This window comes from Aequorivita sp. IT1282, assembly GCF_058068205.1.
This window is the reverse complement of sequence record NZ_JBYRHR010000001.1, coordinates 403700-844330: the sequence shown is the minus strand read 5'-3', so window position 1 is coordinate 844330 and position 440631 is coordinate 403700. Positions and strand designations below refer to the sequence as shown.

Annotated in this window: 386 protein-coding genes, 3 tRNA genes, 2 other RNA genes and 1 riboswitch (1 of these 392 running past the window's edge); of the genes, 207 read left to right on the top strand and 184 right to left on the bottom strand. The window is 35.9% G+C overall.

Annotated elements, in window-relative coordinates; genetic code table 11:
- Positions 1 to 416: 416 nt before the first annotated feature.
- Positions 417 to 2876: a helix-turn-helix domain-containing protein gene (locus AC3RVG_RS03865; protein ID WP_489690118.1), complete on the top strand. Its 2460-nt coding sequence runs from the start codon at positions 417 to 419 to the stop codon at positions 2874 to 2876.
- On the opposite strand, the gene AC3RVG_RS03860 is transcribed toward AC3RVG_RS03865, so the two are convergent.
- Positions 2873 to 3541, bottom strand: coding sequence for a ZIP family metal transporter (locus tag AC3RVG_RS03860; protein WP_489690117.1), 669 nt, complete (start codon positions 3539 to 3541; stop codon positions 2873 to 2875). The two genes, AC3RVG_RS03865 and AC3RVG_RS03860, sit on opposite strands and share 4 nt — an antisense overlap.
- Positions 3541 to 4272, bottom strand: a complete 732-nt coding sequence (locus AC3RVG_RS03855; RefSeq protein ID WP_489690116.1) for a class I SAM-dependent methyltransferase — start codon at positions 4270 to 4272, stop codon at positions 3541 to 3543. The genes AC3RVG_RS03860 and AC3RVG_RS03855 overlap by 1 nt, the downstream gene beginning before the upstream one ends.
- Before the next feature lie 119 nt (positions 4273 to 4391).
- Between AC3RVG_RS03855 and AC3RVG_RS03850 the strand changes: the two genes are divergently transcribed.
- Positions 4392 to 5549 carry a THUMP domain-containing class I SAM-dependent RNA methyltransferase gene (locus tag AC3RVG_RS03850; protein WP_489690115.1) on the top strand — a complete coding sequence of 386 codons (1158 nt, stop codon included), beginning with the start codon at positions 4392 to 4394 and terminating at the stop codon, positions 5547 to 5549.
- A 46-nt stretch (positions 5550 to 5595) separates the two neighbouring features.
- Here the strand turns inward: AC3RVG_RS03850 and AC3RVG_RS03845 are convergent, their stop codons facing one another.
- From AC3RVG_RS03845 to AC3RVG_RS03825, 5 genes are all read right to left on the bottom strand, one after another.
- Complete coding sequence (locus AC3RVG_RS03845) at positions 5596 to 6336, bottom strand: DUF6048 family protein (protein ID WP_489690114.1); 741 nt, start codon at positions 6334 to 6336, stop codon at positions 5596 to 5598.
- On the bottom strand, positions 6299 to 6796 hold the full coding sequence (locus AC3RVG_RS03840; protein ID WP_489690113.1) for a DUF6452 family protein: 498 nt from the start codon (positions 6794 to 6796) through the stop codon (positions 6299 to 6301). The genes AC3RVG_RS03845 and AC3RVG_RS03840 overlap by 38 nt, the downstream gene beginning before the upstream one ends.
- Positions 6797 to 6930: 134 nt before the next feature.
- Positions 6931 to 8340 (bottom strand): 23S rRNA (uracil(1939)-C(5))-methyltransferase RlmD, encoded by a 1410-nt coding sequence (gene rlmD, locus AC3RVG_RS03835; RefSeq protein ID WP_489690112.1) that lies wholly within the window; start codon positions 8338 to 8340, stop codon positions 6931 to 6933.
- A gap of 61 nt (positions 8341 to 8401) precedes the next feature.
- Positions 8402 to 8794: a response regulator gene (locus tag AC3RVG_RS03830; protein WP_489690111.1), complete on the bottom strand. Its 393-nt coding sequence runs from the start codon at positions 8792 to 8794 to the stop codon at positions 8402 to 8404.
- 11 nt (positions 8795 to 8805) lie between these two features.
- Positions 8806 to 10662: a PAS domain-containing sensor histidine kinase gene (locus tag AC3RVG_RS03825; RefSeq protein WP_489690110.1), complete on the bottom strand. Its 1857-nt coding sequence runs from the start codon at positions 10660 to 10662 to the stop codon at positions 8806 to 8808.
- A 230-nt stretch (positions 10663 to 10892) separates the two neighbouring features.
- Between AC3RVG_RS03825 and rocD the strand changes: the two genes are divergently transcribed.
- Entirely contained in the window at positions 10893 to 12137 is a 1245-nt protein-coding gene (rocD, locus tag AC3RVG_RS03820) for an ornithine--oxo-acid transaminase (RefSeq protein ID WP_489690109.1), read from the top strand.
- Between the two features lie 141 nt (positions 12138 to 12278).
- Here the strand turns inward: rocD and AC3RVG_RS03815 are convergent, their stop codons facing one another.
- Entirely contained in the window at positions 12279 to 14249 is a 1971-nt protein-coding gene (locus tag AC3RVG_RS03815) for a DUF8693 domain-containing protein (RefSeq protein ID WP_489690108.1), read from the bottom strand.
- A 178-nt stretch (positions 14250 to 14427) separates the two neighbouring features.
- On the opposite strand from AC3RVG_RS03815, the gene AC3RVG_RS03810 reads away from it, so the two are divergent.
- Positions 14428 to 14979 (top strand): DUF8465 domain-containing protein, encoded by a 552-nt coding sequence (locus AC3RVG_RS03810; protein ID WP_489690107.1) that lies wholly within the window; start codon positions 14428 to 14430, stop codon positions 14977 to 14979.
- Between the two features lie 57 nt (positions 14980 to 15036).
- On the opposite strand, the gene AC3RVG_RS03805 is transcribed toward AC3RVG_RS03810, so the two are convergent.
- Positions 15037 to 15924, bottom strand: a complete 888-nt coding sequence (locus AC3RVG_RS03805) for a hypothetical protein (RefSeq protein ID WP_489690106.1) — start codon at positions 15922 to 15924, stop codon at positions 15037 to 15039.
- Positions 15925 to 16134: 210 nt separating this feature from the next.
- On the opposite strand from AC3RVG_RS03805, the gene AC3RVG_RS03800 reads away from it, so the two are divergent.
- Complete coding sequence (locus AC3RVG_RS03800; protein WP_489690105.1) at positions 16135 to 17292, top strand: cysteine desulfurase family protein; 1158 nt, start codon at positions 16135 to 16137, stop codon at positions 17290 to 17292.
- Positions 17293 to 17424: 132 nt separating this feature from the next.
- On the opposite strand, the gene AC3RVG_RS03795 is transcribed toward AC3RVG_RS03800, so the two are convergent.
- Positions 17425 to 19884, bottom strand: coding sequence for a TonB-dependent receptor (locus tag AC3RVG_RS03795; RefSeq protein WP_489690104.1), 2460 nt, complete (start codon positions 19882 to 19884; stop codon positions 17425 to 17427).
- 9 nt (positions 19885 to 19893) lie between these two features.
- Positions 19894 to 21585, bottom strand: a complete 1692-nt coding sequence (locus AC3RVG_RS03790) for a M23 family metallopeptidase (RefSeq protein WP_489690103.1) — start codon at positions 21583 to 21585, stop codon at positions 19894 to 19896.
- A 150-nt stretch (positions 21586 to 21735) separates the two neighbouring features.
- On the opposite strand from AC3RVG_RS03790, the gene AC3RVG_RS03785 reads away from it, so the two are divergent.
- The 4 genes from AC3RVG_RS03785 to rny all read left to right on the top strand — a co-directional run bounded on the left by AC3RVG_RS03785 (position 21736) and on the right by rny (position 24107).
- Positions 21736 to 22026, top strand: coding sequence for a hypothetical protein (locus AC3RVG_RS03785; RefSeq protein WP_489690102.1), 291 nt, complete (start codon positions 21736 to 21738; stop codon positions 22024 to 22026).
- A 10-nt stretch (positions 22027 to 22036) separates the two neighbouring features.
- Positions 22037 to 22327, top strand: coding sequence for a cell division protein ZapA (locus tag AC3RVG_RS03780; protein WP_489690101.1), 291 nt, complete (start codon positions 22037 to 22039; stop codon positions 22325 to 22327).
- Between the two features lie 53 nt (positions 22328 to 22380).
- A non-coding RNA gene (gene ssrS, locus AC3RVG_RS03775) (6S RNA) lies at positions 22381 to 22489 on the top strand.
- Between the two features lie 55 nt (positions 22490 to 22544).
- The gene (gene rny, locus AC3RVG_RS03770) at positions 22545 to 24107 is read left to right on the top strand and encodes a ribonuclease Y (RefSeq protein ID WP_489690100.1); all 1563 of its coding nucleotides are present in this window, start codon (positions 22545 to 22547) and stop codon (positions 24105 to 24107) included.
- 112 nt (positions 24108 to 24219) lie between these two features.
- On the opposite strand, the gene xerD is transcribed toward rny, so the two are convergent.
- Positions 24220 to 25125, bottom strand: coding sequence for a site-specific tyrosine recombinase XerD (gene xerD / locus AC3RVG_RS03765; RefSeq protein ID WP_489690099.1), 906 nt, complete (start codon positions 25123 to 25125; stop codon positions 24220 to 24222).
- Between the two features lie 112 nt (positions 25126 to 25237).
- Between xerD and AC3RVG_RS03760 the strand changes: the two genes are divergently transcribed.
- The 3 genes from AC3RVG_RS03760 (at position 25238) to aroQ (ending at position 27062) form a co-directional block, all read left to right on the top strand.
- A complete protein-coding gene (locus tag AC3RVG_RS03760) occupies positions 25238 to 25780 on the top strand; it encodes a porin family protein (RefSeq protein WP_489690098.1) in 543 nt (180 codons plus the stop codon).
- Positions 25781 to 26008: 228 nt separating this feature from the next.
- On the top strand, positions 26009 to 26578 hold the full coding sequence (locus AC3RVG_RS03755) for a porin family protein (RefSeq protein WP_489690097.1): 570 nt from the start codon (positions 26009 to 26011) through the stop codon (positions 26576 to 26578).
- A 67-nt stretch (positions 26579 to 26645) separates the two neighbouring features.
- Positions 26646 to 27062, top strand: coding sequence for a type II 3-dehydroquinate dehydratase (aroQ, locus tag AC3RVG_RS03750; protein ID WP_489690096.1), 417 nt, complete (start codon positions 26646 to 26648; stop codon positions 27060 to 27062).
- A 145-nt stretch (positions 27063 to 27207) separates the two neighbouring features.
- Here the strand turns inward: aroQ and lpdA are convergent, their stop codons facing one another.
- The 4 genes from lpdA to AC3RVG_RS03730 all read right to left on the bottom strand — a co-directional run bounded on the left by lpdA (position 27208) and on the right by AC3RVG_RS03730 (position 30151).
- Entirely contained in the window at positions 27208 to 28584 is a 1377-nt protein-coding gene (gene lpdA, locus AC3RVG_RS03745) for a dihydrolipoyl dehydrogenase (protein WP_489690095.1), read from the bottom strand.
- A 170-nt stretch (positions 28585 to 28754) separates the two neighbouring features.
- On the bottom strand, positions 28755 to 29156 hold the full coding sequence (gene msrB / locus AC3RVG_RS03740) for a peptide-methionine (R)-S-oxide reductase MsrB (protein ID WP_489690094.1): 402 nt from the start codon (positions 29154 to 29156) through the stop codon (positions 28755 to 28757).
- Entirely contained in the window at positions 29140 to 29637 is a 498-nt protein-coding gene (msrB, locus tag AC3RVG_RS03735) for a peptide-methionine (R)-S-oxide reductase MsrB (protein WP_489690093.1), read from the bottom strand. Before msrB (AC3RVG_RS03735) ends, msrB (AC3RVG_RS03740) begins: the two co-directional genes overlap by 17 nt.
- Before the next feature lies 1 nt (position 29638).
- A complete protein-coding gene (locus AC3RVG_RS03730; protein ID WP_489690092.1) occupies positions 29639 to 30151 on the bottom strand; it encodes a hypothetical protein in 513 nt (170 codons plus the stop codon).
- A gap of 218 nt (positions 30152 to 30369) precedes the next feature.
- Between AC3RVG_RS03730 and AC3RVG_RS03725 the strand changes: the two genes are divergently transcribed.
- The 8 genes from AC3RVG_RS03725 to AC3RVG_RS03690 all read left to right on the top strand — a co-directional run bounded on the left by AC3RVG_RS03725 (position 30370) and on the right by AC3RVG_RS03690 (position 41377).
- On the top strand, positions 30370 to 31188 hold the full coding sequence (locus AC3RVG_RS03725; RefSeq protein ID WP_489690091.1) for a M48 family metallopeptidase: 819 nt from the start codon (positions 30370 to 30372) through the stop codon (positions 31186 to 31188).
- Positions 31189 to 31279: 91 nt separating this feature from the next.
- The gene (locus AC3RVG_RS03720) at positions 31280 to 32599 is read left to right on the top strand and encodes an MFS transporter (protein WP_489690090.1); all 1320 of its coding nucleotides are present in this window, start codon (positions 31280 to 31282) and stop codon (positions 32597 to 32599) included.
- A gap of 48 nt (positions 32600 to 32647) precedes the next feature.
- Complete coding sequence (locus tag AC3RVG_RS03715; RefSeq protein WP_489690089.1) at positions 32648 to 34057, top strand: DUF6252 domain-containing protein; 1410 nt, start codon at positions 32648 to 32650, stop codon at positions 34055 to 34057.
- A 302-nt stretch (positions 34058 to 34359) separates the two neighbouring features.
- Positions 34360 to 36810, top strand: coding sequence for an endopeptidase La (gene lon / locus AC3RVG_RS03710; RefSeq protein ID WP_489690088.1), 2451 nt, complete (start codon positions 34360 to 34362; stop codon positions 36808 to 36810).
- Between the two features lie 215 nt (positions 36811 to 37025).
- Entirely contained in the window at positions 37026 to 38045 is a 1020-nt protein-coding gene (gene porQ, locus AC3RVG_RS03705; protein ID WP_489690087.1) for a type IX secretion system protein PorQ, read from the top strand.
- Entirely contained in the window at positions 38045 to 38740 is a 696-nt protein-coding gene (gene cmk, locus AC3RVG_RS03700; protein WP_489690086.1) for a (d)CMP kinase, read from the top strand. The genes porQ and cmk overlap by 1 nt, the downstream gene beginning before the upstream one ends.
- 80 nt (positions 38741 to 38820) lie before the next feature.
- The gene (gene mscL, locus AC3RVG_RS03695; RefSeq protein WP_489690085.1) at positions 38821 to 39261 is read left to right on the top strand and encodes a large-conductance mechanosensitive channel protein MscL; all 441 of its coding nucleotides are present in this window, start codon (positions 38821 to 38823) and stop codon (positions 39259 to 39261) included.
- Positions 39262 to 39307: 46 nt separating this feature from the next.
- Positions 39308 to 41377 (top strand): response regulator, encoded by a 2070-nt coding sequence (locus AC3RVG_RS03690; RefSeq protein ID WP_489690084.1) that lies wholly within the window; start codon positions 39308 to 39310, stop codon positions 41375 to 41377.
- 112 nt (positions 41378 to 41489) lie between these two features.
- Here AC3RVG_RS03690 and AC3RVG_RS03685 read toward each other — a convergent pair whose 3' ends face one another.
- The gene (locus AC3RVG_RS03685; RefSeq protein WP_489690083.1) at positions 41490 to 41861 is read right to left on the bottom strand and encodes a DNA topoisomerase IV; all 372 of its coding nucleotides are present in this window, start codon (positions 41859 to 41861) and stop codon (positions 41490 to 41492) included.
- A 43-nt stretch (positions 41862 to 41904) separates the two neighbouring features.
- A complete protein-coding gene (locus AC3RVG_RS03680) occupies positions 41905 to 42321 on the bottom strand; it encodes a helix-turn-helix transcriptional regulator (protein ID WP_489690082.1) in 417 nt (138 codons plus the stop codon).
- A 292-nt stretch (positions 42322 to 42613) separates the two neighbouring features.
- Here AC3RVG_RS03680 and AC3RVG_RS03675 point away from each other — a divergent pair, with 292 nt between their 5' ends.
- The 5 genes from AC3RVG_RS03675 (at position 42614) to AC3RVG_RS03655 (ending at position 46510) form a co-directional block, all read left to right on the top strand.
- On the top strand, positions 42614 to 43780 hold the full coding sequence (locus AC3RVG_RS03675; RefSeq protein ID WP_489690081.1) for a M14 family zinc carboxypeptidase: 1167 nt from the start codon (positions 42614 to 42616) through the stop codon (positions 43778 to 43780).
- Between the two features lie 33 nt (positions 43781 to 43813).
- Positions 43814 to 44293 (top strand): Lrp/AsnC family transcriptional regulator, encoded by a 480-nt coding sequence (locus tag AC3RVG_RS03670; protein WP_489690080.1) that lies wholly within the window; start codon positions 43814 to 43816, stop codon positions 44291 to 44293.
- A 70-nt stretch (positions 44294 to 44363) separates the two neighbouring features.
- Complete coding sequence (locus AC3RVG_RS03665; protein WP_489690079.1) at positions 44364 to 44879, top strand: DinB family protein; 516 nt, start codon at positions 44364 to 44366, stop codon at positions 44877 to 44879.
- Positions 44879 to 45838, top strand: a complete 960-nt coding sequence (locus AC3RVG_RS03660) for a YihY/virulence factor BrkB family protein (RefSeq protein ID WP_489690078.1) — start codon at positions 44879 to 44881, stop codon at positions 45836 to 45838. The genes AC3RVG_RS03665 and AC3RVG_RS03660 overlap by 1 nt, the downstream gene beginning before the upstream one ends.
- Positions 45839 to 45961: 123 nt before the next feature.
- Entirely contained in the window at positions 45962 to 46510 is a 549-nt protein-coding gene (locus tag AC3RVG_RS03655) for a type 1 glutamine amidotransferase domain-containing protein (RefSeq protein WP_489690077.1), read from the top strand.
- A 69-nt stretch (positions 46511 to 46579) separates the two neighbouring features.
- On the opposite strand, the gene AC3RVG_RS03650 is transcribed toward AC3RVG_RS03655, so the two are convergent.
- Together AC3RVG_RS03650 and aroB are read right to left on the bottom strand one after the other, a co-directional pair.
- Entirely contained in the window at positions 46580 to 46873 is a 294-nt protein-coding gene (locus tag AC3RVG_RS03650; RefSeq protein WP_489690076.1) for a hypothetical protein, read from the bottom strand.
- 77 nt (positions 46874 to 46950) lie between these two features.
- Positions 46951 to 48021, bottom strand: a complete 1071-nt coding sequence (gene aroB / locus AC3RVG_RS03645) for a 3-dehydroquinate synthase (RefSeq protein WP_489690075.1) — start codon at positions 48019 to 48021, stop codon at positions 46951 to 46953.
- A 70-nt stretch (positions 48022 to 48091) separates the two neighbouring features.
- Between aroB and AC3RVG_RS03640 the strand changes: the two genes are divergently transcribed.
- Positions 48092 to 49264 (top strand): proline dehydrogenase family protein, encoded by a 1173-nt coding sequence (locus AC3RVG_RS03640; RefSeq protein WP_489690074.1) that lies wholly within the window; start codon positions 48092 to 48094, stop codon positions 49262 to 49264.
- Between the two features lie 12 nt (positions 49265 to 49276).
- Here the strand turns inward: AC3RVG_RS03640 and AC3RVG_RS03635 are convergent, their stop codons facing one another.
- From AC3RVG_RS03635 to porX, 7 genes are all read right to left on the bottom strand, one after another.
- A complete protein-coding gene (locus tag AC3RVG_RS03635) occupies positions 49277 to 49654 on the bottom strand; it encodes a hypothetical protein (RefSeq protein ID WP_489690073.1) in 378 nt (125 codons plus the stop codon).
- Positions 49655 to 49751: 97 nt separating this feature from the next.
- Positions 49752 to 50951: an alanine dehydrogenase gene (locus tag AC3RVG_RS03630; RefSeq protein ID WP_489690072.1), complete on the bottom strand. Its 1200-nt coding sequence runs from the start codon at positions 50949 to 50951 to the stop codon at positions 49752 to 49754.
- 56 nt (positions 50952 to 51007) lie between these two features.
- A complete protein-coding gene (locus tag AC3RVG_RS03625) occupies positions 51008 to 51451 on the bottom strand; it encodes a hypothetical protein (RefSeq protein WP_489690071.1) in 444 nt (147 codons plus the stop codon).
- 37 nt (positions 51452 to 51488) lie between these two features.
- Entirely contained in the window at positions 51489 to 51629 is a 141-nt protein-coding gene (locus AC3RVG_RS03620; protein ID WP_489690070.1) for a hypothetical protein, read from the bottom strand.
- 395 nt (positions 51630 to 52024) lie between these two features.
- A complete protein-coding gene (locus AC3RVG_RS03615; RefSeq protein ID WP_489690069.1) occupies positions 52025 to 52537 on the bottom strand; it encodes a hypothetical protein in 513 nt (170 codons plus the stop codon).
- A 263-nt stretch (positions 52538 to 52800) separates the two neighbouring features.
- Complete coding sequence (gene tsaE, locus AC3RVG_RS03610; RefSeq protein ID WP_489690068.1) at positions 52801 to 53250, bottom strand: tRNA (adenosine(37)-N6)-threonylcarbamoyltransferase complex ATPase subunit type 1 TsaE; 450 nt, start codon at positions 53248 to 53250, stop codon at positions 52801 to 52803.
- Positions 53251 to 53307: 57 nt separating this feature from the next.
- Positions 53308 to 54858, bottom strand: a complete 1551-nt coding sequence (gene porX / locus AC3RVG_RS03605; protein ID WP_489690067.1) for a T9SS response regulator signal transducer PorX — start codon at positions 54856 to 54858, stop codon at positions 53308 to 53310.
- Positions 54859 to 55014: 156 nt separating this feature from the next.
- Between porX and AC3RVG_RS03600 the strand changes: the two genes are divergently transcribed.
- The 14 genes from AC3RVG_RS03600 to AC3RVG_RS03535 all read left to right on the top strand — a co-directional run bounded on the left by AC3RVG_RS03600 (position 55015) and on the right by AC3RVG_RS03535 (position 69924).
- On the top strand, positions 55015 to 56259 hold the full coding sequence (locus AC3RVG_RS03600) for an HD domain-containing protein (RefSeq protein WP_489690066.1): 1245 nt from the start codon (positions 55015 to 55017) through the stop codon (positions 56257 to 56259).
- Between the two features lie 120 nt (positions 56260 to 56379).
- Positions 56380 to 57405 (top strand): UDP-3-O-(3-hydroxymyristoyl)glucosamine N-acyltransferase, encoded by a 1026-nt coding sequence (gene lpxD, locus AC3RVG_RS03595; protein WP_489690065.1) that lies wholly within the window; start codon positions 56380 to 56382, stop codon positions 57403 to 57405.
- Complete coding sequence (locus AC3RVG_RS03590; protein ID WP_489690064.1) at positions 57398 to 58804, top strand: bifunctional UDP-3-O-[3-hydroxymyristoyl] N-acetylglucosamine deacetylase/3-hydroxyacyl-ACP dehydratase; 1407 nt, start codon at positions 57398 to 57400, stop codon at positions 58802 to 58804. The genes lpxD (AC3RVG_RS03595) and AC3RVG_RS03590 overlap by 8 nt, the downstream gene beginning before the upstream one ends.
- An 87-nt stretch (positions 58805 to 58891) precedes the next feature.
- Positions 58892 to 59677: an acyl-ACP--UDP-N-acetylglucosamine O-acyltransferase gene (gene lpxA, locus AC3RVG_RS03585; protein WP_489690063.1), complete on the top strand. Its 786-nt coding sequence runs from the start codon at positions 58892 to 58894 to the stop codon at positions 59675 to 59677.
- A 75-nt stretch (positions 59678 to 59752) separates the two neighbouring features.
- Complete coding sequence (efp, locus tag AC3RVG_RS03580; protein WP_489690062.1) at positions 59753 to 60319, top strand: elongation factor P; 567 nt, start codon at positions 59753 to 59755, stop codon at positions 60317 to 60319.
- Positions 60320 to 60391: 72 nt separating this feature from the next.
- Complete coding sequence (locus AC3RVG_RS03575) at positions 60392 to 61330, top strand: UDP-3-O-(3-hydroxymyristoyl)glucosamine N-acyltransferase (protein ID WP_489690061.1); 939 nt, start codon at positions 60392 to 60394, stop codon at positions 61328 to 61330.
- A complete protein-coding gene (locus AC3RVG_RS03570; protein WP_489690060.1) occupies positions 61327 to 61740 on the top strand; it encodes a nuclear transport factor 2 family protein in 414 nt (137 codons plus the stop codon). The genes AC3RVG_RS03575 and AC3RVG_RS03570 overlap by 4 nt, the downstream gene beginning before the upstream one ends.
- Before the next feature lie 111 nt (positions 61741 to 61851).
- Positions 61852 to 62724 (top strand): succinate--CoA ligase subunit alpha, encoded by an 873-nt coding sequence (sucD, locus tag AC3RVG_RS03565; protein ID WP_489690059.1) that lies wholly within the window; start codon positions 61852 to 61854, stop codon positions 62722 to 62724.
- A 184-nt stretch (positions 62725 to 62908) separates the two neighbouring features.
- A complete protein-coding gene (gene fabG, locus AC3RVG_RS03560; protein WP_489690058.1) occupies positions 62909 to 63655 on the top strand; it encodes a 3-oxoacyl-[acyl-carrier-protein] reductase in 747 nt (248 codons plus the stop codon).
- Between the two features lie 101 nt (positions 63656 to 63756).
- Positions 63757 to 65790, top strand: coding sequence for a vWA domain-containing protein (locus tag AC3RVG_RS03555; protein ID WP_489690057.1), 2034 nt, complete (start codon positions 63757 to 63759; stop codon positions 65788 to 65790).
- A 26-nt stretch (positions 65791 to 65816) separates the two neighbouring features.
- Complete coding sequence (locus tag AC3RVG_RS03550) at positions 65817 to 66632, top strand: prohibitin family protein (protein ID WP_489690056.1); 816 nt, start codon at positions 65817 to 65819, stop codon at positions 66630 to 66632.
- A 239-nt stretch (positions 66633 to 66871) separates the two neighbouring features.
- Positions 66872 to 68260: a hypothetical protein gene (locus AC3RVG_RS03545; RefSeq protein WP_489690055.1), complete on the top strand. Its 1389-nt coding sequence runs from the start codon at positions 66872 to 66874 to the stop codon at positions 68258 to 68260.
- A 171-nt stretch (positions 68261 to 68431) separates the two neighbouring features.
- The gene (locus AC3RVG_RS03540) at positions 68432 to 69175 is read left to right on the top strand and encodes a hypothetical protein (protein WP_489690054.1); all 744 of its coding nucleotides are present in this window, start codon (positions 68432 to 68434) and stop codon (positions 69173 to 69175) included.
- A 152-nt stretch (positions 69176 to 69327) separates the two neighbouring features.
- Complete coding sequence (locus AC3RVG_RS03535) at positions 69328 to 69924, top strand: hypothetical protein (RefSeq protein ID WP_489690053.1); 597 nt, start codon at positions 69328 to 69330, stop codon at positions 69922 to 69924.
- Between the two features lie 50 nt (positions 69925 to 69974).
- On the opposite strand, the gene AC3RVG_RS03530 is transcribed toward AC3RVG_RS03535, so the two are convergent.
- Positions 69975 to 71705, bottom strand: coding sequence for a sodium:solute symporter family protein (locus tag AC3RVG_RS03530; RefSeq protein ID WP_489690052.1), 1731 nt, complete (start codon positions 71703 to 71705; stop codon positions 69975 to 69977).
- A 290-nt stretch (positions 71706 to 71995) separates the two neighbouring features.
- Between AC3RVG_RS03530 and hisG the strand changes: the two genes are divergently transcribed.
- From hisG to corA, 9 genes are all read left to right on the top strand, one after another.
- Positions 71996 to 72853 carry an ATP phosphoribosyltransferase gene (gene hisG / locus AC3RVG_RS03525; protein WP_489690051.1) on the top strand — a complete coding sequence of 286 codons (858 nt, stop codon included), beginning with the start codon at positions 71996 to 71998 and terminating at the stop codon, positions 72851 to 72853.
- Positions 72854 to 72890: 37 nt separating this feature from the next.
- Positions 72891 to 74174, top strand: a complete 1284-nt coding sequence (gene hisD, locus AC3RVG_RS03520; protein WP_489690050.1) for a histidinol dehydrogenase — start codon at positions 72891 to 72893, stop codon at positions 74172 to 74174.
- Between the two features lie 66 nt (positions 74175 to 74240).
- A complete protein-coding gene (gene hisC, locus AC3RVG_RS03515) occupies positions 74241 to 75290 on the top strand; it encodes a histidinol-phosphate transaminase (RefSeq protein ID WP_489690049.1) in 1050 nt (349 codons plus the stop codon).
- Positions 75290 to 76426 (top strand): bifunctional histidinol-phosphatase/imidazoleglycerol-phosphate dehydratase HisB, encoded by a 1137-nt coding sequence (gene hisB / locus AC3RVG_RS03510; RefSeq protein WP_489690128.1) that lies wholly within the window; start codon positions 75290 to 75292, stop codon positions 76424 to 76426. The genes hisC and hisB overlap by 1 nt, the downstream gene beginning before the upstream one ends.
- Positions 76427 to 77020 (top strand): imidazole glycerol phosphate synthase subunit HisH, encoded by a 594-nt coding sequence (gene hisH / locus AC3RVG_RS03505; RefSeq protein ID WP_489690048.1) that lies wholly within the window; start codon positions 76427 to 76429, stop codon positions 77018 to 77020. It abuts the gene before it with no gap.
- A gap of 16 nt (positions 77021 to 77036) precedes the next feature.
- On the top strand, positions 77037 to 77795 hold the full coding sequence (gene hisA / locus AC3RVG_RS03500; RefSeq protein WP_489690047.1) for a 1-(5-phosphoribosyl)-5-[(5-phosphoribosylamino)methylideneamino]imidazole-4-carboxamide isomerase: 759 nt from the start codon (positions 77037 to 77039) through the stop codon (positions 77793 to 77795).
- The gene (gene hisF / locus AC3RVG_RS03495) at positions 77785 to 78540 is read left to right on the top strand and encodes an imidazole glycerol phosphate synthase subunit HisF (RefSeq protein ID WP_489690046.1); all 756 of its coding nucleotides are present in this window, start codon (positions 77785 to 77787) and stop codon (positions 78538 to 78540) included. The genes hisA and hisF overlap by 11 nt, the downstream gene beginning before the upstream one ends.
- A 5-nt stretch (positions 78541 to 78545) precedes the next feature.
- Complete coding sequence (gene hisIE, locus AC3RVG_RS03490; protein ID WP_489690045.1) at positions 78546 to 79151, top strand: bifunctional phosphoribosyl-AMP cyclohydrolase/phosphoribosyl-ATP diphosphatase HisIE; 606 nt, start codon at positions 78546 to 78548, stop codon at positions 79149 to 79151.
- A 46-nt stretch (positions 79152 to 79197) separates the two neighbouring features.
- The gene (corA, locus tag AC3RVG_RS03485) at positions 79198 to 80283 is read left to right on the top strand and encodes a magnesium/cobalt transporter CorA (protein WP_489690044.1); all 1086 of its coding nucleotides are present in this window, start codon (positions 79198 to 79200) and stop codon (positions 80281 to 80283) included.
- Between the two features lie 87 nt (positions 80284 to 80370).
- Here the strand turns inward: corA and AC3RVG_RS03480 are convergent, their stop codons facing one another.
- On the bottom strand, positions 80371 to 81945 hold the full coding sequence (locus AC3RVG_RS03480; protein WP_489690043.1) for a T9SS type A sorting domain-containing protein: 1575 nt from the start codon (positions 81943 to 81945) through the stop codon (positions 80371 to 80373).
- 738 nt (positions 81946 to 82683) lie between these two features.
- Between AC3RVG_RS03480 and AC3RVG_RS03475 the strand changes: the two genes are divergently transcribed.
- The 10 genes from AC3RVG_RS03475 (at position 82684) to AC3RVG_RS03430 (ending at position 88983) form a co-directional block, all read left to right on the top strand.
- A complete protein-coding gene (locus tag AC3RVG_RS03475) occupies positions 82684 to 83247 on the top strand; it encodes a TetR/AcrR family transcriptional regulator (protein ID WP_489690042.1) in 564 nt (187 codons plus the stop codon).
- A gap of 94 nt (positions 83248 to 83341) precedes the next feature.
- Positions 83342 to 83743 carry a hypothetical protein gene (locus tag AC3RVG_RS03470; RefSeq protein ID WP_489690041.1) on the top strand — a complete coding sequence of 134 codons (402 nt, stop codon included), beginning with the start codon at positions 83342 to 83344 and terminating at the stop codon, positions 83741 to 83743.
- A gap of 84 nt (positions 83744 to 83827) precedes the next feature.
- The gene (locus AC3RVG_RS03465; protein WP_489690040.1) at positions 83828 to 84391 is read left to right on the top strand and encodes a carboxymuconolactone decarboxylase family protein; all 564 of its coding nucleotides are present in this window, start codon (positions 83828 to 83830) and stop codon (positions 84389 to 84391) included.
- A 99-nt stretch (positions 84392 to 84490) separates the two neighbouring features.
- Positions 84491 to 84805: an EthD family reductase gene (locus AC3RVG_RS03460; protein ID WP_489690039.1), complete on the top strand. Its 315-nt coding sequence runs from the start codon at positions 84491 to 84493 to the stop codon at positions 84803 to 84805.
- Positions 84806 to 84836: 31 nt separating this feature from the next.
- Positions 84837 to 85637, top strand: coding sequence for a haloacid dehalogenase type II (locus AC3RVG_RS03455; protein ID WP_489690038.1), 801 nt, complete (start codon positions 84837 to 84839; stop codon positions 85635 to 85637).
- A 30-nt stretch (positions 85638 to 85667) separates the two neighbouring features.
- Positions 85668 to 86483, top strand: a complete 816-nt coding sequence (locus tag AC3RVG_RS03450; protein ID WP_489690037.1) for a hypothetical protein — start codon at positions 85668 to 85670, stop codon at positions 86481 to 86483.
- 10 nt (positions 86484 to 86493) lie between these two features.
- On the top strand, positions 86494 to 87168 hold the full coding sequence (locus tag AC3RVG_RS03445) for a hypothetical protein (RefSeq protein WP_489690036.1): 675 nt from the start codon (positions 86494 to 86496) through the stop codon (positions 87166 to 87168).
- A gap of 78 nt (positions 87169 to 87246) precedes the next feature.
- On the top strand, positions 87247 to 87903 hold the full coding sequence (locus AC3RVG_RS03440) for a DsbA family oxidoreductase (RefSeq protein WP_489690035.1): 657 nt from the start codon (positions 87247 to 87249) through the stop codon (positions 87901 to 87903).
- A gap of 52 nt (positions 87904 to 87955) precedes the next feature.
- The gene (locus AC3RVG_RS03435) at positions 87956 to 88612 is read left to right on the top strand and encodes a peroxiredoxin-like family protein (RefSeq protein WP_489690034.1); all 657 of its coding nucleotides are present in this window, start codon (positions 87956 to 87958) and stop codon (positions 88610 to 88612) included.
- Entirely contained in the window at positions 88609 to 88983 is a 375-nt protein-coding gene (locus tag AC3RVG_RS03430; RefSeq protein ID WP_489690033.1) for a DoxX family protein, read from the top strand. The genes AC3RVG_RS03435 and AC3RVG_RS03430 overlap by 4 nt, the downstream gene beginning before the upstream one ends.
- A gap of 152 nt (positions 88984 to 89135) precedes the next feature.
- Here AC3RVG_RS03430 and AC3RVG_RS03425 read toward each other — a convergent pair whose 3' ends face one another.
- From AC3RVG_RS03425 to AC3RVG_RS03385, 9 genes are all read right to left on the bottom strand, one after another.
- Positions 89136 to 89360 carry a hypothetical protein gene (locus tag AC3RVG_RS03425; RefSeq protein WP_489690032.1) on the bottom strand — a complete coding sequence of 75 codons (225 nt, stop codon included), beginning with the start codon at positions 89358 to 89360 and terminating at the stop codon, positions 89136 to 89138.
- Between the two features lie 171 nt (positions 89361 to 89531).
- Positions 89532 to 90173, bottom strand: a complete 642-nt coding sequence (locus AC3RVG_RS03420; protein WP_489690031.1) for a thiamine phosphate synthase — start codon at positions 90171 to 90173, stop codon at positions 89532 to 89534.
- 105 nt (positions 90174 to 90278) lie between these two features.
- Positions 90279 to 91937, bottom strand: coding sequence for a hypothetical protein (locus AC3RVG_RS03415; protein ID WP_489690030.1), 1659 nt, complete (start codon positions 91935 to 91937; stop codon positions 90279 to 90281).
- Between the two features lie 98 nt (positions 91938 to 92035).
- Entirely contained in the window at positions 92036 to 92560 is a 525-nt protein-coding gene (locus AC3RVG_RS03410) for a hypothetical protein (protein WP_489690029.1), read from the bottom strand.
- A complete protein-coding gene (locus tag AC3RVG_RS03405) occupies positions 92557 to 93807 on the bottom strand; it encodes a DUF6638 family protein (RefSeq protein ID WP_489690028.1) in 1251 nt (416 codons plus the stop codon). Before AC3RVG_RS03405 ends, AC3RVG_RS03410 begins: the two co-directional genes overlap by 4 nt.
- Positions 93808 to 93939: 132 nt before the next feature.
- On the bottom strand, positions 93940 to 95892 hold the full coding sequence (locus AC3RVG_RS03400) for an AAA family ATPase (protein WP_489690027.1): 1953 nt from the start codon (positions 95890 to 95892) through the stop codon (positions 93940 to 93942).
- A complete protein-coding gene (locus tag AC3RVG_RS03395; protein WP_489690026.1) occupies positions 95892 to 96947 on the bottom strand; it encodes a hypothetical protein in 1056 nt (351 codons plus the stop codon). Before AC3RVG_RS03395 ends, AC3RVG_RS03400 begins: the two co-directional genes overlap by 1 nt.
- A 257-nt stretch (positions 96948 to 97204) precedes the next feature.
- Positions 97205 to 98548 carry a microtubule-binding protein gene (locus tag AC3RVG_RS03390; RefSeq protein WP_489690025.1) on the bottom strand — a complete coding sequence of 448 codons (1344 nt, stop codon included), beginning with the start codon at positions 98546 to 98548 and terminating at the stop codon, positions 97205 to 97207.
- A 282-nt stretch (positions 98549 to 98830) separates the two neighbouring features.
- Positions 98831 to 99448, bottom strand: coding sequence for a DEAD/DEAH box helicase (locus tag AC3RVG_RS03385; RefSeq protein ID WP_489690024.1), 618 nt, complete (start codon positions 99446 to 99448; stop codon positions 98831 to 98833).
- A gap of 267 nt (positions 99449 to 99715) precedes the next feature.
- On the opposite strand from AC3RVG_RS03385, the gene AC3RVG_RS03380 reads away from it, so the two are divergent.
- On the top strand, positions 99716 to 100663 hold the full coding sequence (locus AC3RVG_RS03380; protein WP_489690023.1) for a tRNA dihydrouridine synthase: 948 nt from the start codon (positions 99716 to 99718) through the stop codon (positions 100661 to 100663).
- 226 nt (positions 100664 to 100889) lie between these two features.
- Here AC3RVG_RS03380 and AC3RVG_RS03375 read toward each other — a convergent pair whose 3' ends face one another.
- Positions 100890 to 101273, bottom strand: coding sequence for an acyl-CoA thioesterase (locus AC3RVG_RS03375; RefSeq protein ID WP_489690022.1), 384 nt, complete (start codon positions 101271 to 101273; stop codon positions 100890 to 100892).
- A complete protein-coding gene (locus AC3RVG_RS03370; protein ID WP_489690021.1) occupies positions 101270 to 101836 on the bottom strand; it encodes a PAS domain-containing protein in 567 nt (188 codons plus the stop codon). The genes AC3RVG_RS03375 and AC3RVG_RS03370 overlap by 4 nt, the downstream gene beginning before the upstream one ends.
- A gap of 132 nt (positions 101837 to 101968) precedes the next feature.
- Positions 101969 to 102234, bottom strand: a riboswitch (cobalamin riboswitch).
- 738 nt (positions 102235 to 102972) lie between these two features.
- Between AC3RVG_RS03370 and AC3RVG_RS03365 the strand changes: the two genes are divergently transcribed.
- The 6 genes from AC3RVG_RS03365 (at position 102973) to AC3RVG_RS03340 (ending at position 112314) form a co-directional block, all read left to right on the top strand.
- Complete coding sequence (locus tag AC3RVG_RS03365; RefSeq protein ID WP_489690020.1) at positions 102973 to 103554, top strand: hypothetical protein; 582 nt, start codon at positions 102973 to 102975, stop codon at positions 103552 to 103554.
- A 1306-nt stretch (positions 103555 to 104860) separates the two neighbouring features.
- Positions 104861 to 105169 carry a hypothetical protein gene (locus tag AC3RVG_RS03360; protein ID WP_489690019.1) on the top strand — a complete coding sequence of 103 codons (309 nt, stop codon included), beginning with the start codon at positions 104861 to 104863 and terminating at the stop codon, positions 105167 to 105169.
- 286 nt (positions 105170 to 105455) lie between these two features.
- A complete protein-coding gene (locus tag AC3RVG_RS03355) occupies positions 105456 to 107069 on the top strand; it encodes a T9SS type A sorting domain-containing protein (RefSeq protein WP_489690018.1) in 1614 nt (537 codons plus the stop codon).
- Positions 107070 to 107510: 441 nt separating this feature from the next.
- Positions 107511 to 110135, top strand: coding sequence for an AAA family ATPase (locus AC3RVG_RS03350; RefSeq protein WP_489690017.1), 2625 nt, complete (start codon positions 107511 to 107513; stop codon positions 110133 to 110135).
- Positions 110136 to 110460: 325 nt separating this feature from the next.
- On the top strand, positions 110461 to 111255 hold the full coding sequence (locus AC3RVG_RS03345; RefSeq protein ID WP_489690016.1) for a hypothetical protein: 795 nt from the start codon (positions 110461 to 110463) through the stop codon (positions 111253 to 111255).
- Positions 111256 to 111516: 261 nt separating this feature from the next.
- Positions 111517 to 112314 (top strand): hypothetical protein, encoded by a 798-nt coding sequence (locus tag AC3RVG_RS03340; protein ID WP_489690015.1) that lies wholly within the window; start codon positions 111517 to 111519, stop codon positions 112312 to 112314.
- A 393-nt stretch (positions 112315 to 112707) separates the two neighbouring features.
- Here the strand turns inward: AC3RVG_RS03340 and AC3RVG_RS03335 are convergent, their stop codons facing one another.
- The gene (locus AC3RVG_RS03335) at positions 112708 to 113553 is read right to left on the bottom strand and encodes an AraC family transcriptional regulator (RefSeq protein ID WP_489690014.1); all 846 of its coding nucleotides are present in this window, start codon (positions 113551 to 113553) and stop codon (positions 112708 to 112710) included.
- A 170-nt stretch (positions 113554 to 113723) separates the two neighbouring features.
- Here AC3RVG_RS03335 and AC3RVG_RS03330 point away from each other — a divergent pair, with 170 nt between their 5' ends.
- The 4 genes from AC3RVG_RS03330 to AC3RVG_RS03315 all read left to right on the top strand — a co-directional run bounded on the left by AC3RVG_RS03330 (position 113724) and on the right by AC3RVG_RS03315 (position 118731).
- The gene (locus AC3RVG_RS03330) at positions 113724 to 114641 is read left to right on the top strand and encodes a dihydrodipicolinate synthase family protein (protein ID WP_489690013.1); all 918 of its coding nucleotides are present in this window, start codon (positions 113724 to 113726) and stop codon (positions 114639 to 114641) included.
- 176 nt (positions 114642 to 114817) lie between these two features.
- The gene (locus AC3RVG_RS03325; protein WP_489690012.1) at positions 114818 to 116404 is read left to right on the top strand and encodes an aldehyde dehydrogenase family protein; all 1587 of its coding nucleotides are present in this window, start codon (positions 114818 to 114820) and stop codon (positions 116402 to 116404) included.
- Complete coding sequence (locus AC3RVG_RS03320; RefSeq protein ID WP_489690011.1) at positions 116397 to 117407, top strand: 4-hydroxyproline epimerase; 1011 nt, start codon at positions 116397 to 116399, stop codon at positions 117405 to 117407. Before AC3RVG_RS03325 ends, AC3RVG_RS03320 begins: the two co-directional genes overlap by 8 nt.
- 76 nt (positions 117408 to 117483) lie before the next feature.
- Positions 117484 to 118731 (top strand): NAD(P)/FAD-dependent oxidoreductase, encoded by a 1248-nt coding sequence (locus AC3RVG_RS03315; RefSeq protein WP_489690010.1) that lies wholly within the window; start codon positions 117484 to 117486, stop codon positions 118729 to 118731.
- A gap of 322 nt (positions 118732 to 119053) precedes the next feature.
- Here AC3RVG_RS03315 and AC3RVG_RS03310 read toward each other — a convergent pair whose 3' ends face one another.
- From AC3RVG_RS03310 to AC3RVG_RS03285, 6 genes are all read right to left on the bottom strand, one after another.
- Complete coding sequence (locus AC3RVG_RS03310; RefSeq protein WP_489690009.1) at positions 119054 to 119620, bottom strand: toll/interleukin-1 receptor domain-containing protein; 567 nt, start codon at positions 119618 to 119620, stop codon at positions 119054 to 119056.
- 196 nt (positions 119621 to 119816) lie between these two features.
- On the bottom strand, positions 119817 to 120839 hold the full coding sequence (locus AC3RVG_RS03305; RefSeq protein ID WP_489690008.1) for a toll/interleukin-1 receptor domain-containing protein: 1023 nt from the start codon (positions 120837 to 120839) through the stop codon (positions 119817 to 119819).
- A gap of 60 nt (positions 120840 to 120899) precedes the next feature.
- A complete protein-coding gene (locus tag AC3RVG_RS03300) occupies positions 120900 to 121127 on the bottom strand; it encodes a PGDYG domain-containing protein (RefSeq protein WP_489690007.1) in 228 nt (75 codons plus the stop codon).
- 19 nt (positions 121128 to 121146) lie between these two features.
- Positions 121147 to 123384, bottom strand: a complete 2238-nt coding sequence (locus tag AC3RVG_RS03295; RefSeq protein ID WP_489690006.1) for a caspase family protein — start codon at positions 123382 to 123384, stop codon at positions 121147 to 121149.
- A gap of 34 nt (positions 123385 to 123418) precedes the next feature.
- On the bottom strand, positions 123419 to 125383 hold the full coding sequence (locus AC3RVG_RS03290) for a tetratricopeptide repeat protein (RefSeq protein WP_489690005.1): 1965 nt from the start codon (positions 125381 to 125383) through the stop codon (positions 123419 to 123421).
- A gap of 356 nt (positions 125384 to 125739) precedes the next feature.
- Entirely contained in the window at positions 125740 to 126600 is an 861-nt protein-coding gene (locus AC3RVG_RS03285; RefSeq protein ID WP_489690004.1) for a formate/nitrite transporter family protein, read from the bottom strand.
- Between the two features lie 238 nt (positions 126601 to 126838).
- Between AC3RVG_RS03285 and AC3RVG_RS03280 the strand changes: the two genes are divergently transcribed.
- The 3 genes from AC3RVG_RS03280 (at position 126839) to AC3RVG_RS03270 (ending at position 128657) form a co-directional block, all read left to right on the top strand.
- Positions 126839 to 127798 (top strand): TerC family protein, encoded by a 960-nt coding sequence (locus tag AC3RVG_RS03280; RefSeq protein WP_489690003.1) that lies wholly within the window; start codon positions 126839 to 126841, stop codon positions 127796 to 127798.
- 78 nt (positions 127799 to 127876) lie between these two features.
- On the top strand, positions 127877 to 128179 hold the full coding sequence (gene hpf, locus AC3RVG_RS03275; RefSeq protein WP_489690002.1) for a ribosome hibernation-promoting factor, HPF/YfiA family: 303 nt from the start codon (positions 127877 to 127879) through the stop codon (positions 128177 to 128179).
- Between the two features lie 13 nt (positions 128180 to 128192).
- Positions 128193 to 128657: an arsenate reductase family protein gene (locus tag AC3RVG_RS03270; protein ID WP_489690001.1), complete on the top strand. Its 465-nt coding sequence runs from the start codon at positions 128193 to 128195 to the stop codon at positions 128655 to 128657.
- Positions 128658 to 128816: 159 nt separating this feature from the next.
- Here AC3RVG_RS03270 and AC3RVG_RS03265 read toward each other — a convergent pair whose 3' ends face one another.
- From AC3RVG_RS03265 to AC3RVG_RS03215, 11 genes are all read right to left on the bottom strand, one after another.
- Entirely contained in the window at positions 128817 to 129068 is a 252-nt protein-coding gene (locus AC3RVG_RS03265; RefSeq protein ID WP_489690000.1) for an acyl carrier protein, read from the bottom strand.
- Positions 129069 to 129071: 3 nt separating this feature from the next.
- Positions 129072 to 130343: a beta-ketoacyl-[acyl-carrier-protein] synthase family protein gene (locus AC3RVG_RS03260; RefSeq protein ID WP_489689999.1), complete on the bottom strand. Its 1272-nt coding sequence runs from the start codon at positions 130341 to 130343 to the stop codon at positions 129072 to 129074.
- Positions 130340 to 130789: a 3-hydroxyacyl-ACP dehydratase FabZ family protein gene (locus AC3RVG_RS03255; protein ID WP_489689998.1), complete on the bottom strand. Its 450-nt coding sequence runs from the start codon at positions 130787 to 130789 to the stop codon at positions 130340 to 130342. Before AC3RVG_RS03255 ends, AC3RVG_RS03260 begins: the two co-directional genes overlap by 4 nt.
- Before the next feature lie 25 nt (positions 130790 to 130814).
- Entirely contained in the window at positions 130815 to 131588 is a 774-nt protein-coding gene (locus tag AC3RVG_RS03250) for an SDR family NAD(P)-dependent oxidoreductase (protein ID WP_489689997.1), read from the bottom strand.
- Between the two features lie 2 nt (positions 131589 to 131590).
- The gene (locus AC3RVG_RS03245) at positions 131591 to 132643 is read right to left on the bottom strand and encodes a type III polyketide synthase (RefSeq protein WP_489689996.1); all 1053 of its coding nucleotides are present in this window, start codon (positions 132641 to 132643) and stop codon (positions 131591 to 131593) included.
- Positions 132640 to 133359, bottom strand: a complete 720-nt coding sequence (locus AC3RVG_RS03240; protein WP_489689995.1) for a methyltransferase domain-containing protein — start codon at positions 133357 to 133359, stop codon at positions 132640 to 132642. The genes AC3RVG_RS03245 and AC3RVG_RS03240 overlap by 4 nt, the downstream gene beginning before the upstream one ends.
- A complete protein-coding gene (locus AC3RVG_RS03235) occupies positions 133356 to 134483 on the bottom strand; it encodes an NAD(P)/FAD-dependent oxidoreductase (protein WP_489689994.1) in 1128 nt (375 codons plus the stop codon). Before AC3RVG_RS03235 ends, AC3RVG_RS03240 begins: the two co-directional genes overlap by 4 nt.
- 71 nt (positions 134484 to 134554) lie before the next feature.
- A complete protein-coding gene (locus tag AC3RVG_RS03230; RefSeq protein WP_489689993.1) occupies positions 134555 to 135259 on the bottom strand; it encodes a YiaD family glycine zipper/OmpA-like lipoprotein in 705 nt (234 codons plus the stop codon).
- A gap of 2 nt (positions 135260 to 135261) precedes the next feature.
- Positions 135262 to 135741, bottom strand: coding sequence for a lipocalin family protein (locus AC3RVG_RS03225; RefSeq protein ID WP_489689992.1), 480 nt, complete (start codon positions 135739 to 135741; stop codon positions 135262 to 135264).
- 32 nt (positions 135742 to 135773) lie between these two features.
- The gene (locus AC3RVG_RS03220; protein WP_489689991.1) at positions 135774 to 135935 is read right to left on the bottom strand and encodes a DUF1328 domain-containing protein; all 162 of its coding nucleotides are present in this window, start codon (positions 135933 to 135935) and stop codon (positions 135774 to 135776) included.
- Positions 135936 to 136031: 96 nt separating this feature from the next.
- Positions 136032 to 138041, bottom strand: a complete 2010-nt coding sequence (locus tag AC3RVG_RS03215; RefSeq protein WP_489689990.1) for an alpha-ketoacid dehydrogenase subunit alpha/beta — start codon at positions 138039 to 138041, stop codon at positions 136032 to 136034.
- A 120-nt stretch (positions 138042 to 138161) separates the two neighbouring features.
- Here AC3RVG_RS03215 and AC3RVG_RS03210 point away from each other — a divergent pair, with 120 nt between their 5' ends.
- The 5 genes from AC3RVG_RS03210 (at position 138162) to AC3RVG_RS03190 (ending at position 141569) form a co-directional block, all read left to right on the top strand.
- On the top strand, positions 138162 to 139112 hold the full coding sequence (locus AC3RVG_RS03210) for an isopenicillin N synthase family dioxygenase (RefSeq protein ID WP_489689989.1): 951 nt from the start codon (positions 138162 to 138164) through the stop codon (positions 139110 to 139112).
- 72 nt (positions 139113 to 139184) lie between these two features.
- A complete protein-coding gene (locus AC3RVG_RS03205; protein WP_489689988.1) occupies positions 139185 to 139514 on the top strand; it encodes a translation initiation factor in 330 nt (109 codons plus the stop codon).
- A gap of 126 nt (positions 139515 to 139640) precedes the next feature.
- Positions 139641 to 140543: a nucleoside phosphorylase gene (locus AC3RVG_RS03200; protein ID WP_489689987.1), complete on the top strand. Its 903-nt coding sequence runs from the start codon at positions 139641 to 139643 to the stop codon at positions 140541 to 140543.
- Positions 140540 to 141394 (top strand): substrate-binding domain-containing protein, encoded by an 855-nt coding sequence (locus AC3RVG_RS03195; protein ID WP_489689986.1) that lies wholly within the window; start codon positions 140540 to 140542, stop codon positions 141392 to 141394. Before AC3RVG_RS03200 ends, AC3RVG_RS03195 begins: the two co-directional genes overlap by 4 nt.
- A gap of 34 nt (positions 141395 to 141428) precedes the next feature.
- Positions 141429 to 141569, top strand: coding sequence for a hypothetical protein (locus AC3RVG_RS03190; RefSeq protein WP_489689985.1), 141 nt, complete (start codon positions 141429 to 141431; stop codon positions 141567 to 141569).
- A 41-nt stretch (positions 141570 to 141610) separates the two neighbouring features.
- Here the strand turns inward: AC3RVG_RS03190 and ung are convergent, their stop codons facing one another.
- Positions 141611 to 142276, bottom strand: a complete 666-nt coding sequence (ung, locus tag AC3RVG_RS03185; protein ID WP_489689984.1) for a uracil-DNA glycosylase — start codon at positions 142274 to 142276, stop codon at positions 141611 to 141613.
- Between the two features lie 39 nt (positions 142277 to 142315).
- Between ung and AC3RVG_RS03180 the strand changes: the two genes are divergently transcribed.
- Both AC3RVG_RS03180 and AC3RVG_RS03175 read left to right on the top strand, forming a co-directional pair.
- Positions 142316 to 144490, top strand: coding sequence for an endonuclease MutS2 (locus tag AC3RVG_RS03180; protein ID WP_489689983.1), 2175 nt, complete (start codon positions 142316 to 142318; stop codon positions 144488 to 144490).
- A 58-nt stretch (positions 144491 to 144548) separates the two neighbouring features.
- The gene (locus tag AC3RVG_RS03175) at positions 144549 to 144956 is read left to right on the top strand and encodes a thiol-disulfide oxidoreductase DCC family protein (protein WP_489689982.1); all 408 of its coding nucleotides are present in this window, start codon (positions 144549 to 144551) and stop codon (positions 144954 to 144956) included.
- Here the strand turns inward: AC3RVG_RS03175 and AC3RVG_RS03170 are convergent, their stop codons facing one another.
- The 4 genes from AC3RVG_RS03170 to AC3RVG_RS03155 form a co-directional block, all read right to left on the bottom strand.
- Entirely contained in the window at positions 144957 to 145745 is a 789-nt protein-coding gene (locus AC3RVG_RS03170; RefSeq protein WP_489689981.1) for a hypothetical protein, read from the bottom strand.
- 177 nt (positions 145746 to 145922) lie between these two features.
- Positions 145923 to 147368: a dicarboxylate/amino acid:cation symporter gene (locus AC3RVG_RS03165; protein WP_489689980.1), complete on the bottom strand. Its 1446-nt coding sequence runs from the start codon at positions 147366 to 147368 to the stop codon at positions 145923 to 145925.
- A 63-nt stretch (positions 147369 to 147431) separates the two neighbouring features.
- A complete protein-coding gene (gene aroC, locus AC3RVG_RS03160) occupies positions 147432 to 148502 on the bottom strand; it encodes a chorismate synthase (protein WP_489689979.1) in 1071 nt (356 codons plus the stop codon).
- Between the two features lie 164 nt (positions 148503 to 148666).
- Positions 148667 to 151603: an FAD-binding and (Fe-S)-binding domain-containing protein gene (locus AC3RVG_RS03155; protein WP_489689978.1), complete on the bottom strand. Its 2937-nt coding sequence runs from the start codon at positions 151601 to 151603 to the stop codon at positions 148667 to 148669.
- 133 nt (positions 151604 to 151736) lie between these two features.
- On the opposite strand from AC3RVG_RS03155, the gene AC3RVG_RS03150 reads away from it, so the two are divergent.
- Both AC3RVG_RS03150 and AC3RVG_RS03145 read left to right on the top strand, forming a co-directional pair.
- A complete protein-coding gene (locus AC3RVG_RS03150; protein WP_489689977.1) occupies positions 151737 to 152237 on the top strand; it encodes a hypothetical protein in 501 nt (166 codons plus the stop codon).
- Between the two features lie 132 nt (positions 152238 to 152369).
- Positions 152370 to 153824, top strand: coding sequence for a membrane dipeptidase (locus AC3RVG_RS03145; protein WP_489689976.1), 1455 nt, complete (start codon positions 152370 to 152372; stop codon positions 153822 to 153824).
- Here the strand turns inward: AC3RVG_RS03145 and bshA are convergent.
- From bshA to AC3RVG_RS03105, 8 genes are all read right to left on the bottom strand, one after another.
- A complete protein-coding gene (bshA, locus tag AC3RVG_RS03140; RefSeq protein ID WP_489689975.1) occupies positions 153821 to 154963 on the bottom strand; it encodes an N-acetyl-alpha-D-glucosaminyl L-malate synthase BshA in 1143 nt (380 codons plus the stop codon). The two genes, AC3RVG_RS03145 and bshA, sit on opposite strands and share 4 nt — an antisense overlap.
- Before the next feature lie 137 nt (positions 154964 to 155100).
- Positions 155101 to 158019 (bottom strand): serine hydrolase domain-containing protein, encoded by a 2919-nt coding sequence (locus AC3RVG_RS03135; protein ID WP_489689974.1) that lies wholly within the window; start codon positions 158017 to 158019, stop codon positions 155101 to 155103.
- 14 nt (positions 158020 to 158033) lie between these two features.
- Complete coding sequence (locus AC3RVG_RS03130) at positions 158034 to 158519, bottom strand: ABC transporter ATPase (protein WP_489689973.1); 486 nt, start codon at positions 158517 to 158519, stop codon at positions 158034 to 158036.
- 3 nt (positions 158520 to 158522) lie between these two features.
- On the bottom strand, positions 158523 to 159314 hold the full coding sequence (locus tag AC3RVG_RS03125; RefSeq protein ID WP_489689972.1) for a (Fe-S)-binding protein: 792 nt from the start codon (positions 159312 to 159314) through the stop codon (positions 158523 to 158525).
- 80 nt (positions 159315 to 159394) lie between these two features.
- Positions 159395 to 159829 (bottom strand): LNS2 domain-containing protein, encoded by a 435-nt coding sequence (locus tag AC3RVG_RS03120; protein ID WP_489689971.1) that lies wholly within the window; start codon positions 159827 to 159829, stop codon positions 159395 to 159397.
- A 55-nt stretch (positions 159830 to 159884) separates the two neighbouring features.
- Positions 159885 to 161189, bottom strand: a complete 1305-nt coding sequence (locus AC3RVG_RS03115; protein ID WP_489689970.1) for a 4Fe-4S dicluster domain-containing protein — start codon at positions 161187 to 161189, stop codon at positions 159885 to 159887.
- Positions 161190 to 161195: 6 nt separating this feature from the next.
- Positions 161196 to 162143 carry an MlaD family protein gene (locus AC3RVG_RS03110; protein ID WP_489689969.1) on the bottom strand — a complete coding sequence of 316 codons (948 nt, stop codon included), beginning with the start codon at positions 162141 to 162143 and terminating at the stop codon, positions 161196 to 161198.
- A 54-nt stretch (positions 162144 to 162197) separates the two neighbouring features.
- Positions 162198 to 163319, bottom strand: coding sequence for an N-acetylmuramoyl-L-alanine amidase family protein (locus tag AC3RVG_RS03105; RefSeq protein WP_489689968.1), 1122 nt, complete (start codon positions 163317 to 163319; stop codon positions 162198 to 162200).
- A gap of 289 nt (positions 163320 to 163608) precedes the next feature.
- On the opposite strand from AC3RVG_RS03105, the gene AC3RVG_RS03100 reads away from it, so the two are divergent.
- From AC3RVG_RS03100 to AC3RVG_RS03085, 4 genes are all read left to right on the top strand, one after another.
- Positions 163609 to 166374: a putative LPS assembly protein LptD gene (locus AC3RVG_RS03100; RefSeq protein ID WP_489689967.1), complete on the top strand. Its 2766-nt coding sequence runs from the start codon at positions 163609 to 163611 to the stop codon at positions 166372 to 166374.
- Positions 166375 to 166400: 26 nt separating this feature from the next.
- Positions 166401 to 166781, top strand: a complete 381-nt coding sequence (locus AC3RVG_RS03095; RefSeq protein ID WP_489689966.1) for a Rid family detoxifying hydrolase — start codon at positions 166401 to 166403, stop codon at positions 166779 to 166781.
- A 405-nt stretch (positions 166782 to 167186) separates the two neighbouring features.
- Complete coding sequence (locus AC3RVG_RS03090) at positions 167187 to 169655, top strand: phospholipase D-like domain-containing protein (RefSeq protein ID WP_489689965.1); 2469 nt, start codon at positions 167187 to 167189, stop codon at positions 169653 to 169655.
- A gap of 9 nt (positions 169656 to 169664) precedes the next feature.
- The gene (locus tag AC3RVG_RS03085; RefSeq protein WP_489689964.1) at positions 169665 to 170549 is read left to right on the top strand and encodes an endonuclease I family protein; all 885 of its coding nucleotides are present in this window, start codon (positions 169665 to 169667) and stop codon (positions 170547 to 170549) included.
- A gap of 87 nt (positions 170550 to 170636) precedes the next feature.
- Here the strand turns inward: AC3RVG_RS03085 and AC3RVG_RS03080 are convergent, their stop codons facing one another.
- Complete coding sequence (locus tag AC3RVG_RS03080; RefSeq protein WP_489689963.1) at positions 170637 to 175019, bottom strand: translocation/assembly module TamB domain-containing protein; 4383 nt, start codon at positions 175017 to 175019, stop codon at positions 170637 to 170639.
- Between the two features lie 101 nt (positions 175020 to 175120).
- On the opposite strand from AC3RVG_RS03080, the gene tsaD reads away from it, so the two are divergent.
- The 9 genes from tsaD to AC3RVG_RS03035 all read left to right on the top strand — a co-directional run bounded on the left by tsaD (position 175121) and on the right by AC3RVG_RS03035 (position 181147).
- Positions 175121 to 176143: a tRNA (adenosine(37)-N6)-threonylcarbamoyltransferase complex transferase subunit TsaD gene (tsaD, locus tag AC3RVG_RS03075; RefSeq protein WP_489689962.1), complete on the top strand. Its 1023-nt coding sequence runs from the start codon at positions 175121 to 175123 to the stop codon at positions 176141 to 176143.
- Between the two features lie 44 nt (positions 176144 to 176187).
- Positions 176188 to 176568, top strand: coding sequence for a TfoX/Sxy family protein (locus tag AC3RVG_RS03070; protein WP_489689961.1), 381 nt, complete (start codon positions 176188 to 176190; stop codon positions 176566 to 176568).
- Positions 176569 to 177282 (top strand): 16S rRNA (uracil(1498)-N(3))-methyltransferase, encoded by a 714-nt coding sequence (locus AC3RVG_RS03065; protein WP_489689960.1) that lies wholly within the window; start codon positions 176569 to 176571, stop codon positions 177280 to 177282.
- 62 nt (positions 177283 to 177344) lie between these two features.
- Positions 177345 to 178001, top strand: coding sequence for a DUF4159 domain-containing protein (locus AC3RVG_RS03060; RefSeq protein ID WP_489689959.1), 657 nt, complete (start codon positions 177345 to 177347; stop codon positions 177999 to 178001).
- 405 nt (positions 178002 to 178406) lie between these two features.
- Positions 178407 to 179498 carry an AI-2E family transporter gene (locus AC3RVG_RS03055; protein WP_489689958.1) on the top strand — a complete coding sequence of 364 codons (1092 nt, stop codon included), beginning with the start codon at positions 178407 to 178409 and terminating at the stop codon, positions 179496 to 179498.
- Between the two features lie 2 nt (positions 179499 to 179500).
- Positions 179501 to 180670: a THUMP-like domain-containing protein gene (locus tag AC3RVG_RS03050; protein ID WP_489689957.1), complete on the top strand. Its 1170-nt coding sequence runs from the start codon at positions 179501 to 179503 to the stop codon at positions 180668 to 180670.
- Between the two features lie 147 nt (positions 180671 to 180817).
- A tRNA-Ser gene (locus AC3RVG_RS03045) sits at positions 180818 to 180901 on the top strand.
- A 56-nt stretch (positions 180902 to 180957) separates the two neighbouring features.
- Positions 180958 to 181032: transfer RNA gene (locus AC3RVG_RS03040), tRNA-Pro, on the top strand.
- Between the two features lie 41 nt (positions 181033 to 181073).
- A tRNA-Arg gene (locus AC3RVG_RS03035) sits at positions 181074 to 181147 on the top strand.
- A gap of 42 nt (positions 181148 to 181189) precedes the next feature.
- Here AC3RVG_RS03035 and AC3RVG_RS03030 read toward each other — a convergent pair.
- Positions 181190 to 183235, bottom strand: coding sequence for an HD family phosphohydrolase (locus tag AC3RVG_RS03030; RefSeq protein ID WP_489689956.1), 2046 nt, complete (start codon positions 183233 to 183235; stop codon positions 181190 to 181192).
- A 129-nt stretch (positions 183236 to 183364) separates the two neighbouring features.
- Between AC3RVG_RS03030 and AC3RVG_RS03025 the strand changes: the two genes are divergently transcribed.
- Complete coding sequence (locus AC3RVG_RS03025; RefSeq protein WP_489689955.1) at positions 183365 to 184543, top strand: acetyl-CoA C-acyltransferase; 1179 nt, start codon at positions 183365 to 183367, stop codon at positions 184541 to 184543.
- Between the two features lie 32 nt (positions 184544 to 184575).
- A complete protein-coding gene (locus AC3RVG_RS03020; protein ID WP_489689954.1) occupies positions 184576 to 185325 on the top strand; it encodes a C40 family peptidase in 750 nt (249 codons plus the stop codon).
- Positions 185326 to 185380: 55 nt separating this feature from the next.
- On the opposite strand, the gene AC3RVG_RS03015 is transcribed toward AC3RVG_RS03020, so the two are convergent.
- Together AC3RVG_RS03015 and gyrA are read right to left on the bottom strand one after the other, a co-directional pair.
- On the bottom strand, positions 185381 to 186646 hold the full coding sequence (locus AC3RVG_RS03015; RefSeq protein WP_489689953.1) for a tetratricopeptide repeat protein: 1266 nt from the start codon (positions 186644 to 186646) through the stop codon (positions 185381 to 185383).
- 10 nt (positions 186647 to 186656) lie between these two features.
- Positions 186657 to 189194 carry a DNA gyrase subunit A gene (gene gyrA / locus AC3RVG_RS03010; protein WP_489689952.1) on the bottom strand — a complete coding sequence of 846 codons (2538 nt, stop codon included), beginning with the start codon at positions 189192 to 189194 and terminating at the stop codon, positions 186657 to 186659.
- A gap of 255 nt (positions 189195 to 189449) precedes the next feature.
- Here gyrA and AC3RVG_RS03005 point away from each other — a divergent pair, with 255 nt between their 5' ends.
- Both AC3RVG_RS03005 and AC3RVG_RS03000 read left to right on the top strand, forming a co-directional pair.
- Positions 189450 to 192002, top strand: a complete 2553-nt coding sequence (locus AC3RVG_RS03005) for an ATP-dependent Clp protease ATP-binding subunit (RefSeq protein ID WP_489689951.1) — start codon at positions 189450 to 189452, stop codon at positions 192000 to 192002.
- A 107-nt stretch (positions 192003 to 192109) separates the two neighbouring features.
- Positions 192110 to 192487: a hypothetical protein gene (locus tag AC3RVG_RS03000; protein WP_489689950.1), complete on the top strand. Its 378-nt coding sequence runs from the start codon at positions 192110 to 192112 to the stop codon at positions 192485 to 192487.
- 9 nt (positions 192488 to 192496) lie between these two features.
- Here the strand turns inward: AC3RVG_RS03000 and AC3RVG_RS02995 are convergent, their stop codons facing one another.
- Together AC3RVG_RS02995 and hutH are read right to left on the bottom strand one after the other, a co-directional pair.
- Complete coding sequence (locus AC3RVG_RS02995) at positions 192497 to 193384, bottom strand: T9SS type A sorting domain-containing protein (RefSeq protein ID WP_489689949.1); 888 nt, start codon at positions 193382 to 193384, stop codon at positions 192497 to 192499.
- Positions 193385 to 193424: 40 nt separating this feature from the next.
- Positions 193425 to 194933 carry a histidine ammonia-lyase gene (gene hutH, locus AC3RVG_RS02990; RefSeq protein ID WP_489689948.1) on the bottom strand — a complete coding sequence of 503 codons (1509 nt, stop codon included), beginning with the start codon at positions 194931 to 194933 and terminating at the stop codon, positions 193425 to 193427.
- 180 nt (positions 194934 to 195113) lie between these two features.
- Here hutH and AC3RVG_RS02985 point away from each other — a divergent pair, with 180 nt between their 5' ends.
- Positions 195114 to 196478 (top strand): TlpA family protein disulfide reductase, encoded by a 1365-nt coding sequence (locus AC3RVG_RS02985; RefSeq protein ID WP_489689947.1) that lies wholly within the window; start codon positions 195114 to 195116, stop codon positions 196476 to 196478.
- Between the two features lie 67 nt (positions 196479 to 196545).
- Here AC3RVG_RS02985 and AC3RVG_RS02980 read toward each other — a convergent pair whose 3' ends face one another.
- Positions 196546 to 198084, bottom strand: coding sequence for an NAD(P)H-hydrate dehydratase (locus AC3RVG_RS02980; RefSeq protein WP_489689946.1), 1539 nt, complete (start codon positions 198082 to 198084; stop codon positions 196546 to 196548).
- 165 nt (positions 198085 to 198249) lie between these two features.
- On the opposite strand from AC3RVG_RS02980, the gene AC3RVG_RS02975 reads away from it, so the two are divergent.
- Together AC3RVG_RS02975 and AC3RVG_RS02970 are read left to right on the top strand one after the other, a co-directional pair.
- The gene (locus tag AC3RVG_RS02975; RefSeq protein WP_489689945.1) at positions 198250 to 198666 is read left to right on the top strand and encodes a glyoxalase; all 417 of its coding nucleotides are present in this window, start codon (positions 198250 to 198252) and stop codon (positions 198664 to 198666) included.
- 116 nt (positions 198667 to 198782) lie between these two features.
- Entirely contained in the window at positions 198783 to 200039 is a 1257-nt protein-coding gene (locus AC3RVG_RS02970) for an OmpA family protein (protein ID WP_489689944.1), read from the top strand.
- A gap of 74 nt (positions 200040 to 200113) precedes the next feature.
- Here the strand turns inward: AC3RVG_RS02970 and AC3RVG_RS02965 are convergent, their stop codons facing one another.
- Positions 200114 to 200794 (bottom strand): DUF2461 domain-containing protein, encoded by a 681-nt coding sequence (locus AC3RVG_RS02965; RefSeq protein WP_489689943.1) that lies wholly within the window; start codon positions 200792 to 200794, stop codon positions 200114 to 200116.
- 129 nt (positions 200795 to 200923) lie between these two features.
- Between AC3RVG_RS02965 and AC3RVG_RS02960 the strand changes: the two genes are divergently transcribed.
- Positions 200924 to 201358, top strand: coding sequence for a hypothetical protein (locus AC3RVG_RS02960; RefSeq protein ID WP_489689942.1), 435 nt, complete (start codon positions 200924 to 200926; stop codon positions 201356 to 201358).
- A 69-nt stretch (positions 201359 to 201427) separates the two neighbouring features.
- Here the strand turns inward: AC3RVG_RS02960 and AC3RVG_RS02955 are convergent, their stop codons facing one another.
- The 25 genes from AC3RVG_RS02955 to AC3RVG_RS02835 form a co-directional block, all read right to left on the bottom strand.
- Positions 201428 to 202285 carry a YitT family protein gene (locus AC3RVG_RS02955; protein ID WP_489689941.1) on the bottom strand — a complete coding sequence of 286 codons (858 nt, stop codon included), beginning with the start codon at positions 202283 to 202285 and terminating at the stop codon, positions 201428 to 201430.
- A 391-nt stretch (positions 202286 to 202676) separates the two neighbouring features.
- A complete protein-coding gene (locus tag AC3RVG_RS02950; protein ID WP_489689940.1) occupies positions 202677 to 203129 on the bottom strand; it encodes a KTSC domain-containing protein in 453 nt (150 codons plus the stop codon).
- Positions 203130 to 203356: 227 nt separating this feature from the next.
- Entirely contained in the window at positions 203357 to 203548 is a 192-nt protein-coding gene (locus tag AC3RVG_RS02945; protein ID WP_489689939.1) for a cold-shock protein, read from the bottom strand.
- Positions 203549 to 204061: 513 nt separating this feature from the next.
- Positions 204062 to 205375, bottom strand: coding sequence for a DEAD/DEAH box helicase (locus tag AC3RVG_RS02940; protein WP_489689938.1), 1314 nt, complete (start codon positions 205373 to 205375; stop codon positions 204062 to 204064).
- Entirely contained in the window at positions 205375 to 206721 is a 1347-nt protein-coding gene (locus tag AC3RVG_RS02935) for a DEAD/DEAH box helicase (RefSeq protein ID WP_489689937.1), read from the bottom strand. The genes AC3RVG_RS02940 and AC3RVG_RS02935 overlap by 1 nt, the downstream gene beginning before the upstream one ends.
- 370 nt (positions 206722 to 207091) lie before the next feature.
- Positions 207092 to 208594 carry an aldehyde dehydrogenase family protein gene (locus tag AC3RVG_RS02930; protein ID WP_489689936.1) on the bottom strand — a complete coding sequence of 501 codons (1503 nt, stop codon included), beginning with the start codon at positions 208592 to 208594 and terminating at the stop codon, positions 207092 to 207094.
- 210 nt (positions 208595 to 208804) lie between these two features.
- Positions 208805 to 209644, bottom strand: a complete 840-nt coding sequence (locus AC3RVG_RS02925) for a helix-turn-helix domain-containing protein (protein ID WP_489689935.1) — start codon at positions 209642 to 209644, stop codon at positions 208805 to 208807.
- Between the two features lie 663 nt (positions 209645 to 210307).
- Positions 210308 to 212449: a catalase gene (locus AC3RVG_RS02920; RefSeq protein ID WP_489689934.1), complete on the bottom strand. Its 2142-nt coding sequence runs from the start codon at positions 212447 to 212449 to the stop codon at positions 210308 to 210310.
- Between the two features lie 288 nt (positions 212450 to 212737).
- Positions 212738 to 213952, bottom strand: a complete 1215-nt coding sequence (locus AC3RVG_RS02915; RefSeq protein WP_489689933.1) for an RNA methylase — start codon at positions 213950 to 213952, stop codon at positions 212738 to 212740.
- A 124-nt stretch (positions 213953 to 214076) separates the two neighbouring features.
- Entirely contained in the window at positions 214077 to 214367 is a 291-nt protein-coding gene (locus tag AC3RVG_RS02910; RefSeq protein ID WP_489689932.1) for a hypothetical protein, read from the bottom strand.
- Positions 214368 to 214542: 175 nt separating this feature from the next.
- The gene (gene arsB / locus AC3RVG_RS02905; RefSeq protein WP_489689931.1) at positions 214543 to 215589 is read right to left on the bottom strand and encodes an ACR3 family arsenite efflux transporter; all 1047 of its coding nucleotides are present in this window, start codon (positions 215587 to 215589) and stop codon (positions 214543 to 214545) included.
- A gap of 139 nt (positions 215590 to 215728) precedes the next feature.
- Positions 215729 to 216493 (bottom strand): SOS response-associated peptidase, encoded by a 765-nt coding sequence (locus tag AC3RVG_RS02900; protein ID WP_489689930.1) that lies wholly within the window; start codon positions 216491 to 216493, stop codon positions 215729 to 215731.
- A 46-nt stretch (positions 216494 to 216539) separates the two neighbouring features.
- Positions 216540 to 217148 carry a hypothetical protein gene (locus tag AC3RVG_RS02895; RefSeq protein ID WP_489689929.1) on the bottom strand — a complete coding sequence of 203 codons (609 nt, stop codon included), beginning with the start codon at positions 217146 to 217148 and terminating at the stop codon, positions 216540 to 216542.
- A gap of 289 nt (positions 217149 to 217437) precedes the next feature.
- Positions 217438 to 217872, bottom strand: a complete 435-nt coding sequence (locus tag AC3RVG_RS02890) for a GNAT family N-acetyltransferase (protein WP_489689928.1) — start codon at positions 217870 to 217872, stop codon at positions 217438 to 217440.
- A 14-nt stretch (positions 217873 to 217886) separates the two neighbouring features.
- The gene (locus AC3RVG_RS02885) at positions 217887 to 218258 is read right to left on the bottom strand and encodes a putative quinol monooxygenase (protein ID WP_489689927.1); all 372 of its coding nucleotides are present in this window, start codon (positions 218256 to 218258) and stop codon (positions 217887 to 217889) included.
- Positions 218259 to 218481: 223 nt separating this feature from the next.
- Positions 218482 to 219477: a UDP-3-O-(3-hydroxymyristoyl)glucosamine N-acyltransferase gene (gene lpxD, locus AC3RVG_RS02880; RefSeq protein ID WP_489689926.1), complete on the bottom strand. Its 996-nt coding sequence runs from the start codon at positions 219475 to 219477 to the stop codon at positions 218482 to 218484.
- Positions 219478 to 219653: 176 nt separating this feature from the next.
- Positions 219654 to 220301, bottom strand: coding sequence for a hypothetical protein (locus AC3RVG_RS02875; RefSeq protein ID WP_489689925.1), 648 nt, complete (start codon positions 220299 to 220301; stop codon positions 219654 to 219656).
- Positions 220302 to 220925, bottom strand: coding sequence for a hypothetical protein (locus AC3RVG_RS02870; RefSeq protein ID WP_489689924.1), 624 nt, complete (start codon positions 220923 to 220925; stop codon positions 220302 to 220304).
- Between the two features lie 51 nt (positions 220926 to 220976).
- The gene (locus AC3RVG_RS02865) at positions 220977 to 222092 is read right to left on the bottom strand and encodes a hypothetical protein (RefSeq protein WP_489689923.1); all 1116 of its coding nucleotides are present in this window, start codon (positions 222090 to 222092) and stop codon (positions 220977 to 220979) included.
- 131 nt (positions 222093 to 222223) lie between these two features.
- Complete coding sequence (locus AC3RVG_RS02860; RefSeq protein ID WP_489689922.1) at positions 222224 to 222658, bottom strand: toxin-antitoxin system YwqK family antitoxin; 435 nt, start codon at positions 222656 to 222658, stop codon at positions 222224 to 222226.
- 61 nt (positions 222659 to 222719) lie between these two features.
- Positions 222720 to 223223 carry a hypothetical protein gene (locus tag AC3RVG_RS02855; protein ID WP_489689921.1) on the bottom strand — a complete coding sequence of 168 codons (504 nt, stop codon included), beginning with the start codon at positions 223221 to 223223 and terminating at the stop codon, positions 222720 to 222722.
- 232 nt (positions 223224 to 223455) lie between these two features.
- Positions 223456 to 224079: a DUF4291 domain-containing protein gene (locus AC3RVG_RS02850; protein ID WP_489689920.1), complete on the bottom strand. Its 624-nt coding sequence runs from the start codon at positions 224077 to 224079 to the stop codon at positions 223456 to 223458.
- Positions 224080 to 224162: 83 nt separating this feature from the next.
- Positions 224163 to 227198 (bottom strand): AAA family ATPase, encoded by a 3036-nt coding sequence (locus tag AC3RVG_RS02845; protein ID WP_489689919.1) that lies wholly within the window; start codon positions 227196 to 227198, stop codon positions 224163 to 224165.
- Positions 227199 to 227201: 3 nt separating this feature from the next.
- Entirely contained in the window at positions 227202 to 228404 is a 1203-nt protein-coding gene (locus tag AC3RVG_RS02840; protein WP_489689918.1) for an exonuclease SbcCD subunit D, read from the bottom strand.
- A 73-nt stretch (positions 228405 to 228477) separates the two neighbouring features.
- Positions 228478 to 229068, bottom strand: coding sequence for an aspartyl/asparaginyl beta-hydroxylase domain-containing protein (locus AC3RVG_RS02835; RefSeq protein ID WP_489689917.1), 591 nt, complete (start codon positions 229066 to 229068; stop codon positions 228478 to 228480).
- 408 nt (positions 229069 to 229476) lie between these two features.
- Here AC3RVG_RS02835 and AC3RVG_RS02830 point away from each other — a divergent pair, with 408 nt between their 5' ends.
- The 3 genes from AC3RVG_RS02830 to AC3RVG_RS02820 all read left to right on the top strand — a co-directional run bounded on the left by AC3RVG_RS02830 (position 229477) and on the right by AC3RVG_RS02820 (position 230681).
- A complete protein-coding gene (locus AC3RVG_RS02830) occupies positions 229477 to 229638 on the top strand; it encodes a DUF1328 family protein (RefSeq protein WP_489689916.1) in 162 nt (53 codons plus the stop codon).
- A gap of 56 nt (positions 229639 to 229694) precedes the next feature.
- Positions 229695 to 230096: a VOC family protein gene (locus AC3RVG_RS02825; protein WP_489689915.1), complete on the top strand. Its 402-nt coding sequence runs from the start codon at positions 229695 to 229697 to the stop codon at positions 230094 to 230096.
- 123 nt (positions 230097 to 230219) lie between these two features.
- Entirely contained in the window at positions 230220 to 230681 is a 462-nt protein-coding gene (locus tag AC3RVG_RS02820) for a DUF305 domain-containing protein (protein WP_489689914.1), read from the top strand.
- A gap of 52 nt (positions 230682 to 230733) precedes the next feature.
- Here AC3RVG_RS02820 and AC3RVG_RS02815 read toward each other — a convergent pair whose 3' ends face one another.
- The 3 genes from AC3RVG_RS02815 to AC3RVG_RS02805 form a co-directional block, all read right to left on the bottom strand.
- Positions 230734 to 231273: a hypothetical protein gene (locus AC3RVG_RS02815; RefSeq protein WP_489689913.1), complete on the bottom strand. Its 540-nt coding sequence runs from the start codon at positions 231271 to 231273 to the stop codon at positions 230734 to 230736.
- A gap of 68 nt (positions 231274 to 231341) precedes the next feature.
- On the bottom strand, positions 231342 to 231749 hold the full coding sequence (locus AC3RVG_RS02810; RefSeq protein WP_489689912.1) for a response regulator: 408 nt from the start codon (positions 231747 to 231749) through the stop codon (positions 231342 to 231344).
- Between the two features lie 5 nt (positions 231750 to 231754).
- On the bottom strand, positions 231755 to 233197 hold the full coding sequence (locus AC3RVG_RS02805) for a sensor histidine kinase (RefSeq protein ID WP_489689911.1): 1443 nt from the start codon (positions 233195 to 233197) through the stop codon (positions 231755 to 231757).
- 180 nt (positions 233198 to 233377) lie between these two features.
- Between AC3RVG_RS02805 and AC3RVG_RS02800 the strand changes: the two genes are divergently transcribed.
- The 4 genes from AC3RVG_RS02800 (at position 233378) to AC3RVG_RS02785 (ending at position 248120) form a co-directional block, all read left to right on the top strand.
- A complete protein-coding gene (locus AC3RVG_RS02800) occupies positions 233378 to 233935 on the top strand; it encodes a response regulator (RefSeq protein ID WP_489689910.1) in 558 nt (185 codons plus the stop codon).
- 493 nt (positions 233936 to 234428) lie between these two features.
- Positions 234429 to 241823, top strand: a complete 7395-nt coding sequence (locus tag AC3RVG_RS02795) for a hypothetical protein (RefSeq protein WP_489689909.1) — start codon at positions 234429 to 234431, stop codon at positions 241821 to 241823.
- Positions 241824 to 242017: 194 nt separating this feature from the next.
- Entirely contained in the window at positions 242018 to 243253 is a 1236-nt protein-coding gene (locus AC3RVG_RS02790; RefSeq protein WP_489689908.1) for a T9SS type B sorting domain-containing protein, read from the top strand.
- 103 nt (positions 243254 to 243356) lie between these two features.
- Complete coding sequence (locus tag AC3RVG_RS02785) at positions 243357 to 248120, top strand: Ig-like domain-containing protein (protein ID WP_489689907.1); 4764 nt, start codon at positions 243357 to 243359, stop codon at positions 248118 to 248120.
- Between the two features lie 184 nt (positions 248121 to 248304).
- Here AC3RVG_RS02785 and AC3RVG_RS02780 read toward each other — a convergent pair whose 3' ends face one another.
- The 3 genes from AC3RVG_RS02780 to AC3RVG_RS02770 all read right to left on the bottom strand — a co-directional run bounded on the left by AC3RVG_RS02780 (position 248305) and on the right by AC3RVG_RS02770 (position 252618).
- A complete protein-coding gene (locus AC3RVG_RS02780; protein WP_489689906.1) occupies positions 248305 to 248961 on the bottom strand; it encodes a response regulator in 657 nt (218 codons plus the stop codon).
- A gap of 39 nt (positions 248962 to 249000) precedes the next feature.
- The gene (locus AC3RVG_RS02775) at positions 249001 to 251265 is read right to left on the bottom strand and encodes a tetratricopeptide repeat-containing sensor histidine kinase (protein ID WP_489689905.1); all 2265 of its coding nucleotides are present in this window, start codon (positions 251263 to 251265) and stop codon (positions 249001 to 249003) included.
- A 297-nt stretch (positions 251266 to 251562) separates the two neighbouring features.
- Positions 251563 to 252618 carry an NAD(P)-dependent alcohol dehydrogenase gene (locus AC3RVG_RS02770; RefSeq protein WP_489689904.1) on the bottom strand — a complete coding sequence of 352 codons (1056 nt, stop codon included), beginning with the start codon at positions 252616 to 252618 and terminating at the stop codon, positions 251563 to 251565.
- Between the two features lie 285 nt (positions 252619 to 252903).
- On the opposite strand from AC3RVG_RS02770, the gene AC3RVG_RS02765 reads away from it, so the two are divergent.
- A complete protein-coding gene (locus AC3RVG_RS02765) occupies positions 252904 to 253059 on the top strand; it encodes a lmo0937 family membrane protein (RefSeq protein ID WP_489689903.1) in 156 nt (51 codons plus the stop codon).
- A 103-nt stretch (positions 253060 to 253162) separates the two neighbouring features.
- Here AC3RVG_RS02765 and AC3RVG_RS02760 read toward each other — a convergent pair whose 3' ends face one another.
- Positions 253163 to 254101: an EamA family transporter gene (locus AC3RVG_RS02760; RefSeq protein WP_489689902.1), complete on the bottom strand. Its 939-nt coding sequence runs from the start codon at positions 254099 to 254101 to the stop codon at positions 253163 to 253165.
- 263 nt (positions 254102 to 254364) lie between these two features.
- Between AC3RVG_RS02760 and AC3RVG_RS02755 the strand changes: the two genes are divergently transcribed.
- On the top strand, positions 254365 to 255882 hold the full coding sequence (locus AC3RVG_RS02755) for a toll/interleukin-1 receptor domain-containing protein (RefSeq protein ID WP_489689901.1): 1518 nt from the start codon (positions 254365 to 254367) through the stop codon (positions 255880 to 255882).
- Entirely contained in the window at positions 255879 to 258110 is a 2232-nt protein-coding gene (locus tag AC3RVG_RS02750) for an nSTAND1 domain-containing NTPase (protein ID WP_489689900.1), read from the top strand. Before AC3RVG_RS02755 ends, AC3RVG_RS02750 begins: the two co-directional genes overlap by 4 nt.
- 5 nt (positions 258111 to 258115) lie before the next feature.
- On the opposite strand, the gene AC3RVG_RS02745 is transcribed toward AC3RVG_RS02750, so the two are convergent.
- From AC3RVG_RS02745 to AC3RVG_RS02725, 5 genes are all read right to left on the bottom strand, one after another.
- The gene (locus tag AC3RVG_RS02745; protein WP_489689899.1) at positions 258116 to 259462 is read right to left on the bottom strand and encodes a DEAD/DEAH box helicase; all 1347 of its coding nucleotides are present in this window, start codon (positions 259460 to 259462) and stop codon (positions 258116 to 258118) included.
- Positions 259463 to 259672: 210 nt separating this feature from the next.
- Positions 259673 to 260914, bottom strand: coding sequence for a peptidoglycan-binding domain-containing protein (locus AC3RVG_RS02740; protein ID WP_489689898.1), 1242 nt, complete (start codon positions 260912 to 260914; stop codon positions 259673 to 259675).
- 276 nt (positions 260915 to 261190) lie between these two features.
- Positions 261191 to 262744, bottom strand: coding sequence for a DEAD/DEAH box helicase (locus AC3RVG_RS02735; RefSeq protein WP_489689897.1), 1554 nt, complete (start codon positions 262742 to 262744; stop codon positions 261191 to 261193).
- Positions 262745 to 262831: 87 nt separating this feature from the next.
- Positions 262832 to 263059, bottom strand: a complete 228-nt coding sequence (locus tag AC3RVG_RS02730; RefSeq protein ID WP_489689896.1) for a VF530 family protein — start codon at positions 263057 to 263059, stop codon at positions 262832 to 262834.
- Positions 263060 to 263120: 61 nt separating this feature from the next.
- Entirely contained in the window at positions 263121 to 264692 is a 1572-nt protein-coding gene (locus AC3RVG_RS02725; protein ID WP_489690127.1) for an SDR family NAD(P)-dependent oxidoreductase, read from the bottom strand.
- A gap of 166 nt (positions 264693 to 264858) precedes the next feature.
- Here AC3RVG_RS02725 and AC3RVG_RS02720 point away from each other — a divergent pair, with 166 nt between their 5' ends.
- Positions 264859 to 266268: a T9SS type A sorting domain-containing protein gene (locus AC3RVG_RS02720; protein ID WP_489689895.1), complete on the top strand. Its 1410-nt coding sequence runs from the start codon at positions 264859 to 264861 to the stop codon at positions 266266 to 266268.
- Between the two features lie 35 nt (positions 266269 to 266303).
- Here AC3RVG_RS02720 and AC3RVG_RS02715 read toward each other — a convergent pair whose 3' ends face one another.
- Positions 266304 to 267974 carry a sialidase family protein gene (locus tag AC3RVG_RS02715; protein WP_489689894.1) on the bottom strand — a complete coding sequence of 557 codons (1671 nt, stop codon included), beginning with the start codon at positions 267972 to 267974 and terminating at the stop codon, positions 266304 to 266306.
- Positions 267975 to 268228: 254 nt separating this feature from the next.
- Here AC3RVG_RS02715 and AC3RVG_RS02710 point away from each other — a divergent pair, with 254 nt between their 5' ends.
- Positions 268229 to 268462 carry a YtxH domain-containing protein gene (locus AC3RVG_RS02710; protein ID WP_489689893.1) on the top strand — a complete coding sequence of 78 codons (234 nt, stop codon included), beginning with the start codon at positions 268229 to 268231 and terminating at the stop codon, positions 268460 to 268462.
- Between the two features lie 92 nt (positions 268463 to 268554).
- Here AC3RVG_RS02710 and AC3RVG_RS02705 read toward each other — a convergent pair whose 3' ends face one another.
- The 3 genes from AC3RVG_RS02705 to msrA all read right to left on the bottom strand — a co-directional run bounded on the left by AC3RVG_RS02705 (position 268555) and on the right by msrA (position 270378).
- Positions 268555 to 269001 (bottom strand): cold-shock protein, encoded by a 447-nt coding sequence (locus AC3RVG_RS02705; protein ID WP_489689892.1) that lies wholly within the window; start codon positions 268999 to 269001, stop codon positions 268555 to 268557.
- A 211-nt stretch (positions 269002 to 269212) separates the two neighbouring features.
- Positions 269213 to 269746: a peptide-methionine (R)-S-oxide reductase MsrB gene (gene msrB / locus AC3RVG_RS02700; protein ID WP_489689891.1), complete on the bottom strand. Its 534-nt coding sequence runs from the start codon at positions 269744 to 269746 to the stop codon at positions 269213 to 269215.
- 92 nt (positions 269747 to 269838) lie between these two features.
- Entirely contained in the window at positions 269839 to 270378 is a 540-nt protein-coding gene (gene msrA, locus AC3RVG_RS02695) for a peptide-methionine (S)-S-oxide reductase MsrA (RefSeq protein ID WP_489689890.1), read from the bottom strand.
- A 137-nt stretch (positions 270379 to 270515) separates the two neighbouring features.
- Between msrA and AC3RVG_RS02690 the strand changes: the two genes are divergently transcribed.
- Positions 270516 to 271127: a hypothetical protein gene (locus AC3RVG_RS02690; RefSeq protein WP_489689889.1), complete on the top strand. Its 612-nt coding sequence runs from the start codon at positions 270516 to 270518 to the stop codon at positions 271125 to 271127.
- A gap of 7 nt (positions 271128 to 271134) precedes the next feature.
- Here the strand turns inward: AC3RVG_RS02690 and tamL are convergent, their stop codons facing one another.
- Both tamL and AC3RVG_RS02680 read right to left on the bottom strand, forming a co-directional pair.
- A complete protein-coding gene (gene tamL / locus AC3RVG_RS02685; protein WP_489689888.1) occupies positions 271135 to 273405 on the bottom strand; it encodes a translocation and assembly module lipoprotein TamL in 2271 nt (756 codons plus the stop codon).
- A 20-nt stretch (positions 273406 to 273425) separates the two neighbouring features.
- A complete protein-coding gene (locus tag AC3RVG_RS02680; protein WP_489689887.1) occupies positions 273426 to 278546 on the bottom strand; it encodes a translocation/assembly module TamB domain-containing protein in 5121 nt (1706 codons plus the stop codon).
- 245 nt (positions 278547 to 278791) lie between these two features.
- On the opposite strand from AC3RVG_RS02680, the gene AC3RVG_RS02675 reads away from it, so the two are divergent.
- Complete coding sequence (locus tag AC3RVG_RS02675; protein WP_489689886.1) at positions 278792 to 279316, top strand: YceI family protein; 525 nt, start codon at positions 278792 to 278794, stop codon at positions 279314 to 279316.
- Between the two features lie 144 nt (positions 279317 to 279460).
- Positions 279461 to 280336: a pirin family protein gene (locus tag AC3RVG_RS02670; RefSeq protein ID WP_489689885.1), complete on the top strand. Its 876-nt coding sequence runs from the start codon at positions 279461 to 279463 to the stop codon at positions 280334 to 280336.
- A gap of 92 nt (positions 280337 to 280428) precedes the next feature.
- Here the strand turns inward: AC3RVG_RS02670 and AC3RVG_RS02665 are convergent, their stop codons facing one another.
- Positions 280429 to 281043 (bottom strand): Crp/Fnr family transcriptional regulator, encoded by a 615-nt coding sequence (locus AC3RVG_RS02665; RefSeq protein ID WP_489689884.1) that lies wholly within the window; start codon positions 281041 to 281043, stop codon positions 280429 to 280431.
- Positions 281044 to 281167: 124 nt separating this feature from the next.
- Here AC3RVG_RS02665 and AC3RVG_RS02660 point away from each other — a divergent pair, with 124 nt between their 5' ends.
- Both AC3RVG_RS02660 and AC3RVG_RS02655 read left to right on the top strand, forming a co-directional pair.
- A complete protein-coding gene (locus AC3RVG_RS02660) occupies positions 281168 to 281719 on the top strand; it encodes an ExbD/TolR family protein (RefSeq protein ID WP_489689883.1) in 552 nt (183 codons plus the stop codon).
- A gap of 74 nt (positions 281720 to 281793) precedes the next feature.
- On the top strand, positions 281794 to 281970 hold the full coding sequence (locus AC3RVG_RS02655; RefSeq protein ID WP_489689882.1) for a hypothetical protein: 177 nt from the start codon (positions 281794 to 281796) through the stop codon (positions 281968 to 281970).
- Positions 281971 to 282051: 81 nt separating this feature from the next.
- Here the strand turns inward: AC3RVG_RS02655 and AC3RVG_RS02650 are convergent, their stop codons facing one another.
- Positions 282052 to 283113 carry a toll/interleukin-1 receptor domain-containing protein gene (locus AC3RVG_RS02650; RefSeq protein WP_489689881.1) on the bottom strand — a complete coding sequence of 354 codons (1062 nt, stop codon included), beginning with the start codon at positions 283111 to 283113 and terminating at the stop codon, positions 282052 to 282054.
- 250 nt (positions 283114 to 283363) lie between these two features.
- Here AC3RVG_RS02650 and AC3RVG_RS02645 point away from each other — a divergent pair, with 250 nt between their 5' ends.
- Both AC3RVG_RS02645 and AC3RVG_RS02640 read left to right on the top strand, forming a co-directional pair.
- Entirely contained in the window at positions 283364 to 284116 is a 753-nt protein-coding gene (locus tag AC3RVG_RS02645) for a YoaK family protein (protein ID WP_489689880.1), read from the top strand.
- Positions 284117 to 284126: 10 nt separating this feature from the next.
- Complete coding sequence (locus AC3RVG_RS02640) at positions 284127 to 284696, top strand: DUF4256 domain-containing protein (RefSeq protein WP_489689879.1); 570 nt, start codon at positions 284127 to 284129, stop codon at positions 284694 to 284696.
- A 32-nt stretch (positions 284697 to 284728) separates the two neighbouring features.
- On the opposite strand, the gene AC3RVG_RS02635 is transcribed toward AC3RVG_RS02640, so the two are convergent.
- The 3 genes from AC3RVG_RS02635 to AC3RVG_RS02625 all read right to left on the bottom strand — a co-directional run bounded on the left by AC3RVG_RS02635 (position 284729) and on the right by AC3RVG_RS02625 (position 287680).
- Positions 284729 to 285994 (bottom strand): MFS transporter, encoded by a 1266-nt coding sequence (locus AC3RVG_RS02635; protein WP_489689878.1) that lies wholly within the window; start codon positions 285992 to 285994, stop codon positions 284729 to 284731.
- Positions 285995 to 286068: 74 nt separating this feature from the next.
- Positions 286069 to 286683: a YqaA family protein gene (locus tag AC3RVG_RS02630; RefSeq protein ID WP_489689877.1), complete on the bottom strand. Its 615-nt coding sequence runs from the start codon at positions 286681 to 286683 to the stop codon at positions 286069 to 286071.
- 691 nt (positions 286684 to 287374) lie between these two features.
- Positions 287375 to 287680 (bottom strand): DUF1456 family protein, encoded by a 306-nt coding sequence (locus AC3RVG_RS02625; protein WP_489689876.1) that lies wholly within the window; start codon positions 287678 to 287680, stop codon positions 287375 to 287377.
- Positions 287681 to 287914: 234 nt separating this feature from the next.
- On the opposite strand from AC3RVG_RS02625, the gene AC3RVG_RS02620 reads away from it, so the two are divergent.
- The gene (locus tag AC3RVG_RS02620) at positions 287915 to 288220 is read left to right on the top strand and encodes a hypothetical protein (RefSeq protein WP_489689875.1); all 306 of its coding nucleotides are present in this window, start codon (positions 287915 to 287917) and stop codon (positions 288218 to 288220) included.
- A 20-nt stretch (positions 288221 to 288240) separates the two neighbouring features.
- On the opposite strand, the gene AC3RVG_RS02615 is transcribed toward AC3RVG_RS02620, so the two are convergent.
- From AC3RVG_RS02615 to AC3RVG_RS02590, 6 genes are all read right to left on the bottom strand, one after another.
- Positions 288241 to 288696, bottom strand: coding sequence for a universal stress protein (locus AC3RVG_RS02615; RefSeq protein WP_489689874.1), 456 nt, complete (start codon positions 288694 to 288696; stop codon positions 288241 to 288243).
- A 22-nt stretch (positions 288697 to 288718) separates the two neighbouring features.
- Positions 288719 to 289024: a hypothetical protein gene (locus tag AC3RVG_RS02610; protein ID WP_489689873.1), complete on the bottom strand. Its 306-nt coding sequence runs from the start codon at positions 289022 to 289024 to the stop codon at positions 288719 to 288721.
- Between the two features lie 16 nt (positions 289025 to 289040).
- Positions 289041 to 290780, bottom strand: coding sequence for a thiamine pyrophosphate-dependent enzyme (locus tag AC3RVG_RS02605; protein ID WP_489689872.1), 1740 nt, complete (start codon positions 290778 to 290780; stop codon positions 289041 to 289043).
- Between the two features lie 137 nt (positions 290781 to 290917).
- On the bottom strand, positions 290918 to 291118 hold the full coding sequence (locus tag AC3RVG_RS02600) for a helix-turn-helix transcriptional regulator (RefSeq protein WP_489689871.1): 201 nt from the start codon (positions 291116 to 291118) through the stop codon (positions 290918 to 290920).
- Positions 291115 to 291564, bottom strand: coding sequence for a hypothetical protein (locus AC3RVG_RS02595; protein WP_489689870.1), 450 nt, complete (start codon positions 291562 to 291564; stop codon positions 291115 to 291117). The genes AC3RVG_RS02600 and AC3RVG_RS02595 overlap by 4 nt, the downstream gene beginning before the upstream one ends.
- Before the next feature lie 161 nt (positions 291565 to 291725).
- Positions 291726 to 292376, bottom strand: coding sequence for a hypothetical protein (locus AC3RVG_RS02590; protein WP_489689869.1), 651 nt, complete (start codon positions 292374 to 292376; stop codon positions 291726 to 291728).
- 420 nt (positions 292377 to 292796) lie between these two features.
- On the opposite strand from AC3RVG_RS02590, the gene AC3RVG_RS02585 reads away from it, so the two are divergent.
- The 4 genes from AC3RVG_RS02585 to AC3RVG_RS02570 all read left to right on the top strand — a co-directional run bounded on the left by AC3RVG_RS02585 (position 292797) and on the right by AC3RVG_RS02570 (position 297628).
- Positions 292797 to 293663 (top strand): sigma-70 family RNA polymerase sigma factor, encoded by an 867-nt coding sequence (locus AC3RVG_RS02585; RefSeq protein WP_489689868.1) that lies wholly within the window; start codon positions 292797 to 292799, stop codon positions 293661 to 293663.
- Between the two features lie 96 nt (positions 293664 to 293759).
- A complete protein-coding gene (locus AC3RVG_RS02580) occupies positions 293760 to 295580 on the top strand; it encodes a sodium:proton antiporter (protein ID WP_489689867.1) in 1821 nt (606 codons plus the stop codon).
- Between the two features lie 9 nt (positions 295581 to 295589).
- Entirely contained in the window at positions 295590 to 296516 is a 927-nt protein-coding gene (locus AC3RVG_RS02575; protein WP_489689866.1) for a mechanosensitive ion channel family protein, read from the top strand.
- A gap of 269 nt (positions 296517 to 296785) precedes the next feature.
- On the top strand, positions 296786 to 297628 hold the full coding sequence (locus AC3RVG_RS02570) for an OmpA/MotB family protein (protein WP_489689865.1): 843 nt from the start codon (positions 296786 to 296788) through the stop codon (positions 297626 to 297628).
- A gap of 71 nt (positions 297629 to 297699) precedes the next feature.
- Here the strand turns inward: AC3RVG_RS02570 and AC3RVG_RS02565 are convergent, their stop codons facing one another.
- Positions 297700 to 298419 (bottom strand): SDR family oxidoreductase, encoded by a 720-nt coding sequence (locus AC3RVG_RS02565; RefSeq protein WP_489689864.1) that lies wholly within the window; start codon positions 298417 to 298419, stop codon positions 297700 to 297702.
- 70 nt (positions 298420 to 298489) lie between these two features.
- Here AC3RVG_RS02565 and AC3RVG_RS02560 point away from each other — a divergent pair, with 70 nt between their 5' ends.
- The gene (locus AC3RVG_RS02560; protein WP_489689863.1) at positions 298490 to 299104 is read left to right on the top strand and encodes a M15 family metallopeptidase; all 615 of its coding nucleotides are present in this window, start codon (positions 298490 to 298492) and stop codon (positions 299102 to 299104) included.
- 12 nt (positions 299105 to 299116) lie between these two features.
- Here AC3RVG_RS02560 and AC3RVG_RS02555 read toward each other — a convergent pair whose 3' ends face one another.
- Positions 299117 to 300043, bottom strand: coding sequence for a mechanosensitive ion channel family protein (locus tag AC3RVG_RS02555; protein ID WP_489689862.1), 927 nt, complete (start codon positions 300041 to 300043; stop codon positions 299117 to 299119).
- Between the two features lie 85 nt (positions 300044 to 300128).
- Between AC3RVG_RS02555 and AC3RVG_RS02550 the strand changes: the two genes are divergently transcribed.
- Genes AC3RVG_RS02550 through AC3RVG_RS02540 form a run of 3 tightly spaced genes read left to right on the top strand, consistent with a single transcriptional unit; the run spans position 300129 to position 302812 of the window.
- On the top strand, positions 300129 to 300434 hold the full coding sequence (locus AC3RVG_RS02550) for a DUF3817 domain-containing protein (RefSeq protein WP_489689861.1): 306 nt from the start codon (positions 300129 to 300131) through the stop codon (positions 300432 to 300434).
- Entirely contained in the window at positions 300434 to 301702 is a 1269-nt protein-coding gene (locus tag AC3RVG_RS02545; protein ID WP_489689860.1) for a mechanosensitive ion channel family protein, read from the top strand. The genes AC3RVG_RS02550 and AC3RVG_RS02545 overlap by 1 nt, the downstream gene beginning before the upstream one ends.
- A 48-nt stretch (positions 301703 to 301750) precedes the next feature.
- Entirely contained in the window at positions 301751 to 302812 is a 1062-nt protein-coding gene (locus AC3RVG_RS02540) for an endonuclease/exonuclease/phosphatase family protein (RefSeq protein ID WP_489689859.1), read from the top strand.
- Between the two features lie 56 nt (positions 302813 to 302868).
- Here the strand turns inward: AC3RVG_RS02540 and AC3RVG_RS02535 are convergent, their stop codons facing one another.
- Entirely contained in the window at positions 302869 to 303258 is a 390-nt protein-coding gene (locus tag AC3RVG_RS02535; protein WP_489689858.1) for an acyl-CoA thioesterase, read from the bottom strand.
- 188 nt (positions 303259 to 303446) lie between these two features.
- On the opposite strand from AC3RVG_RS02535, the gene AC3RVG_RS02530 reads away from it, so the two are divergent.
- Both AC3RVG_RS02530 and AC3RVG_RS02525 read left to right on the top strand, forming a co-directional pair.
- Positions 303447 to 304205 carry an outer membrane lipoprotein-sorting protein gene (locus AC3RVG_RS02530; RefSeq protein ID WP_489689857.1) on the top strand — a complete coding sequence of 253 codons (759 nt, stop codon included), beginning with the start codon at positions 303447 to 303449 and terminating at the stop codon, positions 304203 to 304205.
- Positions 304206 to 304298: 93 nt separating this feature from the next.
- Positions 304299 to 307391, top strand: coding sequence for a WD40/YVTN/BNR-like repeat-containing protein (locus AC3RVG_RS02525; RefSeq protein WP_489689856.1), 3093 nt, complete (start codon positions 304299 to 304301; stop codon positions 307389 to 307391).
- 45 nt (positions 307392 to 307436) lie between these two features.
- On the opposite strand, the gene AC3RVG_RS02520 is transcribed toward AC3RVG_RS02525, so the two are convergent.
- Entirely contained in the window at positions 307437 to 308792 is a 1356-nt protein-coding gene (locus AC3RVG_RS02520) for an NAD-dependent succinate-semialdehyde dehydrogenase (protein ID WP_489689855.1), read from the bottom strand.
- A gap of 226 nt (positions 308793 to 309018) precedes the next feature.
- Here AC3RVG_RS02520 and gcvT point away from each other — a divergent pair, with 226 nt between their 5' ends.
- The 5 genes from gcvT (at position 309019) to AC3RVG_RS02495 (ending at position 313062) form a co-directional block, all read left to right on the top strand.
- Positions 309019 to 310101: a glycine cleavage system aminomethyltransferase GcvT gene (gene gcvT / locus AC3RVG_RS02515; protein WP_489689854.1), complete on the top strand. Its 1083-nt coding sequence runs from the start codon at positions 309019 to 309021 to the stop codon at positions 310099 to 310101.
- A complete protein-coding gene (locus tag AC3RVG_RS02510; protein ID WP_489689853.1) occupies positions 310101 to 311015 on the top strand; it encodes a glutaminase in 915 nt (304 codons plus the stop codon). Before gcvT ends, AC3RVG_RS02510 begins: the two co-directional genes overlap by 1 nt.
- A gap of 21 nt (positions 311016 to 311036) precedes the next feature.
- Positions 311037 to 311894 (top strand): sugar nucleotide-binding protein, encoded by an 858-nt coding sequence (locus AC3RVG_RS02505; RefSeq protein ID WP_489689852.1) that lies wholly within the window; start codon positions 311037 to 311039, stop codon positions 311892 to 311894.
- A gap of 29 nt (positions 311895 to 311923) precedes the next feature.
- Positions 311924 to 312205, top strand: a complete 282-nt coding sequence (locus AC3RVG_RS02500; RefSeq protein WP_489689851.1) for a 4a-hydroxytetrahydrobiopterin dehydratase — start codon at positions 311924 to 311926, stop codon at positions 312203 to 312205.
- A 131-nt stretch (positions 312206 to 312336) separates the two neighbouring features.
- The gene (locus AC3RVG_RS02495) at positions 312337 to 313062 is read left to right on the top strand and encodes a YebC/PmpR family DNA-binding transcriptional regulator (RefSeq protein WP_489689850.1); all 726 of its coding nucleotides are present in this window, start codon (positions 312337 to 312339) and stop codon (positions 313060 to 313062) included.
- A 66-nt stretch (positions 313063 to 313128) separates the two neighbouring features.
- Here AC3RVG_RS02495 and AC3RVG_RS02490 read toward each other — a convergent pair whose 3' ends face one another.
- From AC3RVG_RS02490 to AC3RVG_RS02470, 5 genes are all read right to left on the bottom strand, one after another.
- The gene (locus AC3RVG_RS02490; protein ID WP_489689849.1) at positions 313129 to 314157 is read right to left on the bottom strand and encodes a hypothetical protein; all 1029 of its coding nucleotides are present in this window, start codon (positions 314155 to 314157) and stop codon (positions 313129 to 313131) included.
- A gap of 146 nt (positions 314158 to 314303) precedes the next feature.
- Positions 314304 to 314840 carry a 1-acyl-sn-glycerol-3-phosphate acyltransferase gene (locus AC3RVG_RS02485; RefSeq protein WP_489689848.1) on the bottom strand — a complete coding sequence of 179 codons (537 nt, stop codon included), beginning with the start codon at positions 314838 to 314840 and terminating at the stop codon, positions 314304 to 314306.
- 16 nt (positions 314841 to 314856) lie between these two features.
- Complete coding sequence (gene kdsB / locus AC3RVG_RS02480) at positions 314857 to 316671, bottom strand: 3-deoxy-manno-octulosonate cytidylyltransferase (protein WP_489690126.1); 1815 nt, start codon at positions 316669 to 316671, stop codon at positions 314857 to 314859.
- 51 nt (positions 316672 to 316722) lie between these two features.
- Positions 316723 to 317301: a DUF4126 domain-containing protein gene (locus tag AC3RVG_RS02475; RefSeq protein WP_489689847.1), complete on the bottom strand. Its 579-nt coding sequence runs from the start codon at positions 317299 to 317301 to the stop codon at positions 316723 to 316725.
- A gap of 26 nt (positions 317302 to 317327) precedes the next feature.
- Positions 317328 to 318749: an ATP-dependent DNA helicase gene (locus AC3RVG_RS02470; RefSeq protein ID WP_489690125.1), complete on the bottom strand. Its 1422-nt coding sequence runs from the start codon at positions 318747 to 318749 to the stop codon at positions 317328 to 317330.
- A gap of 128 nt (positions 318750 to 318877) precedes the next feature.
- On the opposite strand from AC3RVG_RS02470, the gene AC3RVG_RS02465 reads away from it, so the two are divergent.
- Genes AC3RVG_RS02465 through AC3RVG_RS02450 form a run of 4 tightly spaced genes read left to right on the top strand, consistent with a single transcriptional unit; the run spans position 318878 to position 321268 of the window.
- The gene (locus tag AC3RVG_RS02465; RefSeq protein WP_489689846.1) at positions 318878 to 319540 is read left to right on the top strand and encodes a hypothetical protein; all 663 of its coding nucleotides are present in this window, start codon (positions 318878 to 318880) and stop codon (positions 319538 to 319540) included.
- The gene (locus AC3RVG_RS02460) at positions 319521 to 320339 is read left to right on the top strand and encodes a DUF3822 family protein (RefSeq protein WP_489689845.1); all 819 of its coding nucleotides are present in this window, start codon (positions 319521 to 319523) and stop codon (positions 320337 to 320339) included. The genes AC3RVG_RS02465 and AC3RVG_RS02460 overlap by 20 nt, the downstream gene beginning before the upstream one ends.
- Positions 320339 to 320881, top strand: coding sequence for an RsmD family RNA methyltransferase (locus tag AC3RVG_RS02455; RefSeq protein ID WP_489689844.1), 543 nt, complete (start codon positions 320339 to 320341; stop codon positions 320879 to 320881). The genes AC3RVG_RS02460 and AC3RVG_RS02455 overlap by 1 nt, the downstream gene beginning before the upstream one ends.
- A 3-nt stretch (positions 320882 to 320884) precedes the next feature.
- Positions 320885 to 321268, top strand: a complete 384-nt coding sequence (locus AC3RVG_RS02450; protein ID WP_489689843.1) for a hypothetical protein — start codon at positions 320885 to 320887, stop codon at positions 321266 to 321268.
- An 11-nt stretch (positions 321269 to 321279) separates the two neighbouring features.
- Here AC3RVG_RS02450 and rnpB read toward each other — a convergent pair.
- Positions 321280 to 321624: RNase P RNA component class A (gene rnpB / locus AC3RVG_RS02445), an RNA gene on the bottom strand.
- Positions 321625 to 321771: 147 nt separating this feature from the next.
- On the opposite strand from rnpB, the gene AC3RVG_RS02440 reads away from it, so the two are divergent.
- The 15 genes from AC3RVG_RS02440 to AC3RVG_RS02370 all read left to right on the top strand — a co-directional run bounded on the left by AC3RVG_RS02440 (position 321772) and on the right by AC3RVG_RS02370 (position 337132).
- Complete coding sequence (locus AC3RVG_RS02440; protein ID WP_489689842.1) at positions 321772 to 323613, top strand: DNA polymerase III subunit gamma/tau; 1842 nt, start codon at positions 321772 to 321774, stop codon at positions 323611 to 323613.
- 97 nt (positions 323614 to 323710) lie between these two features.
- Positions 323711 to 324292, top strand: a complete 582-nt coding sequence (locus AC3RVG_RS02435; protein ID WP_489689841.1) for a MiaE family protein — start codon at positions 323711 to 323713, stop codon at positions 324290 to 324292.
- An 81-nt stretch (positions 324293 to 324373) separates the two neighbouring features.
- Positions 324374 to 326131 (top strand): SLC13 family permease, encoded by a 1758-nt coding sequence (locus AC3RVG_RS02430; protein WP_489689840.1) that lies wholly within the window; start codon positions 324374 to 324376, stop codon positions 326129 to 326131.
- Between the two features lie 84 nt (positions 326132 to 326215).
- Positions 326216 to 327493, top strand: coding sequence for a chloride channel protein (locus tag AC3RVG_RS02425; RefSeq protein WP_489689839.1), 1278 nt, complete (start codon positions 326216 to 326218; stop codon positions 327491 to 327493).
- Between the two features lie 62 nt (positions 327494 to 327555).
- The gene (locus AC3RVG_RS02420; RefSeq protein ID WP_489689838.1) at positions 327556 to 328167 is read left to right on the top strand and encodes a class I SAM-dependent methyltransferase; all 612 of its coding nucleotides are present in this window, start codon (positions 327556 to 327558) and stop codon (positions 328165 to 328167) included.
- A gap of 279 nt (positions 328168 to 328446) precedes the next feature.
- Positions 328447 to 329325, top strand: a complete 879-nt coding sequence (locus AC3RVG_RS02415) for a hypothetical protein (protein ID WP_489689837.1) — start codon at positions 328447 to 328449, stop codon at positions 329323 to 329325.
- A gap of 228 nt (positions 329326 to 329553) precedes the next feature.
- Positions 329554 to 329853: a type II toxin-antitoxin system RelE/ParE family toxin gene (locus AC3RVG_RS02410; RefSeq protein WP_489689836.1), complete on the top strand. Its 300-nt coding sequence runs from the start codon at positions 329554 to 329556 to the stop codon at positions 329851 to 329853.
- A 3-nt stretch (positions 329854 to 329856) separates the two neighbouring features.
- The gene (locus AC3RVG_RS02405) at positions 329857 to 330141 is read left to right on the top strand and encodes an addiction module antidote protein (RefSeq protein ID WP_489689835.1); all 285 of its coding nucleotides are present in this window, start codon (positions 329857 to 329859) and stop codon (positions 330139 to 330141) included.
- A gap of 229 nt (positions 330142 to 330370) precedes the next feature.
- Positions 330371 to 330817: a cytochrome c oxidase assembly factor Coa1 family protein gene (locus tag AC3RVG_RS02400; RefSeq protein WP_489689834.1), complete on the top strand. Its 447-nt coding sequence runs from the start codon at positions 330371 to 330373 to the stop codon at positions 330815 to 330817.
- Positions 330818 to 330883: 66 nt separating this feature from the next.
- On the top strand, positions 330884 to 331885 hold the full coding sequence (locus AC3RVG_RS02395; RefSeq protein WP_489689833.1) for an alpha/beta fold hydrolase: 1002 nt from the start codon (positions 330884 to 330886) through the stop codon (positions 331883 to 331885).
- 46 nt (positions 331886 to 331931) lie between these two features.
- Positions 331932 to 332579: a DNA alkylation repair protein gene (locus AC3RVG_RS02390; RefSeq protein ID WP_489689832.1), complete on the top strand. Its 648-nt coding sequence runs from the start codon at positions 331932 to 331934 to the stop codon at positions 332577 to 332579.
- A gap of 64 nt (positions 332580 to 332643) precedes the next feature.
- Positions 332644 to 333111 carry a tRNA (cytidine(34)-2'-O)-methyltransferase gene (locus AC3RVG_RS02385; protein ID WP_489689831.1) on the top strand — a complete coding sequence of 156 codons (468 nt, stop codon included), beginning with the start codon at positions 332644 to 332646 and terminating at the stop codon, positions 333109 to 333111.
- 82 nt (positions 333112 to 333193) lie between these two features.
- Positions 333194 to 336022 (top strand): RNA polymerase-associated protein RapA, encoded by a 2829-nt coding sequence (rapA, locus tag AC3RVG_RS02380; RefSeq protein WP_489689830.1) that lies wholly within the window; start codon positions 333194 to 333196, stop codon positions 336020 to 336022.
- A 129-nt stretch (positions 336023 to 336151) separates the two neighbouring features.
- The gene (locus AC3RVG_RS02375) at positions 336152 to 336526 is read left to right on the top strand and encodes a nuclear transport factor 2 family protein (RefSeq protein WP_489689829.1); all 375 of its coding nucleotides are present in this window, start codon (positions 336152 to 336154) and stop codon (positions 336524 to 336526) included.
- Between the two features lie 180 nt (positions 336527 to 336706).
- Positions 336707 to 337132 carry a YybH family protein gene (locus tag AC3RVG_RS02370; RefSeq protein WP_489689828.1) on the top strand — a complete coding sequence of 142 codons (426 nt, stop codon included), beginning with the start codon at positions 336707 to 336709 and terminating at the stop codon, positions 337130 to 337132.
- A gap of 21 nt (positions 337133 to 337153) precedes the next feature.
- Here the strand turns inward: AC3RVG_RS02370 and AC3RVG_RS02365 are convergent, their stop codons facing one another.
- From AC3RVG_RS02365 to AC3RVG_RS02305, 13 genes are all read right to left on the bottom strand, one after another.
- Positions 337154 to 338068 carry a Ppx/GppA phosphatase family protein gene (locus AC3RVG_RS02365; RefSeq protein ID WP_489690124.1) on the bottom strand — a complete coding sequence of 305 codons (915 nt, stop codon included), beginning with the start codon at positions 338066 to 338068 and terminating at the stop codon, positions 337154 to 337156.
- Between the two features lies 1 nt (position 338069).
- Positions 338070 to 340166: a polyphosphate kinase 1 gene (gene ppk1, locus AC3RVG_RS02360; protein ID WP_489689827.1), complete on the bottom strand. Its 2097-nt coding sequence runs from the start codon at positions 340164 to 340166 to the stop codon at positions 338070 to 338072.
- Positions 340166 to 340651: a SixA phosphatase family protein gene (locus AC3RVG_RS02355; RefSeq protein ID WP_489689826.1), complete on the bottom strand. Its 486-nt coding sequence runs from the start codon at positions 340649 to 340651 to the stop codon at positions 340166 to 340168. Before AC3RVG_RS02355 ends, ppk1 begins: the two co-directional genes overlap by 1 nt.
- Before the next feature lie 51 nt (positions 340652 to 340702).
- The gene (pdxH, locus tag AC3RVG_RS02350; RefSeq protein ID WP_489689825.1) at positions 340703 to 341347 is read right to left on the bottom strand and encodes a pyridoxamine 5'-phosphate oxidase; all 645 of its coding nucleotides are present in this window, start codon (positions 341345 to 341347) and stop codon (positions 340703 to 340705) included.
- 152 nt (positions 341348 to 341499) lie between these two features.
- On the bottom strand, positions 341500 to 342627 hold the full coding sequence (locus tag AC3RVG_RS02345; RefSeq protein WP_489689824.1) for a T9SS type A sorting domain-containing protein: 1128 nt from the start codon (positions 342625 to 342627) through the stop codon (positions 341500 to 341502).
- Positions 342628 to 342678: 51 nt separating this feature from the next.
- Positions 342679 to 343584 carry a ribonuclease Z gene (locus tag AC3RVG_RS02340; RefSeq protein WP_489689823.1) on the bottom strand — a complete coding sequence of 302 codons (906 nt, stop codon included), beginning with the start codon at positions 343582 to 343584 and terminating at the stop codon, positions 342679 to 342681.
- Positions 343585 to 343677: 93 nt separating this feature from the next.
- Positions 343678 to 344013 (bottom strand): ribonuclease Z, encoded by a 336-nt coding sequence (locus tag AC3RVG_RS02335; protein ID WP_489689822.1) that lies wholly within the window; start codon positions 344011 to 344013, stop codon positions 343678 to 343680.
- 62 nt (positions 344014 to 344075) lie between these two features.
- Entirely contained in the window at positions 344076 to 345005 is a 930-nt protein-coding gene (locus AC3RVG_RS02330; RefSeq protein ID WP_489689821.1) for an aspartate carbamoyltransferase catalytic subunit, read from the bottom strand.
- Between the two features lie 78 nt (positions 345006 to 345083).
- Positions 345084 to 345623, bottom strand: coding sequence for a bifunctional pyr operon transcriptional regulator/uracil phosphoribosyltransferase PyrR (gene pyrR, locus AC3RVG_RS02325; RefSeq protein WP_489689820.1), 540 nt, complete (start codon positions 345621 to 345623; stop codon positions 345084 to 345086).
- Between the two features lie 196 nt (positions 345624 to 345819).
- Positions 345820 to 348279 carry a zinc-dependent metalloprotease gene (locus AC3RVG_RS02320; protein WP_489689819.1) on the bottom strand — a complete coding sequence of 820 codons (2460 nt, stop codon included), beginning with the start codon at positions 348277 to 348279 and terminating at the stop codon, positions 345820 to 345822.
- Positions 348280 to 348479: 200 nt separating this feature from the next.
- Positions 348480 to 350330, bottom strand: a complete 1851-nt coding sequence (gene rpsA / locus AC3RVG_RS02315; protein ID WP_489689818.1) for a 30S ribosomal protein S1 — start codon at positions 350328 to 350330, stop codon at positions 348480 to 348482.
- 243 nt (positions 350331 to 350573) lie between these two features.
- A complete protein-coding gene (locus AC3RVG_RS02310; RefSeq protein ID WP_489689817.1) occupies positions 350574 to 353255 on the bottom strand; it encodes a DNA gyrase/topoisomerase IV subunit A in 2682 nt (893 codons plus the stop codon).
- 188 nt (positions 353256 to 353443) lie between these two features.
- Complete coding sequence (locus AC3RVG_RS02305) at positions 353444 to 355294, bottom strand: DNA topoisomerase IV subunit B (RefSeq protein ID WP_489689816.1); 1851 nt, start codon at positions 355292 to 355294, stop codon at positions 353444 to 353446.
- A 281-nt stretch (positions 355295 to 355575) separates the two neighbouring features.
- Here AC3RVG_RS02305 and AC3RVG_RS02300 point away from each other — a divergent pair, with 281 nt between their 5' ends.
- The 3 genes from AC3RVG_RS02300 (at position 355576) to AC3RVG_RS02290 (ending at position 357872) form a co-directional block, all read left to right on the top strand.
- Complete coding sequence (locus AC3RVG_RS02300; protein WP_489689815.1) at positions 355576 to 356487, top strand: DnaJ C-terminal domain-containing protein; 912 nt, start codon at positions 355576 to 355578, stop codon at positions 356485 to 356487.
- Positions 356487 to 356777 (top strand): chaperone modulator CbpM, encoded by a 291-nt coding sequence (locus AC3RVG_RS02295; RefSeq protein ID WP_489689814.1) that lies wholly within the window; start codon positions 356487 to 356489, stop codon positions 356775 to 356777. The genes AC3RVG_RS02300 and AC3RVG_RS02295 overlap by 1 nt, the downstream gene beginning before the upstream one ends.
- A gap of 87 nt (positions 356778 to 356864) precedes the next feature.
- Positions 356865 to 357872, top strand: coding sequence for a phosphatase PAP2 family protein (locus AC3RVG_RS02290; protein WP_489689813.1), 1008 nt, complete (start codon positions 356865 to 356867; stop codon positions 357870 to 357872).
- 83 nt (positions 357873 to 357955) lie between these two features.
- Here the strand turns inward: AC3RVG_RS02290 and ychF are convergent, their stop codons facing one another.
- Entirely contained in the window at positions 357956 to 359050 is a 1095-nt protein-coding gene (gene ychF, locus AC3RVG_RS02285) for a redox-regulated ATPase YchF (RefSeq protein WP_489689812.1), read from the bottom strand.
- A 202-nt stretch (positions 359051 to 359252) separates the two neighbouring features.
- Here ychF and AC3RVG_RS02280 point away from each other — a divergent pair, with 202 nt between their 5' ends.
- On the top strand, positions 359253 to 359726 hold the full coding sequence (locus tag AC3RVG_RS02280) for a hypothetical protein (protein ID WP_489689811.1): 474 nt from the start codon (positions 359253 to 359255) through the stop codon (positions 359724 to 359726).
- A gap of 239 nt (positions 359727 to 359965) precedes the next feature.
- The gene (locus tag AC3RVG_RS02275; protein ID WP_489689810.1) at positions 359966 to 362686 is read left to right on the top strand and encodes a TonB-dependent receptor; all 2721 of its coding nucleotides are present in this window, start codon (positions 359966 to 359968) and stop codon (positions 362684 to 362686) included.
- A gap of 92 nt (positions 362687 to 362778) precedes the next feature.
- On the opposite strand, the gene AC3RVG_RS02270 is transcribed toward AC3RVG_RS02275, so the two are convergent.
- Positions 362779 to 363129: a 4Fe-4S binding protein gene (locus AC3RVG_RS02270; protein WP_489689809.1), complete on the bottom strand. Its 351-nt coding sequence runs from the start codon at positions 363127 to 363129 to the stop codon at positions 362779 to 362781.
- Between the two features lie 63 nt (positions 363130 to 363192).
- Here AC3RVG_RS02270 and AC3RVG_RS02265 point away from each other — a divergent pair, with 63 nt between their 5' ends.
- The 8 genes from AC3RVG_RS02265 to AC3RVG_RS02230 all read left to right on the top strand — a co-directional run bounded on the left by AC3RVG_RS02265 (position 363193) and on the right by AC3RVG_RS02230 (position 370737).
- Positions 363193 to 364263 (top strand): acyl-CoA reductase, encoded by a 1071-nt coding sequence (locus AC3RVG_RS02265; protein WP_489689808.1) that lies wholly within the window; start codon positions 363193 to 363195, stop codon positions 364261 to 364263.
- A 232-nt stretch (positions 364264 to 364495) separates the two neighbouring features.
- Entirely contained in the window at positions 364496 to 365563 is a 1068-nt protein-coding gene (gene serC, locus AC3RVG_RS02260; RefSeq protein ID WP_489689807.1) for a 3-phosphoserine/phosphohydroxythreonine transaminase, read from the top strand.
- Positions 365564 to 365618: 55 nt separating this feature from the next.
- Positions 365619 to 366575 (top strand): D-2-hydroxyacid dehydrogenase, encoded by a 957-nt coding sequence (locus tag AC3RVG_RS02255; protein WP_489689806.1) that lies wholly within the window; start codon positions 365619 to 365621, stop codon positions 366573 to 366575.
- Between the two features lie 44 nt (positions 366576 to 366619).
- Complete coding sequence (locus tag AC3RVG_RS02250) at positions 366620 to 367255, top strand: DUF937 domain-containing protein (RefSeq protein WP_489689805.1); 636 nt, start codon at positions 366620 to 366622, stop codon at positions 367253 to 367255.
- Between the two features lie 172 nt (positions 367256 to 367427).
- Entirely contained in the window at positions 367428 to 367850 is a 423-nt protein-coding gene (locus AC3RVG_RS02245) for a DUF6146 family protein (protein WP_489689804.1), read from the top strand.
- Positions 367847 to 368149 carry a DUF6787 family protein gene (locus tag AC3RVG_RS02240; protein WP_489689803.1) on the top strand — a complete coding sequence of 101 codons (303 nt, stop codon included), beginning with the start codon at positions 367847 to 367849 and terminating at the stop codon, positions 368147 to 368149. Before AC3RVG_RS02245 ends, AC3RVG_RS02240 begins: the two co-directional genes overlap by 4 nt.
- Positions 368146 to 368475: a hypothetical protein gene (locus AC3RVG_RS02235; protein WP_489689802.1), complete on the top strand. Its 330-nt coding sequence runs from the start codon at positions 368146 to 368148 to the stop codon at positions 368473 to 368475. The genes AC3RVG_RS02240 and AC3RVG_RS02235 overlap by 4 nt, the downstream gene beginning before the upstream one ends.
- Positions 368476 to 368523: 48 nt before the next feature.
- The gene (locus AC3RVG_RS02230) at positions 368524 to 370737 is read left to right on the top strand and encodes a TonB-dependent receptor (protein WP_489689801.1); all 2214 of its coding nucleotides are present in this window, start codon (positions 368524 to 368526) and stop codon (positions 370735 to 370737) included.
- A 25-nt stretch (positions 370738 to 370762) separates the two neighbouring features.
- Here the strand turns inward: AC3RVG_RS02230 and AC3RVG_RS02225 are convergent, their stop codons facing one another.
- Complete coding sequence (locus AC3RVG_RS02225) at positions 370763 to 371065, bottom strand: hypothetical protein (RefSeq protein ID WP_489689800.1); 303 nt, start codon at positions 371063 to 371065, stop codon at positions 370763 to 370765.
- Between the two features lie 50 nt (positions 371066 to 371115).
- Positions 371116 to 371715 carry a GTP cyclohydrolase I FolE gene (gene folE, locus AC3RVG_RS02220; RefSeq protein WP_489689799.1) on the bottom strand — a complete coding sequence of 200 codons (600 nt, stop codon included), beginning with the start codon at positions 371713 to 371715 and terminating at the stop codon, positions 371116 to 371118.
- A 122-nt stretch (positions 371716 to 371837) separates the two neighbouring features.
- Between folE and AC3RVG_RS02215 the strand changes: the two genes are divergently transcribed.
- The 9 genes from AC3RVG_RS02215 to AC3RVG_RS02175 all read left to right on the top strand — a co-directional run bounded on the left by AC3RVG_RS02215 (position 371838) and on the right by AC3RVG_RS02175 (position 380597).
- Positions 371838 to 372500, top strand: a complete 663-nt coding sequence (locus AC3RVG_RS02215) for an ABC transporter ATP-binding protein (RefSeq protein WP_489689798.1) — start codon at positions 371838 to 371840, stop codon at positions 372498 to 372500.
- 40 nt (positions 372501 to 372540) lie between these two features.
- Positions 372541 to 373305: a TIGR02757 family protein gene (locus tag AC3RVG_RS02210; protein ID WP_489689797.1), complete on the top strand. Its 765-nt coding sequence runs from the start codon at positions 372541 to 372543 to the stop codon at positions 373303 to 373305.
- 134 nt (positions 373306 to 373439) lie between these two features.
- Positions 373440 to 374645: a sensor histidine kinase gene (locus AC3RVG_RS02205; RefSeq protein WP_489689796.1), complete on the top strand. Its 1206-nt coding sequence runs from the start codon at positions 373440 to 373442 to the stop codon at positions 374643 to 374645.
- 93 nt (positions 374646 to 374738) lie between these two features.
- Positions 374739 to 375935, top strand: coding sequence for a sensor histidine kinase (locus tag AC3RVG_RS02200; RefSeq protein WP_489689795.1), 1197 nt, complete (start codon positions 374739 to 374741; stop codon positions 375933 to 375935).
- 45 nt (positions 375936 to 375980) lie between these two features.
- Entirely contained in the window at positions 375981 to 377918 is a 1938-nt protein-coding gene (locus tag AC3RVG_RS02195) for a BatA domain-containing protein (protein ID WP_489689794.1), read from the top strand.
- Positions 377915 to 379171: a dihydroorotase gene (locus tag AC3RVG_RS02190; protein ID WP_489689793.1), complete on the top strand. Its 1257-nt coding sequence runs from the start codon at positions 377915 to 377917 to the stop codon at positions 379169 to 379171. The genes AC3RVG_RS02195 and AC3RVG_RS02190 overlap by 4 nt, the downstream gene beginning before the upstream one ends.
- Positions 379171 to 379491: a hypothetical protein gene (locus AC3RVG_RS02185; protein WP_489689792.1), complete on the top strand. Its 321-nt coding sequence runs from the start codon at positions 379171 to 379173 to the stop codon at positions 379489 to 379491. Before AC3RVG_RS02190 ends, AC3RVG_RS02185 begins: the two co-directional genes overlap by 1 nt.
- A gap of 49 nt (positions 379492 to 379540) precedes the next feature.
- Entirely contained in the window at positions 379541 to 379864 is a 324-nt protein-coding gene (locus tag AC3RVG_RS02180) for a DUF4870 domain-containing protein (RefSeq protein ID WP_489689791.1), read from the top strand.
- Positions 379865 to 379940: 76 nt separating this feature from the next.
- The gene (locus AC3RVG_RS02175; protein ID WP_489689790.1) at positions 379941 to 380597 is read left to right on the top strand and encodes an alpha/beta hydrolase; all 657 of its coding nucleotides are present in this window, start codon (positions 379941 to 379943) and stop codon (positions 380595 to 380597) included.
- A 15-nt stretch (positions 380598 to 380612) separates the two neighbouring features.
- On the opposite strand, the gene AC3RVG_RS02170 is transcribed toward AC3RVG_RS02175, so the two are convergent.
- Both AC3RVG_RS02170 and AC3RVG_RS02165 read right to left on the bottom strand, forming a co-directional pair.
- Positions 380613 to 381107: a hypothetical protein gene (locus tag AC3RVG_RS02170; RefSeq protein WP_489689789.1), complete on the bottom strand. Its 495-nt coding sequence runs from the start codon at positions 381105 to 381107 to the stop codon at positions 380613 to 380615.
- 2 nt (positions 381108 to 381109) lie between these two features.
- The gene (locus AC3RVG_RS02165) at positions 381110 to 381886 is read right to left on the bottom strand and encodes an MBL fold metallo-hydrolase (RefSeq protein ID WP_489689788.1); all 777 of its coding nucleotides are present in this window, start codon (positions 381884 to 381886) and stop codon (positions 381110 to 381112) included.
- Positions 381887 to 382054: 168 nt separating this feature from the next.
- Here AC3RVG_RS02165 and AC3RVG_RS02160 point away from each other — a divergent pair, with 168 nt between their 5' ends.
- A complete protein-coding gene (locus tag AC3RVG_RS02160) occupies positions 382055 to 383509 on the top strand; it encodes a nucleotidyl transferase family protein (protein ID WP_489689787.1) in 1455 nt (484 codons plus the stop codon).
- Here AC3RVG_RS02160 and bcp read toward each other — a convergent pair.
- Entirely contained in the window at positions 383506 to 383958 is a 453-nt protein-coding gene (bcp, locus tag AC3RVG_RS02155; protein ID WP_489689786.1) for a thioredoxin-dependent thiol peroxidase, read from the bottom strand. The genes AC3RVG_RS02160 and bcp overlap by 4 nt on opposite strands.
- A gap of 30 nt (positions 383959 to 383988) precedes the next feature.
- Here bcp and AC3RVG_RS02150 point away from each other — a divergent pair, with 30 nt between their 5' ends.
- Entirely contained in the window at positions 383989 to 384645 is a 657-nt protein-coding gene (locus AC3RVG_RS02150) for an endonuclease III domain-containing protein (protein WP_489689785.1), read from the top strand.
- Between the two features lie 99 nt (positions 384646 to 384744).
- Here AC3RVG_RS02150 and AC3RVG_RS02145 read toward each other — a convergent pair whose 3' ends face one another.
- Together AC3RVG_RS02145 and AC3RVG_RS02140 are read right to left on the bottom strand one after the other, a co-directional pair.
- On the bottom strand, positions 384745 to 384897 hold the full coding sequence (locus AC3RVG_RS02145) for a hypothetical protein (protein WP_181566797.1): 153 nt from the start codon (positions 384895 to 384897) through the stop codon (positions 384745 to 384747).
- A gap of 57 nt (positions 384898 to 384954) precedes the next feature.
- Complete coding sequence (locus AC3RVG_RS02140) at positions 384955 to 385539, bottom strand: RNA polymerase sigma factor (protein WP_489689784.1); 585 nt, start codon at positions 385537 to 385539, stop codon at positions 384955 to 384957.
- A gap of 257 nt (positions 385540 to 385796) precedes the next feature.
- On the opposite strand from AC3RVG_RS02140, the gene uvrA reads away from it, so the two are divergent.
- Both uvrA and AC3RVG_RS02130 read left to right on the top strand, forming a co-directional pair.
- Positions 385797 to 388574 carry an excinuclease ABC subunit UvrA gene (uvrA, locus tag AC3RVG_RS02135; protein WP_489689783.1) on the top strand — a complete coding sequence of 926 codons (2778 nt, stop codon included), beginning with the start codon at positions 385797 to 385799 and terminating at the stop codon, positions 388572 to 388574.
- Positions 388575 to 388853: 279 nt separating this feature from the next.
- Positions 388854 to 390137, top strand: coding sequence for a hypothetical protein (locus AC3RVG_RS02130; protein WP_489689782.1), 1284 nt, complete (start codon positions 388854 to 388856; stop codon positions 390135 to 390137).
- 74 nt (positions 390138 to 390211) lie between these two features.
- Here the strand turns inward: AC3RVG_RS02130 and AC3RVG_RS02125 are convergent, their stop codons facing one another.
- The 3 genes from AC3RVG_RS02125 to AC3RVG_RS02115 all read right to left on the bottom strand — a co-directional run bounded on the left by AC3RVG_RS02125 (position 390212) and on the right by AC3RVG_RS02115 (position 394479).
- Complete coding sequence (locus tag AC3RVG_RS02125; protein ID WP_489689781.1) at positions 390212 to 391492, bottom strand: glycosyltransferase family 4 protein; 1281 nt, start codon at positions 391490 to 391492, stop codon at positions 390212 to 390214.
- 128 nt (positions 391493 to 391620) lie between these two features.
- Positions 391621 to 394062: a YfhO family protein gene (locus AC3RVG_RS02120; protein ID WP_489689780.1), complete on the bottom strand. Its 2442-nt coding sequence runs from the start codon at positions 394060 to 394062 to the stop codon at positions 391621 to 391623.
- A gap of 153 nt (positions 394063 to 394215) precedes the next feature.
- The gene (locus tag AC3RVG_RS02115; protein ID WP_489689779.1) at positions 394216 to 394479 is read right to left on the bottom strand and encodes a DUF4834 family protein; all 264 of its coding nucleotides are present in this window, start codon (positions 394477 to 394479) and stop codon (positions 394216 to 394218) included.
- Between the two features lie 107 nt (positions 394480 to 394586).
- Here AC3RVG_RS02115 and AC3RVG_RS02110 point away from each other — a divergent pair, with 107 nt between their 5' ends.
- Both AC3RVG_RS02110 and AC3RVG_RS02105 read left to right on the top strand, forming a co-directional pair.
- Entirely contained in the window at positions 394587 to 395567 is a 981-nt protein-coding gene (locus AC3RVG_RS02110; RefSeq protein WP_489689778.1) for a transporter, read from the top strand.
- 8 nt (positions 395568 to 395575) lie between these two features.
- On the top strand, positions 395576 to 396694 hold the full coding sequence (locus AC3RVG_RS02105) for a GTP cyclohydrolase (RefSeq protein ID WP_489689777.1): 1119 nt from the start codon (positions 395576 to 395578) through the stop codon (positions 396692 to 396694).
- A gap of 66 nt (positions 396695 to 396760) precedes the next feature.
- Here the strand turns inward: AC3RVG_RS02105 and capB are convergent, their stop codons facing one another.
- The 3 genes from capB to AC3RVG_RS02090 form a co-directional block, all read right to left on the bottom strand.
- Complete coding sequence (gene capB / locus AC3RVG_RS02100) at positions 396761 to 398020, bottom strand: cysteate-C-fatty acyltransferase (RefSeq protein WP_489689776.1); 1260 nt, start codon at positions 398018 to 398020, stop codon at positions 396761 to 396763.
- Between the two features lie 155 nt (positions 398021 to 398175).
- Positions 398176 to 399213, bottom strand: a complete 1038-nt coding sequence (capA, locus tag AC3RVG_RS02095) for a cysteate synthase (RefSeq protein WP_489689775.1) — start codon at positions 399211 to 399213, stop codon at positions 398176 to 398178.
- 78 nt (positions 399214 to 399291) lie between these two features.
- Entirely contained in the window at positions 399292 to 401427 is a 2136-nt protein-coding gene (locus AC3RVG_RS02090) for a S9 family peptidase (protein WP_489689774.1), read from the bottom strand.
- 149 nt (positions 401428 to 401576) lie between these two features.
- Between AC3RVG_RS02090 and AC3RVG_RS02085 the strand changes: the two genes are divergently transcribed.
- Positions 401577 to 401900 carry a YbaB/EbfC family nucleoid-associated protein gene (locus AC3RVG_RS02085; protein WP_489689773.1) on the top strand — a complete coding sequence of 108 codons (324 nt, stop codon included), beginning with the start codon at positions 401577 to 401579 and terminating at the stop codon, positions 401898 to 401900.
- 100 nt (positions 401901 to 402000) lie between these two features.
- The gene (locus AC3RVG_RS02080) at positions 402001 to 402318 is read left to right on the top strand and encodes a YegP family protein (RefSeq protein ID WP_489689772.1); all 318 of its coding nucleotides are present in this window, start codon (positions 402001 to 402003) and stop codon (positions 402316 to 402318) included.
- A gap of 129 nt (positions 402319 to 402447) precedes the next feature.
- Here the strand turns inward: AC3RVG_RS02080 and pncA are convergent, their stop codons facing one another.
- From pncA to AC3RVG_RS02060, 4 genes are read right to left on the bottom strand one after another with little or no spacing between them, the layout of a single operon-like run.
- Complete coding sequence (pncA, locus tag AC3RVG_RS02075) at positions 402448 to 403038, bottom strand: bifunctional nicotinamidase/pyrazinamidase (protein WP_489689771.1); 591 nt, start codon at positions 403036 to 403038, stop codon at positions 402448 to 402450.
- Positions 403039 to 403041: 3 nt separating this feature from the next.
- Positions 403042 to 404442 (bottom strand): nicotinate phosphoribosyltransferase, encoded by a 1401-nt coding sequence (locus AC3RVG_RS02070; RefSeq protein ID WP_489689770.1) that lies wholly within the window; start codon positions 404440 to 404442, stop codon positions 403042 to 403044.
- Positions 404443 to 404452: 10 nt separating this feature from the next.
- Entirely contained in the window at positions 404453 to 405478 is a 1026-nt protein-coding gene (locus AC3RVG_RS02065) for a threonine aldolase family protein (protein WP_489689769.1), read from the bottom strand.
- A gap of 4 nt (positions 405479 to 405482) precedes the next feature.
- Positions 405483 to 406112 carry a hypothetical protein gene (locus AC3RVG_RS02060; RefSeq protein ID WP_489689768.1) on the bottom strand — a complete coding sequence of 210 codons (630 nt, stop codon included), beginning with the start codon at positions 406110 to 406112 and terminating at the stop codon, positions 405483 to 405485.
- A 190-nt stretch (positions 406113 to 406302) separates the two neighbouring features.
- On the opposite strand from AC3RVG_RS02060, the gene prfB reads away from it, so the two are divergent.
- Together prfB and AC3RVG_RS02050 are read left to right on the top strand one after the other, a co-directional pair.
- A protein-coding gene (gene prfB, locus AC3RVG_RS02055; RefSeq protein WP_489689767.1) for a peptide chain release factor 2 occupies positions 406303 to 407410 on the top strand; the annotation gives its coding sequence in 2 pieces (ribosomal slippage) (positions 406303 to 406365 and positions 406367 to 407410; 1107 coding nt in all).
- 78 nt (positions 407411 to 407488) lie between these two features.
- Positions 407489 to 408685 carry a fibronectin type III domain-containing protein gene (locus AC3RVG_RS02050; protein ID WP_489689766.1) on the top strand — a complete coding sequence of 399 codons (1197 nt, stop codon included), beginning with the start codon at positions 407489 to 407491 and terminating at the stop codon, positions 408683 to 408685.
- Between the two features lie 167 nt (positions 408686 to 408852).
- Here AC3RVG_RS02050 and AC3RVG_RS02045 read toward each other — a convergent pair whose 3' ends face one another.
- The 5 genes from AC3RVG_RS02045 to AC3RVG_RS02025 all read right to left on the bottom strand — a co-directional run bounded on the left by AC3RVG_RS02045 (position 408853) and on the right by AC3RVG_RS02025 (position 415617).
- On the bottom strand, positions 408853 to 409050 hold the full coding sequence (locus AC3RVG_RS02045) for a DUF1328 domain-containing protein (protein ID WP_489689765.1): 198 nt from the start codon (positions 409048 to 409050) through the stop codon (positions 408853 to 408855).
- Between the two features lie 100 nt (positions 409051 to 409150).
- The gene (locus AC3RVG_RS02040; protein WP_489689764.1) at positions 409151 to 410884 is read right to left on the bottom strand and encodes a hypothetical protein; all 1734 of its coding nucleotides are present in this window, start codon (positions 410882 to 410884) and stop codon (positions 409151 to 409153) included.
- Positions 410885 to 410886: 2 nt separating this feature from the next.
- Positions 410887 to 412095: a DUF4249 domain-containing protein gene (locus tag AC3RVG_RS02035; RefSeq protein ID WP_489689763.1), complete on the bottom strand. Its 1209-nt coding sequence runs from the start codon at positions 412093 to 412095 to the stop codon at positions 410887 to 410889.
- A 5-nt stretch (positions 412096 to 412100) separates the two neighbouring features.
- Entirely contained in the window at positions 412101 to 414863 is a 2763-nt protein-coding gene (locus AC3RVG_RS02030) for a TonB-dependent receptor (RefSeq protein ID WP_489689762.1), read from the bottom strand.
- Between the two features lie 19 nt (positions 414864 to 414882).
- Positions 414883 to 415617 carry a hypothetical protein gene (locus tag AC3RVG_RS02025; RefSeq protein WP_489689761.1) on the bottom strand — a complete coding sequence of 245 codons (735 nt, stop codon included), beginning with the start codon at positions 415615 to 415617 and terminating at the stop codon, positions 414883 to 414885.
- 149 nt (positions 415618 to 415766) lie between these two features.
- Between AC3RVG_RS02025 and AC3RVG_RS02020 the strand changes: the two genes are divergently transcribed.
- The 3 genes from AC3RVG_RS02020 to AC3RVG_RS02010 all read left to right on the top strand — a co-directional run bounded on the left by AC3RVG_RS02020 (position 415767) and on the right by AC3RVG_RS02010 (position 419225).
- On the top strand, positions 415767 to 416246 hold the full coding sequence (locus AC3RVG_RS02020) for a hypothetical protein (RefSeq protein WP_489689760.1): 480 nt from the start codon (positions 415767 to 415769) through the stop codon (positions 416244 to 416246).
- A gap of 60 nt (positions 416247 to 416306) precedes the next feature.
- Entirely contained in the window at positions 416307 to 416648 is a 342-nt protein-coding gene (gene arsC, locus AC3RVG_RS02015; RefSeq protein WP_489689759.1) for an arsenate reductase (glutaredoxin), read from the top strand.
- Between the two features lie 84 nt (positions 416649 to 416732).
- Positions 416733 to 419225, top strand: a complete 2493-nt coding sequence (locus AC3RVG_RS02010; protein ID WP_489689758.1) for a TonB-dependent receptor — start codon at positions 416733 to 416735, stop codon at positions 419223 to 419225.
- Positions 419226 to 419296: 71 nt separating this feature from the next.
- Here AC3RVG_RS02010 and AC3RVG_RS02005 read toward each other — a convergent pair whose 3' ends face one another.
- The gene (locus AC3RVG_RS02005) at positions 419297 to 419467 is read right to left on the bottom strand and encodes a hypothetical protein (protein ID WP_489689757.1); all 171 of its coding nucleotides are present in this window, start codon (positions 419465 to 419467) and stop codon (positions 419297 to 419299) included.
- Positions 419468 to 419694: 227 nt separating this feature from the next.
- On the opposite strand from AC3RVG_RS02005, the gene fumC reads away from it, so the two are divergent.
- Positions 419695 to 421080, top strand: coding sequence for a class II fumarate hydratase (fumC, locus tag AC3RVG_RS02000; protein ID WP_489689756.1), 1386 nt, complete (start codon positions 419695 to 419697; stop codon positions 421078 to 421080).
- Positions 421081 to 421170: 90 nt separating this feature from the next.
- Here fumC and AC3RVG_RS01995 read toward each other — a convergent pair whose 3' ends face one another.
- The 3 genes from AC3RVG_RS01995 to AC3RVG_RS01985 form a co-directional block, all read right to left on the bottom strand.
- Complete coding sequence (locus AC3RVG_RS01995; protein WP_489689755.1) at positions 421171 to 424353, bottom strand: cytochrome c biogenesis protein; 3183 nt, start codon at positions 424351 to 424353, stop codon at positions 421171 to 421173.
- 74 nt (positions 424354 to 424427) lie between these two features.
- Positions 424428 to 424823, bottom strand: coding sequence for a group III truncated hemoglobin (locus AC3RVG_RS01990; RefSeq protein ID WP_489689754.1), 396 nt, complete (start codon positions 424821 to 424823; stop codon positions 424428 to 424430).
- Positions 424824 to 424825: 2 nt separating this feature from the next.
- Positions 424826 to 425113, bottom strand: coding sequence for a hypothetical protein (locus AC3RVG_RS01985; protein ID WP_489689753.1), 288 nt, complete (start codon positions 425111 to 425113; stop codon positions 424826 to 424828).
- A gap of 82 nt (positions 425114 to 425195) precedes the next feature.
- Between AC3RVG_RS01985 and AC3RVG_RS01980 the strand changes: the two genes are divergently transcribed.
- The 14 genes from AC3RVG_RS01980 to AC3RVG_RS01915 form a co-directional block, all read left to right on the top strand.
- Complete coding sequence (locus tag AC3RVG_RS01980; RefSeq protein ID WP_489689752.1) at positions 425196 to 425783, top strand: Crp/Fnr family transcriptional regulator; 588 nt, start codon at positions 425196 to 425198, stop codon at positions 425781 to 425783.
- 119 nt (positions 425784 to 425902) lie between these two features.
- Positions 425903 to 426652, top strand: a complete 750-nt coding sequence (locus AC3RVG_RS01975) for a Rossmann-like and DUF2520 domain-containing protein (RefSeq protein WP_489689751.1) — start codon at positions 425903 to 425905, stop codon at positions 426650 to 426652.
- Between the two features lie 10 nt (positions 426653 to 426662).
- On the top strand, positions 426663 to 427190 hold the full coding sequence (locus AC3RVG_RS01970; RefSeq protein ID WP_489689750.1) for a KdsC family phosphatase: 528 nt from the start codon (positions 426663 to 426665) through the stop codon (positions 427188 to 427190).
- Positions 427191 to 427256: 66 nt separating this feature from the next.
- Positions 427257 to 428171, top strand: a complete 915-nt coding sequence (locus AC3RVG_RS01965) for a geranylgeranylglycerol-phosphate geranylgeranyltransferase (protein ID WP_489689749.1) — start codon at positions 427257 to 427259, stop codon at positions 428169 to 428171.
- A gap of 122 nt (positions 428172 to 428293) precedes the next feature.
- Positions 428294 to 428881 (top strand): Maf-like protein, encoded by a 588-nt coding sequence (locus AC3RVG_RS01960; RefSeq protein WP_489689748.1) that lies wholly within the window; start codon positions 428294 to 428296, stop codon positions 428879 to 428881.
- 32 nt (positions 428882 to 428913) lie between these two features.
- A complete protein-coding gene (locus AC3RVG_RS01955) occupies positions 428914 to 429849 on the top strand; it encodes a septum formation inhibitor Maf (RefSeq protein ID WP_489689747.1) in 936 nt (311 codons plus the stop codon).
- A gap of 2 nt (positions 429850 to 429851) precedes the next feature.
- Positions 429852 to 430418, top strand: coding sequence for a mechanosensitive ion channel domain-containing protein (locus AC3RVG_RS01950; protein ID WP_489689746.1), 567 nt, complete (start codon positions 429852 to 429854; stop codon positions 430416 to 430418).
- Positions 430419 to 430472: 54 nt separating this feature from the next.
- Positions 430473 to 432965 carry a PIG-L family deacetylase gene (locus AC3RVG_RS01945; RefSeq protein ID WP_489689745.1) on the top strand — a complete coding sequence of 831 codons (2493 nt, stop codon included), beginning with the start codon at positions 430473 to 430475 and terminating at the stop codon, positions 432963 to 432965.
- A gap of 122 nt (positions 432966 to 433087) precedes the next feature.
- A complete protein-coding gene (locus AC3RVG_RS01940) occupies positions 433088 to 434794 on the top strand; it encodes a sodium:solute symporter family protein (RefSeq protein ID WP_489689744.1) in 1707 nt (568 codons plus the stop codon).
- A 261-nt stretch (positions 434795 to 435055) separates the two neighbouring features.
- Positions 435056 to 436567 (top strand): sodium/pantothenate symporter, encoded by a 1512-nt coding sequence (locus AC3RVG_RS01935; RefSeq protein ID WP_489689743.1) that lies wholly within the window; start codon positions 435056 to 435058, stop codon positions 436565 to 436567.
- Positions 436542 to 438044, top strand: coding sequence for a class I adenylate-forming enzyme family protein (locus tag AC3RVG_RS01930; protein ID WP_489689742.1), 1503 nt, complete (start codon positions 436542 to 436544; stop codon positions 438042 to 438044). Before AC3RVG_RS01935 ends, AC3RVG_RS01930 begins: the two co-directional genes overlap by 26 nt.
- Positions 438044 to 438988 (top strand): alpha/beta fold hydrolase, encoded by a 945-nt coding sequence (locus AC3RVG_RS01925; RefSeq protein WP_489689741.1) that lies wholly within the window; start codon positions 438044 to 438046, stop codon positions 438986 to 438988. The genes AC3RVG_RS01930 and AC3RVG_RS01925 overlap by 1 nt, the downstream gene beginning before the upstream one ends.
- A gap of 44 nt (positions 438989 to 439032) precedes the next feature.
- Positions 439033 to 440448 (top strand): hypothetical protein, encoded by a 1416-nt coding sequence (locus AC3RVG_RS01920; RefSeq protein WP_489689740.1) that lies wholly within the window; start codon positions 439033 to 439035, stop codon positions 440446 to 440448.
- A gap of 159 nt (positions 440449 to 440607) precedes the next feature.
- Positions 440608 to 440631, top strand: the 5' portion of a protein-coding gene (locus tag AC3RVG_RS01915; protein ID WP_489689739.1) for a TonB-dependent receptor. It continues 2466 nt past the right edge of the window; the window shows 24 of its 2490 coding nt (coding positions 1–24); it begins with the start codon at positions 440608 to 440610; the stop codon falls past the right edge of the window.

Here is a 440631-nt window from a genome sequence, read left to right as displayed (position 1 = left end):
GAGTAGGTCGCCGCCTTCCTTTAAAGACCCAATCATTTATTTGATTGGGTCTTTTTTTTTTGGAATAAACTGAAAAACAAACCTACTCTCCCACATCGTGGTGGTAGGGGCGGCAAGACGGAGCTCTAATTTTTTATAACTATTAAGATTATTAGCCCCTGCCGTTATCATTATCATAAACGCCTTCCTTTAAAACCTTCTACTAAATATCGATTTAAGCATTTCGAAGCAATCTAAGTACTAATTTTACTATCACTGAATAATTCATAAATTGAATGTATTTCAGTGTAAAGCTGCTGTATATTGAATACAATATAACCTAACCTCTCAATTTTAAAATTTCTGATTTTATTTCCACGCTATATTTATTATATTTATTCTCCGAAATACATTAACCTCCCCCACAATTTTTAATAATGATTGAAAATCCTGAAATCGATCTGGCTTGGAACTTCGTCAATTATACCGATAGGAATATTTTCCTGACCGGAAAAGCGGGGACAGGAAAAACTACGTTTCTACATAAATTAAAAAAGGATTCCTTAAAAAGAATGGCAGTTGTGGCACCCACCGGTGTTGCGGCTATTAACGCGGGAGGGGTGACCATCCATTCCTTTTTTCAGTTGCCCTTTGGTCCAATCTTACCCGAAACTGCAAATACGCAAGGCAATTCATTTTCTAAAAAATTCAGTAAAAAGAAAATCAATATTATTAAATCTTTAGATTTGTTGGTTATCGATGAAGTAAGTATGGTGCGTTCTGATTTGCTCGATGGTATAGATCAGGTTTTGCGTAGGTTTAGAGATAGAAGTAAACCCTTTGGAGGCGCTCAATTATTGATGATTGGCGATTTACAACAGCTTTCGCCAGTAATTAAGAACGATGAATGGCAACTTTTAAAAAAACACTACAAGACCGGGTTTTTCTTTGGAAGCAACGTTTTTCAAAATTCGAATGCCATAACCATTGAATTGAAACACATTTACAGACAGGAAAGTGAGGATTTTATAAAAATATTAAACGAAATTAGAAATGATTCTTTGACACACGAATCCTCTGAAACCCTTAATAAACGGTATATTCCTAACTTTTCAGCAAATGACGGTGCTGGGTTTATTACTTTGACCACGCATAACAATAGAGCGGATAGAATAAATTCTGTTGAACTGAAAAAGCTAAAAAAGAAAAGTTTTTTTTACGAAGCAGAAGTAGCAGGTAAGTTTCCAGAATATACATATCCCACACATTTAGAGTTGGAACTTAAGATAGGAGCGCAAGTAATGTTTGTTAAAAATGACAGCTCTGCTGAAAAACGCTATTTCAATGGAAAGATTGGAACAATCATAGATTTAGATGAAGATGAAGTCCTCGTGCGTTGTCCCGGCGATAATTCAGATATCGTTACTAGTCCAGAAATATGGAAGAATATTCAATACTCCATCCATCCGGATACTAAGGAAATAATGGAAGATGAAATTGGTTCATTTACCCAGATGCCATTGCGTTTGGCTTGGGCTATAACTATCCATAAAAGTCAGGGGCTCACATTTGAAAAAGTAATTATCGACGCCCAAGAAGCCTTCGCTCACGGACAAACCTATGTAGCTTTAAGTCGCTGCAAAACTTTGGAAGGTATTGTTTTAACAGGGCCGCTCACTCAAAAAAGCATAATCAACAATCTGGAAGTTGCTTCCTTTAGTAAAAATGCCGAAGAGAACCAGCCAGATACTTCCATTTTGAAAACTTCGCAAATAGCATATCAACTTAATTTGATCCATGACATTTTTAATTTATATCCTTTCTTATATCCGGTAAGTCGAATTATAGATGTCTATTTTAAAAATAATGGCAATATCAATGGAAATTTACTCGATCAATTAACCATTTTAAAGGAAAAAGGAGTGACTGAACTTTTAAAAGTCAATACGAACTTCCAATTTCAATTAAAAAAATTAAGCGAACACGATGCTCCAGAAAATAATGTTATGTTACAGGAGCGCTTTAAAAAGGCCGTTTTTTATTTTGAAAAGCATTTAGAAGATTTTATTAAAAAACCTTTAGACGATCTTAATTTTTCCACAGATAATAAAGCAATTAAAGAAGATATTACAAATCAGCTTAATAATTTGGAAGAATTGATAGTTGCAAAACAGTTTTGTTTTAATGGTTTAAAAGATGGTTTCAAAACTTCAAAATACCTCGATTTACGAGCTAAGGCCGCACTGCAGGAAGTAGACAAGCCAAAACGCGCCAAAGCTGATTTAGCAATTTCAACTGAAAATAAAGAATTATTTGAACTGCTGAGAGAACTTCGGAAAGTACTTTCAGATGAAGAAGCGGTCGCGGCCTATCAAGTTTTTACCCAAAAAGCACTTTTTGAAATGTGCCAAGTCTTACCCATAAATGTTAAACAACTCCGAGGAATTACTGACATTGGAAAAGTAAGACTTGAAAAATACGGCGCTGCAATTCTCGAAGTCATAAGGAATTACTGCCAAGAAAATGAAATAGAGCCGAAAAATGAAACTAAATCTGTGCCTAAAAAAAGTGAGACGCAACAAATCTCCTTCAAATTATTCAAATCTGGATTGAGCATAACAGAAATAGCGAAGGAACGTGATTACACTGTTGGCACTATTGAAAGGCATCTCGGTATTTTTTTATCTACGGGAGAGCTTAAAATCACCGAAATAATGCCAGAAGAAAAATATCTCGAACTCAAGAAAATTATGCAAACCGAAGTATACGAAGGTTTTAACGACTTAAAAAGTAGAATTGACAAGAAATTCACCTATGGCGATTTACGAATGGTAGCCAACGTACTTGAATACGAGAAAAGAGTGAAACTCCACACTAATACTTCGGAAGCAAATTAAATAAAATACGCAATCACCACTGCTAAAATTACCGCGGTCATTTTTGAAAGGTTGAACTTGTGGTTCTTCGAACTTTCAAAGAGAATAGTGGTTGAAACGTGTAAAAATATTCCAATAACTATAGCTGTAATTGGTGTTTCATATTGATGAAAAAGGTTGTAATGTGTTGATATAAAACTACCCAAAGGCGTCATTATTGCGAAAAAGAATAGAAAAAATAAGGTAGTGGATCTTTTATATCCTGCGGTAATGAAAAAGAAAGATAGTATTATAGCCACCGGAATTTTATGAACAATAATAGCAATCAGCAAATTATTATTTTCGGAAATAGGGAATCCTTCCATAAACGCATGAATGCTTAAACTAATGAACAAAATCCAAGGAAAATGTTTTGCTTCAGAATGTAAATGGACATGGCCGTGTTCGGCGCCTTTTGAAAAAAACTCTAAAAATATTTGCAGTAATATTCCGAGCATTATGTAAACACCTATGCTTTTTGAAGGGTTTTCAAATACGTGAGGTATAAGTTCAAAAACGGTAATCGACAATAAAAATCCGCCACTAAAGGCCAGAAAAATCTCCATATTTCGCAATTCCTTTTTCTTTAGGAAAAGCGCAATAAAATAACCTACAGCCACGGCCAAAAAAAGCAATAAATAATTCATCAGTTGAAAATTAGGATTAGTCTTTCAGAAGATTCTTTATTAAAATCCTCAAGTTTATAATTGCCATAAACGTTCTTAAGCGTAATGCCGGCTTCCTTAAAGTATGATTCAAAATCCTGCAAAGTCAAGGCCCTTACACGTTCGGTATATAAAAAATCTTCTCCTTGATCCGTAAATCGAATGTTTTTAACAATATAACCCTCTTCAACATATTTTTCAATATGAAAAACAATGTCGCCTACCTTCTTTTTTTCTAAGGGAACGAGATTAGCTATGGCTAATTCAACATTTAAAAAATCAATAACAGCGTAGCTCGATGGCTTTAATTCAGCTTTAATGGCTTTTATTGTTCTCAAGTTATCTATTTCGTTCTCAAAATATCCGAAACTCGTAAAGAGATTAAAAACTGCATCAAATTGCTTCGGATAGGGCAAACACATATCGTGCACCTCAAAATGAAGTCGCGCGTTTTCGTATTGTTTTGCGTATTCAATACTCTCTTCAGAAAGATCTACTGCAGTAACATCAAATCCTTGACGGTATAAATATTTTGCATGCCTTCCTCGTCCGCACGCAAGATCGAGAATAGAATCGTTTTTTTTAAGATTTAAATAACTGGTAAGAGAATTCATAAATATTGCCGCCTCCCTATGATTTCTGTCTTTGTACAACAGATGATAGTATGGAGTATTAAACCAGGATGTATACCAATTCTCTTTTTCTTTTTGCATAGTTATCGTTTCGCACTGCAAAAATACTGTATTTTTGTTCCTTTGTTAAATGGAAGATTTTTAATTTCGTATAAATTGAAAATTAATTAAAAAGTTCCCTGTTTAGACTGGGATGATCTATGGTAAAGAATTTTAAAATGGTGGCCAAAACCCTTTTTGGGATGGAAGAGCTGCTTGCTCAGGAATTACGTCAATTGGGTGCTTCGGCTGTTGAAATTGGGGTGCGTAACGTTTCATTTGAAGGCGACACGGGCTTTATGTACAAAGCGAATCTATGCTGCCGTACGGCCATTAAAATTTTGAAACCAATCTCAGCTTTTAATATTTTTACTGAAGAAGATCTTTATAAGAAGATTTACGAAATGCCTTGGGAAAAACACATGGATGTAAAGGGCTCATTAGCCGTGAATGCCACTGTTTTTTCAGATGTTTTTACGCATTCGCAATATATTTCTCTAAAAACGAAAGATGCCATTGTTGATAGATTTCGCGATAAGGAAGGAGTTCGACCAGATGTAGATCTGGATCATCCTACGCTACGTATTAATGTGCATATTGACAGAAATATTTGTACCGTCTCCTTAGATAGTTCTGGTGAATCGCTTCACAAACGTGGTTATAAAGTAGAAAGTACCCTTGCGCCAATAAACGAAGTACTTGCGGCAGGAATTTTAATGCTTTCCGGCTGGCAAGGGCAATGTAATTTTCTCGACCCAATGTGTGGTGGTGGAACTATGCTTACCGAAGCAGCTATGATTGCCTGCAATATTCCTCCTAACTTGAATCGTCAAGAATTCGGTTTTGAAACTTGGCCTGATTTTGATGTAGATTTATATGAAAAAATAGAAGAAGCTGCGCTCGCAAAAGTTCGTGATTTCCCACATAAAATTTATGGATTTGATATTGATCCAGTAGCAATTCAAAAGTCTAAAGAGAATATAAAAAGTGCAAACCTTCAAGAATTTATTGAATTAAAGCAACAAGATTTTTTCCAAAGTGAAAAAGAAGGTGATAAATCTTTGTATATGGTTTTCAATCCGCCCTATGACGAACGGATTTCTGTAAACGATGTTGAAGAATTTTACAGTTCTATTGGTAATACACTGAAACGCAATTATCCAGGCACACAAGCTTGGATGATTACTTCAAACATGGAAGCGTTGAAATTTGTAGGACTTCGTCCTTCAAGAAAGATAAAACTCTTCAACGGAAAGCTTGAAGCTAAACTTGTACGTTATGAAATGTATGAGGGAAGTAGGAAAACTAGTAAGCAGTAGTTTAGTATTCAGTGATCAGTGATTAGTATTCAGTCAAAGCGTAGAATTACTTCCCCTTCGGGGCTTGTTGGGACACTTCTGTTTTCTTGAAAATAGGTATTAAGTAAGAAAGAGAATACCCGTACCCAACGCCAAATTCGCTATAATCATATGTTCTATTGAATCCTGGGATGTATAAGTTTGCAAAATTTTCTGGTTCCGTTTCTGAAATTTTTCTCTTCAATTGAACATTTAAGGAAAGATAGAGATTGTTGAGTATTTCAGTTTTAATGCTCAAAATAAATTCGGCCCAATGTGCGGTTAAACCACTGAATTCTTGTGGATCATAAATGGTTTCAGTGGGAAATGCAGTATTGTCTGTATATATTCGGTAGCTGAGCAATTCTTGCTTAAAAGTAGAAATTCCGTACCGCATACCTAGTGTAATGGCGTTTTCCATTCCCAACCAATTTTCATAAGCGTTGTAATCAAAACCTATTTTTGCATAACTTCCACTCGTAGTGGCAGAAATGTAGGGCTCGTTCCAGTCTTTCGTTTCGTTTCCAAGTTCTACTGCGGCATAAAACTTTTTGGTTACCCTAAAGTCACCCATAACTTCAAAACCAGAATAGCCATCTTCAACTAAAGATCGCAAAGGTTTTGCCAAATCTACACCCACACGAATTCCATACTTTTCAATTTTTGAAATAGTGTCTGTGGTAGTTTCACTCTTTTGTTGCGCCACCATTAAATGTGTGCCGCAAAAAAGACTAATGCAGCATAGTAATATGGGCGCTATTTTCGTCATTAACTGTATCTCGTTTTACTATTATTTCTTGAATCCAATTTTCGTTTCCTTCTAGCTCTAATTCTGCCTCCAGATTAAAATATTCAGTGTTAAAACCGCAAGCGCGATTAACGTAATTATTTTTTCGCTGGTACACAAACATTACTCTATCTGTATTAACTAGCGTATCGCTGGTTCCATAGGTTGTCCTTATAAACTTATATTTTGTGGTATCTGAAGTAGTGCTAAGCGGTATCACTATTTCATTAGTATCATCCAAAGATATTACTTCAACACTATCATCGTAATCCGTTTTAACGCTTAAAACTGTTACGTTTTTCGAATTACTGGGATTTGAAATATCGTTAAAGGTAATAACCAGGTTTGCCGTAATTGCCGTTCCTTCTGGGCAAATATCGTCTTTGGTACAACTTTTAAAGGCGAAGATTATAAGTATGAAAAGAATAATTTTTTTCAACATAATTTTTTTTAAATAGACCTAAGACTTTTTGACATAGGACGTAAGACTAATACAGCATCAAAATATTAATAAAAATCAAAACCCTTCTGCTTTTTTTAGTCCTACGTCTTACCGTCTTACGTCCTTTTGACGAATCAGCGTTTCTCCAAAAGTACAACATTTTCTACGTGATGCGTCTGCGGAAACATATCTACTGGCTGTACTTTAATAACTTTATATTTTGAATCTAACAAAGCTAAATCGCGTGCTTGCGTTGCACTATTACAACTTACATATACAATTTTAGCGGCACCAATATTTAGAAGCTGTGCAACAACGTCTGCGTGCATTCCGTCGCGTGGCGGATCTGTAATAACTACATCTGGCTTTCCGTGTTTGCTTATAAATGTGTCGTTGAACACTTTTTTCATATCACCCACGTAGAACTCAACGTTATCAATATTGTTTAGTAGCGCGTTGGCTTTGGCAGCTTCAATAGCATCCGGAACGGACTCAACGCCAATTACTTTTTTTGCGTTTTTAGCAACGAATTGCGCTATTGTTCCTGTACCAGTATATAAATCGTAAACTAGCTCATTTCCGCTTAAACCTGCAAAATCACGGGTTATTTTATAAAGTTCGTACGCTTGTTCGCTATTAGTTTGGTAGAAAGATTTTGCATTTATTTTAAATTTTAAACCTTCCATTTCTTCAAAAATATGATCCCTTCCGTGGAAAAGTTCAATGTCTTGATCGTAAAGTGTATCGTTTCCTTTGGAATTGATTACATATAAAAGTGAAGTAATCTGTGGAAATTCTTCAGCAATTGCACTTAAAAGTAGTTTTCGGTTTGCTTCATCTTCGTGAAAAAATTGCAGCAGAACCATTATTTCACCGGTTGAAGAAGTGCGAAGCATAAGCGTTCTTAAAAATCCTTCTTGATTTCTGGTGTTGAAAAATGTTAAATTTAATTCCTCAGATTTCGCCTTCACAAAATCGCGAATAGCATTACTGGGGTCCGCTTGCAGGTAACATATATTAAGATCTAAAATCTTGTCCCACATTCCAGGAATGTGAAAACCAAGGGCGTTTCGGTCTTCTATTGTTTCATCGCTTTTAATTTGTTCCAGTGTTAGCCATTTGCTGTCACTAAAAGAAAACTCCATTTTGTTGCGATAAAAATATTGTTTTTCGGAACCTAAAATAGGTTGAAATTCGGGCAGTTCAATTTTCCCGATGCGTTGCAGATTTTGGGCAACTTCTTTTTGTTTGTAAAAAAGTTGGTGTTCATAACCCATATTCTGCCATTTGCAGCCACCACAAGTTCCGAAGTGTGGACAAACCGGTTCAGCTCTTTTTTCAGAATATTTTGAAACTGAAATAGCAGAACCTTCATAATACGCTTTACGTTTTTTATGTGTCTGCACATCTACCACATCACCAGGTACGGCGTTGTTTATAAAAACTACTCTTCCGTCTGCTGCTTTGGCTACTGCTTTGCCTTTAGCGCCCGCATCTATTACTTCAAGGTTTTCTAAAACTACTTTCTTATTTTTTACTGCCATAGGCGCAAAAATAGAACGTTTTTGGCATTTAAACGAAACTTTGAGATTTAAAATTGACCGATTAAAGTTCTGAAGCAATTTCTGCTATCTTATCGTATGCAATGGGCTTAATGATGTAATTATTCACACTCTTCAAGTTGTTAGCCCGCTTAATGTCTTCTGGATCTAAAGAGGAGCTAACTATATATATGTTAATTGTAGTGGGTGTAGGTATAGCTGTAAAAGCTTCTAAAAATTCCCAACCATCCATAATTGGCATATTTAAATCTAGCAGTATAATCTCTGGCAATTTTTCACCGCCTTTAATTATCGCTTTCAGACTATTTAAAGCTTCTTCACCATTGTGAAAAACCATGAAACTTTGACAAAAGTCTGCCAGTTTCATAATTTTTTTGGTGCCGAAAACGAATATAGGATCATCGTCTATTATGCAGGCTAGGTTTATTTTTTTCATACTTATATGCGTTATTTTAAAGGGGTTAACTTGTTATTTTTCATCTTCGCTTTATTGAAGTAGATGCTAAATTCGGTGCCTATGCCAACTTCACTTTTCACCTTAATTTTACCTCCCAAAGCTTCAACTTGATTCTTGGTAATAAACAAGCCAATACCACGAGAATCTTCGTTATTATGGAAAGTTTTGTACATTCCAAATAGCTTTTTACCAACTCGCTTTAAATCAATCCCCATTCCGTTGTCTTTTATTTTCAGAATAATATGGCTGTTTTTGCTTTCAGCAGAAATTTCAATATATGGGTTACGGCCTGGCGAGCGATATTTTATAGCATTTGTTAGGAAATTTAGCACAATACTTTCCAAGTAGGCTGGAATTCCGGCAACAAATAAATCTTCGCTAGTTTGATTAATTATTACACTATTAGTGACTGTTGCCAGCCCTCGAATATTCACCAATGCACTATTTATATATTGATGAAGATTTAATGGCACCAGATTATCATAAATCTTTGTGTTTATTACAACCACTTCATTAAGATGTTCCACTGTATCGTTTAGATTATTGGAAGCAGATTGAAGGTGAACCATGAATTCATTATCAACTAATTCTAAATTTTCTGAAGCCATTAGTTCCAAAATCATAGCAATATTTCCGGCATGCGATCTTAAATTATGAGACACGATATAGGCAAAATTTATAAGTCTTTTGTTTTGGTCTTTCATAGTCTCGACCAAATTTTTATTTTCATTAATATCCTGTATCTGAGATACAAAATGCAACGGGCTGCCCTCATTATTACGCACTAATGACACTGATAAATACGCCCAGACAATATCTCCATTTTTACAGATATAACGCTTTTCCATTTGATAGTTTTTACGTTTATCTGCCACCAATTCATTCAGCAAAGTTATATCCTTATTAAGATCTTCGGGATGGGTAATGTCTGCAAAAGTTAAATTATAGAATTCTTTTTTCGAGTATCTTAAAAGAGAGCATATGCTTTCATTAACCTTAAGCCAAGTGCCATCAAGTCCAACCAAGGCCATACCAATGGTAGCATGCTCAAATGTTTGTCTAAACTGCTCTTCTTGTATGGCTGTTTTAATTCGAATCCTTTTTAAGTCATCAATATCTTGTACAATTCCATAAAGGCGTATACACTTCGATTTTTTGAAATCGGCGATGCCAATTATTCTAACCCATTTTAAGGATTTGTCTTTCGAATTAACTTGTACTTCAAGGTCAAAATTTTGTTTGTTTAAAACCGCATTTTTTATTGCGAGTTTCATTGTATCTCTATGTTCGCCTTCAGCAAAATAACTTAATACATCTTCTTCCTTAGGTGAAAAATCTGGTGCTTGCCCGTATATTTTATTTATCATTGGGCTCCAAAAGAAGTTTTTGGTTATATAATCGATTTCCCAATATCCAGTTTGAGCAATATTACTTGCAATTTCTGTAATGTCTTTAAACCTTCTAAGTTTTAATTGGTTTCTTTTCTCGTCGGTAATATCTTGATTTGTCCCAACAACTAAAACAGGACTGCCGTTCTCATCTCTCGATACTATTTTCCCTTGTGCAAGTACCCAAATAGAGTGACCATTTTTATGTTTTAATCTAATCTCGCATTTAAACTCCTTGGTTTTTCCTTCCAAATACATTTTAAATAAATTGTCAGAATTGCCCAAATATTTAGGATGAAACATTTTATTCCAAGTTTCGAAAGTAATTGGTTCGAGCTCTGCGATTGTGTAACCTATTATTGAAGCCCAATTTTCATTACAAATAATGTTTCTGGTCTGAACATTATATTCCCAGATTCCAATGCCTAAGTCTTCTATTAAATGGGGATAGTGTTTCATAATATGAAATAATATTAAATTCTATACTTTAAATAGGAAGGGTTGTATTTAAAGCATATTGCTAAAATATTTATTATTTAGCGAATAATACAATCTTTCTTATTTCAAATTCGGTAAAAAAGGCGCTATTACCTACTTATATAGATAATAATTGCTAATTTTGCAATTTCAGGATGATTTCTCTCCACAAAGCAGGAATCACTATTAAATTACATCAAAATTTTACATTTATGTCAGTCTTAGAGCAAACAGCTTCAGCTAAAGCTATTGAATTGGAAAACAAATACGGAGCCCATAATTATCATCCACTTCCAGTGGTTTTAAATAGGGGAGAAGGCGTATATGTTTGGGATGTGGAAGGAAAGAAATATTACGATTTTCTTTCGGCCTATTCCGCAGTAAACCAAGGTCACTGCCACCCAACAATTGTTAATGCCATGAACGAGCAGGCACAAACACTCACACTAACTTCACGCGCATTTCATAATGATATGCTTGGGAAATATGAAAAATTTGTCTGTGATTTTTTCAAATTTGATAAAGTACTACCAATGAATACGGGTGCCGAAGCTGTGGAAACGGCTTTAAAAATCTGTAGAAAGTGGGCGTATGAAAAGAAAGGAATCGCAGAAAATGAAGCCGACATTATTGTTTGCGAAAACAATTTTCACGGAAGAACTACTACAATTATTTCGTTCAGTAACGATCCCGTGGCGCGCGATAATTTTGGCCCGTACACAAAAGGATTTATAAAAATAGAGTACAATAATCTTGAGCAACTTGAGCAGCATTTAGAAAGCAATAAAAATATTGCTGGATTCTTGGTGGAGCCTATTCAAGGCGAAGCCGGAGTTTTTGTGCCGTCAGAAGGTTATTTGAGCAAAGCAAGAGCTTTATGCGAAAAGCACAACGTTCTTTTTATTGCAGATGAAGTACAAACGGGTATTGCCCGAACAGGAAGACTTCTTGCGGTTGATCACGAAAATGTGAAGCCTGATCTTCTAATCCTCGGAAAAGCATTGAGCGGTGGCGCTTATCCAGTTTCGGCTGTATTGGCAGATGATGCGATTATGAATGTTATTCAACCAGGGAATCACGGTTCTACTTTTGGTGGTAATCCAGTTGCTGCTGCGGTAGCAATGGCTGCATTAGGTGTAGTTCGCGACGAAAATCTTGCTGAAAATGCAGAAAAACTTGGACAACTTTTTAGAAGTGAACTTAATAAATTCATTGAAACGAGCAGCATAGCAAAACTTGTTCGCGGAAAAGGATTGTTGAATGCAGTTGTTATTAACGATTCTGAAGACAGCGATACCGCTTGGAACATCTGTCTAAAACTTCGCGATAATGGTTTATTAGCAAAACCTACTCACGGAAACATCATTCGCTTTGCACCTCCTTTAGTGATGAATGAAGAACAATTGAGAGATTGCGTTTCAATAATTATTAAGACGTTAAAAGAGTTTGAGAAATAGTTCAAAACGAAACTTCAAAGTACGTTAAAACCTTTAAAGGTTTTTAGAAGAATACCAAATGAAAACGGCCTCGATTATTTCGAGGCCGTTTTTTATTATAATTTACATTCGCAATATCTGGTATTGCGAAGCATTAGGTTATTAATTGTGTACTACTGCTTTATAATCTATAGCAATATCGTTGTCCGTCATTAGCTTCACTAAATAAACACCACTGCTTAAATTACCTGTGTAAAAGCTGTATTTTGAATCGCTACCAAGATTTTTCTCTGCTATTACTAATTTACCATTCATATCGTAAACAGAAGCGGTTTTAATAACATAGCCTTCCGGATTGCTTACTTCTAATTGATGACTTCTATTGTTTTGGAAGAACTTTACATTTTCCGTAACCAAGCTAATAGCATTCCATTCTTCGTCAGGAATTTCATATCTTAGATTTGGGTTTACAAACACTACAAAAAACCTATTGTCATAAGTTCCGGCAGGAAGATTGAACGTAGCACTTTGACCACGGGTAATTTGCGAATAGGTATTTTCCACAGCGTCAAAAATGTAAGCATTTATGTATGGTTTTTTAATTTCCTGAACCACTTTTACATCAAATTTTGTTTGATATTGTAATTTAAAAGCGATTGGCACTTGCTTATCAATATTATACTTAACACCGTTAATAACATAAGGTAGGCGGTAAGTGTCATTGCCAATAGGGAAGTAGGCGTCTGTTCTTAAATCTTGGGCACTTAAGCCGTCCAAGCCGCGGTCGTAGCCGTCAGTAGCTTCGTCATAAAAAGCGAGTACCATATCTCTGGTTACTCCCTCATTAAAGATTGTATAAATGCGCATACTTGGAGGACGCGTGTCTATTCTTGCCGTTTCTGCTATGGTAGAAAAGTAAATGTTATCAGGTTCATCACTCTCCTCATTTTCATTAGCGAATTCTGGTCTTTGGAAAGCAGAGCCAGCTGCTCCTTCTTTTACAAAAATTCTATGTGAATTTTTAATATTTATAATTTTGTCTACACCGGCGCCCATGCTGCTTTTTCCAACCACCATAAATCCCTGCCCAATTGGAGCGTATCGTTTGTTTTGATTAGCATCGCCATTAGTATTTGTACCAGTACCTCCGCCGTTGGCAGAATAAATTTGGAAAGGTGCGTGAACATATGTACCAGAAGGACTGTTATCCTTATTATTGAGGTCTAAATCTTTACCACCTGGCACCCAAACTCCGTATCCAAAAGGTTTTTGGGAATAATAATGTGAAAGGACTTTTCGGTCTTCATCATAATACCAAATAGCATCTAATTCTTCATTATCGCTATCATAAAAAAGTGCGTTTAGGTCTATTGATGAAGGATAAGGATTTCCTGTAAAAGTCATAAGCGCCTCTCCATTATTGGGCTCGTTAATAGGAATTGAAAATGTTCCATTATTTGGTCTTCCACGGAACTCATAATTTTGATTGTGCCCAAATGCAGGACCTGTTGGATTGGCTGCTCCACTAGCACCTAAATTGACTCCTTTCATTGTAAAACCATATCCTGGAGGAGCGTTATTTCCACTGCCCATAGCTTGATAACTTCCTTCTCTTTCTTTGCCGGGGTATCGAAACGTATAAAGCCAACGTGTAGAAACCGTTAGTTTTGGATTAGTAAATCCATTAAGTACATTTGTTTTACCTACTTGTTGTGCTGCTGTATTACTAATACTCGATAATGGCTCATATAAATGGTTCGCTCCAAAATATTTATTTCCAGCATCATTGAGTGGGGTATCTCCAATAGGTGAGCACCAATAATAATAGGCATAAGCATTTGTAACAGGGGAGTTTTGTTGTGCAGAAAGCTGTCCATCGCCAGTATTGTTAACAACATTACCTTGAATCATTTGCCCATTATCACGTAAGTAAATGCTAGCTTCTTTACTGTCGGTTGAACCGTTTGCAACACTTGTATTTCTAGTTAGGTTAACTTCATTCGTAACGTAAAGCACTTGATTCTTTACGTAAACAAAAGAATCAGTTCCACCGGAAGTAGGCTTAACTGTTAATTGCGCAAAAAGACCAGTAGTTGTTAGCAGTAATGTTGAAAAGAATAGTAGGTTTTTCATATTTTTACAGTTTTAAAAAACTTTGATGTGGGGCAACAAAGCCGTTTCGATGGGTTAAATTTAAAAATAATAAACCACATATAGTGTAAAACACTGCAAAATACGTAATATTTTCGTTAAGAGGTACTTATGAAGGTTGGAATCTGTTGTGTGGAAGTAAAAAAATATTAAAAATTATATGAAAATAGGCGATAAAGTTTCAGTGTTAGACGATGCCATATCGGGTGTGGTTACTGCTGTAAAGGGAAATGAGGTAACCTTAATGACTTCTGATGGCTTCGAAATAGATTTTTTGAAGAATGAACTTATCGTAATAGATGGTTCGCTTTCCAAAAGAGAACTGTCGCAAATGGATGTTTCTTCAATTATTTCAGAAAAAGAACAAAAAAAGCCTGGGAAAACTAAACGCGTAAAACCAAAAGAGCGCAGCCTGCCGCCTTTGGAGGTAGATTTGCACATTAATCAATTGCTGCCAAAAACACGCGGACTAGATAATTATGAAATGCTAACTATCCAATTAGATACAGCAAAAAGGCAGTTAGATTTCGCTATTTCAAAACGTATTCCGAAAGTAGTTTTTATTCATGGTGTCGGCGAAGGGGTGTTACGCACAGAATTAGAATATCTTTTTAACCGCTATGAAAATGTGAAGTTTTACGATGCCGATTTCCAGAAATATGGGCGCGGAGCAACTGAGGTTTATATTTTTCAGAACACAATTAATAAGTAGTATTTTTCAATCGCAGTAGACTGCTATTGCTATAATTTATAATTCCCGAATCCCGAATTAAAACGCTGGTTTTTTTGTTTTGTCAATCGTTTCAATGTTTTCAAGCGTTCCCATATTTAGCGTTTCTATGGTTATTTCTTCTTCCCCGCTAATTAACACTAGGTTTTTCAATACTACTTTTGCACTTTTTGTAATTGTGTATTCATGCTCGTAATATTCGTTTATCTCATAGTTATTTGCAACTGCCGGGTTTAGATAATCTGCACCAACGTTCGGATCTGTTACATCGTTTCTTGGGTTTAAATCCCCATTCATGTCTTCATTTCTAGTAAGTACACCATCGCCATCATCGTCATCGTCTAAGTAATCTGGAATGCCGTCGCCGTCTGTATCTAGTGGGTTAGTTAATGGATTGTTGTCTCCATCTTCATTCTGAATATCTAATTCTAAAGCAGTGGGTACATTATCGCCGTCGTCATCTTCGTCATAAACATCTGGGATGCCATCACCATCGGTATCGCCTTCTTCGTTGGCAGCTGGAACGCCGTCATTATCATCGAATTCAAAAATAGTTGTGATTTCGACAGTACCAGAAACTGCAAGATAATCTACAGTAACGATTGGCGTAGTGGGTGGAATGCTGCTGCAGAAATAATTAGATTCTAAAGCACCGTCATAATTTCGATAGTTTACGAAATTACTAGTCCCGTTCAAAATGTATGTTTTAGGGCCTTCAAGTCTATAAAGGCTATCTGTTACGCCTAATTTTAACGAAAGGCTTTCTAGCGCTTCATCGTTCACTTTGTAAAAAACATGATTGCCAGATGTGCCGCAAGTCTTTAGTTCAGCATCATCAAAATTGAAGGTGGTTATGATTATTTCACCATCGTCGCAGCTTTGAAGCAGGATTGATGTTAACATTAGAAGACCAAGAAATCGATTCATATTATTATAATTTTCGTAGGGTATTTCGCAAAAATTTGGTTTTATGCCACATTTTCTCTTCCACAAAGAAACGCATTTCTTTTTAACTGAATAGATGGCAAAACTCTTTTAATATGTATTTTTGCCAACCAAAACAAGTAAGCAACATGTAGCGTAAAACAGAATAGTATTGCAGGTTACATACTTCACATTAGGAAAAAAATTTATTAAATGAAAAAAGTATATTTTGATAGTGCTGCAACAACTGAATTGCGCGACGACGTAATAAGCTGCATTACGGAAGTTTTAAAAACTGAATACGGAAACCCTTCATCAACACACTCTTACGGACGTTCTTCTAAATCATTACTTGAGAATGCCCGAAAGGAAATAGCAAAGCTTTTTAACGTTTCTGCAAGTGAAATTATTTTCACTTCTGGCGGTACAGAGGCAGATAATTTAATTCTGAATAGTGCCGTTCGCGACCTTGGTGTAAAGCGAATAATTTCTAGCCGTATTGAACATCACGCTGTTTTGCACACCTTGGAATGGCTTCAAAAAGAATATAATGTTCAAATTGATTTTGTTAAATTGGATGAATGTGGCCAAGTAGATCACGAACATCTTAAAAATCTTTTGACAGATACATCTCAAAAAACTTTGGTGAGTTTGATGCACGTTAATAATGAAGTAGGAAATGTGCTAGATTTAAAAGAAGTGGCATTACTTTGTAAAGAATACAACGCCCTATTTCATAGTGATACAGTGCAGTCTGTTGGGCATTTCGAACTTGATTTTAAAGAAATTCCAATCGATTTTGCCGCTGCTGCTGCGCATAAATTTCACGGACCCAAAGGAGCGGGTTTTGCTTTTGTTAGAAAAAATTCAGGATTGCGAGCGCTAATACACGGTGGCGAGCAGGAACGCGGACTAAGAGCTGGTACCGAAGCTGTTTACGCAATTGCTGGTATGGCGGAAGCGTTGAAGCTATCGTATCACAAACTTGAAAAGGAGCGCAAATATATTACCGAGCTGAAGGATTATTTTAAAGATGAACTAATAGCCGCTTTTCCGGGGGTAAAATTTAATGGTAGCTGTGACGATAATGTGCGCAGTACTTATACTTTATTGAACGTTTGCCTGCCTATTTCCGCAGAAAAAGCGATGCTGCTTCTGTTTCAATTAGATTTAAAAGGAATAGCCTGTAGCAAAGGAAGCGCCTGCCAGAGTGGGAGTGAAGGTGGATCGCATGTTTTGAACGAAATACTTTCCGATGAAGATTTAAGCAAACCTTCTATCCGTTTTTCTTTTTCCAGCTTCAATAAGAAAGATGAAGTTGATTATGTGGTGGATGTATTGAAAGAGTTTATTGATAACGGGATTGGGTAATAAGGCTACACTCCGTGTGAATAATGAATAAAATTATTCCTTCGGTTTTAATTTCATCTAAATCATTACTAAAATCTAAAATTCAAGATTCAAATAATTTTGAATCTTGAATTTTAAATTTTAAATCACTCTTTAAAATTTCGCAGTAGCTCTCACGTTGAAAACGCGTGGAGTTAAATAGTTTGGAATAGCGTACTGAACTTTAGTGTAAACATCTCTTACAAAAGTGTTAGTGATAGAGTTTTGCACATCGAATATGTTGAATATTTCTGCACCAATAGTAAGCTCTTCAAAAGGCGCTAACCAGCCACTTTCCTTTAGTTTAGTTTTATCTATAATTACATAGCTCATTCCAACATCGGCACGCTTATAATCGGGTAGCCTTACTTGGTATTTATAAGGATCTGCATAACTTGGCGAACCTCCGGGAAGGCCTGTGTTATATGTTAAATTAAGGTACATTTTAAGTGAAGGGATCACTTTTACATAATCTTGGAACAGTACTCCAAACTTCAAACGTTGATCTGTAGGGCGGAAAATGAAACCGCGATCCTCAATATTTTCTTCCGTTTTTAAGTAACCAAAACTCAACCAGCTTTCGGTACCGGGAACAAATTCTCCCGCCAAACGCAAATCAAGTCCGTAAGCATAAGCAACGGCATTGTTTGTAGCACGGTAACGAATGCGAACATTTTCTAATGTATAAGGATTTACGTCTGTCAAGTGTTTGTAGTATATTTCGGAATTCAATCTAAAAGCACGATCCCACATTTTAAAACTATAATCGTTTCCAAACACAACATGAATGGATTTTTGCGCTTTTACGCCAGGTCTAACCGTACCTGAAGAATCACGTAATTCTCTATAAAAAGGAGGTTGATGATAAACCCCACCAGAAAGACGGAACAGCATATCCATATCCCAAGCTGGTTTTAACGAAACCTGTGCTCTTGGGCTAAAAACGGTTTGCGTAGTGCTCGTAATGTCTTTCCCGCTAACGGTCCAGTTATGTGCGCGTACGCCAGCATTCATCCAAAGATCGCTATTACCCAGGCTCGTTTTTTTGCTCCATTGTGCATAACCCGAAATACGATCTATTTGTGTGTCGTTCATTGCACGCACGTCTGTATACGGTTCAATTGGTGAAGTGTATGGTTCGTACGGTTGGTTGTTTGGTGGAAATATTGGTGGACGGATAGAAAACCCAGCCGAGTCAATAATTTCGTATTCCTGAACGCGATCGCGAATATCTTCGCGGGTGTATTTAATGCCGTATTCTATATTATTATCTTCAATTGCAAGGTTCCCTTTGTGCTCAAGGTTAACAATCAATGCATCTAGATCATTTCGGGCGTGGGTAAGCTGACCGCCAATTCCGCGGGTAAAAGTTACTTCACCTAAATTTTCGCCTCCAATTTCAGTATTTACTTCACCTAAGCGATATTCTGCAAGTATGTCGAAATATTCCTGCTCGGTGGTTTGATAAATGGAACCAATAAATTTCGCGGTGTAATTATCTGAAACAACCCAAGTAGATTTTAAAGCACCGAAGTACGTATTGTAACGATCTTCTTCGCGACCTTCATAAAACACTAGCAGTGCAATTGGGTCGGTGATTGTTCCGAAGTTTGTTTGTCTTGTTAAAGGTCTGTAGTTGTATTCGTTGATGGAAATATTTCCCAAAAAGCTCAATTCAAATTTATTATTGAATTTGTACGTAAGATACGTCTGTGCATCTGCAAATTTTGGTCGGTAATTAGTTTCAGTCTGTTTTGCATCTACCAAAAGACTGTTATCGCGATAGCGAACTCCTAAAATTGCTGATAAACGGCCATTTTTTGAAATACCTTCCACAGAACCACTTGCGCCCAAAAGGCTCACATCTACCGAAGCGCCAAACTCTACAGGGCGACGATACGTAATATCTAAAACCGAAGAAAGCTTGTCGCCGTATTTAGCTTGAAATCCTCCTGCTGAAAAATCAACATTGCTCGTTAACTCACTGTTTACAAAGCTTAAGCCCTCTTGTTGCCCACTTCTTATAAGGAATGGACGGTAAACTTCAATTTCGTTTACGTAAACAAGGTTTTCATCGTAATTTCCTCCGCGCACTGCGTATTGCGTGCTTAGTTCGTCATTTCCGTTAACACCAGGAAGAGATTTTAAGAGCGTTTCAACACCCGCATTTGCACCAACCATTTTACGGATAATCTCAGGTTCTATATTTACAAGACCTTCAATACGTCTGTTTTCACGCCCAGAAATAACCACTTCGGCAATTTGCTCAACATCAATTTTTAAAACGGGGTTTAATTCGTAATCCTCATTCGGACTTAAGTTAAAACGCAACCTGGCATTTTTATGGCCAACGTGCGAATATATTACGACAACTTCTTGATTCGAAGGAATTTCCAACAAATAATAACCATTCAGATCTGATATGGTTCCGTTGTTTTCATAAGTTACATTTACCCCAGAAAGAGGTATGTTCATTTCGTCTAAAATGACTCCACGGATGGTTGCCTTTTGGGCAAATGCAAACGTTGTGATAAAAATGAAAAGGAGTGTGAGCGGTAGTTTAATTGTTTTCAAAAGCAAGGGTTAGGGTTGTTTTCTGAAAAATTGTGCTTCAAATGTAGCACTATTTCCAACATTATCTATAACAATAACTTTCAAATTATTTTCTGTTTCCAGATTTACATTATCATTGAAATTATAAGTTATAACGTCTTTTTTGTATTCATATTCCATCAAAATGAATTTTCCGTTGATTGTTGCTCGGTATGAGCTAATTCCACTTAAATCATCGGTGATTTTCAATTTTAAGAAGTTTTGATCGCTAATCCATTTTCCTTCAGAAAAATTAATAGCTTTTATTGATGGTGGTGTCGTATCTGAAGCAACAGTATAACTTCCAAAGGTTCTTGTCTTTGCGGTAAGTTTGTCTCCACTTCGCGTTGTTGTAGTGTAGTAGGGTTGGCCTCTATAATTTAATCTCCCAATGTATAATTTGTCTTTATCGGCTTCATTATACGAAGAAATATCTGTTGTGATAGAAATATTATTGTGTATTGGAATATGGTCTTCGTGAAATATTAAAACGTCGCCTTCGTCTTTAATGTTTAAGTAAGTGTCTTCGTATAAACTATTCGCGGGAATGTATATGCTAAACTTGCCTTTCGTTATTGATGTGGCGTGATCTGCATAAATATAGTCTTCTGTTTTTTCGATGTTTTTTGGCTCCAAAACATCAAGTTTTGCACCATCAATAGGAACGGAGATAAACATTCTGTTGCCTTTAAAATCGTTCACTTCAATAGTATAAATTGATTGAAGACTGTCTTTTACGGTAATGAATCCATTTTCATCTTCCTTGGTAATTATGCTCAACGGATTGTTAGTTTCGCGGAAGAGCTTTTGAACCATACTCTTGTTGGTTTCGTAATAATTATAGTCGGTATAACGATTTAGGTAGCGCGTTTCAGAGAATGAGAATTTATTGAAAAGCACTTCAAATTTTTCCGAACCATTAAAGCGCGATTCAATTCTGTAGGCTCCGTTTTTATTCGATGCGCCATCTTGCTGATCGTAGGTAGTAATTCCGAAGCCTAATTTACCAAAAGCTTTCACGTTTTCAGCTTTATAGTTGCCGTCTTTTTGTTTTATCAAACGTAATTTTATTCGGTTTTGGCTTTGGTTAATGTGTGCATCTTCGCCGATTGGATACGCAAATACAGCACTAACAATTGGTTCTTTGGAATCTGGTATTTCTATTCCAAAAAGCAACGGGTTCATTGGGCGTTGCGCAGAATCGCGAATTTCAAAATGTAAATGCGGGCCGCCACTTCCACCAGTATTCCCAGAATAAGCAATTAAATCTCCTTTTTTAACGGGTAAAAGTGTGCTGTCTGGAAAAAGCTCAATTTCAAAAGTTTCTTTGGTGTATTGGGTGTCTTTCACATATTTTTCGATGTCGCCAGCAAAGCTTTTTAAATGTCCATAAACAGTTGTGTAGCCATTTGGGTGAAGAATATACAATGCCTTGCCATAACCGTAATGCTGCACGTTAATGCGGCTTACATAACCATCAGCGGGAGCGTAAACAGGAAGACCTTCGCGTTGTTCGGTTTTTATGTCTAAACCACTGTGAAAATGGTTGGCTCGCATTTCGCCAAAATTTCCTGAAAGCACCAGCTTTATATCTAGTGGATTAGCAAAATAATCTGTGGGAATGTCGTTCTGTCCGTACGCTAACCCACCTAAAAGTAGGAGGATTGATAAATATTTCTTCATAGTGCAAAAATAGGAATCCGTGGTGATTTAAGAGGTGGCGAGATGGATAAATGTAACTATTCTTCAATATTACAAAAAATAATGGAAAACTGTTTGTGTATTTGGTATGGTATGCTAACTTTGTGATAGAAGTATTGAAGACAGATTTTAATGAGCAATCTTTTTGAAATAGTTGATTCTCTTGAAAATAGAATTGGCGAGCTGCTACAAAGGCATGAGAAAGTAAGTAAGGCTAACGTAGCATTAGAAGAAGAACTCAATAATTTACGATCGAAACAGCAACAATTTGAAAATGAAATTGAAGTTTGGACCGAAAAATGTAACTCATTAAAACTGGCAAATTCAATGCTTGGCAGCGACCAACATAAACGAGAAACTAAACTCAAGATAAACGCTCTAATTCGGGAAATTGATCATTGTATAAGTCAGCTTTCAGAATAATAATATAACAATGGCCGAACCATTAAAAATAAAACTATCAATTGCGGACCGGGTTTACCCACTAACCATTAACCCTTCACAGGAAGAGGGATTGCGGTTGGCTTCAAAAAAGATAGAAAAAATGATTAAACAGTTCGAGCAAAGTTACGCCGTACGCGACAAGCAGGATGTATTAGCCATGTGCGCCCTCCAGTTTGCCGCCCAAGTGGAGCAAAAAAATATTGATAAATCTAGCGATACGCATGAAACGGAGGAAAAGCTTAAGGCTTTAGACCGCTTGCTGCAGGAGCACTTATCATAACGTTCTTTAAATTAAATAAGGTTACTGCCTACATTAATACAAATTTTTGGTAAACTCAACAGGAATTCTTTAAAAAGGGTGAGTTGAAGTTGTAAAAGCGTGCCGTCTTTGAGCGGATACTTGATCAGCTTGTTAGCCCTAAACATTCATTTTAAGGAGTTTATTCAAAATAAATATATTGATGTAGGCTTTTTTTATATATATAAATCAACTAAAAATGGAAGTAATAATACCTGTAATAGGCGTAATCGTAGGTGTTGCGATTGGTTTTTTTATTGCAAAAATACTGGAGAAAAATAATGCATCCCAGCTTATACTAAGAGCAAAAAAAAGCGCTGCATCAATATTGAAAGAGGCAAAATCTGAAGCCGAGACCACAAAAAAAGATAAAATTCTACAAGCCAAAGAGAAATTTTTGGAGCTTAAATCTGAGCACGAAAAAGTTATATTAAATCGCGATAAAAAGATTTCAGAAGCGGAAAAAAGAACCCGTGATAAAGAGTCGATAGTTTCTAGCGAACTTGCAAAATCAAAGAAATTAAATACAGAACTTGAAGAAAAGAAGACTGATTACATCGAAAGAATTACTATTCTAGAAAAAAAGCAAGTTGAAGTAGATAAAGCACATCGTAGCCAAATAGAGCAACTTGAAGTTATTAGTAGTCTTTCTGCTGAAGATGCGAAGTCACAGTTAATGGAGAGCCTAAAAGACGAAGCTAAATCGCAAGCAATGGCTTATGTTCAAACTTCTATGGAAGAGGCGAAAATGACTGCGCAGCAAGAAGCTAAGAAAATAATCATTAATACCATTCAACGTATAGGAACCGAAGAAGCAGTTGAAAATTGCGTTTCGGTTTTCAATCTTGAAAGTGATGACGTTAAAGGTAGAATTATTGGTCGTGAGGGTCGAAATATTCGCGCGATAGAAGCCGCTACTGGCGTAGAAATTATTGTTGACGATACGCCGGAAGCAATTATCCTTTCGTGTTTTGATTCTGTAAGAAGAGAAATTGCTCGTCTGTCGCTACATAAACTTGTAACTGATGGCCGTATTCACCCTGCTCGTATTGAAGAAGTGGTTCAAAAAACTACAAAACAAATAGAAGAAGAAATTATTGAAGTTGGAAAACGAACCGTTATCGATTTAGGAATTCACGGTTTGCATCCAGAGCTTATAAAAGCGGTGGGACGTATGAAATACCGTTCGTCTTACGGTCAAAACCTTTTACATCACTCGCGCGAGGTTGCAAGACTTTGCGGCGTAATGGCAGCGGAACTTGGCTTAAACGCAAAACTCGCTAAGCGTGCAGGATTACTTCACGATATTGGGAAAGTTCCAGAAATGGAAACTGAAATGCCACACGCACTTTTAGGAATGCAGTGGGCTGAAAAATACGGTGAAAAACCTGAAGTTTGTAATGCTATCGGTGCTCACCACGACGAAATTGAAATGACCGGATTGCTATCTCCAATTGTTCAGGTTTGTGATGCCATAAGTGGCGCAAGACCTGGAGCAAGACGTCAAGTGTTGGATTCTTACATCCAGCGTTTGAAGGACTTAGAAGATATTGCTTTTGGTTTTGGCGGCGTTAATAAAGCGTATGCAATTCAAGCCGGACGTGAACTTCGTGTTATGGTTGAAAGTGATAAAGTGAGTGATGAAAAAGCAGCGCAGCTTTCTTTTGAAATCTCGCAAAAAATTCAAACAGATATGACTTATCCTGGGCAAGTGAAAGTAACCGTTATACGTGAAACGCGTGCGGTTAACATAGCGAAGTAAAAGGCCCCTAAGCCCGCCACGGCGTGGGAACTTTTACTCAAACTCAATAAAAAAAGCTCCATTTGGAGCTTTTTTTATTTCATAATATTTCGATTCCCCCGCCGCGGCGGGGCTAGGGGGCCTCCTTTCTCGGGTGATACCGATTAATTACTTCGGTAAGATGCTTTCTATCAATATGAGTGTAAATCTCGGTAGTTGTTATACTCTCGTGACCTAACATCTGTTGAATAGCGCGAAGATCGGCGCCGTTTTCTAAAAGATGGGTAGCAAAAGAATGACGAAAAGTATGCGGACTTATGGTTTTGCGAATACCTGCTTTTTCCGCTAATCTTTTTACAATTGTGAAAATCATAGCTCGTGTTAATTGACGGCCGTGCTGGTTTAGGAATAGGGTGTCTTTCGCTGCGGCATCAATTTCTTTGTGTACACGTATTTCCTTCCTATAAATAGTAATGTATTTTTCTGTGGTCGGACCAATGGGTACAAGTCTTTGTTTATCGCCTTTACCGGTAACTTTAATAAAACCTTCATCAAAATATAAATCTGAAATTTTTAGGTTTGTGAGTTCTGAAACTCGCAAACCACAGCCGTAAAGTGTTTCAATAATTGCACGATTGCGCTCGCCTTGTTTGTTACTTAAATCTATGGCATTTATTAAAGCATCAATTTCTTCAATGGCGAGTGTATCGGGGAGTTTTCTGCCTAATCTAGGCGCCTCAATAAGTTCTAAAGGATTGGTTTTTCGGTAATCTTCAAAAATTAAATAATTGAAAAAACCTTTAAGCCCAGAAATCAAGCGACTTTGGGTGCGAGGATTCACTTTTTTTGCAATTTCATAAATGAATTGTTGCAGCGTTTCTTCAGAAATAGAAATAGGGGAGGCTTCTATATTATTGGTTTCCAGCCATCGCATCAATTTTTTCACATCTAATGAATAATTAATGATAGAATTCTGGGAAAGCCCGCGCTCTAAACGCAGAAAATTTTGATAATCCTTTAAACCTTGATGCCACTTCATACTGCTATATTACCACTAAAAACAATAGTTAACAAAAAACTAAATATATTTTAAGGTATAAGATTAGCGGTATCTTTACGTTTAATATAAAACTCAAAAAAACCCAATAATTATGAAAAAATTAATTGTAGCAGTAATCACGTTATTTATCGGTACGACGGCATTTTCTCAAGAAATTGATCTTGGTATAAAAGCGGGTGCTAACTTTGCAAATATCTCTGATGTTGATGATCTTTCTAGTAAAACTGGTTTCCAAGCTGGTATTTTTGCGGGAATAAAATTCACCGATAAAGTAGGGGTGCAAGCAGATTTACTATATTCTCAGCAAGGCGCAAAATTTGATGCTGGTGAGTTTGATTTAACCTATGTAAATGTACCAGTTGTTTTGAAATATTATTTAGTGCAAGGCTTGAATATACAAGCAGGGCCGCAATTCGGATTTATTGTAGATGATAAAATAGCGGATGTTCTAGGAAATATTTATGAAGCAGAAAAATCTGATGTTTCCGGAATAGTAGGTGCTGGTTATGATTTTCCATTTGGAGTTAGAGTAGACGCTCGTTATAATTTTGGACTTTCAGATGTTTCAAAAGATGTTGATGGCAAAAACAAGAATAATGTATTTTCAGTTGCACTTGGATACTCGTTTTTATAAAAAGTGATAAAAATTCAATTTAAAAAAGGCTATTCTTAATTGAATAGCTTTTTTTTTGTAAATATTTTTGATTTTTTTCCTTTAAAAGAAGTCAGTTTTCATAGTGTTTACAGTGCTTTTAAGTTGCTTAAAAACAAAGTTTTAATCCGGTTTTTCGAATGGATGAAAAATTTGCGCTTATTAAAAATTTTGCCTATTTTTAATTAACTAATCTTTAAACTTTTAATTATGAAAAAATTATTACTTTTTAGTGCGTTAATGGCTTTGTTTGTTACAACTGCGCAGGCTCAGAATTTTAGATTTGGAGCAAAAGCTGGGGCTAATTTCGCATCTATTAATGGCAGTGATGTTGACGATGTAGATTTAGTAACCAGCTTCCATATAGGTGCAGTGGCTAAAATTGGTATCACTGAGCTATTTTCTGTACAACCTGAACTTGTTTATTCCTCTCAGGGCTATGGTTTAGGTAGGGATATAACCGTGAATCTTAATTATCTAAATCTACCAATTATGGCTGACTTTACTATAGCTGAAGGATTAAGTTTACAAGGCGGCCCACAAATTGGGTTTAATGTTAGTAGTAAAGTTGATTTTGATGGCAATAATAGCGATGCCGATGGTATTAAAACTCTTGATCTTGGCGTTGGTATTGGAGCTCAGTATGTTTTACCTATGAACTTGTTTTTCCAAGCTAGGTATGTAACTGGCTTTACAAGTATTTTTGAAGATTTTGAAGGAGAGAGTACAGATGGTAAAAATTCTGTAATAAGTTTTTCAGTAGGATATTTTTTCTTGTAACTATTAAAAATATTTATTAAAAGACGGAGGAGAAATCTTCCGTTTTTTTATTTTATATATTTACTGAATGAAAATAATAATCATCAACGGCCCCAATCTAAATCTTCTCGGAAAGCGTGAAAACGATATTTACGGAGATGAAACCTTCAACGATTTTTTCGAAAAACTGCAGCAGAAATATCCAAATGTAGAACTGTCTCAATTTCAATCGAATATTGAAGGGGAACTAATTGATAAAATTCAGGAAACTGGCTATAGTTTTGATGGTATTATTCTGAATGCCGCCGCATACACCCACACTTCCGTGGGAATAGGAGATGCGGTAAGAGCAGTTAAAACTCCGGTTGTAGAAGTTCATATTTCTAATACCTTTTCAAGGGAAGATTTTAGACATAAAAGTTACATTTCACCCAATGCGAAAGGAGTAATCGTTGGTTTTGGATTGCAAAGTTATGAGTTGGCTTTGCAGAGTTTTCTAAAATAGTCGGTAGTCTTTAGTTGGTAGTCGGTAGTATATTATAAATACAAAAAAAACCGCAACATATGCTGCGGTTTTTTAATTTCGTCTAACGTCTAACGTCTAACGTCTAACGTCTAACGTCTAACGTCTAACGTCTAACGTCTAACGTCTATAAGTGTATCACTTCCCCATAAGCATCTGCAACGGCTTCCATTACGGCTTCGCTCATTGTAGGGTGCGGGTGGATTGTTTTTAGTACTTCGTGACCAGTAGTTTCAAGTTTTCTTCCTAAAACAGCTTCGGCAATCATATCTGTAACGCCTGCGCCAATCATATGGCAGCCTAACCATTCGCCGTATTTAGCGTCGAAAATTACTTTTACGAAACCATCTTTTTCACCAGATGCGCTAGCTTTTCCGCTAGCAGAGAAAGGGAACTTTCCAACTTTCAGTTCGTATCCAGCTTCTTTAGCCTGCTTTTCAGTCATACCAACACTTGCAATTTCTGGCGAAGCATACGTACATCCCGGAATATTTCCGTAGTCAATAGGTTCAACGTGAAGACCTGCAATTTTTTCAACACAAGTTATTCCTTCTGCGGAAGCAACGTGGGCTAGGGCAGGACCAGGAACAACATCGCCAATGGCGTAGTAACCAGGCATGTTAGTTTGGTACCAATCGTTCACCATAATTTTTCCTTTGTCGGTAACAATACCAACATCTTCAAGGCCAATACCTTCAAGGTTTGAAGCAATTCCAACTGCAGAAAGTACAATTTCAGCCTCGATTGTTTCTTCACCTTTAGCAGTTTTTACGGTAGCTTTTACAAGTTTTCCTGAAGTATCTAATTTTTCTACAGAAGAATTAGTCATTACTTTAATTCCAGCTTTTTTGAAAGAACGTTCAAATTGTTTTGAAACATCTTCGTCTTCTAAAGGAACAAGATTTGGTAAAAATTCTACTATAGTAACTTCAGTACCCATAGAATTGTAAAAATGTGCGAACTCAACGCCAATAGCGCCACTACCCACAACAATCATACTTTTTGGTTGCTTTTTAAGCGTCATTGCTTCGCGATAACCAATCACTTTTTTGCCGTCCTGTTTTAGGTTTGGCAATTCGCGGGTACGTGCGCCGGTTGCAATAATTATATGGTCTGCGGAATATTCCTTTCCGTCAACGTCTATTTTCTTTCCAGTTTTTAGCTTTCCGAAACCGTTTATAACATCAATTTTGTTTTTCTTCATCAAAAATTGAACGCCTTTGCTCATGCCTTCTGCAACGCCACGGCTACGATCAACAACTTTTCCGAAATCTTTGTCAAATTCTTTAACGGTAAGGCCGTAACTGTCTGCGTGTTTTAGATAATCAAAAACCTGTGCGCTCTTTAAAAGTGCTTTTGTGGGTATACATCCCCAGTTTAAACAAACGCCACCAAGGCTTTCTTTTTCAATAATCGCGGTTTTTAATCCTAATTGTGAGGCTCTTATGGCAGCAACATATCCACCGGGACCACTTCCTAAAACTATTACGTCGTATTTGCTCATTATATATATTTAAGTCTAAATTTTTGGAGGTACGAAATTACGAAATTCAAAAGGAAAATAATTCAAATTTCAAAAAACAAATAAATTTCAAAAAGGAAAATAAAAAAACCAAACTTTAAAGCTGATCTTTAAAATTTGGTTTTGGAATTTGGTGCCCAAAAAATTGGGGTTTATTTTTTAAAATGAAGTGAAAGTGAATTCACACAATAACGTTGCCCAGTTTCAGTAGGTCCGTCATCAAAGATGTGACCTAAATGACTACCGCAGTTTGAGCAAAGTATTTCTGTGCGCATCATACCGAGTGTATTATCTTTTATATATTCTACCGCGCCTTCAATAGAATCGTCGAACGAAGGCCAACCACAACTACTTTCAAACTTGTTATTACTTTCAAAAAGGGGGGTGTTGCAAGCGCCACAAACGTAAGTTCCTTTATCGAAAGTTAAATTGTATTCGCCAGTACGGGGAAATTCGGTGCCTTTTTCACGCAGAATATGGTAGCGTTTTTCGCCCAGCTCTTCGCGCCATTCGGCTTCCGTTTTTGCGATGGGATATTTATTCGGCTTTTCCATTATCGGGAATAAATTTTAATGCAACTCCATTTATACAATGTCTTTTTCCGGTGGTATTTTTTGGGCCGTCGTCAAAAACGTGACCTAAATGTCCACCACATTTGGCGCAATGCTCTTCCATACGAGTGTAACCAAGCTTGTTATCGGTAGAAAAACGTACGTTACCGTCTATTACGCGATCAAAACTAGGCCAACCTGTGCCGCTATCAAATTTGTGTTTACTCTCAAAAACAGGTGTTCCGCAACCAGCGCAAACGTAAGTTCCTGCTTTATGATTGTCGTTTAATGGACTAGAGAAAGCGCGTTCTGTTCCCTCGTGTCGCAAAACTTGGTATGCTTCGGGCGAAAGCTCAGCTTTCCATTCGGCATCGGTTTTAAGAACGGGAAACTGTTGTTGTACACTTGTAATACCCTTCTGTGCAGGTGAATTACAGCTGACAAGAAAAGCACTCATTATTAATAGTGCGCCTAAAGTTTTCATATTAAAGTTCTATTTTTTCGATTTGTGAATCATTCGTTTGCATCACTTCCAAAATGTCTTTCATTGAAGGATTTGTTCGCGCAAATTCCGCAGGAACTACGGCAATACGGAAGGTTTGATTGTTTGTGAAATCCGTTCCTAAAGTATTCAAATCGAAATTACCATCTAAAAATACTTTTACATCCAAAAATGTATGGTCAAAACTGTATAATAATGTGCCTTGACTTAGAAAGTAAGTTTGTGGCAATTGTTCCCAAACATCTATAGGACCATCACTACCAGAAACTACATCAACTAATCGATAAACTAGAATAGCATCACTTTCATATACTACAACATTTGAAGGGTAAACGATTAAGTTTTCAAAATTATTGCCGTTACTGAAATTTACAGTTGCTTCAAACACTTGCGCGTAAACCAATCCACCATCTTGTCCCGGAGGTCCTGGTTCGCCTTCACAAGAAGTGAATAAAATGGTTGAAGAAAGGGCTAAAAAGAGAAGTATGTTTTTCATAATAGGTATTTTTAAGATTACTGCTTGGGTTATTCAAAAGTCGTTCCAACTTTTAAAAGTTGATAAATTTAAAGGCTTCAATATCATTTCGGTATTAAAGAAACATTAAAGTTTTTAGTTTGTGGAACAATTATTGAAAAATGAATTTTAGAATAATTTTGTGAGAATATAATTTATATAGTTTTAATTTTAACATTCAAACGAAACCATCATTCATTATGAAACTTAAGAAATCAATTTCAATACTATTATTAGGAATACTCGTGGTTGCTTGTAGCACCAATCCATTTACGGGAAAACAGACTTTGGCATTAGTTCCAAACTCTCAAATCCTTCCAATGGCTTTTCAACAATACAATGAATTTTTAACTGAGAACAAGGTTGTAGATAATACAGCTGATGCTAGAATGGTTAAAAATGTGGGACAAAAAATAGCAGCTGCCGCAGAAAGGTATTTAAACGCAAATGGATATGCAGGATATCTTACTGATTATCGTTGGGAATACAACCTAATATCCAGTCCCGATGTAAATGCTTGGTGTATGCCTGGCGGAAAAATAGTAGTTTATACTGGTATTTTACCCATCACTAAAAACGAAGCAGGACTAGCAGCCGTAATGGGTCACGAAGTTGCCCACGCGCTTGCAAACCACGGTCAGCAACGTATGAGCGCCGCCCAGTTACAACAGGTGGGTGCTGTGGCAGGTAATATAGCTTTGGCCGGCGATGCAGAAAATCAGCAGATTTTTAATACAGCTTATGGCTTGGGCTCAAATCTTGGGGTTATGCTGCCTTTTAGCAGATCTCACGAAACCGAAGCAGACCACATAGGTCTTGTTCTAATGGCTATCGCAGGATACGAACCAGCAGTAGCCGCAGAATTGTGGCAACGTATGCAGGCACAAGAACAAGGAGCACCACCGGAATTTTTAAGCACACACCCTTCGAGCGCAACTAGAATTCAAAATATTAATGCTTGGGTTTTAGAAGCTAAGGCAGAAGCTGGAAAATTTGGGGTTACAACCTTTAAGAGATAAATACAATTTTATTTTTAATTGAATATTTTTAAAATCCTGCTTTAAGCAGGATTTTTTATTAGTTTAGTATCCGAAAAATACTGAACGTACTATGCACAATCTTGCCAAAGGAAGTAAAAAACTGCTAAATGCCTGGGCTTTTTATGATTGGGCAAATTCAGTTTATAGTCTAGTAATTGCATCGGCAATATTTCCAATATTTTATCAGGCACTTTTTAAATCTGCGGGTATAACTTCTGTTTCCATTTTTGGTGGAACTATTAGGAGCACACCTTTAATTAGTTATACTACAGCAGCGGCGTTTTTGCTAGTAGCTATTATTTCTCCGTTACTTTCTGGTATTGCCGATTATGTGGGTAATAAGAAGAATTTTATGAAATTCTTCTGTTATTTGGGTTCGCTATCTTGTATGGGCCTTTATTTTTTCAGCATTGAAAATATACATATTAGTCTCCTCTTTTATTTTAGTGGGTTAGTAGGATTTTGGGGAAGTCTTGTTTTTTATAATTCGTATTTGCCAGATGTTGCTTTTCCCGAACAACAAGATAGAGTGAGTGCGAAGGGTTATTCCTTAGGATATATTGGGAGCGTAGTGTTATTACTTTTTAACTTAGGAATGGTAATGTTTCCTGATATTTTCGGTTTTGGCGAAGGGGGAGAAGCGAGTGTAAAAGCGATGCGATGGTCTTTCGTAACAGTTGGAATTTGGTGGATTCTGTTTAGTCAGTATTCTTTTTATTTTCTTCCGAAGGGAAACAAAAGCGGTAAAAAAGTAAATACAAAAATACTCTTCAACGGTTTTAGAGAGTTAAAAGGTGTTTACAATTCGCTTTCAGAAAACATACAACTTAAAAGATATTTAGCGGCATTTTTTGTTTACAGTATGGCGGTACAAACTGTGATGCTTGTAGCTACCTATTTTGGAGAACAGGAAATTGCTTGGGGTGATGATAAGGCGAAAACTATGGGGCTAATTGTGAGTATTCTCATTATTCAACTTGTTGCCGTTGGTGGCGCTATAATAACCTCTCGTGCTTCAGAAAAATTTGGTAACATAGCCGTCCTTATAGTTATTAATATTATTTGGGTAGGAATATGTATCGTAGCCTTTTTTATTGTGGCGCCAATTCAATTTTATATTACGGCTGGGGTAGTAGGCTTGGTGATGGGCGGAATACAGTCTCTTTCCAGATCTACCTATTCAAAATTTTTACCCGAAACTAAAGACACGACTTCCTATTTCAGTTTTTATGATGTTGCCGAAAAAATTGGAATAGTAATAGGAATGCTTATTTATGGATTTATTGATCAAATAACGGGTAGTATGCGCAATTCTATATTGTTTCTTGTAATATTTTTTATAACAGGTGTTTTTTTGTTATTAAGAGTACCTAGAAATAAAAAGCATTAAACAATTTTTGTTTAAGTTTGCGTTTATTACCTACCAAACTACTTATTTATGAAAAAAATGTATTTTTTGAAGGGAGTGCTTTTAGCCTTCATAGCCTTTCAATTTTTTTCCTGTGAAAACGAGCCCCTCACAGGTGAATTTGTTCAAGAAGAACAGAACAACGCCGAAGAAGGACAATTTAAAGCCCAAATTGAAGGCCAAGAGTATATTGCAACTTCAGTTTCTGCAGTGCTTAACACAGATAATGAATTAGTTATTACAGGTGCCAAAGCAGGTGGCGAAAATATTACGCTAGCTATTGTAAATGCAGCCGTAGGTTCGTTTAATTTATCGCTAGGTGGAGCCGTTCAAAACGCAGGAACATATTTCGACACTTCTAACAATCCACTTCCATATATTTCGGCAGAAGCATTGGGAGGATACGGAATTATGAATGTAACCGGAATGGATGTCACAGCACAAACAGTTACTGGAACTTTTAGTTTTGTAGGAGCACGTATAAAAATTGATAGCGACGGCAATCCAGTTCTTGATGGAAATGGCGATCCGGTTTTAGAACAGATAGACATATCTAGTGGCGCATTTAACGCAATACCTTACATACTTGACGACACTGGCGGTGGCGGCGGTGGTGGCGGCGGCGGCGGTGGCAACACCAACAATGAGTTTTTCGCCAAAGTAGATGCTGTTGATTTTATGGCCGAAAGTATAAATGTTACAGAGCCAATGGTTGGCGATGTACATATGATTAAAATTGAAGCAAAGACTACAGCGGGCGAACTGTTGCGTTTAGATATTCCGCGTTCTTTAGGAGTTGGTACCTTTAATATGGTTAGAATTTCTGACGGTACAAAATTAATAGGACTTTACAATGCTGGTGCTGGTGGCGAAAACTTGACTGCTAATCCAGGAACAATTACAATTACAGATTTTGATCTAGAATTAGGAATTCTAAAAGCAACTTTTGCTTTTACTGGTACAGATCCGCTAAATCAAGTTCCAGACGTCGTTGAAGTTACCGAAGGTAGTTTCACCGTATATTTTGAAGGAGTGCCTGGTGCCAATAATATGTTTAGAGCAAATGTAGACGGCGTGGCTTATACTCCCGATGTACTTACTATAACGACTGAAGTTTTTAATCAATACCCAACAATAACCATTACAACTACTTTGGGCGATCAAAGAATGGTACTTACATTTCCTGCTACTATTACTGAAGGTAGTTTTGACATGAGTACTCAAGTAGTTGAAGGCGATGAAATAGTAGGGCGTTACACTCCTATAATAGGGTCTTCAATTACCTATGTTTCGAACCCCGGAACATTTATAATTACCAATTATGATATTGATAATGGTATTATTGAAGGAATTTTTAATTTTAGCGCTGTAGATGCAACTGGGCAAGACCCAACTGTTTATCAAATAACTGGCGGTGAGTTTTTGGCCGTTCTTCCGTAAATACAATTAATAAATTATAAAAGGTCGTTTTTAGTTCTTCTAAAAGCGACCTTTTATTTTACCGTCAATTGGTTATTTTATTAGTTCTATTTCGACCAACAATACTATTTTCAAAATAGAAATTTTCACTATAAAATTGGTTCGCCGTTATTAGAAGTATAACTGGCATAACTCTTGAAATATAATAGAAAAGGCACTGTAAACCAGTTGAAAGTCAGTGAACTTTTTATAATGAAAACATAAAATTTTAAAACTAGCGCATTGTGAAGCTACATTTGTGACACAATGTCTTAAACATATATATGGGTAATTCAAAATTTACATCGATAGACAAGTTGTCATTTCAGGATTTAAAGGAAGATGCAGAATTTATACCGCTAATGTCTGCCGAAGATGAAGATGCTATGAGCAAAGAAGATCTTCCGGATATACTTCCAATTTTACCACTTCGAAACACGGTATTGTTTCCCGGAGTTGTAATTCCTATCACTGCTGGACGCGACAAATCAATTAAACTTATTAATGAAACTAACAAGGGTAATAAGGTTATAGGTGTTGTTTCACAAATAGACGAAAACGAGGAAGAACCGGGTATTTCCGACATAAATACTATTGGAACCGTAGCTCAAATTCTGCGTGTTCTCAAAATGCCTGATGGTAACACCACTGTAATTATTCAAGGTAAAAAACGCTTTGAGGTTGCTGAGGTTATTACCACAGAACCTTATATGACGGCGACAATTAGAGAAGTGGCTGAAGCACGTCCAGAAAAGGAAAGCGAAGAATTTAGGGCGATCATAGATTCTATTAAAGAAATGGCGCTTAAAATAATTAAGGAAAGTCCGAATATCCCTTCGGAAGCAGCCTTCGCTATTAAAAACATCGAAAGTTCTAGTTTCCTTATAAACTTTGTTTCTTCTAATTTGAACATTGAAGTTGAACAAAAGCAGGCACTTTTAGAGATAAATAATCTGAAAGATCGTGCGCTGGAAACGCTTCGTTATATGAATATGGAAATTCAGAAGTTATCGCTTCGAAATGATATTCAGTCCAAAGTTCAGAGCGATATAAATCAACAACAACGCGAGTATTTTCTTCAACAGCAAATGAAAACTATTCAGCAGGAGTTGGGTGGTTCTTCTATGGAAGAAGAAATAGACGAGATGCGTGAGCGTGCAAAAGCAAAAAAGTGGAGCAAAGACGTTGAAAAGCATTTTCAGAAAGAACTGGCAAAAATGCAACGTATGAATCCTCAAGTTGCTGAATTCAGTATTCAGCGGAACTATTTGGACCTGCTTTTGGATCTTCCGTGGAATAAATATAGCAAAGATAAATTCGATTTAAAACGCGCCCGAAAAATTCTGGATCGCGATCATTATGGGCTTGACGATGTTAAGCAGCGAATTATAGAATACTTGGCTGTTTTAAAACTTCGGAACGATATGAAATCGCCAATACTCTGTCTTTACGGACCTCCGGGAGTAGGTAAAACTTCTTTGGGTAAATCTGTAGCAGAAGCATTAGGTAGAAAATATGTACGTATGAGTTTGGGTGGTCTTCGTGACGAAGCAGAAATACGCGGACACAGAAAAACATACATTGGCGCAATGCCTGGGCGTATAATACAAAGTATTAAAAAGGCAGAAACTAGTAATCCAGTTTTTGTTTTGGACGAGATTGATAAAATTTCGGCGAGTAATCAAGGAGATCCATCATCGGCGATGCTTGAAGTTCTTGACCCGGAGCAGAACAATTCTTTTTACGACAACTTTTTGGAACTTGGTTACGACCTTTCAAAAGTTATGTTTATTGCCACTTCAAACAGTCTAAGTACTATTCAGCCTGCATTGCGCGACAGAATGGAAATAATAGATGTAACGGGTTACACAATTGAAGAAAAGGTAGAAATTGCAAAACGCCATTTACTTCCGAAACAAATAAAAGAACACGGAATGAATAGCGATGCTATTAAAATAGCAAAACCGCAACTAGAAAAAATTGTAGAAGGTTATACACGCGAAAGCGGTGTTCGTGGTTTAGAAAAGCAAATCGCTAAAATGGTTCGTTATGCCGCAATGAAAATTGCAATGGATGAAGAATACGAAGTAAAAATTACCAACGAGGTAGTTGTGGAAGTTTTGGGTGCTCCAAGAATGGAACGCGATAAATATGAAAACAACGATGTTGCAGGTGTAGTTACAGGTTTGGCTTGGACCCGAGTAGGAGGAGACATTCTTTTTATTGAATCTACACTTTCCAAAGGAAAAGGTACTTTGAATATGACCGGAAACCTTGGAAAAGTAATGAAGGAATCTGCCACAATTGCAATGGAATACATAAAATCTAACGCTGAAAAACTTGGGTTAGACTCAGATATTTTTGACAATTACAATGTACACATTCACGTGCCAGAAGGAGCAACTCCTAAAGACGGACCAAGTGCTGGTATAACAATGCTTACTTCTTTGGTATCGCTTTTCACACAACGAAAAGTGAAAAAATCTATGGCGATGACGGGAGAAATTACCCTTCGTGGTAAAGTATTGCCAGTAGGTGGAATTAAAGAAAAAATACTTGCGGCAAAACGCGCGCGTATTAAGGAAATTCTACTTTGTGAAGACAATAGAAGAGACATTGCGGAAATTAAACCAGAATATTTAAAAGGGCTAACTTTCCATTATGTAAAAGATATGAGCGATGTTTTGGAGTTGGCACTCACCAAAGAAAAGGTGAAAAACGCAAAAAAACTCTAAACAGCTTTCAATTTGAGGATTAAAGTGTAATTGTTTTGCTTTTATACTTTAATCCTTAATTATTTCAACAGAAAAAAATATTCATTCTTTTTTTACAAGCAGAACATCTAGCGATATCTAAATGATTTTAAATATTAATCTTGGATGTTTCTTTGCTTTGCGAAAATAAATTATACTTGCATTCGTTTAGTTTTTAGTTACGGTAACTCGCGTCTATGACCCAAAAGGTTTTTTTAGTTTTAACTCTGTTTGTATCTCAGCTATTGGCGGCACAGATAGGAGGTAAGGCTACGTATCAATTTCTAAATTTGGTTACCAATCCGCGTATGGCTGCTTTGGGTGGAAAAGTAATTACAAACTACGATTACGACCCAACCCAACCTCTTTATAATCCAGCTAGTATAAACTGGGCGATGGACAATCAACTTTCGCTTAATTACACCAACTATATAGGCGATGTAAATTACGGAACAGCAGCATATGCCTATTTATGGGATAGGCGAACACAAGTTTTGCACGCTGGTGTTACTTACGTTAATTACGGGCAATTTGATGGTTACGACGAAGCAGGAAATCCAACTAATAGTTTCAGCGGAAGTGAAGTCGCAATTTCAATGGGACACGCAAGAAACATTGCTTTTACCAATTTTCACGTGGGCTTGAATGTGAAACTTATTTCATCAACTCTTGAAAATTATGGATCCATAGGAGGTGCAGTCGATATTGCATTGATGTACGTTTATGAAGACTGGGATTTACACATTGCTGGGGTTGCCAGAAACTTGGGAACACAGTTTACACCTTATCACGAACAATACGAACCACTACCATTCGAACTTATATTCGGAATTTCACAAACCTTGCAAAATGTGCCAATTCGTTGGCATTTCACTTTAGAAAATATGCAGCAATGGAATGTGGCATTTTCAAATCCTTCGAGAGAAGAAACTGATTTGGAAGGAAATGTAAAAGAAGAAAACATTAATTTTATAGATAACACTTTTAGACACGCCATTGTGGGAATAGAACTCTTTCCCGAAAGCGGTTTTAATATTCGGTTGGGTTATAATTTTAGACGAGGCGAAGAACTTCGCATTGTAGATAAACGGGCCTTCGCTGGGCTTAGTGCCGGTTTCGGAATTAAATTAAACAATCTCAGATTAAGTTATTCGTATTCAAAATACAGCTCTGCGGCTACTGCTAGCTTTTTTGGGCTAAATATAGATCTTCAGTAATGAAAACAATTACCATTGCAATAGACGGATATTCGTCTACAGGAAAAAGTACTGTAGCTAAACAACTAGCCGATTATTTGGGCTATGTTTATGTAGATAGTGGCGCAATGTATCGTGCTGTGGCACTTTATGCTATGGAAAACGGTATTATTTCTAACGACCATTTTGATGTAGAAAAGTTGAAACAATCACTTGCTTCAATCGATTTGAAATTCCATAAAGAAGTGGCTGGGAAGAAAGCACATATTTTTCTGAACGGAAAAGATGTAGAAACGCAAATAAGAAAAATGGAAGTTTCAGAATTTGTGAGTCCTGTTGCAACTATTCACGAAGTTCGGGTAAAGTTAGTTGCACAACAGCAAAAACTGGGGCTAGAAAAAGGTGTTGTGATGGATGGAAGAGATATTGGCACTGTAGTTTTCCCAAATGCTGAGCTTAAAATATTTATGAATGCATCTGCCCAAGAGCGTGCGCAACGAAGGTATAAAGAACTTTCAGAGCGCGGGGACAAAGTTAAGTTTGAGGATGTTTTAAAAAATATTCAAGAGCGCGACCATATAGATACTACCCGCGAAGATTCACCATTGCGCAAGGCCTCAGACGCTATTGAAATTGATAATTCTGATATGAATTTGGAAGATCAATTTCACACAGTGCTGCAATTAGCGCAAGATCGTATTGCTGGCCGCATCTAGTGTTCGCCAATTATATTTCACTTTCTTATTATCAAAATCTTTACTAATTTTACATCTTCTATAAATCGTGTAAAATAGTAATGGGTTCATTTTTTCAAGAGTTTAAAAATTTCGCTATAAAAGGCAACATGATTGATATGGCTATAGGTATCGTGATTGGTATGGCCTTCAATAATGTAGTTAGTACAATTGTGAAAAAAGTGGTAATGCCTCCGTTGTCTATGCTTACGGACGGCGTTAAGCTTTCAGACAAAAAATATATTCTTCGCAATGCTTCAGAAACTGCAGAAGAAGTTGCAATTAGTTACGGCGATCTTTTAGAGGCTTTAATAGACTTTTTTATCATTGCATTTACTATTTTTGTAATTATAAAATTCATAAATCGATTTAAGAAAAAGGCGGAAGATCCACACGATCAAACTGTTGAAACTCCTAAAAACATTCAACTTTTATCTAATATCGAAAAATTGATGGAAGAGCAGAATGCTCTTCTGAAATATAAGAACACTGCTTCAAAATAGGATTCAGAAAGTTATTATAAAAAAGAATCTTTTAGTAACTTTAGAAATGCATCCAAATAGAATCAAAGAATCTTATCGAAGATATAAATTTGGCTTACTTTCCCTCGTTTTATTCTTGTGCCTCTCTACCCTTTGTGTTTTAAGTTATTACAAAACTGTTAATGATCAAAAATTAGCTAAACTGCAACAATTAGAAATTGCGGGCAACTTAACTTATCAAGATTTTAGGAAAATAATACGCCACAATATTATTTCATTAGAAGGTTTGCGCGATCGAATTGTGGAGAGCAATGGAGGCTTCAAAACTTATTTGCCATCAGATTCAGAAAGAATTATAAAACAAAACCAATCAATTCAATTTGTTGAATTTATTAATTGTGACGGGATTATTGACTTTATAATTCCGCTAGAACCAAATATAAAAGCGCTTCACTTAGATCTTAGATCTACAGGATATCGTTACGATAGTTGGCTTGCTAATGCAATGGATACAATAACTAATATAACTTCCTGGGTTGATCTTACGCAATCTGGAAAAGCTTTTTTAGTAGATGTTCCCGTTTATTACGACGATACTTTTCAAGGAACAATTTCTGCTGGGATGGATTTTAAAGCCCAGTTTAACGCTATTAGTTCCAAACAAAATCTTTACAGCGTCCAAATTAAAGACGATGTGGGAAACATTTTTTACAGCTACAATAACCCAAAACTTGATACTTTTAAGCAAAATCAAGTTTATTCAAAAAACATAAAACCTAGTTCTGCAAGATCCACGGGGCCTTGGAAGTTTGAATTCATGTTAAATTCACAAAAAGAATTTAATGCCACAAATCTGCAAAGGTTCATCTTGTTTTTAGGTATTTTCTTATCATTTCTTATTGGGTTGTTGGCTTATTTTTTCATGTTGGCAAAAATGCAATCGCGCAATTATAAGTCTATAAACCTAAAACTTAATGAGCTTAATGAAGACCTCGATAAAGAGAGGGTAAGAGCAGAAGACGCGTCCTTAGCAAAGACACAATTTCTTTCTCATATGAGCCATGAAATACGAACGCCACTGAGTGCTATTCTTAGTATTTCTGAAATATTAGAAGACAAACAACTTTCCACGAGCGACAAAGAATTTCTAAAACTAATGCAGAATTCATCTAGAATCTTGATGAACTTGGTCAATAATATTCTGCACATGGATAAAATTGAAGCCGGGAAAATAGAGTTTTTAAATGAAGCTTTTTGTCCTTTTGTTACGATACAAAGAATTGTCGAAATATACGCGCCAGCAGCAAAAGAAAAAGGAATCGAGGTAATTACAAATTTTGAGGAGATCCAAAATCCAAATTATGTAATGGGCGATATTTCACGCACTGAGCAGGTTATAACTAACATAATTGGCAACGCTACCAAATTTACCGAAGTAGGTAATATAACGGTTCTCTATAACGAACATGTGGAGGATGGAAAGCTAAAAATAAATTTGAAAGTAGCCGATACGGGAATGGGCATTGACTCGTCTAAAATTGACGTTATTTTTGAAAGATTTAAACAGCTTGATTTTGGAATTACTAAAAAACATCAGGGAAGTGGCTTAGGGTTAGCCATTACAAAAGCCATCGTGGAGATGATGAACGGTAAAATTCAGGTGGAAAGTGAAGCTGGTAAAGGGTCTACTTTTACTATTTCATTGGAATACCCGATAATTGCTCACAAAAACAAAAATAAAAAAGCCCGGAAATTTCGAGATTTAAGTCATTTAAGTGTTTTGGTGGTAGACGACAATCTTTTGAATCGTAAAATTTTAGAAAAAATTCTTTCTAAGAAAAATATAAAACCAGATATGGCAAATGATGGTGGAGACGCCATCCTTAAATGCGCTTCTCGACACTACGATCTTATATTTATGGACGTACACATGCCTGGAAAAGATGGCTTTGAAATTGTTCAATACTTAAGGAAAATGGACAATACCGCTATTATTCTAGGACTTTCGGCGGATGTTACTAAAGAAGCCATTGAACGCGGTATTAAGTCTGGAATGAACGATTACCTTACTAAACCTATTGAACAAGAAACCTTATTTGCTATTTTGGGCAAATACTTTTTTAAAACAACTACTTGAGATTATAGTTTAAATAATTCTTGTATAAAGAAGGACAGTACGCTTAATTCTCAATGCCTACAGTGATTGATGCTAATTCAGAAATAATGCGTATCAAGGCCTAAAAAGGCTATTACTTCACTTTTTTAGCCGTTGCTTTACTCTTTTTGGTTTTACCAACTTCACTGAATTCAAATGTGTACTTATCTTTATCAGTAGTTAAAATTTTGATGAGAATGGCTTTCTTTTCAGCCCGGTTCTTTGGGTTAATTTTTTTAAGTACGTATTCGCAGTTATTTATCCATCTAATAGAAGAGGAATCGCTCTTTCCTTGAAAATAATCAACTTCTATAGAGTCGTTACGAACAATGGTTGTTTTAAACACTTCTGTGCCTGAAAGAGCTTCAAATTCAAAGGTTCCTGTTCTAAAGTTGGAGCAATCGCGTTGTACTTCGTAACAACTACTAAGGAGAAAAAAGCTAAATACTACTAAAACAAAACGCATAATCAATTTTTATGCGAATTTCCGAAAAATTACTGTAAACCCCTCAGTTTTGGTAAGCATTAAAACTTCCGTCTTTATAAAAAATAACAATCTTATCAATTTGTTTTTGATTTCCAACAGATCTGTCCATCGTAGATTTCTCCGTGCCAACTTCTTCTGTAAAAAGATCGATTGTCTTTTTTTCTGTTGCGTTAGCTTTCGATTTTAATATTTCCTTGCTTTCATTTTGAGAGTTAGAGGGGAAGCTGCCTTTTCCAAAAAGCAACCAATCCATATCAACGTCAGGAAATTTCTGGTAGAGTTTCATTACAAATTCCAGACTTGGCTTATTTCTGCCAGATAATAAATGTGAAATAGTGGAGCGGTTAAAATCAATTTCTTCTGCAAATGCAGCGGCAGTTAGACTGTAATATTCCAGTATTTTTTCAAGTCTTTTAGTAAAATCAGAGCTGTTTACCATTGTAACATTATTTTTAATTTTCTAATGGTTACAAATGTAAAATATTTTTAATTAAGTACGCAAACAATTCATTATTAATAGAATAATAGTTATATATTAACTTTAATTAAATCTATGTAATTTATTGAAATTAAGATTATTAATACTTGATTTATATAATTTTGGCTTTTAACTGTTTACCGAGAGACTGAAGGCACGAGGAATGTTTACCGTTGTAGGCGAATAGTTTTAAATCGCACGGTTACAATTGTAAACAAGGCATTGTTTAACTTTGTAAACTATAAAATTTGATATGAAAATAGAGAGCTGGTACAAGAATCATTTTGAGACTCAATTGAAAGGTAGATACATCAACTTGGAAAGCATTAATCCGATATTAGATAGCTACAAATTAACCTACGAAATTTCGGTGCCTGGACTTTCAGAAATGGGTCAGGATATTCCATTAATCAAAATTGGGGATGGTAATAAAGTTGTTTTGGCATGGTCGCAAATGCACGGCAATGAATCTACAACCACAAAAGCAATTTTCGATTTTTTACGTTTTGTAAATCAGAAGCAATATTTTCAGTCAGAAATTGAGCAATTTTTAAGTACATACACATTATATGTTTTACCCATTCTTAATCCAGATGGTGCGCGCTTGTATACACGAGAGAATGCTAATGGTGTAGATTTAAATCGCGATGCAGAAGCGTTGTCGCAAAAAGAGAGTAGATGTCTTCGCGATGTTTTTGAAGAGCTTAAACCTTCGCTATGCTTAAATTTACACGATCAGCGTTCTATTTATGGATTTGAAGACGGTAAACCAGCAACAGTTTCTTTTTTATCGCCTGCCGCTGACAAAAATCGAACACTTACAGAATCCAGAATAGTTGCAATGAAACATATTGTAAATATGAATAAAACGCTTCAAAACTATATTCCAGGGCAGGTGGGGAGGTATGATGACACTTTTAACGGGGCTTGCGTGGGTGATACTTTTCAAAAAGAAGGGGTGCCAACCATTTTATTTGAAGCCGGCCATACAGAACAAGATTACCAAAGAGAAAAAACTAGAGAATATATTTTCTATTCGCTATTAACGGTTTTTGGTATTAATGGCGAAAATACTGAGTCCGGAGACTATAAAGATTATTTTGAAATTCCAGAAAACTCAAAAAATTATAAAGACTTCATTTTAAGAAATGTAAAGCTGGAGGAGCATTCCAAAAATGTTTCAATTGCAATTCAATATCGCGAAGTACTAAAGAATAAAACTATCGTATTTGAGCCTTATATAGATGAAATTGGATCTTTGAAAAATTATTACGGTTATATTGATAAAAATGCGAAAGGCGCAAAAATTTTAACAAAAACACAGAAAAATTTAACAGTTGGGGCAAATATTTCAGAAATTATTGATAAATCGTATGATTCGATGACATATTTTAATGAAATAAAATCTATTTTAACCTAAAACTTTATAGTTTTGCAAAAAAAAATAGAAAATATGCCAAAGTTTAAATTAGACGAAACAGATCACAAAATCCTTGACCTATTAATTGACAACACAAGAATACCCTTTACTGATATCGCTAAGAAATTAGAAATATCTGCCGGAACAATTCACGTGAGAGTGAAAAAGATGGAAGAAGCAAGAATTATTACTGGCTCATCATTACAAGTAGATTATAAAAAACTAGGATATGCCTTTATTGCTTATGTAGGTGTATTTATTTTTAAAACGTCGCAAACGCAATTTGTGTTAGAGCGCATTAGTGAAATTCCTTTTGTAACCGTAGCTCACGTAACTACTGGAAAATTTAATATATTCTGTAAAATTAGGGCTCGCGATACAGCACACGCTAAAGATATTATCTACCTAATTGACGATATTGAAGGTGTTAGTCGTACCGAAACAATGATTTCTATGGAAGAGAGCATTAACGATAAAAAGAGATTACTTCATTCTATATTTAAAGAAATTTAATTTCCCCACTTGTTAATTTAAAAACCTTTGTTCATCGACAAAGGTTTTTTTTTATCTTTATTAGAAAACTATGAAGCGTACTGAAATTGATCCTTCGGAATATAATTCCTATTACAAAACATACATAGATTTGGTTAATGATGTGCCTTTAACGCAAGCGTTAGAAACAGGCTTACAGCAAACCGAATCATATTTTAAAAATTTACCAACTTCAAAATGGAACTTTCGTTACGCAGAAAAAAAGTGGACTCCTAAAGACATCTTACTGCATATTATTGATACAGAAAGAGTTTTTGCATACAGAGCTTTATATTTTGCAAGAGCCGATAATGCTAATTTAAATGGTTTTGATGAAAACCTTTTTGCAGAGAATGCATTAGCAAATAACAAGACTCCAGAATCACTTTTACAGGAATACGTTACAGTTCGCAATGCAAGTATTAGTCTCTTTAAAAGTTTTGACGACGTTCAATTAAAAAAGAAGGGGATGGCCAATGGCAATATTATGTCTGTGATTGCAGCTGGGTTTATAATCTGCGGTCATGAAATTCATCACTGTAACATTATTAACGAACGTTATCTTTAATGAAGTTTTTAAAACTTTTAAGGGACACTTATATAAGCTGGGATAAAAACGATCCTTGGGCTAAAAGTGCTGTAATTGCCTACTATGCCTTGTTTTCATTGCCATCATTATTAATTATAACCGTCCATTTTGCGGGTGTATTTTTTGGTAGAGAAGCAGTTGAAGGCAGAATAACGGGTGAAATTAGTGGGTTGATAGGGCAGGGTAGCGCAGAGCTAGTTCAGGCGATGATTATAAATTCTGCACTGTCGGAAAACTCAGTGTTCTTCATTATTTTTGGAATAGGAGTTCTAATCTTTGGTGCTACGGGTGTATTTTTTCAACTTCAAAAAGCGTTGAATGATATTTGGAGTGTACGGGCAAAGAACAATACCTTTTTAGACACCTTAAAGCGAAGAGCAATTTCTTTTGGAATGGTGCTGGCAATAGGTTTGTTACTGCTAATATCCCTAGTTGTAACTAGTGCCATAAATGCTTTAAGCGATTTAATAGGAAATTATTATACAGACCTTTCTTCGGCAGTAATAGAAGTGCTGAATTTTATTTTTTCACAAATAATAATTACCGCTTTATTTGCCACAATTTTCACTTTGCTGCCAGATGTTAAGATAAAATGGAAAACCAGTCTTATTGGTGCATTTATGACTGCGCTTCTTTTTCTGGCAGGTAAATATTTAATTGGTTTCTACTTTTCGGCTTCGGATCCTGCTTCAGTTTACGGTGCTGCAGGAAGCTTAGTACTTATACTTTTATGGGTTTATTACACGTGCCTTATTTTGTTTTTAGGGGCAGAATTCACAGTTAATTGGGCTCTATTCCGCAAATTAAAAATAGAGCCTACTAGCAATGCAACACTCTCGTACGAGTTAGAAATGAAAGAACTTCGAGCATATAAACGAAAAGTGGAGGAGGATAAGAAAAAAAGTGAAACTTTAGAAAATAACATTGAAGAACAATAATAAAACACCCGCATTAGTACTTCTTAACAAAGATTAATAAAAGATTAATATCCATAAATTGATAAAAAGTCTTCTTCGTAATATATTGGTATAAAATTAATTGTTTAACCAAAAGAAAAAGATATGAATAAGAGAATTGCAATTTTAGCGACAAATGGATTTGAAGAATCTGAATTAAAATCACCAAAAGAGGCGATGGAAAAAGAAGGTTTTACCGTTGAAATTATTAGTGAAGAAAGCGGCAAAATAAAAGGATGGGCAGATGGAAACTGGAGCAATGAATACGATGTTGACAAAACCCTTGATAACGTATCTGCATCAGATTATAACGCACTGGTTCTTCCAGGAGGAGTAATAAATCCTGATAAATTAAGACGAAATGAAAAGGCATTGAAATTTGTGCAAGATTTCTTTGAGCAGAAAAAACCCGTAGCCGCAATATGCCACGCTCCGCAATTATTGATTTCTGCACAAGTAGTTAAAGGAAGAAAAATGACTTCATTTAATTCTATAAAAGATGATTTAATTAACGCGGGCGCCAATTGGGTAGATGGAGAGGTTGTAGTAGATGAAGGTTTTGTAACAAGTAGAAATCCTGATGACTTATCGGCCTTCAATTCAAAATTGATTGAGGAAATTAAAGAAGGTAAGCACGAACATCAACACTCCTAAAATCTAGGTTTGAAATATTAAAACAAAAAAAGAGGCTCGAAAGCCTCTTTTTTTATGATAATGGTTTTTTTATTCCTCTTCGTCTGTTTTTTTCGTTTCTGGCATTTCACTAATTGGCTCATTGAAGTCAGCTTCTTCATAGTCATCTTCATCAAAATTTGCCATTGATGTTTCTAAACGAGAGCTTACTTTAACGAGATAAATAGTATCATCCGTTCGTACTTCAACAGCTTCAACTGTCTCATTTTTAGCATTTTTAAAAGTTACAACGTGGTCGTCATCATATCCGTCGGGATACTTTTCTACCAGTAAAGAAAGTATTTCTGGGGTTAACTTTCGATAATCTACAATTATGCGCTTCATTGGGTATTCAATCTTTTAATTTGTGGTTATAAAACTATTCAAAAATAGAAGAGATAAAAATATTTACAAGATTTTTTTTAGAAATTTTTATAATACGTAAAAGCGCTATAAATCAACTCGTTATCTACCTTGCAATTGGTTTTATGTTGCCCAATATCGTTCAATAGTACAAAGAGCACCTCTCCGTTACTGTTTTTCTTATCAAAAATCAGCAACTTTATAATTTCAGCAATGTCGTGCTGGGTAAATGTTTCCTTCGGAAAATACTTTAATATAGTCTCGGTTATTTCTTTCAGTCTTTCTTTTGGAAAGCCTATATTTTCTGCCGAAATATATGTGGCCAGAATTAAACCTACCGCTACGGCTTCTCCGTGAAGCAGTGCTTGTTTGTCGTGGTTTTCCAGAAAATAAGATTCTATTGCGTGACCTAGGGTATGGCCGTAATTTAATGTTTTCCTAATGTTTTTTTCAAATGGATCTTTGGTAACTATTTCCTTTTTTATTTCTACGGAATCCCAAATCAATTTTTCGAATTCAGTTTTGTTTTCAAAATCTACTTCTTTTATACGGTTCCAATATTCTTCACTATAAATTAGTCCGTGTTTTAACATTTCTGCAAGTCCAGAAATTTGCTCCTCGTATGGTAAAGTAATCAAGAATGTAGTGTCCAAAATAACCATTTCTGGTGGGTTTATAACACCTATTTGGTTTTTAAGGTGACCAAGGTCAACGCCGTTTTTGCCGCCCACAGAAGCATCCACCATCGCTAGTAGGGAAGTGGGAATATTTATAAAACGGAGTCCGCGTTTAAATGTTGATGCTACAAAACCGCCAAGATCGGTAACTACGCCACCGCCAAGGTTTATAATTATGCTATTACGGTCTGCACCTTTTTCAGAAAGCGTGTTCCAAACGTTTAAACATGTAGCAATATTTTTGTGCGCTTCGCCAATAGGAATCGTTATAATTTCAATGGGATTTTTAGCTGTATAATTTTTCAAAAAATGAGGCAAACATAGCTTCTCGGTATTCTGATCGACAATTAGGAAAACTTTAGCGTTTTCCTGTTCTTCAATATATGTTGTGAAAGCTTTCCAAGCTAGATTGTTGTAGTAAACTTGTCCTTTTTCCTTTAATTTAATTTCCATTAATTATTGATTTTTGTCGCATATTCAGAAGTCAAATCTAACTATATTTGTGCACTTTATAATAAATTTTATGATCTCAAATTCCCTATTCGATAATACTGAAACTGCTTTTCGTCTTAAGAGCGATTCTGAACTTGAAAGAGCCTATTTTCTATTTAAAATGATTTCCAAAGAACCTTTGGTGAAAATAGGAACAGCAGTTACAAAATTTGCACTAAACTTGAACCTTCCGGTGGAAGGACTTATCCGTGCAACGGTGTTCGACCATTTTTGCGGCGGCATAAGCGAAACTGATTGCATGTCTACAGTAGATAAGCTTTCTGATGTTGGTGTTAGTTCGGTTTTAGATTATTCGGTTGAAGGGAAGGAAGAAGATGCGCAATTTGATGCTACCGCCAGTAAAGTTATTGAGTTAACTAATTTTGCTGAAAATAAGAAGGCAATGCCTTTTTCGGTTTTTAAACCAACCGGTTTTGGCCGCTTTAAAATTTTACAAAAGGTAACAGAAAATGAACCATTAACAGCTGAAGAAAAGCTGCTGTGGGAAAAGCTGGAAGCACGTTACGACCGGGTGTCAAAAACAGCGCATGATTCTGGAATAAGTATTTTGATTGACGCAGAAGAGTCTTGGATGCAAGATGCCGCCGATGAGCTTTGCGAGCAAATGATGGAGAAATACAACAAAGAACGCGCTATTGTTTACAACACCTTGCAGTGCTATAGATGGGACCGTTTAGATTACCTTAAAAAGTTACATCAAAATGCAAAATTAAAAGGGTATAAGCTTGGTTTTAAAATTGTTCGTGGCGCTTATATGGAGAAGGAAAACGAGCGCGCTGCCGAAAATGGCTATAAAACTCCAATTTGTGAGAGCAAAAAAGCCACGGATGACAATTTCAATGAAGTTATGACGTATATAATGGACAACTTAGATGATATTGAGTTGTTTATCGGTACCCATAATGAGTTGAGCAATTACAAGGCAATGGAAATGATGGAAGAAAAAGGTATTTCAAAAAGCGATGAACGCATTTGGTTCGGACAACTTTTTGGAATGAGCGATCATATTACCTTTAATCTTGGCGAAGAAGGTTATAATGTGGCTAAATACATTCCCTTCGGACCTGTAAAAGATGTGATGCCTTATTTAATTCGCCGCGCTGAGGAAAATACTTCGGTAGCTGGGCAAACAAGTAGAGAACTTACACTTTTGAAAAAAGAACGAAAGCGAAGAAAATTATAGATTGCTAAAAAACTATTGCTTGCTAACTTTTGCGTTAAGCACAGTTGCAAGTTCTTCACAGTTCTCGATAGTTATCTTTAGGTTTTTTTCTGAAATTTCACCTTCAATTACATATTGCTTGCAAGAGTCTAGTTTTGTATTGCTTTCAGAAAAAAGCACATCGCCATCTCTTAAAAGTATTGAAACCGCCGAAGTATCCATCTGATTGTCTCTAAGTGTAAGCAGTGTTTTTTCGGAAAAAGCACGTTCTTTTAGGCGTATGTTTTTGAGCGTTCTAGATTCGGGACCGTATGCACAAGACGTTTTTTTTCCGCTAAGAATAAAAAATAAAAGTGCTATTCCTATACCAAAGCCACCAGAAAAATAAACTAATCTATAAGCTAATTTCATTTTTAAGAATTAGGGGATTTTTGTGAATTTGCAAAAATACAACATTCACCAACTTTTTGGATTGAAGTTGAAGTCTTTTATTCAATTCAAAATAGTTTTAAAAAATTATCAAGTTGATGTCGCTATATGGCATATCAAACCAATCTGCAACGGCCTTACTTGTTAAAATTCCGCGGTAAAAATACAAACCATTTTTTAAACCATTGTCAAAGCGGATGGCGTTTTCGAGTCCGCCGCCCTCTGCAATTTCTAAAATGTAGGGGGTGAATATGTTACTAATTGAAATAGACGCAGTTTTAGGATATCGAGCTGGTATATTTGGTACTCCGTAGTGAATTACGTCGTGTTTTATGCAAGTGGGATGATCGTGGCTAGTCATTTCGGTGGTTTCAAAACAACCGCCCATATCTACACAAACGTCAATAATTACAGCGCCTTTTTTCATGTTGCGCACCATTTCTTCAGTTACAATAATGGGGGCACGGTTATGTCCGCGTACTGCGCCAATTGCAACATCGCAACGGCGTAGTGCTTTCATCAGATTTTTGGGTTGCACTGTAGATGTGTATAAAATCCTTCCCACATTAGTTTGAATCGTTCTGAGCTTGGTAATGGAGCTGTCAAAAACTTTTACATTGGCGCCTAATCCTAAGGCCGATCTAACCGCAAATTCACCAACAGTGCCGGCACCAATTACAACAACTTCAATAGGAGGTACGCCACTTATATTTCCAAAAAGCAAACCGTTTCCTTTTTCTGCATTTACCATTAATTCTGCAGCAATTAGCACGGCTGCGGTACCTGCAAGTTCACTTAAGGCTTTAACGGCGGGGTAGCTATTATCTTCATCTTTTATGAATTCAAAAGCTAAGGCTGTTATTTTCTTTTTGGCGAGCGCTTCAAAATATGATTTCTGTCTCGTTTTTAATTGTAACGCTGAAATTAGTACAGTTTTTGGATTAATTAATTCCAATTCTTCCAGGGTGGGTGGTTCAACCTTTAAAACCATTGGGCATCCAAAAACCTTTTTTGTATCTGTGGTCATTTCGGCACCCGCTTCAGAATAATCATTGTCTGAAAATCCAGCTTCTATACCGGCACCATTTTCTATAAGTACTCTGTGACCGTTATTTATTATTGCATTTACGGCATCTGGAGTTAAGCAAATTCGTTTTTCCTGAAAATAAGCTTCTTTAGGAATACCAATAAAGAGTTCTCCTTTTTCTCGGGAGATTTCAAGTGTTTCCTCCTGCGGAAGTAATTGTGCTCTTGTGAATGGTGATTTTGGTTTTGACATATTAATAACTTGGTGGTCTCAATTTACGGAATTATTATCAAAAATTTTAGAGCTGCTTAGCGGAAGAGATCTCTTATCTGTTGCCAAAAAGATTGTTTTTCCAAAAGGTCCTCCTCAAAGGTTTTTAAGTCGTTATGCCGCATCTGACTAAATAGCTTTGCTCTAATTAAATATACAAAGGGAATTACCACCATCATTATAGGGATGAGATAGTAAATCTCTACCTCATCAACATCCTCACTTTGTATTACAATATTAAATAATTGAAACACATACATTGCTAAAGGCACTAAAATAATCCAATGCCACCAATGCTTACATGTAAAAAACCAAAGTAATAATAATATTATAGGAATTAATTTACCAGTAATAAACCACGCATATTGATAAAATGAAGAGTATGGATATTGCGTAGATAATGAGAATAAAGGAGTTTCCCAAACTAGAGAATCTAGAGGGAAACTTTCATAGGCATAATAAATAAAAGGAGTACAGGCCATTATTAAAACAATGGCCCCTCCTTGTATAAGACTTTTTTTATCCGGCTGGTGGAACTTTAACTGTCGACGGGTCGATTTGTTGGGGGGTTTGTTCATCCTGAATTCCTTCTGGGGTGCAAGAAGCAAATAATCCTGTCGCAAATATTGCAGCTACAATAATAATCTTTAAGTTTTTCATAATAGTATGTTTTTGTGAGGTTAATAAGGGTCAAACTTACACTCAAAATATTTAAACTTACTAATTATGTTAATTGTATATTTACAGGTTATAATGCGTTGAACTCCTATAAAATACGATTAAAAGCAATATTTATTATTGATAATGTAACAATAGTTAATGTTGAAATCAATATTGTTTATCTGCAATTTTCTTAGACTTTTACTTTGCTAGGTTTTTTTAGGTTAATAAATAGGTTTTATATTATAGCTGTTTGTTCCGCTTTGTACGGAGCAAGTAGCTACATTTTGTATGCCTTCCTTGCAAGCTATTCAGTAAAGAATAAAAAATAAGGGAGCACCAAGGTACATATAAAAAAATTGAAAATTAACAAATGCCTGCCAGAGGACTGCAGTTTAGAAAAGATCTTTGAGCTGACCCCAAAAAGACTTTTTCTGGCCCAGTTCTTCCTCGAAGCTTTTCAAGTCCTTACCCATTAAATTGTTGGATAGCTGAGCTTTTATAAGATAAACTAAAGGAACTATTATAAGCATGATAGGGAAGAGCCACCATATTTCCACTTCATCGGTAATACGCACATCATCGTTGATGACACTGAATAATTGAAAAGCAAACATACCAATGGGAATTAGTATTACGTGGTACCACCAATGCTTACAAGTTATAAACCAAATAATTAAAAGTAGGAGCGGAACAAATTTACCCATCATAGTCCATACCGAAACATAAACTTCTTGGTACCAATTAGCTTCGTATGTAAACAAAAAAGTTTCCCACGATTTTGTTTGTGGGAAACTTTCATATGAATAAAAAATATAAGGTGATGCTGCTATTATAAGCGCAATAATACTACCCGTTACTAGGTACGATGATTTTGCTTTTTTCGATTTGTTGGGGGGTTTGTTCATCTTGGATGCTTTCTGGGGTACAAGAAGCAAATGTTCCTAATGAAAAAATTGTTGCGATTAATAAATACTTTAGAGTTTTCATAATATATAGTTTTTGTGAGGTTAATAACACTTCAAACCTACTATGAAAAAAAGAAATATTATTAATTATTTTTAATATATATTTATAAATTTTTTAAAATAGAAATCCTGCTTAAAAATTATTGCGATTTGGGGCAAGCAATTAAAAAGTAATTTATAGTTTTATATTTTTCGCTTCAATTTTATTTCACTGGCTTAATTTTTAAGGTTCTACTTCCGTTAGTGTTTATTTTAATATACAAGTTAGTGGCATCTTCAGGCAAAAGGGATTCAATTTTTTCTGGCCATTCAATCAAAACATAATTTCCACTGTATAAGTAATCTTCTAGACCGATGTCGTAGGCTTCGGTTATATTATTTATTCTATAGAAATCAAAGTGATATACTGGGCCTTCTTTGCCATCGTATTCATTTACAATCGAAAATGAAGGACTACTTGATGGCTGTAAAACTCCAAGTTGCTTAACTATTTCTTTTATCAACGTTGTTTTTCCAACTCCCATTTCACCATAAAATAAAAATATTTTGGAGGCTGAATGTTCTAAAAGGCTGGTTACAACGCCATTAATTTCGTCTTCGGTATAAGTTAATTCCATAATAATAGGAATGCGAAGATAGATAATTATCAACAATTACTGAAATTATCTAATAAATCCACAAAATGAACACTATAAGTCTTTTAAAAATAATTACTTAGGTATAAAAACGGAAAACGGAATTACCATTTCTTCTAAGGATACCCCACCGTGTTGATAAGTATTGCGGTAATAACTTACGTAATGGTTGTAATTATTAGGGTACGCGAAAAAGTAATCGCTTTTCGCAAAAATAAATGAACTGCTCATGTTAATTGTTGGTAACTGGATAGACTTTGGATCCTTTGCCGCCAAAACTTCTTTGTCCTCATAGGTTAAACTCTTACCTGTTTTATAACGAAGGTTAAGACTTGTATTCTTATCACCAATAACCTTTGACGGGTTTTTTACATTGATGGTTCCGTGATCTGTAGTTATTATTAATTTGAAGCCCAAACGTGCAGCTTGCTGAATAATTTCTAGCAGTGGCGAATTTTTAAACCAACTTTGAGTAAGAGATCGGTATGATTTATCGTTGGATGCTAATTCTTTAATAACCTCCATTTCAGTTTTGGAGTGAGAAAGCATATCTACAAAGTTGTAAACCACAACGGTTAAATCTTCATCTTTATGGCTTTTGAAATTTTCCACAAGTTTTTTACCCTGCTTTAAACTAGATATTTTGTGATAACTCCAGTTAAGCTTCATTCCAAGTCGCTTTAATTGTGCTTCAAAAAATTCTTGCTCTTTCATGTTTTTTCCGCCATCCTCGGTGTCATTCAACCAAAGATCCGGATGCAATTTTTCCATATCGCTCGGCATTAGACCAGAGAAAATTGCGTTTCGAGCATATTGTGTTGCTGTAGGCAGAATACTACAGAAAAGTTCTTCTTGAGTTTTTTTATAAATATTTGCAACCGTAGGTTCAAAAGCCTTCCATTGATCAAATCTTAAGTTGTCTACCACAACCAGTAGGGTTGGGGTGCCTTGTTTTAACTGTGGCTGAATCTTTTCTTTAAAGAGCGTGTGCGACATTATAGGCGCCTCGCTTGGATCTTCAAACCAACTTGGATAATTCTTATCAATAAACTTGCAAAACTGACTGTTAGCCTCTGTTTTTTGGGATTCCAGAATTTCGAACATTCCAGAATCTTCAATATCTTCCAGCTCTAATTCCCAATAAACCAATTTTGTGTAAAGGTCTTTCCATTCCTCAAAACTGTTTACCATGGAAAGATCCATCGCTATTTTTCTAAATTCTTGTTGATAATTGGAAGTTGTTTTCTCTGAAATCAATCTGCTGTGGTCCAAATTCTTTTTTAAACTCAACAGTATTTGATGCGGGTTTACAGGCTTTATTAGGTAATCTGCTATTTTTGAACCAATAGCTTCTTCCATTATATATTCCTCTTCACTTTTGGTAATCATAACCACTGGAATAGATGCTTGTAGCTCCTTTATTTCAGCAAGTGTCTCCAATCCGGTTAGTCCGGGCATATTTTCATCTAAAAAAACAATATCGAAATTCTCCTTCTTTATTTCTTCCAAAGCTTCCGAACCACTCTGTGCTGTAGTTACTTTATAATTTCTACTTTCAAGAAAAAGAATGTGTGGTTTAAGCAAATCAATTTCATCATCTACCCATAGTACTTTTATGTCGCTCATATATGTATATTTGTTGCTATACTCCGAAACTTTAGTGTTGGAGTATCGTTAATTTTTATTTTATAAATAATTCTGCAATGTTGCGAGGAATTCTCTTCAAAATTAAACCTGAATTATTCGAAACAATTTTTGAAGCTACTAATTTAAAGTTAAAGTTTGAAAACCCTTCCTAAGCACAAGATTATAAACGATCCTATCTATGGTTTTATTACCATACCCAGCAAACTGGTTTTTGATTTGATGGAGCATAAATACTTCCAAAGGCTGCGTCGTATTTCGCAAATGGGCTTTTCGTACATCGTTTATCCGGGCGCACATCACACTCGTTTTCATCATGCATTGGGCGCAATGTTCTTAATGCAAAAGGCTGTGCAGGTGCTTCAATATAAAGGTGTTGAGATTTCTAATGAAGAAGAAGAAGCGCTTTATGTTGCTATATTATTGCACGATATTGGCCACGGTCCGTTTTCGCATGCTATGGAAAATAGCATCGTAGAAAATATAAGTCACGAGCAAATTTCACTGCTTTTTATGGAGGCTTTAAACCAGAAGTTTAACAAGCAATTAACGCTTGCAATAAAACTATTTAAGGACGAACTGCCACGTAAATTTCTACATCAGTTAGTTTCAGGACAGTTGGATATGGACCGATTAGATTACCTAAAACGCGACAGTTTTTACACTGGCGTGCCAGAAGGCACCGTTAACGCGCAGCGTCTAATTGCAATGCTGAATGTAAAAAATGATAAACTTGTAGTAGAGGAGAAAGGCATTTATTCCGTTGAAAATTTTCTAGTTGCCCGCCGATTAATGTATTGGCAAGTGTATCTTCACAAAACAGGTATTGTTGCAGAGCAACTTTTGGTTCGTGTTTTAAAACGCGCAAAGCAACTTTCTGCGCAGGGAGTGGATCTGCCTGCAAGTAATGCGTTAAAGTTTTTTCTGAATAATACTATTAGTTTAAATGATTTTAGTGAAGAAGTACTCGATACCTTTTCAAAATTAGACGATTACGATATAATTTCAGCAATGAAAATATGGGTTGGCAGCGATGATTTTGTTTTAAAAAATCTTTCAAAAATGCTTCTCAACAGAGATTTGTTGAAGGTAAAAGTAAAATCGCAACCTTTTCCAATTCAGAAAGTAAACGAAAAACGCAAGCAGGTAATGGAGACTTTTAATATTTCAGAAGAAGAGGCATCTTTCTTCGTATTTACTGGAAAGCTTGAAAACCAGGCTTACAGTATGGAAAAAGACACTATAAATTTATTAAAGAAAAACGGTAAAATTATAGAGGTTGCAAGAGCGAGCGATCAGCTTAATTTGGAGGCACTTTCCAAATCTGTAGTTAAATACTATATGTGCTATCCAAAAAACAATATAGATAGCTATCGAGGCTAAATCCTTTTTTTCTATTTTTGCAGGAATGAAAATTAACGACCCAAAATTAATTCATTTTAAAAACACTATTTTGCGGTCGCAATTAATATGTCCATCAGTTATTATAAACCAAACCGCTCAATGATATTTACAGCAGCCCAAATAGCAGGAATCCTGAATGGCACCGTAGATGGCGATGAAGGCGCAGAGGTTTCACAACTTGCAAAAATAGAAGAGGGCAGTAAAGGGACACTAACATTTTTGTCCAACCCTAAATATACCCCATACATATATTCCACTCAGGCTTCAATTACCATTGTTAATAAGGATTTTGTCGCAGAGCACGATTTTGAAACTACTTTAATACGAGTAGATAATGCGTATAACGCGTTTTCACAACTCTTGGAATATTACAATCAAGTAAAAATGAATAAAACTGGAATTGAACAACCGGTTTTTGTTTCTGAAAGTGCCAAGTACGGTGAAAATATGTATTTAGGCGCTTTTTCATATATAGGCGAAAATGTAATAATTGGCGATAATGTGAAGATTTATCCAAGCGTTTATATAGGCGATAATGTTACTATTGGCGACGATACCATTCTTTTTACTGGAGCCAAAATATATTCCGAAACAATAATTGGAAAATCTTGTGTTATAAACAGCGGTGTTGTAATTGGCGCCGATGGTTTTGGTTTTACGCCTAATGAAAGAGGTGAGTATAATAAAGTACCGCAAATTGGTAATGTAATTATTGAAGATAATGTAGATGTAGGTCCAGGCACTACTATAGATCGTGCTACTTTGGGCTCAACTGTAATAAAAAGAGGTGTGAAATTGGATAATCAAATTCAGATTGCCCATAATGTTATAATTGGTGAAAACACAGTTATTGCTGCGCAAACAGGAGTTGCTGGTTCAACTAAAATTGGAAAAAACTGTATGATTGGCGGACAAGTAGGGATTGCTGGTCATATTGTAATTGGCGATAATGTAAAAATACAAGCACAAAGTGGAATAGGAAGAAGCGTGAAAGACAATGAAACACTTCAAGGTTCCCCCGCTTTAAGTTATAGTGATTTTAATAAAAGTTATGTATATTTTAAAAACCTGCCCAAAATAATGGAAAGGTTCAATGTAGTTGAAAAAAAGCTAGATAATGAATGAATGTTTGGTAAAACAGCGCACCATTGGTAAGGAAATTTCCCTTACAGGAGTAGGCTTGCATACGGGCAAAGAGGTTACAATAACCTTCAAGCCAGCCCCAGAAAATCACGGATATAAATTTGTGAGAATCGATTTAGAAGGAAGCCCAGTAATTGAGGCAGACGCCAACTATGTGGTAAATACCCAACGCGGTACAAACCTAGAAAAACAAGGAGTTAAAATACAAACTTCTGAACACGTGCTCGCAGCATTAGTAGGTCTCGAAGTAGATAATTGTATAATGGAGCTCAATGCTTCCGAACCACCAATAATGGATGGCTCTTCAAAGTTTTTTGTTGAAGCCATAGAAACTGCTGGTCTAGTTACGCAAAATGCAGATAGAGTAGAATATGTTGTAAAAGAAGTTATTTCGTATTTAGACGAAGAAACTGGAAGTGAAATAATAGTAATGCCTTCAGATGAATACCAAGTTACTACTATGGTCGACTTCGGCACCAAGGTTTTAGGCACTCAGAATGCTTCGCTAAAACATATTTCAGATTTTAAAGATGAAATTGCAAACGCGAGAACCTTTAGCTTTCTTCATGAAATTGAAATGTTATTGGAGCATGGCCTAATAAAAGGCGGTGATTTAAATAACGCTATAGTTTACGTAGATAAAGAACTTTCCCAAAGCACAATGGAAAAGCTTAGCACAGCTTTCGGAAAAGATTCTATTTCAGTTAAACCAAATGGAATTTTAGATAATTTAACGCTTCATTATCCAAACGAAGCCGCAAGGCATAAGCTTTTGGACGTAATTGGCGATTTGGCTTTGGTGGGAACACGCATTCGCGGAAAAGTAATTGCGAACAAACCAGGACATTTCGTAAATACCCAGTTTGCTAAAAAACTGTCGAAGATTATTAAAATGGAAGCGCGGAATAACATTCCCACTTTCGATATTAATAAACCGCCAGTTAAAGATGTAAATCAGATAATGGCAATGCTTCCGCATAGGCCTCCGTTTTTGTTGGTAGACAAGATTATGGAAATGACTGAAAATAGTGTCGTAGGACTTAAAAACGTTACGATGAACGAACCGTTTTTCGTTGGTCATTTTCCTGGAGCACCAGTAATGCCCGGCGTTTTAATAGTTGAAGCAATGGCGCAAACAGGTGGTATTCTTGCATTGAGTACCGTTCCCGATCCTGAAAATTACTTGACGTACTTTATGAAAATAAACAACGTTAAGTTCAAGCAACAAGTAAATCCAGGGGATACCCTTATTTTTAAACTGGAATTAATGTCACCCATCCGTCGCGGAATCGTTCATATGAGCGGTAATGCATATGCAAACGGTAAACTGGTAACAGAAGCCGAATTGATGGCCCAGATGGTAAAAACAAAAAACTTATAATTCAATAGCTTGCGTGTTAAGATCAGTATAAAAATATAAGCTGATTACGCAAAATCATTTACCTATTAGAAACAATAAACAAGAGAAATGAACCAACCACTTGCATACGTCCATCCGGGCGCTAAAATAGCTAAAAATGTTGTGATTGAGCCTTTTACAACCATTCACAACAATGTTGTTATTGGAGAAGGAACTTGGATAGGCAGCAATGTAACCATCATGGAAGGTGCTCGCATCGGTAAAAATTGTAATATTTTTCCGGGAGCCGTGATTTCTGCAATTCCGCAGGATCTGAAATTTAAAGATGAAGACACCACAGCCGAAATTGGCGACGGAACAACCATTCGAGAATATGTAACTATAAATCGAGGAACCGTTGACCGTGGAAAAACCGTTATTGGAAAAAATTGTTGGATTATGGCTTATTGCCATATTGCCCACGATTGTATAGTTGGCGATAATTGCATCTTTAGCAATAACAGTACGCTGGCTGGACACGTAACCGTTGGTGACTACGTAATTTTGGCAGGGATGACCGCTGTACACCAATTTTGTATGATTGGAAATCACGCGTTCGTTACTGGAGGTTCCTTGGTAAGAAAAGACGTTCCTCCATTTGTAAAGGCCGCTCGCGAGCCGCTTAGCTATGTTGGAATTAACTCTATTGGCCTAAGAAGAAGAGGTTTTACTTCACTTAAAATTAGCGAGGTACAGAATATTTACAGATTACTGTATCAAAAAAATTACAATACCACACAAGCAACGGAAATCATTGAGGCTGAAATGGAAGCTACTCCGGAACGCGATGAAATCCTTCAGTTTATCAAAAATTCCAAAAGAGGAATTATGAAAGGCTATTTCAATTCAAATTAAGTTTAAATTTTTAATGGTTGATTGAAAAACAATTAACAGATAACTTTTAACATATACCCGCCTGCGGGCAATACTATGGCAACATCATCAGATATTAGAAAAGGACTTTGTATCCGCTATAACAACGACATTTATAAAATTACTGAATTCCTTCACGTAAAACCTGGGAAGGGACCTGCATTTGTACGTACCAAAATGAAAAGCGTAACCACGGGTAAAACTCTGGACAATACTTTTTCAGCGGGGCATAAAATTGACGATGTCCGTGTAGAAACTCACAAATTTCAATATTTATACAATGAAGGCGAAATGTATCATTTTATGAATACTGAGGATTATGCTCAAATTCAGCTAATGAAGGATATTCTTGACACTCCTGAATTGATGAAAGAAGGTGAAGTAGTAACCGTACTTATCAATACTGAAGACAATGCGCCACTTTCTGTTGAAATGCCGGCTCACGTTGTTTTGGAAGTTACTTCAACTGAACCAGGCGTAAAAGGAAACACAGCTACAAACGCTACAAAGCCCGCAATTGTTGAAACTGGAGCAGAGATTAATGTTCCTCTTTTCATCAATGAAGGGGATAAAATTAGAATTGACACCGAAAAAGGTCAGTATCAGGAACGTATGAAAGAATAGTAATTGCTTAGCCGTTTTCGGTAAGTTACTATTTTAAATTATTCAGTATTCAATAAACATTAAACATTCATTTTGAAATTCTCAACTCCCCAGACTCTTGAAAATATAGCTGTCATAATCGGATCCGATTACGTTGGGGAGCCTAGTTTCCCTATTTTCGGGATGAACGAAATACACGTTGTTCAGCCGGGAGATATTGTGTTTGTTGACCATCCTAAATATTACGATAAAGCGCTAGAGTCGCAAGCAACCGTAATACTTATCAATAAAAAAGTTGATTGCCCCGTGGGGAAAGCATTATTGATTTCTGAAGATCCCTTTCGCGATTTCAATAAACTAATACAGTACTTTAAACCTTTTCAAAGTGCTAATAGCTCAATTTCTGAGTCTGCAGAAATAGGCGAAGGCACCATTATTCAGCCCAATGTTTTTGTGGGTAATAATGTGAAAATTGGCAGGAATTGTTTAATCTATTCAAACGTTTGCATTTACGATAATACGGTAATCGGCAATAACGTAACTATTCACGCTGGTACCGTTTTGGGTGGCGACGCTTTTTACTATAAAAATCGCCCTGAAAAATTTGATAAACTTTTAAGTGGTGGCAATGTTGTTATAGAAGACAATGTTGATCTTGGAGCGCTATGCACTATAGATAAAGGCGTAACAGCTTCAACTACTATTAAAGAAGGTTCAAAGTTAGATAATCAAGTTCAAGTTGGGCACGATACCGTAATCGGCAAAAGATGCTTAATTGCTTCACAAGTAGGTATTGCAGGCTGCGTAATTATTGAAGATTTTGTAACTATTTGGGGACAAGTGGGAATAACCAGCGGTATCACCATCGGTGAAAAAGCTGTTATTTCGGCACAAAGCGGGGTGAGCAAATCACTTCTTGGGCATAAGTCTTATTTCGGATCGCCCGCAGATGAATTTAGAAAAAAATACAAGGAAATAGCTTCAATCAAGCTTATTCCAGAAATTATAGAAAAATTGGATAAATTATCATGAGTAGAACAGCAAAAGAAGTAGTTAGAGACTTTTACAGGTCTGATATTTTAAGAGACGAAACAGTATTGGAGCGTTTTTTCCATCCTGAATTGGTTCTTATCTGGAATAGTGCTAATGGTCTTAACATTATGTATTATGATGATATTGTAAAATTCTTTGATGAAGTGCGTCGCAACTACAATGATTTAAGAGTTGAGATAAGCCATATCCTTGAAGATGATAACAATGTTACTGTTCGGTATAAATACTATATCCGCACAATGGAAAATGAAGATGAAGAATTGGGTATAGCCCATTTTATTGCAATCTGGGAAGTTAAAGACGATAAAATCTACAGAGGTTATCAAGTTAGCCAGCCGGTTACTGATAATGACGATACAAACGAAAGCTATCACAGAGTTAAAGTGTAATATCTTTTAAAACCCTTGTCAAAAGCTGTATCTTTGCGGCAATTCTAAAGAAAAAATAATTGCATTCCTTTTGAATAATAAATATAAATAATCAATAGAAAATACTTAAAAATGAGCGTTTTAGTAAATAAAAATTCAAAAATAATTGTTCAAGGCTTCACAGGAAGTGAAGGTACTTTTCACGCCGAACAAATGATTGAGTACGGAACTAATGTAGTAGGAGGGGTTACTCCCGGAAAAGGTGGACAAAAACATCTTGACAGACCCGTTTTCAACACGGTTTCTGAAGCAGTGAAAGAAACAGGCGCAGATACCAGTATTATTTTTGTGCCACCAGCATTTGCTGCAGACGCAATCATGGAAGCTGCAGACGCAGGTATAAAAGTAATTATCACAATTACCGAAGGTATTCCAGTAAAGGATATGATTATCGCTTCGGATTATATAAAAGACAGAGATTGCCGTCTTATTGGCCCTAACTGTCCAGGAGTTATTACTCCGGGTGAAGCTAAGGTTGGTATTATGCCAGGTTTCGTTTTCAAAAAAGGAACTGTAGGGATTGTTTCAAAATCTGGAACACTTACTTATGAAGCAGCAGATCAAGTTGTAAAACAAGGTCTTGGTATTACTACTGCAATTGGTATTGGTGGAGATCCAATTATTGGAACTTCAACAAAAGAAGCATTAGAAATGTTGATTATGGATCCAGAAAGTGAAGCTGTAGTTATGATTGGCGAAATTGGTGGTCAATTAGAAATTGATGCTGCTAACTGGTACAAAAATAGCGGTATCAAAAAACCAGTAATTGGTTTTATCGCTGGTGAAACTGCACCTGCAGGCCGTACAATGGGTCACGCTGGCGCAATTGTTGGCGGAAGCGAAGACACAGCACAAGCAAAGAAAAAAGTAATGCGCGAGTGCGGTATTCACGTTGTTGAATCTCCAGCTGAAATTGGAAAGAAAGTAAAAGAAATATTGGGATAAGCCTTAACTAATATACAAAAAAAGCTCTGTGAAATTCACAGGGCTTTTTTTATGGAGAACCCGCAACCTTTTGTTATATTTGAATCGCCGCCTTTTTTGCGGTTTTCCTGCAAGGTGTCCCCCGCTTTTTTGCGGGGTACCTTGTAGGTATTTAAATTTGACCAATTAAAAAATTGACTTTAATATGAAATTATTAGAAGGAAAAACAGCAATCATCACCGGCGGAAGCCGCGGAATAGGAAAAGGAATTGTTGAAATATTTGCACAACACGGCGCTAATGTAGCTTTTACATATAGCTCTTCGGCGGAAGCTGCAAACGCTTTGGCGGACGAAGTTTCAAAAACAGGCGTAAAAGCAAAAGCATATAAAAGTGACGCAGCTTCTTTTGACGAATCACAAAAATTAGCGGAGGAAGTTATGAAAGACTTCGGAAGTATTGATATTCTCGTAAACAACGCCGGAATAACTAAAGACAATCTGTTGATGCGTATTTCCGAAGACGATTTCGACAAAGTAATAGAGGTAAACCTCAAGTCGGTTTTCAATATGACCAAGGCAGTGCAGCGTACCATGCTTAAGCAACGCAAAGGCTCAATAATTAATATGAGTTCTATTGTGGGCGTAACAGGCAACGCAGGACAAACCAATTATGCAGCTTCAAAGGCTGGTATTATTGGTTTTTCAAAATCGGTGGCTTTAGAATTAGGCTCACGAAACATTCGTTGCAACGTAATTGCACCCGGATTTATCGAAACTGAAATGACAGGTAAACTAGACCAAGATACTGTACAAAGCTGGCGTGACGGTATTCCGTTAAAACGCGGCGGAACTCCCGAAGATATTGCAAACGCTTGTGTTTTCCTTGCTAGCGATTTATCTGCTTATGTTACAGGGCAAGTGTTGCACGTTGATGGAGGAATGCATACTTAAAAAGTGTTCAGTGATCAGTGTTCAGTAACAGTATGCAGTAATGTGAAATTGTACTGAATTAAACCTGCAACCTAAACCAACCACAAATCATAACCTTATAATTGACTACAGAAACCATTCTTTATGTAATTCTCGCCGGAGTACTATCAGCTGCTCTGGCGGTTTTTATGTATGGCTATAGGTCTAAACAAAAAGGCTCTCTACAATGGATTTTGGGTGGATTGCGATTTGTAACGATATTTTCTATTCTGCTTTTACTTATCAATCCAAAATTTAAAAGCGAAACTTATACCATTGAAAAGCCGAAACTGCCTGTTTTAATTGACAATTCAGCCTCAATAGGGGAGTTGAACGAAACAGAAAATGTTTCCCAATTACTTCAAAAACTAAAAGCGAATAGTGAGCTAAACGATAAATTTGATGTTTCATATTATTCCTTCGGAAGTGATTTCCGCGAAAGCGATTCCCTTCCTTTTAATGAAAAGAACACCAATATTTCCAAAGCGCTTTCTTCCGTAAACGAACTTTTCAAAAGTCAAACTGCGCCAACAATTTTAATTACCGATGGTAACCAAACCCTTGGCTCAGATTACGAATTTTCTTCAGCAAATTTCAAAAATGAAATCTACCCAGTAATTCTGGGGGATTCAATAAAATACACCGACCTAAAAATTGAGCAGTTAAACACCAATAGGTACGCTTTTCTAAAAAACCAATTTCCTGTTGAAGTTATTTTAAATTATAGCGGCACAAACCCCGTAAACTCTGAATTTGTCGTTACTCAAGGTGCAGCAACTGTTTACCGAACAAATGTTTCATTTTCTGAAAATGAATCTTCAAAAACTTTAAATTTTACGCTTTCGGCAAATTCCGTCGGACTTCAAAAGTATACCGCGCAAATACTTCCGCTCGCGGATGAAAAAAACAAAACAAACAATAGTAAGCAGTTCGCCGTTGAAGTAATAGATCAGGCAACAAATGTGTTGGTAGTTAGCAAAATTAGCCACCCAGATTTGGGCGCCCTTAAAAAAGCGATAATCACAAACGAACGACGCACCATTACTTTTAAAAGTCCTGCGGAAGCTGCCAGCCTTTTAAACGATTTTCAACTTGTAATTCTGTATCAGCCCGACAGAAGTTTTGCTTCGGTTTTTGCAGAAATCGAAAAGGCCAATAAAAACACTTGGATAATTTCAGGATTGCATACAGATTGGTATTTTGTGAACGGGGCACAAGATAATTTCAACAAAGAAGCTTCCAATCAAAGCGACGATATTCAAGCTGAATTGAATAGTAATTACGGCACTTTTGCGGTAGAAGATATTGGTTTTAATAATTTCCCGCCACTGCATACGGAATTTGGCGCCTTGACTATTACTGTTCCCAACGAAATTATGCTGGAACAGACCGTAAGTGGCATTGCGAATGGCAATCCGCTGCTTGCTACCATGGAAATAAACGGCAAACGAGACGCAATCTGGGATGGTGAAGGCTTTTGGCGATGGCGAGCCCGTAGTTTTCTGGAAACAGAAAGCTTCCAAAGTTTCGACGATTTTATAGGAAATCTTGTTCAGTATTTAGCTTCAAATAAACGCCGAAGTAGGCTGGAGGTTTCTTCGGAAACATTCTATTACAATAACAATCCAATAAAAATTTCCGCCCAGTATTTCGACAAAAATTATGTTTTCGACAATCGCGCTTCGCTAAACATTACAGTAAAAAATACGGAAACCGATAAGCAAACAGTTTTTCCTATGCTTTTGCGAAACAATTATTACGAAGTAGACTTAAACAATCTTCCGGCAGGGGAATATAATTACACGGTTTCAGTTTTAAATGAAGCTGTTTCAAGCAGTGGTAATTTCACTATTTTGGAATTTAATGTGGAACAACAATTCCTTAACGCCGATGTATCGAAGCTTCGCAGACTTGCAAAAAATACAGACGGAATAGCTTATTTTTCAACACAAAGCGATTCATTAATTAATGCATTAGTTACAAATACTAACTACCAAAACGTTGAAAGAAGCGAACAAAAAGTAGTACCTTTGCTGGATTGGAAATATCTCCTCTTGCTTATCGTTCTTGCCCTCGCTGCAGAATGGTTTATCAGAAAATATAACGGACTCATCTAATAATTAATTAATAGAAAAAGTATACAATGGAAAAATTACCCAAACTCACAATACCCGTAATCGTAGGAGTTATTTTGCTGATTATTTTAGTAGCAAAATCTTCTGTAACTATTAGCTCTGGACACGCCGGAGTGCTTTATGAAACTTTTGGCAACGGTGTGGTAACTGACGAACCACCACTAGGCGAAGGTTTTCATATTATCGCTCCTTGGAACAGAGTTACAGTTTACGAAGTACGTCAACAGGAACTAAGCGAGAAGATGCAAGTGCTATCTTCTAACGGACTTGAAATAAAGCTTGATGCCTCTGCTTGGTATCAGCCAATTGCGACTGATGTTGCAAAACTTCACCAAGAGAAAGGTGAAAACTATTTACAGCGTGTTATTCAACCCGCAATACGTAGTGCCGCAAGAAGCGTTGTTGGGCGTTATACGCCAGAACAACTTTATTCTACTAAGCGTGATGCTATACAAACAGAGATTTTTGAGGAAACGAAAAAAATCTTGGACAAACAATATATTCAGTTGAATGAAATATTGGTTCGCGATGTAACATTGCCGGCAGCCATTAAGGACGCTATCGAACGCAAACTCCGCCAAGAGCAGGAATCATTGGAATATGAATTCCGATTGGAAAAAGCTACTAAAGAAGCGCAGAAAGTGCGAATTGAAGCCCAAGGTAAAGCAGATGCGAATGCTATTTTGAGCGCGTCTCTTACAGATAAAGTGCTACAGGATAAAGGTATTGATGCAACGTTAGAGCTATCAAAATCACCCAATTCTAAAGTAATCGTAATTGGTTCAGGCGACAGCGGAATGCCCCTAATTTTAGGGAATAACTAACCCCACTGTCTGGTCGAGCGCAGGCGAGACCCACTATATATAATTTTAAAACCCTCCTTGATGGAGGGTTTTTTTATGGGAAATATTTTGTTGGGTTTAAAATGGTTTTTATACGTCGCCGCTTTAAACCTTCCTATTATTTGATTATTGTTTTCTTTTTCTATATTTGAGATTAATTGATGTGGAAAAGCGCGGAGTGAATTGGCGTATATATACATGTTGGCAACCATTTGAGAAAAATGAAACAGACATTAATAATTTTAACTTTTGTAATAGTATTAGTTTCTTGCAATCAAGAAAAAAAAATGAATTCAGAGTTCGGACTATTTCCGACTGAATTTATAGATTCCTTGAAAACCATTTCAATTCCAATGGAACGTTTTGAATTGAATACGACAGAGAACAATACAATTCTAGCCAAAAATGGAACTATATTAATCATTTCACCAAATTCTTTTGTTGACAATAACGGCAACATTATTTCAAATGTAACTATCGAAATAAAAGAGAATTTTGAAATGTCCGATTTCATTCTTTCAAATCTTCAAACCATTCACAATGATGAAATTTTGGAATCTACAGGAATGATTTATTTATCTGCGACTGACAAAAATGGAAATGAACTCTCATTATCTGAAAATAAGAAAATCAGAATCCAAATTCCCCAGAATCATCTCGACAAAAACTCAAAAATATTTATAGGAAAAAGAGAAGAAGATGGAACAATTAATTGGGCAAATATTGAGGAACCAAGCAAATCTCTTATCCCATATCCAATATCATTTTTAGGTAAAATTGCACCTTGGAGATGTATTGAGTCTAATATTGTTAACGTCTACGAAGAAAAATTTAAAAACAATTTAGAATTTGAAAATACATTAGTAGCAACAAAGGAATTTACAGAAAGGGTTGCTTGTGATGATGAAATATTAGAAATCTACCTAAATAATCTCGACAAAAACCTTTATGAAATTGACGAAATGGTTGTACAACATTTGGTAAAAGATTCAACCGATTATCTCAACTCTTGGATTTTAAAAGAAGTTCCAAATCCAAATGGTGGGCCAAGGACAAAAGCTCAAAAAGATGCTCACAAATGGCTTGTAAATAATGCAAATGAAAGCTTTCATAATAGTATTAATATGTTCAAGGAATTTGCAAAACAAAAATTAACCAAAGTTGATACAACAAAAATTATTGATACGACTAAAATCAAAGACATCAACCAAGCATTTGTTTCCTACGATACTTCAAGTTTAGGCTGGTTTAATGTAGATGTATTTTTTAATGACCCCAAATCTGAACCAATAGAATTGATTGCCAAAACAAATCAAGAAGTTCAAATCATTAACCTTATTTTAAAAGGTAGAAATGTGATTTTAAATGGATATGAAAATGGAGAGAACCAATATAATTTTACCAAAGACGAAGAAGGATATAACCTATTGCCCAAAGGAGAAAAAGCTTTGATAACTGCAATCGGATATGACAACGGAAATCTAACTTTTGGAAAAAAAGAAATTATTTTAGGGAAAAATAAATTAGAAGCAATTGATATGCAAAAAGTATCTGCTTCTGAACTAAAAGAAGAAATAAAAAAAACGGTTGCCAACAATGGCTATAAGTAATTGCTGGTTCTCGCCTGCTTTGGAAATTCCTGCGGAATTTCCAACTTGGTGTATACTTGTAAAGTTCCGTGCTAACCCACGCAACTACTCATAGCCGAGACCGTTGCCCACAATTTGAAAAAACTACTAACCATAACATTTTTAACCCTGATTTTATCTTCTTGCGGGAATTTGGAAGTAGATAAACTGATTGCAGAATTTGAGGCAAAAGAAAATTATCGGATTTGGACAACGGAAAAATCCTTGACAAAAAAAGATTCTGTTTATCGTGAGCGAAAATCATTTAAAAGTTACGATTCGAAAAACCGATTAATTAATTATAATAACATTCAGTTTTACATCTACTACTATAACGAAAATCGGATTGAAAAAACCGAATCAATCGATAAAAGTAGAAATGGAACAGCCAAACTCAACACACAAAATTATATATACGATAGAAATGGCTTATTAAAATACATCATTGAGAAACGTGAAAAAATAGACACACTTCAATCATATAAATATAATTCGGAAAAAAATCTAATTGAAACTAAAACTAACTTTAGAACTATCACACAAGAATTTGAAAACGGAATCATTAAAAAGAGAATGGTTGCGGAACGAAATACGGAACCTAAAATCTCTGAATTTCAATACGATTCTATAAATCGACCAATAATTGAAAATTGGGTTTTTAGTGGAAATCATAGAATGAAAACAAAGTTTGAGTATAACGACAAAGGCAAACTCTATATAAAAATAGACAGTTCTTTAAACCAAGGAACAAACCCAAACGAATTTGTTGAGTTTATGAACGAATATAAATATGATAAAAATGATTCGATTGTTGAGATAATAGAACTAGGAAGAATATTGAGCGAATCTGATTTTAAAGTGCGTGGAAAGATAATTTTTGAAAGAGAGAGCGAATAAAAACTGTGGCAACATGGTGTATAAGCTATGGCTTGGTCGATCTTTACATGGAAAATCCTTCGGATTTTCCAAAGCCAGTTCTTATTTGTAGAGGTTCTTGCCGAGAAACCTTACAGCGCATATACATCTAAATTAGGAAATAACAAGAAAAATTGAGATTAGAACAAGATCATAGAGGAGAGAAAAGAATATTTCTCATTCAAGAAAATGGATTAAAGATTTCTGAGCATAGTTCATTTGGAAATAGCAATCGAATTATTCCATTTGAAAATATAACGAATGAGTTCGTTGCATTAAAGTTTAATCCCATTCATTATTTATTAATTATTGTTCTTTTTGTTTTAATAATATTTTCTTTTTTAGTTCTAAAAATATACGACATAGAAAGCTTGGAAAAAATATACGGAGCAATACTAATATTTCTTTTTGGTGGAGCTTTTGGAGTTTTTAATTTCAAAATGGCATCTACCGTTCTAAGGTGTACCGACTATGAAGGAATTGAATTTTATAAAAATGATCCTTCAAAAAAAGAAATGGATTCATTTATTCAAGAATTATTCAAACGAAGGAATAAATACTTAGCAAAAAGATTTGAAAAAGTGAATCCGAATTTGAATTATGAATTTCAGTATGCAATGTTTTATCACTTACACTCATTGGAAATAATTAACGTTGACAAATTTGATAAGCTGATTTCTGAGCTTGACAGAGTATTTGTTGAGCATAGCATACCATTTAGTGAAAATTAATCCTGCGTATTAAGTAGAACTGATATAAAACAATTTAAAGCCTTTTGACCTTACAACTGCGTCTTCTGAAACGATTTTATAATCACTAATCCGCAAATAACAGCTACAGCCGTTAATATAGACGCCAAAATATTGTTGCTGTAAATAAAATTTCCGATGGCAAACAAAGAGCAATAAACACCAACTACACCAGCAAAGAACCCGAGAATCTTCATTCCAAAACCTTTAAACTTAGATTCATTTCCAAAGATCAGGCTATTAAAACTGTTCAGCGTTTCTGCTTTTGACGGTTTAGTCATTAATGTTACAAGTACCCACCCAATTGTAGTTACCACAACTCCCACAACCAATTGCCAGTGACCAGCCATTTCTACCATTGGTGTATCCATTTTTCCATTTATAAAGAAGAAGGCAGCAATTACAAAAGAAATTAACATCGCAGCAATTTCACTGTATGGGTTTATTCTGCTCCAAAACCAGCGTAGAATAAAGAGTAAGCCGGTACCGGCTCCAATAGAAAGTAGCAGATTAAAACCATCGCGTGCTTCTTCTAAAACCAGGGCCAGCAAAGCCGCAAAAATCATCATTACAACGGTCGAAATTCTTCCAACTGTTACTTGTTCTTTATCTGTGGCACCTTTCCGAAGAAACCGAACATAAAAGTCATTCACTACATAGGAGCTTCCCCAGTTTAAATGCGTTGAAATTGTACTCATAAACGCAGCTATTAGGGATGTAATTACAATTCCCAGCAATCCAGCTGGTAAAAATGTTAGCATTGCAGGATACGATAAATCGTTTTTCACAAAAGCAGGATTCAAATTAGGAAAAGCTGCTTGTAAACTTTCAAGATTTGGAAATATAATAATAGATGCCAATCCAATTATTATCCAAGGCCACGGTCTAAGTGCATAATGTGCAAAATTGAAAAATAGTGTTGCATAGGTAGCGTGTTTTTCATCTTTTGCGGCTAACATTCTTTGCGCAATATAACCTCCACCACCGGGTTCTGCGCCGGGATACCAAACGCTCCACCATTGCACCGCAAGTGGAACAATGAGCAACGGAATTAATAATTCAGGTTTTGAAAAGTCGGGAAGCATTGCTGTTTTTGCAGCAACAGCAGGGGTGGAGAGGAGTTTTTCAATTCCTCCAATTTCAGGCATGTTTACAATATAAATAGTTGCCCAAATACTTCCCACCATCGCAATAATGAATTGTACAAAGTCTGTTAATAATACCCCTTTTAAACCACCAAAAGCTGAGTAAATAACTACTACGGGCGAAGCAATTAACAATACTTGATAAGATGATAGTCCAAACATTACGTGACCAATTTTAATTGCGGCCAAGCAAACATTTGCCATAATTATTATATTGAAAAATACGCCCAGATAAATAGCGCGAAAGCCTCTTAAAAATGCAGCACTTTTACCGCTATAGCGTAATTCATAAAACTCTAAATCTGTTGTTATACCACTTTTTCGCCATAATTTGGCATAGAAAAATACGGTCAACATACCCGTTAATAGAAAACTCCACCAAATCCAGTTTCCAAAAACGCCATCTTCTCTAATAACGCCAGCAACAAAGTTAGGCGTATCGGCCGCAAATGTTGTAGCTACCATACTTACCCCCAGCAACCACCAAGGCATATTTCTACCAGAGAGAAAAAAGGATTTTGAGTCTTTCCCAGATTGTTTTGCTACAATCAAACCAATTGCAATAAAAATTATAAAAAATGAAATAATAATTATCCAGTCGAGGGTGGCTAAATGCATAAGATGTATTGATTTTTCAGCAGTTCACAATTGCTTGGGTGAAAGTAAAGAATTTGCATCAAAAATTAATAAAGCGTTAAATTTTTATATTCACAGTTTGTTAAACAGAATTTTTGTTTAGTTTTGTCCTCACAATTATGAACAAAACAGTATTACATCATCATCATATTCTTTTCCACGCTCCTGCGAGGTGATATGACTGTTGTATAACTTAACAATATTCAAAACCCGTTTGAGCAATCAAACGGGTTTTTTTGTGCCCAAAACTCAACTAAATAACATTTCAAAAAATGAAAAAATTAAAAATAGCAGTACAAAAATCAGGGCGTCTTCACGACGAATCGCTTGCCTTGCTAAAGGATTGTGGGATTTATATAGACAATGGTCGCGAACAGTTAAAAGCTTCGGCATCCAATTTTCCGTTAGAAATCTATTATTTACGCAATGGCGATATTCCGCAATATTTAAAAGATGGCGTGGTGGATTGTGCCATTATTGGTGAAAATCTTTTAGTTGAAAAAGGCAATGAAATTTCAATTGTGGGTCGTTTGGGCTTTTCAAAATGTAAAGTTTCACTAGCCGTCCCAAAAAATGTCAAATACAATTCTATTGAAGATTTCAACGGAAAAAGAATTGCTACAAGCTACCCAGAAACCACTCGAAATTATCTAAAAGAAAAAGGAGTTGAGGCAGAGCTTCACATAATTAATGGAAGTGTAGAAATAGCGCCCAATATTGGGCTGGCAGATGCTATTTGCGATATAGTGAGCAGCGGCAGCACTCTTTTTAAAAACAATTTAAAAGAGGTGGAAGTTATCTTAAAAAGTGAAGCCGTTTTGGCTGTTTCCCCAACTATTACAGACGACAGCAGTAAAATCCTGAATAAACTTTACTTCAGAATCCAATCGGTTTTGCAAGGTCGCGATTCGCGTTATGTGCTTCTAAATGCTCCAAACGATAAGATTGAAGAGATTATTAAAATTCTTCCGGGCGTTAAAAGTCCAACGTTGCTACCATTGGCCGAGGAGGGCTGGAGCAGTATTCATTCGGTTGTAAATAGAGATACTTTTTGGGAAGTAATTGAAGAGCTTAAAGCAGCTGGAGCCGAAGGAATTCTAGTTTGCCCAATTGAAAAAATGATATTTTGAGCGACGAAATACGAACGACGAATTTGAATTAATTAAGATGAATAAAATATATAACCCGAAACCTGAAACTTGGAGTGCTCTTCTAAAAAGACCCACCCAAACCATAGCCGATATTGAAGCCACGGTAAACGAAATATTTTCAGAAGTAAAAACAAAAGGTGATGCGGCTGTAAAGAAATACACCCAGCTTTTTGATGGTATTTCTATTGAAAATCTATTAGTTTCAAATGAAGAAATTGCTGCTGCTGAAAAAGAGGTTTCAAATGAATTGAAAGGCGCAATTAATCTGGCAAAAGCAAACATCGAAAAATTTCACAGTTCTCAAAAAACCGAGAGAATTACTGTAGAAACTACCGAAGGTGTGGTTTGTTGGCAAGAAAAACGGCCTATTCAAAAGGTGGGATTGTATATTCCTGGGGGATCTGCGCCTTTGTTTTCAACGGTTTTAATGTTGGCTATTCCCGCAAACATTGCGGGATGCAAGGAAATTGTTCTCTGTACACCACCCGATAAACTTGGCAATATCAACCCCGCAATTTTATATACCGCCAAGTTGTGTGGCGTTACCAAAATTTTTAAAATCGGAGGAATTCAAGCCATCGCGGCTATGACTTTTGGCACTGAAACGGTTCCTTCGGTGTATAAAATATTCGGACCGGGAAATCAGTTTGTAACTGTTGCAAAACAGATTGCAACCAAATACGGCGTAGCAATAGACATGCCTGCAGGTCCTTCGGAATTGTTGGTCTTTGCTGACGAAACAGGCAATGCTTCCTTTGTTGCTTCAGACCTTTTATCACAAGCGGAACACGGCGCAGACAGCCAGGTAATTCTGGTTACAACTTCGGAAAAACTTATGATTTCAGTAGAAAAAGAGATTGAAAAACAACTTCAGGTTTTACCGCGTAACGCAACTGCGGCGAAAGCTATTGAAAATTCAAAACTGATATTGGTTGAGTACAATACACAAGCAATCAATCTTATTAATGAATACGCTCCGGAACACTTTATTGTAATTTCAAAGGAAGAAGATTTTTTTACAGAAAACATTCAAAATGCAGGTTCTGTATTTATTGGAAATTACACGCCTGAAAGCGCTGGTGACTATGCTTCGGGCACCAATCACACTTTACCAACCAATGGTTATGCAAAGCAATATAGTGGTGTAAATCTAGACAGTTTTTTGAAAAACATGACCTTTCAAAAAATTTCTAAAAAAGGAATCCAAAACATAGGCAAGGCTATAGAAACAATGGCAGAAGCCGAAGGTTTACAGGCTCATAAAAACGCTGTGACCTTAAGATCGAATAGTTTAAAATAATTACCTGGTTTAATACGCTGTCACCCTGAGCGCAGGCGAAGGGTCGTGATTTTAAAATATAAGAATATGACAAACAAATTTGACATACAATCCCTCATCCGTCCAAATGTGGCCAAAATGAAGCCATACAGCTCGGCGCGTGATGAATTTAAAGATTTTGACCGCGAAATGATATTTCTCGATGCGAATGAAAATCCTTTTGAAACTGACGTAAATCGTTATCCCGATCCGCAGCAGCGACAATTGAAAAACATTCTTTCAAAGCAAAAGAACATTCCGGTGGATCAAATGCTATTGGGTAATGGTAGCGATGAAGTACTCGATTTAATCTTCCGAGCGTTTTGCGAACCAGCCAGAGACAACGTAATTACGCTGCCGCCAACCTACGGTATGTATCGCGTTTTGGCTAATTTGAACGATATTGAAAATAGGGAAGTGTTGCTAGATTCAGATTTTCAGCCAGATTTGGACGAAATTTCAAGAACTGCAGATACGCGCACCAAGCTATTATTCATTTGTTCTCCCAACAACCCAACGGGTAATTTAATTTCTACCAAAAGGATAATGAGCTTGCTCAACAATTTTAAGGGATTAGTGATAATTGATGAAGCATATATCGATTTTGCAAATGCGGAAAGTTGGATTTCAAAACTAAGCGAATTCCCCAATTTAATTGTTACCCAAACTTTGTCTAAAGCATACGGTTTGGCGGGAATTCGACTAGGAATTTGTTATGCTTCCGCAGAAATAATTGCGGTTTTAAACAAAATAAAACCTCCCTATAATATCAATAAACTTACTCAGATAACTGCAATTGAGCAACTGCAGAACAATACTAAAGTTAAAACCGATGTTAAATCATTAATAGAGGCAAAGGGGCAATTATTTAAAGCTTTAGTAAAAGTAGATTTTATTGAGAAAATATATCCAACAGATGCGAATTTCATCCTCATAAAAGTAGATGATGCAGATAAACGCTACTCACAATTGTTGGAAAATGGCATTGTGGTACGAAACAGAAGTTCGCAGCCGCTTTGTGAGAATACACTACGAATAACCATTGGCACAACTTCAGAAAATGAAAAACTAATCGCCACACTAAAAACATTGAAATGATGACGAAACGTGTACTTTTTATAGATCGCGACGGCACAATTATAAAAGAAACCGTCGACGAACAAATTGATGCTTTTGATAAAATGATTTTTTACCCGAAAGTGTTCACCTATCTCGGAAAAATCGCCAAGGAGCTAAATTTTGAATTGGTTATGATCACCAACCAAGACGGCTTGGGAACAGATTCTTTTCCCGAAGAGACCTTTTGGCCAGTGCATAATTTTATAATGAAATCATTTGAAAATGAAGGAGTGCGTTTCAGTGAGGTCTTAATCGACCGTACGTTTCTGCATGAAAAAGCCGCTACGAGAAAACCCGAAACCGGTTTGTTGAAAAAATACTTTTCAGAGGAATACGACCTTGAAAATTCCTTTGTAATTGGCGATAGGTTAACAGACATAGAACTCGCTAAAAACCTTGGTGCCAAAGGAATTTTCATTAATGATAATACAAATTTGGGAACTTCGGAAATATCAATAAAGGCTGAAGAACTTCAGCAATACATTGCTTTAGAGACCAACGATTGGCAACAGATTTATGAGTTTTTAAAACTGAAGCAGAGGGTTTCAGAAATTTACAGAAAAACCAATGAAACCGATATTTCAATAAAATTGAATTTAGATGGAACTGGCAAAAGCGCTATAAACACCGGTATTGCATTTTTTGACCACATGCTAGACCAATTGGCACGACATGGGCAAATGGACCTAGAAATCACCGTAAAAGGCGATTTGGAAGTGGATGAACACCACACCATCGAAGACACGGCAATTGCCTTAGGTGAAGTTTTCAATAATGCATTGGGCGATAAATTGGGAATGGAGCGCTACGGTTTTTGTTTGCCGATGGATGACTGCTTAGCACAAGTTGCAATTGACTTCGGCGGACGAAATTGGCTGGTTTGGGATGCAGATTTTAAGCGCGAAATGATTGGCAATATGCCAACAGAAATGTTTTACCATTTCTTCAAAAGCTTTACCGATGGTGCAAAGGCAAACCTAAACATTAAAGCAGAAGGAACCAATGAACACCACAAGATTGAAGCAATCTTCAAAACCTTTGCAAAAGCAATCAAAATGGCAGTAAAACGTGATGCTGAAAAAATGATTCTGCCGTCAACCAAAGGAATGTTATAAATGAAAATAGTTATTATTAATTACGGAGCGGGGAATATTCAAAGTATAAAGTTTGCCTTGAAACGTTTAGGTGTGGAAGCTATTTTAACTGACAACGAAGATGAAATTAGAAATGCAGAAAAAGTGATTTTCCCCGGTGTAGGCGAGGCAAGTAGCGCGATGCAAAAGTTGAAAGCTTCGGGTTTGGATAAAGTAATTCCCACTTTAAAACAACCCGTTTTAGGAATCTGTTTAGGGATGCAATTGCTCTGTAATGCTTCCGAAGAAGGAAATACGAAAGGTTTGGGTGTTTTTAATGTGGATGTAGTTCGATTTTCAAACACCGTAAAAGTGCCGCAAATAGGGTGGAACCAAATCCAAAATCTGAAATCAGAGCTGTTTCAAAATGTTGCAGAAAACGAATTTATGTACTTGGTGCATAGTTATTACGCACCGCTATGTAAAGAAGCCATTGCAACTTCAGAATATGACATTCAATACACAACGGCTTTACAAAAGGACAATTTTTACGGCGTGCAATTTCACCCCGAAAAAAGCAGCACTGCCGGCGAGCAAATTCTGAAGAATTTTTTAAATCTAAAATCTAACGTCTAAAATCCAATATCTAAAAATGAGAATAATACCAGCAATAGACATTATAGACGGTAAGTGCGTTCGACTTTCAAAGGGCGATTACAGCACAAAAAAAATCTATAACGAAAACCCTTTGGAGGTTGCCAAACAGTTTGAAGCACACGGAATTCAATATTTGCATTTGGTAGATTTGGATGGCGCAAAAAGCAAGCACATAGTAAACCATAAAATTTTGGAAGAAATAGCCTCCAATACCAAACTAAAAATTGATTTTGGAGGTGGTTTAAAAACAGATGAAGATTTGCGAATTGCCTTTGAATGTGGCGCCAACCAAATCACTGGCGGCAGTATTGCTGTGAAAGACCCAAAAACTTTTAAAAGTTGGTTGCAAAAATTCGGAAGTGAAAAAATTATTTTGGGCGCGGATGCCAAGGACGAAAAAGTAGCAATCAGTGGTTGGATGGAAAATTCAGATGAAGACTTAATTCCTTTTATTCAGAAATACATTGAAGAAGGTGTAAGCTATGTAATATGCACAGACATTAGTAAAGATGGAATGTTACAAGGCCCATCCTTTGATTTATATAAAAAAATAATTAACCAATGTCAGTCTGAGCGCAGTCGAAGACCTAATAGCAGCGGAATCAAACTAATTGCCTCCGGCGGAATTTCAACCTTCGATGAACTTCCCAAACTTGCAGAAATAGGATGTGAAGGTGTGATAATTGGAAAAGCTATTTATGAAAACAGAATAAGTTTAAAACAACTCCAAAATTATATTTTAAATGCTTTGTAAACGAATAATACCGTGCCTAGATATTAAAAACGGAAGAACCGTAAAAGGAATCAATTTCCTCGATTTGCGGGATGCTGGTGATCCTGTAGAACTTGCAAAATTTTATTCCGAAAATGGCGCGGACGAATTGGTATTTCTAGACATTTCAGCAACCGAAGAACGCAGAAAAACATTGGCTGATTTAGTTTTGAAAGTGGCAGAAACCATAAATATTCCTTTTACAGTGGGCGGCGGTATTTCATCGATGGAAGATGTGGAAATACTCCTCAACAACGGAGCTGACAAAGTATCGATAAATTCCTCGGCAGTAAAAAATCCGCAGCTGATAAACGAACTGGCTTCAAAGTTTGGATCGCAGTGCATTGTGGTTGCCATTGACGCAAAACAGATTGACGGCAAATGGATTGTGCATTTGGTAGGAGGGAAGATACCTACCGAATTAGATTTGTTTGATTGGGCTAAAGAAGTTGAACAGCGAGGCGCGGGAGAAATTCTTTTCACCTCTATGGACAACGATGGTACTAAAAATGGTTTTGCGAATGAAGCTTTGGCGAAACTTTCAACAGAATTAAATATTCCCATAATCGCCTCTGGAGGTGCGGGAAGCGTCCAACATTTTACCGATACTTTTGTTGAAGGAAAGGCAGATGCCGCTTTGGCTGCCAGCGTTTTTCACTTTAAAGAAATTACGATTTCAGAATTAAAAAAAGAATTAAAATCACAGGGTATTCCTGTTAGAATATAACTACTATGAAAATAGATTTTAAAAAATACAGCGATGGGCTTGTTCCCGCAATAATTCAGGATAATTTAACAAATAAAGTGTTGATGCTTGGTTATATGAATGAAGAAGCATTTTTGAAAACCAATCAGTCAAAAAAGATTACTTTTTTCAGCAGAAGTAAGCAAAGACTTTGGACAAAAGGAGAGGAAAGTGGTAACTTTTTAAATCTTGTTTCTATTGCGGTTGACTGCGATAATGATGCGCTTTTAATAAAGGTGAATCCCACGGGGCCCGTTTGCCACAAAGGAACCGATACTTGCTGGCAGGAAAATAATGTTTCAGATTTTGGCTTTATTTCGGAGTTGGAAAGCATTATACAAAATAGAAAAGGAAATGCTGAAAATGAAGATAGTTACGTTGCTTCTCTTTTCAGAAAAGGCATCAATAAAATAGCGCAGAAAGTAGGCGAGGAGGCAGTAGAAGTGGTGATTGAAGCAAAAGACGATAATGATGATCTTTTTCTAAATGAAAGTGCAGATTTGCTTTTTCATTACCTGATCTTGCTTCAGGCAAAAGGTTTTACGTTAAACGATATAGAAAAAATTCTTCAGCAGCGCCATAAAGCAGAATAAACCTTCTACTTTTTTCCTACCTTTAAAAAATATAATTCACTTTTTTATGGCTGCAAAAAGAAGAAAAAAGACTCAAACTACTAAAATAGAACCCAAAAGAGCCAAAAACCTTTCCCCTGGAACCGTGAGTTATACGGGGAAAAAAACGACTACGGTTACAGAGCTCGATATAATAGATTATTCCAAAGAACACTATCATCGTTTTGAAACAAACAACATAGAAGAGGCCTTTAATTACGAGGATTCTACTAATATTACGTGGATAAATGTAAACGGTTTAAGCAACACAGATGATATTATTACCCTCGGAAATCATTTTGAGCTACACCCGCTTATTCAGGAAGATATTGTAAGTACCTATCAGCGGCCCAAGATTGATGAGTATGAAGATTACCTGTTTATCGTTTTTAAAATGTTGCATTATGATAATGAACAACTTACAAACGAGCATATAAGTCTCGTAATGGGCAAAGATTATGTTTTAATATTTCAGGAAGCGGAAGGCGATGTGTTCGGCGATCTGCGGGAGCGTTTGGAACACGGAAAAGGCCGCATTCGCGGATTGGGTTCAGACTATTTAATGTTTGCCATTCTTGATGCCGTAGTAGATAATTATTTCACTGTGGTTGAATTTTTAAGCAATAAAGTAGAATTGCTGGAAGATAAACTTTTCGACAATAAAGAAGATCCTAACATTACGGAGGAAATTCAAGAACTGAAAAAGGAGATCCTGAAAATTAGAAAAGCGGTAGTTCCCTTGCGCGAGGTGGTTAACCGATTGGAAAAAATAGAATCACCGCTTATTGAAGAACGCACAAATAAATACATTCGAGATTTATACGATCATATTATTCAAGTAAACGAAAGCGTAGAAATATATCGTGAAATGATTTGGGGACTAATGGATATGTATATGACCACCATTAGCAACAAAATGAACGAAGTAATGAAGGTGCTTACCATTATGGCCTCCATATTTATACCGCTAACCTTTATGGCAGGAATTTACGGGATGAACTTTGACCATATTCCCGAACTCCACTTCAGATACGGTTACTATTACCTCTGGGGTGCAATGATTTTAGTGTTTTTTGGAATGATTTGGTATTTTAAAAGGAAGAAGTGGTTGTAAATTAGTTTACAGTTTTATTCTAGCTAAAACAAAAAGACCGATACACAAGTGTAACGGTCTTTCTTACTTAACAAATGAACAAATAAATTATTGTATAATCACTTTTTTCACGATACTCTTATCGTTTCCAGTAAATTGTAAAATATAAGTACCGGGATTATGTATTGTATTGATTGTTGTTGGTCCAGATATCTCTTGCGTTGCAATAGTTCTGCCCAATAAATCGAATATGGTTAATGTGTAGCTATCTTGAGTTTGAATATTAAATCCACCTCTTGATGGATTAGGGAAGATTGACAATGATGAATTATCATAAGAATTTACACTAAGAACTGTATTACCTCCCATTTCATAAAAAACTTCTCTTTCGTCAAAATCTACTCCATCATCAAAACGTTTATCGTTCCAAACTACATGTAAATTTCCGTCACCATCAAATTCGCAAGAAGGACCTATCAATGAAGGGTCTTCATTGTTAATTTGGAAAGGAACGCTAAATCCGTCTGCGTCGTTGTAGGACATAAACATATTTTCGTCTGCATAAAGGTCTGTGTAAACAATTCCACAGTTACCATCTGCATCACAATCTAAATCTATTCTTTTAATATTTCCATTAGGTGCATCAATCTCAAATGGGTCAGAAGTAACTTCAAATAAATCTGCAGTACTATCATACTTATAGATTGTGAAAGAAGCTCGTATTGGAGCTAATTCAGAATGTAATGTAAGTACTGTTACGTCATCATTACCAGAAGATGCTATACTATAATTTAAGCCTGTAGCATTGGTTATTGGTAAAGTTTTGAAGCTGGTTAAATCGTGAGTGGTTTCATCATAAATTTTATAACCTAGCTCTTTCCCGCCACTTATGTCTTGTGTATAAAGAATCATTGTTTTTCCACCTCCTAAGTTTTCTACGTAGGGAGCACCTGCATTAAAGCCATCATTAAGATCAGATACAGCTATGTCTGCAGACCAGGTTGTACCGTCAAAATATGATAAGTAAATTTCTTCTTCAGTTCCATTTTCGCGATTGTCCCAACCCCAAACTACTACCGGTAGATTGTCGCTAGTTGTAAAAATTTCATGTCTGCCGCTATTATGGTTTACGGTACCACCAAGATCTGAAACCTTAACACCATCATTCCATGTATCCGTAGCTGCATTATAGTAAGAATAACCAATATAATTACGTACATTTTCAAAAGCCCAAACATTATACGTAGCATGAACATCGCCATTTTCGGTAGCAAGAACAGTTGGAAAGTGGTTATTTCTATCACCAATTTCTCCGCCTTTATCTACAAATATTGGTGTTGACCAGGTACCGCTTGGATCTTTCATTCTATACATAATTTTTTGCAAGCCGTTTGCGTGATTGTCGTTATAAACAATATGCGCAGTCCCATCGTTGGTAACACTCATTCTCGGATTCCAAGAATCTACAGTCGGGTTTTCAGATACATTATGATCTGTATTGCTCCAGTCTAAATCAATGGTATTTATTCTCTGTTCTTCATTTTCGAGAATACTTCTAGACTGAGGGAGTGTTTTAAAATAGACTTTGCCGTTCGCATCTGTAGTTTGTTGTGGAAGATCTTGTGAATAACCACTAAATGTAAACAAGCCTATTGCACAAAATGATAGTAAAAAATGTTTCATAAATATAATTGTGTTTAGTTAATGTTTTAACCAAATATATTTAAATTTTGATGATAAAAAAACAATAAAAACTTGATTTAAGTGTGTTTTATTGAAGTATTCGCAATATTTACATAAACATAATTATGTGTAGTTTAAGAATATAATTGCAGAATATTGCCGATAATTGTTAAAAATCTATATTTCGTTTTGAAATTTTATTTGAAAGTTAAATTTACTTTTTCAAAGTATATTTTAAAATCCATTTGTAATAGGCTGTTTTTTATGAAATTTTTAACACAATCAACTTTTTAGATTACTGACAGACTTTTTTAAAAATGACTTTCCTTAGAGATAATCAAGAGCGGGCAAAACTTTTTCTATTGATTTAATATATTCTGGCAAAAAGTCAATATTTTAATTAAGATTCATTGGAAATAACCGACTATATATTTATTACATTAAAATAAAAGTAGGTATAACTATTATAGACGTTTTTTTAATTAACCAAAAAACAAATATGTCGGGTGGTGGAAGCCTAAGACTATTGTCTCAAAATAGAAGGTGTATCGCTAATCTAAATGAAATTTTCAACTTGACTTGGGGTTTAGGATTAACTAATTATTGTTAGCATCTATAATTCTTCACATAACCATGAAACACAAAAGAAAGTTAAAATCTTTTTTATAACTAACCAATTGTTTAGTTTTGTCTTGTATTAAAATAGACATCGCTTTCACGAAAGGAAAATAGTTAAAAATGGCACGTAAAAAAGAATATATAGAATCTGAAGTTATTGACAAGGCAATGCATTTGTTTTGGCGTAATGGTTATGAAAACACTTCCATGCAGTCGTTAGAGAAGGAGATGGGCATCAACAAGTTTTCAATATATTCAAGTTTTGGCAGCAAACAAGGCGTCTTTTTGGAAAGCTTAAAATGTTATAAGGAAAAAATAATGGTCGTTTTTGAAAAATTTCAAAAGGCCTCAAAAGGAGTTGAAGACATTAAACAATTTTTTTATGACTCGGTAAATATTAGCCATCAAGTAGGAAATCAGAAAGGTTGCTTGGTAACGAATACATACAATGAATTTTCACAAAGTGAAGATCTAATTATTAGAGAGCAGATGAATGAGTTTATGGAAAACCTTAAAATAATATTCGTCGAAAAACTAAAAATGGATTCAACTAAAGATGCAGCTACAATATTAAAACAAGCTAATTATTTATTATTAGCGAAACACGGTTTAGCTGCCGCCACAAGAGTTAACAGTCAGCAAGAAATTGAAGACTATATTGAAATGACATTTCACAATATTTAAAGATTTTTTTTACCCTAAAACTAAACGTTTGGTTAGGAATTTATAAACATTAAATAATTACACTATGAAAACTTTAATCTTAACAGTATCCTTGATGATATCTTCGGTATCCATATTTGCTCAAAATACTACCACGATATCTAATAACGACCTTAATAAAGAGCAAGTTGTTTTGCAAAAAGATGCACTTTCAAGTTTCACAATGGATGTGGCTTCACAAGACAATTTTAAATATCGTGATTTTCTGAAAGTAGCAGCAAACTCTGAAGAAACCTATCAAATAGGTCAACACATATTCACAAAAAAAGAGTTCACTAAACTAATCCGTAGAGGTTCAAAAAATTCTAAGAATCTAAATGAATTTGAAGAATATCTAGATGCTAAAAACCCACAAATTACAAGTCATTTATCGAATACCGATATGATTCTCTTGTATCAAACATTTAGAGAAGGAACGTTTCAAAAATATGTAGATGACCTAGTCTCAAATTTTTAGAATAATACTCGAAACACCAAGAATATTTAACCCAATACCGAACATTAGTTTGGTTTATTAATAATAATTATAAAAATAAAAAATATGACAACTTTAAAAGTTCACAACATGGAAACTGCACCAGAAGGCAGTAAAAAATTATTAGAAAATTCACAAAAAGCTTACGGTATGATTCCAGGCTTACACGGTGTATTGGCTGGCGCGCCCGGAATTTTAGAAGCTTACCAAACACTACACGAATTATTTGTAAACTCATCATTTAATGAAGAAGAGTTAACCGTTGTATGGCAATCTATAAACGTAGAGCACTCTTGTCATTATTGTGTTCCAGCACATACTGGAATTGCAAAAATGATGAAAGTAGATGATACTATAACAGAAGCATTACGTAACGAAACGCCTCTTGAAAACCCTAAATTGGAAGCATTGCGCACCATGACTTTATCTATGGTTCGCAATCGTGGAAACGTTTCTGAAGAAGAATTAAATACATTTTATGCTGCTGGTTATGGCGAAAGACAAGTTTTAGAAATCATTTTAGGATTGTCTCAAAAAACCATTAGTAATTATACAAACCATATTGCAAAAACACCTGTAGATGAGGGTTTTAAAAAGTTTGCTTGGTCTAAAGAAAATGTGGTTTCTTAATCCCCAAAACCACAGTTTGTTGGTTGCGATAAACCTTCCGTTTATTCGGAAGGTTTATTAATTATATTAAAATCAAATTCTATTTAAAAACATACAATTATGATAAAAGTATCTGTAATGTATCCAAACAGCAAAGATGTAAAGTTTGATGCAGAATATTATAAAAACAGTCATTTGCCAATGCTTATTAAAGCACTTGGCGATTCGTTAAAAGGATTAGAATTAGACTTAGGTTTGGCAGGTAAAACTCCTGGTGAATTAGCGCCGTATGTTGCAATTGCGCACTTAAAGTTTGATGATGTTGCAACTTTCCAAGCTTCATTTGGCCCACACGCAGAGGTCTTTTCGGCCGACGTAAAAAACTACAGCAATGTAGACGGCGAACTTCAAATAAGTGAACTTGTAACATTTTAAAAAAGATAAATAACAATCTTGGTTTAATAGAATGACAAACAACAGAAGAAACTTTATAAAAAATATAGGACTTATGGGAGCATCAGGAATTATTATGCCTAGTATGGCTTTAGGAAATGTGCAAGCAAAAGAACAAAGTAATTTAGATACTAAGGTTCGACCTAAAGTATTGTTTTTTGATGTAAACGAAACTCTTTTAGATCTTACCAGCATGAAAAAACAGGTTGGGGAAGCTTTAAATGGCAGGGAAGATCTACTGTCACTTTGGTTTACAACGATGTTACAATATTCTTTGGTGACTACTGCGAGTGGGCAGTATGAGCGCTTTGGAAATATTGGAGCCGCCGCATTACAAATGGTTGCGGCAAATAATGATATTTCAATATCGGAAACAGAAGCACGAAACACAGTACTAAATTCATTACGTGGCCTTCCAGCCCATCCTGAAGTTAAAGCCGCACTAGCTCAATTAAAGGAAGATGGATACAAATTAGTATCGTTTACCAATTCATCAAATGAAGGGGTTAAAAAACAATTTGAAAGCGCTGGTTTAACTGAATATTTTGATGAAAGGCTAAGTGTTGAAGATGTTGGAAAATTCAAACCCTTTGCAGACACTTACTCTTGGGCTGCACGTAAAATGGGTATAAAACCCGAAGAATGCATGCTTATTGCAGCACACGGATGGGATGTTGCCGGTGCTATGTGGGCAGGTTGGCGCGCCGCGTTTATTGGTAGACCGGGACAACAATTATTTCCACTTGCTCCAAAAACAGAAATTGATCAACCAGATTTAAAAGCAGTAGCAGATATTCTGGTAACTTACAAATAAATTAATAAACCAATCTTTAAATCAAAAGCGATGAAATTATTTTTTACTGGTATTCTAAGTTTATTGTTATTGTCTTGTGGCAACAACACTGATAAAAACAAAGCAGATTCACAAAAAGAAACTGTTCCAAACTTTCAAAATAAAGGTCACGAATTAGTATATAATATGGCTCAGAAAGTAGGTAACTACGATAAACTTCTTGAAAAAAAGGATGTTGTTTATACCTACACCTATCAAACGCCAGATGGCAAAAAAGATGTCGCAACCGAGAAATATATATTTAAAGGAGAATTGTCTTATGGTGCTTATAACCAACACGAAAGAACATTACCACAGCTTGAAGGATTAATGGAGCAAGGTTATAACGGCAGTGAATTCTGGTTAAAACACAACGGCGAAAGCTTAACAGAGGAGGACTTTATGAAAAGGGTTCGTTTTAATAGACCCACTAATTTTTACTGGTTTACCATGATGCAGAAATTATTAGATGATGGTATAAAATACGAGTACTTAGGCGAAAAAGCAATAGATGGCAACGAATACGATATCGTAAAAGTAACCTTCAATACAAATGATAAAAAGCCCACAGATACGTATCAACTTTATATAAATCGAGAGACAGCGCTGGTTGATCAATTCCTGTTTACCGTTGCAGATTTTGGCATGATGGATCCTAATTTGATGAAGCTTGAATATGAAAATATAGACGGATTTTTAATTCCAACAAAGCGTATTTATAAAAAATCTACTTGGGAAGCCGATGTAACTGATGCCCCGTGGATAAAGGTAAATTGGATAGATATTAAGTTCAATAATAACCTAACGGAAGAAGATTTTAAAAAATAACAATACCCAAATGAGTGTGGAAATAGCGGAGATAAACATACAAAATATCGCAAAACATTGTATCGAAAATGTATTTCGGACAAATGTTGATACTGCGGGATTTATTCATTTAGACTTCGGAAAAGATCTAAACTCCATTCAACTTAGATCTATTATGGTTGAATTAAAGAAAGAACTTTCTAAATTCACATTAAAACAATTCAACAAAGAACTAACCTATCATTGGCTTGTTCGCTTTGACCAACAAGTCAACACGCCTTTTCATTTAGATAATGCAGAAGAACAATCATTTTTAATGTTAGGCTACGAGCCAAGTGAAATAGAAAGTGAATTATACCTAGCAGATTATTATAAATATGCTAATTATAGCGGGATGGCTCCAGAAGGGTATCTTAAAAACTTTTCACCAGTTTTTAAAGAAGATGAATCTTTACTTTCGCCATATATCACCAAGGTTAAACCATTTAAAAACGATAGGTATAAAATTGTTTTAATCAACAACAGCAACCCAAACTCAGATCGAGAAACCTTAGGTGTGTTCCATAAAGCAGTCATTGTGAATCCCGACTTAAACAAAAGCAGAATAGTAAACTCCATGCTTATAAATATGTCGTCCAAATTAAATAGCAGCAAAAATGAAAACAAGGAATTGGAGTTTATTAATACGAACGTAATAAGCAAATAGCAGAACATACTTTTAAATTGTATTATAAACGCAACAAACAAAATAAGGTTCGTTAACTAACATCAATAAATAGAAATTATGACAAATAAATTAAAAATAGATATCGTTTCAGATGTAGTATGTCCTTGGTGTACCATTGGTTACAAACGTTTAGAAAAGGCAATTTCAGAACTTGGTATTCAAGATCAGATAGAAATAGAATGGCAACCTTTTGAGCTAAACCCAAATATGCCTGTTGAAGGTCAGAATGTAACTGAACATATTTCAGAAAAATATGGCTCTACTATAGAGCAGCAAAAAGAATCGCAGCAAAATATGACAGATATAGGGAATGAACTTGGTTTTACTTTCGATTATTTTGATGAGATGCGAATGGTAAACACTTTTGATGCGCACATTATATTAGAATATGCCAAAGAATTCGGGAAACAAACCGAATTGCAAATGAATTTAACGAAAGCATTTTTTAGTGATCGCAAAGATGTTTCTAAAAGAGACATTTTAAAACAAGCGTTGCTAGAAGTTGGATTAAATGCGGAAGAAGCATTAGCTAAATTAGACAGTGAAGAAGCGCAAAAAGAAGTGCGAAGCAAACAATCCTATTGGAAAGATTTAGGCGTTAATTCTGTACCAACCATTGTATTCAACAGAGAAAGTGCAGTAACAGGCGCACAACCTGTGGATGTTTTTAAACAAGTGCTGTCTGAATTAATTGAAAAACAGAAAACAGTTTAATATCACAGCTTTTTTCAGTTGAAATAAAATATCGTGTAAAAACATGGAAACAATGAAAAATAAAGGTGATTTAGACGCCTTGTTAGACGTAAAACGTAAAGAAGGTGCAGGTAAATTCACCGAAGAAAAAAGTAGAATTTATGCTGAAGGAATAAAAACCGTAGCAGATTCTGGAATTCTGGATAAGGCATTGAATGTTGGAGATACAGTGCCAAATTTCACACTTAAAAACGCGTTAAACAAGTCTGTTTCTTTATACAACGAATTAGAAAACGGACCTGTAATCTTAACTTGGTATAGAGGTGGGTGGTGCCCTTATTGTAATATAACATTACACTATTTACAGGAAAAACTACCCGAATTCCAAAAAGCAGGGGCAAAGCTTATAGCATTAACTCCCGAGTTGCCGGATAATTCTTTAAGCACTTCAGAAAAAAACAATTTAAAATTCACAGTTTTAAGCGATGTTGGTAATTCAATCGGAAAAGAATATGGTGTTGTATTTCAACTAACAAACGAAGTTGCTTCCATTTATGAAGCGGGATTTGGTCTGAGTGAAAAGAATGGTGATGATAGCAACCAATTACCTCTGGCTGCAACCTATGTAATTGATAAAAGAGGAATAATTCAATACGCCTTTTTAGATGCTGACTATAGAAATAGAGCTGAACCTGAAGATATATTAAATGCTTTAAGAAAATTAAAATGAAAAAAATCTTAAATCAAATTATCAATTTTGCAATAGTTGGGGTAATGACCTTTTTTGCAATCCCTAAATTATTAGGAAAACCGCAGAGTATTGCAGGTTTTAAGCAATTTGAGAATGCTATTGAAATAGATGCGGACTTTTTCCGAATATTTACCGGTATTTCAGAATTAGGCCTGGCAGTTATGTTTCTACTATTTGCAATCAATAAGAGCGAAACCCTTGGAAAAATAGCCTTCTTATTTTTATTAATTACGATGTTATCAGCATTAGGACTGGAGTTTTTCGCAAGACCAGAACCTAAAGTAGTTTTAGTAATAATAGCCGTAATGCTTGCATTATTAGCGAGTTATAGGTTAAAAGAAATTAAATAAACCTTCGGTTGCTTGCACTTTCAACTCTATAGTATTGTGTAGTTTTTTAGGAGAACATACGCCTTTAAAAAACGTAGCCATTCGAAGCCAAATAAGATAAGGTGCTATTAATAACGTTTTAAATTCTCAATTGTTTAAAAAGTAAAACTTCGTCATTCAATAATTTCGTAGTCAATAGCTAGTTTTCGTAAAGCTCTTAAAGCAGAACCACTGTCTTTATCTTCAACCTCAATGTCTACAGCATCTCCTTCTAAGAGTATATCTGTAAGTTCATGGGCTAAGGAATCATTCATATTCAATGAAATCGTAACCATACAGTTAGCTATCGCTCTTTTATCTGGCCGCTGAGCATCACAAGACAATAAGTTTAATTTCATAATACAGATTTATTCATGCAAGATACTAAACACAAAAAGAACTAATAGCGCAATTATAGGCGAAGCTATATTTTCATAACTCATAATTCATCGTTTATTCGTCGCTCGTCGCTCGCAACTCGTCGTTCATTTGTCGCTCATCGCTCGTAACTCGTAACTCGTAACTCCAGATCATTCAAACGTATATTTTTGCTCAGCAGTAGAAGACGCATTAAGCAATTCATTAAATGTTTTTATTGAATTAAAATCGCGAGTAATTGCTTCGGAAACGGCAACTCCAGAAATTCCTGTTTCGAGAATGGCTGTTACATCGGCTGTGGTAATACCGCCAACAGCGAGAATGGGGGTGCCGGTTTTCAAAATATCGAGAATAGCAGCATAGCCTGTTAAACCTAAAGCTGGCGGTAAATTTTCTTTAGTTGCCGTTTCTCTAAACGGACCTAAACTAATATAATTTACTTGTTTGTCAAGAAGTGTATCACAGTCTTGCATGGTATTTGCGGTGCCGCCAATAATTTGCCAAGAGTATAGATGTTTTCTAGCAACAGTAGGGCAGGAGTCAGTTTTTCCTAAATGCACGCCGTCTGCTTTTACTTCTCTGGCAATTTTATAAAAATCGTTAATAATCAATCTAGTTTGAAAATGCGAAGTAATTTCTCTAGCCTCTGCCGCGAATTTTAAAAGTTTCTTTTCCGGAACATTTTTTAAACGCAATTGCACCAATTCTGCCCCAGAACTGCAAGCCTTTTGGATGTTTTCCAAATGCGCAGCCGGAGATTCTCCCTGAGATATGTAATGTAGTTTAGGTATCAAATCTATGTACTATATTTAAAAATCATTAATAATTTAACCAAAGTCGGTACAGCGAAGCTGTCATAAATCCTATAGCGAAGCGGTCCTAAGTCTTTCCCTTCAACACTACAGACCACTCTCCTCAACCAATTTCCGTCCAGCCCCCCCTTCAATTAAAACCGAATCCTTTTCAACCAGGGGCCGAACATCAATTTCAATTTTCTCGGGATATAAATCTTTATCGGTAAGGCCTTCTGAAGCTTTCCAAGTTTCGCCCAATTGTTTTAGTATTTTTTCGTTCCATTCGCTTGGGTGTTTTGCATCTACCCAAATTACGTCGCGATATTCAACATCTATCAATGCCAAATCTGGGGTGGCGGCACCGTCAAATTTTTTGCTGTCGTCGCGTTTTGAAGTCACTGTTGAAAGTACAAACAATCGTTTTCTTCCAGCAATCTCCTTTATAAAAGGTCGGAATTCTACCGGCTTATTCACTGACCAATCGTATTCTTTTCTCGATTCAATTACTTTTAAAGGCATTGCACTTACTCCGGCCAATCCTTCTTTTTTTGCTGCGTGATTGTAATAGTACAACTTATCTGTTCCATCTGCAGGCACAAGTACGCTAAATGATAAACTTGTGCGTTCTTCGCCAATTGGTTCTAAGCCAAACCAATGATATAGGCCGTTGTATGCATCAATATCCATTCCGCTAAAATCAAAATCTGTTACAAAAGGTTGCTGATTTTGATCGTCTTCCAAATCTGGAATTTTTACTGCCGTTTCCATATTCCAAGGCAGCGGATCTGTAAATCCTGCCAAAAATTGCAAGGATTGCGCTTCGAGTCTCGAAACTCTTTCCGACAATGTATTTTGACGCGTTAAATACGGATGATTTTGTATTTCGTTGGGAGGAATATACGTGCCTTTCCCAATTGTAATTCGTTCTAGATAATCTGTGAAATTGTGTTCGCCAGCGTCAATGACCATCACGCCTCCGTAAGCAGGGTAGGGAAAGAAGAAACCTTTCCAACGAATTAAGCTCACCACTTGAACCCATTTACCGCTATCGTCTTTCATATAAAAAACTTCAGTGGGTTCTAAATTAAAAAGTTGAAAAATATTAAAACGCTGCACAACCGCATTGTAGGTGTTTCGGCTAAAAGCAAGCGATTCGCCAATTGAAAATGTTACTGGAATTCTATTTTTATCTGAAAACCTTGGAAAAGGCGAGGTGCTTTCAACAGAAAAAAGTTCTTCAGTATTATCATTTATGCGCTGCCAAGTATATTCCGCTGCTGGTTGTACAGCCATTGTCCATTGGTTAGTACTATCAACCCGCACTAGTTGTGGTGGCGATACTTCCTGTGTTTCACCAATACTTTCGTACGCCATGGTAACAATATTGTTATACGGTTGTATACGTTCATTTTGGGTTAAGGGAAGCTCATTTAATTCAGTTAAATTCAGATTGTTAAATACGTTATAGCTCTGCATAAATTTATACAGTCCAATTTGCCACCCAAAAAGCCAGCTACTTGCAAAAAACGCCACAATTCCCAACAAAATAAGAATACGTCGCCCTCCATTGGCTGCACTCCTAAATTTTGAAAGTGTGAACCATAAAAATAGAGCACTAATTATAATAAGAAAAATAAACCTCCGCAGAAATAGTAAAACCGGTTGATAATCATCCCGTAAAAAAAACAGCAATAGCAGCAATACAAAACCGCTAATTATAAGTATCCTTTTTTGTTTCGGCCCTTTTAGCCAATATTTTTTCATACCGATCAATTCAAAATTAAATGTGTTTCAAACGCTAATAATTTATTTTCTCAAGTCTCAAGTCTCAAGTCTCAAGTCTCAAGTCTAATGTCTCACCTCTATTTAATCATCCCCTTATTCTTCAACCTTTCCCTAGCACTTAACTTCGGCTCTTCGGTTTCTGTACTTGGTTTTGGCTCGGGTTCAATATCCTCTTCCGGTTCAAAATTATCGCGGATGTCTTGTGTAAATTCGCCGATGGTTTCTTTGCCTTTATTGTATGCTTTTTCAAGATTTTCTTTCTTGGTTTTATCTCTGGCAAAAAGAAACAATGAGGCTATATATGTTCCGAGAATTGTCGCCACGATTGCCGAAATAAAATACTGAATGTAATTAACCACAAACGGTAATACTACTGCAATTACTGCGGCTGCAATTAGATACAACAACGTAATCCAAACCAACCGCATGAGAAAATCCTGGTGATGTACAAATCCTTTTCGGCTTTCAGGTTTCATCTGTAACTCTTTGCTATGCGTGAGTTTGTTGAAAAATCGGTAAATTCGATTGCTCTTAGATTCTGTCCAATACAGGATAATTCCGAATAGAACTGCGGCGATAAAAACTATGATTTCAAAAGTCATTGTATTTCGTTTTTAAGTTCTTCTAAGATACAATCTATTGCCCAATCTTTATAACTATCGCCCCACAATGCAAATTGCTTGTAGAATTTTTCTTTGTCGTACCAATATAAATGTACGGGGTCGGCAGGTAAAACTTTAGTTAACAGTTGCCAAATTATTTCCTGATCTTCTGGTTGAAGCGAAGAATGTGGTTCCTGTAAAGCCTTTAAATAAAATAGCTCTATCATATTTTCAGGCACTAAATTGCTTTCAACGGCTTTTTTCTGATTGTATATTTCAACGCACATAATTTGCTTTTGTGCTGCAACAGGTAATTCGTTTAAATATTTTTTAAACAATAATCTACTGTTTAAAATATCGCAAATTGGGTGATCTGTTTTACTTAAATAGGTTGAAAAAAGATGTTTTTTTATACGTTCGTACCGTTCTGATTTTGCTGCTTTCGAATAATTAATCTCAGTGATTATATCGCGTTTAAGCGTGGTTAGTAATTCTTCGTGTTCAATATGAAATAGCAAAACATCATAGGTAGTATTTTTAATTGCTTGATTGAAGGTTTCTTTCGATTCAAAAACGAGGATTGGTTTTATAAAATCCTGCAACACAAATACGCCTCCAAAAGCTTTTGTGTAAAATGATGTAATATCTAAACTCAAATCGGTCAGTTTAAGTTTTCGATTGCGTAAATCGCCATTCTTTTTGGAAGAATCGAGTAACTTTTGATGAATTTCTCGATTGATAAAATTATTGCCTTTTTCGTATAGTTTTATAAGGTCATTCTGTTCCTTTTGTTTTGCTTGCAGGTCGCCCAGCACCTGAAAACTTATTGCTATTTTTTTGTAATTCAATAAATCAAAGGCTTCGTAATAGGCGTCTATGTTTTGATCTAACTGCACCACGAGGGCAGAATCTTTGGTTATATCTTTAATTTGATTGCGATACGCAGCAAAAACAGCATCCATTAAATTACGGTCAAAACTGTGGTAGGGCATAAAAACTGGTTTGCCTTCCTGTTGCGGCGAAATAATTATAGCATTGGCATTTGCCTCTCCAATATTTAGATAAAAGTTGTTGTTTTTTTCTTCCGCAATTTCTGGGCTCCATCCGTTTGCATCTATTGAAAACGTTGCCAATTTACTTGCCGAAACCCCAAGCAAAGCCAAACATTCGTTGTAGCGTTTAACTAAACTGCCGTTCACGTTTACGAGGCCATCGCCAAATAATCCAGCTTGTATTAATTTGTCCAAAAAGTTTAGAGTTTATGAGTTGAGATGTTTAGTTTTTATCACCACGAATACACGAATATTTTTTTTCTTTTACTGCTACTGCTACTGCTACTGCTACTGCTACTGCTACTGCTACTGCTCACTGCCACTGCCTTATTCAAACTCCTTCCTCGCGGCCAATTGCACCTTCATATCGGCAATCCTACTATCAACCTGACGTTTAAAATCGGTATCTGCAATGGTGGCAACATTGTCTAAATAGCGCACCGTTTCCTGCCTTCTAATATCACTAAAATTAAGGCCTTTCATATTCTGTTTCATCAAATCCTGCAACATTTTAAACTTGGTGTCGTAATCTTTTTTGAAATAAAGCGTCGGGTCTTCGAACCATTGCTTCGGTAAGTCGAAATCTGATAATCGCAACGAAATAGCACTCTGAATATTCCTGATATCTCGGGAAGAGAAAAACGCAAATTCCTTTTGAATATTTTTATATAACTCCGCAAAAAACAAATGCTGATTGGTCTTGAATTTGCTTTCCGTACGTTCGTAAATTTCCAAAACCTTCGCTTCAGTTGGTTTTTCACTCTGATTTAATATTTCACCCAAATTATTAACCAATCCCTGTTCGCTTAAAAATGTATATTTTTCAGGATTTGTCATATTTATAAAATCGGGCATCGTTTTTTCAAACTTGCGCCACCAAAGATAATCTTGGTCTATAAAATCTGGAATCGTTCGTGCCCCATCAATTTTAAACCTGCCTTGCACACGACTTATTACAGCTTTGTCAAGCATTTCGGGTAAGTTGGTGAAAAGACCAATACTACTATTGCCATAATTAATGGCGTAAGCTCCCTCGGTATACCTCAGAAAAACGCCGATAACTTCTTTTACACCTGCCGAAACACCTTGTGCTGTGCGTTCCTGCAGATTATTTTCGGCATCGTCAATTGGTGCAAATATTAGTTTTGTGGGGTCGCTTAATGGCTTCATCCACTGCACCATTTTTTCGGCGCTACCTCCTTGAAAAGTTGATATTAACGTATCTGGCATTGGGTGAAAAAGAAACGGAATATCCAGATTCTCGCAATGCATTTTCAACCTGGTTGCAATTGCTGCAATAAGCATACTTTTTCCGGTTCCCGGAATTCCATACCCCATAAATACAGGCATAAAACCACCTAATTCCTGAAATGGGTTTTTCTTCGCCTCAAAATCATAGCTCAACATGCGTTCGGTTAAACGGCGTGCAAAGTGCTTCGCATCGCGGTTTCCAACAATTTCTTCGAACTGTATTTTATTGAATTCAACACTTTTGGCAGTGCCTTCCATGGTGTTTTCCCAGCCTGAAATAGCAAACTCGCTTTTCTCCAGTTTATAGGTGCGGTCTTCAATGGTTTCGGTAAAATCTAGGGAAGCGATGCGCATTTGAATTTCAACAATTATCGCTTCAAAAAATACAACGCTAAAAACTACCACATCTTCATCGCTCGTTATAATTTCTGGGTGATTCAAGTATTTGTCGAAGTAAAACAACATACACGAAATACCTTTCAGTGGCGACATAAGCGACAATTCAGGTATGCCGGCAAACTTGTTTTTCATTACCGCCAAATCGTCTGAAACGCTCGGTTTTAAATCGTATAAAATCCGGTAGGCGCAACCGTAGAGCATAAATGCCGTGGCGGTTTGCTGTTTGCTGTCAAATTCGTGTCTTTGCCCATTGTCTAAAGTAGACAGTTTTTCGCTTAAACCTGATAAACCCGAAGCATCGGCGTAATTATCGCGTAGCCAAATGGCCATTGTTAATCCCTCTTGCAACGATAAAAGCGCTTGATTTAAACGTAGCGGAATGGCGATGGAATCTGGTAACAATCGCTTCTTTAAGGCTAAGATTGTTTTCGAAATTGATATTACTTCGTTGTTGGCTGTGCCATTCGCCTTCGCCAAATACATCATAATTGAAGTATCTGCCACATTTTTGTCGCGGCGTTTTGCTTTGTTGCCCTGTTCCCATTGAATTCCTTTTAAATAGGAAGTTGCTTCATCGCGAAGTGCCTCTAATTCCGAAAGTTTTATGGGAAATGTACTGTTGTGTTCCATTAATTTAATTTTAATTCGGGGATTTCAAATGGGTCTAAAGTGAGTGAATGAAGTGTTTCAGGGATTTTATCATACAGAAGCTGCATCACGCGATGGGAGGTAAACAAATACTTCTGACGCTTTTTACTTTCCCAGAGTTGCAATTCTTGTCTGTTGAAAATATTGCCTTCGTTAAAATTACCCGAACTATTTATTTCATCTATTGAAATTGCCATGGCATATGCCGAAATATCTACCGTTTTATCTACAATGCCTTGCAGCAAAACGTGAGTTATATCTAGTTCGTCTTTTGCGAAAATGCTATGTAACGGACCAAAATCTACTACCCGTAATTTTTTAGGCAATAGCTTTGGCAACTTTTTGTCGATAGCATACGCCATCATATCCAAACTCATATTCCTATCGGCAACGGTTTCTAACACTTCGTAAATATTTGGAGTGTATTCTTCGAGCGTTTCTTTGTACAAATCGAAATTCAAAAAGCAGATAAACGCACGGTTAAGGGTAATGTCGTAAAAACTCCAACTTACCATATATTCGCCTTCGGTTTTATTTACATTCGTCACTATTTTCCCTTGAATAAACCGTCTGAAAATATAGTGTTGATCTACCGAAGTATAATAAATTATAGATGCCGCTTGCTGTAGTTTTCTTTCTGAAATATGTTCGCGATCCTTTAAAAGGGTTTCCAAAAACTCCTTTTTAAGCGTATCAATATCGGGCAACTTGTTTAAATGTTCGTGCCTTAAATTAAGATCATTGATAAGGTATCTAAATTCCAAATAATTAGGAAATCCAGATTCGGTAAGGTCAATACGCATTTTTTCCTCATCGTCAAACAAGTATTTTATTCTGAAGGCTTCGAGGGAATAGGTGAGTAGCTCGCAGTATTGTTTTATAAAAGTGACTTCTATTTCACTGCAAATACCCTTTTTCGACATCGCTTCCTGTAGATTTTTAAACGCATGGTTTACAATCTTAAAATACACTTTGTACTGATCCTTGGTTTCAAGAATAGCACTGTCTAAAGGGGTTGCAATGGAATTTAGTGACATTTTTTTTATTCAGATTTGAGATTTTAGATATGAGACGTAAGACCGCTGCGCTGTAAGACCGCTTCGCTTTAGGACCGCTTCGCTCTAAGACGTAAGACTTATGACAGCTTCGCTGAAAGATTTAAGACTAAACTTACACTTTTAGTCCTACGTCTTACGTCATTCAGTCTTACGTCCTTTTGTCCTTCGTCTTACGTCCTTCAGTCTTACGTCTTACGTCCTATAGTCTTACGTCATTTTCACTACCGACTACCAAACTAACTAAGCAAATCATCCTGTACATCTGTTTTCGGCTTTTTCGGCGCTGGCTTGTTGTCATTTCCAGAAGGTGCGTTAGCGTCTGTTGCGTAATATTCCTCAAAAATTTCTTTCATATCGATACCGTAACGGTCGGCGAAATTTTTCTGAATTTCACCATCCTTTTTCCTGATTTCCTGTAAAGATTCGGCATAACTAGAGTACACACCTTGCATTACTTTTTCGTGAACCGGAATGTTGTCCATCATTTCTTGTCTTGCTTTAGCGCTTGCACTGTGCATAGAAGCTAGGGTTGCACCAATGTGCTCATCTGTTTTAACTCCTAAATGCTCCAGAATTGCGGCAAACTCTTGGTCTGTTCTAGCTTTTAAAGCCACAACATAACCGTCGTAATATTTAAGTCGCTCGTCTGTGTCGCTCTTTAATTTTGCGCGGTGCGTTTGCAGGTTGCTACGTAAAGATGTTAATACCTTAATAGTAAGATTGTGCTTTTGAACAAAACTATCTTTACTCGCGGCCAGAGTAGTGTAGGCATTTTTAAGCCCTTCCAATTCTTCAACCTTTTGTTCAATAGTTGTAACTTTTCCAATGGCTTCGCTATATTCTGGAGATTGTTTGTCGCTAATTTCTTCCAAAGCTTGTCGAGACTGCTTTAAAAGCGCGTATTGTTCCTCTAACTTGGCTTCGGTTTCTTCCTTTTTTTCTAAGGCTTTTGTATGATTTTTACTGGCTTCAACTATTGCTACTTGAAGCTTTTCTTCAACCTCTTTAATTTCCACTTCACGATTTTTAAGACGATCTACCGCAGCCTGACTTTTATATGAAAGTTCGTTTAACAAGGTTTGCACGTCTGCGCTTTCAATACGCGTTTGGAACATCTGCTTCGCCTTCATATCTGCGCCGTCGCGTGTTTTTTGGGCGGCAACGAGTTCTTGTTCTTTTTTCTTAATTCTCGCTTTTCGGCCCCAAAGATTATTCCACCAGTTATCTGTTATTTTTTCGGCATCTTCAAGTTCCATTTTTGCACGCTCGAGTGCTTTTATAGCCTGATCTATCACCTTTTGTTCCGCTGGATTTAGCGTACTGAATTTTTCAAAAACAATTCCAACTTCATCTTGGTAATCGGTAAGATCTTTAATGGCATCCAACAAATTACCACGGTCTTTTTCGGCCATTCCTACAACATCATCTAAAGTTGCATTCAGGATTCGCTGTCTAACCTCGGGATCATCTTCTTGGGCTAGCTTGCTCTTCATTTGGTCTACAGCCTTGCCCCAATTAACATCTACCTTTCCCTTTGTGGTATTTTTATCTGTTTCTAATAAATCAAAATCATCTGCCATTGTAGCTATTTTTTAAGTTTGTACATTTTCAAAATTTCAATGGTCAATGTCGGAAAAAAAAATGATTTTTTAAATTAAAATTTATAGGGCAGGAGTTATTAGCGCTTCATTTAGTATCGATACCTAAAACTAAAACGCAAATTGAAGAAAGTGAAGAAAGTAAAGCAAATTCGTAAAGCACACAGTATTTGTGTCTTACAGTTCAATTGTTCTTTTTGAAACTAAAGTGAGTATAACAAGATGTTGCTTTAGGCCATAGTAATTTATGAAAACAGAGACCTTTTAATTTTTTAGAGTAACCTTTTTAGAAAACTCCATAAAATACGACTCAAAACGCTTAAGCATCGGGTGCATTTTTTCAATATACAGCACATACTGGCATCTTTGAATACTTTGTGCAATAGACATAATAGCCGAATACGACGACTTCTGAATTAAAAACTCGGCGTCGTCAATACTAAATATCTTTAAATCTGCGATACTCACCCCATTCGTTAAAAACAACTTGTTCATAGACTTAGGCGTAGAAATAAGTATGTCGACCCCCATTGCAATCTCAGATTTTTGCACATCGTTGTGTAGTTCTTCATAGCCCACATAAACACGTAACGAAGTATATTTTGTGTACAATAAAAACGCATCGTACAACTCCATTGCCTTTTCCTTATTTTCTACCAGAACTACCGCCCTTGGGGCATTCCCGATCTCTCTGCACTTTAAAGCGTGCATCGTTGTTAGGATAAGCGTGGTGGTTTTCCCACTATCTGATGGAGCGATGCAATACACATTAGTACCACTTTTTATTACAGGAATACTGTTGCTCTGAAAAGGAGTAGGGGTAGTTATTTCTAGAGTTTCAAGTCGCTCTTGTATTTCAGGATGTAATTTTTTAAAAGGCATAGATAGTATTGAGCTGGCAGTTTAATGCACCATTTATATTAATTATGGCAAAGATACTATTTGAGGGTGGTTTAATTGAGTGGAATGTGTTTTTCTATTTTTAGAGGAAAAATCAATTGACTTTCTTTTCTTCTAAAACCTTATTCCAAAAACGATTTTAAAATCTCAACTCAAATCTCTTATCGCTTTACAATAGTCTTGTATTAGAATTATATAAAAATCAAAACCAATAAACAATTCGCTTATATTTGCCCCAGCAAATAAACTATGAGTTTTACACTTTTATCTTCGCCATTACAGGGATTTACCACTTTTCATTTTAGGAATGCCCAAAACAAATATTTTGGAGGTATAGATACTTTCTATGCGCCCTATATTCGTTTAAATGGCAAGATGGAAGTGAAGCAATCATACGAGCGCGATTTATTACCAGAGAACAACGCTACTTTAGAAGTTATTCCTCAGATAATTACAAATGATGCCGACGAGTTTATTTTTGTTGCTAAATACGTGCAACAATTTGGTTATAAAGAGCTAAACTGGAATTTAGGTTGTCCGTACCCAATGGTTACAAATCGTGGCATGGGTTCTGGTTTAATTTGCGATTTCAATAAAATAGATGCTATTTTAAAACGTGTTCACAATGAAACCGATATTTTGGTCTCAATGAAAATGCGGATGGGGTATGAGCATAGTGACGAAATTCTGCACACTTTTCCTATTCTCGATAAATATCCGCTTAAAAACGTTGCTATACACGCGCGTCTTGGAAAACAATTGTACAAAGGTGGCGTAGATTTAGACGCTTTTCAAAAATGTGTTGACGCCGCAAAACACAAACTGTATTATAACGGCGATATTACCACGGTGGCACAGTTTAAGAAAATGCAGGAGCGTTTCCCAAGTATTGATCATTTTATGATTGGTCGTGGCTTAATTGCCGATCCGTTTTTACCGAGTATGATAAAAAACAATACTACAGACTATCCTGAAAATCGCTGGGATTTATTTGAAGCTTTTCACGACGAAATCTACCAACAATACGATGCAATTTTATCTGGGCCAACACCAATTAAAATGAAGATGTTAGGTTTCTGGGAATATTTTTCGCAATCTTTTTCGAATCCGCAAAAAACCTATAAAAAGATCAAAAAAGCCGCCAATCCTGTAAAATATAGAATGGCTGTAAAGGAGATTTTTGATAGCGAGCGGTAATAGGTTTAGCGGTTTTCTATAGAATACATCTTCGCCACTACTGTAGCCTGTGTCGGCCACACAGTTTTCTTTGATTAATCCGTGTTTCCACCGACGCCGTTTTAGCAGCTGGTCAATATTGAGTAATTGTTGGGTATTCCTATCAATAAGCGTGATACATTTCAGAGAACACGGGAGAGACACCCGCGTGGGCAGGGTATAGGATGAATGTTAGTGAAAAGGCCTATTATATTAATTTAATAGGATTTTTATTTTCATCAATCGCAACAAAGGTGAATACTCCACTTACCGCTTTTTCCCGACTGTAAGAATACATTTCCTCAACAAATATTTCAACTTTCACCTTAAGGCTCGTTGTTCCCAAATGCACAACTTGCCCCACCAATTCTACAATGGTTCCTGCAGGAATGGGTTTTGTAAAATCGATGCGGTCTGAAGAAACTGTTACCATTCTTTGCCTACTATAGCGTGTGGCAGTGATAAACGCAACCTCATCCATAAACTGCATAGCGGTACCGCCAAAAAGCGTGTCGTAATGATTGGTTGTATTTGGGAAAACCGCTTTAAATATGCGGGTTTCTGATTTTAAAATTCTTTCTTTTACGTTCATAATAGTTCAGTTTCCAATGCCAAATAATGGGTAATACCTTTCTTAGTTTGCATTGGGAAGATTTGTATTTTACACCAGTATTCTTCTTGGTTTTTTTTATAGTTCAGTATTTTTGAAGTGAAGGGTATCTCTTTTAAAAGATTTTCCTTTATAAGTTCCTTGGTTTCTTTTGAAGTTTGATCCCCTTGCAAAAAAGAAGGTTTTTTTCCAAGTGCATAACTGGCTTGATAGCCTGTCATTTTAAAGAACCCAGGATTGGTCCACAGTATCGTTTGCAGCGAGTTGGTTACAATCAATGCGTCGTATGGATGCTTCAATATTTCGTTAAAGTCTGTTTTCCATTGAAATTGACTTTCCATTAACTCTAATGTAATTCTATCTTTTTCCAGCGAATTTAAAGGCTCTCTTGGTGCAAAAAAATCTGCAGTATCCCGCCAACTTATTAAAGGAGATGCATTGGATTGCGGTGCCAGATTTGTTGTGTACTTTTTAAGCTCTTGGTCGTTTAGAGACTCTAAGAAAATATCCAGGCCCGCCATATGCCATAAATTATATTTCGCCATAATGGATGTGTTTAAAAAATGAAATGCCGACAAGAACACTTGTCCCTTGAGAAGTCTGGGTTAAATAAGAGCAGTAAGAAGCTATAAATAAAATCATAAACTTAAAGCCTTTTACCCGAAAGCCAGCGTTTTTTAAATTATTGCAATTTGGCAGGTCTCCTGGCTTGCGTCCTGTAATTTTCCTTCCCATCAACCAAGGTAGACAGTGGATTATTTTGAAGTTTTTAATTACAGGCATCCGCCTTAGGCGGACAAAGCTTACAGTTGCGGGAACAGCATAGGATTTAAAGATTTAAGAAGACTTGGTTTTTCAACCGGCGGCTTCATCAATTTTCACCTATTTCCCTTTTAATTGTTCTGAAATTTTTCAGATACAAACCAAATACGGAACAAAGGTATGGAAATTTGATTACTAGCTAGAGATGAATTTATGAATTGTATTTGTAGGTTCTAGGTTTTCTTTTTTAATCCGTAAACTCCTTGGCCAAAACGATTCGGATGATGATTGAATGAACCGTCATTGCGAGCGAAGCGCGGCAACCTCATGAGGCTACTTGCTATCATGAATAGTACTACACCTGACTCCATTGTCCGGTCGAGCGCAGTCGAGACCTCCTTTTGAAATTAAAAAGCCCCTTATTTAGCAACCCGCTAAAAAAACTCCTCCCACTTCCAATGGCAGTGGAAAGCAGCGAAGCAATCGTGTCAATGATGTCTTCATTGCTAGGTCTATAAGCCATCGCAAATCGAAGCTTAACGTAATTAAACCTTTGAGGCTATTTGTTGTCATAAAAAGAACTACACCTGGGGGCAGAATACCGCATTACAGTCCTGCTCAGTACAGGCGCCAGCGCTCGAGAGGGGATGCGAAGTTTTATGGAACTCTCCTTAGTAAGTGTTTCGGAGGAGTGGGAGATGGGTGGCTGGTTTGAACGCTAATAATGTATTAAACAAAGAGTACGAGTGGAGATATTTGGCATTCCTATTGAATTTAACCAACATTATTATACATATTCAAATTTAGAATGAAGTTCACATGTACCTTTTTCTTGATCTTTTACTCGGCCTATTCTTTTTCTCAGAATAAAGAAATTATTGAAAATCGATTACAAATTCAGGATACTATTAACAAGGATTTGAAGGCGAAAGATTCTCTTATAAAAATTCAAAAAATTGAGGATTCAATAAATGCTGCAGATTCTAACGGTTTCCCTCCGTATTCAATATTTAATAGAATTAATGAATTGGATGAAGTTTCAATTATATCGAAATCCAAATTTGATGCAGTAAGTTTGGGAATTATTAATAAGAAAATTAAACCCTTATCTACAAATGAAAGAAGATTATACACAGCAGGGGATTTTAAACCTATCCATCTCTTGGGACTTCTAGGCGGTTCTTTACAAGTAGATCCAATCATAAATGCTATAAGTGGAAGAACAAAACGCCTCAAAAAATACATTCAAATTGAAAAGAAAACGGCGAATTTGATTCAATTAGAAGAAAATTACAGCCATTATATGCTTAATAATCTAAATATTGATGAAGAAATATTAGGAAGATTTTTGACTTATTTAATAGAAGATGAAAAAATGCAGGTTCAACTTGAGAACCTGACAGATGGCCAAATAAAATTTTTACTTGGAGAAGTATACTTCCAATTTATGGATTTTCAGAATGATTCATATCCCCCAAATGATGAGATACAAGAAAAGTAGTTATGATTTTTAATATCACTTAAACCGACATTGCGACCGAAGCACGGCACTCACATCAATGGGTCGTCATTGCGAGCGAAGCGCGGCAACCTTATAAGGCTACATGCTGTCATTAATGGAACTAAATTAGTGCAGATTACAACAGTCGTAAACTCCTTGGCCAAAACGATAGGGATGATGATTGAATGAACCGTCATTGCGAGCAAAGCGCGGCAATCTGATGATGCTCCTTGCTATCGTGAATAGTACTACACCTGGCTCCATTGTCCGGTCGAGCGCAGTCGAGACCTATTTGTTACATCAAACAAAAGGAATATAAACTATAGAGCACATTGGGAATAGCAAATTTTGTCGCTATTATTTCCCAAATGGATAAACCGAATCAACACAGATTAGCGCAAATCAACACAAATTGGAACCAATCAAACCCAATCAAAGTTTTAGTTCGTTTTATTGGGGTTTTGTTCGGGTGTTGGTTTGGTCATGTTCAGTTGTGCTTTCCAAAAAGTGAGTTTTTGGGAAGAAGGTAAGGAGGAGGTTCGAACGACGAGCGACGAACGACGAATGACGGAGGTGGGAATGGCGAATGATGAAGAAAGGAGCGAAGGGAGGTCCCGGGTCTTGAGACTGTATAAGTTAAACCCTTTAAGCCTAATATTTTAAAGGAATAAGCATTATTTTATTTAAAATGAAGTTTTGGCAAAACAAGCATTTGCAATGCACCTTATATTACGGACGGTCTCGCCCCACAACCCAGAACTAACAACCAACAATCACATATTCTTTTACTCACAAACTCGCTTATTCACCCAATCACAAAAGCTTATTGTTTTTTTAAAATTAAAACTTATATTTGAAGCTCTCCCTGATTAATTTACCCCCTTAACGGTTTTCCGTAAAAGGCGGATTTTTGTTTTTGTTACATTTGGAAATATTAACCTAATTATATAATTGGAATAGACACCATATAGTTTTTATCCGCATGTTGTGCAAAATTTAATAACTAAATGAAATACATTTTAAGTATAATCTTTTCAGCATTCAACTTCTTGTGTTTTTCTCAAAACTATCAGGTTCAATACCCTGTTAACAATTATATTTTCACGCATATTTATAATCCAATTGATATTAATTATTGAGGAGATTTAAATGATCTTGAATTATCTTCAATTTCTGCAACCATTACTAAACACTCATTAGGAAAATATAATATACAAACTGAAAAAGAAGGATATATTCAAGTTTATGTATAAACAAAAAATCAAAATTATCCGACACCTTAAAAATCCGCGTAGAGAAATTACCAATGCCAATAATCCGACTTTCCGCTAATTCGGAGGGAAGAGACATAAGACAAATTTTATTAACTTCTTCCGGTTTGCGGACAGAAAATGATGGATTACCTTGTTGGAATGTTGATGATTCTAATCTAACTTTTGATTTAACAATTACAAAAGGTAAAGAAATCTATAAATTTAAAAATCAGAAAAATCCTTTTACTCAAAATATAAGGAAATTATTTACCGAAATAGAAAAAGATGATTTAATCATATTTTATAACGTCAAATTTAATTCTGAATATATATTGAACGATTTGGTTTATGAAATAAAATAAAAAACTTTGCACAACACGAGGCTATAAGCAATGCTTAGTTTTGTACTAACTCCAAAAGCAGTTGTATATTTATAAAGTGAGTACTAGCCTGAAAATAATTGCATTTTGGCGCACTGCTCATAGCCTAAACGTTGTAGGGCATTTAAAAATTAAATAGAAATATCTATTAAACCTAGATATGAATGAAAAAATGATTGTGCGTGTAATTTATTAAAGCGTAGTACTATTAATTTTTTTTATTCACTCATTTAATTTCGATTTCAATAAAATTAAAAATGAAAGTATTATGCGAATCAAAAAAATTCTTTTTCTATTAACCATTTTACAGGTATTCGGATTGAACGCGCAAGAGTTTGATTGGGCAGATAGTGTAACAGGAGGTGAACATGAATATGGGGTTAAAGCAGTAAAAAATAGCCTAGGAGAAACATACCTTATTGGATATTCTACTGGCAATCCTTTTGTATATGAAGGCAATGAATATTATACAAATGGTCGTAGTGATGCATTTTTCATCAAGCTCGATTCTCAAAAAAATTTAGTATGGTTGAAAACAATTGGAGGTAATGACGGAATTTATAATGATATGGCTGTAAATATTCACATAGATCCATTTGGTGACGTTTACCTTGCAATTCAATCAGTTGGCCAAGACTTTAAGTATGATGGGCAAATCTTAAGTGGTGTAGAAGCTCCCGGTCAGACCGGAGGTGAAGGTGTCATTATCAAAGTAAATTCAGATGGCGAATACATATGGCATGAATCCGGCACTACCTTATTGGGAGATAACAATTCATTTCTCGGACTAACCACCGATTTGGACGGAAACCTTTACATATTAGGTTTGTTTAGGAAATCGGTTACATTGGGTGGAACAATAACACTTACAAACCCATCTACTGGCACTACGATGGATATGCTTGTTGCTAAGTATCAACCAGACGGTAACATTATCTGGGCAAAACGTGCAGGCGGTACCCCCCATAATACGTTTGCCAGTGGTAACGATATTAAGATACATCCTCAAACAAATGAGGTTATTGTTTTAGGTCGCAGTGACGGACCAGTATACTACGATGGAGAGCTCTCACCTGCCTATAATGATAATGATGATGAAGGAATAATTTTATTATCCTATGATCCTGATGGAACTCAAAATTGGGTAAAACAAATTTTAGAGCTTCCGTCCAATTTTTCTAGCAATGGTATTTCTTTAGATATTAGCTCTGTAGGTGTTATTGGAATTTGTGGATATAAAAATGGAGGGGTCGGATTAGTTGGTTTTTATAATAGTGATGGTTCTGTAATTACTGAGCATGAACATCCAGCTACCGATGGTGTGAGGATTTTTTCCATTTCATTTAATGAATTTAATAGGGCCTATCTTTCAGGATGGAGTAATTCGGGTGCCGTTATTGGGATAGCTCCTGCAACAGTCACGATTTCTTCCAACACGGGATTTATAGTAAAACTTGATGTATTTCAACAAGTAAAATGGGCTTCGGAATTCACGGCTGGTCATTTTCAAAATAGTATATCCTATGGTTATGGTAAACTAATGTATGCAGGTAGAATTGACGATGATTTCACTTATAATAATGGGCAAAATATAATAACCCCTGATCGAGGGGATGGGCTATTCGCGGAAATGACAGATGCCACATTATCTACAGAATCATTTTCAGATGATTTTATTGTCTTATACCCTAATCCAACAAAAGATGTATTGAGGGTTAAGGGTAAAAATATTGAAAATATTGAGATTTATAATGTTAGCGGTGTGCTTTTAAAAACAACTAATAAAAAAGAAATAGATTTAAAATCCTATGCAAGAGGAGTTTATTTTATTAAAGTTAAAAATACTAAGGGAACAGTCACAAAAAAAGTAATTCTAATTTAAGAAGGACGTTCACGATCGCTAAAATATTTCTCCCAAACATATTAAAGTACATCACATAAAAAAAAGTCGGTAAACAGTGAGTTCACAGACATTAGAAAGCGTAAAAATTATAACGTATTACTTAGAAATCCCTCTGGCGCGCTTTTAAAAAACGTGTCTATTTAATTCAAGCATTTGCAGTGCACCTACCCGCGGTGCGGACGGTCTCGCGCACAACCCAGAACCCAGAACAAACAACCAACAATCCCTCATTCACTTACTCACAAACTCACCCATTTACAAAAGCTTAAAGCCTAAAGCCTCCAGCATTAAAAATAAATCCTATATTTGAAATTCTCCCCGATTAAATATACCCCCTTTACGGTTTTCCGTAAATGTTGGGGTTTTGTTTTTTTTACATTTGATTATTATACTTTTATTTATTATCCTAAAAAACAGCAAATGCCAATACTTAATGACATAATTGATTGGGTGGAAAGTAAACCTAATTTTTGGCAAGTAGCCATTGACCGGTTAATTAGAAATAACGTACTTATTAATAATGATATTTCAGAACTTAAAGAAATCTGCAAAGTGGATTATGGGTTATCGGATTTTGTTTTTGAAAAAGTAGATTTTGATGATTTAAGGGATTTTGCAAATAAATCAATTAGTAGTGATGATTTGATACTTTCTAAAGTTTTGAATGTTGACAATATAAATGCACTCTCAAAAACTACTGTATTAGATTTTGCTCCAAAAGGACTTACGGTGGTTTACGGGGATAATGGTTCTGGAAAATCAAGCTATGTGAGCATTTTAAAACATGCTTGTCATACTAGAGGTCACAAACCAAAGATAAATGACAATTTATATAACCCTGATTGTTCTGGACAGGATAGAAAGGCAGATATAGTATATACAATTGACGGTATAAACTTCAATACAGTAAATCTCATAAATGAAGAAGTAAATAGTTCTATTTTAAGAAGTGTTGATGTTTTTGATACATCAAGTGCAAATCACTACATAGAAGGGGAGGATGAAATTGCTTTTATTCCTCAAGGTTTGTCCATTATAGAAAAATTAGCAATCGATATAAAAAGAGTTGAGAGCGAGCTGAACACAGAATTATTAAGCCCCGCTTTAAAAGCATTCGACTATTCACTTTTAGAAGTTTCTGATTGCTCTACAGCAAAAAAATTTCTCGACAACTTAAATTCCGAAACAAAACTTGATGAATTAAGAGCAGAAGCAATTTGGAATTCGACTAAAGAATCAAAAATTCAAGAGTTGAATGAAGAGATAGATAAATTAAGGTCAACAGACCCACAAAAGAATTTAAAAGAAAATGAAGAAAAGATAAAACGTTTTGAAATTTTACAGAACAAATTTCAAACACTTGAAAATAACTTGACAGGAGAAATATTAATAGATTTAAAACAAACCATAAATAATCTTGTGACCACGAGTAAAGCACTAAATGAGTCTTCTAAAAAGGCATTTTCTAAAATGCCAATAGAAGGAGTGGGTAATAATTCATGGAAGTTGCTTTGGGAAAGTGCTCGGAAATTCTATAATGAAAGTACCAAAACAGAGGATTTTCCCGAAATTAAAGAAGAAAGCAGTTGTCCTCTTTGTCTTCAAAATTTAGATGAAGAGGCAAAAAAGAGGTTTACTTCTTTTGAGGATTTTGTAAAAAATGACATTCAAAAAACTTATGATGAAGCATCTGCAAAATTTGATTTATCAATTGAAAATTTTAAAAAACTAGAATTCTTTTTTGAAGAACAAAAACCAACAACCATTGAATTAAACGAATTAATCAAGGATTATTCACAAAATCAAACACAATATTTAGAGGTACTCTCTAAGCAAAAAGATTATTTGATAGGTCTTTTTGATTCAAAGAAAACAGTTGAGACTATTATTCCAATTGAAATAGAGAGCACTCCAAAAACATTGATTAAAGAACTCATCAAAACCTTAAAAGAAACAAACGAAAAATTAAAGATTCAGTCAATTGAAGAAGATTTAAAACCACTCAACAAAGAACTGAATCAATTAAAAGGAGTAAAAAAGATTTTCGACTATAAGCCAAAAATAGGCCGTGAAATTTATCGTCAAAAAAAGATAAAATTACTGAATCAGTGTATAAGTAATTGTAGGACTCATAAAATCACAACTTTTAGTAATGAGTTAGCAACAAAATATATCAGCACGAATCTTAAACAGAATTTTAAAACTGAATTAACAAAACTAGGTTTCAAGAATATCAAAATAGAAACTGAAACAAAGGGACAAAGAGGAAAACAATACCACTATTTAAGACTTGACGAACAAAACGCAAATGGAATTTTATTAAAAGACATCTTAAGCGAGGGAGAACATAGATGCATCTCTTTAGCAACGTTCTTATCTGAGTTATCTATTTCAGAGCATAAAAGCGCTATAATTTTTGACGATCCTGTTTCTTCTCTCGACCATAAATGGAGAAATAAAATATCAAAAAGAATTGCAGAAGAAGCTTTAGTCCGACAAGTAATAGTTTTTACACACGACATAACTTTTCTTCTAATGATTCAAGAACATTCTAAAAGTCTAAATTGTGATTTAGAAATAAAGAGCCTTACGAGAAAGAAAAATGAAACAGGAATTATTGCTAGTAATCCACCGTGGGATGCTTTACCTGTTGGTAAGCGTATTGGCCAGTTGAAAAGTTCACATCAACAATTAGAGAAAATCGAACGGACTGAGACAGAAGAAGCTTATAAAGAACGAGCAAAGTATTTGTATGGTAAACTTCGAGAAACTTGGGAACGTTTTATTGAAGAAGTATTCCTAAATGGAGCAATTCAAAGATTTGGCAGAGCAATACAAACTCAACGTTTATCAAAAATTGTTGATTTAACAGTTGATGATTATGATCTCGTTGATGCTAATATGAGTAAATGTTCTACTTATTTCACTGGACACGATACAGCAGGCACTCTAATTGAAGAAATGCCTGATTCTGATGAATTTCTTGCGGACCTTAAAATATTGGAGGAATTCATAACAACAATCACTAAAAGAAGAAGAAAATAACAAAGCATACAAAACTTGAACTAAATAATATATCCAAACTGCAAAAAGCCTTTAAAGTAGATAAAGCCGGATTTGCAGATATACTTAAGCAAGTTTACGACCATCAATTTGAGGAAGAGCTAAACAATAGGCTTACGCTTGCAAAGCAGGAAAAGGATAGTGCGGTGAAGCATGCAGAGGTAAACATTAGAAATCCATAACAAGAACAACTTGCCAAAAAAAAGAATGAGCTAATGCAATTTTAAACGAATAGCGATGCCAATTTTGAAAAAAGTCTAAACTTTTATATATTTTCAGTAATAACACATCCCACAAATAAATTAATATGCTATTTAAAAAAATACTTTTTTTTTGTTTAATTCCAATCTCTATTTATTCTCAGAATGATAATCGGGATGAAGAATTATTAAGAGCAGAAAATAAAATCAGTGAAAAACTGACTTATGAATTTAAATCCGGCGCGAAGGATAGTATTTTGGTCAATAGAGATGTCTATAATGAGCTGGGCAAACATATTAAAGACTTGAGATATGATGATAAGGGAGATATAAGATATAATTATCTTATTGAATATAATGCAGATGGATTGATGATGAAACAGACAGGTTATCAATATGGTGAGATTTCTACAATATTATCTTACAATTATGATGAGAATAATAACCGTATAGAAAATTTGCAACATAAACCCGACGGAACTTTATTAATTCAGCAAAAAAGAGTTTATGATAACAACGATTTGAATACGGAGCTTTTTAATAAGAATATAAAAAACAATACTTTCTATTTAAGCTACAGATATTTCTATTGTGATAATAATTTGTATAGTAAGACCGAAAGATATAATGAAGCGGGTGAAAAGATTTCCGTAACGATATATGATTATAATATAGAAGATAATAGCGTTGCTTTGTATGAAAATGAAAAGAAAAAAAAGAACCTCTACTTTATTAAAAGGTACAATAATTTGAATCAGCAAATTGAAAAGATATATCTAAAATCAAACAAACGAATTGAATATAAGTATGATAGTGATGGAAATCTGACTGAAGAATTAACCTTCATAAATAATTCAATTGATTCTAAAAGAATATATCATTACAATAAGTTTAGTATATAACCCTGCTGGCGCGGTTATGATTTAGGCTTCAATTGAATGTGGGGCAACAAAACCTTTTCAATAAATAGGTGAGGGGGATTCAATGTGACCAGTTAATCTGCAATACACCAGCAATTTCAAATTAGCCTGCCCTGAGCGGAGTCGAAGGGTCATTGCGAGGGAGGCACGACCGCAGCAACCTCAATATGCAAACACCTACCACCATCAAACTTAAAATTATTTTTTTTATCTTAGCTATATAATCACCTTAAAATCAACACAATGTCATTCGGATTGTTTTCAAAACTAAGGATAATTGGTACCATCAAAGGCTTTACCTACTATTTTTTAAATGGAGAATATACCAGACGGAAATCATCGCCTCCTACTAGAGATCAAATTTTATACGATCCTCGTTTCGCTACCGTAAAGGCCAATGTCACGGAGTTTGCTGGCGCAAATATGCTCGCAAAATCTATTTATACGGGCTTACAGGGAAATTTGAGAACCTTTAAGGATAGTTATTTTACAAGTCGCCTTACCGGCCGCTGTCGTAAAATAATACATAAGGGTAGGGGCATCAAGGGACGAAGAGTGGCAAACGTTTTTAATTATCCCGAAGCCCTTATTGGGTTGCAACTAGATGAAAAGCAAATATTTAACCAAATTTACACCGCAAAAACAACTGTTTTAGTAAATAGCGACCGTTCACTAGTTACTATCAAAATTGAAAATAGCAGCCATCTAGACCTGAATAAATACCCTAAATCTGCATCACATTTCAAGCTTACAGCTGCCATAAGCTTGGTTTCTGCAATTAAATGTAGTCCCAAAACTCAAAAGTACACACTAGATCATCCAGCGGTCAATGCCTTAGGTAATACTGTAGAAACCCCTCCGTTATTATGTAACATTGAACATCCTGAAATTAGCCTACAACTAAATACGCCAATCACAAAACCCCTTCCAACAGATGTTGCCATAAGTGTCTGGTTAGGAATACATTTCGGCAATGAATTAAACAATACATTCACGCCTTTTAAAACAGCAAAAGCAATGGAATGTATTGCGGTAATCTAATAATTTAGCCCCTCATAATTTAAATCTTCAAAACATAAAGCAGTTTCCTCTAAATAGCTAAGCAACTAAGGCTGCGAGAGTATTTTAACTATGAAAAAACAGATGTATAGTTCTTTTAGGATTATCAGTTACATTTGTATAACTATATTAGGATTTATTCTTTAACCTGTATAGTTATTTTAGGACGGGTCAAAGACGGGTCAAGGCCTAGGCAAAGACTAGGTTCACCCGTGTTTACTCCATAGTAAAGCCATAGATAAGGTATGGTTAAGGCATAGGTAGCCTATAACTAACTTATGCCAAAATTCACAAATAATTACCACCATAATTATCCACTTTCTGTTCCGCAGCCATTATTCGTTCTATGTTTATAGAAATTTCTACAAAATAATTTTAAACATTAAGCTTTCGAAACCTATTGGGCGACATCAATTTTATCATTTTAAATTGTCTGTTAAAATTTGAAATGTTATTAAATCCACATTTATAGGCAATTTCGTTGATAGATAAATCCTTGTTCGCAATTAATAATTTACAAGCCTTTTCAATACGTAATTCGGTTAAAAAGCTAATATACGTCCTGTTTGTTCGTTTTTTAAAATATTTACAAAAAGCATTCTTTGTCATATTTGCAATGTTTGCAATCTCATCTAAAGTTATTTTTTGGTTTGCATTTTCAATTGTATAATCAAACACATCTCTCATTCTTTTTCCTTCAACATCAGAATATTTTTTATTGTACACAAAATTAGAAAGAGGTTCAGATTTTGAAACTGAAATGATCTTTAAAATCTCTAAAAACAATATAAAACGCTCTAGTTTAGAAGCTTTTTTAAGCTTCAAAAAGGAATCAATAATTTCTTTTTTATTCACTTTTACAACAAACCCCTGCGAAGATTTTAAGAAAAATAGATTTATTTCTGCAAAATCATTTAAATCAAAAAAAGCTTCACCAAAAGAGGATTCTGTAAAAAACAGCGTCAGCATCTTCGATTTGATTGCTCCGTTTTCACCACTTTTAAACACATGAGGCAAATTGCTGCCAATAACAAAAATATCATTTTCAGCATAGTTGAAAATACGATCTCCCACCAATAAAGTTCCATTTCCTCTTTCAATAAAACTTATCTGAATTTCATCATGTTGATGCAGTTTATCATAAAAAACCAATTCAATATCTTCTTGATAAATCAGAGCATTGTTTTCTGGCTTCGGAATTTTAAAAGGTAAAACTTTCATTTATACAGAAATGGTTATAGGATGTTATTACTCAGCATTGGTACAAAATACTTCAAAAATATATTAAAAATGTTTATGAAGGATAATATAGTACTAAAAGTGAATAATTTAAGAGTATTCTAACGAACAGCATTTCTATAATTTTATACCATCAAATAAATAGAAACAATATGAAATTTAATTGGAAAGGCATAATGCCAGCAGTAACAACACAATTTAATTCTGATGATGAATTAGATTTAGACATGTTTAAAGTGAATATCCAAGCGCAGCTAAACGCAGGTGTTCACGGTATTGTTTTGGGTGGAACTTTAGGTGAAGCAAGTACTTTAACAGAGGAAGAGGGCAGAAGCTTAACACGAGAAACTGTTGCGTTTGTAGCAGGAAAAGTTCCTGTTTTAATGAATATTGCAGTACAAACCACAAAAGCCGCAATTGCACTAGCTAAATCTGCAGAAGAAGATGGCGCAAGTGGTTTGATGCTTTTACCTCCAATGCGCTACAATGCTAGTGATGCAGAAGTTGTACACTATTTTAAAGCTGTTGCAAATAGCACCTCCTTGCCAATTATGATCTATAATAATCCGGTAGATTATAAAATAATGGTGACCTTAGATATGTTTCAAGAGTTATTAGACAGCTGCCCAAATATTCAGGCAGTAAAAGAATCTACCAGGGATACCACCAATATTACAAGAATTAAAAATAGGTTTGGAGACAGATTAGCAATAATGACTGGGGTAGACACCTTAGCTTTAGAAAGTTTAGTTTTGGGTGCAGATGGATGGGTAGCAGGTTTGGTAGATGCTTTTCCGGCAGAAACCGTGGCTATTTACAAGTTGGTAAGAGCAAACAGAATTCCAGAAGCTATTGCAATTTACAGATGGTTTATGCCAGTGTTAGAATTAGATATTCACCCGCGCTTGGTGCAGTATATTAAATTGGCATCGGTACATACAGAAATTGGTAACGAATACGTTAGAGCGCCAAGACTTGTTTTGCAAGGTGAAGAGCGAAAAAGAGTAGAAAAAATAATTACAGACGCGCTGGCAACAAGACCAACACTGCCAGATTATAAAAATTTATAACCTTATTTTGGTGTTATTTAGTGCTGAAAATATTCAGAACTAAAGCCGGGTTTTTATCGATATCTTACTATTTGTTTACGATACATTTAATTTTTTTTATTAATTGAAATAAAACTCGAACTCGAATATAAAGGATGCCGTTTCAAACCTTACACAGAACAATATAATTATAGAATATGATAACAGGAAAAAACTACATAGGCAATCAACTTTCAAGTTCAGGAAACAAAACGTATAAAACGTTCAATCCAGAATTAAACCTAGAAAACACTACTGTTTTTACTGAAGCTTCTTCAGAAGAATTAGAAAAAGCAGTTTCTTTAGCGTCAAATGCATTTAAAGAATTCAGAACTATTTCCGGAACAAAAAAAGCCGAATTTCTAAACGCAATTGCAGATGAAATTTTAGCTTTAGATGATGAGCTTGTAAAAATGTATTGTTTAGAAACTGGTTTGCCAGAAGGAAGAGCAAAAGGTGAAAGGGGCAGGACAGTAGGGCAATTAAGAACTTTTGCAAATTTAGTTGCAGAAGGATCTTGGGTTGAAGCAACCATAGATACAGCCCAACCAAATAGAGAACCCATGCCAAAATCTGATATCCGCAAAATGTTAATTCCGTTAGGTCCCGTTGTTGTTTTTGGAGCAAGTAATTTTCCTCTGGCGTATTCTACAGCGGGTGGAGACACAGCAGCAGCTTTAGCTTCGGGTTGTCCGGTTATTGTTAAATCGCATCCCATGCATTCTGGAACAGGAGAATTAGTAGCATCGGCAATTGTAAAAGCTGCCGAAAAAACAGGAATGCCAAATGGCGTTTTTTCTAATTTAAATTCAAGCGGAATAGAAGTAGGGCAACAATTAGTTGCGCACCCAAAAGTGAAAGCAGTTGGTTTTACAGGCAGTATAATAGGAGGGAGGGCTTTATTAAATTTAGCTTCAAAAAGAGAAGAACCAATTCCGGTTTTTACAGAAATGGGAAGTATAAACCCAGTTGTAATTTTACCAAAAGCATTAGAGAATAGACAAGCTGAAATTGCAAAAACCTATGCGGGTTCTATCACTTTAGGAACGGGTCAGTTTTGTACAAATCCGGGTTTAATTCTTGGTATTAAAAGTGAATCGTTCACAAGTTTTATAACGACTGTTTCAGAAGAAATTATCAAAATAGATCCATCTTGTATGTTGCATCCAAATATCAAAAAAGGATACATAAAGAACAAAGAAAAAGTAGTTTCTCAAGACCAAGTTACCGTTACAGCCAACTATTCTTCTGAAGTAAAAAATAATTACGCAGAACAAGCCATTGTTACTGTAACGGGAAGAACATTTTTAGAAAATCCAACCTTACATTTAGAAGTTTTCGGACCTTTTTCTATGATTGTTCAATGTGAAAACGCAGCAGAATTAGAAGTAGTTATTGCTAGTTTAGAAGGGCAATTAACGGGAACTGTAATTTCAGATGAAAATGAAGTCGCCAATTATTCAAAAGTAATTGCTGCGCTTCAAAATAGAGTGGGACGCATTATCTTCAACGGAGTTCCAACAGGAGTGGAGGTTTGTGAATCGATGGTTCATGGAGGTCCTTATCCTGCATCTTCAGATAGCAGATTTACTGCAGTTGGTATCAATTCTATAAAACGTTGGGTTCGTCCTTTTAGCTATCAAGATTGGCCAAATGAGTTGTTGCCAGAGGAATTAAAAGACGAAAATCCTTTAGGTATCTTTAGAGTTGTGGATGGATTAAAACAAATAATGAAGAATGAGTAAGCACATATTTGTTTGCATAGACGCACATACGTGCGGAAATCCTGTGAGAGTTATAAAAAGTGGAGGTCCAAAATTGATTGGAAAAACAATCAACGAAAAACGACTTCATTTTTTAAAAGAATTCGATTGGATCAGAAAAGGTTTAATGTTTGAACCTCGCGGTCACGATATGATGAGTGGAAGCATTTTATTTCCACCAGATAATCCAGAAAATGATTTTGCTATTTTATTTATTGAAACCTCCGGGTGCTTGCCAATGTGCGGTCATGGTACTATAGGCACTATTACCATTGCTATTGAAGAAGGTTTGGTTACGCCTAAAATTCCAGGAAAAATTAGAATGGAAGCTCCAGCTGGTTTGGTAGAAATTGAATATCAGCAAACAAATAATAAAGTAGATTGGGTAAAACTTACTAATGTAAAAAGTTATTTAGCAGCTCAAAATCTATCTATCGATTGCCCTGAATTAGGCGAAATCACCTTCGATGTTGCTTATGGCGGAAATTATTATGCTATAGTAGATCCACAGAAAAATTTCTCTGGAGTGCACGATTTTACTGCTGGTATGATTATTCAATACTCTCAAATAGTTCGGGATAGAATTAATGCAAAATATCCAAATCAATTTATTCATCCAGAAAATGTAACCATTCGCGATGTAACCCATATGTTGTGGACCGGTAATCCTATAGATCCTAATTCATCTGGACGAAACGCAGTATTTTATGGCGACAAAGCCATCGATAGAAGCCCGTGTGGGACAGGTACTTCCGCACGTTTAGCACAATTATATGCCAAAGGAAAATTACAAGTTAACCAACCTTTTGTACACGAAAGTTTTATTGGCAGTAAGTTTATTGGGCGTGTTGAAGAAGAAACCCTTTTAGATGGAAAACTTGCCATTATACCAAGTATTCAAGGTTGGGCAAAAGTTTATGGGCAAAATACTATTACTATTGATGATGAAGATGACCCTTATGCACATGGTTTTCAAGTGATATAACAATTCTCAACTCGATTGGGAATCTGCCAAATTGAAATTAATAAGAAGAACCTGAAAAAAGATCAGGAAACAAAGAATGAGCAAAAGCGTAATTATTATTGGAGGTGGAATTATAGGTTTAAGCACTGCTTATTACCTTTTACAAGAAGGTCATCAAGTAACAATCATAGATAAATCTAATTTCTCCAGTGGTGCATCGTATGTGAACGCTGGCTATATAACACCCAGCCATTTTATTCCGTTGGCTGCGCCAGGAATGATTAACAAAGGTCTTAAGTGGATGTTTGATGCAACTAGCCCTTTTTATGTGAAACCCCGTCTAAATGCAGATTTTTTAAAATGGATGTGGGCTTTTAAGAAGTCGGCTACAATTTCAAAAGTAGAGAAAGCAATTCCAGTAATTAAAGAAATTAATATTTTAAGCCGTGATTTATACGAAGACATAAAAGCGTCTAAAGCGTTTAACTTTCACTACGAACGAAAAGGATTGTTAATGTGTTATCAATCTGATAAAGTAGGAGAGGAGGAATGGAAAATTGGCCAACGCGGAATTGACTTAGGATTAGGGGTGAAAAACTTATCAAAAACCGAAGTAGATACACTTGAACCTAAAGCTAATCTGAATATTAAAGGAGCTATCTATTATGATTCCGATGCACATATGACGCCAACCGATTTTATGAAAGAAATGGTTACACATTTAAAAGCAAAAGGAGTTGTTTTTTATGCTAATGAAGAAGTAAAAGATATTGACGTTTCAAACAATAAAATTTCTAAAATCATTACCGATAAACAAGAATTGGTGGCAGATGAAATCGTTTTGGCAGCAGGTAGTTGGAGCTCTTTGCTTACAAAAAAGTTAGGTTTACAAATTCCAATACAAGCAGGCAAAGGATACAGAATTAATGTAACAAGAGAAACAGGGATTTCTATTCCGGCAATATTATGTGAAGCCAAAGTAGCGGTTACACCAATGCAAGGTTATACTCGTTTTGCAGGCACTATGGAGCTAGCTGGAATTAACAATAAAATCAATCCAATTAGAGTACAAACTATTGCTAATGCAGCAAAAAACTATTATAATAATTTAAATATTTCTGAAGAAGAAAAAGCTTCAGCAGATTATGGATTACGTCCATGTTCACCGGACGGATTACCTTATATTGGCAAATCTTCAAAGTGCAATAATCTAACAATAGCAACAGCACATGCTATGATGGGTTGGAGTTTAGGCCCAGCAACAGGTAAGTTAGTTTCCCAGATAATATCTAATAAAAAAACCTCGTTAGATCTAAGTTTGTTTCATCCGGATAGAAGATTTTAAGAGCCGATTTAATTCATATACAATAAACGCCATTAAAGATAAAACTTGAACTTTTACAACTGGTAATTGTTATGTGCAGAATGCTAAATACTAATATTGAACTAGAATATAAAATGACATTGCAATGCAAACCCCAAAGGTTTCCAAAACCTTTGGGGTTTTATTTTGAGTTATTACACCAAGAATGTAACGATGGCTTTAATATAACGAATAAGCCTCAAAACCCTGTTATTAGCCTATTAGTACAATTGTTATGGTTTGTCCTATAATTTATATTATGTAAAATAGAATATTTAGATCAGCACTGATCCCACTACTCATTTTACCACGCAAAGAAAGCTATAAGCGTTTTGATTGCAATAAATAGTATTACTGAAACAATACCGATAAGTATATACTTCCCTATTTTCTTTGACTTTTTTGGGGAAGATGAATTTGCAATTGTATTTGCTACAGGTGGATTAAAATCTTTCTTAGAAATAGATTTGTTTTCTTCGGATAAATTTAAGATGTGTTGCAAATCGTTGACCAATCTTTCAAAGCCAGCTTCGTGACCTAGTGCTGCAAAATCGATAAATTGTTTTCGCGCCAATCGCATTGGTACTTCACAATCTTCTATTTTAATTGGGTTTATGCTTTTGCCAAAACTCATAGCGTACGAGATTTCGTCTTTTACAACATCTGAAGCTACCGAGGTTTTTGAAAGCACCAAAACAATAGCATCTGCCTGCTTTATTTCTGCTTCTATGGTATCGTCCCAGTCTGTGCCGGAAATTATATTTTTGTCAAACCACACCTCAAAACCTTGTAATCTCAACGCTTCTACTAAAGATTGTATATAATCTATATCCTGCCTTGAATAACTGATAAATACTTTCTTTCCTCCCATTGCTTACAGTATTATTTTTTTGAAATGCTTCTATTTCAATATATAGCTCTTTTTAAAAATAGCAGCATCATCCACATATTTTCACCGTTAATGCTTAACATTAAACAGCCGCCGGGTTTTCCTCTATAAGGCCTTCCGTACTTTCTACTATAAATGTTATGTCTATTTGCGCACCTTGCTCTTCAGAAATGCTTTTTTATTGATAACGCACTCGCACCCATATATTATTATTCTCATCTACCCACACATCGTAAACTAAAAGCTTTTTACCTGGCTGTATATAATTGCCATAACGTTCAAAATTATCGCCTTCGTAAAGTTCACTTTTAAATATAGGTGTTATAATATCGTCAATCTGAGGTGGCATTGTTTGATCGCCATAATAATATAAATATCTTTTAAAATTATATTCGCCGCCTTTTATTCCATACCAAACGGTTGCAGATTTATTTAAAATGGTATTTAACTCTGTATAGGCATTTGCATAATATTTTGTGGATTTCCCGTAATGGTATAAAAAAGCGATATAACTGTCTAGATTATTTTTACTGTAGGTGTTGTTCCAGTCTTCATCTTCTACGGAATTTTGCACTGTTTCATCACTAAATTGATAGGGATCAACGGTTTCGGTATAAGTGTCGTCGGTACTTGGATTAAATATAGCAACCAAAATAAATATAAATGCAATCACAAGGGTAATGCCTACACCTATTCCCCCTATTATATAAAGTAAGTTATTGTTAGACTTTGGTTTAGGAATTTGTCTATTTGGTGTGGTATATTGCCTTGGCGGAACAAAGTTTACTTTCGCTTCCTGAGCATTTTCACCGTTTGATAATTGCATGTTTATATCCCTTACCAACCTTTGAAATCCTACTTCTGGGCCAAGTACTTCAAAATCGATATATTGTTTTCGAGCCAAGCGCATAGGTACGTCGCAGTTTTCTATTTTAATGGGATTTACACTTTTGCCCAAACTTAGCGCGTACGACATTTCATCTTTTACATTGTCTGATGCAACTGAGGTTTTTGAAAGAATGAGTATAAGTGTATCTGCTTTTTTAATTTCTTCTTCAATGGTATCATCCCAATCATTGCCCGTCATGATATTTTTATCGAACCAAACATCAAAGCCCTGTTGCCGAAGTGCCTGAACGAGCGATGAAACATACGCCGTATCCTTTTTAGAATAGCTAATAAATATCTTTTTTGAAGCCATAACCTTAAGTATTTAATTATCTTAACGTCAATTGATTACGTATTTAAACGCAAATCAATTTTACTTACAAAGCGTGTAGGTCTTCTCGAATATCGCTTTGTCACATACATACTTTTCACCATTTACACCTATCATCAACCAATCGCCAGCTTTACCTTTCATTAGTCCTTCCATAGTTTCCACTTCAAATGCTTCGTCTATTTGCGCACATTCTATTGGAATTGGTTTTTTCATTGCTTTTTTAAATTCCAATCTGGGGTTTTCGTCTTGAGTAAATTTCAGTTTCATGTATAATTTTTCATTGAATTTACGACAAAAAATTAAGTCTTAGAAATTTGATAAATGCATCTTGCGGATTATCTGTTTGCATTAAACTGGTGTATGCATTATAAGCATTTGTATAAATTGAAAGTTTTTCGCGCAATCCAGCCATTGCTGCGGCTTTTACATAATTTGCTTTAGATTCTGCAAAGTTGCCTTTGTATAAATATGCTTCGGCTATGGTGGCAATTTTCCAAAGACTGGGGAACGGATCTTTGGTTGTAGCTTCGTAAGCTTGATCTGCAAACTCAGTCATAGTCGCCTTTTCGTCCTGCATTAAGCTTAAAAAAGCAAGATTTATTGCGTGATAATATATTTGTGAAAAGTCCTTTTTTCCTTCAGCCATTTTTAAGGCGTCGCTGTAATGCTTAAGCGCCATTTGTAAATCTTCTGCTGAAAATGATTTTAAATACTGCCTTTTATAACGTCCGCCCATTATTCCCAACAAATTCGAGTTGTTTTGCGCCATTGGATGTTCCGCCAAGATTTGCATTGCCTCCACTTCCCTCCCAGCGCCTTCTAAAGCGTAAATAAGTCTCTCCAAGCCTTTGCCGTCAAGGTCATTCAATTTTGGCCGTAAAGAGTTTATAACCGCGTTATATTCCCCCAAGGCAATATTGATTTCTTCTTTGTTCGAAAATTTATTCAGAAAACTTTTATTAGTCAACGTGTTTAGAATAGCCTGATAGCCGTCATCTTCCTCATTTTCTATATGTACTATAGAAAAATGATTTCCTTCAATTAATTCTTGATATTGTTTTGCAAATGGCTCCAAACTTGAACTTAGAGGCACGTATTCATCTTTGCTACCAGCAATAGTTTTAAAGGTAAAAGGGTAACCGTCTTTAAAAGCTTCGTCCCAGCGGCTTCTGAGTTTTTTCATATACGGACTTCCCTCTTTCAGTTCCTTTTCATCATTGCCGTAAGTAAAGAAGTTTTTTAGTTCTATTTCTGGCAATCCGTTACTTGGGGTGCCAAAAAATAGCAGGTGACTAATTCTATCTAAGTCTTCTTTTTCCAAATCCAACAAAGCTTGTTGGGCTACAATCCCACCCAAATCGTGCGCAATTATGGCTATGCGCTTGTATTTTGAATATTTATTTTTAATTGAAGTAAGCAGAAAATCTGAATTTCGTTTTATATCGCTCGCACAGGCCCAAATATTTTTACCCATTTCGGGCACCACATTCCCGCTGTATCCCAATGGAAACATATCCCAACCATCCAGCTCCGTATTTGCCATTAACAATTTTGGAGCTTCTGAAAAAGTATTTTCAGCATCTCCAGAAAAACCGTGTATAAATAGTATAGCACTATTAGAATTTTCAGTTTCTCGAAATTTTGTAACAGGTTCTTTATTAGTACTTTTAGATTTGCGTACTAAAGTTTCAATTTCATCATCAGCTGTATTGTCATCCATCAATTTTGAAGCGAAACTAACTACGAAATCTTCAAATATTTGCAAGTTCGCATACGGGTTTTGTTCAGGATGTACCTGTGGTACTTTTTTAAATAAATACTGAACCACTTCAAAAATACGCACAAAAGGATCGTCGTTTTCTTGTTTGTTATCTCCCCTTAAAACTTCAATCATACATTTAGTAAAAAGGCTATTTTCATCGCCTTCCATGATATAAGAAAGTTGGTCTGCACGGCAGGCAGAAACAATGGTCATTCCACGGCCATCGTCTAAATTTTGCGCTAAGCCATCTGCATTTGTTAATTTTGGATGCTGTGTTCCTGGAGCCATAACGCCTGCAGTCATACCCGCTGCGTGGCAACAATCTAAAAAGAATATTAATCGGCGTGATTCTAACTGCTGTATTTTTTCCTTTATTTCCTCCGCTTTAATCCATGTAGTTTTATAATTATTAGGATCGTAGTCGTTTGGACAAAGGTGAAAATACTTCTGATTCTGTTCTTCAGGTTTGCGCAGCGCCTCGTCTTTTATAAAAGTATTGTCGCTGTAAGTGCCGCCATGCCCAGAATAATATAGCAATACCGAAGAATTTTCGTCTGTAACTTCCAGCAGATGATCTAAGGCTTCCAAAATTCTTTTCCGCGTAGCCTTTTTGTTGGTTAGTAATTTGATGTTTTTCTTATAATAACCACCAAATTCCCTGCTGCCCAATATTTTGTAGATTGCTTTAGCATCCGTTGCAGATTCTGGAAGGTCCTTCCCTACTCCTATTAACAGTGCATGAGCGTTTCTAAGCTTTGCCATTTTTTTATAATTTACGTAGGTCTGAAGAGTTAACCTATTTCCAAAAATTCATTACTTCCTCAAACTCTTTTGAATTAGTATACTTTATGAATTGGGGGTCATTTTTATAGTATTTCCAGTGGTAAACATGCCCGTTTGCAGCAGCTTTCAACAATTGTTTAAATAATTGAGTCTGGTTTTCTGTAGCTGCATAATATTGAGCGAGCGCATAATCTACACTACCAAACTGGTAATCGCCGCGCAAATTTTCTAAACTGTTTATGTTTTTTTCGGCAGCCGGAAGATTGCCATCTTTATAGTGACTAATAGCCAATTTTGCTAATATTTCAATATTCTCAGGGTCTTTCAGGTGAATTTCATTCAAAATAATAGTCGCTTGACCGTACTCTTTATTATAAAATAGCGCGCTAGACAGAAGTTTTTGATCGCCGCTTTTTATTTCAGAATTTATAATTTTGTTGAAATATTCATTTGCTTTTGTTTCATCCTTTTTCAAAAGATATTCCTTTCCCACTTGCAACATTAGTTCCTGCGCCTCTTTTGAAGAGGCAGTGATTTCAATTTTTCTTAAAAACTGATTTAAAGCTTCAGTTTTATCGGCTCGTACATAGGCAATTGCCAATGGTCTGTTCAATAATTTGGCCTCGTCTTTAGTTTGGGTATTTTCAATGCTTTCAATTGCTGCGGCGTAGCGGTTCAATTCAATATCTGCAAATGCTTTTACATAAATACGTTGAACACAATAAGAGCAATTCTGAAGGCTCATGCTGTCCATATTTACGTTTTTGTAAATTGCTTCTACATCTTGAGGTTTATTTACATATTGCAAAGCCACAACCATAGCAGTTTTATTGGTAATTAAATCGAATGGCGCAAAGTCATATTCTTTTAGAATAGTTTTATAAACCGTTCGGTTATCACCTTTTAAAAGCGCTTGGTGCATATTTAGCAAATTCAATTGCCGTTTATTTGCGTATGAATCTGGCTTTATAAGTTTTAAAAGCGAATCTGCCTTTTTAAATTCCTGAATGTTGTAATAATAGGCGACGCGAAGCACTTTGGGTTCAAAATAGGTGGAATCTAAGGCTATAGATTTGTTCAATAATTCTAAATATTCCTGGTCATCATTACTGTATTTAGCTTCCAATAAATATTTATAAGCTTCATATTTTGGTGGGGTTTCTTGCAGCATTAATTTTTGCTCATCCTTCGTAATAAAATACCCTGTAATAGATTCATTTAGGTCTTCAATACATTTAAGCGGGTTTTCGGCATCACATTCCGTAGGTTTAAAAGAAATAATGGTTTTATTAGTTTTCCCGTCAATTAGCATCCCTTGAAAAAGTAGCTTTTCATTTTTTAGGTAGAAATTTCCCGAAATTATTTTACTGGGTTTTAGGTATTCACGGACAATGGTGGTTTCATCTTCCTCAATTTTTTTTCCTTTTAAAATTGTTTTGTATTCATCTACCAAATCCTGTGTAATTACTTGAGCCACGTGGTTTTCGGTAATGCCGTGAATTATCCAATCGGAAGCCATTTTGCTTACAATATCATATTTAGGGTCGCCAGTGTTATTGCCAAATTTTAAGACAGCAATTTTATCGCTGCTAACAATTGTTGGAAGGCCATTATTTTGTTGTGAAAAATTCTTGCTTACAATCAGAAAGACAGCAATTACAGACAAGGAGGCGATAATTCCCAAAGCAGAAAAATACATTTTCCGAAATGCAGACCGCTTCTTTAAATCTTTTTCGCTTTGCTCTTCTTCTGTTTTATGCAACTTAGAAAGTCGGTATTTCCAAAGAAAAAAGATGTACAGTGGAAAACAAAGAAGTAATATTATTATCAGGAATGTAACAGACTTTTGAGGAAGACCTAAAGGTTGCCAAGTTACTGAAAGCACCTGCAAAATAATCCAAGCAGAAACCACGTAAATTGATAACATTTTAAATACTTCCTTTTCATGGCACTGCTTAAAAAAGGCGTTAAGCTTCATATTATCTGGTTAGTTGCGCTAAGTTACTCAAATTCACTTGTATGCCTATAATTTAATCCATATTAAATTGAAGATGAATTTTAAATGGTTATCTTTAAGCTATTGTTTAACTAAAAATATTTAATCATGGCCAAAACACCAGAAAAGAAGCCGGAAAATAAAAATCCGAAAAAACCAGCTGCTACAAAGGCACCGGCAGCACCAAAGGCAAAATCAAAGCCAGGAGCAAATATTAATCCAGGATAATCCATTACTATTCGCTAAAAGCACAAATAAAAAAATCCCTTTATCGAGGGATTTTTTATTGGAAACTACTGCGAATGTTGTTCAATATATAATAAATGGATATTTAAAATTTATCCCTCCACGTCGTAAACAAAGGCGCGATATTTCAATAAAGCCACGAAAAAAGCACCGCCCAAGGCATTTCCTAAAAGTGCCAAGCCAATAAAAGATAAATACATTGTAAATGTAATTGCGGGCGAACTAATCCACCCAGCAAATACTTCTACATTACCAACAATACTGTGGTGAAGCCCAGTAAACGCAATAACCGCCGTAATAATAAATATCAATACAATTCTACTAAGCGTGCTTTTGGACGCTGCAATTAGCCAAGAAAGCAAGGCCATTAACCAACCGGCTAATATTGCACTTACAAAAATTGTTATTTTATCGTAATCGGTTACGTGAATGGCTATTTTTTCGATAGTTACAAGATCAAAAATCTCCAAACGCGGACCTATCCAAACGAATAAAAACGCCATAAGATAACCTCCAAGTAGATTCCCCAAAATTACCAATCCCCATAATCTTAAAAGGCTCCCGAGAGTTCTTTGTTTGTTGAGAACGGGAAGCGTTAACAATGAGGTTTGTTCGGTAAAAAGTATGGATTGTCCCAAAATTATCATGATAAACCCAACAGGATAAACAAAAGACAGCAACTTTATAATTGTGTCTTCTTCAACTTTCCCGACTAGAAAGAAATATAATGCACAAATAAGTAAATAACTAAAACCTATCTCCAAACCCGCAGTAAAGGAGCTTAGCAAAATACTTATAGGGCTTTTATTGTATGTTTCCTGCCCTTCAATTATTTGTTGTTTCAGTATTTCACCGTGCGATTTCGCCTCAGTCAATTCTGAAGAATCAGATTTTTGCAACTCTTCATCAATATTTTGCTGTTCGTCGGTTTTGATTTTGTTAGGGTTTGCCATTTAGTTCTGCAATAAAAAAATGTTTCGTCTTCCGAAGATAATTAAATCAAATTCTAGAAACGAAACCTTTTTATTAATTTAGTTTGAAAGATGAGAAATGTACTTTTTATTTAAATTTAATAGGTTAAGATTAGCCTGAAAACTATTTAAAAAAGATTTAACGCTCTATACCATTATTAACGTTTCAATATCACTTTTGGATTACATTTCATCCTATTTTTGTTCAAAATTTTAACTAATGATGGTCTGGGTAATTTTTACAGCTTTTATACTTTTATTCTTAGCACTTGATCTTGGTGTTTTCAATCGTAAAGCACACGTTATCAAAACAAAAGAAGCCGCTATTTGGACTGCCATTTGGGTAACCGTAGCGCTCGGATTTTCCGGAGTTATCTGGTGGTTATTTAAAGATGGGTTAGTGGAAAATCCTACTAATTTAACCCCTCAATTAGCTGTACTTAAATATATTACTGGGTATTTGATAGAGCTTTCCTTGAGTATTGATAATGTTTTTGTAATTGCCGTTATTTTCTCTTCATTTAAAATTCCACAAAAATATCAGCACGAAGTTTTATTCTACGGAATTTTAGGAGCTATTGTGTTTAGAGCGTTAATGATCTTTTTCGGTGTTGCATTAATAAATAAATTTGATTGGATAATTTACGTTTTTGGAGCCTTCCTATTAATTACGGCATTTAGAATGTTGACCCATAAAGAATCTACTTTCGACCCAAAAAGTTCGAAAATATTTCGTTTTTTGAAGAAACTATTCCCTGTAAGTTACAAAATGGACGGAGATAAATTCTTCATTAAACGTATGGGAATTCGCGCTGCAACTCCCCTATTTGTTGCGTTACTGATTATTGAATTAACAGATATACTTTTCGCATTAGACAGTATTCCTGCAATCTTGGCAATTACTGCCGATCCTTTTATAGTTTTTAGTTCAAACATTCTGGCGATTCTAGGACTGCGATCTATGTACTTTTTAATTTCCAGAATGCTAACCAAGTTTAGATATATCAATTACAGTCTGGTTGTTATTCTTGCGTTTGTAGGTGTAAAAATGATTCTATCGCACAATGTTGAAATTCCTGAATGGCTTTCGCTGGGTGTTATTGGTCTTTCACTCGCAGCTGGTATTATTGCTTCTATTGTAATTCCAGACCCCAACCCTACAGTGGTGGAAGAGGATTAATTCACAAAATCCTATTAAAAGTTTGGATTCACTTTTTTGCTATTGTATCTTTAAATTTGAAATCCAAATTAAAAAGATATGAATATAAATTTCGAGTATCACGAGGTGTCAGCAAGCCAAAGATTAGAAGAATTTGTTGCTGAAAAATTAAACAAACTTGAAACCAAATACGACTCCATTGTAAGCGCTGATGTATATTTTAAAAAGGAAAATACTACCAACCCCGAAATAGGAAAAATCTGTAGCGTACGTTTAAGTATGCCCGGCCCCACCATTTTTGCTGAAACGTCCACAGGATCTTTCGAGGCTTCGGTAGCAAAAGTAATTACAGAACTTCGTTCACAACTTCAAAAACGCAAAGAAAAATTAAACGCACATTAATAGCATGAAAAATATGGGAGTTATAGCACGCGATGAAAAACAATTGACGCTTATATACAGTAGCAATACGCGTGTAGGCACGCATACATTAAGCTATCTCACAGGTATTAACGAAAAATACTTGGCTATAGATCTAGCAAAAACTAAAGTTTCGGATACCCAATGGGCTGATATTGCAGCTGCACTTGGAGTTAAAATTGGTGACTTAGTAGATAAAAGACAGCTGGAAATTGATGCCGAAACTACGGAGAATTTTGGTTCTAATGATTGGCTGAAAATTATTCAGAATAATGATTCGGTTATTTCCAGACCAATTGCAATTATGGGTAAAAGAACCAAGCAAATAGACAATCCGCCAGAAATAATGGAGTTTTTTGATGTAGATTCTGCTGGTCTTGAACAAAGCCCGTCTAACGATACCGAACCCGATATTGAAAGAACTACCGAAGACGATAGATTTATTGAGAAGAATAAATAACTGCTTTTCAAACCTTTATTAAAGGTTGAAAGATTGGCTTAACTTTTTTAAACTGTTTTTAATAGTTGATAAAAAAGTTAAGCCTTTTTTTTTGAAAACAATTCAGAAATTAATTTAGCCTTTCGAATTAATATTTCGCTTAAAGCTCAAGATTTCAAACTACACTGAAATTTTCTGCTGAATTAAAGAAATAGCGTCATTTACACTGCGTAGTTGCTCCATATCTTCATTCTTAAATTCAATATCAAACTTATCTTCTATATCCAAAACAATATCCACCAAATGCGCAGAATTAATATTTAATTCTCGCGTTAAGTCGCTATTCGGGTTTATCTCCTGAGCAGCCACATCTTCCGGCAAGTAAGTCTTTATAATAGGTTCAAGCTTTTTATATATTTCTTCCGAAGTCATATTTTATATTTTTTTAAAGATAGCACAAGCGTTTACATCTCCGAAGCCGAAGCTTGCCTTTGCAATTGTTTTTAATGATTTATGTTGAAGTTTCATCGGAATTTTTTCCGAAGAAATAACGGAAGTGATTTTAGGATGCAAATTTTCGCAATTTACGTTTGGAAATATAAAACCTTCGTGCAATTGAACAATGGCTGAAACAATTTCAATACTTCCGCTGGCTGCCAAACAATGCCCCACCATTCCTTTTAGTGAATTTATATAGGGAAATTCTGAGCCACTTCTGTTTAAGGCAATACTCCAGTTTTCAATTTCATCCGGATCTTTAATTGTCGCAGTTAAATGCCCATTAATATAATCAATTTCATCCCCAGAAACATTTGAATTTAGTAACGCATTTTCAATACATCTCTGAACCGCTGTGCTGTTGGGTGCCGTCATACTTCCCCCGCCTCTTTGTCCCCCATTATTTATTGAGCCACCAAGTATCTCGGCATAGATAGTTGCTCCTCTCTTTTGAGCACTTTCTAAAGATTCAAGTAAATACGCTCCTGCCCCACTTCCGGGTACAAATCCACTGGCATCGGCGCTCATCGGGCCAGCAACTTCGCTCGGCGTTTCGTTAAATTTATAGGTTGTCACCTTCATTGCGTCAAAACCACCCCAAATATACGGACCGTGGTCGCTCGTGCTGCCGCAAAGCATATAATTGGCCTTCCCGTTGGCAATGTGCTCATAACCCATTAAAAGCGCCTCAGTTCCCGTTGCACAGGCAGAGGAATTGGCAGTTACCATATTTCCGGCGCCAATGAGCCCGCCTAAATAAGCACTCACGCCACTTGCCATGGTTTGGGCTACAGATGTGCTCCCTAAGCGACGTACATTTTTATCGTCAATTTTATAAATGGCTTCGCGAAATTTTTCAATGCCGCTGGTTCCGGTTCCAAAGATTATTCCTAAGTCCCATAGAGGTTCGCTATCTGATTTTGCGGGTTCTAATTTTGCATCTTTCAATGCATCCATTCCCGCAATTACACCGTATAAAATACCACTGCTATTGAAGTTTCGAAGTTGTAACTCAGAAAGATATTCCCGCTTTTTTTCTTCGGAAATGTTTGGTTTTGCGCCCAACTGACATGAAAATTTCAAATCGCGCAATTCCGGAAAAAACGAAATACCCGAAACCCCTTTTTTAATGGCTTCGGAAAAAGTTGGGACCCCAACTCCATTTGGCGCTACTACTCCCAACCCTGTTATTACAACGCGTTTCTTCATTTAATTTTAGATTCTTTTAGAAGCATGCCGCTAATGGTACCTTGCGCAACAATTTCATCATTTATGTTCAGCATTTTCACTTTACATTTTAATTTGTTGAATCTGAAATAGATTTTTTCTGAAACCACTTTTACTTTTTCGTCTGGAAATACGGGACGATAAAAACCAATTTCAGTGCTACTAAGCGCGAAACCAGTATTTTCTGAAAGAGGATCTTCACTTAGAAGAAATATTCCAAAACAGACCAAACCAATCTGCGCCATACATTCGGTTAAAATTACACCCGGTGTAATTGGGTTGTTTTTAAAATGACCTTTGTAAAAATAAGCGTCTTTGCTAAAAGTATAAGTTCCGCTTATATTTTCAGTGGAAACAGAGAGTAACTCATCCACAAACAAAAAAGGTTCGGAATACGGAAGCTTAGCTATTATTTCTTTAGATTTCAATATTGATCCTTTTTTGTTTTCAGTTTCACCTTAGACTTTCTCCGCCGTCAACTTTCATAACTATTCCATTTATCCAATCGGCTTCATCTTTACAGAGTAAAAACACGGCGTTTGCTACATCTGTTGGCCTTGTGAGCCTATTAAAAGGGTTTCTAACTTTTGCCATTTCAGCGAGTTTTTCACTCCCTGGAATTACTAAAAATGATGGTGTTTCCGTAGTTCCCGCTTGAATGCAATTGCTTGTAATTCCCGACGGCGCCAGTTCAACTGCCATATTTCGCATTAAAGACTCCAACACTGACTTTGCTGCAGAAACTGCTGCATAACCTGGCCAAACCCGAGAATTCCCTTCACTTGTGAAAGCGATATTTCGTGCGTTATTTGTAAATATTTCGTTGGCAATTAATGATTGAACCCACTCATACCAGCTGGTTGCCATTGCGTGAATTGTTATATCGAAATCTGTTTTGGTTAAAAGTTCATTTTCGGAACCATTCATTTTTTTTAAACTTCCTTTTGCAATGCTGTGCAATAAAAGTTTTACACTATTTTTTGGAAATTCTTTGATAATTTCAGTTCTAACTTCTTCACTTAAAGCGTCTTTATTGAACGTTTTTACAGCCACTCCCAATGCTTCTATTTCTTTAACAGCTTCTTCAAAAACTGGTAAATTACTTTTTCGATCGCGGTGAATAATGCAAATGTTCATTCCGCGGGATGCAAGTTTTTTAGCACTAGCAAGACCTAAGCCACTACTGCCGCCTAATATTATTGCCCATTGATTTTTGAATTCGCTCATAATTAAAATTTCAACAAAACGCGTTGTGCCGAAAAACCGGGACCGAAACTAAGCATCAATCCTAAATCTCCGCTGGCGGGTTTTTTATCCATAAATCTTTCTAAAACATAAAGCACCGTTGCGCTACTCATATTGCCATACAACCTAAGCACTTCTTTGGTATCATTGATGTTCTTGCCCAATTTACCGAATAAATCCTCTACCGTTTCAACAATTTTACGGCCGCCAGGATGAAAAATAAGATGATCAATATCTGCTATTTCTAAATTATTCTTCTTCAAAAACGGATGCACAATTGCTGGAAAATGTTCAGCTATTTTCTCAGGAACCGATTTATCGAGTATCATTTGTAACCCAGTGTTTACCAGCTTAAAACCCATCATATCTGTAGCATCGTAAAAATGGTACATTTCTTCGGCAAGAACTTCTGGCCCTTCGTCTTCTTCACTTGAAGACAATAAAACACAAGCCGCGCCATCACCAAAAATTGCAGCGCTAACAATATTCACCATTGAAAAATCTTCGAGCTGAAAAGTTGCTGTGGGCGCCTCCAATGCAATTACGGCTGCGCGTTTTCCAGGATTTGCTTTTAGAAAATTATTTGCATAAATAATACCCGAAATTCCGGCTGCACATCCCATTTCTGTAACTGGCAAACGGACAATGTCTTGTCTCATTTTTAGTTCGTTTATTAAATATGCATCTACGGAAGGAATCATTATGCCCGTACAGCTTACGGTGATTATAAAATCTACATCTGTAGGTTTCCAATTAGCTTTTTGCAAAGCTTTTTCAAGACTTTGTTTGCCGAGCTTTGTAATTTCTCGAATATAAATATCGTTGCGTTCTTCAAAACTTGTATTGGTAAAAACTTCCAAAGGGTCCATAATAGAATAGCGTTTATCTACCCCGGCTCCTTCAAAAATTTTAATCACTTTTCTTTGAAAACGACTTTCCTGATTTTGCATCCATTGTTCTACAAACGGAATAATCTCTGCTGTTTCTCTACTGTATTTAGGCAATTGCGTTGCAACTGTTGTAATTTTTACGCTCATAATTCTTTTTTGAGTATCCATTGGTAGCGGTACGCCCACCGCCAGTCAATTTCACTTTTCTGATTTGAGATTTTTTCTGAAATATTTTCTAGTTCCTGCTTTTTAAAACCTCTCGCAACTGAAATTAAACCGTCGTATCTCGCTGTTTTGGTTTTTAAAAATACTTTACTCAGAACTTTAAATAAATTGAAAGCTTGTTTACTTCGCTTTAAATCGTTTACTATTAATCCAATACTTGCTCTGTTTAATAAAATTTTCAATAAGTTTTCAACCTTATCATTGCTGAAATGATGAAGAAACAGCGTACACAATGCAATATCGCAATTAGGAATTAAACTTTTTTCTGAAAAGACATCAACTTTTAGATATTTAATGTTTGCATAGTCTTTACTCTGATTTTCAGCAAAATGAACAATGTTTTCGTTAAAATCCAACCCAATTAATTCGAAATTGTAATTGTTCTTCCGCCCAAAATCGGCGCATTTACGAAGCAATTCGCCATCGCCACAACCTAAATCGACTATAGTAATCTTTTCAGATTTAGAATGATTTTGTAATAATTTTTGAATGCCATCAATGGTTATGCTATTACCGCCCAACCATCTGTTTACTCTTTTTAAGTCGTTTAATACAGCTTTCATTTCTGCGCCCTGAAAATCTAGACTGTCCATTATTTCAATCTGTTGCGACCTGTATTTGTTGCTAAATGTAATCATTGAACTATATTTCCGTGTGTTTTTTTAATAATCAGTGGCACCAATGCCGGTGTAGCTTTGGCCACCGTAAACCCTACTTTTGAAGTAAATGGATTCATTAATATGCGTTGTATAAACCTTCCTGTTTTCAATCTACTTTGAAATTCATCCTCCCAATTTTTTGTATAATCTGCTTCTAAAGTAGCACGATTAAATTTGTTTTTCTGAAATGATTTTATAAATAATTCGGAAAAAATCTTGGCGCTTTTTATTGCCATTGCCATTCCATTGCCGCACAGTGGATGAATTAGGCCAGCACTATCGCCAACCATGAAAATATGATTTTCTACAGGTTTCTTCTCTTGAAATGAAATCTGGCTTATAGTAAGTGGTTTTTTAAATAATGGCTTCGCATTGTTGAAAAAATCTTTCAAAAAAGGATTTTTAGACATTTCTTCTTTTTGAAAAGCGTCAATGTCGCCATATTTTTTAAATGATTTGAAAGTGGTTAAATAACAGGCATTAACTGCGTTATTTTCAACTTTACTTAAACCGCAATAGCCCCCGTTAAAATTATGCAGTGCAACGGTGTCTTCTGGGAAATCGTATTCGTAATGTGCTTTCACCGCAAGCCACGGCGAAGTCTGCCGCATAAACCTTCTATTTAAAAAAGAATCAATATTCGATCTTTTCCCGAAGGCGCCAACTACAAAATCTGCATTTATAATTTCTTTCTTTTGCGTCGTTACACTGAATTGGTTTTCTTCGAAACTTACTTTTTCAACTGTGTCAAAAATAAATTTGACTTTGTTTTTAACCGCTTCATAAATAAGTTGATCAAAAGCATAACGACTAATCCCGAAACCGCCGAGTGGCAATGTGGCAGTTATAGGAGTGCCTTTTGTATTAGTAATTTTAAATTTTGAAATTTGTTTCGCTCCTACAGAAAATGGATCAACTCCTAATGATATTAAATAGGGCAATACTTCATTACTAACATACTCACCGCAAACTCTGTGGTTTGGGTATTCACTTTTTTCAATCAAACAAACGGAAATATTTGTATTAGCTAGATGCAGCGCAGTTGTTAGGCCTGCGAGTCCACCGCCAATTATTATTACATCCCATTTGCGTTTTTTCGTCATTTATAAAGTTTAAAGCTAAAAAAAAATCCCGCCCAAAAGTGGTGCGGGATTCTTAAAATTTAATATTGCTATTATTCGCCAGCTTCTTTCTGTGCGTCTTGTTTCATTTTTTCATTAGGAACGATTGCAAGATTTACACGACGGTTTTTTGCACGTCCTTCGGCAGTTGTATTATCTGCTACTGGAGCTGTTTCACCAAACCAATTCGTGGTAAATCTTCCTGAGCTAAGCCCTTTAGATTGTACAAAGTAATTTGTTACAGACTGCGCTCTGTTTTTCGAAAGCGTCATATTCATTTCATCTGCCCCTACACTATCTGTATGACCTACAACTAGTACATTGGTATCAGGATACTCTTTAAGTACGCCAGCTAGTTTATCTAACAATGCTTGTGAATTAGCGTTAACATTGTATTTAGCTGTGTCGAAATAAACACCACTATTCTCGTCAAAAGTTACAACAATACCATCGTCCACTCGCTCTACCTGAGCACCTGGAATTTCTTGCTCAATCTTTTGAGCTTGTTTGTCCATTTTGGCACCTATTAATACTCCAGCACCACCACCAACAACACCGCCAATTACAGCGCCAATTTCTCCATTGCCACCTTTGCCAATATTGTTACCAAGTATAGCACCTAATACGGCACCACCAGCAGCACCAATTACGGCACCTTTCTGTTTATTATTTGCATTTTTGGTTGCTTCGCAGCTGGCTAAACTAATAACCATTGTAAGAGCTAATGCAACTAATGTAATTTGTTTAAATGTTTTCATAATTATTCTTGAATTTTAGAAAAGTTCATGTTTATTTTAAAAGGCTTACCATCCAAATTTACTGTTTGTTCCCAACGCATTGAAGATTCGTTTAACTGAGCCAAACGAAGTCTATAACCCGCGTTCGTTTCAGATTTTCCTTTTACGTTTGTTGGTTTTAACAGAAAATCATAGAGTCCAGATGCAGGATCCATTTCTTGAATAGTAAAGATGAAATTTCGTTCACCTGTAGGGCAATTTGTATTGTCAATAGTGTAATTACCTGTATTATTATTAGGTATAAATCTCCAAGAGCTACCTTCCATGCATTCCACAGAAGTATCGTTGAACAAAGTAACATTAAATGTTCCTGAAGAGTCGTAGGAAATATTGTCTAAAGACCAATATCCTTTAATAACTTTTCGTGATTCTTGAACGGTCTTTGGCGTACCGCAAGCGAATGTTGTGGCTACAATAACAGCCAAAATGAGGAGTTTTTTCATAAATAAGATTTTTTTAATTGGTTAAATTTCGATTATCTTCTGAATAATCGGGATAGTAAGGATATTACTAAAAGAACGATAAAAATGTAAAAAATGATTTTTGCAATATCAGCTGCACCTTCTGCGATGCCTCCAAATCCAAAAACTGCTGCAACCAGCGCAATTACTAGAAAAATAACGATCCAACGTAACATAATAATGGTTTTAATGATTAGTATGGTACTAAAGTAGCTAAGAATTTTAACGTTTGTTAAGTCTTTATCTAAAGTTTAACAACCAGTGTTAAATTATTAGTAAGACAATAAATCTAATAGGTTTTGTTTGAATTTTTCTTTAGGAAGATAGCCTGCTTCTAACTTTGCTGCAAATGGAATTGGTGTCTCTAAACTACCTACTCTTTTTACAGGAGCGTCTAAATTTTCGAAGCAATTTTCCATTACTAATGCCGAGATATCTGAAGCTATACTCCCGAATATTGAGTCCTCTTGAAGAATAATTAATTTTCCTGTTTTATTTACAGACTTATATATTGCTTCTGTGTCTAAAGGCATTAATGTTCTTAAATCTATAAGATCTGCACTAACTTCTGGCAATTGATCTAAAGTTTCTAAAGCCCAATGCACGCCAGCGCCATAAGACACGATAGTAACGTCTTTACCTTCTTTTAAAAGTGAAGCTTTACCAAGCGGTAAAGTAAAATAATCTGTAGGCACGTCTTGGCGAATGCTTCTATATAGTGCTTTATGCTCAAAAAACAATACCGGATTTGGATCCTCAATACTAGTGGCTAATAATCCTTTAGCGTCATAAGGGAAAGCTGGGTAAACAACCTTTAATCCCGGAGTGTGTGTAAACCAAGCCTCATTAGTTTGACTGTGGAAAGGTCCAGCACCAACTCCCGCCCCGCAAGGCATACGTACTACTACATCTGCTTTTTCGTTCCAACGGTAATAGCTTTTGGCTAAATGATTAATAATTGGGTTAAAACCCGAAGTAACAAAATCTGCAAACTGCATTTCTACTACAGTTTTATAACCATTAATAGAAAGTCCCATTGCTGCCGAAACTATTGCAGACTCACATATAGGTGTATTTCGAACGCGTTCTTTTCCGAATTGCTCTACAAAACCTTCCGTAATTTTAAATACCCCGCCGTATTCTGCCACATCTTGACCCATAATAATAAGGTTATCGTGGCGTTCCATAGATTGCTTTAAACCTTGTGAAATAGCATCAATTAACCGAATATTTTCATTTTCTGAAATTTCAGCAACTTCCTGATATTCAAATGATTTATAGACGTCATTTAATTCATTGGCTTCATTAAATTCAACTACTGGCTCAGCAAATGCAATCTCCAGATTTTCATCTATTTCATGCTTAAATTCCTTTTTGAACTCCTCAATTTTTTCTTCAGAAAGTAAGCCTTCATTTAATAAATAGCTTTCGAAATTTAAAAGCGGATCGCGTAAACCCCATTCATCTATTAAATCTGTAGGAACGTATTTTGTACCACTCGCCTCCTCGTGACCTCGCATTCTAAAAGTCTTGAATTCTAACAAAACAGGACGCGGATTAGTGCGCATGCTTTCAACTAAGTCCTTAAGTTTGGTATAAACTTCTAAAATATCGTTTCCTTCAATAATATGAGATTCCATCCCGTAGCCCTTGCCACGATCTGCAATGTGTTCGCAATTATATTGCTCATTAGTTGGGGTTGAGAGCCCGTAGCCGTTATTTTCAACACAAAAAAGAACTGGAAGTTGCCAAACTGAAGCAACATTCAACGCTTCATGAATATCGCCTTCGCTAGTTCCGCCTTCACCCGTGAATACAGCACAAACTTTATTGTTTTCTTTTAGTTTATTTCCCAAAGCAATTCCATCAGCCACGCCAAACTGTGGGCCTAGGTGTGAAATCATTCCTATAATATGAAATTCCTGCGTTCCAAAGTGAAAACTCCGGTCGCGACCTTTTGTAAAACCATTCGCTTTACCCTGCCATTGCGAAAACAATCGGTGCAGCGGAATATCGCGCATAGTGAAAATCGCAAGGTTTCTATGCATTGGCAAAATGTATTCGTCATTATCCAAAACAGACGTTAGGCCAACTGAAATTGCTTCCTGCCCTATTCCGCTAAACCATTTCGAAACTTTTCCTTGGCGTAATAGAATTAGCATTTTTTCTTCTATTAGCCTCGGCTTCAACATACCTCGGTATAATTTTAGCAATGTAGCGTCATCAATATCATTTCTATTATAGTCGAAGAAAATATGGGGGGTGGTTTCTGGTTTCATCATTAATTTTTTGCAAGTTCAAAAGTAGAAAAAAACCCTTTGTAATACGGATTATTAAAGCAAATTTTATCTTCGGTTAAAGTTTTACAATTTGGTATCTTTGTAGCCTAAAAATATTTTGTTATGAACAATATACCTAGTGTAGATTTGGCCGATTTTCTATCTGAAGATCCCAAAAGAAAGCAAAAATTTGTAAATGAAATAGGTAAAGCTTACGAAGAAATAGGCTTTGTTTCGCTTAAAAATCATTTTCTCAGCGATCAATTGGTTGAAGAATTATATAAAGAAATAAAAGGCTTTTTCGCGCTTCCTGTTGAAACTAAAGAAAGCTATGAAATTGAAGGCCTTGGTGGGCAACGTGGTTATGTTTCCTTCGGAAAAGAGCACGCTAAAGGCAAGAAAGAAGGCGATTTAAAAGAGTTTTGGCATTTTGGACAAGAGCCTGCGGAAGATGCAAATCTTTCAGAAAAGTATCCAGAAAACATACAGGTTAAAGAACTTTTAGACTTTAACCACACCGGAATGGAAGCCTACAGAATGCTTGAAAAAACTGGTATTTATGTACTTCGTGCATTGGCGCTTTATATTGGTTTAGACGAATTTTATTTTGACCATTGGGCAACAAACGGTAACAGTATTTTACGTCCTATTCACTATCCTCCTATCACAAGTGAGCCTAAAGGAGCTATGCGCGCAGGTGCTCACGGAGATATAAATTTAATTACTTTGTTAATGGGTGCTTCAGCCGGCGGCTTGCAGGTTTTGCGCAAAGATGGCGAATGGATTGACGCAATTCCGAATGAAGACGAACTTGTTATTAATGTTGGCGATATGCTTGAAAGGCTAACCAACAATAAATTGCGTTCTACTATTCACCGTGTTGTAAATCCGCCACGTGATGAATGGGGAAGCCCACGCTATTCTATTCCTTTCTTTATGCACCCACGCAGCGATATGAAATTAAATTGTTTGCCTGAATGTATTGATGAAAATAATGAAAAAGCCTACGAAGACATTACTGCAGGCGAATTTTTGCACCAGCGTTTGGTGGAAATAGGACTTATTAAAAAGTAAACCTTCGACTCCGCTCAAGGACCAATTCGGTGATTGAGCGTAGCCGAAATCACAACCCTTAAAAATAATACATTGAATTCTTTAGAAAATCAATTAAAAAATTTATTTCCCGACCACGAACCAAAAGATGTCCCTGAAACAACGGAGGAACATACATTGTGGCTACAGGACGATCCGTTGATTTGTAAATATGAAAAACGTAAAGGAAAGCCAATTACAATTATAGAAGGTTACACGGGAGCCGATAGTGATTTTAAAATACTTGCAAAAGAAATAAAGCAACTCCTAAGCGTTGGCGGAAGTTTTAAGAATGAACAAATCATTATTCAAGGAGATTTTCGCGATAAGATTATGCAATTTTTAAAGGATAAAGGATTTAAAGTGAAACGAGTTGGAGGTTGATAATAGTGGCAATAGTCAGCATTTTAAAAAACCTTAAATCTTGACGACTAATCGAAGAAAAATTTCGTTTTAAAGCGCTAAACTTTTAAACTCCACAACATTTAAACTTAATTTGACACCATAAATTTGAATCCAAATATTTTACAACCCAGCGAACTTATATTAACGCCAGATGGCAAAATCTATCATTTAGATCTTGCGCCCTCACAATTGGCAAACACAATAATTACTGTTGGCGATCCAGGGCGGGTAGAAACGGTTTCAAAATATTTTGACACTATTGAGGTCAAAGCAGAGCATCGCGAATTTAAAACGCACACAGGAACTTATAAAGGCAAACGCATTAGCGTAATTTCCACCGGAATTGGGCCCGATAATATTGATATCGTTTTTAACGAACTCGATGCTTTGGTAAATATAGATTTTGAAAAGCGCCAGATAAAGAAAAAGCTTACATCGCTCGATATTATTAGAATTGGAACCTCAGGAGGCCTAACTCCCGAAATAGAAGTTGATAGTTTTTTAGTAAGTGCTTTAGGTATTGGTTTAGACAACGTAATGCATTATTACGACAAAACCGATAAAATATTCAATCGCGATTTTGCACAATCATTTATAGACCACACCCAATGGAACCCCGATAATTCCGTTCCGTATGCTGTGGAAGCAGATGCAACTTTGCTGAAAAAATTCACTTCCAATACAAACGGCGGTCAGGCAGGAAAAATCACTCAGGGAATTACTATTACAAATGTTGGGTTTTATGGGCCACAAGGTCGTGTGCTTCGCGCAAAATTGAAAGATGAAAACTTAAATGAAAAGCTCACCACTTTTCGCTATAAAAAGAAAAAAATAACCAATCTGGAAATGGAAACTGCCACAATGTACGGAATGGCAAAACTTTTAGGTCACCGTGCAGTTTCAATGAATGCTATCATTGCTAATCGCGCTTCGGGAACTTTTAGTAAAGATGTATCCAAAACAATTGAAGCACTTATTCAATATACGCTCGGAAAAATTACGGAATGAAAAACTTTTTAATCGGCGGTGTGCCGGAACACTTTAACTTACCTTGGTATATCGCGCTTCGCGATAAAGAATTTCAAAAAGAAGGAATTAATCTTCGTTGGAGAGATTATCCCGGCGGAACTGGCCAAATGGCCCGTGCCCTTCGCGAAAAAGAAATTGATATGGCCGTAATTCTTACCGAAGGAATGGTTCGCGATATCATAAAAGGCAACGATTCTAAGATAGTTCAGGTTTTTGTGAAATCACCATTATTATGGGGAATTCACGTTGCTGCAGCTTCAGATTTTGAAGAAGTTGGCGATTTAAAAGGAACAAATGCAGCCATCAGCCGTTTCGGTTCTGGTTCGCATTTAATGGCTTTTGTAAATGCAGAAAATCACGAATGGGATTTAAAAAGTGATTTGCGGTTTAAAGTAATTCAAGATTTAGAAGGCGCTTTGGAAGGACTTCCAAAAGGAAACGGCGACTATTTTATGTGGGAAAAGTTTATGACCAAACCCCACGTAGACAATGGTACTTTCCGCTTAATTGGCGAATCCCCTACTCCTTGGCCCAGTTTTGTAATTGCTGTAAGAAATGATGTTTTGGAAAATGAAGCAGCGAGTGTAAAATCTATTTTGAAAGTTATAAATAGTATAACCACCAATTTTAAAGAATTTCCAGATGTTGATAAAATGATAGCCAAACGTTACGGACAAAAAATTAAAGATGTACGTGAATGGTTATCATTAACAGACTGGAGCGACCGTCAATTAACTTCAAAAGAGCTAGAAAACATTCAACAAAAACTAGTAGAGCTGGATTTAATTAATAATAAAATTCAGGAAACCAGCATTTTACATAATTTCTAAAAATTTTCTTAAAAATTACGCAACCCCATTGTTGATGTTGCATCTACTTAATATAAAAACCATTATTATGACTACTTTTTTAATCGTTCTGGGGGCGTTGTTAGTCACAAACTTTTTGTTGTTGCAGTTTAGCTGTAACGATGCTACAGAGTCCGAAGTACCAGAAGAAGAATAAGAAATAATCCCCATTTCTTATCTTTCATTATCAGTTTCTTATCACCAATTAATTGGCGTTTTACCAATTTCACTTAAATATACATTTGTTTTACTGAAGTGTTTGTTTCCAAACCAATAGCCTCTATTTGCGGCTAATGGCGAAGGATGACCACTAGTTAAAACCAAATGTTTTGAAGTATCAATCTTCGCTCCTTTTTTCTTTGCTGGACCTCCCCAAAGTAAAAATACCAATCCTTCTCTTTCTTCTGAAAGCTTTTCAATAACGGCATCTGTAAACTTTTCCCAACCTTTTCTTTGATGACTTCCGGCATTATGTGCTTTTACCGTTAAAGTTGCATTAAGCATTAAAACCCCTTGATTTGCCCAACGTTCCAAATTTCCGTTTTGTGGAATTGCTATCCCTAAATCGGTTCGAATTTCTTCAAAAATATTTTTCAATGAAGGAGGAACAGCAACATTTTCACCAACCGAAAAACACAAACCGTGTGCTTGTCCCGGTCCATGATATGGGTCCTGCCCTATTATTACGACTTTAACTTTATTAAACGGCGCGTGATTAAATGCTGAAAAAATCTCAGATTCTGGTGGAAAACATTGGGAAGAACTATATTCTGATTTTACAAATTCAATTAAATTATTTAAATACGGTTTTTCAAATTCTTTCTGTAAAATCGCCTTCCATGCGGGCTCGATTGTTACCTCCATTATTGTTACTTTTGTAGGATTGCTGAAAACGTAAAATTAATGGAAATAAAGCGGAAAGCCCGTATTGACAATAAAACTTTAGAAGACCTAGAATTCCCCTCTGTGCTGCGGCAAGTATCGGAATTTTGTGTTACTGAACCAGGACGAGAAAATATTTTAGCCATAATACCCTTTCGGGATTTTGACGAAATTGAACCCGAACTGCAACGCGTAAAAGAGTTTACCGCTTCTTTTGAAGGAGATATTCGAATTCCGAACCACGGTTTCGAACCAATTTTTCGGGAACTTCGTTTGCTGGATATTGAAAACAGTACGTTGGAGATTTCAGGCTTTCGAAAGATTCTTTCTATTTCGGAAACCACTAAAATGTTGCTTAAATTCTTTAAAAAATTTGAAGAATTCTACATTCATTTAAATTCCTTTTCGCAGGATGTAAACTACACTACACTTATTTCCGAAGAAATAAATAAAAGGGTTGATAAATACGGCGAGATAAAGGACGAGGCTTCAAATGAACTCGGCACGATTCGCAGAAGATTGAATGTTGTAAAAGGAAAGATAAATTCTTCTTTTACAAAAGCACTTTCACAATATTCTCAAAATGATTATTTAGACGAAATACGCGAATCTGTAGTAGATAACCGGCGGGTATTAGCAGTAAAAGCTATGCACCGAAAAAAAGTGAAAGGCGCGGTTATGGGCAGTTCAAAAACGGGAAGCATCGTTTATATAGAACCTCAGGAAACCCTTGATTATGCTAATGAACTTAGTAATTTGCTTTATGAAGAAGATGAAGAAATTAAGCGAATTTTAAAAGCATTAACCGAATTTGTACGACCACACGCCGCTCTTTTGGAGAGCTATCAGGAATATTTAATTGCAATGGATGTGCTTTACGCCAAAGCAAAATATGCACTGAAAATAAACGGTATTTTACCGATTCTTACTTCAGAAAAAAGGATTTTGCTGCAAAATGCTTTCCATCCACTTTTGTTGGTTTCTAACAATAAAAGAAAGGAAAAGACATTTCCGCAAAGTATTGAACTGGTTCCCGATAAACGAATTATCGTAATTTCTGGGCCAAATGCTGGTGGAAAAAGTATCACACTCAAAACTGTCGGACTTTTGCAGGTAATGCTACAAAGTGGAATGTTGATTCCAGCCGAACCACAAAGTGAAATGTGCTATTTTAAAAGGGTTTTAACCGATATTGGCGATAACCAATCCATCGAAAACCACCTTAGTACATATAGTTACCGATTAAAAAAGATGAATCAATTTCTGAAAAAGTGTGACAATAAAACACTTTTTTTGATAGATGAATTTGGAACTGGAAGCGATCCCGAACTGGGTGGCGCTTTGGCTGAAACTTTTTTGGAGGTCTTTTATGAACGTGAAGCATTTGGAATAATAACAACACATTATACCAACTTAAAGCTCTTGGCAAACGAACTTCCAGACGCTATTAACGCCAATATGCAGTTCGACAATAAATCTTTAGAACCACTTTATTCGCTTCATTTAGGTGAAGCAGGAAGTAGTTATACGTTTGAAGTGGCGCAGAAAAACGGTATTCCATATAGTCTTATTAATAGAGCAAAGAAAAAGATAGAACGTGGCAAAATACGTTTTGACAAAACCATTGCCAATCTTCAAAAAGAACGTTCTAATTTGCGGAAAACTTCAGAATCGCTTAAATCTGAAGAACAAAAGGCGCGTATAGAGGGTAAACAGCTAGAAGAGGTAAACGCCCGCGTGCAGGAAAAACTGGAAAGCTATCAGGAATTGTTCGACTCTAACCAAAAACTAATTAGTTTAGGGAAGAAAATAGATATGCTTTCGGAGAAATATTTCAACAATAAGCAGAAAAAGCAATTGATTGATGAAATGATGAAGCTGGTTATGGTTGAAAATAGCAAGCGAAAAAAGTTGGCGCCAAAGGTGAAAAAAGCCGTAAAAGCGAAGGAAAAAGAGATAATAAAAGAAGTTGAGCAAAAGGTTGAAGTAATTAGGGAACGCAAAAAAGAAGAAAAGGAAAAAGCGAAACGATTACCACCGCCAAAACCGAAAGTTACACTCAAAATTGGCGACAGAGTGCGAATGATAGATGGTAAGGCAATTGGCACGATAGACACTATTGAAAAAAATAAGGCATTTGTAAATTACGGAATATTCACCACTAATGTGAGTTTATCTGAGCTTGAGAAAGTTTAATAAAGTAGTTGTATTCAGTTCCAATTAGCATTTTCACTGTTCACTCAAATAATTATTCTTGAATAAAACCAATAGTCATAAAATCATTTTGTTCGATGGTGTTTGCAATCTTTGCAATGGCGCCGTCAATTTTATTATTAAACGTGACCCTAAAAATACCTTCAAATTTGCTGCATTACAAAGTGAAATTGGACAAGAGTTGACTTCAAAATTTAAAATCGACACTTCAAAAGTTGATTCCATCATACTCATTGATGGCGATAAATATTATGAAAAAGCTTCGGCTGCACTTTATATTTCAGCAAATCTTTCGGGTGCTTACCCCTTACTTTTTGGGGTTATGATAGTTCCAAAATTCATTCGAAACGCGGTTTATGACTATATAGCCAGAAATCGCTACAAATGGTTTGGGAAAAAGGAAAGTTGTATGATTCCAACTCCAGAATTAAAAAGCAGATTTTTATAATTAATTAATAATCTGCCCAATGTTTAAAGTACCTGGAGAATCATCTGCAGGAGGATTCCAATTAAAATCGTCGTATTTATTTCCAGTTCCTGTAAGTTGTAATGAAAAACCCGCTTGTGTTCCAGGATCATCCTCTTGAAAACCAATATTGATAGAGAGAATCCCGCTTGCAGGCCCATTTAATGCGGTAAAGGAACCTTCATAACTTATAAATTGAATAACCTGATTATTTGATCTTTTTACAAGTGCCAAACCTTCCATATCATTTTGAAGAGATGAGGGTGTGAAAGACAAAGCTCCATATCCACTAGATTCATTATCGATTAAACCAGATAGCAAAACACTTACTGTTGTTAGGCCATTGGATCCATTATAAAGATAAACTCTATAATTGCCTAAATCTATACCTGCTGGACCAGCAATTTCAATAAACTCTCCAACATCTGCTCCTGTATTGTCATAGTGGAATTCATTAATCCAAGGTTCTACTGGCAGCGAATTTATAACATGTATATTTTCCCAAGCTGAACCATTCCAGACTTGAAGTGCCCCGGTAGAGATCACAAAAATTTGCAACCCCACATCTTCAACCGAAGGATTAATTGCTTCTCGAGCGGCGATATCGGGCACTCGTGGAGGCATAAATCCACCATAGGTAATTCCTTCATCTGAAGTACTGCTAATTTCAAGCATACTGGCCCCAGAAGGTTCTGTGGTGCCAATTCCAACTTGGCAATAGCTATTGGTTACAAATAATGCAGCCCCGAAGAATAAAAGTAAATATTTCATCACCATGTATTTTACACAGCTAAGAAGTTATTTGCTCAGGTTTATAGTTTGGGTTTTATTCCAGGGAGAACTCAAATTTAATAAATAATATTTTTTTAGCCAAAAATTTACATATATAATTGTAAATCAGCTTAATGTATAAAAACAATTTATAATATTAAGAGTACTTATGTGTTATTAAGAATCTAAGTCAAATGTTTCTGAAGGGTTATCGTGAGGTACATAGTCTAACATATCTTCGCCATCTGCTATAATAGTACATACCGTAGCATCACCAGTAACATTAACTACGGTTCGGAACATATCTAAAATTCTATCAACAGGGAAAATGATAGCTATCCAAGCAGGATTTAAGCCAACAGATTCTAACACGATGATTAGCATAACCAAACCTGCACTCGGCACCGCTGCGGAACCAATGGAGGCCAATGTAGCAGTTAATACAATAGTTAGTTGTTGTCCGAAAGTTAAGTCAATCATATGTAGCTGGGCAAGAAAAACAACCGCCACGGCCTGATAAAGGCAGGTTCCATCCATATTTACAGTCGCTCCAATAGGCAAAACAAAACTGGTTATCTTTTTATCGACACCAAGATTTTCTTCCACACATTCCATAGTTACGGGTAGTGTTGCAGCACTACTTGACGTTGAAAACGCTAAAGTTTGTGCGGGTGCCATTGCTTTGAAAAACCCTTTATATGGAATTTTTTTTACAAAAATTTTCAAGAATAGTGGATAGATAATAAATATCATCAACATTAAGCCCAGAAATACGGTTAGCGAATACCAGCTTAAACCTTTAAATATTTCATATACTTTCCCAACATCATCGCCAGCCATTTTGCTAACAACTCCTGCCAATAAAGCGAAAACAAAAAATGGCGCCGCTTGCATTACCAAATCGACCATTTTCATAAATACTTCCATGGTACTATCCATGAAAGTGGTGACAGGACGGGATTTTTCATTAGGAATCAATAACAAACAGACCCCAAAGAATATTCCGAAGAAAATAATTTGCAGCATTAACCCATTATTCGACAAAGAGAAAAAGAAATTTTCAGGCACAATATCTATCAAAGGCTGTAATGGAGTAGATTTTTTAGTTTTTTCTACAGTCTGTATTTTTTCGGTTACAGAAGCATCTTTCAATTCGCCCCTTGTAAGATCTGTAATTTTTTGTGCTCTTTCAAAAAACTCTGGCTCTTGTAAATAATTAATCCCATCTTTTATTTGACGTCCTTCCGAAGCTGCCCAGATTTCATAACTTATGCGGTTATCAATTCTGCTCTGTTCGTCAATGAGTTTGCCTGGTTGTATTAAATTCACTAAAAGAAGACCTAAGCTCACTGCAAATAGTGTTGTGAATAAATAAGCAAGAAGCGTCTTCCCTCCTAATCTTCCTAAACTCGAGGCATCACCAATATTTGCTACGCCACTAATTATTGATACCAAAACCAATGGTACCGCTATAAGTTTCAGAAGATTGATGAAAATTGTCCCGAAAGGTGCAATCCAATCTATTGTGAATTCACTCCATCCAAATTGGCTGGAAAGCAAAGCCCAGATAATTCCCAAAACCAATCCGATGATTATTTTCCAGTGTAGCGCTAGTTTTTTCATATTTAGATGTAAGACGTTAGATTTTAGATTTGAGAATTTGTGTATTAATTTTCATGAAGCTTTTCAATCTTCAAATTTTGCAATTTTATTTAATAACCAGAAATCGGCTATTACTAATGCTGCCATTGCTTCCACAATGGGGACGGCGCGCGGAACAACACAAGGGTCGTGACGGCCTTTTCCTTCGGCTATGGCGCTATTTCCAGCACTGTCAATTGTATCCTGCTTTTGCATTATAGTAGCCACGGGCTTAAAGGCAACTTTAAAGTAAATATCTTCACCATTGCTTATTCCTCCCTGAATGCCACCGCTATAATTGGTTTTCGTACTTCCGTCGGCTTTGTAAATATCATTGTGCTCACTGCCTTTCATTGCAGTTCCGGCGAAACCACTTCCATATTCAAAACCTTTCACGGCATTTATTGAAAGCATTGCTTTGCCTAATTCGGCATGTAATTTATCGAAAACTGGTTCGCCTAAACCAATAGGCATATTTTGAATCACACAACTTACCGTGCCTCCCACTGTATCACCTTGTTTTCGGATAGACTTAATAAAATCTTCCATTTCTTTTGCCATTTCGGCATTAGGACAACGAACTGGATTTTTTTCAATTTCAGAAAAATCAACTTCAGAATAAGACTTTTTGAGCTCCAATTCCCCAACAGAAGAAACGTAGGCGGTAATTTTTATGCCTTTTAGCAATTGTTTTGCAATCGCTCCGGCCACTACTCTACAAGCAGTTTCGCGAGCAGAAGACCGCCCACCGCCACGGTAATCACGGGTTCCATACTTTTTGTCGTAAGTGAAATCGGCGTGCGAAGGTCTATAAATATCTTTTATATGACTGTAATCTTTGCTTTTTTGGTCGGTATTTTCAATTGTAAAACCAATGGGCGTACCAGTTGTTTTTCCTTCGAATATTCCAGAAAGAAATTTTACTTCATCTTCTTCTTTACGCTGTGTAACGATTGCGGATTGACCGGGCTTACGGCGTTGCATTTCGGCATTAATAGCGTCAAAATTTAATAAAAGTCCTGACGGACAGCCATCTATAATTCCGCCAATGGCTGGGCCGTGCGACTCGCCGAAGGTGGTTAATTTAAAAATTTTCCCGAAGGAATTGCCAGCCATAGATTGGTTTTCAACAAATGTAAACTTTCAAGTGGAAATATTCAAAAATGATTTGGGAAAAGAATGTGAAGAAACTAACCATAACTATTAGGATTGAAGACGCATTAACATTAGCGGATGTCAATAATTTGGGAGGAGCAGCAAAATGATATTGGGTAAAACCGTCAAGATTTTAAAAGCGCATGTTTAAGAATAGTTACTGGATGTAAAGCCTGCCTTCCCGTACCATCCATAATTTGATGTCTACAACTAGTGCCGTTTGCAGAAATAACTACGTCTTCGGAAGATTTTCGAACCGCTGGAAACAGTTTCAGTTCCCCTATTTTCATACTCACGTCGTAATGCTCCTTTTCATAACCGAAACTCCCCGCCATTCCGCAACAGCCGGATGCAATTATAGTTGGTTTATAATTTATGGGAAGGTTTAAAATATCGAAAGTTACTTTTTGATTACTCAGTGATTTTTGGTGACAGTGCGAATGAATTTTAATCTGTTTTTCTTCGGAAGTGAATTGGCTTGAAGAAATAGTTCCATTTTGAATTTCGGTAGCTAAAAACTCTTCTATTAAAAATGTGTTTTTAGCAATGTTGGCCGCAGAAGATTTATCATCGACCAACCGAATATACTCGTCGCGAAAAGACAATATTGCAGAGGGTTCAATACCGACAAGTGGCACTTCTGTTGAAACTTTATCTTTTAAAAAAGAAACGTTTTTGGTGGCTTCCCTTTTCGCTTCTTCTAAAAACCCTTTAGAAATTAGTGCTCTTCCACTATCCAAAGTATCTATTATAACCACATTATAATTTAAACTTGTGAGAAGTGAATACGAATCTAACGCAATTTCAGCGTCTAAATAATTGCTGAATTCATCAACAAAAAGAAGAACTTTTTTTAACTCTACTCGCTTATTAATAATTTCATTATTTCGTTGATTTTCAGTAAATTGAATATGACTACTAAAACTCTTAATTGATGTTTTTGGCAATGACCGATTTGGGTGTACTCCGGCAATATTTTTTATAATTGAAGCAGTAAAATTATTTGTGAAAAACCAATTTGAAAGCTTCGGGAAATTTGAAGCCATTTTATTCAGTTTCGTACTTTTTCCAAATAATTTATTCGAAAAAGAAACCCCATTTGCTTTGTTGTACTGATATAAAAATTCGGCTTTTGCGGTACTAATGTCAACATTGCTTGGGCATTCACTGGCGCAGGCTTTGCAACTTATACAAAGATCAAAAACTTCTTTTAACTCTTTAGAATTGAATTTATTTACTGCGTCATTATTGGTCAATACTTCGCGTAATGCGTTTGCACGAGCGCGAGTTGTATCTTTTTCATTTTTTGTAGCGTGATAGCTGGGGCACATAGCTCCAGCTGCTTCTGCACTTTTTCTACAATCGCCGCTACCATTACATTTTTCTGCCAACCGAAGGATACCTCCAGAATCGCCGAAATCTAGTAGCGTTTCAATCTTTGGTTCTGCCCTATCTACTTCGTATCGCAAAGATTCGTCCATTTTAAAAGCATTTACAATCTTTCCAGGATTGAAAATATTTTGTGGATCAAAAGCAGTTTTTATTCGTTTTAATACTTCATAATTTTTTTCACCTATCATTAATGGAATAAACTCGGCTCTTACTATGCCATCACCGTGTTCGCCACTGAAGGAACCCCTATATTTTTTACATAATTTGGCAACATCGGTCGTAATTTTCCGGAAATAATCTACTCCTTCACTTTCTTTCAAATTCAGGATTGGCCGTAAATGCAACTCCCCAGCGCCAGCGTGTGCGTAATAAACCGCTTGCTGATTGTACATATTCATTAATGCGGAAAACTCTGCTATATAATTAGACAAATCTTCCAAAGCCACTGCGGTATCTTCAATACAAGCAACTGCTTTTCGATCGCCTACCATATTTCCGAGCAGTCCTAGTCCGGCTTTTCGCAATTCCAACGCCATTTCTATCTCTTCGCCTCTTAAAACTGGATTGTGATAACTATAATTGGTATTTTTCAGTGAGGTTAATAAAGAAGCTATTTGAGCATCCAAATCTTCTTCAGAATTACTCTTCAATTCTAAAAGGAGAATTGCCTTTGGATTTCCCTCCACAAAAAAGCGATATGGCTCATAAGTCTTGCTTTTTTTGGTGCAATCTAAAATTACATTATCCATCATTTCGCAGGTGTGCAAATTGTGTTGCATTGCTATCACAACATCGTTTAAACAAGCTTCGAGTGTTTCGTAATGTGTTGCTGCCATTGCGGTAAATTGTGGCGGCAATGGATCTAATTGAAGTGTGATTTCAGTAGTAAAAGCAAGGGTTCCCTCGCTTCCGCAAAGCAATTTACAGATATTTATATCTTCATTGAATTCGCCAAAAACAGAAGTATTTAACAAACTATCTACTGCGTAACCTGTGCTTCTTCGGTGTATTTGAGGTTTTGGAAATTCATTCCAAATTTCCTGTTGCGACTCTTCAGAAATTAATTCGTCATAAAGTGTTTTGTAAATTTTTCCTTCTAAAGAATTAAGCTCCATTTTTTTTAAAAAGCCATCTTTTGACTGCGGCTCAAAAACTACTTCTTCGCCGTTAGAAAGTATGGTTTTCAACTTTAAAATCTTATCGCGAGTTACGCCGTATTGAATTGATGTGGTTCCACTACTATTATTGCCTACCATTCCGCCTATCGTACAACGATTGCTGGTAGATGTATTTGGGCCGAAGAAAAGGCCGAACGGTTTTAAATATGTATTTAATTCATCCCGAATAACGCCTGGTTGAAGCGTTACAGTACGCTTTTCGGTATCTACTGAAATTATTTTGGTGAAGTGTTTTGAAACATCTACAATTATACCCTCCCCAACACATTGCCCAGCCAAGGAAGTTCCCGCCGCACGAGGAATGAGTGATGTTTCATTCTTTGAAGCGAAACGAATGAGTTTCTTAATAGCTTCACTGTCTTTGGGAAAAGAAACCGCCAATGGTACTTTTCGGTAAACGGAGGCATCTGTAGCATAAATGGCGGTGTGTAAAGCATCCGTATATAATTCGCCATTAAAAGTTTCCTGTAATTCCTGTAATTGTTTTTTCATAGTAACTGCTGTAAATGTAAAAAACTTCCTTAACATAACTTTCGAATATTGCAGATATAGATTGGCATTGCTTTAACTACGGGGTACACTAATTTCGGATACTTTTACACCATTATTAACTAAAACTCAAATCATGAAAAAAGTCATTTTTTTATTTACCATCATCTCTGCACTCACGTGGCAGGCTAATTCACAAGAGATTTCTAAAAATGCAATCGGACTTCGTTTTGGCGAAAGTGACGGTTTTGGCCCCGAAGTAAATTACCAAAGACATTTGGGCGATAACAATAGATTAGAGCTAGGTTTAGCTTTTCACAGTGAGAAACATTGGGATGCAGTAAAACTTGTTGGAATCTATCAGTGGATTTGGAATATTGATGGAGGATTTAACTGGTACGCCGGTCCAGGAGCAGGTGTAGGTATCGTAAATTATGATACAAAAAAGAACGATTACCCATTTGATGACAGATATGACGATTCAGAAGCCTTTGCTTTTATAACTGGAGATATTGGTATTGAATATAATTTTGATATTCCACTTATTATTTCGTTAGATATGAGGCCACAATTCAACTTAGGTTATAGAGACGACGTTAGTTTCGACGTAGGTTTGGCACTTCGTTATCAATTTTAAGTTTTTAATACATAGTTTTAACAGAATGCCCCACTCCCATGGGGCATTTTCCTTTTTAAAAAATAGGAAAAACCCTGTTTTTTTAGTCGAATATTTATCGCACTTTTATATGACTTAACAAAATGCGACAAAATGGACAAGCAATATGTAGATATACATTGCCATCCCTCACTAAAATCATATAGCAAAAGCTTTAAGTATAAACCAATAAAGCAAAACGCTATAGACCCGAATCGGAAAAATTCCATTTGGCATTACAGCCCTCCCAATTTCTTAGAGAAGCTTGTAAACAGGATCGTTACACTTACAAAATTTACACAGTCAGACTTAACGGCTATTGCGAAAGCAAATGCCAAAGTTGTTGTGGTTGCTCTCTATCCTTTTGAAAAACATTTTTTTGGAAAAGAAGTTATCGGAATTAAAGGCGTGACTGATGTTTTAGTGAATCTTGCTGCTAGTATTAGCCAATCGCGAATGGATTACATTCGTAGCAATAATGATTATTTTGCCGATTTAGTTTCTGAATATAAATATTATGAACAGCTTCACAATCACGTAGAAAAAATTGATGGAAAAATTTTCACATATCGTTTGGTAAGAAATTATCAGGATATTGAAAACAATTTTTCACAAGAAACTGATTCCAAAAAAATAATAAATATTATTCTAACAATTGAAGGCGGCCATAGTTTTAATACTGGGCTAGATATGAATAAAGATATGGCCAGTAGAACCGAAGTTATTGGAAACATTAATGCCATAAAAAATTGGAACTATCGCCCTATGTTTATTACGCTCGCACATCATTTTTACAATGAGCTTTGCGGGCACGCAAGTAGTATTTCAATAGGAATTTTAAAGAAGAATCAAAGCCGAGGCTTAAATACTGGCCTCACAGATTTGGGTATTGAAGCTATTAATTTATTATTAAACAATACTGATAATAAAAGAATACCAATAGACGTAAAGCATTTAAGTACAGCTTCTCGAAAAGCTTACTACAACTTGCTCGACACAAAATATAGTACAGAAAAGATTCCTATTATTGCAAGCCACGCAGCCTGTAATGGTAAACATTCTATCGCACAATGGAATAGAACGGGTATAACCGAACATGAAGATTGGTTTTCTAATATAGATATAAACTTTTATGACGACGAGTTAATTAGAATTGCCCGCAGCAACGGTATTTTTGGAATTCAATTAGATCAGCGACGCATTGGTAGCTCCAAAGCAATTACAGATAGTAAAATCTATTTTCCGAATAAAAGAAAACAATTGCGAAAAAAGGCACTTTTGGTTTGGAGGCAAGTAAAACACATTGCCGAAGTACTTGATAACGATGGCTTATTTTGTTGGGGTATCCAAAGTATAGGAAGCGATTTTGATGGAATAGTAAACCCTATAAATGGTCTTTGGACCGTTGAAAATATAAAAGATTTATCAGAAGAAATGCTGAATCACGCGAACGATTACCTTTCATCCAATATAGGTATGTTGCAAGACTACAATAGAATTACCGCCGAAGCAATTGTACAGCGTGTAATGAAAGAAAACGCAATGGAATTTATAAAGCGAAACTATTAAGAACTCGTAGTGGCTGTTTTCTGAATAGCTTCCTCATAAAGTTTTTCGTATAAAGGCACGATTTTTTTAGTGTCGTAAATCATAGCAGCTTCAATAGCCTGCTTCTTGAATTGCGCTAAACTTTCATCTGTAGCTAAAATCTTTAAAGCATTTTCTGCCATTTCATCTACATTACCTACATCGCTTAAAAATCCGCTAACACCGTGAATATTTACTTCAGGCAACCCACCTGTGTTGCTAGAAATTACAGGAACTCCGCAAGCCATTGCTTCCAATGCAGCGAGACCAAAACTTTCCTTTTCAGAAGGGAGAATAAACAGATCGGTAAAACACAAAATCTTATCTACTTCGTTACTATTTCCTAAGAATAGTACTTTTTCTTCAATTCCCAATTTTGCACATAGATCTTCAGAGGCTTCACGTTCGGGGCCTTCTCCAACAATAATTAATTTGGCAGGAATTTTTTGTTGAATTCGATCAAAAATCTCAATTACATCCCTAACACGTTTTACAGGTCGAAGATTACTTACATGCGTAATTATACGCTCATCTGGCGCCGCCATTAAATCGCGTTGGCAGTCTGTATAAGGGTTTATTTTCTTCGGAATATCGATAAAATTAGGTACAACATGAATTTCTTTTTTAATATTGAAAAGATGCAAGGTATCTTCCTTTAAACTTTTTGAAACAGAAGTTACAACATCGCTATTATTTATGCTGAAAGTAACTGCTGGTTTATAAAACGGATGGTTACCTACTAACGTAATATCTGTTCCGTGAAGGGTGGTTACCATGGGAATAAAAATATTGTCTTCTTCCAGCATTTTCTTCGCCATATAACCTGCATAAGCGTGTGGAATGGCGTAATGTACGTGAAGCACTTCAATTTTGTGAAGCTTCACCATATCTACTAATTTACTGGAAAGTGCTAGCTCGTAAGGTTGATAATGAAATAGCGGATAGACCGGGACAGAAACTTCATGAAAGTGAATGTTTTTGGAAAGCAACTCTAAGCGAACAGGTTGTTTGTACGTAATAAAATGTATCTCGTGTCCTTGCTCAGCAAGCGCTAAACCTAGCTCTGTGGCTACTACTCCGCTCCCCCCGAAGGTTGGATAACATACTATTGCTATTTTCATAATTGTTTTTTTTCGACCCACGAACCACGACTAAAGGGAAACAGGACGATTCTTTGCTTAGTTTATATTATTTCAATTCAATCAAAGTTAGTCGTATGTATTGTAGCGAAGCGGTTCTGGCTCTCTTCTATATATTTTTAATAATCAATTGCTTCATAAATGGCTTCCTGAATTTTACTACGCAAATCACTTCTTATTAACTTTCGGTTTTCTGCATCAGGAAAAGTTCTGTTCGATAGAAAAACATAAACAATTTCTTCTTCTGGATCTGCCCAAGCTAATGTCCCAGTGAAGCCGCTGTGTCCAAAACTTGTCATAGATACACAGCCACAAGTTGGTCCCGAAGTACCCAATTGTGGTTTATCAAACCCCACACCTCTTCGTACGTTTTTGTCGCAATAATAGCAAGTGTTGAAAAGGTCTAGAATATCAGGATTAAAATAACGCGTGCCGCCGTAAAATCCTTTCCAAAGATACATTTGCATTATTTTTGCGACGTCATTAGAATTACTGAACAAACCCGCGTGACCACTTACGCCACCAAGCATAGCCGCACCTTGGTCGTGAACATAACCTTGAACTTTCTGTTTTCTGAAAACATCATCCTGCTCAGTTGGCGGAATATTATCTTTTGAGAATTTTTGCAATGGCAAATACGTGGTATAATTAGCGCCTAAAGATTCATAAATGTTCTCCTGAACTATCATATCCATTGGCTTATTATATTTGAGTTCGAAATATTTTTTCAAAATATAATAAGGTAAATCGCTATATTTATATTCTAATTGGGAATTTAAGTCGCTATCGCGAATTGTTTTATATATGGTATCCATATAATCCCTGCGCATATAAAGTTTTTCTGCCACCTGTATATTGAAATCTTTATCTGGAATGTCTGAATAATATGCAGAAGACATAGCTGTTTTCTGAGCATTCATTGTATTGCGGTAAAACGGAATCCAAGCCTTAAAACGCGCATAGTGCGAAAGCATTTCCTTTAAAGTAACATTTGCTTTATTGGAGTTTTTATACTCCGGAAGCATTTCAGAAAGCTTGGTGTTTATACTCAATTCCTTTTTATCCACAAGTTCCATTACAAGTGGTAGCGACGCTGTAATTTTTGTTAGTGAAGCCAAGTCGTAAATAGTTGTATCTGTTACAGCAATTTTCTTGTCGTATTCATTATATCCAAAACTCTTTTGATAAATTACCTTTCCTTTTCGAGCAACCATAACTTGTGCTCCGGGAAACATTCCTTGCCTAATTCCTAAGTTGACAAGAGAATCTATCTTTCTTAATTTATAGCTATTAACCCCAACGCTTTCGGGAGTTCCGTATTGAAGTCTACGTAGGGATTTTGTTTTAAAACTAGTATTTAAAGGAAAATCTTCACCTAAAGAAACTGGAAGTTCACCTTTTGCTTCACGCGCACCGAAAATAAGTTGGGCTGAAAGCTTTTGAGAGATTTCACTATTTTGATAAGACATTACAACGCCTTCAAAATTGGCAGTTGTTTTTAGATCGAGCATTGCGTACGGTCTCGCAAAAACATCTAAAATGACTGTATTTGTGCGTGCAATTTCATAAAGCCAAACGAGTTCATTTTCGGAGAATTCAAATCTTTTCCAAGGGTTCTCGTTACTTTTATGAAACCCAATAATTACATAATTATACGCTTTCAATTTTTGAACATAATCATCGAGACTACTTGCTTTTACCCAATCTACTTCATTATATTTTTTCAATTCATTAAGGAAAACCTCTCCGGAAGCGTCTCCAAAATTTACATATGCAATCTTTTTTTCTTGAAGATCTTTTATGGGCAGAATGGCGCGTTTGTTTTTAATCACCGTTAGCGCATTGTCCATTGCCTCTTCGTAAAGCGCATCATCGTTTACAGAATTTAAATCTTCGATTAAATAGTGCTTGTTTACGGGTTTGTAATGATTTAAACCAACTTTATACTTCGCATACAGTATTTTCTTAATAGAATAAGCCAATCGTTTTTCAGTTATTACTTCTGCGTTATAAGCATTTATAAGATACTCCATTGCTTTTGGCACATCTTCTGGAATCAATAAAACATCATTTCCTGCAAGGAATGCAGCGAGTTCAATCTCACCAGGTTTTTTAAAATTTGAAGCGCCCTTCATATTCAAGGCATCTGTAAAAATGAGACCATTGAAACCAAGCTCATTTTTAAGCAAATCTGTTACAACTTTTGATGAAAGTGAAGAGGGATAATTCATCTGAATCTCCAATGCGGGAACGTTTAAATGTGCAACCATCACACTATTAAGACCTTCATTTATCAATCTTTTGTAAGGGTACAGTTCCAAAGTATCCAAGCGCTCTCTCGAAAAATCAATTGTGGGTAGTGTTTTGTGGCTGTCGCTATCTGTATCTCCGTGACCCGGGAAATGTTTGGCGCTGCCCATAATGCCCGCACTTTGCATCCCTTTCATAAACGAAAGTGCCTTTTCGGTAACGTTTTCTTTGTCTTCACCAAAAGAACGATTCCCGATAATTGGGTTTTTTGGGTTTGTATTTATATCTACAACGGGTGCAAAGTTAATGTGAACTCCCAAACGTTTGGACTGTTCGCCAATTCTACGTCCAATTTTTTCAACAATTTTATTGTCGGTTATTGCGCCTAAAGTCATATTCCACGGAAAAGCATACGTAGAATCTAGTCGCATTGCCAACCCCCATTCTGCGTCCATACCAATCATTAGCGGAACTTTTGCTAGTGATTGAAATTCATTGTTCAGCTTAGCTTGACGCACTGGTCCACCTTTAGAAAAGATAACTCCGCCAATATGATAATTGGTTATTAAGTCTTTAATCTTATCGGTCTTTGCTTTGGGATCGCTAGAAAAAATATCGACCATAAAGAGTTGGCCCATTTTTTCTTCCAAAGTCATTTTATCGTAGATGCTATCGACCCATTTTTTTTGATTTTGAAAATCCTTTTTTACAATCAACGGATTTCTATCTTGCGAAAAAGCAGAAAAAGAGAGCAATACAAAAACGAGGGTGATCAATAAATTCTTCATAAGTAACTATCCTTTTATGATAAAAATCTACTGTGCCAGCTTTCGTGAGCGGGAACTTCCCAATTTTCAAGATATTCGGCTTTTGTATTTACAAGATTGTTAAAAACAACCGTGTTTTTTGATACAGATTTATCTTTTGCCATTTTTCTGAAATCGGCCAAAGGTTTGTATGCAATATAGTCTCCCGAATAAAAGGTAACGTTCATCTTATCGAGTAAGTCTACATCGAATTTTTCTTGAAGAGACTGAATAAAATGTACCGAAGCATCAATACTACAGCCAGATGCCGAAGCATTTTCTTGGTTAAGTCCGAGTACAATAAAACGATTGTATTTCATTTCTACAGCCGCTTCTAAATCTGCACCGTGGGCGGTCCATTTGGTTAAGAAATCTGTTGTAAGTTCGGTGATTTCAGCAACTTCATCGTCGCTTAATTTTCTATTGGCCTGATAAACCCAAATTCTTGAATCATCTGGCAGGTTTGTAAAGTCTGTCAACATTATTTATAAATCTTCTGCATTTGCAATCATTTCTGCAACGTCCATCACTTGCACGTTGTTTTCGGCATTTTTGGCTTTTACGCCATCGGTCATCATTACCATACAAAACGGACAACCAGTAGCGATTATATCTGCTGAAGTTTCCATTGCTTGTTCGGTACGTTCTACGTTCACATCTTTATCGCCTGGTTCGGGTTCTTTAAACATTTGTGCGCCACCCGCGCCACAGCACATACCGCGTTGTTTGTTTCGTTTCATCTCCACGAGTTCTACTTCCAATTTTTCAAGTAGATTTCTTGGAGCTTCATATTCGTTATTAGCTCTACCTAAATAACACGGATCGTGGAAAGTTATTTTCTTTCCTTTAAATTTTCCTCCCTCAACTTTCAATCTTCCTTCTGCTAAAAGAGATTTTAAAAATTGAGTGTGGTGCATAACTTCATACTTTCCGCCGAGTTCAGGATATTCATTCCCAATTGTATTAAAACAATGCGGACAAGTGGTTACTATTTTTGTTATTCCGTAACCATTTAAAACTTCAATATTGGTCATGGCTTGCATTTGGAACAAGAATTCATTTCCTGCTCTTTTAGCTGGGTCGCCATTGCAACTTTCTTCGGTTCCTAAAACCGCAAAATCTATATTTGCTTTATTAAGCAACTTTACGAAAGCTTTAGTTATTTTTTTTGCGCGGTCGTCAAAACTTCCTGCGCATCCCACGAAAAACAGCACTTCGGGCAGTTTGCCTTGTGCCGCGTATTCGGCCATTGTTGGGACTTTTATTGGTTCACTCATGTGTTTAATGTTAATTGTTTGTTGTTAGTAGTAAATTGCTCGGACGCTAATTACTATTAACTTTTTTCTATTAACTGAAATCAGTCTTTAAATACTTTAATAGTCACCTCTTTTTCTACTAAATCGGTGAATTTACCTTTGTAGCGAGTTGCTTTCACTAAATGGTTATCTACCCAATGATAGTTTCCGCCACGAGGTTTTCCCATCAGCATGCTGTGGTATTTAAAACCGTGCTTGTTAAGCCACGTTTCGGTTACTTCGCGATGCATCTCCGTACGAGAAGTGAAAAAACAAATAATGTGACCTTCATCATACCATTTGTTTAAGGTTTTTAAGGCATCTGGAAATGGTTTACAAGTTGCCATTCTTTCAGGCTCTTCATTCGGAATATCTTCAGTAATGGTACCGTCAATATCTATTAAATAATTTTTTATTCCTTCGGGAAGAATCGGGCTAATGTGTTCGCCTTTTTCAACTTTTTCGTGCAGCATTTTTTCTACGTCTTCCTTTTTCATATAAATCTTTTTTACCACGAATTCACGAATACTTTCGAAACTGATGGCTATTTAATCAATTTTCATCTTTCCAATTCAATCGGTCCATTTGGTTATAAGGCCAAGGGGCGCCGTTGTTTTCTATATTGGTCATCGCTACATTCAGCTCGGTTGGTGCTGCAGATTGCTCCATAACCAAATATTGACGCATATCCATAATAATACTCAATGGATCAATACTTACGGGACAAGCCTCTACGCAGGCGTTACAGGTTGTACAAGCCCAAAGTTCTTCGCGCGTAATGTAATCGTCGAGCAGTTGTTTTCCGTCTGGCTTAAATTCGCCGTTTTTGTCAATGTTTTTTCCTACTTCTTCTAGACGGTCACGGGTGTCCATCATTATTTTTCGAGGCGAAAGTTTTTTCCCGGTTTTGTTTGCAGGACATTCGTCTGTGCAACGGCCACATTCAGTACAAGTATAAGCGTTCAGTAATTGAATTCTGTTTAAATCCATTACATCGCTCGCACCAAATTTTGCAGGAGCTTCGGTTGCTCCTTCAGCCGGTGCTGCAAATGGATCTACACTTGGATCCATCATCATTTTCACCTCATTAGTAACCGATTCTAGGTTTTTAAATTTTCCTTTAGGCACCACTTTTCCGAAGTAAACATTCGGAAATGCTAATAAAATATGAAGATGCTTCGAAAAGTATAGGTAATTAAGAAATGCAAGTATTCCCACGATATGAAACCACCAAGCGGTACGTTCAATTATATGAAGTGTAGCTTCGGGAGTGCCACTAAATAGTCCAGCAATATACTGTGAAACTACGTTACCGTTGTTCATTTCCTGGAAGTGAATATCTGTGGCGTTCATTAATAGGAAAAGTCCCATCAAAACCATTTCGAAATAAAGGATAATATTTCCGTCGTTTTTTGGCCATCCTTTCATTTCAGGTTTCCAAAAACGTTGCAATTTTAAAGCGTTTCTACGAAGCCAAAATACTATTACAGATACGAAAACTAAAAGCGCTAATATTTCAAAGAAACCAATTAAGAAGCCATAAAAACTTCCTAATGATGAAAAGATTCTATGCGTACCAAAAATACCGTCTATAATAATTTCTAACACCTCAATATTGATGATGATAAAACCTACATAAACGATTATATGTAACATTCCCGAAATAGGACGAACCACCATTTTAGATTGGCCCAAAGCAATTCGAATTACGTTGCTCCACCTTTGTCCGGTATGGTCTGATGCATCAACTTGATGCCCCAATTTAATGTTGCGTATAATTTTGCGGATGTTGATTGTAAAAAAACCAATACCTGCTAAAAAGACTATTAGAAATAATATATTTGGAATGTATTGCATGATGGTTTATTCGTCTGGATTGGCTGGCGCTTCGTATTCTTTGTTCTTTTTCCCAAACACTGAAATATGTACATAGCGTTTTGGATTAAGTTTAAAATCTTGTACTAATTGCTCAAGTTGTCTTGAGGCTCCTTCTAAATTTTCGTAAAGTTTGTCGTCTTTTAAAAGCTTACCCATGGATCCATTGCCATTTTCAACGCCTGTAACAATTTTATCCATTTTATCTACAACACTCTGCAAATCTGTAACCAATCTGCCAGTTTCAAGTTGCGATAATGAATCTGTAAGTTGGGAAAGGTTACTTGCCGTTTTATCTAGATTAGTAAAGGTATTGTCTAATTTACCGGTATTGTTAGCGAGCACTTTATTCAAGTTTTCTGAAACGCCCGCAAATGAATTAAGAGTTGTATTTAAGTTTACAATTGCTTGTTGCAAATTACGACGTGTTTCTTCATCTACTATAGCGTTAATACTTAATAATAATGTATCAACTGTAGCCAATGTATTATTCACTTTTTTCTCTAAAGGTCCCAATGCTTTTGTAACGGCGGTAAGCATACCGTCTTCTACATCGCCACGAAGCGTGTCGCCACTTTTAGCAATATTATTGTCGTATTGCGGAAAAATACCTAAAGATTTTCCTCCAATTAACCCAGTGCTATAAATACGTACAATACTGTTTTTGGAAAAATCGAAATCTTCCTCGACTGTAAACTTTACTACCAAACCTCCTTTTGAGTTGGCAAAAGTTATATTTTGAACCTTTCCAACGGTAAGTCCATTAATAGTTACAGGGGCTGCTTGCGCCAAACCTTCTACGTTGTCGTATTTTACATAAAATTCGCGGTTTTTATCAAGCAAATTTGTGCCTTTCAAAAAGCTGTATCCAAAGATTAACAGCAATATAGCTCCAATGGCGAGGATTCCAGTTTTAACTTCTTTCGATAGTCTCAAGTGTATAGTTTTAGATGATGAGCAAATTTAAAGCATAAATATAAAGAATGCACACTAATTGGCTTTCGATTTTAACACTTCTGGTAGATTAACTTTTTTACCTTTTTTAAAAGCCACAACGTAGGCTGAGGGATATCCTTTTTGTTGTACAAAGGTTTTCATTACCTGAATTTTATTGTAGTCTGAAGATTCACCGTAATAATATTTAAAAAGTCCATCCTCTTTTTCGCGAGTTACATCTTTTAGGCCTTTGAAATTATTGGGCTTCAAATCCAGTTTTCTGCTACTAGCAGCCAATTGCACTTTGAAAGTTACACCCTCGTAAACGGCTTCCTTGGTATTTTCAATAGTTTTTTCAACTTGTATTTGTTCTATTTCGGGATCTTTTATTTTTTCTGTAGCTACTGAAAGACTACTGATGTATGATTTTATGGCATTTCCTATTTCACGAGACATTTCAAACTGTCCCTTCTCTGAATCTAAATATGCACCTTCACTTTTATTGGTAAGAAATCCGGTTTCAATTAGAACACTCGGCATATAGGTATTGTGAAGCACCCAAAAACCTGCCTGTTTCACACTTCTATCTTTTCTTTTTAAATTATTAATTACATTATTTTGAACCAGACTTGCAAGTAATATACTTTGATCTAAATATTCTTCCTGCATCAAAACCATTCCTATCAGAGATTCTGGGGCATTAGGATCAAATCCGCCATATTTTTCATGATAGTTTTCTTCTAAATAAATTACTTCGTTTTCTTTTTTAGCTACCTCAAAATTCGCTTGTGTTTTGTGCAGTCCTAAAACGAAGGTCTCAGCGCCAGAAGCATCAGAATTATGAGCGTTACAGTGTACAGATACAAAAAGATCGGCATCTGCCTTGTTTGCTATTGCAGCGCGTTCACGCAATTCAATAAATATATCGGTTTTACGCGTGTAGATTACTTTTACATTTGGAAGCTTTTCTAGCTCTGCTCCCACTTTTAAAACAATATTTAGAGATATTTCGGATTCTTTGTATCCATTCCCTTTGTTTCCGTGGTCATGGCCACCGTGACCAGCATCCAAAACAACAACAAACGGTTTGATGGGTTTTTCCGTCGCAGATTCAGCGAAAGAAAAAAATGTTAATGCTATAACTATTAAAAAAGAAGTGAAAAGTTTAGTGTGCATATAAATGTTAACGATTGTTATTATTGATTATTTTAAATATTTAGCGGTTTAACTCAACACCGCTTGCTCTTACTTTTAAACTATGACTGCTCTTAGCAGTCCATGATTCATACAAATCGATTTATAATGGTGACTATTAACGAATAACTAATTTTTTCATATTCATCTGTACTCTGGATTCATTTTTGATATGATTCATTTTAGTCATATTTCGTTGTTCTTTTCAGTTGAATTTTCTTTTTCCAAAAAATTCAATTTAAAAAACGTACCCGAAAAAATATGTTTATTTTTGACCGTTTCAAATATTGAGCCAAATCTACAAAATAATAGTACCAGCGCATTGCAGACAAAAGATCATTACTTAACAATCTTCTTAACATTCCTGCTCCTTTGCAGCACTGTTTTGCATGCACAAGACATTCCCCCAAAGAATGAAACCAATATTCCGAAAGTAACTAAGGAGGATACTCTTTCTGTAAACCTAAAACCTGTTATTGATGAAATTACTGAACAGGCACAGGATACTATAAAAACCGATTCTATTAAGCCTCCCAAAGAAACTTTGACCGCTATTGTAGATTATTACGGCGAAGATTACGTTTTGCTAAACCGAAAGGAAAACAAAGTATATATGTATAATAAAGCATATATAATTTATGGTGATATGCGTATTGATGCGGGTTTGATAATTCTAGATTACAACAAAAACGAAGTTTACGCAAAAGGAATAGATAGTGCTGGGGTTTACAGCCAGCGCCCTATTTTTGTTCAGGCTAATAATAAAGTGGAACCAGACTCCATTAGATATAATTTTGATTCGAAAAAAGCACTGGTTTACAATAGCCGAACCGAACAAAATGGTTTTAAAGTAATTGCAGAAGTCACCAAAAAAGTAAACGATTCCGTAGTCTATTTACGAAATGTGAAATTTACCACTTCAAAAAATATTGACGATCCCGAATATTATTTTTATACTCGAAAGGCAAAGTTTGTCCCTAAAAAGAAGATAGTTACTGGCTTAACAAATATGTACATCGCAGATGTACCTACGCCGATTGGTTTACCATTTGCATATTTTCCTTTAACCGAAGACCGAACTTCCGGGTTTATTATCCCCTCTTTTGGTGATAATAACAGTCGGGGTTTCTTTTTTCAGAATGGTGGTTACTACTTTGCAATAAACGATTATTTAGACTTAAGTCTGTTAGGCGATTATTACACGAATGGAAGTTATGCGCTTCGCGGAGAAACGGCTTATTCGCTTCGTTATAAATTTAGAGGGAATTTAAGTGCGAGGTTTGAAAAACTAGTACAGGAAGAAAGAGGATTTCCAGATTTTAGCGAAAGCAGCATCTATAACATACGTTGGTCGCATTCGCAAGACACAAAAAGCAGCCCGAACTCTCGTTTTTCTGCTTCGGTGAATATTGGTAGTAGTCAATATTTCACCGAATCCATTAACCAGACCAACAATGCTAGTGCTTTGGTAAACACTTTGAGTTCTTCTATTTCCTATTCCAAAACCTTTGAAGGCGAACCGCAAGTAAATCTATCGGTGGCCGCTACGCATTCACAGAATACCAATACTGAGGAAATTTCTATGTCTTTACCAAATATGAATGCAAGTGTTTCCAGAATTTATCCGTTTGCTCCAAAAGACGGCACTAAAGAAGGCATCATTGAAAACATAAATTTTCAGTACGATGTAACTGCCGAAAATAGAATACTAACTACAGATTCGCTTTTCTTTAAACCAGAAATGTTTAACGATGCACAAATTGGCGCGCAACACAATATTCCAGTTACAACAAACTTTAAAATTCTTAAATATTTAAGCGCTTCGACAGGTACAAACTATCGCGAAACGTGGGTATTAAAAAGTACGCGTCAATATTATGACTCGACCCTTGACGATGGATTGGGTGGTATTGTTAAAGATACTGTGGCCGGCTTTGAAAGTTACCGAACCTATAATTTTTCTACCAGTTTAGGAACCACGCTTTACGGTCTTTTCAACTTCGGAAAAGATAATAAAATACAAGCGCTGCGCCATGTGGTTCGTCCTTCTATTAGTTATAACATTAACCCTGCATTTGATAGATATTACGATGAATTTATCATTCCAGAAACTGCCGATGAAGCTGCACAAGTAGTATCATATTCGAGATTCGAAAACACACTCTACGGTGCGCCTGGCAAAGTATATTCTAGTAGTATTGGCCTTTCACTTAGTAATACTTTTGAAGCTAAAATGCGCGATCGCGACACAACTGCTTTAGAGCCTAAAAAAATAACTTTATTAAACAACTTAAACTTTTCTACAGCATATAATCTCGCCGGCGATTCTTTACAATGGAGCCCGTTGCAGTTTACGGGAAGCATTCCGATTATTCCTAAATTAGATTTCAACTTCAGCGGAAGTTTAGATCCGTATGCTTTAGATAATAATAATCAAAAGATTGATGTTTTCAATATTGATAACGGCGGAAGTCTTTTCAGATTAACCAATGCCAATGTGAGTATTAACTATTCCTTCTCAAGCAAGGATTTTGATGGTAGCACCGATAAAAATTTAGATAGAACAGACAACGAAACCTTTCGAAACGGTGGTCGTCCCGATGATCTTTTTGGAGAATCTACAGATATTTACGACGGACAGATTTACAAAGAAGACGAGGAAGATGACGTTGACAAAACTAATGTAGAATGGTATAATTACACCATTCCGTGGGATATGCGTTTTGCATACACTGTAACCTATGGTAATAGTCAGCGACAAAATGAAATCTCTAGTCAGTCGTTTATGATGAGCACTAATCTGGAACTAGCGCCACGATGGACAGTCGGTGTTTCTTCGGGTTACGATTTTAAAAATAAAGGAGTAACACTTACGCAATTCCGTTTCCAGCGCGATTTAGAAAGTTGGCAAATGAGCTTTAACTGGACGCCAATCGGAAGCATTAATACGGCTTGGTATTTCTTTATTGGAATTAAATCTTCTATGTTAAGCGATATTAAATACGACAAACGTAGAGAAAGCGATAAGGGACTTTAAGTTTCAAAACTTCAAAACAAAAAAATATGAAAACTATAATCACAACCAAAAATGCTCCAGCTCCTATTGGACCATACAATCAGGCAGTCCTTAACGGAAATATGCTTTACACTTCTGGGCAAATAGCTATTGATCCAAAAACTGGCAATTTGGTAATTGACGATATAAAAAGTGAAACTAAATTGGTTATGGAGAACTTAAAAGCAATCCTTACAGAAGCAGGAATGACTTTTGAAAACGTGCTAAAATCCTCAATCTTTATTAGTGATATGCATAATTTTGCAGCGATTAATGAAGTGTATGCAACATATTTCAATGAGGCTACAGCTCCTGCTCGCGAAACGGTAGAAGTAGCAAACCTTCCCAAATTTGTAAATGTTGAGATTTCGGTGATTGCTTCACTGTAATTATTTCGGAACCAATTAATTCTATCAGTTGCAACAATTGTATCGTTTTTTAGAATTTGGAAAATATTTATTTAGAATAATTCAGCGTTAACCCACGCACGACGGACAATACCACTCCTCGACTTCATCTGTCTTTTCTTCCGGCGGTTTAAACGCACAGTACAATTATAATCGTCTGAAGTTACGATTGTTCCGTTGCTTTACTTTAATTATTTTCAAGAATCAATTCATCAAAGTATAAGTCTATTTAGCTATATTTGATTCTCCTCAATTTTTTTGAATATGAAGTTTGCAACTTTGCGCTCAGTAATGACATGTCTTCTTTTCGACAAGCATTTACACAGCAGCGTTTTTGACTCATTAATTGCCAAACTTCCGTTTTTTAATTGTCAAAAAAACTATCGTATGCGAAGAAAAATAACTCTCAACCAGCCAGCTTCATATTATAGATTTATACTTTTCTTTTTAATGGCATTATTGGTTTCTAGTTGTAGCAAAAAGTTACTCCTAACTTCGCCACTTACTGTTACGCCAGATTATTTATTAAATAATTCTTTTAATGCAGAAAAGGCCTTCGTTCTAAAAGATAACGACCTCGCTTTTGCTTCAAAAATTGATATAATTAAGAATGCGAAAAAAGAGTTGCTCCTTATTTATTATATCTATGATTTAGATGAAACTACGGCTTATATGACTTATTCCATTCTGGAAAAGATAAAAGCCGATAAAGATTTCCGAGTGAAGATTTTAATCGATTATCAATGGAATTATAAAAACCTCGATTTCTTTAGATGGATGGAGAATCAACAGCCAAATGGCATTCAGCAAATTGAAGTCCGTTTTTACAATCGTCCCGCCGTTTCTGTTATTAAATTCGCTGAATTTATGACGATTGGTTGCGCTGGCGAGAAAATTGGAGTTCAGGAAACTACGCCAAACTGCGCCGAAGAAAAATCGATTTATTTAAAAAAATACAACGGCTTATTATTAAGTGAAGCCGAAGATGAAATGAGTTTAGAGGCTAAAATATTTTTAGCCGGATTTTATTCAAAAGACCCAAATGGAATCTTATTTGGAACGCAATTAGGGTACGCCAGAGAATTGCAAACGATGGCAGAAAGTACTACCGCAACTCCAACAATAACGCCAGAAACAAAAGAGAATTTAAAGAAGGTTATGAAATTGTATTGGACTGCTAAAACGGGAAACAATGCAGAGAAAATTGGAGCTAAGATTCAACTTTCTATAATGGGTTTATTCTTTGGGGAACAATTAAAACCCTTTTTAAATGGTTTGGAAACTATCTTGCCTTTTTCACCTAAAGACTTGGATGGCAGTGCTATGATGGCTAATAACGAAATGGATTATGTAACAGATTATAGTCACCATAAATTAATTTTAGCAGACAAAGAGGTGGCGCAATTAGGCGGCAGAAATTGTGCAAACGCATACCATATGCATCCAAATGATTTGGAAAAGAAATACATTTTTATGGATACCGATGTTTTTCTTGAATTAGACGAAAAAGGCGGCAACATTTTGCAAATAAGTTACGATGAACTTTGGAATTATACCAAAATGGTGGCTACAACTTCCGACATAGAAAAGCACGCCCCGATTCGGTATTTATACTTAATTAATAAAGCGACACAAATGGCGGAAGCTGCCTGTCCAGAAAATCTAAACGATTTGGAAAAACAAGGCTGCGCTCTTCAAATATTTGTGCAATTATTAAATTCTGGAACTGAAGCATTAGTTGCTGAAAAACAACAAGAATGGGGAACTAAATATGAAAATTATTTAAAATCTTATCAGGACAATTACGTGAGTAAAACTACAAATGGAAAAGCCTGGACGAGTTTGGATATGCTTTTCGATTCGAATAACGGATATGTTCAAAACACTAGGTTTAGTAACACTTTACATACTGTGAACGTAATTCCTATGACGAATCAAGAAATGTTTTATGTTCAAAATGTACCCTTCAATTTAAGTATTACTAAGCGCGGAAATTTGAAAAACAGAAAATTTGGTTCAGATTATGGCAAGGAAATTGAACACGGTAAGATGATTCAAAAAGTCTGGGAAGATGCTTTTGAGGATGCCTGTGCGAAGAGTAATTTAACCAATGAACCTGTGGAAGTTATTATTCACCAAGGATATTTTTCGCCCACAGAAGGCGTTGTCCACGAAATGAATAGACTTATGAGCAAGAATATTTGCCCAAACATTAAACTAAAAATTTACACGAATTCAATCGGCACTACAGATTTAACACCCATCAATTTTATAGGAAGAAGGCAAATGCAGTATCTTCTTCAGAATAATAAAGAATTTGATTCAGATAGATTTGAATACTTCGAATACAACAAGGATAGATTAACACAAGAAGTAGCAGACAATTTTCCAAGTGAAAGTGGCGTTAAAGGAGCGAGTTCGTTTTCGCTTCACACGAAAGTGATAATTTTTGGTGATGATATTTATATAGGTTCGGCAAATGCTGAATTTAGAAGTTATATGATGGATACCAACAATGGAGTTTTCATAAAAGATGCGCCAGAATTAGTTGCAGCATATAAAAAGATTTTCGAAGAACTAGAGGCAAAAAAGATTGTTGTTGAAGCAAAACACAACATAAAATTTGATGATGTAACGCAACTTAGAACCCAAGAAATAAAAGATATTGACGCCTTATTAAAAAGATATTCTGTAGATGAGCGACCATCAATGGCAACAAGAAAAGAGGAGCTTGAATTTATGATGCGCCAATTTTATGCAATCTTAGATCAGGTTACTGTTGAAATGAAAAAAAGCTTAAAAAAGAAAAAACTTGAAGGTCCATCAAAGTTAGATGAGCTTTTAAAAGTATTTTAAAATTGTAATTTGAAGAAAAAGAAAACCATTTTTAGATTTTCCGTTGTAATTATTTTACTCCTTTTCTACGGAAATACGGCGCAATCTGCAGTACGTAATCCTGAAGTTTTCATTTATTCGACTTCTGATACGATAGTTTCGGAAAAGGTAAAATGTGGTGTAAAAAGCACGGTTTATTCCGATGAAATTATTCCCATACACAACTTAGTTGAAAATTATAAGCCAAAGCAAGTATTAAGCTATGACGAGGCGAGAGAAGTTATGTATACTCAAATTTATAATGTAAACGATACCGTGAGTTGTATGTATACGGGTTATAAATTACCGCTTTTACACACCGAAGAAAACCCTATTTTGAAGTTGATGAAGTTGAATTTATTCAACAGTATAATCGCAGAACATAGCTTTCCTAAAAGTAAAGGGGCTCACGATGGAAACGCTAAGAGCGACATGCATCACCTGTTTCCAGTGCGCTTAGGCGTTAATGTTTCAAGATATAATCATCCTTTTGGCGAAGTAAAAGCAGAAGAATGCGACGTTTGGTATAGTGCAAATGAAAAGTACAAATCGAAACCAGACGAAATTGAATCTATTTGTGCTAAAGAAGGAAATGAAAAATTTGAACCTCAAGACAGTTTTAAAGGTAACGTTGCGCGCGCGGTTTTTTACTTTTATACAATGTACCAAGAAGAAGCCGATTTGGCTGACGATTCATTTTTCGAATTACAACTAACAACTTTATTAGCGTGGCATAAACAGGATCCTGTTGATGAATTGGAGTTAAAACGAACTCATCTCATAGCAAACTATCAGTCGGGAAAAGCAAATCCATTTGTTTTGGATGAAACTTTAGCCGAGCGATTATACGGTTCAAAAGCCGAGCAAAAAAAATAAAAGAATTGATTCCGAAATATTTTGATGAAATTATTTTTGGCAGCTTTAGTGTAATCACAGACATACTATTTAAGCCACTCCACGTCCCTACTCTCCTTCTTCCTCAATCTTTGTGCCCTGTGGGTTAAAATCTACTGGATAGGTGTTGTCGTCTGGAATTACGGGCAGTTCTGTATCTATAGTTACATTCTTATTAAAAAGCTTTCTGTACAGCTCTTGAAAAGTATTGAAATCTACAGAATATGAAATCCCCGTACCTTGTTCAAAAATTTGGTCTTCGCCAATAAACTGCAAATCTGCCTGACGATTAAAGAATTTCATTCGTAAACTTCCATCTTCGTTAATTAACCATTGCACTTCAATATCACCAGCCACCGAAGTTTCGTTTGCGCCGCCCACCGGCACACCAACTTTTCCGTTTATTAGTATGCGTTCATTTATTTGTGTTGAAAGCGTAATCCCGAATTGATCTGAGGTTTCTTGTTCAGGAGTCTTATTTCCTATGGAATAATCCAAACCAACACGGAATTTTCCATCTTGATCGGCAAAAAGATTATTCACCAAGCCAGAAACTCTATCTGCAACTGTTCCCGCAAAAGCATTGGAACCAGCGTAGCTATCACTAACAAATGAATTAGACGCTAATAAGAACAACGCTTGATTTTGCATCTGTTCTTGGTTTTGCAATTTGTATTGCAGCTCACTCTTTAAAGTAGAACTTACACGCGGAAAATCTATATTAAAACTTAATTCTGGTTGGGCAAGTTCCCCTTCCAAATCTACATAGACTTCTACGGGTATTTTTGTATTTACTGTTGGGTTATCGAGCAAAACGGAAGGATTTGCTTGTGTTTTATACACCGCACTTAAACTAAGATTTGCTCGTTCCGGAGCGCCATCCCAAGTTATGTTTCCTCCTGGTACTACGCCTATATTTCGCTGAATTATTCCACCATACCTAAAGTCATATTCGCCTTCATAAACTTGGAAATCGCCGTACATTTGAAATTTTCCATTGGTATTTATTTCTATCAAAAGTATTCCTGCACCGCGCCCTTTTAAGGTAGAATTGTTTTCCTGATCCACAACCACTTCTACTTCGGCGTTTTTGTTAATGTCAAGTTCAAAGTTTAGTGCTAAGCCTTTCACATCCTCTGTAACGAGTGGCTCTCCATTAATGCGCGCCTCTTTTTCTTTTGGTGAAAGAAAATGTACAAATGAGTCATCGCCAATAGATTCGGTATCACTAATAGGAATTTTAAAAGTAGTTCCACGTTGGGTTGTGGCTTCAACATTAATAACTAACTCGTCTATTGGTCCCAAAATGTCTGCTCTTCCACTTATAAAAGCAGTTCCGTAATACAGCGCATCTTCGTCTGGTGGTGTGTCTAAAACCACCAATCTATCTGGCGCTTCCACATGCAAATCTAATTCCCAATCTTTAAAATTATTGTGTGTCGCGTTACCATAAAGAATTCCCGCAGTTTCAAATTTTGTGTCTTCAATATTGGTACGGCCAATTTCGAATTTATTTTTGGTTACAACAATCTGAGCGTTATTTTCTATGTTGAAATCGGTGTTTAAATATGGAATTTTTAATCCGCTGTTTTCTAAAGTGAAACGGCCTAAAATATCTGGCGATTTATAACTTCCCGAAACGCGTGCATTCCCAGTAATTAATCCACGAATATCTGAAATTACATCAGCGCCAAAAGGGCTAAATGCTTGCATATTAAACTGATTCAAGTCAACGTTGAGTTGTATTTGTGGATTTCTAGGAGAAACATCAATCTCTCCCACTGCATTAATAGATTTTACATTATTATTGGTAAGCGAAGTATTTATCCTGTATTTAGTGAGGTCTTCGTTTCCGTCAATTTTCAAGATTAAATCTCCAAAAAGTACTTCATTAATTTCCACGGCGTCAATGGTTACTGAACTATTGGGGTAATAAGCACCGTTTCTCTGAATAAAATCAAAGTTTCCATTTACATTTCCTTTAAGTCGAAGACTATCAATTTCTGGCGTAATGTTACCAATATTCACATCGCTAAAACGAACTTTCAAATCTTTATATGTTGAATCGCGCAGTATACCAGCCATCTGTATTAGCTCGTTGTTATGACTTAGCACTAACGAATCAATACGTACTTCTCTAAAATTATCATCAAAAACCACTTTATTCAAGCGATTGTTATTTTCGTTTAAATACCAAACATTGCCTTTGTAAGTGATATCAGATTTTTTAACGCCAATAACTGACTTACCTGCCATATTAATAGTGTGGTAAAGAGAAAGGTTAAAAAGGTCTTCTTTTTTAGGACCTCCCGCAAATTCTGAACGCACATACATCGTGTCGTTTAAGGTCTTGTTTATAATATTTAAATCTTGAATATTATAAAACCCATTGTAAAGAGAATCTGCAGTTATATAGGTGTTATATAGAGGGTTATCGTTATCTACTTGAATATTTAGTTTTCCTAAGTAATTATTGAAAAGAAGAATTTCAGGCGAGCGGAAATCGAATTTAAATTTAGATTCATCAGAATAAACAGAACCTCTAATCCGTGTGTTGTCTCCTAATTTTAATTGCGGAACAAATACATCTACAATTTTATTATAGACCACAAATTCATAATCTATGTACTGGTTTGTAGTAACTTCTTGCGGAATGTAATTGGCATAAATACTTGCTATTCCATTTTGAAAGAGATTAGGAATATCCTTAATTAAAAATTCACCAGTAATCCTACCCTTTATAATATCTGGCGAGTTTATTTCAATGGTTCTAATTGAGTTTTCAAAAGAAGATATAATAGTAAAATCATCAAAGTAATAGTTATCGCGCTCGTTTTGATAAAAAGTTTGACTGAAGTTAATGGTACCTACCACATCGTCAATTGTCTTGCCATCCATATTAACAACAACCTTTCCGGTGAAAATGGAAATACTATCTCGAGCAACTAGCTTAAGTTTATTTAAATCGGCATATTCTACATTTGCTTCAAAATCTAACTGATTTGTGGCTTGTGAGGCATCAATTAGTCCTTTAAATTCCAGTTTTAAATTGGGGTCATTAATGGAAAGTTCACCGTTAAAAAGCGGGTTTTTAAGATTACCAGAAACAGCAATGTTTTGATAATTATAACCTTCAAAATTAAAAGATGAAACAGTTCCCGATATTTCGGTATTCACTGTGTTTTTATTGAATCCACGTCCGTCAAAATCAAGGTTGGCGGTCATTTTTCCAAGTGAAGTAGTGTTTGCAATCTTGCCCAAATTGAAATTTTTCAGAACCACATTTCCTTTGTAATATGCATTATCAATGTTATTGATATTGCCCATTTTCAAGTTAATTTTGGCTTGCCCTATTCCACTTTCTAAATTACTGTTTGTATTCAGCTCATTTTCTATTATTGAAGAATTCCCACTAAGGCTAAAGCTATTTAATTCTTTCAATTCAACAGGAATAACATCGCCTAAAACACGTGGCATAAATCTTCTTAAATCGTAATAATTTGTAGCCATATAATGATTGGTGGCAGTAATAGCGTACCCTTTTTCTAAATCTAAAATATTCTGAAAAGCATAATCGCCTTCAAAATAAGTATCGCCAGTAACAAATTTGGTATTGGTGGCGGTGAAATTATTTAGAGTGCCTTTTAGCTCGGTGTCTATCAGTATTATTTGGTCTGGACCAAATTCATTATAAAACCCGTTTAAATCGTTGGTTGCGATTTTAGAATCTTTCAAGTTTGCTGTAATTATTACATCGTTAATGAAATCTGCCATCCCATTTTTAGAATAATCTAAATCTATATCGCCTATAATGCGGGAATCGACTGTTTTTACATTTAAATTTTTCAATGTAATATTCGTAAGCGAGTACGAAAAATCGGCCTGTAAATCTTCAATCACAAAACCTCGTGCGGCAGTGAGGGAAAGACTTTCAATATTAACTTTAATCTCTGGACCTTTAACATCTAAATTATTAGCGACAATGTTTACGTTACTGAGATTAAAAATCTGAGGGTTTTCAAGATTTTCATTTGTAATTTTTACGCGACTATTTGTGAGTTTAACATCATTACTAAAAAGCGAAAAGGGAGATGTGCTAGGCTTTCCAGTATCAAACTTTTGAGCGAAAATAGATAGGTTATCGGTTTCTTCGTCTTTGTAAGTTTTTACAAGTAGTTTGGCATTATTTAGTGCAATATCACCAAAACCAAGATTACCGTTAATTAAATTTTGAAAGCTAATTATATTGGTCTGTACTTCTTTGCTGTAAATAAGCGTATCGTTGTGGTGGTCGGCAATGTAAACCTCACGAATATCTACTTCGCCTTTCCAGTTGAGGCCTAAGCGTAGAATGTTAATATCTGTACCGTAAGTTTGGTTGAGATTTTCGGTTACTTTTTTAGCGACTTTTGTCTGAATTGCCGGAATAGAAAAAATAATTATTACAAGCACGAGCAGCAATACAATGATTACGAAGGTGCGAACTATTATTTTCCGAAGTTTTTTGATACGCTTTTAAAGTTTTAATTTTACAACCAATAAATATTTTTACTTTGACACAAAAAAACTGCTACATCCTCGGTATTGAATCTTCTTGCGACGACACTGCCGCTGCCGTTATTAACAACGGCGAAATATTAAGCAATGTTGTTGCCACACAGGCAATTCACGAGCAATATGGCGGTGTAGTGCCTGAACTTGCCTCCCGAGCGCATCAACAAAATATTGTTCCGGTAGTTCACCAAGCATTACAAAGAGCAAATATCGATAAAAAACAGTTATCTGCCATCGCTTTTACTCGCGGACCTGGCCTTATGGGTTCCTTACTCGTAGGCACCTCATTTTCAAAATCTTTAGCCCTTGGATTAGGCATTCCATTGATAGATGTAAACCATATGCAAGCGCATATTTTAGCACATTTTATTAAAGCTGAAGGGCAAATCGCTCCAAACTTTCCATTTTTGGCACTCACTATTAGTGGTGGCCACACACAGATTGTAAAAGTTACCGATTATTTTGAAATGGAAATTATAGGCCAAACCATTGACGATGCTGTGGGCGAAGCTTTTGATAAAAGCGCAAAAATTTTAGGCCTGCCCTATCCTGGCGGTCCTTTGGTGGATAAATACGCTCAGAAAGGTAATCCCAAAGCTTTCAAATTTCCGAAGCCAAAAGTTTCTCCGATGGATTTCAGTTTTAGCGGATTAAAAACTTCGGTGCTTTATTTTGTTCAAAAAGAAGTAGCGCAAAACCCTGATTTTATTTCCGAAAACATAGCAGATATTTGTGCAAGCATTCAATTTACAATCGTAGATTATTTAATGGATAAGCTGAAAAATGCCGTGAAAAAGACGGGAATTAAAGAAGTTGCCATTGGTGGTGGTGTTTCAGCAAATAGCGGAATTCGGAAAGCGTTGCTTGAGGCTGAAGCAAAATACGGTTGGAAAATACACATTCCAAAATTTGAATTCTGCACAGATAATGCAGCAATGATTGCTATTGTGGGTGAATTAAAATACAAAACTCAAAATTTTGCCGAGAATAATGTGGTAGCTTCGGCACGGATGAAGTTTTAAAAGGCCGAATCCTACTCCTGCAAGGTTTCCAAAACCTTGTAGGTTTGATTAAACTAAAGTTGAAAAGAGTGCACACAAAAGCAAAGGAAAATATGAATCCCAATTCCGAAGAAATACTGAAACGAATTCGAATTGCTCTCAATCCGTGGAAAAAGGATATTGAAGAAAAGCGAATGTTCGGTGGAACTTGTTTTCTTTTTAAAGGAAAAATGTGCGTGGGCGAAACAAAAGAGCGTCTAATGGTAAGGGTTCCGGCAGAAAGGATGAATAAATTAACAGAAAAATTATTTGTAAAACCAATGGATTTTACTGGAAAACCAATGAAGGAATTTATTTTTGTAACAACCAAAGGTTTTGATACCGAAGAAAAATTACAGCAATGGGTTGAAATTGGTATAGCGCATGCAAAAACAAAATTGAACTAAATGCAACTATTTTACAATCCAAACATTTCTGAAAATACGCAAGAAATAACTTTTGATAAAGATGAAAGTCGCCACATAATAAAAGTGTTGCGTATGAAAGAAGGCGATACTTTTAAAATCACTAATGGAAAAGGTTCTTTTTTTGACGCAAAAATTACAAATGCAAATCCGAAAGGCTGTTTAGTGAAAATTCTCTCAGAAGAAAAACAGCCACCTCTGCCCTACCAACTTCACTTGGCAGTTGCTCCCACAAAACTCAACGATCGTTACGAATGGTTTCTGGAAAAAGCTACTGAAATTGGCATCACGGAAATCACTCCAATAATCTGCGACCACAGCGAACGGAAAGTAATAAAACCAGAACGCTACGAGAAAATCCTTCAAAGTGCGATGAAGCAATCGTTAAAAGCATATTTGCCAGTTTTGAACGAAGCCGTTTCTTTAAAAGATTTCATAAATGCAGAAAAGGCTTCAGAAAGCTTAAAATGTATTGCCCATTGTGAAGAAACCGATAAAAAATCGTTGAAATCTATTCTTCTTCCAAATAAAAAAGTAATCATATTAATTGGTCCCGAAGGCGATTTTTCTACTGAAGAAATAGATTTGGCAAAAAAATCTGGATTTATTCCTGTTGCTTTAGGTGAAAGTCGTTTGCGAACCGAGACGGCAGCTGTCGTGGCTTGCCATAGCGTTGCTTTTGTGAATGAACAATAAAAAAACTAACGGGTTTTGAAAACCTATTAGTTTTATCTACCCTATTTTGTACTTTTGAAACTATGCGAAAAACACTCTTTTCAATATTCTTTTTTGTGCCGATTGTTTTTGGCATCGGAAGCATTTCAGCACAAGAAATTGCGCTGTTGCAATACGGTGGCGGTGGCGATTGGTATGCCAATCCAACTTCGTTGCCTAATTTGGCTAAATTCTGCAACGAAAAAATTAATACCGCTATAAAAACTAAGACCGCAACAGTAACGCCCGGAAGTGTAGATATTTTTGACTATCCTTTTGTTCATATGACGGGACACGGAAATGTTTTTTTCTCATCCGAAGAAGCTGAAAACCTTCGGAATTATTTAGTGAGCGGCGGTTTTTTATACATAGACGATAACTACGGAATGGATAAATATCTTCGGAAAGAGATTACAAAGATATTTCCGAATAAAGAATTGAAAGAACTCCCCGCAAATTACCCGATGTTCAGTTACGTTTATAAATTTCCACAGGGAATGCCTAAAATCCACGAACACGATGGTGGAAGGCCACAGGCATTTGGAATCTTTGAAGAAGACAGATTGGTTTTACTCTACACATTTGAAACCGATCTTGGCGACGGTTGGGAAAATCCAGAAGTTCACAACGACTCGGCAGAAGTTAGATTAAAAGCACTGCAAATGGGTGCCAATATTGTGAAATACGTTTTTGAAAATTAATAGATGCGATTAAGTTATTACTGCCGTTCCTGCAAATAGAAAAACTATATAAATTCAAAAGCTACGAACAGGTTTGAGCTGCAAGTAGAAGTTGGAGATGAAATTAACAATCGATGTTCGCATTGCGGGACACTCGAAAAAAAGCACATCAATCGACTTTTTGCCGAACCATCTAAATTTGTTGGTTTTTTAGCTCTTGGGTTGGCAATATTGCTTTCCGGAACTGTTTTTATTTTTGGTTTTATTGCAACGCTTACAATTACAATCCCAATTTGGATTTATTTTGATGCATATAAAAAAGCAAGTATTTTCAATAAAGTAATGATTCCCCGAAAATAAGTTTTTATTAATATTCCTTAACAAAACTTTGATTTTTCGTGTTTCGGAATATAGTATATTTACGCAGTGAAGACCACAGCAAAAGCAATAGCCCTAGGTATTTTAAAAGCATTGGCAGTGCTAGTTGGTATTATATTATTAATTTGGTTTCTCTATGAAATTCAAGCACTAATTCTTTACATAGGTCTCGCACTTGTTCTTTCTTTAATAGGAAGACCCGTAGTTTTCTTTCTCAAAAAGCTAAAATGCGGAAATACACTTGCCTCCGTAATTACACTACTTCTTATAATTTGCACCTTTAGTTTGATATTGAGTGTTTTTGTACCTATAATTATTGAACAGGGAAAAAACATTTCGCAAATTGATTTTGAACAGGTTAAGCGTGATTTAAATGAGCTAAATATTCAAGCCAGTGACTATCTTGGCGTAGATCATTTTCAATTGGTTGAGGCGGTTAAACAGACTACTTACGTTCAAAATATGGACGTAGAAATTATTCCTAGTTTTATAAATATCTTCTTCGGAAACATTGCCAGCACCATAATCGGCATTTTCTCAGTCTTATTTATCTCGTTCTTTTTATTGAGGGATGAAAGCTTAATTGCCCGTTCTGTTTTAGTATTTGCAGACGAAGATCGCGAGCCAAAATTCAAGCGTATATTAATTAAAATTAAAGAGCTGCTTTCCAGATATTTTATTGGTTTATTATTGCAAATTTTTATACTTGCACTTTTCTATTCTGTTTTATTACTCTACTTAGACGTTCGCGATGCTGTGGCAGTGGCGCTTATTTGTGCGTTTTTAAATATTGTACCTTATTTGGGGCCGCTTATAGGTTGGGTTTTAATGGTTTTTGTAATAATATCAAACAATCTCGGTGCCGACTTTTCAAGTGGTTTACTTCCACTGCTATTGATTGCCTCAGGAGGTTATGCCATTGCACAAATTTTTGATAATTTTATTTCGCAACCCGTAATTTTCGGGCATAGTGTGCGATCGCATCCACTAGAAATATTTCTAGCAATTTTAATTGCCGGTTTTGTTTTTGGTATTCCGGGAATGATACTCGCCGTGCCTACATATACCGCAATAAAAGTAATTGCCAAAGAATTTCTATCGGAATATAAAATTGTAAAACGCCTGACCAAAAATTTATAAATTTGTTCAATAAATCTCTTCTAAATAGCGAAGTACAAAAATTTATTAGAAATTTTGATGGAGAGGTTTCAAAACTCGCTTTTGCAGGCAGTCCGTTTAAAGATGTTTCCGTTCAGGAATTAATACAGCAAATTGAAAGTAGGAAGAAAACCGAAAAAAAGCTTCCTACTTGGTTCAACACCCTCAATATACTATTTCCACCGAAATTAAATCTCGAACAAACCTCTTCAGAAGTTACTGCAGCTTATAAAGCATCATTAATTAGCGGAATTACACTTGCCGATATTACGGGCGGTTTTGGGGTGGATAGTTTCTACTTTGCTGAAAAATGCAACACAGTACACCATTTTGAAACAAACGAAGCTCTTTCGGCTTTGGCAGCCCATAATTTTAAAGTCTTCGGAAAAGAAAATATAGTTTGTCATGCCGAAGATGGCTTACAAGCAACTCTAAAAAATAACTACGATGTAATTTACGCAGATCCTTCGCGGCGTCACGATAGCAAAGGCAAAGTGTTTTTTTTAAAGGATTGTGAGCCAAATATTCCTGATACTATTTCAGAAATAATGGAGCATTGTAAAACTTATCTTTTAAAGTCATCGCCAATGCTCGATCTTTCGGTAGGTTTGAATGAATTGCAACACGTTGCAGAAATTCATATAGTTGCGGTTGAAAATGAAGTGAAGGAACTGTTATGGTTGATGAAAAAAGATATCAACGGAAATCCCGAAATAAGAACCATCAATTTTACAAAGTCTGGAATCGAGACCTTTAATTTCAACTGGAGTGATTCTGCAGTAGCCGAATATAGTATGCCGCAAAAAATACTTTTTGAACCCAATGCCGCAATTTTAAAAAGTGGTGCATTCGATTTAGTTTCTGAAAAACTGAAATTGAGCAAGCTTAACAAAAACACTCACCTTTACACTAGTGAAGTTATTGTTGATTTTCCTGGAAGAAGTTTTGTGATTGAAAAAGTTGTTCCCTATTCAAAATCTGAAATGCGTGCTGCATTATCCTTTAAAAAAGCGAATATTGCAACTAGGAATTTCCCAGAGTCTGTAGAAACACTGCGGAAGAAATGGAAAATTACTGATGGTGGAGTTATCTATTTATTTTTCGTTACCAACATGGAGAACAAGAAAGAAATGATAATTTGTAGAAAGATTTAACTTGTTTCAATTTTTTTTGGGTAGCATCCACTTGATTTGAAACGGTTTAAAATTTATCTTAAAAAAAGGCAAGTTTTTGTTTGCATTATTCTATTTGAAGACATACATTTGCACTCGCATTTTAGATGACAAGTTCATAATTAAATTGGAGAGGTGCCGGAGTGGTAACGGAGCAGATTGCTAATCTGTCGACGGGTAACCGTCGCCAGGGTTCGAATCCCTGTCTCTCCGCATTATTGAGTTTTTAGAAACTACAAATTACAGTGAGCATATATTTTTGCTGTTCACGGGGTGTAGCGTAGCCCGGTTATCGCGCCTGCTTTGGGAGCAGGAGGCCGCAGGTTCGAATCCTGCCACCCCGACAAAAACCGAACAGATTGTGTTCGGTTTTTTTGTTATTAATGGTCGCATAGCTCAGCTGGATAGAGCACCTGCCTTCTAAGCAGGCGGTCGAAGGTTCGAATCCTTCTGCGATCACATTCAATCCCCTTTTTAGGGGATTTTTTGTTTTCAGTAATGTTATTCCGGATATTCCACTCTCAAGTGGTAAATGTTGTTCAGTTTCTTCTTTAGCACTTTCTTTATCATCTCAATTTCTTTAAACGTAATATTCGCATTCAAAAATTGACCCTGCGCCATTTGGTTGTTTATTATCTTTTCAACAAACTCATCTATAATTGTGGAAGAAGGTTCTTTCAAACTTTTACTTGCCGCCTCAACGCTATCAGCCATCATTAAAATCGCTGTTTCTTTCGAAAAGGGTATTGGGCCCGGATATATAAAATCTTCTTTGTTAGCTTCGCCCTGCAGCTCTCTTTCCTTTTTATAGAAATAGTACACCAAACTTGTACCGTGGTGGGTACGAATAAAGTCAATAACTCTATCTGGAAGATTATTTTTTCTAGCTATCTCAATTCCTTTTATTACGTGGTCTATAATAATTTTGGCACTTTCTTTAGGATCCAATTCATTATGCGAGTTAATTGAATTAGCCTGATTTTCTGTAAACATTGTTGGATTCAACATTTTCCCGATATCGTGATAGAGGGCTCCTACCCTAACCAGCATACTGTTTGCGCCTATTTCGTTTGCTGAAGCTTCCGCTAAATTTGCCACATTTAAAGAGTGGTGAAATGTTCCCGGTGCTTTGTTTGAAAGTTCTTTCAGTAATTTTGAATTGGTATCACTTAGTTCTAACAACGATACATCTGAAACTAATCCGAAGATCTTTTCATAAAAATAAATCAATGGATGTGCAAAAAGTGTTGCTAGACCACAAAGAATGAAATACTGAAAATTTTGCCATTGCATTGTTTGAATATTCCCTTCCTGAATTACGAAAAAAGCGAAGTAGCCAAGGATGTAAATCAAGGTTATTTGCCCTACCGATATAAAGAGATTAGCCCTTTTATACAATTCTGAAACCGTAAGAATTGTTACAATACCAGCAATAAACTGAAGGAACATATATTCAAAACTATTCGGAACAATAAAACCGAGCAATAGAATAGTTAAAACGTGTACAAAAAGACCAACGCGCGGATCGAAAAAAGCTTTCAGAATTAATGGCAAGATGCAAATAGGAACTATATAAACGTAGTCTGCGTGCACTTTCAGCACCAAGGTGGTTAGAAAAACCATCAAAAAGATGTTGAAAAATATGAAGGTGACCTTTGTATTATTGTTATAAATGTATGGGCGATAGTTTTTTAGAAATAGAAAAAGCATTAAAAACACTAATGAGACGAGCATGGAGTAGCCCACCAACAGCCATAAATAATTGTTTTTACTCCAAATCTGACTGTCAAATTCGGCTTTTAGCGAATTCAGTATTTGGAATTTATCACCTTCCACCACTTCTCCTTTTGCGATTATTCGACCGCCTTTCTCAATAATCCCACGGTTTGGGTTGAGGGTCTTTATTTCGGCTTCAATGGAAGATTCAGTGAGTTTGGTGTTTAATTTTACATTGGGTATAAAAACTTGGTTTAATATATTGTATAGCAGTACTTGGGCATCTTCGGTACTGTTTTTTTCAACTAGATCTCTAACTTTGTTGTTTAAGTTTTCCTTTTTGAATAATTGTGAATAGCTCTGTTCTTCAATCTCGTTGCCATTTTTTAAATAGATAAGCCTGTCGTTATCATAATTGTGAATTTCATCTGTAACTCCATTTTTATAGGCTTCCGCAATAAAATTTTCTCCTAATCTTGCTAATGTACTTTTAGGTGTTTTATAAAGACTATCAATATATCTTGTATTAAGCTCACTCTTAAAACTTTGTGATACATTAGCTTCAATCTCGTTGCTATATTCAAAATATGGAATGGCATTACCTCGAATTTCCTCTCGTTCTTTTTTAAGCGTATCTTCATTTTTCTTTATAGTAAAACTGAAAGGCGCATAAAGATTTTCGTACTGCCAAGGTTTCCCTTTTTGGAAATTATATTTAAACTGCCCACCTTTCGGAAGGAAATAAATAACTAGTAATGTGGAGAATATGAAAAGAAAAACCTTGTAGATAAGGGATTGATTTTTTGCGAACAAAGAAAAAAGGTTCTTCATAGATTTATAACTTAAAGTAAAGGTATAAATAAGGAACGAGTTATCCCAAAACCAATACCTGCAAAGATTGATATTTAAGTTAGAAATATGTAATTTCGCAGTCCTTATTTCAAATATAAAAACAGTACCATGAGCAATAAAGTAGTTATAGTATCCGCAGCCAGAACCCCCATAGGAACCTTTATGGGAGGCTTATCGTCTCTTACTGCAACCCAACTGGGTTCCGCAGCTATAAAAGGCGCAATGGAAAAAATAAACCTGGATCCATCCTTGGTACAGGAAGTTTATATGGGTAATGTAGTTCAGGCCGGTGTTGGTCAAGCGCCAGCCCGCCAAGCAGCTATGGGTGCCGGAATTCCTGATACAGTTCCTGCTACAACCATAAATAAAGTTTGCGCTTCTGGAATGAAGGCAGTTATGAATGCTGCTCAAGCAATCGCACTTGGCGATGCCGATGTAGTAGTTGCTGGCGGAATGGAGAGCATGAGTAATATTCCACATTATGTGCATATGCGCAGTGGAACAAAATTTGGGCCTGCTACCTTAATAGATGGCATGCAAAAAGATGGTTTAGTAGATGCTTACGATCACAACGCAATGGGAACCTGCGCAGATCTTTGCGCTACAGAATATAAATTTTCTCGTGAAGAGCAAGATGCTTTCGCAGTTAAATCCTATGAACGTGCAGCAAAAGCTTGGGCAGATGGAAAATTTAACGAAGAAGTTGTTTCTGTTGAAGTACCACAACGTCGTGGCGAACCAGTAGTAATTGCTGAAGATGAAGAGTTCAAAAATGTGAAAATGGACAGGATTTCTACTTTACGTCCAGCGTTTTCAAAAGATGGAACTGTAACCGCAGCAAATTCATCAACAATTAATGATGGTGCAGGTGCAATGATTTTAATGAGTGAAGCAAAAGCAAAAGAATTGAGATTAACTCCATTAGCTTACATTAAAAGTTATGCTGATGCTGCTCAGGAGCCAAAATGGTTTACCACATCGCCGTCAAAAGCACTTCCGAAAGCAATCGCAAAAGCGGGATTAGATATTAAAGATGTAGATTATTTTGAATTCAACGAAGCATTCGCTGTTGTGGGTCTGGCAAATATGAAAATTCTTGGACTTGATGATAGCAATGTAAATGTAAATGGGGGTGCGGTTTCTTTAGGCCATCCGCTTGGTTGTAGTGGCGTTCGAATTTTAATTACACTTCTTAACGTACTAAAACAAAACGACGCTAAAATTGGTGCCGCAGCAATCTGTAATGGTGGTGGTGGTGCTTCTGCAGTAGTAATTGAAAGAATCTAAAAATAACCGTAACTGTTATCAATAAGTACTGAATGGATTACGGTGTCTGTAATTTAAGTATTGTTCCTCTTCGAGCTGAAGCTTCCGATGCGAGTGAAATGGTAACGCAGATATTTTACGGCGAACATTTCAAAATACTGGAAACCCGCAAAAAGTGGAGCCGAATTCGTCTTGCTTTTGATAGTTATGAGGGTTGGATAGACAACAAACAATTTTTAAGTATTGCTGAAGAAGATTATGCAGATTTCGAAAAAAAGGAATTGCGATTATCTTCAGATTTAGTTGACTTTGTTACCGTACCTGAAAACCAGTTATTTTCAATTTGTTTGGGAAGCACGGTTTCAGCTTCGGAATATTTAAAACACCGTTTTGAAGGGAAGTTCGTTTCAAAAATACTTCCGAAGGAACATTTAATTGAAACTGCCCTACTCTATCTAAATTCACCGTATTTATGGGGTGGTAAAAGTCCTTTCGGTATAGACTGTAGCGGCTTTACACAGATGGTTTATAAACTAAATGGTTATAAGCTTTTGCGTGATGCTAGCCAACAGGCAACTCAAGGAGAAGCTTTAAGTTTTATTGAAGAAAGTGAGCCAGGAGATTTAGCCTTTTTTGATAATGAAGAGGGCAAAATCACACACGTTGGGATAATTATGAAAGACAACTACATCATCCACGCCCACGGCAAAGTGCGTATTGATAGAATAGACCATAGCGGTATTTTTAATTATGACGTGCGAAACCACACACATAAGCTACGGGTAATTAAAAGAATTATATAAAAAGACAAAACCCCTGAAATTTCAGGGGTTTTGTCTTTTACTAAACTAAGGAAGGTTAATTTCCTTGAGCTTCTAAAGCTTCTAATTTTGCTTTAACAGTTTTATACTTTGCATCTTCACCAATTTGGCTGTAAATATTCATTAAATATTTAAGAACATTTTGATTAGTTGGATTAATAGTATTTGCTCTCTCTAAGTAAGGCAACGCATCTTTATATGAATTTTCACGCTCTTTCTTAAGTTCCTCATATTTTTTGTTATCTGCTGAAGAATTACCTAAGTTGTTCATTTGCTCAACAATATTATCTTCATTAGATAATTTTAGGGCAGCAAGATTAATCAGTGCAGCTTCGTACTCTGGTCTTAGCTCAAGAGATTTGTTATAGTACTCCTCTGCTTTTTCCTTATTCCCTAGTTGGTCATTACTAATACCAAGGTTAAAGTATATTTCAGGATTTTCAGGATCTGAAGCGACAATTTTCTCCATTAACTCATTATAGCGAGCATTGTCACCCATTTTATAACTCATGTCTGCATCTGCTCTCATCAAGAAAACATCATCTGGGTTTTCTGCTCTTGCAGTTGTAATTAGCGCTTTTGCTTTTTCGGTATCACCCCTTTCAATATAAATAAGAGTCATGTTACGAAGTATTTCACCTTTTCTAGATTCTGTTACGCTAGTTTCTGGTTTGATAAATTCGCCAGATTTTACTGCGAAATCTCTAAGCTTTTCACTATCAAAAGCTTCAACTTGACCAGTAGCTTTACTTGTTGCAACAAATTCTTTCGTTGCACCGCTGTAATTCATATCTAAAAGCATTTGGTAGTACTGAAGAGCAGAGTCATAATCCAAACCATTTACAGCATTTCCTGCGGCAAAGTACAAATCTGAAGTGTCCTTCTTTGTTACCATATAGCTAGTATATAGTTTTTTTGTAGCCGTTTTATATTGTTCTGCATTTTGATCTTTAATCGCGCTATTTATTAATGCCGCTCTCAAATTTTGTAATTGATCGTATAATTGATTCTCGATGCTTGCATCTAATGAAAGTGCAGTAGAAAATGCTTCTGCAGCTCCTTTCAATTTTTTGAAATCTGATCCGCCGGACCCAAGTAATGCTTCACCTCTGGCAGCATAAAACTGCGCTTTCATACCATTATCTGCTGCGCTAAGCATAGGTTCTGCTTCGCTCAAATAGTTTAAGGCTTCTCTGTATTCATTAGACTTTATTGCTTTTTCAGCTTTTTTTATTTCCTTTTTTTGTCCAAATGAAATAGCAGTTACAAAAGCCAGCCCTGTTATTAATATTCGTGTTTTCATGTGTTAAAGTTTATTCGTTATTTTCGGTTTGAGTTTCATCATTATCAAGAGTAGTGCCATCAATATTTTCGTCGATGTTTTCAGCAATATTTTCAATATCTTCTTCATCTTCATCCTTCATTGCTTTTGCAACTGCAGCAATGGCATCATCTTCTCTAACTTTTATTAAGCGTACACCTTGTGTAGCTCGACCCATAATACGAAGATTAGATACAGCCATTCTGATGGCAATTCCAGATTTGTTGATAATCATTAAATCATCATCATCTGTTACATTCTTCATTGCTACTAATTTACCAGTTTTTTCAGTAATATTAATAGTTTTCACACCTTTTCCACCACGATTGGTTATTCGGTAATCTTCAATTGAAGAGCGTTTTCCGTAACCATTTTCAGAAACTACAAGGATGTCTGAATCGTTTTTATCAACTGCGATCATTCCTATAACTTCGTCGTTCTCGTCGCCAAGTCTAATTCCACGAACACCCGAAGCATTTCTACCCATCGATCTAGTTTTCTCCTCTTCAAAACGAATGGCTTTTCCAGATCGTACCGCAAGCATAACTTGACTGGTACCCGTTGTTAATTTTGCTTCTAATAATTCATCGTCTTCACGAATAGTGATAGCATTTATACCGTTCGTTCTCGGTCTAGAATATTGCTCTAAAGGCGTTTTCTTAACCTGGCCTTTTTTAGTCGCCATAATCACATAGTGACTATTTATGTAATCTTCGTCCTTAAGATCTTGAGTACAAATGAAAGCTTTCACTTTATCATCTGGTTCAATATTTATAAGGTTTTGAATCGCTCTTCCTTTAGAAGTTCTTGTTCCTTCAGGAATTTCGAAAACCCGCATCCAGAAACATTTTCCTTTTTGGGTGAAAAACAGCATATATTGGTGATTAGTACCAACGAAAAGATGTTCTAAGAAATCTTCATTTCGTGTAGCTGAAGCTTTTTGCCCCACACCGCCTCTATTCTGTGTTTTATATTCTGAAAGTGATGTACGTTTAATATAACCTGCGTGCGAAATGGTTAGTACCACTTGCTCATCTGCAATTAAATCTGTAATACTTACGTCGCCACCGGCATATTCAATAACTGAACGACGTTCATCGCCGTATTTTGCGCGAATTTCTTCAAGTTCTTCAGTTATAATTTTCATTCTAAGCTCTTTACTTGCAAGAATGTCTCTATAACCCTGAATTGTTTTCATCAATTCTTCGTACTCAGTTCGTAATTTATCCTGCTCCAGTCCTGTTAACTGGCGAAGTCGCATTTCTACAATTGCCTTAGCTTGTATTTCAGTAAGTTTAAAGGCTTTAATTAATTTCTCTCTTGCTTCATCGGCATTAGAAGAAGAACGAATTAAGCGAATAACTTCATCTATATTATCTGAAGCAATAATTAATCCTTCTAAAATATGTGCGCGTTCTTCCGCTTTGCGAAGTAAATATTCGGTACGACGAACTACAACTTCATGACGGTGCTCCACAAAATAGTGAATCAATTCCTTCAAATTCAACATTTGCGGTCTACCTTTTACCAACGCAATATTATTAACGCTGAAACTAGATTGCAGTGATGTATACTTATATAAGGTATTTAATACAATATTTGGAACTGCGTCGCGCTTCAAAATATAAACGATACGCATTCCATTTCTATCACTTTCGTCACGGATATTGGAAATACCTTCAATCTTTTTATCGTTGACCATATCGGCGGTCTTTTTAATCATGTCCGCCTTGTTAACTTGATATGGAATTTCAGTAACAATAATACACTCACGCCCCTGCACTTCTTCAAAAGTCGCTTTTGCACGCATTACAACGCGCCCACGACCTGTGTGAAATGCTTCGCGAACACCTTCGTATCCGTAAATAGTTCCGCCTGTTGGAAAATCTGGAGCTTTGATGTGCTGCATTAGCCCATCTATATCTATATCGTTATCTTCAATATAAGCTATGGTTCCGTTAATAACTTCCGTAATGTTATGCGGAGGCATATTGGTAGCCATACCTACTGCAATTCCACTTGCACCATTGATCAAAAGACCTGGAACACGTGTTGGAAGAACAGTTGGTTCTTTTAAAGTATCGTCAAAGTTTAATTGATGATCTACAGTTTCTTTGTCGATATCTGCAAGCATATCTTCAGAAATCTTCTGCATTCTCGCTTCCGTATATCGCATCGCTGCTGGACTATCGCCATCAACGGAACCAAAGTTACCTTGCCCGTCAACTAACATATAGCGCAAGCTCCATTGCTGAGCCATACGCACCATTGCGTCATAAACAGATGTATCTCCGTGTGGGTGATACTTACCGAGTACCTCTCCCACAATTCTCGCAGACTTTTTATGCGCACCTGTTGCTTTTATACCCAATTCGTGCATTCCGAAGAGAACTCTTCTATGTACAGGTTTCATTCCATCGCGAACATCTGGCAGTGCACGTGACACTATGACCGACATCGAGTAATCGATGTAGGCAGATTTCATTTCATCTTCAATGTTTATAGGGATTATTTTATCACCTTCAGCCATAAAAAATAGGTTTATTTATCGTTGTTAAACTAATGGAGCAAGATACACTTTTTCGTAGGTTTAACAGGGGTTTTTGCCATACGTTATTCACGAATTTATTAACAAATTTAGGGGGTGAAATCGTTAATAAGTAAAGTTGCAATTTCTTTGTTTTACAGCATATATTTTGTCCTTTTACTAAATTGATTTTAAATAGGAACAGTTTTTGTCCTATTTTGGTTAAATTAGTACCAAACAGAAGAGAGGATTTAAAATATGGACGATAATTTTTCCCCAAGAGTTAAAGATGTAATAGCCTATAGCAAAGAAGAAGCACTGCGATTAGGACACGATTTTATAGGCACTGAGCATTTAATGCTCGGTCTATTAAGAGACGGCAGTGGCAAAGCGGTAACTATACTTAATGCGCTTGCTATTGACTTAAACCATTTAAGAAGAAAAGTAGAAATATTGAGCCCGGCGAATCCAGGCGTTACTACAAATACAAATGATAAAAAGAATCTTCATCTAACCCGCCAAGCGGAAAGAGCGCTGAAGACCACATTTTTGGAAGCCAAACTTTTTCAAAGTAATTCCATTAATACTGCTCATTTACTATTATGCATTCTTCGGAATGAAAACGACCCAACTACAAAATTGTTGAACAAAATGAAGGTTGATTATGACGTGGTGAAAGACCAATTTAAACTTATGATTACAAATGACGACGATTACATAGACACTCCAAGCGCCGAATCATTTCCAAATGATGATGAAACATCGGCGGAGGACGCTGGGAAAGAAAATTTATTTTCCGGTACCACTGCAAAAACGAACAAAAAATCTAAAACTCCTGTTTTAGATAACTTCGGAAGAGATCTTACTGCTATGGCAGAAGAAGGAAAACTCGATCCTGTTGTGGGGCGCGAAAATGAAATACAACGTGTTTCTCAAATTTTGAGTAGAAGAAAGAAAAATAATCCATTACTAATTGGTGAACCTGGTGTTGGTAAATCTGCCATTGCCGAAGGTTTGGCATTGCGTATTATTCAAAGAAAAGTTTCCAGAATTCTTTATGATAAAAGAGTGGTTACTTTAGATTTAGCAAGCCTTGTGGCTGGAACCAAATATCGCGGTCAGTTCGAAGAACGAATGAAAGCAGTAATGAACGAGCTTGAAAAAAATGAAGACATCATTCTTTTCATTGACGAAATTCATACAATTGTTGGTGCCGGTGGCGCCACAGGATCTTTGGATGCTTCAAATATGTTTAAACCTGCGCTTGCAAGAGGTGAAATACAATGCATCGGCGCAACAACCTTAGACGAATACCGTCAATATATTGAAAAAGATGGAGCGCTCGAAAGACGTTTTCAAAAAGTATTGGTTGAACCAACTACGGTTGAAGAAACCATCGAGATTCTTCAAAATATAAAAGACAAATACGAAGCGCACCACAATGTAATTTATACTGATGCTGCTATTCAAGCTTGCGTTAAGCTTACAAATAGATACATGACAGAGCGTTTTCTTCCAGATAAAGCAATTGATGCTTTAGATGAAGCGGGTTCTCGCGTACACATTACAAATATTCATGTGCCCGATAAAATTCTTCAAATTGAAAAGCAGTTGGAAGAAGTTCGTGAACTTAAAAATACTGTAGTTAAAAAGCAGAAATACGAAGAAGCAGCAAAACTTCGAGACGACGAGAAAAATCTTGAAAAAGAGCTAGCGATTGAACAAGAACAATGGGAAGCAGATTCTAAACTTCACAAAGAGACGGTTGATCAAGAAAATGTTGCTGAAGTAGTATCAATGATGACCGGTGTTCCCGTTAGTAGAATTGCACAAACTGAAAGCACCAAGTTAGCCGCCCTACCCGACCGGATAAAAGGAAAGGTAGTTGGTCAAGACGAAGCTGTTTCCAAAGTGGTAAAAGCCATTCAAAGAAACCGTGCTGGTTTGAAAGATCCAAATAAGCCAATTGGGTCGTTTATTTTCTTGGGACAAACTGGTGTTGGTAAAACTCAACTTGCAAAAGTATTAGCACGTGAGTTGTTTGATTCTGATAATGCTTTAATTCGGATTGATATGAGCGAGTATATGGAAAAATTTGCCATCTCTCGTTTAGTTGGAGCGCCTCCGGGATATGTGGGTTATGAAGAAGGTGGTCAGCTTACTGAAAAGATAAGAAGAAAACCTTACGCTGTAGTTCTTTTAGATGAAATTGAAAAAGCGCATCCAGATGTTTTTAATATGCTTCTGCAAGTTTTAGACGACGGCTATTTAACCGATAGTCTTGGAAGAAAGATTGATTTTAGAAATACAATCATCATCATGACTTCTAACATTGGTGCCAGACAGATAAAGGATTTTGGTCAAGGTGTAGGTTTTGGAACTGCTGCGAAAAAAAGTCAGGAAGACACGCATACAAAAACCGTAATCGAAAATGCTTTAAAGAAAACTTTCGCTCCAGAATTTTTGAACCGTATAGACGACGTAATGGTCTTCAATGCTTTGGAAAGAGAAGATATCCATAAAATCATAGATATTGAGCTTAATAAATTGTTTGCTCGTATTTCAGATTTGGGCTACGAACTTAAACTTACCGAAAAGGCGAAGGATTTTATTGCAGACAAAGGTTTTGATAAGCAATATGGCGCCCGTCCTTTAAACAGAGCTATTCAGAAATATATTGAAGATGCATTGGCTGAAGAAATTATAAATAGTAGCTTGCATGAAGGAGACACTATAATGATGGACCTTGACGAGAAGACTAATGAACTCACTATTAAAATTAAAAAACAAAAAAACACGACAGAATCATAGTGCTGTTGGTTTATAATATTGTATTAATCCCCAAGTTTTCTTGGGGATTTTTTTTTAGAATATATTTAGAAAATTCCTTAACTTACTAAGGCTTTAATAACTGCGCTATGATAAAAAGTTTACAATTTGAATATGGTGAAGTTCGGGTTTTTCAAAAATTCGTTGTAGTTGTAATGAAGGAAGGGATTACTGTGAAGCCTGAATATAATGACGACTTAATAGCTATTTCTGAAACTTATTATGGCAAGCGCTCTTTTGGATATATAACCTATCGAAAAAATTCATATTCGGTAGACCCTATGATATACATAAAAACCTCAAAAATCGAAAATTTAATTGGTTTTGCTGTTGTTTCTAAAGGTGGTTTAAATGTGGCGAACATTGAGTTAGAAAAACGATTTTTAAAAAAACCCTTTCAACATTTTGAAAACCTCGATGATGCAAAAGATTGGGTAAATGAGTTGATTATTAATAAGGGTTCCTAATTTCTGACTTTACTTAATAATCTTAAAAGTTCTTTTAGTGCCCGCTAGTCCGTCAACTAGAATAATATATGTGCCAGAGCTATAACTAGTCATATTAATAGAAATAGTCTTCTCGAAATTATTTTCAACGCTTTTAAGTTTCTTTCCCGTTAAGCTATAAATTGTTGCGCGAGTAATATTTGTGGCATTATTAAGCAAACAAGTTTCGCTATTGTTCAATTTTGACAACACCACTTCTTCCAAATTATTCTTTTTGATATCCATATAAACTGGCGTGCAATCGTCAATAGAATCTAAATTGGTATAAAAAGCAGCAGTATTTTTAAAATAACAACTTAACTGCCCTACCCCATTAAAATCTGGATTTCCACCGGGCGCATTTATAAGTGAAAGCGAACCACATCCTTCCACCCAAACAGCATTTTCTGTACTTATAGTATTTGAAGGCGTGGGTGAAAAATAGAAATGATCATAATTTTCCCCGTCTACTAAAGGTCGTGGGATAATAGAGTCTAACTTAAAATAGCCTCCATTCTGCGGAAATGGCGAAAGAGGATTAAGCATGTTAGTAGTATCGCCAACTTGTAGTGAAAAATCGTATAGTAAAGATTCTTCATTTCCACCGCCAGTGCGAATTTTTAAAAAGTAGAGTTTCTTTTCGGCTACTTCTTCCCGAAGTAGAAATGTTCGCGATATATAATGATACCCATCAAGTATTTTATAGGTCTTCCCATTTACGAGGGTGTCGCCATCTGTAAAATAAACATCTGTAGTACACCCAAAATTACAAGTAGTAAAATGCCATTCATTACGTTCATTTAAAATTGGCTCATAGTCCTGCGCAATAGCCGAAAGTGAAATAAATAAAACAGCAAGCGATGTAAAGATTGGTTTCATATTTTATAAAGTTAGCTTTTCGGAATCAAGGTACTATTTTTTAACCGAAAAGAATATCGGCATCCACATTTAAAGATTGCAGAAAAGCATCACTCGCGTGAATATCGTCTGCTAATAATCTATCGTTCTCCATAAACGGAACTATGGAGCGATAAGGCTTTAAAAATGATTCTATAAAAGGAGATGATTTTTTAGGCTCTCTAAATTTTAGGGCCTGAGAAGCATTCATCAATTCTATTGCTAAAATAGTTTCAATATTTTCTATTACTCGTAGGCATTTTGTGGCTCCATTGGCTCCCATACTTACATGGTCTTCTTGCCCATTTGATGAAACAATAGAATCTACTGAGGCTGGCGTTGCCAATTGTTTATTCTGGCTCACAATGCTTGCCGCAGTATATTGCGGTATCATAAAACCACTGTTTAATCCAGGGTTGTTTACTAAAAATGCTGGTAACTCCCGTATTCCAGAAACCAATTGATACGTTCTTCTTTCCGAAATACTTCCCAGTTCGGCCATTGCAATAGCTAAATAGTCCAAGGCAAGCGCTAATGGTTGTCCATGAAAATTTCCGCCAGAAATAATAACATCTTCATTTACAAAAATGTTGGGATTGTCTGTTACCGAATTAATTTCGGTCTTAAATGTTTTATGCACAAAATTTATAGTATCCTTCGTAGCTCCGTGAACTTGCGGTATACAACGGAACGAATATGGATCTTGAACATTTTTATTTTCAGAAAGACCTATCTCACTATCTTCAAGAAAGTCTAAGATTTGTTCAGCAGTTTTCACCTGCCCTCTGTGAGGACGCACCAAATGCACCAACGCATTGAAAGGGCTCATGTTACAATCAAAAGCATCTATAGAAATAGAACTAATTAAATCTGCCAAGTATGAAATCTTATAACTTTTCAAAAGACAATAAACGCCGTAAGCACTCATAAACTGCGTGCCATTCAACAATGCGAGTCCTTCCTTTGCTTGCAGCGTAATGGGTTCCCAATTAAATTTTTTCAATACTTTTTCCGAAGCCATTCGTTCGCCGCCATAATACACTTCGCCTTTACCAAGCAGTGGTAAAGAAAGATGTGCTAAAGGAGCTAAATCACCAGAGGCGCCCAAACTTCCCTGCGAATAAATTACAGGTAAAATATCATTATTATAAAGATCAATTAATCTTTCAACAGTTTCAATTTGCACGCCACTATAACCATAACTAAGCGATTGTATTTTCAACAAAAGCATAATTTTTATGATAGGTTTTGGAACAAATTCTCCAGTACCGCATGCGTGAGACATTACTAGATTTTCCTGTAATTGTGAAAGATTTTCTGAAGAAATCTTAACATTACACAAAGAACCAAACCCAGTGTTTATACCATAAACGGGCGTCTCATTATTCTTCATTTTATGAATAAGATATTCTCGAGACTTTTTTATGTTGAGTTGTGCTTCTTCAGAAAGTGCGAGGTCCGTATGATTTTCTATGATATCCTTAATTATAGACAAATCGAGGATTTCTGAACTTATATAATGAGTTTTCATTGAGTAGGTGGCTTTACGCAAAAATACTGTTTTTTAATTGCTATGCTACCTTTCTAACATTCAAAAGCTGCGAGTGATTATCCGCACGATAAAAGTGCATTTCAGAAAAATAAAAGCTTACAATGTTAAAAAATGTTATTTCAATATGTAATTTTACGATTAAATTAAAAATTTAGATAAATGAAAAAATTAAGCTTACTCCTTTTGGTGCTTTCCGTTATTGCCTGTAATCAGGAAGAAAAGCCACAATATTCCTTAATTAGTGGAACAGTTGAAAACAATACAGGAGAAACTGTTTTTGTACGTGGAAACGATTTTGAACTCAGAACTCCAATTAGCGAAAGTGGAACGTTTGCAGATACACTGCGAATCAAGGAAGACGGTTTCTACGAATTGTACGTTGGCCGTGAACGAACAGCAATTTATTTGGAAAAAGGAAAGAATCTTTCTGTAAATCTAAATGCGAATGAGTTTGACGAATCATTAAAATATACAGGCGATCTTGGAAGCGTTAACAATTTTTTAGCCACCAAATACCTTTGGAATGAGCAAAATATGGATAATAAGGAAGTTTTTTCATTAGCTGAAGCTGACTTCTTAAAACAATTAGAAACCAACCAAAAAAGTATCGATAGTTTATATGCAGTAAACACTATTACTAATGATAGTTTTAAGAAAAAACTTGCTGAAGAAGACAAATATGCCAGAGCGCTTATGATTGAAAATTATAAAAATGCGCATAGCTATTTTACAGGAATAGCAGATTATAAAGTTTCGGACGGTTTTTATGACGAATTAAAAAACATCAATTATAAGGATACGCTTGCTTACAGGAATTCAGTAGCGTATCAAGGTTTGCTAGATGCACATTTTAACAGACTAATAAATGAAGAGACTATAGAAGCGGTAAATAACCAAAACGTTTTGTTTCTAAAAAAGGTAGACGAAAGTTTACCAAACGGCTATGCAAAAGATAAAATAATGACTTCATATTTGCAGTTTGGACTTAAGCCAGATGAAACATTAGACGACGCTTTCAATATTTATAAAAATAGTACGCCAAACCCAGAAAATTTGGCGAAGCTAACAGTGCGATATAACAAACTTAAAACCATTACTAAAGGCAACCCCTCGCCTACTTTCAATTTTGAAAATCATAAAGGTGGTACAACTACATTGGAAAGCCTAAAAGGTAAATATGTTTACATAGATGTTTGGGCTACTTGGTGCGGACCTTGCCTACGCGAAATTCCTGCTTTAAAAGAGTTTGAAAAAGAATACGAAAACAAGAATGTACAGGTTGTAAGTATTTCTATTGATGTAGCGAAAGATTACGACAAGTGGAAAGCAATGGTTTCCGAAAAGAATTTAGGCGGAAAGCAATTGATGGCAGATAATAACTGGAAATCTAAGTTTGTAGAAGATTACGCTATTTTAGGAATTCCAAGATTTATATTGGTAGATCCACAAGGCAATATTATTTCTGCGGATGCTCCGAGACCTTCAGATCCAAAATTGCGAGAAACTATCGATGTATTAATGTAGGTAAATTAATATGTCTGTTCGAGCGCAGTCGAGAATTTCCTCCCCGCTCGAACAGACATTTTTGTTTTTAAGCGTTTGTTTTATTTTCAATTTCTTCTGTTGCAAATAATTCTAAATATGCTTCTGAAATATTCCCGATAATATCGCCCGCCATCACAGCTTCGTAGCCCAATTGTTCTGCAGCAATATCTCCCGCACTTCCGTGCAAATACACGCCAAAAACCGAAGCTAGTAACGAGTCGTAACCTTGCGAAAGTAAACCCGTAATTACCCCGCTTAGCGCATCTCCACTACCGGCCGTGCCCATTCCTGGATTTCCAGTAGTATTTATATATAGTTTATCTCCATAAACTGTAATAGTGTATGCACCTTTAATTATAAGGACAACATTATGTTTTTCTGAAAACTTTTTAGCTTTTTCGAGTTTGTCATAATCGTTTTTCCACTCACCAATAAGTCGTTTTAACTCTCCCGGGTGAGGCGTTAAAATAGAATTCTTCGGAAGTAGTTTCAAGAAATTTTTATTTTCTGAAATAATATTCAAAGCATCGGCATCAATTACAAAGGGTATGTTTTTCTTCTTTAATATATTTTTCAAAGCTTCCACTGTAGCTTTATTTTTTCCGAGCCCCATCCCGATTCCTATGGCTGATGGTTCAAAACCTATTGTTATTTCACTTAGATAATCTTCCTCCTTATCTGTTATAACCATTGCTTCTGGAACTGTGGTCTGTAAAATTGTATAACCACATTTAGGCACAAAAGTGGTAACCATGCCCGCGCCAACTCTAAAGGCGGCAGCAGTTGAAAGTACGGCTGCGCCAATCTTCCCATAACTTCCTGCAACTATCAATGCGTGGCCGTAGGTGCCTTTATGTCCAAATTTTTCACGTGGCTGATAAAACCGTCGAGCTTCCAGTTTCGAAATTAATTGAGCTAATGGTTCAGTTTTTTGAAGAAATTCAACATCCAATCCAATTTCCAAAACATCAAAACTTGAAACATAGGGCGCTGTTTCTGGCAAAAAGAAAGATAATTTTGGGGTCTGAAATGTTAACGTATGGTTTGCTTTTAACACGGCATCTTTATCTTCCAAAGCCGAATTTGAATAAAGTCCGCTAGGCATATCAATTGAAAGCTTGAACGCTTTACTTTCGTTCAAATATTGAATTAATTTTTTTACCCAGCCACCGGGACATCGGTTTAATCCTATTCCGAAAATAGCATCTATAATAAAATCTTCTGCGTTAATTTCGGGGAAATCATTTTCACCCTTCATCAATATTGGCCATTTTTTGGAGACGTATTTTATTTTATCATAATTCAAAAGGAAGTTCTTTGAGCGCTTGTCGCTACAATTTACTACATATACAATTACGTTATAACCATGTTCAATCAGCAACCTTCCCACCACCAAGCCATCGCCGCCATTATTACCAATTCCAGAAAAAATACGGATAGGAACAGGCGCTCCATTTAAGCGATGGTGTAACCATTGAAAAATTTGTAAACCAGCACGCTCCATTAATGCTTCTGAAGTAATTTCTTGTTTTTCAACCGTAATTTGATCGGCTTCGTATAATTGTTCTGAGGATAATATTTTCATTTATAAATTTCTTTTAAAAATTAAAAATTGAAATGGCGGGTTTATTATTTCACCATTTTCAAATATAAGAACATTACTTCGCATTGTTGAAAACAACGTTTATAACTAATTGATGGTTCGCTCAGAAAGCCCTTTATTCTTTATAATTTTAATGAAAACCAAATTATGGAAACAAGAGATAGTTTACTTTTAAGTATGCGCCCCGATATTCCAACGGCAAAAATTAACAACAATATGTCTGCCGATGAGTGTTTTCAGAATAAAACCCTAAGACCCGTAATTAAACTTCAACACGAACTTTTACTGGCAGCTTTTAAAAATTACGTTAATAAGCATAAAGATGTTTTTTATAATCTTAGTGTTGAGAAGAAATTGGATTATATAGAAAACGCTATTCATAAGGATATGAAATTCCGAAATTCACTAAAAGGTGTTATTATAGGTCAATTTACGCTGGAAGAATTTGAACTTTATATTCAAAATTCTTCTGCATTGAATAAACGGATGATGAATATTGTAAAAGAGCGTTTAAAAGACAATTTGCTGTACTTCGACAAGATAAGCTTATTAATCAGTACATAAGCAAAACTAAAGGTGTCAGAGCGATATCAGCTATGTTAAAACTTCTTTAAATAGTTGTTACAACTAACAGATTTTTCCTTAAATTTGCTGCTATACTGACTAAAGAACAAATAATTATGAAAACACTACTCTTTCCTTTACTGCTACTTTCCGCATGTTTTATATATGCCCAAGAGGAACAATCATTTGACTATAACAAATGGTCTGTTGAACTAGCGGGTGGATTACATAAAAATGGACAACCGATGGCAGCCGGGTATGCAACTGCAACCCCTGGTTTCGGACAAATTAGTTTGGGTACGCGCTATATGTTTAATAACCGTTTTGGACTGAAATTAGATTTTGGTTACAGCACTCTCCAAGAAAAGAAAGACACTCGACCTTTTAAATCTAATTATTATAGAACCTCCCTTCAAGGAGTTGCCAATCTAGGGTCTATTTTAAATTTTGAGAGTTGGACTAATACTATTGGGCTGCTTGGTCATGCTGGTGCAGGGTATTCGCAATTAAGTGCAAAAGAACCAATTGATAATGCAAATAACGATCAAATGCTTCACGCAATTGTTGGTTTAACTCCGCAACTTAGGCTTGGTAATCGCGTTGCTTTAACAGCAGACGTTTCTGCTATTGGAAATACGCGCCAAGATATAACTTGGGATGGTACATCTTCTTCAACGGTTGGTGCTTTCGATGGTTTAATGCTCAACTTTTCAGCAGGACTTACTTTCTACTTAGGTAAGAATGAAAAACACGCTGATTGGTATACACAAGAAAGTGTATTTAAAGACAAACTTGCAGATCACGAAGAAAGAATTTCAAAAATTGAGACTGATCTTATAGATACAGATCAAGATGGTGTGCCAGATTATTTAGATCGTGAGCCAAATACTGTTTCAGGAGTAACTGTAGATAGTAAAGGTGTAGCGGTAGATAAAAACGAAAACGGTATCCCAGACGAATTAGAAAGCCCATTAGATGCTCGCTATATGAAAATTGGTAGTACTATTAATGATAGTGGAGATAGTGCGATCGCAGAGTTATTAAATAAAGGTTATGTAAATGTTTACTTCCAGTTTAATAGTGACAAGCCTGAAACTTACTCTTTAGAAGCTATCAACTACTTGATGAGATATATGAAAGATCATCCTTCAGCAAATGCTGAACTAATAGGTTTCGCAGACGAAATTGGATCTCCAAATTACAACCAAACACTTTCTGAAAACAGAGCTAAGCGTGTGTATGATATTCTAATCGCTTCTGGAGTTTCGGCGAGTAGATTGACTTATCGCGGTGGTGGTGAAGACACTAGTGTTGACAAGTCCTCTTCTCCAGCAAGACAGTTGGTACGTAGAGTTACTTTTAGACTTAAATAAAATAATAAATAATACAATTTAAAAGAGCCTTCCATTGGAAGGCTCTTTTTTGTTTTAATATTTAATAGTGATAACTATTCTATAGTAGATACTCCATTCAAATCTGTTGTTAATACATCGCTCATATAATTAAAAAATGGACGTAGCAATTGGTAATGATGTATCAAATTGTCTTTAAAATCTGGAGCAAATACTTCTTTGTCCGTAAAATGATGGTTTACGAAGAAGTTTTTAAGCTTGATTAAATCAATGTTTTTATCTTCTTTGTCAAATCCCCTTGGGGCAGTTTTTACTGCATATTCCTGATTAAAATTTCCGAAGGCTTTTTTGAAATCCTTCTGATTTAGAATTTCGCGAATTTCCGAACTGTCCATCTCAAATTCCTTTCTAATTCGAAGCAAATCTGCAGGGTTTGGATCAAAGAAACCTCCTGCCATATAACTATTTCCCGATTCCAATCGAAGGTAATAACCTCCACGGCGCTGAGCTCCCGCCCTGCTAAAGCTTACACTTCGGTGAAAGTTGTAGGGTGTTTTATCATTACTAAAACGAATGTCGCGGTTTATTCGGAAGATTTTAATTTTGGCAATTTCATCTGCAATATTAAGATCCTTCTCTATAGCTGCATAAAACTGTTTTAAAGTTTTCTCGTTTGCCAAATACTCCTTTTTATGCTCCTGCATCCATTCGCGGTTATTATTCACTTTTAATGTCAACAGAAAATCAAAAGCTGATTTCGGAATAGTTGGATTCATAGTTATTTTTTGAATAGTAAAGATAGGTTTATGGCATGGAAGAAAAAAAGACCGGTTTCTAGAAAGCAAGTAATATCTTCAATTTCAAAAATGACTATATTTATACCAACAACCTAAAACCATCTTATTATGAATACAGTATCAAAACCTAATACAGCCTTTTGGATTATTGCCGTCATTGCTCTTTTATGGAATTTATTGGGAGTATTTTTTTGGGCTTCAGAATATTTTTTAATGACAGAAGAAATGAAGGCTGCAATGCCACCCGAACAACTAGAATTAATGAACTCGGCGCCTTCGTGGAATATTATTGTTTATGGAATAGCAGTAATTGGAGGATTACTTGCAAGCATCTTTTTATTAATGCGTAAAAAGTTGGCTATCGCACTATTTGGAGTCTCTTTAATTGCAGTACTTATAGTTCAATTGTATTGGATTCTTGTTTTGGATACAGTAACCGCTTTGGGCCCTCAATCGCTTATAATGCCACTTATTGTAATCGCACTAGCAATATTCGAATATTTTTATAGCAAAGGAGCTGCCCGAAATGGGTGGATTGTTTAATTTATAAAACAAAACGTTTTGGCGGAACACCGTACATGTTATGCCAAAACGTTTTTAATTCAAACCAACTTAACTTAAAAGACTGTTTGATTCCAACACTGTAATGTTAGCGTTAGGATCAATTTTATAGATAATATTTTTAACCACTTCGAGCTTTTTATTATTTTTTGTTATCAAAGTCATCTTTTCATTGCTATCGTGGTGAATAAGTTTCAAAATGCCGTCTGTACTTTTTCGGTTTAATAATATTTCTTCTTGTATCAATTGATTTTTCGATGAGAAAACAAGAATGGTTTTATTCTGGACAGATTTTTTTATAAAATATTCAATTGTTTTACTAATGGCTACAATAGCTACCACACTATATGCCGCCATTGTAAAGTCTGCAAATACTACAATTCCCAATAGAATAACTATTCCATCTACTATAAGAATTAGTTGATTGTAGGGCAATCTTAGTTTTGTTGAAAGTATTCGAACTAAAATATCGTTACCACCAGTGGTCGCTCCTGCATTCATAACTATAGCTATTGAAATACCTACAATTATACCTCCAAAAACAGATGACATTAAAACATCATTTATAAAAATTTTCCCACCTGTTAATGATGAAATTAGATCTATATAAAAAGACACTAAAATCATAGAAAACAAAGTTTTAAAACCTGTTTTAGCTCCCAATACTTTAGTACCCCAAAGCAGTAACGGAATATTTATAAATAGTGCAAGCCAACCTACCGAAAATCCAGTGACTTCCTTAATTACAATACTAAGCCCTAATATACCGCCTGGCACGATGTTATGAGGAATAATAAGAAGTGCATAAGCAACGGAAAGCAGTAGCGACCCTAGAAATACGTAGGTATAGCTTTTTAACTCTGTGAGTACAATTTGCTTTTCTAATTTGATGGCGATAACTCTTTTCATGTTGATTGTATTAAATAAAAAAATCCCTTTGATTTTTAACTTATCAAAGGGATTTTAAAACGTTTATAATGGTTTTTATCATTCACTTTGATGTACGAGAATATGATTGCGAGTATGCTTCGACATGTGGCGCTTAATGATATAATAATTTATTGTGTTCGTCATTTTCAATAGTGTATTAAACAAAAAAAGCGTTCCTCTTTGGGGAGGAACGCTTTTAATATTTTCATATATAATTGCCCTACACCCCGGAGATTTTTCCGTGCATCTTACGTTTAATATTTGAGCGATATTCTTTCATAATTAAGGCGCAAAGCTATGATAATTTTTCTCAGCTTTATTTATTCTTTGAGAAAACATTGTGATAATTATTTTTTAAACCACGAAAAACCTACGAAGCAGGTTCTAAGGTGCGCTTAGATTTTCTATAAAGATAATTTGGATAGATAGTACGCTTAGCAAAACGGTTCAGTTTATCACTGTTTACCATTTTAATATATATCTGTCTCGTTACACCAAAGTATTCATAAGTACTACCATCTAAATAAGTAATTTCCATCAACATACCTTTATGCTGAAAATCGGCGATTCCAGAATTAGTAATAGTTTCGGTGTACTCTTCTAAATTAGCTTCTTTGGTTTCTGGAGCAATACTCACTAAAAAGTGGTAACCATCTATAATCTTGCGGCTGTTAACTTCAGCCTCTTCACGACGCTCGTCTCCATCTTGAAATTTATCTGGGTGCCATTCTTTTACCAAATTACGGTAGCTGGTTTTAAGGGCTTTAAGCTCTATATCCTTTTCAACTCCAAAGAGTTTTTTGTATTCGTTAATGCGTTTCATAAATTATTTTTGCGGGCGCGAAAGTACGCCTTTATATTGAAGAATGAACTATTTATGCAGTGGTTTTAATTCTAGCTTCAATATATTATTCCATATTTATTCTATTATTTCGAAATTGTACGTGACTTAATTATCAAAATAAACCATGTGTTGTATATGAAATTGGGCATTTCACATAAAAAAAACCATCCGTTAAGATGGTTTTTATATTGTTATTGATAAGCGTGTTATAGTAATCTTACTTTTATAGCGCTAAGACCTTTTTCTCCTTGCTCCACGTCAAATTGAACTTTGTCATCCTCACGGATGTTATCAATAAGATTGGTTGAATGCACGAAAATATCTTGATCTGTGTCTTTTACTTTGATAAAACCAAAACCTTTGGCTTCATTGAAAAACTTTACTGTACCTTCTTTCATTGTGTTTACTTTTTTAAAATTGATTAATTTATTTATAAATTCTTTTAACATTATTTCTCTTTGTTAAATTGATGTTTTACTTCTTTTTGAATTACAGCAATTTATTTCACACATAGCATTTAATTGATTGTTTTCAAATTCATTTTTTCAAGCGAATTATTCTAATAGCTATTACTCTTTTAAATAGTATATCGAAACCTATACTAACTCACAATAATTTGTGACTTAACATTTAGCCAAACAATGGCGCTGCCGCCGTTAGCGATTGTATTATGAAGAAAACTTTTGAAGAGAACAATTGTTCTTAATCCTATTGGTTTTTACCATAAAACGCCTGTGGCACTACAACTATTAAAGTATAGTAGAAAGCGAAGGATTAATTAAAATTGGGTAGAAATTAAAAAAAGATAGGCTGACTAAATTGTTTGTAATGTAAATGTAGACAAAATTCACTACTCTTTCTAACTTAAATGTTAAAGAATTGATTTTCAAATAAATAATAAAAAATAGTCGTTAAAGTATATAAATTCGCACCTTCTTCTTTTTAAGGTGGCTGTTATTCAATTTGCTTACTAATTGACTTGCAATTGCTAATGGAACAGCAACGAACGCACAATCTTGCTTTAGCTCTATCGAACCCAATTGGTCTTGATTTATGTTTCCCTGTTTTATGAAAAGACCCGCAATATCTCCTTTCGAGATTTTATCTTTTCTTCCTCCAGAAATAAAGAGGGTTTCCCAATATTGCTCCACATAGGGTGCTGCTTTTGGAATTTCTATCGGTTCTGTTTTTTCTATAAACTCTGGCAATAACTGGTTTTTCCACTTCAGCACATAAGCCGTGCCTTTTTCATTTACTCTTGCCGTTCTTCCGTTTCTATGCGTAAATTCTACTGCAGAATGTGGCAACTCATAATGAATTATAAACTTTAATTCGGGAATATCAATTCCTCTGGCGGCAAGATCGGTAGCTAACAGTATTTGGCTCGTACCATTTCTAAATTTTATAAGCGCTCTTTCTCGGTCTTTTTGTTCCATTCCGCCCGAAAAACTTGTGTGACTTATTTTATTTTCAGTTAGAAAATCGCTCACCATTTCAATACTATCCCTAAAATTGCAAAAGATAATTCCAGGTTGATTTCCAAGATAATGGACAAGTTTCAATAAAGTACTCAGCTTGTCTTTATCAGGTGAAATGACCGTTTTAATTGCAAGTTTTGGATCTGTCTTTTCCGACAAATAATCTAGCACTGTTGGCTTATCTAATTTTACAAATTTTGGTATGTCAACTCCTTGTGTAGCAGATGTTAATATACGTTTACTTACACCAGACAATTCAATAATAATTTCGCTCATTTCGCTTTCAAAACCAATCTCTAGCGACTTGTCATATTCATCTAATACCAAAGTAGAAATACTTGCTTTCGAAAAACGATCATCATCAAAATGATCTAAAATTCTACCTGGAGTACCTACTAAAATTGCCGGCGTATGTTTTAATTCAATTTTGTCTTTACTCTTTGATCTTCCGCCGTAAACCGCGTTCACTTTAAAACCAGAACCCATATTGCGAATTACTTGCTCAATCTGAATAGCCAATTCGCGAGTAGGAACCACAATCAGCGCTTGTACTTCTGGATTGTCTATATCTAAATTTTTAATAATAGGTAATAAAAAAGCCAAGGTTTTCCCTGTTCCCGTTGGGGAAAGTAAGATAGTATTTGTAGTTTTTTCTATAGTTGCAATGGCTTCCACCTGCATCGGGTTTAAGGCCGCTATACCTAGCTTAGCCAGAATATCCTTTTGGTTTTTTGTTTTGTTTGCCATTATTTCTGCTTCTTCTTTTTCTTTGTTGGTGCTTCTTCTTTTGGAGCTGTAATAGTTGTTTGCGCCAATTGATGAGCGAGTATTTTATCTATCAGTTCTTCCTTTGTTAAATGATGAAATACCGTGCTAATTTTCTCTTTAAACTCCGCCGAAATAGATCTGTTTGGTTTTGTTTTAAAAATTTTCTTCGCCCATAAAAGCGTATTGCTTTCTTCCGTGCTTTGGGCGTCTGGTTTTTTCATTTCAGTAAATGAAATACCCAGTTCTTCTTCAAATTCTGGGATTTCAAAAACCTCTTCTTGCTGAAGTATAGTTACCGAAAGCCCCTTTGCTCCTGCCCTAGCCGTTCTTCCGCTTCGGTGCACATAGGTTTCATAAGTATCTGGTAAATGATAATTAATTACGTAGCTTATTTCTTTTACGTCTAGTCCACGTGCTGCTAAATCTGTAGCTACCAAAATATCGATATGTCCTTCGCGAAACTGCCCCATTACTCGGTCGCGAATAGGTTGCGTAAGACTACCGTGAATAGCGCCCGATGAAAATTTATTGATAGCTAGATTCTTTGCTAGCTTATTTACCGCTGCTTTTGTTTTACAGAAAATAATTCCCCGTTCCCCTTCTTTGGAACTTAAAAAATGAAGTAATATCTCTAGTTTTTCAATTGGCTCCACTACCAAAAATTGATGATCAATGCCCTGATGGCCCATTGTTTCCATATCGGCTTCAATATGCAGCACGTGTTTGCTCATATAATTTTGAACCAATTGTTTAATGGTGCCTGGCATAGTAGCTGTAAACAATAGTGTTCTTCTGCCTTTTGGAATTTCCGCAATAATACTATCTAAATCAGTTTTCAGCGCAGTTACCATTTCATCTGCCTCGTCCAGCACTAAATAGGCCACGCTCTTAAGGTCAATTGCTTTTCGATTAATTAAATCTACCAAACGACCCGGAGTAGCAACTACAATATGAGTAGTGCCTTTTAATCGCTCTATTTGTGGTTTTATAGGAATACCGCCACAAACTGCTGCAATGCCAATTTCAGAACTATGAGAAGCAAAAGCAACCAAGTTAGTATGTATTTGCTGACCTAACTCGCGTGTTGGTGCAAGAATTACAGCTTGTATATTAGTGCTTTCGGTATCAATAAGTTGTAGTAACGGCAGGCCAAAAGCTGCAGTTTTTCCAGTTCCTGTTTTCGCCAATGCCACTACATCTTTGGTCTGGTTTAGAATTAACGGGATAGTTTTTTGCTGTATGTCTGTTGGTACAGCAATGTTTAACTCAGCTAAACTTTGTAGTAATGAAGGATTAATTCCTAAAGAGGAAAAAGTATTGGGCATAAAATTATGTTTTTGCAAAGATAGCTATGCTTTTGGTTGCACCGTGTAAATATAGCAGGAAGTTAGTGTAACGTATTTTAATAATCAAATCCCAAATTAGTACTATCGCTACAAATGAACATCAAATTATAAGTGCCCAGCAATCCGAATGCTGACGTGAACTTAAAATGAACTGGTATAACTTTTAATGAATTACGGTTTATAATAGCTTTTGTTTAAATAGCATTGAAGAAGTAATTCCTATATAAACACTTAGTTTTAAGCCTTTTTACTTTTCGAATAATTGCAATACTTATAATTTTGTTGTTTCATAAAATAATAAAACCCCGGAGTTACCGGGGTTTATTATTAACTTATTTAAAAGTTTCAATTAAAAGAATCCCATAGGTTTCTTGTCGTAAGAGATCAACATGTTTTTTACCACACGGTAATGATCTAATGCCATTTTATGGTTTTCACGACCAAAGCCAGATTCCTTAACACCACCAAATGGGGCGTGTGCAGGATACGTATTATATTGGTTTACCCAAACTCTACCCGCTTTAATAGCACGAGGAACTTGAAATAATTCGTGAGCATCACGAGACCAAACCCCGGCACCTAGTCCGTAAGGAGTATCGTTTGCGATAGCAATAGCTTCTTCAGTAGAACTGAATGTTGTTAAAGCTGCAACTGGTCCAAAAATTTCTTCTTGAAATACACGCATCTTGTTATTTCCTTTTAATACGGTAGGTTGGACATAATATCCTTCAGAAATTTCACCTTCGTAGTTACCAGCGTCTCCACCGGCCAATACGGTTGCTCCTTCTTCTTTACCGATGTTGATATAACCTAAGATTTTTTCGTATTGTGCTTTAGACACTTGAGAACCAATCATAGTTTCAGGATCTAACGGGTTTCCTGTTTTAACTGCATCTAGACGTTCTTGCATTCTTTCGATAAAAAGATCGGCAATATCTTCGTGAACGAGGATTCGTGATGGAGTCGTACAAATTTCCCCTTGGTTAAGAGCGAACATTAACGCGCCTTCAATAGCTTTGCTAAAAAATTCGTCGTCCTTTTCTGCTACAGATGGGAAGAAAATGTTCGGTGATTTTCCACCTAATTCCATAGTTACAGGAATGATGTTTTCGGCTGCATTGTGATAAACTTTACGTCCTGTTTCCGTAGAGCCAGTAAATGAAAGTTTTGCAATACGTTTAGACGTTGCCAAAGCTTGTCCTGCTTCTGCACCAAAACCAGTTACAATGTTTAATACACCCGCTGGTAAAATATCGCCTATAAGTTCCATTAATGCTATTACACTAGTAGGAGTTTGTTCTGCTGGTTTTACAACCGCTGTACAACCTGCTGCTAAAGCTGGAGCTATTTTCCAAGCTAGCATCAACATTGGGAAGTTCCAAGGAATAATTTCACCAACAACACCAATAGGTTCGTTTAAAACGATACTCAACGTGTTTTTATCATGCTCAGAGATACTTCCTTCATCTGCACGAATTACACCTGCGAAATAACGAAAGTGATCTATACAGTAAGGGATATCTGCTGCACGAGATTCACGAATTGGTTTCCCATTATCGATAGTCTCCAAAGTTGCCAAGTATTCGAGGTTATCCTCCATTACTTGTGCAATTTTTAATAATGCATTACTGCGTTCTGTAGCTGAAGAAGTACTCCAAGAGGGGAACGCATCGTGTGCTGCATCGAGTGCAAGGTCAATATCTTCTTGCGTTGAACGTGCAGCTTTCGTAAACACTTTACCGTCTACTGGAGATACATTGTCGAAGTACTCTCCTTTTACGGGAGCCACGAATTTACCGCCAATAAAATTCTCGTATCTTTCTTTAAATACAGGTTTTGTTACATTTGCCATAATTATATATTTACTTTTAATTATTATATCGCCTGCCAAAAAACAAGCGTCTTTTAATTACAATGCAAATGTACGGTGGGATGCTAGCTGTCTATTTATTGATACGGTTCAATAACTTATGAAAAAGGGTCAATTTTAAATATTGTAAAATACGGAGAAATGACAGGTGTTATATCTGTCTAAAATACAGGTATTTATATAAATTAGTTTTTAATTCGAAATATCTGTTGGACTAACCCCGAACTTGTTTTTAAAGGCTATACTAAAGTTAGACAAGTTGTTGTAACCAATGCTTATATAAATATCTGATGCTTTTAAATCGCCTGTTTGAAGTAATTCTTTAGCTTTTTGTAGGCGCTTGTCTTGTAACCATTTTCCGGGTGGTTCGTTATATTCGTTCGTAAATTGACGTTTAAAAGTAGATAAACTCATATTACATAAAAATGCAATTTCCGCTAGTTTTAAATTAGAATGCACATTACTTTCTACTACATTTTTAAATGGGGAAACCTCTTTAGATATTAAAGAGTGTAAGTAATATTCAAATTTACTGCCGTATTTGTTCAATAAATACAGCATGATTTCCTCAAATTTTAAATCCAATATAGCATGACTATAACTAGCATTTGTAAACGTTATTGAAGATAAGGAGCTAATAAACGCAGCTATATAAGCATCATTTTCAATTACAAAATAAGGCACATCTTCTTTATATGGTTTTACATCCTTTGTGTATTTACTTAAAAAATCGATTAATTTTTTTTCTGAAAAAAAGAAGAGCTTGCAATAGTAAATAGCTTCTATATCTAATAATTCGGTCCATAACCAATTTCCTTTTTTGAGTAGTAATGATTGTGCTTTGTTTACCTCCACAGAGGTTCCTGCAAAGTGTACTTGCTTTTTCCCTACTTGAAGAAAACTAAACATATTCATGCTTAAGTTAACCTTGCTCTTAACCACATCATTAGTCATCTTAAAATCGTAGACAAATAGATTTGGCCTTTCCTTTTCGCGGGCAATGTATATTTCTGGGATATTCTCTATCGGCATTTTCGTATATTTTGAAGTATTGCCTAATAGCAGACAATTGAATTTTTAGTTAAATATTACAGCATTTATCTATACATCATTATACACAAAAAATTAATAGCGCGCCCATATAATTCGTTTCGCTTTCACGGTAATTATATTCATCCACTAGTTTTTAGATATTTTGTCTGTCACAACAGCTTCAGGGCTCAAATAAGTCCAGAACCAATCCATAAATCGCTATTAAATCCAAACTCGGCTCTAAAATTTGTTTTAATTAAACGGTGGTCTCAAACAAATATCAAGGTTCGATCGGCTTCATGTTGCTCGAAATAGATGATTTAGTTCAAAAATTTAATTTTTTACGATAATAAAAATTTATAATGTGTTAATCATCAATTGAATGAAACATTAATTTTGCATAGTTAATCTATAAAAAAAGGAGGTTATTATGAATAAATGAAAGTAAAACGGAATCTATTTTTTTAGATAGATTCAAATAAAAGCTTTGTAAAGCACATAAATTTTATAAAAAAGAATAGAATTAGCCATAAAAACCATCCATAATACGGATGGTTTTTTGCTGAATAATAGACTAACAATTCTAATTGAAAAAGCCTCCACGTTAATAATGGAGGCTTTACTTAAAATATGGTACAGTCAATACAAAGTTGCTAGTTTCTATTATGCAGGCACTCCTTCAGCAATTTCCATTCTATCCCAATTTCTGTGCTGTTGTATGGCCTTTTTAAATGCTTTAGCTTCTTTGTTTATTAATATTGCTTTGTCTTCAGTATGTTTTCCGGCATAAGTTTTCATCAAAAATTCTTTGCCTTCATCATCAACTGCAATGGCTTTACAATGTTTAAAAGCTTCATTTACGAATTTAATATACTTCGCATTTTCTCCTAAAGCATCAATCGATTTTTTTCCTCCAGGAATATAAACCGCATCAAAAAGCACACTCTCCGTTGTCATTATGGACGCATCTACTTTATGCTTCATTTTTTCATCACACGTAATTGTGCCACCCATAGGCGCAATTATTTTTACCGTAGCGCCTTCCTTTTCTAAAACAGATTTCATTTTATCTAAATTTTTCATGCTAAATCCATCTGCCGCCAATACAGCTATTTGGCGAGTAGCAATGCTCTCAAATTTTGTATTTGCTTGGCTTAATGCCGGAGATTTTTCCAGATAATTCTTTTTTGGCCCAGGTTGATGTTTTTTGATGTCTGCATCAGCTCCAATAGCTTGATTTATGGGGCCATCAATCTTTTTCTGCACTTTCATTCCCAATCCTTTACCCACTTTTTTAGCGAGATCACTATCTATTTGATCGATCATATAAAGCATCCGTTCTTTTATATGGTCTAATTTACATTTGCCCAACTCAAAAGTATATGCATCTGCAACGTGTTCCTTCTCCCACTTGGTTAAACTTCTATAAAATAACGCTGGTTGCGAAAAATGGTCGCTAAAACTTTCACTGCGTGTACGCACTTTTCTGGCATCTATGCGCTCTTCATAACTTCCAAAAGCACCTTCAGCCATTTTTGATAAATGTGGACAACCACCACTTATTGAATTTGGAAAATATGCCGTTTGTCCCTTTGGAATATCCATCTGCATCTGTCCATCTCGCTGATTATTGTGTGCCTCAACTACAGGTCTATTAATAGGTATTTGATGAAAATTAGGCGTGCCCAATCTTGAGAGTTGCGTATCGCGATATGAAAAAAGTCTTCCCTGTAATAGTGGGTCGTTCGTGAAATCTATTCCCGGAACTATATGTCCGGGTAGAAATGCAACTTGCTCCGTCTCTGCAAAGAAGTTGTCCGGATTCTTATTCAAGGTCATTTTTCCAATAATCTTAACGGGAACCATCTCTTCAGGAATAAGTTTTGTAGGGTCTAGCAAATCAAAATCGTATTTATGTTCATCGGCTTGGGGTACAATTTGCACACCAAACTCCCATTCTGGGTAATGGCCTGCATCTATTGCCTCCCAAAGATCGCGACGGTGAAAATCGGCGTCTGCACCGTTTATTTTTACGGCTTCATCCCAAGTTACCGAATGCACGCCCAATTTAGGTTTCCAATGAAACTTTACAAAATGAGACTCGCCTTTCTCATTAATAAAACGAAAAGTATGTATACCAAAACCTTCCATCATTCTAAAACTTCTCGGAATAGCCCTGTCGCTCATAGCCCAAATATGATTGTGAAGTGTTTCTGTTGCGTGCGACACAAAATCGTAAAACGTATCGTGTGCAGAAGCCGCTTGGGGAATCTCGTTATTGGGTTCAGGTTTTACAGAATGAACCAAATCTGGAAACTTCATCGCATCTTGAATAAAGAAAATTGGCATATTGTTTCCCACAAGATCCCAAGTTCCTTCTTCTGTATAAAATTTAGTAGCAAAACCACGTACATCTCTGGCCAAATCGGGTGAGCCTTTAGAGCCCGCCACCGTAGAGAACCTTACAAATACAGGAGTACGACGTTTAGTGTCGTTAAAAATTCCAGCTTTTGTAAATTGTGGTATTGCTTCGTATAATTCAAAATACCCGTGTGCCCCACTTCCGCGAGCGTGTACAATACGTTCTGGAATGCGCTCGTGATCAAAGTGAGTTATCTTTTCTCGTAATAGAAAATCTTCCAACAAGGTTGCTCCGCGTTCTCCTGCTTTTAACGAGTTATTGGTATCGTTTACTTTCAAACCTTGATTGGTTTTCATAGTAGAACCTTCCACATTCCACGTATCTTTTTGAAGTTGTTCTATTTTTTTAGTTGGCTTTTCGGAGGAATTATCTTTCTTACTCATAATACATTTCTTTTGAAATTTTAGTTTTTACTTAAAATTACTGTATTTATCAATATGAGTTTAATCTTGTAATGTTTTAAAGCTAAAAATTATTAATTATTTAACTTTAGTCACTGAGTTTACGATAAGTTGCATAGTAGTAGCTGCTACATATAAAAGGAATTATCTAGCAGATTATTTCCAATATAAGAATTTGAAAAGAAGTTTTTCTGATACAAAAAGCACGTCAAAAATAGTTTTCATCGCTACTGAACATTTTTAGTTATTCTTCCTTCCTCCTACTATTTTTTAATCGTTAATTTCTAATATTATTGATTCTGTAATTAATAAATCTTGAATAAAACCAAAAATTTCTATTAAATCCCAACTAGGTTCCAAAAGTTCTTTTGTAGTTAAAAACGATATAGATTCTCCTCTATTTAGCCGTTCTATTATAATCGATAGCGTCGGATTATTTGTTTTAATTATACGATGGCCTCTAGAAAATATTAGAGTTCGATCGGCATCAAGTTGCTCTAAATATATAGGGAATATTATTTTACCTTTAATTGAAAAGTTTTCTGTTGGTGGAATTGAAAGCTTACTTTTCTTTGATGCTCTTCCTATCCCACCATTACTTTTTAGTCTCTTCAATTTTCTGGATAAAGTGGTTTCCAGTTTTTCCTTCAGGGATTCTAAATTTATCCGACCATTTAAATCAGTATCGGATGCATCTAGTTTTATAGGCTTTTCATAACCCGCTTGTAGGGTCAATTGCTCTTCGGCAGCTTCTCTTAAAAGATCATTTTCAAATCTATCGTTCGGCGGATTTATATAATCCAATACTACACTCGCAGAAAACTTTGGGGTGTTAGCAACGTGATAAACATAATGCGGAATAAACATGGCATCTCCAGGCTCTAATTCGTATTGCTCGCCTTCTGAAAGCATTTCGTCTACATTGTGAAAAACTTGGGAGTTATGTGTTATACTATTGTATTTGGGGTCGTCCCAAGTATAAAACTGTTTTTTTTCCGGACCTAAATGAAATAAAATTCCATCTTCGCCAGTGGCTTCTTTATGAATTCCGAAAGGAGTGAAACCATAGTTTCCCATAAAAAAAAGAAACGATAAACCGTTGAGAGGTAAACCCGCCTTCTCCAATAACGGACAAACAATAGTAGCAGCTTTTTCGGCAAACGAGTTGCTGTATTGCTCTAAACCAATTAAAACAAGTCCAAACTTTTGGTCGCCAAAAATCTGTTTACACCAGTTTTCCAGCGACTGTGCTTCCTTTGGCGGATTTGCAGCCATTTGTGAAATAATATCATTCCGGAGCTGATTATTAACGTAAACTTTTAAACCCACATGTAATTCCTGCTTAGCCAAAAAACCATTTAAAACATCGATAAGCAGTAGTCGTAATTCTGAAATATCCTGCCCTGTGATTAATTGTTTGGCACGTGCTGGTTTAACGAGATTATTTGAATCTTTTAAAAATGTATTCCAAGTAGAAAAAACCATAAATTATAATTTGAGACTTTGTCGCTCAATTTAGTGATTTCTAAAGAACTGCTGTATACGTTTAAGTAGAAATAGAAGCTGCAATGGTTGATGACTGCAGTTTGGGAGGCAAGATTTCTATATATTAGTTTCCGGCAAACGGAGAACCAAAAATACCCACTGCAAGTTCAGCCCAAAGAAGTATTAAAACTAAAATAATAGTTGCAATTAAAACCATTCGGAGTGTGGTTTTTGCGGTTTTTCGTAAAGTGAATTCTATTAATATTCCTGCGCCAAATAACAATATAGCAGCGATAATAAAATCTCCTAATGACCAATTAATTTCACTGGTAAATTGCATCCCTATAAATGGAATGAGTAGTATCGATAAAGTGATTGATAAAACTAAAATCAGTCTCTTGCTTTGTAATTTCATGCTTAAAATTTTAGATTTCCTTTGATGACTACTGCGCAACTAATCCGCTACTTCCATTACTATTTCATCATAATTCTAAGAAACGCAACCTGCTAGCACATAGATATTTGCAATTGCAATGATAAGGTTAAAATAAACAATTTAATGCTTATAAAATTATAGAAGTTGGACTTATCTAATCGATTTCATTTTTATAATATTTTTTTCGCAACCAAAATGAAACCTTAACCAATAAAATTAATGCAGGAACTTCAACTAACGGACCAATAACTCCAGCAAAAGCCTGACCTGAATTTAATCCGAAAACCGCAATAGCAACTGCAATTGCTAATTCAAAATTATTTCCTGCGGCAGTGAATGCCACGGCAGCTGTTTTGTCGTACGCTACCCCCATTGCTTTGGTGGTGAAAAAACCAATAATAAACATTAAGCCAAAATAGATAAGTAGCGGAATTGCAATAATTAGCACGTCCATTGGTATTTGCACAATTAATTCGCCTTTTAAAGAAAACATTACGATTATAGTAAATAAAAGGGCAATTAGCGTAAGTGGCGAAATTGCGGGAATAAATTTGGTTGTGTACCATTCTTCGCCTTTTAACTTTATTAAAATTTGTCTACTTAAAATTCCCATTACGAATGGAACTCCCAAATAAATAGCGACACTCTCTGCAATAGTTACAATTGAAATATCAACGATGGCACCTTCAAAGCCGAAATAGGGCGGCAGAACGGTTATAAATAAATATGCATAAAAACTATATGCGAAAACTTGAAAAATACTATTTAAGGCCACCAAACCTGCGCCATATTCGCTACTGCCTTCAGCCAGATCGTTCCAAACCAGAACCATTGCAATACAACGCGCAAGGCCAATTAAAATGAGGCCTACCATATATTCTGGATAATCTCGCAAAAATGTAATCGCCAACAAAAACATTAAAACAGGTCCAACTATCCAGTTTAAAATTAGCGATATGGATAATATTTTTGTGTTTCTGAAAACTTTGGGAAGTAGCGAATAATTAACTTTTGCCAATGGCGGATACATCATTAATATTAAACCTATTGCAATTGGGATATTGGTTGTGCCGCTGCTAAAAGAGTCTATAATACTTGGAAAAGAGGGTATAAAATAACCTAATGCGACACCTATTGCCATTGCTACAAAAATCCAAAGTGTTAGATTTCTATTTAGAATACCTAATTTTTTTATTGCCATAGTATTTCTTATCTATCGCAATATTACAATAAAGATTGAAGCCATCAAAAATAAGGTGGATAAATTAATTGTAGAAAAGAAACATAACACATAAAAACGCTGAGAATGCAGTCTACTTTTAACAGCAGCTGCACCATTTTTAAAAAACCAATTCGTCGTAAACTACCTTATCTGAAATGGTTTCCACATTGCCTGAATATTCTTTACCACGCAATTTAGCCACCGTACGTGCTGCCAACTCATCTGCTGGGTATTCCATAATCAATTCCTTAATTCCTTTAATGTCTAGTTCGCCGTTAACAGTGTTTAACCAGTTATCTTCTAATTCAGTAGGCAGAATCACCGGCATTCTTGGCGCTTTTAATTTTGGGTTGTTGTGAATTTTCGCCATCAATGCATTCCCGTTTGTTGTTACTATTGAAAAGGTATTCAAAATTCCACCGGTTTCTGGGTTTTTCCATTCGCTGTACAAACCCGCTAGCGCCATTGGTTTTTTATCTTTTCGGTAGATATAAAAAGGATAGGTTTTGCCCTTATAATGGTGGTATTCGTAAAATCCATCTACGTAAATAATGCAGCGGTTACTTTTTGCGGAACTTCGAAAGGAAGGTAATTCAAAAATGGTTTCTACCCTTGCGTTTAGGGTATTGTTCCATTGTTTTTTTAATTCTTCCTCGTTCTTAACCCAATGTGGCACCAAGCCCCAAGTTGCAACTTCAGGGAATTCAGGTGATCGGTCTGTATATATAAGTAATTCGGGGTGGCTAAAACCGGATGAATGATAAATTGGTAAATCTGTAAGTGGCGCAAGTTTTTCTATAATTTCTTCAATTGCTTGGGCGTCTCCTCTTCGGCTAGCTCTTTTTAATTGAGATTCTAAACTTGCTTTAATGTCGTAGCACAAAATTTTCTTTTTTTGGGTTTGATCATCTGTAACAAATGGCAAATTACTAAAATGTAGTGCAATCTATTTGAAAGTTATAAGAAAGTGTATCTTGAATTCCGGTTGTGATATATTCATATTTGGGATGGTATTCACTATTTGAATAACCCGTTGCATACCCAAACAAAAGCACTATTTCAGTATTGGGTTTTGTTGGAATATAAATTACTGTATCAGTCTGTACTTCATATATCTCTGCATCCATAAATGAATAATACTTTCCTGAAACCAGATCGTTCGAAACTCCTAATGGAGGATACACATTATTTGCTACGGTGAGCTCCAATTTAAGAATACTTGCATACCAGAAGTCTAGGTTAATGATATTTGTAATTCCCGAAAATATAGTAGCATCTTCATCTATATAATCCACAAATGGCCCATCCCCTACACTCACGAAATCTGTAGCTATATGATACTGGTATTTATTGTCAAGAATGAAATCGAAATCAATTTCATAATTACCCTGACTGTCTGTATATGTGGAATCTATACGTACTACATCTGTTATTCCGTAGCCGCTCCATCCACCACCTCCGTATGTAACACGTTGCACAACTACTTTAAAATCTTTATGCTTGATGTTTCTGGTAATATCTGCAACATTACCTACCACTATTGTAGAAATCGTTTCTACGCTATCATTTGCTTCATCCTTTTCTCAGGCAACAAATAAAAACAATAGACCAACTATCATTGCTAAGCTCGAATAATATTTCATAATTGAAAGTATTAAAGTTAAACTGATTGCATATAGCTTTAAACGTTAAGAAATTGATTTCAGTATTGAATTGCAATAAGCAAGGTTCATTAAAATTTAATGTAGAATTCTGCATCTCCCGTAAATAAACAAGGTATAAAGAAAAATTTATTGCTTTAAAACCAAGAAAATGTTTGCCAAAAATTCATAACTTCCACTTGCTATATGTCATCTCAAATTTAATTTCGCCTTTTCCGTGGGTGCCAATATCTATCCATCCCGCTTTCCTGTAAAAGCTTTCAGCCCTAGTATCTGGAGCGGTTCCCAACCATATATGTTTAGTAGTTTGTTCAAAATACCAATTCAGCATAATATCATGTAAATGCCTTCCAATGCCTTGTTTTTCAAATTGAGGATGTACAAATAATGCCCAAATATTATTTTCTTTTAAGTCAACAATCGAGAAACCAACAATCTGTTTTTCCACTTCACAAACCCAACCCTTACCCCTCTCTGAAATATATTCTAAACAATCTTGGTCTGTTACTAAATCAGGATTGGATAACGCATTTTCGGTGACAGCATTTCGTACAATTTGTATCTGTTTAATGTCAGAAGATTTTGCTTCTCTAACAATCATTTTTCAGAAAGGTTTTAATTATAAGTTGCACTCAATCGCCAAAAACTAATTTCTGGTGGGCCTGCGAGAAAAGCAGTTGACTCATTTATAAATTTCTGCAAATGCTCAGTTTTATTGTGCTCATTTTTATAGTAGCTTTCATCGTCCCACTCTTCGTAGAGCAAGATGTTTGAATTATCATTAGGATCGATATACATTTTAATTTTTTCGAAGTGATCTTCCTTCTCCACCTCTTTAATCAGCGATTCTAACGCCACCACAGCATCAACATTTTTATTGGGTTGCGTTTTGTATTTTATAAATACTATCAAATTTTCTTTTGAATCGGTATTACAACTAAGCATTACCGATAAAAGTGCCATAAAAAGAAAGTGTCGCGTTTTCATAATTTGAGTGATTAATAATTTCTTCTATTAAAAGTATGAAATTATCTCGGAAAAATAATGCCGAAAATTTTTCTGAGTGAACTACACATATCTGCTAATTATATGGCAGGTTTTTGTGTGTTTATCTACGGGGAAAACTATCGGGTATTTTAAATATTCTTCAAAAAAAGCCCCCAAAGGTTTTAAAAACCTTTGGGGGCTGGTAAGTTATAATTAAGTAAGATTATTGATTTTTCATAAGCCGTCTGATAGCAACCCATTGTTTTAACATTTCTCGAGCATCTTGCGCTGGGTAACCCAAAACAGTTTTTCCTGCTTCTACATCGTTCAAAACTCCAGAGCCTGCACCAACGGTTGCGCCAGAATGTATGGTTGTGTGATCTTTTATAGAAGCGCTACCGCCAATAATAACACCGTCTCCCAGCGTAACAGAACCTGCAAGACCACTATGCCCCGCCATGATGCAAAAACGTCCCATAACACTGTTGTGGGCTATTTGTACAAGGTTGTCTATTTTACAACCATCGCCAATAACTGTGGAACTAAATTTTGCTCTATCTACGCACGAATTGGCACCAATCTCTACATAATGTCCAATTATTACATTCCCGATTTGCGGTATTTTCACTAAACCTCTGCCATCGTCACTAGGTCTGTATCCAAATCCATCTGCACCTATACTAACGTTGGTGTGAAAAATACAATTGCTACCAATAATACAACGCTCGCGTATTACAGTGCCAGACCAAACAACGGTTTTATCGCCGATAATGGTTTCATCAAACACGCACACATTTGGGTATAAAATTACTTCGCTTCCTAATGATACATCTTTACCAACATAGCAGTTTGCACCAATCTTACAACCAGCGCCAATGGTTGCCGATTCATGTATTACCGCTGTGGGATGAATTTCTGTATCGAAAACAGGTGCTGGCGGATTGAAAAGCTCCAGTATTTTTGCCATCGCCAAATCAACATTTTTCACTTTAATTAAAGAACGATTGTCACCGGGTTCAATACTTAAATTCTCGCTAACAAGTGCTGCACAAGCTTTTGATTCTGTCCAAAACTTAGCGTATTTAGTGCTTCCAATAAAAGTAATTTGATTGCTACTTGCTTTTTTTATTTCCTCGGGACCTTCAATTTTTTGGTTAGTATCACCTATTAATTCACCTTTTAGAAAGTCGTTGATTTCGCTTATAGAGTAGGATTTCATGTTTTAATTTTGTTGTTTATTAAATAATTTCTAAATCTAAAGAAAAAAACTGAAGGGAGGAGAACAGGAATAGGTTTTAACGTGCCTGCCGTTGGAGGAAAAACTTTTGTGGTTCGCTAGTAGTAATTGATTTTAAAAGTACGGTTATAGTTTCTTTGTTCTCTTGTTTTAATAAATTAAGACTCTTGGTTCTTTGTGCCGATCCAAACGGTGCCTTTTTTAGTGCGATAGTAAGTAATATTGTTGTCTCTGCGAATTATTGGCTCTCTATTTAGTTGTTTTTTATACCACCTTTGCATAGCGTAATAATCTTTTTTTGTAGCATACACTTCTGCTGTTTCTTCTATGTCCTCATCTGTAAAACGGTGTTCGTCTAAAGCATAAATCCAATCGAATGCATCTAAGTCGTTTTTTAGTTTTCCATAATTTTGAGTTGGCATCTTTTTTTGTTTTTCTGGACGATAATAGGTAATGTCATAAAAGTTTAAATACCCATCTATAGCACAAACAACCTGCGAGTTTTCAATATAAGGTTCATTCAACCAAATAGCTAAATAATAAGGTTTATCTAGCGTTTTTAGTTGTGTTTCCCAACTATTAAAAATTTCAATTAAACTTTCTATAATTAATTTTCGAGCCTTTCTTTTTGGCTTTGGTATTGCGACACCAGTAATGGAAATTTCACCAAAGGGTTGTACCCAAACTTTTTCGTAATTTCTTTGGTATTGCTGCAATTGTTCTAAATCTAGATTAAGACTCTCGTTTTTCCAGATTTCTATATTTTTAAAAATACGGCTATGCCCTCTTAGTTTTTTTGTATTCATCTAAAAATGAGATTTATTAAAGAAACTTTTACAGATCAATTTTTTAATCTTTTGAAAACCATTTTGCTTTTTTGATAAAACAATTGCGTTATACTCGAATTGAGATATCCAATTAAACTCACATTGATTAAAGCCGTCAAAACACGAAACGGGTTTTAAATCATAGGCTGCTAATGTTATAATAAAGCGCGCCATGCCGCCAAAAGGATAGTTGCCAGTAGAAAACGCAACTTGGCCAGAAAGCGCTGTTGTTTTTTGAAGCGCTTCCATTTCTACCTCAAATCCATATTCTAAATAATTAAAAACGGAGTATATGTCTTGACTTCCAAATGATTCTAAGTTTTCGGAATCGCTTTGTAAATAGTTTTCTATAAATGAAATGGCATAACTTGGCAATAATTCTTTGCATCTATGTTTTTCAGGCTCGACTTGTTGATCTAAAAAGGTATTTAATTCTTCTATCGCAGCATCAACTTCATCCGCTGGCATGGTATCCCAATCAAAATCGGGACCTGTTTCATCAAACTTAAAATCAGGTTTCCTTACTTTAACCATATGATTGTATAGCTGTTGGAAATCTTTATACTTGGTGGAATCTTGTATGTTGAATTTTATATAAAGCATAAATTTATAAAGCCCTGTGAATTTTCGGAATGCTACTTATCCTTTTGAAAATCAGTCGCAACGCTCCGACATTACTTTGTGTTTGTTTTTAACGTAGGCTTCTGCCAAGTCTTTTATTTTTTCTTTTTCTTGTGGGGTAATGGCACTTAAAATTCGTGATGGATAATTGTAGACATATGAATGTGTGCTGAGGCTAAAGCTTTTACCTTCTTGTTGCATAGTAGCATAATTAGCCAAGTTTTCTGTGCCATAATAGTAAGATTCATCATCCAACCAAACAAAATTTTTATTGGGTAACACGAACATTTGAATATTGCTTTTATTCTCGGCTTTATAAAAAAACGGAATACTATTGAGTAGCGCTGCATCCTGCGCTTCTAAAATATCTAAATTGGCATTAAAATTTTTTAAATCTACAGCTACAAATGTTTGTGTTTTTAAATTTATAATACTCCAAAATGACTCCGACGTATCGCTTTCCTTTTGAAATCGCTGAAAATTGATTCTTGCAAAATCGCCAATTTTTATACTATTGATAATGCTTATTTCACCGTTAAGATCGGTCCACGTTTTTTCTTTAAATAATTTATGATTTCGAACTTCATTTAGCACGAGATTGCCATTAGCGTGCACAGCTAGAATGTTATTTTTATCAATTCTCACATAATGCGATGGTAGCGAAAGGTGATAATCTTGATGAATACTTTTGGCATAATTATCTTCAATATTTATTGTTAGATTAAACGCAACATTGTGTACTGCAGTTTTCGGAATTAAATGGCCGTTATTTTTATTTAAGGCAACTACTTCTGCGATTTCGATGTTAGCATAGTTTACTTCGTACACATAGGTTACAAGTGTGGTCAAGGTAGCTGTATCTACGTCTATTTGATCAAAGTATTGTGGAATTAAGTTTATAGAATATAACCTTTGCTTAACTGTATTTAAAATATAAACACTATCCAACTTCTCTCTATTTGAAGGTATAACACTTTGCGTATTATACAAATATGCAGTACTATCTTTTAATACAACATATGCATTTTCAGAAACAGGCAAAATAGCCTCTTGTACATAGTGCGCTATATGGCCATCGTTTAATACTAGCCGTTGGGCATTGGTATTTAAGGAAAGAAATAATAGTGATAATAGTATTGCAAATTTCATAGTCTAGATAACTGTCATTTTTTCATCCTTTAATAATCTATTATATCGATAAAAACACAAATACAGTTTTCTTAAATTATGTTCATTATTAACTTAATTTATGTCTTGACAATGAAACTCACGAATTAATTTTACTCTACATCATAAAGAATAAAACCAGAGCTTTTCTGAGATCCATCTTTTTCATAAATCCTATACGATCCAGTTTTATGAGTAGTATAAAAACTTATCGTTCTGTATAATTCTCCTGTATCATAATATTCCTCCCAGAATTCTGCTCGTTTGCCAGCGTCCCAATATCGTGTATATTCTAAGATATTATTTCGGTAATAGCCTTCCCATTTCCCGTCAAATTCTCCATCAGCGTAGCTTCCTTCTGCTTGAAATTTTCCGTCGTCATAGTATTCTTTCCATAATCCTGTTTTATTCCCTTTAGCATTAACCGGCCCATAGCATCTAAGGGCACCATTATCATGATATTCTTTTCTAATTTCATATTCCTGATCGGAATCTGTTGATTGAGAATCATCATTTTGAGACAATACAGGAGTTGCTATTAAGAGCAATAAAAGAAAGGGAAATAAAATTTTCATAACCTAGTTATCTTTTTGTTTGATATAAAATATTTTAGTTTTTTTCTACATATAAATAGAACAGCTTGTCGAACATCTTGAAAATGGTGTTGTCTCCAGTTTGCGTTACGAGAATTTCAAACAGAGTGCCTTCAGATTCTAAAGGCCCGCCAGGCTTATCTACTATAATTATTTTTGAATTTTCTAAAGACCAACGCACATCGGTAAAATAACCTTCGAATTGAGGATTATCTATAAATAGCGTAAAAGAGTGATCTGCGTTTATTTCAAATTTTGCTGTGCTTAGTGATTTCTTTAAAGGTTCGTATTCTTCCTTATCCACTATATAATCTACATTTTGAATTGTTGCGATTTTAGATTCCAATCGTTTCACCGTCCATATACCGTGTAAATTAGATTCATTTATTTGTGGAATTGTAATTTTTGTTACCTCTACAAATTCTTCTTCATCCTCATTATCAGAATTAGATTTATTAATTTGAGAGAATACTGGAGTTGCTATAAGTAGCAAAAAAATAACGGATACTATATTTTTCATATTGACGTTTATTGAGTTTTTTAAAATTACCTTGACTTTATTGCACCTCAAATACCCTCTATGAGGTATATTTTTTAAACTAAGGTTCAGATTTTAGGTGTGAAAAATAGTGCTGAATATGGGCTTTTATCATTTAGTAGTTGGTGTATTTCCAATTAAAAGATGAGAATAAATGAATAGCCTCAAAACCAAATATATTAAAAAAATCTTATGTTTTTAACAGATTAAGCTTTTAAAGAATAATTTTTGGATCGTTGATTACAATTTTTTGTTCGGCTATTACTTCTAAATCAATCCAGGCACCTGCATCAATTTTTCGTTTTTGTTCACGAACAAAATCCGTGATATCTTCTATGGAAATTATCCATTCCGTCGCAAATTGCTGAAGTAATTCTCCCTTAATTCCAATCTGAATCGCTCTTCGTTCAAGCTTTTCACCATTTGGATTGTGGTCTGGGTCCCACTGCAATCTTACTTCAGAATTGTCCATTTCAAATTTCCAATTTTCTTGCGTTTTGTAGATTTCCGCAATATAACTTGAGTGTATACCTGCTGCAAGTAACTTCTCAAAATTATTTTTTGAAATTTCTATAGCTAAAATATTTTGTTCGTGCTCCTTCATTGCCCAACCAGCCCGATACATCATCCATAGAAAATTGGGTTTTATCCAAGACATTCGGCTAAATTTATAATGACTTCCACCAAATTTTTGATGCTCGACAGCCCACTTTGAAATATTAGGATTGAAGGCTTGATAAACGATTATATTTTCGCCAATAGTCTGACCTATTATGTGCTTTCCGCTTTGCGGTAATAACTGTTCGTATTGATTGTATTTAATTGTTTGAAGTTGCATTTTTGAAATATTAAATATTCATCTAGAGTATAAATTAGCTCAGTTTCCTTCTGAATTAGAATTGAATCGAAAAATTACTAAAATTACTGTACCAGAGATAAAGTTGAATATCCCAAACTACCCTTCTCCAACTTAATTTGTGTGGTAATGCGTTCTTTTAAAGCACTAACGTGCGATATTACCCCAACAGATTTATCGCCTTCGTTCTGCATTTTTTCTAATATAGTAATTGCCTGATCTAAAGTTTCTGGATCTAAGGTTCCAAAACCTTCATCGATAAATAGTGATTCGATTTTTACATTTCGAGCGGCAATATCAGATAACGCGAATGCCATTGCCAAACTCACCAAAAATGTTTCTCCGCCAGATAAAGTTTTTACAGATCGGCGGGCGTTCCCCATATAATTATCGAAAACTTTTAACGCATCACTTTTCTCGGCTTCATCTGCGGTGGGAATATCGAGTAAATAACGATCGCTGAATTCTGAAAGGCGTTTGTTCGCGTAGCCTATAAGCTGTTCCAAAGTAAGATCCTGCACAAAGTTTGAGAATTTATTGCCAGTTGCATCACCAATTAAATCGGTCATGGTTTTCCACAACGATCTATCTTTTTTTAAGAGGTCTATTTGCGTTCGCTCTTTTTGTTGGCGCTGTTTGGCTTTTTCATCATCGTCTAAACTTTGGGTAATTTTACCAATTTCCATTGAAAGCGTATCCCACTGTAATTTTGCTTCGTTCAATAAGCTCATTAAGTCTTCGAGAGAAAGTTTTGAATCGTCTTTTTCTATCAATTCCTTTAAAGCTTTTTGTAGCGTGCTTTCCTTTTCTGAAATTCTTGTATTTAGCTCTTTCAGCTCGTTTTCACGATTTCTGATTTTAGCGGCGCGCTCTTCCGGAAGTATTGCTGATCGCAACGCTTGAATATTTTCTACCTCTTCATTTAAAAGAATATTGTTAAGCTCTTCTTCTTTTTTTATTTGGTTCACTGAATTCACTTTTAGCTTTTCAGCATTGTCTGAAAGCTGCTCCGTTATAGATGAAATATTTGCAAGAGAACGTGTAATCGAAGACGATAAAACACTCACTTTATCATTAATATCCGGTCTGTCGTAAAGTTTAGTTCGTTGTTGCTTTAATCGAGTATAAGCTGATAACGCTTGTTCCCAATGCTTTAAACTTTCTTCCAAATCGTTTAAAATAGAAGCGGCTTGGAATGCTTGTTTCGACTTTTCCATTTTTTGAATACGAAGGTTTAATTCAGATCGCCGTGATTTTAGCGTTTCTAAATCATCCTTAGAATTCCATTTAAGTTGGTTGGCAAGCTTTGTGAGTACTTCGAAATGCCGCAACTCCTCCCCTTTTAAAGTTTTTATAGTAGTGTCTAAATCGCTAATTTCTTTTAGTTGATATTTATTTTTTTCACCTAAAGTGATTTGGTATTTAGACTTTGTTTGAAGTGAATTCTTTTTTTCTTTTAGCAGTTCCTCCTTTGTGTCAAAATACGGCTCTTCGGAAGCGTAGGGATGATGAATCGCACCACAAAGCGGACAAGGTTCGTCGGGCTCTAATTGTAAACGATACGCGTCTAAACTTTGATGCTTATGTTGTTGTTCTAAGTTTTTTTCTAGATTTTCTACTTCGGTGGTTAATTGGGCAACTTCTTTTTCTAAAGAAGAAATAGAATTTGAATCTGCTTCTAAATGCTCTTTCGCCGTTTTTAATTTATCCTGCTGAGATTTAAGATTTGTTTGAACTTTTACAATTTGTTCCTTACTAGTCAGCAATTCCGAAGCTTTTTCATTTAATTGCCGGTAGCTTTCTAATTCTGAATTTAAGTTCGCTAGCGAACTTGCTCCCGAATTATCTATTATATCCTGAACCGTTTTACCGAAAGATTCTGCTTGCGGCTTAAATAGTTCGGGATTATCTGAAGTGGAAAGTTGATACCCTAACTGATTTATATTCCGAACGCACGTATTTAGTTGATTTTGATACAAAGAAGCTTCACTTTGCTTCTTAAGCTCATCGGCTTGAAGTTGGATGATTTTATTTCGGAAATTGTCTAATTTCTGATTGGCTGTTTTTACATCTACTTTTTCTTGAAGCAGCGCAGTTACTGCACTTATATACGAATCTAATTGCAATTCTGCATCAGATTTCGATTTATTTAGTCTTTCACTTTCCTGTTTAAGTTGGCTCACTTCTCTGTTAGCAGCATCGTAATCTGTTAATACAACGCTATATTTTGAAAGAGTATCGTGTTGCGTCAATTCCTTTTTAAAAGGTTGAAAAACATCAAAATCCTTTTTTAATTGAAGTTGTTGTGCTTTTAAGTCTATCTCTTCGGCTTGTTTCTTTTGAAGTTCTTTTCTATTGCTAACTTTTTCGGAAGCAATCTGAAATAACTTTTCTGTTTTTGGCTTCGCTTCGGTTAAAGATTTGAGTTCGATTTTCTTTTCAGCAATAATTTCAGCAGATAATAATTCTATTCCTTCAATTCCAGCTTCTTTTAACTCAATGGCCTTTTCAATTCCTTTAAAGCGAAAGAAAACGGCTTTTCCTATTTCGCGATACGAACGAGCGCCAGTTATATCTTCTAACAATTTATTCCGTTCATTCCGCGGCGCCTGTAACAATTTGCTGAATTCACCCTGCGACAAAACCATGGCTTTTACAAATTGCTCGTAGCTTAGTCCAATTATCGCTTCATTTTTTTCGGGCGTTTTGGTTCCGGTTTCTAAAATCTGATTGGTCGTAACTTCCACCAATTCCTGCTTACGCGCGTTTAAATTATTATTTCGGTTACGCTCAATAGACCAATGGCTGCGATAATCTTTGCCGTTTACACGATAGTCAACTTCTGCAAAACAACTTTTCATATTGCGAGTCATAATGCCACCATCGTCTTCTAAAATTGAATTGCTCACGGCTTTATCCACTCTCGCAATTCTATTATACAACGCCAAAGTAATCACATCTAAAAGCGTAGACTTCCCCGAACCGGTTGGGCCAGTGATAGCGAAAAGTCCAGCTTCTGCCAAGATTCCGTTGCCGAAATCAATTTGGTGCTCCCCTTTTAGGGAGTGAATATTTTCAAATCTAATTTTTAGAATTTTCATGGACTATAATTTCAATTCTTCTAAAATTTCGCGAAAGGCATTCTTTAGTTCTTCTGTATTTTCCAAACCACTTTGTAGCTCTAGTTTCTTTTCAAACATTTGCATTGGGGTAACGTCTGCAACGTCCGTGCCCACCGCAAAAGCATCGCTGGCACCACGAATCTTGCTTTTAAAATTGAGTCTCGATTTTACAATTTCAACGTTCGTATTAGGTTGCGAATTAGTAAGCGATTCAAAAGCTTGTCGCCTTTCTAAGCTTTCACTTTCTTCATTTACAATTATTTCGGCTAAGGAAGTTAGCGTAGTTTTTTCTGAATAGGAATTTAATTTGGCCTCTACTTCTTGAAGACTTCCTTCAAAAGTGAGCAGGTTTCTGTGCTTAGGAATTGGAATAATTTCTACTTTGGAAATTTTATTATCGGCAATTTTAATCACATTAATTTGTTTACAATCTTCTTTCTCTGAAAAACTTAAAGGAATTGGCGAACCGCAATAATGAATATTTTGCACCTCTGAAATAACTTGTGGTTTATGAATATGCCCGAGCGCTACGTAATGCGGAATATCTTCAAACATACTAGCCTCTACCCCTGCTTGGTTCCCAATTTGTATATCGCGTTCGCTTTCGGAAAGTTCGCTGCCCTGCACATATAAATGCCCCATCAAAATGAAAATCTGTTCGGCGTGGTGCTCGTTGTAATGTGCGTTTACATTTGTAAAATAAGTTCGTAATCCAGATTTTATTTGTTCAATTTTTGTGGCATAGGTTTCGCCCGCAGCAGACTTTCGAATATCGCGATCTTTTAAAAATGGAATGGCAGCAACGACCAATTTTTCGTTGTCTTTTTCGACGGTAACAAACATTTCTGCCAACGATTCTGTGGCGCCACCAATTACACTAATATCGAATGCTTTTAGCAGTTCTGCCGGTGCATTTAACACTGCTGGTGAATCGTGGTTTCCGCCCGTGAGGATTATTTTACAATCTAAATTTATTAGCTTTTTCAATAAATCGTAATACTGCTTATAAGCCGCTTGTGAAGGATTTGCTTGGTCAAAAATATCTCCAGAAACCAACAGCACATCTATATTTTCAGTTTTAATATAATTAATTAGCCATTCAAAAAATAGCTCAAGATCTTCACTAAGATCGTATTTATGTAATTGTTTGCCGATGTGCCAGTCGGAAGTATGAAGTATTTTCATGCAGCGTATTTAGTGTTGATTGTAAAATTACAGGAAAACAAAACGCTAAAAAACTATAAATAGCAATTGCGTTCTAATTAGAAGAACCGTTGTTAATTAATTCCATGATTTTATCATTTGGAATAATATCTATAGTCAAATTAATGCGGTCTGTGGTGCCATTATTTACAACCCGATGTGGATCTGTTAAACGCAAATACCAGCATTCGCCAACTTTCATTGGCACTATTGAATTGTTCAAGTAAAAAGCTACTCCTTTGTTATTATCGATAGGAATTGTAAGCCTTATCATTGACTTTTCTTCCTCTAAACCTAAAGTAGGATCTGTATGTTCCTTTACCACAGAATCTGGAGCTAAAAACAATAACCGTACAAGGTTTACTTTGGTGTATTGGCTGAAAGTATTAACTATACTTTTTATGTATGGAGCTTTTTCTAACGCAGAAGTATTCATCCATTGGGTCCAAGAACCATCGGCATAATCGCCAACGGGTGCAGGAAATGGCAACGAGGTGTCTACTAAATGTGCTGGGGAGCGTAACGGAATAACTTTGTAATATTCATATTGACCTTGTTTTAAAGTGTTGACTTCTACAAGCATTTTTTCTACATCGAAAGTAAGAGGTAATTTTATTCTGTCTTTATTTTGTTTCGCTGTTTTCATATGGAGTAAGCCTATTTCATTGAATTGATTTTTTTTATTTCAGTTTTGAAACTTCACAAAAATGTATCGCTTCAAACTCAAATATATTCAAAAAATAGAACAAACAACTTATGACATTGAAGACTTGAATATTAATTCATTCCGTCTGAAATAATATTGAATTTGCGCGTAGGATACTTTTCTCTATTATTCATTAAATTATTAAAACTTATACCGCTATTTATAGTTTAAACAACTCTCGAGAATTCACCAATTTATCAACTAAGTTGTTTACAATTAGTGTGAAAAATAGTTGATTATTCGTCTTTTTAATTCCTTAACAATTCCTGTTAAACTAAATTTAAAAAATTTCAAACTATCTACTTCTGTTTTAATTTAGTGGAATACTAACACTAAAAACTCAATATTATGATACGATGGATTATTATTTTTCTTGTAATTGCAATTATCGCAGCAATCTTTGGATTTGGCGGTATTGCTGAAGGTGCCACAGATATAGCACAAATTATATTTTATATTTTCTTAGTATTATTAGTTCTCGGATTACTATCTCGATTGTTTAAAAGATAAAATCACTATTCTTAAACATTAGATAAATCAAACTTAAATTAACTAAAATATATACTATGAGAATTGAAGCCTATTTAGCTTATAGAGGTCAATGTCAAGAAGCCTTTAACTTTTATAAAGAAATTTTCGGTGGCGAAATAAAGAATACCGAAACCTACGAAAATAAGGAAATAGACATTCCTGAAAATTACAGAAAAAAATGGCAACACGCCGAATTGCGTGGTAAAAATTTTACTGTTTTAGGCTATGATGCCGCGCCTGATACTCCGCTCACAGACGGCACAAATATGCATCTTGGAGTGGATATGGATACTGCCGAAAGTGCAAAAGCTGCTTTTGAGCAATTATCTAAAAGCGGACAAGTACACACCTCATTTCAGAAAACTTCTTGGGGCGCGCAATACGGCAGATGTACAGATAAATTTGGCATAAATTGGATGATTAATTATAAAGAATAATCATTAAAAATAAACCCCGAACTTTTAAAAGTGTTCGGGGTTTTACTTTACCGCTAAATTTTGCACAATTACCTTTAAATAATAAAAATCTTCGATTGTTTTAATAACTTAAAATATCTGAATATGAAAAATCCTTACACTTCTTTTATAATAATGCTAGTTCTTTCTTTTATAGGAATGTACTGTACAATGTATTTAAATACTTATGAAGCGTCTCATATTTATTTCAGCTTAACACGGTTCTATATGGCTTGCTTAGGTATTTCGGTTATGGCGCTGATAATGTTTGGCATTATGAGAGGTATGTATAAAAATGCGAAGAAAAATACAGCGATTATAGTTGTAAGTATTTTGTTGTTTACCTCTTCCCTATTCTTAGTTCGTGCGCAAAAACCTATTGGCGATACGCTCTGGATGAAAGCTATGATTCCACACCATTCAATAGCAATCTTAACTAGTAAAAGAGCCGATATAAAAGACCCAGAAGTAAAAAAGCTTGCTAAAAGCATTATAGAAGCACAGGAAAAAGAAATTCTTGAGATGAAAGCAATGCTAAAAAGATTGGAGAATCAAGATTCTGAATAATAATTGCTGTCAGTAAATTAAATTCTTGGTATTAAACTGGAATAACGGTTTATTACTTATCATCATTTATTTCTTCTTCGGTATTAATAAGCGGATGATCCTTACCCAAACCCACAATTAGAATAATATTGGTTACCGTGGTATACAATAATAGAATAACGGTAACTAACATTCCACTTATTACAGAAGAACTGATAAGCGTAGCCCAGTATATGGATTTAAACCAAGAAAGAGGAACGTTCTCGGCCTCTGTAATAGGTATATTAAATAGTTGAAAAAGCATTAAAGCAGCTATAAATAATATAGTATCAATTTTAGCGATGGTTAGCACTTGCTTATAATGAGCTTCTTTTAATTTTGATTGGCTGCCTGAACTAATTCCCAATAAAGTGAGAAGCAATGCCAGTATGGTTGCAGTGGCCAATACGACCGTATTGCATAGCATATTTATTCCCCGCACAGAACCTTCTATTAAATGCTTGGCCTCGTAACCAGATACGTTTCCCAATAAAAAAATCCCCACTCCCACAAACATTGTAGAAATAGTACCTCCTATAATAGCAAGTTTGTTTTTTTTCAGAAATTTTATCATTCAATACCAGTTTTAGTTATTTAGTAGCTTAATTTTTATTCTAACAAACTAACAATTTGTCTTTATTGCTAAAGAGTTTTAAAGTGAGCTTCTAAAATACTACTTAAATATTCTTCGTTTAGTGGCTTGCTGTAATAACCTTTTACGCTTTTAAATTCCTGCGCCCTGTTCCGGTCGCGTTCATCTATTGAATTACTAAGCATCGTTAGTACTATTTCGCCCTGTTGTGCAATCTCTAGTTTCTCGTAAGCTTCTAAAAATTCCCAGCCATTCATACCTGGCATGTTTATATCGAGAAAAATTAAAGTAGGTTGTGGATGTATACCATCTAGCTCACTTTTTAGGTATTCCAAAGCCTCTTCACCACTATAAGAAATATGGATATTATCTGAGATTCCCATCTTTCTAATTTTTCTGGCATGATAGAAATTATCGCTCTCGGAATCGTCAATAAGCAGCACGTTTTTTATTTTCATAATAGCTATTTTTTTAATGTAAAATGTATTGTTGTTCCTTCTCCAAAAATAGAACTAACCCATATATTTCCCAAATGGAGTTCTACAATTTTTTTACAAAATGCAAGTCCAATGCCCTGCCCTTCATAATCTTTGATGCTGTGCAAACGACTAAACATATCGAATACTTTAGTAAAATCTTTTTCTGGTATGCCAACGCCATTATCGGTTATATGAAAATTGTAATAATTATTAGTTTCCTCATAACTTATTTGAATATGAGGCGTAACATCTGTTGGCGTAAATTTTATAGCATTCGAGATAAGATTCTGAAATAACTGTTTTATTTCAATTTTATACCCGATTATTTTCGGCAAATCATCACTTTCAATTTCAATTCCTCTATTTTCAATTATAACACTATAATCTTGTTTGATTTTTTTTAGCGTTTTATTCAGATTAATTTCTTCCATTTCTCCACTAGTACCAAGTCTTGAAAAAGAAAGCAGACCGCTAATCAGTTTACGCATGCGCTCTACGGCCTTATTTATAAAATCGAAATATAAAACTGCCTCCCCTTCAATTCGTTCGGGGAAGTCTTCCTGAAAAATTTCTATATAGTTAGATACCGTGCGCAAAGGTTCTTGTAAATCATGAGAAGCTACATACGCAAAATGATCTAATTGCTGATTTTTCGCAATTAACGACTCATTCAATTTACTTGCTTCTTCAATTGCTTTTTCCTTAGCTTTAATTTCTTTTACCTTGTCTTTATGTGAATCTTTTAACTCTGTGAGTGTACTTTTTAAATTGGAATTAGTGCTTTCCAGCTTATCCTGGGTGCTTAATAACTCTTCTATTAGCGGCTTAATTCTTTGAATTAAGCTGTATAGGCTTAAAAAAACGATGATAGTAGCAATACCTAAAGCGCCGAGAATTATAAATTTCCATATGGCATACCGGTTATTTCGTTCTTCTAAAAATTGATTTTCAGTTTGTATAAGTTCATCCAGGTTTGATTGCAACCTAAGCATGATGTGTACATCCTGCAATTTGGGTTGCGCTCCCAGATTTAAAGAGTCAGTTTCATCGGACACAGTATTAATAAAGCTGCTGAAGTTTTTGTCTACCTCTTCGTCGATAATTAATAATCTATCTGCTTGTAACGCATTATCACTAACCAAGCTTTTCAATCTAACGAATAGAGAGTCATATTCATCTTGCGCATCAATAAATGCCATCTTGAATTTTACCTTTCGTGTATATTCATATGCTAAGCCAAAACTTTCCAACTTAGATATCGTTGAAGACATTCGTCTAATATCGTTTTTTACTTCCCAGCTATGGGCTATTTCAGCGGCAGACTCCGAATTCTTTATAAACGAGAACCCAATAAGTAACATGACGAGTATTAAAGACGAAATAAGTAAAATGAAATTGGTTAGACCAACCTTCTGAATTCTTTTCATATAAATTTAAAAAAAGTGATATTTAAATAATTTCATTAAAAACTACTTCAAAGATAATTGTTCGGTTTTAGAAAATAAAAACTTAAATTGATTGTGTTAAAATAAATACTTATCTTGTTAATACTATCCAAACGAAATTTTTAATTTTACTTGACTAATCAGCTAATAAACTTGAAAATTATGAATTTGCCCGATAACTTAAACTTTTTGTTGGTTGAAGACCTTATTTCGGACACCTTTTTATTACAGCGCCAACTTAAAAAAATTAGCAATAATCCCGAAATTCGTTTTGTGGATAGCGAAATAAGTTTGATAAATGCGTTAAAAACCTATATTCCAGATATTGTGATTACAGATTTTAATCTTGTGGGAATGAATGCTTTCGACGTGATTAAAATTATTAAAAATTACAACGATAAAATTCCTGTAGTTGTAATAACGGGCAATCTAAAGTACGAATCTGATAAAGATGAGTTACTAAATAAAGGAGCAAAAGGCTTTTTCTTAAAAGAACCTATTAATACGCTAAACGAAAGATTGCTTCCGCTTTTTCTCAATATTGTAGCAACCAATCAGGATAAATTAGAAGATCTTAGTGCTGAACGTCGTAAATATGCCTCTAGTAAATCGCAAAGTGATTTTTTAAGGCAATATAATTTTGGCAGTAATGAGGAAAAAAAGGAGGAAGAGAAACCAAAATCTGTGTTGAATGTTTTTCTCGATTTCTTCCGAAAATAGGATATAAAAGCTATTTATCACAGAGCTAAAATGTGCTAATAAAATGTTAGAATAATATTTTTAAAATTTATTATTTTATGCAACCTAGTTTACCTTTCAACGATAAAAACGAAGCTAATTCCTACAAATCAGCGTTTTAGTTATAATTAATTTAGTATCACGGTTTATTTGATCACTAAGGCAGTTTTTATTCAATATCTTTATATTGAAAAATAATTCACCCATTAACTAGTCCTGGTTCAATATTCAAGTAATCGCCTGTAAATCATAGTTTTATAGTTAATCGTTGCAAACATTTATATTAAAATATATTACAAGATACATCGAATTTTATGCTATTTATTGATCGTGTTCATACAATTAAATTCACGCTAAACAAAAAATAATTAAGCTCATTTATTAAATTTTAACTAAATGTTTGGTTTAAGTGAAATTTTAATTTTAGATTTGCTTCAATTTTATCAACGTTCTTACCCCTCCAAATCTTATCATTATGAAAAAATTACTACACCTACTGGTTTTTATCAGTGGTAATTTTCTTTTCGCTCAAGTTGGTATTGGCACAGATATGCCCAATCCATCCACGCAGTTAGAAATTAAGTCTTCTAATAGAGGTATCATGATACCTCAAGTACCTTTAACGGGTATTACAGACCAAACCACAATTACAGCCGGTAATATTGAAAGCCTATTGGTTTACAATACCAAAACGAACGCCACTTTATCACCTGGTTATTACTATTGGTACCAGAATAAATGGAATAGACTCTTAACAGATCTGCCAGACTACATAGTATTTTGGGATGTGGTGAATAATTATTTCACCTATATAGACCAAAATGGAGATGTAATAATCATAGACATCTCGCAACTAGAAACCCTTACCTTTCTGAAGCTCAATGCCGACGGGCATACCCTTGAGTATACTGATGAGGACGGTGTTATAACTAGTATCGATATTAAAACGATCATCGATAACTTTGAAACTCTAACTACTATTGTTGATAACAACAACGGAACTTTCACTTATACTGATGAGGATGGTGGAACTACGACTGTAGATATTTCAAATCTTGAGACCCTTACTTATTTGGCACTCAATGCCGACGGCTATACTTTGGAGTATACTGATGAGGATGGAGTTTTAACAAGTCTCAACCTTGGGGAAATAATCGCTAACTTCGAAACTCTTACTACAATCGTTGATAATAACAACGGTACTTTTACCTACACCGATGAGGATGGTGGAACAACAATCATAGATATTTCAAATCTTGAAACGTTAACCGTTTTGGCGTTGAATCCTGACGGACACACGCTGGAATATACTGATGAAGATGGTGTTTTGACAAGCCTTGATATCGCAACGATCATCGATAACTTTGAAACTCTTACCACTATCGTTGATAACAACAACGGGACTTTTACCTACACCGATGAGGATGGTGGAACAACAATCATAGATATTTCAAATCTTGAAACGTTAACCATTTTGGCGTTGAATCCTGACGGTCACACGCTGGAATATACTGATGAAGATGGTGTTTTAACTAGTCTTGATATCGCAACGATCATCGATAACTTCGAAACTCTTACCACAATCGTTGATAATAACAACGGTACTTTCTCCTACACCGATGAGGATGGTGGAACAACAATCATAGATATTTCAAATCTAGAAACGTTAACCGTTTTGGCGTTGAATCCTGACGGACACACGCTGGAATATACTGATGAAGATGGTGTTTTGACAAGCCTTGATATCGCAACGATCATCGATAACTTTGAAACTCTTACTACAATCGTTGATAATAACAACGGTACTTTCTCCTACACCGATGAGGATGGTGGAACAACAATCATAGATATTTCAAATCTTGAAACGTTAACCGTTTTGGCGTTGAATCCTGACGGACACACGCTGGAATATACTGATGAAGATGGTGTTTTGACAAGCCTTGATATCGCAACGATCATCGATAACTTTGAAACTCTTACCACTATCGTTGATAACAACAACGGGACTTTTACCTACACCGATGAGGATGGTGGAACAACAATCATAGATATTTCAAATCTTGAAACGTTAACCATTTTGGCGTTGAATCCTGACGGTCACACGCTGGAATATACTGATGAAGATGGTGTTTTGACAAGCCTTGATATCGCAACGATCATCGATAACTTCGAAACTCTTACCACGATTGTTGATAACAACAACGGTACTTTTACTTACACAGATGAAGACGGTGGAACAACAATCATAGATATTTCGAATCTTGAAACATTGACCATTTTGGCGTTGAATCCTGACGGACACACGCTGGAATATACTGATGAAGATGGTGTTTTGACAAGTCTTGATATCGCAACGATTATTGACAATTTTGAAACCCTTACTACTATTGTAGATAACGGTAACGGAACATTTACGTATACTGATGAAGACAATGTTACTACGACTATTGATATTTCAAACCTGGAGACGCTTACAACACTAGCGTTAAATGTTGATGGTAAAACTTTAGAGTATACTGACGAAGACGGCGTTGTAACTAGCATCGACTTAGAAACGGTAATCGATAACTTCGAAACACTTACTACTATTGTAGATAACGGAAACGGAACATTTACGTATACTGACGAAGACAACAACACGACAATTGTAGATGTTGCAAACCTAGAAACATTAACCACTTTGGCTCTAAATGTTGACGGGAAAACTTTAGAGTATACTGACGAAGACGGCGTTGTAACTAGCATCGACTTGGAAACAGTAATCGACACCTTCGAAACACTTACAACTATTGTAGATAACGGTAACGGAACGTTTACTTATACAGATGAGGACAATGTTACTACTACTATCGATATTTCAAACCTTGAAACGCTAACTACGCTTGCGTTAAACGTTGACGGTAAAACTTTAGAGTACACAGATGAAGACGGCGTTGTAACTAGCATCGACTTGGAAACAGTAATCGACACCTTCGAAACACTTACAACTATTGTAGATAACGGTAACGGAACTTTCACTTATACAGATGAAGACAATGTTACTACGACCATCGATATTTCAAACCTAGAGACCCTTACTACCCTAGCCTTAAACGTTGACGGTAAAACTTTAGAGTACACAGATGAAGACGGCGTTGTAACTAGCATCGACTTGGAAACAGTAATCGACACCTTCGAAACACTTACAACTATTGTAGATAACGGTAACGGAACTTTCACTTATACAGATGAAGACAACAATACTACAATCGTAGATGTTGCAAACCTTGAAACCCTTACTACTCTTGCGTTAAATGTCGACGGGAAAACGTTAGAGTATACAGACGAAGACGGTGTTTTAACTAGCATCGACTTAGAAACTGTAATCGATACTTTCGAAACCCTTACAACTATCGTTGATAATGGTAACGGAACATTCACTTATACAGACGAAGACAATGTTACTACTACTATCGATGTTGCAAACCTTGAAACCCTTACTACCCTAGCGTTAAATGTTGATGGGAAAACTTTAGAGTACACAGATGAAGATGGCGTTTTAACTAGTATCGACCTAGAAACAGTAATCGATAACTTCGAAACACTTACTACTATTGTAGATAACGGAAACGGAACATTTACGTATACTGACGAAGACAACAACACTACAATTGTAGATGTTGCAAACCTAGAAACATTAACCACTTTGGCTCTAAATGTTGACGGGAAAACTTTAGAGTATACAGACGAAGACGGTGTTTTAACTAGCATCGACTTAGAAACTGTAATCGATACTTTTGAAACACTTACTACTATCGTTGATAACGGTAACGGAACGTTTACTTATACAGATGAGGACAATGTTACTACTACTATCGATATTTCAAACCTAGAGACCCTTACTACCCTAGCCTTAAACGTTGACGGTAAAACTTTAGAGTACACAGATGAAGACGGCGTTGTAACTAGCATCGACTTGGAAACAGTAATCGACACCTTCGAAACACTTACAACTATTGTAGATAACGGTAACGGAACTTTCACTTATACAGATGAAGACAACAATACTACAATCGTAGATGTTGCAAACCTTGAAACCCTTACTACTCTTGCGTTAAATGTCGACGGGAAAACGTTAGAGTATACAGACGAAGACGGTGTTTTAACTAGCATCGACTTAGAAACTGTAATCGATACTTTCGAAACCCTTACAACTATCGTTGATAATGGTAACGGAACATTCACTTATACAGATGAAGACAATGTTACTACTACTATCGATGTTGCAAACCTTGAAACCCTTACTACCCTAGCGTTAAATGTTGATGGGAAAACTTTAGAGTACACAGATGAAGATGGCGTTTTAACTAGCATCGACTTAGAAACTGTAATCGATACTTTCGAAACCCTTACAACTTTAGCCCTCAACGTTGATGGTAAGACCTTAGAGTATACAGATGAAGACGGTGTTACAACTCATGTTGATCTTGAAACTGTAATTAAAAATTTCGAGACTCTTACTGTAATCAATGATAATGGTGATGGAACATATAATTATATCGATGAGGATGGTGTAACAACTGTTATCGACGCCAACACTACTTCTGTAACTGTTGTTGATGGTGTTTATACATTCTTAGATGGTACCAATACTGTTATTACAACTATCGATACCAACGCAGATGCTATTGCTTTCGATAACACTACTAACGGCTTTACTGCTACAGATGTTCAAACTGCAATTGAAGAGTTGCTTACAACTATAACTACAGGTTCTGGAGTTACTTTAGTAGATAACTTGGACGGTACTATTACTTTAGAGTCTAGTACTGGTGCAGATTTAGGAACAATCGCAAAAGCGAACTTAACAGATAATACAGACGGCTCTTACCTTTTCAGTAATGCTGATGGTACAGATATCGAATTTGATGTTCTTTCTGTTGATGTTTCTCTAAATACAACTACCAACCAATACGAGTTTAAAGATTCTGACGGGAACGTAATTGGAAGCATCGATATGAATGCAGACAATGTTGCTTTCGATAACACTACTTCAGGGTTAACTGCTACTAATGTTCAAACGGCTTTAGATGAATTAGCTGCAAAAACTGATATAGTTGTAAATAACAACGACGGTACTTACACCCACACTGCAGCAGACGGCGATGTGCAAACTATCGACGCCAACACTACTTCTGTAACTGTTGTTGATGGAGTTTACACATTCTTAGATGGTACCAATACTGTGATTACAACAATCGATACCAACGCAGATGCTATTGCTTTCGATAACACAACGAACGGCTTTACTGCTACAGATGTTCAAACTGCAATCGAAGAATTATTAAACACTATCGCTACCGGTGGCGGTGTTACTTTGGAAGAAAATTCTGACGGAACTTTTAGCCTTGTTGCTACAAACGGAACTGTTTTAAGCACAATCTCTAAAGCTAACTTGACTGATAATACAGACGGCTCTTACCTTTTCAGTAATGCGGATGGTACAGATATCGAGTTTGATGTTAAGACTGTTGATGTTACTCTTAATACAACTACCAACGAATACGAGTTTAAAGATTCTGACGGGAACGTAATTGGAAGCATCGATATGAATGCAAACAATGTTGCTTTCGATAATACTACTTCAGGTTTAACTGCTACTAATGTTCAAACGGCTTTAGATGAATTAGCTGCAAAAACTGATATAGTTGTAAATAACAACGACGGTACTTACACCCACACTGCAGCAGACGGCGATGTGCAAACAATAGATGCCAACACAACTTCTGTAACTGTTGTTGATGGTGTTTATACATTCTTAGATGGTACCAATACTGTTATTACAACAATCGATACCAACGCAGATGCTATTGCTTTCGATAATACTACGAACGGTTTTACAGCTACAGATGTTCAAACTGCAATTGAAGAGTTGCTTACAACTATAACTACAGGTTCTGGAGTTACTTTAGTAGATAACTTGGACGGTACTATTACTTTAGAGTCTAGTACTGGTGCAGATTTAGGAACAATCGCAAAAGCTAACTTGACTGATAATACAGACGGCTCTTACCTTTTCAGTAATGCTGATGGTACAGATATCGAGTTTGATGTTAAGACTGTTGATGTTACTCTTAATACAACTACCAACGAATACGAGTTCAAAGATTCTGACGGGAACGTAATTGGAAGCATCGATATGAATGCAAACAATGTTGCTTTCGATAATACTACTTCAGGTTTAACTGCTACTAATGTTCAAACGGCTTTAGATGAATTAGCTGCAAAAACTGATATAGTTGTAAATAACAACGACGGTACTTACACCCACACTGCAGCAGACGGCGATGTGCAAACTATCGACGCCAACACTACTTCTGTAACTGTTGTTGATGGAGTTTACACATTCTTAGATGGTACCAATACTGTGATTACAACAATCGATACCAACGCAGATGCTATTGCTTTCGATAACACAACGAACGGCTTTACTGCTACAGATGTTCAAACTGCAATTGAAGAAATAAATACAACCATTAATACTTCGAAAGGAGATCTAACTGTAGATGGTGGTCTTGAATTTACCGGCGCCACAGATGGTCTTAATAAGCTATTAGCTGATGCAGGTATCCAAATAAAAGATGGTGGAATTACAACAGTAAAACTTGCTGACAATGCTGTTGATTCAGATAAAATTATTGATGGTGAAGTTAAAACTGCAGATATCGCAGATTTAAATGTAACAGCTGATAAATTAGGTGCAGATGCAGCCGACGTAGGAAAAGTTGCTACAGTTAATGCTGATGGAACAGTTTCTTACAATGCAATTACAACAACTTCAATTACCGATGCTAAAGACCTTACTGCTGGTGATACTTCTATTACTGTAACCAATGGTACAGGTGCTACCCTAGTTGATTCAAATGTAAAAGTTACCGATGGCGGAATTACTACGTCAAAACTTGCTGACAATGCTGTTAATTCAGCTAAAATTATTGATGGTGAAGTTAAAACTGCTGATATCGCTGATGCTGCTGTTACAACTACAAAAATTGTAGCAGGAACTGCAGGTCAAGTAATGATTACGAATGCTTCGGGAGATGTTGAATGGGTAAATCAATCTACTTTACAAGCTCAAATAGCAGATGGTACTACTACTGTTGTAAGCGGTACAGGTACTTCGGCAAACCCTTATAAGGTTGAAGTAAAGGACGCTGCAATTACAACAGCAAAACTTGCTGACAATGCAGTAACTTCTGCTAAAATCGACGATGGCGAAGTAAAAACTGCAGATATTGCCAATTCAAATGTTACCGCTGCCAAACTTAATGACGATGTTGCTGGTGCAGGATTAGTAAAAAACTCCACAACTAACGCATTGGATGTTAAAGCTAATAACGGATTGAATGTAGATGTAACTGCAGATGCTGTGCAATTAGGTGGTGCTTTAATTAAACCAACTACTGTTACAACTTCAGCTGCTAATACTTTAGCGGTTGCAGGACTACAGACGGGAACATCTACAGATAAATTAGTTGTTGCAGAGACAGATGGTACTTTAAGACAAGTAAATTCAGCTATGCCGAAATTTTTCTATATGCCGGCAATTATTTTTGATACTACAGTAAATGGAAACTTTACCAGAAACTTGCATCAAGAATATCTTGGCCAATTTACAGGAACAAGCAACCCTACCCTAGTTTCTAGTTCAGGAGCGCCAAGTGCAATACCAAACGTACCAACGGCTACAGATTTATATTACTACATTACCTATTATGATACTGCTGTATTCTCAAATATTTCTGTAGATGCAAATGGTGTTTTAAGCTATACTATTATAGGAAATGCCACCGAGGCGTCGTATATGACCATTATATTCGTAGTGAAGTAAAAACAATACATAGAATCTGGCTTCGAAGCATTCGTAGCCAAATTCTTAATTAATCAAACTAATAAAATCATGAGATTTATAAAGTTTAATATAATTGAATGTATTGTCTTTATAGCATTACAGTTTCACACAGTAGTAGTGAAAAGCCTCGCAGACATACCGGAATATTTATCACAAAGTAAATGGCAATTAATATGAAGAAATCAATATTATATATCGGTACCCTCCTTCTTCTTACCCTTGGTTCAAAAGCCCAAACTTCAAACGAAGGCATGCTCTATGTTAGTGAAGACACAAAATTCTCAACAGTGGAGCGTTTTAATAACTTAACTACCGGATCGTTTTATAATGATGGAAACGCTTTTATTTATAGCCATTTCAAAAACGAAGGAATTATAGACTTCTACCAAAACACTGGAATTACAAGATTTATTGGAAGATCTAATCAAGCTATTAGTGGATCGCAAGTGAGTTATCTGTATAATGTTTTATTTGAAAATAGAAGTAACACCATTCCCTTTCAACTGTCAGGCAATATTCTAATAAGTGGTCAAGCAGACTTTTTTGAAGGTATAGTAGACAATGATAATTTTGGCGGAGAGATTACTTTCAATACAGATGCAAGCCACATAAACACTTCAGATTATAGCCACGTAGATGGTTTAGTGAATAAATATGGGGACTCCCAATTTACATTTCCTATTGGAGATGGAGGCTACTATCGTTTCGGCGGAATTTCTGCACCCGTAAATGATACGGCGGTATTCGAAGGAAAATTTTATTATGAAAATTCAAACGACCTATATCCACACGACTTAAAAGCTGGAATAATATTGGAAATCGACAACCAAGAATATTGGACTATTGAAAAAGAATCCTCCACTAAAGAAAATGTGTTAATTACCCTATCGTGGCGAGATGTAACTACTCCGCAGTCTATGATTTCAGCCGCAGAAAGAGAAGCATTAACAATCGTGCGATGGAACGAGGCTACCAATATGTGGGTAAATGAAGGAGGAGCAATAGACACTGCTAACAAAACTGTTACTGCAGCTGCAACAGGATATGGAGTTTTTACCTTTGCCAGAATTGTTGAAGGCGAAGTTTTAGGTTGTAGCAGCATCGCAATTTATAATGCAGTAAGCCCGAATGGAGATGGTGTAAACGATTTCTTTAGAATAGACGTAACAGATGATTGTGCTCGAGATATGCACGTATTAATATTTAACCGTTGGGGTGTAAAAGTTTTTGAAACAAACAACTATGGCCCAGATGGCGATGTGTTTGATGGAACGTCTACAGGTCGTGTTACAGTAAAATCTGCCGATCGTTTACCTACAGGAACATATTTCTATATTTTAAATTATGAATACGGAGATCCTATATTGGGCAACAGACACAAACAAACAGGTTTCTTATATTTAAACTAATAATTAAAATAATTTTCCAGAAATGGTAAAGATTTAATGTATTTAATCTTGAGAAGCTTAAATATATTTAATTTATATAACAAATTTATAGTCCCCCTGTATTATGAACAAAACTACTTTTTCAGTTAAAATAATACTTACACTATTACTACTATGTATAAGTGTATCTGGATTTGCGCAACAAACCGAAATAGATCTACAAGTTACTAATACACACAATGGTGCAGATCCATCTTCCCCTGGCGATATTATTCAATATACCATTAAGGTAAAAAACCTAAATAGCACTACTGATGGAACTGGCTTAGTAATAAAAAATCTCTTGCCAACCGATCTTACTTTTATTTCAGTTAGATCAATTCAAAATGGTACAACTTATAATTCTACAACTGGTTTATGGAATATCGGGTTTATAGAAAAAAACAAAGAATATCAATTAAAAATTGATGCCAGGGTTAATGCAAATACGTCAGCTAGAACGATTGTAAATACAGCATCCGTCAATGCTTTTAATCAATACGACCCTGTAACTACAAACAACACAGCTTCTGCAATTTTAAATATTTCAGGCGCCGATTTACAAGTGGTTAAAACGGTAAATAATAATTCTCCTCGTCCTGGAGATTTAATTACCTATACTGTAGTTGTAACAAATAACGGTCCTGAGGAGGCCAAGAATATTGAAATAAAAGATCTTTTGCCAGCAGGCTTAACCTTTGTATCATCAACCATAACTCAAGGAAATGCTTATGTTCCTAGCACAGGAATTTGGTATGCAGATAAAATAAGAAAAGACTTTACTGCAACCTTAACCATAACAGCAAGAGTAAACACAGGTACTTTAGGCCAAACAATAACAAACACGGCATCTGTATATTCAGTACAACAGCTTGATAGTATTACCAATAATAATTCTAGTTCGGTCGAAATCTACATACTTGAAGCAGATTTAACTATCAATAAAACGGTTAGTAACGCTACACCCGATGAAAATGAAATTGTTATATATACTATTAACTATACAAATGCTAGTATTTATAATGCACCTTATGTAAAAATAACAGATTTGCTACCAGCCAATGTTATTTATTTAAGCAATACAAGCCCGGGGGGCGGTTATAATCCACAAACAGGTGTATTCAGCTTAGGCACTTTACCCGCCATGACAAGTGGCACCTTTACTATTAGAGTGCAAGTAAGTCCGAACACTGGTGGTATTACAGTGGTTAATACAGCAAACATATCTTCCCCTGCTTTTGACCCAAATACAGCTAATAATACTAGTACAGCTACATTTCAAGTGTCTGGGGCAGATTTAGCAGTTACAAAAACAGTTAATAATACTACTCCTGCTGAAGGAGATATTGTAATTTATACAGTAATTGTTAAAAACAATGGTCCAGATAGGGCCAATAGTGTTAATGTAGCCGATAGAATACCAAATAACTTAGCAAACATAACCTTTACTTTTACCCAAGGTGATTATCAATCAAGCCAGGAGAGCTGGAGGGTCGGAAATTTACTCAATGGCCAAAGCGCAACTATGACGGTGCGCGGTACCCTAGATAGATCAGGTACGTTTATTAACGTTGCGACTGCCTCATCTAATAAACCAGATGGTAACCAAGCTAACAACAGAGCACAAGTAACAGTTAACTCCTACCATACTTTTTCGGCTGGTGCCTGTATTATTAATATGGGAATAGTTCCCCAAACTTATAATAATGGTTTAAAGCCATATGGTTTAGTTTATGAATTAGCTAACGTCCATGACATCCCAGTATATTGGTCTATTAAACCAGATAAAACCTGGGGCCCGAGTATGACTGGAACTACCACACAAAACATTGTAAATCAAGCAGATTTTTCGGTAAACGGAAAAGAATATAAAGGGGGGCCATTTATTATACCTTCAGAATATATGAGTGTACTTGTTAGGCACCCCAATGGTTCAGGCGCCACTATTACAGTACGTGATTTAATAACTTATTGGATGGGACAATTTCCCGGATTAAGCATAGACTGTGAAAGAGATGGCTTTGTAGCTCCCATGCACGATGTAATAACTAGATTCCCAAGAGCAGTTTTAGACACGCAAAACGGCTCTAAATTACGTACCGCTTTTTACGAAAGAGCAAGATTATATACTGGACAATTTAGTGCAGGGGCTAACCCTTCATATAGAATAGCCTCTCCAAGTCAATTAACAGATTGTGACGATATGTTTGGATTACCTCACGCCGATCCACATGATTGGAATGAATTAACGGAGCAAGTACACCTCAAAAACTGGATTAAAACTGGTGGATACTTATGGATGGCTTGTCACGCTGCGAGTTCTATGGAAGGATTAGTAAATATTTCTACTGCTAATGATCCAGATGGTTTAGATATGCGCCTTTTAACTAAAAATGGTTTAGTGGAATGGAGAAATCATAGTAATACGGCAACCCCACCATTTGATTATAGTTTAGAGCGCGGCATATTTAATGCCAATGTGGCTGCAGATCCTTTTATGCAATTTATAGGAAAAGTAGATGGCGCCCTCTCTGGGGGATCTGAAGAAATATATTTGGTGAAACCAGAAGGTTATAGATCCACTACTGTTTTTCCTGTGAGAGATTTAGATCATCCACAAACGCAACCTGGAGGTGCCTTCCCTCCTGGCCCAGCTGCTTCTGTAGTATATGGACGTGCTTTTGGAAATGAAGCCTACGGAATGGTAATGTATGAAGCATCGCACAGTTTTGCAAGTGGATCTGAAGCTGAAAATGTAGCGGCTGCACGTATTTATGGCAATATGTTATTACAAGGTGGTATAGAAAGAAACCCTAAAATAACTCCAGGCACCAATATACCCCCTCGGTCTGCCTGTATAGGTCAAACATTCCTGATGGATATGAAAATTACAGGAATAGGTTCATCTTTTACTTATGAATGGTCTTCCAGTATTCCTGGCACGTTTTCAGGTCCTGTTACAGGTTCAGTTAGTGGAAATGGATTAATTTCTAATTCGTTTACAACACCTTCTGTTACGCAGAATACAATGTGTATTATTCGTTTAAAAATAACTGATAATTGTGGAAGACAGAGTTTCCTAGCTAACCCTGTACTTATATATGCAAATCCAGTTCCAACAATTACCCCTACTACTAATAGATGTATTAATAAAGAACAAGTGCACACCACGGAAGCTGGAATGACAAATTACATTTGGAATGTAACCGGAGGTGTAATTACTGCTGGTGGAACAACAAACGCCGTTACAGTTAATTGGACTACTTTAGGAACGGGTAGTATTAAAGTTACCTATACCAATCAGTACGGATGTACAGGTTCTACAACCAAAAGTATTGTTGTTAACAATTCGCCAACTGCCGGGAATATTACAGGCATTTCAGAATTATGTCCAGGGAATACAACAACCTTAGTTGCCAATGCCACTGGATCAGGTACATTAACATATACTTGGGCATCTTCAAACACAGCCGTTGCAACAGTTAGCAATACTGGCGTTGTAACTGGATTGTCCAGTGGAAGTACTAATATTCAATATACCGTGACAGCTAGCTCTGCACCTGATTGTGCAACAACTTCGGCGCCCTTTTCGTTTAATGTATTAATTTGCAGAACCCTTATTGCAAATAACGATTCTTATTCTGCCACCTTTCAACAAGGCGTGGATGGTAGAACCTTTGGTAGTGTTTTAAATAACGATACCCTTGATGGCAATCCTGTTAATGCAACTGATGTTACCCTTACTTCAACAGCTACTGCAGCTTTATCTATAAATTCGGCCAATGGAAATGTTATAGTTGCTGCGGGTACGGCCCCTGGAACGTATACAATAAATTATACCATTTGTGAAAATGCGAGGCCTAGCAATTGCAAAACGGCTACAGCTACCGTTATAGTAGGCAACCCAACCCCTATGGTAGCCCAAAATGATTCGTACAATGCAAGCTTTCAAGAAGGTGTAGAGGGAATTACATTCAGCGCTGTATTGGATAACGATACTTTGAATGGTTCGCCTATAAACCCTGCAGATATTATACTAACTTCTACTGCTACAACTGTACTTTCAATCAATTCAGCTACGGGCGATGTTATTGTAGCCCCAAATACCGCTCCTGGAACGTACACTATTAACTATAGAATATGTGAAAGATTAGCCCCAACTAATTGTAAAACCGCTACTGCTAGTGTAACAGTGGGTAATCCCACCCCAATAGTAGCACAAGATGAAACTTTTAATGCATCTTTCCAGCAAGGAGTAGATGGAGTTACTTTTAGCGATGTTTTGGATAACGATACTTTTAACGGTGCAGCCATAAATCTAACTGAAATAACACTTACCTCTACCCCCACTTCAATTCTATCTATAGACCCAAATTCTGGCGATATAACTGTAGCTCCGGGAACCGCCCCTGGAACCTATACAATAGATTATACGCTATGTGAGACCGCAGCGCCAAGCAATTGTGAAACAGCTACCGCAACGGTAAAAGTAAGGACAGCTTTTCCAATAGTTGCAACAAATGATACGTACAATGCATCCTTTCAACAAGGTACAAACGGCACTACTTTTAGCGATATATTAGATAATGACACCCTTAATGGTGCGGCTATAAACTCAGGAGATGTAACCATTTCATCTACTTCTACTTCCAACCTATCTATTAATCCCACAACGGGCGATGTAACCCTAGCCCCAGGAACCGGGGAAGGAACGTATACCATTAATTATACCATATGCCAAACCACCGCTCCTGCCAATTGCGATTCTGCAATTGTAACGGTAGTGGTTAAAGCGAGAAGTTTGATGATAACTAACCCGAATATTTATCACAAAGTGAGAGGCAATTAACGTGAAGAAATTTATATTTTATATCGGTAACCTGCTTCTTCTTACACTTTATTTAATAATATAAACTTCAAACGAAGGAATGCTTGACATCGGTGAAGACATAAAATTTTCAACTGTTGAGCGTATTAAAAACCTAAATTCAGGGTCATTCTTTAATTAGGTATAAAAGTATTTGAACTAATAATTAAAGCAGTCCGTGCGCCGAAGCAAATTTGTAAAGCGCAATGGTATTGCCTTCAATATTTAATTTCCTAAAAATATTGCGTCGGTGCGTTTGTACCGTAAAACTGGAGAGATAAAGCTGATCTGCTATTTCTTTAGAGTTATATCCCTTGCAAACCATTTGTATTACTTCGGTTTCGCGTTTAGTGAGGTTGTACTTTTTTAAAAATTCATCCATAAAAGTAAACTCGGTAGGAGTTTCCTCAGTTTTTTTTGAAAAGTCTGGAAACACGGTTTTGCCGTCCATCACTTCCAATATATTTTCTGCAAGTTTATCGAGATTGTCCGATTTCAAAATAAAACCATTGGCACCCGCAGCGTGGCACTGCTCCGCAAGTTCTTTTGAAAAATAAGAAGTAAGCACCAATATCTGAACATTGAGACTCATTGCCTTTATTTCTTCCAGTACTTGAAGTCCGTCTTTTCCAGGCATATTTAAATCTAGCAATAGCACATCGGCATCTGGGAGAATAGTAGATTGCATTAGTGCTCCCCCGTCATTAAAAGTAGCCGTAATTAAAAAACGTTGATTCTTTTCAAGAATTTCGGTAATTCCATTTACGATGAGTGGATGATCATCTGCAATAATTACTTTTATTTGGGTTTTGGGGGCTTCCATTAAAATGATTTTTAATATTCTAAATATCTTGGTAAGGGTTTAAAAAGATTGCTTTTTCTTATTGTCTTTTTCAATAGGAAGCTCTGCTAAAATAAAAGTTCCTTTATTTATATTTCCGTTAATTTCTATAGTTCCGTTTAAATATTCTACGTTGCTTTTCAGCATCCTCAAACCAATGCCCTCCTGCCCTACACTGTTTTCCATTCCTTTTCCATTGTCTTCAATATAAATGGTAACAGAGTCTTCCAATTCCACAATTTGTAACAGCACATGACTAGCCTGCGAATGTTTAATGATGTTATTCATTACTTCTTGCACAATTCTATAAACCGTTAAACAAAATTCTTCGTTCCAAGTACTCGTGTCTTCAAGTCCTTCATAAATTTCTTCCACCTTAAGTTTTTCTGAAGTGTTAACCGCATTAACCAAATCGTGAATTGCAGGTCGCAATCCGTATTTTTCAAGTGCTATTGGCATTAATGTGTGACTAATATTCCGAACACTTTCACTAATATCTCCTAATAACCTATGTGTTGTTTCTAATTTTTGCGCTGCGTTGCTACCAATTTTGAAATCGTCGTTTTTTAGTTGCTTTAAATTCAATATTGCAATTGAAAGCATAGAACCCGCCTCATCGTGAAGTTTATGAGCAACTTTTTTACGTTCTTGTTGCTCGGCGTTTTTTAATGATTTTGTAAGATTTAAACGGTGCTCCTGTCCCAAATTTACAAGCTGTGCCTGATGCCGTTCTTTTAATTGTTTACGGCGAAGCCAAAGCGAAAGGGATACTAATAACAGAATAAGTACTACACTTCCTCCTCCAAAAATCATTCGCTGTTCCGAGAGTTTCTGTTTTTCTTTCTCTAAAACCATAGCCATATCGTGCTTTTCCACTTCATAGGCTGCTTCAGTCTTTAGCGTATTCACCTTTTCATTTTCGGTGAAAATTGTTCTTTCCAATTCAAGCTCCTGCGTTTGATACTGAAGTGCTTTTTCGAAATTCCCTTTTCTGCTATATAAATCCTTTAGGTAACCATATAAATCTTTCAAGTCATTATTTTGGCGATCCTTGCCAACAAATGCTGGTTCTGCAGCCAATAAATATTCTTCGGCTTCTTTATAGTTTTTCTGCTCCATGGCTGATTTTCCCAAAACGGCAAGAGATGAAGCTGCGGCAAGGTCTGCACCTATCTGTGTACGCAGTTTATAGGCAGTCTGCAAACGTTCGTCTGCTTTCACATAATTTTTCCGGATAACTAAAGAATTTCCGTAATTATGGTTTGCAAACGCAATTCCACCTAAATCTGAAGCCTTCTCAAAATATTGTATTCCTTGAATATAGAGAGTATCAATACCATTATATTCTTCTCTTAAACTATAAATAGTGGCCATATTAACTAAGGTTAGCCCCATAGACCGATATTCCTTCAAATTTTTTCCTAGCGCTAGACTTTTATTGTAATACTTAAGTGCTTTTTCATATTCACCTGCATTTTTGAAAGCAATTCCCAAATTATTATATGCCCTCAGTAAACCATTATTATTATTTGTTTTTTCATTCAGCCGAATTACTTTAAAATGAATTTTAACAGCCTCATCAAATCGAGATAAACGAGAAAGTGTATTGGCATAATTAATATAAATGTTAGAAAGCAGTACATTATCCTTGCTTCCTTCCGCAAAACTCAAAGCTTTCTCTATAGATTGCAGCCCCTTTAAATGGTCGCCACGCCTAGCATTTAAAATACTATTTCTATTGTATAGCTCTGCCAGTCGTGCTCTGTCTTGCGGCTTAAAACTTTCTTCGTTTTCGATGGCTTGCTTTAGTAGAATTTCAGCATTCTTAAAGTCACCAGTTGTTAGAAATTCTCTTCCTAAATTACCTAATCCTATAGCACTTCCTTTTTTATATGAAATTTTATCGGCCAGATTTATGGCAAGTGAATCAAAATGAGCCGCTTTTTTAGGATCTCTATTGAAGAAGTGTAAATTTCCGTAGGCAATATAGCAGTCAACTTCGCTGCTTTTTTCTTCGCTTTTCTTGAAGTAGTTAAACGCGTCATCAATATCCTTAAATGCGGCTTCGCGCTCAGCTTTACCGTAAACAAGTGCACGTTCTAATTGAAGTTTCGCTTTCTGTGAAGGCGATTTTGTACTCTTTATTTCTTGGGTAAGACTATCAAGTTTTGTCTGTGCTATAACATTGCAGCCTAAAAATAAAGTGGTTAAAAACAATAGTGTCTTTAACCCCATGGTAAAACTTGATACTAAAATTGAGGAATTATTAATTTGAATTAAATTCAATGGGTTTAATATTTTTTTATCAAAAAATAACAAGGAATCTTAAATAATTACTGTTATAAAGATAGAAAAATCAATAGAATGTAAAAATCGGAAACTGAGATACTTCCAGAAACATTTACAGTGATGTTTTATCACACTCTATTCCAGCCGATTAACTAAAATAACTTAAAGTTTTTTTACTGAAAGCATTTTAAAATATGTACTTATGAAATTCTTTTACACCACTTTGTAAGAAATTAGGCACAAAAAAAATGCGACTCTTAAGAGTCGCATTTTCAATTGGTGAAGAATAAATATTTAATTTTTAAGTGAAGCCATATCTATTACAAATCGATATTTTACATCAGCTTTTACTACGCGTTCATACGCCTTATTTATTTCTTTTATATCAATTAGCTCAATATCTGAAACAATATTATGCTCGCCACAAAAGTCGAGCATTTCTTGTGTTTCTTTTATTCCGCCAATAAGTGATCCAGCAATACGCTTACGGCCGCCAATGATTCCACCTCCGTGGAATGGCTCTAACGGCTCAACAGCCCCTACGAGCACCATTGTTGCATCAACCTTTAAAAGACCAATGTACGGGTCCATTTTATGTCCCACCGGGATGGTATTCAATATAAAGTCGAAGCTGTTTTTATGTTTCGCCATATCTGCTTCGTCCTTACTAATAAGCACTTCGTGAGCTCCTAATTTTTTAGCATCTTCAGCTTTAGATGGCGAAGTAGTAATCATCACTACGTGAGCGCCCAGTGCGTTTGCAAATTTCACACCCATATGCCCAAGACCTCCAAGGCCAATAACGCCTACTTTATCGCCTTTTTTTACATTCCAGTTTCTAAGTGGAGACCAAGTAGTAATACCTGCACAAAGTAAAGGTGCAGCCCCAGCTGGATCTAAGTTTTCTGGAATACGAAGAATAAACTCTTCATTTACCACAACGCTAGTAGAATAACCTCCGTAGGTTTGTTTTCCTTCCAAATGTTTGTCTTTACTATTATATGTGAAAGTGGCGCCTTTTTCGCAAAACTGTTCTAGATCATTTTTGCATTGTGCACATTCTTGGCATGAATCTACCATGCAACCTACACCCACCAAGTCACCTTGTTTTATATTTTTTATATTCTTACCAATTGCTGTTACGCGACCAACAATTTCATGCCCTGGAACTACTGGATAAGTAGAACCGCCCCATTCATTTCTAGCTGTGTGAATATCGCTATGGCAGACGCCACAGTAAGTAATATCTATTTTTACATCATCATCACCAACCTCTCGACGCTGAATGTCCATTGGTTTTAGATCGTCTTTTTCGTTTTGTACTCCGTATGCTTTTGTACTTGTAGCCATTGAATTTATATATTTATGAATTTAAAATAATCAGAACTAGAAAAGAAATCCATCCGCCAGTCCTATTGATTTTTGTAAAGATATTTACTGAGAAGTGCAATTCAGGTTAAGGAGGTGTTAATACCTTGAATTATAAAGAAACTTAATCTCATCAAAATTTTATGAAAACTGCTATTGATTACCAAATCGTCAATTTTTTACATATTTTATGACAACTTTATATTTTTAGGTGTTAATTTATTTCATTATAAAAACTATTTTTAACCAACTAAAAACATAAACTCAATGGGAAACATTTTATGGTTAATTGTAGTATTACTTGTAATTGGCTGGCTATTCGGATTTTTAATATTTCCGGCAATAGGCGGTATTATTCACCTTTTACTAGTGATCGCGGTAATTATGGTAATCTACAAACTGCTTACAGGTAGAAAACTGTAGTATTTAGCGAAGGATTATTAATAGGTATCTTCAAAATATATTTTTTGGAGATACCTTTTGCATATAAAAGAAAACAGCTTGAATTCCTACAAAATCTAAAAAACTATTTTTCGAGCTTTTCACGTTTTACTCTGCCCGAAAATCTAGGCAATGTAATTGAACTACGAGTTGTAGTTATAAAATACACACCAGTCAACAATACAGCAGCTGCAATAATAGATTGTGTGGTTATTACTTCGTCTAAAATATACCAACCTAAAAACAATGCTATAATCGGGTTAACGTACGTAGAAGTTGCAACTTTATCTGGCGAAACTGTTTTTAATAGGTAGTTAAAAGATGTAAATGCTACAATACTTCCGAAGACTATTAATAGCAGCATACTCCATTGTACAGATTGCCCCCACTGGTTTGGCGCCACCCATTGTTCCCCAAAAAGCAAACTGGCAATTGCCAACGTAAGTCCTGCGGTAAACATTTGATAACCTGTGTTTACGAAGAAGTTTTTCGGAAGATCTGCCTTGCCCACAAAAAGACTACCGTACGCCCAACTGAGCATACAAGCAAAAATCATAACCATTCCTAAAACGGTACCTTCTTTTGCAATTATTTGCTGTTGACTTACAAGCAGAATGATTCCTAATACGCCCAAAGCGACCCCCACTAACGACATCACTTTTATAGGTTTTCCTTGCAATAAACGCATTAGTAGTAATACTACTAATGGCTGTGCCGAAATCTCCAAAGCCGCAAAACCGCTGTCAACATATTTAAGCGCCCAAACGATAATTCCATTACCAAAAGAAAGAAACAAGACTCCCACAATAAAAGCATTTTTAAACTGCTTGCGAGTAATGGCAAGGCTTTTCCCCATTGCTTTCGAAATAATAAAAATAAGAAGCCCAGCGCTTGTAAACCGAATGGAGGCCAAAAAGAACGGTGGCAACTCCCCCACCGCTACTTTATTTAGCATATAAGTAGATCCCCAAATAACGTAAATAGAGAAAAAAGCAAGGATTATAACGGTTGTGTTTTTCGGCATTTTTAGGATAATTGGCTAGTGACTTTTGAGGTAGTGAAGATATAAATTTCGGCTAAGTGTATTTGCTATAAACTTCAAAATCTAAGTAACTTATTTTAAACTTAATTGGAAAATCTTTTCTCATTTAACTGCTATTCAGAGCTATGACAGTTGTTTTGTTGAAGATTAGGCAGATAAATACTTAACAATTTGTATTTTAGTGAAAATATTATTCAATCCTCACTACTCTTTAGCCCTATCTATTATTATTAAAAGGATAAACTATGGCTTTAATTCCCGGATATGAATACGACATTTTCATTAGTTATGTGCACGCAGATAATGAATCGGAAACTTTTGAAGAAGACGGATGGATAGATCAGTTTTATAAGTATCTAGACACCAAACTTAACAAACACTCCAAAAACATAAAGATTTGGTGGGACTCCAATAATCTGGACCGCAGTGAAGTTTTTGATAATTCAATTGCTGAAGCTATCGATAAATCGGCAATAATGATTTGCCTCTACTCACGGCTATATCCACAATCTGCATACTGTATAAAGGAGTTAGAACATTTCCACGAAAAAGTTTCAAAAGAAAAAATAGGTTTAACCGTAGGTAACCGCTCTCGGATTATCCCGGTTTTTATGTCTAACATTCCGCATACCGAGTGGTTAGAAAAACTGAGCGGCACTAGCGGTTTTCCGTTTCACGACGATGATGATTACGGCGATCCGTTAAAAAATACCAGCCCAGAATTTAGCACCCAAATGATTCAACTTCGGAATGCTTTGGTTCGCATTTTTGACGATTTTTCAAAAGAAACAGCACAAACAGAAGCCCCAAAACCACCCGCTGTGGAGGAAGCAAAGGAAACTGGTTTTACCATTTTTATGGCTGAAGTAAATGATTCACTAATTGACCGCCGCGACGGCATAATTGCTGAATTAAAAGAAAAGGGTTATAATATAATCGTTGGAAATTCTTCAAGTACAGATTCCGAAACACACACTACTTCAACTAAAGAGGCAATTGAAAAATCGCAATTTTCGGTACACATTTTAGGAAGTTTTCCCGGTAGAAAAATTCCTGGTGAAACTGAGGCTCGTTTCATTCAACGACAAACAGAAATAGCTTTAGAAACAGAAGCTCCGCAATTAGTTTGGGTTTCACGCGAAACAGATTTCAATAAAACTGAAAATAAAGATTACCAACAGTTTTTAAAAGGTTTGGAGGATGCAACACTCTCTTCAAAAAAGTATGAATTTGTACGCGGCAACGAAGGTGAATTAGCCAAGCTAATTGACGACTATGCTACACAATTGCAGGAATTACAATCGCAAAAAGCTTCGGAACAAAAAAGTGAAAAAGGCGCTCCCATTAAAATACTGTTAGACACACACACAGACGATTTTAAGCAAGCTTTTAATTTGAAGAAAATCCTTAATGATTACAATGTAGATTTAATTTTCAATCCCGAAGACGGCGATCCGCAAGAAAATATTAAATCACTTTACGCAAATATTGGGGAAGCTAAAAAATTCATATTCCTATACGGAAACGAAACCCATAAAGATTGGGTAGATATTAGGGTGAAAAACACATTGAAAAAACTAATGGATTACGACCGCTATGGGCAGGATATTTTCATCTATGTTACGCCTCCAGAAAAGGACATGGAATCTATAAAAGTAGCGCAAAACCCAATGGTTAAATTAGTAGATCACAGTCATAATGCTCCAATAGATCAATCGGTTTTGGAAGCTTTTTTAAACGACCTAAAAGCTGAAAATCTATGAGCAATAACTCCTTTAATCCATACGTAGGACTTAGGCCTTTTACAGATGATGAAAACCTACTCTTTTTTGGTCGCGACGAACAAACCTTAGAATTATTACAAAGATTACACTCCAATCGTTTTGTTGCCGTAGTAGGAAGTTCGGGTAGCGGTAAATCTTCATTGATTAGGGCTGGATTAGTTCCCGCTTTAAAAGGTGGTTTTCTTGTTGAAAATAGCAGCCAATGGTTGGTCGCTATTATGAAACCGGGCCAAAACCCAATGTATAATTTAGCGGAAACCATTATACATCAAATCGACCCAAAAATAGAAACCGAAGAAATTCAGGCGCTAGTTAAACGAATTAAAAAAGAAGGTGTTTCAGCGATATTAGATATAATAGAACCACTTCGGAAAACTAAAAATGCAAACTTCTTTTTGCTAGTAGATCAATTTGAAGAACTCTTCCGCTTCTCAATGAAACAAACAGATGCTTCGTATAAAACGGAAGCAATCGATTTTGTAAATATTATTTTAAAACTTTCAGAACAAACAAGTATTCCGTTTTATGTGGTATTGACGATGCGCTCCGATTTTATTGGAGATTGTTCGCAGTTTTTTGGACTTCCGGAAGCTTTAAACAAAAGTCAGTATCTAGTGCCTCGTCTTAATAGATTAGAGTTGAAAAAAGTGATTGAAGGCCCCGCAAAACTGTACGGTGGGAAGTTTAATACTGCGCTTACATCCCGATTAATAAACGATTTAGGAAAGGTAAAAGACGAACTTCCTTTGGTACAACACGCATTAATGCGAATGTGGGATTATGAAACCAATACCGATAAAAGTGGCGAATTAGATTTGGAAGATTACAACCAAATTGGTGGAATTGAAAACGCCCTCTCAAAACATGCCGATGAAGCTTTAAAAGAATTAAAGGCAGACGAAATGCCTTTAGCCAAAGCACTTTTTCAAGCTTTAACCACTATTGATGAAAATGGTAGAAAAATACGAAGACCAGCAAAGTTGAGCGACTTAAAAAAGTTGACCAATTCCAGCGATGAAAAATTAATGGGTGTAATAAACAACTTCATTAAAAATAACCGTTCATTTTTAATTGTGGGCAAAATTGGCGACTCTGGCGATAAACTTATAGATATTTCTCACGAAAGTTTAATTCGGCATTGGAAATCATTAAATAGTTGGGTGGACGAGGAGAGTGAAGCTGCAATTCAATACATAAGACTTTGCGACGCTTATTTGGCGAACAAAGAAGATAGAAAAGATTTACTTTCAGGACGAGAATTTGAAATTGCCCAAGAGTGGTACGAAAAGTTTAAACCTAATAAACTTTGGGCCTCTCGCTACAACGATAATTTTGATGATGGGATGAAATACCTTTCAGACAGCGCTAAAATTTACAATATAAAAGCACGAAATTCTCGAAGAATTAAACGTATTAAAAAGGGACTTATTTATACTGCCATAACAGTTCTTTGTCTTGGTGTTTTCTATTATTTTACCCGCCCAGTTACAGATCAAAAAGCTTGGGATGTAGCAATTTCTGAAAATACAATTGAAAGTTATGAGGCTTATATAGACTCTTATGGTAAAGGTGAACACGCTCCAATCGCCCAAGATTCTATTGCATCTCTAAAATTTAAAAGAGACTTAAATGCATCATGGTTAGAGGCTAATGCGCTAAACGCAGTTAAGGGCTACGACAATTATTTAAACCTCGCTGCAACTACGAGAGATTCAGATGGTAAAATAACTGGCTTTTCAAAAATGGCTAAAAATGTAGAACTTGCCCAGAAAAGAATTGATTCCCTTAGAAATACAGTTACTACAACCCTATTAGACGATGATGCGTGGAATGAAGCAGAAAGTGAAAACAGCGTTAGCGCCTATTTAAATTATATTAGGAATGAAAAGCTGATTGGTGAGTACGACATGCTAGCAATGGTAAAATTAAATGAAGTAGGTAAAACTGGTTATTTATACTCAGGAAAAGTTGAAGGCGACCAAATCTACGACCCAGTTTTCGATTTAATTTACAGAAACGGCGGAGAGTTTAAAGAAGATAGTATGCTACGTGTAAACGACATTGTTCGTGCTTTGCAAAATAGAAGAATTTATAGCAATCCTACGGTTACAGCTGCTTCCGGCGATCTAATTAAGCAAGACAATATTTATATGGTAAAAAGTATTAATCTACAGGGAAACGCTGTATTTGTTGAAATTATTTATTAATCTATCTACCGTTTATTTTTGCCCTTATTGTAGTTTTTATCGCCTCGCGTTTTTGGTTTTTTGTATTTCTGCTTAATGATGCGTTTGTAAGAACCGCCTTGATTTTCCTTTCTGTTCTTTTCTTTCTTTTCATGAAAAGCGGGGCCGGCCTCTTCTACACTATTTGGATTATTAATTTCTATTACTTGCGGTTGCTCCTCGTAGGTAAGTTGGTCAGAAATTTCAACCTCTTTCGGAAAATCGAGTTCTTCAATTTTAAAATCCATCAAATCTTCGATGGCAGTTTTTGCGTCTGCTTCCTTTTCAGTGTAAAGCAAAATAGCGGTTCCCTCCTGTTCAGCCCTTCCGGTTCTCCCGATTCGGTGCATATAGTTTTCAGGGAAGTTTGGCGTATCAAAATTAATAACGTGACTAATTCTGTCTAAATCTAATCCACGCGCCATAACATCTGTAGTTACAAGGATGCGCGTTTTTTCGGTATTGAAGTTTTCAATAGAACGAATTCGGTAATTCTGTGTTTTATTTGAATGGATTACAGCTACTTCACTTCCGAAGAATTCATCCAAAATTTCAAATAGTAAATCAGCGCTCTTTTTATTCGGAACAAAAACAAGTACTTTTTTGAAATCGCTTTCATTCTGAAGAAGATGTTTCAGAAGATTTGCTTTGGTATAAAAATTCTGTACTTTATATGCAAATTGCGAAATGTTTTCCAATGGAGTACCGCTTACTGCAACAGATACAGTGGTTGGTGCAACAAAAAAATCGTGGATAAATACATTTACATCATCCGTCATTGTTGCAGAAAACATAATGTTTTGGCGCTTAACTGGAAGCAATTCCAAGATATTTGTAAGTTGAAAACGAAACCCAAGATCGAGCATAACATCAACTTCGTCAATCACTACTTTTTTAATAGATTTTAACTGAATTGCTCTACTAATAATCAAATCGTATAAACGTCCCGGAGTTGCAACTAATATATCTACTCCCTGCGCAACCGCTTCTTTTTGATTGTTAATGTTTGTTCCACCATATATTCCAACAACGCGTACAGACGAATATTTTCCGAACTTTTCTATTTCTTCAACTACTTGCAATACTAGTTCGCGGGTTGGCACTAAAACCATTACACGTGGATGCACCTGTTTAGAAAACTTCAAATCTTGAAGAATGGGAAGCATATACGCAAAAGTTTTCCCTGTTCCTGTTTGGGCAATCCCAACCATATCAGCCCCCGACATAATAACCGAAAAAGACTGCGCCTGTATGGGTGTTGGCTTTTCAAATCCTAAATCTGCAATAGCATATTGCATTTGTTTGGAAATGTTAAGCTCGTTGAATAATTCCATGTAAATTTTATTTTTTGCAAAAGTAGCGTTTCAAGGACTAATAATACACATTTATATATTTATTGATGCTGAAAGACGCTAACCGATGAGAAGTTTTGAGAATTTATATCGATTATGTAACTATTCTTAATAGAAATATGTTGCGAATCGAATTTGAAGTAATGTCTTATATTTTTATTAAAGTCACAGCGTTTTAATGAATTAAACTAATTATGTAGCACTCGGATTCATTCTTTTTAAGTTTTGGATCGCATAATCTTTACCAAAATTAGCGTCAAGATTTAGTGACTCTTCACGACCTAACGTATACAAGATATGGTTCGCTCCTGGTTTTGAATAACACACAATTAAATCAGCCAAAACATTGTATGCGGCTTTTGTTTTCTTCGAAACACCATTTAACTCACTGTAAGCCGAAGACGCAAATTTTGAGCAGTCTACCAATTCATTTTTATTATTTATGTAATTTTTACCCACGATTACTTGGCAACCTGCAGACCAATTAGAATGTCCCATTCCAGACCAATGGATATTTATACTGTTATTTACCTCTAAGCTTTGGTTTCCTTCTACTTTTAGATCATTTGGTGTGAGAGCATCATCCTTATCGAGATCTCTGAGAATTACTACTCCTGCCGAACTATGAGGTTTTAAGGCGCGATAAATTTTATTTTCTACGGAAATTTTATGCCATCCAAATCTGTATTTATGTTGTCCCTCCACAAGAAATGGCGCATTTCGACTAGTGCCTACCATATTTTTACTCGGGTCTGTTGAGCCCCAAAATTTAAAAACCATTCCGTTAACTAACAACACAAACAAGTCATCATTAGCTCGTTTATTAGCTTCAGACTGGTTTTGTTTACGGCGTATTCCTATTAAATGAATTTCATCTGTGCTAAAATTCCAGTCGCCGGCTTTAATAGTGGAATGTGTTTTTTGTAATGAGTTTACAAACTTCATAATTGGTCCTGGATTCGCTTTGTAATGCGCTTTGGCTTCGTTAAGAAGTTTAATCCAATTTTTGTATTCTTTTGATGCTTTCGCCGAAGAAGATTTACCCCATTCCGCTACTTTTCCTTGCTTTTTCCAACGATCTACATGTTGCATCGTTACTTTTCCCACAAGTCCGTCAGGCACCATAGTTGGGTCACCATCGGGATCCATTGTACGAACATATTCCTGAAATAATCTAGTAGCCGCCTGAGTAACATAATCAAAAACACCGTCAATAACCCCTCTGGGCATAAAGCCAGCCTTGAACAAAAATTGTTGAAGCTTTGCTACTTCATTAGAATCTTCTTGTCTAAAAGAGCGCCAAGTGGTTCTATCGTCGTCACGAAATGAAACAGCAGTAGCCGTAAGTCCATCTTTGTGGTATGGTTTTAAAAAAATTTTACGATCTGCAGGAATTTTACCTAAATCACAACTTCCGAGAAAAATAGTGCTCATTATAGTAGTTTTTAATTAATATTAGAATAAATCCAAACTTGAAAGAAGTCAGGCATTTAAAAACTATTGAGTCTATATTGATTTTGGGGCTAAAAAATGAGGAGATAAAACAGCTTATTAAAAAATTAATGCGCTACACCTTGTAGCTCAATCTTTTGTAAAAGTGCTTTCAATCTTAAATATAAGAAATTACAATGAGAAAATAACTGAGATTGAAGATTAAGATTCAGAAGCGCCCCTATCTCCAACTAAAAATCGTATAATTATTTTGAATGATTATTCTTCGGGTGGAAAACCGTTTATTTCTTCAAACACGGTATCAAAATTATCGCGAAGGTAACTTCTAAGTTTTAGGCGATAATCGTCATTCAACCAGCTAATAAAGTTATGTGTACTCTTGCTTATGCACTGTGAGTATTTCTCAATGCGATGATTAATATCATCATTAAGCATTTTTGCCAATCCTAATGCGTCATAAATATCTTCACTATTTTCAATACATATATAAGCGTGATGTGCAATAGAACGCTCCAGGACTACTTTGGACGATTCACCTTTAAAAGTTGCTTCGGTATAGGTTTTTTTAATATCGAAATAAACCTCTTTACTTTTCGCGAATTCTGCTCTAAGTTCTTCAGGCATTTCATACCTAAAGTGGCTCTCCAACTCATCATCGTTCATTAAACGATCCATATAATAATCTGGAGATCGGAAAATTGCTTGCCAATCTAAGGGGGCTTCCCAAGGACCAAAACGCTGATAGTTGTTCCCCAAATCAATCATACTAAATTTTGACTTATTGTTCAAAATTCGTGAACCTCGACCTATCATTTGGAAATAAAGCGTAAGCGAACGTGTTGCTCTATTCAGAATAATTGTATCAATGGTAGGCTCATCAAATCCAGTAGTCAAGATACTTACCGAAGTTAAAATAGCATCTGGAGTTTCTTTAAACCATCTTAAAATCTGTTTACGTTCTTTTTTGGACGCAGTATTATCCAAATGCATAACGTTTAAACCTTCTGCTTTTAAATGATAATAAACCTGTATAGAAGTGTTTATCCCATTATTGAAAATCAATACTTTTTTGCCTTTGGAATGCGCATTATACGCTTGAAACAATTGATCTAACATTCCCACTCCAGAGTACAAATCGTCTGAAGATTTTACGGTATAATCGCCATTAGAACCTATTTCTAAGGAAGTAAGCCCCATATTATATTGAAAAACCTCAACTTCCGCCAAAAATTCATTTTCAATTAAAGACTCAATACTCTCGCCTACAATAAGTTCCTGATAATTGTCCTTCATCGGAAGGCTTCTATTGGAACTCAAAGGCGTAGCAGTAACACCAAGAATAAAGGATTTTTCGAAGAATTTAAAAAGCTTTGTAAATGAATTATAGTGGGCTTCATCTATAATTACCAAACCAATGTCTGAAATATCGAGCTTATTATCATTCAAACGATTGTTAAGCGTTTCAACCATTGCAACAAAACAACTGTATTTGGCCTGATCTGAAAGATTTGCGGTGCTGTTAACCACTTTATTTACTACACCAAAACTAGACAACATTTCTGAGGTTTGCTTGCAAAGCTCAACACGGTGAGTCATTACCAAAACCTTTTTGTTGTGGTGCTTTAAATACTGACGAACTATTTCAGAAAATATAACCGTTTTCCCTCCACCAGTGGGAAGTTGGTAAAGTAAATGGTAATCATCTGGCGCTGTTTCAAATTTGTCAAAAATCCTATCAATAGCACCTTTTTGGTAGCTATACAGCTCTTTATCAGTCTTTTTCTCTTGAACAGCGTCTTGAATATCAGTCATATAATCATCATTTTGCAGGTTTGCAAAAATACACCCTTTTGTAGGTTTTTGGGGAATAATTAAGATTTTTATTAAGAAAGAATTTATTTATGTTTTCGAAAAGTTCGTTTTTAGGTAAAGTTGCTCCACTTTTTCACGAGCCCACGGTGTCTTTCGAAGGAAGGTTAAACTCGATTTAATGGAAGGATTGCTATTGAAAGAGTTTATTTTTATTTTTTCGCCTAAAACGTCCCACCCGTAATACTCCACGAGTTGTTCCATTATCTCAGCTAGTTTTATTCCGTGTAAAGGGTTGTTGGGTTGTTCGTTATTCATAATAATTATTTAATAGTGTTCAAATAAGTCGTGACTCAAAACGTCTTGGTTCTATAGGAAACTACCAATCAATGGGTCTATAATCCTTCAAAAACTTCCCGCTCCAGTGTTTGCCAGTGTTAATCCCGTCAATTAATGGATCCATTACTCGGGCAGCGCCGTCTACAATATCGAGCGGTGGTTGAAAATCGTGCAGCTCCATTTTGCGCTTTGCAAGTTCTGCAGGGTCTTCATCTGTTACCCAACCCGTATCTACAGCGTTTATAAATATTCCTTCTTTTGCAAGACTTCCTGCGGCAGTATGTGTTAGCATATTAAGCGCGGCTTTCGCCATATTTGTATGTGGATGACGATCTTCCTTAAAAAATCTGTGGAACTTTCCTTCCATTGCCGACACATTTATAATGTGTTTTTTACCCGTGTTTTCCTTCTTCATTATTTCGCCCAAACGATTGCAAAGCACAAAAGGTGCAATTGAGTTTACTAGCTGAACTTCAATCATTTCGGTAGTCTCAATTTCACCAAGCCTTAAGCGCCAACTGTTTGTTTTTCTGAGGTCTACTTGTTGTAAATCTGCATCCAATTTTCCTTCGGGAAACACTTCTTTTGCACTTAAAGAATTGTCGAAACTGTACGGAATCTGCGATAGTTTAGCTGAAGCACGAATGCCTATTCCAGGTTCCGAACCGTGCCAAGTAACCGGCAAATTCTTGTTTGGGTTTTTACCAATATCGTCTGTAAGGGTTTTTAATTCTTGCAAACAATGCATGTGATCGTGCAGCAAATCTTTCACAAATTGCGGATGATCCTCTAAAGGCATTTCCTCCTTCGCCATTAAATGCTGATAAAAACCTGCTGGCCTTCGAACGGTTTGCGCTGCATTATTAATAAGAATATCGAGGTTTTCGTATTTCTGCTCAATATAATTACAGAAAATTTCTACACTCGGAATATGCCTTAAATCCAAACCATGAATCTTCAAACGCTTACTCCATTGATTGAAATCTTCCTCCTGCGCAAAACGATATGCTGAATCTGCTGGAAACCTTGTTGTGGCAACAACAGTAGCTCCCGCCCGAAGCAACATTAATGAAATATGGTACCCAATTTTTAAGCGCGAACCCGTCATAACTGCAACCTGCCCAGTTAAATCGGCAGATTGAAAACGTTTCGCATAATTGAAATCTCCACATTCCGTGCACATCGTATCGTAAAAGTGATGGAGTTTAGTGTAAAGAGTTTTGCAAACGTAGCAGTTGCGCGGCGACTCAAGTTCTATATCTTTTTTAAGTGATAAATCTGTTGCCTGCAATAATTTTGGCGCTACAAATACAATGTTTTCGCGAGCGCTTCTAATACCTGTTTCTTTTCGAGCGGTTCTATCTTTATTGGCTTGCTTACGTTTTTGTGCTTTTTGGGCATCTTTTTTTCTGCGCGAAAATTCTTCGCGATTGGGACGAGAAAATTGCCCCGAAGCTTTTATTAGAGCGGTGCGTTGTCCTTTTGGGATTTCAAAAATTTGATCGGTATTGTTATTTAAGTGCTCAAGGATAGCGATACACTTTGCTATTTCTTCCGCATTAATCTCCTGTTGTGACTCATTACCGCCATCGGATTCGTTCAAATTCTTCATTTCTTCCTTTATAGAAGTTTCCATTTCAGGAACCTGCTTTGACATAATTTAATTTTCGGCAAATATAGTCACAGTTTGAACGTGCAAAAAAATTATTACAAACCATTGTTATGGGCCAATTCAATCAATAAAACAATAAAAATGTATATTTATTAAAATTTAACCAATGAAAAAAACACTAACCTCACAAAAGCCTCAGCCATACAGCGGTAGGCTTTTATTATTTTTAATTCTTTTATTAATTACAAATACTACCATTGCCCAATGTTGGACGAAAATAGAAAAAGGAGCTTGGCATGCACTCGCCATTCAAGATGATGGAAAATTGTTTAGTTGGGGTCTTAATCAAAAAGGTCAATTGGGAATTGGTAACCTTACCGATTTGCTAGCACCCATTCAAGTAGGAATTGACAGCGATTGGCAGTTTGCAGAAGGGGGGCTTTATCACACAGTTGCTCTTAAAAACGATAATACACTTTGGGCGTGGGGTTCAAATGTTCAGGGCCAATTAGGAGACGGAACAAACATAGATACTACTGTGCCAATCAAAATAAATACTGATACAGACTGGCAAGCTGTAGGTGTAGGGAATTTTTTTACGGTTGCATTAAAAAATGATGGAACCTTGTGGAGTTGGGGATTAAACGATCACGGACAATTGGGCGACAATACCACAAATGATAGAAATGCGCCCGAACAAATAGGATTGGATAATGATTGGGAAAACTTTTCAGTTGGTTTATTCCATGTACTCGCAATAAAAACAGACGGCACCCTTTGGGGCTGGGGTTTAAACAACTACGGTCAGTTTGGAGATGGCACAAATACTAATAGATTATTGCCAACACATATAGCACCAGGAACAGATTGGAAATTAGTTAGCGCCAGCTTTGACCATACCATTGCACTAAAAGACGATGGCTCATTATGGGCTTGGGGACACAATGACAAGTCGCAATTGGGAAATGGAACTTCCAGCAACACCCTTGTATTATGGCCTATTAGGATTGGTTTCGATACAGATTGGAAAGATATTAAAACATATTACCACCACAATTTGGCCCAAAAAAATGATAACATTTTGTGGACGTGGGGATATAATAATTTTGGACAATTAGGGAATGGAACCTTAGACAATATTTTAGAACCTACTCTTTTTGATACCAGTACTAACTGGGAAACCACAGCATTGGGTGCTTACAATACATTTGTAATAAACGATGATAATATTTTGTCTTCTTTTGGTAGAAATCGATTTGGAGAACTGGGTGACGGAACTACAATAGACCGATTGGAACCTGTTCAAATTGATTGTGTACTTTTGAGTACCGATGACTTTGGCACATCACAATTTCAAGTTTATCCGAACCCCGCAAATAATAGCATTCAAATTATTTCTTCTCAAAAAGGGACTATTGAAAAGATCAGTATTGTGGACCTTACGGGAAAGATCATTATTAAAAACCAAGAAGTTGTAAATGGACAATTTAATACTGAGTTTTTAGATGCGGGTATATATATTTTACAAATAGAAATGGCCGGGAAAATCTATAGTTTAAAACTGATAAAAAACTAATAAAAATGAAATTTTGGATTCTAAAGTTTAAGGCGTTAATTCAATAAAATTTTCAGATTCGCTCTTTTCGTTTCAGATTTTAAAGTGATGAAATATAATCCTGACGTTAGTTTTGCGCCGCTTGCATTCGCTCCTTTCCAAATAATATTTTGTTTTCCAGAAACTACTTCATCTAGAAGGGTATTGAGTTTTCTTCCCCGAATATCGAATACTTCAATTTTCACTTTTTCTTGATTATCGAGTGTAAATTGAAGCGTTGTTTCATCAGAAAAAGGATTTGGGAAAGAAATTAATTCAAAATTAGTGGCGGTTAAATCTTCAACATTTAAAAGTCCGTTTGGCGAAATACGCGAGTAATAAATATCTTGCCCACCATTAAGTGTACTGGCCCAGGCAAGATGAGCGTAATCATCATCGCTCACCATATCGAAATAATCTCCCATTTTATTTTGTTGTGGATAGCCAATTGACGGATCGAAAGGATCAGAAATTGGCGTGTTATCAGACCAAATTTCTCCTTCGTCTTCGGAAAAGCTATAGTAAAGCACAGAATCAATACCATTAGATGCATCACGAGTATCTAGCCAAATTACATCAATACGACCGTTTGGCGCTACAGACATAGTTCCAAACCATTGGTGAGCGGTTGTTCCGGGGTCCGTGTTTATTCTAACAGGAGGATGAAATATATCTCCGCCATTAGTGCTTTTTGCAAACATTACATCTCCCGGGTCATTATTTGAAAAACGCCCCACCGATGCGGCTACGTAAACATTACCATGCCCAGGACCGTTGGAAACGACTACATCTACCCACACCTGCCCCATCAAGCCTACGGGATTTACTGGCTCGTAAAAATTGAGATCTCCATCTAAATTAACAGGCACTATTCTTTCCCAAGTAGTATTACTCAATGGATCTTTTGCAGTGGTAGATTTTATAAGTACAATCCCAAAATTTGAAGTTCCTGCTATATATAGCGTGCCTTCCGCATCAACCGCCAAAGTTCCCCACACTGGATTGCCGTCAATAAATATGCAATCTTCAAAAGTGTTGCTTCCATCTGTTGACCGCGTAAATGCGCCGGTGCAATTGGAGAAATTGGAACTCCAAAAAGAATAATTGTTTCCTTTACCAATACCGTCTGTTTTATCTAAACGCATCCACTGTTTGTCGCCTCCTTTTGCGGCTACAGGAACTCCCCAATCATTACCTCCATCGGTAATTTTGTAAACGTCGCAATTAAAGCCTCCCTTCAAGCTATTATAATAAAAGTTTCCGTCAGCATCAAAATCTAAAACGGGATCTGATCGAAAAATTCCAGGATCGAGAACACCAGGAAAAGTCCATGTTAATCCTCCATCCAGCGAATATCCATTACCCGCTTGCCGAAAGTTGCTATCCACAGTATCAAATTGCCGCCAACCTATAACTATTCTATTTGGATTTGTAGGGTCTATTGCAATGGAAGGTTCATTGCCTGCATCGCCTACTATATTATTTCCGTTTACATCCACATTTACTTGTCTAGTAAAATAGTTTGGAGTGGAAACTTTATAGGCAGCACTCCGTTCCATTGAAGATTTCGATACTGGAACATAAGGGTGATCGATCGTTTCGTGATAACTATTTTTAAATTTTTCTCGTGAAGTATCTTGTGCGAATAATGAAGAACTAGTTAATAATAAAAGTAAAAAAAAATACATTGAAATAAGTCTAGTCTTAAAGCGGAGATTATTCATAATAAAAAAATTGAAGGAGTGTTTCTAAAATTACAACAATTTGATTAGAAATGATATACACCCAATTATTAATGTTTTACTTTAATTTTTCAATGAAGAAATTGTAAACCTTTTATTAAATTGAGTTGTAGAATATTAAACTTATATTAAAGTCATTTCAGAATTATGATTGAGACTTCTAAAGCCGTACCTTCACTTAAACAAAAAAAACAAACAACATGAACAATAAAGGAAAAGGATTACTTGCGCTTATTGGAGTAGCAGCTGGGGCATTAGCATTTTGGAAATACAAAAATTTGACCCCTGAAGAAAAGCAAAGACTTAAAGACAAAGCCAACGAAACTGGTAGTAAAATAAAAGAAAAGGCTGGAGAAGTACAAGATACTATTTCAGAAAAGTACGACCAACTTAAAAACTCTGCCAAAAGAGAGGCTGACGAACTTAGAAAATAAGCTATAGATATGACAAGCTAGGCTTTACCTATTTTAATAAGAAAAATCCCGCTAATAGCGGGATTTTTTATTGCTCTAAAAAGCAATAATAATTATACCTTTTTTACCTTCACGGCATTCATTCCGCGTTGTCCTTTTTCAAGTTCAAAAGTTACGTTGTCATTTTCAGCAATTTCATCAATAATGCCGCTTACGTGCGTAAAATATTTTTCGTTATTTTCATTATCGATAATAAAACCAAAGCCTTTGGAAGAATCATAAAATGAAACCTTCCCTTCTCTTACTGGGTTAAAAGCTTCGCGATCGCCTTCTTCTTTCGGTGGAATACCTAATATAATATCTTCAGCTTCTATCTCTACTTTCATAGATGGATCTGGTGGAGTATCTACTAAATTTCCGTTGTAGTCAACATAAACGAATTCAACTCCAGGAGTCTTATCCGCTCTGCGAGCGTCTTTTTTCTTTTGCTTGTCTTCCCGCTTTTTCAGCTTCGCTTTTTCTTTTTCCTTTTTACTATACGTCTGTTGCGATTTTGCCATTTTAATTTTTAAATTTTTAGTACAAAAAAAGCCATCCACGGACTGCAGATGACTTTTTAATTAGTTATATGTGAATAGTTTTTTTATTGGTTTACCTAGCTGGATTTTAAAATATTGCTCATCTGAGGGCTACAAAGATACGGTTTTTTCACAATTTAATATCATAAAAATGGTTAAAGGTTTCAGAATCAAAATTAGCTAGTTTTTTAAACTACTCCTGCTTTATAAACTTGAGAGCTGCAGAATTCATACAATAACGCAAATTTGTTGGCTCTGGGCCATCGTTAAAGACGTGACCCAAATGCAGACCAGTTGATTTCTCTACTATTTCATCTCTAGACATTCCCAAGCTGTTGTCTTTTGCCCACAGCACCGCATCTTCATTTATAGGTTTTGAGAAAGATGGCCACCCAGTTCCGGAATCAAACTTATCTTCACTTCTGAATAACGGTTCGCCCGTGGCAGCACTTACATAAATGCCCTTTTCGTGATTATCGTAGTATTCATTATTAAATGGTGCTTCGGTACCTTTTTTCACCATTATTTGATACTGTTGATTTGTAAGTTCATTTTTCCATTCAGCGTCCGGCTTCGCTTTAGGAAATGTATTATCCATGGCCAAAGCCTTAGAATTGTTGGTTGACTTTGCGTCATCTTTCTTTACGTTATTCTGGCAAGATACCTGAGAAAGGCCAAGCAGTAATCCAAAAGATAGAATGATAGTTTTTGATAAATTGCTTTTCATAACATTTATATTTTAGTGTACTTATAAAATATACGCAAATGAAGTCTGACTGGTTTTAAAATAAGCAACTACTGAAAATTATATCCGCATTGTTATTTCAACTTATCGGCGTGCATTTGTCGCAGCCTTGCAAGTTTTGGCGTAATAACAGCTGTACAATAACCTTGCGACTTGTTATTGGTATAATAATCTTGGTGCTGATCTTCTGCTGGAAAAAACTTTTCCAATGGGCTTAATTCAGTTACAATTGGGTTTTCGTAGTAAGGTTTCATTTCTTTTAAAATAGTTTCAGCAAATTCTTTCTGCTTTTCGTCGTGATAAAAAATTACAGAACGATACTGTGTTCCCTTATCTGCACCTTGACTATTTAAAGTTGTTGGATCGTGACTGGTCATAAATATGATGAGTAAATCTGCAAAAGAAACTATTGTTGGATTAAAAGTAACCTGAATTACCTCTGCGTGACCCGTAAGGCCACTGCAAACTTCGCGATAAGTGGGTGTTCCCGGGACTGTTCCGCCGGAGTAACCAGAGACTACTTTCTCAACTCCTTTTATTTGATCGAAAACTGCTTCGGTGCACCAAAAACAGCCACCTCCTACAGTTATTTGTTGTAAATTATTTTCTTTCATTTCGCTTTTTTTTCAAAGATACTTACTGCCTTTTAGGAAGGTTACAAAGTCTTGTTAAAGCTACGAATGGTTCTTAACAATTATTTTTTGTTTATACACTGAAATTTATATCTTTAAAAAACCTTAAAAAGTTCTTCATGAATAAATATTTACTATTCGCATTACTCTTTTCAATAAGCGTTACTCCAGTATTTTCTCAAGACCAACAAATAGAAATTGTTGAAGAAGAAAAACCGAGCCGTCTATTTCTTTATGGTTTAAATAAAACCGAGCAAGATCTGGACGTTACAATTACGGTAGAAGGAACAAATTTTAGGCAAAGTAAAAGTGCCCCAAGACCTGTCCGAATTCCCGCGGCTTCAAAAGTATTGCTTACTAATTTGATGGTAGATAGAGGTAAAAAAGCAAATTACACTTACAAATTAGAAGTAAGCGATAGTCTTTCCCGACGTGCCATGCGAAGGGATTTTGAAGCTATAAAAATTGAGCCAAAGAAGAAAGTAATAATTTACATTTCTGAAAATTGTGTAGATTGTGATTCGCTAGTTTCCGACCTTGATAAAAGCAAATATTTATATACTGCCTTGCGCTTTTCAGAAAAACCTGAGCTAAAAGACCAACTGGCGCCCGCGTTTGCTAACTCTACAGTTAAAATAGATTCAATAACTACACCAATTATAAGCCTAGACGGAACCTTGCACGTAAAAATTGAAGATTACGATCAGCTGTTGGAAGAATTAAATAAGTAGAAATACTTTAAAACGGATAACCAATTCCGAAGTTAAAAACGGTTTCTTGCACGTTAAAATTGAAGCGTTTTCCTTCAGCAAGTGATGGATCGTGAAATGGCGCGGCAAAATCAAAACGAAGCACGAAGCCCTGAACGTCAACACGTAGGCCAATACCCGCCCCCATTCCTAATTCATTTATAAAATTTGAAGTGAATTTATCCTCCCCATTATAATTTGGATTCGCTTTCGAGTTCCAAATATTTCCCGCATCTGCAAAAACAGCGCCTTTGAAGAATGAAAATAGTGGAAATCTGTATTCAATATTTGCCTCCAAACGAATGTTTCCTGTCTGATCAAAATAATTGCTGTCAGGGTTTTCTTCGTCATTATAAGTTCCCGGCCCTAACGATCTAATTCTGAAAGCCCGCACACTGTATGGCCCACCAGAATAGTACTGTTTTACATAGGGAACAACTTCTGAATTACCATAAGCATATCCGTAGCCACCAAAGAGCCTGGTTGCAATTAGCTGTCCTTGCCCTAATTTAAAATGATATCTAAAATCTATATCGGCCTTGGCAAATTGTGCATACTCCAACCCTAAAAACTCATTGGTTCCCGTCCCATTATCTTTTCCGAAGAGACTAATGCTATTTCCGGCAATATCCAATGTGGCATTTAGAAAAAACTGGTTCTTTTTTGAAGCATCGACCATTTCATTATATGTAAATGAATAGTTTAAGCCAGAAATAAATTGCTGATCAAAACTGCGCTTTAAGAAAGGATTTTCTTCTAAAATTGCGTCAAATTCGGGAGTTGTATTTGAAGGATTAGTATAATTTATTGAAATAGGAATAATTTCGTGAGTAACAAATTTATTGGCTTGCCAAATGTATCCAAACTGCGCCGTGCCCGAAAGCAAGGTATAAAGTTGAGACCTGCTTAAATAATCAATACCAAGGCTTGTTTTAGTTTTTGGAATGGAATATTTGAAAAAATCTGTATTAATTTTTATAGGAAAAATTACCCGAGGGAAAATCAGTTCAGATTTCAAGCCGAGATTAATACTGGTATTTCCGCTGTTACTGCCGCTGCCAATCTGCACTTCGTATCCTAAACTAGCTGTGGTATTTAATGTTTCACCTCCGTTAAAAAGATTGCGATTGCTGTACGTTAGCGCCAAACCTGGGCCAGCAAAATTATTAGACTTTGTTACAGCCTGCAATTCAGCTCGCAAAGCGCGTTTGTTCAAGGGAGAAAGAAAAATATTAGCCTCCAAAATTCCCAAACTATCTGTTTGAAAAGAATCTGTTTCCTTATACTGAATATTCACAAATTTATACGCCCCTATAGTAGAAAGTCGTCTTGCTGTATTCCGTGAATCTTCAGGACTATATAACGTTCCCTCTTCTAATGTAATAAAGGGATCCAGATGTTTTGGTTTGAAGATAGCTGCGCTATTAATGTAGTTTTTATCATTAAAACGGGTTACTTCAATAACTGTAGAATCTCGACCATCATAATTTCCATAGATGTTAATTTTTGAAATTTTATAAGGAATAATGGCCTTTTCGGGCACATCTTTCTTTAACCGAAGAAAAAGATCGAAGCGTTTTTTATTGTATTGATTGGTATCTGCCTCAAAAAGTAGGAAGCTAGAATTGAAATTGTAATATCCTTTCTGTTTTAAATCACGATCTATTCTATCGCGCTCCAATTTCATATTTGAAAGATCGAAACGCATTCCTTTTTTAAGCTTCGTTTCAGCAACACTTTTCTTTATTTCAGAATATATAGGTTGCGGTAATGTATCTAGCTGGTAGCTGGCAATGGTATAGGGTGTGGGCGCTTTAACTGTATATTTTGCTGAAGCTTCCTTTTCTTTTTCTTCAAATTCTGAACTTACTTCTGTGTAGAAAAACCCTCTGTTTTCCATTCTATTAAGCAATATTTCTTCAACCTCATACGGTTTTACATCGCTTTGATAAACTGGCTCCTCGCCTATTTTTTTATAGAGAAACCGATTTATAAATCCTGGTTTTTCCTGTTGCATTTTATAATAAAAATGAAGCCCTGCGCGCATTCCTAGAAATTTCTTGTTTGGTTTTGGGCGTAATGCTTCTTCCAATACCGTTTCTAAATTTCCTTTGTTATCAACCACAGAATCTGACTTTATTTCAACGGTGGCACCTGTATAAAGCCGCTCATCTTCTGGAATAAATTTCTTTACTGCGCAAGATTGCAGCACGAGTAGTATCGTGATAAAAGCAGTTATTATTTTATATCTAATGTTCAAATTTTAATATTTAAGGTCAATCAATTTCGAATTAATGAATCACTCTTTTCTATTTTCTTCTCTACTTTCTTTTCTTCTTCACTTTGCTCCTCCTCTTTTTGCGCCTTTTCTTTCGCTGCCTGTTCTTCGGCAGCTTTGTTTTCAGCCTTTTCCTTTTTGGTTTCACCGCGCAGCAAAGCTTGCCACAACTCATCAAATTTGTTGAATTCCTGCGTAAAAATTAATGCAATTCCGCTAACGATTGTTTGCCCGTCAACTATATTTTCAAACTGATTTTTTCGAAAACCTTTCAGTCTGTATCTACCGTTTTCAGTGAGCAGATACTCCAAGCTTACATCGCCAACAATTGGTGCTGCTTCGTCCGTAGAACTGCTTCCTTGCAAATCTACTTCACTCCCCACACGAACTATAAGCCTGTCGTTAAAAAGCTTTTTCTGTGCGGCAATATCCAACTGTGTTCGTTCTTGTGCAGTATCACCCTGATAGTCTGTATAACTATCCAATCCAAAATCTAATTGCACTCCCGAGTTCCCTAAAAGTTTATCTGAAAAAACATTTAATTGATCTGAAACCGCATCGTTTAAGTTATCACGAGCTACGGTTGCAAATCCGCCGCCACTACCGTCACTACCGGGTTCAGGATAAAAACGACCTAAAACTAAAAGTGAAAATACTTGTCTGTTTAATTCATCCTGCTGCGTATTTACTTGCTGTAATCTGCCATAAACCTGTCCGCCAATTGCGCCCTGCTCTTCCTCTGGCATTTCGATATCAAAACCAATTTCAGGTTTCGTTAATTCGCCATCAATATTTAAATATACATTGAACGGTAAAACCTGTTTGTATTTATTCTTTACCGAAGGGTCTGATCCCGAAGTTACGGGCGCCATTAAAGGAGCCGCCGAAGCTTTTACAGTGTAAATCGCTTTCACATCAAGCTTTGCATCAAAAGGATCTCCAGACCAAGTTACTCTGCTTTCGGGCGAAAGTTCGAATCTTCTGTTTACCAGATTGTACAAATTCATTTCATAATGGCCGCCGGCAATTTCATAAACGCCGCTCAAAGTCATTCGTCCATTCGGATTCATATTAAAGTCGAATTCACCGTCGCCAAAAACCTCAAAATTATCACCTGTTTCCTGATCTATAATGATTGTAACTTTTGCAGATTTCCCGATTCTTAAAATCGCGTTTACATCGAGTCCGGTAAACGTTGCTGTTTTTTCCACATTTCGCGTTAATATGGCGTCGGGATTTTCACGATTTACAAAAATTACTACACCATCGCGCTCTTCAATGGCGACGCTGGAGGACGGAAGTATATAAGTTAAATCTGTATCGTCGTTTACCGTAATCTGTGCGTCTAGCCTCGGAATTTGCAAATCGCCTGTTAACTTGGCGTCTGCATTAAAAGAGGCTTTTCCGTAAACAAATTCATTGTCATCTTTAGTGGCATTTAAAACTTGGAAATTATCTGCTTTTAATTTTAAATCGAAGGTGGGATTTATAAAACTTTCCGTCCCGATTTTTCCAGTCATTACAAGTTTGTTTTGGTTTTCATCCAGTACCGTAAAACCATCCATGTACAAACCTTTGTTGTCTATTCGCAAAATTTCATTGGCTAAAGTGAAAGGAGCATTCAACTTTGTAACAGTAAAATCTGCATTTATAAAATTCAAACTGCCTTCGTATTTTGGAGCAGTTGTGCTTCCAGTAACACTGAAATTACCCGAAAAACTCCCATCTGCATTTTTTACTTCGCCTAAAGAAAAACCTTCCAAAGCACGCATCTTAAATTCATTTATACTTAAATCTAAATTCAGTTTTGCGTCATTTTGAGTTGCGATATAATCTCCCATTAAATCGAGATCTACTTCTCCGTTTTTTAAGGCTAAATCGAAATCATAACTGTTTCCGCCTTTCGATTTTGCATCGATTGTAAGTATTCCTAAATCTACGTCTAACAAATTCAAGCCTTCAACTGAAAGATCTGCCAAAAGCCCAGCATTTCCAAAAGGTTCGACAATGGCTAAATTGCCATTCAAATTTCCCTTTGCAAGCTCTTCGGAAGGATTTATGTAATTTAAAATTTCACTTAATTTGAAGTTTTCAAAAGTAATCGCGGCGTGCTGTTGCGCAACACCAAAGAGATTGTGGGTTAATTCTACAACTTGATTATTTCTGCTAAAGCGAAAATTGTTAAACTCCAAATCGTTTTTGGAGAAAATAACTTCATTGTTTTCAGGTGTTTGCCACGGATTTCTATCTAAAACTAAATCTTCGGGTACAATGTGAAATCGAAGTTTTTCTGAAGTTCCCGTAATCTGCGACTGAATATTTATTAAGGTGCTGTCTTTATAAACCGAATTAAAATTCAGGTTCAATTCACCGTTCTGCTGATTACCGACAATTTTCGTTTTAGGAATATCCAACGGACCGCCTTTTATGCTTTTAAAACCAAGATCGAATACAAATTTCTCTTTATCGGTATCCATCGTAAAAGCCAAACTATCAAGTTCATTTCCGCCGTAATTTATATGAGGCGCAGTAATTCCCGCTTTCAATTTTCTGGCTGCTTCATCAAAAGCCACGTCTATTTTTATGGTATCCAGTTCTTTCACATTCACCAAAAACACTTCGTTTAAAACAGGTGCTTGTACAATCTGACCTTTAATATCGAGCTTTACAGGATTTTGAAGTGTGTCTGCAAAAGCAATGTTTTTTGAAAAATAACTGGAAATATGCCGCTGAACCGAACTACTAAAAGTGGTAGGATCTGTATTGCTCTCCAAGCTCAGTTTTATCATTTTATTATCGAGCCAAATTGAAGTTGTATCACTCCGAACGTGGGCCGTTGCAAGTACATCTCCCAATAAATAAGTTCTATTATCGTAAACCACTACCCCATCGCCAATGGTAGAAATTACATTAAAACCTTCCTTATTTCCTTCAAAATCGGCATCCAATTTAAAAGCCGTTCGCACATCACGACTCATTAACCCGAGCGATTGCAAATTGGCGCCAATAATATTTAAGTGAGCGCTTGCCTTGGGCGAAATGGAATCTAAAACCACGTCTGCATTAAGGTCCAAGTTGATGTTTTCGTCTTCGTAATTAGACACAACTTCGCCTTTTCCATTTTTAATATTACCGTTAATTTCCAAATCTTTTATAGCGTATTTATTAAACTGAAAACTGGAAACAGTAGCCTCTAAAGTAGCGTCTAAAGAATTTATGTCGCTACCCGAACCTTTGGTCTTTAGTCGCAAACTAATTGGCCCTAACTGTTCATTTTGAAGTAATTCATCCAACTTGTATTCTTGAATTTCAACTTTGGCATCGAAGGCAATTTGCAAATCGTTTTTAAAATGACCGTCAATTGTTGCAACGCCCTGAGAAGTAGTTAAATTCATCTTTGCATAAACGTCTTCTAAATTTCCTTTTGCGTTTCCCTTAAGCGAAACGTTTTCTGGCAACTTTACACCGAGATCTTTTTCGCTTACAAACTGGGTCAAATCACTTCGTTTGGTTTGCGCGGAGAAACGAGGAATATTAAATTTTAAGTTTTCAGGATTTGTTACATTTTGAATAAAACCGTTTGCGAAAATTCGGGTTGAATTTCCCCAGCGAATATTCAAGTTGGGAATTTGAATTGAAGAAAGATAACCCTCTGCTTCAACATTTCCGGAAAGGTATTTTTTACTGATTGTTTTTAAGTATTCATTCTTTTTAAGCGCAGGTTGAAATTTGAAAACTTCCTTTAAATCCAATTGAAAGGAAGGAAAATTTAATGCAATTTTTGATTGATTGGGCTTTTCAACTAAGTGCGCTAATGTTTCATAATCCAACCGTAATTTTCCGTTGAGTTTATTGTCGTTTAGTACGAGTTTTAAATCGTTTACCGCTAAATAGTTGTCGGTTGCATTCAGCTTAAGCGCAAGTTCATTTAGATTAAAACCCGAGCCTTCTTTAAAGGTTAAAGTCTCCAATTGCAAGCCAGCCTTTTTATCTTTCAAAAAAACATCGTTGGCTTTTAATGTTAGGTTTTGCAAAGCGATTGCATTGGGATTGAAAACATTGGGTTTCACCTCGTTTTTACCCACAAAATAGCTAATGTTGTTTCGCTCCAAATCTATTTTTGAAATAGCAATTTTTAAATTTGGCCATTCAAAATTTTGGATGTCTTCTTTTAAATCGTCCTTTATTTCTTCAACTTTTTGAGTGATGCCATTATTTTCAGTTTCGGTATTTATTATGACTTTTGAATTCTTTAATTTGAACTCGCCAATTTCAATATCGTTGTTTACCAAATTGGCTTTTGGTAATTCGATATATAATTCAGAAATCTCCAGATTTGCTGCAATTCTGTCGCCATAAGATTGATAATCTAAAAAAACATTTTTTAGTGTAAGTTCATCAAAAACCAAATATGGTAATGGCGGTGCATCGGTTGTAGGTGGCGGAACGGGAGATTGAATGTATTTTATTTGCGCATTGAAGACTGTCGCTTCCGAAGCGCGAAAATCCATGTTTTCCAAATCGGTTTTCTTCATTTGCAGTGCCAAAGAACCTACTTTAAATTTGCTGTCAATTCCAAGTACGGCGTCATCAAAAACTACATGAATATCTTTAAAATTGATTTCACCTAAAATAATTTCTAAGGGTGCTGCTGTAGAATCGACAGCGACTTTCGTCGAGTCTGGCGAAACAAAAGCATCTATCAAAAACTGAAAGTTATATCCTTTTATGGAGTCTTTTCGAATAATATTGGCCCGCAATCCTTCCCATTCCAAATAGTTAATTCCTATTGCATTGCCCCGTATAATTGGCAATAACGGCACATCTGCTTCCAATGATTTTGAATAAACTAAAGTATCACCTTTTTTATCTTCAAGATAGAAACCTTTCAGCATAATATTGCCACCGAAAGTGATGAAGAGTTTTTCTATTTCAACTTTTGTTTGGGTTTTTCCGGAGACATATTTTACAGCGCGTTGCACGATAATATTTTGTCCCCACGGACTTCGGATAAACAAAACCAATAGAATAAACAGGATTATAAGACCCGCGAAAATTCTTCCGAGAATTCTTAAAAACCTGTATTTCTTTGGCTTGGTTTTGTCTTCTTTTTTCTTTTCCAAAGCAATTTTTGGTAGTATTCAAAAATATGAAAATTCCATATCAATTGTGCAGCTAATCCTGCTTACGAACTACTATTTCGCATAAACTTCTGTTAAAAGTATAATCGGATACCTTTTAAAAATGAAACCTTCAACTATTCATATATAATTAAAGCTGTATAATTTCTTATCATACATCAATGCAGGGGTTTCTAATGCGCGGTAGTTTTGCTGTACAGATAATTAATATTTAAATACATAACGATATGAGTACAAAAGAAAAATCTACTTGGAATATTGACGTTTCACATTCTGAAATTAATTTCAAGGTAAAGCATATGATGATGTCAACGGTAACTGGGAATTTTGAAAAGTTTGATGGCAAGGTTGAAACTGATGATGAAAATTTCAAAAATGCAAAATTTAGCTTTCAGGCTGAAATTGATTCAGTGAACACAAATAATAAAGATCGCGATACCCATTTAAAAAGTGATGACTTTTTTGGTGCTGAAAAATTTCCGAAGCTTACTTTCACTTCAAAATCATTTAACGGTGAAAAAATGATTGGCGATTTAACCATTAAAGGGGTTACTAAAGAAATTACCTTAGACGCTGAATACAACGGAACGGCTGTAGATCCTTACGGACAAACAAAAGCAGGTTTTGAATTTGAGGGCACGGTAAACAGAAAAGATTTTGGACTTACTTGGAGTGCCGTAACCGAAGCAGGAAGTATTGTAGTTAGCGACAAAGTAAAACTGATTGCTTCCCTTCAATTTGTAAAGCAATAATTTCCGACATTTAAATATTGAAAAAGATTCGGCCCAAAAGCCGAATTTTTTCTTTTTAAAAATGCATCGAACTTATCATACATCAATGCATTTCAGTGTAATATGAAGTAATTTTATATTATTAATTTTAATACAATTAATACAATGAAAACACGAAAAATAGATCGCGTATTAACTCCTCCTCGCCCACATATGGTTGGTGATGGTTTTAGGGTTCATCAATATATTCCTTCAGGAATAGGCGAAGGTTTTGAAAGAATGAATCCGTTTGTAATGATGGATTACAATAGTAAATTTTACTTTCCACCCACAGATAAACCACGTGGCGTAGACGTACATCCGCACAAAGGATTTGAAACGGTAACTATTGCGTACAAAGGCAGTGTTGCTCACCACGACAGCGCTGGCAATAGCGGGGTTATTGGCGAAGGCGATGTGCAATGGATGACGGCTGCTTCGGGGATTCTTCACAAAGAATACCACGAGGAAAATTTTAGCGAAGCGGGCGGCGATTTCCAAATGGTGCAATTATGGGTAAATCTTCCAGCGAAAGATAAAACGAGCCCACCAAAATATCAAGGCATCACAAATGCTGAAATGAAAAAAGTGCAACTCCCAAATAATGCAGGAATTGTTGAAGTAATTGCCGGCGAGTACACGGGCGAAAAAGGTCCGGCCTTTACATTTACACCGGTGCATATGCTAAACGCGAAGCTAAATAAAGGTGGAAAAGCGACTTTTAGTTTTCCGGAAAACTACAACACAGTTGTATTAGTAATTGAAGGGAATATTAAAGTGAATAATACTGAAGAAATTAAAACTGACGGTTTAGGATTATTTAAAAATGAAGGTGAAGAGTTTACAATTGAAGCTACCGACAACGCTTTGGTATTAGTACTTAGCGGCGAACCAATTAATGAACCCATTGTAGCTCAAGGACCATTTGTAATGAACACACGAGCCGAAATAGTTCAAGCTATAAGTGATTTCAACATGGGTAAATTTGGATATTTAGAATAAATCCCAAGGTCTGATCGAGCGCAGTCGAGAACTTTTTAGTTGTACAATATTGAACTAAAATTTGTCCCCGACTGCGTTCGATTTGACAATTTTCAACTCGGCTTAAAATTTTTATGAGCGAGCTCTTTCCGAACACGGCTAAGGCTTTCGGGCGTTATTCCCAAATAAGAAGCAATCATCCATTGTGGAACCCGAAGTAACAGATCTGGGTAGGTTTTAATAAAACTTAAATAACGCACTTCGGCAGTTGCACCTAGTAAAAGATTAATCCGTTTTTGCATCTGCCTAATATGATTGTGCAGCAACTTATCATTAAACTTGCTGTAAGCAGGCGTACTTTCAATCGTTTTACAAATAAACTGTTCGTTTATTAAAACTACTTCGGCATCCTCGATTGCTTCAATATAACTTTCAGAAGTATCATTAAAATAAACACTACTCCTGTCTACAATAAACCAATTTTCTGGCGCAAACTGTATTACGTGCTCTTTTCCATCTTCATCAAGCATGTACGATCGCAGCAAGCCTTTTTCTACAAAAAAAGAATGTTTGCACAAATCGCCTTTCTTCAAAACTATGTCTCCTTTTTTATAGTTAATTCGTTTTAAATCTGAAGTAGCTTCCGCAGCCTCGCCTTCGGTCATTCCCGCAGTTTCCACTAAATAGTTATAAAAACTGGATTCTATTTTACTTTTTTCTGGCGTCATTTAAGTTGAATTTTTAAGCGTTTTAAAATTACAGTTTTCTTCGGAAACAGATTTCGAGTTTAAAAATAAACTTGTGGCACTTTTTTTGTTTCCTGATTAAGAGAACACTAAACCATTTTTAATTATGAGAAATTCAAATATGCCCTCCGTGAATGCCGGTAGTATGGCCGACATTGCTTTTTTACTTTTAATTTTCTTCTTGGTAACATCAATGATTCCAAACGATAAAGGAATTGCGCGCGAACTTCCGCAACCGTGTCCGCCCGGAGCAGATTGTAATATTCCACTTAAAAAGAATAATATTTTTAGCATCAGCGTTAATGAAAACGGTGAAATCATGGCGAATAAAATCCTTATTAAACTTGAAGATTTAACAGACGAATTGAAAATATTTATAGACAATAACGCCGACAAATCCTGTGTTTACTGCAACGGCATCCAGCTTGCAGAAGCTTCAGACAATCCTAAAAAAGCTTCAATTTCTTTATCAATTCATAGGGAAGCTCCCTATCAAAGTTATATTACAATTCAGGATGAAATTGCAAAGGCATATTTTGAATTACGTGAAAATTACGTTTTAACTGTTTTGAAAACGGATGTTAAAACCATAACTGATGGAGAACTTAAAAAAATGCAGGATGCATATCCTTTCCGAATAATTGAATCTTCTCTATAAATCTTATTCCCCTGATTTATTATTATAAACGATTGAAAGACTACTTTTAATAATAATTTCAAACGAAAATTAATATGAATTGGACTTTCGAAAATTTTAAACCAAAGCTCGATAATTTAACTCCTCAGGTACGCGAAAAAGCCTTGGAAATAGCAGAGCAGCTTATGAAGAAAGGCGGCATTTCTGAAGAAAAAGCTATACAGTTAGCAGTTGTTCGCGCAGAGGAATGGTTTTATGATACAGAAGGTTGATAGTATTAGGGTTTTATTACAAGGTCGAGAAGTTCCAAAAACTTCACCAGCTTCTACCTCTCAATTTTGAAAATATTAATTTCAATGTATACGTTGGTAAATAGCAATATTAAAAGCTACTGTGTTCATAAATTGCACAATGAACAGTTCATTTTCAAAACATTGAAAACATCTAGTATCTCGAACGCCGTTCATAAAGTAAATGGTCAAAAATTCGTTTTGAAAACTAAAAGTTCCAAAATTGGTTTGCATATAATTTTGAATCAGTAAGAATGAAAAATCGTTTTTGAATACAATATTCTCCTCCATCATTAATGGAATGAATTGGTTATTTTGAATGCTTTTTAGCAATCGCCATTGACCGTGTAAAAATGTTGGATTGTGCGTTTTATTCGCTAATCTTTTACCAATATATTTATCGTCTGTAAATTGTCCAACCTGTGATATAACGGCTTCCAAAACATAATTGCTTGGTCCTGGACTTGGGCCAGATAAAATTAATGCCTTAAGTTTTTCTCCAATATAAACCGTTGTATCATCCCTTTCTAAAAACGCGTTTATTGCGTATTTAATTTTTTCTGGATCATCCAATTTCTTATCGAGCAACTTTTCGAGTCTAAATAAAAGATCCCGCTGTTCTGCGGCAATTAACGGTTCCCCTTGCATTATAATTGAATAAATATCGCTCAATTCAGTAATAGGAATTACCGGTTCAGGAACCAAACTGGGATCTGTCCAATTTTTGCTGAATTCGCTTATATTATCACTGATGTTTTTTAAGATTGTTGCAAATCTCACCTCTCTACCTTCGTTTTCTGGCTTGTAGGGTGTTGTGTTATTGTTTTTTAATAAATGAGGCATAAAGGTGGCATCCAAATCGTCAATCTGAAGTGCGATTATATGCCTTCCCAATTGATCTGCATAAGTAAGTTCGGCCTGGCAGGCTTTCGATTTTGTAGATTCTTTGGAAAGTAAAAAAACAAAAATTTCACAATTTCGAATTTGCGATAAGATTTCTTTCCACCATTCATCGCCAGCTCCAATATTTTGGTCGTACCAACACTCGTGATAAACTTTGGATGCGTGTACTATATTTGCAAGTTCTGCCTCTTGGGCTCTCGAATAACTAAAAAATAGTTTCATATAAAAACATTTTAAAAATGTAATTAAATCAGAAAAATTTGGGAAAATTTGGTGAGGATTGTTATGTAAATATAATGATTTATACTAATAATTTACCGTGCCGATAAAAATGTGAAATTCTATAATTCTCAATATCATTTTCATTAATGAAAAGTCATTGATAGCTGAAAATCATTAGTTTTGTACTAAATAATAAAAGCACACGCGTCTAATTCCAAAGACGTAAAATTTTAACCCAAATGATGATTAAATGTTTAGACATCAAGGTAAGAGCAGAACATTAAAGCACAATCTGCAAATTGCCACTGTATTATCTTTTGTGGCTGGAATTGTAAATGTAACTGGGTTTTTATCCATCAAACAACTTACTACAAACGTAACTGGGCATTTCGCTCAATTTATGTTTGATCTTGAAAATTTTGAATTCTGGAAAGGCACTATTTATTTCGTTTATATTTTTTCATTTTTATTTGGTTCATTTTCATCGAGCTTTCTAATTGAAAAATTTAGAGCCAACAAAAAGCTAAACGTTTTTGTTATTCCCACCTTAACTGAATCTTTTATTTTGATAGCGGTTGCTGTTTTTAGCAATTTTACAGAAAACCTATATCCCGATTTAATAGCCTGTTTGCTACTTTTTTCTATGGGAATGCAGAATTCTTATGTAACAAAAATTTCGAATGCAATTGTAAGAACCACACATTTAACTGGGCTTTTCACCGATTTAGGGATTGAACTTTCGCAGTTGTTTTTTCCCAAAGCACATCCAAATAGGGAGAAAATTAGATCCACAATAAAACTGCGTGTTTATATAATTTCCTTCTTCTTTTTTGGCGGAATTATTGGCGGAATTTGTTATTCTGCCTTACATTTAAAGTTGAATACATTATTATTGGCTGCTATAATTTTATTAGGAAGCCTCTTTTATGACGATTTCAGATTTGGTGTAATCAAAACAAAAAGAAGGTTTAAACAAAGAAAAATAGCGAAGCAAGCAAATTAAATTATCGGTTATGAAAACAACAGATAAAAGAACGTTGACAACAGAGCAACACAACGAATTGATTAAAATTTTGAAAACCCGTTTCGAAAAAAACTCAATACGGCACCCGAAAATAGAATGGTTTGAAGTTCAAAAAAAGCTTGATTCTAAACCCGAAAAACTTTGGTCACTCAACCAAATGGAAGAAACTGGTGGCGAACCCGATGTTATTGGTTTCGACAAAAAAACTAACGAATACATATTTTATGACTGCGCGTTAGAAAGTCCGAAAGGCCGTCGAAGTCTTTGTTATGATAATGAAGCGCTGGAGGCGAGAAAAGAGCACAAGCCAAAAAATAGTGCAATTGGTATGGCAGCAGAAATAGGAATCGAACTTTTAACTGAAGAGCAATATTGCGAATTACAAAAACTTGGAAAGTTTGATACTAAAACGTCGTGTTGGCTAAAAACCCCTGAAAGTATTAGAAAATTGGGCGGTGCCATTTTTGGCGATTATCGTTTTAATACTGTGTTTATTTATCACAATGGGGTTCAATCTTACTATGCTGGGAGAGGGTTTCGAGGATTATTAAAGATTTAAATATAAAATTCGAATTGCAGAATTTCAATATATTACTCTCGTTCGTGTTCTTCTATATCTTTTCGTAAATCTAACTTTCGCAATTTTGGAAAGAAGGCTCCTGTACCAATAACGGTAAGTATCGTCATTCCACCTCCAAAAACTACTGCGGTTACCGTACCCATTAACTTTGCTGTAAGTCCGCTTTCAAAAGCACCCAACTCATTTGATGATCCTACAAACATAGAATTAACCGAAGCTACACGGCCTCGCATAGCATCTGGCGTACGCAATTGAAGGATAGTCTGTCGTATTACCATAGAAATACCATCTGTTGCTCCACTTAGGAAAAGCGCTACTACCGACACCCAAAACCAAGTAGAAACACCAAAAATAATAATGCAAATTCCGAATCCGAAAATTGCAGTAAGAAGTTTCATTCCAGCATTTTTGTTAAGTGGGAAGTGTGCAGATGTAAACATTATTAATAACGCTCCCACGGCTGGCGCAGCGCGTAATATACCAAAACCTTCTGGCCCAACTTTAAGAATATCCTGTGCGTAAATAGGAAGCAACGCTACTGCTCCACCAAATAACACAGCAAACATATCTAAAGTAAGTGCTCCTAAAATTACTCTCGTATTCATTACGAATTTAATACCCTGTTTTAAACTTTTAAAAATAGGCTCGCCAATATTCGGGTTTAAAATTGGCTTCTTCGGTATCTGTAGTAACAATAGTAAAGCCATCAATGAAAAAGCAAAAACGAAACACATTGACCAGTGAACACCAATCCAATTAATAAAAAACCCACCGAATGCGGGACCAACCACAGCGCCCATTTGCCAAACAGAACTGCTCCAAGTTGCAGCATTAGGATATACCTTTTTAGGAACTAATAATGAGAAGAGTGAAAATATAGTAGGCCCGAGAAATGCCCGAACAATACCACCGAGGAAAACTAAAAAGTAAACTGTGTATAGTATCGTATCTGTAGGAAGATCGGCTATTATGTATGGCCAAGTTATAAGAAAAAGACCTAAACTAACGACGGAAAACCCAAGAATACACTTAATTAAAAGTCCGCGTTTTTCTTTTTGATCTACAATGTGACCAGCAAAAAGTGCCATAGACACCGCAGGAATTACTTCCATTAAACCTATAATTCCTAAAGAAAGTGGATTTTTAGTAATACTGTATACTTCCCATTCAATTACAACAAATTGCATGCTCCAGGCAAAAACCATTGCAAAACGAACAAAAAGAAAAATATTGAACTCTCGAAATCGTAAAGCAGCGTAAGGATCTATTTTCTTCATTTAATTTAAAGGAGGAAGTTAATTGAAAATAGAGAGCATTTTTCCGAAGAAAATACTTCTACGCCACGAAAGTACTATAGCAAACTGAATATAGCAATTGCATAAAGATAAAATCGTACAAAACGTAGCAAGCCAAACAAAAGGTAGTTTTTAAACTTGTAGTGAATCATACCTGCCGCCATACTTGTCATAGAAAAAGGTATAGGCAATAAAGCACCCACAACGATTAAAAAGCCACCCCATTTACGAATATGCCTTAAGTGTTTTTTCATCTTTCCTTCCATATAAGCAAATACGCGTGGAATAGTGAAAATCCATTTTCCTATAAAGAATGAAATTATACCACCAATGTACGAGAGCGTTGCTAAGAGTGTTAGATAAAGTATAGGTTGTGGCATTTTATCGCTCCAGGCAATAAAAATTTCTGGTGGTACAAGCCCCAAGAATGATTCGGAAGCAAGAAAAACAAGTAATATATTAATTGGCGCGTAAGTAACAGTAATGTACGTAAAGAGATTACTGAAATCTACTACGTATAAATCCAATACAACCAATAAAGCAATAACCACAAAAATTGGTATAATTGCTTTTTTAAGACTTTGACCTACAAATGAATAAAAACCAGTGTATTTATAATATAAGTGGGTACGCTTAAGTCTATTTGTTTCAGATTTTCTTACAGTGTTCATTTCTAACTTGGGATAATACTATTCTAATCTATAATACTTCGGCAAAATGCCGTGTATATTGTATTGTAATGTGCAAATATAGCCCTAAAGCCCCTACTCTGCAAGCAATTGGCAATTGATTGAGGGTTAATAGAATGTTAAACATTTCCGCCCTTTTCGTTCATTTAAAGAAATAGCTAAAAGTTAATATTTCGTTAAATTAGTACTTTGCATTGCATAGTACTGTAACAACATAGCATTTTCTTCGTCTATTAGTTATAACCCAATAAATTAAAAACAATGAGAACTTTAAACAACAATCAGTTAACAGCAAAAATGAAAACTTCAAAAGCTTATTCTTGGAATTTGAAAAGAAGATTTCACTAAAAATTAAACTACAAACAATTAAAATTAAAAACCATGAGAACTTTAGACAGCAATGTAAAACAACACAGACCCACCAATTCCAATGCATACAAATGGAATTTGAAAAGACGTTTTAATTAACTTAGTTGAAGAAAATCAAAAGATGAAAACTTTACGACACATTCAAAGAAGAATTAAATGCGGATCGCAGGAACAGCATACCTTACAGTACTTAAGCACACATCATCGACTGTTTGAGGATCCCACAATCAGAAAAATATGCAAAAATATTTATTGAGAATTATAAAATTAAAAATTGAGTGAAGCTAGATTGAAGAAATTTAATTTAGCTTTTTTCTTTGCCCCTATTCGGCCTTGGTCTTGGCACAATTGGTTTTTTATTTTCTGGTTTTGCAACTTTCCGCTCTGGCATGGGCCCTCTTAAGTGAATTACCAACCCGTTCAAAAAATTTCGTAAAAACTGATCGCCGCACTCCATATACTTTTCATGACTCTCATGTCTGAAAATTGCGCCCAATTCACTCTTAGTTACAGCAAAATCTACTAACGAACATATCTTCACAATATCCTCATCGCGGAATTTGTGAGCCACGCGTAGTTTTTTCATTATATCGTTGTTTGAAAGTGCCATAAATAATTTTTAGTTTGAATTGTTCTGTTTGCGAAGGTATAAATTTAAGCGGTAAACCTTAAATACCTGTTATATTTTTATTTAATGTGTGTTAAATAGAAATTCCCTTTTTCGCTTTTCGAATATCTTTAAAAGAAAACTTGTGAGTTGCTTGCTAAACATTTAAGGTTTCTAATTATTCTTTAAACTTTTATATGAGCAACCATTTTTTCTAATTCTTAAAAATAAATTCAAATGAAAAATTCAGAAAAAAAAGATTCAACATCAAAGAATACTGATCAAAAACTACCCTATAATCCGAATGTAACGAAACATGATAAAGAGATTCTTGCGCAGAATAACATTCACGGCGACGGAGGAGATGACCAACAACTTCGCGACAGAGAAGAAAAAGTAGATATTGCGGGAAAAGACCTCGACGTCCCCGGCCGAAATCAAGCTAAAAAGTCTAATGGCAACGGTCTGAATGATGAAGAAAACAAACTCTTTAGCTTAGGCGGCGAGGATAATGAAAATTTAGAGCAGGACGAACCTCTCTAGTAAATTATTTGTTTTAGAAATTAATTCCCGGTTGGCACCATGTAAACCGGGATTTTTGTGTCTTCCAAAACACTAGAGGCAACCGTCCCTAAAAATAATTTTTCCAAAGCACCGTGGCTGTGAGTGCCCATTACAATTACATCTGCATTCCATTCTTCAGCATATTCTAAGATGCATTTCGCGGTATCACCCTCGGCTAAATGGGTTGTAACATTTTTTCCGCCTAAATGAGTAGCCGTTTTTTCAAGATAATCTTTCGCCACTTTCACAAATTCCTCCTGAATTCTGAAATCTACCGGAAATGCGTATCCTTCGTAGCCCATAAATGGTTCGTACTGCATTCCGTAATAACGTACTTCTGCCAGCACATGAAATAAACAAATTTCAGCATTCATCAATTTTGCAAGTTGATTTCCCATGTTTACTACCTTTTCGGAGTCTGGGTTATAATCGAGCGTTATCAGTATTTTTTTCATAGTTGTCGGTTTATATTCTGAATTAAATATAGCTTTCTTTTCGAAGTTTTCCTTCATAAACCGAGGGATAAATTACTTCGTAACATTTAATTTCGGTTTCTCCTTGTTTAAAGATAAAATTTATATGCCCCAGTACTGGGAAGTTGCGAAGGATAGCATGTTTTTTTTGAAATAAATCATAAATACCAATTCCGAAAATTAGCATTCCAAAAATGGAGAAACCATAAACTGGCCAAATTGTGGTGCAAGTAATTGTTGCTATTATTGCCACACCTACTGCTTCCATCCATCTGGCGGTGGAAGCTATAATTATTTTTAATTCTTCCATTTTATATTAACTTGGTTTAGTTGAAAAAAGACTTTATTTCAGCCATCAGATTATTCTTTTGGTCTTTATCGCCTTTAACCGCTAAAAGAATTTCCTTCATTTTAGATTTTCCGAAGCCCCAAGCTTGATCTAATGTTATATGCGGTGGCAAAGAAAGTTCACCCGGGGTTGTAACTGCATCTATTATAAATGGTTTTGGCGAAGCAATTGCCATTTCTATTGCCTTTTCAATATCTGCGGCTTTTTCAACTCTAATTCCATCCCCTCCACAAAGTTTGGCGTATTCTGCAAAATTTGGGTTTTGTAAAGTGAGCGCTTCATTTGACATTGCATAACCAGCTTCTTCCATTTCAATTTTCACGAAGCCAAGCTGACTATTATTATATACCAAAATCTTTACGGGCCAGTCATAACGAACTGCTGTAATAAAATCATTCATGCACATTCCAAAGGCGCCGTCGCCCACAATTGCCCAAACTTGACGACCGGGATTGACAGATTGAATACCCATTGCTGCCGGAAAACCAACAGCCATAGAACCGTGATTAAAAGAACCGAGTAATCTTCTTTTACTGTGAAGCGTTAAATGATGTGCCACCCAAATAGCACTTTCGCCAACGTCTACCGTAAAACACGCATCGGCAGAAGCTTTTTCATTTAATACATTCATAAAAAGCTGCGGATGCAATGGTTCTTGGTCATTTTTTAAACTACTACTTTCCTTTTTTTGTTTTTTCCATTTATTGAAGTTTTCAACCAAATTGTCCAAGAATTCAGAATCTTTCTTCGGAAGAATTTTAGAATCTAGTTTCTGAAGTGTTGCCAAACAATCGCCCTGCACACCAATATCTACTTTTACGCGATTCCCAATATTTTCGACGCGGTTGTCTATTTGAATAATTTTTGAATTGTCTGGCAAAAAGTTGCTGTAAGGAAAATCTGTTCCTAACATTACAAGTAAATCTGCCTTCATTACAGCGTGATAGCCTGAAGGGTTTCCAATAAGCCCTGTGAGACCAACCACATTTTTATCGTCGTTATGGATTATGTCTGAAGAGCGTAGCGTATGTACAATTGGAGCTTTAATTTTTTCGGAAAGTGCGAGTACTTCCTCCCTACTTTCAACGCATCCGGAACCAGCAAGTATGGTAATTTTCTTTGCTTCGTTAATAGCATTTGCAACAAGGTTTATATCTTCATCTGAAGGTACTAAAACCGCATTTCCATGAAAAACTGGATGCAAATAATGATCTCCACTTGCTTTCTCTACTGCAATGTCAACAGGAATTTCTACGCGAACTACGGCTCGTTGCTCCAAAGCAATCTGAATGGCTTTTAAAACAACGCGTGGCGCTTCTTCGGCAGAACGAATTACGGCTTGATATGCACAAACATCGTCGAATACTTTAGTAAGCCCAACTTCTTGAAAATAATTGGTGCCCATATTTACGCGTGCTACTTGCCCACTTAGCGCAAGTACGGGAACGCGTTCTTTTTTTGCGTTGTAAAGACCATTAATTAAATGAAGTGTTCCTGGTCCAACGGTTCCAGCACAGACTGCTAAATTGCCAGTCATTTGCGCTTCGGCGCAGGCGGCAAAAGCGCCGTTTTCTTCGTGCCTTACTGCTTTCCACTTTAAATCTTCATCTCCACGAAGCGCGTCGGTAAAAGTGTTAAGTGCATCGCCGGTTACCCCCCAAATTTGAGTAACACCAACATTTTTAAGAATTTCAAGAATTTGTTCAGAAACATTCATAAGTTACATTTTCTTATAAAGTTACAGACCTTGAAAATAAAATGGACGTTTAGGAAATACTATTTCATTTTATTAAGTGAATTTTAACGGAGACAACAACTACATCCTGAAAATCAAAAAGATAAACTGAATTGATGCTAATCTTTTTCTTCCAAATTAAAAAAGTCATTTACTGGTTTATTGAAAACAATGGAAAGCTTTAGTGCCAAAAGCGTGGAAGGCACATATCTATTAGTTTCAATAGAATTAATTGTTTGTCTGGAAACCCCGATTTTTTGTGCCAAATCTTCCTGAGTAAGGTTGAGAATGGCCCTCTCTACTTTTAGCGTATTTTTCATGCGTTTCTCCTTTTTAAGGACCAAAATGCTGTTAAGTAAACAATTAAAAGAAACCACAGTATTTGAAAATCACCTAAATCTTGAAAAATTGCTTTCTCAGGTCTAAATAAAAGGAATACAATATAATTTATTAAAGGTTGAACCAGCACATAAATAACCCCAAGTATAAAAGCCAATGTAAATGATTTACTTCTTAGGTTTTCAATACGTTCATCTTCAATTTTTTCTTTTGAAATTACAACAATCAATAAACCGAGTAGCGACATTTTTTTCAAAATCGATTTAACTACTAACATGTCACCTTCTATAAATTTTGTCAAAATAAGAAGTGTAAAGGAAATTATAAGAACCCCCCATCCTATTTTTTTCCAAACGTTTGGTAATTTAAAATTAATCAACCAGTGTAGCCTTCGCTCTTCTGAAGCACATATTTTATTCTTTAACATAATCTAAGTTTTTAAATTAATAAATACAAGTAAACTTAACAATAAGACAAATATACTATTTATTTTGTAAAACTAGCTTTACATTTCAATATATTGCAAATACGTACTAATCCTTGAGATTTTGTCTAGGATTTTGTGTACTTAAATAAATTGTTTGAAACTTACTGCTTCACCAATATGGCTGTGGCTTTATTGCCAGTAAGAAGATTCCACTCGTAAGACGCTAGCAGATTACCTATTTCGTCGTAGATATTTAATTGTGCTGTATTTGGCCCGGAAGTACCTTGATTTAATGCTTCAAAATCTATTTTATTGAAACCATCTTGCAGCGGAACGTCAAAGCCTTTAAAAGTTCCTTCTAGTCTCGCTTGCGGAATTACAATTTGGTTATTCACATAAACTCGAATCATATCGCCATCCACAAATTGATGATCGCGATACATAAATGTTGCTGTTTTAGCTTTCGTTTTAAAATCGCCTAAATATTGGTCCTTTCCGTACTCTGCTTTAATTTCCTTGTCATCGGTGAAATATTTCGGCGTCTTATTAGTAGTGTATTCCATTAAACCGTCGCCGTTTTGCATATCGATCTGTTTCTCCTTTTCCTTTCCTAAATCTGAATTGTTTGGTGTATTTGGGTTTTTAGTATTTGAAAGTGAGGGTGTTTTTATTGCAGGAATTTCAAAACCGGTTGAGCTGCTCACATTTGCGTCTGGAGCATCAAAACGCACGGAACTACTTGGCAATTCTATTTGAGAAAAGGTGGTCCAAGTAATCAAAACAAAAGTCAGTAGAAAAAAATATTTCAACATAATTTAAATAGTTTCCAAGTAGCTAACAACAACTGCACCAAAAATAGTATTCAGATTATTATAAAATTACTATAATATCATAAATTATTTATTCTTATTTTTTCGTTTATTCTTCCAAATAAAATACAACAAGATTGCACATAACGGAAGTACGATATAAATAATTACATCTGCCGGGTTCGTTATGTCTATTGGTGATTCACTGGGTTTAGGTACTTCAGTGGGCTTTTGTGCAAAGATTGTCGTATTAATTAAGAGAAAAATGGCTAAAAGCATGTTTTTGTTGAATTTCATATAATTTTTTTTTTGAATGTAAGAAAAAATAATGGACTAACAAATTTTAACAAGTTGTGTTAAGTATTTGGAAATTACCCTAAAATGTCATACTATGCCGTGTTATTATTAAAAACAAGAGAATATATGAGACAACTTAAGATCACGAAGCAAGTAACCAACCGCGAAACCAAATCTTTAAACAGTTATTTACAGGATGTTAGTAAAATTGATTTAATAACTGCGGAGGAAGAAGTTGAGTTGGCTCAGCGCATTCGTGAAGGAGATCAGGCTGCTTTGAATAAGCTAAGTAGAGCGAATTTAAGGTTTGTGATTTCCGTGGCGAAACAATATCAAAATCAGGGATTGAGTCTACCCGATCTTATTAATGAAGGAAATGTGGGTTTGGTAAAAGCAGCCAAGCGATTTGATGAAACTAGAGGTTTCAAGTTTATTTCTTATGCAGTATGGTGGATACGTCAAGCAATTTTACAGGCTATAGCAGAACAATCGAGAGTGGTTCGCTTGCCGTTGAATAAAATTGGCGATATCAATAAAATAAAAAAGGCTTCCATTCATCTTGAACAAAAATTTCAACGTGTACCAACGGCAGCCGAAATTGCTAAAGAACTTGATTTTAGTGAATCTAAAGTGAAAAGTTCACTTAAAAATTCAACTAGAAGTTTGTCCATGGACGCACCTTTTCAAGAGGGCGAAAATGACAACAATTTATATGATGTTCTAAGTTCAGGTGAAAGCCCGAATCCAGATAAAAACTTGTTGCACGAATCACTTCGTATTGAAATTAATCGTGCGTTAGATACTTTAGCGCCACGTGAAGCTGATGTAGTAAAATTGAATTTCGGACTTTGCGGACAACCGCCAATGACGCTTCAAGAGATTGGAGATACTTTCGATTTGAGCCGTGAACGCGTGCGTCAGATTCGTGAAAAAGCAATTAGAAGACTAAGACAAACTTCAAAAAGCCACATTCTTAAAAAGTATTTAGGATAAAATGTTAAAAATATTGGCGCTGTCAATATTTTATGAAATTCTTAGGAACGAGAATTATTTCTGCGGTTATCTTTATCAGACTAACCATTCATTAAAATGAATACAGAAATAATTCTCGTTTTTTCTATTCTGTTTGTTACCATTATCCTTTTCGCATTTGAAGTCTTTTCTGTAGACAAAATTGCGATGCTTCTCGTGGCCTCACTCGCACTTACGGGTTTAGTAGAACCTGAAGAAGCTATTTCAGGATTCTCCAATACGGCTACCATTACAGTGCTTTCATTGATGATTATAGCACTAGCGCTTGAAGACAATGGCGTAATTGCTTCACTAGCGCGCTTTCTAAAAAATCTACACATATTACCATTATTTCTGTTGCTACCCGTACTTATGCTTATAACGGGCGGTATTTCGGCCTTTATAAACACTACGGCGGTTGTAATAGTTTTTATCAAAATTATTTCAGAATTATCCAAGCGCTTTAACCTGTCGCAAGGTAAATTACTATTACCTATATCTTTTGCAGGTATTATGGGCGGTAGCTGCACTTTAATGGGTACCTCAACAAACCTAATTGTAAATTCAGTAGCACGAGACTTGGGTGCGGAACGCTTCAGTTTTTTTGAATTTTCTATGTTTGGAGCAGTTTTTTTAGTGGTTGGGATTATTGTAATAACAATAGCTTCAAGATGGCTTCCGAAGGATTCTAAAGAAAATTTACACGACGCTTACGATTTAGAAAGCTTCGTAACTACAGTTATAATTAATAAAGACTCTAAATTAATTGACAAAAACATAGAAGATACATTTCTATATAACAACCCCGATATTTCTATTTTAAAACTCACTAGAAATAAGCAAATTACCAATGCGCCTGGTAAATACATTACACTTAAAGAGAATGACAAACTAGTATTAATGTGCGATTTAGAAAATCTCTCTAAACTAAATGATGACCAAGGTCTCAGCATTCATAAAAAGCAAGATATTTCAAGAAATAATGAGCTGGAAGTTAAAGAAGACGCTGAAGCTCCCAAAAAGTCAGAGGATTGGGGTTTTGTAGAAGTGCTCATCTTACCTGGTTCTACATTAATTGGTAAAACTTTAAAGCAATTAAGAAAACAAACTTTTAATAATGCCTTACCTATAGCAATTAAAAAAAGAAGGAATATAAGGAATACCGAGGAACGTTTGGTTAGAAAGGATATGGATAAAATAAGCCTTAAACCCGGGGACAGATTGTTAGTAGAAATACCCACCAATGAAATAAACCAACTCTACGATTTAGAGAATGTCGCTATTTTACGGGAACATAAGTCACAATCCGTAAATACTAAAAAGAGAGCAATGTCTTTCGTTATATTATTATTGGTAATTGGTTTGGCAGCAAGCGGTGTACTTAGTATTCTAATTAGTGCAATAACGGGGGTTTCACTTTTACTATTAACCCGTTGTTTGGATCTTAACGATGTTTATCATCGTATAAATTGGCAGGTAATTTTTCTGCTTGCCGGTATGATTCCTTTGGGAATTGCTATGCATAATACCGGAGCAGATAAATGGATTTCAGACAACCTTTTAGAAATCTTAAGTGGACGATCAAATATTGTAGTAATCGGATTAATATTTCTTATTACAATGCTTTTAAGTAGCGTTGTTAGCAACAATGCCACAGCTATTATAATGACGCCAATAGCGATAGCAGTTGCCGTTGGATTAGACTTATCTATGAAGCCATTTATACTTGCCGTTTTATTTGGAGCGAATTTCAGTTTCTTCACTCCAATGGGCTATCAAACCAATACATTAATATACGGAATGGGCTTTTATAAGTTCAAACATTTTTTTATAATTGGAGGTGTGCTTTCTATAATCCTCTGGATTTTAGGTACTTTTATGCTTTCAACACTATTTTAAATCAAAACCATGGAAGAAGAAAAATTTTCAGTACACGACTCAGTTACAGGTTTATACGACAAGCTAGACGGCTGGTTAGATGCAATAATATTGAAGTTGCCAAACTTTGCGGTTGCAATACTTGTAATGATTGTTTTTTATTTAATTGCAAGAGGACTTAAAAAACTATCACATAAAGTACTATTCCAAAAGATAGGTGATGAGTCTATTAAACAGGTACTTTCAAAATTAATCTACGCAATTGTTTTATTAGTTGGTTTTTTTATAGCTCTTGGAGTTATGCAATTAGACAAAGTTCTTACTTCTGTTCTAGCTGGGGCCGGAGTAATGGGATTGGCAATTGGTTTCGCATTGCAAGGCACTTTAAGCAACACCGTTTCTGGCTTTATGCTTTCATTTCAGCCAAAAGTGCGCATTGGCGATTTTATTGACGCACAAGGAAAATCTGGTTACGTTGAAGAAATTGATTTAAGAAATGTAACTATACGCCAGCCAGATAATGATTATGTAATTATTCCGAATAAAATTTTTGTCGAAAACCCCTTCACTAATTATTCTTGGACCGAGCGTGGTAGAGTTTCGGTTAGTTGTGGCGTAGGTTATGAAGAGAATCTTCAAAAAGTGGAAGATTTGGTCATAAAAGTAATCTCTGAAAATTTTGAACAACGCAACAATGAAGGAGTCGAATTCTATTTCACTGAATTTGGAGACAGCTCCATCAACTTTATTACCAGATTCTGGATTACTAGTCAGAAACCTAAACCAAAATTTGAAGCGCAGCATTTAGCTATAAAACTTATTAAGAAAAACTTCGATGAAGCCGGTATTAACATCCCATTCCCTATCCGTACTTTAGATTTTGGAAAAAATAAATTGAGAATGGAGCCGCAAGAAAAGGCACCTGAAGCAAAAGGTTCCGCAGATAAAAATGAATAAACGATAAATCAACAAATCAACCTTAAAAAAATTTTATGAAAAAATTACTCAGAATATTATTGGCTGGCTGGGGTGCCAAGAAAATCGGCGGTGGCAAGTGTGGCTGTATCGGGGTTATTGTAGTCTTTATAATATTATATGTGCTGCTAGGCTATGTATTTTAGGCGGTTTTAAGTTTTCCTTTTAACAAAACAATAGCATCCATTAACTAATTATTTGGTGAAGTGTCCCGTTATATTTGCCACACAAACCTAAAAAAACTTAGAATTATGAAAAATGTTATTGCATTAACTTTATTAGCAGGAGCACTTATTACAACGTCCTGCGTTTCAAAAAAGAAGTATGTAGAATTGGAAGGTCAATACAACGACACCCGCTCTACATTAGTTAAAACCCAACTAGAAAAGGAAGAGATTGAAGCTAAGTACGCTAAAATTGAAGAACGCGTTTCAAGTTACAATTCGAAAATCCAGTCGCTGACAGATTCAAACAACAATCGTCTACAACAATTTGACGGAGTTGTGGTTTCTGAAAATGACAAATTAAAAATGAAGAAAGCATTAGCCAATGTAAATCCCCAAGAATTGGCACAAGCAAAAACTTTAAAGGATTCAATGAATCTTATCGTTTCGTACAACCTTAAGAAGAATCTTGACAACAGTTTAGTTGGCGAAGGCGAAGAAGACGACATCAAGATTGACATTGATGAAACTGTAGTAATGATTACAATTTCAGACAAACTTTTATTTAAGTCAGGAAGTGCTCGGGTAAATTCGAAAGCAAATCCACTTTTAGAGCGTTTGGCAAATGTAATTAATAGCGAACCAGCTTTAGAAGTTATGGTTGAAGGTCATACAGACAGTCAAACTGTAAAGCCAGGTGCTTACATTAAAGACAACTGGGAATTGAGTGTAGATCGATCTACAGCCGTTATTCGTATTTTGCAAGACCAATATGGTGTAGCTCCTGAAAAGCTAATTGCAGCAGGAAGAAGCAGTTTTCACCCACTTACAGAAAATGAAACCAAAGACGGTCGCGCTACTAACAGAAGAACGCGAATCGTTATACTACCAAACCTAGATAAGTTTTTAGCTTTACTTTCTGCTAACTAATAACAGCGAGTAATCTATACAAAAAAGGCGATTCAGAAATGAATCGCCTTTTTTAATTTATAGAGTGAATTTTACTTCGGCATTGAAGGTCGCACTTCAATTTTACTCGGCAGCGTTCGTGGATTCATTTTTAATAAATCAACCACTAGCTCGCCCATATCTTCAATTTGTATTTTCCAGGCATCTGAGTCGTCAGGTTCGTTACCCGCAAAATGTGTAGAAACCGAACCAGGCATAATGGTACTAACCTTTACTCCTTTGTCGCGTAAATCTAACATTGCTGCTTGCGTGAAACCTGTAAGACCAAATTTACTAGCATTGTAAGCACTTCCGCCTTTAAAAAAGTTGGTGCCTGCCAAACTAGAAATAGTTATAAAATATCCTTTATTTTTCTTCAATTGGTCAACACTCGCTTTTAAACTGTAAAAAGGTCCGGAAAGGTTTGTATCAATTGTTTCCTTCCACTGCTCAATAGTTATGTCTTCAACAGAACCAAAATGACCAAGTCCGGCATTTGCAATAACTATATCTAAACCGCCAAATTGCTCGATAGCTTCTTTCACAGCTTTTTGTTGGCTTTCATAATTACGCACATCGGCTTCAATACCTATAGCCTGTGCCCTATCGTTTCCATTTTCATTTAGCATTTTCGCAGCCTGTTGCGCGGTTTCCTTAGTTCTTCCTGTAATGGCTACATTAATGCCTTCTTTCAGCATTGCTTCAGCTATTCCGTAACCTATTCCTTTTGTACCGCCTGTAATCAGTGCGGATTTTTTTCCTAAATCGTTCATATTTATTCGTTTTTCCCAAAGTTACAAATAGCTATTTCGAATGTTATTAAATTCTACTTAAATTTGACGTATGAAGTTGCCATCCATTCTACTTTTTACGTTTTTATTTTTTAGTTTTTCTGCGGAAGAAAATTCTCAGCAACCGTTAGTAGATATTGAAACGCTTTCAACCGAATTTAGCTACGAAATTCGTTACGCTACTCCTAACAATTTTATTGGCGAAACACTTTATGATTGTGCAAAATGCTTGCTCCGGCCCGAAGTTGCTGAGGCACTGCTAAAAGCCAATCAATACTTTTGTGAAAGAGGTTACCGTATTAAAATTTACGATTGCTACCGCCCGTTAGATGTTCAAAAAAAGATGTGGGCAAAAGTGCCACGACCAACTTATGTGGGCAATCCATACGGCAATGGCTCTATCCACAACAAAGGTGCAGCGGTCGATATTACTTTGGAAACTTTAGAGGGCTGTTACGTTGAAATGGGTAGTGATTATGATTACTTCGGGAGAGAAGCGCATATTGATAATTATAATTTTTCAAAAGAAATTCTCGCTCACCGTAAGCTGCTTTTTGAAGGCATGCGTAAGTTTGGCTTCAATACGATCCGTACGGAATGGTGGCATTTTAGTTATAAGAAAAACTGGAATTATACAACACTAAATGTTCCATTACCCTGCGATTAATACACTTTCGATCTATTGATTTTTATCGTCTTTTGGAAACTCTGGACTATTTCTGAATTTTATCGGGATTGCATCCTCAGTTCCGTAGATTTTAAGTTCTTTAATATCTGCAGGAAGATTAAAGCCTTTTTTAAAGAGTTCTTCCTTTACTTGCCGAATAACCAAGCCACGCAATACACGCGAAGCTCGTCTATAATCAACTGTATCTACCCAAAAGAAGACTTTTAGATTTACGGTACTCGCTGCCAATTCGTCTTCGATTACGAAATTTTCGTGGTTTTCATCGCGCACAATTTCTGTATTCAAATCAAGAATATCTTGTATTACTTTTTTAGCTGAAATAATATCATCCTCATATCCAATCCCCACCGTAAAATCTACTCTATAAAAACCGTCCGCTGTATAGTTTTCAACTGGCTTGGTAAGTACATCGCTATTAGGAATATAAATATCACGTCCGTCAAAAGTTTTTATGTGCGAATATCGAAAGTTCAATTCCTTAACCCTTCCGAAAATATTATCAATCTTAATAGTATCATTTATATTGAATGGTCTATTAAAAGCGAGTATAATTCCCGCTAAAAAATTCTTTCCTATATCTTGAAAAGCGAAACCTAAAATTATTGCACCACCACCAACGGCGGTTAAAAGTCCCGTTGCTATCCCGTCTAAACCTGCAACTTTCAGCGCTAGCATTATGGCAATAATTATCAAAATTATTTTCACCGCTTGCGCCAGAAATCTAGACATTAATGGATCTTCAGATTTTTGTTGAAAGCGTTTTTTGTAGAAAGATGTAAGCAACTGTGCTAGCAAAACCCCCAAAATTATTACTAATAGTGCCAATGCAACCCTTGGTAAAACTTTCAGAAATTCTTCATAATAGCTTTCAATGGAAATTTGGATTGTCTCAGTGGACGTTTGTAGTGGTGGCAGCATCTATTTTTTCTTTTAAAGATAGTAATTCTGAACAAAACAATTCTTCCATAAATTAGTCTTAAAGCTTAGGGAGTCAATTTTCAAGATGTATCTTTGGGAAAAATTTAAAATTGTGGAATTTTCAGTAAAAACCTTTAGGCTAATAAGTACACTAGAAGCTATTTCTTTTCTAGTACTTTTGGGAATAGCGATGCCATTAAAATATATTTGGAATATGCCGCAAATGGTTCAAATTGTAGGAATGGCGCACGGAGTGTTATTCGTACTTTATGTGGGCGGCGCACTTTATATGTGGAAAAAATTAAACTGGTCTATTAAAGATTTGTTCATCGTGGTAATGTGTTCAGTGCTGCCATTCGGACCTTTTTATGTAGAACGTAAATATCTATAATGAATAAAGATGCCATTCAAAAATACAGTTGTGTTTTTCAAGACTATCTCGTTAATGAAGGGATGACGATTGAATGGGCCATTTTTTTAAATGTTCTTGTAAATTGTATTCTGGTTTCAGCCGCTGTTTTAGTAATAGATGCTGTTTTTAAAAGATTGATAATTGAAAGTTTTAAAGCATTCAGCGATAAAACAAAAACTTCTTTTGATGATTATCTGGCAAGAAGTAACTTTCCGCGTTTCATAGCACATCTGCTGCCTTTGGCAATAGTTTGGTTCCTTATACCAATTATATTTATTGAGTCGCCTTTTATGACCAATCTGCTTCAAATTGCGACGAAGGCTTATTTAATTATTCTCAGTGTATATATTTTCCGAAGTATTCTTCGCTCCTCACGCAAATTCCTTGAAGAAAGCGAAAAATATCGCGATAAGCCCATGGAAAGCTATGTGCAGGTAATGATGATTTTTGCCTGGGGAGTTGGCATTTTTTGGATTATTCAATTACTTACAGGTTTTTCACTCGTAAGTTTAACTACCCTTGGTGCTGCATCTGCGGTGATTTTGCTGATTTTTAAAGATACTATTCTCGGTTTTGTAGCGAGTATTCAAGTATCTGTAAACGATATTGTTCGTATTGGCGACTGGATAACTTTCAGCAAATTTGGAGCAGATGGATACGTTACAGAAATAAATCTTGCAACCGTACGCGTACAGAATTTCGATCATACTTTTACCACTATTCCTACTTACAGTTTAATTGCAGATTCCTTCCAAAACTGGCGCGGAATGCAAGAAAGCAGGGGCCGAAGAATAAAGCGTTCCATTTTTGTTAAGCAATCTTCCATTAAATTTCTTTCTACGGAAGATATTGAAAAGCTCAAAAAAATTCAGCTGATAAAACCATATTTGGAGCATCGTCAGCGAGATGTGGACAAATTTAATAGAACAAGTGAAGCCGATAAAGAATTGCTCATAAACGGAAGAAATCAAACCAACCTCGGTGTTTTTCGTCATTATGCGGACGCTTTTTTGAACGAAAATTCAGCAATAAATAAAGATCTTTTTTTAATGGTTCGCCATTTGGCACCAACAGACAAAGGTATTCCTATTGAAATATTTTGCTTCAGCCTCGATAAAAGGTGGGAAAATTACGAACATATTCAAGCTGATATTTTTGACCATTTGCTGGCCGCTATCCCCTATTTCGATTTAGAAATTTTTGAATTGCCAACGGGCAAGGATTTTTCTCCTTCCCTAAAGAATTAATGTTTTAAAAATTAAGTTTATATTTATAAGCAAATCGTGTTTCATTTAATGAAATTAAAAACCTTCCTCTATATATTTGGAATAATAGCCGTAACGCTTACTATTTTTCCATTTATAGCTGTAGATTATTGGTGGATACGTATTTTCGACTTTCCACATGTACAGCTAACCATTCTTACTTTTGTGGCACTTCTTACGTTTTTTATGCGTTTTGATGTAAAGCGTCTGAATGATTATCTTTTTGCGGGAATAGTTGGCGCCTGTTTTGTAATTCAATTGGCGAAAATATATCCCTACACTCCATTGGCTCCGGTTGAAGTTGGCAATAGTGAAAACGCGGTTGAAAGCAGAACTATTTCGTTATATGCCGCTAACGTATTGCAGAAAAACAAGAAGCCTGAAAAACTTTTGAAGGACTTTTTAAATAAAAATCCAGACTTGTTATTGTTGGTAGAAACAGACAAAGATTGGATGGAATTTATAACCGCACATTTACCTTCAGAATACGCTTATGAAGCTGAAATTCCCCTTAGCAACACTTACGGAATGCTTCTTTATTCAAAATTTGAATTGATAGACCCTGAAATAAAATATTTGGTGGATAAGGAAATTCCCTCCATCCATTCAAAAGTACGGCTTCCATCGGGCGACACCATTCAATTGTACACAATCCACCCCACGCCTCCAATGCCGCAGCACAATCCGCTGTCAACAGATCGCGATTCTGAAATAATGAAAATTGCCTTCCTTAGCAAACAATCAAAATATCCTGTAATAGTAATGGGCGACTTCAATGATGTTGCTTGGTCTAGTACCACCTCACTTTTCCAAAATGTGGGTGAACTTTTAGATATGCGAAAAGGACGTGGGTTTTATAATACATTCAATGCCAAAAGTTTTTTGATGCGATGGCCTTTGGATCATATTTTTGTCTCGGCAGAATTTCGGGTTATTTCATTGAAATTAGGTGAAGATATTAACTCAGACCATTTCCCAACTTTTTCGGAATTAAGTTTTGAACCTAAAATTGCTACAAAACAGGAGCCTAAAAAACCAAATGAAAACCAATTGAAACGTGCCCGCGAACAAGCGGAAAGAGTCTCTTTATAAAGTGTTTTTAAAAATAGACGGGTAAAAATTCTATTGTTTGAAATGTTAAAGCAAAATTATTTTGCCAATCGGTCTTTTACGAATTCCTTTTGAGTTTTACCGTGTTTGCGAGGTTTTCCATTTTCATCCAGGCCTACCATCGTAATTTTGTCAATACTTATTATTACCTCGCGGGTCATTTTATTGCGGACCTCGCAGCGGAGTTGTAATGAAGTATTCCCAAAGCCAATGGTATCAATACCAATTTCAATAATATCGCCCTTTTTCGCAGAGCTTCTAAAATTAATTTCACTCATATACTTTGTAACCGTTCGCGGATTTTCAAGTTGAATGATGGAATATAGTGCTGCTTCCTCATCAATCCATTCTAATAATCTACCTCCAAATAGCGTTTCATTTGGGTTTAAATCTTCTGGTTTTATCCATTTACGTGTGTGAAAATTCATAGTTTTTATTCTTTTAAGTAAAGATAACTTTTATAATAGGCATCAAAAAAATAATAGGCTGTAACTTTTTATTACAGAGTTCGTCTTATATTTACTCAACCGAAAATTATTATTATTAATAAAGCCCAATTTTAAAAGACGAGAAAAAAGAAGCTGGGCATTCCATTTCAAACAAAAAATTTAAACACATGAAAATCTTAAAAACACTTATCATTGCCTTTTTATTAACAGCTTTTGTACCTGTAACTGCACAAACTGCAGACGAGATAATAAGTAATTACCTTGAAAATACAGGCGGCAAAGCATCTTGGGAAAAATTGCAGAGCGTAAAAATGACTGCGACAGCTAATGCACAAGGAATGGAAATTCCAGTAGAAATTTACCAAACCAAAGAAGGAAATCAATTAATTAAAATTAATTTTCAAGGACAAGAAATCACCCAACTTGCTTTTGACGGCGAAACCATGTGGACAACTAATTTTATGACTATGCAAGCTGAAAAAAGTGATGCTGAGTCTACTGCCAACATGAAAAAGCAAATGAAAGATTTTCCAACTCCTTTTATGAATTACAAAGAAAAAGGATTTACAGTAGAATTAATGGGCAAAGAAACCAAAGAAGGAGCTGAAACCTTTAAACTTATGCTTACGCAATCGCCTATTATGGTTGATGGCGTAGAGGAGCCAAACGTTTCTTACTATTATTTTGACACTGAAAATTATGTACCTATTGTTGCTGAAAGCGAAATAAAGCAAGGTCCAATGAAAGGGCAAATGAATGTTAGCACTATGAGCGATTATCAAGAAGTTGATGGTCTTTATTTTCCTTTTGCACTAAGTATGGGAGGTCAAGCAATTCAATTAAAAGAAATAACGTTGAATCCTGAAATTGACGCGGCAATGTTCGCATTTCCCGCCACTGCAACAGATGCAGTAGAGAAAGAATAACTATTCACAAATAAAAAAAATCCCTGCTCGTTCAGGGATTTTTTTTTAACTGAAATTCTACTTTCAACAGAATTACCTAAAAAACTAACCATCATGAAAAATACCATCATTGCGTTTCTCGCCATTTTTACGAGTTTTACTTTTGTTCAAGCGCAGGACAACGCCTTAAAAGGAAAAGAACTTTTCGGTAATATGAAAGCTCGCCATATTGGTCCAGCATTAATGAGCGGACGTATAAACGATCTTGAAATTCACCCTACAAATGCACGTATTCTCTACGCTGGAGCCGCAGGTGGCGGTGTTTGGAAATCAAGCGATGGCGGAGCAACCTTCGCTCCTATTTTTGACGAACACGCACAATCTATAGGTGTAATAACCTTAGATCCTAAAAACCCCGATGAAGTAATTTGGGTGGGAACAGGTGAAACTTGGACTAGAAATTCAGTTTCTGTCGGTAACGGTCTCTTCAAATCTACTGACGGTGGAAATAACTGGAAAGAAATTCCCGGTTTTGAAAATTCCGAAAGAATTGCTTCCGTAGTTATAAACCCCAATAATACAGATGAAGTTTATGTGGGCGTATTGGGCGCGCTTTGGAGCGATAGTGAAGATCGCGGCGTTTACAAAACTACAGATGGCGGAAAAACTTGGAGCAAAATTTTATACATAGATCCCTCAACTGGAGTTTCAGATATTTTAATGGATCCAAAAAATCCAAATGTATTATTTGCCTCTATGTGGCAATTTCGAAGAACAGCTTGGGGTTTCAATTCGGGAGGTGAAAACAGTGCGATACACAAATCAACCGACGGAGGAAAAACTTGGAAAAAACTTACTAATAGTCTTCCCACTGGAAAATTAGGGAGAATAGGGATTGCAATGGCTCCCAGCGACAGCAAAATAATTTATGCAGTTATTGAAACTGGAATTAAAGAGACAAACGGACTTTGGAGATCCAACGATAGCGGGAATTCTTGGGAACATTTAAATAACGATTTTGGGCTGACTGTGCGTCCTTTTTACTTTTCAAGAATTATTGTTGATCCAAAAAACCCAGATATAATTTTAAAAGGTGGCTTAACAGGTTCTATTAGTCGCGATGGTGGAAAAACCTTTAAAAATCTTGGCAATATGCATAGTGATATTCACGATATTGCTTTCGATATAAATAATAGCGACATTATTTATTCGGGTACCGATGGTGGTGTTTATCGTTCTTGGAATGGTGGCTCTACTTTTGAAATTGTTGAAAATCTACCGCTTTCACAATTTTATCATATAAGTGTTGACGATGCCGAACCTTACAATGTTTATGGCGGTTTACAAGATAATGGCTCATGGTACGGACCTTCTTCTGCTTCCGGCGGCGTTACTGCGCGCGATTGGAATAGCGTTGGCTATGGCGATGGTTTTCGGGTTTTAAAGCATCCCACAAAAAATATTATTTATTCTGAAATGCAGGGCGCTGCAAACGTTTGGCGTTATGATGTGGATAGAAATAGAACCACAACCGTACAACCACAACCCAAAAAAGGAGATGCCCAATTGCGTTTTAACTGGAATGCACCAATGGCTGTAAGCGCTTTCGTGCCCGACCGATTTTATATGGGAAGCCAATTTCTACACCGTTCAGACGATATGGGCGATAGTTGGACAATCATCTCGCCCGACTTAACTACTAACGATAAATTAAAGCAAGACCAGTCTAAATCTGGCGGACTTTCAGTTGATAACAGTGGTGCGGAAAATCACACTACAATTTTCACAATTGCTGAATCACCTTTAGATCAAAATATAATTTGGGTTGGAACCGACGATGGAAATGTTCAGCTTACAACTGATAGCGGAAAAACTTGGACAAATGTTACCGCAAACCTCGTTGGAATTCCAAAAAACACATGGGTTTATCACATTGAAGCTAGTATTCACGATAAAGGAACTGCCTATGCTGTTTTTGAAGGTCACAACACTGGCGATATGAAACCTTATGCGCTAAAGACAACAGATTACGGTAAAACATGGAAATCTATCATTTCAGAAGATATTGATTCAAAAGCATTTGTTAGAAATATTCAAGAAGATTATAAAAATGAAGATTTGCTTTTCTTGGGAACCGAATTAGGTCTCTATGTAACTATTGACGGTGGAAAAAATTGGTCTGAATTCACAAATAATATGCCTCCCGTTGCGGTTCATTTTATTGACCTACAAAAGCGCACAAACGATTTAGTGATGGGAACTCACGGCCGTGGTGTAATAATTATAGATAATATAAGTCCGTTGCGCCAACTAACCCCAGAAATTCTAAATAAAGAGGCTCACTTTTTTGAAACCGAACCTTTCACAATGACCGAAGAAAGCGGCTTTAGCGGAAGTTTTGGAGCAGAAACCCAATTTGTTGGTGAAAATAAAAACACCGCTGCGCAAATTGTTTATTACCTCAAAAAGAGACATACTTTCGGAAAAATGGAAATGGAAATCCAAGATATGCAGGGTAACAAAATTACAACACTAGCGCCTGGAAAATCGAAAGGAATAAATATAGTAAGTTGGAATTTTATGACTGCTGCTCCAAAAATGGCGCAGGCGAAAACACTTGCTTTTAGTGGCTTTACATCGCCTCGTGTTCCGGCCGGAAAATATAAAGTGGTACTTACAAAAGGGAATGATTCCTTCAGCCAAGACATTGAAATAATATACGATGAAAAGTCTCTTACCACTTTAGAACAACGAAAAGAGCAAGAAACGCTTACTCAAAGTCTTTTTAATATGGTAGAAGATTTGGCCTTTATGGTATATGAAATTAATGAAACCCAAACAAAGGCTACGGAAGTAATTAAAAATCATCCGAAAGGGAAAAAAGATGCTCAAAAATTATATGATGCATTAGAAAATCTACGGACAGATTTGGTAATTACTACAGGCGATAATTACGTTGCTTCGGCAGATCCTGAATTGCGTGAAAAGATGGGCGACCTTTATAGCAATGTAGCTTCAAACTATAATAAGGTTTCTGGAGCTTCTATGGCAAATTTCGAATTAATTGCTGATGATTTTTCAAAAGCGAAAAAGCGTTACGAAAATATAAAGGCAAAGGAAGGTGAAAAATTCAATTCGTTTTTAGAAAAGAACAACATCCCAAAAGCTGAAATGCAAAGTAAAGAAGCCTTTTTAAAGAAAGGGTAAAATATTCTAAACCTAACAGGTCTTAAAGACCTGTTAGGTTTTTTACTATTTATTAATATAAACAGTCTTCCTATTTACAAATTCTTGAATACCGTGCTCGCTAAGCTCACGCCCATAACCACTTTGCTTAATTCCTCCAAAAGGCAATCGGGGGTCGCTTTTCACTAATTCATTTATAAAAACGGCGCCTTCGTCAAATTGGAATGCCAGCTTTTCAGCCTCCTCAATATTTTTTGTGAATAGCGAAACACCCAATCCAAACATAGAACTGTTAGAAAGCTCAACAGCTTCTTCCACAGTTTTAAATGTTGTAACAGACAGTACCGGACCAAAAGTCTCTTCATTAAAGACGGCCATGTTTTGTGTAACATTTGACAGGATTGTGGGCTCAAAATAGGCGCTCTGTCGCTTTCCTCCTATTTCTAATTTTGCGCCAGCTTTTATAGAAGCATTTACTTGTTTCTCTAAGTCTTTAGCTAAATCTTCGCGTGCCATCGTGCCAATATATGTGCCCTCATCCATTGGGTCGCCGCTTTTCAACTCCCGAACTTTTACAAGCATTTTTTCGACAAATTCATTCGCGATGGATTCGTCAATAATTAATCGTTTTCCTGCTATGCAACTTTGCCCCGTATTCTGAAATCGCGCCTGAACGCAGGTTGCAACGGTTTTATCCATATCGCAATCTTTTAGCACAACTAAAGCATTGCTTCCGCCTAATTCCAAAACAGTCTTTTTAATATTTTTCCCAGCTATTGAAGCCACAGATGAACCTGCTGGCCCGCTTCCGGTGAGAGTTACTGCTTTTATCTTTTCATTTTCAATTACATCTTCCACGGCATCGCTACCAATCAATAAAATGGTAAAACAATTTTCGGGAAACCCTGCACGCTTAAAAACCTTTTCAATGTTTAGTGCACAACCAAATACGTTCGATGCGTGTTTTAAAACCCCAATGTTTCCCGCCATTAACGCGGGTGCTGCAAATCTAAAAACTTGCCAAAAAGGATAGTTCCAAGGCATTACAGCCAATACTACTCCCAAAGGTTCGTAACTCACATAACTTTTGTGAGCATCGGTTTTTTTCACTTCATTTTGAAGTTGACTTTCGGCATTTTCTGCGTAATACTCGCAAACCCAAGCGCATTTTTCAACTTCAGCGATGGCTTGTGAAATAGGTTTCCCCATTTCTAAAGTCATCATTTCGGCATATTCATTTTTGTTCTTCTTCAATTCCGAAGCAGCGGCAAGCATTAGTTTTTTCCGTTCAGAAAAGGAGGTTTCGCGCCAACTGTAAAAGCGCTTATCTGCTTTATCAATTAATTCTGAAACTTCCTTTTTTGTATGATTGTTATAGGAATTTATTACTTCTTCAGTATACGGATTTAATGAAGTTGTCATGGACATGATTTTTCTTTTAAAAGTATTGAAAACATTGATAAAATAACAGTCGATTAAGATGATTTTAACTTCAAAAATGTTGCAAATAAACACTGTAATCTTTCGTTAACTTTGCACGATTGTAATACATTTGCTAAAATGTTTTTTTATTAAAACATTAAAATAATTAGTACTAAACTGAGACCCTGAGCGGAGCGAACGGGTTTATTAAGAAAACTTTAAATCTATGAAAAACGTAGCACTTTCACATATACACGAACAACTAGGCGCCAAGATGGTGCCATTTGCAGGTTATAACATGCCCGTTTCTTACGAAGGCGTAAACGCAGAACACGAAACCGTCCGCAAAGCAGTTGGTGTTTTTGATGTTTCGCATATGGGCGAATTCTTAGTTTCCGGCCCAAATGCCTTAGACTTGATTCAAAGAGTATGCAGCAACGATGCTTCAAAAGTGGTAGTTGGTCAAGCGCAATACACCTGTCTTACAAACGAAACTGGCGGTATTGTTGACGATTTAATTATTTACCATATGGAAGATGATAAGTGGTTACTTGTTGTAAACGCTTCAAATATTGAAAAAGATTGGAATTGGATTTCAAATCACAATACTATGGGTGCTGAAATGCGCGATATTTCTGATGATTATTCGCTGCTTGCCATTCAAGGACCAAAAGCTATTGAAGCAATGCAATCTTTAACTTCTGAAGATTTAAGTGCTATAAAATTTTATAATTTCAAAGTTGCTGAATTCGCAGGTGTTGAGCACGTTATTATTAGCGCCACAGGTTACACTGGCAGCGGTGGTTTCGAAATTTATTGCAAAAATAGTGAAGCGGAACAAGTTTGGAACAAGGTTATGGAAGCTGGAGAAGATTTCGGCATCAAACCAATTGGTCTAGCTGCTCGCGATACTTTGCGACTTGAAATGGGCTTTTGTCTTTACGGAAACGACATCAGCGATACTACGTCTCCTTTGGAAGCTGGTTTAGGTTGGATTACGAAATTCACCAAGGATTTTGTGAATTCTGAAAATCTGAAAAAGCAAAAAGAAGAAGGTGTTAAAAGAAAACTCATAGGTTTTGAACTTACCGAACGCGGTATTCCTCGTCACGATTATGAAATTGCTGATAAAGACGGAAACAACATTGGTATTGTAACTAGCGGAACGATGGCGCCGTCCTTAGGTAAAGCTATTGGAATGGGTTACGTTACTAAAGAAAATAGTGCTCCCGGCACCGAAATATTTATTCAAATTAGAAATAAACCTGTTGCCGCAACTATCGTGAAAACACCGTTTTACAAAGGTTAATGTTAGATTATCAAGCAATATTAGAAGAAATTCACGAATCACTCAAAAATGCAAAAAATACGGGGGAAGTAGCCTCTTATATTCCAGAATTGGCGAATGTTCCTAAAGATAAGTTTGGAATCAATTTGCAACTAATTACAGGCGACAATTATTCTGTTGGCGACGCTTCAGAAAAATTTTCAATCCAAAGTATTTCCAAAGTACTATCGCTAACCAAAGCTTTTCAGTTAGTGGGAAACGATTTGTGGCACCGCATGGATGTTGAACCTTCTGGAAACCCTTTTAACCATCTTTCTCTTTTGGAATTAGAAAATGGAATTCCTAGAAATCCGTTAATTAATTCCGGAGCTATTGTCGTTGCTGATGTTTTACTTTCACATTTAAAAAATCCGAAGGAAGATTTCTTAAATTTTGTACGGCAATTAGCTCACGACGAAACTATTTGTTACAGCGAAAAAATAGCCGAATCTGAAAGATTAACCGGTTACAATAATTATGCTGCCGCCAATTTATTAAAGGCGTATGGAAATCTTAATAATAACGTTGAAGACGTATTAGATTTTTATTTCCACCAATGTTCCATTTTAATGGATTGCAGGCAACTTACTAATGCTTTTTTCGTTTTTGCAAATAGAGGAAAGTGTTTAAAAAACATTCAACATTTAACCGCCAGCCAAGTAAAACGAATAAATGCATTAATGCTAACCTGCGGCTTCTATGATGAAGCTGGTGAGTTCGCCTTTGAAGTGGGATTGCCAGGAAAGAGTGGCGTTGGCGGAGGAATCGTTGCGCTTTTACCACATTGTTTCACAATTGCAACTTGGGCTCCTGCATTAAATTATCAAGGAAATTCCTATTTGGGAATGAAAGCTTTAGAACAATTTACTACAAAAACAAAGTTGTCAATTTTTTAAAATATTTCGGAAAAGATTTAAATGATCAAAAGAGAAGAAAAGCAACGGATTTTAATTTTGGGAGGTAGTGGTTTTATTGGCCACGCCATCTATAAAGAGCTACTCTCCTATTTTGATATTCACTGTACATATTGTAAACAGTACGGGGCTTTTTCAGAAAATCAAGTCTTTCATAACTACTCTGTGGAAGAAGATTCTATGTTTTTATTGCTGAATAAAATTCAACCAACGGTTATAATTTCGGCAATAAGCGGAGATTCTAAAAGTTTGTTTGAGGCACATCAGCAAATTGTGAATTACGCATTACTAAATGCTACTTGTTCTGTACTTTATATTTCTTCTTCCGAAATTTTTAATGGAAAATATAACCTTCCATCTTATGAAAACGATGTTCCACTGTCTAAAACAATTTCAGGAAAATTTAAAATTTCAGTCGAAAAATTATTATTAGAAACCATACCACAACAAACTGCAATTTTAAGATTACCCATGGTTCTTGGAATTAACTCACCCAGAATTCTGCATTTAAGACAATGCATTCGCCACCAAGCTACTTTTGAAGTATTTCCTAATTTGGTTATTAGCACAACAACCATGAATAAAGTGTGCCAACAAATTCATTTTATAATCAATCAATCGCTACACGGAATTTATCATTTGGCGACAAATGACATGGTGCATCACGAAGATCTTTTCAGAGAAATCACTTCGAAAATTGGTGATAAAATGCCTATCTTTAAAAGTGTATTTAGCAGTAATGAAGACCGATACGAAGCAATTCTTCCGAAGAAAAATACACTGCCGAAATCTTACCAAATTACTGTAGCACAAGTAATTGAAGAATGCAGTTTAAATGAAGAGATTATGTCTATAAAATGATCAATGTTTAATATCTAAAATCTAAAAATATGAAAGCTTTATCAGAAAAAGTAATAAATGAAAAATTGAAAGAATTTGAAGGTTGGGATTATCACGAAGGTGCCTTACACACTATATTCGAATTCGATGATTTTAAAGAAGCCTTTTCCGCAATGACCCGAATTGCTTTCGAAGCAGAAAAATTACAGCATCATCCGGAGTGGAGCAATGTTTATAATTCATTAGAAATCTATCTTTCCACACACGATGCAGACGGTGTTACTGAAAAGGATTTTGAGTTGGCGAAGATCATCGACGACCTAATAGGATAGTACTAAAAATTAAAAATGGAAATATTCTGAAAGTTAGATTTTGTAACTTGGGTTTTGGCGTTTGGATTTTTTTATATTTGAACCTTCTTTTTAAGAACAGAAAATAATCAATAACATTATATAATAATAGTATGGGAAGAGCTTTTGAATTCAGAAAAGCAAGAAAAATGAAGCGTTGGTCAGCAATGTCTAAAGCTTTTACTCGCATTGGAAAAGATATTGTGATGGCCGTGAAAGAAGGCGGTCCAGATCCAGATGCTAATTCAAGACTTCGTGCAGTCATCCAAAACGCCAAGGCTATAAATATGCCTAAAGACAACGTAGAGCGTGCTATAAAGCGTGCCAGCGATAAAAGTCTGGGCGATTATAAAGAAGTGCTTTTTGAAGGCTACGCACCCCACGGAATCGCTATTTTAATTGAAACTGCTACAGACAATAATACGCGTACAGTAGCAAATGTTCGGAGTTACTTCAATAAATGTGATGGCAGCATGGGAACTTCTGGTTCAGTTTCTTTTATGTTCGACCATACGTGTAATTTCAGAATAAATCCTGAAGGTTTAGATATTGAAGAATTAGAACTCGAATTAATAGACCACGGCGTTGACGAAATTTTTGAAGATGAAGATGGAATTTTAATCTACGGCCCTTTTGAGAGTTTTGGCGCTATTCAGTCTTATTTGGAAGAAAATAAAATAGAGATTTTATCATCCGGTTTTGAACGTATTCCGCAGGTTACAAAAAAATTAACTGAAGAACAGGCCGCAGACGTTGATAAACTATTGGAAAAAATAGAGGAAGATGACGATGTGCAGAACGTATATCACACCATGGAAGAATCTTCTGAGGAGGAATAAACCAAATTGAATTTCAATAAAAAAAGCCACCTTTTCGGGTGGCTTTTTTTATTGAAACTGTACTTTTTATCTGTCAATATAACATAGTGACGACGCTCCAGGAAATGGAGAGCTTAAATCTGGCGTCAAATTACCGCCTGCTCCAACGTTGTAGAAAAATAAAATTTTACCACCATCATTAGCGCGCTCTGCAATAAACACTGAATTATCTGCACTCTCATATTCTACTGCAACTGGGTTACCAAGACCAGTTAACGAACCAGAAACTCTCACTTGATTACCAGCGAATGCCATTGTACCACCATTTGGTGTCGCATCAAATTTTGAAACGAAGTTGTTAATGAATTGAAAACCACCATCGCTTTCGTTTGATGCATCACCAATATCTGTTAGTATAACAAAACCTCCATCTTCAGTTATTCCGTGGGTACGGGTAATTCCTTCAATAGTAATTTGCTTATTCGGAGTTGCTGTTACATTGGTTGTATAAGTAGTAATGAAGTTTTTCAAAACAGCTACATCACCTGTTTTATCAACGACTGTGTAAAGGTCGTTACCAATAAGCTGTATTCCCCAAACTGCATAATCAACAGTTACTATATTCCGAAGCGTATAACCTGAATTATCGCGAGTAAAGATGAAAAATCTTCCATCTGCAATATCTGGATTACCATCAACATCTTCATTATCTGAAACTATGTAGAAATTATCTTTCACCGCAATATCTCGTGGACTTTCTAGTACTGTATCACTTGAGAGAAAAAGGTTTAAAGGGCTACCAGTAGCAGTCTCGTCAATATTATTATACGAGTTTATAACAGATTGTGATCTTGAATTCACAAAAAGCTCGTCTGTATCCTTGTTGTAAAAAATACCTTCATTGTCTACTGAAGATGTCGTAAATGATCTTAACTGAAGACCATTTGCCGTAAAATCATAAGCAAGTATAGCATTGTTTAAATTGCTAGTGGCATAAACATTTGCAAATACAGTATTTGGCAATGGTTCACCACTTCCTGGATCGTCAGAATCTGAACAGGACATTACCGCTAGTCCAAGAGCTAGCACAGGAATTATTAGTTTTAATTTTTTCATAATTAATTTAGTTTTTTATACATATTTAAGCCTAAGATTTTAAAATTGAAACAATTTTAGCAATGCTTAACTAATTTTTAACATCAGCTATTTGATTATCAACTATTTACAAGAGATAGCGCTAGTGGTTTTTTAACAAAATAGAACTATGAATAGTGCTTATTCTTCCCAACAACTCCTTCGAAGAATGAGCGCAGTTTGGGTGTGTCTTCATCTATGTTGCCCGTAGGATAAAATGGTTTGTCTATAATTATTCTTTTTGTTTGATAATTAAATGCAACACAAATTATTGGCACATTGGCGGCTATGGCCATATAGTAGTATCCCGTTTTCCAAATGGCTACCTTTTTTCTTGTGCCTTCGGGCGAGAGTGCCAGTCGAAATTCGTCGTTTTTTTTAAAAATTTCAGCAATAGCTTCTACTTTATTTTGTCCGGGTGTTCTATCTATTTTAACGCCTCCCGTCCAACGAAAGTACCAACCGATAGGCCAGATAAAAAGTTCTTTTTTGGCAATATAATTAATTTGAATTTTAGTAATTCTCCGGGTAAATAATCCGAGATAGAAATCGTGCCAACTTGTGTGCGGAACCACAATTATAACTGCTTTTTTAACTGAAGGATCAAATGCACCTTCAATTTTCCACCCCATTAATTTTTCGAAAATAAATTTTGTTAAGCCCATAACAGTTTTAGGGTTACTACATCTTTAAGTACATTTCCCTTAATTTTGCTGGGGTAATAATGCTTTCCCAATCGCTTCCGAGGGCATTTTCCCAAAGTGGAACCATTCCCAAAGCAACAGTAATCATTGTTTGCATTTGTTCTTCAGTTAAATTTTTACAGATGCCCTGCGGAATTTCAACCCCATGCTTGGCTACCATTTGCCTGAATAACTTAACATCTTTCGGATAAAATTCTTCTAAATATTCAAAAACAATACAATTACCAATCCCGTGCTTGGTTCCCAATACATAACCCAAACCATAACTCATAGCGTGTGCTACGCCAACTTGCGAGTATGCAATGCTCATTCCGCCGTGCCACGAAGCCATCATTAATTTGGCGCGCGACTCTTCTTCGGTAAGGGTATCGCCAAGAAATATCTCCATACAAAGATCGTATGCTTTTTCGCCATAACTCTGACTGAACGCATTCAAAAATGTTCCATTTAAAGATTCCACACAATGAATAAAACAATCCATCCCCGTGTAAAACCATTGATTTTTTGGAACACCCTTGGTAAGTTCGGGATCGAGTAAAACTTGATCAAAAGGTGTGAAATCACTATTTATGCCCAGTTTGCGAATAGGACCAGTTAAAACCGTAGTTCTGGAAACTTCGGCTCCAGTTCCGGAAATAGTTGGTATCCCTACGTGAAATACTGCTTTTTGTTTCACTAAATCCCAGCCTTGATAATCTGCTGCGCTCCCTTTATTTATTAGCAAAATGGAAACAGCTTTTGCCATATCCATTACGGTTCCGCCACCAATACCTATTATACCCGATGGTATATAAGTGAATTCAGCTTTTATACTTTTTACTAATTCATCTACTTGGCAGGTTTTAGGCTCTTCTTCAGCTGAAATGAAAATTAACTTGTCGTTAAAGCGAAGATTAATTCTATCTAAGAATTCAGTGTTTTCCTTAAAAACGTCATCTACTAAATATATAAATGGCGCTTTTTCCTGCTTTTGAGAAGAAATGATTGTGTTGAGTTGGTCAAAACATCCTTCTCCAAAAACCACTTTAGGCACCATTGGGAAGTTTCTAAATTTATTATTAACTGTTTGCTTCTCTTTATCTTTAAGCATCTTATTTGCACGCGCAAGATCTTCTGGGGTATCTATTTCAACACCCGTAGTGTTTGAAACCGCCATCTTTATATTTTTTCCGTATTCTAAATAACGAATACATTCAATTTTTTCTACAGCTTCCAAAGAACGCATTGGCAAACGGTAAAAATCCATTATGGCTTGTTTACGGAAAGCATAGATTCCTTTGTGCTTGTAATATTGCAGCGCCACATTTTTATCGCGTGGATACGGAATAGGTGAACGTGAAAAATACAATGCATAATTATCTTTGTCCACAATAACCTTTACACAATTGGGATCGCTTATTTCTTTCCAGTCGTGGATTTCGGTCATTAGCGAGGCTAAATCAATTTTATCTGCGTCTGGCTCATTAAATACTGCCAGTACCTCTTCCAGCCCTTCTCGACTTGTAAATGGTTCATCTCCCTGAACGTTAACAACAATGTCTACGTCCATATTTTCAACTGCTTCGGCAATCCGATCGCTACCGCAATCGTGTTCTTTTAGGCTCATTATGGCTTTTCCGCCATGCGCTTCTATTTCCTGAAAAATCACGTCGCTATCTGTTACAACGTAAACTTCATCAAAAAGATTAGTGGCTTTTGCAGCTTCGTAAGTTCTAACTATTACAGGCTTACCTGCTAAATCCTGCATCAATTTTCCGGGAAAACGCGACGCACCGTAACGCGCGGGAATCATTGCTATTATTTTCAAGTCGAAGTTTTTAAAATGAATTCAAAAATAAGAAGATTATATTCTTGGTGTGCTTTTTTTACGAAGCTTTTTATAAAATCTAAATATTATGAAAAAAAGAAACAGTACTAATACAAAAGCGATTATAGGCACAAAGATGGAAGCTACAGCCATTACTATTGAAGTACCAGTTTCTACCGTTGTTAAAATTGGATTTGCAATGCCACCAGTAGTGGTGCTTGAAGCAAGTCTGGCTGCCGAGGTATTTCCTTTTATTGCTGCTGCAGTTCCTCCGCCCGCGATTATTGCTAAAGTCCACGTTGCTACAGGGTCTAAGTCTGTTACCGTTGCTACCATTATTGCGGTTCCTGCCATTGTTGCTAATGGCAATGCAATAGTGTCCAGCAAATTATCAAACCACGGAATATAATATCCGAAGATTTCAACTATTGTGGCCACTCCCATCGTAATTACAGCAGTAATGCTCCCAATCCATTGCCAGCTTTCGTTTAATGGAATTACATCGTAATAACCAGCCAAACTCATAATTAGCAAGGGTAAAAAAATTCGGAAACCAACTGCTGCGGCAAGTCCGACACCGAGAAAAATACTTAGTATAATATTGAAAGTTTCCATATCTTAGTTGGTATTAGACTATAAATTTATTCAACAAAAAATTCATCCTTAAAACCTATTAAATACAGTTTTTCGCGGGCGCGAGTTATTGCTGTGTAAAGCCAACGCAGATATTCTTTATCTACTCCATTGGGTAAATATGGCTGCTCCACAAACACTGTGTTCCACTGCCCTCCTTGCGATTTATGACACGTTATTGCGTAACTAAATTTCACTTGAAGAGCGTTAAAATATTTATTGTTCTTAACAGCTAAAAACTTTTTATACTTAGATTTTTCAGATGCGTAATCCTTCATCACTTCTTGGTACAATTTGTTTGAATCGTCATAAGTAAGTGAGGGAGTTTCTGAAGTTAGCGTGTCTAAAAGCAGCACTGTTTCCAAAGGCTTCATATCTGGATAATCTACCATTCGTATTTTCACTTCCGCAAAACGAAAACCGTAAAGCTCCTTAAAAGCGAAGATTTCCAAAACCTCCACTATATCGCCATTTGCAATAAATCCGGCTTCACTCGTATTATCTACCCAAAAATAATTATTCTTCACTACCATTAAATAATCGCCCGCTGAAAGTTCCGATTCCTGGAAAAGAATACGTTCGCGAATACTCTGATTATAAAGGTTTGCTCTTTTGTTTGAACGCACAATAATTACTGTGTCTTCCTTACCTAGTGCGGAATAGCTATCGTTAATGGCGTCCATAATTTCTTGACCATCTACTGGGCGAATAATATCTGGAAAATCGGTTCCAGAAAATTTAAAGGCTTCATAAAGTTCATTATCTAAACATTCCCTGATTCTCGTGGCATTTTCTAAAATACCGCTATCCTTCTGCTGCCGTACCACTTCATCGAGTTCCAACTTTATAACTTCGCGATTGTATTGATTTTCAAGCAAAGCAGCATCCAAAGCCGGACTAATATCTAAATGTACGGGTGGCAACTGAGCAGAATCTCCAATTAATAGCAGTTTACAATTGTTGCCACTATAAACGTATTGCATCAAATCGTCTAACAATGAACCATTTTCAAACAATTTTGAATCTTGGTTTATATCTGGAATCATCGAGGCTTCATCTACTATAAAAATAGTGTCGCGGTGTTTGTTTTGCTGTAATGAGAAGGAAACAGCGCCTTTTTCGCTCTTCGGAAAATAGATTTTTTTATGAATGGTAAAAGCGTTCTGGTTAGAATAGTTGCTAATTACCTTTGCGGCTCTTCCCGTGGGTGCCAAAAGCACGGAGCGTTTTTTAACTTTAGATAAATTTTTCACCAAAGAACCTACAATTGTGGTTTTTCCGGTTCCTGCGTATCCTTTCAATAAAAACGTTTCATTTTTGCTCGGACTTAGCACGAATTTTGCTAAAAGTTGAAGCGCAATATCCTGCTTTACGGTGGTGTTATGTGGGAAATCATTTTTTAAAAAACTGTAAAATTCTGATACATTCATCATTTGCTCCTGTCAATAAGGGTTTAAAGATAGGTATGATTTTTTCGCAATATACTTTTACGAACAAAAAAAAATTGTAGATTTGCGATAGACCTTTTACTAAAATCAACACTTAAACAATATCTATAATGAAATTAGGAATTCAGATTGTTCTTTGGATTGCCATCGGGTTTTTAGCCTGGCAAGTATGGAGCTCTATTATGGGCCCGGTAGAATTCAACAAAGTTAAAGAAGCGCGCTACGCCAAAGTAATTGAAAGTTTGAAAGATATCCAAGCAGCAGAGCTTGCACACAAAGAAATTACAGGAAAATTCACCGGAGACTGGGACAGTTTGGTTAGATTCCTAGATACTGCTAAATTCGCGAGAACACAAAGACGCGACACTAGTTATGCTGATGTGGCAAAAAACAAGGCTTTTGGTATAGATGAAGGTTACTTCATAGAAAGATCCTTAATTGATACACTTGGCTTTACACTTGTTAAAGATTCACTTTACGGTGGCACAGACAGATACAAAACTATGATGAATGTTCCTGTTAAAGGAGTTGACGCTAAGTTTGAGTTGAAAGTTGGAAAAATTGAGAAAAACGATGCTACCTATTCTGTATTTGAATCGAAAGTTTCAAAAAGAGTTATACTCGCAGATTTAGATAAAGATCTTTTGGCTCAGGAAGTTCAGGTACAATCCGTAGATGGTGTTAACGGACCGGATATAAAAGTAGGCTCTTTGGAAGAGGTTAATACTACCGGAAACTGGCCTAAAATTTACGATGCAGCAAAAAACAATTAACATATCTAATTCTTTACAAAATAGACTGTCCGTTCAAGTTTCTTTGAACGGGCTTTCTTTTTTGATATCAAATCCTGAAAGCGTAGATCCCGTTTTATTTATTGAGAAAAATCTGGAACATAGCACTACGCCAGAGGAATTACTAATGGAGATTGAATCCATTATGTTTAAAAATGATGCGCTAAACGCAACTTTTGCTGAAGTTTCCGTTGTTTACGCTACACCTATTTACAGTTTAGTACCTGCCCCACTCTTTGATGAAACAAAGGCTAGTGAATATTTAAAGTTCAACTCTAAAATATTGGCGAACGATTATATGGCGCAAGATGTTATTGAAAACCAAGACATCGTCGTGGTTTATGTTCCTTTTATGAACATCAATAATTTTTTCTTCGAAAAGTACGGCTCATTTAATTACTACCATTCTATTACTGTTATGCTGAATACAATTCTTGAAAAGGAAAAATATTCGCTACCAAAAATGTTTTTACATTTTCAGAAAAACAATTTCGATTGTATTGTTCTTAAAAATGGCGAACTGCAACTTTGCAACAGCTATAGTTATAAAACTCCCGAAGACTTCATCTATTACACGCTTTACTGCATGGAGCAGCTTAATTTAAATCCAGAGAATCTTCCAGTAATACTTTTTGGCGAAATTGAAAAAAACGACGAAAACTTCAAAATTGCTTATACTTATATTCGCAATCTTGAATTTTTAGATTCAAATATTTACAACAAAAGAAGTTTGGCCGACGATCAACCACACAATCATTTCATTTTAAAAAATGCTCTTTAATGCGAATAATTTCAGGTACATATAAAGGAAGAAGACTAACCGCACCTAAAAACCTGCCCGTTCGACCAACTACCGATTTTGCAAAAGAAGCACTTTTTAATATTCTGCGTGTTCGTTATTTTTTTGATGAAATTACAGTTTTAGATCTATTTTCTGGTACAGGAAATATTAGCTTCGAGTTTGCATCGCGCGGTGTTACTAACATCACCTCTGTTGATGCACATCACGGCTGCGTTCAATATATTAATAAGGTTTCAGAAGAATTTTCATTTCCAATCAACACCATAAAATCTGATGTTTTTAAATATCTTGAAAAAGCTTCAGGTAAATTTGATGTAATCTTCGCAGATCCACCATACGATTTTGATGTTTCAAAATTAGAAAGTATCGTAAATACTATCATTGAAAAACAAATGTTGGAAGAAGAGGAAGGCATGTTAGTAATTGAGCATTCAAAAATGAATAATCTTTCCCATCTTGAAAACTTTAAGGAAGCCCGTAAATACGGGGGAAATGTATTCAGTTTTTTTGGCTACCTTTAAAATATGGCAAACCAAATAATAAAAACAATTGAACTCGATTTCGTTACAATTGAATTTTACGAAGATTTTATAGTTACAACCTTTAAAGAGGGAATTACATTAATTGATCAAAACGTAATGGAAATTCATGAGCTAACTTCGGAGTTCTATAATTCAAAAATGTTTGGTTATATCTCAAACCGCATACACGATTATTCCCGAAACCTATCAACAGAAGCTTATAATGCTAACTTTCCTAATTTAACGGCAATCGCTATTGTATATAAAAGTGATGCTTCTTTGCAAATTGCCAATTTCGAAAAGTTTTTCATCAAATCCCCCTTCAAAACATTTACATCATTAGAAGATGCAAAAATGTGGATGGTCCAACAACTGGCAGAAGCTTAAAGGAATTTAAAAAAAAATGCAGGCCTATAAGCCGGGTTCTGTTACCGAAACAAGTTCGGCACCTTATCATTTATCTAGACGTACAGTTACCCGCACGTTCAATCTGTCTACCCTCCTGCTCGGGCGGGAACCCTTTCCCGATTACTCGGGGCACAGGTTTACGTGACATTTCACCGCATAGAGTTTACCTGGTTTCACTACAGCATTACCTGTACATACTTTCTGCTGCACTTGTCCTAATCCCGAAGCTAGTTCGGGACCGACGGCCGTTAGCCGCTATGCTTCCCTATGGTGTCCGGACTTTCCTCCCAAATCCACACCAAAGCGTGGATTTCGACGATAAGGCGGCCTGCTGCGCAAAAGTACTCCAATGTTAATAAATATGGTAAAATACGAACGCCTATTTTTTTAAAAACCGATGTACATCTTTATATTTGCTTCCACGTCAATATTACATCATTCGGTCACTAACTATTGATCAATTAATACTGACTACTAAAAATATGGAACACTTCATTGTATCTGCCAGAAAGTACCGCCCCGCCGTTTTTAAAGATGTTGTTGGGCAACAGGCCATTACCAATACTTTGGAAAACGCCATAGAAAATAACCACCTCGCACAAGCTTTACTTTTTACAGGACCTCGAGGGGTTGGCAAAACAACTTGCGCACGTATTTTAGCGAAAAAAATAAATCAAGATGGCACCGAAAAAGACGATGAAGATTTTGCTTTCAACATTTTTGAATTAGATGCGGCATCAAATAACTCGGTAGACGATATTCGAAATTTGATTGATCAAGTTCGAATCCCGCCACAAGTTGGAAAATACAAGGTGTACATTATTGATGAGGTGCATATGTTGTCCTCAGCGGCTTTCAACGCATTTCTTAAAACTTTGGAAGAACCACCCAAACACGCCATTTTTATCTTGGCAACCACCGAAAAACACAAAATAATTCCTACTATACTTTCTCGTTGCCAGATTTTCGATTTTAGACGAATTGGTGTTCGTGATATAAAAGATCATTTAGCCGAAGTTGCAAAGGCTGAAAATATTGAAGCCGAAGACGACGCACTACACATTATTGCACAAAAGGCAGATGGTGCGTTGCGCGATGCACTTTCAATTTTTGATAGAGTTGTAAGTTTCGCCGGAAAAAATCTTACCCGCGAAGCAGTTACAGAAAACCTGAATGTACTTGATTACACTTGGTATTTTCAGATTACAGATATGTTGTTAGAAAATAACATTCCACAGGTATTAGTTACTTATAACGACATACTTTCAAAAGGTTTTGATGGGCATCATTTTATAATGGGTCTTGCCTCCCACTTCCGCGATTTAATGGTTTGTAAAAACCAAGAAACAATCAATTTACTGGAAGTTGGCGAGCAGGTAAAAACAATGTATTTTGAACAGTCACAGAAAACCAATGTGCCGTTTTTAATTGAAGGAATAGACATTGCAAATACTTGCGATCTAAAATATAAAAACAGCCAAAACCAACGGCTTCTGGTCGAACTTTGCTTAATGCAGCTTGCTTCTCTGACTTTTCAGGGAGAAAAAAAAAACTCCAATAACGGCGAACGTTTCGTAATACCGCCCTCCTATTTTAAGAGTGAAAATATTGCTTCAGAAAAAATAACTTCTGCAGGCAGTACTGTGCCTAAACCGAGCCAAACTGATACTTCGGCTCCTCCCAGTAACGGTGAAGAAACTGAAAACGATACTTCGAATTCGCTCAGTAACCAGAATGCCAAAGTTATAAATAATGTGAGCGAACCTTCGGAAGAACTTAGCGCTGATAACACACAACCGAAAACAGACAACCGAGAACCCCAAAAAGTAATTGAGCGTCCGCAAATTCTTGCGGAACGAAACGCCAAAAAAGTTTCCGCCCTTTCCATAAAAAGCATTCAGAAAAAGCAAGAGATAAAGCAGGAAATGGCTGATAATCAACCCGACGCTGAAAACCTTCCAGTGAACGAATTTACTGAAGAAGCCATGCTAGCTGCTTGGACGGATTACACCGCCGATGTTGAAAGCGACGGTAAATTCAACCTGCTTTCGCATTTAACGATGGGCGTTCCAAGATTAGATGGTGCAATTATTCACCTTGAATTTCCGAACCAAACTATAAAAACCGAAGTAGAACGTGCTAAGTACGAATTGCTTGGTTATTTGCGCGAAAAACTTCAGAATTACAATATAGATCTGGACATAATCGTAAATGAAACCTCGGAAAAAAAATACGCTTACACTACCCGCGAAAAATTTGATAAAATGAAAGAGATGAATCCCATGATTGAAAAATTGCGGAAGGAATTTGATTTGGATATTTAAATTAAAAATCCAAATTTCAAGTACAAAATTCCAAATAAAAAACAAATTTCAAAAAAGTCAAAAATCGGCAATCGTAAATCCTAAATTCTAAATCAAAATGCTAGGCTTAAAACTTCCCACAGACCCACGCTGGGTAAATATTGTTGAAAAAAACATAGAAGATATTCTTACAGATCACGCTTGGTGTGAGCAAAAAGCCGCTTCTACTGCGGTTTCGCTTATAGTAAGCTTTCCAGAATACACAGATCTTATTCAGGAAATGATAGCTTTGGTAAAAGAGGAAATAAGTCATTTTAAAATGGTGCACGACAGAATCATCGATAACGGCTGGGTTTTAGGCCGCGACCGAAAAGATGAGTATGTTATGCAGATTATTCAATTCTTCCCAAAAGGTGGTAGTAGAACCACACAACTTGTTCATAGATTGCTTTACGCAGCATTAATTGAAGCCCGCAGCTGCGAGCGTTTCAGGTTATTGAGTGAAGAATTGGAAGATAAAGAACTTGCAGAATTTTACCGAAAACTAATGGTAAGCGAAGCAAATCATTATACTATGTTTCTTGGGTTTGCCCGCCAATACGGCGACAGAAAAGAAGTAGATCAAAAATGGAACGACCTTCTTTCCTTTGAAGCTGAAGTGATGAAAGACCTAAGCAAACACCATTCAATACACGGATAATTAGCCGAATAAATATTTTTGGACACCCACATTTCATCTACTACTTTTACATATCTTTAATGGCCTTTCAAAATTTTCAATATGGAAATAGCCATTGTAATCGGATTGCTGGTAGTAGCCATTGTTCTCTTCGCCACCGAAAAATTTTCGGTTGATGTTGTTACCATTGGTTTAATTTTGGTGCTTGCCTTTTCTGGAATTATTTCACCCAAAGAAGCCTTTGAAGGTTTCAGTAGCGATTTCATAATTATTTTAGCTTCCATATTCATTATTTCGGGTGCCTTGGCAGAAACGGGATTGCTGGACAAAGTTGGCTCGCAATTAATAAAAGTGGTGAAAAGTAAAACCTTATTTGTGGGTTACACTATGTTTATAACTGGCTCGTTGTCTGCGTTTATGAACAATACCAGCGTCACCGCTTTAGTTACCGGCCCAGTAATTGGGATGTGCAGAAAACTGAAAATAAGTCCGTCAAAAGTTTTAATTCCAGTTGCCTTCGCCTCTATCCTTGGCGGAACTTGCACGTTAATTGGTACTTCAACCAATATTGCGGTAAGTGGTTATATAGCTCAAGCTGGAATGGAACCACTCAGCTTTTTTGAAATATCAGGAATCGGCCTCATTTTTCTCGCCACTGGAATAATTTTCATATTACTTTTTTATCAAAAATTGTTGCCTGACCACAAGGAAGTAGGTTACAACGAGCGATATGAAATTGCCCAATATTTATCTGAAATCGTTGTTTCGGAAAAATCGAAGTTAGTGGGGCAACCTGTTTTCTTTTCAGATTTGGCAAAACAGGAAGTACGCATTCTGAAAGTTATTCGGAATAAAGAAGATTTTATTCCCCACCGTTTTACGCGAATACATGCTGATGACATTCTAATTGTAGAATGCAGCGTGGAAAATCTTATTAAAATAAAGGAAACCCCCGAATTAGATGTTTTGGCAGATACCATAGGCGATAAAGTAATTGAAAACGAAAAAATAATCCTCGCTGAATTACTAATTACTCCCGGCTCCCGACTTATCAATCGGTCGTTGAAGGAAGCGCGTTTTCGTCAAAATTATGATTTGGTTGTGTTGGCAATTCAACGTTTTGGCGATACTGTATCGCAAAAAATAGGCGGACTTCATTTAAAAATTGGGGATACGCTATTGGTTCAAGGCACGCAAGAAGATATTGACAATAATAGAAGCTCCAACGATTTTTCCATAATTGGCGATTTCCGTGTAAATATGTTCAAGGAAAAGAAAGGCATTTTTGCGGCTGCAATTTTTTTGGTTGCAATACTTGCTGGCACCTTGGAGTGGGCGCCGCTATCTATTACGTTTATGGCTGCAGCTTTACTCACGGTACTTTCGGGCGCCTTAAATATTGATAGGGTATACCAGGTAATAAATTGGAAACTTTTAATACTTATTGGCGGAATGACGGCTTTTGGAACGGCCATGGAAAATTCGGGCGCATCACAATATTTAGCGGAAAACATTCTAAATCTATTGGGCCATCTTGGACCGTTTTATGTAATGGGTGGTTTCGTAATATTAGTAATACTTCTTACCCAACCCATGAGCAATGCCGCGGCGGCTTTGGTGGTGCTACCAGTTGCAATAGATACCGCTGTAATGATGAACTCAGATCCGCGAACCTTCGCCATTGCAATAATGTTGGGAGCATCCGTTTCGCTAATCGCACCTTTTGAACCTTCGTGCATTTTAGTATTTGGCCCTGGAAAATATAAGTTCGCAGATTTCTTAAAAGTCGGTCTGCCCTTAACTTTAATTTTATTTATTTTGCTAATGATTTTCGTTCCTATCTTTTGGCCTTTAAATTAATTTCATTTAGAACAACAATTTCTTTTAGGTTTTCGAAATGGAGCGAAAATTAATCACGGATTTTTGAGCTATAAGTAGTTAATAATGAAATTAAAGCGAAGAAGAAAACTCATTAAGTACACTGATGTTTTAGACAGACCCATTCGGTTTAACCCTTTTGTTTTTAGCCGAATGTTTTTTCTTTGGGCAGCACTTGGCCTAATAGGTGGATTAATTTCTGGAGCCTATTGGATCGTATTAATGTATCTAACCGAATTTTTAGGAGTTTATCAAGGTTGGCTCGTGATTCCGGTAATGGCAATCTGTGGGCTTTTGGCAGGTTTAATTATTTATTTTATTGGCGACCCTGGCGAAATGCAACTTATTGTAAATAATATTCGCTTTAACAAAGGAAAACTCGATCCCAAAAACAATCCTTCCATGATACTTTCCTCGCTGCTTTGTGTGGCTTCGGGCGGAAGTCTCGGGCCTGAATCTCCTTTAGTGCAAGTTACCGGTTCAACCGGAAGTTGGATTGGGAAAATATTCCGCTTAAAAGGCGAAGAATTACGCTCGCTAAGTATTGCAGGGATGGCATCAGGCTTTACAGCGCTATTTGGCGCTCCGCTTGGCGGAAGCCTTTTCTCTTTAGAAATACTTCACCACAAACACGCGGTAGAATACTACCAAGCTATAATTCCAGCCCTTGTAGCCAGCGGATTTAGTTATATTATTTTCGCTATAATCGTTCAGTTAGGATGGGGACCTTTGTGGAATTTACCAGCTTACGAAATGGAAACCTTTTTTGATTTTGGTTGGGCGGTGTTTTTCGCAGTGATTGCAACCGTAGTTGGCTGGGGATTTATATTTTGCACTAAGTTTTTTAAAACCCTCTTCGAAAAACTGAAAACGCCTATTTATATTAAAACTTTAATTGGCGGGGTTTTACTAGGAACCATCGCTTTTTATATTCCACTAACAAGGTATTTCAGCCATTTTGAAATCAACGAATTATTACAGGAAAACGGGACTGTACAATTTTTAATTGGCGTTTTGATTTTTAAAATTATCGCTATCGCCATAACCGTAACTTCGGGGTGGCGCGGCGGATTTATTATTCCGTTGTTTTTCTGCGGCACTGCGCTTGGACTGCTTAGTCACACAATTTTTCCGTCCATTAGTCTATCGTTAACTATTGTAAGTTGTATGGCTGCTATTAACGCTTGCGTAACGCGCACGCCTATGAGTACTACTATTCTTTTGGCTACACTTACGGGTTTTACGTATTTTATTCCCATACTTTTTGCGAGTTTAACCGGCTATTTTTTGGCACCAAAAATTCCATTTATTGGGGCGCAGATGGAAAAAGAAATGGAAAAATAATGCATAAAAATCCAAATGAAATTAGACCAATTATTAATAGCCGAAAATAAAATTAAACCTGTATGAAAATTGATAAAACAACCCATTGGCAAACGGTTTACGAAACCAAAACCCCAAACCAAGTAAGTTGGACCCAAGAAGTTCCACAAACTTCATTGAATTTTATTCATTCGTTTAATTTAAAAAAAACGGCTAAAATTATTGACATTGGTGGCGGCGACAGTACACTTGTGGATTATTTGCTGGACGAAGGTTTTGAAAATATTACTGTGCTCGACATTTCTGCGAAAGCACTTGAAAAGGCACAAAAAAGACTTGGTGATAAAGCAAAAAAAGTAAGCTGGATTGTAAGCGATATTACATTATTTCAACCCAAAATAAACTATGACGTGTGGCACGATAGAGCAGCATTTCATTTTTTAACCACTACAGAACAAATTGAAAACTACAAACACACGGTTAAGAACGCAGTAAATGGATTTTTGGTAATTGGAACGTTTTCAGAAAATGGCCCTTTAAAATGCAGTGGCCTCGATATAACACAATACAGCCCCGAAAACCTGGCAGAAGAATTCAGCGATGTCTTCGATAAAATCAGTTGCCTAACCGAAGATCACAAAACCCCTTTTGATACGTTACAGAATTTTGTGTTTTGCAGTTTTAAAAAGAAATAAGTTTACTCAAATTAGGTTTTCTACTTAAATATTCCTCCCTCCCTGATTGATTCGAAAACAATGCAAATTGTGGCTATGCGGTTTATTGTTTCGATCTCAACCCCTTTTCTTATCGTTGATAAGTACGTTATTAACTCCTTGACTACACGGTTTTAAAAGGAACTGTTTTGTATTATATTTGAAAGGAACAAGCCATTACATATGTATGACGGATATATTTTTATGGAGTGTTATATATATACATGTTGAAATAATTTAATCAAAACAGACAAATAACCAATGTTCACCTTTAATTTTAAAGTTTTTGTAAATCACTTGGATATTGAATTCCCAACACATGAAGGCATTCCTAACAATAGTCCTATTCACATATTCTATTCTGAAAAGTCAGATTTGAGTAAACATGAAATTCTTAAAAGATTCTATAAAATATTACAAAAAGCCGAAATATCTTATTTAAGACCAATAAGAAATATTACTGGAGAATGGATTTTTGACCTAAAAGAGTTTAGGCATAATTTTGATTGTTTAAAAGATGTTGATTATTTGAAAGGTGCAATTACTATTGAGCCTGAATATATTAGAAAAATACCTAATATAGATTCTCATGATGAAAATTTAAGCAATGAAACTACAATTAAGTTTTCAGTTTATGAAGAAGACTTAAAATTAATCAAAGGAAATCATGTAACAATATCTGACGAATTAACGCTGTCTTTAAAACGTTTTATTAAGGACTTTCCAGAATCTGAAAAATGTGGTTTTTTAATGATGAAGTTTGAAGATTCTAAAATGCAGTTGGAAATTATTGAAGTTCTAAAAAATCATTTAACAGAAAAAGGAATAACGCTTCTTCGAGCAGATGACAAATGGTACGCAGATGATTTATTTGAAAATATTAAAACGTATATGCAAGGTTGTTCTTTTGGAATTGCTCTTTTCGATAGAATAAATACAGAGGAATTTAATCCCAATGTGTCTTTAGAAATAGGTTATATGATGGCATTAAGTAAACCAGTTTTACTCTTAAAAGACAAAAATTTAAAATCATTGCAAACTGATTTAGTGGGAAAGTTATATCATCAATTCGATTTTCAAAACCCGGAAAATACCATTCCAATTGTTATAAATAAATGGCTAAGCGATAAAGAAATCTAATAAAATATATTTACAATACCGTATAAAAAAATTGTGTAGTATAATACTTAATCAAGGTTAGCGTGGTTTTGCTAGCTTCTGATTTCCTTTCGGAAAATCCTCTCATAAAAAACCGCTAATCTTATACAAAACCTTTGTGGTACATTAAAACTCGCTCCACCAGAAATTGAATTTCAATTTAAATAATCCAGAATTTATCCCTAACTTTGTATCCAATTGGATACAGTTATGTTTTTTATTGAGAGAACAATTGAATTTGACAAATGGCTGAAAAAGTTAAAAGACTTTAAAGCTAAGGCAAAGATTTTATTCAGAATTCAAAAATTAGAAACAGATGAACATTTTGGCGATTGCAAAACAGTTGGCGATGGAATTCGGGAATTACGAATAAATTTTGCGAAGGGCTACAGAGTCTACTTCAAGGAAAAAGACGGAAAAGTAATTCTTCTTCTAATTGGCGGAGATAAATCTACCCAACAAAAAGACATTGCAAAAGCGAAAGAAATTTGGAAAAAATTAAATAAATAGAAAATGGAAACTTCAAGATTTGAAATAGCAGATTATTTGGACAGTAAAGAAATGATTGCCGAATACCTTAACACAGTTTTGGAAGAAGGTAATAATGCAGACATAATTAATGCAATCGGACATATTGCAAAAGCTATAGGAATGACAAAAATTGCGGAAGAAACTGGATTGAGCAGACCGAGTTTATATAAAGCATTATCTGATGGAGCAAAACCTCAATTTGCTACAATTATGAAAGTATTAAAAGCAATCGGAGGACAAATACAAGTGACTCCAACATCTACCTAAAAAAATAACACATTACAATACAATACCCCCTAAAAAGCACAAACCCCCATCTTCAAAAATAATATCAATCAAACCTCGATCATTCTGAATCTTCTGCCGTGAAGCGCAATACTTCACTCCTATTTGATTTCCCGTTAACAAGTCCGTGTATAATAACTACTTTTTCAAGTGCTGAAAGAAATGGTTAAGAGCTATCTTTGAAAAGAAAATTGTAGCCAAAATTAGTACGATGAATAACGAATTGATTGAGCAAAAAAGTTGGTGGAAACGCAACTGGAAATGGTTTATACCTGTTTCTGGAATGATTCTGATTTCAATCGCACTATTCTTTTTTTCAGGAATGAACAGTATCGCAACCAATTTAGCTCAAGCTTATGCAGATACGGAACTTTACGAAAATGCAATCCAAAAGGCAAACTCTGACAAAAGAGTAACAGATTTGATTGGAACCATTCAACCAATTGATAAACTTGCCATTTTAGAAGGACAAGTTGAATATACAAATAATCATAAAACTGTAAATTCCACTATTCGTATTGTTGGAACAAAAGGAAAAGCGCAAATGGATATTTCTGCCGACCGAATAAACAAAGCGTGGAACTACAATAAAATTAATATAAGAATCAAAAATCCACCCGAAAATAAACAGACGATAGAACTATTAAAAGCAGAATAAAAACGATGGCTCACCAATAGCCTTTCTTCTTTAGCACTAAACGTTACCACTATTAAAACTTAAACAATGAAAAAGTACTTATTTACAATTCTAACACTTTTATTTGCCTTTCAACTTACAATCGCTCAAACTGATAATTTACAATGGCTAGACATTGAATTGGCAAACTATAATTATCCTTTTCCAGTTGCTACTTTAGCGTTGAAAATACAGGAGCAAGATTTAAATATGGCTTATATGGATATTATGCCCGATAATTACAATGGTAAAAACATTGTTTTGTTTCACGGTAAAAATTTTAATGGCGCGTATTGGAAAACAACAATCGACGCATTAAACAAAGAGGGATTTCGAGTAATCGTACCCGATCAAATTGGTTTCGGAAAATCTTCAAAACCAGATCATTTTCAATACACTTTTCAACAACTTGCACAAAATACCAAAACGCTTCTTGATAGTTTAAATATTAAGGAAACCGCTATTTTAGGACATTCTATGGGAGGAATGCTCGCAACACGTTTCGCATTAATGTATCCTAAAACAACCGAAAAATTGATTTTAGAAAACCCAATTGGATTAGAAGATTGGAAATTAAAAGTACCGTACAAACCTGTAGAATGGTGGTATAATAACGAACTTAAAAACTCCTTCGAGGGTATTAAAAAATATCAATTAGTAAATTATTACGATAATAAATGGAAACCAGAATACGACCAATGGGTGAACCTTTTAGCGGGCTGGACATTAAATTCAGATTATGAAAAAATTGCTTGGAATTCGGCTTTAACGTACGATATGATTTTTACGCAACCTGTTGTTTACGAATTTAAAAACATTACCGCTCCTACCCTTTTAATTATCGGCACTAGAGATAGAACAGCCCTTGGAAAGCCTCTTGTTACTGAAGATGTTAGAAAAACAATGGGATTATACGATGAATTGGGTAAACGAACTCAAAAGGAAATCCCTAATGCAAAATTAGTGGAAATTGAAAACGTAGGGCATTTACCTCATATTGAAAAGTTTGATAGCTTTATTCAACCATTAATTGCTTTTATGAAAGAATAACTATTGCTTTCACCGCTGCTTTCAAACTGAAAAAAATACAATTTAAATGACCGCTAAAGAATTTATAGCGACTTTAGAAATAATTAGTCAAGATTATTCGAAAGAAATTCCCAAAAGGGAGTTGTTTTCTTTAGCTAAAGAATTTCAAAATACTCCGGTAATTGAGGTTGTGAAATTGCTAAAAGATAAAAATGAAAATCACCGTATTGGAGCAATTGCTATTTTAGATTGGAAGGCTCGAAATAAGAAAACTTCTAAAGAAGAAAGGAAAGCTATTTACCTAGCGTATATTGAAAATCATAAGTGGATTGACAATTGGGGTTTAGTGGATAGGGCTGCACCTTATGTAGTTGGAGGATATTTATTTGACAAGGATAGAAAACCTTTGTACGATTTAGCAAAATCTAGCAATCCAATGGAACGAAGAACGGCTATTGTGAGTACGTACTATTTTATTCGAAAAAATGAAATAGAAGGCACGTTTAAAATTGCCGAAATTCTTGTTAGCGACAAAGACGAATATGTGCAAAAAGCCGTTGGAAGTTGGATCAGAGAAGCTGGAAAACGAAATGAAGAAATGCTGAAGAATTTCCTCAATAAACACGCCACCAAAATGTCCAGAATTACGCTTCGCTATGCAATTGAGAAATTCGATAAAGAAACGAGAGACTATTATTTACATTTAAAGAGGTAAACGTCTGCGGGACTTAACACAATCAATACTATTCCAATCCATCACAAAACATAAACATTAAAAAATGGCATTTAACATTGTACTAATTGAACCGGAAATACCTATGAATACAGGGAACATCGGTAGATTAAGTTTAGCGTCTGGTTCGAATTTACACCTCGTAAAACCATTTAGTTTCGAATTAAATGACAAGCGTGTAAAAAGAGCTGGATTAGATTATTGGCAGCATGTTTCGCTTTTCATATATGAGGATCTCGAAGACTTTTATGCAAAAAATAAAGGAAAACAGTTTGCATACCTTTCCAGTCACGGCAGTCAAGATTACACTGCCATAAATTACGAGGACGATATGTTTTTAGTTTTTGGAAAAGAATCGGTTGGATTGCCTAAAAATATTGTGGAAGAAAATATAAATTCAGTATTTACTATCCCAATTTTCAGCCCTCACATTCGAAGTTTAAACCTCGCTAATGCAGTAAGTATAGTGGTTTATGAAGGTATTCGGAATCTAAAAACGCAAAACAGCAAATAAAATTTTAAAGAGTTTTCTTTCTGAATTGAAAGTCTTTTGCTGTTGAGAATTGCGACTAAAATCTAAACAAGAAACATTAAATATGGGAGATTTTTTTCCTAATCAAAGATATACCAGTTTAGGCGAACCTGAACTTGGAGTTGGCATTGTAACAGAAGTTAGCAAAGGAAAGGTGCAAATACATTTCCCAATTTCAGGCGAAACGCGACTGTATGCAACAGAAAGCGCTCCGTTGCGCCGAACTATTTTTAAACCCGGAGATTCCATAGTAGATAAGCAAGGGCAATCGATGCTAATTGAGCAAGTGAAACTCGTGGACGGGCTTTATGTGTATTTTGGAAACGGTAGAAAATTAGAAGAAGCGGAACTTGACGGAGGTACGATTACAAATAGTGTTGCTGATAGGCTTTTTGCGGGCGAGGTTGATTCGCCTGAAATATTTACGCTACGCAGAGAAACGCTCTACAACAATTATAAAAGACGAATTTCTCCAGTACACGGCTTTGTTGGCGGTAAAATAGATTTAATTCCGCATCAACTTTATATTGCGCACGAAGTGAGTTCGCGATTTGCGCCTCGCGTTCTGTTATCAGATCAGGTTGGACTTGGAAAAACGATTGAGGCGTGTTTGATTTTGCACCGATTATTGGTTACTGGACGTATTTCAAGAGTGCTTATTCTTGTGCCAGAATCGCTCGTACACCAATGGTTTGTAGAGGTGTTGCGAAAATTTAACCTGTGGTTCAATATTTTTGATGAAGAACGTTGTGTTGCGCTGGAAAATAGCGCGCCCGATGGAAATCCTTTTCTCGATAATCAGCTTATAATTTGCAGTATTGAATTTTTAGCATCTTCAAAAAAACGAAGTCAACAAGCCATTTCGGCAAATTGGGATATGCTTGTAGTTGACGAAGCCCATCATCTTGAATGGTCTTTAAACGATGTAAGCCCAGAATATAGCATAGTAGAATTATTAAGCCAAGCAACAAAAGGATTGCTACTTCTTACTGCCACGCCAGAACAATTGGGGGTTGAAAGTCATTTTGCACGACTACGTTTACTCGATCCTGTTAGGTATAATAACTACAACGATTTTATAAGCGAATCTGAAGGCAATAAGGAAATTGCCAGTCTTGTTGAAAAACTATCTTCAAATAATGATTTAAAGTCGAAAGATTTAAAGCTTTTGGAAACTACTTTTTCAAAAGAAAGAATCAAAGCTTTAGACGTTAAAAACGAAACTTCAAAGCTCAACCTAATTGAAGATTTGCTCGATCAACACGGGCCAGGTAGGGTTTTATTTCGAAATACGCGTTTAGCAATGAGCGGCTTCCCTAAACGAATTGCGCATTTAAATCCTATTCAAGCTGAAGAAAATCACAGCCTTTGGATTGAACGTGCAACAAAAGAATTTTTATTCGATAATAAAAGTGGTTCAGAAGCAAATGGAGAACCACAATTTTGGTTTAATAAAGATCCTCGAGTAGCGTGGGTTTTGAAGAAAATGGAGGAAATATATCCTGCAAAAATACTTCTCATCTGCAGTTCTAAAGAAAAGGTTTTAGCATTAGAAGCTGCCATAAGTAAACGCATTAAGCAAAATGTTGGCGTTTTTCACGAAGATCTCACCCTTGTGCAACGGGATAAAAATGCAGCTTGGTTTGCAGAACTCGATAGTGCTCAAATCCTACTTTGTTCAGAAATAGGTAGTGAAGGTCGAAACTTTCAATTTGCACATCACCTTATTCTTTTTGATGTACCATTTCACCCAGAATTATTAGAGCAGCGAATAGGTCGCCTAGATCGAATAGGACAGAAAAAAGATATCCATATTCACATCCCCTTTCTTGTTGATAGCCCACAAAGTCTTGTTGTTAAATGGTTTCATGAAGGTTTGAATGCCTTTAATACGAATCTTGAAGGCGGGAATATTATTTCGAAATTATTTAGCGAACGATTACTAAGCATTTCCAAAAAACCATCATTTGAAGCGGCAAGTTCTGAATTGGAAATATTGATTGCTGAAACAGCTAATTTCCAAAAAGAACTAAAGAAAAACCTTTCTGAAGGACGTGATAAACTTTTAGAAATGAATTCATTTCGCCCAAAAGTTGCGAAAAAGCTAATTGAGCAAATTAAAGCTGAAGATAAAGATTTAGCCCTTGAAATCTATTTAACAAAAGTCTTTGAGCAATTTGATGTAGATATGGAGGATATTGCTGCTCGCACCTATTTGCTGCATCCTGCATCATTTAACTCAGAAGTATTTCCGTCAATTCCGCGCGAAGGAATACAAGTTACATTCGACAGAAAACGCGCACTTAGCAGAGAAGATGTTAGTTTTTTAAGTTGGGATCACCCTATGGCAACCGGCGCGATCGATATGGTTTTAAGCTCAACATTAGGAAGCGCGAGTTTCGGACTTATTCAAGGAACTGGGAAACCTGCGCTATTACTTGAATTAATTTTTGTTCTAGAAACAGCAGGCCAAGAAAGTATTGATATAGACCGATTCCTACCTCATACCCCGATAAGAATTATAGTAGATCATACTGGAAAAGAAGTAACAAACAGCTTTCCTGTTGAAATGCTCAACAAGAATTTAATCGCTGGGAGCATAGACGCGTTATTGGATAATGATACGTTTGTAGAAACACTTCTGCCTAAAATGATTTCATCTGCCACGGAAATAGCAAAGAAACTGGGAGAAGTGGAAATAAGTAAAGGTTTGGACAGAATGAACCTTAAACTTAATCACGAAATAGATAGGCTTACTTCCTTGAAAAAGAAGAACAAACACATTAGAATAGATGAAATTGAAGCAGCCATTGAAGCACGCTCAACATTGGCTACAATTATGAAAAAAGCGAGGGTACGTCTCGATGCTTTGCAGCTTATTCGGAAAGATTAATTTTGTTAGGTTTTTAAATACTAATGGACGAGTTGAAGCAAATGGGCCATTGTAATTAGGAAAGCAAAAAATCTACTCGGAAAAATATCGAAATTGCATTAAATAATTGATGTCAAAAAAGCACAAACGATGAATGAAGCAATGAAGAAAAATGCCATTGAATTTTATAAAATGGCTTATGAAGGGAATCCGAGAAAGGCTACCGAATTATATGTTGGTTCGGAATATATACAGCATAATCCCGCTGTTGAAAATGGTCTCGAAGGTTTTATAGCATATTTTGAGCGAATGCAGATTGAATATCCTAATAAATCAATTAAGTTCGTCAGAGCAATAACTGAAGGCGATTTGGTGGCTTTGCATACACATCAAATTTGGCCTGGGGATGATGAATACGTAACCATGGATTTTTTTAGATTTGATAAAGAAGGTAAAATTGTGGAACATTGGGATTCAATTCAACAAATCCCAAAAACTTCAGCAAACAAAAATAAAATGTATTAGTCCATAGACGGATCTGTTGCTAGACCAAATGGAGAATACCGCTAGCAAAAACAATAGATTGAAATACACTATTAAAAGTCAGTAAATTAAGTGCACCGCTCTTTGTATTTTTTTCAGTTGAAAAAAATTTTTGAAACTCTTGCTAAAACATCTCACAACTAACTACAAAATTTTAATAATATGAATACAGAAAAACTTATAGAAGCTAATAATCGATTATATGTTGGTCTAAATGATATGTTTAAAGGCGACCTAAAGATTCTAAACAATCTATGGTCACATACTGATTCTATTACATACATGGGACCTTTTGGGGGTTGCCTAACAGGTTGGAATTCGATAAGCAAAGATTTTGAAGAAGTAGCCGCAATGAAATTAGGAGGCAAGATTATCTGCAAGAACCCAAAAGCATTTGTGGGCACTGATTTGGGATATATTAGTTGCGTAGAAGAAGGAGAAAACACAAGCCCCGAGGGTAAGGCAGTTAGCGTAAGCCACAGAGCTACAAATATATTTAAATTAGAAAATGGCGAATGGAAATTGGTTCATCATCATACCGATATTTCTTCACAACTTGAAAATGCCTTTGATAAAAAGATAAGCTAAGGGTCGAGAATATTTTAAAAATCACGAATTAACCTTCATAGCTGCGGCAATCTTTTCGTTGTAAAGGCTCCGCACAATACCGTCACTCAGCCCTATTTTAGGCACAAAAATATTCTTTGCTTTGCTCCACTTCATCGCAGATAAGTAAATCCGCGTTGCAGGAATCACCACATCTGCCCGATCTGGATTCATATCTAGTTCGGTAATGCGCTCTTCAAAAGTGAGCGATTTAATTAGTTCGTAATAAGATGATAGATAAAAATAGCTAAGTGGTTTCCCTATTTTTTTACCGCTCTTTTTGAAGATAGTATTAATGTTTCCGCCGCTACCTATTAATGAAATTCTTTTAAAACCTTTGGTTTTTTCTTTAATCCAAGTTTCCATTTCGTCCCAAATTTGCTGATCAACAAGACCTTCTAACAGTCTCACCGTTCCCAATTTAAAACTTTTGGAGGTGATGTTTTCACCATTTGCAAAAACGGTTAACTCGGTGCTCCCACCACCTACATCTACGTATAAAAAAGCCTTATCGTTGTCAATCAAACTTTTTAGGTCTGTTGAAGCAATAATATCTGCTTCGTCTTTACCGTCAATAATATTTATAGAAATGCCACTTCTATCTTTAATTGTTTCAGCAATTTGATACCCGTTAGAAGCTTCACGCATCGCCGAAGTAGCGCACGCACGGTAGCGCTTTATATTATGAGTTTTCATCAAAAGCTTGAATGCTTGCATAGCATCAATCATTCTGTCTGCACTTGCATCAGAAATTTTTCCATTAAGAAAAACTTCCGCGCCCAAACGTATTGGAACTCGTACTAATGATGTTTTTTTAAAAAGCGTATCCTTTCCTTCCTGCTCTACCACAGAAACAATTAACAACCTAATGGCGTTACTGCCTATATCTACAGCACCGTATTTTTCTATGTTTAACAAATCAGTATACTTCAAGTTTATTTAAATAGTAATCATACATTTTGAACTGGGAACGCACGGGCGGCTTGTTGTTTTTTAGATAAGCATTGTCATTCTTAATGCTTATTACACGTGCTTTTACATTATCGCTCCAGCCTATTTCAAAATTTTCTAGTATTTCTTTCTTAATATCTGCATCGTAAATTGGACAGGAAATTTCCACTCTATTGTCTAGATTTCTTCCCATAAAATCTGCGGAAGAAATATACACTTTAGTATCGCCACCATTTTCGAAAATGAACAATCGCGGATGCTCTAAATATTTTCCTACAATACTAATTGCTTCAATATTCTCGCTCATGCCTTTTACACCAGGAATCAAACAACAAATGCCACGAACTATCATTTTAATTTTCACGCCTGCCCTACTCGCTTCGTAGAGTTTATCGATCATCTTAAAGTCTGATAGACTGTTAAGTTTCAGTTTTATTCCACTAGGTAAACCAGCCTTTTTATTTTTTATTTCGACATCAATTAAATTATAAATTGCCTTTCGGGTATAATGTGGCGAAACAATTAAATGGCGATAGTTGCGAACCAAATAATTCACTTCAAAAAATTCAAACACCTTTTTTATCTCTTTACAGATTTTCTGATCTGCTGTAAAAAGGGTGTAATCTGTATAAAGTTTGGCGGTAGATTCATTAAAATTCCCCGTGCTTAAAATTCCGTAACGAACAATTTTGTTGTTTTCAATTCTTTCAACTAGACAAGCTTTACAGTGAACTTTCAATCCTTTTACGCCAAAAATTAAACGTATGTCTTCACTCTGCAGCAATTCGGCATATTTAATGTTTGCTTCCTCGTCAAAACGGGCTTGTAGCTCAATTTGTACGGTTACTTCTTTTCCGTTCTTCTTCGCATTAATTAGCGAACTAGCAATGTGCGATACTTCCGCCAGGCGATAAATAGTAATTTTAATGGATTTCACTTTTGGGTCCAGCGCCGCTTCACGTAAAAACTTAATTACATACATAAAGGTTTGGTAAGGCGCATGTAACAAGTAGTCTTTCTCCACTATTTTATCAAACAAGCTTCCTTGTAAACTCAAGCCTGGAATAGGTAAAGGTTCTTGTTTTGCGTATTGAAGATCGGGTCTACCCAAACGCGGAAAATCCATATAATCGCGCCTGTTGTGGTAACGTCCGCCGGGAATAATACTATCGGTTTTATCAATCCCCATTTTGTCTAAAAGAAACTGAAGCGTTTTTTTATTTATACTTTTATCGTAAACAAAACGTACGGGATCGCCCGTGCTTCGGTTCTTAACGCTTTTTGAAATTTTATCAATAAAACTTCGACTTAAATCGCTGTCTATATCTAATTCGGCATCGCGGGTAATTTTTATCATATGAGCCGAAATAGTTTCATATTTAAAAATGCTGAAAATATTGTGAAGACAATAGCGAATAAGGTCGTCTAAGATAATAACATATTGTTTTTCCCCTTGCGGCGGAAGCACAACAAAACGATCTATTGTTCGTGGAATTTCAATAAGTGCATAGTTCTGTTTTGCTTCAAAAGTATCGTCATCCTTGCTCATAACCATCGTAACCGCAAGGTAAGCGGCACTATCTCTTAAACTTGGAAATTCTTCTAATTCCCCAATCATAATAGTCATCATGGCTGGACTTACATACCTAACAAAGTATTCTGAAATGAATTTTTCCTGATCTGGAGAAACCTCCGTTTCGTTTATAATAAATATGTTTTCCTTGCGAAGTTCTTTTTGAATATCGCTCAAAATATTCAAGCTATGTGCTTGTTGTTCTATTACTGTTTGGGTAATTTGTTCTAAAAGATCTTTTGCCGAAATACCGCCCAAAAAGTTGCGCCCCATTTTTCCAGCTTCAACAATACGTTTAATGGTTGCGTAGCGCACTTTGAAGAATTCATCTAGATTATTCGAAAAAATTCCCAAAAATCGAAGTCTTTCAATTAAAGGGAGTTTTTTGTCATTCGCTTCCTGTAAAACACGTGCGTTAAACTGCAACCAGCTTAGCTCCCTGTTGTTGTATACATTGCGGACTTGGGTATTTATATCAACTTTTTCGGTCATTATTTAAGATCCCTTGGGAAAATTGTTTTAACGGTTTTACCCGTAGTTATTTCGCTCCATTTCTTTTCGTCAAACTCCAGCATCACGAAGCCGCAAGTGGGAACATTATCAATGTAATTATTTCCCAGCATATTTGCAACCGAAGTAAAAGCGTGGTTATGACCTACGAGCATTACTTTATCTAGGCTGTCTGGTAACGACTTAATCATTCGCATTACATTCTGACCGCTAAAGTCGTAAAGTTCGTGATTTGTTTCAAAATTTGCATCTTCAACTTTCAGTGCTTCTTTAAAAAATTGAGCTGTAGAAAGCGCACGTGTGGCATCGCTACTAATCATTTTTTGAGGAGCTTCAATTGCAGCTGCAACCTTTTTTGAAACCATTTGTCCATCGCGTTCTCCCCTGCTTTTTAGAGGGCGTTTGTGATCGTCGACGTCGTGTTTCCATGATGATTTTGCGTGGCGGACTAAGTATAATGTTTTCATGCTTTTAATTGTTCGGGATTCGTAAAGTTTTAATTCTTTAATCGTAAATAATCAAGGTGCTAATCTCTCAATTAGCCAATCGTTATTTTTTAAAGTATAACGAATCCTGTCGTGCAGCCTATTGGGCCTGCCTTGCCAGAATTCAATTGATATAGGTTTTACCAAATATCCGCCCCAATCGGCTGGTTTTGGCACTTCTTTGTTATTATATTCATTTTCGAGCTTAGCAAGATTTTTTTCTAAAACTTCGCGCGATGCTACCACTGTACTCTGATGCGAAACCGCAGCGCCCAACTGACTTCCCTTTGGGCGGGAATGAAAGTAATTGGTAGAATCTGCTTCCGAAGTTTTTTCAACCATTCCTTTTATAATTATTTGCCGTTCCATATTTGGCCAAAAAAACGAAAGCGAAACTTTGTTATTATTAGCTATAGATTTGCCCTTTTCGCTATTGTAATTGGTGTAAAAATAGAAACCGTATTCGTCGTATTTTTTCAATAGCACTACTCTACCCTTCGGAAAACCGTCGGCACCGATGGTAGCAATGGTCATAGCATTTACTTCATCTACGCCGCCGCTATCCTTCACTTCAAAAAACCAAGTTCTAAATTGTTGCATCGGGTTTTCATCAACCGATGTTTCAGAAAGAGCTCCTTTTTCGTAAGATTTTCGGTATTCGTGAAGTTTTTCGGCCATTGCAAAAGTTTTAACGCAAGTTAAGAGTTTTAGCGAAGCTATAAAACAGTGGGATATTAAATATGTATTAAAATTATGGTTGAAATTGAAAAAGAAATTGAAAACAAGATTGAAGCGGAGCTAAAGACGAATTATCTTTTTTTTTGAAAAAACTATTCCACTACTATTTTTTGGGTTGTAGTACCATTAGCTGAAAAGACCCTTAAAATATAAAGCCCACTTAAAAGTCCATCAACCGGAATTCTGGATAGCCCGACATTCAGAGTGCCCGAACGCACTATTTTACCCTGCACGGAAATCAATGAGTACTCACCTTCTACTTTCGACGAAATATTAGAATAGGTTTTTGCCGGATTGGGAAAAATCCTGAATGGCACCACAACAAATTCTTGATTTCCCAAAGCATCACACTCCGCCTCGTTGTTCACAAAAGTGGTAAACGGATCTTTGTACCAATCATCCAGATAGGTGGCACTGGCGTCGTCCACAAAGATACATTGTAGGTTATCTGTGCCAAAAACATTGAAGGAGCCTATATTTTCATTATTACCGTTGCGTAGGTCTAGATGATTTAATGGGGGCATAAATGGAGCCAATAAGAGTGTTAGGGCAGGATTTTGAGTTAGATCCAAACTCTCTATATCGTTTCTACCACAAACCAAATAAAAAAGCTCTGGATTATTAGAGGTGTCTAAAGAGGCAATATTGTTTGAAGAACAAGAAAGTACTTCTAAAAAAAGATTCTGAGAAAGATCCAATGCTGAAATTTGATTTTGGCTACAATCAATTTCAATCAAAGATGGCACATTGGATAAATCGAGTGATGTCAAATAATTTTCAAAACACTCCACTACCACTAACATTTGACTATTTAACAGTAAACTAGTTAATTGACTGCCTTGACAGCTAAGCCACTCCAATTGTGTATTGTTCGACAAATCCAAACTGGTCAATGGATTAAATGTGCAGCCCAGCGTTTTAAGCATTGTATTTTGTGAAAGATCTACCTGTTCCACCAAATTATAACTAAAATCCAACCATTCGAGTGCTATAAAGTCCTCTATTCCAGTTAAATCTGTAACCCCAATTTGAGAATCAAGATCTAAGGTAATCACGTTTTCAATATTTGCGGTAAGCACCTGCCCATTTCCCGGTACGCCATCACCCATGCCGTTGGCTTCTAAAAAATTTTCAAAAAAAGGATCTGGAATAGATGTATATTGTGAATAACTAATCATCATTGTCGGCAGCAGTAAAAAAAGGAGAACTGTTTTTTTCATATTTCTATAAATAACAAGATGGTGGTTGCAATAAAAATACAAATAAATAATTCAGAACACAAAGACTCTCCCGTCCTCGGCCAATTCCACATTATCAAATACCTCCTGCGCCTCTTTTCGGAAAAGCTCCAAATTGCCGTAACGTCCGGAGTAGTGACCGAGTATTAAAGTTCCAACCTTTGCCTTTCTGGCAATCACTCCAGCCTCTTTTGCAGTACTGTGTTTGGTTTTATCGCAAAGATGGTGGTGCTCTTCCAAAAAAGTAGATTCGTGGTATAAAACTGTCGCATTTTCAATTTGAGGCACTATTTCAGGGTAATAGGCCGTATCGCTGCAATAGGCGTAACTTTTTGGCGGTGGCGGATCAAAAGTTATTTCTTTATTGGGTATCAGTTTGCCCGCCCTATTCTCAACATCAAAACCTTGTTTTATCTTGTTGTAATAGCTTAAATCTATATTGAGTTTTCGGGCCTTTTCAACATCTAATTTTCGGTCGTCCGGTTTTTCTTTAAAAAGAAATCCGTTGGTATAAACCCTGTGATCTAGCGGTATTGTTTCTACAGTAACCTTATCATCTTCAAAAATAATTTGGGGAGTAGTTTCTTCCAACTCGTGAAAATAGAGCGGATAATTGGTGTACGATTTCCCTAATTTTAGGAGAAGTAAAATAGCTTCCTTTATACCATTTGGGCCATAAATGTGCAATTCCGCTTCCCGACCCAAAAGCAGAAAAGTGGAAATTAAACCTGGCAATCCAAAAAAGTGATCGCCGTGTAAGTGTGAAATAAAAATATGCTTAATTCGGGAAAATTTAACTCTGCATTTTCGTAGTTGCATTTGCGTACCCTCACCACAATCAATCAAAAACAAATGTCCCTTTATTTCCAAAACCTGCGACGTTGGGTGGGCTGAGGCTGTTGGTGTTGCGGAATGACATCCTAGGATTGTTAGTTTCATAAATAAGTTTTCAGTAGCAGTGGCAGTTGGCAAAAGTATATAGGTGTAGCATAATAGTAACCTGTAACTGTAAACTGAAGCTACAAACTTTTTTTAAAACCCTAAGTCTCTTTCAATCTCTTCCATTTCAACGATGTCTCCCGCTTCTCGGAGAGTTGGAACAACGATCATTTCAAAAGGTATTTCGTCAATTTCTATTGCGTCATTAACGATTATAAAAGATTGCTTTGTTTTGCGGTGGAGGTTAGAAGTTTTGATAAACTGCAATAAATGCGGCAGCTCTATTGAATCGTATTTCAAAAGATTCAAAACCACGTTTTGACCTTTGTAATTTGAAGGAACTTGACTCTCGATAAACGAGGCAAAGTCTATTATATCGTCCTTTTCATCCTCAAGGACCACGAAATTTGGGTGATTCTCAATTTTCATAAAATTAGTTGTCTTTTGTTTATTAAACAGAATAAACTTCGACGTGTTTTTATAGTTAATATTTAGTTTTTACCAATTTTTGAAGCCAATAAATAAATTACCGCCATCCTAACGGCAACACCGTTTTGAACTTGTCCTAAAATTATAGATTGTTTGCTATCCGCCACATCGCTAGTAATTTCCACGCCGCGATTAATTGGGCCTGGGTGCATCACTACGATTTCTTTATTTAACGAATCAAGAATTGCTTTATTTAATCCGAATTGCTGGGTGTATTCTCGAGTTGTTGGGAAATAACTAATGTCCATCCGTTCGTTTTGCACACGAAGCATATTTGCCACATCGCACCATTCCAACGCTTTGCGAAGGTTGGTTTCAACTTCCACATTAAGTTTCTCTATATATTTCGGAATTAGCGTTTTAGGGCCACAAACCTTAACCGTTGCTCCAAGTTTTTGAAGTGCGAAAATATTAGACAATGCAACTCGTGAATGAAGGATATCACCAACTATTACAACTTTTTTTCCTGCCACATCGCCCAACTTTTCTCGAATTGAATAGGCATCGAGCAGTGCCTGTGTTGGGTGTTCGTGTGCGCCATCGCCAGCGTTAATTATACTTGCTTTTACGTGTTTTGAAAGAAATACTCCCGCTCCCGGATTGGGATGGCGCATTACTACCATATCCACTTTCATTGAAAGAATATTGTTTACGGTATCAATTAGCGTTTCGCCTTTTGTAACCGAAGAACTGGAGGATGCAAAATTAATTACATCTGCCGAGAGACGCTTTTCAGCTAGTTCAAAAGAAAGTTTTGTTCGGGTACTGTTTTCGAAAAAAAGATTGGCAATGGTAATATCGCGAAGGGAAGGGACTTTTTTAATGGGTCTATTAATAACCTCCTTAAAATGATCTGCCGTTTCGAAGATGAGTTGAATATCTGCTTCGGTGATGTATTTAATTCCCAATAAGTGGTTTACACTTAGTTCCATTTTCGGTTATCTGTTATCGGTTATAAATTTTCTGTTATCCGTTTATTGCTATTGGTTTTCACAATTATCATTAAACAACTAACTTTTAACAAGGTAAACAGCATCTTCCCCATCATTCTCTTTCCAGCAAACTTTTACCTTTTCGCCATTAATAGCATCTACCTGTCTGCCACGATAATCAGGCTGAATAGGCAAATGACGACTAAAACGACGATCAATTAATGTTAACAGCTCAATCTCCAAAGGTCTTCCGAAGGATTGCATAGCTGTTAACGCAGAATTAATGCTTCTTCCTGTAAAAAGAACATCGTCTATAAAAACAACATTTTTATCTTCAATAATAAAATCGATACGGGTTTTGTTGGCTTCCAGCGGTTTATCACCTCTTCGGAAATCGTCTCGAAAAAAAGTTATGTCCAAATACCCTAGTTTTATATTCTTAATATGGTATTCGGTTTCCAGCAGTGTTTTTAGTCTTTCAGCTAGAAAAACCCCGCGCGGCTGAATTCCGATAAGTACGGTTTTGGAGAAATCGTCGTGTTTTTCGATCAATTGGCAAGCCAAACGGTTAAGCGCAATGTTTATCTCGGTCGCGTTCAGTAACACTTTTTGGCTCATAGGAAAGTCTGAATTAATACCGATAGCTATCGGCACTGGAGACAAAAATACATTTTTATTTTTTTAAAAGTGAAGAATTTAATTTCGATTAAAAATGATTGCGGAATTAGGCTGCAGAACTTTTAAATCTCCTTCAAAAAAAAAGCCTGTCTCTTATTAAGACAGGCCATTTCGTTTTCAAAAAATAAAATTCCTTTTACTGTTTAGCGTACGGATTTAAAATAATATTAATTCGCTCCCGCAAGTCTAACAGATGAATTCTGCTCATTTTATCACTCGTTCTTCCAGATGCTTTCCGAATATCATCTTCCAGCGTTTTAAGCTCTGCGCGAGCTACAGAACGTATGTCGCTTTGGTTTACATCTACCTTAGTGCGATTTCTTCCCTCCTGCTCATTCGTCATTAAATACGCCAGCCTGTCAATGTATGCACGTTGTAGGTTTCTTCTATACGTATCAATTGCTTTTCCTGTTTTAAGTTCGCTAAAGATTCCGTTTCGCAAATCTTCCATCATTTCAAGCAACGAATAACTTTCACTTTTATTAATAGATTCGTTTTCAATCATACGCGCCATTCTTCCGAAATCAAGAATATTGTCGAGTGTTTTAGCTTGCAATTGTCTTACATTTTCAACACTACCGTCAAATTGAATTTTATTGAAAATATCTTCGTCAAGCAACCATTGCGGAGTTGCAAAAAGCTGCTCCTGTACAAAAACCATGCTTTCTTCCTGTTTCGCTTTTGGAACATGAGTATAAACAGCACCATCTTGATCGTATGTTTTGTAGTATTCATAAACACCGCCAATATTTGCCGACACGTGACCCATATATCTATTAAACTGCCCAACTATCTGATCATACATTTTTGAAAGATCTTCGTAATCCTTCCCGTCTTCCTTAGTATATTCAATAAGTTTTGGAACTACGAGTTTTAAGTTTGCAATACCGTACATACTTGCTTTTACGGCATCGTCGCCTAAATCTTCAGTTTGGCTACTCGGATCTATTACACCGCCAGATTGCTGCTTCCCGAAACGATACATTGGATCGCCAGCGTGCTCAAGAATCCAAGAATCCAAAGTTTTCTTTTCTTCTTCTGCAGATAAATTTGGCAATGGTTTGTAACCCCAAGCAATGGCATATTTATCGTAAACACCAATATTTGGCATTAACGCAACATCTCCATCTCCAGGTTGTGCTACGTAGTTGAAACGCGCATAATCCATAATAGAAGGCGCTGTGCCGTACTTTTTAGTGAAATCTACAGAACGCAGCGAATCTACAGGAAAGGCAACACTGCTACCCATATTGTGTGGCAAGCCTAATGTGTGACCTACTTCGTGCGAAGAAACAAAACGAATCAATCTTCCCATAATTTCATCCTTAAAGGCTACGCCTCTTGCATCTGGATTTATTGCAGCTGTTTGCACAAAGAACCAGTTGCGCAATAAGGTCATAACGTTGTGATACCAGTTTATATCGCTCTCCAATATCTCCCCACTACGCGGATCGCTTACGTGCGGTCCATTTGCATTTGGGATTGGTGAAGCCAAATAGCGAACCACAGAATAACGCACATCTTCTGGCGACCATTCTGGGTCTTCTGCAATAGTTGGCGGATCTTTCGCGATAATTGCTTCTTTAAAACCAGCAGCTTCAAAAGCTACTTGCCAATCTTCAATTCCTTGTTTTATGTATTGTCTCCATTTTACGGGAGTTGCACGATCTATGTAATAAACTATTTGCTTCTTCGGAACTACTAATTCTCCTCTTTCAAAAGCGGCTTTGTCTTCATCTCTAACTTCTAATCGCCATCTGTCCAGATATTTTATGGTTTTACTTTCTTGGTTGTCTAGACCGTAATCTGTTTGTCCGCGAGCAAACCAGCCCACACGCTCATCAAAATAGCGCCTCTTCATTGGTACTTTAGGCAAAAGAACCATGCTGTTGTTCATTTCTACAGAAATTGAACCTAAGTCTGAATTGCTTGGAGCTTCTTTGGCAGCATACGTTTTTACGTGGCGCGATTCTATATTTAATGGGTAAGATTTGATTGTTTCTATATACGAACGCTCCTTTTCAAGACTTGTGATTTTATATTTTTCACGATACTCATTCGGCATTCCTAAAGGTCTTACGTCCGTTTCAAAAAGTTTGTTTACATCAATAACTGTTGAAGTACTGTCTTTTCCGAAAGCTCTAATATCAAATGAAAAAAGAACGGGTTCAAAATTTGAATTTACCACCGCTTCGTAAATTGGAAGCGAATCTGCTGCAAAAATTTGATGCGAAACCACCCGAAGTAATACTTTGCTTGGTCTTTTTTCCCAACGAAGCACTTGGGTGTTTGTTTTTCCGCCACCAAAACCTATATTGGTCGCAGTTTTTGCAATACGTGTTACCATCAACATTTCTCTTCCAAAAAGTGAATCTGGTATTTCGTAGAAATATTCTTCTTTTACGGTATGCACTTTAAACAGCCCGTCGTCTGTTTTGGCTTCCTTGGTTATTACTTTACCGTAAGGTTTAATTGCAACCTTATCTTTGTCTGAACTTTTCTCGGCAGTTTCAGCTTTGCCTTTCGATGCTTTTTTTGGAGTAGCGCAAGAGAGCGTCAATAAAAGCAGTAGCGGTGTAAGAATTCTTAATTTCATCTTTTGATTTAAAAAAGTTTTGAAATTAGTCAATTTTGTAATTATAGAATACACTTTCAAGCAATTTTAATTATTTCTTCAGATTTTGAGTTGAAGAAAAAGTGACTCCAGATTTCAAATAGCTTTATATTTTCAATTTAACCCAATAAAAAAAGCCTCCCGTTTCCGGAAGGCTTTTTAGTATTTATAAAATGATACGATTATACTTTACCGTCCATTTTGTCTTTAAGTGCCTGAAGCGCAGAGTTAGCATCACCTAAAGTGGTTTTTGCCTCTTCTTGAGAAGTTGCTTGTTTTTTCACAGCTTCTTTTACAATTTTCGCTTCTTCTTCTTTGTGAAGGATCATATGTGAAGCAACCACTTTCTTGAATTCTTTGTTGAACTCAATAATTTGGAATTCTGCTTCATCACCTTTCTTCAACATAGAACCATCTTCTTTTTCAAGGTGACGGCTTGGTACGAATGCTACGATATCCTCGTTAAAGTTTATTGTTGCTCCTTTGTCTACTACTTCTGCAATTGCAGCAGTGTGCTTAGTTCCAACAGCAAATTCAGCTTCGTATTTATCCCAAGGGTTTTCTTCAGTTTGTTTGTGACCTAAACTTAGTTTACGACCTTCAACATCTAATTCTAATACAACAACTTCAAGAGTGTCACCAATGTTGGTAAACTCGCTTGGGTGTTTGATTTTCTTAGTCCAAGAAAGATCGCTTATGTAAATAAGACCATCAATACCTTCTTCTAATTCAACAAAAACACCAAAGTTTGTGAAGTTACGTACAATACCTTTGTGGCGTGAAGCAACTGGGTATTTAGTAGTAATATCAGTCCATGGGTCTGGAGTCATTTGTTTGATACCAAGGCTCATTTTGCGCTCTTCCTTATCCATTGTAAGGATTACCGCTTCAACTTCGTCACCAACATTTACGAAATCTTGTGCACTACGTAAGTGTGTAGACCAAGACATTTCGCTAACGTGGATAAGACCTTCAACACCTTCAGCAACTTCAATAAATGCACCGTAGTCTGCAATAACAACTACTTTACCTTTTACTTTATCACCAACTTTCAACTCTTCACCAAGAGCTTCCCATGGGTGAGGATTCAATTGCTTAAGACCTAATTGGATACGTGTTTTATCTTCATCAAAATCAAGAATTACAACGTTCAATTTCTGATCAAGTTCAACGATCTCATTTGGATGGTTGATACGTGACCAAGAAAGGTCTGTAATGTGAACAAGTCCATCAACACCACCAAGATCAACAAATACTCCGTATGAAGTGATGTTTTTAACAACACCTTCAAGTACTTGACCTTTTTCAAGTTGGCCGATGATTTCTTTTTTCTGCTCTTCAATATCCGCTTCAATAAGCGCTTTGTGAGAAACAACAACGTTTTTAAATTCGTGGTTAATCTTAACAACCTTGAATTCCATTGTTTTACCAACGTAAATATCGTAATCGCGGATTGGTTTAACATCAATTTGCGAACCTGGTAAGAATGCTTCGATACCGAAAACATCTACGATCATACCACCTTTTGTGCGGCATTTTACGTAACCGTTTACGATTGTAGCTTCGTCATGGGCAGCATTTACGCGATCCCAAGCCTTAATGGTTCTAGCTTTACGGTGGCTAAGAATTAATTGACCTGTACTGTCCTCACGAACGTCGATCAATACTTCTACTTTGTCACCAACTTTTAAATCTGGATTGTAACGGAATTCGTTTAAAGAAACAACACCTTCACTTTTCGCGTTAATGTCAATGATTGCATCACGATCTGTAATGAAAACCACTTTTCCTTCAACAACTTCGTCATCCAAAGTGTCAACGAAATTCGCTGCTACCAATTTTTCAAATTCTTCCAGCTTACCATCGTCGATAGGATCAATTCCTTCTTCATAGTTGTGCCAGTTAAAATCTGCAAGAAATTTGTCTGGATTGCTCTCTTTAAGAGAAACTTCCTTTTGAGGTTTTGTAGCTTCCTCGTTTTGAGTTGCGGTATCTTCTACCTGCACTTCTTCTTTGTTTGCTTTATCAGCCATTTGTTTGTGAAATTGATTTCTGAGATTTCCGCCTTCGCGGAAATGACAAAAAATCAATGTTTTGTATTCTGCTTTGTTACAAGTTTTTAATGCGACTATCCCACAGAAGGGTTCTTTTTGTTTTGTTTTAATAGCTCTTATTCTTGACTCGTCGCTAAGAGGGGTGCAAAAATAATGTTTTTCTTTTGAAAATCAAAAGGTTTGGTGGTTGAAAGTGAGAATTTCTAATGTTTTTTTGAAGAGTTAAAACAACAGCCCCTGTCCGCCTTCGCCTGTTTTTGAATCGTCTTCTTTATCTGAATCAGTTTCATCCTGTGAATTTTCATCTTCTGAAGCTAAATCTTCTTCATCAACAACATCTATTTCTTCAGGTTCTACTGGTGATGGCGGCACGTATGGCAAAGATTCCATGGCGTTTATTTCCAAAACTTTATCTTTTGTAAGCTGATTCCCCATCGCTGCAATTCCTTTAATGGCGATAAACTCTTCCAGATTTAGTTCTAAGTTTTCTTCCCTATCCTGCCCTCTTTTTTTGGCGAAAATCACTTCGGCCATTGGACGGTAATCGGTAAATATTTTTTCTAAATATGAATTGGGGTGATCCGAAATAATTGTTTCATCTCTATCAGGATGCTCTACTAAGAAACGCTTTACATAAAACAACTCCTTTTCGCCTGCCCAATAAATAGCGCTCAACGGCTTTTTAGGGTCCCACTTTTCAAGAATAATTACATCATCATCAAAACGAAGCTGAATGTCTGGGATTACGGTTTTTACAATACCTTTTTGGTTTACGATAAGCAATCTATCTTCTTTGCGAAATTCACCTAAAAGCTCACCTCTATCGTCCACATTTAAACGTTGTACAGAATCGTCGAACCATATTTTACGAGGCTTTAGCGTGGAAAGTCCCTTCTCTTTCAATTCAATTTTTCTGATAGAATATTTAGTGACAATATTCCCTTTTGAATTTCTTCCTTTCACTAATTGATCGGCAAAATCTAAATCGAATTTTAGCTTTTTAATACTTCCGCTTTGGCGTAAAAATATGGTTACAACCTCAGCTTCCCCATTCGGATTCGCTGTAAAATAAAGCGCTTTAGAGCCTTTATTTCCATTGGTCATATCGTATTCTCTATCGCGCGTAGTAGATGTTACTGCAAAACGTTTCACGTAATTTGCGCCACGTGCTCCGTCGCGATACACCATATTATAAATGGTGCGCTTGTCTTTCTTTTTAAAGATAGCCACGTGAATAATATTTTTACCAATAAAAGTTTTGGCGTCCACTCTGGTAACCATCATTGTACCATCTTCTGTGAAGACAATAATATCGTCAATATCGCTGCAATCAGTAACGTATTCATCGCGTTTTAAGCTCGTGCCTACAAAACCTTCTGCGCGATTTACGTAGAGTTTTGTATTTCTGATTACAACTTTGGTAGCTTCAATATCATCAAAGGTTCTGATCTCTGTTTTACGTTCCTTTCCAGCGCCATAATCTTTTTTCAGTCGTTTAAAATAGTCGATTGAATACTCAATTAAATGTGCTAAGTGATGCTTTATCTGAGCGATGCTATCTTCCAGCGCATCAATCTTTTGTTGTGCTTTATCAATATCGAATTTAGAAATTCTTTTAATTCGAATTTCAGTTAAACGCACAATGTCTTCTTCGGTTACAGCTCGCTTTAAATGTTGGGTATGCGGTTTCAAACCTTTATCTATCGCGGCAATTACCCCCTCCCAAGTTTCTTCCTCTTCTATGTCGCGGTAAATTCTGTTTTCAATGAAAATGCGTTCCAAAGAAGCAAAGTGCCACTGCTCTTCCAATTCATCTAATTGAATTTGAAGTTCGCTTTTAAGAAGCTCAACCGTGCGATCGGTACTTACGCGAAGCATTTCCGAAACACCAACAAACAACGGTCTATTATCCTGAATTACACAGCCCAAAGGCGAAATAGACGACTCACAAGCCGTGAAAGCATAAAGCGCATCAATGGTTTTGTCAGGTGAAATTCCGCTGGGTAAATGGATTTGGATTTCAACCTCAGCAGCGGTATTATCCTCTATTTTCTTAATTTTTATTTTCCCCTTTTCATTCGCTTTCAGAATAGTATCAATCAGCGATGAAGTATTGGTTCCAAAGGGAATTTCGGTAATTACGAGTGTGTTTTTATCAAGCTGGTTAATTCTTGCACGACTTCGGATTTTTCCTCCTCGCATACCATCATTATAATTGGCAACATCCATAATTCCACCCGTAGGGAAATCTGGATAAATCTGAAATTTTTTGCCTTGCAAATGCTTAATTGAAGCATCAATAAGTTCAAGAAAATTATGCGGAAGTATTTTAGTTGAAAGTCCAACTGCAATCCCTTCCCCACCTTGATTTAAAAGCAACGGGAACTTTACTGGAAGATTAATCGGTTCCTTTCTACGCCCATCATAGGAAGCTTGCCATTTAGTGACTTTTGGGTTGTAAACTACATCTAAACCAAACTTTGAAATTCGTGCTTCAATATATCGGGAAGCTGCTGCGCTGTCGCCAGTAAGAATATTTCCCCAGTTACCTTGGGTATCAATCAGTAAATCTTTTTGTCCAATTTGCACCATCGCATCCGCAATACTGGCATCCCCGTGCGGGTGATATTGCATAGTATGCCCAACAATGTTTGCAACTTTGTTGTAGCGCCCATCGTCCAAATCTTTCATGGACTGCATAATACGACGCTGAACAGGTTTAAAACCATCCTCAATTGCAGGCACCGCACGTTCTAAGATTACGTAGCTAGCATAATCCAAAAACCAGTCGCGGTACATTCCGGTTACCTTTTTAATGGTTTCACCAGAAGTATCGTCGTTTACACCCAAATAATCTGGGCCTGTGTTTTGTTGTTCTTCGTTATTGTCGAGTTCGTCACTCATTTATATTCTGTATTCTTTATTTTCTATTTTTTTCCTCTGTGAAACTCTGTGGTTCTTTGTGAACCTCTGTACTATAGCTATTACGCAGAGTTGCGCAGAGGTTTCACAGAGATTCACAAAGGTTTATTTTCACGATTGGCACACGATATATTGCCAATTGCACGCGATAAATCGCGAGCCTACATTAATTATTCTTCCACTCGATCCAATTCCACCTTCAAATTTTCAATAATAAACTCCTGTCTATCGGGCGTGTTTTTTCCCATATAAAACGAAAGTAATTCTTCAATGCTCATAGATTTGTCCAGCATTACAGGATCTAAACGAATGTCGTTTCCTATAAAATGCACAAACTCATCCGGCGAAATCTCACCCAAACCTTTAAAGCGGGTTATTTCTGGTTTTGGCTTTAATTCTTCCATCGCGTCTCTTCGCTCCTCTTCGGAATAGCAATAGATAGTTTTCTTCTTATTTCGAACGCGAAATAGCGGCGTTTGCAAAATATACAAATGTCCCTCTTTTATTAATTCAGGGAAAAATTGAAGAAAGAATGTAATTAGCAATAATCGAATGTGCATTCCGTCCACATCGGCATCTGTTGCAATTACGATGTTATTGTATCGCAAATCTTCCATCGAATCTTCAATGTTTAGTGCAGCTTGCAAAAGATTGAATTCTTCATTTTCGTAAACAATTTTCTTGGTCATTCCGTATGTATTCAACGGTTTTCCACGAAGTGAAAAAACTGCTTGCGTATTTACATCGCGACTTTTGGTAATACTACCACTCGCAGAATCTCCCTCGGTAATAAACAAAGTAGATTCTAAGTTTCTTTCATTTTTAATATCTGCAAGATGCACGCGGCAATCGCGCAATTTTTTATTGTGAAGACTTGCTTTTTTAGCGCGGTCTTTGGCGAGTTTTCTTATTCCACTTAGTTCCTTTCGCTCACGTTCGGCTTGTACTATTTTACGCTGAATTCCATCAGCCGCCTCTGGGTTTTTATGAAGATAATTATCGAGCTGTGTTTTGAGGAAATCATTTATAAACGTACGAACCGTTGGCAGTCCGCCACCCATATCTGTTGAGCCAAGCTTCGTTTTTGTCTGACTTTCAAAAACGGGTTCTGTAACTTTAATGCTAACTGCTGAAACTATACTTTTTCGCACATCGCTGGCATCATAATTCTTGTTGTAAAATTCACGAATGGTTTTTACTAATGCTTCGCGAAAAGCAGCTAAATGCGTACCACCTTGGGTTGTATTCTGTCCGTTTACAAAACTGTGATATTCCTCGCTATATTGCGTTTTACTATGCGTTATCGCCACTTCGATATCTTCCCCGCGAAGGTGAATAATCGGGTAAGCCATATCTTCATCGCTAATAGTTTCCTGCAAAAGATCTTTCAATCCATTTTCGGAATAAAACTTTTCGCCATTAAAATCTATCGTCAGTCCCGGATTGAGATAGACGTAGTTTTTCAGCATTTTTCGCACATATTCTGTGCGGTATTTGAAATTTTTGAAAATGCTCTCGTCCGGAATAAAAATTACTTTTGTTCCTTTTCGCTTTGTCGATTCTTCAATTGCGAGGTCGTTTGTAAGTTCACCCAAAGAAAACTCTGCAACTTTCATTTGATTGTCGCGAATAGATTCTACTTGGAAAAAGGATGAAAGTGCATTTACCGCTTTGGTACCAACCCCATTCAAACCGACAGATTTCTTAAAAGCACGGCTGTCGTACTTCCCTCCCGTGTTCATTTTCGAAACTACGTCGATCACTTTACCGAGAGGAATTCCACGACCGTAATCGCGAACTTTCACTTCTTTATCTTTAATGCGCACTTCGATGGTTTTTCCAGCGCCCATTACAAATTCATCAATACAGTTATCTATAACTTCTTTTAGAAGAATATAGATACCGTCATCGGGCGAAGAGCCGTCTCCGAGCTTCCCGATATACATCCCTGGGCGCATCCGGATATGCTCTTTCCAGTCGAGCGAGCGTATGTTGTCTTCGGTATATTGTGTATCGGACATAAGATTGGGTGTAGGGTGGCTAATATAAATATACGCGAGCACTTGTGAAACCAATACTTGTGAAAGTAATTAACAATAAAATGAAAATGATTGTTAGTAAAATGTTTCCATAACTCCAAAGAGTGTAAGGTCCCCTCCAACCTTCTCAAAGTGTAGGAATTTAGGCAATAGTTCCCCTTTCGGGGTTAGGGAGACTGCTAAATTTTTGTGAATTAATGATCCTTCTCATAGAATTGCTCCAATTCTTTTTATAATTTCAACACTTAAACAAAAAACCTTAAATGGAATTTATAGACTACTACAAAGTTCTTGGGCTGGACAAAAGTGCGACAGCAGCCGATATTAAAAAAGCCTATCGCAAACTTGCCAGAAAACTACACCCAGATTTAAATCCGAATGATAAAACTGCACAAGAAAAATTTCAGAAGATAAACGAAGCGAACGAAGTTTTAAGTGATGCTGAAAAACGTAAAAAGTACGACCAATACGGTAAAGACTGGCAGCACGCCGATACTTTTAAAAAAAATAGACAGCAGCAAGGTTCGCAAGGCTTTGGCGGACAACGATCTTATTCAGGCGGAGGACAAGGTTTTGATGAAAGTCAGTTTTCAGACTTTTTTGAATCGATGTTTGGCGGCGGTGGCGGTTTTAGCGGAGGTGGTGGCAGAAGGCAAACTTCGCAATTTAAAGGTCAGGATATGAACGCTACCCTTCGTTTAAACTTAACCGATGTTTTAGAAAGCCAAAAACAGACTATTAGTATTGGCGATAAAAAAATAAGACTTACAATCCCAGCTGGCGTTGAAGATGGGCAGACCATTAAAATAAAAGGCTACGGTGGCGAAGGATTGAATGGAGGCCCAAAAGGCGATTTATTAATTACTTTCGAAATTTTCAACAATACAGCTTTTAAAAGAATGGGCAGCGATATTTACAAAACTGAAAACATAAGTCTTTACAACGCATTATTGGGTGGAGAAATAACTGTTGAAACCTTAAACGGTGCGGTAAAATTAAAAGTGAAACCAGAAACCCAAAGCGACACTAAAGTTAAACTGAAAGGTAAAGGATTGCCAAAATATAAAAAGGAAGATCAACACGGCGATCTTTATATTACTTACAAAATTGAACTTCCGAAAAACCTTTCAGATAAAGAAAAAGAACTGTTTTATGAACTTTCAAAACTGAGATAATGGCTAGAGAAAAATATATTTTAGTAAGTCACTACTGCAAACACACGCAAATTGAAGATGCTTTTATAGAAAGGCTTCACGAGTTTGGACTCATTACTTTTGAAGAGAAGCAAAACGATGCTTTTATTGACGAAAAGGACATTTCGGAAATTGAGCGTATGTTTCGACTACATAACGATTTAGGTATTAATTTCGAAGGATTGGACGCCATTAAACAAATGCTGAAGCGCATAAATAGAATGGAAAAGGAAATGAATTTACTTCAAAAAAAATTGCGGTTGTACGAATAACCAATTGCAAATACTACGGTAAATTCTTCTTATGGAAATGTTAAATTGAATTTTTTCGATTTCACAAACTCATACCTTTATCCGTATATGAAAAAAACCATCCTACTATTCGCAATATTTGCTACAGCAAATTTTTATGCGCAGCAATCTGTGCCAACTACCACTGACACATTAAACAATACTATAACTAATTCTCAACGAATTGGACGTTCAGTTTCTGATTCAGTTATTGTTAGCAGTCAAAATTATCAGCAAATTTCTACCCAAAATAGTTTTCAGCCAAAAGTGGAAACTGGTTTACAAACACAAAAAAGCGACTCTCCCTACGAATGGAAATGGGTCCGCGATGGAATTTGGACAGGAACAGCTCTTGGCGCCAGTGCATACGGACTCATACTTATCCAAGATAAAAAGGATTTACCAATTGCCGATCGCGCACAATTTTTAGATGAAGTTAGCCTTCAAAAAAAGATTGATAAATTGAATTTTTTAGATCAATGGGCTGCTGGAAAACATAACGAAAATGCTAGTGCAATGAGCGATATTCCTTTTGCCCTGTCATTTGTAGCGCCTTTCGCACTTCTTTTTGACGATGAAATTAACGATCATACGGGGCAGTATATTGGGTTATATATTGAAAGTTTGGCAACAACTGCTGCACTTTACACCATTACCGCTGGATTAGTAGATAGAAGTCGTCCTTATGTTTATGATAACAGTGGCGATACTAGTGAAGATAGACGTTTTAAAAACAATGGGCAGCGATCCTTTTATTCTGGACATGTAGCTGCAACTGCAACAGCAACCTTTTTTGCGGCAAAAGCTTACAGCGATTTTAACCCAGATGCAAGTGGAAAAGTATTTGTTTGGGCAGGTGCCGCTACACTTCCCGCAGCAGTAGGTCTTTTAAGAATTGAAGCCGGGCAACATTTTTTAACTGATGTTTTAGTAGGATATGTATTAGGTGCCGGTACAGGAATATTAATTCCAGAGCTACATAAAAAGAAAATGGAAAATGTAGATATTTATCCAAGCTCCGGAACTAGTTTCAACGGAGACAGCTATAACGGAATGGCTTTTAGATATACTTTTTAGAGGTGAAATTTGAGACGTGAGATAAAAAGTAAATTTTTAATTTTCTTAAATCTCACGTCTCAAATCTAATATCTAGTCTCTCTTTAAACGTTGAAACGGAAATGCATTACATCGCCATCTTTTACGATGTATTCCTTCCCTTCTACGCCCATTTTTCCAGCTTCTTTTACTTTGGCCTCGCTTCCAAAAGTTACGAAATCGTCATATTTAATAACTTCAGCACGAATAAAGCCTTTTTCAAAATCTGTATGGATTACCCCAGCGGCTTGTGGCGCAGTAGAACCAACGGGAATTGTCCAAGCGCGAACTTCTTTCACTCCTGCGGTAAAATAGGTTTGAAGATTTAATAATTTATAAGCGCTACGAATCAATTTTGCAGAACCAGCTTCGTCAAGTCCTAAATCTTCTAAAAACATTTGGCGCTCATCGAAGGTATCCAATTCGGTAATATCTGCTTCTGTACCAACTGCCAAAACTAAAACTTCAGCATTTTCTCCGGCAACGGCTTCTCTCACTTTTTCAACGTAGGCATTTCCAGTTGCTGCAGAATTTTCATCTACATTACAAACGTACATTACTGGTTTGTCTGTAATAAATTGCGCGTTTACAATATATTCTTCGCGTTCTTCATCGGTTAATGCTATTGCACGAACAGAAATACCAGCTTCTAATCCAGACTTCACTTTTAAAAGTGCCGTTTCTTCTTTTTGAGCTTCTTTATTTCCGGTACGAGCAGCACGTTTAACCTTTTCAAGCTTTTTGTCGACAGTCTCCAAATCTTTCAATTGAAGCTCAATATCGATAGTTTCTTTATCGCGAATTGGGTTTACATTACCATCAACGTGAATAATATTATCGTCATCAAAACAACGCAAAACGTGTAGAATTGCATCTGTTTCGCGAATGTTGCTCAAAAATTGGTTACCAAGGCCCTCACCTTTACTTGCTCCTTTTACAAGACCTGCAATGTCAACTATTTCAACTGTTGCAGGAAGAACACGTTCGGGTTTTACTAATTCTTCAAGTTTTAATAAACGGCCGTCTGGCACATTTACAACACCTATGTTTGGTTCAATAGTACAGAATGGAAAATTTGCACTCTGCGCTTTTGCATTCGACAAACAATTAAAAAGAGTGGATTTTCCAACGTTTGGCAATCCTACGATACCTGCTTTCATCTAATATATTTTTTTAAGGGCAAACCGCACATAAAATTGCTTCGGTTTACGAGGGTGCAAATATACATCTTCAAAGCAGACTATCAATGTTTGATTTAAATGCTTTCAAGAAAAAGTTTAGGTTTTATTTCACTATTAATTCACAGGAGTTTAACGATAATAGGGTTATTTTTACTCGGTAAACCGTAAATAACCAATAATTATGAAAAAAGTAATTTTAAGTTTTGCCTTAGCTTTTATAAGTATAACGGCAATTAACGCCCAAGTAAACAAGGATGTTCAATCTACTACCACTGTAAAAAAAGTAACCCAAAAGGGAACTGATGTGAAGGTAAAGGTAATGGAGCAGACTGAAATAGATAGTGAAACGATTCAAGTTGAAGGTACAGATAAGCAAGATCAATCGTCTGAAGTTGTAAAGAAAAAAGATATTGCTACACAAATGGTAAAGGACGATGTATCTTATGATCTTGCAAACCAAAACCAGCAAATAGCGATTAAGCAACAACAGGAAGCAGAACTTGCTAAAAATATTGCAGAACTAAAAGAAAAATCTGCTAAAGAAGCCGAAAAATTGCGTCAAGAAAAATTAATGGCGCAACAAAAGGAACTTGAAGCAAGAAGAGCTGAGTTAACAAAAAGACCTGATGGAATGGCAAAATTGAAAACAGATTAAATAACTTTGATTATTGCATAAGTAAAATCCGCCCCTTAATTGGGGCGGATTTTTTTTTGAATTTTTTTAAACCTTTCCCCATTAAATATACTGTGTGGTTGTTATGTTAGATAATTCGTTAGCGCTATGTCCTTCAAATTTATGTGCAAAACCTTGTTTATAAATTGAATCTAAAACAGCCCAAACAATAAATTATTTAGCTAACTTTAACAATTAACTAACATTAAAAACAACAACCAATGAAAAAAATTACACTTTTATTATTTTTTATTTGCGGTTTTGCATTCTCGCAAGTAAACGTTTCCGGTACGGTAACCGATGACTCTGGAATCCCGCTTTCCTTTGTGAATGTGGTTGAAAAAGGAACTTTAAATGGAACTACAACATCTATAGACGGTGTTTTTAAAATTGAGGTAAAAGAAAATGCCACGTTAACCTTTAGCTACGTTGGTTTTAATACCCAAGAAATTGAAGTAGACGGGCAAACTAATATTCAAGTTACACTTACTGAAGGAGAATCCTTAGCAGATGTTATGCTCGTGGGTTCACGTAGCCCAAAAAGAACAGTAGTAAATTCTGCGGTTCCAATAGACGTAATAGACGTAGAAAACACAACCTTACAAGTAGGTAAAGTAGAAATAAACGAACTTTTACAATACGCAGCGCCATCTTTTAACGCTAGCAAACAATCAGGTTCAGACGGTGCAGACCATATTGACCCCGCTTCTCTTCGAGGTTTAGGACCAGACCAAACTTTGGTTCTAATAAATGGTAAAAGAAGACACCAATCTTCGTTAATAAATGTTTTTGGAACACGAGGTCGTGGTAACACGGGTACAGATTTAAACGCAATCCCAGCGAGCTCCATTAAAAGAATAGAGGTTTTACGCGATGGAGCCGCAGCACAATACGGTAGTGATGCTATTGCAGGTGTTATAAACATAGTTCTTAAAGACAATGTAGATGAATTAACCGGAAGTGTTTCCTATGGAGCTTACAGCAATAATGCAGATGTAGACACAAGCGCTTTTACCGATGGCGATTACGGTTTATGGAATACAGATGGTTTTCGTCTTGATACAGATAAAGACGGAAATGCAATTGGAAAAGATAAAAGTTTTGATGGAGGTTCAGTAAAATTTGGTGCTAACTATGGCTTTGCTATTGGCGAAAAAGGTGGTTTTGCGAATTTTACAACTGAATATATTAATAAAAATAAAACATTACGACCTACTTTCGATTTCAGAAAAGGGTTTGGTGAAGCAGCCATCGAAGGTTTCAATTTAATGGGAAATGTTGGAATTCCCGTTGGAGAAAAAACTGAAATTTATGCATTCGGAGGTAGAAATTATAGAGATACCGATGCATACGCATTCACCAGAAATGATGGTAATCGGGTTGTTGAATCAATTTATCCAAATGGTTACACGCCGCGAATTACTTCAATAATCACAGACAATTCAGTAGTTGCAGGTGTTAAAACCGAAACAGATACTGGTTGGAAAATAGATATTAGCAACGCTTACGGAATTAACAATTTTCACTACTATATAAAAGGGACGCTAAATGCTTCTTTGGTAGATCGGTCTCCCAATGAGTTCGATGCTGGTGGACATACATTGTCGCAGAATACAGTGAATTTAGACTTTTCAAAATATTACGATGACGTTTTAAGCGGAATGAACCTAGCCTTTGGGGCAGAATATAGAACGGAAAATTTTAAAATTTTCGCAGGTGAAGAAGGCTCATATGCAACGTACGATGTTAACGGAGTTGCTGTAAATGCTAATACACCCGAAGCCGACATAGTAATTTATAGAGACAACGATGGCAACCCTATTTTAGATGATGATGGTAACCAAATATTAAGACCAGGTGGTTCTCAAGGTTTTCCGGGATATGGCCCAGCGAATGAGGTGGACAGAAGCCGTTCTAACGTTTCAATATATGCTGATGGGGAATTCGATTTAAGCGAAGCCTTTTTAATAAGTGCTGCCGGACGTTTTGAAAATTACAGCGATTTTGGAAGCACTATTAACGGAAAACTTGCAATGCGTTATAAAGCTACCGAAAATATAAACGCTAGAGGTTCCATTAGTACTGGCTTTAGAGCTCCTTCATTAGCACAGAAGTATTACAACCTGAGGTTTACCAATTTTATTGGTGGCGTTGCAAGCGATCAATTATTATCTCCAAACAATAGCCCAGTTACGGCTTCTTTTGGTATTGGACAGTTGAAAGAAGAAACATCCACCAACGCCAGCTTGGGTTTCACAGCTAACTTTTCAAAATTCACAGCTACTGCCGATCTTTATTATATAGACGTTAGAGATCGAATTGTTTTAACAGGAAATTTCCCTGCTCCACAAATTGATAATGTAGATTCTGCACAATTTTTCGTGAATGGTGTAGATACAGAAACCACAGGACTTGATGTGGTTTTGACGTATAAAGAGAATTTTGATGATAACACTATGGGCGTATCTGTTCTGGCGAATTTCAACAATATGGCTATTACACATGTTAATAATGGTATTTTGGCCGAGCAAACATTTTTCGGGGAAAGAGATAAAGCATTTTTATTAGCTTCAGCTCCAGAAAGTAAACTGGTTGGAATCTTAACTTATGAAAGAAAGTGGTTTAATGCTGCTTTAACCGCAACACGTTTTAGTGAAGTTAAACTTTTAGATTTCCAAATGTTTGAATCTGCTGGCGATTATGGCGGTTTTGAAAATCAAATTATAGCTGCCACAGATACGTATTCATCAAAATTTGTGACAGATCTTAATTTAGGTTTTGAGATTTCAGATAATATAAAATTGAATGTTGGATCAAACAACCTTTTCAATGTTTATCCAGACCAGCAAGATGACTGGACAGAAGGCGGTGGATATTGGGATTCTGTGCAAATGGGATTTGGCGGTGCTTTCTATTATGCTCGTGTTAATTACAATTTTTAATATTTCACATTTATAATTACTCACAATGAAAATCGCCCTTCAAACTTACGTTTGAGGGGCGATTTTATATTAGAATGTTTTTAATAAATCAATTAACCTTTGTGCATAAATGCTTGCTTCGCTAATAATACTTCTTCAGACTCTACGTGTTCATCATCTGGTACGCAGCAATCTACTGGACATACGGCCGCACATTGCGGTTCATCGTGAAAACCTTTACATTCGGTACATTTATCTGCTACGATAAAATAAATTTCATCGCTCACCGGCTCCTGTGCCTCATTGGCATCCACTTGTTTTCCGTTTGGCAGTACAACTTTGCCTTCTAAATCTGTGCCATCAGCGTAACGCCAATCGTCTGCACCTTCATAGATTGCAGTATTAGGGCATTCAGGCTCGCAAGCACCGCAGTTTATACATTCGTCCGTGATAATAATTGCCATGGTATTTACTTTTTCTAACTTTGTGCAAATTTAATGCCTATAAAGGGTAACACCAAAAGAAGTATGCAATTAAAAGACAAAATTAACGCTTTTATCAATTTAGGAAAATTTCTCCTTGAAATTGCCAACAATCCTGAACCTTTGGGAGAAAACAAAATAGAAATTTATAACATTCTGAAAAAGGCTGAAGCAGAAAATGGTTGGTTCAATCAAGAAAATATAAATTTTGCATTAAGAAGTTGGGGACAAGCGCTTTCGGAAGAAAACTTGACGCAATGGATTTCAAAATATAACTTTGAAGAAACCGATTCGGCATCGTCAAAAGCCACAGCGAATGGTGAAAAAACCGTTGCAATTATTATGGCCGGAAACGTTCCTTTGGTAGGTTTCCACGATTTTCTGTCGGTGCTAATTACGGGTAATAAAGTTTTGGCAAAACTTTCATCCAACGATAAAACGCTATTGCCATTTCTTGCAAACTATTTAATTTCTATTGAACCAGAATTTAAAAATTACATTGAATTTACCGAAGGAAGACTTCAAAACTTTGATGCTGTAATCGCCACGGGAAGCAATAACACGGCGCGCTACTTTGATTATTATTTTGGGAAATACCCGAATATTATTCGAAAAAACCGAAATTCAGTCGCGGTCTTAACAGGCAATGAAACTGAAGAAGAATTAATAGTACTAGCAGACGATATTTTCCGCTATTTTGGACTTGGCTGTCGCAATGTTTCAAAAATATACATTCCCGAAAACTACGATTTCGAACCGTTTTTTAAAGCAATGTACAGTTGGAAAGAAATAATTCACAATCACAAATACATCAACAATTACGATTATAACAAGGCAGTTTATTTAATGGATAGCTTTCCATTATTAGACAATGAATTTATGCTACTGAAGGAAGACACTGGCTTCTCCTCACCTATCTCGATAGTATTTTATGAAAAATATACCTCTTTGGAAAGTTTAAAAAAAGAATTGAAAAACAACGAATTAAACATTCAATGTATCGTTTCGAAAGCAGAAATTCCAAACGAAATTCCTTTTGGAAAAGCCCAAAACCCAGAATTATGGGATTATGCCGATGGTGTAGATACTGTAGATTTTCTGTTGAAACTTGATTGATAAATAAATCATAATTACCACATTTTTAGCCTCATAATTCACATCTTTGTACTATGTTTTTTTCGAAAAAAAAATTGCTTCGAATTATAAATTCGAAACTTTTAAAAAGAAAAGCATCTATTAATAGTCAGTGAATTACTGTGCTATTTACAGTTTATGCGTCATAATTCATCAATTAGTAATATAAGATTGCGTTTTAAATGCACCTAGTTTTAACACTCAAATAACACCAATGAAAAAACATAATTTTAGTGCAGGACCCTGCATTTTGCCACAAACGGTATTACAAAAATCTGCTGATGCAATTTTAAACTTCAATAATTTAGATCTTTCTTTGATTGAAATCTCGCACCGCAGCAAAGATTTTGTTGAGGTTATGGATACCGCACGAAGTTTAGCCTTGGAGCACTTAGGACTTCAAAATAAAGGGTATCAAGCTTTGTTTTTACAAGGTGGCGCAAGTCTTCAGTTTTTGATGGCGGCATACAATTTATTAGAAAATAAAGCAGCTTATTTAAATACAGGAACTTGGAGCGACAAAGCAATTAAAGAAGCTAAAATGATGGGTGAAGTAGTTGAAGTTGCTACTTCAAAAAGTGAGAACTTCAACTTTATTCCTAAAAATTATAGCGTTCCAAAAGATGCTGATTATTTTCATTGCACGAGCAATAATACAATCTTCGGTACGCAAATGCAGGAGTTTCCAGAAACTGAAATTCCGTTGATTTGCGATATGAGTAGCGATATTTTTTCGCGTCAGCTAGACTTTTCAAAATTCAGTTTAATTTATGCTGGGGCACAGAAAAACATGGGCCCAGCAGGAACAACACTTGTGGTTATAAAAGAAGATATTCTTGGTAAAGTTACGCGCGCTATTCCTTCTATGCTGAAATATCAAGTGCATATTGATAAAGAAAGTATGTATAATACGCCTCCTGTTTTTCCTGTTTATGTTTCTATGCTTACTATGCAATGGTTAAAAGATTTGGGTGGAATTTCAGCAATTGAAAAAATTAACAATCAAAAAGCAGCACTACTTTATGGCGAGATTGACAAGAATCCGCTTTTTCAAGGTTATGTAGCGAACAACGAAGACCGCTCTAAAATGAATGCCACCTTCAACTTAAAAAATGATGAGTTAAAAGCAACATTTGATGATCTTCTTAAACAAGCCGGAATAAACGGTTTGAATGGCCATCGCAGTGTTGGTGGTTACCGCGCATCTATGTATAATGCACTTCCGTTAGAAAGTGTGCAAGTTTTGGTAGATGTAATGCAAGCAGTTGAAAAGGGGGCGTAAAAGTCAATTTATAAAATACAACTCAAGAAAAAATAATAATTAGGTTATAAAAGATATGAAAGTATTAGCAAACGATGGAATTTCAAAAAGTGGAATCGATGCTTTGGAAAAAGCAGATTTTGAAGTGTTAACGGTTCACGTAGCACAGGAGCAACTTCAGAATTACATCAATGAACACAAAGTTGAAGTGCTTTTAGTACGTAGCGCAACAAAAGTTAGAAAAGATATAATTGACAACTGTCCGTCTTTAAAAATTATTGGCCGTGGCGGGGTTGGAATGGATAATATAGATGTAGAATATGCAGTAAAGAAAGGATTAGAAGTAATTAATACTCCTGCAGCATCTTCCGGTTCTGTTGCGGAATTGGTGTTTGCACACTTGTTTAGCGGTGTTCGTTTTCTTCACGATTCTAACAGGAATATGCCTTTAGATGGTGATACAAAATTTAATCAATTAAAGAAAAATTACGGCGGTGGTCGTGAACTTCGCGGTAAAACGCTTGGTATTATTGGATTTGGAAGAATCGGTCGCGAAGTGGCTAAAATAGCTTTGGGTTGCGGAATGAAAGTAATTGCAAGTGACCAAAAAGTTGGCGAAGCAGATATTACATTATCTTTTTATGACGGACAAGAAGTAACGTTAAAAGTAAAAACCGCTCCTATCGATAAACTTATAAAACACAGCGATTTTATAAGTCTTCATGTTCCTTCTCAATCTGGATATTTAATAGGAAAAGAAGAAATAAGTAAAATGAAGGATGGCGTAGGAATCGTTAATACAGCCCGCGGTGGAATATTAAATGAAAAAGCACTTTTACAAGCTATTGAAGAAGGTAAAGTTTCTTTTGCGGCACTCGATGTTTTTGAAAACGAACCAACCCCGTCTATTAAAGTGCTTATGAATGATGCTATTTCACTTACACCACATATTGGTGCAGCAACAGACGAAGCTCAAGACAGAATAGGAATAGAACTTGCAGAACAAATTATAAGTTTAATGGCCAAAGCATAATTATTTTTTTTATATTGGATCTCAATTAACTTAAATTCAACAGTATGTCTTCTATTTTAGATCTTCTTAGCAGCGATATGGGCAAGCAGCTTATTGGTGCTGCAAGTGCCAAAACAGGCCAATCTACAGAAAAAACTGCTAGCGTTTTAAGTATGGCGTTACCAGTTATTCTGGGAGCAATGCAAAAAAATGCTGCAACACCGCAAGGTGCTCAAAATTTAAATAATGCTTTAGAAGACAGTCGCCACGACGGCTCTATTTTAACTCAGTTGAGCGATTTATTAGAAAATAAAAGCGCTGACGGAAATCTAATGAAAGATGGGGCCGGCATTTTAAATCATGTGCTTGGTGGAAATCAGCAAAAAGTGCAACAAGGCATTAGTAAAGTTAGCGGTGTAGATGCGAGTTCGGTAGCAAAGATAATTCAGATGGCAGCTCCTATTGTAATGGGTGTTTTGGGTAGTCAAAAGAGAAAAGATAATGTAGATGAAAATGGAATCGGAGATTTATTAGGCTCCGTTTTAGGTGAAAATACGGATCACGACAGATCGCTTATTGAAACATTATTAGATGCTGATGGCGATGGAAGTGTAATAGATGATATTGCTGGAATGGTTCTGGGAGGAAATAAGAAGAAAGGCGGAATTGCTGGAATGCTAGGCGGTCTTTTCGGGAAATAAAATTCGAATAGAATAGTATATATAAATCGCCATCTCTTTTAAAATTGAGATGGCTTTTTCTTAATAGAAGCTTAAATACAACGGGCTTAATTTAACATTTCTTAACTTTGCAAAAATTCATTTTGATGAGGAAGGCAGCCGATGTATTTCTGAATCTTAAAATTTTAAACAGATGAAAAACCTCTTAATATTATTAGCGCTTTCAATCACAATATACAGCTGTGGTACCGGAAACAAAACAATTAATAGCAACACTACTTCAGAAGTTGCTGCTAACGACACCATTCGCATTGCAAATGATAGCCTTGAATACGAAATTTTAATTATAGAACCAGGTTTTGATTCTTGGCTTATTTCACAGCCACCACGCGGTTTTTACGGACAGTCGAAATTGGAATCTAAAAACACACAATTTGTTTCAGAATATAATTCGCGCGTTTTAAATCCAAATCAAAATTCGCGTAATTTATATACCGAGCGAATAAATTACGATATGGGCGTGGATTATGGATACGAAGTAAATTACCTTTTGTATAACTACTTTGTGTATTTTCAGGAAAAATACAATCAAAAATTTATAGGAGGAAGAAATTGAAAAAACTTAAACAACGTTGGAATATCGAAACCAACAGACAACTTTTTATAGTATTTCTGGTTTTTGCTATTACCGGAAGCTCCGCAGCTAAATTAGGATCACCAATCACAGATGTTTTAGATATAACAAGAGAAATGGGATGGTTTATTTATTGGCCATTCAGAATTTTAATTATATTTCCAATTTATCAAGTGCTTCTCGTTTTTTTCGGATGGGTATTTGGACAATATCATTTTTTTTGGAACTTTGAAAAAAAGATGCTCCGCAGTATGGGATTAGGATTTTTATTTAAAAAATGAACGTTTTAAAAAAAAATATAATACAAATTTTTGCAGCCACGATCTTTTCGTTGGCACTGCTGTTTCCCTCGGCGATGCAAATTGTACATACCTTTGAAGACCACGAACACAAGGCTTGTACAGAGATTTCAACACACCTTCACGAAAAGCAACTAGATTGTTCTATTTGTGATTTTCACTTTTCAATATTTAATTTTACGCCAACAGAACTTCCTGCTTTTGTGGTGTTCCACAGTTATAATATAATTGAAACTGAATACTTAATTCCAGAATTAAGTTTAAATTCTATCCACTATTTCCTTCGAGGTCCCCCTTCTCTTTCTTGATTTTTAGACTTTTATTTAAATCATTAATATTTATTAAATCAAGAAAGCATGAAAAACTTACTCTGCTTGCTTGCGGTATTATTTGTATATACGGCGGCGAGCTCACAAAATTCCTTGACAGGAACTTTAACTTCAAAAATCACAAACGAACCATTACCCGCAACTGTTTATATTCCCCAACTTGAAAAAGGCACGGTTGCAGATTTTGATGGCAACTATATTCTGAACAATATACCCGACGGAAATTATAACGTAATTTTTTCTGCAATGGGTTTTGCTACGGTTTCAAAAAGGATGAATTTTTCCAACAATGAAAATGTATCGGAAAACCTTCAATTACAAGAAAGCGCCGTGGAAATGGAAGAGGTAATAATCTCAACACCTTTCCATAAATTACAAAGCGATAATGTAATGAAAGTGGAACGCGTTTCTATGGAAAATTTAAACGCTTCGGGCGCGGTTACGCTTGCAGATGGAATAAAAAACATTGCGGGTGTAAATATAATAAGCACTGGTACGGGGATCGGAAAACCAGTTATTCGTGGCTTGAGTTCCAATCGCGTATTAGTTTATGCGCAGGGTGTGCGTTTGGAAAACCAACAATTTGGAGACGAACACGGGCTTGGCATTAACGAAGCGGGAGTAGAAAGTGTTGAGGTTATTAAAGGCCCTGCATCACTTTTATACGGAAGCGATGCGCTGGGGGGAGTGTTATATTTAAATCCTGAAAAATTCGCCAATTCTGGAGAAACCCACGGCGATTTAAGCAGCACCTATTTTTCAAACACGCTTGGAACTTCATCAAATATTGGTGTTAAAACCTCAGGTGAAAAACTGAAGTTTTTAGCCCGTGGCTCCTACTCTACTTTTAGCGACTACAACACAGGTGCAGATTACCGCGTTACTAATTCACGTTTTAATGAAAAGGATTTTAAAACCGGACTGCAGTATTCTGGTACTAAATATAAGTCGACATTTCGCTATAACTACAATCGTTCCAACATAGGTATTCCCGAGGAAGTTGGCGAGCAAACGCGTTCAAAGGATTTAGAGCTTCCTTTTCAGGAAATTGACAATCACATTTTAAGTTTTGACAATACGCTATTTTTCAACAATTCTAGCTTGGATGTGAAAGCAGGATACTTGTTTAACGATCGTCGCGAATTTGAAGATGCGCCGGACGTGGCGGCACTTCGGCTTAAATTAAGCACGCTAAACTACGATGTTAAATATAACCTACCACAATTGGGCAATTTTGAAACTATTGTTGGTTTACAGGGAATGTTTCAAAGTAATATAAACGAAGGCGAAGAAATTTTAATTCCAGATGCAAATACAACAGATATTGGGGTTTTGGCAACTTCGCATTATCATCTGGAAAAAGTGGATTTGCAGGCTGGAATACGTTTTGACTCGCGAAAAATTGAAAGCGATGCCGCACGCAATGAAGCCGATGCAGATTTCATTCCAGCACTTAACAAAAAATTTACAAGTTTTACGGCGGCTTTAGGTGCAAAATTAGATGTGATTGAAAACTTTTCAGCACGCGTTAATCTTGCCAGTGGTTTCCGAGCACCAAACTTGGCAGAGCTAACGTCCAATGGAGTTCACGAAGGCACAAATAGATATGAACGCGGAAATGTAGATTTGACTAATGAACAGAATTTTCAAGTTGATGTTGCTTTAGAATATAGAAACGAACATATTGAGTTTTTCGCGAATGGTTTTTACAATGCGGTGAATGATTATATTTTCCTATCGCCAACTAATGAAACTATTGACGACTCGCAGGTTTTCGATTATTTACAAGACAATGCTGCGCTTTATGGCGGAGAATTAGGTTTTCACCTTCACCCCCATCCGCTGGATTGGTTGCATTTAGAAAGCAGTTTTGAAACCGTAACCGGCAAATTAAGCAACGATGATTATTTACCGTTAATTCCTGCAAATTCGGTTAGAAATACATTTCGTGTAGAATTGAAAGATGGTGTTTGCAGAAAATCAAGTTCTGTATTTATTACACTTGAAAACACTTTCGACCAAAAAAATGTCAGCAATTTTGAAACTAGAACGGGCGGTTATTCGCTATTAAGTGCTGGCGTTGAAAGCAGTTTTCAACTTCAAAAGGTTTTGTTCAAAATAGGTTTGAACGGTACTAATTTAACAGACAAACAATATGTCTCGCATTTATCGCGCTTTAAACCAGATGGAATTTTTAATATTGGAAGAAGTATAAATGTAAACTTAAAAGTAGAAATTTAAAAAAAGCCCCAATTGGGGCTTTTTTTTATTCGTTTACTCGTATTTTGATAGTTCGTCGTGTGGGTTGTTTTTTCCAAACAAATGTATATATCCACATAAGTGTAAAAGTTGGTACCACGTCTGTAAATGGTAGTATTTCTTCGAGAAATACAATTGCAGATGCAACTTTTCCTTCGACGCCTTTATACATTTCAGACATTTTTTGGGCCGCAAATGGTGCCCATATTAAATCTAAAAATGGGCCTATTACAGGAATTACCATTGTGGCCATCCCAACTACGTCGTAAATAATGCCTTGACGGAGTAACTTATATTTTTCGTAATTCATTTTATGCGGTGTTTAATCAACTACTAAAGTGCAAAAAACATTCCATAAATTTAAGACAAATCGTTACTAATTAACTTTAAAAATTCACTTCGTGTTTCACTAGCTTCAAATTGTCCTCGAAATCCAGATGTAGTTGTTACGCTATTTTGTTTTTGAACTCCGCGCATCATCATACACATATGCGAAGCCTCTATAACTACCGCTACTCCCTTCGGTTTTAAAGTGTTATTGATGCATTCTAAGATATCGTGGGTTAGCCGCTCCTGAACTTGTAATCTACGTGCAAAAACATCGACCACTCGAGGTATTTTACTGAGCCCAACAATATAACCATCGGGAATATATGCTATATGCGCTTTTCCGAAAAAAGGTAAAATATGATGCTCACACAGCGAATAAAGCTCAATATCTTTAATAATTACCATATCGTGGTAAGATTCAGCAAACATTGCACTTTTCAGTATTTCTGCGGGATCTTGACAATTGCCCGAAGTTAAAAATTGCATTGCTTTTGCTGCGCGTTCGGGAGTTTTTACAATTCCTTCGCGATTTATATCTTCACCAATAGTAGATAAAATATTACTGTAGTTTTCAACTAAACTATCGGTTACCGGTTGTTCGTATTCTTCGAAATATTTATAAGAAGCCATTTATTGTTCTATTTAATAATATGTTTTCAAAAGTAGACAGTTAACTTGAAATAGAAACAATATAATCGATTGGATTGTATTATAGCACTATAAATGGTACTTTCACGCTTTAAATTTTTGCAATGATAGAAGCCCAAAATATTCATAAATACTACGACAATCTTCACGTTTTGAAGGGCGTTGATCTTCATATTAAAAAAAGTGAAATCGTTTCAATTGTGGGTGCTTCGGGTGCAGGAAAAACTACTTTGTTACAAATTTTGGGAACGTTGGATGCTTTTGACAAATCTAAAAGCAAACTAACCATAAACAATGTAAATATCGGCTCCCTTTCGGGGAAAAAACTAGCGCAATTTAGAAATGAAAATTTAGGTTTTATTTTTCAGTTTCATCAGCTGCTTCCAGAATTTACGGCTCTTGAAAATGTATGCATTCCTGCATTTATTAAAAATACACCCAAAGACGAAGCAATCAAAAAAGCGAAAGAATTACTTTCTTTTTTAGGGCTTTCACATCGCGAAGACCATAAACCCAACGAACTTTCGGGTGGCGAACAACAGCGCGTGGCAGTGGCGCGAGCACTAATAAATAATCCGGCAATAATTCTTGCCGACGAGCCCAGCGGAAATCTCGATACCGAAAGTGCCGAAAACTTGCACAACTTGTTTTTTAAATTGCGAGATGAGTTTGGGCAAACCTTCGTAATTGTTACACACAATGAAGAGCTTGCGAATATGGCCGATAGAAAATTGGTTATGCAGGATGGGAAAATAGTGAAACAGTAGTCAAGAATCAGTAATCCATTTTTGGCTGAGAATTTATAAAATGAATAAAATCCAACTAAAAGAATTTCTCGACGAAAAGGTAATTGTCTACAATAACCCAGATTTCATTGAAACGGATCCTATTCAAATTCCACATCTTTTCAGCTTAAAAGAAGATATAGAAATAGCAGGTTTTTTAGTGGCTACCATAGCTTGGGGAAACCGAAAAAGCATTATAAATAACGGGCATCGGTTGGTTGAAATGATGGGCAATTCGCCCTATGATTTTGTGATGAACTTTTCGGAGGAGCAATCAGATTCGCTTTCAAATTTTGTTCACAGAACTTTTAATAGTGGAGACCTTGTTTATTTTTTGCAAGCACTTCAAAATATCTATAAAAATCACGGTGGGCTGGAAAGTGTTTTTGCTAAAAATGCTGAAGAAAAGTCGATGCAACCTGCAATTCATAATTTCAAAAAAACTTTTTTTGAATTGCCACATGCGGCGAGAACACAGAAGCACGTGAGCGATCCTCTGAAAAATTCAGCAGCAAAACGTATAAACATGTTTTTGCGTTGGATGGTCCGTAATGACCAAGCTGGTGTCGATTTCGGAATTTGGAAAAGTATTTCTCCTTCCCAACTATCGTGTCCATTAGATGTTCACAGCGGCAACGTAGCAAGAAAACTAAAACTTTTGAATCGCAAACAAAATGATGCAAAAGCGTTGTTGGAATTAGATACTTCATTGCGAAAAATGGATGCTTCAGATCCAGTTAAATATGATTTTGCGCTATTTGGTTTAGGTGTTTTCGAAAGTTTTTGAACGTTTTTGAGTAAAACTTTAATCCATTTCACATAAATAATTTTTGTTTAACCATTCTTTATAAAAAGTTGTACATTTACAGTTAATCCTTAAGTGGCAAGCCTTTTGATGGTCTTAAAAAAATAAACACAACCTTGATTGAACCAAAATTCCCCGTTGATGAGCAGCAACGTTTAGCTGCTGTTCGTTCTTATCAATTACTGGATACTTTACCAGAAAAAGATTTTGACAACATTACCGCTTTAACGGCGAACATTTGTAACGTGCCTATTTCACTGGTAACGCTACTTGATGCAGATCGAAATTTTTTAAAATCGCACTACGGAATACCTTATAATGAATCAGCAAGAGATACTTCCTTTTGTGGTCATGCCATTTTAGATGAAAGCAATATTTTTATTGTAGAAGACGCAAGATTAGACCCCCGTTTTAAGGACAATCCTTTGGTTAAAGAGATGAACGCTATTTTTTATGCCGGGGTTCGTTTGGTAAATCCTGATGGTTATCCGTTGGGCACACTTTGCGTGTTTGATACTGTACCTAGAACGCTTAGCAAATCGCAGATAGACGCGCTAACTGCTATGGCGTATCAAGTTGTAAATTTGTTTGAAGCAAGAAAGCGTAACAGAACGCTATTAGCAGTACAGCTAGAATTGAGGGAGCGCAATGAGGAATTGAAGAATTTTGCCGGCGTAGTTTCGCACGATATGAAAATGCCACTAGCAAATATGATTATTACCTCAGACATGCTTCGCACTAAATATGGCCAGCTTTTAGACGATCAAGGTAAGGAATATTTGGAGTATATAAAACAATCTTCATTTACATTAAGCGAATACATTACTAATCTTTTAGAACATTATGAAAGCGATAAAACAGCTTCTTTGCGAAGTGAGCAATTCGATAGTCAAGATCTTTTAGAAGAAATAATAGAGTTATTAAATATAAACATAGACTGCGAAATAAACCTTCCCGAGGAGAATATTGAAATGCAGGCCAATAAAGTTGCACTTGAGCAAATTATACTTAATCTTATAGTTAACAGCCTCAAATACAACGATAAAGAAAAAATAAAGATAGATATAAATTGCACCGAAAAAGAAGGAATGTATTACTTCGAAATTGCTGATAATGGCATGGGTATTCCCAATAGTCAACTCGAAACGATTTTCGAATTATTCGTTACCAGCGGTGCTTTAGACAGAAATGGGAAAAAAGGAAATGGTATTGGACTTTCCACTGTAAAAAAATTAGTAACTAGACTCGATGGCGAAATAGAAGTTTCTTCTACTTTAGGATTGGGCACAACATTTAAATTTAGTGTCAAGAAATTATTGTGATAGTCCGCTTCAATATGCTATGTTAAAGAAGTACCACCTCTAACACATTTCAGATTATATTTACCTTCCATAAATAACAACGTTTTACTTTTTATGATTTCTCCTCAACTCCCCCAAAATGAAGATCAACGGATTGCCGAATTAAACCGGTATCATCTGCTCGACACACTTTCGGAGAACGATTATGACAATATTACTGAACTTATAGCAGCAATATGTGAGGTACCAATTTCATTAATTACTCTTTTAGATAAAGAACGAAACTTTTTTAAATCGCACACGGGTCTCGATTTTAATCAATCGCCGCGCAATATTTCCTTTTGTAGCCATGCCATATTATATTCTGATGAAATTTTCATCGTTGAAGACGCCACAAAAGATGAGCGTTTTAAAGACAACCCATTAGTTACTGAGTCTAAAGCTATATTCTACGCTGGGGTGCCTCTAATAACTTACAACGGCTATAAATTAGGTACACTGTGTATTTTCGACCATAAACCTCGGCAATTAACCGAGATACAGATTACCTCTTTAAAATCTTTGGCAAAACAAGTAATAAATCTTTTTGAGCTTCGACGGAATAACAGACAATTGATTGAATATCAAAAAGAATTGCAATCTAGAAATGAAAGACTCACCAATTTTGCGCACCTAATATCTCATGATTTAAAATCGCCTTTGGCAAACATTACTTCGCTTACACGAATGCTTCGCGAAGAAAATACCGAGGACCAATCTGAAGATTCAAAAATGTACCTAAATTATATTGAAGAATCCTCATTGACCCTCAAAAATTACATTAATGGTATTTTGAATTTTTACAAATCTGATGAATTATTAGAAGCCCAAAAGCAGGATATAGAGCTTAGTAAGCTCTTTGAAGAATTACAAGAAATTTTAATTACTGATGATACAGTTTTTGAATATCCCAAAGAAGGTATTTTAAAACATGTGAACAAAGCGGCACTTACCCAGATTTTTCTAAACCTGATTGACAATAGTTTAAAATACAACTTAAACGATAGACGACTAGTATCTATAAAATATTTTGATGAACCTAATTTTCATAAATTCACAATAAAAGACAACGGCATGGGCATCGATTTTGGTGTTCAAGAAGAAATTTTCAACCTTTTTAAAACCACAGGCATTAAAGATAGACACGGAAATGAAGGAACGGGCATTGGACTAGCTACGGTAAAAAGCTTGGTTTCTAAGCTTGAAGGAACTATTTCGTTAGAATCTGAACTTGGAAAAGGAAGTACCTTCACCTTTACTGTGCAGAAATAGCTATTATTACATTCCATTTTTTATCTTTGAGCAATATTTATAGGAATGCAGTTTAAACACCCCGAAATTCTTTACGCCCTTTTCCTGCTGCTCATCCCTATATTTATTCATCTTTTCCAACTTCGGCGTTTTCAAAAAGTAGATTTTACCAATGTTGCTTTCCTTAAAAAAGTAACCATACAAACACGTAAAAGTTCGCAGCTTAAAAAATGGCTTATTTTACTAATGCGTTTGTTAGCGATGGCAGCTATTATTATAGCTTTTGCGCAACCTTTTACCGCTTCAAAATCTGCGTTAAATACTAATAAAGAAACCGTCGTTTATATAGACAATTCGTTTAGTATGCAAGCCAAAGGCGCCAAAGGCCCTATACTGGAGCGTGCATTGCAAGATTTATTTGAAAAAATTAATGGCACTGAAAAAATAAGTTGGTTTACAAATAATGCCGACAGAAAGAATGTTTCTGCACAAGATTTTAAAAGCGAGGTTCTATCAGTTGAATATTCGCAAAATCAATTGTCTCCGAACCAAGTAATTTTGAAAGCCAATCAGCTTTTTTCGAATGAAAAAGGAGTTTCAAAAAGATTGGTTTACTTATCAGATTTTCAGCAAAAAGAAGCCTTTCCACCCATACCCGAAGATTTAATTGTAGACGCAGTACAGTTAAAACCAGTGAAGATTTTCAACATTGCAATTGACAGTGTTTTTATCGCTTCAAAAAATACTTCTACCACACAACTAAAAGTGAAGGTTTCAAAAATAGGGCAAACTCAAGGAAGAAGCGAAATTACCGAAACTCCTATTTCACTTTTCAACAATGGAAAACTCATCGCAAAAACGGCTATAAATTTTTCAGAGAATTTAAGCGGCACTGTTACTTTTGATATTGATAATTCTGAAGAATTTATTGGTAAACTAGAGCTTAACGATCCTAATCTTACTTTTGACAATAGCTTATTTTTTAGCATCAACAAACCTGGCAAAATAAAGGTTATGGCTATTAATGAAGCAAATGGCAACTTTTTGCAACGCCTTTTTGAAAAAGAAGAATTCGAATTTACACAGCAAACTTTTAAAACGATAAACTACAACGAGATTCCCGATCAGAATTTTGTTGTACTCAACGAGCTAAAGGAAATTCCCGCGTCCTTAACAACGGCGCTTAAGTCGTTTAGCGACAACGGCGGCAGTATTTTGGTTATTCCTTCAGCACAAGTAGATTTAGGCAGTTATAACAACTTCCTGTTAACAATGGCTTTGGGATCGCTTTCGGAAGAAAAAATTCAGGAAAAAAAGATTACCAAAATTGTGTTTTCACACCCATTGTTTAAAGATGTTTTTGAAAAAGAAGTAGCAAATTTTCAATATCCAAAAGTAAATTCGTTTTTCGATATTTCAACAAATGCCACGCCTGCAATAAGTTTTGAGGACAATCAGCCGTTTTTAATTCAAAATAACAAAACATATTTATTTACTGCGGCAATCAACAAGGAGAACTCAAATTTTCAAAATTCGCCATTAGTCGTTCCTACAATTTACAATATGGCTTCGCAGAGTTTATCTTTGCCACGATTATATTACACTATTGGGAAACAGAACTCAATGGCAATTCCAGTAAAATTAGGGCCCGACGAAATTCTAACGATTAAAGACAGTACCGCACAATTTATACCCTTGCAGCAAACAAAAGCTAATTACGTGCTTTTAACCACCACCGAAGATCCTAATAAAGCTGGCAATTTTGAAATTACGAAGGATGCCGAGTTTTTGGAAAATATAAGCTATAATTACAATCGCAGCGAAAGCCAACTTCAGTACCTAAATCCCGAAGACTGGGACGGAGCGAAAGTTTATAGTTCTGTGGAGGAACTTTTTAATTCTTTTGCTGATGCAAATTCAATTAACAGTTTTTGGAAATGGTTTGCTATTTTTGCATTGCTCTTTTTAGTTTTTGAAATGCTTATTCTAAAATTCTACAAATGAAGATATTACTGAAATCCGCCACCATTGTTGATGCTTCCAGCAAGCATCATTTAAAGAAACGGGATGTTTTGATAGAAAATGGTAAAATTTCAAAAATTGCAGCAACGATAGCTTCTTCAGATAAAGTAAAAGAAATTACACTCAAAAATCTTCATATTTCACAAGGATGGTTTGACAGTAGTGTTTCCTTTGGCGAACCAGGTTTTGAGGAGCGTGAAAACATTGAAAATGGTTTAAAAACAGCTGCTCACAGTGGTTTTACGAGTGTGGCGGTAAATGCAAACAGCTTTCCCGTAACCGATAGTAAAGGCTATATTAAGTTTCTAAAATCTAAAGCTGAAAATAACGCGGTAAGCCTCTACCCTATTGGCGCGTTAACCGTTGGCAGTAAAGGAATTGATCTGGCCGAATTATACGATATGCAAAACGAGGGTGCAGTTTCATTTTACGACTATAAACACCCAATCGCCAATGCAAATCTTTTAAAAATAGCATTACAATACACCCAGAATTTTGACGGATTGGTGCAATCGTTCCCATTTGATAAATCTGTTGCACGCAACGGAATGGTAAATGAAGAAGTGAACAGTACCCGCCTGGGTTTAAAAGGAATTCCAGCACTTTCGGAAGAGCTTCAAATTATTCGTGATTTGTATATTTTAGAATACAGTGGCGGCAAACTTCACATCCCGACTATTTCAACTAAAAAATCGGTTGAATTAATTAAAGATGCCAAGAAAAAAGGATTGAACGTGAGTTGTAGCGTTTCAATTTTTAACCTTGTACTTACCGACGATGTTTTGGAGGAGTTTGATACTAATTATAAACTTCTTCCGCCTTTGCGCACAAAAGCAGACAACAAAGCATTGCTAAAAGGATTAAAAGACGGCACCATAGACGGTGTTACCAGCGACCACAACCCAATTGATGTGGAGCATAAAAAAACAGAATTTGAACATGCTTTCTTTGGAAGCATCGGTTTGGAAGGTTGTTTCGGCGCATTGAATTTACATTTAGAAACGGAAGCTGCTGTTAAAGCACTAACGGGTTTAAAAAAGGTTTTTCATATTTCTTCGGAAGAAATTGAAGAAGGAAACCGTGCAGAACTAACACTTTTTAATCCCGAAGAAAGTTGGAAGTTTTCTGAAAAAGATATTATTTCAACTTCAAAAAACGCTGCACTTTTAGGAACATTGCTAAAAGGCAAAGCGTACGGAATAATTGCAAACAATCAATTGGTACTTAATTCATAATGAAAACTTCTCCCGCAGGTAAATCTCTCGCTCTTGTAGCCTACGCACCTTTTGTTGGTTTCATGATCGCATATTTCATTAATAGAGATGAAAAACACGATTTTGCTACTTGGCATGTAAAAAACATGTTTGGTTTAACGCTATTATTCATCGTTTCACTCATTGTTCAGTCACAAATAGACGTAACTGCAGGCGATATTGCTTGGCTCATCTGCCTTGCGCTGTGGTTATTATCTTGGGCAATGGCTTTTTTCAATCTTAGGAAAGGCATTCCGTTTTTAAGCGAAAAATTTCAGGAATGGTTTACTTTTTTAGATTAAAGTATTGGTTACCTTTATCTTAAATAATAACTAACCTAATTTTAAAGATATGGAAACAAGTATAGACAACGGTAAAACCGTGGCTATCATCGCTTATATAACACTTATAGGCTGGATAATCGCTCTTGTAATGAACAATGGAAATAAAACTGCGTTAGGCACCTTCCACGTGCGCCAATCGCTAGGAATTTTATGTGTGGGTACTATTTTAATAATTGTTTCAGGATTTTTAAGTATTTGGATTCTTTCAACAATTGTAAATGTAGCAATTTTAGTGTTTTGGCTTCTTGGACTGATAAGTGCCGCACAAGGCGAAATGAAACCAGTACCGGTTTTAGGCGAACAATTTCAAGAATGGTTTAAAGGAATATAATTTTAACCAACTTTTAACGAGACCTTTTCTACTGAAAAATCTTCAGTTTAAAAGGTCTTGTTTATTTTTGCAGGCTATGGAAAAACAAACATTACTTTTAGAACACAATTACAGACCCGCCAAAAATCCTTCGGAAAATCCGCCAGTTATTATTATGCTTCACGGTTTTGGGAGCGACGAAAACGACTTGTTTTCATTTGCAAGCGAGTTACCGGAAAAATACGCAGTCATCTCTCTAAAGGCGCCAATAAGATTGGAACCATACGGAAATGCTTGGTATAACATCTTCTTTGACGATACGCAAGGAAAATTTAGTGACGATGAACAAGCAATCGCTTCGCGCGAATTAGTTTCGAAATGTATTGATGAAGTTGTAGCGAAGTATAAAGTAAACGGTAACGATGTTACGCTACTAGGTTTCAGCCAAGGTACTATCTTAGGTTTTGCGGTTGCATTAAGTTACCCTGAAAAAGTAAAAAATGTAATTGGACTAAGTGGGTATATTAACGAGGAAATATTAAAAGAAGGTTATGCCGAAAATGATTTCAGCAAGCTTAATATTTATTCTTCGCACGGAAATGTAGATCAAGTTATCCCAGTGCAATGGGCTCGAAAAACCAAGCCATTTCTTGAAAATTTGAACATTGATTGTGCTTATTCAGAATTTCCTGTTGGCCATGGCGTTGCGCCACAGAATTTCTACGAATTAAAGAGTTGGTTGGAAAAGCAATAATCAATGAAACGTAACTCAATTTATATATAGAAAGGAACCAATTGGAGTTAATTCAAGATCTTTCTTTTCATTAAAGCGATATTCCAAAATCATTTCGCCCCAGTATGTGCCATCGGTAAAATCTGCAAGGATCCATTTATGGTTTAAGAATTTCAACTTATTGATTTTCATAACGCCCTCCATTCCGTCAAATGGCACTAAAGGATTGTTTCCCTTTTGTAAATTGAAATCGTAAATTTGGTCAGAAACGTTAGCCGCTACATCGGCTGCTTCGTACCCCATTTTTTCAAAATACGTCATTGCGTTGTCGTTACCGAGTAGGGTGAAATAGTTTAAATCTGCAACGTCATTCTGAAGTGTCTTGATAGAATCGTTTGCTATCGTGAGATTTTCCTCCAAAAGTGCAATTCGATTATCTTGTGATTCAAAAATGCTCTTTTCATTCATATATTGATAAATAATGAAAAGCACAGAAAACAGAAACAGGTACAAAAATATTTTATTTCTCATAATCAAATAGGTATCGTAAGTGTGTCATAAGCCAAGTGTACGTCCTTCGGAAGTTTCTTTTCTACTTCTTCGTGAAAGCCCATTAAATGGCTAATATGTGTAAAATATGTTTTTTCTGGTTTAACTTTTTCAACAAAATCGAGCGCTTCCGAAAGATTGAAATGTGAATAATGTGGCTCTTCGCGAAGGGCATTTACAACTAGAACTTTGGTTCCTTTTATTTTTTCAATTTCTTCATCAGAAATAGTTTTTACATCTGTTAAATACGTAAAACCCTCAATTCGAAATCCTAAAACCGGAAGTTTGTCGTGAAATGCTTCAATAGTAACTACCTTTTTCCCTCCTAAAATTAAAGATGAATCTTTGTCGATTTCAATTTCTTCAACACTGGGTGCACCGGGATATTTATCTACAGTTTCAAAAATATAAGCAAACCGTTCGTGCAATGATTTAAAAACACGTTTATGCGTATAAAATGGCAAATTGCCTTGCATAAAATTGAACGGACGAATATCATCGAGGCCGGCGGTATGGTCGCTGTGTTCGTGCGTTAGTAAAATACCGTCCACTCTCGAAACATTTGCGCGCAACATTTGCTCTCTAAAATCTGGACCACAATCTATTACATACGTAAAATCATCCCAACGCAATAAAACCGATACCCTTAAGCGTTTATCCCTAGGATTATTGCTTTTACAAACTGGGTGATTACTGCCTATTACGGGTATGCCTTGTGAAGTTCCGGTACCGAGAAATGTTACTTTAAATTCTGATTTCATCTGTCTAAAATATTAATTTTTTATTGGACAGAGGCAACATAATCAATCTGCATTTAGAAGTATTTTTTATGTACAAGAATCTATGCGTCATCGGCGCAAAAATACTGGTATTTTTTTTGTTTACCTATTGTATTTGCTACCTTTGTTAATTAAAGATATAACGCTGCTATGCCAGAAACCATAATAGGAGATAAGGAATTTGAAAACATTCCCTCTATAAAAAGTAAGGCTTTACGAATCAACCTGAACGAAAATATTTATGGCACTTTTGCCGAAATTGGCGCAGGACAGGAAACAGTGCGTAATTTTTTTAGAGCTGGCGGCGCATCCGGAACAATTGCTAAAACCATGTCTGCTTATGATAAGGATTTTAGCGATGCCATTTATGGAATTGAAGAGGACGGAAGATATGTAACCGAATCTCGTTTACAGAAAATGCTCTCTCACGAGTTTCAACTTATTGAAGAGCGTATAAACCGCGACAAACACCCAAATAGATTATTCTTTTCATTCGCAAATACGGTAGCTACCATAGATTTTGCAAAGAAATATAAAGGTCATGGATGGGTTGGTGTTCGCTATCAAATTGATCCAAAAGAACCGTATAACGAAATTACTTTGCACATTCGTTTTCACGAAAACGATGCGCAATTACAGCAAATAACGCTAGGAACTTTAGGTGTAAATCTTATTTATGGCGCATACTATAAATACGATCAGCCTAACAAATTGCTTCGTTATCTCTATGACCATATTGACAAAGACAAGATTGAAATAGATACAATCAATTTTTCGGGACCACGTTTTGAAAATGTTGATAATAGATTAATGAGTCTTCAACTTATTAAAAATGGCATGACCGATGCCGTTATGTTTGATCCGGACGGGCATAATATTCTTCCGGCTAGAATTCTTTATAAGAAAAATATCTTGGCACTTCGCGGTAGTTTTAGACCTGTTACGAAAGTAAACATAGATATGTTTGAGCGTTCGTACGAAATGTTTTTAGCTGAAAACAGAGTAGAAAAAGATAGAACAGAAGTTATTTTTGAAATTACACTTTCAAATCTTCGAGCCGAAGGTGAAATTGATGAAGAAGACTTTATGGATCGCGCAAAATTACTTTGCTCCCTCGGCCATACGGTTATGATTTCGAATTTTCAGGAATATTATAAATTGGTTGAATATTTCTCAAGATATACTAAGATGCGCATGGGGCTTGCCATGGGCGTAAATAACTTGGTAGATATCTTTGACGAAAAATACTATCGTCATTTAAGTGGAGGCATATTAGAAGCTTTTGGAAAGTTATTCTTTAAAGATTTGAAAGTGTACCTCTACCCTATGAAAGATGCGGAAACTGGTGAATATACAGATAGCGAAAATCTAAAAGTACACCCACGTATGAAGGAATTGTACAAATTCTTTAAATACAACGGAAAAGTGGTTGATATTACTGATTACAATCCTGAAATCATGGAAATATTTTCGCGCGAAGTATTATCAAAGATTGAAAAACACGAAGAAGGATGGGAAGAAATGCTACCTCCTGGTGTTGCTGAAATTATTAAGGAAAAGAAACTTTTCAATTGCAAAGTGGAATCAGCAAAAATAAGTAACTAATCCAGTATTTGGGCGGCGTGGTCTTTGGTTTTTACCTTGTCTATAACGCGTGTTATAATTCTGTTTTCATCCATCACAAACGTTTTTCTGTGAATACCGTCATACGTTTTTCCCATGAATTTTTTCGGTCCCCAAACACCAAACCCATTAATTACTTCTTTATTTTCATCAGCCAATAACAGAAAAGGAAACTCGTATTTCTCTTTAAAGTTTTTCTGGCGCTTTTCACTATCGGCACTTACGCCAAGCAGCTCATATCCTTCTTTTTGAAGTTCTTTGTAATTATCGCGAAGATTGCAGGCTTCAGTTGTACAACCTGGTGTACTGGCTTTTGGATAGAAAAAAACTACCCATTTTTTTCCTTTATAATCTGTTGAAGATATACTATTTCCGTCTTGATCGTTTACTTTAAAATCTGGAGCCTTATCCCCTACCATTAATGTTGTCATAATCCCTATTTTTGTATAAAAGTACTTAAAATGACCAAACAAGAGAAGGTTACGTTTGTAATTAATACGTTAAAGAACATTTATCCTCAAATCCCTATTCCTTTAGACCATAAAGACCCGTATACATTATTGATTGCCGTATTGCTCTCTGCACAAAGTACCGATGTTCGGGTGAATAAAATTACACCACTTTTATTCGAAATAGCCGATAACCCGTACGATATGGTGAAGCTTACTGTGGAAGAAATACGCGAAATTATAAAACCTGTTGGTCTTTCGCCTATGAAAGCGAAAGGCATTCACGGGCTTTCAGAAATGTTGATTGAAACATACAACGGAATTGTTCCAGCAGATTTTGAAGCTTTGGAATCTTTTCCGGCTGTTGGGCACAAAACCGCTAGTGTAGTGATGAGCCAAGCCTTTAATATACCTGCATTTCCGGTAGATACACACATACACCGATTAATGTATCGTTGGGGGTTTACAAATGGCAAAAATGTAGTGCAGACCGAAAAAGATGCAAAAAGATTATTCCCAATAGATTTATGGAATTCGCTTCATTTACAGATAATTTGGTACGGAAGACAATACTCTCCAGCGCGCGGCTGGGATTTAGAAAAGGATATAATCACTAAAACCATTGGCAGAAAAACAGTCATTGAAGATTATTGGAAAAAGAAAAAGTGATAAATGAATAAGTGGCGAATGAAGAGTTTAATATAGCTGAATTATTCATTTTTGAACGTAAAAAACCCCGAAAAGCTAATTCCGGGGTTTCTCCAAAGTTTAGTTTAGAAGCGCTTCAAACTTCATTTTATGGTAATCTATAACACTTAAAGCCATCGAATAATCCAGAAGAAATTTTATAGTTTCTTCTTTTGGAACAAGATTTTTATTCACGTCGTCCACCCGTGAGGTTTTAGAGTAAAATTTTTGCATAGAATATTATTTAGAGGTTTTATTTCCAAATAACGAAACAAAATTTACTTTATTGTATTAATTAGTTAATATAATATTGTGTTTATCAATCACTTTGCGCAAATTAATGAGCGCATAGCGCATACGTCCTAGCGCAGTATTAATACTTACGCCAGTTTGTTCGCTTATTTCTTTAAAGCTCATATCCTTATAAATTCGCATTATAAGCACTTCTTTTTGGTCATCTGGCAATTCCTGAATTAGTCTGCGCACATCATCTTCCACCTGCCCTTTAATGATTTGCTTTTCAATATTGAGGGCATTGTCGCTTAGCACCGAAAATATATTGAAATCAGTATTGTTTTCAAATTTCGGCATGCGATTGTTTTTCCTGAAATGATCTATCACCAAATTATGGGCAATACGCATAACCCACGGAAGAAACTTTCCTTCTTCGTTATAAGCTCCCCTTTTTAAAGTTTTAATAACCTTAATAAAAGTATCTTGGAAAATGTCTTCAGAGACATCTCTATCAAAAACTTTAGAATAAATAAAACTGTAGATTCGTTGTTTGTGACGCTTAATTAGCTCACAAAGCGCAGATTCATTACCGTTCATATAAGCGTTTACGAGAAACGCATCAGAGTTTATGCTTTGCTTCATATCAATACTTTTTTTTAAAAAATAAACAACTATGGATTTGGTTGCTTAGTTTAAATGTTTATTTGTTAAAAGTAAAGATCAGCTATAGGCAATATTTTTTTTATATGACGTTAAGAGCCGTAAATATAACAACAAAGAAATTACAAATGCAAAGAAAAAGTTAAATTTCTCAAGAAAAATATTTAATATCTCCAAATGTGCATTGCTGAAACCGATATACTATCTTTGCACACAGCTATAAAAAAGGAAAAAATAAATTGAATACCGAAACATTAGATACAAAGAAATACATTCTTATTCAGGGTGCAAAACTTCACAACCTAAAAAATATTTCTGTTGCTATTCCTCGGAATAAATTGGTGGTAATAACAGGTCTTTCCGGTAGCGGAAAATCAAGTTTGGCGTTTGACACACTTTACGCAGAAGGCCAGCGACGCTACGTTGAAAGCCTTTCCAGTTATGCACGCCAATTTTTGGGAAGGTTAGATAAACCGAAAGTAGATTCCATAAAAGGTATTTCGCCAGCGATTGCAATTGAGCAAAAAGTAAATTCAACGAACCCACGATCCACCGTAGGCACCTCGACAGAAATTTATGATTATTTAAAATTACTTTTTACTCGAATTGGAAAAACAATTTCCCCAATTTCTGGAAGAGAAGTTAAAAAAGATACAACTACAGATGTTATAAGTTTTATTAAAAAATTCGCCGAAGGGGAAAAATTATTGCTCCTTGCCCCTATTCATTTAGAAGAAGGCCGAACAATGGAAAACAAAATTCAGTCTTTGGCGCAACAAGGCTATTCCCGAATTAAAGTTAAAGGCGAAGTTGTTAGAATAGATGAATTAAGTGGGAAATCGTTCCCTAAAAAAATAGATTTAGTTGTTGACCGTATTATTACGAAGGACGATGAAGATTTCTACAACCGACTTGCAGACGCTATTGAAATTGCTTTTTTTGAAGGAAAAGGTGAATTATATATCGAAACACTTTCTTCAAACAAAATAACCGAATTCAACAATCGTTTTGAAGCAGACGGAATGGTTTTCTTAGAACCGAACGTGCATCTTTTCAGTTTTAATAATCCGTACGGTGCTTGCCCCGTTTGTGAAGGTTACGGCGATGTTATTGGTATTGACGAAGATTTGGTAATTCCGAACACCTCTCTTTCAATTTATGAAAATGCAATATTCCCTTGGCGCGGAGAAAGTATGAGTTGGTATCGAGACCAATTGGTAAATAGTGCGTATAAATTCGACTTTCCAATCCACAAACCTTGGTTTGAATTATCTCCCGAACAAAAGCAGCTGGTTTGGGACGGCAACAAATCTTTTGAAGGCCTCAATTCTTTCTTTTCCTTTTTAGAATCGAAAAGCTATAAAATTCAAAACAGAGTAATGCTTTCGCGTTACCGTGGAAAAACAAAATGCGCAACCTGCAAAGGCAAACGATTACGTCCCGAAGCTAATTACGTTAAAATAAATGGCACTGCAATTCAAGAGTTGGTAGAGTTGCCTTTAGATAAAACAGCAGACTTTTTTAAAAATTTGAAACTTTCAGAATTTGATGAAAAAGTTGCGAAACGTTTGCTGCTTGAAATAAACAATCGCCTCAACTTTTTACAAGATGTTGGCTTGGGTTATTTAATGCTGAACCGCAAATCGAATACGCTCTCGGGTGGAGAATCGCAGCGCATCAACCTCGCTACCTCTTTAGGGAGCAGTCTCGTGGGTTCTATGTACATTTTAGACGAACCCAGCATCGGACTTCATCCAAAAGACACTGAAAGGCTTATTGTGGTTTTAAAAGCCCTTCGCGATTTGGGCAACACCGTGATTGTGGTAGAACACGATGAAGACATAATGAAAGCTGCAGACGAAATAATAGATATTGGTCCCGAAGCTGGAACCTTTGGCGGCGAAGTTGTAGCACAAGGTAATTACGCTGAAATTCTAAAATCTGAATCGCTAACTGCGAAATACTTAAATGGCGAAATGGAAATTGAAGTCCCGAAAAAACGGCGTACTTCAAATAATAAAGTTTCTATAACTGGTGCGCGCCAGAATAATTTAAAAAATATTGATGTTACTTTTCCTCTGAATATATTTACTGCTGTAACAGGTGTTTCTGGTAGCGGAAAAAGTACTTTGGTGAAGAAAATCCTCTATCCTGCCCTAATGCGGCAAATTGGTGGTTATGGTGAAAAACCCGGTCAGTTTTCAGAAATAAAGGGAGATTTTAGCACCATAAAAAGCATTGAATTTATTGACCAAAACCCAATTGGTCGTTCCAGCCGAAGTAACCCAGTAACCTATATTAAGGCTTACGACGACATTCGGAATTTGTACGCTTCTCAAAAACTTTCAGACATTCGTGGTTACAAAGCGAAACATTTCAGCTTTAACGTAGATGGCGGACGTTGCGAAACTTGCAAAGGAGAAGGCGAAGTTACTATCGAAATGCAATTTATGGCCGATGTGCATTTAATCTGTGATGTCTGCAACGGAAAACGTTTCAAAAAAGAAGTTTTAGAAGTAGCTTTTCAGGGCAAAAACATAGACAATATACTTACAATGACCGTGGATGATGCTGTTGCATTTTTCGGCGAGCATAAGCAGGCTAAAATTGCGGCAAAATTACAGCCACTGCAAGATGTGGGGCTTGGCTACGTGCAGCTTGGGCAAAGCTCCTCTACGCTTTCTGGTGGTGAGGCGCAACGTATTAAATTAGCATCGTTTTTGGTGAAAGGAACTTCAAAAGAAAAAACTGTTTTCATTTTTGATGAACCTACAACCGGTCTTCATTTTCACGACATAAAAAAACTACTTGCTTCCTTTTATGCTTTATTGGATAAAGGTCATACGGTTATAGTTGTAGAACACAATCTCGATTTAATTAAATGCGCAGATTACGTTATAGATCTTGGTCCCGAAGGTGGTGAAAACGGCGGAAGAGTTGTAGCCGTTGGAACTCCGGAAGAAGTTGCGAAAAACAAAGAATCATTTACAGCAAGCTATTTAAAGGAGAAACTTTAGAGTTGATAAAATCTTTTTGGCACACTAATTGAAACGTAATAAATAGAGATTAAGTTTTTGGTTGGTTAGTTTTTAAAAATCCGTTAAAGTGGTAAAATACTTTAGCGGATTTTTTAATTCAACAATTTTCAATTTTATACTTTTTTCGGTTTGCAACATCCCAAAACCCTCACTGATAATCAGTTTTTTAAAATTTTGGCACGGTCGTTGGTTATTCATAATCGTACTCAGCGAACCAAAAAACATAAAGCAAGTACGAACCTTTTAAATTTTAGAATTATGAAAAACCTAGCCCTTATATTCAGTATCCTTTTAGTGGGAATTTCTGCAAATGCAACTTCCCCCGAAAGTGAAAATGAACTCAGAAGAGATTATGATGGTAACGCTTACATCTTCGTTGAAGGCGATGTAGAATTCTCAGTATTTCCTGATGGTCAATTCGACTTTGTATATGTTGGTCCACAAAATGGATCGCAAGTAACTATTAGCACCCCAAATGTGAATGTTAGTTACAACTCCGGTTATGACTACGAAGCATACGTACAATTTGATGATTACGGCGCGGTGATTCAAGTAGAGAGTGTTCCCATTTACTATGATGAATACGGTAGAATCATTCAAGCAGGAAATGTAGACATTCGCTACAATAAAAGACGCCTTGTACAAGTAGGTGGATTAAATGTTCATTATAATAACTATGGTTATTATTCACATTACACCGGGTTTATAAACGTATATAATCCATACTATGTATATCGTCCTTGGCACGTATATTACGCACCACCAATTTATTCGCACTGCGTAGTTTATGATATGCCTTACAGAAGATATTATTCGCCAGTTAGATACGGTTATCACGATCACGTAGTATATTACAAAAAGAAACATAAAGTAGCATACCACAATGGTCGCAGAGATTTCTATCGCCCAGGCAGTCGTGTTTACGATAAGAAAGGGAGAGCATCTGTAAATAGAGATTATAATCCCAACAGAAAAAATACAATGATTGCTACAAGTAATACACGTTCAAATAACACGGTAAGAAATAATAGTAATAGTACAGTTAGAAACAACAACACACGTAATAATAGTGCAGTTCGAAGCAATAACACCAGAAACAGCAGTGCCGTTCGAAATAATAACACAAGAAGTGAAACTGTAACTAGAAGTAGTAGCACCAACAGTAAAGGCGCTGCAACGGTTGACCGTAACAAGCAAAGCGATAGAAACTATTCTAGCAATGCTTCTACCAGAAACACGACTACTACTAGAGATAATAACAACACCCGAGTTAATAATAACACACGAAAGGAAAGTACAGTTCGCTCAAACAATCCTAGAACAGTTTCTAATAATAAAACAGTTCAAAGACAAACGCAAACTGCTCCTTCAAATAACAGAAGTAGTACGGTAATAAGAAATACAACGAAGGCTCCCAAAAGAGAAACTGCGAGCCGCAGCACAGTAAATAAATCCAGCGCTCCATCACGAAGCAATTCAAGTGCAAAAACCTCCAGAAGTAGTTCCAAAAAGGAAACTAGCTCACGAGGAGGACGCGGATAAAAGGTAGTTTTTTGGTTGGTTGAAAACCTTCGTGATTCGCCATTGGCGGAGATCGAAGGTTTTTTTATTCAGAATTATTCTTTTAAAATTAGGGAAGCCATGTTCCGTGTCAATTCTTTCCTGCTGTATTTTTCAATTCCTTCGGAAGCAATTTTTAAGTCGCCACTTTTAAAGTTTTCGTATAACTGGAGCATTTCAATCTTCAAATCATCATCGTCCCAATAGCTGAAAAATTTACCAGATTTAGTTTCGGTAATGATTTCTTCAATATCACTTTCCTTTGGTCCGAATGCAATAATTGGCCGTCTGGCGGCTAAATACTCAAAAAGTTTTCCGGGAATAATAGCACGGGTTTCGGCGCTATTTATTTCAACTAACAATAGTACTTGACTTTGATGTTGCAGTTTTATAGCTTCTTGATGAGAAACGTAACCCAAAAATTCACAATTTGCAAGTAGCTTAAAATTTTCAAGACTTTTCTTTACTTCATCGCTTACAGCTCCGGCAAATTTAAGAATCAAATCCTTTTTGAAAGCAGCGTTTTCTTTGCAAATTTCGGAAAGCACTTTCCATATAACTTCCGGATTTCTTTCGCTTAATAAAGAACCAATATGCGATATCGAAAAAGATGAATCCATCTTAAAATCCACTTCGTCCGTAATATCATAGCCATTTGTTATAACCTCGATCGGAGTTTCGGTTATCATTTCAAACTCCTTTTTTGTAGTCGGACTCGTAACGGTAATTAAATCTGCAGTTTTTAAAACTGACGCTTCCAATGCTTTGTGTTTTCGCTCTGAAGTTTTATTTAATCGAAGCGATTTATGGTAGTGAATTGTGGTCCAAGGATCACGAAAATCTGCAATCCATTTTATATTAAATTCTTTTTGAAGTTGCATCCCAATAAGATGTAAACTATGCGGCGGACCAGTTGTTATTACAACATCCACAGCGTTTTCTGTTATATATTTCGACAGAAATTCAACCGAAGGATTCACCCAACCTACACGCGCATCGGGAATAAAAAAGTTGCCGCGTACATAGAGCATCAACTTCTCCATTGCCGAAATTTCCTTTTTTGAAATAATCCCGCTACTCATTTTGTTAGTTTTCTTCTTTGAAAAAACCCTTGCAAAGCGGTATGGTTCGTTTATTGGTTGCTTAATTATTTCAATATCCGAAGGAATTTCTGAAGTAAAATTTTCATCAATTAGAGGATAACTCGGGTTTTCGGGCGCGTAAACAATTGGTTCTACACCAAACTCTCGAAAGTATTTTACAAAATTTAACCAGCGCTGTACGCCCGGACCACCTGCTGGAGGCCAATAATATGTAATGATTAGGGCGTGTTTCATTTTAGGTTATTCAGTTTTTTGGTACTAGTTAGTGAGTTATATATTAAATAACTTTATAACTAAATAACTCAGTAACATTCGTAATTTTCGATGCTTTTTAGGCCGCAAAGAACTTCAAAACTTTATTGTTAATTTGATTTATTTACTTCTTTTTTCCGATAGGCCAAATACAAGCCGCCTAATAAAATAAGCAGAAAAATGATACTGCTCACTAACGAAATAGTGCTTCCGGTTTGGATTACTTTTGGTTCAAATTTAAATTCTATTTTATTGTTTCCCGGAGGAATTACCATTGCCCGCAGCAAATAATTCGCGCGGAAATATTCTGCAGGTTTACCATTTACGTAGGCATTCCAACCTTTTGGGTAATACACTTCAGAAAAAATTACAAGTTGGTCAGTATCTGTAGAAGCTTCATAAACTATATGGTTAGGTTTATAACTAAATAGTTCAATTGTAGAAACCGTGTCTCTTTTAATTTGTTGCGTAGGTATTTTTGAAAGAAATTCTTTATTTATAACAGCGGTTTTTTTAATATCCAAACTGTCTAAAAGTTGTATTTCTTCATTGGCGTTTTCAGCGGGAAGTACATTTTCAACAAACCAAGCATCACCATTTGCGTAGGGATTACGTTGCGCTACTGGCCCACCATTTTTGCTTTCCACAATTATATAGCGGACGTTCATCATATTCAGAATCCCAATATTTCCTTTTGAAATATAAAATTCAAATAAATCCTGCATTCTACCAGGCTTTGCCGCATGATACCCGCCTAAAGCATTGTGATAATAACTAGCGCGCCCACTGTTGAAAGCATTTATTGAGGCATCATAAACACGGTAATGGCCATCATCTTCCAAAATCTGCATGTCTGCTCCATTCTTCTGGAACGGTTCATCAACTACTCTTGCTTGCACGAAGTCGTCTTCGTTTACATATCTTCTGTCAACGCCCACTAAATCGACCAAAACCAAGACGCAAAGTGCGCCGATTGCAAATCCTTTTTTCAATGTTCCTTTTATGAAAAACCAAAGAACAGCTGCCGTTAAAAGCACAAATATCAATGAACGAAATGCATCGGAAGTGAAAAGCGACATTCTATCTTCGCGAATAGCTTCCAAGAATGGAAGCCCCATTTCATCTCTAAAATAGCTATCGTATGGGCTCGCAAAATCGAAAAGTGTAGATTTAAAAATTATGAAAATTAAAGTAAGTCCGCCAACGATTCCTGTTGAATAAAGCAGCGCTTTTTTCTTTTCATCTTCACGTTCAAATTTACTGAAAAACTGATGCAACCCAACAATAGCTAGGATTGGCAGAATCAATTCTATAATAACTTGTATTGAAGAAACCGCGCGGAATTTATTGTAAAGCGGCACATAATCAATAAAAAATTCTGTGAGTCCGCTGAAGTTTTTACCCCAAGAAAGTAGCAGGGTTAATACAAAACCAGTAACAATCCACCACTTCAATCTTCCACGAACTAAAAACAACGCCAAAACTGCGAGAAAAATAATAATTGCGCCAATATAAGCTGGTGCTCCTACAAATGATTGGTCTCCCCAATACATCGGAATTTGACTTAATACCTGATTTGCTTCTTGAGAAGAAGCGCCCATTCGCATTAAACTTTCAATAGTTTTTGAATCTTTTGGAAATGCTTCCGTAGAACTTCCTCCCATAAAACGGGGAATAAACAGGTTTAAACTTTCTAGTTTTCCGTAGCTATATTCAGTAATATAATCGAAATCGAGACCCGTTTTGTTGTCCTTCGGTGTATTATCGGCGTTTATCGTTAACTCCGTTTTGCCACGTGTGGAAGTGTCTGCGTATTCCTTTGTAGCCAAAATATTTGTGGCATTTAAACCTATAGAAATTATAACGGCAATTGCCATTATTCCCACTGCCTTAAAAAAATGTGGCAACATTTTCTTTTTGAAAGCATCAATTGCATAAACGATTCCGATGATTACTACCAAAAGCAACAAATAATACGTCATTTGGAAGTGGTTTGCTACGAGTTCCAATGCCAATGAAACGGTAAGTAATAAAAACCCCCAGAGATATTTTCCTCTAAATGTTAGTAAAATTCCACTTAAAACAAAGGGCATATAGGCTATTGCATGGGCTTTTGCGTTGTGGCCAACACCTAAAATAATAATTAAATACGTTGAAAAACCAAATGCTAAAGCGCCGAGAAAAGCTAATTTATAATCAACTTTAAGCACTAAAAAGAGAATATACATTCCTATAAAATAAAGGAACAAATAATCTGCCGGACGAGGCAGAAAACGAATGGCGAGATCTAAATCTTTTATGTAATTATTTGGATATTTTGCACCAAGTTGATACGTAGGCATTCCGCCGAAAGCTGCGTCAGTCCAATAGGTTTCTTCGCCTGTTGCCGCACGATAATCGTTTTGCTGTTTAGCCATTCCTGTGTATTGAACAATATCACTTTGGAATATTTTTTTGCCCTGTAAAACGGGGTTGAAATAGGCTAAAGATGCAATGATGAATAAAATGAAAACAACTAAATGAGGAAGAAACTTTTTATAGTTGGCGAGCATAATTTGGCTTATAAATTTGAAGTGGGGAAATTAGGGTTTTTTTTTGAAAGCAGAAACCAGTATTGAAGGTAAACACGAACCATGACGTTTAGATGCACAACAGATAGTGATTCAGAAAAGTCCTGTTTCACAAACGTGATTCAAACCGTCATTTTATTCTACCTCTTCATATTCCACATATTCTCCAACTTTTTTGCTGGTTCTGGAATTACCTGTAGGATTTTTATCGATTGTAATACTTCCCTCCTGTTCGCGTTTCGAATTCACGTTTGAATTGTTTCCGAAGAATTGCTCAAACTGCTGCCCAGCCTTTTTCGAAATATAGCGCATTAAGTAAGGGGTAGCCAGCCTAATAAGAAATTTAAGCGCAAAGTATACCAGAAGAACGATCAGTATCGTTTTTAGGAATGTCATCATATCTGTCAAAATTGTTTCCAAAAATAAGGATTGATGTATAAAAAGACGAATATTGACTATTAAATTAATGGTAAAATCTTATATCTTTGAACTAAACCCAACAATCCATGAACATCAAACTCCCCATATTAATTCTGCTCAGTTTTTTTGCCTTTTCAGAAGTTTCTGCACAGTATACCGAAATGATAAATCCGAACAGACCTGGTGGATCGCAAGGAGCATTTTCGGTAGGTACAAATATACTTCAGCTTGAATCTGGTTTCAGCTACGGAAAAGAAAAACACTCGCTCTTAAAAACTGATACAGATGGTTGGAATATAGATTATTCCATTCGTTACGGTTTTTGGAAAGAACGTTTAGAGGTGAGCCTTATGGGTGAATTTCAATCAAACACAGTTACCGATAGTCGCTCTGCTGCAGTTTTGGAATACGATCTTTCTAATTTTACAAGCAACACTATTGGCGCCAAATATTTAATTTACGATCCATACAGAAAACGCGATTTAAAAGGCCCAAACTTATATAGTTGGAAAAAAAATAACAAAATTCAATTAGAAGATTTAATACCCGCAATTTCAATTTATGCGGGAGCTAATTTCGATTTTGCAGATAATCCATTTACGCCCGAACCAGAAAGTGTGCTAAGTCCAAAAGTTGTAATTTCTACCCAAAACAATTTTATTGGAGGGTGGGTTTTAGTAACCAATATATTCGCAGACCGCGTTACAACAGAGTTTCCAACCTACGGGTACATCGTAACCATAACGCACGCAACTAACCGCTATTTTTCAATATTTATTGAAAACCAAGGTTTTAAAAGCGATTTTTATGCAGATCAATTACTTCGTGGTGGCGCTGCAGCTTTGATTAACAATGATTTTCAAGTTGATCTTTCACTTACATATAGTTTAAAAGATACCCCGTCAAAGTTTTATGGTCGTCTTGGGCTGGCGTATCGATTTGATATGCACAGCAAAGATGAATATTTGGAAGACGATGCAAATAAAAAAGCTGACGAAAAGAAAGAGAAAAATAAAAAACAAGATCGCCAAGAAGAATTAGATTTAGACGATAACGGCAAACAATAACATTTTATATGATTACTGTAAAACAAACCTCCTCTAAAAGTGATCTCAAAAAATTTGTCACTTTTCCTTTTAAACTCTACAAAGACAGTAAGTATTGGGTTCCACCTTTAATTAAGGACGAAATGGAAACCTTAGATACTAACAAAAACCCTGTTTTTAAAAACGCCGAAGCTTGGTATTATTTGGCTTATAAAAATGATGAAATAGTTGGACGTATCGCCGTTATTATAAACCATTTAGAAGTAAACGATCAAGGAAAGAAAAAAATTCGTTTTGGCTGGCTGGATATGGTAGACAATATTGAAGTTACCAAAGCACTTCTGGAAAAAGCCTACGAAAAAGGTCGTGAACACAACTTACAGTACGCCGAAGGGCCAGTAGGTTTTAGTAATATGGAAAAAGCCGGTATTCTCACTATGGGTTTTGAAGAATTAAATACCATGATTACTTGGTACCACTTTCCGTATTACGCCGAGCATTTGGAAAAACTCGGTTACGAAAAACAAGCTACTTGGGTTGAATATACTTTGCAAATTCCGGATACCATATTTGAAAAAGTATCTAAATTTTCAAGAATTATTCGTGAGCGCTACAAACTTTCAGTAATTCGTTTTAAGGATAAAAAGGAAATTTTGCCTTATGTGGATGATATGTTCGGGCTGCTAAACAAAACTTACAACACCCTACAAACATTCGTTCCTATTCAGCAATATCAAATTGATTATTATAAAGAGAAGTATTTCGGCTTTATTCACCCCGATTATATTTGTTGCATAAAAGATGAAACCGGAAAACTGATTGCTTTTTCCATTGTGATGCCATCGTTTTCAAAAGCACTGAAAAAAGCGAATGGTAAACTCTTTCCTTTAGGGTGGAGTCATATTTTAAGAGCACAGAAAAAGAACGATACCGCAGCCTTTTATTTAATAGGAATTGATCCTGAGTACCAAGGAAAAGGCGTAACCGCAATTATTTTTGAAGAAATGCAATATCTCTTCAATTCAAAAGGAATACACACCGTTGAAACTAATCCTGAATTAAAAGAAAACACTGCCGTGCAGTTGCTTTGGAAGGATTACAATCCAGTGCAGCATAAAGAGCGGAGTACGTTTAGGAAAGATATTTAATAAAAAAATCCACCTTAAAAAAGTGGATTTTTTTATATCGAGATTCCTGTCTTCACAGGAATTTTTTTATTCTCCCATCGCCTCTGCAACTGCAGCAGAAAGACGTTTGTATGTTCCATTCTCCAAACGTTCGCGGATAGATGAAAAAGCTTCTAAAGTCTCTTCAATGTCCTGCAAAGTGTGTGATGCCGTAGGAATCATTCTTAATAGAATTAATCCTTTCGGAATTACCGGATAAACAACAATTGAGCAGAAAATTCCGTGGTTTTCACGAAGATCTTTTACCAACGCCATTGCTTCTGGAATACTTCCTTTTAAATAAACTGGAGTAACACAGCTCTGCGTTGTTCCAAGATCAAAACCTTTTTTACGAAGTCCGCCTTGTAAAGCGTCTACATTTTCCCAAAGTTTAGCCTTAAGTTCTGGCATTGTACGAAGCATATCTAAACGCTTCAATGCTCCTTCAACTAAAACCATCTGCAACGATTTCGCAAACATTTGCGAACGCAGATTGTATTTAAGGTAATTCATAATTTCTTCGTCACCAGCAATAAAAGCGCCGGTGCTTGCCATCGATTTTGCAAAAGTTGCAAAATAAACGTCAATACCATCTTGCACTCCTTGTTCCTCGCCTGCTCCGGCTCCTGTTTTACCAAGAGTTCCAAAACCATGAGCATCATCTACGAAAAAGCGAAATTTATATTTTTCTTTAAGTGCGATAATTTCTTTCAATTTTCCTTGTTCACCGCGCATTCCGAAAACGCCTTCAGAAATAAGTAGAATTCCACCGCCAGTTTTTTCAGCAACCTTAGTAGCTCGCTGTAGGTTTTTTTCGATACTTTCCATATCGTTGTGTCTGTAAGTGAAGCGTTGCCCTAGGTGAAGACGAACCCCGTCAATAATACAGGCGTGTGCATCAACATCATAAACAATTACGTCATCTTTTGAAACCAACGCGTCTATTGTAGAAACCATTCCTTGGTATCCAAAATTTAAAAGATACGCCGCTTCTTTGCTCACAAAGGCAGCAAGTTCGCGCTGCAATTGTTCATGTAGATCTGTGTGGCCACTCATCATTCGAGCACCCATTGGGTAAGCAGATCCCCACTTTGCAGCTGCTTCGGCATCTGCTTTTCTAACTTCGGGATGGTTGGCAAGCCCTAAATAATCATTGATACTCCAAGTGATTACTTCCTTTCCCTTAAATTTCATTTTATTAGAGATTGGACCTTCCAGTTTTGGGAAAACAAAATAGCCTTCCGCTTGTTCAGCCCATTTCCCTAACGGACCTTTATCTTTGTAGATTTTATCGAATAAATCTTTCATTAAGTTTTTTGTTAAAATAGAGGACAAAATTAATTAAATTATCATTAGATTCTAGATTTTGGGCATGAGATTTTAAGTTATCGTATTTAATCACAATAAAAAATCCCGAAAACACAGTGCTTTCGGGATTTACAATAATATTATCAATTAATATCTCATTTTATATACTCGATCTTATGAATTTCAGCAGTTTCAGAATCAAAGAAACCTTGCTGGTTCATCCAGTCGTCATTGTAAATTTTACTCATATATCTTGAGCCGTGATCAGGAAAAATAACTACAATATTACTGTCTTCATTAAATTCTCCTTCTTCTTCAAGTTGTTTTAAACCTTGCATTGCAGCACCACTGGTATAACCCACAAATAGACCTTCAGTTTTAGCAAGCTCGCGCGCAGTATGTGCGCTGCTTTCATCTGTTACTTTTTCAAACTTGTCAATTATATTAAAATCTGTTGCCGTTGGAATCAAATTTTTACCCAAACCTTCAATTCTGTATGGATAGATTTCATTGGAATCAAATTCTTTTGTTTGGTGGTATTTTTGAAGCACAGAGCCATAAGCGTCAATTCCTATAACTTTTATGTTTGGATTTTGTTCTTTTAGGAAACGTGCAGTTCCAGAAATAGTTCCTCCCGTTCCACTGCAAGCTACCAAATGCGTGATTTGTCCTGCAGTCTGCTCCCAAATTTCGGGACCAGTAGATAGGTAATGTGCATCAATGTTCAATTCGTTAAAATATTGATTGATGTAAACCGAACCTTTTATTTCGCTGTGAAGTTTTTTTGCAACTTCGTAATACGAGCGCGGATCGTCTGCACTAACATTTGCTGGACAAACATAAACCTTAGCGCCCATGGTTTTCAGCATATCAATTTTATCTGCCGAAGACTTTGAACTTACAGCCAAAATACATTCGTAACCTTTAATAATGCTGACCATAGCAATACTGAAACCTGTGTTACCACTGGTGGTTTCTATAATGGTGTCGCCTGGTTTTAAGATTCCTTTTCTTTCAGCTTCTTCAATAATATAAAGAGCTATTCTGTCTTTTGTAGAATGCCCCGGGTTGAACGCTTCAACTTTTGCAAAGTAATTACCCTTCATCTTGTGGGTAATTTTAGCAAGCTTAATCAACGGTGTGTTGCCTATAAGTGCCAACACATTATTGTGGGCTTTTATTTCTTCTTTCATAAAGAGGTAGTTCGTTATAAAAAATACTCAGTTTTCAACCGAATTTTTCAACCGGACAAAGATAATGAAATATTTTTATTAGTCCTTGATTCCTTCCAAATCCAATATAAACGCATAATCCATCGCAACTTCCTTCAACGCTTCAAAACGTCCAGAAGCCCCGCCATGACCAGCATCCATATTAGTTTGGAGTAATAATATATTTTTGTCTTTTTTCAATTCACGCATCTTTGCAACCCATTTTGCAGGTTCCCAATATTGCACTTGACTGTCGTGTAGGCCTGTGGTAACAAGCATATTTGGGTAAGATTTCGCTTCCACATTATCGTATGGTGAATAACTTTTTATATAATTGTAGTATTCCACCATATTTGGGTTACCCCATTCGTCATATTCACCAGTTGTAAGCGGAATTGAATCGTCTAACATGGTAGTAACAACATCTACAAACGGAACAGAAGCTATAACTCCGTTATACAATTCGGGAGCCATATTTACGATTGCACCCATCAAAAGACCACCAGCAGATCCGCCTGAAGCGTATAAATGTTTTGGCGATGTGTAACCTTGGTCGATTAAATATTTTGAAGCATCTATAAAATCAGTAAAGGTATTTTTCTTTTTCAGCAGTTTTCCATCTTCGTACCATTGTCTTCCCATATACTCGCCTCCGCGAACGTGAGCAATTGCGAAAATAAATCCACGATCTAAAAGACTTAAACGCACCGTTGAAAAGTAAGGATCGATTGTGGCGCCGTACGAACCATATCCATAAATAAGCAACGGATTAGTACCATCTTTTTTAATGCCTTTTCTATAAATTACAGACATTGGTATTTTTGTTCCATCGGCGGCTGTTGCCCATAAACGTTCAGTTTCGTAATTGTTCTTATCGAATTTTCCACCCAAAACTTCAGTTTCTTTTAAAACTGTTTTCTCTTTGGTGTCCATATTGAAATCAATTACAGAAGCCGGCGTGTTTAATGAATTGTATCCGTAACGAAGAATTTTGGTGTCAAATTCTGGGTTTTGCGTTGGGAAAGCGGTGTAAGTTTCATTATCAAATGGAAGGTAATAATCTTCACTTCCCTCCCACTTCTTAATCCGAATTTTTGTTAGTCCGTTATTTCGCTCACTAACAACTAAGTAATCTTTAAAAATGTCAATATCTTCCAAAAGCACGTCACTTCTGTGCGCAATCATATCTACCCAATTTTCTTTGGAAGTATTGGCTTCCGAAGTTGTCATCAATTTAAAATTGAGCGCTTTGTCTTTGTTGGTCAGTACATACCAGCTATTTCCGAAATGCGAAATATTATATTCTAAACCTCTTTCGCGCTGCTGAAAAATTTTAAATTCGCCTGTTGGATTATTAGCATCCAGAACCCGATATTCTGAAGTAAGTGTGCTATACGAACCAATTACAATATATTTTTTAGATTTTGTTTTGTAAACATACGTTCCAAAAGTATCGTCAGTTTCAGTGTAAACCAGTTCGTCTGTAATTGGATCTGTGCCTAAAGTATGACGAAAAATTCTGTCTGCGCGCAGGGTTTTATCGTCCTTTCGAGTGTAAAAAAGCGTTTTATTGTCGCTGCCCCAAGTTGCACTCCCCGTGGTAAGCGGAATACGTTCTGTGTAGATTTCGCCAGTCTCAAGGTTTTTAATGTAAATAACATATTTTCTTCGGCTCAAAGTATCTACACCGTAAGAAATAAGTTTGTTGTCTTCAGAAACATTTAAGCCCGCAAGATTATAATAAGAGTAATCTTTCGCCATTTCGTTAACGTCAAAAAGAACTTCTTCTTTTGCATCCAACGAACCTTTTTTACGAGTATAAATTGGGTAGTCTTTACCAGTTTCGTAACGGGTTATGTAGTAATAACCGTTCAATTTGTAAGGAACAGACTGATCATCTTCTTTTATGCGCGCTTTCATTTCATCAAAAAGATCATCCTTAAACTTTTTGGTGTGCGCAGTCATCGTTTCGTAATAGGTATTCTCTTCATTTAAATAATCTATTACTTTTTTATTTTCAGGATCGTTAAGCCAGTAATAATCATCTATTCTAACATCGCCGTGTTTTTCAAGACTCTTTGATATTTTTTCGGCTTTCGGGGGAGTAATTTTCATATTTTTTGTTGAAGTTTCTTGCGCGTGTATTGAAGTCGCAAAAATAAGGGAAGCAATTGAAAGGAAGGCTAATTTTTTCATCTGTAAATAATATTTGTTAAACAAGAGGTTAAAGGCCTTTCTCACAATGAATGAATTGATTGAAAATTTTGAATAGGCATTTCATCATTGTAAGCTTGTTGAATAGTGTTACAAATTAGTAAATTTGCAGCAAACTAAAACTAAAAAATATGTTTGGAGATTTAATGGGAATGATGGGCAAATTAAAAGAAACCCAGAAAAAAGTAGAAGAAACCAAAAAACGATTAGACACAGTGCTTATTGACGAAGAAAGTAGCGACGGACTTCTAAAAGTAACACTCACTGCGAACCGAAAAATAAAAACCATCGAAATAGCAGACAGCTTGCTGGAGGATAAAGAACAGCTGGAAGATTATTTAATTTTAACGCTGAATAAGGCCATAGACAAAGCCACAAATGTAAATGAAGCCGAAATCGCAGCGGTTGCAAAAGATGGAATGCCGAACATTCCTGGAATGGATATGTTAAAGTAAATCACTTTAAATTTATTATAAATTGTAAATGTGATTTTTGAAACCCCTACTTTTTCACGATATTTAGGTCAGAATTATAAAATAATCTAAAACCTTATTTATGTTTGAATTAAAAAAGAGCGGTGATAAATTTCACTTTGTGTTAAAAGCCTCTAACGGACAAGTAATTTTAACCAGCCAGATGTACGCTACAAAAGCTTCTGCAATGAACGGTATTGAGTCTGTTCAGAAAAATTGTGGGAAAGATGATAGCTTTGAAATGAAAACCGCTAAAAACGGAAAAATCCATTTCAACGTTAAAGCGAGCAACGGTCAAATTATTGGAAGTAGCCAAATGTATGCTGCCGAAAGTGGTGCCAAAAACGGAATTGAATCTGTGCGCAAAAATGCTCCAGGGGCATCTGTAAAAGAGGTTTAATACAAACCTCTCAAATACTTTAACTGCAAATTCACGAATTATCTTTTCAAATTAATTCGTGAATTTGCAGTTTTTTTTATTTCAAAAACATTACAGAATTGATTAAAGTTTACATCAAATTTCCTTAGACTAAATAATCTGAATTCCGTTGTAAACCATTTTCTCTTTCAATTTTTTGAAACCTTCAATATCCAATGCTTTTGAAGCATCTTCAATAAAAAAGCAGGCAAAACCTTCCTTAAAGGCATCTAAAATGGAATAGTAAACACAGATATCTGCAGCCAGTCCGCAAAAATAAAGTTGCGAGGTGCCCTTCTCTTTTAAGTAGCCAGCAAGCCCTGTAGATTTTAAATGTCCATTGTCATAAAAAGCGCTGTAACTGTCCATACTTGGGTCTGTACCTTTACGGAATATTGCCTCCCAACAAGCAGTCTCAAGTTTCGGGTGAAAAAGCGTTCCATCAGTATTTTGAACGCAGTGGTCGGGCCATAAAGTCTGCGATTTCCCCTCAATTTCAATAGTGTCGAAAACCGATTTCCCTGGATGGTTTGAAGCAAAGCTGATATGATTTTGCGGATGCCAATCTTGAGAAGCTACAACCAAATCGAATTTAGACTGCATAGAATTAATTACTGAAACTATTTCATCGCCATTGGGCACGGGAAGCGAGCCGCCGGGCATAAAATCGTTTTGTGCATCTACAACTATCAGTGTCTTCATTAATTAAAATTTATGTTCCGAAACTAAACGATCTCGAACGTTTTTCAGGTTTGGGCTCAAACCAATTTTATAAATATGAGGGTTTTGAAAACGTTTATATTCGTCCGGCAAAAGCGCCAAACGAGCTTTGGTATATTTCGCAATTTCAGCAACCGTTTTCTTTTCAATAGTGCTTTTTCCATTGCGCATCACTTCATTTAAAAGTGCTTCACGGTCAAAGTTCTGAAGTTCCATACTTTTATTAGAATCAAAAGGATGGAGCATCTTTGCTATTTTTTCTTCCGAAGAAAGGCCAATTACATCTGCACCGTAAAACATTCCATTCTGGTCAATCATTCTATAAACCTGCTTTTTGGAAGGAAGCGATACTTTAATAATGTTCTCTGAAAGTTTAATGCGGGGATCGCCGTTGTATTCCGACAGTTTATACACGCCGTCTAAGGCGGCATCGGGTTTGCCGGTTACTAGGTTGGTGCCAACACCAAAAATATCTATAGGTGCTTTTTGCTCGTTCAAACTCTTTATTACATATTCATCCAACTGATTTGAAGCTACAATCCTAACATATTCCAAACCTGCATCGTCAAGTAAGTTGCGGGTTTTCTTCGCCAAATAGGATAAATCGCCACTGTCTAATCGCACACCGTACAATTTTTCGCCTCTCTTTTCCATTTCTTTGGCTACCGTAATAGCGTTCGGGATTCCACTTTTTAAAGTGTTGTAAGTGTCAACTAAAAGCACACAATTTTTTGAACGTATTTGTGCAAAATCGCGGAATGCTTCCAATTCATCGCCATAACTTTGAATAAATGAATGCGCCATCGTTCCCGAAGCCGAAATATTGAAATCTTCAGCCGCTTTAACATTGCTTGTACTATCAATTCCGCCAATTGCAGCGGCTCGTGAAGCAAAATAACCGCCAGTTGCGTGCGCTCGCCGTAACCCCATATCGAGCAAGATTTTATTTCCAGCACTATGCCGAATACGACTCGCTTTTGTTGCAATAAGCGTTTGAAAGTTTAGCATATTTAGCAAAACGGTTTCCACAATTTGCACTTCCATAATATTTCCTTCTACTTGAAGGATGGGCATATTCGGAAAAACAACATCGCCTTCGGCATTAGAAAGGATAGTTCCACGAAAACGGAAATCTTGTAGGTATTCTAAAAAATCTGCTTCAAAATCGTGACGCTTTAAGTAAGCAATATCTTCTTTTTTGAAGCGCAAATTTTCTAGAATCTCGAGAATATTTCCCAAGCCGGCAAAAATGGTGTAACCACCGCCAAATGGATTATTTCTGAAATAATAATCGAAAACAGCTGTACTTTTAGGTTTCGTTTTAAAGTAAACCTGAGCCATCGTTAATTGATATAAATCTGTATATGAGGCTGAAATATCGAGCATAAAGAAAATTCTATTGTGAATAATTATTCAGGACTTGTAAAAAGGTTTTGTGCATTTGGTCTGTATAATCTAAATGGGTTACAACCCGCAATTTTCCCTGCCCCATCGAACTTATCTTAATGTTTTTCTGAAGTAAATCCTTCATAAATTTTTCTTCGGAAACATCTTCTGAAAGATAAAATATTACAATATTAGTTTCTGTTGGTTCAACCTTTTTTATGTAAGATAGTTTTGAAATATTTTCAGAAATTTCAGCAGCTTTTTTATGATCTTCAGCCAAGCGATCTAAATGATTATCTAAAGCATAAATACCTGCTGCCGCCATAAAACCTATCTGCCGCATCCCGCCGCCCAATACTTTGCGAACGCGCATGGCTTTTTTCAATATATCTTTTTTCCCAAGTAAAACGCTTCCCATTGGCGTACCCAAACCTTTGCTCAGGCAGACCGAAATGGTATCAAAAACTTTTCCGTATTGTTTTGGGTCTTCGTTTTTTGCAATTAGCGCATTCCAAATTCGCGCGCCATCAAGATGAAGTCCTAAGCCGTGTGTGTCGCATACTTTTCTAATCTTTTCAATTTCAGAAAAATCATAACAAGCACCGCCGCCTTTGTTGGTGGTATTTTCTAAACAAACCAGAGTAGTAAGCGGACTGTGGTAAAAGTCTGGTGGGTTTATATTTTCCTCCACTGCTTGTGCCGTTATCATTCCTCGGTCGCCGTCTAAAAGTTTACACGAAACACCGCTGTTAAATGAAACTCCACCACCTTCGTAGTTGTAAACATGGGCCCATTTATCGGCAATTAATTGTTCGCCCGGTTGGGTATGCATTTTTATAGAGGCTTGGTTTGCCATGCTTCCCGTTGGGAAAAACAGTGCGGCATCCATGCCAAACATTTCTGCAAGTTTTTGTTCTAATTTATTTACTGTTGGGTCTTCTTTATATACGTCATCGCCAACTTCAGCAGTCATAATAGCCTGCATCATTTTTGGAGTAGGTTTGGTTACCGTGTCGCTTCTTAAATCTATAATCATTCTTTTAATTTTCTCTATAAAATTTACCGTTCTCGTCAAAACTTTTAATCATTTCTGAAATTAGATTATCAAGTTTTATTAATTCTAACGAGTTGTTATGGTCGGCATTAACATTTTTAAATTTTGATTCGTTTGTTAAATCAAATTCCTTAAACTTTTTTTCGAATACTTTTCCTTCCAAAACAAATTTGTATTCCTTGTGGCAGGATTTTACAGACATATTCCCAAATGCATCATCATCTACTTGTGCACTTTTAAATGGTTTTACTTCTTCTCTTTTTAAAGCTTCTTTTTCATTAAGCACCTTCACAATTGTTTTGTGTCTAACTATACTCATAGGTCTAAAACTTCCGCAGTTATCAAATTTTTGAATTTTTAAAACGGTATCACTTTCTTTCCAAATAACATAAGTAGAATAATACGTACTGCTCGATGTACACATTTTTCCATCGGGCATAGTAAAAATCATGACATTACCATCGCAATAATCTTTTCTGGAAAAATATTCAGGGTTTTGCTGTAATTCGAGCTCTGCGAATTTTTGAGCTACTAAGGAGTTTACATAGGCTTCGTCGTTTTGGGCGACAGCCATAGTGGAAATTATTAATGCGAAAAAAAACAATATATTTTTCATGACAATAGAGTTTAAATGGGTTAGCGACTATTTAGAATACAAATTCTAAGAAAGTATAAAATTAGCCGAAAAAATTATTCTTCTCACTAAGTTAATTCTATTTTTGTGATCGAAACATTTTGGAACTCTATTTTCAAGCTATTTATATTGAAAATACATCGAAAAATACCCGATTTCTCGGAACAAAAATATGACCACAACAGACCAAATTAAAGACCTTAAGGTGCGGCTAGATGCCTTGAGGCGCTATCTTTGACATTGCTGGCAAAAGCATAGAGATTACTAACGACGAAGAAAAAACTTTCGATCCTAATTTTTGGAATAACCCACGAGAAGCCGAAGCCTTTATGAAGGTTTTACGAACTAAAAAGAAATGGGTTACCGACTACGAAGCTGCAAAAACGCTTACCGAAGAAACTGAAATTTTTCTGGAATTTTATAAAGAAGGCGAAGGAAAAGCTGAAAATGTAGACGCTACTTTTGAAAAAGCAGAAGCCGCAATTGAGTCTATTGAATTTCGGAATATGCTTGGCCAAGAAGGCGATGATATGAGCGCCGTGCTTCAAATTACAGCGGGTGCCGGCGGAACGGAAAGTTGCGATTGGGCAGAAATGCTAATGCGCATGTACCTAATGTGGGCGCAGAAAAATAATTACAAAGTAAAGGAACTCAACTTTCAGGCTGGCGATGTTGCAGGAGTTAAAACTGTAACTATAGAAATTGAGGGTGAATTCGCTTTTGGGTGGCTAAAAAGTGAAAATGGCGTACACCGCTTGGTGCGTATTTCGCCATTTGATAGCAATGCGAAACGACATACAAGTTTTGCGAGTGTTTATGTATATCCGTTAGTTGATGATACCATCGAAATTGATATTAACCCAGCTGATATTTCTTGGGAATTTGCCCGAAGTAGCGGCGCTGGGGGACAAAACGTAAACAAGGTAGAAACAAAAGCTATCCTTACCCACCACCCATCCGGAATTATTATTCATAATAGTGAAACACGGAGCCAATTAGACAATCGCGAAAAAGCAATGCAAATGTTGAAATCGCAATTGTATGAAATTGAACTTCGCAAACAATTAGCCCAACGTGCCGAAATTGAAGATAGCAAAATGGCTATTGAGTGGGGTTCGCAAATTCGTAATTACGTTTTGCACCCTTATAAACTAGTGAAAGACGTGCGTACCGGCCACGAAACCGGAAATACAGACGCAATGCTCGATGGCGAAATTGATGGGTTTTTGAAAGCTTATTTAATGATGAGTGGGCAGAAAGAGAAATCGGATGAGCTTTAAGAAAAAGTGTGTAGTCTTCAGCTGCAGTGAACAGTTCAGTAATTTAAGAATAGATTATTTTTTTAAACCTAAAAATTTATGAAAACAAAAATACTTTCAGTTTTATTCATTGCCCTCAACTGTTTAAGCTGTAGCAAAGACAGTAGCGATGAGGAAAATATATCTTTTATATTTCAAGTAGAAGTTCAAAATGTTACAGATAGGGCTGCAACAATAACATGGACCGCACCTGAAGGCTCAAATATATCTTACAAAATATATCTTAATAATGAATTGACTGAGGACAACTTTGCGCAAACAGCATATACATTTACCGGACTTGTAGCTGATACTTCTTACAATGGTAAAATTACTGCCACAAATGGTAGCCAAACGGCAACAGTAAATTTTTCATTTAATACAAATGTTTATACCGCAAATGTTTATGAAAACAGTATTTTTTTAAATACCCAGGAAGCTGTAAATGAATTTGGTTCTCATCACTATAATGAAATACGTTACAATTTAACGCTTCACGGATTTGAGATTTACGATTTAACTCCGCTGAATGACTTAAAAAAGGTTTATGGTGAAGTTAAAATTGGTCATACAACGGCCCAAACTCTTGAGGGATTAGAGAATTTGGAATTTATTGGGCAATCTTTGGAAATATATTACAATCACGAACTACTAAATCTAAATCCATTGGAGGGACTTACCCATATTGGAGGTGATTTAATATTTTATTCAAATTCTATTTTGGAAGATATAGATGGACTTCACAATGTATCAAACTTTACGGGTGGACTACAAATTGAGGGTTCAAAAATTGTAGAATTAAATATTCTAAATGATGCCACAAGGCTTAAAAATCTATATTTTGGTTTTAACACTGAGTTAAGATCAATAAATGGTTTACAGAACGTTACAACAATTGATGAATTTCTGGATATTGATTATAATGAAAATATAGAAAGTCTAGAAGTTTTGAGTACGCTAACAACTGTAGGAACTTATGCACTAATTAGCTCTTCAAAAATTTCCAGAATGGGACTAACAAGCTTAATTTCTGTAGGTGAAGACCTTAGAATATACGTAAACCCAAATCTTATTAACCTTAATGATTTGGCTAATTTAACAAGTTTTGGAGGTTTAAACATTGGAGGCAATAATTCATTGGCTGATTTTTGTGGAATTTCTGCGGCAGTTATCAATATGAATAGTTCGGGAGATATTTTTAATAATCAATATAACCCAACACTTGATGATTTCTTAAACGGAGAATGCAGCCTTTAAAAAAACAAAGGGAACAAGATTTAAATCTAAGTTCCCTTTGCAAATCATATTCCTTCAACTGGCATTATCCTATTGGAAGTTTTACGGGTTTATTCTCAGCTGTTTAAACTTAAGCACCCCGATATGATAGTTTTATAAATGTACATAAACTTGTTTTTGGAACCAATTCATTTCCAAAACTTTAACATTGATGTTTTATTTTTTTTTCTCCCCCTAAAATCAACTGCCCAAAAAACTAAAAATAAAAAGAGAAACATACCTGCAATATATTTGGCAGGCTCAAGCCCACCTTCGCCTATACCAATGAAGCCTATGACCCCAAAGACGATGGCTAAAATGAAGTATATTGCTTTCCAATGAAGCATGATAAGAATGATTTTATTAGCGAATCGATAAGAACCATTAAAGTTAATAGATTATATTAACATATTTTAACATAATCGCATAAATTTTTAACGTTTTATGTTAATTTTCCAAAACCCTAATGTAGTGTTTGTCAGAGAGATACACTCCCTGACTGGAAAAACCTTCTATCAAAATTTCAAAAGTTCCCGAAACATCTGAAGTATAAAATGATGTTGAAAAACCTTTTTCAGAAAGATTTATTTCAGGTTGCCAAAGTAGCTGTACTCTGTAATCTGGTATTCTCGAGAGTTGAGCATTACCGCTATAATCTGGACTGTAATATTCCTTTTGCTTAACCAAAGCAGGTAGATTCATTTCTTCAGAATATTCATTGTATAAACTTGTATTGAAATCTCCTTTTTTAGTTTCCACAGCAATAATTCCGCTATAGATTTTAGAACCATAACGATATGGCTGAATAATAACGCGGATATTATCAATATCACGCGCGTTGTAATTTATCAATTCAGAATTATCCTGAATCAACATTCCATCCATTAAAACTAGTGGATCTATGCTATTAAATTTTGCTATATTATTTGGATCGTACGCATTATTTACTAAAAACCGAATATTCATTTCTGAACCTCTTATTGCCGCGAGTGTTACCACTTCAATAAAAGTTTCTCTAACCGTTGGGAATCGCGTATAGTCGTCTAAAAAATAAACCGTTCCCAAGTGATTATAAAACGAAGGATTAATTTTATTCTTTAAGATACTATCCTTTTTTGTATCGTAATATGCGTTTTCAACTTGCATTTGCACACTGCGTTCTTCCAGCCACTCCTTCAATTGTGGCTCCAATTTTAGGTAGTATTGCGCGCCCTCCGTAATTTTTAAATCCTTATCGTCCAATACAACTTTGTGCGAATTTCTTGCTGCTTCGTCTCCATATAACTGCACAATACTTTTCTCGGCATCATAGGATTCATTTACAGAAAAGAAAAAGCGGCCTTGTGCATTTGTTTTAGCTGTTTTGAAAATAAAATCCTTTCCGGGGATGGTTAATGCCACTTCTTTATTGGCAGCAGGAACATTATCAGTTTTTGATACAACGACTCCGGAAATCAGTTGGCCACGGAGTTCGGGAACATAAAATACTTCAGAAGAAATAGCTTTACTAGCTTTTGAAACTTCATTTGAAATCTTAAGCGGATTTACCTTTCTTACTGAAATACTATAATATCCGTTCGCACTAATATCAGTACTTTCCAGATTTAAAGTCACTTTTTCGCGTAAGCCAAAGGATTGTTTATTCAAATTAACTTTAAGTGTTTTTGAATCAACTTTATTTTCTGAAATATTGAAATCCTTTTCAACAGAAGCTTTTATAAAAATGGTATCCTTTGTAGCGTTAGCCACTTCGCTTTTCACGAAAGTATTTATAACATAAATATCCTTTTGCGCAAAAGCGTTCTGAGCGTTATTTTTTGAAAAATTAGTGTAACCAATCAGCTTGTAAATTCCTGTTTTTAGATTGGAAGGAATAAAGAAATCACCGTTCGCCGCTCCGTTTTCTATCTTCAATTTATGGCTAAAAACTACCGAATCGTTAGCGCTACGCAGTGAAACGTAGAGTAACTTACTGAGTTCGCTTTTTTTGTTTGCGGAATTTAAACTGTACGCTTTATACTGAAGTAATTCGCCAGCGAGCAATGTACTCGAGTTAATGGACAGTTGAACAATTTCCTGAGGAAAGACACTAGTATCAACTAAATTATCTTTCTTCAGAATTTGCGCATCTCCGGCTATTCCGAAAAAAATAAATACTATAAAAACTAAATTCTTTATCATAATTAATCTTCCCAAAAATCGGGTCTTATGTTTGATGAAAATGAGGTGCAAACACTGCATTCTGGCTGAACAACTCTATAGATGCGACGCGTATTTGCAGCGAGTACTTGGTAATCACTATATTTTATAAGTTGATAGAAAGCTTCGCGCTCGTTAGGATCATCATCCATTACGGTGGCATCATTATAGTCTAAAGTTAGCACTTCGCAATCCACAAAATAGGGTGGTTTCTCTAGCCCAACATCTTCGTAATTAAAATATATGCGTTTTGAAGTCATTGAAGAAGCCTCAAAGAATCCCAATACCTTTTGGCTTGCATCTTCTTCTGAAACCATATTGCCGGCTACATAGCCTGGCTGACCTTGCGACAGTAAACTTTCAACGCTACCAAGTTCCTTTATAATTTTATAAAACGTAAAAGCTTCAACACTCTGAACATATTGCTTTACCAAAATGCTATATCGTGTTTGAAATCTAGCATCAAGTTTTGAGAGATATCTAACAGGGAAACGAAACACTCTGTTTTCATTAAGCTCTGTTGTAGTTGTTTGGGTAATTCCTGTAGAAATTTCAGTAGTATAACAAATTTCTTCAGGTTCTCTTGGTGTTAATACAACATCGTAAGTGCCAACAGTATAATCGTAATTTATAATTTCAACAAAAAATGGCGACGGATACGGGGCAACAATTTTGTAAGTTTCTTCATATTCATATCTAAAATACTTAGCGTTGCCAGAAGGATCCTCGGTGTTTACTAAAACCTGCACACCGTCCTTGTCATCATCCGGATTGTTTATTCGCTCTGCATAAACATCATTCATTTCTATTGAAGGAGGCAAACTTACTTCAGTAGAAGTATAGCGCTTTCCGTCTCGCGTAATTATGCTTAAATGATAAGTTACATTTGGTTCTGCACGAAAAGAATTGTTTGAAATATAATAACCTTTTTCGCTATTCCAAGAAAAAGTGAAGTTATCGCCACTGCTAGTATTTACAACAACCGAAGCATTACTTTCAACAAGTATTTCAGGATTTTCTAAAGTTGACGTTTTGCTCAGTTTAACAATTTGTGGTTTCATTTCGTCGGTTATGGTGCTTTCTACAACCAAAACACTTTCAAAATCTACAGTCTCAATTACATAGGCTTCGGTACAACCTATTTGAGTAAGAAGTAGTACGAAAAGAACGGTAAATAAAATTTTTGTTTTCATCTTTTCTAAAACTTGAAGTTATATGTTATAGTAGGAACAGGAATTGAAAAAATTGAGGTTTTATAGGCCTTTATCTCTCCAGCATCATTCACGAAAAATACGGAATATGGATTGTTTCTTCCCAAAACGTTATACACAGATATATTAACAAAACTGTGTGCTAGCTTATTCAATTTGTGGTTTCCTTCAATGTTTACCCCTAAATCTAGACGGTAATAATCTGGAATTCTGAATTGATTCCGGTCGCTATAAAGCACTTGTTCCTCCCCCGCAAAAACATAACGCCCTATTGGATATGTAATAGGTCGCCCTGTTTGATAGGTAAAATTTCCTGAAAAGCTAAAACGCTTCGTAAGCTTGTAATTTGCAACTACTGAAAAATCGTGTGGCTTATCGTAGTTCGCGGGGAAAAATTCGCCATTATTTACGCGTTCCTGCATAATTTGGCTATCCAGTTTTACTTGCGATCGCGAATAACTGTAGCCTACATAACCATTAAATCTACCAGCATTTTTCTTAACCAAAAGTTCTAAACCGTAGGCTTTTCCTTCGCCTTGCAGTAGTTCAGTTTCAAGGTCGTCGTTCAAAATTAATTGCGCTCCAATTTTATAATCCAGCAAATCGGCCATTGTTTTGTAATAGCCTTCTAAGCTAAATTCCACATCCTTTCCTGGAAGATTTTTGAAGAATCCTAAGCTGTATTGATTCGCTCGTTGTGGCGCAATATTTAGGTCGGAAAGTTTCCAAATATCTGTTGGCGATTGCGTAGTATTTGTTGAAAGAAGATGCAAATATTGAATTGTTCTGTTAAACCCAGCTTTCACGGAAAAATCACTTCCCAACAAATAACGTGCTGCAAGCCTATATTCTGGGCCGCCGTAGGTTTCAATAACTTCGTTTTTGTCGTAATTTCTAACTTCTATTACCGAACTTTCATTTTTTGGAACACCTTCTTCGTAAACATTTTGAGTAGCTTCACCCAAGGCTGCATATAATGAATAGCGCAAACCAAAATCTAATAACAGTTTTTCACTTACTTCAAATAAATCGGCAAGATATACAGCAGATTCCAAACCTTTTTCACGATCCAGCGTTTTTGCTTCTACATCAGAATTTGTTCCGATAGGTACAATATCTCCAGGATTTATAGAATACAGCTTACTACTTACACCGTAACTTAACTTGTGTTTATTGCTAATTTTATAGTTTAAATTAAGCTTTGCTTGGTATTCGTTTAGTTCATAACCAAAATCAAAATCTTCGTTTGCATCTGCTTCATAATTGATTCCGTATTTGTATTGACTATTCACCAAAATAACTTCTGCCCTACTCTTTTCGCTGAAATTGTGTCCGTATTTCAATGAAATTAGGCGGTTGTTATAATCAAAAATAGAATCGGAAGTTATACTAAAACGGTCTTTACTATAATATACTGTTCCCTGAATGGTGTTATCGTTGTCTATATTGTGTTTGTATTTTACAATGCCGTCGTAAAAAGAAGCTTCACTGTTTTTTAGTTCTTCTTCGTCCAAACTTCTTAAAATATAATCTGAATATGTAGCTCTAAAACCAGCAATTAACGAGGCTTTTCCCTTTACAACGGGAACTTCTACAGCGAGATTTGCGGTTATTGGCCCAACAGAACCTTCACCTTTAAATTTTTCCATATCGCCAGATTTGGTTTCAATATCAAACACAGATGATAATCTACCTCCATATTCCGCAGGAATGCTGGCTTTATAAATTTCTAAACTGCCAGTGGTAAAAGGATTAACTGCTGAAAAGAAACCCAAAAAGTGCGACGGATTGTAAAGTACGGCATCGTCCAGTAAAATCAGGTTTTGATCTGCTCGTCCACCACGCACATTGAAACCACTCGAGCCTTCGCCGGTAGTTTTAATCCCAGGCATTGTGGTTGCAACTTTTAAAATATCGCGCTCGCCCAAAACCAGCGGAATGGTTTTAATAGCTTCAATATTAATATTGGTAACGCCAACAACTGCATCGCGCACATTGGCGTCTTTATTAGATTTTACAATCACTTCTTCGAGCGACTCGGTGTTTTCTCTCAGTTCTAAATTGAGCGTGCCATCGCCATATACAATTACGTCTTGGCGAATTCTTTCAAAACCCAAAAGATTCGTTTCCAGTTTATTTAAACCATACGGCAAACGAATGCTGAAACGCCCTTCGGAATCGGTTACTGAATATTTACTTCTATCTGTAGTTGAAATAGATAGATTTTGAAGCGGTTCGCCAGTTTTAGAATTTTTAAAAACACCCGAAAGTGTGTATGTTTTGTTAGCAGCATTTGGAGTTTGCTTGCCTATTGTCACCAATTTTCTAGTCTGCACGGTTCCCTGCCCAGCATATTCTTCTTGAAATATTGGCGCATTATTATTGTCTTCAATTACCTTTTCATCAGGTTTAGATTCGTTGAAAAAATCTGTTGGCAATTCAGTGTAAACGTAGGTGTTGTTTAAGAGAATTACATTTCCATCGTTTAAAACATAGTTGATATTTGTATTGCTGAAAAGACCATCCAATACTGTACGAAGCGACTCATTTTCGAAAGTGACTGTTACAAAATGTCCTTTTAGCCAAGATTCTTCAAAATAGAAAGTTTTATTTGTGAGTGTTTCTACTTTTAAAACGGCTTCTTTTAAAGGTGTATTTTTAAATGTTGCCGAAATATTTTCACCGTTCTGTGCGAAGGATACGGTAGTAGTCAATAAAAATATAACAATGGCAAAAATTCTATTTTGCATGGAGAAATTCGACATCAAATTATAACTGATTAGTTTCCTTTTTTGGCCCATCAAGATATTTCACAAGATTTGCCATAAAAACGTTGGGGTTAGCTTTGTAGAGCGTTTTGTAACTTTTATAAAACGTTCTTATTTCTTCTTCTTTCTGCGGAAGTATTTTCCGCATATCTCTTGGAGAGTTGATTATCGTGTACTTGTCGTTACTTTTCAGCACGTAGAAATTGTCTTCAGAAAACCTATATTGAATACCTGTATTTAACGCTTTGTCTTTCTTCCGTTTTGCGTGTTTTATATACAATTCAAGATCATTGCCAAGGAACGCTGCTTCAAAAAAACCATTTCCGGAAAGATTCAAGTTTGTGTCTGTAAGCCTAACAAAGTTGCGATTGTATATTGAAAAGGATTCAACAAATTCTGGAATTAAATTCACATTAAAAACGCTCAAATTATCGTTAGAGCTTGTTAAAAGTCTGTCTTCTAAAAGGTCGTATTTCAATAAAACATTTACATAATATTGTCCATTGTAGGTTACAGCTCCTTTGGTGTAATCAAAACCATTGAAATATCTAAAGGTTCCATCTGTGTTTAAAAACAGGTCTGTAAATTCTGTCCCATTATAAAGACCAGTATTATTTAGACCGACAAATTTATCGTAGGTTTCGTAAATTTTGCTTTCTGAAGTCGTTTGAGAAAACGCCTCCAAATTTGGTAATAAACAAATTATTAAGGCAATGCAGGTTTTTGTAAAATACATTTTTATTTTTTGCGAAGTTAAATGTAAGCAAAATTGATTCCTGCCAAAATAAATATGCTGTTAAAACAACTTCATTCCATCAATTTTTCTTTTTAAGGATATATCTTCGTTTAATACAATTTAAAATAATTTCACTTTTAATAAACCGAATGAAGGCTGCATCCTTAAAAGAAATTAAAACCGAGCTAACTCACCGTTCTACGCAGGAATTGCTGGAGCTTTGTCTTCGACTTTCAAAATTTAAGAAGGAAAATAAGGAATTACTCACCTATTTATTATTTGAATCTGCAGATGAAGAAGCATTTATTCAGAGTATAAAAGAGAAAGTAGATACAGATTTTGAAACCATAAATACCAAGACTTTTTTCTACATAAAAAAAAGTGTTCGGAAGATTTTACGGGAGCTTAAAAAATTTATTCGTTATTCGCAAAACAAAGAAACCGAAGTAGAACTTTTGCTCTATTTTTGTGAAAAGCTAAAAGATTTTAAACCATCCATAAAACGAAACGCGACGCTCACCAATTTATACAATAGACAAATTGATTATATTTCGAAAAAAGTGGAAACACTGCACGAAGATTTGCAATACGACTACAAATTAGAATTGGAAGAGTTATCGCAAAAATAATATGATGTTTGAGAGTAAAGCAAACCTTGAATCTTAAACTTTGAATATTGAATTAAATATATGACCACATTATACCACAACCCTCGTTGCAGCAAATCGCGCCAAGCGCTTCATCTTTTGGAGGAGAAAGGCGAAACTATTGAAATTATAAAATATCTTGAAAACCCACCTTCGCACCAAGAATTAAAGCAGGTTATAGAACTACTAGGTATAAAACCAATTGAGCTCGTTAGAACCAACGAAGCTGAATGGAAGGAAAACTACAATGGCAAAAATCTTACCGATGACGAGCTAATTGATGCAATGATTAAATACCCGAAACTTATAGAGCGCCCAATCGCAATAAATGGCACTCATGCCGTAGTTGGAAGACCGCCCGAAAAGGTGTTGAATATTTTATAATTTCAAGTTTTTTATTTAACAGAATTTTAGCAATTCTCAATTAAACCACCTCTATTTTCGCTGGTCAAAATTGCTAAAGATTACATGAAAATTAAACTGACCCTTCTGCTCGTGTTTGCCACCACTATCTTGATGGCGCAAAACCCTGAAAAAAAACAAGTTAACATTAAAGGATTAATTCTCGAAGATGGTACAAACTATCCTTTGGAGTACTCCACAGTTTCTTTCATTAATAAAGGAGGAAAGACTGTTACAGGCGGTATTACTAATGAGGAGGGAATGTACAGTATTGATGTGCCCGAAGGTGTTTACACTGTAAAATATGAATTTATTTCATATAAATCTAAAGAAGTTCCAAATCAGAATTTTACAAAAAACACCACATTACCTACTATAAAACTGGCCTTAGACGCTGCAAGTTTGGACGAAGTTGTAGTTCGTGCTGAAACTACCGAAGTGCAAGTTAGGCTAGACAAAAAAATATACAATATTGGTAAAGATCTTACTGCAGGAGGAGCCACGGTTAGTGATGCTCTTAACAACGTTCCATCTGTAACCGTTGATATTGATGGCGCCATTGCCCTGCGTGGAAATGAAAACGTTAAAATACTCATCAACGGAAAACCTTCCGCAATAGCCGGGTTTGGCTCTACCGATGCTCTTCGCCAACTTCCTGCCGAAGCCATTGAAAGAGTTGAAGTTATTACCTCTCCTTCCGCAAGATACGATGCCGAAGGAACTGCTGGAATTCTGAACATTATACTTAAAAAAGAAAAAACGTTAGGACTTAACGGCTCTATCAGTACCAGTATTGGCGTACCGTTAAATAGTAATGCATCTGGAAACATAAACTTGCGTACAGACAAATTCAACATTTTTAATACAACAAGTGTTTACTACCGTAATGGTCCAGGAAAGGCACTTTTCGATAATAATTATTTCTCTCGTACTTTCATAGATGACAATGGAGACTCAGTAACGGTAGATCCGCAATTCGATCAAGTTATTGAACGTAGAGATTATAGCAGACAAGGCGATGGATTCAATACAAATTTGGGGATTGAATATTTTTTAAACGATAAATCATCGATAACGGCAAGCGGTTTTTACCGTAAAGGTGGCGGCCATGACGTAACTACAAATAACACTTCTAATTACAATGATAATATTGTAGAAGAAAGAATTCTAAGAGTAGAGAATGAAGATGAAGAAGATTCTAACTATCAATTTTCATTAAACTACGTAAACAACTTTAATGATAAAGGCCATAAATTAACTGCCGATTTGCAATACGATCGCGGGAAAGATGACGAGACCTCATTGATTACAGAGCAAAGAACTTTCCCTGATGTTTTAGTGCTTTCTGCTGAAGAAATTATTGAAAAGCAAAACCAAACAGAATATTTAGCACAAGCAGATTATGTGCTTCCTATTGGTGAAAATGCTCAGTTTGAAGCCGGTTACCGCGGTAAATTTGAAGAATCTGAAACAGATTATAACTTATTTGAAGAAACTGGAACATCTGGAAATTTTGTAAGAAACGACAGCCTTTCAAATGTATTCACCTATAATGAAAACGTACACGCTTTTTATTCGCAGTACGGAAATAAATTTGGAAAATTTTCATTCCTGCTCGGTCTTCGCCTTGAAAACACGCAATTAAAAGGTAAAGTAGATGCCGAAAATGTTTCGGAAGACACTCCTTTAAATTTAAATTTCGATAAAAACTACACTGGCTTATTTCCAACGGTGAATCTTACTTTTGAATTACAAGAAAGCGAAAACATAACTTTAGGTTACAACAGACGAATCAACAGACCGCGTCACTGGTTTATAAACCCTTTCCCGTCACGTTCAAGTGAGGCAAACGTATTTCAGGGTAACCCAGGTTTGGATCCAGCATACGCAAGCGCTTTTGACTTGGGTTATTTAAAACGTTGGAAAAAACTCACCTTGACAACTTCTATTTACTACCAGCACGAAACCGATGCTTTTGAAAGAGTACAGGAAGAAACTGGCGATGTAACCAGCAACGGAATACCGATAATTCGTACACTACCTATCAACCTTTCTACAAACAAACGTTACGGTTTTGAATTAGGATTGCTTTACAACCCTACAAAATGGCTTAACTTAAACGGTAGTTTCAACTATTTCCAGTTTGAAACAGAAGGTTTTTACAATGGTGTAGACTATGGTGCCGAAAACACAAGCTATTTTGGGCGTTTCAGCAGCAAAGTGAAACTTCCTTGGAAAGTTGAATGGCAATCCAATGCTTTTTACAGAGGGCCTTCAAACAACTCCCAAACCGAAAGCGATCCTATCTTATCTGTAGATATGGCGATGAGTAAAGACATTATTAACGACAATGCTACCTTGGCTTTGAACGTAAGCGATTTGTTCAATACCAGAAAAAGAAACAGTCTTACCACTGCAAGTACGTTTACTAGTGAAAGCGAATTTCAATGGAGACAACGCCAAGTAACGCTAACATTTTCTTATAGATTCAATCAGAAAAAACAACGTCAACGTCCCGAAAGAGGCGGTAATATTGACGATGGTGGATTTGAGGGTTAGATTACCATTAATTGCAAATAAAAAAGGGAACCATATTGGTTCCCTTTTTTTGTAAAATATGTTTTGAAGAATTATTTCAATTCTTTATTTTTCTTTTCTTCACGTTTCACTTTCCAGTTTTCATAAAGCGATCCACCTATCCAATATGGTAAGATGCCCACCAAAAATATCATTAACCAAAAACCCATGGTAAGGATTGTAAGGAAAGCAAGAAAACCTAAGTATTGTTCAAATGTAAACATGATGTAGTTATTTTATATTGATGGCTCAAAGATAAAAGGATTTTTTGAGAAACGACAACAAAACTTTTCGATTTATTCACAACAAATAAACAGTCGTGCGGGTTGAACAACTTTTGGCTTTTCGCTACATTTGCATGCTACACCCAAGCTTTAGCGAAGGTGTATATTTCTAACTCAAAAACCTTTTGGCGAAGGAGTTCAATTAATTCATAATTAATACTTTCACAATGAAATTTAGAATAGAAAAAGACACTATGGGCGAGGTAAAAGTACCTGCCGATAAACTGTGGGGCGCACAAACGGAGCGTTCTTTTGAAAATTTTAAAATCGGTCCACGCGCTTCTATGCCTATGGAAATTATTTACGGCTTTGCATATTTAAAGAAAGCCGCAGCCTATACTAACTGTGAACTTGGCGTTCTTCCGGAAGAAAAGAGAGATTTAATTGCAAAGGTTTGCGATGAAATTTTAGAAGGAAAACACGACGATCAATTTCCGTTAGTAATTTGGCAGACTGGTAGTGGTACCCAAAGCAATATGAATGTAAATGAAGTTATTGCCAACCGTGCCCACCAAATTGCTGGAAAAACTATTGGCGAAGGCGATAAAACGCTACAACCAAATGATGATGTAAATAAATCGCAGTCTTCAAACGATACTTTCCCAACGGGAATGCATATTGCGGCTTATAAAAAATTAATTGAAACTACGCTTCCTGGTGTTCAACAACTTCAAAAAACACTTTCACAAAAAGCAGAAGATTTCAAAAGTGTCGTAAAAATTGGCCGCACCCATTTTATGGACGCCACTCCCCTAACCCTTGGTCAAGAATTTGGTGGATACGCCGCACAACTTGAGCACGGTATAAAAGCTGTAAAAAACACGCTTCCACATTTGGCTGAACTCGCTTTAGGCGGAACAGCTGTTGGAACTGGTTTAAACACTCCAAAAGGCTACGATGTATTGGTTGCTAAATACATTTCTCAATTTACTGATTTGCCTTTTGTAACTGCAAAAAATAAATTTGAAGCACTTGCAGCACACGATGCATTTGTAGAAAGTCACGGTGCTTTAAAGCAGTTGGCAGTCTCACTAAACAAAATTGCAAACGACGTGCGTATGCTTGCCAGCGGACCACGAAGTGGAATTGGCGAAATAAACATTCCCGCAAACGAACCTGGCTCTTCAATTATGCCTGGAAAAGTAAACCCTACACAATGTGAAGCATTAACTATGGTTTGTGCACAAGTTATCGGGAACGATATGGCAATTGCTGTGGGTGGAATGCAAGGGCAGTTTGAATTGAATGTTTTTAAACCAGTAATGGCTGCAAACTTTCTACAATCTGCGCAATTGATTGGTGATGCTTGTGTTTCATTTGATGTTCACTGTGCACAAGGTATCGAACCAAATCTTGAAGTAATTAAAAAACAATTAAATAACAGCTTAATGTTAGTAACTGCATTAAACCCAAAAATAGGTTATTACAAAGCTGCTGAAATTGCAAATACAGCGCACAAAAATGGAACTACGTTAAAAGAAGAAGCAGTAAATCTAGGCTATTTAACTGCCGAAGAATTTGACGAATGGGTTAAGCCAGAAGATATGGTTTAACAGTCGGTAGACGGTAGATTTTAAAAGCCCCGAAGTACGAATTATCAATCGTATTTCGGGGCTTTACTTTTATAAGCACTTTATAACTTTCTAGGCTTTCAACTTTTTCTTTTTCCCATAAAACTTCTTATACCTGAAATAGGACACAACACTCAAAATCACTCCAAATAGTGTAATCCACCAAACAAATGTTGGTGTTGCAGGTGCATCGCCACTTGCATAACTATGTAGACCGCTTAGGTAGAAATTCACTCCAAAGTATGTCATCATAATTGAAGCATAAGCAAACATCGCCAAAACGTTGAATATCCAACGTCCGCGAAGTCCAGGTACCAATCTGGCGTGGATTACAAAGGCGTAAATCATAATACTAATTAATGCCCAAGTTTCTTTTGGATCCCAACCCCAATAGCGTCCCCAACTCTCGTTAGCCCATTGTCCACCCAAAAAGTTTCCGATGGTAAGCAATACCAAACCAACTGTCAGCGCCATTTCTGTAATAACGGTAAGCTCGCTAATATTGATTTCCATCTTTTTATAATTTCCTTTTGTGGTGAAAATCATCAGAAATAGTGAAACTGCAGCCAAAATTAATCCCAAGGTAAAGGGGCCGTAACTCATTACAATCACTGCGACGTGTATCATTAACCAATAACTATCTAATACGGGTTGTAATGTTGCAATAGATGGATCTAACCAGTTTTCGTGCGCAACCCATAAAATTATTGCGCCGGCAAATGCGGTAGCTGCCACGGTTAAATCACTTTTTCTTCCAAAAGACAATCCAAAGAATATGGTTGCCCAAGCTACATAAATTACAGATTCATAAGCATCACTCCATGGTGCGTGACCACTAACGTACCAGCGTAGCGCCAATCCAAGAGTCATTGCCGTAAAGAAAATCCACATTAAAATTTTGGAACCTTTAATAAGTGTACGAAGTATTTTTCGATCCTCAAAAAGTTGAGCAACGATAAACGCCAACATCAATATTCCGAATACTGCATAATATTTATAAAGTCTATTAAAGATGTCTGCTTGGTTGTAAATGGTTTCCGCACGAAGCTTGTTTTCTGAAGGCATAACTTCAGCACCGTATTTTTTCTGAAAATTAGTAATGCTTTCTAAAAATTCATCAGACTGCGTATAATCGCCCGTTTCTCTTGCTTTTTTCAAACTGTCGAAATATAACGGAAGAATATTTTTAGCGTATAATGAATCCATTCCTTTCAGGTTGGCATCACCTAATTCTGGATACGAAACCCACTTGTTGCCTTCATCTTCTGGAATCGGGAAAATCTTCAAAATACTTCCGCTTAAAGCCGCATTTAGCAATGAAAAATTTTCGTGAGCTCTTATAAAATCCTTTTGAAATTGATTGGGCGTGGTTGTGCGTGTTGCAGCCGCCAAATAGGGTTCTAATTTATAATTTCCTTTTTCATCGAAAAGATCCAGCAGCGCAATATCTTGTTGACCGTCGGGTACTCCAGCAACCTGACGAATACTGTCATTGCCTCGTTTAAGAGCAATTAGCGGTACTTCAACCCAAAGTCGTGGAAACTCAGTCATCGAAATAAATACTTGGTTTGCATCCAAACCTTGGTACGTTTGGCTTCTACTAATTTTACGTAAAAGTTCGCTGGCAAATGTATTTACAGGCTTCATCCGCCCGTTATCTTGTATAATTAAATGCCCAAATTTGGCTGCGTGCTCTTTACTAACCGCATTTGTTTTTATTAAAGAATCAATTTGTTGCTTTGGAACAACTGTGTGGGTTGAAGGCGCGTGCTGTTGTGCAATTCCTGAAAGCGAAAAGAGCATTACCAAAATGGTTATCATACTTTTCTTTTTTCGCTTTATTTTTTCCAATATTTCTTCTAATTTTCCAAATCGGCTATGTTTGCTAAAGAGAATAGCCATCAAACCAAAATACAGTAAGAAATAACCGATATACGTAATCCAAGTACCCCACCAATCGTGATTTACAGACAGAATTGTTCCACCTTCGTCAGGATCAAAACCCGACTGAAAAAAGCGGTAACCTTGGTGATCAAGCACATTGTTCATGAATATATCGGTATCGAAATGCGTTTTATCATCATTGATGACCGTAACCTTACTTTTGAAAGAAGAATATCCTTTTTCAGTTCCCGGATATTTGTCGGCAATAAAATCGTTCAAAGTAATACTAAATGGAAGTTCCATACTTTCTGAGCCATAGCTAGTATAAACTTTTAAGCCTGCAATTTCAGTTTCAACAGGATTTGGTGCGGTTCCTCTTCCGCCGAGCATAGAAATAGTTTTTGTTTCATTGCCTACAGTCACTTCAACAATAAGAGCATCTTGATTACTGGGTTGATCTGCTGTAGCTTTTACAATTCCAAACTCACCTTTAGTAATTGGGTCTGGAGCAACAAATGAAATTCCAGCCATTCTATATAGCGATCGTAAGTTGAAGGGTTGCACGCTATCTGCGACAACTCCGCCCTGCATTTGGTCTGCCATTCGCATATAATCTCCTTCAAAAGGACTGGAAATAGTATAATTGCCTTCTTCCGAATAATTAATATTTATCGCACCTTCAGTAGGCTTATTAATAGCGAATAAAATATTGTGAATACTTGAAACCTCCCCTACTTTCAACCAATGATCGTGACGTTCACCTTCGCCAGATTCTACAATTTTAAGATATTCCTCGCCGGTTTCATTTGGTGTTAAACCTTCAGTAGCACCGTTTATAAATTCTTTGTATTTAATAATTACAGGCTTATCATTATAATCTGTTTCTAAGGTGAAACTGTTATCCAACTTTTCAGAAAGTCTAAGTTTTTTAGGCTTTACTTTTCTTCGTTGGGCAACGCCGTCAATCATGTAATCGCCATCAATAAAAACATCTAGATATGTTTGATCGGAAAGGATTGTATTTTCCGTTTGGCCTTCCCGAATATGCATAACGCCCTCAAAACCAATATAACGGGTTACGAAAGCTCCAAAAATTACTAAGATGAAGGCTAAATGCAGCGTTAAAGAAGCCCACATTTTACGTTTGTGAAGATTGTATCTAAAAACGTTACCAGCAAAGTTAATTACGAACATCGCCATTATGGCCTCAAACCACCAAGCATTGTAAATTAGCTCTCTAGTATAAGCGGTTGGCGGACTCTGCGCATCGGCATCCATAAAGGTTCCGGCAGCCATTGCAGCAGCGTAAATAAGGAATAAAACAGCAGTGAGTCTAGTGGAGAAAAGAACGGAGGCAATCTTTTTTTGCATTACAAGGTATTTTGGCGCAAAAATAATCAATTACGCCCATTTAGACTACTGAAATCTGTTAACTATTATCGCTTTTATGCCTCTTGATTTCTGGCGTTGAAAATGTTCAAATGAATAAAGGTTCCCATGCTGCGAGCGCGATTTATTGCAATCTGCGCCGTTTCGCCTTCAAAAAGTTCGTTTATAGTTTCTATCCACAGGTTTATCCACGTTCCAAAGTGAAGTTCGTTGATTGTATGGTCCATTTTTTTGTCTACTTCAACGTGAGTATGCATTGGGTTTCCGAAATATTTTCGTTTAAAGAATAGATTGGTTTCCCAAAAATCTGTGAGTAGTTCTAGATGGGTTTCCCAATCGGTAATAATTTTGTTAAAAATAGGCCCGAGAAGTTCGTCTTTCCTAACTTTTTGATAGAACGTATTAACTAGCAGAGACACATCTTCTCGAGATTCAATTTTCTTTTTAATCATAGTTATAGCAAGGTTATTAATATCAATAACAAGTTAGCCACTAAACTAACGACTAACAACCTAAAAGTGAATTTTATATTTATTCCTGCCAGCAATGCCGCATTGTAGACCATACATAAAGCTACACAAATGGTAAGCTCTATGCCAGAAATTAGACTTGTTCCCTGTGCTAAAACAGTCATAGCGGCAATAGAACCAATACAACTGTTTAAAATAATAGTTAATGGAATGTACATATAATAATCGCGCTCAAATTCGTTCTGCAAAGTTTTTATAGAAAGTGTTCTCATAATATATATAGCGTTTAATTTTTTTAAAATGTAAATTTACGGTACTAAACAGGCCTTATTTTATGAGGCAAATCATAACGCCATGATTCCCGAAAATTTATTGTTGAATTACAACGCAGCACTTATAAACATTAATGTTTCCGAAATTATTCTGCATGAAAATAAACGGGCAGATTTTTATTATCAAATAAAAACTGGAGAGGTAAAAATGTTCAACATTAGTGAACAGGGAAAAGAATTTATTCAAGGATTTTTTTACGATGGAGAGAGCTTTGGCGAGCCACCTTTGTTTGGCGATTTTAAATATCCCGCTTCTGCAGCCGCTGTAAAGCCCACAGAACTTTATAAACTGAGCAAAACCAAGTTATTCGAACTGCTTACTAAAAATCCCGAAGTGAGTTTAAAATTCACAAAATCCATGGCAAAACGGCTTTATTACAAAGCCACTATTTTAAAGGAAATCTCCGTTCATCCACCAGAACATCGCATCTTGGCCTTGATAGATTTTTTAAAAAGAAAGTATGGTTCCGAAGAACTTTTTCAAGTAGAATTAACGCGTCAGCAAATTGCAGATTTAACGGGACTACGCGTAGAAACTGTAATCCGCGCTATAAAACAACTAGAGCAAGACGGCGAAATAAAACTTATAAAACACAAAGTATTCCGTTGAAAAATCATAAAAAATTTTAGAGAATAGACTAAATATTAAAGACGAAAATTTTTGTAAAATTAGATTTGTCTTTTCTCCATTATCATTATTCTTTATTCTAAAATGGCTAACTTCGTGCTATGATAAAAGTGGTTTTTTTAGGCTTCGGAAATGTAAATAGTCATTTGCTAAATGCATTGCAGAAAAGCGCCGATGTTTATGTAAAACAGGTTTTTAATCGGAATTATATTAAAATAATTTCGCCTTTTGAAAGTATTCCATTCACAGATAGTATTTCTAAAATTGTGGATGCCGACCTATATATTATAGGAATTCCCGACGATGCAATTGGCCCTTTTTCAGATACCCTGCCATTTCAAAATAAATTAGTCGTGCACACTTCTGGTGGTGCGGCAATGGAGGTGCTTTCCGCGAAAAACCGCCGTGGAATTTTTTATCCGTTGCAGACATTTTCAAAACAGCGCGAAGTAGATTTTGCAAATATTCCTATTTGTATAGAAGCAGAAAATCCAAACGATTTAGAATTATTGCGCCGTTTAGGTGAAACTATTTCGAAAAATGTAGTTGAAATACCTTCGGAAAAAAGAACGAAGCTCCATCTGGCAGCGGTTTTCGTAAATAATTTTACGAATTATTTATACCAAGCTGGAAGCGAAATTTTAAAAGAAGACGATTTGCCTTTCGATTTGCTAAAACCTCTTATTTTAGAAACCGCTTCAAAAATTGAAACCCTTTCACCCGAAGAAGCGCAAACGGGCCCCGCAAAAAGAAACGATAAAAAAACCATTGAAAAACATTTAAATTTGTTGGAGAATAGTGACTTTAAAGAGTTCTATGAATTATTTACAAAGGCATTGAAAAAAGCATAAAAACGCAAGCATGAGTTATAAAGAATATTTAAAACACATTACAACCTTCATTTTTGACATAGACGGCGTATTAACCGACGGCTCTATACAGGTAAATACCCAAGGTGAAATGTTCCGAACAATGAATATAAAAGATGGCTACGGACTTAAAACCGCTGTGGAACAGGGCTATCACGTTTGTGTTATTTCTGGCGGAACAAATGAAGGAGTGCGCGTTCGACTTCAAAATTTAGGCATTAAAGACATATTTTTAGGAGCGCATCATAAAACTAAGATTTTAGAAGATTATTTAAAAACCCATAGTATAAAGCGCGAAAACACACTGTACATGGGCGATGACTTGCCCGATTTTGAAATTATGCAGGAAGTTGGCCTTCCTACTTGTCCGCAGGATGCAGTGCAAGAAATTAAGGCAATTTCTAAATACGTTTCGCACAAAAAAGGCGGAAAAGGTTGCGTTCGCGATGTGATTGAACAAGTTTTAAAAGTTCAGGGAAAGTGGATGGTTAGCGATGGTGTTAGTGCAAAATATGATTAACCGAGAAAACCAAATCGAAATCGAAACTCAAATCGAAATTTGAATATTTAATTGTGAATTAAAACCTTGAATTACCTAAACCTCATTCGCTATCAAAATCTGCTATTTATAGCTTTGGTGCAGATTTTCATAAAATATAGTCTCTTCCAACCTTTTGGTATTGATACTGTTTTAAGCTCTTTCAACTTTGCATTACTTGTTATTGCAACGGTTTGTATAGCTGCGGCGGGGAATATTATCAACGATATTTACGATGTGGAAATTGATAGAATTAACAAGCCGGATAAAGTATTAATTGGTAAAAAGATTTCTGAAAAAAACGCCAATCGGCTTTTTATAATCTTAAATATTATTGGAGTTGCAATAGGTTTTTACCTTGCAAATAGTATTCAAAAACCTGGCTTTGCAGCGTTATTTGTTGCAATTTCTGCGATGCTTTATTTATACGCTTCCTACTTAAAAGCTATGCTGATTGTAGGCAATTTGTTGGTTTCAATTTTGGTGGCGATGAGCTTAATAATAGTTGCACTTTTCGATTTGCTTCCCGCAATTACTGCTCAAAATCTGGATGCACAATCGGCAGTTTTCAAAATTGTTTTGCATTATGCATTATTCGCCTTTTGTATTAATTTAATTCGTGAAATAGTAAAAGACCTGCAAGATATTAACGGCGATAAAAAAGGCGGAATGAACACCTTGGCTATCGCTTTAGGACGAAAAAGAACGATTACAATTGTGTTTGTTTTGGGGGTTTTTATGGTGTTAGGAGTAGTGTATTATATGTATGAGCATTTATACAACGTACAATTTATTCTACTCTATTTTCTTTTTGCTTTGGTTGCTCCACTACTCTATTTTTGCGTAAAAGCTTGGGATGCCGAAACGCCAAAACAATATGCTTTCCTTTCTAAACTTTTAAAAATTATTATGTTTTTAGGAATATGCTCCATTCCGTTATTTCAATTTGTAAATTTGAATTAAAAGGAATTAAATTAACCGTGAGAATTAGTTCACGGAAAATTATTTCACAAAGCTTCACAAAGAACCACAGAGATTCACAAAGAATTATGTGGAACACTGAATATTAAACCTTGAATTAATATATGCTCGGAAAAAAATTAAAAAACTACAATATTATCCTTGCTTCGGGTTCCCCGAGAAGACAAGCATTTTTCAAAGAATTAGATTTGGATTACACTATTCAGGTAAAAGAAGTTGAAGAAAAGTATCCGTTAGATTTAAAACGTTCAGAAATTACAGATTTTCTTTCGAAACTTAAAGCCTCTGTTTTTGTTGATTTAAAAGAAAACGATGTGCTAATTACAAGCGATACAATTGTTTGGAAAGACGATTTACCTCTCGAAAAACCACAAAACGCTGAAGAAGCTAAACAAATGCTTCAAAGTTTAAGCGGACAAATGCACGAGGTTATAACATCGGTATGTTTTACTTCAAAAAAGTTTCAAAAAACCGTGCATGATATTACAACCGTGTGGTTTAAAACGCTTACTGATGAAGAAATTGATTACTACGTAAAAACTTACAAACCTTTTGATAAAGCTGGTGGTTACGGTATTCAGGAATGGATTGGCTACATTAGTATCGAAAAAATTGAGGGCTGTTATTTTAATGTTATGGGTTTACCAACGCGACTTGTTTACAAAACGTTAACCGAGATAGCTAATGGTTGAAATTATGTTATTTTTGAAATAAATTCTCCGAAATGAAATTTTTCAAACTTTATTTTCTACCCGTTTTTTTAATCGTATTAATTGGATGTAATTCTTCCGAAGAAAAGAGGGCGAATGGGCAGATTCCGCCTAAAAAAGAGAAATCTAAAATTGCATCTCCGAGAGAAGTTTCAAAAGAATTTAAAGATTATTGGTACAGCGGCACTGCCGAAATAACTTCGTATAGTTTAATGCAGGAACGCTACGGCGAAATTCGCGAAGGAACTGCTGTTAACATCTTTGTAGCTGAAGATTTTCTGCCTGATGCTCAGGTAAAAGCGAATAATGTTTCGGAACAAAATATCTCCGTTTTGAAACTGAACCAAATGAAAAATTTTAATACTGGCATTTATCCGTATTCAATAATGACCAGCACTTTCAGCCCAATTTCTGAAAAGGAGCATCCGCTAAAAGTTACCAATAGCGTGCAAGAATGGTGCGGACAAGAATATATGCAGCTTAATAATCGAGCGGATTTTGAAATAGAAAGTCACTCCTACTTTCAAGGTGAAGCAGATCAAAAACTATCATTGCCCAAAACATTTTTGGAAAATGAGCTTTGGAATCTTATTCGCATTAATCCCGAAGAGTTACCCACTGGCGATATTATGATTATCCCATCTTTTGAATATTTACGTTCTCGGCACAAAGAAGTACGACAACACAACGCTTTTGCAAGTTTAAAACAAGGCGATTCCATTACTATCTATACTTTAAACTATCCCGATTTGCAACGGCAGTTAATGCTGTTTTTCAATAGTTCATTTCCGTATGAAATTGAAAAGTGGGAAGAAGTAAACGCCGCCAATCAAAACGATACGCTGCGTTTGAAAACAACTGCAACAAAATTGAAAAGAATGAAAACCGATTATTGGACCAAAAACCGTAATGAGCACCTTGGGTTACGCGATTCGCTTAAATTGAAATAAATATGAAAATACAAGATTATACGCTACAACTTATAGAATCTGCTGTACTGGTTTTGGTATTACTTCTTTTACGCATTATTCTTAAAAAAACAGTGCGCAATTATGCAAAAAAAATAGAACGGCTTGAGCACCGTACTGGATTAATAATGAAGCATTTAGACTTTGCAATTTTCTTCCTAATTATTCTAGGCTTAGTATTAATTTGGGGAGTAGATTTTAGAAATTTAGGACTCGTTATGTCTTCTGTTTTTGCGGTAATTGGCATCGCTTTTTTTGCCCAATGGTCTATCCTTAGTAATATTACGAGCGGTGTAATTATGTTTTTCACCTTTCCCTACAAAATAGGCGATTATATAAGAATTCACGATAAAGAAATGCCTTGCGAAGGAATAATTGAAGACATTAAAACTTTTCATATTATACTACATACAACTACCAATGAAATTGTTACTTACCCCAACAGCATGATGTTACAAAAAGGAGTTAGTATTATAAGAGTTGAGGAATTTTATGAGCTGCAACACCAACAAGAACTCGATAAAAATAAGGAAAAACTTCCGCACGATTAGATTTCACAAATAAGTATCTTTGAGGAATTTCGAATAATTTAGTACATCAGCTTTATGCAAAAACATTTTTTCTTTCGCCTTCTATTTTTATTTTTCACAATAATTACTGCCGCACAAGCACCCAAAAAACCCACTGCTTCCGAAATATATCACGACCTTCAAAAACTAAATTTTGTGGGTTCTGCACTATTTATCGCCGCGCACCCAGATGATGAAAACACAAGGCTAATCTCGTATTTGGTAAACGATGTGCACGCAAATACCGCTTACCTTTCTATAACCCGTGGCGACGGTGGTCAAAATTTAATTGGCCCTGAACTCCGCGAACTTTTGGGCGTTATACGCACCGAGGAGCTTTTGGCAGCACGGAGAACCGATGGTGGGCAACAGTTTTTTACACGCGCCAACGATTTTGGTTACAGCAAGAATCCAGACGAAACTTTTGAATTCTGGACCAAAGATGATGTGCTGAGCGATGTGGTTATGACAATCAGAAAATTTAAACCAGACATTATTGTAAATCGATTTGACCATCGTAGTCCCGGTAGTACTCACGGTCATCACACGGCTTCGGCTATGTTGAGTGTAGAAGCTTTTGACGCTGTTACTAATGCTTCAAAATTTCCAAAATCGGCTCAAGAATATGGTGTTTGGAAACCGCAACGTTTGTTTTTTAATACTTCGTGGTGGTTTTATGGTAGCCAAGAAAAATTTGATAATGCAGATAAAACCAATCTTGTTTCCGTAGAAACCGGAAGCTACTTTCCTGCTCTCGGACTTTCAAATGGCGAAATAGCTTCACTTAGCAGAAGTATGCACAAATCGCAAGGTTTTGGAAGCACAGGTTCTCGTGGAACTGAAACCGAATATTTAGAATTGTTGAAAGGAAGTAAACCATCAGAAAACAATCTTTTTGATGGTATAAATACTAAATGGTCCCGACTTGATGGCGGAAAAGAAATAGGAGCGATTTTGAATCCGTTGGAAGATACTTTCAGCTTTAAAAATCCTTCAGAATTATTGCCGAAGCTTTTAAAAGCGTATCCGCTCATTTCAAATTTGAAAGATTCGCATTGGCGAAATATTAAGCTTAAACAATTAAAGCAACTCATTTTAGATTGTGGCGGTATCTTTATTGAAGCGGCTTCCGAAGAAAATTCGATAAATCCGAATGAAAACTTCAAAGTAAATATTGAAGCTATTAATCGGGGCACGGCAGCTGTTACATTAAAAGCAGTGAAGAGTAACGATGGCAAAATGTTATGGAATGAATCGGAAATACTTTCGTATAACGCTAAGAAAAATATTGCAATCACCGTAAATTCCGTAGAGCAAAACCCGCCCTATTCTTCGCCTTATTATTTGAATGAAAAAGGCACCGTTGGAATGTATGCCGCGCCCGAAGCATTAATTGGGCTTCCTGCTACTCCGCCTTTAGAACTGTTAGTTTTTGAGCTGCAATTTGGAAGTACTTCAATTCCTTTCACAAAAAATATCATTTATAAATTTAACGATCCCGTAAAAGGTGAAGTTTACCGCCCGTTAGAAGTATTGCCAGAAGTAACCGCTTCCATTCCTGAAAAAGTTTTAATTTTTGCTAGTGATGACGCCGAAAATGTTTCGGTAATTGTGCGTGCAGGAAAAGACAATATTTCTGGAAATGTAAGTATTAAGCATCCCGACGGCTGGAAAGTGGAACCCGCTCAGCAAGCGTTTCAACTTAAAAGAAATGGCGAAACCAAAACCTTCATTTTTAGTGTAACGCCTCCAAAGGATCAAAGCGAAGGCTATTTAAAAACTTTGGTTAGCGCCGAAGGAAAATCTTTTGATAGAGAATTGGTTACTATCGATTACGAACATATTCCGTATCAGAGTGTTTTGTTGCCTTCAGAAGCTAAGGTTGCGAAAATATCTATTCAGAAAAAAGGGCAGCATATTGGTTATATAAATGGTGCCGGAGATGCAATTCCCGAAAGTTTAAAGCAAATTGGGTATTCAGTTTCAACCATTGATCCAGCAACTATTTCAGAAGAAAATTTAAAGAATTACGATGCGATTGTAGTTGGAATTAGAGCTTACAATACTGTTGACGAACTCGCATTTGTACAGCCAATTTTAAATAAATACGTTGAAAAAGGTGGAACCATGATTGTGCAATACAATACCAGCCGGGGTTTGATTACCGAAAATATTGCGCCTTACAATTTAAAACTTTCGCGTGATCGTGTAACAGACGAATTTTCGGAAGTAAAAATCCTTGCACCAGAAAATCCATTACTAAATACACCAAATAAAATTACCCAAAAAGACTTTGAGGGCTGGGTACAGGAACGCGGTTTGTATTTTCCTGATGAATGGGCTAATGAGTTCACTCCTATTTTAGGAATGCACGATAAAGGCGAAACTGAAACAAAAGGCTCATTACTTGTGGCCAAATACGGAAAAGGGCACTATATTTATACAGGATTGAGCTTTTTCCGCGAACTTCCTGCCGGTGTTCCCGGCGCTTATAGGTTGTTTGCGAATATGCTTTCAATTGGAAAATAATTCTCGAAATCGTGACTGAAGAAAAACAAAAATTCGTTTGGAAATGGAGCTATACTTTTGTGCTCCTGTTCAATGCTTTCTATATCTATCTGTTTTATTTATTAATGCAAAACTACGCCTAAATGCAGCAGATTGATTGGATTGTTTTAATTGGAACGCTACTTTTTATTGTGCTTTATGGCACTTGGAAATCGCGTCAACAAAAAGATGTTGGTGATTATTTAAAAGGTGGAAACACTGCCCACTGGTGGACAATTGGAGTTAGCGTTATGGCAACCCAAGCCAGTGCAATTACGTTTTTATCAACCCCAGGACAGGCTTTTCACGACGGGATGGGCTTTGTGCAATTTTACTTTGGATTGCCAATTGCAATGGTAATAATCTGTTTAGTTTTTATTCCTATCTATCACAAACTAAATGTTTATACCGCCTACGAATATCTTGAAAGTCGTTTCGATAAAAAAACGCGAACATTAACTGCAATCTTGTTTTTAATACAGCGTGGATTAGCCTGTGGTATTACCATCTTCGCCCCTTCTATTATTCTTTCTGCAGTATTGGGATGGAATTTAATTTATTTGAATATTATCATCGGGGTACTAGTAATTATTTACACCGTAAGTGGCGGTACAAAAGCTGTAAGCGTTACCCAAAAGCAACAAATGGCGGTTATTTTCTTCGGAATGTTGGTTGCCTTTCTTTTAATTCTGAACTATTTACCACTCGATATTACTTTCACCAAAGCGCTCGAAATTGCTGGCGCTAACGGCAAAATGGATATACTCGATTTTTCATTCGATTTTGATAACCGTTACACTTTTTGGAGCGGAATAATCGGTGGAACTTTTTTAGCACTCTCCTACTTCGGAACAGATCAAAGTCAGGTGCAACGTTATCTTTCTGGAAGAACTGTGAAACAGAGCCAAATGGGTTTAATTATGAACGGGTTGCTAAAAGTACCAATGCAGTTTTTTATATTGTTGGTGGGTATTATGGTTTTTGTTTTTTACCAATTCAATAGCTCACCTTTGCATTTTAACCCTGCTGCCGTAAAAGATGTTAAGAAATCTGAATACGCTGGCGAATACAAAGCCTTGGAAGTGAAAAAAGAGGCTATAGACCAACAATTGGCCGCATCTCAAATAAGCTATTCAAAAGCACAAACTGCGTTAGAAAAACAAAACTACGCTAAAGAAATAAAGTCTCTCAACAATGAAGAAAATAAGCTGAGAGAACAATCTGTAAAAGTTATAAAAAAGGCAAATCCAAACGCAGAAACCAACGATAAGGATTACGTTTTTATTCATTTTATACTTACCAATTTACCACGTGGTTTAATAGGATTATTGTTGGCTGTAATTTTAAGTGCTGCAATGTCCTCGACTGCTTCAGAGCTGAATGCTTTGGGAAGCACGACTACTATTGACCTTTACAAAAGGAACGTGCCAGGAAAGAGAGAAAAACATTACGTTGCAGCTTCCCGTGGATTTACGCTATTATGGGGGATTATTGCAATTGTTGTGGCGTGTTCGGCACATTTGTTCGATAATCTTATTCAGTTAGTGAACATTATCGGGTCCATATTCTACGGAAATGTTTTGGGTATTTTTCTGCTTGCATTTTTTATAAAATATGTGCGTAGTAAAGCTGTATTTATTGCGGCTTTAATAACACAATTTATAATAATTTATGTCTGGTATATAGACCTAATGCCTTATTTGTGGCTAAATGTAGTGGGCTGTGCATTGGTAATGGGAATTGCCGTAATACTTCAAATTACGTTGCCGAGGAATAATAATCCCGAAATAAAAATAGCAGAAGAAGCTTAACATTTTTTGCTACCATAAGCTTAGATTCATCATAAAACACAATTTCGTTAGAATTCAAGTTTGAGCATTACGTAAGTAATCGCCTTTCACCTAAAATATATTTGAATTAAAATAAAAGTCACACCCCTGTTTTTTGCTGATATAACTAGCTAAAATTAATTTTACCGCAATATTATATAAAAGTCACACCTTTAGAAACACAAATAATAGAACCAGAAAATAATTAAAGTTTGTTATTTGTTTTCAAAGACAAAAATTGAAATGATAGCATCAGACAAGTTGGTTACCTATATGTGGATTTTATTAGCAGTTTATGCTGCAGTGATTCTATTTTTCGTTGTACGCGGCGCTCGAAAAAATACGAGCATAAAAGATTATGCAGTTGGTAATATTGGCTTCCCTTCTTGGGTTGTTGGCTTGTCTTTGGCAGCTTCAATGACGAGTGCTGCTACCTTTATTATTAATCCGGGATTTATTGCACTCTACGGAATTTCTGGTGTTATTTCATTTGCGGTTGTACTACCTATTGCTGCATTTATTTCGTTAATTGTTTTTACAAAAGGCTTTGCTAAACAGGGTAATGCGGTTAAAGCAACCACAATGGCCCAATGGATTGGCACGCGCTACCACAGTAAAAGTTATGCGTTCTTTTTTGCGATTATTGCACTTTTGCTCATTACTTTCATAGTATTAATTAATGTTGGGCTTACACAAGTTATTTCTAAATCGCTTAACGCAGATCCCTTTTATGTACTTATGGGAATTACTGTTTTTGTATTTGGGTATATGATGTTTGGAGGCGCGAATTCAATGGTTTATACCAATACTATACAAGCTATAATCATGTTTATTGTTGCTATTATTTTAATTGGCTCTGGGTATGAATATTTTGCGGATGGTATTACTGGTTTTTTGGATAAGCTAACTGCAATTGACCCAAATTTGACTAAACCCACAAATCCATCCAGTTTTTTGTTTCGAGATTACTTCGAAATAATAGCTACACAAATCGTTATTGGAGTTGCAATTGTTTGCCAGCCACATATTATTACAAAATCACTTTTATTGAAAGATTCGAGTAAAATAAACACTTACCTATTTAGTGGTATTTCTTTTATGGTTGTTTTCTTTTTAGTGGTAATTGTTGGTTTGTATGCACGAATAAGTTTTCCAGATTTTATGGTTAATGGAGAAAAATTAAGAATGGATGAAATTATACCAACATACGTGGTTACTAAGTTTTCTGTGGGCGTTGGTTTAGTTATAGTTGTTGGTTTAATATCCGCAGGACTTTCAACGTTAGAAAGTCTAATTCAATCTTTATCTATTACTATTACTTCAGATATAATAAACCCATTATTTAAAGATAAATTTACTGAAAACACTATATCTATTAATAAAGTGGTTATCATTGTTCTTGGAATTGTAAGCTTTTTATTGAGTTGGGAACAAATTCAAAATCCAGATATTAGCGTAGCAATTTTCGCTCAGAATGGTGTCTATGCCTACTTTGCAGCCGCATTTGTTCCTGTACTTTTCGGGACATTTTTAAAGAATGTTTCTACAAGATCAGTGTTTATTGCTAGTATTACCGCAATTGTAGTACATTTTGGTATTTACTATGGAAGACTAACTCCTTATATGCAAGAACCTGTAAATAACCCTGGAGTTTCAGCAGCAATCGGTATTGTAACATCTGTTCTCGTTGGTTATATATTATATAAAATAGATTCAAAAAAAGTAGCACTTGGACACACTAGATTGGACAGCTAAATGGGCAGATTATACGCCCGATAAAATTGCAATAACATCGTATGACGCTAATGAAAGTTACACCTATAGCGACTTAAACACCTATGCCAATCGATTGGCACAAAAGTTTCAAGAACTTCAACTAGAAGAAGGAGATAGAATTGCAGTTTTAGCAGAGCACAGTTTAGAGTTTATCGTAATTTTTGTGGCTTGCCAACGCATGGGAATTATTATTGTTCCCTTAAATTACCGATTGTCTGTAAATGAAATTTCTAAACTCATTTTAGATTGCACGCCAAGTTTACTTGTTTACAGTAAAAATAATCAGGAAAAAGTGGGGCAATTGCAAACTAAAAATTTGACCCCAATTGCATTTAGTGCACTAAAACACCATTATAAAAATAGCAATGAGATTGCTATAAAAGAACACCAAATTAAGGCGGAAAACCCTTTATTTATTTTCTACACATCCGGAACAACCGGTAATCCTAAAGGTGTTATTTATACAAATAAAATGTTGTTTTGGAACAGCTTGAATACTTCCATGCAATTAGGAATTACTTTCAGAGATTCAACTATAAATACGCTCCCGCCCTATCATACTTCTGGTTGGAATGTTTTTGTTACACCGCTACTGCATAAAGGCGCTCAAATTGGTTTGTTAGAAAAATTTGATGCTGAAAAAATACTCTGTTTATTAGATCTAAACAGAACCACATTATTTATGGCGCTACCAACAATGTTGTTAATGATGCAGAAAACACCTGTTTTTAAAGATGTAAACTTAAAGAAGTTACGTTACATTATCTCGGGAGGTGAAAAAGTACCGTCAGAACTCGTTAGTTATTGGAAAAAGAAAAAAAACATTAATATAAGGCCAGGTTATGGTTTAACCGAAGCTGGGCCAAGCATAACATCGTTACATCATAAAATGGCACAACTGAAGCCAAATTCAATTGGGAAACCCAATTTTTATTTGGAAGCTAAAATTGTCAACGAAAATGGAGACATTGTTAAGCCAAATGAAGTTGGCGAGTTATGCATAAAAGGAAACATTGTTACTCCAGGTTATTGGAACAATTCAGTTAAAACAAATAACAAAATTAAAAAAGATTGGTTGTTTACTGGCGATTTAATGTACAGCGATGAAGATGGGTTTTTGTATGTAAAAGGACGGAAAAATGATATGTATATTTCTGGAGGCGAAAACATTTATCCGCAAGAGGTAGAGACACAATTGGAGGCTATAAAAAACATTAAAAAAGCTGTTGTTTTAAGTGTAAAAGATGAAAAATGGGGCGAGTGCGGTATTGCATTTGTAACTACAAATAACGAAGATCTTACCGTTGTAAAAATCCGTGAGTTGCTAAAAACTAATCTTGTGGCATTTAAGCATCCAAAGTATATTTTTATTTTGGACGAAATACCATTAACAACCTTAGGAAAAGTATCTAGAAAAAAGCTATATAATTATTTTAACACCATTAAACTTCAATAATGCAACGACTTATATTTATTTTCTTTTTCACATTAATTAATACAACGCTGTTTTCGCAAAACCCTGAAAAGCTTATGAAAGACATACTTTCTCAATATAATTTTGAAACCCTTTCAACAATTATAGATAGCACAGAAATAAGTTATATTAAAGAAGGAACCGGTGAAAAAACAATTCTATTTGTTCACGGTTTAAGTAGTAACTCTGATGCTTGGTCTAAAAACATTGCAGCTTTAAAAAACGAGTATACTTGCATTGCTTTAGATTTGCCCGGTTATGGCAAATCTTCTAAACCCGATGCAGCATATACCCCTACTTATTTCGCCGCTATTTTGCATAATTTCATAACAAAATTAGCATTGAAAAACGTTGTGCTTGTAGGGCATTCCATGGGCGGTCAAGCAACTATTAAATTGGCAACAACTTATAAAGATGATATTGATAAACTAATATTAATTGCTCCGGCAGGTTTAGAACAATTTTCTGAAACCAATTCAAAAAAATTGAAGAACTTTTTAACTGTTGAAATAGTAAAAAACACCTCAGACGAGCAAATTGAAAAAAATTATGCTTTAAATTTTTATAAGCTACCCGAAGAGACTTCAAAAATGATTAACGATAGAAAGCAAATTAAGCAAGCTATAGATTTTGAAGCACATTGTGAAGCCATTGTAAATAGTATTTCGGGAATGCTAAACGATCCTGTTTATGATAATTTAGAAGCTATAACTCAAAATACACTTGTTATTTTTGGCGATAACGATATGCTTATTCCTAATCGTTATCTCAACCCAAATTTAACCACAGAAGATGTTGGTAAGATAGCTTCAGAAAAGATAAAGACAGTAAAAGTGGAGTTTGTAAAAGATGCCGGTCATTTTGTGCAATTTGAAAAATACAATGAAGTGAACACGCTCATTCAACAATTTGTTGAGGGTAATTAAATTGTATTTTAAAATTTTAATCCTAAAAAATTTCATTTGGTATAATGAAAACAAAACTTAAAAAATTTACTGAATTTAGTAAAACCATATTACCAAATGAAGCCAAATATCTTCAAACCAGATACCAATTCACCGATTCTGAAAAGTTTCAAATTATAGAATTGTTAATCGCAAATGCGTTATCTAAGAATGACTTTATAGCTTTTAATCCAGCCATAGACAAACGGAAATACAGCTATATTAAAGACTGGATTGAGAAGAAAATAGCCAAAATAGATGTGGATGCTACCATCCGTTGGTTAATATCGCTTAAGCAAAAAATACTCACAGATGCTATAGCTTCAAGCGAAGAAAAAGAGTTTCTTCATTATATTTCAGCATATAAAAGGATCGATTTCAATTTTCAGAATTTATACGACCTTACCAAAGAGTACAAATCTTATTTGCTGGTTCGAATGCGTTATAAAGATCATCAAATAGTAGCAGATTTTATTGAAACGTATAAAACACATTATAAAGAAGCCAATACTATAAAGGAGAAATTATACACTGCTACAACCGAAATTACAAACCAATACACGCTTAACAATAACGAAACAAAGCATTTAGAAACTTGGCTTTTACAGGTTTTTAACAACAAAAATATTGATGGTAAAAATAGATATCAGGCCTTTGTTTTACTTGCGTTTATGTACACTAATTACAATGAGAATGATAAGTTAAAAGTAATATTTAATCAAATTGACCAATACTTTAGTCAAGGTCAAATGTATTCCAGACGATTATTATCTAATTATTATGCCAGCCGTGTGTTGTTACATTCTAAACAAGATGAATTTAAGGAAGCGGAGTTTTATGGCTATCTATCTATACGGCAAAATAATAATGATACTTTAATGTATTTGAATAATTTAGTTGCCATTTTATTGCGTAACAACAACCCGAGACAAGCATTTTCATTAATGGAAAAGCACAAAGACCTCTACAAAGAAACACACAATTACCATCAGAAAATTGGGTATTGTTCGTATCAAATCCGCGTGTTAACTGAACTTCAAAAAAATAATTTAGCTGAATCTACCGCCAAACTTTTTCTGAAAAAATATAAAAACGAAGTATTAAACCATCGTTGGCACCATTTTTTTACCTCGTATCTCAACACATTAATTGCTCAGGAAAAATATGAAGAAGTGCTTAAGCTTTCCACTAAATATAATCTGATAGAAAAGGAAATAGAAAGGCAGAAACAAAACAACTATGTGCCTAACATATCGTGGAGTATTTCACTGTCTCGGTATATGGAAGGCAAAATAAATTCTGTGCGTTTATTAGAAGAAATTAAAGCCCCAATCATAGATATACAGCCCACTACAAACCAAAAACAACTCATGATTAAAGTTATTGATAGACTCTCCAACAGTCTGCCTGAAGCATTTTTAGAACTAAAGTCACACATCTAAAAAATTAGTATAACTAACTAGTATAGTTACTTTTAACAAACCATTGGTTTATAAATTATTTTAATAGTCACACTTAAAACCTTTTGTTTTTGTTCCGCTAAGTTTGCTTTTTCATAATAGATTGCCTCCCTAAACCAACTTAATCAACACTCACATATTATGAAAAAACTATTTTTAATTTTT

Bases quoted from the DNA above. Each gene is read 5' to 3' on its own strand.
- AC3RVG_RS03865 (WP_489690118.1), top strand. From the start codon at position 417: ATGATTGAAAATCCTGAAATCGATCTGGCTTGGAACTTCGTCAATTAT.
- AC3RVG_RS03860 (WP_489690117.1), bottom strand. From the start codon at position 3,541: ATGAATTATTTATTGCTTTTTTTGGCCGTGGCTGTAGGTTATTTTATT.
- AC3RVG_RS03855 (WP_489690116.1), bottom strand. From the start codon at position 4,272: ATGCAAAAAGAAAAAGAGAATTGGTATACATCCTGGTTTAATACTCCA.
- AC3RVG_RS03850 (WP_489690115.1), top strand. From the start codon at position 4,392: ATGGTAAAGAATTTTAAAATGGTGGCCAAAACCCTTTTTGGGATGGAA.
- AC3RVG_RS03845 (WP_489690114.1), bottom strand. From the start codon at position 6,336: ATGACGAAAATAGCGCCCATATTACTATGCTGCATTAGTCTTTTTTGC.
- AC3RVG_RS03840 (WP_489690113.1), bottom strand. From the start codon at position 6,796: ATGTTGAAAAAAATTATTCTTTTCATACTTATAATCTTCGCCTTTAAA.
- rlmD (WP_489690112.1), bottom strand. From the start codon at position 8,340: ATGGCAGTAAAAAATAAGAAAGTAGTTTTAGAAAACCTTGAAGTAATA.
- AC3RVG_RS03830 (WP_489690111.1), bottom strand. From the start codon at position 8,794: ATGAAAAAAATAAACCTAGCCTGCATAATAGACGATGATCCTATATTC.
- AC3RVG_RS03825 (WP_489690110.1), bottom strand. From the start codon at position 10,662: ATGAAACACTATCCCCATTTAATAGAAGACTTAGGCATTGGAATCTGG.
- rocD (WP_489690109.1), top strand. From the start codon at position 10,893: ATGTCAGTCTTAGAGCAAACAGCTTCAGCTAAAGCTATTGAATTGGAA.
- AC3RVG_RS03815 (WP_489690108.1), bottom strand. From the start codon at position 14,249: ATGAAAAACCTACTATTCTTTTCAACATTACTGCTAACAACTACTGGT.
- AC3RVG_RS03810 (WP_489690107.1), top strand. From the start codon at position 14,428: ATGAAAATAGGCGATAAAGTTTCAGTGTTAGACGATGCCATATCGGGT.
- AC3RVG_RS03805 (WP_489690106.1), bottom strand. From the start codon at position 15,924: ATGAATCGATTTCTTGGTCTTCTAATGTTAACATCAATCCTGCTTCAA.
- AC3RVG_RS03800 (WP_489690105.1), top strand. From the start codon at position 16,135: ATGAAAAAAGTATATTTTGATAGTGCTGCAACAACTGAATTGCGCGAC.
- AC3RVG_RS03790 (WP_489690103.1), bottom strand. From the start codon at position 21,585: ATGAAGAAATATTTATCAATCCTCCTACTTTTAGGTGGGTTAGCGTAC.
- AC3RVG_RS03785 (WP_489690102.1), top strand. From the start codon at position 21,736: ATGAGCAATCTTTTTGAAATAGTTGATTCTCTTGAAAATAGAATTGGC.
- AC3RVG_RS03780 (WP_489690101.1), top strand. From the start codon at position 22,037: ATGGCCGAACCATTAAAAATAAAACTATCAATTGCGGACCGGGTTTAC.
- rny (WP_489690100.1), top strand. From the start codon at position 22,545: ATGGAAGTAATAATACCTGTAATAGGCGTAATCGTAGGTGTTGCGATT.
- xerD (WP_489690099.1), bottom strand. From the start codon at position 25,125: ATGAAGTGGCATCAAGGTTTAAAGGATTATCAAAATTTTCTGCGTTTA.
- AC3RVG_RS03760 (WP_489690098.1), top strand. From the start codon at position 25,238: ATGAAAAAATTAATTGTAGCAGTAATCACGTTATTTATCGGTACGACG.
- AC3RVG_RS03755 (WP_489690097.1), top strand. From the start codon at position 26,009: ATGAAAAAATTATTACTTTTTAGTGCGTTAATGGCTTTGTTTGTTACA.
- aroQ (WP_489690096.1), top strand. From the start codon at position 26,646: ATGAAAATAATAATCATCAACGGCCCCAATCTAAATCTTCTCGGAAAG.
- lpdA (WP_489690095.1), bottom strand. From the start codon at position 28,584: ATGAGCAAATACGACGTAATAGTTTTAGGAAGTGGTCCCGGTGGATAT.
- msrB (WP_489690094.1), bottom strand. From the start codon at position 29,156: ATGGAAAAGCCGAATAAATATCCCATCGCAAAAACGGAAGCCGAATGG.
- msrB (WP_489690093.1), bottom strand. From the start codon at position 29,637: ATGAAAACTTTAGGCGCACTATTAATAATGAGTGCTTTTCTTGTCAGC.
- AC3RVG_RS03730 (WP_489690092.1), bottom strand. From the start codon at position 30,151: ATGAAAAACATACTTCTCTTTTTAGCCCTTTCTTCAACCATTTTATTC.
- AC3RVG_RS03725 (WP_489690091.1), top strand. From the start codon at position 30,370: ATGAAACTTAAGAAATCAATTTCAATACTATTATTAGGAATACTCGTG.
- AC3RVG_RS03720 (WP_489690090.1), top strand. From the start codon at position 31,280: ATGCACAATCTTGCCAAAGGAAGTAAAAAACTGCTAAATGCCTGGGCT.
- AC3RVG_RS03715 (WP_489690089.1), top strand. From the start codon at position 32,648: ATGAAAAAAATGTATTTTTTGAAGGGAGTGCTTTTAGCCTTCATAGCC.
- lon (WP_489690088.1), top strand. From the start codon at position 34,360: ATGGGTAATTCAAAATTTACATCGATAGACAAGTTGTCATTTCAGGAT.
- porQ (WP_489690087.1), top strand. From the start codon at position 37,026: ATGACCCAAAAGGTTTTTTTAGTTTTAACTCTGTTTGTATCTCAGCTA.
- cmk (WP_489690086.1), top strand. From the start codon at position 38,045: ATGAAAACAATTACCATTGCAATAGACGGATATTCGTCTACAGGAAAA.
- mscL (WP_489690085.1), top strand. From the start codon at position 38,821: ATGGGTTCATTTTTTCAAGAGTTTAAAAATTTCGCTATAAAAGGCAAC.
- AC3RVG_RS03690 (WP_489690084.1), top strand. From the start codon at position 39,308: ATGCATCCAAATAGAATCAAAGAATCTTATCGAAGATATAAATTTGGC.
- AC3RVG_RS03685 (WP_489690083.1), bottom strand. From the start codon at position 41,861: ATGCGTTTTGTTTTAGTAGTATTTAGCTTTTTTCTCCTTAGTAGTTGT.
- AC3RVG_RS03680 (WP_489690082.1), bottom strand. From the start codon at position 42,321: ATGGTAAACAGCTCTGATTTTACTAAAAGACTTGAAAAAATACTGGAA.
- AC3RVG_RS03675 (WP_489690081.1), top strand. From the start codon at position 42,614: ATGAAAATAGAGAGCTGGTACAAGAATCATTTTGAGACTCAATTGAAA.
- AC3RVG_RS03670 (WP_489690080.1), top strand. From the start codon at position 43,814: ATGCCAAAGTTTAAATTAGACGAAACAGATCACAAAATCCTTGACCTA.
- AC3RVG_RS03665 (WP_489690079.1), top strand. From the start codon at position 44,364: ATGAAGCGTACTGAAATTGATCCTTCGGAATATAATTCCTATTACAAA.
- AC3RVG_RS03660 (WP_489690078.1), top strand. From the start codon at position 44,879: ATGAAGTTTTTAAAACTTTTAAGGGACACTTATATAAGCTGGGATAAA.
- AC3RVG_RS03655 (WP_489690077.1), top strand. From the start codon at position 45,962: ATGAATAAGAGAATTGCAATTTTAGCGACAAATGGATTTGAAGAATCT.
- AC3RVG_RS03650 (WP_489690076.1), bottom strand. From the start codon at position 46,873: ATGAAGCGCATAATTGTAGATTATCGAAAGTTAACCCCAGAAATACTT.
- aroB (WP_489690075.1), bottom strand. From the start codon at position 48,021: ATGGAAATTAAATTAAAGGAAAAAGGACAAGTTTACTACAACAATCTA.
- AC3RVG_RS03640 (WP_489690074.1), top strand. From the start codon at position 48,092: ATGATCTCAAATTCCCTATTCGATAATACTGAAACTGCTTTTCGTCTT.
- AC3RVG_RS03635 (WP_489690073.1), bottom strand. From the start codon at position 49,654: ATGAAATTAGCTTATAGATTAGTTTATTTTTCTGGTGGCTTTGGTATA.
- AC3RVG_RS03630 (WP_489690072.1), bottom strand. From the start codon at position 50,951: ATGTCAAAACCAAAATCACCATTCACAAGAGCACAATTACTTCCGCAG.
- AC3RVG_RS03625 (WP_489690071.1), bottom strand. From the start codon at position 51,451: ATGGCCTGTACTCCTTTTATTTATTATGCCTATGAAAGTTTCCCTCTA.
- AC3RVG_RS03620 (WP_489690070.1), bottom strand. From the start codon at position 51,629: ATGAAAAACTTAAAGATTATTATTGTAGCTGCAATATTTGCGACAGGA.
- AC3RVG_RS03615 (WP_489690069.1), bottom strand. From the start codon at position 52,537: ATGAACAAACCCCCCAACAAATCGAAAAAAGCAAAATCATCGTACCTA.
- porX (WP_489690067.1), bottom strand. From the start codon at position 54,858: ATGAGCGACATAAAAGTACTATGGGTAGATGATGAAATTGATTTGCTT.
- lpxD (WP_489690065.1), top strand. From the start codon at position 56,380: ATGATATTTACAGCAGCCCAAATAGCAGGAATCCTGAATGGCACCGTA.
- AC3RVG_RS03590 (WP_489690064.1), top strand. From the start codon at position 57,398: ATGAATGAATGTTTGGTAAAACAGCGCACCATTGGTAAGGAAATTTCC.
- lpxA (WP_489690063.1), top strand. From the start codon at position 58,892: ATGAACCAACCACTTGCATACGTCCATCCGGGCGCTAAAATAGCTAAA.
- efp (WP_489690062.1), top strand. From the start codon at position 59,753: ATGGCAACATCATCAGATATTAGAAAAGGACTTTGTATCCGCTATAAC.
- AC3RVG_RS03570 (WP_489690060.1), top strand. From the start codon at position 61,327: ATGAGTAGAACAGCAAAAGAAGTAGTTAGAGACTTTTACAGGTCTGAT.
- sucD (WP_489690059.1), top strand. From the start codon at position 61,852: ATGAGCGTTTTAGTAAATAAAAATTCAAAAATAATTGTTCAAGGCTTC.
- fabG (WP_489690058.1), top strand. From the start codon at position 62,909: ATGAAATTATTAGAAGGAAAAACAGCAATCATCACCGGCGGAAGCCGC.
- AC3RVG_RS03550 (WP_489690056.1), top strand. From the start codon at position 65,817: ATGGAAAAATTACCCAAACTCACAATACCCGTAATCGTAGGAGTTATT.
- AC3RVG_RS03545 (WP_489690055.1), top strand. From the start codon at position 66,872: ATGAAACAGACATTAATAATTTTAACTTTTGTAATAGTATTAGTTTCT.
- AC3RVG_RS03530 (WP_489690052.1), bottom strand. From the start codon at position 71,705: ATGCATTTAGCCACCCTCGACTGGATAATTATTATTTCATTTTTTATA.
- hisG (WP_489690051.1), top strand. From the start codon at position 71,996: ATGAAAAAATTAAAAATAGCAGTACAAAAATCAGGGCGTCTTCACGAC.
- hisD (WP_489690050.1), top strand. From the start codon at position 72,891: ATGAATAAAATATATAACCCGAAACCTGAAACTTGGAGTGCTCTTCTA.
- hisC (WP_489690049.1), top strand. From the start codon at position 74,241: ATGACAAACAAATTTGACATACAATCCCTCATCCGTCCAAATGTGGCC.
- hisB (WP_489690128.1), top strand. From the start codon at position 75,290: ATGACGAAACGTGTACTTTTTATAGATCGCGACGGCACAATTATAAAA.
- hisH (WP_489690048.1), top strand. From the start codon at position 76,427: ATGAAAATAGTTATTATTAATTACGGAGCGGGGAATATTCAAAGTATA.
- hisA (WP_489690047.1), top strand. From the start codon at position 77,037: ATGAGAATAATACCAGCAATAGACATTATAGACGGTAAGTGCGTTCGA.
- hisF (WP_489690046.1), top strand. From the start codon at position 77,785: ATGCTTTGTAAACGAATAATACCGTGCCTAGATATTAAAAACGGAAGA.
- hisIE (WP_489690045.1), top strand. From the start codon at position 78,546: ATGAAAATAGATTTTAAAAAATACAGCGATGGGCTTGTTCCCGCAATA.
- corA (WP_489690044.1), top strand. From the start codon at position 79,198: ATGGCTGCAAAAAGAAGAAAAAAGACTCAAACTACTAAAATAGAACCC.
- AC3RVG_RS03480 (WP_489690043.1), bottom strand. From the start codon at position 81,945: ATGAAACATTTTTTACTATCATTTTGTGCAATAGGCTTGTTTACATTT.
- AC3RVG_RS03475 (WP_489690042.1), top strand. From the start codon at position 82,684: ATGGCACGTAAAAAAGAATATATAGAATCTGAAGTTATTGACAAGGCA.
- AC3RVG_RS03470 (WP_489690041.1), top strand. From the start codon at position 83,342: ATGATATCTTCGGTATCCATATTTGCTCAAAATACTACCACGATATCT.
- AC3RVG_RS03465 (WP_489690040.1), top strand. From the start codon at position 83,828: ATGACAACTTTAAAAGTTCACAACATGGAAACTGCACCAGAAGGCAGT.
- AC3RVG_RS03460 (WP_489690039.1), top strand. From the start codon at position 84,491: ATGATAAAAGTATCTGTAATGTATCCAAACAGCAAAGATGTAAAGTTT.
- AC3RVG_RS03455 (WP_489690038.1), top strand. From the start codon at position 84,837: ATGACAAACAACAGAAGAAACTTTATAAAAAATATAGGACTTATGGGA.
- AC3RVG_RS03450 (WP_489690037.1), top strand. From the start codon at position 85,668: ATGAAATTATTTTTTACTGGTATTCTAAGTTTATTGTTATTGTCTTGT.
- AC3RVG_RS03445 (WP_489690036.1), top strand. From the start codon at position 86,494: ATGAGTGTGGAAATAGCGGAGATAAACATACAAAATATCGCAAAACAT.
- AC3RVG_RS03440 (WP_489690035.1), top strand. From the start codon at position 87,247: ATGACAAATAAATTAAAAATAGATATCGTTTCAGATGTAGTATGTCCT.
- AC3RVG_RS03435 (WP_489690034.1), top strand. From the start codon at position 87,956: ATGAAAAATAAAGGTGATTTAGACGCCTTGTTAGACGTAAAACGTAAA.
- AC3RVG_RS03430 (WP_489690033.1), top strand. From the start codon at position 88,609: ATGAAAAAAATCTTAAATCAAATTATCAATTTTGCAATAGTTGGGGTA.
- AC3RVG_RS03425 (WP_489690032.1), bottom strand. From the start codon at position 89,360: ATGAAATTAAACTTATTGTCTTGTGATGCTCAGCGGCCAGATAAAAGA.
- AC3RVG_RS03415 (WP_489690030.1), bottom strand. From the start codon at position 91,937: ATGAAAAAATATTGGCTAAAAGGGCCGAAACAAAAAAGGATACTTATA.
- AC3RVG_RS03410 (WP_489690029.1), bottom strand. From the start codon at position 92,560: ATGACTTTTGAAATCATAGTTTTTATCGCCGCAGTTCTATTCGGAATT.
- AC3RVG_RS03400 (WP_489690027.1), bottom strand. From the start codon at position 95,892: ATGGAACACAACAGTACATTTCCCATAAAACTTTCGGAATTAGAGGCA.
- AC3RVG_RS03395 (WP_489690026.1), bottom strand. From the start codon at position 96,947: ATGTCACTAAATTCCATTGCAACCCCTTTAGACAGTGCTATTCTTGAA.
- AC3RVG_RS03390 (WP_489690025.1), bottom strand. From the start codon at position 98,548: ATGGCAGATGATTTTGATTTATTAGAAACAGATAAAAATACCACAAAG.
- AC3RVG_RS03385 (WP_489690024.1), bottom strand. From the start codon at position 99,448: ATGCCTTTTAAAAAATTACATCCTGAAATACAAGAGCGACTTGAAACT.
- AC3RVG_RS03380 (WP_489690023.1), top strand. From the start codon at position 99,716: ATGAGTTTTACACTTTTATCTTCGCCATTACAGGGATTTACCACTTTT.
- AC3RVG_RS03375 (WP_489690022.1), bottom strand. From the start codon at position 101,273: ATGAACGTAAAAGAAAGAATTTTAAAATCAGAAACCCGCATATTTAAA.
- AC3RVG_RS03370 (WP_489690021.1), bottom strand. From the start codon at position 101,836: ATGGCGAAATATAATTTATGGCATATGGCGGGCCTGGATATTTTCTTA.
- AC3RVG_RS03360 (WP_489690019.1), top strand. From the start codon at position 104,861: ATGCCAATAATCCGACTTTCCGCTAATTCGGAGGGAAGAGACATAAGA.
- AC3RVG_RS03355 (WP_489690018.1), top strand. From the start codon at position 105,456: ATGCGAATCAAAAAAATTCTTTTTCTATTAACCATTTTACAGGTATTC.
- AC3RVG_RS03350 (WP_489690017.1), top strand. From the start codon at position 107,511: ATGCCAATACTTAATGACATAATTGATTGGGTGGAAAGTAAACCTAAT.
- AC3RVG_RS03345 (WP_489690016.1), top strand. From the start codon at position 110,461: ATGCTATTTAAAAAAATACTTTTTTTTTGTTTAATTCCAATCTCTATT.
- AC3RVG_RS03340 (WP_489690015.1), top strand. From the start codon at position 111,517: ATGTCATTCGGATTGTTTTCAAAACTAAGGATAATTGGTACCATCAAA.
- AC3RVG_RS03335 (WP_489690014.1), bottom strand. From the start codon at position 113,553: ATGAAAGTTTTACCTTTTAAAATTCCGAAGCCAGAAAACAATGCTCTG.
- AC3RVG_RS03330 (WP_489690013.1), top strand. From the start codon at position 113,724: ATGAAATTTAATTGGAAAGGCATAATGCCAGCAGTAACAACACAATTT.
- AC3RVG_RS03325 (WP_489690012.1), top strand. From the start codon at position 114,818: ATGATAACAGGAAAAAACTACATAGGCAATCAACTTTCAAGTTCAGGA.
- AC3RVG_RS03320 (WP_489690011.1), top strand. From the start codon at position 116,397: ATGAGTAAGCACATATTTGTTTGCATAGACGCACATACGTGCGGAAAT.
- AC3RVG_RS03315 (WP_489690010.1), top strand. From the start codon at position 117,484: ATGAGCAAAAGCGTAATTATTATTGGAGGTGGAATTATAGGTTTAAGC.
- AC3RVG_RS03310 (WP_489690009.1), bottom strand. From the start codon at position 119,620: ATGGGAGGAAAGAAAGTATTTATCAGTTATTCAAGGCAGGATATAGAT.
- AC3RVG_RS03305 (WP_489690008.1), bottom strand. From the start codon at position 120,839: ATGGCTTCAAAAAAGATATTTATTAGCTATTCTAAAAAGGATACGGCG.
- AC3RVG_RS03300 (WP_489690007.1), bottom strand. From the start codon at position 121,127: ATGAAACTGAAATTTACTCAAGACGAAAACCCCAGATTGGAATTTAAA.
- AC3RVG_RS03295 (WP_489690006.1), bottom strand. From the start codon at position 123,384: ATGGCAAAGCTTAGAAACGCTCATGCACTGTTAATAGGAGTAGGGAAG.
- AC3RVG_RS03290 (WP_489690005.1), bottom strand. From the start codon at position 125,383: ATGAAGCTTAACGCCTTTTTTAAGCAGTGCCATGAAAAGGAAGTATTT.
- AC3RVG_RS03285 (WP_489690004.1), bottom strand. From the start codon at position 126,600: ATGGCAAACCCTAACAAAATCAAAACCGACGAACAGCAAAATATTGAT.
- AC3RVG_RS03280 (WP_489690003.1), top strand. From the start codon at position 126,839: ATGATGGTCTGGGTAATTTTTACAGCTTTTATACTTTTATTCTTAGCA.
- hpf (WP_489690002.1), top strand. From the start codon at position 127,877: ATGAATATAAATTTCGAGTATCACGAGGTGTCAGCAAGCCAAAGATTA.
- AC3RVG_RS03270 (WP_489690001.1), top strand. From the start codon at position 128,193: ATGGGAGTTATAGCACGCGATGAAAAACAATTGACGCTTATATACAGT.
- AC3RVG_RS03265 (WP_489690000.1), bottom strand. From the start codon at position 129,068: ATGACTTCGGAAGAAATATATAAAAAGCTTGAACCTATTATAAAGACT.
- AC3RVG_RS03260 (WP_489689999.1), bottom strand. From the start codon at position 130,343: ATGAAGAAACGCGTTGTAATAACAGGGTTGGGAGTAGTAGCGCCAAAT.
- AC3RVG_RS03250 (WP_489689997.1), bottom strand. From the start codon at position 131,588: ATGAGCGAATTCAAAAATCAATGGGCAATAATATTAGGCGGCAGTAGT.
- AC3RVG_RS03245 (WP_489689996.1), bottom strand. From the start codon at position 132,643: ATGAGCGTAAAAATTACAACAGTTGCAACGCAATTGCCTAAATACAGT.
- AC3RVG_RS03240 (WP_489689995.1), bottom strand. From the start codon at position 133,359: ATGATTACATTTAGCAACAAATACAGGTCGCAACAGATTGAAATAATG.
- AC3RVG_RS03235 (WP_489689994.1), bottom strand. From the start codon at position 134,483: ATGACGAAAAAACGCAAATGGGATGTAATAATAATTGGCGGTGGACTC.
- AC3RVG_RS03230 (WP_489689993.1), bottom strand. From the start codon at position 135,259: ATGAAAACATTTAAACAAATTACATTAGTTGCATTAGCTCTTACAATG.
- AC3RVG_RS03225 (WP_489689992.1), bottom strand. From the start codon at position 135,741: ATGAAAAAACTCCTCATTTTGGCTGTTATTGTAGCCACAACATTCGCT.
- AC3RVG_RS03220 (WP_489689991.1), bottom strand. From the start codon at position 135,935: ATGTTACGTTGGATCGTTATTTTTCTAGTAATTGCGCTGGTTGCAGCA.
- AC3RVG_RS03215 (WP_489689990.1), bottom strand. From the start codon at position 138,041: ATGATGAAACCAGAAACCACCCCCCATATTTTCTTCGACTATAATAGA.
- AC3RVG_RS03210 (WP_489689989.1), top strand. From the start codon at position 138,162: ATGAACAATATACCTAGTGTAGATTTGGCCGATTTTCTATCTGAAGAT.
- AC3RVG_RS03195 (WP_489689986.1), top strand. From the start codon at position 140,540: ATGAAAAACTTTTTAATCGGCGGTGTGCCGGAACACTTTAACTTACCT.
- AC3RVG_RS03190 (WP_489689985.1), top strand. From the start codon at position 141,429: ATGTTGCATCTACTTAATATAAAAACCATTATTATGACTACTTTTTTA.
- ung (WP_489689984.1), bottom strand. From the start codon at position 142,276: ATGGAGGTAACAATCGAGCCCGCATGGAAGGCGATTTTACAGAAAGAA.
- AC3RVG_RS03180 (WP_489689983.1), top strand. From the start codon at position 142,316: ATGGAAATAAAGCGGAAAGCCCGTATTGACAATAAAACTTTAGAAGAC.
- AC3RVG_RS03170 (WP_489689981.1), bottom strand. From the start codon at position 145,745: ATGAAATATTTACTTTTATTCTTCGGGGCTGCATTATTTGTAACCAAT.
- AC3RVG_RS03165 (WP_489689980.1), bottom strand. From the start codon at position 147,368: ATGAAAAAACTAGCGCTACACTGGAAAATAATCATCGGATTGGTTTTG.
- aroC (WP_489689979.1), bottom strand. From the start codon at position 148,502: ATGGCTGGCAATTCCTTCGGGAAAATTTTTAAATTAACCACCTTCGGC.
- AC3RVG_RS03155 (WP_489689978.1), bottom strand. From the start codon at position 151,603: ATGAAAAAACAATTACAGGAATTACAGGAAACTTTTAATGGCGAATTA.
- AC3RVG_RS03150 (WP_489689977.1), top strand. From the start codon at position 151,737: ATGAAAAAAGTCATTTTTTTATTTACCATCATCTCTGCACTCACGTGG.
- AC3RVG_RS03145 (WP_489689976.1), top strand. From the start codon at position 152,370: ATGGACAAGCAATATGTAGATATACATTGCCATCCCTCACTAAAATCA.
- bshA (WP_489689975.1), bottom strand. From the start codon at position 154,963: ATGAAAATAGCAATAGTATGTTATCCAACCTTCGGGGGGAGCGGAGTA.
- AC3RVG_RS03135 (WP_489689974.1), bottom strand. From the start codon at position 158,019: ATGAAGAATTTATTGATCACCCTCGTTTTTGTATTGCTCTCTTTTTCT.
- AC3RVG_RS03130 (WP_489689973.1), bottom strand. From the start codon at position 158,519: ATGTTGACAGACTTTACAAACCTGCCAGATGATTCAAGAATTTGGGTT.
- AC3RVG_RS03125 (WP_489689972.1), bottom strand. From the start codon at position 159,314: ATGAGTGAACCAATAAAAGTCCCAACAATGGCCGAATACGCGGCACAA.
- AC3RVG_RS03120 (WP_489689971.1), bottom strand. From the start codon at position 159,829: ATGAAAAAGGAAGACGTAGAAAAAATGCTGCACGAAAAAGTTGAAAAA.
- AC3RVG_RS03115 (WP_489689970.1), bottom strand. From the start codon at position 161,189: ATGCAATACATTCCAAATATATTATTTCTAATAGTCTTTTTAGCAGGT.
- AC3RVG_RS03105 (WP_489689968.1), bottom strand. From the start codon at position 163,319: ATGCACACTAAACTTTTCACTTCTTTTTTAATAGTTATAGCATTAACA.
- AC3RVG_RS03095 (WP_489689966.1), top strand. From the start codon at position 166,401: ATGAAAACTATAATCACAACCAAAAATGCTCCAGCTCCTATTGGACCA.
- AC3RVG_RS03090 (WP_489689965.1), top strand. From the start codon at position 167,187: ATGCGAAGAAAAATAACTCTCAACCAGCCAGCTTCATATTATAGATTT.
- AC3RVG_RS03065 (WP_489689960.1), top strand. From the start codon at position 176,569: ATGCAACTATTTTACAATCCAAACATTTCTGAAAATACGCAAGAAATA.
- AC3RVG_RS03060 (WP_489689959.1), top strand. From the start codon at position 177,345: ATGCGAAAAACACTCTTTTCAATATTCTTTTTTGTGCCGATTGTTTTT.
- AC3RVG_RS03030 (WP_489689956.1), bottom strand. From the start codon at position 183,235: ATGAAGAACCTTTTTTCTTTGTTCGCAAAAAATCAATCCCTTATCTAC.
- AC3RVG_RS03025 (WP_489689955.1), top strand. From the start codon at position 183,365: ATGAGCAATAAAGTAGTTATAGTATCCGCAGCCAGAACCCCCATAGGA.
- AC3RVG_RS03020 (WP_489689954.1), top strand. From the start codon at position 184,576: ATGGATTACGGTGTCTGTAATTTAAGTATTGTTCCTCTTCGAGCTGAA.
- AC3RVG_RS03015 (WP_489689953.1), bottom strand. From the start codon at position 186,646: ATGAAAACACGAATATTAATAACAGGGCTGGCTTTTGTAACTGCTATT.
- gyrA (WP_489689952.1), bottom strand. From the start codon at position 189,194: ATGGCTGAAGGTGATAAAATAATCCCTATAAACATTGAAGATGAAATG.
- AC3RVG_RS03005 (WP_489689951.1), top strand. From the start codon at position 189,450: ATGGACGATAATTTTTCCCCAAGAGTTAAAGATGTAATAGCCTATAGC.
- AC3RVG_RS03000 (WP_489689950.1), top strand. From the start codon at position 192,110: ATGATAAAAAGTTTACAATTTGAATATGGTGAAGTTCGGGTTTTTCAA.
- AC3RVG_RS02995 (WP_489689949.1), bottom strand. From the start codon at position 193,384: ATGAAACCAATCTTTACATCGCTTGCTGTTTTATTTATTTCACTTTCG.
- hutH (WP_489689948.1), bottom strand. From the start codon at position 194,933: ATGAAAACTCATTATATAAGTTCAGAAATCCTCGATTTGTCTATAATT.
- AC3RVG_RS02985 (WP_489689947.1), top strand. From the start codon at position 195,114: ATGAAAAAATTAAGCTTACTCCTTTTGGTGCTTTCCGTTATTGCCTGT.
- AC3RVG_RS02980 (WP_489689946.1), bottom strand. From the start codon at position 198,084: ATGAAAATATTATCCTCAGAACAATTATACGAAGCCGATCAAATTACG.
- AC3RVG_RS02975 (WP_489689945.1), top strand. From the start codon at position 198,250: ATGGAAACAAGAGATAGTTTACTTTTAAGTATGCGCCCCGATATTCCA.
- AC3RVG_RS02970 (WP_489689944.1), top strand. From the start codon at position 198,783: ATGAAAACACTACTCTTTCCTTTACTGCTACTTTCCGCATGTTTTATA.
- AC3RVG_RS02965 (WP_489689943.1), bottom strand. From the start codon at position 200,794: ATGAATCCAACTATTCCGAAATCAGCTTTTGATTTTCTGTTGACATTA.
- AC3RVG_RS02960 (WP_489689942.1), top strand. From the start codon at position 200,924: ATGAATACAGTATCAAAACCTAATACAGCCTTTTGGATTATTGCCGTC.
- AC3RVG_RS02955 (WP_489689941.1), bottom strand. From the start codon at position 202,285: ATGAAAAGAGTTATCGCCATCAAATTAGAAAAGCAAATTGTACTCACA.
- AC3RVG_RS02950 (WP_489689940.1), bottom strand. From the start codon at position 203,129: ATGAAACGCATTAACGAATACAAAAAACTCTTTGGAGTTGAAAAGGAT.
- AC3RVG_RS02945 (WP_489689939.1), bottom strand. From the start codon at position 203,548: ATGAAAGAAGGTACAGTAAAGTTTTTCAATGAAGCCAAAGGTTTTGGT.
- AC3RVG_RS02940 (WP_489689938.1), bottom strand. From the start codon at position 205,375: ATGGCAAACAAAACAAAAAACCAAAAGGATATTCTGGCTAAGCTAGGT.
- AC3RVG_RS02935 (WP_489689937.1), bottom strand. From the start codon at position 206,721: ATGCCCAATACTTTTTCCTCTTTAGGAATTAATCCTTCATTACTACAA.
- AC3RVG_RS02930 (WP_489689936.1), bottom strand. From the start codon at position 208,594: ATGGCAAATGTAACAAAACCTGTATTTAAAGAAAGATACGAGAATTTT.
- AC3RVG_RS02925 (WP_489689935.1), bottom strand. From the start codon at position 209,644: ATGCCGATAGAGAATATCCCAGAAATATACATTGCCCGCGAAAAGGAA.
- AC3RVG_RS02920 (WP_489689934.1), bottom strand. From the start codon at position 212,449: ATGAGTAAGAAAGATAATTCCTCCGAAAAGCCAACTAAAAAAATAGAA.
- AC3RVG_RS02915 (WP_489689933.1), bottom strand. From the start codon at position 213,952: ATGGTTTTTTCTACTTGGAATACATTTTTAAAAGATTCAAATAATCTC.
- AC3RVG_RS02910 (WP_489689932.1), bottom strand. From the start codon at position 214,367: ATGAAATTACAAAGCAAGAGACTGATTTTAGTTTTATCAATCACTTTA.
- arsB (WP_489689931.1), bottom strand. From the start codon at position 215,589: ATGGCAATAAAAAAATTAGGTATTCTAAATAGAAATCTAACACTTTGG.
- AC3RVG_RS02890 (WP_489689928.1), bottom strand. From the start codon at position 217,872: ATGATTGTTAGAGAAGCAAAATCTTCTGACATTAAACAGATACAAATT.
- AC3RVG_RS02885 (WP_489689927.1), bottom strand. From the start codon at position 218,258: ATGAAAACGCGACACTTTCTTTTTATGGCACTTTTATCGGTAATGCTT.
- lpxD (WP_489689926.1), bottom strand. From the start codon at position 219,477: ATGAAATCCTACTCTATAAGCGAAATCAACGACTTTCTAAAAGGTGAA.
- AC3RVG_RS02875 (WP_489689925.1), bottom strand. From the start codon at position 220,301: ATGAATACAAAAAAACTAAGAGGGCATAGCCGTATTTTTAAAAATATA.
- AC3RVG_RS02870 (WP_489689924.1), bottom strand. From the start codon at position 220,925: ATGCTTTATATAAAATTCAACATACAAGATTCCACCAAGTATAAAGAT.
- AC3RVG_RS02865 (WP_489689923.1), bottom strand. From the start codon at position 222,092: ATGAAATTTGCAATACTATTATCACTATTATTTCTTTCCTTAAATACC.
- AC3RVG_RS02855 (WP_489689921.1), bottom strand. From the start codon at position 223,223: ATGAAAAATATAGTATCCGTTATTTTTTTGCTACTTATAGCAACTCCA.
- AC3RVG_RS02850 (WP_489689920.1), bottom strand. From the start codon at position 224,079: ATGCAACTTCAAACAATTAAATACAATCAATACGAACAGTTATTACCG.
- AC3RVG_RS02845 (WP_489689919.1), bottom strand. From the start codon at position 227,198: ATGAAAATTCTAAAAATTAGATTTGAAAATATTCACTCCCTAAAAGGG.
- AC3RVG_RS02840 (WP_489689918.1), bottom strand. From the start codon at position 228,404: ATGAAAATACTTCATACTTCCGACTGGCACATCGGCAAACAATTACAT.
- AC3RVG_RS02835 (WP_489689917.1), bottom strand. From the start codon at position 229,068: ATGAAAACAGCGAAACAAAATAAAGACAGAATAAAATTACCTCTTACT.
- AC3RVG_RS02830 (WP_489689916.1), top strand. From the start codon at position 229,477: ATGATACGATGGATTATTATTTTTCTTGTAATTGCAATTATCGCAGCA.
- AC3RVG_RS02825 (WP_489689915.1), top strand. From the start codon at position 229,695: ATGAGAATTGAAGCCTATTTAGCTTATAGAGGTCAATGTCAAGAAGCC.
- AC3RVG_RS02820 (WP_489689914.1), top strand. From the start codon at position 230,220: ATGAAAAATCCTTACACTTCTTTTATAATAATGCTAGTTCTTTCTTTT.
- AC3RVG_RS02815 (WP_489689913.1), bottom strand. From the start codon at position 231,273: ATGATAAAATTTCTGAAAAAAAACAAACTTGCTATTATAGGAGGTACT.
- AC3RVG_RS02810 (WP_489689912.1), bottom strand. From the start codon at position 231,749: ATGAAAATAAAAAACGTGCTGCTTATTGACGATTCCGAGAGCGATAAT.
- AC3RVG_RS02805 (WP_489689911.1), bottom strand. From the start codon at position 233,197: ATGAAAAGAATTCAGAAGGTTGGTCTAACCAATTTCATTTTACTTATT.
- AC3RVG_RS02800 (WP_489689910.1), top strand. From the start codon at position 233,378: ATGAATTTGCCCGATAACTTAAACTTTTTGTTGGTTGAAGACCTTATT.
- AC3RVG_RS02795 (WP_489689909.1), top strand. From the start codon at position 234,429: ATGAAAAAATTACTACACCTACTGGTTTTTATCAGTGGTAATTTTCTT.
- AC3RVG_RS02790 (WP_489689908.1), top strand. From the start codon at position 242,018: ATGAAGAAATCAATATTATATATCGGTACCCTCCTTCTTCTTACCCTT.
- AC3RVG_RS02785 (WP_489689907.1), top strand. From the start codon at position 243,357: ATGAACAAAACTACTTTTTCAGTTAAAATAATACTTACACTATTACTA.
- AC3RVG_RS02780 (WP_489689906.1), bottom strand. From the start codon at position 248,961: ATGGAAGCCCCCAAAACCCAAATAAAAGTAATTATTGCAGATGATCAT.
- AC3RVG_RS02770 (WP_489689904.1), bottom strand. From the start codon at position 252,618: ATGGCTACAAGTACAAAAGCATACGGAGTACAAAACGAAAAAGACGAT.
- AC3RVG_RS02765 (WP_489689903.1), top strand. From the start codon at position 252,904: ATGGGAAACATTTTATGGTTAATTGTAGTATTACTTGTAATTGGCTGG.
- AC3RVG_RS02760 (WP_489689902.1), bottom strand. From the start codon at position 254,101: ATGCCGAAAAACACAACCGTTATAATCCTTGCTTTTTTCTCTATTTAC.
- AC3RVG_RS02755 (WP_489689901.1), top strand. From the start codon at position 254,365: ATGGCTTTAATTCCCGGATATGAATACGACATTTTCATTAGTTATGTG.
- AC3RVG_RS02750 (WP_489689900.1), top strand. From the start codon at position 255,879: ATGAGCAATAACTCCTTTAATCCATACGTAGGACTTAGGCCTTTTACA.
- AC3RVG_RS02745 (WP_489689899.1), bottom strand. From the start codon at position 259,462: ATGGAATTATTCAACGAGCTTAACATTTCCAAACAAATGCAATATGCT.
- AC3RVG_RS02740 (WP_489689898.1), bottom strand. From the start codon at position 260,914: ATGAGCACTATTTTTCTCGGAAGTTGTGATTTAGGTAAAATTCCTGCA.
- AC3RVG_RS02735 (WP_489689897.1), bottom strand. From the start codon at position 262,744: ATGACTGATATTCAAGACGCTGTTCAAGAGAAAAAGACTGATAAAGAG.
- AC3RVG_RS02730 (WP_489689896.1), bottom strand. From the start codon at position 263,059: ATGAATAACGAACAACCCAACAACCCTTTACACGGAATAAAACTAGCT.
- AC3RVG_RS02725 (WP_489690127.1), bottom strand. From the start codon at position 264,692: ATGAAGAATTTGAACGAATCCGATGGCGGTAATGAGTCACAACAGGAG.
- AC3RVG_RS02720 (WP_489689895.1), top strand. From the start codon at position 264,859: ATGAAAAAAACACTAACCTCACAAAAGCCTCAGCCATACAGCGGTAGG.
- AC3RVG_RS02715 (WP_489689894.1), bottom strand. From the start codon at position 267,974: ATGTATTTTTTTTTACTTTTATTATTAACTAGTTCTTCATTATTCGCA.
- AC3RVG_RS02710 (WP_489689893.1), top strand. From the start codon at position 268,229: ATGAACAATAAAGGAAAAGGATTACTTGCGCTTATTGGAGTAGCAGCT.
- AC3RVG_RS02705 (WP_489689892.1), bottom strand. From the start codon at position 269,001: ATGGCAAAATCGCAACAGACGTATAGTAAAAAGGAAAAAGAAAAAGCG.
- msrB (WP_489689891.1), bottom strand. From the start codon at position 269,746: ATGAAAAGCAATTTATCAAAAACTATCATTCTATCTTTTGGATTACTG.
- msrA (WP_489689890.1), bottom strand. From the start codon at position 270,378: ATGAAAGAAAATAATTTACAACAAATAACTGTAGGAGGTGGCTGTTTT.
- AC3RVG_RS02690 (WP_489689889.1), top strand. From the start codon at position 270,516: ATGAATAAATATTTACTATTCGCATTACTCTTTTCAATAAGCGTTACT.
- AC3RVG_RS02675 (WP_489689886.1), top strand. From the start codon at position 278,792: ATGAGTACAAAAGAAAAATCTACTTGGAATATTGACGTTTCACATTCT.
- AC3RVG_RS02670 (WP_489689885.1), top strand. From the start codon at position 279,461: ATGAAAACACGAAAAATAGATCGCGTATTAACTCCTCCTCGCCCACAT.
- AC3RVG_RS02665 (WP_489689884.1), bottom strand. From the start codon at position 281,043: ATGACGCCAGAAAAAAGTAAAATAGAATCCAGTTTTTATAACTATTTA.
- AC3RVG_RS02660 (WP_489689883.1), top strand. From the start codon at position 281,168: ATGAGAAATTCAAATATGCCCTCCGTGAATGCCGGTAGTATGGCCGAC.
- AC3RVG_RS02655 (WP_489689882.1), top strand. From the start codon at position 281,794: ATGAATTGGACTTTCGAAAATTTTAAACCAAAGCTCGATAATTTAACT.
- AC3RVG_RS02650 (WP_489689881.1), bottom strand. From the start codon at position 283,113: ATGAAACTATTTTTTAGTTATTCGAGAGCCCAAGAGGCAGAACTTGCA.
- AC3RVG_RS02645 (WP_489689880.1), top strand. From the start codon at position 283,364: ATGTTTAGACATCAAGGTAAGAGCAGAACATTAAAGCACAATCTGCAA.
- AC3RVG_RS02640 (WP_489689879.1), top strand. From the start codon at position 284,127: ATGAAAACAACAGATAAAAGAACGTTGACAACAGAGCAACACAACGAA.
- AC3RVG_RS02635 (WP_489689878.1), bottom strand. From the start codon at position 285,994: ATGAAGAAAATAGATCCTTACGCTGCTTTACGATTTCGAGAGTTCAAT.
- AC3RVG_RS02630 (WP_489689877.1), bottom strand. From the start codon at position 286,683: ATGAACACTGTAAGAAAATCTGAAACAAATAGACTTAAGCGTACCCAC.
- AC3RVG_RS02625 (WP_489689876.1), bottom strand. From the start codon at position 287,680: ATGGCACTTTCAAACAACGATATAATGAAAAAACTACGCGTGGCTCAC.
- AC3RVG_RS02620 (WP_489689875.1), top strand. From the start codon at position 287,915: ATGAAAAATTCAGAAAAAAAAGATTCAACATCAAAGAATACTGATCAA.
- AC3RVG_RS02615 (WP_489689874.1), bottom strand. From the start codon at position 288,696: ATGAAAAAAATACTGATAACGCTCGATTATAACCCAGACTCCGAAAAG.
- AC3RVG_RS02610 (WP_489689873.1), bottom strand. From the start codon at position 289,024: ATGGAAGAATTAAAAATAATTATAGCTTCCACCGCCAGATGGATGGAA.
- AC3RVG_RS02605 (WP_489689872.1), bottom strand. From the start codon at position 290,780: ATGAATGTTTCTGAACAAATTCTTGAAATTCTTAAAAATGTTGGTGTT.
- AC3RVG_RS02600 (WP_489689871.1), bottom strand. From the start codon at position 291,118: ATGAAAAATACGCTAAAAGTAGAGAGGGCCATTCTCAACCTTACTCAG.
- AC3RVG_RS02595 (WP_489689870.1), bottom strand. From the start codon at position 291,564: ATGTTAAAGAATAAAATATGTGCTTCAGAAGAGCGAAGGCTACACTGG.
- AC3RVG_RS02590 (WP_489689869.1), bottom strand. From the start codon at position 292,376: ATGTTGAAATATTTTTTTCTACTGACTTTTGTTTTGATTACTTGGACC.
- AC3RVG_RS02585 (WP_489689868.1), top strand. From the start codon at position 292,797: ATGAGACAACTTAAGATCACGAAGCAAGTAACCAACCGCGAAACCAAA.
- AC3RVG_RS02580 (WP_489689867.1), top strand. From the start codon at position 293,760: ATGAATACAGAAATAATTCTCGTTTTTTCTATTCTGTTTGTTACCATT.
- AC3RVG_RS02575 (WP_489689866.1), top strand. From the start codon at position 295,590: ATGGAAGAAGAAAAATTTTCAGTACACGACTCAGTTACAGGTTTATAC.
- AC3RVG_RS02570 (WP_489689865.1), top strand. From the start codon at position 296,786: ATGAAAAATGTTATTGCATTAACTTTATTAGCAGGAGCACTTATTACA.
- AC3RVG_RS02565 (WP_489689864.1), bottom strand. From the start codon at position 298,419: ATGAACGATTTAGGAAAAAAATCCGCACTGATTACAGGCGGTACAAAA.
- AC3RVG_RS02560 (WP_489689863.1), top strand. From the start codon at position 298,490: ATGAAGTTGCCATCCATTCTACTTTTTACGTTTTTATTTTTTAGTTTT.
- AC3RVG_RS02555 (WP_489689862.1), bottom strand. From the start codon at position 300,043: ATGCTGCCACCACTACAAACGTCCACTGAGACAATCCAAATTTCCATT.
- AC3RVG_RS02550 (WP_489689861.1), top strand. From the start codon at position 300,129: ATGTATCTTTGGGAAAAATTTAAAATTGTGGAATTTTCAGTAAAAACC.
- AC3RVG_RS02545 (WP_489689860.1), top strand. From the start codon at position 300,434: ATGAATAAAGATGCCATTCAAAAATACAGTTGTGTTTTTCAAGACTAT.
- AC3RVG_RS02540 (WP_489689859.1), top strand. From the start codon at position 301,751: ATGAAATTAAAAACCTTCCTCTATATATTTGGAATAATAGCCGTAACG.
- AC3RVG_RS02535 (WP_489689858.1), bottom strand. From the start codon at position 303,258: ATGAATTTTCACACACGTAAATGGATAAAACCAGAAGATTTAAACCCA.
- AC3RVG_RS02530 (WP_489689857.1), top strand. From the start codon at position 303,447: ATGAAAATCTTAAAAACACTTATCATTGCCTTTTTATTAACAGCTTTT.
- AC3RVG_RS02525 (WP_489689856.1), top strand. From the start codon at position 304,299: ATGAAAAATACCATCATTGCGTTTCTCGCCATTTTTACGAGTTTTACT.
- AC3RVG_RS02520 (WP_489689855.1), bottom strand. From the start codon at position 308,792: ATGACAACTTCATTAAATCCGTATACTGAAGAAGTAATAAATTCCTAT.
- gcvT (WP_489689854.1), top strand. From the start codon at position 309,019: ATGAAAAACGTAGCACTTTCACATATACACGAACAACTAGGCGCCAAG.
- AC3RVG_RS02510 (WP_489689853.1), top strand. From the start codon at position 310,101: ATGTTAGATTATCAAGCAATATTAGAAGAAATTCACGAATCACTCAAA.
- AC3RVG_RS02505 (WP_489689852.1), top strand. From the start codon at position 311,037: ATGATCAAAAGAGAAGAAAAGCAACGGATTTTAATTTTGGGAGGTAGT.
- AC3RVG_RS02500 (WP_489689851.1), top strand. From the start codon at position 311,924: ATGAAAGCTTTATCAGAAAAAGTAATAAATGAAAAATTGAAAGAATTT.
- AC3RVG_RS02495 (WP_489689850.1), top strand. From the start codon at position 312,337: ATGGGAAGAGCTTTTGAATTCAGAAAAGCAAGAAAAATGAAGCGTTGG.
- AC3RVG_RS02490 (WP_489689849.1), bottom strand. From the start codon at position 314,157: ATGAAAAAATTAAAACTAATAATTCCTGTGCTAGCTCTTGGACTAGCG.
- AC3RVG_RS02485 (WP_489689848.1), bottom strand. From the start codon at position 314,840: ATGGGCTTAACAAAATTTATTTTCGAAAAATTAATGGGGTGGAAAATT.
- kdsB (WP_489690126.1), bottom strand. From the start codon at position 316,671: ATGATTCCCGCGCGTTACGGTGCGTCGCGTTTTCCCGGAAAATTGATG.
- AC3RVG_RS02475 (WP_489689847.1), bottom strand. From the start codon at position 317,301: ATGGAAACTTTCAATATTATACTAAGTATTTTTCTCGGTGTCGGACTT.
- AC3RVG_RS02470 (WP_489690125.1), bottom strand. From the start codon at position 318,749: ATGAATGTATCAGAATTTTACAGTTTTTTAAAAAATGATTTCCCACAT.
- AC3RVG_RS02465 (WP_489689846.1), top strand. From the start codon at position 318,878: ATGAAATTAGGAATTCAGATTGTTCTTTGGATTGCCATCGGGTTTTTA.
- AC3RVG_RS02460 (WP_489689845.1), top strand. From the start codon at position 319,521: ATGCAGCAAAAAACAATTAACATATCTAATTCTTTACAAAATAGACTG.
- AC3RVG_RS02455 (WP_489689844.1), top strand. From the start codon at position 320,339: ATGCGAATAATTTCAGGTACATATAAAGGAAGAAGACTAACCGCACCT.
- AC3RVG_RS02450 (WP_489689843.1), top strand. From the start codon at position 320,885: ATGGCAAACCAAATAATAAAAACAATTGAACTCGATTTCGTTACAATT.
- AC3RVG_RS02440 (WP_489689842.1), top strand. From the start codon at position 321,772: ATGGAACACTTCATTGTATCTGCCAGAAAGTACCGCCCCGCCGTTTTT.
- AC3RVG_RS02435 (WP_489689841.1), top strand. From the start codon at position 323,711: ATGCTAGGCTTAAAACTTCCCACAGACCCACGCTGGGTAAATATTGTT.
- AC3RVG_RS02430 (WP_489689840.1), top strand. From the start codon at position 324,374: ATGGAAATAGCCATTGTAATCGGATTGCTGGTAGTAGCCATTGTTCTC.
- AC3RVG_RS02425 (WP_489689839.1), top strand. From the start codon at position 326,216: ATGAAATTAAAGCGAAGAAGAAAACTCATTAAGTACACTGATGTTTTA.
- AC3RVG_RS02420 (WP_489689838.1), top strand. From the start codon at position 327,556: ATGAAAATTGATAAAACAACCCATTGGCAAACGGTTTACGAAACCAAA.
- AC3RVG_RS02415 (WP_489689837.1), top strand. From the start codon at position 328,447: ATGTTCACCTTTAATTTTAAAGTTTTTGTAAATCACTTGGATATTGAA.
- AC3RVG_RS02410 (WP_489689836.1), top strand. From the start codon at position 329,554: ATGTTTTTTATTGAGAGAACAATTGAATTTGACAAATGGCTGAAAAAG.
- AC3RVG_RS02405 (WP_489689835.1), top strand. From the start codon at position 329,857: ATGGAAACTTCAAGATTTGAAATAGCAGATTATTTGGACAGTAAAGAA.
- AC3RVG_RS02400 (WP_489689834.1), top strand. From the start codon at position 330,371: ATGAATAACGAATTGATTGAGCAAAAAAGTTGGTGGAAACGCAACTGG.
- AC3RVG_RS02395 (WP_489689833.1), top strand. From the start codon at position 330,884: ATGAAAAAGTACTTATTTACAATTCTAACACTTTTATTTGCCTTTCAA.
- AC3RVG_RS02390 (WP_489689832.1), top strand. From the start codon at position 331,932: ATGACCGCTAAAGAATTTATAGCGACTTTAGAAATAATTAGTCAAGAT.
- AC3RVG_RS02385 (WP_489689831.1), top strand. From the start codon at position 332,644: ATGGCATTTAACATTGTACTAATTGAACCGGAAATACCTATGAATACA.
- rapA (WP_489689830.1), top strand. From the start codon at position 333,194: ATGGGAGATTTTTTTCCTAATCAAAGATATACCAGTTTAGGCGAACCT.
- AC3RVG_RS02375 (WP_489689829.1), top strand. From the start codon at position 336,152: ATGAATGAAGCAATGAAGAAAAATGCCATTGAATTTTATAAAATGGCT.
- AC3RVG_RS02370 (WP_489689828.1), top strand. From the start codon at position 336,707: ATGAATACAGAAAAACTTATAGAAGCTAATAATCGATTATATGTTGGT.
- ppk1 (WP_489689827.1), bottom strand. From the start codon at position 340,166: ATGACCGAAAAAGTTGATATAAATACCCAAGTCCGCAATGTATACAAC.
- AC3RVG_RS02355 (WP_489689826.1), bottom strand. From the start codon at position 340,651: ATGAAAACATTATACTTAGTCCGCCACGCAAAATCATCATGGAAACAC.
- pdxH (WP_489689825.1), bottom strand. From the start codon at position 341,347: ATGGCCGAAAAACTTCACGAATACCGAAAATCTTACGAAAAAGGAGCT.
- AC3RVG_RS02345 (WP_489689824.1), bottom strand. From the start codon at position 342,627: ATGAAAAAAACAGTTCTCCTTTTTTTACTGCTGCCGACAATGATGATT.
- AC3RVG_RS02340 (WP_489689823.1), bottom strand. From the start codon at position 343,584: ATGAAACTAACAATCCTAGGATGTCATTCCGCAACACCAACAGCCTCA.
- AC3RVG_RS02335 (WP_489689822.1), bottom strand. From the start codon at position 344,013: ATGAAAATTGAGAATCACCCAAATTTCGTGGTCCTTGAGGATGAAAAG.
- AC3RVG_RS02330 (WP_489689821.1), bottom strand. From the start codon at position 345,005: ATGGAACTAAGTGTAAACCACTTATTGGGAATTAAATACATCACCGAA.
- pyrR (WP_489689820.1), bottom strand. From the start codon at position 345,623: ATGAGCCAAAAAGTGTTACTGAACGCGACCGAGATAAACATTGCGCTT.
- AC3RVG_RS02320 (WP_489689819.1), bottom strand. From the start codon at position 348,279: ATGAAATTAAGAATTCTTACACCGCTACTGCTTTTATTGACGCTCTCT.
- rpsA (WP_489689818.1), bottom strand. From the start codon at position 350,330: ATGGCTGATAAAGCAAACAAAGAAGAAGTGCAGGTAGAAGATACCGCA.
- AC3RVG_RS02310 (WP_489689817.1), bottom strand. From the start codon at position 353,255: ATGAGTGACGAACTCGACAATAACGAAGAACAACAAAACACAGGCCCA.
- AC3RVG_RS02305 (WP_489689816.1), bottom strand. From the start codon at position 355,294: ATGTCCGATACACAATATACCGAAGACAACATACGCTCGCTCGACTGG.
- AC3RVG_RS02300 (WP_489689815.1), top strand. From the start codon at position 355,576: ATGGAATTTATAGACTACTACAAAGTTCTTGGGCTGGACAAAAGTGCG.
- AC3RVG_RS02295 (WP_489689814.1), top strand. From the start codon at position 356,487: ATGGCTAGAGAAAAATATATTTTAGTAAGTCACTACTGCAAACACACG.
- AC3RVG_RS02290 (WP_489689813.1), top strand. From the start codon at position 356,865: ATGAAAAAAACCATCCTACTATTCGCAATATTTGCTACAGCAAATTTT.
- ychF (WP_489689812.1), bottom strand. From the start codon at position 359,050: ATGAAAGCAGGTATCGTAGGATTGCCAAACGTTGGAAAATCCACTCTT.
- AC3RVG_RS02280 (WP_489689811.1), top strand. From the start codon at position 359,253: ATGAAAAAAGTAATTTTAAGTTTTGCCTTAGCTTTTATAAGTATAACG.
- AC3RVG_RS02275 (WP_489689810.1), top strand. From the start codon at position 359,966: ATGAAAAAAATTACACTTTTATTATTTTTTATTTGCGGTTTTGCATTC.
- AC3RVG_RS02270 (WP_489689809.1), bottom strand. From the start codon at position 363,129: ATGGCAATTATTATCACGGACGAATGTATAAACTGCGGTGCTTGCGAG.
- AC3RVG_RS02265 (WP_489689808.1), top strand. From the start codon at position 363,193: ATGCAATTAAAAGACAAAATTAACGCTTTTATCAATTTAGGAAAATTT.
- serC (WP_489689807.1), top strand. From the start codon at position 364,496: ATGAAAAAACATAATTTTAGTGCAGGACCCTGCATTTTGCCACAAACG.
- AC3RVG_RS02255 (WP_489689806.1), top strand. From the start codon at position 365,619: ATGAAAGTATTAGCAAACGATGGAATTTCAAAAAGTGGAATCGATGCT.
- AC3RVG_RS02250 (WP_489689805.1), top strand. From the start codon at position 366,620: ATGTCTTCTATTTTAGATCTTCTTAGCAGCGATATGGGCAAGCAGCTT.
- AC3RVG_RS02245 (WP_489689804.1), top strand. From the start codon at position 367,428: ATGAAAAACCTCTTAATATTATTAGCGCTTTCAATCACAATATACAGC.
- AC3RVG_RS02235 (WP_489689802.1), top strand. From the start codon at position 368,146: ATGAACGTTTTAAAAAAAAATATAATACAAATTTTTGCAGCCACGATC.
- AC3RVG_RS02230 (WP_489689801.1), top strand. From the start codon at position 368,524: ATGAAAAACTTACTCTGCTTGCTTGCGGTATTATTTGTATATACGGCG.
- AC3RVG_RS02225 (WP_489689800.1), bottom strand. From the start codon at position 371,065: ATGAATTACGAAAAATATAAGTTACTCCGTCAAGGCATTATTTACGAC.
- folE (WP_489689799.1), bottom strand. From the start codon at position 371,715: ATGGCTTCTTATAAATATTTCGAAGAATACGAACAACCGGTAACCGAT.
- AC3RVG_RS02215 (WP_489689798.1), top strand. From the start codon at position 371,838: ATGATAGAAGCCCAAAATATTCATAAATACTACGACAATCTTCACGTT.
- AC3RVG_RS02210 (WP_489689797.1), top strand. From the start codon at position 372,541: ATGAATAAAATCCAACTAAAAGAATTTCTCGACGAAAAGGTAATTGTC.
- AC3RVG_RS02200 (WP_489689795.1), top strand. From the start codon at position 374,739: ATGATTTCTCCTCAACTCCCCCAAAATGAAGATCAACGGATTGCCGAA.
- AC3RVG_RS02195 (WP_489689794.1), top strand. From the start codon at position 375,981: ATGCAGTTTAAACACCCCGAAATTCTTTACGCCCTTTTCCTGCTGCTC.
- AC3RVG_RS02190 (WP_489689793.1), top strand. From the start codon at position 377,915: ATGAAGATATTACTGAAATCCGCCACCATTGTTGATGCTTCCAGCAAG.
- AC3RVG_RS02185 (WP_489689792.1), top strand. From the start codon at position 379,171: ATGAAAACTTCTCCCGCAGGTAAATCTCTCGCTCTTGTAGCCTACGCA.
- AC3RVG_RS02180 (WP_489689791.1), top strand. From the start codon at position 379,541: ATGGAAACAAGTATAGACAACGGTAAAACCGTGGCTATCATCGCTTAT.
- AC3RVG_RS02175 (WP_489689790.1), top strand. From the start codon at position 379,941: ATGGAAAAACAAACATTACTTTTAGAACACAATTACAGACCCGCCAAA.
- AC3RVG_RS02170 (WP_489689789.1), bottom strand. From the start codon at position 381,107: ATGAGAAATAAAATATTTTTGTACCTGTTTCTGTTTTCTGTGCTTTTC.
- AC3RVG_RS02165 (WP_489689788.1), bottom strand. From the start codon at position 381,886: ATGAAATCAGAATTTAAAGTAACATTTCTCGGTACCGGAACTTCACAA.
- AC3RVG_RS02160 (WP_489689787.1), top strand. From the start codon at position 382,055: ATGCCAGAAACCATAATAGGAGATAAGGAATTTGAAAACATTCCCTCT.
- bcp (WP_489689786.1), bottom strand. From the start codon at position 383,958: ATGACAACATTAATGGTAGGGGATAAGGCTCCAGATTTTAAAGTAAAC.
- AC3RVG_RS02150 (WP_489689785.1), top strand. From the start codon at position 383,989: ATGACCAAACAAGAGAAGGTTACGTTTGTAATTAATACGTTAAAGAAC.
- AC3RVG_RS02145 (WP_181566797.1), bottom strand. From the start codon at position 384,897: ATGCAAAAATTTTACTCTAAAACCTCACGGGTGGACGACGTGAATAAA.
- AC3RVG_RS02140 (WP_489689784.1), bottom strand. From the start codon at position 385,539: ATGAAGCAAAGCATAAACTCTGATGCGTTTCTCGTAAACGCTTATATG.
- AC3RVG_RS02130 (WP_489689782.1), top strand. From the start codon at position 388,854: ATGAAAAACCTAGCCCTTATATTCAGTATCCTTTTAGTGGGAATTTCT.
- AC3RVG_RS02125 (WP_489689781.1), bottom strand. From the start codon at position 391,492: ATGAAACACGCCCTAATCATTACATATTATTGGCCTCCAGCAGGTGGT.
- AC3RVG_RS02120 (WP_489689780.1), bottom strand. From the start codon at position 394,062: ATGCTCGCCAACTATAAAAAGTTTCTTCCTCATTTAGTTGTTTTCATT.
- AC3RVG_RS02115 (WP_489689779.1), bottom strand. From the start codon at position 394,479: ATGATGACATTCCTAAAAACGATACTGATCGTTCTTCTGGTATACTTT.
- AC3RVG_RS02110 (WP_489689778.1), top strand. From the start codon at position 394,587: ATGAACATCAAACTCCCCATATTAATTCTGCTCAGTTTTTTTGCCTTT.
- AC3RVG_RS02105 (WP_489689777.1), top strand. From the start codon at position 395,576: ATGATTACTGTAAAACAAACCTCCTCTAAAAGTGATCTCAAAAAATTT.
- capB (WP_489689776.1), bottom strand. From the start codon at position 398,020: ATGAAAGATTTATTCGATAAAATCTACAAAGATAAAGGTCCGTTAGGG.
- capA (WP_489689775.1), bottom strand. From the start codon at position 399,213: ATGAAAGAAGAAATAAAAGCCCACAATAATGTGTTGGCACTTATAGGC.
- AC3RVG_RS02090 (WP_489689774.1), bottom strand. From the start codon at position 401,427: ATGAAAAAATTAGCCTTCCTTTCAATTGCTTCCCTTATTTTTGCGACT.
- AC3RVG_RS02085 (WP_489689773.1), top strand. From the start codon at position 401,577: ATGTTTGGAGATTTAATGGGAATGATGGGCAAATTAAAAGAAACCCAG.
- AC3RVG_RS02080 (WP_489689772.1), top strand. From the start codon at position 402,001: ATGTTTGAATTAAAAAAGAGCGGTGATAAATTTCACTTTGTGTTAAAA.
- pncA (WP_489689771.1), bottom strand. From the start codon at position 403,038: ATGAAGACACTGATAGTTGTAGATGCACAAAACGATTTTATGCCCGGC.
- AC3RVG_RS02070 (WP_489689770.1), bottom strand. From the start codon at position 404,442: ATGCTCGATATTTCAGCCTCATATACAGATTTATATCAATTAACGATG.
- AC3RVG_RS02065 (WP_489689769.1), bottom strand. From the start codon at position 405,478: ATGATTATAGATTTAAGAAGCGACACGGTAACCAAACCTACTCCAAAA.
- AC3RVG_RS02060 (WP_489689768.1), bottom strand. From the start codon at position 406,112: ATGAAAAATATATTGTTTTTTTTCGCATTAATAATTTCCACTATGGCT.
- AC3RVG_RS02050 (WP_489689766.1), top strand. From the start codon at position 407,489: ATGAAAACAAAAATACTTTCAGTTTTATTCATTGCCCTCAACTGTTTA.
- AC3RVG_RS02045 (WP_489689765.1), bottom strand. From the start codon at position 409,050: ATGCTTCATTGGAAAGCAATATACTTCATTTTAGCCATCGTCTTTGGG.
- AC3RVG_RS02040 (WP_489689764.1), bottom strand. From the start codon at position 410,884: ATGATAAAGAATTTAGTTTTTATAGTATTTATTTTTTTCGGAATAGCC.
- AC3RVG_RS02035 (WP_489689763.1), bottom strand. From the start codon at position 412,095: ATGAAAACAAAAATTTTATTTACCGTTCTTTTCGTACTACTTCTTACT.
- AC3RVG_RS02030 (WP_489689762.1), bottom strand. From the start codon at position 414,863: ATGCAAAATAGAATTTTTGCCATTGTTATATTTTTATTGACTACTACC.
- AC3RVG_RS02025 (WP_489689761.1), bottom strand. From the start codon at position 415,617: ATGTATTTTACAAAAACCTGCATTGCCTTAATAATTTGTTTATTACCA.
- AC3RVG_RS02020 (WP_489689760.1), top strand. From the start codon at position 415,767: ATGAAGGCTGCATCCTTAAAAGAAATTAAAACCGAGCTAACTCACCGT.
- arsC (WP_489689759.1), top strand. From the start codon at position 416,307: ATGACCACATTATACCACAACCCTCGTTGCAGCAAATCGCGCCAAGCG.
- AC3RVG_RS02010 (WP_489689758.1), top strand. From the start codon at position 416,733: ATGAAAATTAAACTGACCCTTCTGCTCGTGTTTGCCACCACTATCTTG.
- AC3RVG_RS02005 (WP_489689757.1), bottom strand. From the start codon at position 419,467: ATGTTTACATTTGAACAATACTTAGGTTTTCTTGCTTTCCTTACAATC.
- fumC (WP_489689756.1), top strand. From the start codon at position 419,695: ATGAAATTTAGAATAGAAAAAGACACTATGGGCGAGGTAAAAGTACCT.
- AC3RVG_RS01995 (WP_489689755.1), bottom strand. From the start codon at position 424,353: ATGCAAAAAAAGATTGCCTCCGTTCTTTTCTCCACTAGACTCACTGCT.
- AC3RVG_RS01990 (WP_489689754.1), bottom strand. From the start codon at position 424,823: ATGATTAAAAAGAAAATTGAATCTCGAGAAGATGTGTCTCTGCTAGTT.
- AC3RVG_RS01985 (WP_489689753.1), bottom strand. From the start codon at position 425,113: ATGAGAACACTTTCTATAAAAACTTTGCAGAACGAATTTGAGCGCGAT.
- AC3RVG_RS01980 (WP_489689752.1), top strand. From the start codon at position 425,196: ATGATTCCCGAAAATTTATTGTTGAATTACAACGCAGCACTTATAAAC.
- AC3RVG_RS01975 (WP_489689751.1), top strand. From the start codon at position 425,903: ATGATAAAAGTGGTTTTTTTAGGCTTCGGAAATGTAAATAGTCATTTG.
- AC3RVG_RS01970 (WP_489689750.1), top strand. From the start codon at position 426,663: ATGAGTTATAAAGAATATTTAAAACACATTACAACCTTCATTTTTGAC.
- AC3RVG_RS01960 (WP_489689748.1), top strand. From the start codon at position 428,294: ATGCTCGGAAAAAAATTAAAAAACTACAATATTATCCTTGCTTCGGGT.
- AC3RVG_RS01955 (WP_489689747.1), top strand. From the start codon at position 428,914: ATGAAATTTTTCAAACTTTATTTTCTACCCGTTTTTTTAATCGTATTA.
- AC3RVG_RS01950 (WP_489689746.1), top strand. From the start codon at position 429,852: ATGAAAATACAAGATTATACGCTACAACTTATAGAATCTGCTGTACTG.
- AC3RVG_RS01945 (WP_489689745.1), top strand. From the start codon at position 430,473: ATGCAAAAACATTTTTTCTTTCGCCTTCTATTTTTATTTTTCACAATA.
- AC3RVG_RS01940 (WP_489689744.1), top strand. From the start codon at position 433,088: ATGCAGCAGATTGATTGGATTGTTTTAATTGGAACGCTACTTTTTATT.
- AC3RVG_RS01935 (WP_489689743.1), top strand. From the start codon at position 435,056: ATGATAGCATCAGACAAGTTGGTTACCTATATGTGGATTTTATTAGCA.
- AC3RVG_RS01925 (WP_489689741.1), top strand. From the start codon at position 438,044: ATGCAACGACTTATATTTATTTTCTTTTTCACATTAATTAATACAACG.
- AC3RVG_RS01920 (WP_489689740.1), top strand. From the start codon at position 439,033: ATGAAAACAAAACTTAAAAAATTTACTGAATTTAGTAAAACCATATTA.